Below are 450,757 nucleotides of genomic sequence, written 5' to 3' on the forward strand. Positions count from 1 at the left end.
GCCCGTCACCCGGCCGCTGACGCTGCCGCCCAAGGGCGAAGGCCCCTTCGTGATCCTGGTAGTGGGGGTCAACGGCGTGGGCAAGACCACCACCATCGGCAAGTTGACCCAGCGCTTCCAGCGCGAAGGGCGCAGCGTGATGCTGGCTGCCGGCGACACCTTCCGGGCGGCGGCGGTGGAGCAGCTCAAGGTATGGGGCGAGCGTAACGACGTGCCGGTCATCGCCCAGCACACCGGCGCCGACAGTGCCTCGGTGATCTTTGATGCCGTGTCGGCCGCCAAGGCGCGGGGGGTCGACGTGCTGATCGCCGACACCGCGGGCCGCCTGCACAACAAGGCCCACCTGATGGAGGAGCTCAAGAAGGTGCGCCGGGTGATGGGCAAGGTCGATGACCGCGCGCCCCATGAGGTGATGCTGGTGCTGGATGCCGGGACCGGCCAGAACGCCCTTGCCCAGGCCTCGACCTTCAACGAGGCGGTGCCGGTCACCGGCATCACCCTGACCAAGCTCGACGGCACCGCCAAGGGCGGCATCATCTTCGCCCTGGCCCGCCAGCTCGGCACGCCGATCCGCTTCATCGGCGTTGGCGAGTCGCTGGATGACCTGCGCCCCTTCGTGGCGAACGAGTTCGTCGATGCCCTGTTCGACCGAGAACCGGTGTCGCCCGAGTCATGATCGCCTTCGAGCATGTCGGCAAGCGCTACGGAGGGCGCTTCGAGGCGCTCGCCAATATCGACTTCCGGGTGCGGCGCGGCGAGATGGTCTTCCTCACCGGCCACTCCGGGGCGGGCAAGAGCTCGCTGTTGCGCCTGATCATGCGCCTTGAACGGCCCAGTCGCGGCAAGGTGCGAGTGGCGGGTCATGATATCGACCGCCTCCACCACAGCCAGATCCCCTTCTATCGCCGCCAGATCGGCGTGGTCTTCCAGAACCACCAGCTGCTCTTCGATCGCTCGATCTACCACAACGTGGCCCTGCCGCTGGAGATCCAGGGGGTCGAGCACCGCGAGGCGGCACGACGGGTGCGAGCGGCGCTGGACAAGGTGGGGCTCCTGCACCGCGAGGCCGCGCTGCCCATCGAGCTCTCGGGTGGCGAGCAGCAGCGGGTCGGCATCGCTCGGGCGGTGGTCAACAAGCCGGCGCTGCTGCTGGCCGACGAGCCCACCGGCAACCTCGACCCCCAGCTCTCCGCCGACATCATGGCGCTGTTCGAGGACTTCAACCGCATCGGGACCACGGTGATGGTCGCCAGCCACGACCTGGCGCTGATCGCCCGGCTGCGTCACCGCACCCTGCGACTCCATGAGGGGCGTCTGGTGGCCGACGAGGAGGTCGCATGAGCCGCGAAGCCGCCCCTACGCCCCGTGGCGCGCGCACGCAGCGCCCGGCAGGCGGTGTCCGCTGGCGGGCGTGGGCCCGCCACCACCGTGCCATGGCCGTCGACAGTGCCCGCCGCCTGCTGCGCCGCCCCTTGGGCAGCCTGCTGACCATGCTGGCCATTGCCATCGCCCTGGTGCTGCCGGCGGGGCTCTGGCTGACCCTGGACAGCGCCCGCCTGCTCGACGCCGAGTTGGAGGAGAGCGCGACACTCACCGCCTATCTGGCCACCGGGGTCGGGGAGGGCGAGGCCGGGCGTATCGAGGAGGCGCTGGCCGCCCAGGCGGGGGTGGTCGGCACCCGGCTGATCACCGCCGCCGAGGGCATGGCCGAGTTCCAGCAGGCGCTGGGGCTGCGCGATGCCCTGGCGCGACTCGAGGGCAACCCCCTGCCGGCCAGCGTGGTGGTGCGCCCCGACGACCCTGACCCCGCGGCGGTACGAGGCCTCGCCGAGCGTCTCGAGGCCGTCCCCGGGGTCGAGGAGGTGCGCCTGGACCTCGCCTGGCTGGAGCGCCTGCGCCACCTCGCCGAGCTGGGCCAGCGGGTCACCCTGGCGCTGGGCGTGCTGTTCGGACTGGGCGTGCTGCTGGTGGTCGGCAACACCATCCGCCTCGCCGTGGAGAATCGCCGCCAGGAGATCGAGGTGGTGACCCTGATCGGCGCCACCCATGCCTTCGTGCGTCGCCCCTTCCTCTACAGCGGGGCCTGGTTCGGGCTGGGCGGCGGCCTGCTGGCCTGGGGCCTGCTGACGCTCGGCAGCGACTGGCTCTCGGCGCCCGTCTCGGCCCTGGCGGCGAGCTACGGAGCCAGCTTCCACCTGCCGCGGCTGGGGCCCGAGGGGTCTACAATTCTGCTTGCCTGTAGTACACTGCTTGGCTGGCTGGGTGCCTGGATTGCCGTGAATCGGCACCTGGCGGAGATCCGGCCTCGCTGAGGCGAGCGCCGGTCGAATCCACGGGATATCGGGCATCAGCCGGAACTTTCGTCGGCATTTACCGTCTTATGCGGCGACCATGTACAGCCTTATGGGTTTCGAAGGAGACAACCTGCACATGAGCACCAGTCTTCTGCCGGTGGGTCAACTCTCGCCGGGTCATGACCTGAACGGTTACATCCAGGCGGTCAACGGCATCCCCATGCTGACCGTCGACGAGGAGCGCGAGCTGGCCTTCCGCCTGCACGACGAGGGCGACCTCGAGGCGGCGCGTCGCCTGGTGCTCTCGCATCTGCGCTTCGTCGTCTATATCGCCCGCAGCTATTCCGGCTACGGCTTGCCCCAGGCCGACCTCATCCAGGAAGGCAATGTCGGCCTGATGAAGGCCGTCAAGCGCTTCGACCCCAACCAGGGCGTGCGGCTGGTCTCCTTCGCCGTGCACTGGATCAAGGCCGAGATCCACGAGTTTGTGCTGCGCAACTGGCGCATCGTCAAGATCGCCACCACCAAGGCCCAGCGCAAGCTGTTCTTCAACCTGCGGGGCGCCAAGAAGCGCCTGGCCTGGCTGAACAGCGACGAGGTCGAGGCCATCGCCAAGGACCTCGACGTCAAGCCCGAGGTGGTGCGCGAGATGGAAGGGCGCCTGTCGGCCCACGACGCCGGCTTCGATGCCTCGCCGGGGGAGGACGACGAGTCCGCCTACCAGGCGCCGGTGCACTTCCTCGATGATGCCAGCGCCGATCCGGCCACCCAGCTCGAGGACAGCGACTGGGAGCAGGATGCCACGCATCGCCTGCAGCAGGCCCTGGAGGCCCTCGACGATCGCTCACGGGACATCCTGCAGCGTCGCTGGCTGGGTGACGACAAGGCTACCCTGCACGAGCTGGCCGACGTCTACGGCGTTTCCGCCGAACGCATCCGCCAGCTCGAGAAGAACGCCATGAAGAAGATCCGCCAGCAGATCGGTGACGCCATGGCGGCGTGACGCCCTCCGGGCAGCGCCAAGCAGCCAAGAAAAACCTCCAGCAGAGTCGCTTGCTGGAGGTTTTTTGTTGCCATAGTGCTGCGCGAGCACCATCCTGCTCGGCGCTCGGCGCTCGGCGCTCGGCGCTCGGCGCTCGGCGCTCGGCGCTCGGCGTGCTACGCCGTCTGCGGGCTCTCACGCAGCAGTTGGGCGGAGAGCAGCGCCCACTGGTCGTTCCAATGCTCGGTGGGGCGGTGGCGAAAGTCGCTGCGCACGTAGCGCGAGATCTGCCCCTCGAGGTGGGCCAGCAGCAGGTTGGCGGCCGCCGAGACCGGCAGCGAGGGTCGCCGCCCCTCGCGCAGCTCCGCCTCGCGCAGCACCTGCTTGAGCTGGGTCTCCAGGCGCTCGAAGAGCTGGTGGATGCGCAAGCGCAGCCGTGACGTCTCGCCGGTCAGGGCGTCGCCGCCCAGCAGGCGCGAGAGGCCCGGGTTCTTCTCGGCGAAGGCCAGCACCAGGGTGAGGATCTGGCCGCAGCGCGGCAGCGCTTCCGGCACCTCCTCGAGGATGCGGCCGATGCGCTCGAAGAGGGATTCCTCGATGAAGGCGATCAGCCCCTCGAACATCCGCGCCTTGCTGGGGAAGTGGCGATAGAGCGCTGCCTCCGAGACGCCGACCTGGCGGGCCAGGGCGGCCACGGTGATGCGCTTGCCGCTGTCCTCCTCCAGCATCAGCGCCAGGCCCTGCAGGATCTGCTCGCGGCGACTGGGGGTACGTGTTTCCTGCGTCATGTCGTTATGTTCTTGTCGGTCGGGTGGATCGGGCCGGGGGCTCAGCCGGCGTTCGGGTCCTGGGGAATGTCGGTGATCAGGGTGCCCACCCCGGCGTTGGTGAAGATCTCCAGCAGGGTGGCATGGGGCACCCGGCCATCGATGATGTGGGCGCTCCTCACGCCGCCCTTCACGGCGTCCAGGGCGCAGCGGATCTTCGGCAGCATGCCGCCATGGATGGTGCCGTCGGCGATCAGGGCGTCCACCTGGCCGGTGGTCAGCCCGGTGAGCACCTCGCCCTCGGCGCTCATCAGGCCGGCGACGTTGGTCAGCAGCATCAGCTTCTCGGCATCCAGGGCCTCGGCCACCTTGCCGGCCACCAGGTCGGCATTGATGTTGTAGCTGCGGCCCTGGGCATCCACGCCGATGGGGGCGATCACCGGGATGAAGTCGCGGGCGGCGAGCATCTCGATGAGGTCGGTGGAGATGTGCTCCACCTCGCCCACGTGGCCGATGTCGATGATCTCCGGCGCGGTCATCTCCGGGCTCTGGTGCTCCACCTTGAGCTGGCGGGCACGGATCTGCGCGCCGTCCTTGCCGGTCAGGCCGATGGCCTTGCCGCCGCACTGGTTGATCAGGTTGACGATGCCCTTGTTGACCAGACCACCCAGCACCATCTCCACCACGTCCATGGTCTCGGCGTCGGTCACCCGCATGCCGTTGACGAACCGCGACTCGATGCTGAGCTTCTCCAGCAGCTCGCCGATCTGCGGCCCGCCGCCATGCACCACCACCGGATTGATGCCGACCTCCTTCATCAGCACCATGTCGCGGGCGAAGGAGTCGATCAGGGTGTCCTCGGTCATGGCGTTGCCGCCGTACTTCACCACCACGGTCTTGCCGGAGAAGCGCTGGATGTAGGGCAGTGCCTCGGAGAGCACCTCCACTACCAGGCGCGGGTCGCGGGTCTGTTCGGTCATCGGTCGGGTTCCCTCTCCTGTGTATGGTAAACCGCCCCTCAGCGGGGCAGTTCGAGGTCGGGCGACACCTGGCTGAGGGCGTCGGCGAAGCGGCCGCGGATGCGGGCCAGGGCGGCGTCGTCCTTGCCCTCGAAGCGCAGCACCAGCACCGGCGTGGTGTTGGAGGCGCGGCACAGGCCCCAGCCGTCCGGGTAGTCGACGCGGATGCCGTCCAGGGTCGTCTTGACGCCTTCCTCGCCGAAGTCGCCCTCCCGGGCCAGCCGGTCCACCAGCGCGAACTTGGTCTCGTCGGTGACCGTGATGTTGATCTCGGGGGTGCCGACGTCCTGGGGGTAGCGGGCGAAGAAGGTGTCGGCATCGTCGGCCTGTTTCGACAGGATCTCCAGCAGGCGAGCGGCGGCGTAGAGGCCATCGTCGAATCCGTACCAGCGCTCCTGGAAGAAGATATGGCCGCTCATCTCGCCGGCCAGCAGGGCGCCGGTCTCCTTCATGCGCGCCTTGATCAGCGAGTGCCCGGTGCGCCACATCTCGGGTGTGCCGCCGGCCTCCTCGATCACCCTGGTCAGGTTGCCGGTGCACTTGACGTCGAAGATCACGCGGGCGTCGCGATTGCGCGACAGCATGTCCTCGGCGAAGGCCATCAGCAGGTGGTCGGGGTAGATCAGCTTGCCGCTCGGCGTGATCACGCCGAGGCGGTCGCCGTCGCCGTCGAAGGCCAGGCCGATGTCCGCGCCGGTTTCCTGGACGGTGCGAATCAGGTCCTGGAGGTTCTCGGGCTTGCCCGGATCCGGGTGGTGGTTGGGGAAGGTGCCGTCGATCTCGGCGAACAGCGGAACGGTCTCGGCGCCGAGGCGTTCGACCAGCGCCGGGCCCAGTTCGCCGGCCACGCCGTTGCCGCAGTCGACCACCGCCTTGATCGGCCGGGCGAGGGTGACGTCGCCGAGGATGCGGGCGAGGTAGGCGTCACGCACGTCCTCCTGGCGCATGCTGCCCTGGCCCTCGCTGAGCTCGCCGTTCGCCAGGCGGGTGTGCAGCGCGGTAATGGCCTCGCCGGAGAGCGTCTCGCCGCCGAGCACGATCTTGAAGCCGTTGTAGTCCGGCGGGTTGTGGCTCCCGGTGACCATCACGCCCGAGGCTGTGCCCTCGAGCACGTGGGTGGCGAAGTAGAGCACCGGGGTGGGGACCATGCCGATGTCGACGACGTCGCAACCCGACGACAGCAGGCCGCGGGTCAGGGCGGCCAGCAGGCGCGGGCCGGAGAGGCGGCCGTCGCGAGCGACGACCACGGTGGACTCGCCGCGGGACCGGGCCTCGCTGCCGATGGCGAGGCCGATCTGCTCGACACCCGTCTCGGTCAGGGTGTCGTCGACGATGCCGCGGATGTCGTAGGCGCGGAAGATGGAGGCAGGGACTGCCTGGTTCGCTGCTTGGGTCATGGGGTCCGTCCTTTATGAAGTTTCGAGTGGCACGCTGCCGTCCCCGGGCGTCAGTGACGACCGGAGCTACCGAACCCGCCGGTGCCACGCTGGTCGGCGCCGCGGTGGCGTTCGTCGAAGGCTTCGACGACCTCGAGGTCGGCGTGCATCACGGGAACAAGCACATACTGTGCCAGCCTCTCGAAGGGCTCGATGGTGAAGGGCGCGTCGCCACGGTTCCATGTGGAGATCATCAGTTCGCCCTGGTAGTCGGAATCGATCAGCCCCACCAGGTTGCCGAGCACGATGCCGTGCTTGTGGCCCAGCCCCGAGCGGGGCAGGATCATGCCGGCGAGATTCGGGTCGGCGATGTGGATGGCGAGCCCGGTGCGTATCAGCTCGCACTGCCCGGGCGCCAGGGTCAGGGGGGCGTCGAGCAGGGCACGCAGGTCCATGCCGGCGGAGCCTTCGGTGGCGTAGTGGGGCAGGGCGTCACGCAGGCGCTCGTCGAGCAGCTGGATGGCGAGGCGCGGGCGGTCGGGAATCGCGGGCATCGTAGGTCCTCGGGGGGTCGGTGTCAGGGGGCGTGACGGGACGCCAGGCAGGCCAGGGCGCGGCGCACCACCGCCAGGGCGAGCCGCGACTTGGTCTGGGGAGCGAGGCTCTCGCTGCCTTCACTGTCGCCGTCCCGCCACAGCAGCAGGGCGGCGTTGTCGTCGCTGCCGAAGCCGAGTCCGGCCCGGGAGACATCGTTGGCGACGATCATGTCGAGCCCCTTGCGGGTTAGCTTGTCCCGGGCATAGGCCTCCAGGTCGCGGGTCTCGGCGGCGAATCCCACCACCAGCGGGCGCTGCGACTCGGGCAGCGCGGCTACGCAGGCGATGATGTCGGGATTCTTCACCAGGCGCAGGGTAAGGCTCTCCTCACCTTCGACCTTCTTGATCTTGTGCTCGGCGGCCGTTTCGGCGCGGTAGTCGGCCACGGCGGCGCAGCCGATAAAGATATCGCTGTCGGCGGCCAGCCGCTGGGCGGCTTCGTGCATCTCCCGGGCCGATTCCACGTCGGTGCGCTCGACGCCAGCGGGGGTCGGCAGGGCGACCGGGCCGCTGATCAGCCTCACCCGGGCGCCCAGCGAGGCCGCGACGGCGGCCAGGGCGAAGCCCATCTTGCCGGAGCTGTGGTTGGAGAGGTAGCGCACCGGGTCCAGCGGCTCCCGAGTCGGGCCGGCGGTGATGGTGACGGTCAGGCCATCGGCTTCCAGTGACCCATCCGGTGCGGCCGGCGCGCCATCGGATGCCTGGGCCGGCGCGGCTTCGGGCGCCATTGTGGGCGCGGCATCGGGCGCCAGGGAGAGCAGCGCCGCCAGGATCGCCTCGGGCTCCAGCATTCGCCCTGGCCCCACGTCGCCGCAGGCCTGGTCGCCGCTGTCCGGCCCCAGCAGCTGCCAGCCGTCCTCGGCCAGCTGGCGCGCATTACGCCGGGTGGCCGGGTGGCGCCACATGGCCTGGTTCATGGCCGGGGCCATCACCTTCTCGGCGTCGCTCGCCAGGCAGAGGGTGGTGAGCAGGTCGTCCGCCAGGCCCTGGGCGAGGCGCGACATCAGGTCGGCGGTGGCCGGGGCGATAAGGATGGTCTCGGCCCAGCGGGCCAGTTCGATATGCCCCATGCCGGCCTCGGCCTCGGGGTCGAGCAGCGAGGTGCGCACCGCTTCGCCGGTCAGGGCTTGCAGCGTCAGGGGCGTGATGAAGGCCTGAGCGCCCTCGGTCATCACCACGCGCACCTCGCAGCCGGCCTGGGTGAGCAGGCGGGCGAGCTGGGCGCTCTTGTAGGCGGCGATGCCGGCGCTGATGCCGAGCAGGACGCGCCGGCGAGGGGGTGTCGACATGGCGGTATCCGAGCGTGAATCCGGTCGCCTACCTTACCACCGGTGCCCGACCTTGCGTAGCCGCCGGGCCGGCTACACTGACAGTCATGGACGTCAGGCAGGGAGGCAGGGATGTCGATTCGGGACTGGCCGGAGGGGGAGCGCCCCCGGGAGAAGCTGCTGGCGCTGGGGGTGGAGGCGCTCTCTGACGCCGAACTGCTGGCGATCTTCCTGCGCGTCGGCGTGGAAGGGCGCTCGGCGGTGGACCTGGCCCGCGACCTGCTGTCGGCCTTCGGCGGGCTGCGTCAGCTGCTGGAGGCCGACCAGGCACGCTTCTGCGCCGAGCGTGGCATGGGCATGGCCAAGTACGTCCAGCTCAAGGCCACCCTGGAGCTGTCGCGGCGGCACCTCGCCAGCCAGCTGGACCGGGGCGATGCGCTCACTTCGCCGTCGCTGGTGCGGGCCTACCTCGCCGCCCGGCTGCGTCATCTCGGTCATGAGGAGTTTGCCGCGCTCTTCCTCGACAGCCAGCACCGCGTGATCCGCTACGAGTCGCTGTTCCGCGGCACCCTGGACAGCGCCTCGGTCTATCCCCGCGAGGTGGCCCGCCGTGCCCTGGAACTGGGCGCCGGCGCCATCATCTTAGCCCATAACCACCCCTCGGGCGTGGCCGAGCCCAGTGACGCCGACCGGCGCATCACCGAGCGGCTGCGCGAGGCGCTCGGGCTGTTCGAGGTACGCGTGCTGGACCACTTCGTGGTGGGCGACGGCGAGGTGGTCTCCTTCGCAGAACGCGGGTGGCTATAATACGTCAGGACTATCGCAGTTGGCTCCAGCGAGGAGCGCCGGGGGCAGGCCGAAGAGGAGGTCATACGCCATGGATGGCGTCGGTAGCGCCCATGGAAGGGTTCACAGCGCCTCCTCGTAGGCTTGCCGACGGAACAGCTCCGAGCAATTTGCTATCGGTGATTGCCATGTATAATGCGCCGCGTCGCTTGCCGAATGCGTCGGTCTCTGGTATAAAATGCAGCCTTTGAATTCCCTTGGGTCAAATGACAGCGGGGTCGTCCCGGTTTGCCCGACAGGTTTTGAACACTCAGGTCTTAACACCTGGCCAAGCGGTTGGAGGCTCTCATGTCCAAAGTATGTCAGGTTACCGGCAAGCGCCCGGTGACTGGTAACAACGTTTCACACTCCCAGCGCAAGACGCGCCGTCGTTTCGTGCCGAATCTGCATTCCCACCGTTTCTGGGTGGAGTCCGAGAAGCGCTTCGTCAAGCTGCGCGTCTCCTCCAAGGGCATGCGCATCATCGACAAGAAGGGCATCGAGGCGGTGCTCGGCGACATCCGCAAGCGCGGCGAAGCCGTCTAAGCGATTCACCAGGGGAGATAGGCGTCATGCGCGACAAGATCAGAATGATTTCCAGTGCCGGTACCGGCCACTTCTACACCACCGACAAGAACAAGCGGAACACCCCGGACAAGCTCGAGAAGAAGATGTTCGACCCGGTCGTCCGTCAGCACGTGATGTACAAGGAAGGCAAGATCAAGTAACGCTTGGTCGCTTCCGCCGCAGGCAGTAGCCTGTCAGCCTGAACCCGGCCCGATGGTCGGGTTCTTGCGTATCACTGCCTCTTCCGGACCCATCATGCCCGAGTTGCCCGAAGTCGAGACCACCCGCCGGGGCATCGCCCCCCATGTGGAAGGCCGCGAGATCACCGAGGTGATCGTGCGCCAGGCCCGCCTGCGGGTGCCGGTGCCGGCGGACCTCGTCGAGCGGCTGGTGGGGGCGCGCATCGGCGAGCTCACTCGGCGTGCCAAGTACTTGCTGCTGCCGCTCGCCTTGCCGGAACAGGGCGAGGCGCCGCGGACCCTGCTCTGGCACCTAGGCATGTCCGGCAGCCTGCGCATCGCCCGCCTGGGCGAGCTGCCGAAGAAGCACGACCATCTCGACCTGGTGCTCGACGACGGCGCCATCCTGCGCTACCACGACCCGCGCCGCTTCGGCTTCGTCGACTGGCTGGCCGGCAGCGCGGAACAGGACGCGCGCCTGGCCCGGCTGGGGCCGGAGCCGCTCTCCACGGCCTTCGACGGTGAGCGCCTCTTCGCGCGCTCCCGCGGGCGCCGCCTGGCCGTGAAGCCCTTCCTCATGGACAACGCCGTGGTGGTGGGGGTGGGCAACATCTATGCCGCCGAGGCGCTGTTCCTGGCCGGCATCGATCCGCGTCGCGCCGCCGGGCGTATCTCCCGGGAGCGCTTCGATCGCCTCGCCGCGGCGGTGCGCGAGGTGCTGGCCGCCGCCATCACCCAGGGCGGCACCACCCTGCGCGACTTCGTCGGCGGCACCGGCGAGCCGGGCTACTTCAAGCAGCGGCTCAATGTCTACGGGCGCGACGGCCAGCCCTGCCGCCGCTGTGGCGCCGAGCTGCGCCTGGTGACCCTGGGCCAGCGGGCCAGCGTGTTCTGCGGCCACTGCCAGACCTGACGGCGGCGCGGCCTTGCCGACGCCCCTCCACCCTTTCACGAGAGAGTCCCATGACCGCACTCCGCTCACTGCGCCTGAAGAAGCACGCCGACCGTCGCCTCAAGGCCGGCCACCTGTGGCTCTACTCCAACGAGATCGACATCCAGGCCACGCCACTCAAGGAGATCGAGGCCGGATCACAGGTGGTGGTCGAGGCCGCCAACGGCAAGGCCATGGGCGTGGCCTACGTCAATCCACACTCGCTGATCTGCGCGCGGATGGTCTCCCGCGACCCGGCCCAGGGGCTCGACCGCTCGCTGCTGGTCCACCGCCTCAACCAGGCACTGGCGCTGCGCCAGCGCCTCTACGACAAGCCCTTCTATCGCCTGGTGCACGGCGAGGGTGACCTGCTGCCGGGGCTGGTGATCGACCGCTTCGGTGACGTGCTGGTGGTGCAGCTCAACACCGCCGGAATGCAGGCGGTACTGCCCGAGCTGCTCGACGCCCTGGACAAGGTGCTGTCGCCGACGGCGGTGGTGCTGCGCAACGACACCAGCGGTCGCCGCCAGGAGGGCCTCGAGGCCGGCGTCGAGGTCGTCAAGGGCGAGCTGCCCGATCAGATCCTGCTGGAGGAGAACGGCGTGCGGTTCGTCGCCCCGGTGCTCGATGGCCAGAAGACCGGCTGGTTCTTCGACCACCGGGTCAATCGTGCCTGGCTCAACGGCCTGGTGGCCGGCAAGCGAGTGCTGGACCTGTTCAGCTACGTGGGCGGCTGGGGCGTGCAGGCCGCGGCCAACGGCGCTCGCGAGGTGCTCTGCGTGGATGCCTCCGGCCCGGCACTCGAGCGGGTCGCCGAGAACGCCGCCCTGAACGGGCTGCACGAGCAGGTGTCGGTGGGCGAGGGTGACGCCTTCGAGGTGCTCGCCGCCCTCAAGGCCGAGGGCGAGGAGTTCGACGTGGTGATCCTCGACCCGCCCGCCTTCATCCGCAAGCGCAAGGACATCCCCAACGGCGAGCGTGCCTACGGCAAGCTCAACCGCGAGGCGATGCGCCTGCTGGGGCGCGACGGCCTGCTGCTCTCGGCGTCGTGTTCCATGCACCTGGCCCCGGAGCGCCTGGTCGACGTGGTGCGCGGGGCGGTGCGTCACCAGGACCGCCAGGGGCAGATCCTCTTCCAGGGCCACCAGGGGCCGGATCACCCGATCCATCCGGCGATTCCCGAGACGTCCTACCTGAAGGCCCTGGGCGTGCGCGTCTTCCGGGACTAGCGCGCCGTGCTCCCCGGCTACGTTCGCGCCTTCGCCCACTCCAATACGCTGCTGGTCAGCCACGTGCACAACGTGCTGGCCGCGGCCGGCATCCCCGCGGAGCTGCGCAACCTGACCCTGGGCGGTGGCGCCGGTGAGCTGCCGCTGGGGGAGTGCGAGCCGGAGGTGTGGGTGGCACCGCACAACCTCGCGCGTGCCGAGGCCCTGATCCGCCAGGCCCTGGACGGCAGGAGCGATCGCCCGGCATGGACCTGTCCGGGGTGTGGGGAGCGCCTCGACGGCGCCTTCGACACGTGCTGGAACTGTGGCGCCCACCGAGAGCCCTGAGACAGGCCGAGGCCTGTCTGTTTCCGACTGAGCGAGATTGCCGTCCGGCGCGCCGCTTCGGGGCGCCCTGGCAGGGTTTCCTCCAGGGGAGCTGGCTGCAAGAAAAATCTCTGGCCAGAAGGCCACATAATGACAATATATTCCGTTCTTCTGCGTGGACTCTTCGTGTATGGACTGCCTGTGCTGTAATGGGGAGGAAAGCCACCCAACAGCAGCCCAGGAGTAAGCCATGCAGATCGCCGTGCCCAAGGAGATCAAGAACCACGAGTACCGCGTCGCCCTGACCCCCACCGGCGCCCGGGAGCTGGTGGGCCGCGGCCATACGGTGACGGTGCAGGCCGGCGCCGGTGAGGGGGCCGGCTTCGCGGATGCCGCCTATGAGGCCGCCGGGGTGCGTCTCGAGGCCGACGTGGCCAAGGTCTGGGGCGGCGCCGAGCTGATCCTCAAGGTCAAGGAGCCGCAGCCCGAAGAGGTCGCACGCCTCAAGGCCGGCCAGACGCTGTTCACCTACCTGCACCTGGCCGCCGAGGAGTCGCTGACCCGCGGCCTGATGGAGAGCGGCGCTACCTCCATCGCCTACGAGACCATCACCGACCGCCAGGGCGGCCTGCCGCTGCTGGCGCCGATGAGCACCGTGGCCGGGCGCATGGCCATCCAGGCCGGCGCCCACAGCCTGGAGAAGGCCCAGGGCGGCTCCGGCGTGCTGCTGCCCGGGGTGCCCGGGGTGGCGCCGGCCAGGGTCGCGGTCATTGGCGGCGGTGTGGTGGGCGAGAATGCCGCCCGCATGGCGCTGGGCCTCGGCGCCGAGGTCACGGTGCTCGACAAGTCGATCCCGCGCCTGGAGACTCTGGACGACCGCTACCAGGGCCGCATGAAGACGCTCTTCTCCACCGCCGACGCCATCGATGAGGCGGTGCGCGAGTGCGACCTGATCGTGGGTGCCGTGCTGATCCCGGGGGCCGCCGCCCCCAAGCTGATCACCCGCGAGATGCTCGCCGAGATGAAGCCCGGCAGCGTGCTGGTGGACGTGGCCATCGACCAGGGCGGCTGCTTCGAGACCAGCCGGGCCACCACCCATACCGACCCGACCTACATCGTCGACGGGATCGTCCACTACTGCGTAGCCAACATGCCCGGCGCCGTGGCGCGTACCTCCACCCAGGCACTGACCAACGCCACCCTGCCGTTCGTGATCGCCCTGGCCGGCAAGGGCTGGCAGCAGGCGCTGGCCGATGACCCCCACTTCGCCGCCGGCCTCAACGTCCACGCCGGCCAGGTGACCTATCAGGCGGTGGCCGAGGCCTTCGGCCTGGAATACGTCGATCCGGCCGGCCTGCTGGGTTGAGTGCACGGGCCTCGGTCGCCTTGATCGGGGCCTCGCGTTACCATAGCGGCCATTTCCGAACAGTAGAGTCCGCTTTCCCCATGAGTGCAGCTTCCGAGAAGACCCGCGTTCTCACCGGCATCACCACCACCGGCACCCCCCATCTGGGCAACTACGTGGGGGCGATCAAGCCCGCCATCGCCGCGAGCCAGGACCCGAGCGTCCAGTCCTACTACTTCCTCGCCGACCTGCATGCGCTGATCAAGTGCCAGGACCCGCGTCGGGTTCAGGAATCGCGCCTGGAGATCGCCGCCACCTGGCTGGCGCTGGGCCTGGATACCGACAACGCCATCTTCTATCGGCAGTCGGACGTGCCCGAGATCCCCGAGCTGACCTGGATGCTCTCCTGCGTCTGCGCCAAGGGGCTGATGAACCGCGCCCATGCCTACAAGGCGGCGGTGGCCGAGAACGAGACCGCCGGCAACCAGGACCCGGACAAGGGCATCACCATGGGGCTGTTCGGCTACCCGGTGCTGATGGCCGCCGATATCCTGATGTTCAATGCCAACAAGGTGCCGGTGGGGCGCGACCAGATACAGCACATCGAGATGGCTCGCGACATCGCCGGACGCTTCAACCACCTCTACAAGGGGCAGTACTTCACCCTGCCCGATGCCGTGGTGGACGAGCGGGTGGAGGTCCTGGGCGGCCTGGATGGCCGCAAGATGTCCAAGAGCTACAACAACACCATCCCGCTGTTCGTCTCCGAGAAGAAGCTGCTGAAGCTGGTCCGCAAGATCAAGACCAACTCCCTGGAGCCCGGCGAGCCCAAGGACCCGGCGACCTGTACCCTGTTCCAGATCTACTCGGCCTTCGCCACGCTTGAGGAGACCGAGGCCATGCGCGCCGAGTACGCCAATGGCATCGGCTGGGGCGAGGCCAAGAACCGCGTCTTCGAACTGCTCAACGACCAGCTGCGCGAGCCTCGCGAGCGCTACCAGGCGCTGATGGAGGACCCCGGCCATATCGAGCAGGTGATGATCAAGGGGGCCGAGCGGGCCCGTGCCGAAGCGGCGCCCCTCATGGATCGCCTGCGCCAGGCGGTGGGGCTCGGGCGTTTCGTCTGAGCATGGCTGCGCCATGTCGATAGTGCGGGCACCCTCGGGTGCCCGTTGTCGTTGGGGGAGGGCGACTATTATGCAATTTGGTTATTGATCATTTTATTTAAATGCTTTCACGTGCGCTTCGTGGGTCGTTAACATGGCCGGTCATCCGGGCTCCCCGCCCCTGACGACCTCGAGAGAGCACGCCATGAGTGAACTCGCCCTGACCCAACGTCCCCGACTCTCCGTCTCCGCCGTGGCGGCCGGCGCCCTGCTGTTGGGTGCCCTGGCCGTGGGTGCCGCCTTCGGTGCACGCCTCGGCGTGCTGATGGTGGTGGGTGGCCTGCTGGGCATGGTGCTCTACCATGCCGCCTTCGGCTTCACCGCCGCCTGGCGGGTCTTCATCACCGAGCGGCGCGGGCGTGGGCTGCGCGCCCAGATGGTGATGCTGACCCTCGCCGTGCTGCTGTTCTTCCCGGCGCTGGGGGCGGGCAGCCTCTTCGGCCAGTCGGTGTACGGCTTCGTGGCCCCGATCGGCATCTCGGTGGTGGTCGGTGCCTTCCTGTTCGGCATCGGCATGCAGCTCGGCGGCGGCTGCGCCTCCGGCACCCTGTTCACCGCCGGCGGCGGCAATGCCCGCATGGTGATCACCCTGCTGTTCTTCGTGGTAGGTTCGGTGATCGGTACCGCCCACTTCACCTGGTGGCAGGGCCTGCCCGCCTTCCAGCCGGTATCGCTGGTCAAGACCGTCGGCACCGGGGGCGGGATCGCCATCAGCCTGACGCTGTTTGCCGCCATTGCCGCCTTCACCGTGGTCATGGAGCGGCGTCGCCACGGCCAGCTGGAGCGGGCCCCGACCATCGACGCCGGCAACCGGCGCTGGCTCACCGGCCCCTGGCCGCTGCTTGCCGGGGCCGTGGCCCTGGCGCTGCTCAACTTCGCCACCCTGGCGCTCGCCGGCCGCCCCTGGGGCATCACCTCGGCCTTCGCCCTGTGGGGGGCCAAGGGCTTCGAGGCCCTCGGCGGCGATGTTAGCCAGTGGGGCTACTGGCAATCCTCGTGGAATGCGGCCGCCCTGGAGACCACGATCTGGCGTGACATCACCAGCGTGATGAACATCGGCATCCTGCTCGGCGCGCTGTTGGCGGCGTCGCTGGCCGGCAAGTTCGCCCCCAATTTCCGTATCCCGGCACGTTCCGTGCTGGCGGCGGTGATCGGCGGCCTGATGCTCGGCTACGGGGCCCGTCTGGCCTTCGGCTGCAACATCGGCGCCTACTTCAGCGGTATCGCCTCCGGCAGCCTGCATGGCTGGATTTGGCTGGTGGCCGCCTTCGCCGGCAACATGCTCGGGGTGAAGCTGCGTCCCTTCTTCTTCGAGGGCGAGGCAGGCCGACTGCCCGCAGCGAAGGGCTGTTGAGCCGTCTGTCTACCCGCAGCGCATCGCGACGCCCCGGCCCCAGGCCGGGGCGCCGTCGTTTGCGGCGTGCTAGAGTTGGCGGCAAGGTGCCGACAGAGCACCAACGGCCCGTTCCAGTCACCTTATCGAGGCGAGAGATGACCATCGACCAAAAGCGCCCCCTCTACATCCCCTATGCCGGCCCATCGCTGCTCGAGATGCCGCTGCTCAACAAGGGCAGTGCCTTTACCCGCGAGGAGCGCCTGGAGTTCAACCTGATCGGCCTGCTGCCGCAGAACGTGGAGACCATCGAGGAGCAGGCGGAACGGGCCTATCGCCAGTACCGGCAGTGCCGGAACGACCTGGACAAGCACATCTACCTGCGTGCCATCCAGGACGACAACGAGACCCTCTACTACCGGCTGGTCATGGAGCATCTCGAGGAGATGCTGCCGATCATCTACACCCCCACGGTCGGCAAGGCGTGCGAGGAGTTCTCCAACATCTACCGCAACCACCGGGGGCTGTTCATCGCCTACCCGGACCGCGACCGCATGGATGACATCCTGCGCAGCTCCACCAAGGACAAGGTCAAGGTGATCGTGGTCACCGACGGCGAGCGCATCCTGGGGCTCGGCGACCAGGGCATCGGCGGCATGGGCATTCCCATCGGCAAGCTGGCGCTCTATACCGCCTGCGGCGGCATCAGCCCGGCCTATACCCAGCCGATCATGCTCGACGTGGGCACCAACAACCAGGCGCTGCTCGACGATCCCATGTACATGGGCTGGCGTCATGAGCGCGTCTCCCAGGAGGAGTATGATGCCTTCATGGCGGAGTTCATTGCCGCGGTGAAGCGTCGCTGGCCGGGGGTCCTGCTGCAGTTCGAGGACTTCGCCCAGGCCAATGCCCTGCCGCTGCTCGACCGCTATCGCAACGAGCTCTGTTGTTTCAACGACGACGTCCAGGGGACCGCCTCGGTGGTGGTGGGTACCCTGATGGCAGCCTGCCAGGCCCGCGACGAGGGTATCGGCCAGCAGCGGGTGGTGTTCGTCGGGGCGGGCTCCGCCGGCTGCGGCATCGCCGAGCAGGTGGTGGTGGCCATGCAGACCGAGGGCCTGACCGAGCGGGAGGCACGCTCGCGCATCTACATGGTCGACCGCGAGGGGCTCGTCACCTCCGAGCAGACCTGGCTGCGCGACTTCCAGGCCCGGCTGGCCCACGACCCCGGGATGGTGGCCGGCTGGGACGGCCAGTCGCTGCTCGAGGTGGTGCGACGCATCGAGCCCACGGTGCTGATCGGCGTCTGCGGCATGCCGGGCATCTTCACCGAGGAGGTGGTGCGTGCGATGCATGCCGGCTGCGAGATGCCGCTGATCATGCCGCTCTCCAACCCGACCTCCCGGGCCGAGGCGGTGCCGGAGGACGTGATCCGCTGGACCGATGGTCAGGCCTTGGTGGCCACCGGCAGCCCCTTCCCGCCGGTGGAGTACGGTGGCCGCCGCATCCCCATCGCCCAGTGCAATAACGCCTACATCTTCCCGGGGATCGGCCTGGGCGTGGTGGCCGCCGGAGCCAGGCGCGTCACCGACGCCATGCTGATGGCCTCGTCCCGGGCACTGGCCCGCGAGGCGCCGCTGGTCAAGCAGGGAGAGGGGGCGCTGCTGCCGCCGCTCTCCAAGATCCGTGAGCTCTCCAAGGCGATCGCCTTCGACGTGGCCGCCCAGGCCCAGGGCGAGGGCGTGGCGCTGAAGACCAACGGCATCAAGCTGCGTGAGGCCATCGAGCGCAGCAGCTGGACGCCGGTGTACAGGCGCTATCGCCGCCGTTCCTTCTGACGCTTCGCCTGGAACGACGAAGGCCCTACCGGGTAATCCGGCAGGGCCTTTTGAGATCTGTTTCAGCTGTAGAAGCTTAAGGCTGATTCGGCGACAGGCCTGCGAGGGGGCGCTGTAAACCCGTCCTTGGGCGCTACCGATGCCCTCCCTGGCATAGGACCCCCTCTGCGACCTGTCCCCGACGCCTTTCGCCGTCAGGCTGCTCCGATCATGCCGCCCCGATCATCCTGCGCAGCACATAGTGGAGGATGCCGCCGTGGCGGTAGTACTCCAGCTCGTTGGCGGTATCGATGCGGCAGAGCGCCTCGAGCGTCTGCTCGCCCTTGTCGCTCTTGATGGTCACCTTGACCTTGCCGCCCGGGGTGAGCTCGCTGAGCCCCTCGATGGAGACCGTCTCGTCGCCGGTCAGGCCCAGCGTCTTGCGGCTCTCGCCCTCCGGGAACTGCAGCGGGACTACGCCCATGCCGATCAGGTTGGAGCGGTGGATCCGCTCGTAGGACTCGGCCAGCACCGCCCGCACGCCGAGCAGGCGGGTGCCCTTGGCGGCCCAGTCGCGGGAGGAGCCGGTGCCGTACTCCTTGCCGGCGATCACCACCAGCGGCGTGCCTTCCTGCTGGTACGTCATGGCGGCATCGTAGATCGCCATCTGTTCACCGGAGGGTACGTGGCGGGTCTCGCCGCCGACCACGCCGTCGAGCATCTCGTTCTTGATGCGCACGTTGGCGAAGGTGCCGCGCATCATCACCTCGTGGTTGCCGCGCCGCGACCCATAGGAGTTGAAGTCCACCGGCTTCACGCCGCGCTCCTGCAGGTAGCGTCCGGCGGGACTGTCGGGCTTGATGGCACCGGCCGGCGAGATATGGTCGGTGGTCACGGAGTCGCCCAGCATGGCCAGCACCCGGGCGTCCTTGACGTCCTCGATGGCGGGAGGCGTGCGCCCCATGCCCTCGAAGAAGGGCGGGTGCTGGATGTAGGTGGAGTCCTTCGACCACTGGTAGACCTTGCTCTGCGGCACCTCGATGGCCTTCCAGGTGTCGTCGCCATCGAACACCGCGGCGTACTCCTTGCGGAACATCTCGGTGTTGACCTGCTCCACGGCCTCGGCGATCTCCGCCTGGCTGGGCCAGATGTCCTTGAGGGTAACCGGCTTGCCGTGACGGTCGGTGCCCAGGGGGTCACGGGTCAGGTCGAGCTGGACGTTGCCGGCCAGGGCATAGGCCACTACCAGCGGCGGCGAGGCCAGCCAGTTGGTCTTGACCAGCGGGTGCACCCGGCCCTCGAAGTTGCGGTTGCCCGAGAGCACCGAGGCCACGGTCAGGTCGGCCTCCTCGATGGCCTCCTCGATGGGGCCCGCCAGGGGGCCGGAGTTGCCGATACAGGTGGTGCAGCCATAGCCGACCAGGTTGAAGCCCAGGGCGTCCAGGTCCTCCTGCACGCCGGCGGCGGCCAGGTAGTCGGTGACCACCTTGGAGCCCGGTGCCAGGGAGGTCTTCACCCAGGGCTTGGTGTGCAGGCCCTTCTCGCGGGCCTTCCGGGCCAGCAGGCCGGCGGCCATCATCACGCTGGGGTTGGAGGTGTTGGTGCAGGAGGTGATGGCGGCGATCACCACGGCCCCGGGGTTCAGCCGGAAGGCCTCGCCGTCGAGGTCCACGTCCTGGCTGTCGTGGTGCTCGTAGCTCTCCTCGACGCCCACGGCGGTCTGGCCGCCCTCGGACATCAGCTTGCCCTTCTCGGTGGTGGAGAGGCGCTTGCCGTCATCCTCCATCACCTTGGCGAAGGCCGATTTCATGTCCTTGAGCGCCACCCGGTCCTGGGGCCGCTTGGGGCCGGCCAGGCTGGCCTCGACCTCGGTCATGTCCAGCGCCAGGGTGTCGCTGAAGACCGGCTCGTCGCCAGGCTCGCGCCACAGCCCCTGGGCCTTGCTGTAGGCCTCCACCAGCGCCAGCTGGGCGTCGTCGCGGCCGGTGAGGCGCATGTAGGTCAGCGTCTCGTCGTCCACCGGGAAGAAGCCACAGGTGGCGCCGTACTCCGGGGCCATGTTGGCGATGGTGGCGCGGTCGGCCAGCGGCAGGTCCTTGAGGCCGTCGCCGTAGAACTCGACGAACTTGCCCACCACACCGTGGTTGCGCAGCATCTGGGTGACCGTCAGCACCAGGTCGGTGGCGGTGATGCCCTCGCGCAGCTTGCCGGTGAGCTTGAAGCCCACCACCTCGGGGATCAGCATCGAGACCGGCTGGCCGAGCATTGCCGCCTCGGCCTCGATGCCGCCCACGCCCCAACCGAGCACGCCCAGGCCGTTGATCATGGTGGTGTGGGAGTCGGTGCCCACCAGGGTGTCCGGGTAGGCCAGCGTCCTGCCGTCCTGCTCCTTGGTCCAGACGGTCTTGCCCAGGTACTCGAGGTTGACCTGGTGGCAGATGCCGGTACCGGGCGGTACCACGCGGAAGTTGTCGAAGGCCTGCTGGCCCCAGCGCAGGAACTCGTAGCGTTCGTGGTTGCGCTCCATCTCGATGGCCACGTTGTCCTTGAACGCCGTGGGGTCGCCGAACCTGTCGACCATCACCGAGTGGTCGATGACCAGGTCCACCGGCGACAGCGGGTTGATGCGCGCCGGGTCCTCGCCCAGCGTCTCCACCGCGGCGCGCATGGAGGCCAGGTCGACGACCCCGGGCACGCCGGTGAAGTCCTGCATCAGCACACGCGCCGGGCGATAGCCGATCTCGCGGTCGGAGCGGCCCTGCTGCTGCCAGTCGACCAGCGCCTGCATGTCCTCGCGGGAGACGCTCTCGTCATCGGCGAAGCGCAGCTGGTTCTCCAGCAGGATCTTCAGGGTCTTGGGCAGGCGGTCGATGTTGCCCAGTGCATCGGCGGCCTTGGCCAGGCTGTGGTAGTGGTAGGTCGTGCCGCCGGCGTCCAGCGTCTGCAGGGTATCCGGTGTGGACTCGTTGCTCATGCTGTCTGTCCTCCTTTCGCATCGCGGGGAGTGAGGGCACCATCCTGGTACCTTGTGGATGACATGGTCATGATAGATGCCCTTTTCAAGCGCCGCCCGGGAAGCGTGCCGGTTCGGCGCCCTTGAAATGCCGGCCTAGCCCCCGCATATTGCTGCGATACGGCACGACGGTTACGGGAGGCCGGATGCACGAGGAAGCGCTCGAGTCGCGGACGGTGAACTGCCCCTACTGCGATACACCGTTCGAGCTGCTGGTGGACCTCTCCCAGGGCAGCCATGCCACCTGGGAGGACTGCCCGCAGTGCTGCGCGCCGATCCAGCTGCGCATCGAGGTGTCGCCGGTCAGCGGCGAACTGGTCTCCCTGGACCTGGGACGCGATGACGATGTGCTCTAGCCCGGCACGACCCGCGAGACACGGGCCCGCGTCTCGCTGCGCCTGACGGCATCCTGTCCCGGGCCGTACGCTGCGGGCTGCGCCATGCCGGCGCCTGTCGGCATCGCCCAGTCCACTGCGCCATTCCCGACTCCACGAGGTCATCTCATGAGCGACGCGCGTCACGAACGCCTGATCATCCTGGGCTCCGGCCCCGCCGGCTACACCGCGGCCGTCTACGCGGCCCGGGCCAACCTGAAGCCCCTGCTGATTACCGGCATCCAGGCCGGCGGCCAGCTGACCACCACCACCGACGTGGACAACTGGCCGGGGGACGATGCCGGCGTCCAGGGCCCCGAGCTGATGGAGCGCATGAAACGCCATGCCGAGCGCTTCGACACCGAGGTGCTCTTCGACCATGTCCACGAGGTGGAACTGCGCAATCGCCCCTTCACGCTCAAGGGCGACAACGGCATCTACACCTGTGACGCCCTGATCATCGCCACCGGCGCCAGCGCCCGCTATCTGGGGCTCGAGTCGGAGCAGAAGTTCATGGGGCAGGGGGTCTCGGCCTGCGCGACCTGCGACGGCTTCTTCTACCGCAACCAGGAGGTGGTCGTGGTGGGCGGCGGTAACACCGCCGTGGAAGAGGCGCTCTACCTCTCCAACATCGCCTCCAAGGTGACCCTGGTGCACCGCCGAGACAGCCTGCGCGCCGAGAAGATCCTCCAGGACAAGCTGTTCGAGAAGGCCGAGAACGGCAACGTGGTGCTGGAGTGGAACCAGACCCTGGACGAGGTGCTGGGCGACAGCAGCGGCGTGACCGGGGTGCGCCTCAGGTCCACCGCGACCGGCGAGACCAGGGAGATCCAGGCGCCCGGGCTCTTCATCGCCATCGGCCATAGCCCCAATACCGGCATCTTCGAGGGCCAGCTCGAGATGGCCGGCGGTTATATCAGGGTCCAGTCCGGCCTCGACGGCAATGCCACCGCGACCAGTGTGCCGGGCGTGTTCGCCGCCGGCGACGTGATGGATCATGTCTACCGCCAGGCCGTGACTTCCGCCGGCACCGGCTGCATGGCAGCGCTGGACGCCGAGCGCTACCTCGACGAGCTCTGACAGCGCCAAGTCGCAAGCGCCGAGCGGAAAGCTGTTCTGTGGCGGGCGGCAAGTGTTGAGGCGAGAATGCGATACCCCGTCAGCCTGTTCTGACGGGGTAACTTGTTGACGACGGCCACGACGGCGGCATCATCCTGCTCGGCGCTCGGCGCTCGGCGCTCGGCGCTCGGCGCTCGGCGCTCGGCGCTCGGCGCTCGGCGCTCGGCGCTCGGCGCTCGGCGCTCGGCGCTCGGCGCTAGTAGTGCGGCGGCACCTCGTCCTCGGGGCCTGGCGTTGCTGTGTCGTTCTCCTGCAGCGCCCGCTGCTGGTCGCGCAGTCGCTCCTGCATCAGTGTATTGAGCCGCTCGAGGCGCGTCAGCCGCTGCTCCTGGCCGGCCACGGCCGCGTCCAGGGTGTCGAGCCAGTGCTCCTGGTAGGCGATGCGGCTCTCCAGGGCCTCGAGGCGTCGTGCCAGCTCGGCAGGCGTCGAATCGGTGCTCATGGTAGAATCCTCGCGCTGGGTGTCGCCGTTCATCGTGGCACCTCCATGATGGTTTCTTTCTTCCTTTCACCCCGATAAGAGAGTTTTACAGGTCCATGAATCGAAAGGTCGTGTTTCGTTGCAGTCTCATCAGCTTGCTGCTGGCCGCGCCGGCGCCGCTGCTGATTGCGCTGTTCGTCCATCTCACCGGCGGCGTGCTGTCACGTGAGCTGTTTTCCAGCCTTCAGGTCGGTGGCGTGGCCGTGGTCTATTTCGCCGCCGCCGCCGCGGTCTTCCTGGTGTTGCTGGTCGCCACCCTGGCGGTCAACGCCCTGACACCCCAGTTGGTCAACCTGGCCGAGGTCGAGGATGACGATCGCGAGATCGGCGAGGTCAAGTGGTTCAACGTCAACAAGGGCTATGGCTTCATCACCCGTGACGATGGCGAGGATGTCTTCGTCCACTTCCGGGCCATCCGCGGGCGGGGGCATCGCACTCTGGCCGAGGGCCAGAAGGTGCGCTACCACGTCATCCAGAACGAGCGGGGGTTGCAGGCCGACGACGTCACTGTCATCACCTGAAAAACGGCCTGCGCTCGATCTTACTGCGTTGGAAGGTCGTCTCGCGCGCGAGCCCGGTCGAGATGCTCATTTAGCAGCTTGTAAACTCCGCTCTCTCGACTACCTTCCGCCTTGTCTGATCTTCGCTCGGCGCGTTTTTCCGCATTTCCAGCGTTCATCGCCCCGCCGTCGCGGGGCGATGGCGTTTCAGGGCTACTGACCCGAGTCGGGCCAGTCGATCGCCTGTTCGCTGCCGTCGGGCTGCACCTGCAGGAAGCGGTCCGGGTCGTCGCCGGGCTGCCAGCCGCCCAGCGAGCAGCGCACCTCGCAGCCCAGCCGGGCGGCGGCTTCCCGGGCACAGGCCGCGTCGGTCGCCCAGGGAGTCTCGGGGCTGTCGAGCCACAGGCTCGCGAAGCCGTCGGCGGCCTTCTCCACTACCAGCACCGGCACCTCGCCGGCCTCGGCGCGGCCCAGGGTGCGCCACTTGCGCTTGCCCGCGGGCGACAGCGGCTCGGCGCCGATGGCCTGCCGCAGCCAGGCATCCAGGCGCGCGATGTCGCAGTGGGCCAGGTAGATCTCGATATCGGGATAGGATTGCATGGGCGCCTCAGGGCCGGGCCGTGCCGTTGACGAAGAGTCTGGCGAGGATCGCCTCGTAGACCCGGCTGAGGTCATCGAGGTCCGAGGCCAGTACCCGCTCGTTGACCTGGTGGATGGTGGCATTGCAGGGACCGAGCTCGACCACCTGGCTGCCCAGGGTGGCGATGAAGCGCCCGTCCGAGGTGCCGCCCGCCGTGGAGAGCTCGGGGCGGTGTCCCAGGGCTTCCTCGACGCCGCTGACGGCGGCCTCCACCAGTTCGCCCTCGGCGGTGAGGAAGGGCTCGCCGTTGAGCGTCCAGTCCAGGTGGTAGTCGAGGCCATGGGCATCAAGCAGCGCCTCGGTGCGTTGCTTCAGCTGCTCGTGGGTCACCTCGGTGGAGAAGCGGAAGTTGAACACCACCTCGACGTCGCCGGGGATCACGTTGGTGGCGCCGGTGCCCGAGCGGATATTGGAGACCTGGAAGCTGGTGGCGGGGAAGAAGGCGTTGCCGGCGTCCCAGTGCTCCCGCGCCAGGGCGTCCAGCGCCGGCAGCGCCTGGTGGATGGGGTTGCGCGCCAGGTGCGGATAGGCCACATGGCCCTGGATGCCCCTGACATGCAGCACCCCGCCCAGCGAGCCGCGGCGCCCGTTCTTGATCACGTCGCCGAGCCGGGCGGTGGAGGAGGGCTCGCCGACGATGCAGTAGTCGAGCCGTTCGTGGGCCTCGCGCAGGTGCTCGACCACGGCCCGGGTGCCGTCCACCGCCGGCCCCTCCTCGTCGGAGGTGATCAAAAAGCCGATCCGCCCGTGGTGGTCCGGGTGGGCGGTCACGAAGCGCTCCACCGCGGTGACCATGGCCGCCAGGCTGCCCTTCATGTCGGCGGCCCCGCGGCCGCGGAGCATGCCGTCATCGTCGATGCAGGGCTCGAAGGGCGGGAAGTCCCAGCGGGTATGGGGGCCGCTGGGCACCACGTCGGTGTGGCCGGCGAAGGCCAGCAAGGGCCCGTGGTGGCCGCGGGTCGCCCATACGTTCTCCACGTCGCCGAAGGGCAGGCGCTCGACCCGGAAGCCGAGCGCCGCGAGGCGCTCGATCATCAGCGCCTGGCAGCCCAAGTCATCCGGCGTCACCGAGGGGCGCCGGATCAGCTCGAAGGCGAGCGCGAGGGTCGGGGAGAGCGCGGTCGGCTCAGTTGTTGGCATGCAGCGCCTCGTTGAGCGCGATGGCGCTCTTGTTGGTGAGGCACTCGATGCGCCCGTTCTGCGAGTTGCGGCGCAGCAGCAGGTCATCCTGGCCGGCCAGCTCGCGGGCGGCCACGGTCTCGACCTCCTGGCCCTGGTCGTCGAGCAGGGTGACCTTGGCGCCGGCGGTGATGTAGAGGCCGGCCTCCACGGTGCAGCGGTCGCCCAGCGGGATGCCGATGCCGGCATTGGCGCCGATCAGGCAGCCCTCGCCCACCTTGATGACGATGTTGCCGCCGCCGGAGAGGGTGCCCATGGTGGAGCAGCCGCCGCCGAGGTCCGAGCCCTTGCCGACCATCACGCCGGCGGAGATGCGCCCCTCGATCATGCCCGGCCCTTCGGTGCCGGCGTTGAAGTTGACGAAGCCCTCGTGCATCACCGTGGTGCCCTCGCCCAGGTAGGCGCCCAGGCGCACCCGGGCGGTGTCGCCGATGCGCACGCCGCCGGGCACCACGTAGTCGGACATCTTGGGGAACTTGTCGACGCAGTCCACGGAGAATGGTCGCCCTTCCAGGCGGGCCTTGAGGCGGCGTGCCGGCAGCTCCTCGATGTCGATCGCGCCTTCACTGCTCCAGGCGATGTTACGCAGCAGGCCGAACATGCCGGTGAGGTCCAGGCCGTGGGGCTTCACCAGGCGGTGGGAGAGCAGGTGCAGCTTGAGGTAGACCTCCGGAGCGCTCTGGGGCGGGGTGTCCACGTCGAGGAACATCGCTACCAGCGGGCGGCGGCTCGCGGCCAGGGACTCGGCCAGCTCGGCCTGCTCGTCGTGGCCGGCGGCCTTCAGGGCGCCGGCCAGCTCGGCGCACTGCTCGGGCAGGAAGCTGACCGCGGCGTTGCCGGCAGGGGCGTCGAGCACCTTGGCGGCGGCGGCCACCAGGCCGGCATCGGGCTCGAACAGCGGGGCCGGGTAGTAGATCTCCAGCCAGTCGCCCTGGGTGTTCTGGGTGCCGATTCCGAGTGCAAAGCTCAGCATGGGGGTGGTGTCCTCTGGAAGCGTGGGGGAGGGCCCGGATAGGCCCTAGAGTGAGTCGTAGTCGCCGTCGCGGTAGCCGACGAGGATCTCGTCGCCGGTATCGAGCAGTGGGCGCTTGAGCAGGGTGGGGTGGGCCAGCATCAGCTCGCGGGCCTTGTTGGCGTCGATGTTGGCCTTCTCCTCGTCATCGAGCTGGCGCCAGGTGCTGCTGCGCCGGTTGAGCACCTCCATGACCGGCACCCGGTGCAGGATGTGCTCCAGCAGCGGGGCCGAGAGGCCGTCCTCGCGCAGGTCATGGACCTGGTAGGGGAGACCCTTGCCGTCCAGCGCCTTGCGGGCCTTTCGGCAGGTGTCGCAGTTCTTGATCACATAGAGTGTCAGCATCGGGAACTCCTCTCGATGAAGCGGCGGATGCGCCAGGCGGCCTCCACCGTGGCCTCGACCTCGGCGACCAGCGCCAGACGCAGCCGGCCCGCCCCGGGGTTGGTGCCGCTGCTGCCGACCCGGCCCATGTAGCTGCCGGGCAGCACGCTGACGTTCGCCTCGGCATGGAGTGCGCGGGCGAAGGCCTCATCATCGCCGCCGGGCACCGCCGGCCACAGGTAGAAGCTCGCCTCGGGAGCGGGGAAGTCCAGCACCGGGGCGAGGACCTCGGTCACCGCGGCGAACGTCTCGCGGTAGGCATCGCGGTTGGCGCGCACGTGGACCTCGTCGTTCCAGGCGGTGATCGAGGCCTGCTGCACGGGCAGCGACATGGCGCAGCCGTGGTAGGTGCGGTAGCGCCTGAACGGGGCGATCAGCTCGGCGTCGCCGGCGACGAACCCGGAGCGCAGCCCCGGCAGGTTGGAGCGCTTGGAGAGGGAGTGGAACACCAGGCAGCGCCGGTAGTCGTGCCGGCCGAGGCGCGCACAGGCCTCGAGCAGCCCCGGCGGCGGGGCGGCCTCGTCCAGGTAGAGCTCCGAGTAGCACTCGTCCGAGGCGATCAGGAAGTCGTGTTCGTCGGCCAGGGCGATGAGTGTCTCGAACTCGGCCAGCGGGGTCACCGCGCCGGTGGGGTTGCCCGGCGAACAGAGAAAGACCAGCTGGACATCGCGCCAGGTCTCGGCGGACACGCCGTCCAGGTCCGGGCGGAAGCCGTTCTCGGCCGTGGCGTCGAGGTAGAGCGGTTCACCGCCGGCGAGCAGGGTGGCGCCCTCGTAGATCTGGTAGAAGGGGTTGGGCATCGCCACCCTGGCCGGGCGGGTGCGGTCCAGTGCCGCCTGGACGAAGGCGAAGATCGCCTCCCGGGTGCCGTTCACCGGCAGCACCTGATGGTCGGCGTCGAGCCCGGCCAGCCCGAAGCGTTGCCTTGCCCAGTCGGCGATCGCGCGACGCAGCTCAGGGAGGCCGGCGGTGGCCGGGTAGCGGGCGAAGTCGGCCTGGTGGGCGTGCAGCGCCTCGAGAGCCGCCGCGAAGGGCGCGTGCTGTGGCTCGCCGATGGTCAGCGGTATGTGGGCGAGCTCCTCGGGCGGCGTCACGCCGGCCTTGAGGGCGGCGAGTTTCTCGAAGGGGTAGGGCTTGAGGGCGTCGAGGTCGGGGTTCATGGCTGTCCAGGGGCGGCTCGGACAGAAGCAGGTGTCCGGCGTCGTTGTCGGTGGCGGCCCGCGTGCCGGCGGGCAGGGCATCGATTATAGGGAAGCCCCGGGGCGGCCTCAAACGCCGGCCCGCTGCCCGGGGCTGGTGGGCGGCGTCAGCCGGGGATGGCGAGGACCTCGATGAGGCGTTCGCGCAGGCGCTGCTGGCGTTCCGGGTCGGTGAGCGGCGCGCCGGCCTTGTCGGTGATGAAGAAGACGTCCTCGACCCGCTCGCCCAGGGTCGCGATCTTGGCCGCCGACAGCGCGATGTCCTGCTCCATGAAGATGCGTCCCACCCGGGCCAGCAGGCCGGGGCGGTCGGGCGCGACGAGTTCGAGCAGGGTACGCTCGTTGGCCGGGTCCTGCTCGATGCTGACCTCGGTAGGCACCCGGAAGTGCTTGAGCTGGCGCGGGGTGTGCCGGGTGACGATCTGCGGATAGTCGTCCGGGTCGTCGAGCTCCTCCACCAGGTGGCGGCGGATCTCCTCGATGCGCTCGCGGTCGCGGATAGCCTGGCCGTGGTCGTCCAGCACGATGAAGGTGTTCAGCGTCCAGTCGTTGCTGGAGGTGGCGATGCGGGCGTCGTGGATCGATAGCCCCAGCTGGTCCATGGCGGCGGCGGTGGCGGCGAAGAGGTCGTCCACCGAGCGGGTGTGGATGAAGACCTTGGTGCCGCCCTCGGCCATGTCGTCGGTGGGGGCGTTGATCAGGATCAGCGGCAGCTGGCTGTCGCCATGGTCGAGGATGCCCTGGGTCTGCCAGACGATCTCGCTGGGCGCGTACTGCAGGAAGTAGTCCTCGCCCAGCGACTCCCAGAGCCGGTCGACACGGGCCATGTCGGCGCCCACCGAGGCCAGCAGGGAGTGCGCCTCGCTGCGCGTCTCTTGCACCCAGTCGTCGCGCTCCAGGGGGTTTTCGAGGCCGCGGCGCAGGGCGCGCTTGGTCTCGCTGTGCAGCTGGCGCAGCAGCGAGGCCCGCCAGCCGTTCCACAGGGTCGGGTTGGTGGCGTTGATGTCGGCCACCGTCAGCACGTAGAGGTAGTCGAGCCGTGTCTCGTCGCCGACCAGGCGCGCGAAGTCGGCGATCACGTCGGGGTCGGTGATGTCGCGCTTCTGGGCCACCATGGACATCATCAGGTGGTGCTCCACCAGCCAGCTGACCAGGCGGGTATCGCGGCTGGAGAGCCCGTGGCGCTCGCAGAAGGCCTCGGCATCCCGGGCGCCGAGGGTCGAGTGGTCGCCGCCGCGTCCCTTGCCGATGTCATGGTAGAGGCCGGCGATCCACAGCAGCTCCAGCTTGGGCAGCTGGTGGATCAGGTGGGCGGCGACCGGGAACTCCTCCTTGGCCTCAGGCTTGCGGAAGCCGTGGATGCACTTGAGCAGGCGCAGCGTATGGGCATCCACCGTGTAGATGTGGAAGAGGTCGTGCTGCATGAGCCCCACCGCCTGGCCGAACTCGGGCAGGTACTTGCCGAGCACGCCGTAGCGGTTCATGCGCCGCAGCTGGCGGGCCACGTTGCCGCCGGAGCGCAACAGGGCCATGAACAGGCTCTGGTGGCGCAGGTCGTCACGATAGAGGTCATCGATCTGGTGGCGGTGGTCGCGAATCAGGCGGATGGTGTCGGCCCGTACCCCCTCGATCTCCGGGTGCTCGGCCATCAGCAGGAAGAGCTCGAGCAGCGCCGAGGGGCGCCGGCGGAAGACATGACGCGAGCGCGCCTGGATATAGCCCCCCTTGATCTCGAAGCGCTCGTTGAGAGGCACGGTGGTGAGGGCCTCGCCGGCATGCAGGATCGCCTCGTCGAAGTGCTGCAGCAGCATGTCGTTGAGCCCGGCCAGCGCCGTGACGTGGCGGTAGTAGCGCTTCATGAACTGCTCCACGGCCAGGCGCTCCGGGGTGTCGCGGTAGCCGAACAGCTCGGCAATGGTGCGCTGGTGGTCGAACAGCAGGCGGTCCTCGGCGCGGTCGGTGAGCATGTGCAGGGCGTAGCGCACCTGCCACAGGAAGGCCTGGCCCTGGCTGAGGATGCGCAGCTCGGGGTCGTTCATGAAGCCGCCCGCGACCAGGTCCTCGTAGCGCTGGGTGCCGAAGTGGCGCTTGGCCACCCAGCCGATCATCTGGATGTCGCGCAGCCCGCCCGGCGAGCTCTTGATGTTGGGCTCGAGGTGGTACTCGGAGTTGTTGTAGCGATAGTGACGGCTGATCTGCTCCTGCCACTTGGCCTCGAAGAAGCGGTCGGCCGGCCACAGCCGCTCGGTGGAAAGACGCGCCTGCATTGCCTCGCGCAGGCGCTCGGGGCCGGCCAGGGTGCGGGTCTCCAGCAGGTTGGTGATCACCGTCACGTCGGCGCCGGCCTCGCGTTCGCAGTCGGCGAGCGAGCGCACGCTGTGGCCGATCTCCAGGCCGATGTCCCACAGGAAGGTGATGAAGGCCGTCAGCGGTTCGCGATACGGCGTGTCGTCATCGTGCTCGAGCAGCAGCAGCAGGTCGATGTCGGAGTGGGGGTGCAGCTCGCCGCGGCCGTAGCCGCCCACGGCGAGCAGCGCCACCCCGTCGTCGGGCCAGGCGTGCTGCTCCCAGGCGATGGCCAGCAGGCGGTCCAGGCACCAGGCCCGGCCGTGCACCAGGTCGCGGATGTCGGCGCCGGCGCGGAAGCGCTCGTCGAGGCGGGCCTGGATGCCGCGCAGCGCCGCCTTGAAGGGGGCGATCGGCGAGCGCTCGCCGGCGAGCTCGGCGCGGAAGGCCTCGACATCGAAGAGGCCATCGTCGGGGACGAAGCGGTAGTGGTGCAGTAGCATGGCGATCGACTCAGCGGTCGAGGAAGGAGAGGTCTTCGTCGCCACGGGCGGTGAGCACCTCCACCCCCGTCGCGGTGACCAGCAGGGTGTGCTCCCACTGGGCGGTCAGGCTCCTGTCCTTGGTCACCGCGGTCCAGCCGTCGCGCAGTACCTTGGTGCGATAATCGCCGACATTGATCATCGGCTCGATGGTGAAGCACATGCCCTCCTCCAGGGCGATGTCGGCCTCGGGGGCATAGCCGTCGTAGTGCAGGATCTGTGGATCCTCGTGGAAGCCGGCGCCGATGCCGTGCCCGCAGAAGTCACGCACCACCGAATAGCCATTGGCCTCGGCGTGGGACTGGATGGCGCGGGCAAGGGTAGAGAGGTGCACGCCCGGGCGCACCAGGGCGATGCTGCGGTAGAGGCACTCCTGGGTGACCCGGCAGAGCCGCTCGCCCTGGATGGTCTCGCCGATGACGAACATCATGCTGGTGTCGCCGTGATAGCCGTCGGCGGTCTTCACGGTGATGTCGATGTTCATGATGTCGCCCTTCTTGAGCTTCTTGGCGTCATCTGGAATGCCGTGGCAGACCACGTGGTTGATCGAGGTGCAGATCGACTTGGGGAAGCCGTGATAGTCGAGCGGCGCCGGGGTGGACCCCAGCTCGTCGACGATGTAGTCGTGGCAGAGCCGGTCCAGCTCGCCGGTGCTCACGCCGGCCTTCACGTGGGGGATGAGCATCTCGAACACGCTGGCGGCCTGGCGGCCCGCCTCGCGCATCTTCTCGATCTCGTCGGGCGTCTTGATGGGTACGTTCATGGAATCTCGGATCAGGGGTGGTGTCGCCCGGGTTACGGCGGGCTCGAGCATCGGACGACTTCATCTCGGAGGTCATCCATGGTATAAAGCTGCGCGCTTTCCTGCAATCGTGGAGCCCTGCCGACCCGTCGGCGCCTAGGCGAGGCTGGGGAAGTGCGCTCAATCATCAATGCAATGCCTTGAAATCACACATGCACCGTCACATGGTCCCGGGTGCTGTCGGGTTGCTCCGGCGGTCGGATCCATGGGGTGCGTGGAGGCCTAACCCGATTTTCCAGGAGTCATCCATGGCACACGTCAACATGCGTGACCTGCTGAAGGCAGGCGCTCACTTCGGTCACCAGACCAAGTACTGGAACCCGAAGATGAGCAAGTACATCTTCGGCGCGCGTAACAAGATCCACATCATCAACCTCGAGCACACCCTGCCGGCCCTCAACGAGGGCATCGACGTGGTCGAGAAGATGGCAGCGGCCAATAACAAGATCCTGTTCGTCGGCACCAAGCGCAGCGCGAGCAAGATCATCAAGGAAGAGGCCAATCGCGTCGGTCAGCCGTTCGTCAACCACCGCTGGCTCGGCGGCATGCTGACCAACTACAAGACCATCCGCGTTTCCATCAAGCGCCTGCGTGAGCTTGAAGCCATGCACGAGGACGGCACCTTCGAGAAGTTGACCAAGAAGGAAGTGCTGATGGCGACCCGCGAGCAGGACAAGCTCGAGCGGTCCGTGGGTGGTATCAAGGAAATGGGCGGCCTGCCCGATGCCCTGTTCGTGATCGACGTCGACCATGAGCGCATCGCCATCAACGAGGCGAACAAGCTGGGCATTCCGGTCATCGGCGTGGTGGATACCAACTCCGATCCCGATGGCGTCGACTACGTGATCCCGGGCAACGATGACTCCATTCGCGCCATCCAGATCTACGTCAAGGCCATTGCCGACGCCTGCGCACGTGCGAAGGAAGGGCGTCCCGACGAGTTCGTCGAGGTCACCGATACCGAAGAGAGTCAGAGCGACGCCGCCGCCGAGTGATCGTCGGCCCGCCTGGGCCGGTCGCCGTGCCGTCATTTCGGTGACGGCCCGCCGGACAGGCGCAAGGGGGCTCAGGCCCCCTTTCTTCTCTTCTTTCCGCTACCCATTCCAGGTCGAACCATTCAGAGGACACTACCATGGCAGCTATCAGCGCCTCCCAGGTCAAGGAACTGCGCGAGCGTACCGGGCTCGGCATGATGGAGTGCAAGAAGGCACTCACCGAGACCGATGGTGATATCGAGCAGGCCATCGAGAACCTGCGCAAGAACTCCGGCCTCAAGGCCGCCAAGAAGGCCGGCCGCACCGCCGCCGAGGGCGTCGTGGTCACCCGCGTGGCCGAGGACGGCAGCTACGGCGTGATGGTCGAGATCAACTCCGAGACCGACTTCGTCGCCCGTGACGACAACTTCAAGGCCTTCGCCGAGAAGATCGCCGACGCCTTCTTCGCCGCCAAGAGCGAGGACGTGGCCGCCGTCATGGACGGCGAGCTCGAGACCGCCCGCGAGCAGCTGGTGCAGAAGATCGGCGAGAACATCGGCGTGCGCCGCAGCGTCGTCGTCGAGGCCGGCGACGGCAACCTGGTCGGCGAGTACGTCCACGGCGGCCGCATCGGCGTGCTGACCGTGCTCAAGGGCGGCAACGCCGAGGTGGCCAAGGACGTCGCCATGCACGTCGCCGCCATCAACCCGGCCGTGGCTCGCCCCGAGGACATGCCCCAGGAGCAGCTGGATGCCGAGAAGGCGATCATCCTGGCCCAGCCCGACATGGCCGGCAAGCCCGAGCAGATCGCCGAGAAGATGGTTCAGGGCCGCCTGAAGAAGTACCTGGCCGAGAACAGCCTGACCGAGCAGCCCTTCGTCAAGAACCCGGACCAGTCCGTGGCCGAGTTCGTCAAGGCGGCTGGCGGCGAGGTGGTCGGCTTCACCCGCTTCGAGGTGGGCGAGGGCATCGAGAAGGAAGAGGTCGACTTCGCCAAGGAAGTGATGGAACAGGCCAAGCGCAGCTGAGGTCACAGGTTCCAGTGTGAAGATGGCGTGCGCGCGAGCGCACGCCTTCGCGTATCCGGCCGGTCATTCCGGCCATCCACCAGGTCCTATCCATCAAGCCCCATGCGTCGAGAACCCGGGAGATACCCCATGACCAGTGCCGATCACCCCGCCCCCAGCAAGCCCGAGAAGACCCGCGCCGAGGTGTCCAAGTACAAGCGTATCCTGCTCAAGCTCTCCGGCGAGGCCTTGACCGGGGATGCCGAGTTCGGCATCGACCCCAAGGTGCTGGATCGCCTGGCGCTGGAGATCGGCCAGCTGGTAGGGATCGGCGTCCAGGTCGGCATCGTCGTCGGCGGTGGCAACCTGTTCCGCGGGGCGGCCCTGCACGAGGCGGGCATGGACCGGGTCACCGGCGACCACATGGGCATGCTGGCCACGGTGATGAACGCCCTGGCCATGCGCGATGCCCTGGAGCGCTCCAACATCCGTTCGCGGGTGATGTCGGCGATTCCGATGAGTGGCGTGGTGGAGCACTACGACCGCCGGACCGCCATCCGCTACCTGACCTCCGGCGACGTGGTGCTGTTCTCGGCCGGCACCGGCAACCCCTTCTTCACCACCGACTCCGCGGCCTGCCTGCGCGGCATCGAGATCGATGCCGACGTGGTGGTCAAGGCCACCAAGGTCGACGGGGTCTACGACAAGGACCCGGTCAAGCACCCCGAGGCGGTCAAGTACGAGCAGCTGTCCTATGATGATGCGCTCGACCAGAAGCTCGGGGTGATGGATTTGACCGCCATCTGCCTGGTGCGGGACCATGACATGCCGGTGCGGGTCTTCAACATGAACAAGCCAGGTGCCCTGCTCAACCTGGTGGTGGGTGGCAAGGAAGGCACGCTGATTGACAGAGGGTGAGACAGTGATCGACGACATCAAGAAGGATGCGCAGAGTCGCATGAAGAAGAGCCTCGAGGCCCTTCACCAGAACTTCAACAAGATCCGTACCGGTCGGGCGCACTCCAGCATCCTGGATGCGGTGACCGTGGAGTACTACGGCAGCCAGGTGCCGCTCAACCAGGTGGCCTCGATCAACGTCGAGGATGCCAGGACCCTGAGCGTGGTGCCCTGGGAGCAGCAGATGGTGCCCAAGATCGAGAAGGCCATCATGACCTCCGATCTCGGCCTCAACCCGGCGAGCGCCGGCACCGTGATCCGCGTGCCCATGCCGATGCTCACCGAGGAGACGCGCAAGGGGTACATCAAGCAGGCCCGCCAGGAGGCCGAGCATGCCCGGGTGGCGGTGCGCAACGTGCGCCGCGATGCCAACGGCGATCTCAAGTCGCTGCTCAAGGAGAAGGAGATCACCGAGGACGAGCAGCATCAGGCCGAGGAGGCGATCCAGAAGCTCACCGACAGCATCGTCGCCGAGATCGACAAGGCGCTGGAGTCCAAGGAACACGACCTGATGCAGGTCTGAGGACGGCAGGCGCCGCCGGCGAGGGATCGCCCCTCGGCGAACCGCGGGCTAGGCGTCCGCGCTTCGCCGGCCTTCACGCTCTTACCCGCCATGCGAGACATCATGACGTCACCGCAGTCTCCCCGTACAGGGGCCAGCCCCGACGACGGGCCTAGCGCCGGCGAGGCGCCCCTGCCGCGCCACGTGGCCATCATCATGGACGGCAACAACCGCTGGGCGAAGGCGCGTGGCATGTCCGGCGTGCGTGGCCATCATGCCGGTGTCGAGGCGGTGCGTGCCGTCATCCGCCGCGCCGCCGAGCGCGATATCGAGACCCTCACGCTGTTCGCCTTCTCCAGCGAGAACTGGAAGCGGCCCGCCAACGAGGTCAATGCCCTGATGGAGCTCTTCCTCATGGCGCTCAAGCGCGAGGTCAAGAAGCTCCATCGGCACGGCATCCGCCTGTCGGTGATCGGTGACCGCAGCGGCTTCTCGGCCTCGATCCAGAAGCATATCGCTGGCGCCGAGGCGCTGACCCGCGACAACACCGGCCTGCACCTGGTGATCGCCGCCAACTACGGGGGGCGCTGGGATATCGCCCGTGCTGCCCGGCGGCTGGCCGAGCGGGTCGCCGCCGGCGAGCTCGAGCCCGAGTCGGTCGACGAGCGGGCCCTCGACGAGGAGGTCAGCCTGTCCGCGGATGCACCGGTGGACCTGTGCATCCGCACCAGCGGCGAGCAGCGGATCTCCAACTTCCTGCTCTGGCAGATGGCCTATGCCGAACTCCATTTCACCCCGGTGCTGTGGCCCGACTTCGATGGCGCCGCCTTCGACCGTGCGCTGGCCGACTTCCAGCGGCGGCAGCGGCGCTTCGGCATGACCGACGATCAGGTCGAGGCGCGCGGTGCTTAGACAACGGATCCTCACCGCGGCCTGGCTGATCCCGCTGGCCCTGTTGGGCCTGTTCGCCCTGGAGGGCGAGGGGTTCCGGCTGTTCACCGCCGCCATCGTGCTGCTCGCCGCCTGGGAGTGGGCCAACCTCGCCGGCATCACCTCCTCGGGACGTCGCCTGCTTCCGGTGGCGGGCCTCGCCGTGCTGATGGCGCTGTGCTGGGCGTCCGGCGGCGTGCTGTCGACCTGGCCGCTGTGGCTGGGGGCGCTGGGCTGGCTGGCCAACCTCTACTGGGTGACCGGCTACCCCGCGCGCCTCGCGCAGTGGCGCTCGACCGGCATGCGCCTGGCCATGGGGCTCTGGGTGCTGCTGCCGACCTGGGTAGGCTTCAGCGTGCTGCGCGAGGGCGGCGCCGTCTGGCTGCTCTTCGTGCTGCTGCTGGTATGGGGCGCCGACATAGGTGCCTACTTCGTCGGCCGGGCCCTCGGCCGGCACAAGCTGGCCCCCAGCGTCAGTCCCGGCAAGACGTGGGAGGGCGTGGCTGGCGGACTGGCCGTCACCTCGCTGCTGGCCGTGGGCTTCGCCGCCTGGCAGGGCCTCGGCGTCGCCGCTGGCCTGCTGCTGCTGGGGGCAACGGCGGTGGTGACGCTGGCCTCGGTGCTGGGCGACCTGCTCGAGAGCATGCTCAAGCGCCATCGCGGCATCAAGGATTCCAGCCAGCTGCTGCCGGGCCACGGCGGGGTGCTCGACCGGGTCGACAGCCTGACCGCGGCGGTGCCGCTCTTCGCGCTGCTGCACGGGGGGCTGCTGTGATCCTGCGCCATGTGACCGTGCTGGGCGCCACCGGCTCCATTGGCACCAGCACCCTGGACGTGCTCGGTCGCCACCCGGAACGCTACCGGGTGCATGCCCTGACCGCCCACCGCTCCCGGGAGGCGCTGCTGGACCAGTGCCGGCGTCATCGGCCGGCGGTGGCGGTGCTCGATGCCGAGGAGGACGCCGCCTGGCTGCGTGGGCAGCTGGCCGAGGCGGGGCTCGCCACCGAGGTGCGGGCCGGTCGCGAGGCGCTGGTCGAGGTGGCCGAGGCCCGCGAGGTGGATACCGTGATGGCGGCCATCGTCGGTGCCGCGGGCCTGCTGCCCACGCTGGCCGCGGTGGAGGCCGGCAAGCGGGTCCTGCTGGCCAACAAGGAGGCCCTGGTGATGTCCGGGGCGCTGTTCATGGACGCCGTGAAGCGCCATGGTGCGACCCTTCTGCCCATCGATTCCGAACATAATGCCATCTACCAGTGTCTACCCGTCGAGCATCGCGGTGGCCTGAGTCGCCACGGGGTGACCCAGCTGCTGCTGACCGCCTCGGGCGGTCCCTTCCGCGGCTGGGCGTGGGATGATCTGGCCCGCGTGACCCCGGATCAGGCCTGCGCACACCCCAACTGGTCCATGGGGCGCAAGATCTCGGTGGACAGCGCCACCCTGATGAACAAGGGGCTCGAGCTGATCGAGGCCTGCTGGCTCTTCGACGCGCGTCCCGACCAGATTCAGGTGGTGGTTCACCCCCAGAGCGTGATCCACTCCATGGCGGCCTACAGCGACGGCTCGGTGATCGCCCAGCTGGGCAACCCCGACATGCGCACCCCCATCGCCTACGGCCTGGCCTGGCCGGAGCGCATCGACGCCGGGGTGGAGGCCCTGGATCTCTTCCGGGTCGCGCGGCTCGACTTCGAGCCCGCCGACGAGGTGGCCTTTCCCTGCCTGCGCCTGGCCCGGGAGGCCATGGCCGAGGGCGGCACGGCGCCGGCGGTGCTCAATGCCGCCAACGAGGTGGCGGTGGAGGCCTTCCTGGCCGGCCGACTCGGCTTCACCGGCATCGGCGAGCTGGTGGCCCGGGTGCGCGATGAGTGCCCGGTCGCGTCGGCTGGGGACCTCGAGACCATCCTCGAGGCCGATGTCCTCGCCCGGCGAGCGGCACAAGTCTGGTTGGCGCGGCAATGACGCACGCGCCTCGACGCAGTTGACTGCAAGGAGATTGCCTTGGGCCTAATCCAGAACGTGCTGGCCGTGATCGTGGTGCTCGGCCTCTTGATCACCTTCCACGAGTTCGGCCACTTCTGGGTGGCCCGGCGCTGCGGCGTCAAGGTGCTGCGCTTCTCGGTGGGCTTCGGCAAGCCGCTGTGGTCGCGCCGCGACCGCCACGGCACCGAATTCGCGGTGGCTGCGATCCCGCTGGGTGGCTACGTGAAGATGCTCGACGAGCGCGAGGGCCCCGTCGACCCTGCGGAGCGCGATCAGGCCTTCAACAACAAGACGGTCTGGCAGCGCATCGCCGTCGTGGCGGCTGGACCCCTGGCCAACTTTCTGCTGGCCATCGTGGCCTACTGGGCACTGTTCGTGGCCGGCACCACCACGGTGGCACCGGTGATCGGCAGCGTGACGCCGGACTCCCCGGCCAGCCGTGGAGGCCTCGAGGCGGGCCAGGAGATCACCGCGGTGCGCGGCGAGGCGGTGCGCTCCTGGGATGAGATCAACCTCAAGCTGGTCGCGGCCATCGGCGAGAGCGGCGAGCTCGAGGTGCAGGCCCGCGACGAGGCCACCGCCGACTCCCGGGTCTATCGCCTGCCGGTGGAGGAATGGCTGGTGCGCCAGGATCCTCCCCGGCCGCTGCCGAGCCTGGGCCTGACCCCCTGGCAGCCCGAGATCCCGGCGGTGCTGGGCCAAGTGGTCGAGGGCGAGGCGGCCGCCGAGGCCGGCCTGCGGGTGGGCGACGAGGTGGTCGCAGTGGACGGCGAGCCGGTGGCGGACTGGATGGCCTTCGTCGACCGGGTCCGCGCCAGCCCGGGCGAGCCACTCGAGCTCGAGGTGCTGCGCGACGGCGAGCGGCTCGAGCTCACCGTCACGCCCGGCCGCAACGAACTGGAGGAGGGCGTGGCCATCGGCTATATCGGCGCCGGCGTCGAGGCCGTCAGCTGGCCCGAGGAGTACCGTCGCGAGATCCGTTACGGCCCGCTGGCCGCCGTGGGACAGTCGTTGTCGCGCACCGGCGAGATGACGGTGCTGACCCTGGGGGCCATCCGCAAGATGGTGGTGGGGCTGATCTCGCCGTCGAACCTCTCCGGCCCCATCACCATCGCCCGGATCTCCGGCGACTCGGCGCGGGCGGGCCTGGAGAGCTTCGTCAGCTTCCTGGCCTACCTCTCGATCAGCCTGGGGGTGCTCAACCTGTTGCCGATCCCGGTGCTCGACGGCGGCCACCTGCTCTATTACCTGGTCGAGGTGGTGCGCGGCCGCCCGGTCTCCGAACAGGCCCAGGCCGTGGGCATGCGCATCGGCCTGGCGCTGGTCGGCACCCTGATGCTGATGGCGCTCTATTTCGACCTGATGCGGCTCTGGTAGCCGGGCGCCGGCTTGTCAGTGGCCAGTACAAATGTATAAGGTGCCTGTCTGGACAGGACGGCAGATCAACGCGAGCGAATCGACTGCATGAAAATCAAGACCATCGGACTGGCGGCACTGCTGCTCGTAGGTGCCCAGGCGGCACAGGCACAACCTTTTGACGTTTCCGACATAAGGGTAGAGGGGCTGCAGCGGGTCTCGCCCGCCTCCGTGTTCAATGCCTTTCCTGTCAGTGCTCGCGACCGGGTCGACGAGCGCGAGCTGGCCGAGGCGGCCCGCGAGCTCTTCGCCACCGGCCTGTTCGAGGACGTCAGCCTGGCCCGCGAGGGCGACGTGCTGATCATCCAGGTGGTCGAGCGCCCGACTATCGCGCGCCTCAACATCGAGGGCAACAACCAGATCCCCGACGAGGACCTGCGCGACGGCCTCAAGCAGGCCGGGCTAGACGAGGGGCAGGTGCTGCAGCTCTCCACCCTCGAGGAGATCCAGCGCGAGCTGGAAGGCGTCTACCAGGCACAGGGGCGCTACAGCGCGCGGATCGAGACCTCCGTCGAGGAGGTCGGCGAGGGCCAGGTCCAGGTCAACATCGACATCGACGAGGGGGCGGTGGCCAAGATCCGCCAGATCAACATCGTCGGCAACCGTGACTTCGACGATGACGAGCTGCGCGAGGTCTTCGAGCTCGACGACCGGCCGGGCTGGTTCTTCGGCTGGTTCTCCAGTGACGAGTACTCCCGCGAGGCCCTCTCCGGTGACCTGGAACGGCTGCGCTCCTTCTACCTGGATCGCGGCTACGTGAACTTCAATATCGAGTCGTCCCAGGTCTCCATCAGCCCCGACAAGTCGCGGATATTTGTCACCGTGAACATCGACGAGGGGCGGCAGTACCGCCTGGGCGACATCCGCTTCGCCGGTGACCTGCGGATTCCCGAGCGCGAGGCCCGCGAGCTGCTGGAAGTGGAGTCCGGCGAGATCTTCTCGCGCAGCGACGTCACCGCCTCCACGGAGGCCCTGCGCTCGCGGCTGGGGGCCGAGGGCTTCGCCTTCGCCAATGTGGACGGCATTCCCGAGGTCGCCACCAGCGGCGACAGCGTGGACCTGACCTTCCGCGTCGAGCCGGGACGCCGGGCCTACGTGCGGCGCATCGAGTTTGCCGGCAACACCACCACCCAGGACGAGGTGCTGCGTCGCGAGATGATCCAGATGGAGGGCGCACCAGCCTCCACCGAGTCGATCAGCCAGTCGCGCCAGCGCCTGGAGCGCCTGGGCTTCTTCAAGCAGGTCGACGTGGAGACGCGTCCGGTGGCCGGCGAGCCCGACAAGCTGGACGTCACCTACACCGTGGAGGAGCAGCCCTCGGGTTCGATCTCGGCGAGCATCGGCTTCTCCCAGAGCGCCGGGGTGATCTATGGCGCCTCGCTTTCCCAGAACAACTTCCTGGGGACCGGCAACCGGGTCAACCTCGGTGCCCAGCGCAGCGACACCTTCACCAGCCTCAATTTCGGCTTTACCGACCCCTACTGGACCCTGGGCGGCATCTCGCGCGGCTATAACCTTTTCTACCGCGAGACCGACTACGAGGATTCCGATATCTCGACCTACTCCACCGACGCCTACGGTGGGGGCATCAACTTCGGCTATCCGATCAACGAGTTGACGCGGCTGAATTTCGGCGCCTCGGCCGAGGACCTGTCGATCAAGACCTACCGCGACACCCCGGCAGAGATCATCCAGTATGAAAATGACCAGGGCAGTGACGCCCAGAGCCTGAAGCTCACCGCCAGCTGGACCCGCAACAACCTCAATCGTGGGATCATGCCCACCGCCGGCAACTACCAGCGCCTGTCGCTGGAAAGCGCGGTGCCGGGCAGCGACGCCGAGTACTACAAGCTGCGTGCCCGGGCGCGCCAGATCATCCCCTTCAACGAGGAGCAGACCTGGGGCCTGAAGTTCAGCGGCGAGCTGGGCTATGCCGACACCGTCGGCAACGACCCCTACCCGTTCTACGAGAACTTCTTCTCCGGCGGCCTGGGCTCGGTGCGCGGCTTCACCGGCAATACCCTGGGGCCGGCCACCACCGAACGCAACGGTGGGGATGACCGCACCCTGGGCGGCAATGTCCTGGTGGAGGGCAGCGCCGAGGTGCTCTTCCCGGTGCCCTTCGTCGAAGACCAGCGCTCCCTGCAGGCCTCGCTGTTCCTGGATGCCGGCAACACCTTCCTGACCGACTGCTACGACGTGCCTGAAGACTTCACCTCTTCGTGCGAGTCCGGCGTCGACCTGGGCGAGCTGCGCTACAGTGCGGGGGTCGGCCTCTCCTGGCTGACCCCGGTGGGCCCGCTGACCTTCAGCGTCGCCGAGCCGCTCAACGACAAGGACGGCGACGACACCCAGTTCTTCCAGTTCTCGCTGGGTCAGACCTTCTGATCTCCGGCCCCTATCGAGGAGTCCCCACCATGCGCAAGCTCTCCGTCGCCCTCTGCCTCGGCCTGCTGGCCGTCGTCACCCTCCCGGTCCAGGCCGATGAGGTGGCCGTGCTCGACTGGCGCGCCGCGCTGATGGAGACCGACGCCGCTCAGCGTTCGATGAACGAGCTGCGCAATCGCCTGTCCGGCCAGCAGCAGGAGGCCGAGACCCTGGGCCAGGAGCTGCAGCAGATGCAGCAGCGCCTGCAGCAACAGGGCGAGAGCATGACCGAGACCGAGCGGCGCACGGCCATGCAGGCGTTCCAGCAGAAGGGGCAGCGCTTCGAGCAGCTGCGCCAGGAGATCGGCCAGGCGCGCCAGCAGTCCGAGCAGCAGTTCCTCCAGGAGGCCGAGCCCAAGCTGGACCAGGCCGTCCAGCAGGTCATCGACCGTCACGGCGTCGAGGTGCTGGTGGACCCGAACGGCGTGCTGCACGCCGAACGGGAGCTGCAGAACCTGACCGGGGAAGTCACCGAGATCCTCAACACCCTCCAATGAGCCGGCCGCCCCACGACAGCGAGTCCCCATGAACCAAGACGTCCGAACCCTCACACTGGCCGAGATCGCCGAGCGCCTGGGAGCCCGCCTCGAGGGGGACGGGGGACGGCAGGTGAGTGGCCTGGCCACGCTCAGGGATGCCGAGCCGGACCAGGTGGCCTTCCTCGCCAACCGCGCCTACCTCAAGGACCTGCCGGGAACCCGGGCGGCGGCGGTGCTGCTGGCGCCGGGCCATGCCGAGAGCTGTCCGGTGGCGCGCCTGGAGATGGACAACCCTTACCTCGGCTACGCCGAGCTGTCGCGGCTCTTCGACCCCCTGGCCGGGCGGTCCCCGGCCGGCATCCACCCCACGGCGGTGGTCGCCGACGATGTCCGCCTGGGCGAGCAGGTGGCCATCGGGCCCCAGGCGGTGATCGAGTCGGGGGTCGAGCTGGGTGACGAGGTGGTCGTCGGCCCGGGCTGCGTGGTGGGCGCCGACTCCCGCATCGGCCCCGGGTCGCGTCTGCATGCCAATGTCACCGTCTGCCATGGCGTGGTGATCGGGGCCCGGGCGATCCTGCACAGCGGCTGCGTGATCGGCGGCGACGGCTTCGGGTTCGCCCACGACGGGGCGCGCTGGCACAAGATCGCCCAGCTGGGCGGCGTGGTGCTGGGCGATGACGTCGAGGTGGGCAGCTGCTCGAGCATCGATCGCGGCGCGCTCGGCGACACCCTGATCGGTGACGACGTCAAGATCGACAGCCAGGTGCAGATCGCCCACAACGTGCAGATCGGCGACCATAGCGCCCTGGCCGGCTGCGTTGGCATCGCTGGTTCCACCCGGGTGGGCCGGCACTGCATGCTGGGGGGCGGCGTGGGGCTCTCCGGCCACCTGACCATCGCCGACGGGGTGCAGGTCACCGGGATGAGCCTGGTGACCAACTCGATTCTCGAGCCCGGGATCTACTCGTCGGGAACCGGCGCCATGGACAATGCCCAGTGGCGCCGCAACGCGGTGCGCTTCAAGCAGCTCGACGACATCGCGCGACGCCTGGCGCGGCTCGAGAAGGCCGGCCGCAGCGGTTGAGGCCGCGTCGCTGGGCGGTATAATCCACCGCCTGTTTCCGCCGGCCCCTGCCGCCGGCCATGCCCCTCCGCGGGGGGCATCCTGTCATTTCAGAGGTCGCTACGATGGTAATGGACATCAACGAGGTTCGTGAGTATCTGCCCCACCGCTACCCCTTCCTGCTGGTGGACCGGGTGACGGAGATCACCCTGGGCGAAGCCATCGTTGCCTACAAGAATGTCAGCATCAACGAGCCGTTCTTCAACGGCCATTTCCCGCATCATCCGATCATGCCCGGCGTGCTGGTGGTCGAGGCGCTGGCCCAGGCCTGCGGCATCCTCGGCTTCAAGACCGTCAACAAGCTGCCCGCCGACGGCTATGTCTACTACCTGGTGGCAAGCGACAACGTGCGCTTCAAGCGCCCGGTGATGCCGGGCGACCAGCTGGTGCTGGAAGCCAGGGTCCAACGCACCAAGCGTGGCATCTGGAAGTTCGCCTGCCGCGCCACGGTGGACGACGAACTGGTCTGCGAGGCCGACATCACCTGTGCCGAGAGGAAGGTCGCTTGATACACCCCACCGCCCTCATCGATCCCGCGGCGCGCCTGGCCGACGATGTCGAGGTCGGGCCCTTCACGGTGATCGGGCCCGATGTCGAGATCGGGCCCGGCAGCCACATCGGCCCCCATGTCGTGCTCAAGGGGCCCACCGTGCTGGGCGCGCGCACCCGCATCTTCCAGTTTGCCTCGGTGGGCGAGGACTGCCAGGACAAGAAGTACGCGGGAGAGCCGACCCGTCTGGTGATGGGCGACGACAACGTCATCCGCGAGGGGGCCACCCTGCACCGCGGTACCGCCCAGGATCGCGGCGAGACCACCATCGGCTCGCGCAACCTCTTCATGGCCTATGTGCACGTCGGCCACGACTGCGTGATCGGCAACGACTGCATCCTGGCCAACCAGGTAACCCTCGCCGGCCATGTGCACCTGGGCGACTCCGTCATCCTCGGGGGGCTCTCGGCCATCCACCAGTTCTGTCACTTCGGTGACCACGCCATGGCCGGCGGCGGGTCGATCATCACCAAGGACACTCCGGCCTACGTGATGATCAACGGCAACCCGGCCCAGGTCCATGGCCTGAACCTGGTGGGGCTCAAGCGCCGCGGCTTCTCCAAGGAGGCCATCCGCGCGCTGGGCGAGGCCTACAAGCTGGTCTACCGCCAGGGCCTCACCACCGAGCAGGCCCTGGTCGAGATCCGGGAGCGCTTCGCGCTGCCCGAGACCGAGGCCTTCGCCGCCTCCATCGAGGCCTCGACCCGCGGCATCATCCGCTGAGGAGGGCGGCGTCATGACGGTCCGGCGCGTCTACCTGGTCGCGGGCGAGCTTTCGGGCGACATCCTCGGCGCCGGCCTGATGCGTGCCCTCAAGGCCCGTCATCCCGGCGTCGCGTTCCGCGGCATCGGCGGCCCGCGCATGATCAAAGAGGGCATCGACAGCCGCTTCCCCCTGGAGACCCTCTCGGTGATGGGCCTGGTCGAGGTGCTCCGGCACCTGCCCGGCCTGGTTCGGGTCAGGCGAACCCTTCGGCAGGACGCACTCGACTGGCGGCCCGATATCATGGTTGGCATCGACGCCCCGGACTTCAACCTCGGGCTGGAGCGGCAGCTGCGCGAGGCCGGCCTGACCACCGCCCACTACGTCAGCCCCTCCGTCTGGGCCTGGCGGCAGGGGCGGGTCAAGGGCATCAGTCGGGCCGTCGACGCCATGCTGACCTTTCTGCCCTTCGAGGCGGCCTTCTATGCGCGGCACCGGGTGCCGGTGGCCTTCGTCGGCCACCCCCTGGCCGACGAGCTGCCCCTCGACAACGACCGTGCCGCCGCGCGTGCCGAGCTGGGCCTGGCCGATGCCGAGCAGGTGCTGGCCGTGCTGCCCGGCTCCCGGGCCAGCGAGATCCGTTTCCTGGGCGAGACCTTCCTCGCCGCTGCCGAGCGATTGTGTGCATCGCGGCCGGGCCTGCGGGTGGTGATCCCAGCCGCCACGCCCGAACGCCGCACCGAGCTGGAGGCGCGGCTTGCCGAGCATCCCGCCCTGGCGGGGCGCCTGAGCCTGGTCGACGGCCAGGCCCGCGAGGCCATGGTGGCCGCCGATGCGGTGCTGCTGGCCTCGGGCACCGCGGCGCTGGAGGCGATGCTCTGCCATCGCCCCATGCTGGTCGCCTACCGGATGGCACCGGCCACCCACTGGCTGGCCAGGCGGCTGGTCAAGACCGAGTGGATCTCGCTGCCCAACCTGATTGCCCGGGAGGGCCTGGTGCCGGAGCTGATCCAGGACGCGGCCAGCCCCGAGGCCATCGCCGAGCTCCTGGGCGAGATGCTCGACGATCCCGCGGGTCGGGCGGCCCTGGAGGCCCGCTTTGCGGCGATGCATGCCGGCCTGCAGCGCGATGCCAGCCGCCGGGCGGCCGAGGCCATCGAGGCGCTGGTGGCGGGGCAGCCCCTGCCGGCGAGCGTCGCCCCTGAGCAGGGCGTCGAGCAGCGCGGGGAGGTGGCGCCATGAGGGCCAAGGCGGGTGCGCGGGGCAAAGGGGCCCGCGAGCTGCCGCCGCTGGTGATCGACTATGCCGGCGAGCGCCTGGCCGGCGTCGACGAGGTGGGGCGCGGCCCGCTGGTCGGCCCGGTGGTCGCCGCCGCGGTGATCCTCGACCCGGCACGGCCCATCGCGGGCCTCGCCGATTCCAAGGCGCTCACCGCCCGGCGTCGCGAGGCCCTGGCGATCGAGGTCCGCGAGCGAGCACTGGCCTATGCCGTGGCCGAGGCGTCGGCCACCGAGGTGGACGCGCTCAACATCTACCATGCCACGCACCTCGCCATGCGCCGCGCCATCGATGCCCTGGTGCCGGCGGCCGAGTACCTGCTGGTAGACGGCAACCGGCTGCCCGGGCATCATGTCTCCGGCCAGGCGGTGGTCAAGGGCGATGCCCGCCACCCGGCCATCGCCGCCGCCTCGATACTGGCCAAGGTCGCCCGCGACGCAGGCATGGTGGCCCTCGATGCCCGGCACCCCGACTACGGTTTCGCCCGCCACAAGGGCTACCCGACCCGCGAGCACCTGGCCGCCCTTGAACGCCTGGGGCCGCTGCCGGAGCACCGTCGCTCCTTCGGTCCGGTAAAGCGCCAGCTGGCACTGTTCTGATTCACCAATCTCGAGCCCATCATGACCACGCCCTTCGTTCATCTTCGCGTCCACAGCGAATTCTCCCTGGTCGACGGCCTGGTGCGTCTCAAGCCGCTGGTCCAGGCCGCCGTGGACCAGGGCCTGCCGGCCCTGACGCTGACCGACGAGGCCAACCTCTTCGGTCTGGTCAAGTTCTACAAGGGCGCCCAGGGCGCGGGGCTCAAGCCGATCATCGGCAGCGACCTTTGGCTGGCCAATCCCCATGACGAGGGGCATCCCTATCGCCTGACGCTGCTGGCCATGGACGAAACCGGCTATCGCAACCTCACCGAGCTGATCTCGCGGGGCTGGATGCACGGCCAGCGCCAGGGCCAGGCGTTGCTGGACAAGGCCTGGGTGCTCGAGCAGAGCGCGGGGCTGATCGCGCTGTCCGGTGGCCGCGAAGGGGAGGTCGGCCGTCACCTGCTCAGCGACCATCACGACGAGGCCCGCGCCCTGATCGAGGAGTGGAGCACCGCCTTCCCGGCACGCTTCTATCTGGAGCTGACCCGCACCGGGCGGCCGCTGGAAGAGGAGTGCGTGCACCTCTCGGTGGACCTGGCCGTCGAGACCGGCACCCCGGTGGTGGCCACCAACGACGTGCGCTTCCTGGCGCGCGAGGACTACTGGGCCCACGAGACCCGCGTCGCCATCGGCGAGGGCAAGGCGCTGGACGACAAGCGCCGCGAGCGGCGCTACACCGAGGAGCAGTACCTCAAGAGCCCCGCGGAGATGGCGGAGCTGTTCGCCGACATTCCCGAGGCGCTGGAGAACAGCGTGATGATCGCCGCGCGCTGCAACGTGGAGGTGCGCCTGGGCGAGATCTTCCTGCCGGAGTTCGCGATTCCCGAGGGCATGACCCAGGACGAGTACTTCCGCAAGATCTCCCACGACGGCCTCACCGAGCGCCTGGATGTCCTCTATCCGGCCGAGCGCTATCCGCGCGACGGGGCGGAGTATGCCGAGATCGACGCCCGCTACCGCCAGCGGCTCGACTTCGAGCTCGACATCATCATCCAGATGGGCTTCCCCGGCTACTTCCTGATCGTGATGGACTTCATCCAGTGGGCCAAGGACAACGACGTCCCGGTGGGGCCGGGGCGTGGCTCGGGGGCCGGCTCGCTGGTGGCCTACGCCCAGAAGATCACCGACCTCGATCCCATCGGCTACGATCTGCTGTTCGAGCGCTTCCTCAACCCCGAGCGGGTCTCGATGCCCGACTTCGACGTCGACTTCTGCATGGAGAAGCGCGACCGGGTGATCGACTACGTGGCCGACCGCTACGGCCGCGACGCCGTCTCGCAGATCGTCACCTTCGGCACCATGGCCGCCAAGGCGGTGGTGCGCGACGTGGCCCGTGCCCAGGGCAAGCCCTATTCGCTGGGCGACAAGCTCTCCAAGCTGATCCCCTTCGAAGTCGGCATGACTCTGGCCAAGGCCATCGAGGCCGAACCCCAGCTCAAGGAGTTCATCGAGGCCGACGAGGAGGCCGCCGAGATCTGGGAGATGGCCCTGAAGCTCGAGGGCATCACCCGCGGTACCGGCAAGCACGCTGGCGGCGTGGTGATCGCGCCGACCAGGCTCACCGACTTCTCGCCGCTGCTGTGCGACGAGGACGGCAACGGCCTGGTGGTGCAGTTCGACAAGAACGACATCGAGGAGGCGGGGCTGGTCAAGTTCGACTTTCTCGGCCTGCGCACCCTGACCATCATCGACTGGGCGCTGGAGATGGTCGACAAGGTGCGCGCCGTCGAGGGGCAGGGGCCGCTGGACATCGACACCATCCCGCTCGACGACGCCCCGACCTTCGAGATGCTCAAGAAGGCCGAGACCACGGCGGTCTTCCAGCTCGAATCCCGCGGCATGAAGGAACTGATCAAGCGCCTGCTGCCCGATTCGCTGGAGGACATGATCGCCCTGGTGGCGCTGTTCCGCCCCGGCCCGCTGCAGTCGGGCATGGTCGACGACTTCATCAACCGCAAGCACGGCCGGGCGGAGATCTCCTATCCCCACCCGGACTACCAGCACGAGCTCCTGAAGCCGGTCCTCGGGCCCACCTACGGCATCATCCTCTACCAGGAGCAGGTGATGCAGATCGCTCAGGTGATGGCGGGCTACTCGCTGGGCCAGGCCGACATGCTGCGCCGCGCCATGGGCAAGAAGAAGCCCGAGGAGATGGCCAAGCAGCGCGCCGGCTTCATGGAGGGCTGCGCGGCCAACGGCATCGACAAGGACCTCGCCGGCAACATCTTCGACCTGGTGGAGAAGTTCGCCGGCTACGGCTTCAACAAGTCGCACTCGGCGGCCTACGCGCTGGTCTCCTACCAGACCGCCTGGCTCAAGGCGCATTATCCCGGGCCCTTCATGGCCGCGGTGATGTCCACCGAGATGGACAACCTCGACAAGGTGGTGCCGCTGATCGAGGAGTGCCGCCACCTGGGCCTCACGGTGACCCCGCCGGACGTCAACGTCGGCGGCTACAAGTTCACCGTCGACGACCAGGCGCGGGTCGTCTATGGCCTGGGCGCGATCCGTGGGGTCGGCGAGGGCCCCATCGGCGCCATCGTCGAGGCCCGCGAGGTGGACGGCCCCTTCGAGGACCTCTTCGACTTCTGCCGCCGGGTCGATCCCAAGCGCATGAACAAGCGGACCCTGGAGGCGCTGATCCGCTCCGGCGCCCTGGACACCCTGGGGCCGAGCCGTGCGGTGCTCACCGCGGCACTGGAGGATGCCCTGAAGGCGGCGGTCCAGACCCAGACCAACCAGAACCTGGGAATGATGGACATGTTCGGCGAGGCCTTCGTCGACGAGTCGGCCGAGGATGCCTACGCCGACTACCGCCAGGCCCGCGAGTGGAGCGACAAGGAGCGCCTGGCCGGCGAGAAGGAGACCCTGGGGCTCTACCTCACCGGCCACCCCATCGACGAGTACGAGGGCGAGCTCGCCCGCTTCGTCTCGACCCGCATCAGCGACCTCAAGCCCTCCCGGGAGCCCCAGCGGGTGGCGGGTCTGGTGGTCGGCGTGCGGACCATGAAGTCCAAGCGCGGCGATACCATGGCCTTCATCACCCTGGACGACCGCACCGGGCGCATCGAGGCCTCGCTGTTCGGCGAGCTCTATGACCAGCTGCGCGGTCGCCTCGAGGCCGACCAGGTGATGATCGTCGAGGGCGAAGTGTCCAGCGACGACTACTCCGGCGGCCTGCGCCTGCGCGGCAAGGAGGTCACGCCGATGGTCGAGGCGCGCAGTCGCTTCGGACAGGCGGTGGAGCTCTCGCTGGACGGCGGCCGCCTCAACGGGCGGCTGGTGGACACGCTGCGCGCGAGCCTCGCGCCCTTCTGCGACGGGGAGGGCCTGCCGGTGCGGCTGCGCTACCGCAATGCCGAGGCCTCGGGCTGGCTGGAGCTCGCCGAGGAGTGGCGCGTCACGCCGAGCGACGAGCTGCTCACCGGCCTGCGCGAGGTGCAGGGCCAGGATGGGGTAAGGCTGAAGTATCGGTAACTGGCTGCGAGCTGCGGCTTGTAGCATGCCAGCGAGGGGCGCCGGGGACAGGTCGAAGAGGGGGTCCTATTCCAGGGATGGAATCGGTAGCGCCCAGGGAAGGGTTCACAGCGCCCCCTCGAAGACCCTGTCGCCGGAACAGCCTCGAGCGGTGCGATAAGCCTGCAGCCTACGGAGCTCGCCTTGCGCCGCACGTTGAGGGTGCCATAATGCCAGCCACTTCACTTTTCGCGCCGCGCCTGGCCTCGACGGGCAGGGCGGTGAAACACGACAAGGCATCCGGCCAATGAATCCGAACTATCTCGACTTCGAACAGCCCATCGCCGAACTCCAGGCCAAGATCGAGGAGCTGCGGCTGGTCGGCAACGACAGCCAGGTCAACCTCAGCGACGAGATCGGCCGGCTCGAGGAGAAGAGCCGCAAGCTCACCGAGTCGATCTTCAAGGACCTTTCCCCCTGGCAGGTCTCGCAGCTCTCGCGCCATCCCAAGCGCCCCTACACCCTGGACTACCTGGAGCACGTCTTCAGCGACTTCGACGAGCTCCACGGTGATCGCAAGTTCGCCGACGATGCCGCCATCGTCGGCGGCGTGGCGCGCCTGGATGACAAGCCGGTGATGGTGATCGGCCACCAGAAGGGGCGCGACGTCCACGAGAAGGTACGCCGCAACTTCGGCATGCCGCGCCCCGAGGGCTACCGCAAGGCGTGCCGTCTGATGGAGATGGCCGAGCGCTTCAGGATGCCGGTGCTGACCTTCATCGACACGCCGGGCGCCTATCCGGGTATCGATGCCGAGGAGCGCGGCCAGTCCGAGGCCATCGCCTACAACCTGGCGGTGATGTCGCGCCTGAGGACGCCGATCGTCGCCACCGTGGTCGGCGAGGGCGGCTCCGGCGGCGCGCTGGCCATCGGTGTCTGCGATGAGCTGGCCATGCTGCAGTACTCCACCTACTCGGTGATCTCCCCCGAGGGCTGCGCCTCCATCCTCTGGAAGAGCGCCGAGAAGGCCTCCGATGCGGCCCAGGCCATGGGCATCACCGCCGAGCGCCTCAAGGAGCTGGGACTGGTCGATACCCTGATTCCTGAGCCCCTGGGCGGTGCCCACCGCCATCCGGTGACCACTGCCGAGCGGGTCAAGGCGTCGCTCCAGGCAAGCCTCGACCGCCTGGAGGCACTGGACACGGACCAGATGCTGGCGCGTCGCTACGAGCGCCTGATGAGCTACGGGGCACCCGTCTAAGGGCCGTTCTGCGCTCTGCCATGTCCCTTCAGTGCCTGATCGATCGCGCCCTGGCGGCTACCCCGCCGGGGCGTTGCGTCTGGGTGGCTCTCTCCGGCGGCCTGGACTCCTCGCTGCTGCTGACCCTGGCCGCCGCGGCCGCTCACCGTCACCCCCGCCCCCTGCGTGCCCTGCATGTCCACCATGGGCTGCAGCCCGCCGCCGACGCTTTCGAGCGCCACTGCCGGCGGCTCTGTTCGCGCCTCGGTGTGCCGCTGTTCGTGGAAGGTGTCGCCGTCGACCGGGCCGCCGGGCAGGGCCTGGAAGGGGCGGCCCGGGAGGCGCGCTATGCCGCCTTCGCTCGGCGCGTGAGACCCGGGGAGACCCTCTGGCTGGCCCAGCACCGGGATGACCAGGCCGAGACCTTTTTGCTGGCCGCCCTGCGCGGCAGCGGGGTGGGCGGCCTGGCCGGGATGGCGGCGTGTCGCGCCTGGTGCGACCGGCGACTCGAGCGCCCATTGCTCGATGTCGCCCGCTCGACCCTCGAGGCCGAAGCGGGGCGTCGGGGACTGGCCTGGGTGGAGGACCCCTCCAACGATGACCAGGGCCTGGATCGTAACTTCCTGCGCCACACCGTGCTGCCGCGGCTGGCGTACCGCTGGCCGCATGCCGTCGCGGCCCTCTCCCGCAGCACGGCGCTGGCCGGTGAGGCCGACGCCCTGCTCGCCGAACTCGCCGAACTCGACCTCGAGCGCCTGGGCGGTGACCCCGGCCGGCTGTCGGTACCGGGCCTCGCGGCGCTCTCCGACCCTCGCCGACGCCTGCTGGTGCGCCATTGCTGCGCGCGGCTGGGCCTTACGCGGCCGCCGGCGCGCCGGCTCGAGACGCTGCTGGCCCAGCTCGGTGCCGGGGAGGATGCCGAGGTGCGGGTGGCCTGGCCCGGTGCCGAGGCCAGGGTCTGGCGAGGGCGGCTCCACCTGCTCGCGCCCCCTGAAGCGCTGCCGGCCGGCTGGCAGGCCGAGTGGGACGGTCACGCGCCGCTGATGACGCCGCTGGGCGAGGTGCGGGTCGCGCTGGGCCGGGCCGACGGTGCGCCAGCCCGCCTGCAGGTGGGGCCACGGCAGGGGGGTGAGCGGCTGCGGCTGCCCGGCCGAGGCGGGCGCGACCTCAAGCGGCTGCTGCAGGAGCTTGGCGTGCCGACCTGGGAGCGCGGGCGGCTGCTGGTGGTGCGGGCGGGTGACACCCCGGTGGCGCTGCTCGACCCGCTGGAAGGGGCGTGGCTGGTGCTCGCCGAGGGCTGGGTCAGCCGCGCAGCACCAGGGGGAAGTCCGCGGCCTGCTGGTAGGCCGCCTCCTGCTCCAGGTCGTTGAGCAGCAGCGCCGGGGGCTCGTCGCCGGCCAGCGTCAGCGTCAGCGTCTCGCCCTCGGCCTCGAGCCGCGGCACGGCGGGGAGCTGCTCGGGCCGCGAGTGGTTGAGGATCACCGCCAGGCGCAGCAACCGCGCCAGGCGGGCGTGGGGACGGCGTTCCGACTCGGGCAGGGCCTGCCACTCCTTGACCGGGAACTTGCGACGGTGGGCGCGCACCAGGAAGGCCAGCAGGCGCTGCTCGGGACGCGAGAAGCCGGCCAGGTCGGAGTACTCCAGCAGGTAGGCGCCATGGCGATGGAACTGGCTGTGGGAGATGGCCAGGCCGATCTCGTGCAGTCGGCTGCCCCAGTCGAGGAAGCGCGCCTGGTCGTCGTCGAGGCCCCAGGCATCGCGCACCTGGTCGAGCAGGGCACCGGCGGTGGCCGCCACGTTGTCGGCCTGCCGGCCGTCCACCTGGTAGTTGCGGGCCAGGCCGTCCAGGGTCTTGAGGCGCGAGTCCTCGGGACTGTTGCGCCCCACCATGTCGTAGAGCACCCCCTCGCGCAGGGCCCCGTCGGCATAGCGCATTCGCTCCAGGTCGAAGGCCTCGAAGATCGCGCCGAGGATCGCCACCCCGGCCGGAAAGACCCGCGAGCGGTCGGCCTTGAGCCCCTCCATGGCCACCTTGTCGAGCTTCTTGCACTTGATCAGGCGCTTGCGCAGGGCGGCCAGGCCGGTGCGGGTGATCATCCCCTCCGGGACATCCCCGGCGGCCGCGATCACCGCGGCCGCCGCCTTGATGGTGCCGCTGGAGCCCACCGGGTCGGCCCAGCCCAGACGCTGGTAGGGGCGCTGGATGTTGGCCAGTTCCGAGAGGGCAGCGAGCTCCGCCTTGCGCATGCGCTTCTCGCTGATCTCGCCCCCCTCGAAGAAGCGGCGGGTGAAGGTCACGCAGCCCATGCGCAGGCTCTCCAGCGCCAGGGGCTCGAAGCGCTCGCCGATGATGAACTCCGTGGAGCCGCCGCCGATGTCGACGATCAGCCGGCGGCCGTCCTCGGCCAGGGCGTGGGCCGCACCCAGGTAGATCAGGCGGGCCTCCTCGCGGCCGGCGATGATCTCGATGCGGTGGCCGAGCAGGGCCTCGGCGCGCTCGATCAGCGCCTGGCTGTTGGTCGCATCGCGCAGCGCGTTGGTGCCCACCACCCGCAGGTGGCCTGGGGTGATGTCCTCGAGGAAGGGGGCGAAGCGGGCCAGGCAGTCCAGGGCGCGCTGCATCGCCGCCTCGCCGAGCCGGCCGTCGTCGTCGAGGCCGGCGGCCAGCTGGACCTTCTCGCCGAGGCGGGCCACTACCTGCAGGCGGTCGTCCCGGTAGTTGGCCACCAGCAGGTGGAAGCTGTTGGAGCCGAGGTCGATGGCGGCGAGCCGGGTGGGATCGCCGGCCACGGCAGCCGGAAGCGGGTTGGCAGCGGAGGGCGCCGGGTCCTGTGGCGAGGTCATGGCAGTTCCTTCGGATCGGTCAGGGGCAAGGGTGCGCGGCGCTCCCGGTCGTGTCAATTGTCGCGGGTCCCGGGGCTTGCGTTCGCTCGCCGCCTTGACTAGTATCGGGTCGTTCGCCTGTTCCGAATGCTTCCCGACCGTCTCGCGGCGATCCCGTCACGGTCAGTTTCCAAGTCGTCAGACAGCCCACTGCTTCAGCCCGCGATCCCGGCCGCCTGGCCCGGACCCGCAGGTCAGGCGAAAACGAACCTGCTTCCTCGCTTCCGATATCGGCCCGGCAACCCCAGAGTGCGGTCGCCCGCCCTTGGCCATACGATGCAGCATGACGAGAGGTAGCCTGTCCGGGCTCTGAACGCATCCACAGGGCGTCATCGTCTCGCCTCCTGTCTTTCCTCACGGCGCACTGCCGCCCGGCTTCCACGAGCGAATTCTGAACACACCGATGAATCTTACCGAACTCAAGCAAAAGCCAGTGCCGGAGCTTCTGGAGATTGCCCGCGAGATGGGCATCGACAACCTGGCGCGTTCCCGCAAGCAGGACATTATCTTCGCCATCCTCAAGAAGCACGCCAAGAGTGGCGAGCCGATCTTCGGCGATGGCGTGCTGGAGATCCTGCAGGATGGCTTCGGTTTCCTGCGCAGCGCCGACAGCTCCTACCTGGCCGGCCCCGACGATATCTACGTCTCGCCCTCTCAGATCCGGCGCTTCAACCTGCGCAAGGGTGACTCCATCTCCGGCAAGATTCGCCCGCCGAAGGAAGGCGAGCGCTACTTCGCGCTGCTCAAGGTCAGCGAGATCAACTTCGACAAGCCGGAGAACGCGAAGCACAAGATCCTGTTCGAGAACCTCACGCCGCTGTTTCCCCAGGAGCGGCTGCGGATGGAGATCGGCAATGGCTCCACCGAGGATCTCACCGCGCGGATCATTGATCTCACCGCCCCCATCGGCAAGGGCCAGCGTGGCCTGCTGGTCTCCCCGCCCAAGGCGGGCAAGACCCTGATGCTGCAAAACATCGCCACCTCGATCACCCGCAACAACCCCGAGTGCCACCTGATCGTGCTGCTGATCGACGAGCGCCCGGAGGAAGTGACCGAGATGTCGCGCACGGTGCGCGGCGAGGTGGTGGCCTCGACCTTCGACGAGCCGCCGGCGCGCCACGTGCAGGTTGCCGAGATGGTGATCGAGAAGGCCAAGCGCCTGGTGGAGCACAAGAAGGATGTGGTGATCCTGCTCGACTCCATCACCCGCCTGGCGCGGGCCTACAACACCGTGGTGCCGAGCTCCGGCAAGGTGCTCACCGGCGGTGTCGACGCCCATGCCCTGGAGAAGCCCAAGCGCTTCTTCGGTGCGGCGCGCAACATCGAGGAGGGCGGCAGCCTGACGATCATCGCCACGGCGCTGGTCGACACCGGCTCCAAGATGGACGAGGTGATCTTCGAGGAGTTCAAGGGCACCGGTAACATGGAGGCGCATCTGGACCGCAAGCTGGCCGAGCGCCGCGTCTACCCGGCGATGAATATCCGCCGTTCGGGCACTCGGCGCGAGGATTTGCTGGCCTCCGAGGAGGAGATGCAGCGCATGTGGATCCTGCGCAAGCTGCTCAACCCCATGGAGGATACGGCGGCCACCGAGTTCCTGATCGACCGCCTGAAGGACACCAAGACCAACCTCGAGTTCTTCGAGGCGATGAAGCGCCGCTAGTCGGTATCGGGCAGTGAGCGAAGGGGCGGCATGCTATGCTGCCCCTTTCGTCATTCTGGAACCGGGAAATCCGAATGAAGTACAAGGACCTGCGCGAGTTCATCGCGGTGCTCGAGGCCCAGGGCGAACTCAAGCGCATCACCGCCGAGGTCGACCCCTACCTCGAGATCACCGAGATCTGCGACCGCACCCTGCGCGCCGGAGGGCCGGCGCTGCTGTTCGAGAACGTCAAGGGCCACACCATGCCGCTGCTCGGCAACCTCTTCGGCACGCCGCAGCGGGTGGCCATGGGCATGGGCCAGGACTCGGTCGCGGCACTGCGCGAGGTGGGGGAACTGCTCGCCTTCCTCAAGGAGCCCGAGCCGCCCAAGGGGTTCCGCGACGCCTGGAGCAAGCTGCCGATCTTCAAGCAGGTGATGAGCATGGGGCCGAAGACGGTGCGCTCGGCGCCGGTGCAGGCTCTCGCCTACGAGGGGGAGGAGGTCGACCTCGACCGCCTGCCGATCCAGCACTGCTGGCCGGGTGACGCCGCGCCGCTGGTCACCTGGCCGCTGGTAATCACCAAAGGGCCGCACAAGAGCCGCCAGAACCTGGGGATCTACCGCCAGCAGAAGCTCGGCAGGAACCGCCTGATCATGCGCTGGCTCTCCCATCGCGGCGGCGCCCTGGACTTCCAGGAGTTCCAGAAGGCCCACCCCGGCGAGCCCTTCCCGGTGGCGGTGGCGCTGGGCGCTGACCCGGCCACCATCCTCGGCGCGGTGACCCCGGTGCCCGACAGCCTCTCCGAGTACGCCTTCGCCGGGCTCCTGAGAGGCTCGCGCACCGAGCTTGTCAGCTGCGGCCATGCCGACCTCCAGGTGCCGGCCTCGGCGGAGATCATCCTCGAGGGATTCATCTATCCCGACGACATGGCTCCGGAGGGCCCCTACGGCGACCATACCGGCTACTACAACGAGGTCGAGCGGTTCCCGGTGTTCACGGTGACGCGCATGACCATGCGCGAGGATGCCATCTACCACTCCACCTACACCGGCCGCCCGCCCGACGAGCCGGCGATCCTGGGGCTCGCCCTCAACGAGGTGTTCGTGCCCATCCTGCGTCGCCAGTTCCCCGAGATCGTCGACTTCTACCTGCCGCCGGAGGGGTGCTCCTACCGCATGGCGGTGGTGACCATGAAGAAGCAGTACCCGGGCCACGCCAAGCGGGTGATGATGGGCGTGTGGAGCTTCCTGCGCCAGTTCATGTACACCAAGTTCGTGGTGGTGCTCGACGACGACGTCTGTGCCCGGGACTGGAAGGACGTGATCTGGGCCATCACCACGCGCATGGACCCCGCCCGGGATACCGTGATGGTGGAGAACACCCCCATCGACTACCTGGATTTCGCCTCCCCCGTGGCCGGCCTCGGCTCCAAGATGGGCCTGGATGCCACCAGCAAGTGGCCCGGCGAGACCGACCGCGAGTGGGGCACGCCCATCGTCATGGACGAGGCCGTCAAGGCCCGCGTCAGCGAGCGCTGGAACGAGCTGGGCATCGATCTCCCCGACACACACCCTGACAACGCATGAGGCACGCATGACGCCAAGGACCCTGACCTGCCTGGTCACCGAGGTCGAGGACCTCACCCCGGACGTCTTCCGCGTCCAGCTGGAGGGCCGGCCCGAGGCCGTGGCCCATGATCCCGGCCAGTACCTGGAGCTCAAGCTCGACGACGAGACCTGGGTGCCGTTCTCCATCGCCAATGCCCACGGCGGCGATGGCGGGATCGAGCTGCACATCCAGCACTGGCCCGAGCGGGAGAACTCCGCCCGGCTGCGCGAGCTGATGCAGGTGGCCGAGCGCTTGACCCTGCGCCTGCCCGGCGGTGACTGCATCCTCGACCCCGACAGTACGCGTCCGCTGCTGCTGGTCGCCGCGGGGACCGGCTTTTCCCAGATGAAGGCGATCGTCGAGGCGGCGCTGCACGACGATCCAGAGCGCGAGATCGACCTCTGGTGGGCGGCCCGCGAGCGTCGCGACCTCTACCTGGAGCGCCTGCCCCGGGAGTGGGCGGAGGGCCATGCCAATGTCCGCTTCCATGCCGTGACCGAGGTCGCGCCCGAGGAAGCCATGGCAGGGGAGCGGGTCATCGGCCACCGCGGCCGCATCGACCATGCCCTGGCCGTGAGCCTCGATGACGTCTCGGGGCATGACGTCTATATCTCCGGCTCGCCGGGCATGGTCTACGCCTGCGTGGACGTGCTGGCCTCGCTGGGCCTCGAGGCCTCGCGGGTCTTCTCGGATGTCTTCGCCTATGCGCCGCGGGACCCCATCGTGCCCACCGCGGGCAGCCTGGTGAGGGAGGGGCGGCCATGAGCGCCTCGCCGATCCTGATCACCGGCGGCGCCCAGCGCCTGGGCCGCCACTGTGCCGAGCGCCTGCGTGACGACGGCCACCCGGTGATCATCAGCTATCGCCGCGAGCGCCCCGAACTGGACGCGCTGCGCGAGCGGGGCATCGTCACCCTCTCGGCCGACTTCGCGACGGAGGCGGGCATCCTCGACTTTCTCGCGCGACTCCAGGCCGAGACGACATCGCTGCGGGCCATCGTCCACAACGCCAGCGACTGGGCGCCGGACTCCAGCGGCCCTGAGGCGGGGGCCACCTTCGAGCGGCTGTTCCGCATCCACATGCTCGCGCCCTACCTGATCAACCTGCACGCCCGGGCGCTGCTCGAGGCCTGCAGCGAGCCCCAGCGCGACATCGTGCACATGACCGACTACGTGGTGCAGAAGGGCTCAAGAAAACACGCCGCCTATGCCGCCACCAAGGCGGGGCTGGACAACCTGACGCTGTCGTTCGCCGCCATGTACGCCCCGACGATCCAGGTCAATGCCATCGCCCCGGCGCTGATCATGCTGGGCGAGGGCGATGACGAGGCCTACGCCGAGAAGGCCCGCGCCAAGTCCGCCATGGAGATGATCCCTGGCCCCGGCGTGATCTACCAGAGCCTGCGCTACCTGCTCGACAACCGCTACGTCACCGGCGTGACCCTGCCGGTGGACGGCGGGCGCCACCTGCGCTGAGCCTGCGACCATCGGTGCCGTGCCGGATGCTGCCATCTTCGCTAGAATGCGGCCCTACCCTGACACGATACGAGGAGCGACACATGGCGGGACACGACACGAACTTCAAAGACGACAGCGGCCTGCTGTCCGTGGTGCTCGGCCTGGTGGTGCTGGTGGCCATGAGCTGCCTGCCGGCCACCATCGGCTGGTACCAGCTGTTCGCCGGCTGAGCGGACGACCCTTGCCAGCCATGCCGCAATGCGGCAGGATGAGACGAGACCTCAGGAGCGACCCATGTCCATGACCCGCCGTGCCCAGCCCGAACTTTGCGTTGCCCGCAGTGGCAGCGTGGCGTTCGTGGTGCGCGGCGACTGGTATGGCTATTGGTTTATTCCCGGGGTGCCCGTGGCCATGTCCTGAGCGCAAGACGCGACATCGCCGGGAGGCACCCCCCATCAGGGCCGCCTCCGCCAGAACCCCCGGACGGCTGCCCCGCCCGGGGGTTCTGCGTTTCACGGCCCCGACCACACAATTGACATCCAGGAGAGAGACCATGACCGCACCCATCGCCATCCGCCAGACCCCGGGCTTCGCGGGCTATTACGGCTATTGGCGATTTAGCGAGCTGCGGTCGGCTCACCCCGCCACGCCCGGCCGTAGCGAGATCGGTGGCACCCGACCGACACGATGTATGACCGCTATCCGGAGTTGATGACGCCATGAACGCTTCCCTTGCCGCCGCCCCCCTGACCGAGCCCCTGCACTCTGCCGCCAACCCGGCCCGGCCGCTGCCCACTCCCGGGGAGCTGCGCCGCGAGCTGCCGCTTTCATCGAAACTGGCGGCCCGCATCGACGCCCAGCGCCGAGCCATCCACGAGATCCTCGCCGGCCACGATGACCGCCTGCTGGTGGTGGTCGGCCCCTGCTCCATCCACGATCCCGAGGCGGCCCTGGAGTACGCTCGCCGCCTGGCCGCGCTGGCGCCACGGGTGGAGGACCGGCTGCTCCTGGTGATGCGCGTCTACGTCGAGAAGCCGCGCACCACCGTGGGCTGGAAGGGGCTGGCCTACGACCCCGACCTCGATGGCAGTGGCGATATGGCCCGCGGCCTGGAGGTATCACGGCGGCTGATGCGCGAGGTGGCCGAGCTGGGGCTGCCGGTGGCCACCGAGCTGCTGCAGCCGATGCTGGCACCTTATCTCGAAGACCTGCTCTCCTGGGTGGCCATCGGCGCCCGTACCACCGAGTCGCAGCCGCACCGCGAGCTGGCCAGCGGCCTCGATGCCGCGGTGGGCTTCAAGAACGCCACCGGCGGTGACATCGGCGTGGCGCTGGATGCCATGCGCGCCGCGGCGCATTCGCACGGCCACTTCGGGCTGGATGAAGCAGGGCGCCCGGTGATCCGCGAGACCGCGGGCAACCCGCACACCCAGTTGGTGCTGCGCGGCGGTCACGGCGAGCCCAACTACCAGGCCCCCCACGTTCAGGCGGCGCGCCGCGCCCTGGAGGAGGCCGGCCTGTCGCCGCGGCTGATGGTCGACTGCAGCCACGCCAACGCGCGCAAGGACCATCGCCGCCAGAGCGAGGTGCTGCTCGATGTGCTGGCCCAGCGCCAGGCCGGCGAGACGGCGCTGGCGGGGCTGATGCTGGAGAGCCATCTCCACGAGGGCAAGCAGGCGCTTGCGCCCGGTCGGCTGCGCCCTGGGGTCTCGGTCACCGACGCCTGCATCGGCTGGGAGACCACCGAACACCTGCTGCTCACGGCCGCCGAGCGTCTGCGTTAGCCCTGTACCCTGGGTGGTGATGTCGGGATAATGCCGTCGATTGCCGATTCGCCACCCAGGAGAGCGCCATGCCGTTCCAGTTCGAGGACCACGACCCCGAGACCTATCGCCGCAAGGGGCGTTTCATCAGCCTGGCCATGGCCGGCCAGCTGATCGTCTTCGGGCTGGTTTTTGTCCAGCTGCTGCAGGCCGCCTTCGAGGGCGGTTTCTGGCTCAACGTGCTGGGCGTGCTGCTGGGGCTGGTCGCGACCAGCCTGGTGTTCGCGGTGCTGCGCGAGCGCCCCTGGATGGTCGAGGTACGCTATGTCTGGCAGCTCAAGCACCAACTGTCCCGGGTCAGCGGCTACCTGCCGGCACTGCGCCGTGGCATGGCGGAGGGCAATGACACGGCGCTGGCGGTGCTCGCCTTCTACCACCAGGGCATGGCCCAGCTCGCCGAGCTCAACGGCCGCACCCTGGACGACGATGCCGAGTTGCTCGCCGAGCGCGAGGTGGTGCAAGCCGCCCGTCGCGAGCGCGGCCTGCCCGAGCGCGTCTCCGGGCTCGACCCCCACGACCTGGATGCGTTCCGCAAGGGCTGAGTCACGCCCTGGCGGCGTAGGCGAAGAGCAGGGTCTCCTGGGCGCTGATCGGGGCCGCGCCGCCGGGCTGCTGCTTGACGTAGAGGCCGTCGCTGCGCAGTAGCCAGCTCTGGCAGTTGTCCACCAGGTAGGTCTCGAGGTCCTTGCGGACCCGGGCGGCCAGCTTCCTGTCGAGAAGCGGGAAGCAGGTCTCCACCCGATGGAACATGTTGCGTGCCATGAAGTCGGCACTGGAGCCCCAGGTCTCCGGCTTGCCGTCGTTGTGGAAATGGAACACCCGGGTGTGCTCCAGGAAGCGGCCGATGATCGAGCGCACGCGGATGTTCTCCGAGATGCCGGGAATGCCCGGGCGCAGGCAGCACATGCCGCGGATGATCAGGTCGCACTCCACGCCGGCCCGCGAGGCCCGGTAGAGCGCCTGGATCAGCTTGGGCTCGGTGAGCGAGTTGCACTTGATGATCAGGTGGGCGCGTTTGCCCTTGCGGGCATGCTCGGCCTCGCGGTCGATCCTGGCCACCATCTGTTCGTGCAGGGTGAAAGGGGCATGCAGCAGCTGCTCGATATGCCGGGCACGGCCCATGCCCGAGAGCTGCTGGAAGACCTTGTGCACGTCCGCGCACAGCACCGGGTCGGCGGTCAGCAGGCTGTAGTCGGTGTAGAGCTTGGCGGTGCGCGAATGGTAGTTGCCGGTGCCCAGATGGGCGTAGTGGCGCAGCTTGCCCCGTTCTCGGCGCACGATGTGCATCATCTTGGCGTGGGTCTTGTAGGCCATCACCCCGTAGATGACGATGGCCCCGGCCTCCTGCAGGCGCGAGGCCAGGGCCAGGTTGTCGGCCTCGTCGAAGCGTGCCCGCAGCTCGATCACTACCGTGACCTCCTTGCCGTTGCCGGCGGCCTCGACCAGGGCGTTGACGATGGGCGAGTCGGCGCCGGTGCGGTAGAGGGTCTGCTTGATGGCCAGCACGTCCGGGTCCCGGGCGGCCTCTCCGAGCATCTCCTCCACCGGGGAGAAGGACTGGAAGGGGTGGTGGAGCAGGATGTCGCCATCGGTGATCGCGGCCAGCACGCTGTCGGCCTTGCGCAGTGCCTTGGGGAGCCCGGGGGTAAAGGGGCGGTAGAGCAGCTCGGGACGTTCCACGTCGTCAAGCACCGACATCATGCGGGTCAGGTTCACCGGGCCGCTGACCCGGAAGAGGTCCGCCTCCTCGAGCTGGAACTGCCTGAGCAGGAACTCGGCCAGCTCGTCGGGGCAGTTGTCGGCCACCTCCAGGCGGACCCCGCTGCCGTAGCGCCGCGACAGCAGCTCGCCGCGCAGCGCCGAGGCGAGGTCGGAGACCTCCTCGGGGTCCATGGAGAGGTCGGCATTGCGGGTCAGCCTGAACTGGTAGCAGCCGAGCACCGCCATGCCGGGAAAGACTTCCTCGGCATGGGCATGGATCATCGAGGAGAGGAAGACATACTCGCTGAAGTCCGCCTCGCAGAGCGCCTCGGGCAGGGCGATCACCCGCGGCAGCGAGCGCGGTGCCGGCAGGATGGCCAGGCCCCCCTCGCGGCCGAAGGCATCCTTGCCCTCCAGCTGGACGATAAAGTTGAGGCTCTTGTTGACCAGCCGCGGGAAGGGGTGGGACGGGTCCAGGCCGATGGGGCTGATCACCGGCATGATCTCGGTCTCGAAGTAGTCGCGCACCCAGGCTTGCTGGGCCTCGGACCAGTCTCCGCGGCGGCGGAAGCGCAGCCGCTGTGCTTCCAGGGCGGGGATCAGGACCTCGTTGAGGATCTGGTACTGGCGCGCCACCTGTTCATGGGCGATCTGGGAGATCTCGGCCAGCACCGAGCGGGGCGAGCGGCCGTCGGCGCCGGTGGAATCATCGCCGAGCAGGACCTGACTCTTGAGGCCGGCTACCCGGATCTCGTAGAACTCGTCCATGTTGGACGAAAAGATCAGCAGGAACATCAGCCGGTTGAGCAGCGGATGGGCCTCGTCCAGGGCCTGTTCCAGCACCCGGACGTTGAACTGCAGGTGGGAGAGCTCGCGGTTGAAGTAGAGCCCGGGGTCGGCCAGGTCCGCCTCCGGGTCCGGCAGCGCCTTGGGCTTGATGCCGGTGCGGGTATGGTTCAGCCGCGGGGCGGGTGGCTCGGGAGGCTCGCCGCTCCGGCGTGGGGTGGGCAGGTCGGGCTGCCGGTCGGGACCGCGTGTCTCTTCCATGGGATCTCCCTGTCGTCGGGCGGAAGGGTGCTGTCCCTCCCGTCGTCTATGTCGTCGCGAGCAGCCGGGCCGCCCGCTTGGCGAAGTAGGTCAGCACGCCGTCCGCACCGGCGCGCTTGAAGCAGAGCAGCGATTCGAGGATCACCGCATCCGCCTCCAGCCAGCCGTTCTCGAAGGCGGCCATGTGCATGGCGTACTCGCCGCTCACCTGGTAGGCGAAGGTGGGCACCTTGAGCTCGTCCTTCACCCGGCGCACCACATCCAGGTAGGGCATGCCGGGCTTGATCATCACCATGTCGGCCCCCTCGGCCAGATCCAGGGCCACCTCGTGTAGCGCCTCGTCGCCGTTGCCCGGGTCCATCTGGTAGGTGGTCTTGTCGGCGCGGCCCAGGTTGCCGGCGGAACCCACGGCGTCGCGGAAGGGGCCGTAGTAGCGCGAGGCGTACTTGGCGCTATAGGCCATGATCCGGGTGTTGACCAGCTGCTCCTGCTCCAGCACCTGGCGGATCGAGCCGATGCGCCCGTCCATCATGTCCGAGGGCGCCACCACGTCGGCACCCGCCTCGGCGTGGGAGAGTGCCTGCTTGAGCAGGGTCTCCACGGTGCGGTCATTGTGGACGTAGCCCGCATCGTCGAGGATGCCGTCCTGACCGTGGCTGGTGTAGGGGTCGAGCGCCACGTCGGTGATGATGCCGAGTCCGGGGATCGCCTCCTTGAGGGCGCGCACGCTGCGCTGGACGAGGCCCGAGGCGTTGTAGGCCTCCTCGGCGAGTTCGCTCTTCAGCTCCGTGCCCACCACCGGGAACAGGGCGATGGCCGGGATGCCGAGCGCAAAGGCCTCGCGGGCCTCCTCGATCAGCAGGTCGAGCGAGAGCCGCTCGACGCCCGGCATGGAGGGCACCGCCTCGCGCTGGCCCTCGCCCTCGAGCACGAACACCGGCCAGATCAGGTCGGCCGCGGTCAGGGTGTGCTCGCGCATCAGGCGGCGCGAGAAGTCGTCGCGGCGCATGCGGCGCAGGCGCGAGGTCGGGAACTGGCGTGTGGTCATGAAGCTCAAGGCGTCTCTCCGGATATGGGGATCGGGACCGCCGTCGCGTCATTGTGGCGATGCAGGATGACGGATTGATGACAGCGGCAGTCGAATGTCTCGAGTATATCAGTGTCGTCCGGCGTCGAAAGCCGCGCCTTGTCGCACCCGGGCCGACTCTCTAAAGTGAAGGCTTCAGAATTTCAGGGCCTGGCTTCGCCGGGCGCCTACCTTCAAGGAGAAAGGCATGAGCAAACAGGTGGCGGTCATCCTCTCGGGATGCGGGGTACAGGACGGTGCCGAGATCTACGAGACCACCCTGACCCTGCTGCGCCTCGACCAGCTGGGTCTGGGCTATCGCTGCTTCGCCCCCGATATCGAGCAGCATCATGTCGTCGACCATCGTCGCGGCGAGGTGGCCGAGGGTGAGCGTCGCAACGTGCTGACGGAGTCGGCACGCCTGGCCCGCGGCGATATCTCGCCTCTCGACGAGCTCGAGGCCGACGACTTCGACGCGGTCATCCTCCCCGGCGGCTTCGGTGTCGCCAAGAACCTCTCGAACTACGCCGAGGCAGGGGATGGCATGCAGGTGCTCGACGAGCTCAGCGAGGCGCTGTCCGGCTTCCATGAGGCGCGCAAGCCGATCGGCCTGATGTGCATCAGCCCGGTGCTGGTGCCGCGCCTGCTCGGCCCCGGCATCTCCGTGACCGTGGGGCATGACCCGGGCGTCTCCGGGGCGATCAGCGCCATGGGCGGCCTGCACCGCAGCTGCGGGGTCGAGGACATCGTGGTGGATTTCGAGAACCGCGTGGTGACCACCCCGGCCTACATGCTGGCCACGCGCATCAGCGAGGCGGCCACCGGCATCTTCAAGCTGGTCGACCGCGTCGACGAGCTGATGGACTTGTAAGCTTCAAGCGCCGAGCTATAAGCAAGCCCCGAAGGCCGAGACCTTCGGGGCTTGCTTTTGCGGGGTTGGATCTTGGTCGGGTCTTATCCTGCTGGTCGCTTGGTCGCTTGGTCGCTTGGTCGCTTGGTCGCTTGGTCGCTTGGTCGCTTGGTCGCTTGGTCGCTTGGTCGCTTGGCCGCTTGGCGCTATTGCTCCTCGTCCTCTTCGTCCTTCTCCCGCTTGCGGCGCACCAGGCGGCCGAACAGCAGGCCGACCTCGTAGAGCAGGTACATCGGCACCGCCAGCAGGCTCTGGGAGACCACGTCCGGCGGGGTGAGCAGCATGCCGATGACGAAGCAGCCGAGCACCACGTAGGGACGCTTCTTCGACAGGCTCTCCACCGTGGTGGCGCCCGAGAGGATCAGCAGGAAGGTGGCGATGGGGATCTCGAAAGCCACCCCGAAGGCGAAGAACAGCTTGAGGACGAAGTTCAGGTACTGATTGATATCGGTCATCACCGCGACGTTCTCCGGCCCGGTCTGGGTGAAGAACTGGAACAGCAGCGGGAAGACCACGTAGTAGGCGAAGGCGGCGCCGCCATAGAACAGCGCCACGCTGGAGGCCAGGATCGGCAGCGCCAGCGCCTTCTCGTTGTCGTAGAGCCCCGGGGCCACGAAGGCCCAGGCCTGGTGCAGCACATAGGGAATGGCGGCGAACACCGCCACCACCAGGGTCAGCTTGAAGGGGGCCAGGAAGGGCGAGGCCACCTCGGTGGCGATCATCTGCGAGCCTTCGGGCAGCAGCGCCATCAGCGGCTGGGCGACGAAGGAGTAGATGTCGTTGGCAAAGGCATAGAGGCCCAGGAAGATCACCAGGATCGCGATCACCGCGCGCATCAGTCGTGAGCGCAGCTCGATCAGGTGCTCGATCAGTGGGGCCTGGTTCTGCTCCTTGGGGTCACCGGTCTTGCTCATCGGGGGGCAGAATCCTTGTCGGCGGTGGAGGCATCGGCGGGGCGCTGGGCATCATCGCCCTCGCTGCCCGTGCGGGCCCTGGCGAGGGCGTCGTCGAGACGCTTCTCGGGGGGGGCGGTCGGCGGGGCCTCACCGGCATCGTCAGTCGTCGAGGCCGACTCGCGCTTGCCGCTCTCCTCCTCGGCGATGCTCTCCACGCCGCGCTTGACCTGCTGGACGCCCTCGTCGAGCTTCTTCTGCTGCTCATTGAGCTTCTGGCGCAGCTCCTCCGCCTCGAGCTGGGCACTGATCTCGCGCTGCATGCTCGAGACGCTGCGCTTGATCTTGCCGATCCACAGCCCCAGGGTGCGCGCCGCCTTGGGCAGGCGCTCGGGTCCCAGCACCAGCAGGCCCACCACGCCGATGAGCATCAGTTCGAGAAAGCCCATATCGAACATGGCGGGTTACTTGCGCTCTTCCTGGTGCTCTTCTTGGTCGTGGGCCTTCTTCTCGGCCTTGACGTCGTAGGTGTTGACCTCCTCGTCATGGCTGACACGGGCCTGGGGGTCGTCCGCCTTCTCGCCCTCGTCCTTCTCCTTCTCCTTCTCCTCCTCGTGCATGGCCTTCTTGAAGCCCTTCACGGCGCCGCCCAGGTCGCCGCCGACATTGCGCAGCTTCTTGGTGCCGAAGATCAGGATGATGATGCCGAGAACGATCAGCAGCTGCCAGATACTGATACCACCTAACATAATTGCTTCCTCAGGTTGGGGCTCCGGGAGGTCCCGGAAGGGCCAGTTGACGCTAGGGTTGCCGTGCGGCCTTCTCGTCGTGTCCGGAGACGCCGAAGCGGCGGGCTAGCTCATCCAGGACCATGCGGTGGTCGAGGCCCAGGTGCGAGAGCATTACCAGGCTATGAAACCACAGGTCGGCCGTTTCGGCGATCAACGCTTGACGTGCCGGTTCGTCGCCATGCTCGGCGTCCTTGGCGGCCAGCAGGGTCTCGGTGGCTTCCTCGCCGACCTTCTCGAGTATCTTGTTCAGTCCCTTGTGATGCAAGGCCGCCACATAGGAATCCTGTGGCTCCGCGCGGCGGCGTTCTTCGAGCACAACGTGAAGGCGGTCGAGGATATCGCTCATGGGTCAAGGTTCCGTTGCAGTGGGTGGAAGGATGGGGCGGGCCCTCAGTGCCAGGCCAGCAGCAGCACGCCGAGGGCGGCGGCGGCCAGGGCCGGCCAGGGCTGGCCCGCGGCCCACTCGCTCAGCGGCTGCCAGGCGAGTGCGGCGGCCAGCAGCAGCAGGCCCAGGCGCAGCCGTCGCTGGCTCCTGCCCCGCTGGCTCAGCGCTCGGGAGATCCCGCCCATGGCGTCGACCTGGCGGCGCCGCTGGCGGTGCTCCAGCTCGGTGCGGGCGAGGACCTGATGGGCGAGCACCGGCAGCTCGGGCAGCTGGCGAGAGAGCTCCGGGGCCTGCCGCTTGAGCGACTCCCAGAGGCCGCTGGCGCCGGCGCGCTCCTTCATCCAGCGCTCCAGGAAGGGCTTGGCGGTGCTCCACAGGTCTAGGTCGGGATAGAGCTGGCGGCCCAGCCCCTCGATGTTGAGCAGCGTCTTCTGCAGCAGCACCAGCTGGGGCTGCACCTCCATGTTGAAGCGTCGCGCGGTCTGGAACAGGCCCAGCAGCACCTGGCCAAAGGAGATGTCCTTGAGCGGCTTCTCGAGAATCGGCTCGCACACGGTGCGGATCGCCGCGGCGAACTCGTTGGCCCGGGTCTCCTCGCCCACCCAGCCCGACTCGATGTGCAGCGCCGCCACCTCGTAGTAGTCCTGGTGGAAGAAGGCCAGCAGGTTTCGCGCCAGGTAGTCCTGGTCCTCGCGGGTCAGGCTGCCGACGATGCCGCAGTCGATGGCGATGTACTGCGGGTCCAGGGGATGCTCGAAGGAGACGAAGATATTGCCCGGGTGCATGTCGGCATGGAAGAAGTTGTCGCGGAACACCTGGGTGAAGAAGATCTCCACGCCGCGCTCGGCCAGCTTCTTGAGGTCGGTGCCCTGGGCGAGCAACGCCGCGGTGTCGGCCACCGGGACCCCGTAGATGCGCTCCTGCACCATCACCCGGCGGTGGGTCAGCCCCCAGTGGATGGCCGGTACATAGAGCAGCGGCGAGCCCTTGAAGTTGCGCTTGAGTTGGGAGGTGTTGGCGGCCTCCTTGGTCAGGTCGAGCTCGTCGAAGAGCGTGGCCTCGTAGTCGCGGACCACCTCCACCGGGCGCAGCCGGCGGGCCTCGGGAATCCGTGCCAGCACGCTGGCGAAGCGATACATCAACGCCATGTCCTGGCGCATCACGCGCTCGATCCCCGGGCGGATGATCTTGACCACCACGGCCTCGCCCCCGTGCAGCCGGGCGGCATGCACCTGGGCCACGGAGGCCGAGGCCAGGGGCTCGGGCTCGAAGCCGGCGAAGGCATCCTCCAGCGACATCGCCAGCTCCTCCTCGACCAGCGCCATGGCCTGGTGGCCGGGAAAGGGCGGCACCTGGTCCTGGAGTCGCTGCAGCTCGTCGGCGATGTCCTCGGGCAGCAGGTCGCGGCGGGTCGAGAGCATCTGGCCGAACTTGACGAAGATCGGCCCCAGCGACTCCAGCGCCAGGCGCAGGCGCTCGCCGCGGGCGCGTTCGCCGATCGGCACCAGGCGCAGCGGCGAGAGCGTGAACAGGCCGCGCAGCCACCAGGGCATCCGCGCCAGCGGCAGCAGGGTGTCGAGCCGGTAGCGGGTGATCACCCAGACGATGCGCGCCAGCCGCAGGATCATGGGGTCGTCTCCGGCTCGGCCAGGCGGCGGCGCAGCCGTGCCAGGCGCGCCTCGAGGCGGTCAGTGGCGATCTCCATCTCGGTCAGGTGGTCGCGCAACGCCTCCAGCTGGTGGCGGCCCGGCAGCAGCCGTGCCTCCTCGAAGACATACTCGCCCACGTCGGCGCAGAACTCCTGGCGGGTGCGCACCCCCCAGCGAGAGAGGCTGCGCAGCCCCTCGGCCAGGCTATGGGCCGGGATGTCGCCGAGCCAGCGGGCGAGTTCCGCCTCCCAGTCCAGGTCGAGGTCGAGCAGCAGGTCGCGGGTCGCCTCCAGCAGGTGGGTGCGCCCCCGCACGGCGAGCTTGCCCTGGAACATCAGGCGCTCGACGGAGGCCCCGCCGAGCAGCTCGCCGAGGGTCTCGGCATCCAGCTCGACCACCGCGTCGAAGCCCTCTTCGGCGGTGTCGTCGGGGCGCAGCAGGTCGAGCCCGGCCGGGTGGAAGTGGATGGCCAGCGCCAGGGCGGGGCGCTCCAGGCGCAACAGGATGCGGTGGCCAGCCAGCCGGGCCAGGCGCGACGGCGCCGCCGGGTCGCGGGCGAGCAGGGCATTCAGGGTGCGTTCCAGGCCGGCCAGCAGGAGTAGGGGAGACAGCGCCATCATGCCCTCACAGCTTGATGCCGCGGTGCAGGGCGACGATGCCCCCGGTGAGGTTGGTGTACTCGACCCGCTCCAGCCCGGCCGCTTCCATCATCGCCTTGAGGGTCTCCTGGTCGGGGTGCATGCGGATCGACTCGGCCAGATAGCGGTAGCTGTCGGCGTCGCTTGCCACCAGTTCGCCGATCTTCGGCAGCAGGCGGAAGGAGTACTCATCGTAGGCCCTGGAGAACAGCGGGTTGCCAGGTTTGGAGAACTCCAGCACCAGCAGGCGGCCGCCGGGCTTGAGCACGCGGGTCATCGAGCGCAGCGCGGCGTCCTTGTCGGTGACGTTGCGCAGGCCGAAGGCGATGGTGATGCAGTCGAAGCTGTTGTCGGGGAAGGGCAGGCACTCGGCGTTGGCCTGGACATACTCGACGTTGCCGCCGACGCCCCTGTCGAGCAGCTTGTCGCGGCCGACCCGCAGCATGGACTCGTTGATGTCGGCCAGCACCACCCGCCCGCGGGGGCCCACCATGCGCGAGAACTTTGCCGTCAGGTCGCCGGTGCCGCCGGCGATGTCGAGCACGCTGTGGCCCGGGCGCACGCCGGAGCGCTCGATGGTCAGCCGCTTCCAGAGGCGATGGATGCCCATCGACATCAGGTCGTTCATGATGTCGTAGCGGGCCGCCACCGAGTGGAAGACATGGGCCACGCGTGAGGCCTTCTCCTCGACTGGGACTTCCTGATAGCCGAAGTGGGTGGTGTGCTTGTCACTGGCGCTCATGCCGTGGGCTCCCGAATCGCTGCGGTGGGGGAGGCCTGACGGCCTCGCAATGGGCGCCATTGTAGCCCTCCCCGCAGGCGATTGTCTTGACGCTGCCCCTACAGCTGCTTGATCTCGATGCTCAGGGGCTCCCGCGAGGCGCCGGCCTCCTCCAGCCGGCGCAGGTAGTCGGCCCAGTTGACCTCGCGCTTCTCGATCAAATCGTAGAGGTAGTCCCAGCTGAAGAGCCCGCTGTCGTGGCCGTCGTCGAAGTGCAGCTTGAGCGCGTAGCGGCCGGCCTGGGTGATGTTCTGCAGGCCGACGTGCTTCTTGCCCACCTGCAGGGTAGCGGTATCGGGGCCATGGCCGCGCACCTCGGCGGAGGGCGAGAAGACCCGCAGGTACTCCACCGGCAACCGGTAGCTCTCGCCGCTTGCGTAGGTGAGCTCGAGCTCGCGGTCCTTCCTGTGGTAGTGCACCTTGGTAGGTATCGGGGCGGACATGGCAAGGCTCCTAAAGAATATACCGCGACAGGTCCTCGTCCATCGCCAGCTCGCCGAGCTGGGAGTCGACGTAGGCGGCATCGATCGACAGCGGGCTGCCGAAGTCGCCGCCCAGGTAGGAAGCCTCCTCGAGCAGGCGCTCCATCACGGTGTGCAGGCGGCGGGCGCCGATGTTCTCGGTGCCCTCGTTGACCTTCCAGGCGATCTCGGCGATACGCGCGATGCCGTCCTCGGTGAAGGCGATCTCGAGCCCCTCGGTGGCCAGCAGCGCCTGGTACTGCTTGGTCAGTGCGGCGGAAGGCTCGGTGAGGATGCGCTTGAAGTCTTCCGGCGTCAGGGCGTTGAGCTCGACGCGGATCGGCAGCCGGCCCTGCAGCTCGGGGATCAGGTCCGAGGGGCGCGACAGGTGGAAGGCGCCGGAGGCGATGAACAGGATGTGGTCGGTGCGCACCATGCCGTGCTTGGTGGAGACCGTGGAGCCCTCGATCAGCGGCAGCAGGTCGCGCTGCACGCCTTCGCGGGAGACCTCGCCACCGCTGGACTGGCCGCTGCCCTTGCAGACCTTGTCGATCTCGTCGAGGAAGACGATGCCGTTCTGTTCCACCGCCTCGACGGCGCGGCTCTTGATGTCGTCCTCGTTGACCAGCTTGCTGGCCTCCTCGTCACGCAGCAGGCCGAAGGCGTCCTTCACCGCCACCCGGCGGGTCTCGCTCTTCTGCTTGCCCATGCCGGCGAACAGGTTCTGCAGCTGGCTGGTCATCTCCTCCATGCCCGGCGGGGTCATGATGTCGACGCCGGTGCCCTGGGGCGTGACCTCGATGTCGATCTCCTTGTCGTCGAGCTGTCCCTCGCGCAGCTTCTTGCGGAAGATCTGGCGGGTCGAGCTGTCCTGGCGCGGCTCGTCCTCCTGGCCACGGGGCGGCGGCAGCAGGGCGTCGAGGATGCGCTCCTCGGCGGCATCCTCCGCACGGTGGCCTACCTCGGCCTTGGCCTGCTCGCGCACCAGCTTGATGGCGGCCTCGGTCAGGTCACGGATGATCGACTCGACGTCGCGGCCCACATAGCCCACCTCGGTGAACTTGGTGGCCTCGACCTTGATGAAGGGCGCCCCGGCCAGCTTGGCCAGGCGGCGGGCGATCTCGGTCTTGCCCACGCCGGTGGGGCCGATCATCAGGATGTTCTTGGGCGTCACCTCCTGGCGCAGCTCGCCCTCGAGCTGCATGCGACGCCAGCGGTTGCGCAGGGCAACGGCCACGGCGCGCTTGGCGTCCTGCTGGCCGACGATGTACTGGTCCAGGGCGTGGACGATCTCGCGGGGGGTCATCCGAGTCATGATCAGAGCTCTTCCAGGGTGACGTTGTGGTTGGTGAACACGCAGATGTCGCCGGCGATGGACAGCGACTTCTCGGTGATCTCGCGGGCACCGAGGTCGGTGTTCTCGAGCAGCGCTCGCGCGGCGGCCAGGGCGAAGTTGCCGCCGGAGCCGATGGCGATGATGCCGCCCTCGGGCTCCACCACGTCACCGTTGCCGGTGATGATCAGCGAGGCATCCTTGTTGGCCACGGCGAGCAGCGCCTCGAGACGGCGCAGGGCGCGGTCGGTGCGCCAGTCCTTGGCCAGCTCTACCGCGGCCTTGACCAGGTTGCCCTGGTACTTCTCCAGCTGCGCCTCGAAGCGCTCGAAGAGGGTGAAGGCATCGGCGGTGCCGCCGGCGAAGCCGGCCAGGACCTGGCCGTGGTAGAGGCGACGCACCTTGCTGGCGTTGCCCTTCATCACGGTGTTGCCCAGCGAGACCTGGCCGTCGCCGGCGAGCGCCACCTGGTTACCGCGGCGCACGGAAACGATCGTGGTCATGGAGGGGACTCCTTGGGGGAGCAGAGGGCTCCCGATGACTGGCGGCGCCGCGGTCAGGGCCGGGCGCCGTGGATGAACTCAGCACGTGACGTGCGGGCGGGAGACGAGGAATTCAACCTTGGTCGTGCCTCCCTTGCCGGTCGGACGGGTCAGTTCTGCAGCTGGATCAGCAGCGGCTCGATGCCTTGGGTGACCATCAGGTCCTGGGCGCGGGTGAGCTCGCGACGATCGCTGTAGGGGCCGACCTGGACCCGGTGCCAGGTGTCGCCGCCGCCGGCCTTGACCTCGCTGATCTTGGCAAGCAGGCCGAAGTCGCGCAGCCGGCCCGCCAGCTTGCTGGCATCGCCCGCCTCGCGGAAGGAGGCGGCCTGCAGCATGAAGCGGGCATCGGCGGGTGGCTTGTCCGTCGCCTGCGCATCCGGGCGGTCGTCCTGCGCCGAGGCGTCGGTATCCAGGTTGGCGGCGATCACCTGGGCGATGGGGTCCTCGCCGTTCGTCGCCGCGGGCGCCTCGGGGCGCTCCGGCGGGGTGGCCGTGGAGGCCGGCACCTTGCCGCCCGGTGCGATCACCTCGGATTCCGGCAGCAGGGTGTAGAACTCGAAGGTCGGCATCGGCGGCTCCTCGGGGGTGGCGGCCGGCTCGCCGTCACGGGATTCCCGGGGGGCCTCGGGCTTGGTCAGCACCGTGGCCAGCGGCGAGTCGCTGCCCTCCTGCCAGGGGGCGATGCCCTGCTGGTGCTGGGCCAGCAGGAAGCCTGCCACTAGGCCGACCAGGCCCCACAGCCAGCCCGGGATGCCGCGGCGTGGGGGTGGCGCGGCACGGCGCCGCGGGGTGCTGGTGGCGCCACGCTTCTTCGCGGGCTGCTTCCGGGTGGCCATGGCTTACATCTCCTCGGGCGCGCCGACACCCATCAGGTCGAGGCCGTTGCGCAGGACCTGGCGCGTGGCCAGTCCCAGCGCCAGCCGGGCGTTGCGCTGGGCGTCATCGTCGACCATCACCTTCACCGCGTTGTAGCAGGTGTGGAAGTCGGCGGCGAGGTCGAGCAGGTACTGGGCGATCTGCTGGGGCTCGTGGGCGGTGGCGGCGTGCTGGACCACCTCGGGATAGCGGGCCAGGCGGTTGAGCAGCGCCTTCTCCTGGTCCTCCGCGAGCAGGGCGAGGCTCTCCATGGCCAGGGCGTGATCGAAGGGCGTCTCCTCGGCCTCGGCCTTGCGCAGCATGCTGCAGACCCGGGCGTGGGCATACTGCACGTAGTAGACCGGGTTGTCGTTGGACTGCGAGCGGGCCAGGTCGATGTCGAAGGTGAGCTGGGAGTCGGCGCGACGCGCGGCCAGGAAGAAGCGGGTGGCATCGCGGCCCACCTCGTCGATCAGGTCGCGCACCGTGACGTAGCTGCCGGCACGCTTGGAGAGCTTCACCTCGACCCCGGAGCGGGTGACCATCACCATCTGGTGCAGCACATAGTCGGGCCACCCCTCGGGAATGCCGGCCTCGAGGGCCTGCAGCCCGGCACGCACCCGGGTGACGGTGGAGTGGTGGTCGGCGCCCTGCTCGTTGATCACCGTCGTGAAGCCGCGCTGCCACTTGTCCAGGTGGTAGGCGACGTCGGGCAGGAAGTAGGTGTAGTGGCCGTCGCTCTTGCGCATCACCCGGTCCTTGTCGTCACCGAAGTCGGTGGTGCGCAGCCACAGGGCGCCGTCCTGTTCAAAGGTATGGCCCTTCTCGATCAGCCGCGCCACGGCGGCCTCGACCTTGCCCTGCTCGTAGAGCGAGGACTCCAGGAAATAGACGTCGAAGGTCACGCCGAAGGCCTTGAGGTCGAGGTCCTGCTCGCGGCGCAGGTAGGCCACGGCGAAGTCGCGGATGGCGTCGAGGTCGTCCGGGTCGCCTGTCGCGGTGACGTGACGGTCATCGGCATGCACGGTCTCCCCGGCCAGGTAGGCGTTGGCCACGTCGATGATGTAGCCGCCGCGGTAGCCGTCCTCCGGCCAGCCCGGGTCGCCGGGATCGATTCCCTGGACCCGCGCCTGCACCGAGCGCACCAGGTTGCTGATCTGGGCGCCGGCGTCGTTGTAGTAGAACTCGCGGGTCACCTCATGGCCGGTGGCCTCGAGCAGGCGGCTGATGCAGTCGCCGATCGCCGCCCCGCGGCCGTGGCCCACGTGCAGCGGCCCGGTGGGGTTGGCGGAGACGAACTCCACTTGTACACGGCGGCCCTGGCCGGTGAGGTTGCGGCCATAGGCATCCCCGGCCTCGAGCACCTGGCGCACGACCTGGGCGGCGGCGTCAGTGGCGGCGAAGAAGTTGACGAAGCCGGGGCCGGCGATCTCCACCTTCTGCACGGCGTCGCTTGCCGGCAGGGCCGCGACCAGCGCCTCGGCCAGCTCGCGGGGCTTCTTGCCGGCAGGCTTGGCCAGCATCAGCGCCAGGTTGGTGGCGTAGTCGCCGTGGGCCTTGTCGCGGGTCGGGTCGACCTTGATGCTCGGCGCGATATCGGCGGGCAGCACGCCCTGCTGCCGGAGGTTGTCCAGGGCGCCCTCGAGCAGCGCGATGATGGTCTCTTTCATGGAGGTATCCGGTGTCCTGTGGCGTGGGCGGTGCAAGGCGACCGCCGGGCGAGTCTGGGGCGCCATTATCGGCAATCGGCGCCGGGCTTTAAAGGTGTGCGCTCAGGCCAGGGTCTGCGGGTCGATATCCAGCGACCAGCGTACCCGTCGTGCCTCGGGTCGGCCCTCGAGCCAGGCGACCAGCCAGGCGCCGGCCTCGTGCAGCTGGCTGCGGCGGTCGGCGGCCAGCATCAGCTGCAGGTGGTAGCGGTTCTGGCGCCGTTCCATGGGGGCGGGCACCGGCCCCAGGCAGTCGACCGCGAGGCCGCGTTCGTCGATCCGCTGGCGCAGGGCCTCGGAAGCCAGACCGCCCAGGGCGACCACGGCCGCCTCGCCGGGGGCCTCGAGGCGCAGCAGGGCGAGGAAGCGGAAGGGCGGCAGCCGAGCGGCCCGCCGCTCCTCCAGCAGCTGGCCGGCGAGGGCGTCGTAGCCCCGCTCGGCCAGCAGGCGCAGGTGCGGGTCGTCGGTGTGCAGGGTCTGCACCAGCACCCGGCCGGGGTGGGCGGCGCGGCCGGCGCGGCCCGCCACCTGCTCGAGCAGCTGGGCACTGTGCTCCAGCGCCCGGAAGTCGCTGGCATAGAGCCCGGCATCGGCATTGACCACCACCACCAGGGTGACGTGGGGCAGGTGGTGTCCCTTGGCCAACATCTGGGTGCCCACCAGCAGGCAGGGCTCGCCGCGGCGTACCTCGGCTAGCATCTCCTCGAGGGCGTCGCGGCGCCGGGTGCTGTCGCGGTCGATGCGGTGCACCGGCACCTCGGGGAACAGCGCCGCCAGGGTCTCCTCGGTGCGCTCGGTACCGCTGCCCAGGGGGCGCAGGTCGACGCTGCCGCACTCGGGGCAGGCGTCGGGGAGGGCGCGGCGACGGTCGCAGTGGTGGCAGGCCAGCAGCGGCGGCTGCCGATGCAGGGTCATGCGGGCGTCGCAGTGGTCGCACTCGGCCATCCAGCCGCAGGCGTGGCAGGCCAGGGTGGGGGCGAAGCCGCGGCGATTGATGAAGACCAGCACCTGGTGGCCGGCGGCCAGGGTCTCGCGCACCGTCTCGATCACCGGCGGGATCAGCCCGCCCTGGCGGCGCCGGCCGCGCAGGTCGACGAGCTCCAGGCGCGCCGGGGCATGGCGGCTGGCCCGGCGGGTCAGGCGCAGGTGGCGATAGTCGCCGTGCAGCGCCCGCTGCAGGGACTCCAGCGACGGGGTGGCGCTGCCCAGCAGCAGCGGGATGCGGTGGCGGTGGGCGCGGGCCACGGCCAGGTCGCGGGCATGGTAGCGCAGGCCGTCCTGCTGCTTGTAGGAGCCGTCGTGCTCCTCGTCGACGATGATCACCCCGGGGCGGGCCAGGGGGGTGAAGATGGCCGAGCGGGTGCCCAGCACGATGGGGGCCCGGCCGCTGGCGGCGGCCTCCCAGGCATCGAGGCGCTCGTGGTCGGTGAGCCCCGAGTGCAGGGCCACCACCGGCGCCCGGAAGCGGCGGCGGAAACGGGCGAGGGTCTGGGGCGTCAGGCCGATCTCGGGGACCAGCACCAGGGCCTGGCGGTGGCGGCCGATGACCGCCTCGATGAGCTGCAGGTAGACCTCGGTCTTGCCGCTGCCGGTGACGCCATGCAGCAGGCAGGGGTGGAAGCCGTCGAGCCGCTCGTGGACGGCGGCTAGCGCCACGGCCTGCTCGCGGTTGAGGGGCAGGGCGGGTTCGGCGAGCCCCGCCTCGCCCTCGACCGACGGCGAGGCGGCCAGGGGTTCCTCGTGACGGGCTACCAGGCCCTTGTCGGCCAGGGCACGCAGCTGGTCGCGGCTGAACGACTGGGCGAGGATCGCCTGGCTGACCAGCCCGTGGGGGTGCTGGCGCAGCATGGTCAGCAGCTCTGCCTGGCGGGGGGCCCGGGCCAGGCTCGGCGGGGCGTCCTCGCGGCCGGTCGCGGTCACGCACCAGCGCTCGCGGGTGCGGGCCTCGAGCGCCCGGCCCTGGCGCAGCAGCCCCGGCAGCGCCTGGTGCAGGGTGTCGCCGAGGGCATGCTGGTAGTAGCGGGCGGCGAAGCGGCACAGCCACAGCCAGTCGGCCGGCAGCGGGGCGTCGTCGAGGCAGCCCGCCACCGGCCTGAGATTCGTGAGCGGCAGTTCGCTTTCGTCGCGGCACTCCACCACCACGCCGACCACCTCGCGGCGGCCGAAGGGCACCTTCACCCGCAGGCCGGGCTGCCAGCCCCCCGGGGGCGACTCGCGGCAAGGGCGATAGTCGAACAGCCGGCGCAGCGGCGAGGGCACGGCAACGCCCAGTACGCGTGGCACGGGCGGGCAGGGGGAATCGGGCAATTGGCCTCCGGCGTCGGCTCTGCTAGAATGTTTCGCCGCTGCGGACACCCTGGCCCTGAGTGAGGGAGCGTGGCGGCAACCGGTTCGCATCTACAGACAACCCGTATGCGGTGCCTGGCAGAAGATCAGGTGGCGGCATACAGCTTCATGAGGCTCAAGATGAAACAAGGTATCCACCCGGATTACAAGACGGTCACCGCGACCTGTTCCTGCGGCGCGACCTTCGAGGTCGGCACCACCGCCGGTCACGACTTCTCCCTGGACGTCTGCTCCCAGTGCCACCCCTTCTACACCGGCAAGCAGAAGCAGGCGACCACCGGTGGTCGCGTCGAACGCTTCAACAAGCGCTTTGGTGCCGCCATTAAGCGCTGAGCCGCCCGGCACAACGCGCCATCGAGAAACCCGCCCACCGTGGCGGGTTTCTTTATGTCCGGCTGTCGGTGCTGCCGTTGTCCCTCTGCCAGCCGCGAGGACAAGCAAAGTGTCATGGCTAGCGGGTTCAGCCATAAGTGCCGGCAAATGGCCGGCAACGTCTTCAAACGAGCGTACAACAGGGGAGATGTCTGGCGAGTTGAGCGCGTCGGGCTTTTTGTATACGCTAGCTGACCTCTCACTGTTTACCGGATCCTCTCAGCATGACTGACGCGAAGAAGAAGGCGGCGCTGGATTACCACGCGAAACCCATTCCCGGGAAGTTGTCTGTGGAGCTCACCAAGCCCACTGCCACCGCCCGGGATCTCTCCCTGGCCTACAGCCCGGGCGTGGCGGAGCCGGTTCGCGAGATCGCCAGTGACCCGGAGAACGCCTACCTCTACACCGGCAAGGGCAACCTGGTGGCAGTGATCTCCGACGGCAGCGCCATCCTGGGCCTCGGCAACCTGGGGCCGCTGGCCAGCAAGCCGGTGATGGAAGGCAAGGGGGTGCTGTTCAAGCGCTTTGCCGGCATCAATTCGGTGGACATCGAGGTCAACGCCGAGAGCCCGCAGGCCTTCATCGACACCGTGGCGCGCATCGCCGACACCTGGGGCGGCATCAACCTCGAGGACATCAAGGCCCCGGAGTGCTTCGAGATCGAGCAGGCGCTGATCGAGCAGTGCAGCATCCCGGTGTTCCACGACGATCAGCACGGCACGGCCATCGTCACCGCCGCGGGCATGCTCAATGCCCTGCAGATCGCTGGCAAGTCGCTGGAGAGCGCCCGCATCGTCTGCCTGGGGGCCGGCGCCGCGGCCATCGCCTGCATGAAGCTGCTGGTCTCCTGCGGCGCCCATCCCGAGAACATCGTGATGCTCGACCGCAAGGGCGTGATCCACAGCGGTCGCGAGGACCTGAACCAGTACAAGGCGATGTTCGCCGTGGAGACCGATAAGCGCACCCTGACCGATGCCATCGAGGGCGCCGACGTCTTCGTCGGCCTCTCCGGCCCGGGGCTCATGAGTGCCGACCACATCCGCAGCATGGCCCCCAATCCGGTGGTCTTCGCCTGCACCAATCCCGACCCGGAGATCCATCCCGACGTGGCCCGGGAGGCGCGCCCGGACGTGATCATGGCCACCGGCCGCTCCGACTATCCCAACCAGGTCAACAACGTGCTGGGCTTTCCCTTCATCTTCCGCGGGGCGCTAGACGTGCGCGCCACCCGCATCAACGAGGAGATGAAGGTCGCCGCCGTCCATGCCCTCAAGGACCTCGCCCGCGAGCCGGTGCCCAGGGAGGTGCTGGAGGCCTACGAGATGGACGAGATGAGTTTCGGGCCGGAGTACATCATCCCGACCCCGGTGGACATCCGCCTGCTCGACCGGATCTCCTCGGCGGTGGCCCAGGCCGCGGTGGACTCCGGGGTGGCGCGCAAGCCCTATCCCTCCCACTACCCGCTGAAGAGCGTGGATGACGTCTACGGTGGCTGAGCCCCGGATGCTCTCCCCGTTGCGTGACGACGCCGGCTCTCGAGCCGGCGTCGTCGTCTGTGGCGTGCGGGGACAAGGACCTACCAGTCGTAGAGAAGGGAGGCACTAGTGGTCTGGTCGGTGCGGGCCCCGGCGCCCTCCGGCGGGCGGGAGTTTTCCCGGACCTCGTGGGAGAGCCGCAGGGCCAGGTGGGAATTGAGCCGTGAGGTGAGCGACGTCAGCGAGCGCGAGGTGGTGTTGTCATCGGTCGCCTCCACCGAGAGCTCCTGCTCCAGGCTGGAGGTCTCGGAGAAGGCCCATTGGTAGGCCAGCGCCCCGTAGGCCACGCCCAGGCTGGCGTTCTCCTCCCCCTCGATGCGGTCGTAGCGGTAGCCCGGGCCCGCCTCCAGCGAGAGCTTGTGCGTTTCGCCGTCGAGCAGGTCGCGGCCGTAGCCGCCGATGGTGGTGAACTGCTGGTCGTAGCCGCCGAAGCGGTCCTTCTCCCAGCGGGCGAAGCCGAACACGTAGTGGGGGCCATCGAGCTCGTAGCGCTCGCGGCCGGCCACCAGGTACTGCTCGGCGCTGGTGTCGCCGTTGCGCGAGACGTTGCGCACCTCGCCGCGCAGGGTGTGAGTCCAATCGTCGACCACCCAGGTGAGTCGGACCTTGCCGATCAGGGTCTGGCTGTCGGTGTTGCCCGAGAGGTGGGTGTAGCCCAGCTCGGCGCTGGCGCTGAAGCCCTGGTCGTCCTCCTCGGGCGGCGGTGGGGCGTAGAAGGGGCCGGCCTGGGCGCCGCCGGCGATCGCCAGCAGGCCGCAGAGAGCCGCCCATCGGATCAGCGAAGGGCGTGTCGCGGGATGCGGCATGATGTTGGACTCCCCGGGTTGCCGGATGTCGGTGGTGGCCCGAAGCGGCGTGCGAGGTTGCGCTGCCCGGGCGGCGTCCCTGCCGCCCGGTGCAGGATACGGATGTCGGCCTAGAAGATGGCCTCGTAGGCGCCGGTGCCCTGGGAGCCGCTCTCGCGCTCGACTTCACGCTCGACGCGACGCGGCTGGAAGTCCGGCAGGTGGTCGGCCATGAACAGCTCCTCGATGCCGCCGCCCTGGCCATCGCGCAGCAGGCGGCCGGTGTCGGGGTCGACCCGCTCGGTGACCACGCGCTCCGGCCGCTCGGGCCAGCGCTCGGGCTGGCCCTCCAGGGCCTGGCCCATGAAGTCCATCCAGATCGGCAGGGCGGCCTGGGCGCCGTACTCGGCGGTGGAGGAGTTGTCGTCCTTGCCCACCCAGGCGGTGGTCACCAGGTCGCTGTTGAAGCCGGCGAACCAGGCATCGCGCTGGTCGTTGGTGGTGCCCGTCTTGCCGACGATGTCGCCGCGGCCGAGCTCCAGGGCCTTGCGCGCGGTGCCGCGCTCGACCACGTCGCGCAGCATGTCGCGCAGGATATAGACGGCGGCGGGGTCGGCGACCCGGGGGGCGACCTCGAAGGTCTCGCCATCGCGCTCGACGGTCGCCTGGTCATCGGAGCAGTCGCGGCAGGCGACGCGCGGGCTGGCCTCGTCGACGACGGTGGCGTCATCGCCGCGGGTGACCCGCTCGATGAACCAGGGTGACACCTGGAAGCCGCCGTTGGCCAGCACCGCATAGGCGTTGGTCATCTCCAGCGGGGTGAGGCTTGCGCTGCCCAGCGCCAGGGAGAGGCCGCGCGGCAGCTGGTCGCCGGCGAAGCCGAAGCCTTGGAGGAACTCGATGGTGCGATCCAGCCCCAGGGACTGCAGCACGCGGATGGTGACCAGGTTGCGCGAGCGGGCCAGGGCATCGCGCAGCCGGATCGGGCCGAGGAAGTCGCCGCTGGAGTTCGCCGGGCGCCACAGCTCGTTGCTGCCGTCCTGCATCACCACGGGGGCATCGTTGACCACGCTGGCGGGGTTCATCTCGCCGCTGTCCAGCGCCGCCAGGTAGACGAAGGGCTTGAAGATCGAGCCGGACTGGCGGCGGGCCTGGGTGGCGCGGTTGAACTTGCTGGCATCGAAGTCGAAGCCGCCCTGCAGAGCCAGGATGGCGCCGGTGTCGGGGGCCATCGCCACCAGTGAGCCCTCGGCGTCGGGGCGCTGGGAGAGCCGCCAGCTGCCGTCTTCCCGCTGCAGGATGCGCACCAGATCGCCGCGGCTGGCGATCTCGCTGGCCGAGCCCGGGGCGGCGCCCCGGCTCTTGGCGCTGAGATAGGGGCGCGCCCACTCCAGGCCGGCCCAGTCGAGGGTATGCAGCTCGCCGCCGCGGGCCAGCACCCGCATCTCGCGGCCCTCGCTCTCGACCACGATGGCCGGTTGCAGGGGGCCATAGGCGGGGGTGCGCTCGAGGACCTGCAGCCAGTTGCTGACATCGCCCTCGATACCCTCGACCTCGGTCTGGCTGCGCTCGGCGGCGCGCCGGGCGGTCTGCATGATCTCGGGCGACTCGGCGAGCTCCTCCTCCAGGCCCTCGCGCCCGGTCTGCTCCTGGGCCTCGGCCAGGCTGCGCGGGATCTCGGTCTGCTCGGGCCCACGCCAGCCATGGCGGGTGTCATAGCTGATCAGGCCGCCGGCCAGGGCCTGGCCCGCCAGCGGCTGCAGCTCGCTGTCCAGGGTGGTATGGATGCGATACCCGCCGGTGTAGGCCCGGTCGCCGTAGCGCTCCACGGCGAACTGTCGAGCCATCTCGGCGACGTAGTCGGCCTCCACCTCGAGCTGGGCGAGGTGGCGGCGTGCGGTGACCGGGGCCTGGACGGCCTCCTCGTAGGCCGCCTGGTCGATGGTACCCAGCTCCCGCATGCGGAACAGGATCCAGTTGCGGCGGATCAGCGCCCGCTCGGCGTTGGCCAGCGGGTTGAAGGCGGAGGGCGCCTTGGGCAGGCCGGCGATCATCGCCGTCTCGGCCAGGGTCAGTTCGGCCAGCGGCCGGTCGTAGTAGACCTCCGCGGCGGCGGCGATGCCGTAGGCGCGGTTGCCCAGATAGATCTTGTTGACGTAGAGCTCGAGGATCTCCTCCTTGGAGAGGATCTGCTCCATCTGCAGCGCCAGCAGGATCTCGCGGATCTTGCGGGTGAAGGTCCGGTCCAGGGTGAGCAGATAGTTGCGCGCCACCTGCATGGTGATGGTCGAGCCCCCGGACTGAATGTCGCCGCCACTGGCCGCCAGCTCCACCGCGGCGCGCGCCAGGCCCTTGGGGTCGACGCCGCGGTGGTCGAAGTAGGTGGCATCCTCGGCGGCCAGCAGGGCCCCGATGAGTGGCTCGGGGATCTCCTCATACTCCACCGGCGTGCGGCGCTCCTCACCGAACTCGCCGATCAGCTTGCCGTCGCGCGTGAAGATGCGCAGCGGGGTCTGCAGCTCGAAGTCCTGCAGCTGGCGCACATCGGGCAGGCCGGGGGCGAAATAGAGCGCGGCACCCACCACGCCCAGTACCCCGGCGGCGGAGAGCGAGACCAGCAGCCAGAGGACGGAGATAACCAAGGTTTTGAGTAACTTCATGAAAACGCGGTATCCATGCTGGGAACGGGGGCGGAGCGGTGGCGATGAGCGTGGCCTTCCCTTGCGGCGGCCATTATAGGAAGCCGAGGGGGTGGTCACCAGCGTTGACGCCTGGCGACACCGTCATTCGTGTGAGATACGGCAATATCATGTAACCTTCGATTACGGATCGGGTATGATGAATTTCATCTATTCCGCCCCGGTTCGGAGTGGATAATCATAATGAGCGGCGCGCCGCATGGATCAGGCAGGGGCATGACTCAAGATGCGACTGAGAGCATCCGGCAAGGGACTGGTCGGTGTCGACATCACCTCGGCAACCGTCAAGGTCATCGAACTCAAGCGCGCTGGTAGCCACTACCAGGTCGAAAGCTACGCCGTCCGGCCCCTGCGCGAGGGCGCCGTGATCGAGCGACGCATCCGCGACATGTCGGCCGTGGTGGACGCCCTCAAGCGCGCCGTGGACCATGCCCGGCCGGGGTCGCGCAACGCCGCCGTAGCGGTGCCGGCCAGCGCCGCCATCACCAAGACCCTCACCTTGCCCGCCTCGCTCGATGACGACGAGATCGAGGCGCGCATCCAGCTCGAGTCTGACAAGCATATCCCGTTTCCGTTCAGCGAGGTCGCCTTCGACTTCCAGCGGCTGGGCCTCAACTCGCGCTACGGCGACCAGCAGGACGTGTTGCTGGTCGCCTGTCGCCAGCAGGACGTCAATCAGCTGACAGAGGCCTTGCTGCAGGCCGGGCTGACCCCGGCGGCCGTGGATGTCGAGACCTTCGCCATGGAGCGCGCCTTCCAGGAGCTTCGCCACCAGCTACCCTCGGACGAGGGCGAGCATGAGTGCGTGGCCCTGGTGGATATCGGCGCCACCATGAACGCCTTCCACGTGCTGCGCGAGGGTCGCGTTACCTATAGCCGCGATACCGTGTTCGGTGGCCGCCAGCTGACCGACGAGATCCGCAATCGCTACGGGCTGAGCCTGGAGGAGGCGGGCCTGGCCAAGAAGCGAGGCGGCCTGCCCGATGACTACCAGCGCAGCGTGCTCGACCCCTTTCTCGACACCCTGGTGCAGCAGGTGGGTCGCTCGCTGCAGCTCTACTATACCGCCGGGCGCAAGCAGGAGGTGCGGCGGATGATCCTGGCCGGCGGCACCAGCGTGCTCCCGGGGCTGGCCGAGCGCCTGGCCGAGGAGAGTGGCATGGAGGTGGTGATCGCCAACCCCTTCCGGCGCATGAAGGTGAACCCCCGCATCGACGTCCCGACCCTGGCCAGTGATGCCCCGGCCATGCTCACGGCCTGCGGCCTGGCGATGAGGGTAGGCAAATGACCATCGAGATCAACCTGCTCCCCTGGCGGGAAGAAGTGCGTGCCCGGCGTAGCAAGCGGTTCTACCTGGCGCTGGCGCTGATGGCGCTGATCGGCCTCGGCGGCGGCTATGGCATGACCTGGTACTACGAGCAGCAGTTGAGTGCCCAGCAGGAGCGTAACCAGTTCGTCGAGGCCGAAAGCAGGAGACTGGATGCCGCCATCCGTGAGATCAGCGAGCTCGAGGAGATCCGGCAAACCATGGAGGCGCAGGTGCGGGTCTTCACGGAACTCCAGGGAGGTCGAGGCCTGACCGTTCATGTTTTTAACGATCTGGTGACCAGTCTCGTCGACGGTGTGCATTACACCCGGCTTAACCGGCAGGGAGATAACCTGCAGATGGCGGGTGTGGCAGAGAATAACCGCCAAGTGTCCGATCAGCTGCGAGCTCTGGCTGCCGCGACGTCTCTCACCGAGCCTGTTCTTTCCGAAGTCGAGGCCGAGCAGGAGGGGGAGCTTCGGCATTTCAGCCTGAGCCTCGGTCAGCGCATGCCATCTGCGTCTGATGATGCATCTGGAGGACAGCCATGAGCATGAAGGACGAATGGCGCCGGCTACGCGACATGGACTGGGGGGAAATGGACATCAAGGAGTCCGGCGGCTGGCCCTTCCTGCTGCAGTTGATCTGCTGCGTGCTGGTCCTGGTGCTGACCCTCGCCGGCATGTACTGGTACCTGGCCGCCCCCAAGGCCGAGGTGCTGGACCAGGCCAGGGCCGAAGAGGAGCGGCTGATCAGAGACTACCGGAGCAAGGCGGCTCAGGCGGCGCGTCTGGATGTCATGCGGGAGGAGATGGCCGTCCTCGAGGAGCGCATGGGGGTCCTCAGGGAGATGCTGCCCACGGGCGCTGAGGTGCCTTCGCTGATCGATAACATCAGTGAAGCGGCTATCAGCAACCAGCTTTCCATTGAGTTCATCCGCCTGCGTAGCCCTGTCTCGCAGGAGTTCTATGTCGAGCAGCCATTCGATATTCGAGTGCAGGGCGACTATCACCGCATCGCGGAGTTCTTGGCGACTGTCGCTAGCCTGCCTCGCATCGTCACCCAGCATGACCTGATGCTCGAGCCCACGGAGGGCACTGGCGGTCAGCAGCTGCAGCTGTCCATGCTTGCCCGTACCTACAGTTACCGTCAGCCGGACGAGGAGGCACCGTGACCAGACTGAACGGACGCCATGCGCTCCTGGTCCTCGGCATGGCACTACTGACCGCCTGTGCGGACCCTGAGCTCCGGAGTCTCGAGCAAAAACTGGCGGAGGTTCGAACGGATCCGGGAGACGTACCCCGGGTAGATCTCCCGGAAATTCCACAGGTTGACCGGGTTGCGTATTCGGGGAGTGATGCCAGGAGCCCCTTCGAGCCTCGGCGGATGCAGGATCAGCGTGAAGTGCCTGAGGCCGGTGAGCTTGCCCCGCCGCCTGATCGTCCCCGTGAGCCGCTCGAGGCCTATGACCTCTCCGAGCTGGATCTGGTCGGCACCTTGACGGTGGGCGGAGAGCCATCGGCGCTCGTCCGGGGGCCGGATGGCAAGGTGCATCGGGTCCGGATCGGCGACTACATGGGGCTGGATCATGGACGTATCGTGAGTATCACGGATGCTTCTCTGGTACTGGTAGAGACCGTGCTTGAGCGAAACGCCTGGCAGGAGCGCTCCAGGCGAATAGCCCTTGGTGAGGGCGAATAGAACAGTTCATGCCGTGTCGCCGGGCTGGAGGCGGCAGAGGCCAGCAGGGGGAAAGGGAACAATGCAACCGATGATTCGTGGTCTCGCTATCGTGGCACTGCTGGCGGTCTCCACGGCCGCCATGGCGGCCTCCACCCTCACCGACCTGGAGTTCCGCCAGGGCAGTGACGGGGCGCTGGAAGTCGATCTCGACTTCCAGGGTCCGGTGCCCGAGGTGCGCGGCTACCGCCTCGACGACCCGGCCCGGCTGACCATCGACCTGATGGAGACCGACAGCGCCCTGGAGCGCCGCCGTGAGGAGCTGGGCATCGGCGGGGTCGAGCGGGTCACGGCCCTGGAAGCCGGCTCGCGCACGCGCCTGGTCTTCGAGCTCGAGGGGCCCCTGCCCTACGATACCCGCCAACAGGGCGACCGCCTGCGCCTCTCCATCGGGGGCGGGGCCGGCCAGTCGCCGGCGGCCAAGACCGCCTCGGCCACCACCTCCTCGACCGCCGCCTCGTCGAGCCCGAGCCGCGATACCGTTTCGGCATACGATGAGCCGAGCATCCAGGATATCGACTTCCGTCGCGGCGACGGTGGGGCCGGGCGACTGGTCGTCACCTTCGACCGCACCGGGGTGGATGCCCGGGTGCGCGAGAGCGGCCGCAACCGCATCGTCGCCGAGCTGCGCGGGGTCGAGCTGCCGGCCTCCCTGGACCAGGTCTACGACGTCAGCGACTTCGGCACGCCGCTCGAGCGCGTCACCCCACGGGTGGGTCGCGATGGCGTGACCCTGGACATCGAGGGCAGCGGTGGCTTCGCCATGGTCTCCACCCAGAGTGGTCGCCAGCTGACCATCGAGGCCCAGCCGGTCACCCAGGCGGAGCGCGAGGAGCGCACCCGCGAGCAGTTCCCCTACACCGGCGAGCGCATCACCCTGAACTTCCAGGACATCGAGGTGCGCTCGGTGCTGGCGATCATCGCCGACTTCACCGGCCTCAACCTGGTGGCCAGCGACAGCGTGACCGGCCGCGTCACGCTCAACCTGCAGGACGTGCCCTGGGACCAGGCCCTGGACCTGGTGCTCAAGAGTCACGGTCTGGCCAGTCGCCAGGAGGGTAACGTCATCGTGGTAGCGCCGGCCTCTGAGCTCGCCCAGCGTGAGCAGATCGAGCTTCAGGCGCGCGAGCAGCTCGAGACACTGGCCCCGCTTGAGTCCGAGTATGTCCAGATCAAGTATGCCAAGGCCGAGGACATGGCCCGCCTGCTGCGCGGCCAGGAGGGCTTCGGCCTGCTCTCGGAACGGGGCAAGGTGGCCGTGGATGCCCGTACCAATACCCTGTTGATCCAGGATACCGCCGAGAACATCGACTCCATCCTGGCAACCTTCGAGACGCTCGATGTTTCAGTACGCCAGGTACAGATCGAGGCGCGTATCGTTATCGCCCGGGACAGTGCCACCCGTGAGCTGGGGGTGAACTGGGGAGTTTCTGGAAATCGTGATCCCGGCAGCCGCGGTTTTAACGTGGGAGGGGCAGCATCTGGTAACAGTCCGGACCAAGTGTTTTTCGATCCCGTGGCGGAGGAACTGGTGTATCGTGAGAGAGGTGGGTTAGCGGTGGATCTTGGTGGGGATGGCCGAAATAATCTTTCATCTTTTGCCTTTGGCTACCTCTCTGGCGATATCCTGCTCGACTTGGAACTGCGGGCGCTGGAGAGCGAAGGCAAGAGCCAGACCATCTCCCAGCCGCGGGTGATCACCGCCAACCAGAAAAAGGCGGTGATCAAGCAGGGCACCGAGATTCCCTATCAGGAAGCTGCTGCTAGTGGTGCTACGAATGTGGAGTTCAAGGAGGCGGTGCTGGCGCTGGAGGTGACGCCGCAGATCACCCCGGACAACCGCATCATCATGGACCTGGTGATCAACAACGATACGGTGGGGGAGCTCTTCAACGGCGTGCCCTCCATCGATACGAACTCCATCGAGACCCAGGTGCTGGTGGACAACGGCGAGACCGTGGTGCTGGGCGGGATCCTCACCACCGAGGAGGTGCGCAGCCTGTTCAAGACCCCCTTCCTGGGCGACCTGCCGGTGCTGGGGAACCTCTTCCGCTATACCGAGAACACCAATGATAAGGTAGAGTTGCTGGTATTCATCACGCCCCGAATACTGGACGACAACCTGGCCATTCGCTGATGCAGGCACTTCCCAACCTGATACTGATCGGCCCCATGGGGGCCGGCAAGAGCACCATCGGCCGCCTTCTGGCGGCCGTACTGTCACGCGAGTTCTACGACAGCGACCACGAGATCCAGGCGCGCTGCGGCGCCGACATCCCGTGGATCTTCGACGTCGAGGGCGAGTCGGGCTTTCGCGACCGTGAGACCCAGATGATCCGCGAGTTGACCCGCCGCGAGGGCGTGGTCATCGCCACCGGTGGCGGTGCGGTGCTGCGCGAGGAGAACCGCCGTCTGCTGCGCGAGAGCGGCTCCGTCATCTACCTGCTCACCACCGTGGAGCAGCAGCTGCGGCGTACCGCCAAGGATCGCAACCGGCCGCTGCTGCAGCGCGGCGACCGCGAGCAGCTGCTACGCGACATGTTCGCGCTGCGTGACCCTCTCTACCGCGCCACCGCCGATGTGGTGGTGCGTACCGACCGGCGCGGCCCGCGTGCCGTGGTCAACGAGATCGTGCGGCGCGTCACGCGCCTGGTCGATCCCCTGCAATGCAAGGCCTGAGCCCATGAGCGATCCCCGCAATGCCCCCGGCACCCTCGAGGTGGCGCTGGGCAGCCGCAGCTATCCCATCCACATCGGCCCCGGTCTGCTCGGCGATCCCCGCTGGTTGACCCCCCACCTGGCCGGGCGCCAGGTCATGGTGGTCACCAACGAGACGGTGGCGCCCCTCTATCTGTCACGCCTCCGTCAGGGGCTTGGTGACAACCTCGAGGTGCGCGAGCTGGTCCTGCCGGACGGCGAGGCCACCAAGACGCTGGCCAGCGTCGAGCGGATCTGGGATGCCCTGCTGGCGGCCGGCTTCAACCGTCGCTGCACCCTCATCGCCCTGGGCGGCGGGGTGATCGGCGACATGGTCGGCTTTGCTGCGGCCTGCTACCAGCGCGGCGTGGCCTTCGTGCAGGTGCCGACCACGCTGCTCGCCCAGGTCGACTCCTCGGTGGGTGGCAAGACGGGGGTCAACCATCCGCGCGGCAAGAACATGATCGGCGCCTTCTGGCAGCCGCGGGCGGTGCTGGTCGATACCGATACCCTGGCGACACTGCCGCCGCGGGAGCTCTCCGCGGGGCTCGCCGAGGTGATCAAGTACGGGCTGATCCGCGATGCCGACTTCCTGGCCTGGCTCGAAGGCGCGATGGAGGCGCTGCGCGGGCTCGACCCCGCCGCCCTGACCCGGGCCATCGAGCGCAGCTGTGCCCTCAAGGCGGAGATCGTCGCCGAGGACGAGACCGAGCAGGGGGTGAGGGCGCTGCTCAACCTGGGCCATACCTTCGGCCACGCCATCGAGGCCCATCAGGGCTACGGCAACTGGCTGCATGGCGAGGCCGTGGGCACCGGCATGCTGATGGCCGCCGAGCTCTCGGCGCGGCTGGGATGGCTGAGCGACGCGGAGGTGGCGCGCACCCGGGCGATCATCGAGGCCGCGGGCCTGCCCCTGGCCGCCCCGGCCGACATGGGCGTGGATGACTTCCTCGCCATCATGCGCCTCGACAAGAAGAACCTCGACAGCCGCCTGCGCCTAATCCTGCTGCGCACCCCGGGGGAGGCCTGCATCCATGACGCGACGCCGACCGAGACCCTGGCCGCCCTGCTCGAGGCGTTCCCGCGCCGCTGATACCTGCCCGTATTCTCCGTGCCTGCCGACGCCCGCCCTGTGCGGGCGTCGTCATGTCTGGAGAGAGGAGGAGCGCGCGGTCGGCGACCTCCGGCCGCATGTATCTGCATGGCATATGCCGTATCGGCATGGGGTGACGGCGCAAATATAGACCAAAGTCTAGTGTGTATTCCGATGCGTTGAAGGGGCGTTGTTGGTTCTTGCAAGCCATTGAGTTGGCGGGTTTTTTCGAATATTTGGCGATGCAAGTAACGGATTTGTCGATGGTTTTTCGTGGCGTGACCGGGGCGTGATATTGCGCGGCGGGGGCGGCTCTGGCTATGCTGGTCGGCCTTTTGTCGAGCAGTCGCGCCCCCGTTTCGGGCGCAGCATGAAAAAAGAAAAAAACACAACAATATCATGCGAAGACTGACAAAGAAACCCTTCAATCGAGGCACGCCCATGAACAGAGGTCTTCATCAGCCCGGCGAGTTCCGCGACAACTGCGGGTTCGGCCTGATCGCCCATATGGAGGGCCAGGCCAGCCATGACCTGCTCAAGACCGCCATCGAGTCATTGACCTGCATGACCCACCGCGGCGGCATCGCGGCCGACGGCAAGACCGGCGATGGTTGCGGGCTGCTGCTGCAGATGCCGGATGCCTTCATGCGCGAGGCGGCTCGCGAGGCGCTGGGTGTCGCCCTGGGCGAGCACTACGCCGTGGGCGTGGTGTTCCTGCCCGACGACGATGCCCGCGAGGCCCGCGGGCGCGAGACCCTGGTCGCCGAGCTCGAGGCGCGTGGCCTGCGGGTGGCCGGCTGGCGCGACGTGCCGGTGGATGCCAGCGTCTGCGGGCCCATGGCGCTCGACTGCCTGCCGCGGATCCGCCAGCTGTTCGTCGAGCCGGGTGACGATGACAAGGCCGGCCAGTTCGATGTGGACCTGTTCATGGCCCGCCGCCGCGCCGAGGAGAAGCTGCGCGACGACGAGGACTTCTATGTCTGCTCTCTCTCCCGCGAGGTGGTTTCCTACAAGGGGCTGATGATGCCGGTGGACCTGCCGGCCTTCTATCCTGACCTGGGTGACGAACGCCTGGAGACCGCGATCTGTGTCTTCCACCAGCGCTTCTCCACCAACACCGCGCCGCGCTGGCCGCTGGCCCAGCCGTTCCGCCTGCTGGCCCATAACGGCGAGATCAATACCGTGGAGGCCAACCGCGGCTGGGCCAACTCGCGCAAGGAGAACTTCGTCAACGAGCGGCTGCCCGAGATCGCCGGGCTCGACGAGATCGTCAACACCTCCGGGTCGGACTCCTCGAGCATGGACAACATGCTCGAGGTGCTGCTCACCGGTGGCATGGAGCTGCATCGTGCGGTGCGCATGATGGTACCGCCGGCCTGGCAGAACGTGGAGCTGATGGACGGCGACCTGCGCGCCTTCTACGAGTACAACTCCATGCATATGGAGCCCTGGGATGGCCCCGCCGGGGTGGTGATGACCGATGGCCGCCAGGCGGTCTGCATGCTCGACCGCAACGGCCTGCGCCCGGCGCGCTGGGTGATCACCAGGAACGGCTACATCACCCTGGCCTCGGAGATCGGCACCTACGGCTACAAGCCGGAAGACGTCGTCGCCAAGGGGCGCGTCGGCCCGGGCCAGATACTCGCCGTGGATACCGAGACCGGCGAGGTGCTGCACACCTCGGACATCGACGAGCGCCTCAAGTCCGCCTATCCCTACAAGCGCTGGCTGAAGCAGGAGGCCCAGTACCTGGAGTCGGCGCTGACCGAGCTCGCCAGCTTCCAGAACATGGACCCCGAGGCCCTGCTCACCCAGCAGAAGATGTTCCAGGTCAGCTTCGAGGAGCGCGACCAGGTGCTGCGCCCGCTGGCCGAGAGCGGCCAGGAGGCGGTGGGCTCCATGGGTGACGACACCCCCATGGCGGTGCTCTCCGGCAAGCAGCGGCTGCTCACCGACTACTTCCGCCAGAAGTTCGCCCAGGTCACCAACCCGGCCATCGACCCGCTGCGCGAGGCGATCGTGATGTCGCTGGAGACCTGCATCGGCGCCGAGCTCAACGTCTTCAAGGCGACCCCGGAACACGCCCATCGCATCATCCTGACCACGCCGATCCTCTCGCCGCGCAAGTTCGCCGCCCTGGTGGACCAGGACGATCCTGCCTTCGCCAGCCATACCCTCACGCTGGGCTATGACCCCGAGGAGATCGGCCTCAAGGGTGCGATCCATGAGCTCTGCCGCCAGGCCGAGGAGGCGGTCAACGACGGCAAGGTGCTCCTGGTGCTCTCCGACGCCGAGCTGGGCAAGGGGCTGGTGCCCATCCATGCGGCGCTGGCCGTGGGCGCGGTGCACCATCATCTGGGCCGCCTGGCCCTGCGGCCGCGCTGCAACATCGTGGTGGAGACCGGCTATGCCCGCGACGCCCACCAGATGGCGGTGCTGTTCGGGGTCGGGGCCACCGCGGTCTTCCCCTGGCTGGCCTACCAGGTCATGGCCGACATGCACCACACCGGCGAGCTGGTCGGCAACCCCGCCGATGCCCGGGAGAACTACCGCAAGGGCCTGCAGAAGGGGCTGTTCAAGATCCTCTCCAAGATGGGCATCTCGACGCTCGCCTCCTATCGTGGCTCGCAGCTGTTCGAGGCGGTGGGTCTCTCCTCCGAGGTGGTCGATCTCTGCTTCACCGGCATGGCCTCGCGCATCGAGGGCACCGGCTTCAGCGAGCTGCAGCTGCAGCAGGAGCTGCTGGGGCGTGAGGCCTGGACGCCGCGCAAGGGGGTCTCCCAGGGCGGCCTGATGAAGTACGTCCATGGCCACGAGTACCACGCCTACAACCCCGATGTGGTCATGGCGCTGCAGGAGGCGGTCCAGGAGGGCGACTACGCCAAGTGGAAGAAGTTTGCCCGCCTGGTCAACGAGCGCGCGCCGGCCACCCTGCGTGACCTGCTCAGGCTCAGACCCGCCGCCGAGCCGCTGCCGATGGAGGAGGTCGAGGCGGTCGAGGATCTGCTGCCGCGCTTCGACAGCGCCGGCATGTCACTGGGCGCGCTCTCCCCGGAGGCCCACGAGGCCCTGGCCCAGGCCATGAACGAGGCCGGCGGGCGCTCCAACTCCGGCGAGGGGGGCGAGGATCCGGCCCGCTACGGCACCATCCGTTCCTCGAAGATCAAGCAGATCGCCTCCGGTCGCTTCGGCGTGACGCCGGCCTACCTGGTCAACGCCGAGGTGCTGCAGATCAAGGTGGCCCAGGGCGCCAAGCCTGGCGAGGGCGGCCAGCTGCCCGGCGGCAAGGTCAACGAGCTGATCGCCCGGCTGCGCTACTCGGTGCCCGGCGTGACCCTGATCTCGCCGCCGCCGCACCACGACATCTACTCCATCGAGGACCTGGCGCAGCTGATCTTCGACCTCAAGCAGGTCAACCCCGATGCCCAGGTGTCGGTGAAGCTGGTCTCTGAGCCCGGCATCGGCACCATCGCCACCGGTGTGGCCAAGGCCTATGCCGACCTGATCACCGTTTCCGGCTACGACGGCGGTACCGCGGCGAGCCCGCTGACCTCGATCAAGCATGCCGGCAGCCCCTGGGAGTTGGGCCTGCCCGAGGTGCACCAGGCGCTGCGCATCAATGGCCTGCGCGACAAGATCCGCCTGCAGACCGACGGTGGCCTGAAGACCGGCCTCGACGTGGTCAAGGCGGCGATCCTCGGCGCCGAGAGCTTCGGTTTCGGCACGGCGCCCATGGTGGCGCTGGGCTGCAAGTACCTGCGCATCTGCCACCTCAACAACTGCGCCACCGGCGTGGCCACCCAGATGCAGTACCTGCGCGACGAGCATTTCCGCGGCACCGTGGACATGGTCAAGCACTACTTCCGCTTCATCGCCGAGGAGGTGCGCGAGCTGATGGCGCTGCTGGGGGTTGGCAAGCTCACCGACCTGATCGGCCGCACCGACCTGCTGGAGGCGATCGAGGGCGTCACCGCCTCCCAGCGCAAGCTCGACCTGTCGGGACTGCTGGGCAACGACTTCGTGCCACAAGACGCGCCGCAGTTCTGTGCGGTCAGCCGCAACGTCCCCCACGACCCGGGGGCCAAGAACCAGGAGGTGCTCGAGGCCCTGCGCGATGCCATCGAGGCGAGGTCTGGTGGCGAGTTCGATTTCGCCATCACCAACTGCGACCGCAGCGTCGGGGCGCTGACCTCCGGCGCCATCGCCAAGCGCTACGGCGAGGCGGGGCTCGAGGAGGCGCCGGTCACCGCGCGCTTCACCGGCGTCGCCGGCCAGAGCTTCGGTGTGTGGAATGCCCGCGGCCTCCATCTCTACCTGGAGGGCGATGCCAACGACTATGTCGGCAAGGGCATGAACGGTGGCAAGGTGGTGATCGTGCCGCCTGCCGGCAGCGCCTTCGAGAGCCACCGCACCGCCATCATCGGCAATACCTGCCTGTATGGCGCCACCGGCGGCAAGCTGTTCGCCGCGGGAACCGCCGGCGAGCGCTTCGGGGTTCGCAACTCCGGTGCTCATGCGGTGATCGAGGGCGCCGGCGACCACTGCTGCGAGTACATGACCGGCGGCCTGGTCTGCGTGCTCGGCGAGGTGGGCGTCAACTTCGCTGCGGGCATGACCGGCGGCTTCGCCTATGTGCTCGACGAGGACCGCACCTTCGTCGACAAGTACAACCATGAACTGGTGGAGATCCACCGGGTGAACACCGAGGCCATGGAGGCCTATCGGCGTCATCTGCGGGAGATCATCGAGGAGTACGTGGCCGAGACCGGCTCTGCGCGCGGCCACGCGATCCTCGAGGACTTCAGCGACTTCGTCCGTCACTTCTGGCTGGTGAAGCCCAAGGCCGCGAGCCTGGGCAGCCTGCTGGCTGAATCCCGGCGTCGACCGGAATAAATGACTGTCGAGACGACGATATCGCCACGCAGAGACCAGGAGAAGAGACCATGGCAAACCGCTTGAGCAACGATTTCCAGTTCATCGACGTGGGTCGCCAGGACCCGCAGAAGAAGGACGCGCGCACCCGCGCGCGAGAGTTCGCCGAGATCTACGAGCCCTTCAAGCCCCAGGAGGCGGCCAGCCAGGCGCATCGCTGCCTGCATTGCGGCAATCCCTACTGCGAGTGGAAGTGCCCGGTGCACAACTACATCCCCAACTGGCTGCAGCTGGTCAGCGAGGGCAACATCCTCGAGGCGGTGGAGCTGTGTCACAAGACCAACTCCTTGCCCGAGGTGTGCGGGCGGGTCTGCCCCCAGGACCGTCTCTGCGAGGGCGACTGTACCCTCAACGACGGCTTCGGCGCGGTGACCATCGGCTCGGTGGAGAAGTACATCACCGATACCGCCTTCGCCATGGGCTGGCGCCCGGACCTTTCCCGCGTCACCCCGACCGGCCGCAAGGTGGCGGTGATCGGTGCCGGCCCCGCGGGGCTGGGCTGCGCCGATATCCTGGTGCGCAATGGCGTCAAGCCGGTGGTGTTCGACAAGTATCCGGAGATCGGCGGGCTGCTGACCTTCGGCATCCCCGAGTTCAAGCTCGACAAGACGGTAATGGAGCGCCGGCGGGCCGTCTTCGAGGAGATGGGCATGGAGTTCCGCCTCGGCGTCGAGGTCGGCAAGGACATCGCGTTCGATCGCCTGCTCGAGGAGTACGATGCCGTCTTCCTGGGCATGGGCACCTACAAGTACATGGAGGGCGGCTTCCCCGGCGAGGACCTGCCCGGGGTGCACAAGGCCCTCGACTACCTGATCGCCAACGTCAACCACTGCCTGGGCTTCGAGAAGGACCCCGGGGAGTTCACCTCGCTGAAGGGTCAGCGCGTGGTGGTGCTGGGCGGTGGCGATACCGCCATGGACTGCAACCGCACGGCCATCCGCCAGGGTGCCGCCAGCGTGATCTGCGCCTATCGCCGTGACGAGGAGAACATGCCCGGCTCCAAGCGCGAGGTGGCCAACGCCCGCGAGGAGGGGGTGGAGTTCCTCTTCAACCGCCAGCCGGTGGCGGTGGTCGGCGAGGGCAAGGTCGAGGGCGTCAAGGTGGTGCGCACCCGCCTGGGCGAGCCCGACGAGAACGGCCGGCAGCGCCCGGAAGTGGTGCCGGGTTCCGAGGAGATCATCCCCGCCGACGCCGTGGTCGTGGCCTTCGGCTTCCAGCCGAGCCCGGCCCCCTGGTTCGAGACCGTGGGCATCGAGCTCGACGAGCGCGGCCGGGTCAAGGCGCCGGAGGAGGGGGGCGCCCACGCCTTCCAGACCACCAACGAGAAGATCTTCGCCGGCGGCGACATGGTGCGCGGCTCCGACCTGGTGGTCACCGCCATCTATGAGGGCCGCCAGGCCGGAGAAGGTATCCTCGACTACCTGGGCGTGTAAGCGCCGAGCTACAAGCGCCGAGCCGCCAAGGGGCGTGGCCAGTAGAAAGTGGCAAGTAAAAAGTAGCAAGAGACGATGTGGCTCTTGCTACTTTCCACTTTTGACTTGAACCTTCGCTAGGCCGCTCGGCGCTGAAATTGAGCCTTTGGTCGTATTCTGCTAGTCTGTCGTCCCATCCTGGTGCGGCTTCCTGCCGTGCCTACCGATCACGTTTCGACAGGTTCTCCATGACACGATATATCTTCGTGACCGGCGGCGTTGTGTCCTCTCTCGGCAAGGGCATCGCGTCGGCCTCGCTGGCGGCGATTCTCGAGGCGCGCGGCCTCAAGGTCACTATGCTCAAGCTCGACCCGTACATCAACGTGGATCCGGGCACCATGAGCCCCTTCCAGCACGGCGAGGTGTTCGTCACCGAGGATGGCGCCGAGACCGACCTGGACCTGGGCCACTACGAGCGCTTCATCCGCACGAAGATGACCCAGGCCAACAACTTCACCACCGGACGCGTCTACGAGAGCGTGCTGCGCAAGGAGCGCCGCGGCGACTACCTGGGCGGCACCGTACAGGTGATCCCGCATATCACCGACGAGATCAAGCGCCGCGTCTATGCCGGCGGCGAGGGCTTCGACGTGGCGCTGGTCGAGATCGGCGGCACCGTGGGCGACATCGAGTCGCTGCCCTTCCTGGAGTCGATCCGCCAGATCAGAAGCGAGCTTGGCGCGAGCCGGGCAATCTTCATGCACCTGACGCTGGTGCCCTATATCAAGACCGCCGGCGAAACCAAGACCAAGCCGACCCAGCACAGCGTCAAGGAGCTGCGCTCCATCGGCATCCAGCCCGATATACTGATCTGTCGCAGCGAGGTGGAGCTCGAGGAGGGCGAGCGGCGCAAGATCGCGCTGTTCACCAACGTGGAAGAGCGGGCGGTCATCCCGCTGCAGGACGCCGACACCATCTACCGCATCCCGCTGATGCTCCACGAGCAGGGCCTCGACGACATCGTCTGCGACAAGCTGCGGCTCGAGGCGGACGAGGCCGACCTCGGCGAGTGGGTGCACGTGCTCGACGCCAAGCTCAACCCGCTGAAGTCGATCAACATCGCCATGGTCGGCAAGTACATGGAGCTGCTCGACGCCTACAAGTCGCTCAACGAGGCGCTGATCCACGCCGGCATCCAGACCCGGGTGAAGGTCAACGTCGACTACATCGACTCCGAGGACATCGAGCGCTACGGCACCGAGCGCCTGGCCGGCAAGGATGCCATCCTGGTGCCCGGCGGCTTCGGCGAGCGTGGCGTGGAAGGCAAGATCGCCACGGCCCGCTTCGCCCGCGAGAACGGCATTCCCTATCTGGGCATCTGCCTCGGCATGCAGGTGGCGGTGATCGAGTTCGCCCGCAACGTGGCCGGCTGGGAGGATGCCGACTCTACCGAGTTCACCCACGACACGCAGCACCCGGTGGTCGGCCTGATCACCGAGTGGCTCAGCCCCGAGGGCAAGGTCGAGCTGCGCGACGCGGCCTCCGACCTGGGTGGCACCATGCGCCTGGGCGGCCAGGTCTGCCAACTCAAGGCCGGCAGCCGGGCGCGGGAGGCCTATGGCAGCGACGAGATCGTCGAGCGCCATCGCCATCGCTTCGAGGTGAACAACCAGTTCATCGACGAGCTCGAGCAGGCCGGCCTGGTGGTCTCCGGCAAGAGCGTCGACAACTCCCTGGTGGAGATGGTCGAGTTGCCGGACCACCCCTGGTACGTCGCCTGCCAGTTCCACCCGGAGTTCACCTCTACGCCGCGTGATGGCCATCCGCTGTTCACCGGCTTCGTCAATGCGGCGCTGGAGCACAAGGCGGCGCGCATCCGCGCCCAGTCCGCCCACCAGGAGTGAGGCCCATGTCCGTGACGAGCGAGTCCGCCCCCGAACGGCATCTCCCGGAGCGTCATATATCAGTCGCCGGCCTGACGGCCGGCAATTCGTTGCCACTGATGCTGCTGGGCGGCATGAACGTCCTGGAGTCCCGCGAGCTGGCCCTCGAGGTCGCCGAGACCTATGCCGCGGTGACGGGCCGTCTCGGCATGCCCTACGTCTTCAAGGCCAGCTTCGACAAGGCCAACCGCAGCTCCATCCACTCCTTCCGCGGCCCGGGCCTGGAGAAGGGGCTGGAGATCCTGGCCGATGTGAAGGCGCGCTTCAATGTGCCGATCATCACCGACGTCCACGAGCCCTGGCAGGCCGGACCGGCGGCCGAGGTCGCCGATATCATCCAGCTGCCGGCCTTCCTGGCGCGCCAGACGGACCTGGTGGTGGCCATGGCCGAGACCGGGGCGGTGATCAACATCAAGAAGCCGCAGTTCCTGGCCCCCCACGAGGTTCGCCACATCATTCGCAAGTGCGAGGAGGCCGGCAACGACCGGCTGCTGCTGTGCGAGCGCGGCTCCAGCTTCGGCTACAACAACCTGGTCGTCGACATGCTCGGCTTCGGCGACATGAAGCAGACCGGGTATCCCGTCTTCTTCGATGTCACCCACTCCCTGCAGCGCCCCGGCGGCCGCGCCGACAGCGCCGGCGGGCGGCGGCAGCAGGTTGCCGAGCTGGCCCGTGCCGGGGTGGCGGTCGGCCTGGCCGGCCTCTTCCTGGAGGCCCACCCCGACCCCGACAACGCCAAGTGCGATGGCCCCTGTGCCCTGCCGCTGGATCGCCTCGAGCCCTTCCTGGCCCAGCTCAAGGCCATCGACGAGCTGGTCAAGGGGTTTCCCACACTAAGAATCGAATAACCCGGTAAACCGAGCAGCGCTGGCAAGCCGAGAGAGCACGGCAGTTTCCCAATCAACGCTGACAGTATGGAAGGACGACACAGATGACCAAGATCGTCGATATACGCGCCATCGAGGTGCTCGACTCCCGCGGCAATCCCACCGTGCAGGCCGAGGTACGCCTGGAAAGCGGCGCCGTGGGCGTGGCCTGTGCACCCAGTGGGGCCTCCACCGGCTCCCGTGAGGCGCTGGAGCTGCGTGACGGCGACAAGAGTCGCTACCTGGGCAAGGGCGTGCTGAAAGCCGTGGAGGCCGTCAACACGACCATCCGTGAGCGCCTGGTGGGCATGGACGCCCGTGATCAGCGCGGGCTGGACGACGCCATGCTGGTGCTGGACGGCACCGATAACAAGGCATCGCTGGGTGCCAATGCCATCCTGGCGGTGTCGCTGGCGGCGGCCAAGGCCGCGGCCAATGCCAAGGGCATGCCGCTCTATGCCCATATCGCCGAGCTCTACGGCCAGCCCGGGAAGTACCTGATGCCGGTGCCGATGATGAACATCCTCAACGGCGGCGAGCATGCCGACAACAACGTCGACATCCAGGAGTTCATGATCCAGCCGGTGGGGGCGCCGACCTTCCGCGAGGGCCTGCGCATGGGTGCCGAGATCTTCCATGCCCTCAAGAAGGTGCTCGGCGCCCGCGGTCTTGCCACCTCGGTGGGCGACGAGGGCGGCTTCGCGCCGAACCTCGACTCCAATGCCGAGGCCCTGGCGGTGATCCAGCAGGCGGTGACGGACGCCGGCTACCGCCTGGGCGACGACGTGACCCTGGCGCTGGACTGCGCCTCCTCCGAGTTCTACCGGGACGGCCAGTACGACCTCGCCGGCGAAGGCCAGGCCTTTGACGCCGCGGGCTTCGTCGACTATCTGGCCGAGCTCTGCAAGCAGTTCCCGATCGTCTCCATCGAGGACGGCATGGACGAGTCCGACTGGGACGGCTGGCAGGCGCTGACCGAGAAGCTCGGCGACAAGGTCCAGCTGGTGGGGGATGACCTCTTCGTCACCAACACGAAGATTCTCAAGCGCGGCATCGACGAGCGGATCGGCAACTCCATCCTGATCAAGTTCAACCAGATCGGCTCGCTCTCCGAGACCCTGGAGGCGATCCGCATGGCCCAGGATGCCGGCTTCACTGCGGTGATCTCCCATCGCTCCGGCGAGACCGAGGACACCACCATCGCCGATCTCGCGGTGGGCACCTGCGCCGGCCAGATCAAGACCGGCTCGCTGAGCCGCTCGGACCGCGTCGCCAAGTACAACCGCCTGCTGGTGATCGAGCAGGAGCTGGACGGCCAGGTGGGCTACCCGGGGCGTGCCGCGATCAAGGGGCAGTAAGCGAACAGCGTTGCCTTTTGCCTGTCCTCCTGTAGGAGATCGCCGACAGAGTGGCGAAGAGATTCGCCACTCCTGCGTCGGACAGGCCCGACCCCGTGCAGGGTCGGGCCTTTTCATTTCATTGATTCAAATGGGTTTTCCTGACCGCCTTCGTGGAAGGGCGGCCTGGCGTGATCGTCGCCGGCGCGCCACGGGTGGGGTTGTGCTGCAATGCGGCTATGCCACACTGCACTCGGGATGTGGGAGAGCGGGGATGCTCTTCCGGCAGGATGCAACGGGATGCGTGAAGTGATGCGCTCGGTGCGGCAGGAGGCCGCTCCCGGGCAGGGAAGGCATCACGGGAGTCGGGCGGAGGGAGCCGCTCGAGGATCGGCTGGGAGCGGGCGGCCTGCGGGCCGCCTTTCTTGCCGAGTGTTCTCCTTCTTCGCTCAGGGCAGAGACGACGACGCCGGATGTCACATGACATCCGGCGTCGTCGTGTCCGGCCGCGGCCCCGGTTCAGCGCTCGAGCAGTTCCAGCTTGCCCGGCTTGCCATCCCACTCCTCGGCATTCTCCGGCGGATCCTGCTTCTCGCTGATGTTGGGCCAGACCTCGGCCAGCTCGGCGTTGATCTCGATAAACTGTTCCTGGCCCTCCGGCAGCTCATCCTCCGAGAAGATTGCCTCGGCAGGGCACTCCGGCTCGCACAGGGCGCAGTCGATGCACTCGTCGGGGTGGATCACCAGGAAGTTGGGGCCTTCGTAGAAGCAGTCCACCGGGCAGACCTCGACACAGTCGGTGTACTTGCACTTGATGCAGTTCTCGGTGACGACGAATGTCATGCCAGTCTCCCATTCTCTGGCCGTGGCAGGGCGCGGCCGGTAGTCGATGATGCTAAATGAGTTATAAGAAGAAAAATTCTTATAATTTCCAGGATTTGATCGAGCCATTCTAGTCGCGGCGGGGGTGGCCCCGCAAGCGGCGCTCGGCGCCATTGTCGGCCATTCACAGGGCCTCCTTCCAGCGGTAGAGCAGCTCCAGGGCCTGGCGGGGCGACAGCGCGTCGGGATCCAGGCTGCCCAGCTGCTCGACCAGCGGGTGGGGCGTGCTGGCGAAGAGGTCGGCCTGGTGGGGCGCGGCCGGCCGTTCTCCCGCGGCGGCCGTGTCGACCGGCAGCCGGCTGCCCTGGTCGATCTCCTGCTGCTCCAGGGTGGCGAGCTTCTCCCGGGCCCGGGCGATCACCCCCTGGGGAACGCCGGCGAGCTGGGCCACCTGCAGGCCGTAGCTCTGGCTGGCCGGGCCGTCCTCCACCCGGTGCATGAAGACGATCCCGTCGCGATGCTCCGCGGCCGTGAGGTGCACGTTGGCCACCCCCTCGGCCTGCTCGGCCAGCGCCGTCATCTCGAAGTAGTGGGTGGCGAACAGCGTGAAGGCGCGGCTGCGGGTCAGGTGCTCGGCGCTGGCCCAGGCCAGCGAGAGGCCATCGAAGGTGCTGGTGCCGCGGCCGATCTCGTCCATCAGCACCAGGCTTTCGTCGGTGGCGTTGTGCAGGATGCTGGCGGTCTCGGTCATCTCCACCATGAAGGTGGAGCGTCCGCCGGCCAGGTCGTCCGAGGAGCCGATGCGGGTGAAGATGCGATCCACCGGCCCGATGGTGGCCGCATCCGCCGGCACGAAGCTGCCGGTGTGGGCGAGCAGGGTGATCAGCGCGGCCTGGCGCATGTAGGTGGACTTGCCGCCCATGTTGGGGCCGGTGATGACCAGCATGCGGCGCCTGTCGTCCAGCACCAGGTCGTTGGGCACGAAGGGGGTCTCGGTGACCTGTTCGACCACCGGGTGGCGGCCGGCGCGGATGTCGATCCCCGGTGACTCGGGCAGCGCCGGGCGTACGAACTCCAGGGCCCGGGCGCGCTCGGCGAAGGCGCACAGCACGTCCAGTGCCGCCAGCGCCCGCCCGGTGCCCTGCAGCGCGGCGAGCTCGGCGTTGAGGGTGTCGAGCAGGCCGTCGTAGAGCAGCTTCTCCCGGGCCAGGGCGCGGGACTTCGCCGAGAGGGCCTTGTCCTCGAACTCCTTGAGCTCGGGAATGATGAAGCGTTCGGCGTTCTTCAGGGTCTGGCGGCGGACATAGTCGACGGGGGCGTCCCGGGCCTGGGCCCGGGGAATCTCGATGTAGTAGCCGTGGACCCGGTTGTAGCCCACCTTGAGGCCGGGCAGTCCGGTCCGCTCGCGCTCCCGGGTCTCCAGGCGGATCAGGTAGTCGCCGGCGTGCTCGGCGAGCCCGCGGTGCTCGTCGAGCTCGGCGTCGAAACCCTCGGCGATCACCCCGCCGTCGCGGATCACCACCGGCGGGTTCTCCACCAGGGCGCGGGTCAGGGTGTCGGCCAGCGCCGGGAAGGGGTGGATATGCTGGCGGAGCTCGTCCAGCGTGCTGCCCTCGCCGTAGGCCGCGAGGTCGGCCTGGAGCTCGGGCAGGGCGACCAGGGCGTCGCGCAGGCGGGCCAGGTCGCGCGGTCGCGCGCTGTAGAGGGCCACCCGGGCCAGGATGCGTTCCACGTCGCCGATCGCCTTGAGCGACTCGCGCAGCGCGATGAAGCCCTCATCGTCGAGCAGCAGCGCCACCGCCGCCTGGCGGCCACCGACCTGGGCGCGGTCGCGCAGCGGGCGGTTGAGCCAGCGCTTGAGCAGCCGCGAGCCCATGGCTGTGGCGGTGGTGTCGAGCACGCTGGCCAGGGTGTTGTCGGCGCTGCCGCCGAGGTTGACGTCGATCTCCAGGTTGCGACGGCTGGCGGCATCGATCACTACGGCGTCGTCGCGGCTCTCCACGCCGATGGCGGTGACATGGGGCAGGGCCGTGCGCTGGGTGTCCCGGGCATAGTCGACCAGCACCCCGGCGGCGGTGATGGCGGCCTCCAGGTGGGCGCAGCCGAAGCCGCGCAGGTCCTGGACCTGGAACTGGTCGCACAGGGTGCGCGTCGCGCTCTCGAGGTCGAACAGCCAGTCATTCTGGCGACGCAGGCCACGGCGCCCCTCCAGGGCGCTCGGCAGGGCCAGGCTCTCGGCCACCAGCAGCTCGGCGGGGTCGAGGCGCTGCAGTTCGGCAAGCATCTCGCCCTCGCCCTCGACCTCGAGCACGTTAAAGCGGCCGCTGGAGAGCTCCAGCCAGGCCAGCCCCCAGCGCTCGCCGAGCGGGGCCACGGCGACCAGCAGGTTGTCGCGGCGGGCATCCAGCAGCGCCTCGTCGTAGAGGGTGCCGGGGGTGACGATGCGCACCACGCGGCGCTCCACCGGCCCCTTGCTGGTGGCCGGGTCGCCGATCTGCTCGCAGATCGCCACCGACTCGCCGGCGGCCACCAGGCGGGCCAGATAGCCCTCGGCGCTGTGGTAGGGCACGCCGGCCATGGGAATCGGCTTGCCGGCGGACTGGCCACGCTGGGTCAGGGTGATGTCGAGCAGGGCGGCGGCACGCCGGGCATCCTCATGGAACAGCTCGTAGAAGTCGCCCATGCGATAGAAGAGCAGCACGTCTGGGTGCTCGCGCTTGATCTTCAGGTACTGGCTCATCATGGGGGTATGCTGGGCACTGGCCTGTGACATCGGGTTCCTGCTCTGGCGGATGACGGATGGCTGGCGTCGAATGCGCCATGCATGTCGCTGACAAAGCCGTTATTGTACGGAAAAGTCATCGCTCACGCGCGGCCGACGTCGCCTCGGCCGCTGCGAATATCCAGGAGTCATGCCATGCCTACCCGCGCCTCCCGCCTGGCCGATCTCGACCTCGTGGCCCTCGCCGAGCGGCTGGGACAGCGTTGCAGGGAGCGGGGCATCACGGTCACCGCCGCGGAGTCCTGCACCGGGGGTGGGGTGGCCAGCGCCATCACCGCCGTGGCCGGCAGCTCCGACTGGTTCGAGACCGGCTACGTGACCTATGCCAATGGTGCCAAGACCCGGCTGCTGGGCGTGCCCGAGGCACTGCTGGCCGAGCATGGGGCGGTGAGCCGCGCGGTCGTCGAGGCGATGGTGGCCGGCGCCTGTCGCGACAGCGGCGCCGGGCTCGGCGTGGCGATCAGCGGGGTAGCCGGTCCTGGCGGCGGCAGTCCCGACAAGCCGGTGGGCACCGTTTGGCTGGCCTGGGGCGATGCCGAACGGGCCGAGGCGGAGTGCCACCACCTCGCGGGTGACCGGGCGGCCGTGCGCGAGCAGGCCGTGCGCGAGGCGCTGGTCGGCCTGGTGCGGCGGCTCGAGCCTGCCTGACCGCTCATCGGCCGGCGGCATCGTGTCGGCGGTGCTGGTCGCGCCGGGATTTTTTCGCCATACTACTGTGCAGTCATACAGTGGTTGCCGGCCATCGTTACTCTCATTTGCTACGTCCCATTCGCTACCTCTCAGGAGTTCCTTATATGGCTCAGGACGAAAATCGCAGCAAGGCGCTGGATGCCGCCCTCTCCCAGATCGACCGCCAGTTCGGCAAGGGCACCGTGATGCGCCTGGGCGATGCCCCGCGCGTGGTGATGCCCTCGGTCTCTACCGGCTCGCTGGGCCTGGACATCGCCCTGGGGATCGGCGGTCTGCCGCTGGGTCGGGTGGTCGAGATCTTCGGTCCCGAATCCTCGGGCAAGACCACCCTGACCCTCTCGGTAATTGCCCAGGCCCAGAAGCAGGGCAAGACCTGCGCCTTCATCGATGCCGAGCACGCCCTGGATCCGAGCTATGCCGAGAAGCTCGGCGTCAACCTCGACGACCTGCTGGTCTCCCAGCCGGATACCGGCGAGCAGGCCCTCGAGATCTGCGACATGCTGGTGCGCTCCGGCGGCGTCGACGTGATCATCATCGACTCGGTCGCGGCGCTGACCCCGCGGGCCGAGATCGAGGGCGAGATGGGTGACTCCCACGTCGGCCTGCAGGCACGCCTGATGTCCCAGGCCCTGCGCAAGATCACCGGCAACATCAAGAACGCCAACTGCATGGTGGTGTTCATCAACCAGATCCGCATGAAGATCGGCGTGATGTTCGGCAGCCCCGAGACCACCACCGGCGGCAATGCGCTCAAGTTCTACTCCAGCGTGCGCCTGGACATCCGCCGTACCGGCTCGGTCAAGCAGGGTGATGAGGTCACCGGCAACGAGACCCGGGTCAAGGTGGTCAAGAACAAGGTCGCGCCCCCGTTCCGCCAGGCCGAGTTCCAGATCCTCTACGGCAAGGGGATCTACCATGCCGGGGAGGTGGTCGACCTGGGCGTGCAGTGCAAGCTGATCGACAAGGCGGGGGCTTGGTACAGCTACCAGGGCAACAAGATCGGCCAGGGCAAGGCCAACGCCGCCCAGTTCCTCGAGGACAACCCGGCGGTGATGGAGGAGATCGAGAGCCAGATCCGCACCCAGCTGCTCGCCCCGGTGGAGCCCAAGAAGGAAAAGGAACAGGCCGTGGACGAGGCGGTCACCGCCGAGGCCGGCCGCGACGACGACCAGCCCTGAGCCATGCTTGGACAGCCCTCCGGCGGCGGCGAGTCGTCGCCTCGCGACGATGCCGTCCGCCTGCTGGCCCGACGCGAGCACTCGCGCCGGGAGCTGGCCGAGCGCCTGGCGGCCAAGGGGCACGCGCCCGAGCGCATCGCCGAGTGCCTCGACGAGTTGGCCGAGCAGGGTCTGCAGTCTGACGCCCGCTTCGCCGAGAGCTTCCTGCGCTCACGCATCCTGCGCGGCCAGGGGCCGCTGAAGATCCGGCTGGAGCTGGAGCGACGCGGCCTTGGCCGGGAGGAGATCCGTCACGCCTTCGCCGAGAGCGAGCAGGCCGGCGAGGGCGACTGGTTCGCCCTGGCCTGCGCGGCGCTCGCGCGGCGCTTCACGGGACCCGGCGATACGCCTCGCGAGTGCGCTCGCCGCGAGCGCTTCTTGGCCCAGCGCGGCTTCGATTTCGAGCAGGTGCGCCACGCCCTGGAGCACGCCTGGGATTCGGCGCCGGATTAGCCTCGAGCGGCACCGCTATTTGCGATAACCCTGGCCGGGACAGACCGCCCCTTCAGTCCCTTGACAACTGCGCTATAATGGCTCCCTTTGCGAACGCCCCGGGTGGCACCCCGCGGCACCACGAAGCGCCCGCAGAAGGGGCGCAGTGGTGGCCGCCTCGAGCCAGCGTCGCCCGCCGGGTCACCCCGTTCATCGCCACGGATACCCCATGAAAAGCGCAGACATCAGACAGGCCTTTCTGAGTTACTTCGAGGCGCACGGCCATACCGTCGTGCCCTCCAGCTCACTGGTTCCCGGCAACGACCCGACCCTGCTGTTCACCAATGCCGGCATGGTGCCGTTCAAGGACGTCTTCCTGGGTCGTGACCCCCGCCCCTACGTGCGCGCGGCCTCGTCCCAGCGCTGCGTGCGCGCCGGCGGCAAGCACAACGACCTCGACAACGTCGGCTATACGGCGCGCCACCACACCTTCTTCGAGATGCTGGGCAACTTCAGCTTCGGCGACTACTTCAAGCGTGATGCCATCCGCTTTGCCTGGGAGTTCCTCACCGAGACCCTGGGCCTGCCCAGGGAGAAGTTGTGGGTCACCGTGCACGTCAGCGACGACGAGGCCGAGCGCATCTGGAAGGACGAGATGGGCATCGACCCCGAGCGCTTCTCCAAGCTCGACGAGGACAACTTCTGGCAGATGGGTGACACCGGCCCCTGCGGGCCGAGCTCCGAGATCTTCTTCGATCACGGTCCCGAGGTGTGGGGAGGCCCGCCGGGCAGCCCCGAGGAGGACGGCGACCGCTATATCGAGATCTGGAACCTGGTGTTCATGCAGTTCGACCGTGACTCGGCCGGTACCCTGAACCCGCTGCCCAAGCCCTCCATCGATACCGGCATGGGCCTGGAGCGCATCGCCGCGGTGATGCAGGGCGTGCACTCCAACTACGAGATCGACCTCTTCCAGAATCTGCTCGAGGCGGCGGCCCGTGCCACCGGCCACGGCGACACCAGCACGCCCTCGCTGCGGGTGATCGCCGACCATATCCGCTCCTGCGCCTTCCTGATCGCCGACGGCGTGCTGCCCTCCAACGAGGGGCGCGGCTACGTCCTGCGTCGGATCATCCGTCGCGCCATCCGCCACGGCCACAAGCTGGGCGCCCGCGGCAACTTCTTCCACCGGCTGGTGGGTGCGCTGGACGTGGAGATGGGGGAGGCGTTTCCGGAGCTGCGCGAGGCGCGTCACCAGATCGAGCGCGTCCTGCTCAAGGAGGAGGAGCAGTTCGCCCGTACCCTGGAGCACGGCATGGGCCTGCTCGAGGAGGCCCTGGCCGGACTCGAGGGCGAAACCCTGCCCGGCGAGACGGTCTTCAAGCTCTATGACACCTACGGCTTCCCCTATGACCTGACCGCCGATGTCTGCCGGGAGCGTGGCGTGAGCCTCGACGAGGCCGGCTTCGAGCGCGAGCTGGAGGCCCAGCGGGAGCGGGCCCGCGCAGCCAGCCAGTTCGGCGCCGACTATGCTGCCGCCTTGGACCTCGAGGGCGAGACCGCCTTCACCGGCTACGACCTGCTGGAGGATCGCGCCACCGTCACCGCCCTGGTGGATCGGGAGGGTAATTCCCTGGCGCGGCTCGAGCCGGAGCAGCGTGGCGTCGTGGTGCTCGACCGCACGCCCTTCTACGGCGAGTCCGGTGGCCAGGTGGGCGATACCGGCTACCTGGAGCTGGAAGGGGGGCGCTTCCTGGTCACCGACACCCAGAAGCAGGGTGGCCACCATCTGCACCATGGCGTGCTGCTCGAGGGAGAGCTGGCGGTGGGCGCCGAGGTCCACCCGCGGGTCGACGCCAGCCTGCGCGCGGCCACGGTGCGCAACCACTCCGCGACACACCTGATGCACAAGGCGCTGCGCCTGGTGCTGGGCGAGCACGTGGCGCAGAAGGGCTCGCTGGTCACCCCCGAGCGGCTGCGCTTCGACTTCAGCCACTTCGAGCCGATGACCGCCGAGCAGCTCGCCGAGGTGGAGCGCCTGGTCAACGCGCAGATCCTCGCCAACGCACCGACCCGGATCCAGCACATGAGCCTCGACGAGGCCAAGGCCAAGGGTGCCGCAGCGCTGTTCGAGGCCAAGTATGCCGACAGCGTGCGGGTGCTGACCATCGGCGCCGATGACTTCTCCATCGAGCTGTGCGGCGGCACCCATGTGGCGCGCAGCGGCGACATCGGTTGCTTCCATATCGTCAGCGAGGCGGGCATCGCCTCGGGCGTGCGCCGCATCGAGGCGATCACCGGTGAGGGGGCGCTGGCCTGGTTCCGCGAGCAGGAGGCGCGCCTGAATCGCATCGGCGAGCGCCTCAAGGCCAAGCCGGAGCAGGCCGAGGAGCGCGTCGAGTCGCTGCTCGAACGCAACCGCACCCTGGAGAAGGAGCTCGAGCGCCTCAAGGCCAAGCTGGCCAGCGCCGCTGGCAACGACATGGTCAATGAGGCCCACGAGGTCAAGGGTGTCAAGGTGCTGGCCAGGCGCCTCGAGGGCGTGGCCGGCAAGGAGCTGCGCGGCATGCTCGACCAGCTCAAGAACAAGCTCGGTTCCGGCATCGTGGTGCTGGGCGTGGGCGACGCCGAGGCCGGCAAGGTCAGCCTGATCGCCGGCGTCACCGATGACCTGACCGGCCGGGTCAAGGCCGGTGAGCTGGTCAACCACGTGGCGGCCCAGGTCGGCGGCAAGGGCGGTGGCCGGCCCGACATGGCCCAGGCCGGCGGCAGCGACGTCACGGCGCTGCCGGGCGCGCTTGCGAGCGTGCCGGTCTGGGTCGAGGAGCGACTCCAGTAAGGACCACGAGGGCCGGGGCAGCGATGTCCCGGCCCTCGTCATCTTCACTCACCTTTCACTCATCCGAGCGCGACTCGCACTCGACGCACGAGGGAAATCGGCATATGGCACTATACGTACAGAAATTCGGCGGCACCTCGGTGGGCTCCGTGGAGCGCATCAAGGCTGTGGCCGAGAAGGTCAAGGGCTTTCGCGACAACGGCCACCAGGTCGTCGTCGTGGTCTCCGCCATGAGCGGCGAGACCAATCGCCTGATCGGCATGGCCAACGAGATCAACGACGAGCCGACGCCGCGCGAGATGGACATGCTGGTCTCCACCGGCGAGCAGGTGACCATCTCGCTGCTGGCCATGGCTCTTCACAAGATCGGCGTGCCGGCGACCTCCTACACCGGTTCCCAGGTGGGCATCCGCACCGACAGTGCCTACACCAAGGCGCGCATCCAGCGCATCGAGACCGATGAGCTGCAGGCCGACCTGGACGACGGTCAGGTGGTGGTGGTCGCCGGTTTCCAGGGCGTCGATGAGGAGGGCAACATCACCACCCTCGGCCGCGGCGGCTCCGATACCACCGGCGTGGCGCTGGCGGCGGCGCTGAAGGCTGACGAGTGCCAGATCTATACCGACGTCGACGGTGTCTATACCACCGACCCCCGCGTTGTCTCCCGGGCCAAGCGCCTCGACAGCATCACGGTCGAGGAGATGCTGGAACTGGCGAGCCTAGGCTCCAAGGTCCTGCAGATTCGCGCCGTCGAGTTCGCCGGCAAGTACAATGTCCCGCTGCGCGTGCTGTCCAGCTTCGAGGATGGCCCCGGCACCCTGATCGTTGCAGACTCCGACCAAGACGAGGATTCCATGGAAGAACCGCTGATCTCCGGTATCGCCTTCACCGCCAACGAAGCCAAGCTGACCCTGCTCAACACCCCCGACGTGCCGGGTGTCGCCTCGCGCATCCTGGGGCCGATCGCCGATGCCAACATCGAGGTCGACATGATCGTCCAGAACGTGGCGCCGGCCGGTGACTACACCGACTTCACCTTCACGGTGGCCAAGGGCGACTACAAGCAGACCATGAAGATCCTCCAGGAGCAGGTGATCCCCGACCTGGGCGGCGGCGAGCTGCGCGGTGACGACAACATCGCCAAGGTCTCGCTGGTCGGGGTGGGCATGCGCTCCCACGCTGGCGTGGCCTCGAAGTTCTTCCGCGTGCTGGCCGACGAGAACATCAACATCCGCATGGTCTCCACCTCCGAGATCAAGATCTCCGTGGTGATCGACGAGAAGCACATGGAGCTGGCGGTCAAGGCGCTGCACAAGGCCTTCGGCCTCGACAAGAGCGATATCGCCGCCGAATAAGGCTCCCTCGGGGCGACGACAGCTTCTACGCTTGTAGGGAAGGCCACGACACCCGTGCCACAGGGCTTCCTTTCAACGTGGTGCGGGCGTCTCATGGGTCGGCGCCATTGGTCAGGGACGACGACTTGTCGCACAATGTAACTTCGTCGTCCCTGCCGGCGAGCATCCCGTAGCCAGAAGTCTGAGAAGGAGATCAGTCATGCTCATCCTGACCCGCCGTGTCGGCGAAACCCTGATGATCGGTGACGACATCACCGTGACCGTCCTTGGCGTCAAGGGCAATCAGGTTCGCATCGGCGTCAATGCCCCCAAGGATGTCGCCGTGCATCGCGAGGAGATCTACCAGCGCATCCAGCGCGAGAAGGCCGATTCCGGCCTCGAGAGCGATGACTAGCACGCGGCCGGTGATCGGGGCGGGAGCGCCATCGCGGGGCCATGGCGAAAAATCGCCCGGGTCGCTGGACAATGGCCTTCTAAAACGGTAGGATACGCACCGTGTCGATGAGGGAGAGGTGGCCGAGTGGCTGAAGGCGCTCCCCTGCTAAGGGAGTAAGGGGTTTATAGCCTCTTCGAGGGTTCGAATCCCTCCCTCTCCGCCATTGTCGTCACGCGAAGGTCAAGCGCCCGTAGCTCAGCTGGATAGAGTACCTGACTACGAATCAGGTGGTCGGAGGTTCGAATCCTCCCGGGCGCGCCACCTTCACTGCGGATGCGGTCGGCGCATGAATCCGATTCATCCCCTGCGACGAGATTGTTCGTTGCCTTACGCGCCCGTAGCTCAGCTGGATAGAGTACCTGACTACGAATCAGGTGGTCGGAGGTTCGAATCCTCCCGGGCGCGCCAGATCTCGACCCGTCCTCCCTGCGAGGGCGGGTCTTCTGCTTTCTGGGCCCGCTGTGCCCAATGTCCTGCGTTCTGCTAGCCGGGTCGGCGTTCCTCGCATGCCGGCCCTGCGATCGTTTGAGGCGCCGTCGTGATGCGACGAGCGCCTCTTTTTTATGCCCGTCTTCGCGGGGCTGTCGCCTTCTGGTGATCCGTCGTCAGGCCGTCGCGCTCCGATGGGGGGAGCGAACGGGGATAGGGGGTCGGATGGCGGCCTCGGGAGGCTCGAGGCCCGCGAGCAGGGCGTCCAGCTCGCGCAGGCGTTTCACGGCCTGGAAGCGGCGGGCCGCCTCGGGGTCGCGCTGGCGCATATGGTTGAGCCACTGCTTGACCAGGGCAGTGACGACACGCGCCGGAAGTGTGCTACGCTGCAATGCAGCAAAGTCGGCGAGGATTTGCGCCCGGGCCCGCCAGGGCGTGTCGGGCAATCGCTCCCCCGTCGCCTGCCAGTGGCGGATGCGCGCCGCCAGCCAGGGATCAGCCAGGGCGCCGCGGCCGAGCATCACGTCGCGACACCCGGAGAGGGTACGGGCCTTCCAGTAGTCCTCCAGGGACCAGATGTCGCCGTTGGCGACCACCGGAATGGAGAGGCGCTGACGGATGCGGCCGATCCACTCCCAGTGGGCAGGAGGACGGTAGCCCTCGTCGCGGGTGCGGCCATGGACCACCAGCTGCCGGGCGCCGGCGTCCTGGGTGGCGAGGGCGCAGGCCAGGGCCAGGCGGCGATCGGAGAAGCCCAGACGGATCTTGGCCGTGACCGGGATCGCGTCGCCCACGGCGCGGGACACCGCCGACACGGCGGCATGAACCCGTCGCGGGTCACGCAGCAGCGAGGCGCCGCCATCGTGACGGTTGACCAGCTTGGCCGGACAGCCGAAATTGAGATCCAGGCCGGTGGCGCCGAGACGCAGGGCCTGGCGAGCATTGGCCGCCAAGGCCTCGGGGTCGGAGCCAAGCAGTTGCAGCTGCACGGGGACGCCGCTCGGCGTGGTGATGCCAGGGCGCGCCAGTTCCGGGCAGTGGCGGTGGAAGACGCGGGGCGGCAGTCGGGCGTCCACCACGCGCACGAACTCGGTCACCACCCAGTCGAAACCGGGAGTGCGGGTCAGCAGGTCGCGGGTCACCGCATCGATGACCCCTTCCATGGGTGCTAGGCCGATCCGCCCGTTATGTAGTAAATTAACAACGCTGACTTCCACCATGACGCCATTGCAATCTGTCGGGGATGTGGCAGGTTATAGCATCCTAAAAAATGCGCAAGCCGGTTTTTCTCGTGAGATCGAGGCCAACTATGCGCAAGAAACAGGAGAACTCGCATGCAGGACTCGCAGCTGCTCAATGAAGGGCTTGCCCTGATGGGCCTCGGCATGGGCTTTGTCTTTGTTTTTCTTACCGTGCTGGTGATCGTCACCACCCTGATGTCCAAGGTCATCGGTCGCTTCTTCCCCGAGCCGCCCGCCCCTGCCGCGACCGGCAATCGCCGCCCGCCGGCGCCTCGCCAGGACGATGACGTGATGGTCGCCATCACCGCCGCGGTGCATCGCTATCGCCGCCGCCACCGTCGCTGAGGCGACCGCTCCCCCTTTCCCCTTTCATCCAACACGACAAGGTCACGACCATGACTGACAAGACACGCCCGCTTGGCATCACCGATGTCGTCCTGCGCGATGCCCACCAGTCGCTGTTCGCCACCCGCATGCGCCTCGATGACATGCTGCCCATCGCCGAGAAGCTCGACCGCGTCGGCTTCTGGTCGCTGGAGTCCTGGGGCGGGGCCACCTTCGACGCCTGTATCCGCTACCTCGGCGAGGATCCGTGGGAGCGGATACGGGCGTTGAAGGCGGCCATGCCCAACACCCCCCAGCAGATGCTGCTGCGCGGCCAGAATCTGCTCGGCTACCGCCACTACGCCGATGACGTGGTCGACCGCTTCGTCGAGCGGGCCAAGACCAATGGCGTCGATGTCTTCCGCGTCTTCGATGCCATGAACGACCCGCGCAACCTGGAGCGGGCCATCCAGGCGGTACGCAAGGTCGAGGGCCACGCTCAGGGCACGCTCTCCTATACCGTGAGCCCGGTGCATACCCTGGATGGCTGGGTCGAACTCGGCAAGACCATCGCCGCCATGGGCGCCGATTCCCTGGCCATCAAGGACATGGCAGGCCTGCTCAAGCCCTACGACGCCTATGAGCTGGTCACCAAGCTCAAGAAGGCGGTGGATATCCCCATCCACATGCAGTGCCACGCCACCACCGGCATGTCCACCGCCACTGCCCTCAAGGCCGCCGAGGCGGGCATCGACAACGTCGACACCGCCATCTCCTCGATGTCCATGACCTACGGCCACAGCCCCACCGAGTCGGTGGTGGCCATTCTCCAGGGCACCGAGCGCGACACCGGCCTGGACCTCGAGCTGCTCGAGGAGATCGCCGCCTACTTCCGCGAGGTGCGCAAGAAGTACGCCGCCTTCGAGGGCTCGCTCAAGGGCATCGACTCGCGCATCCTGATCGCCCAGGTGCCGGGCGGCATGCTCACCAACATGGAGGGCCAGCTCAAGGAGCAGGGCGCCGGCGACAAGCTCGACGACGTGCTCAAGGAGATCCCGCGCGTGCGCGAGGACCTGGGCTTTATCCCGCTGGTCACCCCCACCTCGCAGATCGTCGGCACCCAGGCGGTGATGAACGTGATGATGGGGGAGCGCTACAAGTCGATCTCCAAGGAGGTCCAGGCGCTGCTCAAGGGCGAGTACGGTGCCGCCCCGGCGCCGTTCAACAAGGAGCTGCAGGCGCGCGTGCTGGAGGGGGGCGAACCGATCACCTGTCGCCCGGCCGACAACCTCAGCCCCGAGATGGACAAGCTGACCGCCGAGCTCAAGGAGAAGGCCAGGGCCGAGGGCATTCGCCTGGCCGAGGGCGAGCGCGAGATCGATGACGTGCTCACCTATGCGCTCTTCCCGCAAATCGGCCTGAAGTTCCTCAAGAACCGCGATAACCCCGACGCCTTCGAGCCGGCGCCCCAGGCACCGGGTAAAGAGGCTCCAGGCGCCAGCGCCCGCCTGCCCGCGAAAGCAGAGGCCAAGGCACCGGCGACTCAGGGCACGGCGCCGGCCGGCCCCGAGACCTATACCGTCAAGGTCAACGGCAAGGCCTACGTGGTCGAGGTCGCCGAGGGCGGCGAGGTCGGTGCCGTCCAGGAGCAGGCCGCTCCCGCCCCGTCGGAGGCCGCGCCGGCCGCCAGCGGCGAGACGATCAACGCGCCGCTGGCCGGCAACATCTTCAAGGTCAACGTGCGCGAGGGCGACAGCGTCGAGGAGGGGGACGTGGTGATCATCCTCGAGGCCATGAAGATGGAGACCGAGGTGCGCGCCACCGGCGCCGGCACCGTCTCTGCCGTCAATGTCAGCGAGGGCGATAGCGTCGCCGTCGGTGATGTCCTGATCGAGCTCTGAGGAAGGTCCCATGACGGAGAAACTACTGACGCTGTGGACCGGCTCGGGGCTCTACAACCTGAATGTGGGCCAGGTCGTGATGATCCTGGTGGGGCTGTTGCTGCTCTATCTGGCCATGGCCAAGAAGTTCGAGCCGCTGCTGCTGGTGCCGATCGGCTTCGGCGGTATCCTCGCCAACATTCCCGAGGCGGGGCTGGCGCTGTCGGCGCTGGATCAGGCCATCGAAGTGGCGAGGCCCGCCGTGCTGCAGCAACTCGGGGCCGCCCTGGGGGCGAGCCTGGATCCGCTGGCCGATGTCGAGACATGGCGCGAGACGCTCAAGGGGCTGGCCCATGACGGGGCGGCACCGGAGGAGCTGCGTGCCGCCCGCGACGTGGCGGTCGGCGTCGGCTACGGCGACGGCATGCTCTACAGCTTCTACACGGTGGCTATCGCCTCGGGCATCGCCCCGCTGGTGATCTTCATGGGCGTGGGGGCGATGACCGACTTCGGCCCGCTGCTGGCCAATCCCCGCACGCTGTTCCTGGGCGCGGCGGCGCAGTTCGGCATCTTCGCCACCCTGTTCGGCGCCGTGGGGCTCTCCGCGCTGGGGGTGATGGATTTCTCGCTCAACCAGGCCGCCGCCATCGGCATCATCGGCGGCGCCGACGGCCCCACCTCGATCTATGTGTCGAGCGTGCTGGCGCCGGAGCTGCTGGGCGCCATCGCCGTGGCCGCCTACGCCTACATGGCGCTGGTCCCGTTGATCCAGCCGCCGATCATGAAGCTGCTGACCAGCAAGAAGGAGCGGGAGATCACCATGACCCAGCTGCGTCCGGTGTCGAAGCTCGAGAAGGTCGTCTTCCCGATCGCGATCCTGCTGCTGGTGGCCTTCTTCCTGCCGGATGCCGCGCCGCTGCTGGGGATGTTCTGCTTCGGCAACCTGATGCGCGAGTGCGGGGTGGTGGAGCGGCTCTCCGACACCGCCCAGAACGCGCTGATCAACATCGTGACCATCTTCCTGGGGCTCTCGGTGGGCTCGAAGCTGATGGCCGACAGCTTCCTGGCCCTGGAGACCCTGGGCATCCTGGGGCTGGGCATCGTGGCCTTCGGCATCGGCACCGCCGCCGGGGTGCTGATGGCCAAGCTGATGAACCTGATGAGCAAGATGCCGATCAATCCGCTGATCGGCTCGGCGGGTGTCTCGGCGGTGCCGATGGCGGCGCGGGTCTCCAACAAGGTGGGGCTCGAGGCTAACCCCCACAACTTCCTGCTGATGCACGCCATGGGGCCCAACGTGGCCGGGGTGATCGGCTCCGCGGTGGCCGCCGGGGTGATGATCAAGTACCTGGCCTGATCGGCAGGATCCCGCGGAATCGGAACGGCGCCTTCGGGCGCCGTTCGTCGTGATGGTGGCTCAATCGTCCAGCAGTGCCAGCCGTCCGCGCAGGCGTGTCTCGAGGGCGGACAGGTCGGTGGGGGCGTCGCTGGGCCAGCCCACCCTGAGCACTACCCCATCGGCAGCGTAGTCGGCCTGCTCGACCGGCACCTCCTGCTCGGCCAGCCAGGCGCGGGCCTCGGCCTCGCCGGCGAAGTCGACCCGCAGGCGCAGCGGGGTGCGTTCGACCACCGTGCGGCGCGGCAGGGCCTCCAGGCCCTCGGCGACGGCGCGGGAGTAGGCGCGTGCCAGGCCGCCGGTGCCGAGCTTGGTGCCGCCGAAGTAGCGGGTCACCACGCAGCCGATCTGGCCCAGGCTCGCGCCCTCCAGCACCTGGAACATGGGGCGCCCGGCGGTGCCGCCGGGTTCTCCATCGTCGGAGAAGCCGTTGGCGGTCTGCTCGCCGGGCGGGCCGGCGATGAAGGCACTGCAGTGGTGGCTGGCGTTGGGGTGGGTGCGGCGCGCCTCGGCCAGCAGCGCTTCGAAGGCGGCGGTATTCGGCGCATGGCATAGCCAGGTGATGAAGCGGCTCCTCTCCACCTCCAGTTCGCTCTCCTGCCAGCGTCCCGCAGGGACATCGGGAACGGCATAGCGCATCAGGCGGCCAGCTCTGCCTGGCGCACCACGCCCATCACCAGGCCGATCACCTGGATGTCGTCGTTGCGCAGGTAGATGGGGGCCATGCGCTCGTTGGCGGGCTGCAGGCGAACGCCCGACTTCTCGATGTAGAGCTTCTTCAGGGTGACCTCCTGGTCGTTGATCATCACCACGGCGGTCTCGCCGTTCTCGGCGCTCTCGCGACGCTCGATGATGATCACATCCCCGTCGAAGATGTTGCAATCGACCATGGAGTCGCCGCGTACCCGCAGGGCATAGGTGTTGCGGCGCACCATCTGGGTGGGCACCTGGATGCTGCCGGCCTCGGGGCAGGCCTCGATGGGCATGCCCGCCGAGACGCGGCCGAGCAGCGGGATCTCGGTCAGGTCGTCGGGCTCGATGGCCGCCCAGGTGCGGGCCAGTGGGAGGTTGGGGCGGCGTTCCAGGTACTGCGCTGTGACGTTGGGCATGCGATGTCTCCCCTGTCGTCGAAAACTGTCGATACATACAGTGTTTCACGAGCATAGCAGCGGGCCGGAATCTGGCAAGGGATGGCTGTCCACGCAAGCCTTGATCCAGGGCAAGTGCGACCGGCTGACGCAGCCGCCGCGACTGGTAGCCAGGGCCCTTTCCGTGTAGAGTTCCGGGCGAAATTACCCATGCCGGGAGAGTGCCTTGAGCCTGCGTCTGCAAGCCCGAAAGCTGGCCTGTGAGCGGGACGATCGCTGGCTGTTCCGGGACCTTGACCTGGACATCCACGCCGGCGAGATCGTGCGAGTGGAAGGCCCCAACGGCAGCGGCAAGACCACCCTGCTGAAGATCCTTTCCGGGCAGCTGGCCGACTTCCAGGGCGAGCTCTACTGGAACAACCATCCCATGCGGCGCACGCGCCAGGACTTCCTGGCCAACCTGCTCTACCTGGGTCATGCGCCGGGGGTCAAGGCGGCACTGACGCCGCTGGAGAACCTGGCCTGGTACCAGGCCCTGGCGGGCGAGCCCGATGACGAGGCCGCGCGCTTCGCCGCCCTGGCGTCCGTGGGGCTCGCCGGCTTCGAGGACCTGCCCGCTGGCCAGCTCTCTGCCGGCCAGCAGCGCCGGGTGGCCCTGGCCCGGCTGGAGCTGATCCCGCGTCCGCTGTGGGTGCTTGACGAGCCCTTCACCGCCATCGACCGCGACGGCGTGGCGGCCCTCGAGGGTCGCCTGGCGGCCCATGCCCGGCGCGGCGGCTGCGTGCTGGTCACCACCCACCACGAGCTGGCCGACTCTCCGGTGTTGCGCCGCATCCGGCTGGGGCAGGGGGGGGACGATGCCGCACTCTGAGTCACGCCTGGGGCAGGAGCCGGCTGACATGCCGCTGTTCCGGGAACCCGAGGGCGGTGCCGGGGTCGCAATCCGAGCGACGCTGAAGCGTGACCTGGTGCTGATGATGCGCCGGCGCAGCGAGGTGCTCAATCCGCTGGTGTTCTTCGCCCTGGTGATCACCCTGTTCCCGATCGGCATCTCGCCGGACCCGGAACTGCTGGCGACCATCGCCCCGGGCCTGCTGTGGGTGGCGGCGCTGCTCGCGGCGCTGCTCTCCCTGGACAGCCTGTTTCGCAGCGACTATGACGACGGCTCCCTGGAGCAGTTGCTGCTCTCACCCCAGCCGCTGCCGGCGCTGGCGCTGGCCAAGGTGGCGGTGCACTGGCTGCTCACCGGTCTGCCGCTGGCGCTGATGGCACCGCTGCTGGGCATCATGCTGTCGCTGCCGGCGGGCAGCTATGCGGTGCTGGCGCTGTCGCTGGCGCTGGGTAGCGCCAGCCTGAGCCTGATCGGGGCCATCGGAGCGGCGCTGACCGTGGGGCTCGCGCGGGGCGGCGTGCTGCTCTCGCTGCTGGTGCTGCCCCTCTACATACCGGTGCTGATCTTCGGCGCCGGGGCCGTGCAGGCGGCCATCCTCGGCGATGGCGTCTCCGCGCACCTGGCCATCCTGGGTGCGCTCCTGGCAGCGGCGCTGAGCCTCGCCCCCTGGGCGATCGCGGCGTCGCTGCGCATCAGTATCAACGGTTGAGGACGACAATCGGCATGTGGGCCTTCATACACAAGCTCGGCTCCCCCAAGTGGTTCTACGCCATCAGCGCGCGCCTGCAGCCCTGGTTCTGGGGGGCGGCGGCAGTGCTGATCCTGGTCGGCAGCGCCTGGGGGCTGGCCTTCGCCCCGGCGGACTACCAGCAGGGCAACAGCTTCCGCATCATCTACGTGCACGTGCCGGCGGCCTTCCTGGCCCAGTCGATCTTCGTCAGCATGGCGGTGGCCGGTGTCATCTTCATGGTCTGGAAGATCAAGATCGCCGACATGGCGGCGGCGATGATGGCTCCGCTGGGCGCCGCCATGACCTTCGTGGCACTGTTCTCCGGCGCGGTGTGGGGCGTGCCGACCTGGGGCACCTGGTGGATGTGGGACGCGCGCCTCACCTCGATGCTCATCCTGCTGTTCCTCTATTTCGGCGTCATCGCCCTGCGTGGCGCCTTCGCCAGCCGCGACAGCGCCTCCCGGGCCGCCTCGGTGCTGGCCATGGTCGGCGTGATCAACATTCCCATCATCAAGTACTCGGTGGACTGGTGGTACACCCTGCACCAGCCGGCCACCTTCAGCGTCACCTCGCGTCCGGCCATGCCGCTGGAGATGTGGGCGCCGCTGCTGATCATGGTGCTGGGCTTCTACTGCTTCTTCATCGCACTGACCCTGATGCGCACCCGCAGCGAGATCCTGCGCCGCGAAGCGAGCAAGCGCTGGGTGCGCGAGCTGGCCGGGGAGGTTAGCTGATGGCATTCGATTCCCTGTCGGCCTTCCTGGCCATGGGCGGCCATGGCGTCTACGTCTGGGCGGCCTGGGGCGTCACCGGGCTGCTGCTGGCAGGGGTGGTGCTGCATGCCCGCGCCGAGCGGCGAGCGCTGCTGCGCGACCTGCGGCGCCGGGCGCGCCGCGCGCAGCACCATGGCGCATCGGGCACCGCCGCGACACCGGTTTCACATCAAGAGGGCCATGCCCGTGAGAGCTAAACGCAAGCAGAAGCTGTTCGTGATCCTGGGGCTGGTCTCCCTGACGGCCATCGCCGTGGGCCTGACCCTCTACGCCCTGCGCAGCAACATCAACCTCTTCTTCAGTCCGGTGCAGATCGCCGCCGGGGATGCCCCCCTGGAGCGGCAGATCCGGGCCGGCGGCATGGTCAAGGAGGGCACGGTGGATCGCGACAAGGAGAGCCTCGAGGTGAGCTTCACCGTTACCGACTATGTCGACGACCTCGAGGTGCGTTACAGCGGCATCCTGCCCGACCTGTTCCGCGAGGGGCAGGGCGTGGTGGTGGTTGGCGAGCTCCAGCAGGAGGGCTGGCTACGGGCCGATCAGGTGCTGGCGCGTCACGACGAGAACTACATGCCCCCCGAGGTGGCCCAGGCACTGGAGGAGGCCGGCTACGCGCCGGAGGACTACCAGGCCAAGGCCGCCGAGGTGGGCAAGCGGATGGAAGCCCAGGCGGACGACGGCGGCGACGGCCGGACCAATTGAACGGAGTGCCAATGCAGACCCTGATGATCCCTGAAATCGGCCACTACGCCCTGATCATTGCCCTGCTGATGGCGCTGGTCCAGGGGGTGATGCCGCTCGCCGGGGCGGCCACGCGTCGCCCGCTGTGGATGGCCTACGCGCGTCCCATGGCCACCGGCCAGTTCCTCTTCCTGGCCATTGCCTACGCCTGCCTGACCGCCAGCTACCTGCTCGACGACTTTAGCGTGGCCAACGTGGCCAACAACTCCAACTCGATGCTGCCCTGGTACTACAAGGCCAGCGCCGTGTGGGGCAACCACGAGGGCTCGGTGCTGCTGTGGAGCCTGATCCTGGCCGCCTGGAGCTTCGCGGTGAGCCGCTTCTCGCGGGAGCTTCCCCGCGACATGCTGGCCCGGGTGATGGGCGTGATGGGGCTGGTCAGCGTCGGCTTCCTGGCCTTCGTGCTGATCACCTCCAACCCCTTCGAACGGCTGCTGCCCAACGTCCCCCAGGATGGGGCCGACCTCAATCCGCTGCTGCAGGACTTCGGCCTGATCGTCCACCCGCCGATGCTCTACATGGGCTACGTGGGCTTCTCGGTGGTCTTTGCCTTCGCCATCGCCGCCCTGCTGGGGGGGCGCCTGGATGCGGCCTGGACCCGCTGGGCGCGTCCCTGGACCAACATCGCCTGGGCCTTTCTCACCGTGGGCATCGCCCTGGGCAGCTGGTGGGCCTACTACGAGCTGGGCTGGGGCGGCTGGTGGTTCTGGGACCCGGTCGAGAACGCCTCGCTGCTGCCCTGGCTGGCCGGCACGGCGCTGATCCACTCCCTGGCGGTGACCGAGAAGCGGGGGTCCTTCAAGAGCTGGACGGTGCTGCTGGCGATCATGACCTTCTCGCTGTCGCTGATGGGCACCTTCCTGGTGCGCTCGGGGGTACTCACCTCGGTGCATGCCTTCGCCAACGACCCCTCCCGCGGGCTCTTCATCCTGGTGCTGCTGGGCATCACCGTGGGGCTCTCGCTGCTGCTGTTCGCGCTGCGCGCCCCGCGCGTCAGCCACCAGGTGGGCTTCAGCTGGCTCTCCCGTGACGCCCTGCTGTTGATCAACAACATCCTGCTGGTGATCATGACCGTCACGGTGCTGCTCGGCACGGTCTACCCGCTGCTGCTTGACGCCCTGAACCTGGGCAAGATCAGCGTGGGCCCGCCCTACTTCAATGCGCTCTTCGTGCCGCTGACGGTGGTGCTCTGCCTGTTCATGGGGCTGGGCCCCCTGGCACGCTGGAAGCATACCCCGGCCCGCGACCTCTTCCGGCGCAGCTGGCTCGCCGGCCTGGCGGCCCTGGTGATCGGCGCGGTCGCGCCGCTGCTCTATCGCGGCGAGTGGAACCTCAAGGTGAGCCTGGGGGTGGCGGTCGCCCTGTGGATCGTGCTGCCCATGGCCCGCGACCTCTGGGCCAAGTCCCGCCACTCCGCCGGCCGTTTGGCCGGCCTCAGGCGCCTCTCCCTGGCCTACTGGGGGATGATCCTCGGCCACCTGGGTATCGCGGTGACCATCATCGGCGTCACCGTGGTCTCCAACTACGCCATCGAGCGCAACGTGCGCATGGGCGTGGGCGACAGCGTCGCGGTGGCCGGCTACACCTTCACCATGACCGAGCTCGCCAACCGTCGCGGGCCGAACTACCTGGCGGACGCCGCCGAGATCGAGGTGCGCCGCGGTGACAGCCGGCGCAGCTTCACCATGACCCCCGAGAAGCGCCTCTACATCGCCCGCGGCATGCCGATGACCCAGGTCGCGCTGCGCCCGGGGCTGTTCCGTGACCTCTACGTGGCCATGGGCGAGGACCTGGAGGACGGCAGCTGGGCGATGCGCATCCAGTACAAGCCCTTCGTGCGCTGGCTGTGGCTCGGGGCGCTGCTGATGGCCGCCGGCGGCGTGCTGGCCGTGGCGGACCGGCGCTACCGGCGCACCGTGACGGCCCGCGACCCGGAGCGTGCCATGGCCCCGCCCCGGGAGGCCACCACATGAAGCGTCGCCTGCTGCTGCTGCTGCCGCTGGTCGGCTTCCTGGTGCTCGGTGCCTTCCTCTACATGGGGCTGTCGATCAACCCCTTCGATCGCGATTCGGCGCTGATGGCCCGCGAGTTCCCGGCCTTCGAGCTCACCACCCTCGAGGATCCCGAGCGGGTGGTGGACGCCTCGCTGCTCGAGGGCGAGGTCACCCTGGTCAACGTCTGGGGCGAGTGGTGCCCGACCTGCAAGCAGGAGATGCCGCAGCTGCTCGACCTCGCCGAGCGTGGCGTGCGTCTGGTGGGGGTCGACTACAAGGACACTCGCGAGAAGGGGCGCGAGTTCCTCGCCGAGTTCGGCAACCCCTTCGAGGTCAACATCTTCGACCCGGAGGGCAGCCTGGGCTTCGACCTGGGTGTCTACGGTGCCCCGGAGACCTTCCTGGTCGACCGCGAGGGCATCATCCGCTATCACCATACCGGCTATATCCGGCCGGAGGACGTGCGCGAGACGATACTGCCGGAGGTGGAAAGATGGCGTTGATCACCCGACTGCTGCTGTGTCTCCTGTTATGGCTGCCCGCCCTGGGCCAGGCGGCGGTGGAGGTGCGCGAGTTCGATGACCCGGTCACCGAGCAGCGCTACCGAGACCTCACCGCGACCCTGCGCTGCCCCAAGTGCGAGAACCAGGCCATCGGTGACTCCGATTCGCCCATCGCCGGCGACATGCGCGAACGGGTCTATCTCCAGCTCCAGGATGGCCGCTCCGACAAGGAGATCCTCGACTTCATGGTCAACCGCTTCGGTGACTATGTGCTCTACAATCCGCGCCTCGAGGGGCGCACCCTGCTGCTGTGGGGGCTCCCCGCGGGCCTGGTGCTGCTGGGCGCCGTGGTGGTGGTGTTCATGGTTCGCGTCCGTCGGCGCACCTCGGCCCGCGACCTGAGCGCCGAGGAGCGTGCGCGCCTGGATGCCCTGATCAAACGCGAGAGGACCGAATGACCCTGCTATGGATCGCCCTTGCCGTCCTGCTGCTGCCGGCCCTGTGGCTGCTGGTGGCCCCCCTGCGGCGTGCCGCCGCCGTGAGCGCCGCCCAGCGCGACTATGAAGCCAACGACCGCACGACCGACCAGAACCTCGCCATCTACCGCCGCCGACTGGCCTCGCTGGAGGCGGCCCGCGAGCGGGGCGACATCGACGCGGAACGCTTCGAGGAGGATCGCCTCGAGCTCGAGCGCAGCCTGCTCGAGGATACCGAGCACCTGGAGCGCGCGCCGCTGAAGCCGGCCGCGTCCGGCAAGCTGGCAGTGCCGGTCGTGATGGTGGCCGTGGTGCTGGCCAGTCTCGCCTGGTACCTCCAGGAGGGGGCGGAGGGCGACCTCACCCTCTACACGGTCCAGCAGCAGGTGATGAACGACCCCGAGGCCTCGCTGCCGATGCTGGTCGAGCGGCTCGAGGGGCAGGCCGCCCGCCAGCCCGACAACCCCAACGTCTGGCGGGCGCTGTTCCCGCTCTACCGTGACAGTGGGCGCATCGCCGAGGCCACCCGCGCCCTGGAGCGGCTGATCGAGCTCGAGGGACGCCAGCCCTGGCTGCTGGCCGAGCTGGCCCAGATCCGCTATTTCGCCGCCGGTCGCGAGATGACCGACGAGGTCCAGACGCTGGTCGACGAGGTGCTGGCGATCGACCCCGCTCAGCCCACGGTGCTCGGCATGCTCGGCATCGATGCCTTCGAGAACGGCGACTTCGAGACCGCCATCGACCGTTGGCGCCGGGCCATCGCCGGCATGGACGACCCCGACACTGCCGACGCCCTGCGCCAGGGCATCCGCGTCGCCCAGCAGCGCCTGGGGATCGCCCCGGACGAGGCCGAACAGGCCGTCGCCGAGGGGCCCGGCATCGCCGTCCGGGTTCGCCTGGCGGAGGAGCTTGCCGGCCGGCTCGACGACGGCGCCACCGTCTTCGTGGTGGCCCGCGACCTCGAGGGGGAGTTGCCGCCGCTGGCCGTGGCCCGGGCCCGGCTGGACGAGCTGCCGCTGACCGTGGTGCTCGACGACTCGCGCTCCATGTCTCCCCAGGCACGGCTCTCCCAGGTCGACGAGGCACGGCTGATGGTCCGCGTCTCCGAGAGCGGCCAGGCCACGCCCCAGCCCGGCGACCTGCTTGGTACCCTCGAGGGGGCGACGGTGGGCGATACCGAGGGTGAGCCCGTCGAGGTGGTGATCGACCGGGTCGTCGAGTAAGCCGATGCGCCTGAAGTCGATCCGCCTGGTGGGGTTCAAGTCCTTCGTCGACCCGGTCACCGTGCCCTTCGACGGCAACATGACCGCCATCGTGGGCCCCAACGGCTGCGGCAAGTCCAACATCATCGACGCGGTGCGCTGGGTCATGGGCGAGTCGTCGGCCAAGACCCTGCGCGGCGAGTCGATGACCGACGTCATCTTCAACGGCTCCACCGGCCGCAAGCCGGTGGGGCTGGCCTCCATCGAACTGCTCTTCGACAACCGTGACGGCGCCATGGGCGGCGTCTATGCCCAGTACGCCGAGATCGCCGTCAAGCGCCAGGTCACTCGCGACGCCCAGTCCAGCTACTTCTTCAACGGCCAGAAGTGCCGTCGCCGCGACATCGCGGACCTGTTCCTGGGCACCGGCCTGGGCCCGCGCTCCTATGCCATCATCGGCCAGGGCATGATCTCACGGCTGATCGAGGCACGCCCCGAGGAGCTGCGCTCGACCCTCGAGGAGGCCGCCGGCATCTCCAAGTACAAGGAGCGGCGCCGCGAGACCGAGAACCGCATGCGGCGCACCCAGGAGAACCTGGAGCGCCTGGAGGACATCCGCGAGGAGCTCGACAAGCAGCTCGAGCGCCTCAAGCGCCAGGCCGAGGCGGCGCGTCGCTACCAGACCCTCAAGCAGGAGGAGCATCGCCTGAAGGGCGAGCTGGCGCTGCTGCGCGGCCGCGCCCTGCGCGCCAGCCAGACCGAGGAGGAGACTCGCGTCCGCGAGCTCGAGACCGCCGTGGAACGCGAGGTGCTGGGCATGCGCCAGGCCGAGAGCCGCCTGGAAGAAGCCCGCGCCGAGCATGACCGCCTGGCTACCGAGCTCGACGGCCGGCAGTCGCGCTTCTTCGAGACCACCACCGCCATCGCCCGTCTGGAGCAGGACCTGGAGCACACCCGCGCCCGGGACCAGCAGCTGGCCCGCGACCTCGAGGCCGCCCGGAGCGAGCTCGCCGAGCTCGCCCGCCTCGGCGACGACGACAGTGAACGCCTGGCCCGCCTGGACGAGCGCCTCGAGACCCTGGGGCCGGAACAGGAGGAGGTGGCCGAGCAGCTCGCCGAGCTGGAGGCCGCCCTGGAGGAGGCCGAGCCCCGGGCCGAGGAGGCCGACGCCGCCTGGGAGAGCTTCGGCGAGCGCTGGCAGGAACAGAGCCGCGAGGCCGAACGCGCCCAGGACCGGCTGCGCGACCTGGAGAGTCGCCTCGAGCGACTGGCCGCCGACGAGCGCCGCCGTCGCCAGCAGCACGAGGAGCTGCCCGACATCGCCGGGCTGGGCGAGCAGCGTCGCGAACTGGCCGAACGCCATGCCGAGCTCGAGGCACGCCTGGCCGCGCTCGAGGCGCGCCGCGGCGAGCACCAGGCCAGCCGCGACGGCGCCCGGGAACAGGTGCGGGTGGCCGAAGCGGCCCGCGAGGCCGACCGCCAGCGGCGCAGCACCCTGCAGGGCGAGCTGGCCTCGCTGGAGGCGCTGATCCAGGCGGCCCTGGCCGACCACGACGAGGCGCTCGATGCGCACCTGGCCGCGCATGGCCTGGCGCAGCAGCCTCGCCTCGGCGAGGCCCTCGAGGTCGAGCCCGGCTGGGAGGAGGCGGTCTCCTGGGTGCTGGCGCCCTGGCTGCGCGCGCGTCTGGTGTCGCTGCCCGGCGCCCGCGAGGCCCTGGCCTCGCCGCCGGACGCCGAACTCGGCCTGCTTGAGGCCGAGGCCTCGCCTGCCCCGGCCGACAGCCTGGCGGCCCGGGTGCGCGGCGCCGGGGCCGCCGGCCAGTGGCTGGCCGGGATCCGCTGCGTCGCGGACCGCGAGGCGGCCTGGGCGGCCCGCGAGGAGCTGGGGGCCGGCGAGAGCCTGATCACCCCCGATGGCCTCTGGCTGGGCACCGGCTGGGTGCGCCATCGTGGCGCTGGCAATGGCCCGGACGCCCTGCTGGTCAGCCGCCGCCGCGAGGCGGAGGTGAGCGAGACGCTGGCCGAGGTGGAAGCTCGCCTCGCCGACCAGGACCGCCACCTGGAGGAGGCCGCGGCGCGGGTCGAGCAGGCCGAGGCAGACCTGGAGCAGGCGCGACTCGAGGAGCGCGAGCTCGAACAGCAGCGTCAGCAGCTGGCCGTGCAGGAGAGCGGCCTGGCCAGTCGGCTCGAGCACCTGGAGGGGCGCGCCGCCGAACTCGCCGAGGAGCTCGAGGGCCTGGCCGAATCCCGCGAGGAGGCCCTGCTGGCCCTCGAGGAGTCACGCGAGCAGTGGCAGGCGGCGATGGCGCGGCTGGAGGAGGGCGCCGAGACCCGCGAGCGACTCGAGCGGGAAAGGCGCGAGGCCCGCGAGGCACTGGCCGCGCTGCGGGCACGCCAGCGGCCCCTGGCCGAGCAGGCCCAGCGCCTGGCCCTGGAGCAGGAGCGGACCGCCACCGAACGCAATGGGCTGGCCGAGCAGTTGGGGCGCGCCGGCGAGTCGCGGGAGCGCCTCGCGTTGCGGTGTGCCGAGCTCGAGGAGGCGCGCGAAGGGCTCCACGAACCCGACGAGGAGCGTCACGAGCGTCTCGACGAACTGCTGGAGCGTCGCGAGCGCGAGGAGCGGGTGCTCAACGAGACCCGTGCCCGCGCCGCCGAACTGGTCGAGCGGCTGCGCGAGGATGAGCAGGCCCGGCAGGGCCACGAGCGCAGCCTCGAGGGCATTCGCGAGCGCCTCCAGGAGTCGCGCATGCAGGTCCAGGCCCTCTCCCTCAAGGCCGAGGCCCAGGACGAGCAGCTCGCCGAGCTGAACCACGACGCGGCGAGCCTGTCCGATTCCCTTGACCCCAACGCCACCGAGTCCGCCTGGCAGGCCCGGCTGGAGGAGGTCGGCGAGCGGGTCCGCCGGCTGGGGGCCATCAACCTGGCGGCCATCGAGGAGTATGACCAGCAGGCCGAACGCCGCGACTACCTGGAGGCCCAGCATGCCGAGCTCTCCGAGGCGCTGGAGACCCTGGATCGGGCCATCCGGCGCATCGACCAGGAAACCCGGACGCGATTCCGCGATACCTTCGAGCGAGTCAATGCCGGCCTGCAGGCACTTTTCCCGCGAGTATTCGGCGGGGGAACCGCGTGGTTGACCCTGACCGGCGAGGATTTGCTGGAAACCGGGGTAGCCATCATGGCGCGTCCCCCCGGCAAGAAGAACAGCACCATTCACCTGCTCTCCGGTGGGGAAAAGGCGCTCACCGCCCTGTCGATGGTATTTGCCATCTTCCAGCTCAATCCGGCGCCCTTCTGTATGCTCGACGAGGTGGATGCCCCGCTGGATGATGCCAATGTGGGACGCTACGCGAAGCTGGTGAAGGAGATGTCCGACACCGTCCAGTTCATCTACATCACCCACAACAAGATCGCCATGGAGGCGTCGGAACGCTTGATGGGGGTGACCATGCAGGAGCCCGGGGTGTCACGCCTGGTGTCGGTCGGCGTCGAGGAGGCCGCGGCCCTGGCAGAGGCCTGACGGGCTTGAACGTGAACGGCAAACGGGTTAACAAGGAAGACAATGAATACTGCATTGCACGGAAGCACGGGGAACCTGAAGGGCGATTGCGAAGGGCCCGGTCGGGTTGCGGCAGGAAAATGCCGAGCTTGACAAATAAAAAAGTGGCCCTTTTTTTGGCAATCGCGCTATGCTGTTGACGGACAACCATCAGGCATGGCGCCTTAGCAAAAGGCATGACGACCCATGGAACTAAGAGAGTGGCTGATCATACTAGGGCTGGCGCTGGTGACGCTCATCGTCATCGATGGCGTGCGTCGCCTGCAGCGTCAGCGTCGTGTTCCACGTCTCGACCAGGTCTCGGACCAGGATGAGCGTGGCCCCGCGGGGAGCGACGAGGACCCTGAAGCCGCGGCCCGCGCGGCCGAAATCAACTGGGAGCTGCCCAACGGAGGGGCGCGGGTCGTCAGGCCGGCGGACGACCGGGGGGTACAACCCAAGCCCAAGCTGCAGCGCCAGGAGCACCCCGGCCCCTCGAGGGTGCTGGCGGAGTTTCGGCGCCATGCCGAGGGCCCCGAGGCATCGGGCCCCCGGCCGGCTAGTGCTCACGCCGAGCGTGGGCCGAACGTCGCCCGCCCCACCGCCGAGGCACGGGAGACCGTCCGGCCGGTGAGCCGTGACCCGGAGTTCAGGATGCATCGTGCTGAGTCAGAAGCCGCGTCCGGGCACGCCGATGGCCACATGGCCGACGACCGGGACCCGATGATGGATTCGGCCCGGGCGCACCTTGATGCCGACGAGCGCCGCGAGCCGGGACTCTCGAGCCTGGATGGCCTGGATGAGACGGCCACGGAGACCACGGCGTCGCACGACACACCCCCCCTGGCGGCCGATCCCGAGGATCACGACACCTACGCCGACGAGGAGCACTACCGCCTGGTGGACCTCGAGGGCATGGGCGACTCCTTCAAGAGCGGCTCGAAGCGGGTCGGCTCCTCCATGCAGCGCTTCGGGGCCTCCCTGCAGAAGAGTCTCGCCGAGCGGCGTGAGCACAAGCGCAGCGAGAAGGTTCGCCGTGAGCAGGAGCGTGCCGAGAAGGCCGCTCGGGAGGCGGCGCATCGCCAGCAGGCCGAGGACGAGCAGGCCGTCCGGGAGGCCGAACGGCGTCGTCTGGAGGCCGAGGCGGTCGCTTCTGCCGATGATGATGACCCGCTCTTCACCCCCTCCCATCACCAGCAACAGGCGTATGAGGAGGCCCCGGTCGAGGCCGCGATGGATGACGTGGCCCCGCGCGACGACGTCGTGCGCACCCACCCGGTGCTGGAAAGGGCCCTGCGCCACGACGTCAACGCCGAGCATGCCCGCGAGACCTTGAGCCAGGCCGACGAGATCATCGTCATCAGCGTGATCGCCCGGGACGAGGAGGGTTTCTCCGGTACGGCACTGCTCGACCTGATGCTGGCCTGCGGGCTGCGCTACGGCCGCGACATGGGCATCTTCCATCGCTTCGAGACCGAGGACCCCGAGAGCCGCCTGCAGTTCTCCATGGTCAACGTGGTCAAGCCGGGGACCTTTCCCATCGAGGCCATGGACGACTTCCGGACCCAGGGCATCACCCTGCTCATGCCGCTCCCGGGGGCCAGCGACACCGCGGCCGCCTTCGAGGCGATGGTCGAGACCGCCATGGTCATCGTCCGTCACCTCGGCGGCGAGCTGAAGGACGAGAATCAGAGCGTGATGACTGCCCAGACCGTGGAGTTCGCCCGCCAGCGGGTCCAGGAGTTCGAGCGACGCAATCGCCTCAACCGCTATCAGGTGAATTAGCGGCAAGCTCCAAGCTGTAAGCCGGACGACGACCCCCGTGAGCTGATCCCACGGGGGTCGTTGCTTTGGTAAGCTAGGCGACCATGCTGGCTTTGAGCCTTTGCAACCAGACAGGGACGCCATGACCCAAGCCGACCCGCAGATCCTCGACGAGGTGGCGCGCCTGCGTGCCGAGCTCGACGACGCCAACTACCGCTACTTTGTGCTCGATGAGCCGCGGCTCACCGATGCCGACTACGACCGCCGCCTACGCCGCCTGCAGGAGCTGGAGGAGGCCTATCCCGACCTGGTGACCCCCGACTCGCCGACCCAGCGGGTGGGAGCCGCGCCCGATGCCGGTTTCCCCGAGGTGCGGCACGCCGTGCCCATGCTCTCCCTGGACAACGCCTTCAGCGAGGAGGAGATCAAGGCCTTCGTCAGGCGTGTCGCCGACCGCCTGGAGGCCCATGGCGAACCGCTGGCCTTCTGCTGTGAGCCCAAGCTCGACGGGGCCGCTGTGTCGCTGGTCTATGAGCAGGGCATGCTGGTCAGTGGCGCTACCCGCGGCGACGGCCGCACCGGCGAGGGCATTACCTCCAACCTGCGCACCCTGCGCTCCATCCCCTTGAAACTGCGCGGCGACGCCCCGCCCGACCTGCTGGAGGTGCGCGGTGAGGTGATCATGAGCCATGAGGGCTTCGAGGCGTTGAACGAGCGGGCCCGGGAGTCGGACGACAAGGTGTTCGCCAATCCCCGCAACGCCGCCGCCGGCAGCCTGCGCCAGCTCGACCCCAGCGTCACCGCGACGCGCCCGCTGGAGTTCAGTGCCTATCAGGTGGCGCGCCTCGAGCCGGAGCGGGGCGACGCCAGCCACAGCCAGCTGATGGACCGGCTTGGCGAGTACGGCTTTCGCACCAGCCGGGAGCTGGCGGTGGTCGAGGGGGCCGAGGGGGTCATCGACTACTGCCGGCGGCTCGGCGACAAGCGCGACGGCCTGGGCTACGACATCGACGGGGTGGTGATCAAGGTCGATGACTTGCGCCTGCAGCGCGAGCTCGGCTTCGTGGCGCGCGCCCCGCGCTGGGCCATCGCCTTCAAGTTTCCCGCCCAGGAGGAGACCACCCGGCTCAACGACGTGGAGTTCCAGGTCGGCCGCACCGGGGCGATCACCCCGGTGGCGCGTCTCGAGCCGGTCTCGGTGGCCGGGGTCACCGTCTCCAACGCCACCCTGCACAATGCCGACGAGATCGCCCGGCTCGGCGTGATGATCGGCGATACCGTGGCGATCCGCCGTGCCGGCGACGTCATTCCCCAGGTGGTCCGGGTGCTGGAGGAGTACCGTCCGGCCGATGCGCGGGCGATCGTTTTCCCCGAGCACTGCCCGGCCTGTGGCTCGGACATCGAGCACCTGGAGGGCGAGGTGGTGGCGCGCTGCTCCGGGGGGCTCTACTGTCCCGCCCAGCGCAAGGAGGCCCTCAAGCACTTCGCCTCGCGCCGGGCGCTGGACATCGACGGCCTGGGCGAGAAGCTGATCGAGGCGCTGGTCGAGCGCGACTGGGTCACCACCCCGGCGGACCTCTTCCGGCTCGAGGCCGAGCGCCTCGCGACGCTTCCGCGCATGGGCAGGAAGTCCTCCGAGAACCTGGTGGCGGCGCTGGAGAAGGCCAAGCAGACGACGCTTGCCCGCTTCATCTATGCGCTCGGCATTCGCGAGGTGGGGGAGGCCACGGCCGCCAACCTGGCGCGCCATTTCGGCCGCCTGGAAGCGCTGATGGAGGCCGGCACCGAGGCGCTGGAGGCCGTGGAGGATGTGGGCCCGGTCGTCGCTGCCCATGTGCATACCTTCTTCCGCCAGCCCCACAACCGCGAGACCATCGACGACCTGATCGCCTGCGGGCTGAGCTGGGACGAGGAGGAGGTCGGCGAGCGCCCACAGCCGCTGGCCGGCCAGAGCTGGGTGCTCACCGGCACCCTGGAGAGCATGACCCGCGACGAGGGCAAGGCGCGACTCCAGGCCCTGGGGGCCAAGGTGGCGGGCAGCGTCTCCCGCAAGACCGCCTGCGTGGTGGCCGGCGAGGCCGCCGGCAGCAAGCTGGAGAAGGCCGAGCAGATGGGGGTGGAGGTCATCGACGAGGCCGGCTTCCTCGCGCGGCTGGCCGCCTGGGAAAAGGGAGAGACCGAAGCATGAACGGCGACCGCTTTGTCGAGGTGCCCTACCGCATGCTGCCGGGCGAGACCCTGGATGCCCTGCTGGAGGCCTTCGTCACCCGCCAGGGCTATGACACCACCGACACCGGCGAGGGCATGCGTGGCTGGGTGGCCCAGCTCAAGACCCAGCTCGAGCGCGGCGAGCTGCTGATCGCCCATGACCTTGAGACCGAGTCCACCGAGGTGATGACCCTGGCCCAGTGGCGCGCCTTCGGCCGCGACCTGGCCGACGACGAGGAAGAGGGGTAGGGCCCCCTCTACGCGCTGTTTCCGACGCCTCTGGCTGATGCTGATTCATGCCTCCCTCGTATCAGGTCGCGGATCAGGCGCCGCCCCGGGTGCAGATGGTCCGCCAGCGGCTGCTCCAGGGGCAGCGGCTCGTCGCAGATCTGTGATGCGAGAAGCTCCGCGCACAGCGGGGCGCTGGCCAGGCCGCGCGAGCCGTGGGCGGCGCTGATCCACAGGCCCCCATGGTGCTTGCCGGGCGTTTCGGGCACGCGGGTGGCGTCCCTGGCCAGTCCCGCGTAGTCGGCCTGCCAGGCCTCGGCGTCGGGCACCGGGCCGGCATAGGGAGACTTGTCGGGGCTGGCCGCCCGCACCGCCGTGCGACCCTCGAGACTCGCCGGGGCCAGCTCGACTCCGGCCTTTCGCAGGGCGCCCACGAAGGCGGGCAAGGTGCCCTCGAGCTCCGCCAGGTTGGCCGCGTGGTCGGCCGCGCGGACCCCGGTGTCCGCCTCGCGGGGCGCGAAGGTGGCACCGAAGGTGAGCACGCCGTCCAGCGCCGGCGACACATAGCCGCCCGCGCAGACGACCCGCTCGAGCCCGGGCGCACCCGGGGGCAGGGTGAGCCGGCTGACCTGGCCGCGCACCGGCTGCAGCGGCAGCCGCGCCGTCTGGGCGAAGCGGTTGGCCAGCGCCGCGGTGGCGATTACCACCTGGTCGGCGTCCAGCATCGAGCCATCGCCGAGGCTCAGGCGCCAGCCGTCCTGCCTGGCTTCCAGGCTCTCCACCTCGGCCTGCCGGAAGCCAACGCCGGGCGTCTCGGACAGCCGGGCGCAGAGGGCGGCCGGCCGCACCCAGCCCGCCTGGGGGTACTCCAGTCCGCCGTGGGCGATCGGCGTGCCGGCCAGCCGGGAGGCCTCATCCGCCGTCACACCCCGCACCACGTCCTCCGGCAGCGGGTGGTGGGCCAGGAAGCGTGCCTGACGGCCTCGCTCCTTCTCGCTGGTGGCCAATTGCAGCACGCCGCAGGGCGCCCAGAGTTCCCGCGCGGGGTCGAGGGTCTCGAGCCAGCGGCGGCTGTGCAGCAGGCCGACGAGGTAGACCCGGCTCTGGGGGTTGGTGTCGGCGGCGAGCTTGACGTAGAGCGCCCCCTGGGCGTTGCCGGAGCCGCCGCTGCCGGGCCCCTCACGGTCGATCAGGGTGACCGTCACGCCGCGCCTTGCCAGGGCGGCGGCGGTGCTGGCGCCGGCGATACCGGCGCCGATCACCGCCACATGGTGGGCGCGGCGCGGCGCCGGGGGCGAGAACCAGGGCGTGCGCTCGCGGCGACGATCCGCGGCGGGTTCGGCGATCTCGCCGGTGAGCATCTCGCGCTTGCGCCCGAAGCCCGGCACCTTGCGCCAGCGGAAGCCGGCGGCGGCCAGGCCACGCTTGACCACCCCGGCGCAGGTGAAGGTGGCCAGGGTCGCCCCGGGGCGCGAGCGGGCTGCCAGCGCCTCGAACAGTTCGGGTCGCCACATCTCGGGGTTCTTCGCGGGAGCGAAGCCATCGAGGAACCAGGCGTCCACCCGGCCGTCGAGCAGCGCGAGCCGCTCGACGGTGTCGCCGAGGTGCAGGTCCAGGGTGACACGCGCATCGAGCCATAGCCGGTGCACGCCGGCCACCGGCTCTGGCCACTGGGCGACCAGGCGCGCGGCCCGCGCGGCCAGGTCCGGCCAGGCGGAGAGCGCCCGGGCCAGGTCGTCTCGCTGCAGCGGGAACTTCTCGGTGGAGACCAGGTGGAGGCGCGCGACCGGTGGCGCATGGGCATCGAAGCAGGCCCAGGCACAGAGCATGTTGAGCCCGGTACCGAAACCCGTCTCGCCGATCACGAAGGGGCGCGACGCCTGCCAGCCGGCGAACCGCTCGGGCAGTCGGTTGGCGGCGATAAAGACGTGCTCTGTCTCGGCGCGGCCGTCATGGCGCGAGAAGTAGACATCATCGAAGGCGGTGGAGTGGGGCGCCTCCTCGCCGTTATCCTCCCGGCGCCACTCCAGGCGGGCGTTTTCCAGGCCGGACAGCGGGGGCAGGGCATCGGCGGCAGCGGTCACGGTGGGGCTCCGGGGCTGGGGTCTAGGGGCTGGGGGCGAGGAACGGGCTGGTCAGGATTTGATCGATCTCGTCGCGGCGGCCTGAGCTCCGGCCTGGCAAAAGGCGTCCGCGGCGTTTCAACAGACTTGTCCACAGCAGCTGTGGGAAACTCGCTGTGGACAGACGGGCGCCTGCTAGGGCAGGACCTTCTTGAAGGGCTTCACGCTGGCCTTGGCATAGACGCCGGCGATCATGTAGGGGTCGGCATCGGCCCAGGCCTGGGCGCTCTCCAGGTCCTCGAACTCGGCGACCACCAGGCTGCCGGTGAAGCCGGCCTCGCCCGGGTCCTCGCTGTCGATGGCGGGATGAGGGCCGGCCAGCACCAGGCGGCCCTCGTCGCGCAGCGCCTCGAGGCGGGCCACGTGGTCGGGGCGGGCGGCCAGCCGCCGCTCCAGGCTGTTGTTCACATCTTCACTGATGATGGCGTAGAGCATCTCGGGTCTTCCTCGGTGGTGGGCGGCTCGCGCCGGCATTGACCGTCACCGGTCGGGCACGCAACATGGAAGGATATTCTGACAAAGTCGCTTGCCGCCGTCATGCCCATGCCAGCACTTCCCGTGCGCTTCGAGGGCGAGCCCCTCACCATCGACCTGCATATGCACTCCACGGCCTCGGACGGCACCCTGCCGCCGGCCGAGGTGGTGGCGCTGTGCCGGGCCCGGGGGCTGACCCACATGGCGCTCACCGACCATGACACCATGGACGGCATCGCCGAGGCGCAGGCGGCCGCGCGCCGCGAGGGGATCAGGCTGATCCCCGGTACCGAGCTCTCCACCCAGTGGCGCGGCATCAACATCCACGTGGTGGGATTGCTGCCCGAGGGGCCCCGGGGCGACCTGGTGGCCGGGCTCGCCGCCCAGGCCCAGGCCCGGGAGCGCCGTTCGCTGAAGATCGCCGAGCGCATGGAGAAGGTCGGACTCCCCGATGCCCTGGCGAGGGCTCGTGAGCAGGCCGGATCACAGCGCCCGCTGGGCCGGCCGGACTTCGCCCGGGCGCTGGTCGCGGCGGGGCTGGTGCCCGATATCGGCACCGCCTTCAAGAAGCACCTGGGCAACGGCAAGGCCGGCGACGTCAAGGCCCACTGGCCCTTCCTCTCCGCGGCGGTGGCTTGGATCCTCGACGCCGGCGGCGTCGCGGTGCTGGCCCACCCGCTGCGCCACGGCCTGACCCGGCGCAAGCGCGGCCTGCTGCTCGACGACCTCGCCGCCGCCGGGGGCCAGGCCGCCGAGCTGGTCAGCGGCTTCCAGAATGCCGATGAGACCCGCGACCTGGCGCGCCAGCTCCAGGAGCGCGGCCTCTACGGCTCGGTGGGCAGCGACTTCCACTTCCCCGGCGGCCACCTGGCGCCGGGCAGCATGAGCCCGGTGCCGCGTACCGCTACGCCACCGGTGTGGACCCACCCGCGTCTGGCCGGCCTCGCCGCCCCGACGGCCGCCTGAGGCCGGGATGCAGGACCGCGACGCGCTATAGTGACAGAAACCTTCTACCGGCCACCGAACAGGGAGCTCGCATGAGCCAGTTCTTCCATATCCACCCGGACAACCCCCAGAAGCGCCTGATCGACCAGGCGACCCAGATCATCCGTGATGGCGGCGTGGTCGCCTACCCGACCGATTCCGGCTATGCCCTGGGCTGCCACCTGGGCGACAAGAAGGCCATCGAGAAGATCAAGTGGCTGCGCTCGCTGGACGACAAGCACAATTTTACCCTGGTCTGCTCCGATCTCTCCCAGATCGGTACCTATGCCAAGGTGGACAACGACGTCTTCCGCTTGCTCAAGGCCCACACCCCGGGGGCCTATACGTTCATCCTGGATGCCACCAGCGAGGTGCCGCGGCTGCTGCTCCACCCCAAGCGCCGCTCCATCGGCGTGCGCGTGCCGGACCATGCCATCACCCGGGCACTGCTCGCCGCCCTGGGCGAGCCGCTGATGAGCGTGACCCTGATCCCGGTCGGCGAGGAGCTGCCGATGACCGACGCCGAGGAGATCCGCGAGCGTTTCGGGGCCCACCTCGACCTGATCATCGACGGCGGCGCCTGCCACCTCGACGCCACCAGCGTGATCGATCTGCGCGACCTGCCGCCGAAGATCGTCCGCGAGGGCCGTGGCGACCTCACTCCCTTCCAGGCCTGACCCCTGCCCGCCGCCGGCTCAGTGGGCCGGCGGCTCTTGCTCAGCGTCCTTCTCGTCGCCGCCGTGTTCGCGCCACCAGGCCTCCTGTTGCTCTTCGGTCAGGTGCGGGTCGGGGGAGTTCTCGTCCAGCCAGGTACCGCACAGCAGGCAGTACTTGGCGCGCTGCTCGTGGCGGTCGTGGCCGCAGCCGGGGCAGGCCTCGTCGGAATAGCGGTCGGCGCGGATCGAGCGGATCACCTCGGCCGAGAAGACCCCGGTGGGCACGGCGATGATCGAGTAGCCAATCAGCATCACCATCACCGAGATCGCCTGGCCCAGCGGCGTCACCGGCACGATGTCGCCGTAGCCCACCGTGGTGAGGGTGACGATCGCCCAGTAGATCGCCGTGGGAATGCTGGAGAAGCCCGCCTCGGCGGGCTCGATCAGGTAGACGATCGAGGCGAAGATCGACACCAGCATGAAGACGGTGAACAGGAACAGGAATATCTGGTGGCTGCTGCGCCTCAGCGCGCCCACCAGCAGCCGTCCCTCGCCGACGAACTCCATCAGGCGCAGCACGCGGAAGATGCGCAGGGTGCGCAGCAGGCGCACCATTACCAGGGTCTGGGCGCCGGGCACGATCAGCGTCAGCCAGGTGGGCAGGATGGCGATCAGGTCGACGATCCCGTAGAAGCTCTTGAGGTACATCCAGGGGCGTTCGAGGCAGTAGAGGCGTACCGCCAGCTCCAGGGTGAAGGCGAGGGTGAAGCCCCACTCCAGCCAGAAGAACAGGGTGCCGTAGTCGGCGCGCAGGCTCTCGATGCTCTCCAGCATCACCACCAGCACGCTGGCGAGTATCGCCACGATCAGGGCGATGTCGAAGCCCTTGGCCAGCGGGGTGTCGGACTCGAAGATGATCTGGAAGACCCGGGTGCGCAGGCCTTCGCCGGCGGGCTTGGGGAGGTGGTTCACGGGGTTCGTCCTTGTGGTGGCCGAGGCCGGTCAGGCCAGGTCAACGTCGCCGGGGAGCCGGCGGGCCAGCCGCAGCATCCGGCGGCCGAAGGCCGGGGTCAGCCAGGCCTCGGCGTCCAGCGCCTCGGCGAGGACGCGGGCGTCGTCGCGCAGAGCCTCCTCGGCGAGGGCATCATCGCCCGGTTCGGCCAGGCGTTGGAAGGCCCGGTGCGCCGCGTCGCGCCAGGCCGGCTGGCCGGTATCGGCCAGGGCATCTAGCGCCACGATGGCGCGATGTAGCCAGGTAGCGGGGCCGCTGCCCTCGGGCAGCGTCCAGCCGCCGCCGAGCAGCGCCCCGCCGCGGGCCGCCTTGCTGGTGTCCGAGGGGCGCAGCGCCACGCCTTCGGCCAGCGTCTCGGCCAGCAACCACAGCGCCGCCGGCTCGCCCGCCTTGAGCTCCAGCTCCAGTTCGCGGATCGCCACTATCTCGCCGCCTGCGCGAATCTCGCCCAGGTCCAAGGCCAGCTCGAGGGTCACGCCGTCCTCCTCGAGCCACCAGGTCTCGCGCTCGAAGTCGGTGGCAAAGCGTGGCACCAGGCGCTCGAGCAGGCCCGGGTCGCGCTCGGCCATGGGGGGCAGGGCGGCCAGCCCGGCGAGGTCGAGCCCCGGGCCCGGGACCTCCCACTCCCACTCGCCGCGGGTCGAGAGGCCGCCGCCGCCCTGGCCACGGGTCTTGAGGGTCTGCAGCAGGCGCTCGCCGTCCCGGCGCAGGCGCAGCGCCATGCGCGCCTGCTCCAGGTCGCCCTCGGGGGTGTCGTAGTAGGTATTTCCCAGGCGGTTGCGCGCGGGGACCAGGCCTGCCAGGCGGGGGTGGCGGCGCAGGGCCTCTGGCGCCTCGGCCCCCAGGGCCAGCTTGAGCTCGATCTCGTCTGCCATCTGGGCGCTACCTCGGTTTGATGAATAATGGATGATTTTTTCATGACGGTGACGGTGTCAGTCACTATACTGACGCCGCCATTTTCCAGGTTCACAGATGCCCCATGGTGACATCCAACCCCTTCTCCGCGATGTTCGGCCGCTCGCCATTCCATCCGCTGCTGGACCATATCGTCAAGGCCAACGAGTGTGCCGACGAGCTGCTGCCCTTCTTCGAGGCTTCCCTCGTGGGCGACTGGGACACCGCCGCCCAGCATCGCGAGACCATCACCCGCCTCGAGCATGAGGCCGACGAGCTCAAGACCGACCTGCGCCTCAACCTGCCCAACACCATGTTCCTGCCGGTGTCGCGCTCCGACCTGCTCGACCTGATCAGCGTCCAGGACAAGATCGCCAACAAGGTCCGCGACATCACCGGCATCATGCTGGGGCGCAGGATGCAGATGCCCCAGGAGCTGGCCCAGCCGATGCGCGACTACATGCGCACCGCGGTGGCCTGCGTGGCCCAGGCACGCCACGCCCTGGAGGAGCTCAAGGACCTGCTCGAGTCGGGCTTCGGCCGCAACGTCTCCGACGTGATGCAGAAGATGATCCGCGAGCTGCACGTGCTCGAGCAGCAGGCCGACGGCCAGCAGGTGGCCATCCGCCGCCAGCTCTTCGAACTGGAGGACCGCCTGCCCCCGGTGGACGTGATGTTCCTCTACAAGATCATCGACTGGGTGGGCGAGCTCTCCGACCGTGCCGAGCGCGTCGGCAGCCGCCTGCAGATCATGACGGCCAACTGAATACCGCGGCCCCGGCGATCCCGGGGCCGCCTCGTGTCGACCTCCTTCAGACCGCAACAAGGGAACCCTCCCTATGTCGATCATTGCGCAGCACGGTGAGATCTTCATCATTCTCGCCTGTCTCTTCGGCTTCTTCATGGCCTGGGGCGTCGGGGCCAACGACGTGGCCAACGCCATGGGTACCTCGGTGGGCTCACGGGCCATCACCATCAAGCAGGCGATCATCATCGCCGTGATCTTCGAGTTCCTCGGTGCCTGGCTGGCCGGCGGCGAGGTCACCGACACCATCCGCAAGGGCATCATCGACCCCGAGCTGCTGCAGGAGGACCCCCAGCTGCTGGTCTATGGCATGCTCGCGGCGCTGCTGGCGGCGGGAACCTGGCTGCTGATCGCCTCGGCCAAGGGTTGGCCGGTCTCGACCACGCACTCCATCGTCGGCGCCATCGTCGGCTTCGGTGCGGCCGGCCTGGGTGCGGGCGCGGTGGACTGGGGTGCGGTGGCCCAGATCGCCGCCAGCTGGGTGGTCTCGCCGCTGCTCGCCGGCTCGATCGCCTTCATGATCTTCAAGTCGGTGCAGCACATGATCTTCGAGGCCCACGACCCCTTCGCCGCGGCCAAGCGCTACGTGCCCATGTACGTCTTCCTGGTCGGGTTCATCGTCGCCATGGTGACCCTCACCAAGGGGCTTAAGCACGTCGGCCTCGACCTCGACTTCGGCGCCAGCCTGGTGGTGGCACTGATCTTCGGTGCCCTCTGTCTGTTGCTGGCAATCCTGCGCGAGCGCCGGATCAGCAAGATCAGGCGCAAGACCGACCAGTTCGGCTTCGGCAGCGTCGAGCAGGTCTTCGGCGTGCTGATGATCTTCACCGCCTGCGCCATGGCTTTCGCCCACGGCTCCAACGACGTGGCCAATGCCGTGGGGCCGCTGGCGGCGGTGATCAGCGTGGTCCAGACCGGCGGCGACGTGGAAGGCGCGGCCCTGGTGCCCTGGTGGGTACTGGTGCTGGGCGGCGGCGGCATCGTCGTCGGCCTGGTCACCTACGGCCACAAGGTGATCGCCACCGTGGGCACCGGCATCACCGAGCTCACCCCGAGCCGCGGCTTCGCCGCCACCCTGTCCGCCGCCACCACTGTGGTGCTGGCCTCGGGCACCGGCCTGCCGATCTCCACCACCCATACCCTGGTGGGGGCGGTGCTGGGCGTGGGCCTGGCCCGCGGCATCGCGGCGCTCAACCTGCGGGTCATCGGCACCATCATCATGTCATGGCTGATCACCCTGCCGGCCGGCGCCGGCCTTGCGATCCTCTTCTTCTTCACCTTCAAGGGCATGTTTGGTTAAGCGCCAAGCACCGAGCTACAAGCGCCGAGCTACAAGAAAACCCGTAGGCTGAGGCCTTCGGGTTTTCTTTTGCGGCGGTTGATCTCATGCTGCTGCTTGGCTGCTTGGCTGCTTGGCTGCTTGGCTGCTTGGCTGCTTGGCTGCTTGGCTGCTTGGCTGCTTGGCTGCTTGCAGCTGACCGGTGCCGCCGTTTTCGTCGCTCTGATATAGTAGCCATCGACTCCTTCCTTCGTTCACCTGCTGCCGGAGTGCGGCCTTGGATACTCGTTTCCCCTTCGTCGACTGGTTCCGCAATTCCTCCCCCTATATCAATGCCCACCGCGGGCGCACCTTCGTGATCCTGATCGAGGGCGAGGCCATGGCCAGCGGGCGAGGAGAGCAGCTGGTCCAGGACCTGGCGCTGCTGCACACCCTGGGCGTGCGGCTGGTGGTGGTGTTCGGCATCCGGCCCCAGGTGCAGCAGGCCCTGGACGAGGCGAGCATCGCACCCAGGCGCCACCAGGGACGTTGGGTGGCCGACGAGGCGATCATGGCGCGGGTCGAGCGCATCGCCGCCGAGCAGCGGCTGTGGCTGGAGGCGCGGCTCTCCCCGGGGCTGCCCAACACGCCGCTGCACGGCATCGAGATGACCGTGGTCTCCGGCAACCTGGTGATGGCCAAGCCGCTGGGCGTGCGCGAGGGCGTCGACTTCGACCACAGCGGCGAGGTGCGTCGGGTGCGGGCGCAGGCCATCGAGGGGCTGCTCGAACGCGGCTCGCTGGTGGTGCTGCCGCCGCTGGGCTTCTCCAGCACCGGCGAGGTCTTCGACCTGGACGCCGCCGAGGTGGCCCGCCACGCCGCCACGGCGCTCGGCGCCGACAAGCTGATCCTGCTCGGCGAGGCCAGCGGGCTTTACGACCGCAGCGGCCAGCTGCAGCGCCAGCTGACCCCGCGGCAGGCAGAGCCGCTGCTCCGCCAGGCCGACCCGGCCAGCGAACTGGCCCGGCACCTCGGGGCGGCCTGTGCCGCCGCGCGACATGGCGTGGCCCGCACCCACCTGCTCTCCTGGCACGACCATGACGCCCTGCTCGGCGAGCTGTTCACCCGCGACGGCGTGGGCACCATGATCACCGAGCATCGCTACGAGCAGCTGCGTGCCGCCGAGCTCGGCGACATCGGCGGCCTGCTCGAGCTGCTCGATCCGCTCGAGCGGCGCGGCATGCTGGTGCCGCGCTCCCGGGAGCGGCTGGAGTACGAGATCGACGACTACCAGGTGATCGAGCGCGACGGCATGATCATCGGCTGCGCCGCCCTGCACACCTTCGGCGAGGCCACGATGGGGGAGCTGGCCTGCGTGGCGGTCCATGACGACTACCGGGGCGGCGCGCGCGGCGAGCTGCTGCTCGCCGAGATCGAACGGCGAGCGCGCCGCCTGGGGCTCTCGGCGCTGTTCGCCCTGACCACCCATACTACCCACTGGTTCTTCGAGCACGGCTTCCGCCTGGCCGGCATCGAGGCCCTGCCGCCACTGCGCCGCGACACCTACAACCATGCGCGCAAGTCCAAGATCCTGGTCAAGGCCCTCGCCTGAGGGGCACGCTGTCGCCGTGAGGCGTCGCCGGGACTTCCGGCGTCGCCATCTGGATACGTTCTAACTTTCTGAAAATAAACGTTATACCAGAAAACGTCCGAAAGGCGTCGTCATCTGGCGACGAAAATCCCGCCATTCCCCCTGCCGCTTGGCCACTCCGCAGGCCCCTGTCTGCCTGATCCCCTTTTTGTGTTTTTTAATAAATTGATTTTAAAGGAAGAATGCATTTCCTGGCACGCCGTTGGCAACAGTCAGGGCGAGCAAGGGAAAACGGTTCATACGGCTTGAACCGTTTCCCGGTCGCCGAAGGGAGGCGGGCCATCACTGCCCTGTGCTCCCGCTCCCCGAGGCGGCCAGTGTCTGCTCCAAGCGATGTGTGACTTTAGGTTGCGATGAGACGGTACCGCCGCCAGGCAAGGATCGGTATCGAGAGGGCAAGGACGCCCTGGCATGGATGCCTCTCCCCCGAACCGGGGGATCGAATCGCGCAGCATCGCCGTCGGCCTTCTGCCGAGGCGGTGGTGCCAGGAACGGAGCAGGGCGGCGCGCCACGCGATGGCTCGCCACCCGCATGAGGACGACCAGCCCCTGGTGGCAGATGGCGCCTCATGGCTTCGGGGCCTCCCCGGCCCATGGACATTCGGGCAATGGACGGACCAGGTCGTCGATTGAGCGAATGTTCGGACCCTTCAGTTCCCTGCGTATTGGGCCGGCTCTGCCGGCCTTTTTTTTTCCTTGCGGGAGGTTTGCTGCGAGGTTGCGCCGATTGGCCGCGGGGCGCTCGGCTGAACTCTGGTATCCTTGGGGATGGACGATGCTGGTTCCCGTTACCCTCCTGCAAAGAATGCTGTCCATGACCTCAGCCGTTACGCGCCGCTGGCGGCCGCGCTCGCTGTTGCAGCTGGTGCTGCTGGCCTTCCTGGTAGTGATGCTGCCGCTGGCCGTGCTGATGATCCAGGCCGGCCAGGCCCTCTCCGAGCTGTCGCGCCTGGCCGATGTCAGTGCCCGCCAGGCGGTGGAGGAGACCCGGCGCGCCCGCTCGCTGGGTGCCCTGGCGCTGGAGATGGAGCGTGGCGCCCGCCAGTATGCCGTGGTCGAGCAGGAGAGCCTGCTGCAGATCTTCGACGAGCGTCTCACGGAGTTCCGCGAGTTGCTGGCCCAGCAGCGCCAGCTGCTGCCCGATGATCCCGATGTGGCGGCGCTGGAGGAGGCGCTCGACGACCTCGCCGAGCTGCCCGACCTGCCGCTCGAGGAGTTCACCGCCCGGCTCTCCGACTTCCTGCCCTTCGCCCAGCACACCGAGGCGATGCGCCGCGCCACCAACCAGCGCATCGACGAGCGCATCGAGGGCATTCGCGCCCGTGCCGAGGCCGTGCAGGTGCGCCTCTGGTGGCAGACCGCGGCGCTGGTCTCGGCGAGCCTGGTGCTGATGTTGCTGTTCACCCGGCTGATCATCCATCCGATCCGCCAGCTCGAGCGGCGCATCCTGGGGATCGGCAGCGTGGGCGGCGACAGGGGGCAGAAGCCGCGGCCCTTCAAGGGCCCCGCGGAGCTGGTGACCCTGGATGAGCGGCTGGACTGGCTGGCCTCGCGACTAGACGAGCTGGAGGCCCAGAAGCAGCAGTTCCTGCGCCACATGTCCCACGAGCTCAAGACCCCGCTGGCCAGCGTGCGCGAGGGGTCGTCGCTGCTCGCCGACGGCGTGGCCGGCGAGGTCACCCCGCGCCAGCGCGAGATCCTCGACCTGATCGATGCCAGCGGTCGCGAGCTGCAGCAGCTGATCGAGCAGCTGCTCGACTACAATTTGCTCCAGCACAACCGCCAGCTCGACATCGAGCGGCTGGATGTCGCCACCGTGGCCAAGGAGGTGCTGGCCAAGCACCGCCTGGCCCTGGACAACAAGGAGATGCGGGTCAGCTGCTTCGATGGCCCCCTGGCCTGGGCGCTCGACCGCACCGCCACGGCCCGGGTCCTCGACAATCTGGTCTCCAATGCCGTCGCCTATGGCGAGGACGGCGGTGAGCTGGAGATCCGTGCCCGACCGCTGCGCGACCGGCTGGTGATAGAGGTCGCCAACAGCGGCGAGCCGATCGCCGAGGAGGATCGCGAGCGGCTCTTCGAGGCCTTCTTCCAGGGCAGCGTTCGCCGCAAGGGGCCGCTCAAGGGCTCCGGAATCGGCCTCTCGGTGGCCGCCGACTGTGCCCGCCTCCAGCATGGCAGCCTGGAGCTCGTGGACGATGCCCGGCTGGCGGTGTGCTTTCGCCTGACCCTGCCGCGGCAGGTTCCGGCGCCCGAACAGGACCATGAACCCCCGACGCTCGCCATGGCGGGCACCGACTCGAGGAGTGACACCCCATGACCGCGCGCCCCTGGCTCCTGTGCCTGGCCACGGCCTGGCTGGCCGGCTGCCAGTATCTGCCCGAGCAGCTGCAGTCGCCCTCCGGCCCCTCGCCCCTCCAGAGCCCTTCCACCGGGTCGGCGTTCTGCCATGCCGAGTTGCCGGACTTCGACAACCCTCCCTGCCTGCTCGACGACTGGACGGCCTTCGGCCTTGCCTCCCAGCGCGGCGACCGGGTGTGGCGCGAGGCCACCCTGACGCGCCTCGGCGGCGAAACCACCGAGCGTCGCCTGGCCCGGGCCGTACTGCTCGCCTGGGGCGACGAGCAGCAGTGGGACCGCGCCTCGGAGCTCTACAAGGCCGAGCTGCACGGGGCGCCGCCCGAGCTGCAGCCGCTGCTGCGCTACTGGCTCAACGAGCTGGAGGGGCGTCGTAGCCTGGCCGGCCAGCTGGCCGAGAGCCGGGGCGCGCACCAGGCCGCCGTGGAGGAGAAGGAGGTCCTCACCGAGGAGCTCGAGGCCATGGCCGAGAAGCTCGAGCAGCTCACCGCCATCGAACAGAGCATCAATCTGCGACAGCAAGCAGAGTGAATGAACCGGGAGAGACGACATGAAGCAGACCGGACGCCTGCTCAACGCCGGTGACAACGGCGCACACATCCTGCTGGTGGATGACGACGTCAGCCTGTTGAAGCTGCTGGGCATGCGGCTCGAGAGCCGCGGCTATCGTGTCACCACCGCGGAGAGCGGTCGCGAGGCCCTCAAGCGGCTGGAAGTCGCACGCCCTGACCTGGTGCTGTCGGACCTGCGCATGGACGAGATGGACGGCCTGGCGCTGTTCCAGGAGCTCCAGCGCCGGGTGCCGGGCCTGCCGGTGATCATCCTCACCGCCCACGGCTCGATTCCCGATGCCGTGAGCGCCACCCGCCAGGGGGTGTTCAGCTTCCTTACCAAGCCGGTGGATCGCGACGAGCTCTTCTCCGCCATCGACGATGCCCTGGCCCAGACCACCACCTCTGCCACCGAGGGCGACGATCGCTGGCGCGAGGCGATCATCACCCGCAGCCCCGAGATGGAGCGCATCCTCGAACAGGCCCGCATGGTGGCCGCCTCCGACGTCAGCGTGCTGATCACCGGCGCCTCGGGGTCGGGCAAGGAGCTGCTGGCCGGCGCCATCCACAAGGCGAGCTCGCGGGCCGACAAGCCCTTCGTGGCGATCAACTGCGGCGCGCTGCCCGAGCAGCTGCTGGAGAGCGAGCTGTTCGGCCACGCCCGGGGCGCCTTCACCGGCGCGGTGAGCGAGCATCGCGGCCTCTTTCAGGCGGCCGATGGCGGCACCCTGTTCCTCGACGAGATCGGCGACATGCCGCTGACCCTGCAGGTCAAGCTGCTGCGCGCCCTGCAGGAGCGTCAGATCCGCCCGCTCGGCTCCACCACCTCGATCCCCATCGACGTGCGTATCATCTCGGCCACCCACCGCGACCTGGACCGCGCCATGCACGAGGGGGAGTTCCGCGAGGATCTCTACTACCGCCTCAACGTGGTGAACCTGCGGCTGCCGCCGCTCAAGGAGCGCGCCGAGGACGTGCCGCTGCTGGCCAAGCACCTGGTCGCCCAGGCCGCTGCCCGGCACAAGCCCTTCGTCAAGGGTTTCTCCCCGGAAGCCCTCAACCTGCTGGCCACCTCGGCCTGGCCCGGCAATGTGCGCCAGCTGGTCAACGTGGTGGAGCAGTGCGTGGCGCTGACCACCTCGCCGATGATCCCGGAGGGCCTGGTCGCCCAGGCGCTGGCCGCCGAGGACAACGCCCTGCCGACCTTCAACGACGCCCGGGCCGGCTTCGAGCGCAGCTACCTGGTCAAGGTGCTCAAGATCACCGAGGGCAACGTCACCCAGGCGGCGCGCATCGCCGGGCGCAACCGCACCGACTTCTACAAGCTGCTGGCCCGCCACGAGCTCGAGCCCGGCGCCTTCAAGCCGGCCGCCCGCCAGGCCGAGCACCACTAGGGGCTCTTACCACCGTGGGGCACGATTGCGGGGTACCAAGCAAGACCCCTGCCGAGGCAGGGGGTCGTGTGGCGAGTGGTAAACTGCCAGCCTTACTTGGGCAGCTTGGCCCGGCGCAGGTAGGGGAAGATGGTCTCGAACTCGCCGAACTTCGCCTTGGCATCCTCGTCGGAGACCGTCGGCGGGATGATTACGTCCTCGCCGACAGTCCAGTCGGCCGGCGTCGCCACGCCCTTGCCGTTGGCGGTCTGCAGGGCGTCCAGGGCGCGCAGCACCTCGGCGAAGTTGCGGCCGACGTTCATCGGGTAGGTCATGGAGAGCTTGAGCTGCTTGTCCGGACCGATGATGAACACCGAGCGCACGGTGGCGCTGTCGGCCGGGGTGCGGCCGTCCGGCAGGTAGGCATCGGCCGGCAGCATGTCGAACAGCTTGGCGACCTTGAGGTCCTCGTCGGCGATGATCGGGAAGCCGACATCGCAGCTGGCGAAGCTTGCGATGTCATTGATCCACTTCTTGTGATCTTCCACGCCGTCCACCGAGATGCCGATCACCTTGGTGTCGCGTTTCTTCCACTCCTCGCTGAGCTTGGCGACGGCGCCGAACTCGGTGGTGCAGACCGGGGTGAAGTCCTTGGGGTGCGAGAAGAGGATCGCCCAGCCGTCGCCGATCCACTCGTGGAAGCGGATCGGGCCCTGGCTGGTATCGGCCTCGAAGTCGGGTACGACGTCATTGATGCGCAGTGACATGGTGATACTCCCTGGTTGGTGGGATATGTCCCCGAGCGACCGGTAGCCGGGCACGGGGAGGACTCTGGTTCCTTGACGGTTAGGCATTGGCTCGGTCACGTCAAGGCCTTCTTGTTCGGTACAATTCTAGTTATCATTATTTGGAATATCTATATTACAAATCCTATCGCCCCGATGGCTTTTCGCCATGGGGCGTGGTGTCGCAGGCCTCGACGCGGGTTACCGAAAGGGCAAGCCGCCCCTCGCCCAGCCGCGCCTCCAGCGCCTGGCCGGGGGCGGTGTCCGCGGCTCGGCGCACGACCCGGCCCTGGGCATCCTCGAGGATCGCGTAGCCGCGCCCCAGCACCGCCAGCGGGCTCACCGCCTGCAGTTCGCGGGCGAGCCCGCCCAGCCGCTCGCGATGGCGGGCCGACTCGCGCGGCATCGCCTGGTGGAGCCGCCCGCGGGCGCGGGTGAGCCGTTGCCGGGCCTGCTCCACCAGGCGGTCCGGAGAGCGCAGGGCGAGGCGCTGGCGCAGGTGGTGCTCGCGGCGCCCCTCGCTGGCGAGCCTGGCCTGCATGGCCCGCCGCAGCCGTCCCTCCAGCTGGGCCAGCTGTTGGCGACGCGCGGCCAGCACCTCGCCGGGGTGGCGCAGCCGGGCCCGCAGGTGGTCAAGGCGCTGGGCCTCGGTCTCCAGGCGGGCGCGCTGGGCCCGGGTCAGCCGCTCGGCCAGCCGCTCGAGGCGGTGGAGCCGCTCGCGGCGGTCGGGCACTAGCTGCTCGGCGGCGGCCGAGGGCGTGGGGGCGCGCACGTCGGCGGCGAAGTCGGCCAGGGTGACGTCTACCTCGTGACCCACCGCCGACATCACCGGCAGCCGCGAGTGGAAGATCGCCCGGGCCAGGTGCTCGTCGTTGAAGGCCCAGAGGTCCTCCAGGCTGCCGCCGCCGCGGGTGATCAGGATGGCGTCGCGGGTCGGGTCCAGCGCCTGCTGGCGGTTGAGCAGGCCCAGCGCCGAGATCAGCGCCTGGGCGGCCTCGCGCCCCTGCACAGGCACCGGGATCAGCGTCACCTGAACCAGCGGCCAGCGCGCCGCGAGTACCGCCAGCACGTCGCGGATCGCCGCGCCGGTGGGCGAGGTGAGCACCAGCAGGTGGCGCGGCGGATAGGGCAGGGGGCGCGCGTTGGTGAAGACGCCCTCGGCGGCGAGCCGGGCCTTGAGCCGCTCGAAGGCCGCCAGCAGCTCGCCTTCGCCTGCCGCCTGCACCGCCTCGACGATCAGCTGGTAGTCGCCGCGGGGCTCGAACAGCGACACCTGGCCGCGCACCTTGACGCGGTCACCGTCGCGCAGGGGGGCGGCGACGAAGCGCGCCCGGGTGCGGAACAGCGCGCAGCGCAGCTGGGCGCGGTCGTCCTTGAGGGTGAAGTAGATGTGCCCCGAGCCAGGCCGCGACACTCCGGAGAGCTCGCCCTCCACCCACACCTCGCCGACATCCTGCTCCAGCGCCTGGCGGGCGCGGCGGTTGAGCTCGCTGACGGAAAGCGGGGCGTCCTCGGGGTGGGGCATGGCGCGGTCATCCCTGGCGGGTGTAGGGGATACCCTAGCATGCGCCGCGGCCTCGGTGGCAGCGCCCGGGGACTGCGGAAACCCCGATGCCTGCCACTTGCATTGCCGGCCCCCGGGCAGGGTCGCTATAATGGGGGATTAACTTCACTCCCTCCCACCAGTCCACTGGGTGTTGCCGCATATGCTACGTATGGCCCAAGAAGCTCTTACGTTCGATGACGTATTACTCGTGCCCGGGTATTCCGATATCCTGCCCAACGACGTCAGCCTCAGGACCCGCGTGACCCGCGACCTCTTCCTGAACATCCCGCTGCTCTCCGCGGCCATGGATACCGTTACCGAGGCTCGCCTGGCCATCGCCATGGCCCAGGAAGGCGGCATCGGCATCATCCACAAGAGCATGACCATTGCCCACCAGGCGGCCGAGGTGCGCAAGGTCAAGAAGCACGAGAGCGTGATCGTCAAGGACCCCGTCACCGTGGGGCCCAAGGCCAAGCTGGCGGACCTGCTGGCGATGGCCGAGGAGCACGGCTTCTCCGGCTTCCCGGTGGTGGAGGGCGAGACCCTGGTAGGCCTGGTGACCCAGCGCGACATGCGCTTCCAGCCCAACCACGGCGACAGCGTGGCCGACATCATGACCCCCGGCGAGAAGCTCGTCACCGTGTCGGTGGGTACCGATCTCTCCGTCATCAAGGGCAAGATGCAGGAGCACCGCATCGAGAAGATGCTGGTGGTGGATGATGAGTTCCGCCTGCGTGGCCTGGTCACCTTCCAGGACATCGAGAAGGCCCGCACCTTCCCCTATGCCGCCAAGGATGCCGACGGTCGCCTGCTGGTCGGCGCCGCCGTGGGCACCGGCCCCGAGACCCCCGACCGCATCGCTGCCCTGGCCGAGGCCGGCGTCGACGCGGTGGTGGTCGATACCGCCCACGGCCACTCCAAGGGCGTGATCGACCGGGTGCGCTGGCTGAAGGAGCACTTCCCGCAGATCCAGGTGATCGGCGGCAACATCGCCACGGCGGAAGCGGCCAAGGCGCTGGCCGAAGCCGGTGCCGACGCCGTCAAGGTGGGCATCGGCCCCGGCTCCATCTGCACCACCCGCATCGTCGCCGGTGTGGGCGTGCCGCAGATCACCGCCGTCTCCAACGTGGCCGCCGCGCTGGTGCCCTACGACATCCCGCTGATCGCCGATGGCGGCGTGCGCTTCTCCGGCGACCTGGCCAAGGCCATCGCCGCCGGTGCCAGCACCGTGATGGTCGGCGGCCTGCTGGCCGGCACCGAGGAGGCGCCGGGCGAGATCGAGCTCTACCAGGGCCGCACCTACAAGGCCTACCGCGGCATGGGTTCCATGGGCGCCATGTCCCAGAAGCAGGGCAGCGCCGACCGCTATTTCCAGGACAAGAGCGAGGGTGCCGAGAAGCTGGTGCCGGAAGGCATCGAGGGCCGGGTGCCCTACAAGGGCATGATGAGCGCCATCGTCCACCAGCTGATGGGCGGCCTGCGCGCCTCCATGGGCTACACCGGCTGCCGCGACATCCAGGAGATGCGCACCAAGCCGCAGTTCGTGCAGATTACCGGGGCCGGCTTCAACGAGTCCCACGTGCACGACGTGCAGATCACCAAGGAAGCCCCGAACTACCGCGCGGGCTGATACACGCTTGAAGCCGGAAGCTTGAAGCTGGAAGTGGCCATGCCGCTTCCAGCTTTCGTGTTTCCGGGCCGTTCGCCTCTCAAAGGAAAGGCCAGATGACCGACATTCACGCCCACAAGATCCTGATCCTCGACTTCGGCTCCCAGTACACCCAGCTGATAGCCCGCCGGGTGCGCGAGATCGGCGTCTACTCCGAGGTTCGCGCCTTCGATATCACCGAGGCCGAGATCCGCGAGTATGCCCCCAACGGCATCATTCTCGCCGGCGGCCCGGAGTCCGTCACCGAGCTGGACTCGCCACGCGCGCCCCAGTGCGTGTTCGAGATGGGCCTGCCGGTGCTGGGCATCTGCTACGGCATGCAGACCATGGCCGAGCAGCTGGGCGGCGCAGTGGAGGGCTCCCACGTCCACGAGTTCGGCTACGCCCAGATCCGCCTCGACGCCGAGACGGCGCTGTTCCGCGACATCGCCGACCACATCGACCACGCGACCGGCAAGAACCTGCTCGACGTCTGGATGAGCCACGGCGACAAGGTCTCCCGGGTACCCGCCGAGTTCACCGTTACCGCCTCGACCCCCAGCTGTCCCATCGCCGCCATGGCCTGGGAGGAGAAGCGCTTCTTTGGCGTGCAGTTCCACCCCGAGGTGACCCACACCCTGCAGGGCCTGCGCATCCTCGAGCACTTCGTGCTGGAGATCTGCGGCGCCGAGCGCCTCTGGACCCCGGCCCAGATCATCGAGGACCAGATCGCCCGGGTGCGCGAGCAGGTGGGCGAGAGCCACGTGCTGCTCGGCCTCTCCGGCGGCGTGGACTCCTCGGTGGTGGCGGCACTCCTGCACCGCGCCATCGGCGACCAGCTGACCTGCGTGTTCGTCGATAACGGCCTGCTGCGCAAGGCCGAGGGCGACCAGGTGATGGAGACCTTCGCCCGCCACATGGGCGTGAAGGTGATCCGCGTGGATGCCGAGAAGCTGTTCCTCGACAAGCTGAAGGGTGAGGCCGACCCCGAGGCCAAGCGCAAGATCATCGGCAACACCTTCATCGACGTCTTCGATGATGAGGCCGGCAAGATCGAGGGCGTGGACTTCCTGGCCCAGGGCACCATCTACCCGGACGTGATCGAGTCTGCCGCCAGCAAGACCGGCAAGGCCCACGTGATCAAGTCGCACCACAACGTCGGTGGCCTGCCCGAGACAATGAAGCTCAAGCTCGTCGAGCCGCTGCGCGAGCTGTTCAAGGACGAGGTGCGCAAGCTCGGCGTCGAGCTCGGCCTGCCCTACGACATGGTCTACCGCCACCCCTTCCCGGGGCCGGGCCTGGGCGTGCGCATCCTCGGCGAGGTGAAGAAGGAGTACGCCGACATCCTGCGCGAGGCCGATGCCATCTTCATCGAGGAGCTGCACAAGGCGGACTGGTACCACAAGACCAGCCAGGCCTTCGCCGTCTTCCTGCCGGTGCGCTCCGTCGGCGTGGTCGGCGACGCCCGCCGCTACGAGTGGGTGATCGCCCTGCGCGCCGTGGAGACCATCGACTTCATGACCGCCCGCTGGGCGCACCTGCCCTACGAGCTGCTGGAGACCGTCTCCAACCGCATCATCAACGAGATCACCGGCGTCTCCCGCGTGACCTACGACGTCAGCAGCAAGCCGCCCGCGACGATCGAGTGGGAGTGATCGGCCATTTCCGGCATCCCCGAGTGAGACGTCCAGGTTCCGCGTCAGCGCGCTACGTTGCACGAACAACCGTATCGCCAGGACGCGGATCATGCCGCATCTGTTGCTCATTATGGCCCCCGCGATGTGGGGGCAGGTCCTGCCGGTCTCCGGTCCGGCTCCTGCCGTAACCTGCCGCCAGGGGCACCTCCAAGACACTGGAAGCATATACAGAAGACGAATGTCTAATTCCTTCATGAAACCGGTTTCATGATCATCAGTAGGGCATTCCTTTGCTATACGTCAGCTCTCAAATGAAACCGCTTTCATTTGCTTATGCTCTCAACTTGGTGGAGTTACCATGAAATTAACAAAAATGTCTCTCGCTTTTCTCGCGCTGTCGGCGGGTATGACCTCCATGCCGACTTACGCAGAGAAGTCGGAGGGATTCGAGTTCCACGGCTATTTTCGAGCGGGCGTTCTGTTTAACGCGAACGATGATTTCAAGCGTTCAAAATTTCCCGGCTCAAAAGAGCGTCTGGGGCGGCTGGGTATCGAGTCGGACAATCACTTTGAGCTGGCCCTGCAGAAGAATTTCGAAAACGACAAGAGTCAGCAGGTTCGTATAAAAACGCGAGCCGGCGCAGATAACTCGCAATATGCCACCAACCAGTTGGGTGCCAATGCCGACGCGGCAAACAGCGAAATCGGCATGGTCGAGACGTATGTTGAGTTCGATGGTTATACGGAGACCGGCACAGTATGGGGCGGTAAGCGTTTTTATGGCAAAGACAATTACATCTTCATGACTGACTTCTTCTATACCGATATGTCAGGCACTGGTGCGGGTGTCGAAGGGATCGAGCTGGGTGGCAACAAGTGGGATTTTGCTTATATCGCCAGTGATGACTCAGGGGATATGGGGTTCTGGGGAGACAGCAACAATGTCATGCATGCGGTGCATGTTGGTGTTGACCTGGGAGGTGTCGAATTGCACGCCATGGGTAAGCACCTGCCCGATAACTTCGTTGAAGAAGACGGTGTATCCAATGAGTACGCCTCCAGTGGCTATGATCTGAGTGCCATCGTTCATTCGGAGAGTGTCTATGGCTTGTCCGAAAAGGGCTTTACCAAATATATCGGTCAGGTGGGTAAAGGGCTGGGGTCCGGGCAGTTGCTGGGTGGCACGCTGACAACGTACAACACTTACGCGCCGGGAAGTAACGTAACAGGCAACAAGATCACTGGAACCGACTGCGGAACCTCATGCGTGAAAGCAGTGGAAAGCGGTGATATGTCCACGCGTGCGCTGGTCTGGGGTGGATACTTCTTCGATAACGGTGTCAGCGTGTTCCATTCTCTGCAGGGGCAATATAATGACAAGGAGAATGGAAACACGGACAGCTGGGCGTCGGCGATGGTTCGTCCCACGTTTCCCATCAGCGACAACCTGGATTTTGTCACGGAAGCCGGCTATCAGTATAACCGCGAAAAAGATGCTTCAGGTGTAAAATCGACCAGTTACGATTACAAGCTGACGGCAGGGCCCAAGCTTAAAGTCGACACCGGTTTTGGTCCGACGCCGGAGATTCGTTTCCTCGCCACCTATCTGGATGGTGATCAGCGCGACGAGAGCGACATCATCGTGGGCGTTCAAGCCGACATGTGGTGGTAACCACGTACTGAAGCGATATTCATCTCGCTGCCATGGAGCCTGCTTGCAAGCAGGCTCCTTTTTTCCAACCTGGCAGGTGCGCTTGCCCCCGGATTCTTAGGGCAACCGGGGACAGACCCTCATTCTTGGCTCGAAACAGCCACCGTCGCATAGACTGAATGTGCTGATCCCGTGGCCCTGAATCTCGTCTGCTCGCTATGGTGATTGATAGGGCACAGGCCGGGAGGTAATCGCGGTGGAACAGCGCGTAAGTCTGATCACCCTGGGCGTCTGCGACCTGGCGCGGGCGCGGCGCTTCTATGAGGAAGGGCTGGGCTGGCGGGTGGTGAAGCCCGCCAGCCGGGCGGAGTGGGGCGGGTATTCCGGCTATTTCGCTGACCCCGACGGCCACCTCTGGGAGGTGGCCTACAACCCGGGGTTCCCCATCGATGCCGAGGGCAATACCCGGCTTGGCTGAGCGAGGCATCCCGGTGTTACCGCAGGGACGAGGCTTGCCGGGCACCTGACCATGCGCGTCGTCTCCGATGGAGTGGCTACACTGAAAGACACAGCCACCGCAGGGAGGACACCATGAGCACTCGCCTGTTACGAGGGTTGATGGCCGGGTTCGCGGCCACTCTGGTCATCTCCTTGATCCTGGTGCTGCGCCTGGCGGCGGGCATCATACCTTGGTACGACCCCATCGAGGTCATGAACCTGGCCGCTCAGGACCTGCTCGGCGCGCCGGACAGCTACATGCTGGCCTGGGGCATCCATTTTGTCGTGGGCACGCTGATCTGGGGGCTGCTGTTCGCGCTGCTGGTCCCTTATCTCCCGGGCCGCACTCCCATCCGGCGGGGCTTGGAGTTCGGCGTGGGCAGCTGGCTGGTGGTGATGGTCACGGTCTTTCCCCTGGCGGGCTCTGGCCTCTTCGGGCTGGGCTTCGGGCTGGTGGCACCGCTGTCCATGCTGATCGCCCATCTCATCTTCGGGGCGGTGATTGGGGCCGTCTACGGCTGGGCGGAAGGCGTGCTCTAGCACTGGGAGAGGCGGCAAGACAAGGTGGTGGCAACGCCGAGATCGCTGTCTGATCTTGGCGCGGCTATCAGTGAACCGCCACGCGGTTCCTGCCTTCATGCTTGGCCTGGTACATGGCGGCGTCGGCGCGCTGCATGACGGCCTCGATGCGCGCATCGGTGGGCTTGAAGCCGGTGACGCCGATGCTCACCGTGAAGTAGAAGGGCAGCGTCTCGGCCTCGATCGTGGCCTCGGCGATCTGGCGCAGCAGGCGCCAGGCGACGGTTCGGGCTTCCTCGGGCGACATGCCGGGCATGATCACCATGAACTCCTCGCCGCCGGTGCGGCAGGGCAGGTCGCTCTGGCGCAGGCTGTGTCGCAGGGTGTTCGCCAGCAGCCGCAGGCCCTTGTCGCCCTCGGCATGGCCCAGGGTATCGTTGATCGCCTTGAAGCGGTCGATGTCGATCATCAACAGGGCCGCTTGGCATGCCTCTTCCTTGACCGATCGGGCGATGCTTCTGGCGGCTTCATCGAAGGAGCGGCGGTTGGCGAGCCCGGTCAAGGGGTCGGTACTGGCCTTGCGGGCCCAGTCGGCCTCCTGATGCCGTTGCCGGGTGATGTCCCGATACACCCAGAGGTGCCCATGGTACTCGTCGGCGACGAACAGGGGCGTGTAGGAGCGCTCGAGGAAGCGGCCGTCCGCCATGGCCAGCAGGTCGCGGGTCTGCTTGCGCCTTTCCGCGACGAGCTCCTCGATTCGCGTCACGAAACCTTCCGGCTCCGCGAAATGGCCCTTGGTGGACTCGGCGGCCTCCCGGCAGTCCATGCCCACGAGCTGCTCGGGAGGCACCTCGAGGCCGAACAGGTCGCAGAAGGCCTGGTTGGCCACGATCACTCGGCGCTCCTCGTCCTCGAGCAGCAGGCCCACGTCCAGGCCCTCGATGACCACTTCCAGCTGCCGCTGGGAGACGCGCCGAGCGGTCTCCAGCGCCTTGCGCGGCGTGATGTCGAACTCGCCCATCACGAACATCGGCAGGCCCGTCTTGGGGTCGGTGGCGCGACACAGGTCGACATGGTGCCAACGCTCGCGGCCGTTGACCCGCATGATTGCCTCCAGCGCGTGTCTCGGTTCGCGCTCGAGCCGCTGGAGGAGCTGCTCGGCCATGGCGTGATCCGCGAAGCAGGCGTCGAAGGAGCTCAGGCCCTGGCGTGCCTCGAGCGCGGCCGGATTGCGCACCAGCAGGCGCCCCTGGCCGTCGAACACCGAGACCATCATGGGCGTGTGCCGGATGGCTTCCAGGGCACGCAGGCTGGAGGCATCCAGGGAGATGTCGCTTTCCATCCCTTCCACCAGCATGCCGGTTCGTCCATCGTTCATGACGACAGGGCTGCAGCGACAGTGCAGCGAGATGGCCTCTTCGCCGGGGTAGAAGCTCCAGTGTTCATCGATGACCTCTCCCCGCGCCAGGCGCGGGAGGTAGTCCGCCAGGCGTCGCCGCGTTGCCTCGCTCATCGTCGAGGAGAAGTCGCGGGCATAGAGCGCCTGGGGCGTTGTCGCCTCCCAGAGCCGCAAGGCGGCGGCATTGGCATAGTGCATCCGCTCCTGCTCGATATCGAAGATCCAGACCGGGGTATGGAGCCGATCGAGCAGGGCGGCCTGGTCGCGGATAGCCGTCTGAGGGGCGTTATGGAAGGTGGTCACGATATCGGAGGGGCCCTTGCGGTGGTCGAGGGTATCCGTCGTCGGTGTCGATTCATCGCGAGTCATCGCAGATTACCGCGTTTCACAAACCGTAACCTTATCACTGGATGAGAGATGCATCAGCCCTCTGTGCCATGAACGCCGTCAATATGGATGAGATTGTCATCTCCCCCGCAGCGTCATGCCGCGATTGGCCCCATTGGCGGTACGCCTTCGTGACGTCCGTGATGATATTACCCGCCTCCGCGCGACGCGATGCCCGGCTGATCGCGCTTCCAGGGGCTAGGCTGGTGGAAATCCCTTGTCAGGAAACGACCATGCTCAAGGCGGTACTGCTCGATATCAGTGGCGTATTGACCGAGGATGGCGAGGCCCTGCCCGGCGCCGTGGAGGCGGTGGCGCGGCTTCAGGCGAGCGGCCTGGCGCTTCGTTTTCTCACCAACACCTCACGCAAGACCTCGGCAGCGGTCTGCGAGGAGCTGCAGCGGCTTGGCTTCGCCGTGGAGCCGGCGCAGGTGTTCACCGCCCCGGGGGCGATCCGTCGCTATCTCGAGCGCCATCGGCTCTGCCCCTACCTGCTGATCCACGAGCGACTCGAGCCGGAGTTCGCCGGCCTGCCCCGGGGCGAGCCCAACGCCGTGGTGCTCGGCGATGCCGAGCAGCGCCTGGACTATGCCCACCTCGACGAGGCCTTCCGGCTGCTGCTGGACGGCGCACCGCTGCTCGCCGTGGGTACCAATCGCTACTTCCGCCAGGCGGGGACGCTGCACCTGGATGCGGGGCCCTTCGTGCGTGCCCTGGAGTACGCCGTCGGTATCGAGGCGCGAGTGCTGGGCAAGCCCACGGGCGACTTCTTCCGCACCGTGCTCGAGGAGGCCGGGGTGGCGCCCGGCGAGGCGCTGATGGTGGGCGATGACGTGGAGTGCGATGTGGCCGCCGCCATGGCGGTTGGCCTGCAGGCGTGCCTGGTGCGCTCCGGCAAGTATCGCCCGGGCGACGAGGCGCGGGCGCCTGAGGCACGCTGCGAGGCAAGCCTGGCCGACCTGGTCGAGGTGCTGGCTGGTCGGCAAGGAGTCGCAGCGCCAGACAGCGACGGCACACCACCGCATTGACGGCCCGCGTTTCCCCGCCAGGGGCGGCCGGGTATCGCGGCAGCTGGCGCCCGCCGCCCGGGTACACCACGCTTCAACGACGTCCGTGCGAAGGCGCCCCATCCGCGCCCTTCCCGGCATCAACTCGATCAGGAGCCCGTCACCATGAGCCAACCCGTCATCGCCGACAACAAGCCCGTCCAGGTGAAGCTGACGAAGGGCAAGGAGTACGCCTTCTGCCGCTGCGGGCGCTCGGCCGACCAGCCGTTCTGCGATGGCTCCCACGCCGGCACCGGGTTCACGCCCAAGAGCTTCGTCGCCGAGCAGGATGGCGAGGCCCCCCTCTGCCAGTGCAAGCACACCGCCGATGCCCCCTTCTGCGACGGCACCCACCAGCAGTTTGCCGATGACCAGGTGGGCAAGGAGGGCCCCGGGGAGGAGCAGGGTGAGGGCGAGAGCGATGAGTCGCCGCAGGCCAAGGCCCCGGAGGCCAAGGCGACCGAGGAGGAGCCTACGGTGGCGTTCATCCATCGGCTGGCCCGGGAGGGGCTCGAGCAGATGGGGCCCCATGGCCCGACCACCGCCATGGGGGTGCCGCGCCACACCCTGCCGCACTGGGACGACCTGCAGATCATGGCCGCCCAGCTGGCGACCCAGCCACTGATGGAGGAGGCCGAGGTCGCCTCCGAGCTGGTCATCGGCCCCGAGGCCAACAAGCCGCTGACCCTCGGCATGCCGCTGTTCGTCTCGGACATGAGCTTCGGGGCCCTCTCCGAGGAGGCCAAGATTGCCCTGGCGCGCGGCGCCGAGCTGGCCGGCACCGGCATCTGTTCCGGGGAAGGCGGCATGCTGCCGGAGGAGCAGCAGGAGAACTCCCGCTACTTCTACGAGCTGGCCAGCGCCCGCTTCGGTTATCGGGAGGCGCTGCTCGAGAAGGTCCAGGCCTTTCACTTCAAGGGCGGGCAGGGCGCCAAGACCGGCATCGGCGGCCATCTGCCGGGCAACAAGAACACCGGCAGGATCTCCCAGGTGCGCGGCATCCCGGAGGGCGAACCCGCGGTCTCGCCGCCCACCTTCCAGGACCTGCACACGGTGCAGGACTTCCGGCGCTTCGCCGACCGGGTACGGGAGGTCACCGGCGGCATCCCGGTGGGCTTCAAGCTGAGTGCCAACCACATCGAGCGGGATATCCAGTTCGCCCTCGATGCCGGTGCAGACTACCTCATCCTCGACGGGCGCGGCGGAGCTACCGGCGCGGCACCGGCACTCTTTCGCGACCACATCAGCGTGCCCACCATCCCGGCCCTGGCCCGCGCCCGGCGCCACCTGGACGCGCAGGGCGCCAGCGGCCGGGTCACCCTGATCGTCACCGGCGGGTTGCGCCTACCGAGCGACTTTGTGAAGGCCATGGCCCTCGGGGCGGACGGCATTGCCATCGCCAACAGCGCCATCCAGTCGATCGGCTGCGTGGCCGCGCGGATCTGCAACACCAACAACTGTCCGGCCGGCGTCGCCACCCAGCGCAAGGACCTGCGCCAGCGGCTGGACGTCGACACGTCCGCCCGCCAGCTACAGAACTTCCTCGAGGCCTCCGTCTCGCTGATGCAGGTCATGGCGCGGGCCTGCGGCCACGACCGCCTGGACCAGTTCAACCGCGAGGACCTGGCCACCTGGCACCGCGAGATGGCCCTGCTGAGCGGGGTGCGCTACGCGGGCCTGCTGGACCCGCGTGGCTGAAGGCCGGGATCCCCGCTTTCCCGGTAACGACATCAGCCGGCCCCGCGCCGGCCCACCCCGCCGGGAAGCGTCGTCGGGTAGCCGGCTGTAAGCCCTCGCGTGGTTAGCCCCGGGCGGGTCGACTATCGTCAAGGGAGGGGAAGGACTCTCCAGGGGCAAGGAGGCCCCGGGGTTCGGAGGCCGCACCATGCAGCGCATCCGGCATATCCATGCCATCACCAGGCGCCTGATCGTCATGACCACGGTGGCGGTCGCCGTGCTGGGCGCGATCTTCGCGCTGACCTTCTTCTACAACCAGCGCTTCCTGGTGACCTGGGCGGTGCCCCTGTGCGGCATCATCGGGGGGTTCGTCAGCATCCAGCAACGCCTGAACAAGGTCACGGACGAGGAGCTCGCGTTGCTGAACGCCTCCTGGTTCCAGATCCTGCTGGTGCCCATCTTCGGCGGGGTGTTCGCCCTGGTGCTCTACCTGGTGTTCCTCTCCGGCATCGTCTCGGGCGATCTCTTCCCCGCCTTCTCGTTCCCGAGCCGGTACGATATCAAGGAGGGCGAGGACTTCATGCTGCGTGTCTTTCAGGAAACCTACCCGAGTTCCGGTCCTGACCTGGCCAAGCTGCTGTTCTGGTCATTCGTGGCGGGCTTCTCGGAACGCTTCGTGCCCCAACTGATCAGCAAGGTCACGTCGTCGGTCTCCGAGGCCGCCGAGCGGGACGAGCGGGACGAGCGGGACGACACGGAGCAGCGCTGAGTGATCAGCGCCAGCCCATCTGCCAGGTAGCCTCATCCTGGAGGGCCCGCCAGGGCAGGGTGGTCTCGCGGCGGGTGTAGACGGCCTCGAGGACCACCGCGACCACTGTCTCCTCCTCGTCGCGTTCCAGCGCCGTCACCAGGAAGTGCTTCTCCTTGTTCCGGGGCCGCACCGCGGTCCATTTGCTGTGGTACAGCTTCTCGGGATTGATGGCGTGCATGGCCGTTTCCTCGGCTTGCGGAATAGCGCTCGAGCGTCAGGCAGGGCCGTCGGCTGAGGACACAGGATGCGCCGGCCGGCCAGCGCATCCTGCATGCAGGGACGTTCGGATCAGAGCCTGACCAGCATCTTGCCGCGGTTGGCGCCCTCGAACAGCTTGAGGAAGGCATCCGGGGTACGCTCGAGGCCATCCTCTACGGTCTCCTCGTAGTCGAGCTTGCCGCTCTCGACCTGCGGGCCGACCTCCTCGAGGAACTGCGGATAATGCGCCCAGTGGTCGAAGACGATGAAGCCCTCCATGCGGGCGCGGCGGATCAGGATCATCGCCAGGTTGCCCGGACCGGCACTCGGCGTGGCCTCGTTGTAGCGAGCGATCATCCCGCAGACGGCGATGCGCGCGCCGACCCTGAGGGAGTTCAGTGCGGCCTCCAGGCAGGTGCCGCCGACGTTCTCGTAATAGACGTCGAAGCCCTCGGGGCAGGCGTCCTGCAGCGCCTCGGTGAGCTGGGCAGCGTCCTTGTCCCGGTAGCTCACCGCCTTGATGCCGTGGGACTCCAGCCACTCGAGCTTCTCGGGGGCGCCGGCGATGCCGACCACGGTGCCGCCCCTGGCCTTGGCCAGCTGCACGGCCAGCGAGCCCACTGCGCCGGCGGCGCCGCTGACCAGCACGTTGTCGCCTTCCTGCATCTCGGCGATGCGATTGAGGCCCGTCCAGGCGGTCATGCCCGGCATGCCGAGTACGCCCAGGTAGGCCTGCTCCGGCACCTCGAAGGTGGGCAGCGGCTCCAGCTGGTCGCCGGGAAGCTGGGCGATATCCCGCCAGCCGCCCATATGGCGCACCTTGCTGCCCACGGAGAAGGCCGCATCGCGGGACTCGATCACCTCGCCGATGGCCGCACCTTCCAGGGGCGCGTTCAGCTCGAAGGGCTCGATGTAGGTCGTCACGCCGCTCATGCGGCCGCGCATATAGGGGTCCACCGACAGCCAGGTGTTGCGGATGCGCACCTCGCCCTCGGCGAGCGGGGGCAACTCCTTCTCGTGCAGCTCGAACAGCTCGCGTGCCGGGGTGCCCTGCGGATGGTCGTTGATGGTGAAGTAGCGGGATTGCATCGTGCGGCTCCTTCGCTTCGGTGAGTAGACGACCAGTCTAATGCAGGGGTGGCGGCCAGGCCAACCTGGCCGGTCGGCCGGCATGATGGACGCCGGGCCCCACGGCAAGCACGCCCATGCTCGCCTTCGGCATGTACGTCTCCTTCATACGCATGCGGCTGTGATGGATGAGGGACCCGATGGGCCATGCGCAAGAGGGCCCATCAGGTCGATCCGATGGGCCGTGCTCAGGGCGTCATGATGGGTATTGCGGAGAGGCAGAGGCGTCAGCGTAGTTCGCCGCTGGCATTGGCAGAGCCTTCCGCCTCGGCAGTAGTGCCCAGGTTACCGGTAGCCTGACCTGACGCTTGCGTGGCTTCCTCGTGCCACTGCTCACTCGTTTCCCGGCCGGCTTCGAGGGTGTCGGAAGCCCCTTCGAGAACCGATCTCGAGCGATCCGAGGCCTCTGCGGCGGTGTCGTGCCCGGTGCCTGTCGCCGATTCCAGGGTGCCCTCGACGCCGGCGTCGCCACGATGTTCTGCACCCGTCTGGCTCCCGGCGCGAGTATCGGTTTGCAGCTCGCCTTGCTGCTGGAACTCCCTTTCGGTTCGGGTGGAGCCGTCGACGCCGACCTCCACGCCTACCTGGGTACTGCTGCTGACACCGAACTGGTCGTTGCCTGTTTGGCTATCCAGCGTCGAGTCTGTCGCGCTGTTGGTCTGGACTCCCAGACTGCCGGATTCGGCGTGGGCGGCTGAGCCTGCGAGACCAACGAAGGCCAGCGTCATGCCGGCAGCGAGTGTCTTGAGTCTCATTGTGCCTCCCTTTTCACCCCGCTGTCTCGGGGCTAATGGTGTGTTTGGGGTTGGCTCTTCCCTGAGCCCTCGTCGTGATGAGTCTTGCCCTGAGGGGGTGGCTCTTCCTTGAACCGCTCATCGCGACGAGTCCTTCTCCTGCCAGGTATCTAGCCAAAGGCGTGCCAGGGTCAATGAAATATCCTGTAAATCAGGTGGTTGGAGTTTTACGGTGGTCAAGGTGTCTTGCCCCGGCCCGGCGAGAGCGAGCAGACTGTTGCCAGCCGCCAACACGTTCGGCGCGCAAGGCGAGAAGACGGGCTGCTGCGGGAGCAGAGGCTGTCGCCTATAAGCGACAGTCGCCGTCCTGCAAGGCGTGCAGGCCCCTGGCAATCAGCTCGTCGGCCATCGCCCGGGCGGCCAGGGCGAACTCCACCCGTGCCGTGGCCAGGGCGCTCAGGTCGCGCGAGTCGACCTCATTCTCCAGGCGGTCGAGGCGCGCCTTGGCCTGGGCCAGTCGCCGGGCCAGTGACATCTCCAGGCCGATGCACGCCGGAGGCAGGTCGGGCATCGGAAACAGCTGCTCCACCAGTTCTTCGGGTGCTGCATCAGGCAGCTCGCATGCCAGTGTCGGGATGTTCATTGTGCGACCTTCTCGGCCTCGGAGGGGCGGCAAGGATGTGATGTCCTGTGGTCCAGGGCCCACCGGACGCGGGACAGGACCCTCTCTGTGAATATAGTGTGTTTTTTTGTAAGTCAAGGGGAGAATCTGGTGCTGCCGTGGCTGGACTAGGCTGGTGGTTGTGCCTCGGGTCTCGAGGGTGCCGATGAGTGACCTCCATCCCCTGTTTCGCCTGCTCCTCTGGCTGCTGCTGGCCTACGCCATGCTGGTGATGGTGGCCTGTGCCTTCCAGGGCCGGCTGCTCTATCTGCCTCACGTGGGCGGGCGAGAGTATCTTGCCACCCCACAGGATCGCGGCCTGGAGTATGAGCCGGTCACCCTGGGTACCGAGGATGGCCTGCGCCTGGACGCCTGGTGGGTGCCGGCCCGGACGTCACGGGGCGGTCTGCTGTTCCTGCATGGCAATGCCGGCAACATTTCCCACCGCCTGGCTTCGATCGAGCAGTTCCACCGCCTGGGGCTCTCGGTGCTGATTCTCGATTACCGAGGCTACGGTCGCAGCGAGGGCAGTCCCTCGGAGGCGGGCACGGCCCGCGATGCCCGGGCCGGCTGGCGCTGGTTGCGCGACACGGCTGGCCTGCCGCCCCATGAGATCGTGCTGTTCGGCCGTTCGCTGGGGGCCGCCGTGGCGGCGAACCTGGCGGGGGACCTCAAGGGCGAGGTGCGCCCCGCGGCACTGATCCTGGAGTCGCCGTTCCGCTCGGTTCCCGAGCTGGCCCAGCGACTCTACCCCATCCTGCCGGCCCGCTGGCTGTCGCGCTTCGACTACGATACCGCGGACTATGTGGCACAGAGCGAGGCGCCGGTGCTGGTCATCCACAGCCGGGAGGACGACATCATCCCGTTCGCCGAGGGCGAGGCTGTTCATGCGGCGGCGTCCGAGCCCAAGCGGATGCTGGTGATCGACGGCAGCCACAATACCGGGTTCCTGGAGAGCGAGGCGGTCTACCTGGCGGGCATCGAGGCGTTCCTGGCGGAGGTCGCGGGGTTACCCGCTCGTTGATGAGAGACACGTTCGAAAAAAAGGTTCATCGCAGACTGGCGTGATGCAGTCCTGTGGGGGCGCAATTCATTGCGCGAATGGCGCCAACAGGTGCCCCGGGGCTGAGTGCCTATTGCCGGGAAGGCCTCCGGCCTTCTTTCGCGATCTGAAGTCGGAGCGCCGAACCGTCGCTCCCACAGGGGGACTTCGCTTGCTTCCCGCCAAAATGCGATTATCCAAAAAACACCCCATCCGGCCAGGGGCCGAATGGGGTGTGGTGACTGCACCTGCAGGGACGGTCACGGCCTCAACGTTGAGGCGCTTCCTCGAACAGCTCCGCCTTGGCATCACGCATGACATCTTCGCAGGCGGCCTGGTGGGCGAGCTGGGTGAGCAGGCTCTGGCTCAGGGCGAAGCCCTTCTCCAGGCAGGTGTCGACCTCCTCACGGCTCACTTCGGGGGTGACGTTGCAGTCAATCTTGATCGTTCTTCCACCACCGTCCAGCCTGTCGGCGAATTCCCGAAAGCGCCAGGCGATTCGCTTCTTCCAGCTGGCTGATTCTTCCACGCCTTCGTTTACGCTAAACGTGCACTGCCATTCCGGTTTGTAGACCTTCATGAGAACCTCCCGTGCTGGCTTGAAAGAATGATCGATCGTGTTTTCTGCTCCGTATCTGAAGATGTTGCACAATCATCATACAGGCTTTGTGCCGCCGGGCCAGTGCCTTCGCCAAGGAGTCCGCGAAGAAGGGGCTAACCTGGAAGGCGCCTGGCCATCGGGGGTGTAGCACGGATGAGGGTGACCCTGACCCGTCGATGGTGCTGGCTCGGAGCACGCAGTAGGCATCGTCAGCCCAGGTAGGCGGCGAAGGCCTCGAAGGCGTCACGCTGCAACTGGGCCTGGTGTGCCCAGCACTGTAGCACGTAGGAATCGAACGAACGGGAATGCGCTTGTGGGGTAGTCATTGCAGTTGCCCTCCTGAAGGGGATTGCCTAATCACCATAAGCGCTTTCTTGCTGCATTGCAGCAAGAGTTTTTCGGACATGCCTGCGTGCGCCCTGGTCGCCCCTTGGCGATCACCGCGAAGCCGCGCTCTACCGCAGCTTGACCTCGCCCAGCACCCCGGTCAGCCGCTCCAGCGCCTCGCCGCTGTGCCGCCAGAAGTGCCAGTAGAGCGGCACGGCCAGCGAGCGCTCGGGGGCGATGCTGGCCAGCCGGCCCTCTGCCAGCAGCGAGGCCACCTGCAATCGCGGCAGCATGCCGTAGCCCATGCCGGCACCGGTCAGGCGCACGAAGCCTTCCGACGAGGGGCAGAGGTGGTAGGGAAAGCTGCCGTGGTAGCCGCAGCTGGCCAGGAAGCGGTGCTGCAGCTGGTCATGGGGGCCGTAGACGATGGCCGGTGCCTGGCGGAAGGCCTCGGGGGTCGGCCCGTCCGGGAAGTGGCGGGCGATATAGGCCGGGGTGGCGAAGGGGTGATAGACCATGGTGCCCAGCGGCACGCAGCGGGCCCCGGCGATGGGCTGGTCGCTGGCGCACAGGCAGGCCGCCACCTCACCGTCGCGCAGCCGCTTGAGGCCCACGTCCTGGTCCTCGATCACCATGTCCAGCAGCAGGCCCTCCGCCCGGCAGAAGTCGCCGACGGCCGCGGCCCACCAGGTCGCCAGGCTGTCGGCATTGAGGGCGATGCGCAGCCGGGGCGAGGCCTCCTCCAGGGTCGGCAGGGCCGTGCGCAGGTCGCGCTCGAGCAGCTGGACCTGCTGGACGTGGTTGAGCAGCCGCTGGCCCGCCGGGGTGGGCCGCAGCGCCGGGTGGCGGACCAGCACCGGCTGCCCCAGGCGGACCTCCAGCGCCTTGATCCGCTGGGAGACCGCCGACTGCGAGAGCCCCAGCTGTTCGCCGGCCCGCTCGAAGCCACCGCACTCGACCACCGTGGCCAGCGCCTGGAGCAGCTTGTAGTCCAGCATGGGACCTCCGTGCCGGGAAGGGTTGGGCGCCCAACTATAAGCAGAACTGATGCAGTATTAGCAGGATGATTTTCCGGCATGTCGAGGCGTCGCTATGCTGGCCGCTCTCGACGGGTGCCATGACAGGGGAAACGCGATGCTGGAGAGCTATCTCACCGGGCTGGTGGTGTGCGGCGGGATCATTATCGCCATCGGCGCGCAGAACGCCTATGTGCTGGGGGTGGCCGTGCGGCGGGAGCACCACTGGTGGTCGGCCGGGCTGTGCATGAGTACCGATGTGCTGCTGCTGGTGGCCGGGATGTTCGGGGTCAGTGCGGTGCTGCTGAGCATGCCGGGCGCCCTGGAGGCGCTGCGCTGGCTGGGGGTGGTGTTCCTCGCCTGGCTGGCGGCCCAGGCCTTCCATCGCGCCGCCACCGGCCGACAGGGGCTGTCCGGCGGCGCATCGGGCGGGCGCAGCCGCCGGGGGGTACTGCTCGCCACCCTCGCGGTCACGCTGCTCAATCCCCAGGTGTACCTCGACACCCTGCTGCTGATCCCGGCCATCGGTGCCCAGCAGCAGAGTGCGGCCACCTTCGTGGCAGGCGCCATCAGCGCCTCGATCCTCTGGTTCAGCCTGCTGGCCTGGGGCGGCTCGGCGCTCTCGCCCTGGCTCTCCCGGCCCCTGGCCTGGCGGGCGATCGACGGCTCCATCGGCGTGATGATGGCGGCCATCGCCGTGCACCTGGCCTTCGGCTCGGGCCTCGTGGCCTGACACGGCCCGGCGGCGCACGGCTCACCTGACGCTCTCGGCCTTGGCCTCGCGCGAGGCCGAGGCATTCACTCCCCGTCAAGCGACGTTTCCACCGCGGCGCCGATCACGTCCTGGTAGTTGCGGATCCGCTGGACGTAGTGCACCGGCTCATAGCCTCGCGCATAGCCGTAGCGGGTCTGCGGGTAGTAGCGCTTGTCGGCCTTGAGCGGCAGCACCTCCCTCATGTCCTCCCAGGAGTCCGGGTTCTTGCCGAGCTCGCGCGCCAGCTCCCGGGCGTCCAGCAGGTGGCCACGGCCGATGTTGTAGCTCGCCAGGGCCAGGTAGGTGCGGTCCGGCTCGGGAATGCTCTCGGGCAGCCGCTGGTGGCGGTCGGCGAGGTAGCGCGCGCCGCCGTCGATCGCCGCGGCTGGGTCCAGGCGATTGGCGACGCCCAGCGACTCGGCGGTGTTCTGCGTGAGCATCATGATGCCGCGCACGCCGGTGGGCGAGACGGCCTGCGGGTCCCAGTGCGATTCCTGGTAGGCCAGGGCCGCGAGCAGGTCGGCGGGCATGCCGGTGGTCGCCTCGGCGGCCAGGAAGAGCTCGAGGAAGGAGGGCAGGCGCTCGTCGATGCGCCGGTTCAGCGCGCGCAGGTCGACGAAGTCGAACTCGCCGATATAGGCGTAGTAGCGGTTCTCCATCGCCGCGATGCTCTGCTGGCCCTCGGTGCTCTCTATCCACTCTCCGGCCATGTCGGCCAGCGCCTGGTGGCCGGCCGGCAGGTACCAGCCCAGCCGGTCGCCGCTGGTCAGGTTCATGGCGACCTCCAGATGCGGGAAGTGGCGGCGCACCACCCGCACGATGTTGGAGTCGGCCAGGGTGCAGTCGATGTGCCGCTCGGCCACTTCGGCCAGCAGTATTTCGGTGGTGCGCGGGTCCTCCTCGTAGGCGATGCCGGTGTGGCGGTTGACCAGGCTCTCGAGCTTCTCCGCATAGCTGGAGTCCGCCGTGACGCGGATCTCGATGCCGGCCATCTCCTCCACCTCCCGCGGCAGGGGGCGCATCTCGCGGTGGCAGACCAGCTGCTCGACGATGTCGGTATGGCCGGGGCCGCGGCGGAAGCGCTCGTCGCGGGAGGGCAGGTGGGTCAGCCCGGCGGCGGCCAGGTCGACCTCGCCGGCTTCCAGGGCCTGCAGCACCTCGGCGGTAGACGCTCGCAGCACCCATTCGACGTCCCATCCGTTAGCCTCGGCGAACTGCTGAACCAGGTCATGTTCCGGCCCCGCCGGGGTCTCGTGGCGGTCCAGGTAGTAGGTGGTGGCGGCGTTGCGGGTGGCGACCCTCAGCGTCTCGCCCGGTTCGGGCGGGTCGAGCAGCGTGACCGGGGGCTCGCTCGGCTCGCAGCCCTGGAGCAGGGCCAGCGACAGCAGCAGGCTGGGGGTGAGCAGGCGGGATCGGGACATGGCACGGGTATCCTGACCGGAGGGGGGATCGGGCGCTGAGAGGACCAGCCTACCAGGCTCTGGCCGAGTCCTCGGCGAGGCGAGTCAACGCAGGACGTGGCGTGTCGGCCACAGCCGCGCATAGACCCGCGGCGAGAACATCAGCAGCTCCTCGGGGCGATAGCTCCACCAGGCGCCGCCGCCCAAGCCCTACAGCCCTCGCACGTGGTCGGCCATGCGGCGGCGCATGGCGTCGTCGGGCAGCGGCTCGCGGGCGGCGGCGAGGTTCTCGCGGACATGCTCGACGCGGGTGGTGGCGGGGATGGCGCAGGTGATCGCCGGGTGGGAGATGATGAACTTGAGGATGAACTGCGCCCAGCTGGCGGCGCCGATCTCGACGGCCCAGGGCGGCAGCGGCTTGCCCGCCAGGCGTCGGATCAGGCGCTTGCGCTGGAAGGGGCGGTTGGCGATCACGCCGATGCCGCGCTCCCGGGCGAGGGGCAGCAGGCGACTCTCTGCCTCGCGGTCGACGATGTTGTAGGTGAGCTGGACGCTGTCCAGCGGCGCGCGCCGCATGATGCGCTCGACCTCCTCATGGCGTCGTCCGTGTGAGGTGGTGATGCCCAGGTGGCGCACCTCGCCGGCCGCCTTCATCGCCTGCAGGGTCTCGAGATGGCCTTCCCAGCCCAGCAGGTTGTGGACCTGCAGCAGGTCGAAGCGCGGCACGCCCCAGGCCTGGCGGGAGGCCTCGATCTGCGTCGGGCCCCCGGCGGGGCGCGAGGTCCAGACCTTGTCGGCGGCATAGACGCGATCGACGGCCTCGAGGCGCTCCAGGGCATGGCCGATCGTCGCCTGCGACGAGCCATACATCGGCGAGGAGTCGATCAGGCGTCCGCCCGCGGCGAAGAAGGCCGCCATGACCGCGGTGCACGCCTCGAGCAGCACCGGGTCATCGCCGACGTTGAAGGTGATCCAGCTGCCAAGGCCGACCCGGGGCAGTGCCTCGCCGGTGCCGGGAAGCTCGCGGGTCAGCGGCTCGGCCGCCCGTGCCAGGGTGACGGCAGAGGGCAGCGCCGTGACGGCCGCCGCGGCGAGCAGGCCGCGCAGCAGCCGGCGGCGGGAGAGGGGAGGAGGAAGAGGCTGGGCCATGATGTGCTCCTGGGCATGCTGAGCACAGTGTAGCTGCCGGGGGAGGTGGGCCGTGTGCCGTCAGGGAGAAGGGGCGGCCTGCAGGGCCAGCCAGCCCTCGAGCAGGTCACGGAGCTCCTCGGCGGTGGGCTCGGTCTGGCGCAGGATCTCGTCGATGCGGTTGAAGTGCAGCAGGCGCACGCCCCGGGTCTCCGGACGCAGGTAGATGTCGGGTGGCTGGTGGTGCAGCGCCTGTTGGATGATCGCCTGCTGCATGATCTTGAAGCTGTTGAACAGCATGTCGCTCAGGCCGAGTTCCTCGCCATCCTCCTGCCGGCGGCTGCCCGAAACGTCCACCGCGATGACCAGGTCGACCTCGCCGTAGAGCAGGTCGAAGGGCAGGGGCTTGGAGATGCCGCCATCGATCAGCAGCTGCTTGCCATGGTGGATGGGCAGGAAGAGCCCCGGCACCGCCATGCTGGCCTCGATGGCGGGGAACAGCGGGCCCTCGTCGAGGGTCACGCTCTCCCCCGTCCAGTAGTCGGTGGCTACCACCTCGAGCGGGATGCGCAGCGCGTCGAAGGTGCGAACCTCGGTATGACCGGCCAGGAAGTGGAGGAAGCCGGCCGAGTCGAGCAGCCCGGCATCGTCGTGCCCGAACGGCACCAGTGCCGACAGCTCCACCTCCGACTCGGCCAGGCCCGAGAGGGCATCCAGCGGCGAGCCGGCCACGTCGTCGAAGATGTCGCGAATCGCCTCGGCGGGAAGTCCGGCGGCATAGAGCCCGCCGATCACCGCCCCGATGCTGGTCCCGACGATGCGGTCGGGTACGATCCCGAGATCGTCGAAGACCTGCAGGATGGCGATGTGCGCCAGGCCGTTGGCCCCGCCCGAGCCCAGCGCCAGGCCGATGGTCGGGCGGGGCGCCGGGGTGTCGGGGGATGCCGCCGCGCCCGCCGCCGGCAGGGTGGCGGTCAACAGGGCGGCGGTGAACAGGGCCGACGTGAGACGGGCGGTGATGCGCCGTGGCGTCATGCTCAGTCTCCGGGCCCGCACTCCATGCAGCGCTCGGTGATGGCCGGGCCCTGCTGCAGGTTGGCGTTGAGGTCGCGCAGGGCGCCGCGCAGGCCCTCCTCGAGCACCGGGTGGTAGAAGGGCATCTCGAGGATGCGGCTGACGCTGGGCTTCTGCTCCAGCATCCAGGCCAGCAGGTGCGCCATGTGCTCCACCCGCGGACCGAACAGCTCGGCGCCCAGGAACTGGCCCGAGCCGTGCTCGGCGAAGAGGCGCATCAGGCCGCGATTCTGGCGCATCACCACGGCGCGTCCCTGGTCTTCGAAGGAGGCCTCGCCGGTGGCGATGCAGTCGCAGCCACCGTACTGGACTTCCAGGTCGGCGCGGCTGGCGCCGATGGTGGCCATCTGCGGGTCGGTGAAGACCACGGCCAGTGGCACGTTGCGGGTGCCGGCGCGCAGCTCCGGGTAGCGCCCGGCGTTGTCGCCGGCGATGCGTCCCTCGGTATTGGCCACGTGCAGCAGCGGCAGCTCCTGGTTGGCATCACCGGCGATGAAGATGTGGCTGGGGCTGTCGTCGGCATTGCGGCACTGCAGGGTGAAGCGGTTGTAGTGGGGCACGCCCTTGTCGTCGACATCCAGGCCGGCCTTCTCCAGGTCGATCCGGTCGAGGTTGGGGCGCCGGCCGGTGGCCGCGAGCAGGTAGTCGAAGCGCTCGGTGAGGCGCTTGCCGGTATCGCGCTCGAGGAAGGTGATCACCACGGCGTCGCCGTCGCGCTCGATGCTCTCCACCTTGGCATCGGGGTCGACGTAGAACTCCTCGTTGAAGGTGCGGTCGGCGTAGTCCCTCACGGCCTCGTCCTGGAAGGGGCCAAGGGCGCCGCCCACGCCGAAGACCCGCAGGCGCACGCCCAGCCGATGCAGCGCCTGGCCGAGCTCCAGGCCGATCACGCCGGGGCCGAACACGGCGACCGACTCGGGCAGGTCGTCCCACTCGAAGACATCGTCGTTGACCACCAGCCGGTCGCCGGCCTTCTCGAAGAAGCCCGGCCAGGTGCCCCGCGAGCCGGTGGCGATGACGATGTTACGTGCCGTCACCCGGGTATGATCGCCGACGATCAGGGTGTGCGGGTCGTCGAAGCGCGCGTGGCCCTCGAGGCGGTTGGCCTCGCCCAGGCGCTCCACCGTCTTCATCACGCGCCCCACGAAGCCATCGCGTTCGCGCCGGACGCGCTCCATGACGGCGCGGCCATCCACCTCGACCGGGCCGGTTTTTACACCGAAGCCGCCGGCATCGCGGGCGTGGTGGGCGGATTCGGCGGCGGCGATCAGCAGCTTCGAGGGCATGCAGCCGACCCGGGCGCAGGTGGTGCCATAGGCCCCACCCTCGATCAGCAGCACGCTCTCGCTATGCTGGCGAGCGGCGTGCCAGGCACTCAGGCCGGCGCTGCCGGCGCCGATGATGGCGATATCGACCTCACGTTCCTGCATCGGGCTCTCCTCTTGGCGATGTGCATGTCTCGATGTGCATGCGTCGATGTGCATGGCTCCACTATGGCACAGGGTGGGGATGGGCCGCCGCGACACAACGGTGGCGTCTTGACGCAGGACAAGGCCGCCGGCCCCTCAGGCGGCCAGGCGCAGGGCGAAGCCGATCATCAGCGAGCCGAAGGTCCAGCGCTGCAGGCGCGCCCTCAGGGGGCTGCCGGCGAACCAGCGCTGCAGCGCAGCCCCCAGGGTGGCGTAGCCGGCATCGAACAGCAGGCCGATGCCCACCAGCAGGCCGCCCAGCAGGGCGAACTGCAGCAGCACGGGCCCCTCGTCGGGATGCACGAACTGGGGCAGCAGCACCGAGCAGAACAGCAGCGACTTGGGGTTGAGCAGGTTGGTCAGCAGGCCACGGCGCCAGGCGCGCCGGTGACCGGCGGCGAGGATGCCCACCCGGTCCGCGTCGGTCTCGGCCGTGGCGCCCGGGGAGCGCAGCAGCTGCAGGCCTATCCAGGCCAGGTAGGCGCCCCCCGCATAGCGGACCGCATCGAAGGTCCAGGGCGCGGTGGCGAACAGCGTGGCCAGCCCCAGGGCCGCCAGGGCCACGTGGAGGCCGCGCGCCACGGCAAGGCCGGCCGCGGTGGCCAACGCCCGGGAGTGCCCCTGCTGGCTGCCGGTCTGCAGCACCAGGATCATGTCGGGGCCGGGCAGCAGGTAGATCGCTGCCAGGGCACCGATGAACAGCCACAGCTCCATGGGCTCGCCTCCCGCCGTCGTGACACATCCGTCTGGAACGCTGCCAGTCTAGCCCCGGGGACGCCGGCAGGTCCTTGCGAAGTCGGCCAGGAAAACGGCTACAGTTGGCAGAATATGCCAATGAAAAATGAAGAGGTGAAGGTTCATGCCAAGTTATCGGCTGGATGCCATCGACCGCCACATCCTGGCGGCGCTGCAGCGCGATGCGCGGCTCACCAACGTGCAGTTGGCCGAGGAGGTGAGCCTCTCGCCCTCGCCCTGCCTGCGCCGGGTGCGCCAGCTGGAGGCGGCGGGGCTAATCCGCGGCTATCACGCCGAGCTGGACCGCGGCGGGGTGGGGCTCGGCCTCACCGTCTTCGTCGGCATCAAGGTGGAGCGCCATCACGAGGCCCAGGCTAACGCTTTCCGCGAGGCGGTGGTCGCCCTGCCGGAGGTGGTCTCCGCCCACCTGGTGTCGGGCGAGTCGGACTTCCTGCTGCAGGTGGTGGTGGCGGACCTGGCGGCCTACGAGTGCTTCCTGACCGGGACCCTGCTGCGCCTGCCCGGCGTCAGCGACATCCGCAGCAACTTCGCCATCCAGACCGTCAAGGAGCACGGGCCGCTGCCCTTGGGGCGGCTCGAGGGCGAGGGCCGGGAGCCGATGCCGGTCGCCCGACGCCCCTGAACGCTGCTGCGGGTCGGCGACTAGCCGCCGTCGAGCCAGCCTAGAACCGCCTCGTGCAGTCGCCGGGCCTGCGCCTCGTCGAGCTTGGGTGTCGTCATGTCGGGGTCAGGCATCTCGATGCCGATGATCCGGATGCCCGCCCGGAAGAGCCCCAGCGCCTCGACCAGCGCCAGGGTGCTCGCCAGGTCGAGGCCGTGGGACGACAGCCGCGCGGCGGCCTCGGGGAGCTCCCCCGGCGCAAAGACCTTGAGGGTGCCGGGAGGCCCCTGGCCCCGCATGGCATCGACCAGCAGCAGGCGGTCGCGGGGCGTCACCGGGTGGAGGAAGAGGTCGACCGGCTGGTCGAGTCGCGCGACCGTGATGTCGTCCCGCTCGCCCAGCGCGTCGCCCAGCCACTCGGCGGCGAGCCAGCCGAGGCGGTCCCCGCCATGGGGCGAGCCGAGCCCGAAGAGGTAGTCATGGCCCTTCGGCAGGTCGTCGGCCCCGTCCTGCCCGGCCAGGCCCGCCCCGGTCACGCCCGGGTCATTCCCGCGTGGCTTATTTTCGCAAGACATTTTTTCGCAAGACATTGAAGTCCAGGAAGTGGGTGGCGCAGGAGATGCAAGGGTCGTAGTTGCGGATCACCATCTCGCCATGCAGTCGCAGGGCATCGTCGTCGCGCTCCAGGCCGAAGCGCGTCAGGCTCGCCGCGAGATCCTCCTCCATCCGCGCCTGGTTCTGGCTGGTCGGGGGGACGATCCTGGCCTCGACGACCCGGGCCTCATCGTCGAGCGCGTAGCGATGCCAGAGGATGCCGCGGGGGGCCTCGGTGCAGCCGACGCCGACCCCGGCCCGGGGGGGCGCCTCGACATGGGGCTCGGCGGCGGGGTCGTAGTCCTCGGTGAGGCGTAGCGCCTCGCCCAGGGCGACATGCATCTCCACCGCCCGGGCGACGATGCTGTGGAACATGTTGCGGCTGGGGAAGTGCACGCCGCCGTCGTCGAGCAGCTGTCGCAGGTCGTCGGGCAGTCGGTCGAGGTTGTTGTTGAGCCGGGCGAGCGGCCCGACCAGGTAGGGGTGGCCGTCGAGCTGGGCGTGCAGCGCGGTCGAGTGGGGGACCTGGAACTCGCTGAAGTGCTGCTCGAAGTCGGCCGGGTCGATGTCGAGCCCCTGGTCGGAGACGATCCGCCCCACGGTGATGGGGTAGTCGCAAGGATGGCGCAGCGAGACGGAGACGAAGGCCTGGTCGTCCTCGGGAAGCGGGAGTTCCGCCGTCCAGGCGATCAGTGCGCGGGCCTCCTCGAGGCCTGCCGCCAGGCGCTGACGCAGGGCCTGCAGGGTCGCGGCATCCGGGGCGCGGAAGAAGCCGCCCGGGCAGATGCCGACCGGGTGCACCGAGCGGCCGCCGAAGGTGCGGATGATCTCGTTGCCGAGCCCCTGGAGCCGCAGGCCGCGGCGGACCTCTTCTGGGTAGTCCCTGGCCATCGCCGGGGCGCTGTCGTAGCCGAGGAAGTCGGGGGCGGCCAGCAGGTGGATGTGCAGGCTGTGGCTCTGCAGCCATTCGCCGCAGTACATCACCCGCCGCATCGCCTCCACCCAGGGGCTGGGCGTGACGCCGAGGATCGATTCGATCGCCACCACCGCACTCATCTGGTAGGCCACGGGGCAGATGCCGCAGATGCGGGCCACGCTGTCGATCACGTCTTGGGTGCTGCGCCCCTCCAGAAGCTTCTCGAACAGCCGGGGTGGCTCGAAGATCCGCAGCGTCAGCGCCTCGATCCGGCCGGCCTCGATGCGGATATCCAGGGCGCCCTCGCCCTCGACCCGTGCCAGGATGGGGACATGGATCTCGCCGGTTCGCGTGTCGTGACTCATCCCTGCTCCTCCTCGCTGCCCTGACGCTTGATGACCCGTGCCTGCCAGTCCAGGCCCTCGCCCCGGAACGGCTCGGCATGGCCGTTGATGAACAGCAGGCGCCGGGCGACCTCGTCGGCGGGCATGCCGCCATCGGCCAGGTGAGTGGCCAGGGCCGAGACGTTGGCCTGCACGGCGGGCCCGTAGCAGGCGTAGCAGTCGCGCTGCCAGCGGGGACAGATCGCCCCGCAGCCGGTGCTGGTGACCGGGCCCATGCAGGGCCGGCCTTGGGCGACCATCACGCACACCGCCTGCTGGCGCTTGCACTCCATGCACACCGCGCTGTGGTCGACCCGGGGCAGATGGCCGGCCAGCAGCGCCTTGGTGGCGCCGAGCACCTGTTCGCCACTGACCGGGCAGCCCCAGAGTTCCAGGTCGACCTTGACGCTCTCGGCAATCGGGGTCGAGTCGGCGAGCAGGTCGATATGCTCGGGCTGGGCATAGACCCCGGACACCCACTCGTCGGCGTCGTGGAGGTTGCGCAGCGCCTGGATGCCGCCGGCGGTGGCGCAGGCGCCGATGGTGACCAGGAAGCGGCTGCGACTGCGGATGCCGCGCAGGCGCGCGGCGTCCTGGGAGGTGGCCACGCTGCCCTCGACGAAGGCGATGTCGACCTCGGCCTCCTCGTCGACCGGGCCGGCCTCGGCGAAATGCAGGATGTCGACGCTCTCGGCCAGGGCCAGCAGGGGCTCGCCCAGGTTGAGGAAGGCCAGCTGGCAGCCGTCGCAGGAGCTGAACTTGTGCACGGCGATGCGCGCGCGGTGGGTCCCGGTGGTCATGGTCAGACTCCCCTGTGCGACAGGTAGGGCGCCAGTTCCCGGCAGGTGAAGACCGGGCCGTCGCGGCATACGAACTTGGGCCCCAGCTGGCAGCGGCCGCAGGAGCCGATGGCGCAGTGCATGTTGCGCTCCATGCTCAGCCAGATCCGCTCTTCCGGCACCTCGCGCTTTCGCATCGCCTTGATCACTGCCCGCATCATGCCCTCCGGTCCGCAGATGAAGACCGAGCAGCGCGCCGGGTCGAAGCCGATGCGGTCGAAGAACTGGGTCACCGGGCCGGTATGCCAGGGCCAGAGGGTGTCGCCGGTGTCGGCGGTCAGGTAGACCTCGACGTCCGGGTGCCGGCGCCAGGCGTCGTAGCGATCGCGCCAGATCAGGTCGTTGGAGTGCTTGACCCCCTGGATGATGTGCAGGCGGCCGTAGCGTCCGCGCCGATGCAGCACGTACTCGATCAGCGAGACCGACGGGGCGCAGCCCAGCCCCCCGGTGACGATCACCAGGTCGGTGCCCTCGGCCTCCTCCGTCGGCCAGCCGCGACCGTAGGGGCCACGCAGGCCGAGCCGGTCGCCGACCTGCAGCAGGCCGAGGTTGCGGGTGATCGAGCCGACCTTGCGGATGGTGTGGTCGATCATCGTCTGCTCGTCGGGGTCGGAGACGATCGAGATCGGCACCTCGCCCATGCCCGGCAGGCAGAGCATGTTGAACTGGCCCATCGCGAAGCGGTAGGCGGCCTGCACCTCGGGGTCGGTGAAGCGCAGCTGCAGGCTGAACATGTCCGGGGTCTCGTCCTTGCGGCCGACGACCTCGGCTTCAAGGGGCACCAGCGGGCTCGTCATGGCTGGTCCTCCCCATCGGGGGCCTGAGAGGGCGCGGCGTCGGGCGCCTTGGCCGGCGCGTCGTCGGGCGCTATGGACAGCGAGGCCAGCTCCTCGGTCACGTCGATGCCCACCGGGCACCAGGCGATGCAGCGGCCGCAGCCCACACAGCCGCTGCGGCCGTACTGCTCCACCCAGGTGCCGAACTTGTGGGTCAGCCACTGGCGGTAGCGCTGGGGCCGCTCGGCGCGGATGACGCTGCCATGGATGTAGCTGTGGTCGGGGTCGAAGCAGCTGCCCCACTGCCGGTCGTGGGTGGCGGTCGCGCCATCCAGCGAGAGCTCGTCGACGTGGGTCTGGCAGAAGCAGGTAGGGCAGACCGCGGTGCAGTTGCCGCAGGTCAGGCAGCGGTCGTTGAGGCTCTGCCAGTGCGGATGGTCGACGGCCGCCTGCAGCATCTCCGGCAGCGAGCCCTCGGGCAGCCCCCGCGTCTGCTGGCGCGCGGCATGGTCGATTCCCGCCTCCACTCGCTCGAGCTGGTCACCGTTCACTGGCGTGGTCTCCAGGGCGTCGAGAATGGTCTGGCCCTGCTGGGTGTGGGCCTCCACCACGAAGCCCTCGTCGAGTTCGGAGAGCGCCAGGTCGAAGCCGTGCTGTGCCCGCGGGCCGTCCCCGGTGGCGGTACAGAAGCAGGTGGCCGCGGAGCGCATGCAGTTGACGGCGACCAGGAAGAGGTTCTGGCGTCGCTCGCGGTAGTGCGGGTCGGGATGGGCGTCATGCAGGAAGTGGCGGTCATGGATCGACAGCGCCGCGAGGTCGCAGGCGCGCACGCCAATGATCGCCGTCGGCTGGGCCTCGGGGGGCTGCTCGCGGAACACCAGCCTGCCGTCGGGCTGGCGCTCGCTCCGCCACAGCGTCTCGCGAGGGGCGAAGGTCAGCGGCTTGATCGCCTGGGGGCCCGTGGCCCAGTCGAAGACGCGTCCGGAATCGGTGCGCTCGAGCCGGTAGTGGCCGGGGGCCTGCTCGTCGGTGATCCCCAGGGGGAGCTGCTCCACCCGCGAGAGGGGCTCGAAGAGGATGGCATGATCGCGCACCCTGGGGCCGATGACCTCATAGCCCGCCTCCACCAGCCGGTCGAGGAGTGACTGGAGGCGCTCCCTTGCCAGAAAGTGCTGTACCTTCATGGTGCCATGTCCCGTTCAAAGGTCGTCAGGTGGCCGGCGCGCCGACGCCGCCGGGCCTCAGCAGATGCGCGGCAGCGGGTCGTCCTCGAGCTCCTGCAGGAGGCGCTCGCCGCCCCACTCGTTGACCAGCAGCAGCCGGTCGTGGTGCGGGTCGAGCGTGCCGATCCGCTGCGCCCCTCGCCCCTGCGGCAGCGACTGCCAGCGGTGCAGGGCCTCGTCGGCCTGGTCCTCGGCCACGATGGCCACCACCCGTCCCTCGCAAGCGATATAGAGGGGGTCATAGCCGAGCATGTCGCAGGCGCTGCGCACGCTGCCGCGGATCGGCAGCCGCGCCTCCTCGAGGGTCACCCCCTGGCCCGTGGCATGGATGACCTCGTGGAGCACGGTTGCCAGGCCGCCGCGGGTCGGGTCGCGCATGAAGCGCAGGCCGGGCATTTCCAGCAGTGCCTGGGTCAGGGGCACCACGCTGGCGCTGTCGGAGGCCAGCGTGCCGCTCAGGCCGAACTCCTCGCGGGCCAGCATCACGGCAATGCCATGGTCCCCCACCGGCCCGCTGACCAGCACCGCATCGCCGGGGCGAATGGCGTCGAGGCCGAGGGCCAGGCCGCGCGGGCGCATGCCGATCCCGGAGACCCCGAAGTAGAGCCCGCCACACAGGCCGCGCGGCAGCACCTTGGTATCGCCGGCCACCACCTGGACGTCGCAGGCCCGGGCCGCGGCGGCGAGGCTTTCGACGATCCGCTCGAGCTGCTCCAGCGCCAATCCCTCCTCCAGGAAGGCGTTGACGCTGAGGTAGCGCGGCATGGCGCCGGCGACGGCGAGGTCGTTGACGGTGCCGTGCACGGCGAGGCTGCCGATGTCGCCCCCGGCGAAGAACAGCGGCTGCACGGTGACCCCGTCACTGGTGAAGACCAGCTCCTGGTCCTCCTCCGTGGCGGCGGGCAGCACGGCGGCATCGGACAGCGGGGCCAGCCAGGGGTTGCCCAGTTGGCGGACGAAGACCGACTCGATCAGCTGGCGCATGAGGCGCCCGCCGTTGCCGTGGGCCAGGGTGACGGTGGCCGTGTCCGGTGCAGGCTGTGTCATTTACTCCTCCTCGTGCCGGGCCAGGGCCTCCATGACCTGGCCGACGCTGATGGCGGCGTCGTTGCAGGGCAGACGCTGGTGCAGCAGCACCCTGAAGCCGTCGCCTTCCAGGGCTTCCACGGCCGCCTCGGTCAGCCGCCGGTTCTGGAATACGCCGCCGGTCAAGCCAAGGGTATCCACCCCGCTCGCGTCGCGAACCACGCTGGCCTGCCGGCGAAGCACCTGGACCAGGGTGGCATGGACGTCCGCGGCGCGCCGGGCTGGGGCAATGCACGCGTCAAGGAGGTGGCGGATCAGCGGGCGCCAGTCACAGCGTAGCACCCCGCTCGGGTCGCGATGGTGAGGCAGGTCCAGGGGACAACCGTCGCCGTCGGCGAGGGCTTCCAGCCGCATGGCGGCCTCGGCCTCGTGGCTGATCCGGCGAATCGGCAGCAGCAGGGCCGCGGCGGCATCGAAGAGCCGGCCCACGGCGGAGCAGGACGGGGCGTTGAGGCGTCGCTCCCAGCCTCCCCGCAGCAGCGCCAGCTCGTCGTCGGTCGCGGGGGCCTGCGGTGTCGCGAGCCCGCTCTGCCAGGCCAGGGTGACGGCCAGGCGCCAGGGTTCCCGGATGGCCGCCTCGCCGCCGGGCAGGTCAAAGGGCGCGAAGGAGGCGTGGCGCTGCCAGCGTCCGGGTCGGCCGAGCAGGGCCTCGCCGCCCCACAGGGTGCCGTCCGGGCCCAGCCCGGTGCCGTCCCAGGTGAACACCAGGGTCGGCTCCCGGAAGCGGCCATGTTCCCCGCACAGGGCGGCGGCATGGGCGTGGTGGTGGGCGACCTCGCGGCAGGGCAGGCCGCTGTCGCGGGCCCAGCGGGTGCCGTGGTAGCCCGGGTGGGCATCGTGGAGGATCCGCTCCGGGCGCACGCCATAGAGCCGCGACAGGGTCGCGACCTGGCGCTCGAAGGCCTGCTGGGCGCCAAGGCTCGAGAGGTCGCCGATATGTGGCGACAGCACCAGCCGCGCCTCCCAGGCGAGGCAGACCGTGGCCTTCTGGTGCGCGCCCACCGCGAGCACGGCCCGGGACGCTTGACAGGACAGGGGCCAGGGCAGCTCGAGCTCCAGGGGGGCGGCGCCTCGCCCCAGGCGCAGGGGGCGCGCCCGGCCGGCGATGGGACGCCGGACGCCGTCGTCGACGCCCTGCAGGATGGGCCGGTCATGATGCAGGAAGGCGTCGGCGACCCGGGCGAGGCGCTGCTCGGCCATGGCGGGGTCGGTGACGATGGGCTCGCCGGCGAGGTTGGCCGAGGTGGCGACCAGCGGGCGCCCCAGGGCCTCCAGCAACAGGTGATGCAGCGGCGCATAGGGCAGCAGGGCGCCGACCTCGTCGAGCCCGGGGGCAATCCCCTCCGCGAGGCCGTGATCGGCCCGCAGAGGGAGCAGCACGACCGGACGCTCGTCGGCGCGCAGGGCCTCGGCGGCCAGCGGCTCGAGCCGGGCGTGCTCGCGAACGGCGTCCAGACCATCCTCGCCCCGCCAGGGAAACATCACGGCGAGCGGCTTGTGCGGCCGGTGCTTGCGCTCGCGCAGGGTTGAAACCGACGCCGCTCGGCCGGCATCGACCATCAGGTGGTAGCCGCCGACCCCCTTGACGGCCACGATCCGGCCATCGGCCAGCGCCGCGATGGCGGCATCCAGGGCCTCCCGCGGGTCCGGCAGCGTCCGCTCGTCCTGCACGAAGCCCTGTTTGAACTTCAGCCGGGGCCCGCACTGCGGGCAGCCGATCGACTGGGCATGGAAGCGCCGGTTCTTCGGGTCCTCGTATTCCCGCCGGCAGGCAGGGCAGAGCGGGAAGGCCTTGAGGCTGGTGCGCGCACGATCGTAGGGCAGCCGTTCGATCACGCTGTAGCGCGGGCCGCATTGGTCGCAATGGGTGAAGGGGTAGCGGTAGTGGCGGTCCTGCGGGTCGTGCAGCTCCGCCAGACAGGCCGGGCAGACCGGGGTATCCAGCGGCAGGTGGACCGGGCCCGCCTGTTCGTCCTCGTCATCGCTTGGCTGGATCACGAAGGGCCGGGTCAGCCTCGCCGCGATCGTCTCGCGACAGGCGAGGCGCGGGCGCGCCAGCCGCGGGGCATCAATGAGCAGGCCGCGCTCGAACGTCGCCAGCCGGTCGGCGCTCCCTTGGGCCTCGATCACCACCTCGCCGCCATGGTTGCGCACCTGGCCGTCGAGCGCCAGCCGGCTGGCCAGGCGCTGGACGAAGGGGCGAAAGCCCACGCCCTGGACGACCCCGGCCAGCCGCCAGCGTCGCGCTTCCAGCCCGGGCGTTGGCTCGACCGGGGCCGTCTCACTAGGCGCAGCGTCGACCGAGGTGGCGGCGATCCGCCCGGTGGACGGGCCCTGGGCCGAGCGGACGCCGTGGCTCCACCAGATCCGGCAGGCCCCTTCCTCGGAGACCATGCAGGGGCCCACGGGGCTGTCCGGCCGGCAGGCGCTGCCATAGAGCCGGCACTCTGGCGGTCGGATTCGCCCCAGCACCACCTCGGCGCAGTCGCAGCCGGGCGGCATCTCGCCGCGGCGGGCATAGGCGGCCTCGAACACCTCGGGAAACTGCCGGCGGGCGTCGCGGTGGGCGAGGGCGTCCGTGCAGGCATAACCCGAGTCGGGAAGCGAGCCGATGCCGCGCCACTCGGCGTCGCTGACCTCGAACCGCGAGGCCATCAGCGCCTGTGCCCGGCGGTTGCCGCTGGCGGTGACACACTGCGGGTAGGCGTTGTCGAGCCGCGGGGACCGGTCGAGCGCCTGCAGCAGCACCGCATGCAGGCCCGCCAGGATCAGGCCGGGGGTGAAGCCGGCCACCGCGGTGGGCAACCCGTGCGTCTCGGCCACGAAGCGCCACTGCTCGGCGCCCATGATGGTGGCCACATGCCCCGGGGCGATCAGCGCATCGAAGCCCGCGGTGCCGTCCTTGAGCAGGTGGGCGATGGCCGGCCAGGTCTGGCGGGCGCTGAGCAGCAGCAGCAGGTTGTCCGGCAGGTCCGTCCGCGAGAAGAGGGCGGCGATCGGCGCCATGGTCGTCTCGAAGCCGGCGGCGAAGAAGACCACCCGCTTTCCGGGATGCCGGCGGGCCAGCGCCAGCACCTCGCCGGGGGAGGCGACCGGGACCACCCGGCCGCCGAGGGCGCGGGCCGCCTGCAGGGAGCGGGGCTCCCGCCGGGGCGCATTGCAGGGCACCCGCACCATGTCGCCGAAGGTGGCGACGATGACGCCGTCCGCGAGGCTCAGCGCCACCGCGGCATGGATGTCCTCCTCGGGGCAGACGCAGACCGGGCAGCCCGGCCCGGGGATCAGCTCCAGGTAGTCGGGCAGCACCTTGCGCAGGCCGGCCTGGGTGATGGTGCGCTCGTGGCCGCCGCAGACGTTCATGATCCGCAGCTGGCCGGATGCCGGACGGGGCAGGGCGCGTATCCGGTCCAGCCACTCGCCGGGAGACGGGGACATCATGGGTCAGGCAGCGCCGTGGGGGCGTGTCAGCAGGCTCTCTCCGCCAGGCGAGGGGGCCGGGCGGAAGGCCGGGCGGCGCCGCTCGGCGAGGCCGGCCTCGAGCCACGCGAGCCAGGCATCGAGCGGGCCCGACTTGCTGCTCAGCGCCATCACCGGGGCGCTGGAGGCGAGCCGGTGCATGTGCGCCGCCACCGCCTCGACGTCGAAGTCGTCGAGGACCGGCAGCAGGTCGGTCTTGGTGACCAGCACCAGGTCGCTGGCGCGGAACATGACCGGGTACTTGAGCGGCTTGTCGTCGCCCTCCGGGGTCGAGAGCAGGGTGACATTGGCATGCTGGCCCAAATCGAAGCTCGCGGGGCAGACCAGGTTGCCGACATTCTCGATGAACAGGATGTCCAGCTTGTCCAGCGGCAGCGCATGGGCCGCGCGATGCACCATGGAGGCATCCAGGTGGCAGGCACTGCCGGTGGTGATCTGGACGGCGGGCACGCCCCTGGCACGAATGCGCCGGGCGTCGTTCTCGGTCTCCAGGTCGCCCTCGATCACCGCCAGGCGGCAGCGGGAGCCCAGCGCCTCGATGGTGGCCTCCAGCAGGCGCGTCTTGCCGGCGCCGGGCGAGGACATCAGGTTGACGACCAGCAGCCCGGCACGGTCGAAGTGCTCGCGATTGTGATGTGCGACCGCGTCGTTGTGGGCCTGCAATCCCTCGAGCACCTCCACGGTGTGGACGTCGTGCTCGGTCGAGGCGTGCTGCAGGTGGTCGGGGAAGGCACAGCCGCAGGTCTGGCACACGATGAGGCTCCTGTTATCCGGTCGGGGGGAGAGGGATATCGGCGAGGTCGACGCTGACCAGCAGGAGCTCGTCGCCGCCGGTCAGCCGGGTCTGCCAATGGCCACAGAGGGGGCAGGCCAGGTCATTGACGCTGGCCTCGGCCTCCTGAGCGCAGCGCGGGCAGTGCACCCGGACCGGCGAGGTCGTCATCTCCAGCCGCGCGCCCTCGGCGGCGGTATGGCGGCTGGCCAGCGGGAAGGCTTCGTGCATCAGCGCGGCCTCGACTCCGGAGAGCGGCCCGATGCGGAGGCAGACGCGACGAATGCGCGGCGCGTCATGCTCGGCGGCGACCCGGCCGGCCTGGCGGACCAGCGAGCGGCAGAGGCTCAGTTCATGCATGCATCTGGCCTCCGTCGCCCGTCTCTGCGGGGGTGGCGTCGTCCATCTCGTCGAGCAGTCGCCAGGTCGCCAGGGCCTCCTCGGGGTCCAGTCGCTGGAGGGCGTAGCCGACATGCACGATGACGAAGTCGCCCACGGCGAGGTCCTGGTCCTGGACCAGCATCAGGTCGATGTCGCGCTCGATGCCACGGGAGGCCGCGCGCGCCGTCTCGCCGTCGATGCGGGTGATCTGCATGGGAATCGCCAGGCACATGATCCTCTCTCGACTCCCCATGAGGTGATCGTCGCTGGTACTGGACGATCGGCCGTTGATGAAAAGGGCATGGCCATCTCGCGGTCACACCGGCCTCTCCCTTCACTATAGAAGAGGGACCGTTGCGGGGACATGATCGTGCTCCAGTGGGGGTGGGGGAGCTTGCAGAAGTCCGTGACAGCATCATCGGTTGGGGTGATACGCGGCACTTTCTGCTATCCTGCCGGTCTTCGATTATCGCTCCCACGGCCCCGGCCCGACGGCGCCCGCCCTCCTCGGGCGCTGTCCTGGTGCCCGCTTTCCCTTGCAGGTCTATCCACGTGTCTGATTTCTCTCCCGATTTCGCCACGCTGTCGCTGGCGCCGGAACTGCTGGCCAACCTCGATTCGCTGGGCTATCACGCCATGACGCCGATCCAGGCCGAGAGCCTGCCGCCCATGCTGGCGGGCCGCGACGTGATCGCCCGGGCGAAGACCGGCTCGGGCAAGACCGCCGCCTTCGGCCTGGCGCTGCTGTCACGGCTGTCGGTAGCGGACTTCCGGGTGCAGGGGCTGGTGCTCTGCCCGACCCGCGAACTGGCGGACCAGGTGGCCGGCGAGATCCGCCGCCTGGCGCGCAGCCTGCCCAACGTCAAGGTACTGACCCTGTGCGGCGGCGCCCCGCTGGGGCCGCAGCTGTCGTCGCTGGAGCACGGCGCGCACATCGTCGTCGGCACCCCGGGGCGGGTGGAGGAGCACCTGCGCAAGGGCTCGCTGGCCCTGGGGGCGCTCGAGACCCTGGTGCTGGACGAGGCCGATCGCATGCTCGACATGGGCTTCCAGGCGGCCATGGAGGCGATCATCGCCGAGACCCCGGCGGACCGCCAGATGCTGCTGTTCAGCGCCACCTATGCCGAGGGCATCCGGCCCATCGCCGAGCGGCTGATGCGTGAGCCGGTGACGGTGGAGGTGGCCGAGCCCCATGATGCCACCACCATCCGCCAGCACTTCTACCGGGTGGCGGACGAGTCGGCCCGCTTCGAGGCGCTGCGTCGTCTGCTGCTGCACTTTCGGCCCGTCTCCAGCGTGGTGTTCTGCAACACCAAGCGCGAGACCGACGAGGTCGCCGAGGCCCTGAACGACGCGGGCTTCAGCGCCCTGGCGCTGCATGGCGACCTGGAGCAGCGCGACCGCGACCGCCTGCTGGTGCTGTTCGCCAACGGCAGCGCCTCGATCCTGGTGGCCACCGATGTGGCGGCGCGCGGGCTGGACATCGACGCCCTGGATGCGGTGTTCAACTACCGCATCGCCCGTGAGCTCGAGGTGCATGTCCACCGTGTCGGGCGCACCGGCCGGGCCGGCGGCTCCGGGACGGCCTGTACCCTGCTCACCGAGCAGGAGGACTACCGGCTGGCGCGGCTCGCCGAGCTGCTCGGCGAGGCACTGGAGACCGAGCCGCTGCCCGCCCGTGCGGTGCTGGCTCGCCAGCCCTTCCGCCCTGCCATGGCGACCCTGCAGCTGGGTGGCGGCAAGAAGCAGAAGCTGCGACCCGGCGACATCCTCGGCGCCCTGACCGGCGAGGGCGGGATCGCCGGGGATCAGGTGGGCAAGATCAAGGTGCTCGCCAACAGCGCCTACGTGGCCGTGCGGCGTGACGTCGCCGCGGCGGCCCTCGACCAGCTGGGCAACGGCAGGCTCAAGGGGCGCACCTTTCGCGCCCGCCGCATCAGCCGCTGACCGTAAGCCAAACGTGATACGCCCGCGGGATACCCAGCCGACGGGTTCTATGCCAACGTGGTGACATGAAGATACCCAAGAGATTGCAACCGCTGGTCGACGACGGCCTGATCGACGCGGTCGAGAGCCAGCTGATGAGCGGCAAGGAAGCCCAGGTGTACGTGGTGCGCTCCCATGGGGAGCGGCGCTGCGCCAAGGTCTTCAAGGAGGCCAAGCAGCGCAGCTTCAAGCAGGCCGTGCAGTACCAGGAGGGACGCAAGGAGCGCAACAGCCGCCGGTCCCGGGCGATGGCCAAGAAGACCCGCTACGGCCAGAAGGAGCAGGAGCAGGCCTGGCTCAACGCCGAGGTCGATGCCCTCTACCGGCTGGCCGCGGCGGACGTGCGGGTGCCCAAGCCCCATGGCTTCGTCGACGGCGTGCTGCTGATGGAGATGATCACCGATGCCGAGGGCCTGACCGCGCCGCGGCTGGATGACGTGACCCTGACGGCCGACGAGGCCCGGGCCCATTACGCCAAGGTGATCAAAGACGTGGTGCGCATGCTGTGTGCCGGCCTGATCCATGGCGACCTCTCCGAGTTCAACGTGCTGCTCGCCGCCGATGGCCCGGTGATCATCGACCTGCCCCAGGCGGTGGATGCCGCCGGCAACAACAGCGCCGAGCGGATGTTCGAGCGCGACGTCGACAACATGCGCCGCTACTTCGGCCGCTTCGCCCCGGAGCTGCTGGCTACCGATTACGGCAAGGAGATCTGGGCGCTTTACGAGGCCGGCGACCTCCACCCGGACAGCCAGCTGACCGGCTGCTTCGAGCACGACACCACCACCGTGGACGTGAATGAGCTGATGACCGTGATCGACGACGTGCGTGAGGAGGAGGCCGAGCGGCGCGCCGCGCTTTCCCGCGATCAGGAACCCGGCGTGGAGGAAGCCGCCGAGGCCTGGCGGGAGTCCCACGGCGAGCGCTGAGGCCCGTGCTCGCGTCGCTCGCCGTGCCCGGCTCGACTACGCTGTAGGCGAGTGTCGCCCGACGCGGGCGACCCCCCGGTCAACGACGAGGAGACGGCAATGTACAAGTGGATAGCGGGCCTGGCCCTGGCGGGTGGCATGCTGCTGGCCGCCCCGGCCCTGGCCCAGATGGAACGCGCCTCGGCGCCGGAGGGCACCGAGGTCTACTTCATCTCGCCGGAGGCGGGGGCCACCGTCGAGAGCCCGCTGACCGTGCGCATGGGCCTCAAGGGCATGGGCGTGGCGCCCGCCGGCACCCAGGCCGAGGGCACCGGCCACCACCACCTGCTGGTGGACACGCCGCTGGACGAGGTGGATCTCGACCAGCCCCTGCCGGCCAATGACGCGATGCGCCACTTCGGCGGCGGCCAGACCGAGACCACCCTGGAACTCGAGCCCGGCGAGCACACCCTGCAGCTGCTGTTCATGGATGCCAACCATGTCAGCTTCGACCCGCCGGTCACCTCCGAGCCCATCACCATCACGGTGGAGTGATCCCCCCGAGTCGGGCGCACCCGCGGCGCCCGGCTCCCCTCGATCATCAGGCCTCTGCCCTGCGTGATGAGCCCGCCTGACCCCCTCGACTGATTTTCCCGCTTGCGGCTGGCGCTTGCAGGCTCGTGGCACTGTACTGAGGTGTGCAGTGGAAGGTGAAGCGGCTCAGGGAGGACTCCGGAGTTCCGGGAGGGCGTATGCCCTGCTGGCGATGACCTGATGGATAGCGTGGCCACCGCCGCGATGCTCCCTCCCGCACTGGGAGGACGACGACAATGATGAAGCTCAATGGTGGTATGACGCGGATGGCCGGTCCCGGCCTGGCCGTGCTGCTGGCGAGCCTGGCCGGCTCCGGCGTGGCCGTGGCCGACCAGGCGAAGATCGACGATGCCCTGGCGGCCGCCTGGCCGGGCATGGCGGAAGGCGCCCAGGTGGTCGACTGGGAAGGCAACGTGCTTAAGGAGGGCTCGAACGGCTATACCTGCATGCCGACGCCACCGAGCATGACCGGGACGGCACCGATGTGCCTCGACGAGGCCTGGCAGGAGTGGGGGCAGGCCTGGCAGAACAAGGAACCGTTCGAGGTCGAGTCGATGGGCATCGCCTACATGCTGGCCGGTGACGAGGGGGCGAGCAATGTCGACCCCTACGCCGAGGGGCCCACGGACGACAACGAGTGGATCGTCGAGGGGCCGCACCTGATGCTTATCGCCCCGGCGGAACTGCTCGAGGTCTACCCGACCGACCCGCACAACGGCGGGCCCTACGTGATGTGGAAGGGCACGGACTACCAGCACCTGATGGTCCCCGTCGGGGCGCGAGACTGAGACTTCGCTACTGCTGGTAGATGACAACGGCCGGCCACCATGGCCGGCCGTTGTCGTCGGGACGCAGGAGAGTGAGGGGTGCCTCACGCCTCGCTTTCGATCTCGGCGTTGTGGAAGACGTTCTGCACGTCGTCCAGGTCGTTGAGGGTGTCGAGCAGCTTCTCGAACATCGCCACGTCGTCGCCCTCGACCGGGGTCACGGTCTGGGGCACGAACTGGATCTCGTCGACCTCGAAGTCGAGCTCGCCGAAGGCGTCGAGCAGCGCTTGCTTGGCCTTGGCGTACTCGGTATGGGGGGCGAAGACGGTGATATTACCCTCCTCGCTCTCGATGTCGGTGACGTCGACATCGGCCTCCATCAGCGCCTCGAGCGTGGCCTCCTCGTCATCGCCGGGGAAGGCGAGGATGGCGCAGTGGTCGAACATGTGGCTGACGCTGCCGGGGGTGCCGAGCTTGCTCTTGGCCTTGTTGAAGCAGGCCCGCACGTCGCCGAAGGTGCGGTTCGGGTTGTCGGTCAGGCACTCGACGATGACCATGCAGTTGCCCGGCCCGAAGCCCTCGTAGCGGGCCGGCGAGAAGTCCTCGCCGCCTACGCCGGACGCCTTGTCCAGGGCCTTGTCGATCACGTGGCTGGGCACCTGGTCCTTCTTGGCGCGCTCGATCAGCCCGCGCAGGGCCAGGTTGCCGGCGGGGTCGGTACCGCCCTGCTTGGCGCAGACGTAGATCTCGCGGCCGTACTTGCTGTACACCTTGGTCTTGGCGGCGGCCGTCTTGGCCATGGATTCCTTGCGGTTCTGGAAGGCCCTGCCCATTGCATTGTCCTGTGACGTCGAAACTCGAGGCTGGATTCTACGAAACCGGGGCGAACGCGAACAGGGATATTTTGCCGCGATTCCCGGGGGACCCGACGCCCGTCATGGCTACACTGGCAGGGAGTCTCGTCCACCCAGGAGCGTCATCCGATGGATCATCACGCCTACCGCCATGCGCTGGCCGACTGCCTCGCCGAGAGCGAGCTACCCTTTGCCGCCGAGGAGTTCGCGGCGCGACGCCGCCGCGTGCGACAGGCCATGCAGGCCGCCGGGCTTGAGGCTTTGCTGCTGACCGACCCCGCCGACATCTTCTACCTGACTGGCTACCACACCTTCGAGGTCTCGGTGTACACCTGCCTGGTAGTCTCGGCCGACCGCCTGGTGCTGCAGGTGCCCTCCATCGAGACCGGCCCGGCCGTGGTCACCGCCACGGTGGACGAGATCCTCGGCTATCGGTGGGAAGGGATCGAGGAGGTGATCGCGCCGCTGGCCGAAATCCTCGCCCCCTTCCGGGCCATCGGCCTGGACCTCTTCGGGGCCGGCCTGCGCTTTGGGGTCATCCGCGAACTGCAGGCACGCCTCGGCAGTGAGCGCTTCCGTGACGACGGCGGCGAGCTGCTCGACCGCATCCGCATCGTCAAGTCGCCCGCGGAGCTCGACTGCCTGCGCGAGAGCGCGCGGATCACGTCCCTCGGCCTGCGGGCGGCGACCGAGGTCATCGCGCCCGGGGTGACCGACAACGACGTCGCGGCGGCGGGCAGCCGCGCCCTGCTGGAAGCCGGCAGCGAGTTCATGAGCCTGCAGCCCATCGTCACCACCGGTCGTCGCATCAGCGTCATCCACGTCAACCACAAGCGGCACGTGATCGCCGCAGATGAGCCGGTCTTCCTGGAGTTCGGCTCGGCCTTTCACCGCTATACCGCCCCCATGATGCGCACCGCCGTGGCCGGCCGGGCGAGCGCCGAGATGCAGGCGCTGCGCGATGTGTGCCGCGGGATGTACGAGGCACTGACCGCGGCGATGCGCCCCGGTAACAGCTTCGATGATGCCGCCCGGGCCGCCGAGGCGGTGCTCGCCCCCCACGCCGAGCGCGTGTTCTTCTCGGGGGTGTACGGCTATGCGGTGGGGGCCCAGTTCCCGCCGAGCTGGGTCGAGGGCACCGGCTACATCGCCCGCGGCCAGCATCGCGAGTTTGCCGCCGACATGGTCTTCCACCTGCCGCTCTGCCTGCGCCTGCCGGGGCAGTGGGGCATTGGCCTGAGCGACACCGTGCGGGTCACCCCCGAGGGCGGCCAGCCGCTCACCGACAACGACTGGCAGCTGGCCGAGCGCCCCGGCTGAGGCCGTGAATCCGCAAGGCAGGATACGTCAGGCGACGGCCTCAGGCGGCGAGCCGTTTCTCCAGGTAGCCGATCAGGCCGTCCAGGGTGGCGAGCTCGTGGTAGTCGCTCTCCGGCACGCTGACGCCGAGGCGCTTCTCGAGGTCGACCAGGATGTTGAGGAAGTCGAAGGAGTCGATCTCCAGCGCCTCCCGCCAGGGGCGGTCGGCGGGCAGGGCGTCGACGTCGGCCTCGGGGGCCACCGCCAGGATGGCGTCGATGACGGTTTCGCGGAGGGTGTCGTGGTTCAGCTGGGCCATAGGCGCTCGGGCTCCGTCAGCAGGTCGGTCAGTCGGGTCAGGAAACTCGCGCCAAGAGCGCCGTCGGTGACCCGGTGGTCGGCGGCCAGCGAGGCGTGCAGGCAGCGGGCGGCCACCACCTTTCCGTCGCGGACCCAGGCCCGCTCGGCGATACGCCCGAACCCGACCAGCGCCACCTGGGGCGGGTAGATGACCCCCTGAACGCTCTCCACGCCCAGGTCGCCCAGGTTGGTGACCGTTAGGCCGGCCGCGGTGAGCTCGGAGCTGCGCAGCCGGTCCTCGCGGGCGCGGGTCAGCAGGTCGCGCAGCGCGGCCATCATGGCGTCCGGCGCGAGCCGGTCGGCGTCGTGGAGTGCCGGGGCGACCAGCCCGCCGCCGCGCAGGGCGATGGCCACCCCCAGGTGCACCCCCTCGGCCGGCTGGAAGGTATCGTCTCGATACCAGCCGTTGAGCGCCGGCACCGCCTCGAGCGCCAGCGCCACGGCGCGCAGCTGCAGCACCGGGAAGATCAGCCGCTCGGCCACCGGGCGCTGGGCGTTGTGGGCCTCGAGCCAGGCCAGGGCCGGCTCCACGCAGAGGGTGTTGCCCAGGTAGTAGTGGGGGATCTCGCGCTTGGAGCGCGCCATGGCGGCGGCGATGGCCTGGCGCATGGCGGCGTGTGTCCCGGCCTTGGGGACCGGCCGGGCGGAAGGGGCGGCCTGTTCCCCCTCGGCCGACCGGGCCGCGCGTTCGATATCCTCCAGGGTGATGCTGCCCCCGGCCCCGCTGCCGCTCACGCCTGCCGGGTCGAGGCCAAGCTCGGCGGCCCGCTTGCGCGCGGCAGGGGAGATGCGAAGCCGCCCGCCCGTGGTCGCCAGCGAAGGTGTCGCCGCGGCTGGCGGCGTAGTCGGGCCGGTTGACCGTGGCCCCTCGGGGGCGGGGCGCTCGGCCGGTGTCTCCTGGCCGATTTCCTCGCCCTCGGCTTTTTCGCCTTCGGGACGGATCACCGCCAGCACCTCGCCCACCGGGACCTTCTGGCCCTCTTCCGCCACCAGACGCTCCACGGTGCCGGCCTCCCAGACCTCCACGTCGATGGCGCCCTTCTGGGTCTCGACCACGCAGACGATCTGCCCGCGCTCGACCCGCTCGCCGGGGCGGATGTTCCACTCGACCAGGGTGCCGCTCTCCATGTCGGCGCCCAGCGAGGGCATGCGGAACTCGCTCATGGGGGCATTCCTCTCACTTGCCTATGCATCAGCCGAGCAGCCGCTGGACGGCGGCGACGATGTCCTCCACCTGGGGGATCGCCGCGTCCTCGAGGTGCTTGGGGTAGGGCACCGGCACCTCCTGGCTGCAGACCCGTACCGGCGGGGCATCCAGCTCGAAGAAGGCCTGCTCGTTGATGCGGGTGATGATCTCGGCCGACAGGCTGCCGCTGCGCCACCCCTCGTCGACCACCACCACCCGGTGGGTCTTCGCCACGCTGGCCATGATCGCCGCGTCGTCCAGCGGGCGCAGGGTGCGCAGGTCGAGCACCTCGGCGTCGATGCCCTCGGCGGCCAGCCGCTCGGCGGCCGCGAGGCTCTTGTGCAGCATGCCGCCATAGGTGACCAGGCTGACCTGGCGCCCCTCGCGGCGGATGGCGGCATGGTCGAGCTCCATGGGGTGTGGCTCGCCCTCGACCGTCCCCTCGGCATTGAGCAGCAGGGCATGCTCGAAGATCAGCACCGGGTCGGGGTCCTGCAGGGCGGCGAGCAGCATGCCGCGGGCATCCTCGTGGGTCGCCGGGGCGACGATCCGCAGCCCCGGAATATGGGCATACCAGCCCTCCAGGCTGTGGGAGTGCTGGGCGGCGAGCTGGCGGCCGCCGCCGGTGGTCATGCGGATTACCAGCGGCACGCTGAGCTGCCCGCCGGACATGTGCCTCAGGGTCGCGGCATTGTTGATGATCTGGTCGAGGGCCAGCAGGCTGAAGTTCACCGTCATGATCTCGACGATGGGGCGCATACCGTTGAGCGCCGCGCCGATGCCGGCCCCGGTGAAGGTCGACTCGGAGAGCGGCGTGTCGCGGATGCGCGCCTCGCCGAACTCCGCGAGCAGGCCGTGGCTGACCGCATAGGTGCCGCCGTAGCGGCCCACGTCCTCGCCCATCAGGAACACCCGCTCGTCGCCGGTCAGGGCGGCGCGCAGCCCCTGGCGCAGGGCCTCGCGGTAGGCGATCGTCTGCGTGGTCATGGCCGCACCTCCCGGGCATAGACGTCGTGGCAGAGGTGCTCCACCGGCTCCCAGCTGCCCGCCTCGGCGAAGGCCACGGCGGCGTCGATCTCCTCGGCCACCTCGCGCTCGATCTCGTCGCGCACCGCGGTGGCGAGCAGCCCGCAGGCCACCGCGTCACGGGCGAAGGTCTCGACGGGGCAGCGCTGTTTCCACTGCTCGACCTCCGCCTTGTCGCGGTAGTGCTCGGGGTCGAACATCGAGTGGGCGCGGAAGCGGTAGGTGCGGTACTCGAGGAACATCGGCCCCCGGCCGGCGCGCACATGGTCGACCGCCGCCGCGGTGGCTCTTGCCACCGCCACCACGTCCATGCCGTCCACCGATTCGCTGGGCAGGCGGTAGGCGGCGGCCTTGGCGGCCAGGTCGACCTGGGACTGGTGCCGCTCCAACGCGGTGCCCATGGCGTAGTGGTTGTTCTCGCACAGGAAGAGCACCGGCAGCTGCCAGAGGGCGGCGAGGTTGAGCGACTCGTGGAACTCCCCCTCGGCCACGGCGCCATCGCCGAAGAAGCAGGCGGTAACGCTGTCGCGTCCGGCCAGCCGGTCGGCCAGGGCATAGCCCACCGCCAGCGGCAGGGAGCCCCCCACGATGGCGCTGCCGCCGAAGAAGCGCCGGCCGGCGTCGAAGAGGTGCATGGAGCCGCCGCGGCCGCGACTGCAGCCCTCCTGCTTGCCGTACATCTCGGCCATGATCGCCCCGGCGGGAACGCCACGGGCCAGGGCGTGGCCGTGCTCACGGTAGGTGGCCAGCACATTGTCCCGCGCGGCCAGCGCCGGCATGGCCCCGGCGGCGATCGCCTCCTCGCCGATATAGAGGTGCAGGAAGCCGCGTATCTTGCCGGCGCTGTAGAGCTCGGCGCACTTCTCCTCGAAGCGGCGGATGCGGATCATCTGCCACAGCAGTGCCCGGGCCTTTTCGGGGGCATCCAGGCCGGCCGCGCCGACGGCGGGTTGGGGGGCGGGGCCATGGTGGGGAGGCGAGGCGCTCATCGGGAGGTCTCCAGGGTCGAGGTGTCACCCTCGGGCAGGCCCAGTTCCCGGGCCTTGAGCAGGCGACGCATGATCTTGCCGCTGCGGGTCCTGGGCAGCGAGGCCTGGATCTCGATCTCCTTGGGCGCCACCGCCGGGCCGAGGCGCTTTCGGGCGAAGCCGAGCAGCTCGCGGCGCAGTGTCTCGTCGGGCGCATGGCCCGGCTTGAGGGCCACGAAGGCCTTGACGACCTCGCCGATCACCGGGTCGGGCTTGCCGATCACCCCGACCTCGGCCACCGCCGGGTGCTCCATCAGCGCCGACTCCACCTCGAAGGGGCCGATCAGGTGGCCGGCGGACTTGATCATGTCGTCGGCGCGGCCCACGAACCAGAAGTAGCCCTCGGGGTCGCGCCGGGCCAGGTCGCCGGTGAGGTACCAGTCGCCGACGAAGCAGCGCCGGTAGCGCGCCTCCTCGTGCAGGTAGGTGCGAAACATCGAGGGCCAGCCGACACGCAGGGCGAGCTCGCCCTCCTCGTCATGATGACCGACCCGCTCGACGTCGCCGTCGGGCAGGTGGCGCATCACCGCGGCCTCGATGCCGGGCAGCGGCTTGCCCATGGCGCCGGGGCGGATGTCCATGCTGGCGAAGTTGGCGATCATGATCCCGCCCGTCTCGGTCTGCCACCAGTTGTCGTGGATCGGCAGCCCGAAGGCCTCCACGCCCCAGTGCACGGCCTGGGGGTTGAGCGGCTCGCCGACGCTGGCGATGAAGCGCAGCGACGGATAGGCCCGGCTGCGGGCCCGTTCTGAGCCGCCCTTCATCATCATCCGTACCGCGGTGGGGGCGGTGTACCAGACGCTGACCGCCTCCTCGTCGAGGATCCGGTACCAGCGCTCGGCGTCGAACTCCGCCTCGTCGACGACCAGGGTGGCGCTGAGGGAGAGCGGGGCGATGATGCCGTAGGAGGTGCCGGTGACCCAGCCGGGGTCGGCCGTGCACCAGAAGACGTCGCCCGCGCGCAGGTCGAGGGCGAAGCGGGCGGTGGCGTGGTGGGCGACCACCGCCTGGTGGACATGGAGCGCCCCCTTCGGCGTGCCGGTGGTGCCGCTGGTGAAGTGGAGCAGGGCCGGCTGCTCGGGGTCGGTGGCCGGGATCGCATAGTCGGGCGGGGCCGCCTCGAGCAGCGGCCCGAGCTCCCGGGTGCCCTCGGGCAACGGCTGGTCGTCGTCGCGGACCACCAGCACCTGTTCGAGGCTTTCCAGTCGGTCGCGGATCGGGGCCACCTTGCGCCGGTAGAGGCTGGTGGTGGTCACCAGCACCCGGCCCTCGCCGAGGGTCAGCCGGGTCGCGATCGGTTCGGGACCGAAGGCGGAGAACAGCGGGGTGACCACGGCACCGTGCTTCAGCGCCCCGAGCACCGCCAGGTAGAGCTCGGGAATCCGCCCGGCGAGCAGGAAGACGCCGGCCCCGTGGGCCACATCCAACGCATCGAGCACGTTGGCGAAGCGGGCGCTGAGCTCGGCCAACTCGCGGTAGCGGATCTCGCGTCGCGCCCCCGCCTTGCCGAGCCAGCGGATCGCGGTGCGCTCGCCATCCTCCCCGGTGGCGTGACGATCCACCGCCTCGTGGGCGATGTTCAGCCCGCCTTCGCCGGGCAGGCCGTCGAGCCAGGTCCGGGCCTCGTCCCAGGAGAAGCGGGCACAGGCCGAGGGGTAATCGTCCAGCACCGCTTCCCGGGCCTCGCGGCGGCTCTTGCGCAGTATCTCCATGCGCGCTGACCTCGTGGCGTCATGTCCCCCTCAGCATAGTCCTCGGGCCTGGTTTCGCCTGCCTTCCCTGGCCTCGGCTTGATCCGGGACAAGCGTCGCGCGGATCGCCTGACCGGTGGCGGGGAAGCAGCTATAACTACACTGACGGCAGGGGAGGGGCATGCCCCTCTCGTCGCCTCCCGGTACCGTCCGGTGCCGGACACGCCAATCCCCTGTTGCGGAGGGTGTCATGACACAGACCGTTACGGCTGCCTATGGCAGCATCGACAAGGCCGCCAACGCCTTCGATGAGCTGGTCTCCGAGGGCTTTCCCCGGGAGAAGCTGTACCTCGACAAGGAGACCAACGAGGTCAAGGTGATCGTCCCCGAGGCGTCGCAGCCGGAGGCGGAGGAGATCCTCAAGCGTCACGAGCCCGACGAGGTGCGGGCCCGGCCCTACGAGACCCCGTAGGCGGTCGCGCGCTCCTGGTGCCGGGTGACATCGCCCGGTGCTGCGGGTCGAGGCTAGGCGATGAGCACGCTTTTCATCAGCCACAGCAGCCACGACGCCTCGGCGGCGCGCGAGATGGCGGCCTGGCTGCAGCAGCAAGGGCACCACTCCTTCTTCCTGGACTTTGATCCCGAACTCGGCATTCCTCCCGGACGCGACTGGGAGGCAGAGCTTTACCGGCACCTGCGTGCCTGCCAGGCACTGATCGTGCTGTGCAGCGAGTCGGCCATGGCGTCCTGCTGGTGCCTCGCCGAGCTGAGTCACGCCCGTGCGCTCGGCAAGCGAATCTTCCCGGTACGGATCGCGCCCTGCACCCTGCGCCCCCAGTTGGCCGAGCTGCAGGTGATCGACCTGATCAAGGAGCCGGAACTGGGCTACGAGCGGCTGGGCCGTGAACTGACCAGCGTGTTCGACTGGGATCGCAGCCGCCCTCCCTACCCCGGCCTGATGGCCTTCCAGGAGGCGGATGCCGCCATCTTCTTCGGCCGCGATGCCGAGATCCAGCAGGCGATGGACCGTCTCCACCAGCTGCGCGACTTTGGCGGGCCGCGGCTGCTGCTGTTCCTGGGGGCGTCGGGCAGCGGCAAGTCGTCGCTGGTGCGTGCCGGCCTCATGCCACGACTGCGAGCCGTTCCCGATGCCTGGACGGTGATCGGCCCGATTCGCCCCCGCGACCGGCCGCTGGATGAGCTGGTGGTGCAACTCGAGCACGGGCTTGCCGCCGCCGGGGTGGAGGTCGGGACGCAGCCGGCACTGGCGACCCTGGCCGAGGCGGATCCCGGCGCCTTGAGCGAGCTTCAGCACGTGCTGCGACGCTACCCCGGCAGGGCCCACTCGACCCTGGTGCTGGTCATCGACCAGCTCGAGGAACTGCTGTCGAATTCGGCCCAGGCCGAGCAGTTCATGCGCCTCGTACGCCCCGTGCTGCAGGACACCGGCGCTCCCGTGCTGTGTATCGCCACCCTGCGCTCGGACTTCCTCGGCGCCCTCCAGGCCCATCCGGCCTGGCGTGACCTCTCCCTGGTCCCGGTGACCGTGGAGCCGCTGTCGGTGGAGGGATTCTCGGCGGTCATCGAGGGGCCGGCGGAGCTGGCCGGGCTCGAGCTGGAACCCGGCCTGGTCCGGGCGATGGTGGCGGATACGGCCACCCAGGATGCCCTGCCGCTGCTGGCCTTTACCCTGCGTGAACTCTGGGAAACCGGAGGGGCCGATGGACGCCTCACCCTGGCCGAGTACCGTGACCGTCTTGGCGGGTTGCACGGCTCGGTGGCCAAGGCCGCCGAGGCGGTTCTCGCCGCCGCCGCGCCCTCCCCTGAGCAGCGGCGGGCCCTGCGAGCCGCCCTGTTTGACCTGGTCCGGCTCGACGAGGAGGGGCGCTTCACGCGGCAGGTGGTGCCCTGGGAGACGCTGCCCGCCTCGAGCCACCCTCTGCTCGAGCGCTTCGTTCAGGCACGCCTGCTGATTGCCGGCAGCGACCACGGGGTGCGTACCCTGGAGGTCGCCCATGAGGCGCTGTTCCGGGTTTGGCGTCGGCTCAATCGCTGGCTGGAGGCCAATCGAGCGGCGCTGCGGACGCGTGATGCGCTGCGTCGCGCCGCCAGCGAGTGGCAGGCAGCCGGACGTCCCGGCGAGCTGCTGGTCCACCGGGGCAGTCGCCTGGAAGGGGCCCTGGCGCTCACCACGGCGGCCTCCTTCTCCCTCGATGACACCGAGGTCCGCTACCTCCAGGCGTGCCGACGGCGGGAGCGGCTGAAGCGTGGCTGGATCACCGCAGCCTGGGTTTCCCTGCTGTCGGCGGTCGTCGGTCTGTCCTGGCTGGCCTGGTCGCTGCACCAGCAGGAACGGATGACCCGGCAGGGGCTGGCCGACCTGCACTGGGCCAATGCGGTGAGCGCCCGCGACCGTGATGCGCGCCCTCTCAAGGCGAGCCACCACTTCATGCAGGTCGCGGAGCTGGCGCTGGACCCGCAGCGCGCCGCGAGTGCTTACTGGGCCGGCACATGGCCGGGGATCGGACCGCGGCTGGCGGGCGCGGCGGATCTGGGACCCGCGCTGATGATGGCCGACTTCGAGGCCGGCGATGCCGCCGGCGACGCCGTGCGCCTGTGGAGTGGCGCCGGGGTCAGCCAGGCATGGTCCTGGAGCGATGCCGCGGCGCCGCCCGCCTTGCCGGCGGGGCGGCATTGGATACAGACCTTTTCCCCGGAAGGGCAGCGCTGGGAGCACCGCTTCGTCCTCCATGACGACAACGGTCCGGCCCAGATACGTGACCGGCGCAGCGGTGCCTTGCTGGCCGAGCTGCCGCCGGCGGTGGACCGAGTGTGGATCGGCGGGAGCGACGAGACCCTGGCGGTGACCACCAGCCCGGCCGGCGACACCCGGATCTGGAATCTGGCCGGTGGTGAATCGCACGAGGGCTGGCGTCATGCCGCCGGCCTTGCCGGGGTGGCCATCTCGCCGGATGGGGCGCGCCTGCTGATCTGGACCCGGGACGGGGCGGCCGTGGTCTGGGGTGTCGACGGCGCCAGGGTCCAGGCGCGCCATGAGGGTGACATCGTCGGCGGGGTCCTCGGAGGACAGCCGCACGAGGTCGTGCTCTGGAACCGCGATGGCCGGCTATGGCTGCCCGGGATGTCGGACTTCGCGCCGGACGCCGCGGAGGGGGGACGCTGCAGCCCGCGGGCCATCGGGGCCCGGTTCCTCGATGCCCCGCATCGCCTGCTGGTCTGGAACCATGGCGCCTGCGGCACCGCCCGCCTGTGGGATCTCGAGGAGCAGCGTTCCGTCGGCGCCGTGATCCGCCATAGGGATGAACTCGCCCCCCCCGTGCTGCAGGGGGACCGCCTCGTCACCTGGAGCCCGACAGGCGGGCCTGCCCGTCTCTGGCACGCAGGCAGTGGCGAGCCGGTGGCGACCCTCGACGGCCCCGTGGCCGCTGCCCGTTTCATCCGCGATGATGCCCTGCTGACCCGGGGCGGAAGCGATGTACGGCTGTGGTCGAGCCACGACGGCGAGCCGCTGGGGCTGCCGCTGCGGCATGCGGCAGGGGTCCGGGCGGCGTCCGTCAGCGAGGACGGACAGCGCCTGCTCAGCTGGGGCGGTGATGGCGGCCTGCGCCTCTGGCAGCTGCCCGTCCGGCGGACCGCGACGTCGTGGCGGTTACCGGCAGTCGTGCTCGATGCCGCGCTGGTGGCGGGCGAGGCGACGGTGAGGGCCGTCACCCTGGACGGGCGGCTGCACGTCTGGCCGACGACCAGCGACGCGGCACCGGAGAGCCGTCCGCTTGATGCCCAGGCCGTGTTCGCGGCTTTTGCCCCCGGCGGGCACCGTCTGCTGACCGCCGGCGCCGATGGCGACGTACGCCTGTGGAGCTGGGAGGAGGGGGACTTCCGGGCGCTGGCCTCGCCCGGCGGTACCTCGGGTGATGCTCCGCTGGCCGGCGTGGCGTGGAGTCCCGACGCCGACCGGCTGCTGTTCTGGGGGGCGCAGGGCTGTACCGCCTGGCTGTGGCGGGTCGGCAGCGCCCGTACGGTGGCGATCCGGCATGGCGATGACGTGGAGTGCCGTCTGCGTGGCGCGAGCTTCGCCGCCGGTCAGGGAGGCGTCTTGACCTGGGGGGAGGATCGCCGCCTGCGGCGGTGGGACGTCGAGTCACCGGTGCCGATGGCGCCCCTCGTCGAGGGGGTGCTGGTCCGCCATGCCGAGCTCGATGGCGGGCAGCTGCTGGTCGCCAGCGACGATGGCGTCGTGCGCCTCGGGTCCTGGTCGGGGGGCGGCGACGTCGAGACGCTCTTCCCCCACGATGACGTCCAGGGTGCCCGACGGCATACCGGAACCGGAAGGCTGCTGAGCTGGGGAGGCGGCACGGCGCGGATCTGGGAGGCCGATAGCCGCACCCTGATTGCGTCCCTGGCCCACGATGGCGATATCGCCGGCGCCGCCTTCACTCCCGATGGGGAGCGAGTCCTCAGCTGGCAGCGTCGCGGTAGCGTGCGGCTCTGGGACGCGATCAGCGGGCATCCCCTGACACCCGCGTTACAGGGCACGGGCCGCACCCCACCGGCGATCGATGTCGACTTCACGGCGGGGGCACATCGGCTGCTGGTCACCTCTGGCGAGGAGCTCACCCTCTGGCAGCTGCCTCCGGTGTCGCCGCCGCCGCTCAAGCCGGCCCTGCATCAGCAGCGATCGACCGGAACCTGGCTCACCTCCCCGGGGGAGGTCGAGGTGCTGTCGGCAGCGGCCTGGCGGGAGCTCTCGACCGAGCTCGCCCCGCCCGATGACTGATGGCCGACCCGGACGCGGTCGCTCAGGGCGAGACGTCGACGCGCGAATCCGACCAGACGGTCAGCCAGCCCTGTGTCGGTGCCCAGGCGCGGATCTTCAGGCGATGCGTTCCCGTGGAGATGCGCTGGCCGGCGTCGCGCCCATCCCACTGCCGCGGCTCGATGCTGCGCCCGGCACTCACCCCGCCGTCGATGGCCTGCTCGTCGACGAAGAAGTGGCGCTCGCCATCCTCGGCCGGCTCCACGCGCATGAAGTCGGCCATGGCACTGGGGAAGTCGGAGTGCGAGAAGAACCGGTAGGAGGCCTGCTCGCGAGCCTGAGCACGAATCAGGCGCGGCAGGAACGACACCTCCTCGATGGCCACCGAGCCCACGGCCCGGGGCCCGCAGCCGAGGGCCAGCACGCGGAACGAGGGAGCGGTTCGCTCGCCGCTCATGTCGGTGGCGGTCACGGCGATAGCCGCGGGGCGCTCGCTGTCGCCGAAGGCCGGTGGCAGCAGGAACTGCAGGCGGTGGTGCCCCGTCTCTTGCGCGCCGAACGGGAAGCGCAGGGTGTAGATATCGGGAACCCCCCGGGCGCTGATGCGCAGGGTGACGATAACCGGCTGGTCGTGGACAAAGTCGAGCACGAATGGCCAATTGCCCTGCACCATGCCCATGGCCGCAAAGGCGCTGGTATTGTACAAGGGGGCGAATTCCGGGCCTTGCTGCTGCAGCGTCACCAGCTTGTCACGCTCGTCCGCGGTGGGTTGCTGTGCCGCCTGACGGCGCTCCCGCAGCCAGCGAATCAGCAGCGCGGAGGCCGCGGCGCCGGCCACGATCGCCGGAACCGTCCAGTCGCTGCCGCCGTTGCCCTCCGGTTCCCTGCTGGGACCGTCGTCGTAATCGACGTCGTCGCCGCTGCTGCCGGTTGGGCGAACGACCTCGTACTGCGCCACGGCCAGCGGCGATATGGCCAGCATGGCAGCTAGCAGGCAGGCGAGACATCGCTTCCACCGGCGATCTCCTGCATGGAACTCGTTCATGAGCACACCCCTAGACAGTGGACCAGGTCTGGTCGTCCGGGCGTCGGCAGGCCGTACCCTCGGTGCGGCGCGGCTCGCCGTCGACCATGACCTGCATCTCGAAGTGGCGGCACTGCTGATCGCCCTGCGTGAAGGTCTCTTGCGGCGTCATGGTGAATGCGTTGCCGGTCTCCGGGTTGCTCCAGCTCCGTGACTCCCCGGCGGGCGTCTCGTCGAGGGCCTCGCTCATCGCCTGGCGGTCCTCGCAGGTCAGCCGGGTGCCGATCTCCCGGCCGATCAGGGCCCCCAGCCCGGCACCGACGATGGCGGCGGCGGTGCGGCCGGACCCGCTGCCCACCTGTGAACCGAGGACGCCACCGATGACGGCGCCCAGGCCGGTGCTGATCCCTTCGCAGCGGCTGGAGTCGACGGTCTGGCAAGCGCCGAGCAGCAGGCTCAGCAGCATGATGAACGCCACGCGCAGGGTGCTTGAAAGGGAAAGTGCCATGCTGGCCTCCCGTTGGGTGGCGGGCCTCGCGGCGACGACTCGCCACCGTGATCGTCGAGGCCTGAGAGATATGCCGGGGCAGGCCCCATGCCCCTGTCATCAGTATTGCACTCCCCTCGTACTTGCTCCATGCCGGAGAACCCGGGCTGCTATCTTTGGTTGCAGGGGTGCCGTCGCATCCCATGGGCAGGGGCGATGGCCAACGGAGGCAAGGTGGACGATCCCGGTATCAGCGGTGGCGGCGAGGCACCAGGCGCCGAGGGGCCCCAGGTCGCCGCTGCCCTGCGCGAGCGCCCCGAGTGGCAACGCCTGGAAGACCAGCTCACCTGGTATGGACAGCGCAGTCGACACTGCCGGCGTTGGCACAAGCGCCTGCGCCTGCTGCAGGTGGTCTTCGCTGCTACTATTCCGGTGCTCTCGATGGCCGATTCGCCGCTCTTCCGTTGGCTGACGGCAGTGCTCGGGGCCTCGATCGCGGTTCTCGAGGCCATCGAGCAGATCAACCAGTTCGGCCCGCTGTGGATCCAGTACCGTGGCACGGCCGAGCACCTCAAGCATGAGAAGTTCCTGCTGCTTGCCGGCGCGGGTCCCTATCGTGACCTGGAGCGCGCCGAGGCGTTACGCCTGCTCGCGGAACGGGTGGAAGAGCGGGTGTCCAGCGAGCATGCCCGCTGGGTGCGTGCCGCCGAGAAGAGCGTGGCTTCCCTCAAGGAGGACAAGCCGCTCTAGGTGTGTAAACCCAACGGTGATGCCATGTTCCGCTTCTTCGAAGACCTGGTGGATCCATACCCTTCCGGCGAGCCCGGCACGCCGCCTCGCGGGCTGTTCGCCTTTATCCTGCACTTCTCGCGCCCGGTATTAGGACTGCTGGTCGCCATGTCGCTGGTCACGGCGCTGGTCTCGGCCGCTGAGGTGCTGTTCTTCCACTACATGGGTCAGCTGGTGGACTGGCTGGCGGACGCCGAGCGGGAAGGCTTCCTGGCCGAGTACGGCTGGCGCCTGGCGGGCATGGCGGCGCTGGTGGTGATCGGCCTGCCGCTGCTCACCCTGCTGCAGGCGCTGGTGACCCACCAGAGCATCTTCGGCAACTATCCGATGATCGGGCGCTGGCTGGCGCACCGCCACATGCTCGGCCAGAGCCTGGCCTTCTACCAGGACGAGTTCGCCGGGCGGGTCTCCCAGAAGGTGATGCAGACGGCCCTGGCGATCCGCGAGACGGTGATGAAGCTGATGGACCTGATGGTCTACGTGATCGTCTACTTCGCCGGCGCCATGCTGCTGATGGGCCAGGCCGAGCCCTGGCTGATGCTGCCGCTGGTGATCTGGCTGGCCGGCTATATCGCCATCATGTGGGGCTTCGTGCCGCGGCTGCGGGCCGTCTCCATGGCCCAGGCCGACGCCCGGGCACTGATGACCGGGCGCATCGTCGACAGCTACAGCAACATCCAGACCATCAAGCTGTTCGCCGACACCCACCGCGAACAGGCCTATGCCCGCGACGCCATGGAGGGCTTCATGGCCACCGTGCACCGCCAGATGCGCCTGGCCACCGGCCTCACCGTGAGCCTGACCCTGCTCAACTCGCTGCTGCTGGCCGGTATCGCCGCCGCGGCCATCGGCGCCTGGTACATGGAGGCGGTATCGCTGGGCGCCATCGCCGTGGCCATCGCCCTGGTGATGCGCATCCGCTTCATGAGCAACTGGATCCTCTGGGAGGTGGCCGGGCTGTTCGAGAATATCGGCACCGTGCAGGACGGCATCAACACCATCGCCCGGGAGCCTGCCGTCAGGGACCGCCCCGGCGCCGCCGAACTCGCGGTGCCGCAGGGCGAGATCCGCTTCGAGGCGCTGCGCTTCGGCTATGCCCGCCCCGACGGCGAGGGGGTGCGCGTGTTCGACGGCCTGGACTTGACACTCGCCCCCGGCGAGAAGGTGGGGTTGATCGGCCGCTCAGGGGCCGGCAAGTCGACGCTCGCCAACCTGCTGTTGCGCTTCTTTGATCTGGAGGGCGGGCGCATCCTGATCGACGGCCAGGATGTCGCCACGGTGACCCAGGAGTCGTTGCGCCGCCACATCGGCATGGTCACCCAGGACACCTCATTGCTGCACCGCTCGGTGCGCGACAACATCCGCTACGGTAGCCCCGGGGCCAGCGAGGAGGCGATCCTCGAGGCGGTGCGCCGCGCCCATGCCGACGCCTTCATCGACGACCTGGTGGACCTTCAGGGACGCCGCGGCCTGGACGCCCACGTCGGCGAGCGGGGCGTCAAGCTCTCCGGCGGCCAGCGCCAGCGCATCGCCATCGCCCGGGTGCTGCTCAAGGACGCGCCGATCCTGGTGCTGGACGAGGCGACCTCGGCGCTGGATTCCGAGGTGGAGGCGGCGATCCAGGAGCAGCTCTATGCGCTGATGGCGGGCAAGACGGTGATCGCCATCGCCCACCGCCTCTCGACCATCGCCATGCTCGACCGCCTGGTGGTGATCGACGAAGGGCGTATCGTCGAGAGCGGCAGCCATCGCGAGCTGCTGGCCCGGGGCGGCCTCTACGCCGCCCTGTGGCGCCGCCAGTCCGGCGGCTTCCTGGGGCTGGATATCGGTGACGAGGCGGCGCTGGGCGAGTGAGCGGTTCGCTATCGGGCCATGCCGCCCTCGGGCCGGTAGAACAGGAACTCCCCCGTCTCGGCGGTGCGGGGATAGACGCTGGCCCAGTCGGGCGCCACCGTGCGGTGGTGGAAGTAGAGGGCGCCCCCGGTGTGGTCGGCCAGCTCCAGGTTGATGGCCTGGCGGGCCACCTCCCTGGCGACCTCGTAGGCATCGGGTTCCACGATCTCGTCCGGACGGCCATCGCACCACCAGGAGAACTGGCAGGGGGGGTGCTCGGAGCCCTCGGTGACGACCTCGCAGATCGAGTTGGGGAATCCCTCGTGGGCGAGCCTGTTCATGACCACATTGGCGACGGCTTCCATGTCGCGCCCGGCCACGCCCTTGGCTTCCCAGTAGATGCTGCGCGCCAGGCAGGTGATCGGCTCCTCCAGCGGGTCGCTGCCCGCCGGGTCCACGGCCTGCACCTCCTGTTTGGTGATCGGCTCGTCGGGCGGGGTGGCGTGGGTGTCGGGGGCGACAACCCGCTCCAGCACCTCGGCCTTGGCGGCGGCGGCCTCTGCGTGTTCTTGCTGATCGGCGATGGCCGGGCTGAGGGCGAACGGCAATGCCAGCAGTGCAGCGGCGACCCATGGGCGGTGCATGGCCGTACCTCTGGCGATCGAGGGCGTCTGGTCCACCGCGCCGCTGGCAGTGCCTCGGTGCTGGCTGGCCGGTCGGTCTGGGGGAAGGTTTACAGTATAGCCTGCCGTCGTCCTTGCGGTCGTGGCGATGGGCGGCATCGTCCACGATACTGAGTGTTGTGGGCGTCGACGCCCTTCCCCTCCACCGACGAGGTGGCCATGCGTCAGGATGCGCGATTCCGGGGCGCGCAGCGTCGGCATGAGGGCGCAGGAGGCCTATGGCGAAGCACACTCTTCGCCGGGGGAGCGAATCGCCCAAGGTCGGTGTTATCGCCTAGCTGATCCTGTTGGACATCGAGCCCGTGAGGGTCGCCCCAGGCTGGGCGCCGGTGCGGCCTAGGGCGGGAGGAGGAAGCGATGTTGCCGGAACTGCTGTTGATGGTGGCCCTCGGCCAGGCGAGCGACCCGGTCTCGGCGGCGCTGGCCCGCGTCGAGCAGGTGAATGCCTACCGCCTGGTGCTGCGCAGCCAGGGGCGTCGCGGCGAGGAGGTCATCCGCTTTGCCTATCGTCGCCCGGGCTTCATCCGCTTGGACCTGGTCTCGCCCTATCCGGGGGCCGTGGTGATCTACAGCCCCGAGACCCGGCGGGTCCGGCTGTGGCCCTTCGGGTCTCCCGAGCGGCGTGCCGGCCTCTCCCTCAGCCCCCTCAACCCGCTGGTGCGCAGCGCCCGGGGACACCGGGTGGACCAGTCGGACGTCGCCTCCCTGCTGCGCAACGTGCAGCGGCTGCAACGGCAGGGCCAGCTGCGCCTGCTGGGCGAGGCGCCGGTCGATGGCCGGCGCAGCCATCATCTGGTCGTGGAGGGCGATGCGGGGCATCGCGTGGGCGAGGTCGCCGGCTATGAGCTGTGGCTCGACGCCGAGACGCTGTTCCCGCGCCGGGTCATCAGCACCGATGGCCGGGGCAGGGTGATCGAGCGGGTACGGTTGGAGGAGATCGTCATCGAGCCCGACCTGCCAGCCGGCTTCTTCACGCCCTGAGTCGTGTCCCGGTCGCTGCGCAGGAGCCCACCCATGGCCGAGCTGCGGTTTGTCACCACCTGGTGGCTCGAGGCCCCCATCGACGATGTCTATCGGGCGATCGCGGACGCGCCGGGTTGGCCGGCCTGGTGGAAGAGCCTGCGCGACGTGGAGGAACTGGCACCGGGCGACCGCGAGGGGATCGGCCGCGTCTATCGCACCACCTGGCAGAGCCGGCTGGGCTATCGGCTGTGCTTCGATGTCCGCGTGACCCGTGTCCTGCCGGGGAGGTTGATCGAGGGCCTGGCCCGGGGCGACGTGCAGGGGACCGGCCGCTGGCGGCTGAGCGAGGAGGGGCGCGTTAGCAGGGTGCGCTACGAGTGGCGGGTGCGCCCCGTGCGGCGCTGGATGGCACTGGCCGCACCGGTTGCGGGGCCGCTGTTCGCCTGGAACCACCACGCCGTGATGCAGGACGGGGCCGAGGGGCTCGCCCGGCGGCTCGAGGCGCGGCTGCTGGCGACGTCGCACGACTGAGTCGGTGCCCTACAGCCACCAGGCCAGCGTCAGCCCCGCCGCCATCGAGGCGACCATCGGCAGGGCGACCCGCTTGCCGAGCTGGCGGGTGCCGAAGGCGGTGGCCAGCCCCGACTTGAAGAGGTTGTTGACCGCGGCGGCGATGACGATGCCCAGCACCGCGGTGCTGGGCGCGATGCGCTCCAGCGACATGCGGGTCAGCGACAGGGTGATGGCGTCGACGTCGGCCACCCCCGAGGAGGCCGCCAGCAGGTAGATGCCGGCCTCGCCCAGGGCGCCACGCAGCCACTCGCCGAGCAGCATGATCACCGCCAGCAGGCCGCCGAACAGCAGCGCGGTGCGCAGCTCCAGGGGGTTCTGGATCGGGGTGGGGCTGTCGACCCTGAGGGCCTGGCGGTGGTGGCGCCAGAGGTACAGCGCCGGCAGGTAGAGCATCAGTCCCATCACCGTGACCGGAAGCAGCAGTGCCGGCAGCAGCCCGGGGCTGATCACCGCCGCATAGAGCAGAATACGCGGGAACATGGTGCCGCAGGCCAGCAGGATGCCGGCGGCCAGCATCGCCTCGACCTCTTGGCTCTGGCGCGAGGTGCGTGCGAAATGCAGGGTCAGCGCCGTGGAGGAGGAGAGCCCGGCGAACAGCCCGGTGAAGAGGATGCCCTTCTCGGTGCCGCCCAGGCGCACGGCGAAGTAGCCGACGAAGCTGATCGAGGCGATCAGCACCACCATCCACCAGATCTCGTAGGGGTTGAGCACCTCGCCGGGGCCCATGCCGCGGTCGGGGAGCAACGGCAGCATCACCACGGTGATCAACAGCAGCTTGAGGCCGGCATCGAGCTCGTGGGCCTGCAGCTTGTTCAGCAGGCCGTGGATCTCGTGCTTGTTGTCGAGGATCACCGCGGTGATCACCGCGCCGGCGGCGGCCAGGGCCAGGTCGATCGCCACGGCCACCGCACCGAAGCAGAAGGTCAGCAGCAGGCCCACCAGGCCGGTGATGCTGTAGTCGTGCTGCTCGGCGAGCTTGGCCCGCCAGGCGACCAGGCTGATGCCGGCCACGGTCACGAAGATGAGCGGGAAGGCCCAGTCGCTGACGATATCCGAGAGCAGCGCGGCGATGCCGCCAAGCAGCCCGACCAGCGAATGGGTGCGGATCCCGGCGATGCGCTCGCCGGACTTCTGCTCGCGGGCCACCCAGCCGCGCTCGATGCCGATCAGGGCACCCAGCAGCAGTGCCACCCCAAGGCGGATGGCGGATTCATTGGCAGTGAGGAACTGGCTGGCGACATCGTCCATGGGCGGGCCTTCCCGACGCCGTCCGGTGGTCGGCGGATACCCTCATGGTGGCCTGCGCGGGCTCGGGCTTCAATGCTCGATCCCGCGGCAGCGGTTTTCCAGGGGCTCCCTTTCGAGGTTTGCAGAAAGTAATTTCCGGGGCGAGCCATTACACTGAACCCATTGATTCAACGCAGGGATTGCCGGTGACATGAGTGGCGAGTCGCTCCCCCCCGAGGAATGGCCCGAGAGCGGCCATCGGCGCATCCGCCGTCGTGCCATCGCTCTCTACCTGTTGGCCCTGCTGGCCCTGCTGCTGCTGTTCGCCGGAATCCTGCTGGACCAGCACCGGCGTGACCTCGAGGTGGGTCAGGAGCGTGCCAGCGCCCGGGCCGATCTGGTGGCCGAGTGGGTGGCCAGTACCTTCGAGGTCAGCGAGCACACCCTCTCCAGCCTGGTGCAGGTGTTCCAGTCGCCTCTTGGGCAGGCTTTGGTGGCACGCCGCGGCAATGATGCGGCCCTCGAGGCACTCCTTCGCCAGCACAGCCATCGCCATGCCTTGATCGATGACCTGGGTATCGTCAGTGCCGAGGGGATGCTGCGGGCCTCTGCCAACCCGGCATTTCCACCGGGTCTCGACGTCACCGGCCTGCCCTATTTCCAGGCCTTCGAGCAGGATGCCGATCTCCAGGAGTGGGTGTCACCGCTCTACTGGTCGGCCGTCAGCCAGGATTTCCACGTGGCGCATGCCCATCGCCTGCAAGGGCCGGATGGCGACTTCCGGGGCCTGGCGGTGGTGCGGCTCAATCCCGCCCTCTTCGGAGAGACCCTCGAGCGACTGAACATGACCCGTGGCGAGAGCATCGCCATCGCCGATACCGAGATGCGGCTGATTACCCGCCGACCGGCCTTTGGCGAGGGCGGCGCCATGGATGTGCTCGGCACCCCGGTCAGCGAGCCGTTGACTCGCGCCTTTCTCGACAGCGGCGAGGCATCGACGACCCTGCGCACCGCCTCGCCGCTGGACGGCAGCGAGCGCCTCTACGCCATGCAGCGAGTGGAGGGACTGCCGTTCCTGGTGGTGGTCGGCGAGCGGGTCGAGGTGCTGCTGGCCGGCTGGTGGCAGCGGCTCTGGCTGCTGGTCGGCATCTTCCTGGTGGTGGCGGCGCTGGGCGGGTGGCTGCTGCGCCACTATCTCGGCCGGCTGCGGCTGGAGGGCGGCCTGCGCATCGCCGCCACCGCCTTCGAGACCCACCTGGGCATGGTCATTACCGATGCCCAGGCCAGGATCCTCAAGGTCAACGACACCTTCACCCGCATCACCGGCTATGCCGAGGCCGAGGTGCTGGGTCGCAATCCGAGCCTGCTCAGCTCCGGTCGCCACGACGAGACCTTCTACCGGCACCTCTGGGAGGACGTCCGGGAGAAGGGCAGCTGGCAGGGCGAGGTCTGGAATCGTCGCAGGAGCGGCGAAGTGTTCCCCGAGTGGCTCACGATCAGCGCGGTATACAATGAGGCCGGCGAGCTGACCCACTATGTGGCCACCTTCAGCGATATCACCCAGCGCAAGGCCGCCGAGGCGGAGATCCACCAGCTCGCCTTCTATGACCCCCTGACCGGGCTGCCCAATCGCCGGCTGATGCTGGACCGCCTGGAAGGTGCGCTCAAGGACAGCTATCCCAGCGGCCAGTTCGGGGCGCTGCTCTATCTCGACCTGGACAACTTCAAGCAGGTCAACGACACCCTGGGACACCATGCCGGCGACCAGCTGCTGCAGCAGGTCGCGAGCCGGCTGGGTGAAGTGTTGCATGCGAGTGATACCCTGGCACGGCTGGGCGGCGACGAATTCGCCGTGCTGTTGCACGACCTGGGCCGCGACCCGCAGCGGGTGGCGGCCGTCGCCGAGCGCATTGCCCACAAGCTGCTCGGAGCGCTCCAGGTGCCGCTCAGCCTGGCCGGGAGCTCGGTGACGATAACCGGCAGCATTGGCGTCACGCTCTACCGCGATCACCATACGACTCTCGACGAGATTCTCCAGCAGGCCGACATGGCCCTCTTCCAGGCCAAGCGGGCCGGGCGCGATACCCTGCGCTTCTTCGACCCGGCCATGCAGGCGCAGCTTCACGCCCGTGCCCGGCTCGAGGCGGACCTGCGCCAGGCATTGGCCCGGGACGAGTTCCTGCTCCACTACCAGCCCCAGGTGGATGCCGACCGGCGCCTGATCGGCGTCGAGGCGCTGCTGCGCTGGCAGCACCCGGAGCGTGGCATGGTCTCCCCAGGCGAGTTCATCCCGCTGGCCGAGGAGAACCGACTGATCGTGCCCATCGGCGGTTGGGTGCTGGAGGCCGCCTGTCGGCAGCTGGTCGCCTGGGCTGGGGATCCCGCCACGGCCGACCTCAGGGTCTCGGTGAACGTCAGCCCCCAGCAGTTCCGCGAGGTGGGGTTCGTCGAGCGGGTGCTGGCTACCCTCGCGCGAACCGGGGCCCCTCCCGAGCGCCTCAAGCTCGAGGTCACCGAGAGCCTGTTCGTCCATGAGCGCGACGAGGCCCGCGAGACCATGCGACGCCTCAGGGAGCAAGGCGTGACCTTCGCCCTGGACGACTTCGGCACCGGCTACTCCTCGCTCTCCTACCTCAAGCGGCTGCCCCTGGACCAGCTCAAGATCGACCAGTCCTTCGTGCGCGACCTGCTGGAGGACGAGGCCAGTGCGGCCATTGTCGCCAGCATCATCGCCCTCTCCGGGAGCCTGCAGCTGGAGGTGATCGCCGAGGGAGTCGAGACCGAGGCCCAGCAGGCCTGGCTGGTGGCGCATGGCTGCCACGCCTTCCAGGGCTATCTCTTCGGGCGACCCGGGCCCGTGGAGGCACTGGTGATAGGCCGCTGATCGTCGGGTTCAGCCCTCGCTGTTACCCAGGTGGGCCTCCGCCTCCTCGGCGCTCTCGTAGATGTGCGGCGAGACGGCGCGCGCCTCCAGGGCGTGGCCGAGCTTGCGGCGCATGAAGCCGCTGGTGGTGTAGCGGGTCACCTGGCTGTAGAAGCGCTGCTCTAGGCCGCGCACCATCTCGGTGTAGGGGGTGAGCAGGGCGTCGTCGATGCGGAAATGGTCGTAGTTGACGATGGCCTGGACCCGGCGGCCCAGCGGGGCGAGGCGGCGCTCGACCTCCCGCTCGATGGCGTCGATGTCCGCCCGGGAGGCGACCCGCAGGTGCTCGAAGTTGATGAACAGCACCTCCCTGGTCTCGTCGAGGCTGAAGCGTTGCGCCAGGGGCTGGTCGAGCAGTTCCTCGGCGAGCCCCATGGGCGCCTCGTGGAAGATGCGCGTGTCCATCAGCCGAGGCGGCTCGGGCATCCGCGGGGTGAAGGCCATCAGCGCCAGGACGTCGCGCTCCAGGTCGACCCCCGGGGCGATCTCGGTGAGGGTGAGCCCCTCCGGAGTGAGCTCGAACACCGCCCGCTCGGTGACATAGCAGACCGGCTTGCCGTCGGCGGCGGCCAGGGTCCCGCTGAAGGTACGGTGCTCCACCTCGGTGACGAACTTGCCCTGGCCGCCCGGAGGCGCCTCGAGCCGCCCATCGACGATGGCGAGTGCCTCCTTGGTGGCCACGAAGGTGCCCATGAAGACCACCTTGCGGGCGTTCTGGCTGATGTTGATGAAGCCGCCGGCGCCGGCCAGCCGCGGGCCGAAGCGCGAGACGTTGACGTGCCCCGCGGCATCGACCTGGGCCATGCCCAGGAAGGCGATATCGAGCCCGCCGCCGTCGTAGAAGTCGAACTGGGCCGGCTGGTCGATGATCGCCTGGGTGTTCAGCGCCGCGCCGAAGTCGAGCCCGCCGGCCGGCAGGCCGCCGATCACGCCGGGTTCGGCGGTCAGGGTCAGGTGCTCGAGCAGGCGCTCCTCGCTTGCCACCGCGCCGACGCCCTCGGGCATGCCGATCCCCAGGTTGACCACGCTGTTGGGCCTGAGCTCGAAGGCCGCGCGCCGGGCGATGACCTTGCGCGCCGAGAGCGGAAGCGGCTCGGGCGCCGCCATGGGCGCGCGGATCTCGCCGGAGAAGGCCGGGTTGTAGGCGGTGCGGAAGGTCTGCCAATGGTGCGCCGGGTCCTCGCAGACCACCACGCAGTCGACCAGGATGCCGGGGATCTTGACGTCCTTGGGATGCAGGGTGCCGTGCTCGGCCAGGCGCTCCACCTGCACGATCACCACGCCCCCGGAGTTGCGCACCGCCGTGGCGATGGCCAGCGCCTCCAGGGTCAGGGCCTCGCGCTCCATGCTGACGTTGCCCAGGGTATCGGCGGTGGTGCCGCGCAGCAGCGCCACCTGCAGCGGCAGCGCACGGTAGAAGAGGTACTCCTGGCCGTCGACGGGCAGCAGCGACACGCGCTCCTCGAGGGTGACGTCGTTGATCCTGCCGCCGCCCAGGCGCGGGTCGACGAAGGTGCCCAGGCCCACCCGGGTCAGGGTACCCGGCTTGCCGGCGGCGATGTCGCGGAAGAGGTGCGAGATCACCCCCTGGGGCAGGTTCCAGGCCTGGATGCGTCCCTCGATGGCGAGCCGCTGCAGGGCGGGTACCAGCCCCCAGTGGCCGCCGATCACCTTCGCCACCAGCCCCTCGTGGCCCAGGTGGTTGAGCCCGCGGCTCTTGCCGTCGCCCTGGCCGGCGGCATACATCAGGGTCAGGTCGCGGGGCTCGCCGGTCTCAAGGAAGCGCGCCTCCAGGGCCACGGCGAGTTCCTCGGCGAAGCCGATGCCGACGAAGCCACCGGTCGCCAGGGCGTCGCCGTCACGGATCAGGTTCACGGCCTCGCGGGCGGAGACCACCTTGCCCTTCGCGGTGAAGGGCTGGCGAGAGAGCAGCGGATGGGGCATGGCGGGCGTCCTGGTGAGGGTGCTTTGGGATTGTTCTTTGTGACGGTTCTTCGTGATGGTTCTTTGTGATGGTTCCTTCACGGTAGCACGCGCCCCGGCGTGTCGGCAGGGCTTGCCAGGCGGGGGAGAAGTGTCGAATACTGTTCGCATATACAGTATTCGAGAGGGAGGCCCATGATGTCGTCGCTGTCCACCACTGCCCGGGTGATCGGTCGCGCCGTGCTGCTGCCCGGCGACACGGCCCAGCCGCTGATGGGGTGCCGGGTGCGGGCGGGCTTCCCGAGCCCTGCCGACGACCATCTGGACGTGGAGATCGACCTGCATGCCCACGTGGTGAGGCGCCCGGCCGCTACCTACTTCGTGCGGGCCGAGGGCGACTCCATGCTCGGCGACGGCATCCACGACGGCGACCTGCTGGTGGTGGACCGCAGCCTGGAGCCGCTGCCCGGGCGGGTGGTGGTGATCGCCGTGGATGGCGAGCCCACCGTGAAGCGCCTGGAGCGCCGTGGCGAGCAGACCTTCCTGGTGGCCAGCAACCCGCGTTTCGCGCCGATCCCCCTGGCGGGCCGCGAATGCGAGGTATGGGGCGTGGTCACCCATGTGCTTCACGCCCTGCCGGGAGGCGAGCCGTGATCGCCCTGGTCGACTGCAACAACTTCTACGTCAGCTGCGAGCGGGTCTTCGACCCGCGCCTGGAGGGGCGCCCGGTCGGCGTGCTCTCCAACAACGATGGCTGCGTGGTGGCGCGCTCCAACGAGCTCAAGGCGCTGGGCGTGGCGATGGGCGCGCCGCTGCACCTGCTGCCGCCGGCCATCCGTCGCCAGGCGGTGCTGCTCTCCAGCAACTATGCGCTCTATGGCGACATGAGCCGGCGGGTCAACCTGATCCTTGACGAGTTCTCGCCGGATGTGGAGGCCTACTCCATCGACGAGAGCTTCGTGGGCTTTTCCGGCTTCGCCCCGGACGGCCTGGAGGCGCATGCCCAGCGGCTGCGCGAGACGGTACGCCGCGACACCGGCATCCCGGTCTGCGTGGGGCTGGCGCCGACTCGGGTGCTGGCCAAGGTGGCCAACCGGGCAGCGAAGAAGATGCCCGCCTACGAGGGCGTCTGCCTGCTCGAGGCCGACGGGCCCGCCACCTGGGCGCTGCTCGAGGCCCTGCCGGTGACCGAGCTGTGGGGCGTGGCGCGACGCACCGCCGAACGGCTGGCGCTGATGGGGATCCACACCGCCTGGCAGCTGCGCAAGGCCGCCCCCAAGCAGGTCCGGCGCCATTTCTCGGTGGTGCTGGAGCGCATCGTCTGGGAGTTGCGCGGCCGCCCGGCCTTCGTGCTCGATGACGTCAATGCGCCGCGCCAGCGCATCATGGTCTCGCGCTCCTTCGGGCGGCTGACCGGCGCCTTACCGGACCTGCAGGAGGCGGTGCGCCAGCACGCCGCCAGGGCCGCCGAGAAGCTGCGCGGCCAGGGCAGCCAGGCCCGGGCGCTGATGGTCTTTGTGCGCAGCAACCCGCACCTGGCCGGCGAGCGCCAGTACCGCAACAGCGTGGTGGTGGCCTTGCCGGCCCCCAGCGACGACAGTCGCGAGCTGCTCGAGGCCGCCGCCCGGGGCCTCGCGGCGATCTTCCTCGAGGGCGTGCGCTACCAGAAGTGCGGGGTGATGCTGCTCGACCTGGTGGAGGCCGACCGCCACCAGCTCTCGCTGCTGGCGCCACGCAGCGAGGCGGCGCGTGGGCGCAGCCAGCGGCTGATGGCGACGGTGGACCGCCTCAACCGCGAGATGGGCCGCGACACCGTGCGCTTCGGCCTGCCGCGCCAGGGCACCGCCTGGGCGCTGCGCTGCGAGCGGCGCACCTCGCGCTACACCACCCGCTGGGACGAGTTGATGCGGGTCAAGACGCGCTGAGAAAGTGCCGGAAACCTCTACGCTACGTGGTTTCCGTGGCGTGGCGATTGGCTACACTGGGGGCGCATCGGCGGGACGTTCGTCGCGCCGGACGGTCATCGACAGGGAGAAGACCCATGCGCATGAAGGGCAAGAACGTCATCGTCACCGGCGGCGCCAGCGGCATCGGCCTGGCCAGCGTGGAGCGCTGCCTGCAGGAGGGCGCCAGCGTGGTCATCGCCGACCTCGAGGGCAGCGACGGCCAGGACCAGGCCGCCCGGCTCGATGACCGCTACGACGGCCGCTGCCTGTTCAAGGCGTGTGACGTCACCGATACCGCCCAGGTCGACCGCCTGTTCGCGGACAGCGTCGCTGAGCTCGGCAGCGTGGAGGCGGTGTTCAACAATGCCGGCATCGGCGGCATCTGCCCCTCCGACGAGGTGACCGACGAGGAGTACCTGAAGGTCATCGACATCAACCTCAACGGGGTCTTCCGAGTGGCCCGGGCCGCGCTGCGGGTGATGTATCACCAGGGCGGCGGCAGCATCGTCAACTGCGCCTCCATCCTCGGGGTCTTCGGCCAGTCCCAGACCGCCGCCTACACCGCCGCCAAGGGCGGGGTGGTCAACCTGACCCGGACGCTGGCCATCGAGGCGGCGCCGAAGGGCGTGCGGGTCAACGCCATCGGCCCGGGCTACATCGACACCCCGCTGCTCGAGGCCCTGGACGACGAGATGCTGCAGGGGCTGGTCGGCCTGCATCCCATCGGCCGCCTGGGCCGCCCGGAGGAGATCGCCAACGCCTTCCTGTTCCTGGCCAGCGACGAGGCCAGCTTCGTCACCGGGGCCCACCTGCTGGTCGACGGCGGCTTCACCGCCGGCAAGTCCTGAGGCGCTAGCCGGCGCCGCCCCCGAGCGGTAGCTGCCCGGCCGCCTCGCGGCGGGCGGCGAGGCGGGCCTGGCGGATCAGCCACAGGCCGACCAGGGCCACGCCGGCGAGCACGGCGAAGACCGGCGTGTAGCGGCCGAACAGGCCATGCAGCGCCGTGAACAGGGGCAGGCCGAGTAGCACGCCGCCATAGGTGAAGACCAGGCAGCCGCCGGCGGCATCGGCGATGCGATCGGCCGGCGCCAGCTGGGTGATCTCGGCCATGAAGACGCCGTTCCAGCCCAGCGAGGAGAGGCTCAGCAGGCACAGCAGGCCGGTGACCAGCGGCCGGGGCCAGGCCGGCGTCATGGTGGCCACCAGCAGGGCGCCGACCGCGGTGGTGCAGGCGATCACGGCGAGGGTGGTCAGGCGGTCGCCCAGCAGGTCGCCGATCCAGCCCCAGCCGATGCGCCCGGCGATCCCGACGACCTGCACGCTGGACATCACCAGCCCCGCCTCGACCAGGCCGAAGGCCAGGTCCTCCACCAGCAGCGCCACGGTAAAGGCCGAGACCGACAGCTGGATCGCCGAGAAGCAGAGGCTGAGCAGCGCCACGTGGCGCAGCGAACGCTGGTGCCAGACGACAGCGAGCCCGGCGAAGGGCGTGGTCAGCCAGGGGGTGCGAGGGTCGCGCTGGTCGTCCCAGCGCGGGCGGGCGAGCTGCAGGGCGGCGATGCCGGTAAGCGCGAGGCCGGTGAGCAGCAGCAGCCCCGCCTGCCAGCCGATCGCCAGCGCCAGGGCGGGGGCGCTGGCGCCAGCGATGACCCCGCCCAGGGGCACGCCGGACTGCTTGAGGGAGAAGATCAGCCCGCGCCGCCCGGGCGGGGTGAAGCGCACCAGCAGCAGCGAGGCCGAGGGGTTGGTCAGGCCATAGCCGAGGCCGGCCACCAGCGAGGCGACGGCGAAGCTCGGCAGGGAGGGGATGGCCAGCAGCCCGGCACCGCCGCCCAGCAGGGCCAGCGAGAGCTGGCTGGTGCGGCAGGGGCCGAGGCGCCGGGTCAGCGGGCCGCCCACCAGGGAGGTCAGCATGGCGCCGGCGAAGATCAGGCTGACCTGCAGGCCCACCGTGGCCGAGGAGACCCCCAGGGCCCTGGCCACCTCCGGCGCGATGGCGGCGGGAAACAGCGCCACCAGCGCGGAGAAGGCCAGCACCAGGGTGGTGGCGAGCAGGACGACCGGCACGACGGCTCAGGCCACCTGGCCGCGGGGCACCTGGCGCAGGTGGCTGGCGGTCTGCCCCCCGGGGAGGGCGGCGATGGCATCGGCCGCCTCCAGCAGCCGCGACAGGTTGATCCCGCTGTAGACCTGGCCCCCGTTGAGGGCGTAGACGAGGTCCTCCGTGGCCGTGTTGCCGGTGGCACCGGGGGCGAAGGGGCAGCCGCCCAGCCCGGCGCAGGCGGTGTCCACCGTGGTGGCGCCGTGGTGGATGGCGAACAGCGCGTTGGCCACGCCCATGCCGTAGGTGTCATGGCCGTGGAAGGCCCAGGCCAGGTGCGGCCCGCGATGGCGCTCGACCAGTCGGCTGAAGTGGTTGGCCACCTGGTAGGGCGTGGCGCGTCCGGTGGTGTCGCACAGCGCCACTTCGAGGTGGAGGTCCCCGCACAGGGCGCGGGCCCGGGAGAGGACGTCATCGACCTGATGCCAGGCGATGGTGCCCTCGTAGGGGCAGTCGAAGCTGGTGCCCAGGTCGAGGCGCAGGCAGGCGTTGCCGTCGCGCCCGAGCAGCGCGACGATGCGGGCGAGCTCCTCGAGGGACTGGGCCACGCTGCGCCGCACGTTGGCCTGGTTGTGGGACTCGGAGACCGAGACCACGAAGACCAGCTCGCGGACGCCCTGGGCCAGGGCCAGCTCCGCGCCCCTGAGGTTGGGCACCAGGGCCGAGAAGCGCATGGCGGCCCGGTCGGCGAAGGCGGCGACCAGCGCTCCGGTATCGGCCATCTGCGGGATGGCCCGGGGGCTGACGAAGGAGCCGATCTCCATGCGGGTGACGCCGGCCTCGATCAGCAGCTGGATGCAGCGGATCTTCTCGTCCGTGGGCAGCGGCTCGCGGATCGACTGGAAACCGTCGCGCGGGGCGACCTCGACGATGTCCACCCGTTCGGGTGGCGACAGCAGGTTCATCGGGTTTTCTCCTCGTCAGCGGCACCGGCCAGTCGTGGCACGGCCGCCAGGGCATCGATCAGGAACTGCAGGCCCAGGGCGGCGAAGCCGATCGGCAGCAGGGCATAGGGATAGACCATGGGGGTGCCCAGCGAGCTGGAGACCCGTTCGCCGTACTCCAGCGCCTGCAGGGCCATGATGCCGCCGCGCCACACCAGGATGGCGCAGAAGGCGACCCCCAGCAGCCCGGTAGCCAGGTCGATGGTGCCGCGCAGGCGAGGCGGCAGCTTGTCCTTGAAGTAGGTGATGCGGATATGGGCGTCGTGGCGCTGGGCCTCGGCGGCGCCGATCACGGCCAGGTAGACCAGCAGGAAGGAGTTGAGCTCCAGACTCCAGCTGGTCGGGGCCGTGAAGACGTAGCGCATGATGGCGTCGTAGCAGATCGACGCCATCATGAACACCAGCACCGCCATCGACGTCCAGCGCAGGACGGCCAGCAGGCCGTCCCAGCTGCGCATGGCAGTCATCGTCATGACACTCTCCCTCAGGCCTCGCCCAGGGCCAGCGCGATGGCACGATTGCCGACCTCCTCGCCGACCTCGCCCGTCCAGTGGTCCCAGACGTCCTGGACGCCGGCATTGAAGGTCTCGAGGTCCTCCTCGGTGGGCTCGACGATCTCCACGCCGGCCTGCTCGACCTGGGGCCAGTACTCGTTGGGGTAGATGTCGTTGTTGCAGTGCTCGATGAAGTTCGCGTCGTACCAGTCGGCGGCCTGCTGCAGCACGGCACGGACGTCGTCGTCGAGGTTGTCCCAGGTGTCGCGCAGCATGAAGGGCGCCACCGAGAAGCCGGTGATCGGCAGCTTGTAGCAGACCTTGAGCTGCTCCTGGAGGCTGCGGCCGATGACCGTCGAGATGTTGAAGACGCCGGCGTCCACGGTACCCCGCTGCAGGGCCATGTAGGTCTCCGAGGAGGGAATGCGTGTCGCCCCCACGTTGTAGGGCTCGAAGGCCTGGGTGGCCTCGAAGCCGACGATGCGCACCTTCTTGCCGCGCACCTCGTCGAGGCGGCGGATCGGGCTCGCCTCGGTGCTCCACAGGTACTCCGGCTCGAGGATGCCGCCGCCAGAGGTGAGCATGTAGAGGTTCTCCTCGGCCAGCACCTCGTTGATCAGCGTCATCAGCGGGCTGCCCTGGCGCAGGCGCTCCGGGTGGCGGTAGAGCTCGCCCACCACCCCGGGCAGGCCGGTGACGCCAAGTATCGGGATCGAGCGGGTGATGTAGGAGAAGGTGTGGAACATGAAGTCGATGCTGCGCGCGCGCAGCGCCGGCAGCTGTTCATCCACCTTGAGCAGCTGGCCGGAGTCGTAGAACTCCACCGAGAGGGCGTCGCCGCCGTTCTCCTTGAGCATCTCCACGAAGCGATTGGAGCCGTAGGTCAGCGCCTTGTAGGAGTCGGGCAGGTAGGTGACACCGGTCAGGGTGGTGGCGGCGTGGCTGCGGGGCGCCAGCAGGCTCTGGGTGCCGAACAGGGTGGCGCCGGCGGTGGCGAAGGTGCCGTACTTCAGGACTTGGCGACGGGACAGAGTCATGGTAAATCTCCTGCTTGTTGTTGTGATGGACCGTTGTGATGGACCTTGCGACGGTCGGTTGTGACGGTTCGCGTCACTGACGTTGAAACACCGGGGCTACATCAGCCCCGGCAACCACAGGCTGAGGCCGGGGAAGAACACGAACAGCATCAGCACGAGGAACTGCACGGCGACGAAGGGCAGGGCGCTTTTGATGATCTCCTCCACCGAGAGCTCGGGGCAGACCCCGCGCAGCGCGTAGAGGTTGAGCCCCACCGGCGGGGTGACCACGGCGATCTCGAGGTTGAGCACCATGACGATGCCGAACCACAGCGGGTCATAGCCCAGCGCGGTGATCAACGGCAGCAGCACCGGGGTGGTCACCACGATCAGCGACACGGCGTCGACGATCATGCCGAGCAGGATCAGCAGCAGCATCACCGCCACCAGGATCGCCCAGGCGGGCAGGCCGGTGGCGGTGAGGGCTTCGGTGAGCAGCTGCGGGACCCGCACCATGTTGAGGTAGTCGCCGAAGATCTTGGCGCAGCCGATGATCAGCAGGATGGCGCCGCTGATCCTGGCGGTGGTGGCGAGTATCTCCAGGAACTTGCGCCAGCTGAGGCTGCGAAACACCAGGGTAGCGATCAGGAAGGCGCCGGCGGCGCCGATTCCGGCCGCCTCGCTGGGGGTGGCCAGGCCCGAGTAGATCGAGCCCAGCACGGCCACCACCAGCAGGCCGGCGTGCCAGATGTTGGCCAGGCTCGCCCAGCGCTGGCGCCAGGTGAAGCGCTCGGCGCTTGCCGGCGCCTCGGCCGGGTTGAGGCGCACGCGGATATAGATGAACAGCGACAGGGCCAGCGCCAGCACGATGCCGGGCACGATGCCGCCGATGAAGAGCTCGGCCACCGAGACGCTGGAGACGGCGCCGTAGATGATGAAGGGCACGCTGGGCGGGATCAGCATGGCCAGCGCCCCGGCGCTGACCACGGCACCGGCGGCCAGCGAGCGGCTGTAGCCGCGCGCCAGCATCTGCGGCACGGCAATGGAGCCTACCGCGGCGACACCGGCCAGGCTCACCCCCGAGACGGCGCCGAACATCGCCGAGGCGCCCACCGAGGAGATCGCCAGGCTGCCGCGCAGCCAGTTGAGCCAGCGCACCGCGGCGGTGAACAGGCTCGAGCCCACCGGCGTGGCGCCCAGGAAGTTGCCCATCAGGATGAACAGCGGCAGGGCGATCAGCTCGAAGGCGTTGAGCTGACCGAACAGCGACGAGGGCGCGAAGAAGAAGGCCAGCGAGCCACGGGCCATGTAGAGGCCGACCAGGCCGGAGAGGCCGAGGGCCAGGAAGATCGGGAAGCCGATGGTGATCAGCACGACCAGCACGGCCAGGACGATGATGGGATCCATGGGGTGGCGTCCTCAGATCACGCCATCGGCGCGCAGGGCGTCGAGGGCCTCGGGGGCCAGACCCAGCCAGCCGGTCAGCACCTGCTCGGTGTGCTCACCCAGTGCCGGCCCCACCTCGCGGACGCGTCCCGGCGTGTCGGAGAGCCGTGGGAAGACGTTCTGCATGGGCAGCGGGCGACCGTGGCGGTCGGGCACCTCGACGATCGACCCCCGGGCCTGGAAGTGCGGGTCATCGAGCATGTCCGGCGCACGGTAGACGAGCCCCGCCGGGACGCCGGCCTCGGCCAAGAGGTCGACCACCTGCTGGGCGTCGTGCTCGCGCGTCCAGGCGGCGACGAGGTCATCGATGGCCGCCTGATGCTCGCCTCGGGCGCGGTGGGTGGCGTAGTCGGGGTGGTCGGCGAGGCGGGGCTGGCCCATCGCCTCGCAGAGCCGACGGAACACCGTGTCCTGGTTGGCGCCGATGATCACGTCGCGGCCATCGCGGGCCGGATAGGCATTCGAGGGGGCGATCTTGGGCAGGAAGCTGCCGCTACGCTCGCGCACCTTGCCGGCGCGGGCGTACTCCGGGACCAGGCTCTCCATCATCGCCAGCACCGACTCGAAGATGCTGCTGTCGACCACCTGGCCGCGGCCGCTGCGGTCGCGCTGGTGCAGGGCCATCATGGTGCCCAGGGCGGCGTGCAGGCCGGCCAGGGTGTCGCCCAGCGAGATGCCCACGCGCACCGGCGGGCGGTCCGGATAGCCGCTCAGGTGGCGCAGCCCGCCCATGGCCTCGCACACCGAGGCGAAGCCGGCCCGCGAGGCGTAGGGGCCATCCTGGCCGAAGCCGGTGACGCGCACCATTACCAGCCCCGGGTTGTGGCGCGAGAGCTCCTCATAGCCGAGCCCCCAGCGCTCCATGGTGCCGGGGCGGAAGTTCTCGATGATCACATCGGCCTGGCTGGCCAGCTCACGCAGCAGCGCCTGCCCGCGGGGCTGTCGCAGGTCCAGGGTCAGCGACTGCTTGTTGCGGCCGATGACGTTCCACCACAGCGGTTCGCCGGTGTCGCGGTCGGCCTCGCCCCACTGGCGCATGGCGTCGCCCTTGCCGGGCGGCTCGACCTTGATCACCTGGGCGCCGAAGTCGGCCAGGACCTGGCCACAGTAGGGCCCGGCGATCAGCTGGCCCAGCTCGAGGACCTTGATATCGCTGAGGGGCGTCGGGGATCGGGTATCGTGCGGCGTCATTGTTGTTGTGGTGCCTCTTCAGGGTCAGTGGGGGGAGGTCCCCGGCGGGGCGCCGTCGGGGACGTCGGTTGACCGGACATGCAGGGCCTGGGCGGCCAGCAGGTGGGCGCGCATCACGTGCTCGGCCCACTCGGGGCTGCCGGCGACGATGGCCTCGAGGATCTCGCGGTGGTGGCGCATGCTGCGGCGCAGGTTGGTGAGGTCGTAGTTACCAAAGTTGCGGCGAATCACCGAGGTGCGCACCACGCTCTCCAGCACGCTGGCCAGGCGTTGGTTGTCGCTGGCCAGCACCAGCTCGCGGTGGAACTCATGGTTGAGGAAGGCGATCTCGTTGCGCACGCCGGGGTCGGTCTCGACGCGCTCGGTCAGTGCCTCCATGCGCTCGGCCAGTGCCTCCAGGCGTGCCAGTCGTGCCCGGTCCAGGCGTTCGCTGGCCAGTCGCACCGCCATGGGCTCGAGCACCAGGCGCAGCTCGAAGACCTCGCGGGCGTCCTTCTCGGTCCAGGCGACCACCCGGGCGCCATGGTGGGGGATCGCCTCGAGCCAGCCCTCGGAGACCAGTTCACGCAGCGCCTCGCGCACCGGCGTGCGGCTCACCTCGAGCTCGCGGGCGACGCTCGCCTCGCGGATGTAGTCGTGGGGCCGGTAGCTGCCGTCGAGGATGCGCTGCTTGATCGCCTCGTGAACCTGGGCAGTGGCCGTTCTGGCGACGGGGGCGGCATCGAGGTGTCGGGTCGTGCTCACGGCGGATGTCCTAAGTTGCATGCAATCTACAAGATAGGAGAGATTCGGGGCGCCGTATCACTAGACTTTAGGCTAGAGTTGCATGCAATTTAAGAAAGGTGCGGCCTTGTCCGGCGGCAGGGAGAGGGGAGCAAGGCAGCAAGCCGCCCGGCGGGTGCCCGAGCGGCTTGCTGTTAGGGACTCGCTGCTTGCGACCTGAAAGCCTGAAACGAGAAACGGCCACTGCGATTATTCGCCAAGTAGCCGTTTCTATTGATGTTTTTGGTGCCGCAAAGAGGAGTCGAACCTCCGACCTACGCATTACGAATGCGTTGCTCTACCAGCTGAGCTATTGCGGCGGCAGGGGCATGGTAGCGCCGCTTGCGGCCCGATGCCAGGCGTCAGCGGCGCAGCCGGGTCAGCCCCTCCTGGGCGCTGGAGGCGACCAGCCGGCCCTGGCGGTCGTAGATGCTGCCGCGGGCGAAGCCCCGTGCGCCGCCGGCCCAGGGGCTGTCCATGTCGTAGAGCAGCCAGTCGTCGACCCTGACGTCATGATGGAACCAGAGGGCATGGTCGAGGCTGGCGATCTGCAGCTGGGGGTCGCGGAAGTCGATGCCGTGGGGCACCAGGGCGGTGGTCAGCAGGTTGAAGTCGGAGCTGTAGGCGAGCAGGTAGCGGTGAAGGGCCTGGTCATCGGGCAGCTCGCCGACCAGCCGGAACCAGAGGCGCTTGCGTGCCGGTCGGCCCGCCTCGGCCTCGTCGCCCAGGTGCAGGAACTCGATGGGGTGGCCGGGGAATCGCTCGAGGCGGGCATCGCTGTCCGCCAGCGTCTCCGGCGGGGCGACCTCGGGCATGGCCGGCTGGTGGGCGATGCTCTGCTCCTCGCCGTGGAAGGAGGCGCTGCAGAAGAAGATCGGCCGTCCCTTCTGGATGGCCGTGACCCGGCGGGTGGTGAAGCTGCCGCCATCGCGCACCGCATCGACCTGGTAGACCACCGGGCGATGCGGGTCCCCCGGGCGCAGGAAGTAGCCATGCAGGGAGTGGGCCCGGCGTGTCGGGTCGACGGTCTGGCTGGCCGCCGAGAGCGCCTGGCCCAGCACTTGCCCGCCGAACAGCTGGGGCAGGCCCAGGTCCTGGCTGCGGCCGCGGAACAGGTTCTCCTCCAGGGCCTCCAGGCCGAGCAGGTCCACCAGAGCGTTCAGGGCATCGGGCTTCATCGGTCTCCTCCGGGGCGATGGCGTGCCGGCCATCGGTATCATACGATCGTCTGAATGCTATCCAGTCTACGGGAGTTCACGACAGTGCGCAGCGACGAGTTCTACATGCACCGGGCGCTGGATGAGGCCCGGCGGGGGCTTCGTGCCGGTGAGGTCCCGGTGGGCGCGGTGGTGGTGGATGCCGCGGGCGAGGTCGTCGGTGCCGGCTTCAACGCCCCGGTGGGGGAGCACGACCCCAGTGCCCATGCCGAGATCCGTGCCTTGCGCGATGCCGGAGCGCGGCTCGGCAACTACCGGCTGGACGGCTGCACCCTCTACGTGACCCTGGAACCCTGCCTGATGTGCACCGGGGCGATCATCCATGCCCGCCTGGCGAGGGTGGTCTACGGCGCCGCCGAGCCGCGCAGCGGCATGGCGGAGTCGAAGGCCAACCTCTTTGCCCAGCCCTGGTACAACCACCGGGTCACGGTGGAGGGCGGGGTGCTGGCTGCCCGCGCCACCCGCCTGCTGCGGGACTTCTTCGCCGCGCGCCGCGACGGCCCCGAGCAGGGCTGAGGCGGGTGTTGCGTGGCTAGAGAACGGGCGGCACCTGCTCGAACAGGGCGCTCTCGTCCTCGTCGGGCAGGCGCGCGTTGAGTTCGTGAAACTGCTCCTGGCTGCGGTCCAGGTAGGCCAGGATCTCGTAGTAGCGCCGGATGTTGCGCACATAGATCACCGGCTCGCCGCCCCGGGCGTAGCCGTGGCGGGTCTGGCTGTGCCACTCGCGCTCCTGGAGCAGCGGCAGCGACTCGCGCACGTCGCGCCACAGGTCCGGGTCGCCGCCACGCTGCTCGGTGATCTTGCGGGCATCGTAGAGATGACCGAGGCCGACGTTGTAGGCGGCCATGGCCATGAACAGGCGGTCGTCGCCGGTGATCGATTCGGGTAGCCGCTCGATCAGCTGGCGCAGGTAGCGGGCGCCGCCGTGGATGCTCTGGGCCGGGTCGAGGCGATTGTCGACGCCGAGATCGCCGGCGGTGGCGTTGGTCAGCATCATCAGCCCACGCACCCCGGTGGGCGAGGTGGCCCTGGGCTTCCAGTGGGATTCCTGGTAGCCCAGCGCGGCCAGCAGCTTCCAGTCGAAGCGGGTATTGCGGGCGGCCTCGCGGAACAGCTCGGTGTAGCGGGGCAGGCGCTCGCGGGCATGGGCGATGAAGGTGCGGGCGCCCACGTACTCGAGGTAGTCGTCGTGGCCGAAGTAGCTGGCCACCAGGGCGTCGAGCTCGCCGTCGCGGCGCAGGTCGTCGAGGAAGCGGTTGGCGGCGTTGACCAGCCCCAGTCCACGTCCGACGGGGAAGGCCCAGGCCAGGGAGAGCGGCTTGCCGAGGGTGAAGCCATCCTCGACCTCGGGGAAGAACAGCCGATTGAGGCGGAACTGGTGCTCGAAGACCACCGCGGCATCCAGGGTGCCCCGGGCCACCTGGCCCAGCAGCTCGGCCACTTCCAGTTCGCCGGCCTCCTTCCAGCTCAGCCCCGGGTGCTCGGCCTGCAGCTCGCGCAGCACCCGGTCGCTACCGGAGCCGCGCAGGGTACCGATCTCCAGCCCCTCCAGCTCGGCGATCGTTTCCGGCGGGTGCAGGCCGCGGCGATAGACCAGCAGCGGCTGCAGCAGCATGATCGGCCGGCTGAAGAGCAGGCCGTCCAGCGTCGGGTCCAGGGGCAGGGCGGCGGCGCCCAGGTCGCCCTCCTCGCGCACCGCGTCCAGCACCCCCTGGATATGGTGGTCGGCCTCCAGGGTCAGGCTGACCCCCAGGTGGTCGGCGAAGCGCCGCATCAGCTCGTATTCGAAGCCGGTGGGGCCCTGGCGGCCTTCGTAGTAGGTAGTGGGGGTGTTGCGGGTGTGCACGCTGAGGAAGTCGCGGGCCAGCACCTCCCCCAGGTGCGGGCCCTCGGGCGTACCGGAACGCCCGGGCAGCAGCGCCAGCAGGAGGGCGCTGCACAGGAGGGCGGTCCCGCGCCACTGGCGCCGGGCAGGGTCGGTCGGGAAAGCGGGCATGTGGGCGACGTGCGGCGATGAGACCCTCAACCTTAACCAGCCCGCGGGCGGCTGTCACCTTCGCCGATTTCTCGCGCCCGGCGCTTTCCAGTATCATGTTCGCTCGTTGCCGCCGGCCGCGGCCCCGAATTCTCCCCCTGTTTCAGAGGCTCCAGGATATGCTCGAACTGCGAGGCGCGCCCGCCCTATCTGCTTTCCGTCATGCCAAGCTGCTGGACGCCCTGCGCGCATCCGTTCCCGAGGTCGAGTCCCTGCACGCCGACCATGTCCACTTCGTCGACCATGAGGGCGACCTGGGAGACGACGAGCGACGCCTGCTGGAGCAGCTGCTCGACTACGGCCCGGCGCACGAGGAAGAAGGCCGCGCCGAGGGGCAACTGTTCCTGGTGGTGCCGCGCATCGGCACCCAGTCGCCCTGGTCCTCCAAGGCCACCGACATCGCCCGCAACTGCGGGCTTTCCCGGGTGCGGCGCATCGAGCGCGGCGTAGCCTACCGGGTGAAGGTCGCCGGTGCCCTCTCCGAGGCCGCCTTCGAGCAGATCCATGCCGCCCTGCACGACCGCATGACCGAGAGCGTGCTGGCCGACGCCTCCGACGCCGCCAGGCTCTTCGCCCACCACGCGCCGGCGCCGCTGGGCAGCGTCGAGGTGCTCGAGGGGGGGCGCGAGGCGCTGGTCACCGCCAACGCCGAACTGGGGCTGGCGCTGGCCGAGGACGAGATCGACTACCTGGTCGAGGCCTTCCGCGACCTGGGCCGCAACCCCACGGACGTCGAGCTGATGATGTTCGCCCAGGCCAACTCCGAACACTGCCGCCACAAGATCTTCAATGCCGACTGGGTGGTGGACGGCGAGGCGCAGAGCCACTCGCTGTTCGGGATGATCAAGAACACCCACGAGCGCTCGCCCGGTGACATCCTCTCCGCCTACAGCGACAACGCCGCAGTGATCAGGGGCTGTGAGGCACCGCGGTTCTTTCCCGCCCCGCTCACTGGCAAGGAGGGCGAGCGCGCCGTCTATGGCAGTGCCCGGGAGTCGATCCAGATCCTGATGAAGGTGGAGACCCACAACCACCCGACGGCCATCGCGCCGCACCCGGGGGCAGCCACCGGCGCCGGCGGCGAGATCCGCGACGAGGGCGCCACCGGCATCGGCGGCAAGCCCAAGGCGGGGCTGACCGGCTTCACCGTCTCCAACCTGCGCATCCCCGAGTTCGTGCAGCCCTGGGAGGCCTTCGACTACGGTAAACCCGAGCGCATCCAGTCGGCGCTGGAGATCATGCTCGAGGGCCCCATCGGCGGCGCCGCCTTCAACAACGAGTTCGGCCGCCCGAACCTCGCCGGCGTCTTTCGCACCTACGAGCAGGACGCCCTGGGGCACGACGGCATCGAGCGCCGTGGCTACCACAAGCCGATCATGCTCGCCGGCGGCTACGGCAATATCCGCGACGGCCACGTCCAGAAGGGCGAGATCCCGGTGGGCGGCAAGCTGATCGTGATGGGCGGCCCGGCGATGCTGATCGGCCTGGGCGGCGGCGCGGCCTCCTCCATGGCCTCCGGGGCCTCCAGCGCCGACCTGGACTTCGCCTCGGTGCAGCGCGGCAACCCCGAGATGGAGCGCCGCGCCCAGGAGGTCATCGACCGCTGCTGGGCGCTGGGGTGCGAGAACCCCATCCGCTTCATCCACGACGTGGGCGCCGGCGGGCTCTCCAATGCCCTGCCGGAACTGGTCAAGGATGGCGAACGCGGCGGGCTCTTCGACCTGCGTGCCGTGCCCAACGCCGAGCCGGGCATGAGCCCGCTGGAGATCTGGTGCAACGAGGCCCAGGAGCGCTACGTGCTGGCGGTGGCGCCCGAGGACCTCGCGACCTTCGAGGCGCTGTGCGAGCGCGAGCGCTGCCCCTATGCCGTGGTGGGCGAGGCGACCGAGGCCCACCACCTGGCGGTGACCGACGGCCACTTCGAGAGCCAGCCGGTCGACCTGCCGATGAGCGTGCTGTTCGGCAAGCCGCCGAAGATGCAGCGCGAGTTCACGCGCCGGGCCAATACGCTCTCCGGGGTGATGCTCGACAACCTCGACCTGCGCGAGGCCATGGACCGCGTGCTGCGCCTGCCCGCCGTGGCCTCCAAGAGCTTCTTGATCACCATCGGCGACCGCTCCATCACCGGCCAGGTGGCCCGCGACCAGATGGTCGGCCCCTGGCAGGTGCCGGTGGCCGACGTCGCCGTGACCACGGCGAGCTTCGACACTCATGCCGGCGAGGCCATGGCCATGGGCGAGCGCCCGCCGGTGGCGCTGATCGACCCGGCGGCCAGCGCGAGGCTGGCGGTGGCCGAGGCCATCACCAACCTGGCCGCCGCGCCCATCGACACGCTCGGCGACATCAAGCTCTCCGCCAACTGGATGAGCGCCGCCGACCACCCGGGCGAGAACCAGGCCCTCTTTGACGCCGTCCATGCGGTGGGTATGGAGCTCTGTCCGGCACTGGGCATCGCCATCCCGGTGGGCAAGGACTCGATGTCCATGCGCACCGCCTGGCAGGACGACGACGAGGAGAAGAGCGTCACCTCGCCGCTGTCGCTGTCCGTGACCGGCTTCGCCCCGGTCACCGATGCCATGCGGACCCTGACCCCGCAGATCAACCTGGAGCAGGACGAGTCCGACCTGCTGCTGATCGACCTGGGTGGCGGCCGGAATCGCCTGGGCGGCTCCGCCCTGGCCCAGGTCTACGGCCAGGTGGGCAACGCGTGTCCGGACCTGGACGACCCCGAGGACCTCAAGGCGTTCTTCGCGGTGATCCAGGGCCTCAACGCCGAAGGCACGCTGCTGGCCTACCACGACCGCAGCGACGGTGGCCTGCTGGTGACCCTGCTGGAGATGGCCTTCGCCGCCCACGCGGGCCTCGAGATCAAGCTCGACTGGCTGATCGACGAGCCCGTCGACGCCTTCAACGCGCTCTTCGCCGAGGAGCTCGGGGCGGTGATCCAGGTCAACCGCCGGCACACCGAGGCGGTGCTGGCCCAGTTCGCCGCCGCCGGCATCGAGACCTGCGGCGTCATCGCCCGGCCGCGCTACGACGACCAGGTGCGGGTGACCCTCTTCGAGGAGCCGCTGCTGGAGACCACCCGGCTGCTCGCCGAGCGGACCTGGGCCGAGACCAGCTACCGCCTGCAGGCGCTGCGCGACAACGCCGACTGCGCCAAGAGCGAGTTCGATGGCCTGCTCGACGGCCGCGACCCGGGGCTCTCGGCCCAGCCAAGCTTCGAGGTCGACGAAGACATCGCCGCACCCTACCTGAATACGGCACGCCCGGCGGTGGCCGTACTGCGCGAGCAGGGCGTCAATGGCCAGCTGGAGATGGCCTGGGCCTTCGACCGCGCCGGCTTCGAGGCCGTGGACGTGCACATGAGCGATATCCTGGAAGGGCGGGTGTCGCTGGAGGCCTTCAAGGGCCTGGTGGCCTGCGGCGGCTTCTCCTACGGCGACGTGCTGGGCGCCGGCGGCGGCTGGGCCAAGTCGGTGCTGTTCAACCCCCGCGCCCGGGAGCAGTTCGCGGGCTTCTTCGCGCGCGACGACAGCTTCTCGCTGGGGGTGTGCAATGGCTGCCAGATGCTCGCCCAGCTACGTGAGCTGATCCCCGGGGCCGAGGCCTGGCCGCGCTTCGTGCGCAACGAGTCCGAGCAGTTCGAGGCCCGGGTCTCCATGGTGCAGGTGGAGGAGAGCTCGTCGATCCTGCTGGCCGGCATGGAAGGCTCGCGCCTGCCCATCGCCGTGGCCCACGGCGAGGGCCGCGCCGAGTTCCGCGACAGCGCTCACCTGCGCAGCATCCAGGGCAGCGGCCAGGTCGCCCTGCGCTTCCTGGACAACCACGGCCAGGTGACCACCCGCTACCCGGCTAACCCCAACGGCTCGCCTTCCGGCATCACCGGCCTGACCACGCCCGACGGCCGGGTCACCATCATGATGCCGCACCCCGAGCGGGTGGTACGCGCGGTGACCAACTCCTGGCGGCCCGCCGAGTGGACGAGGGATGGGGCCTGGATGCGCCTGTTCCGCAACGCGCGGGTCTGGCTGGGCTGAGCCGACCATGGCGATGCGACAGCCCGCAGCGAAGGCGGCCTCCGGGCCGCCTTCGGCGTCTTCGGCGCCGGCCCTGCGCCCCTACCAGCAGGAGGCGGTGCGTCGTGTCGTGGCGCACTTTCGCGGCTCGGATGAGCCGGCGGTGGTGGTGCTGCCCACGGGTAGCGGCAAGTCGCTGGTGATCGCCGAGCTGGCGCGCCTGGCCCGGGGGCGGGTGCTGGTGCTGGCCCATGTGCGCGAGCTGGTGGAGCAGAACCACGCCAAGTACCAGGCCTATGGCCTCGAGGCCGATATCTTCAGCGCCGGCCTGGGGCGCAAGGAGGCCGGGCGCCAGGTGGTGTTCGGCTCGGTGCAGTCGGTGATGCGCAGCCTCGAACGCTTCGACGATGGCAACTTTACGTTGCTGGTGATCGACGAGTGCCACCGGGTCTCGCCGGCCGAGGACGCCAGCTACCGCCGAGTGATCGACCGCCTGCGCACGGCCAATCCGCGGCTCAAGGTACTGGGGCTGACCGCCACCCCCTACCGGCTGGGACAGGGTTTCATCTACCACCGCCATCACCATGGCATGGTGCGCGGCGAGGCGGACGCCTTCTTTCGCGACTGCGTCTTCGAGCAGCCGCTGCGGCTGATGGTCAGGCAGGGCTACCTGGCCGAGCCACGGCGCATCGATGCCGCCGTCGAGCGTTACGACTTCTCGGCGCTTGTCCCGGCCTCGAGCGGGCTCTTCCGCGAGGAGGAGCTCAACCGGGTGGTGGCGGGGCACCGCGCCACGCCGGGCATCATCGCCGAAGTGGTGGCGAGGGCCGCCGATCGCCAGGGGGTGATGCTGTTTGCCGCAAGCGTGGCCCATGCCGAGGAGATCCTCGGCTACCTGCCGGCGGGCGAGGCGGCGCTGGTCACCGGCGAGACGCCCTCCGCCGAGCGCGAGCGGCTCATCTGTGCCTTCAAGGCGCGCGAGCTCAAGTACCTGGTCAACGTGGCGGTGCTGACCACCGGCTTCGATGCGCCCCACGTGGACCTGATCGCCATCCTGCGGCCCACCGAGTCGGTGAGCCTCTACCAGCAGATCGTCGGCCGTGGCCTGCGCCTCTCGCCGGGCAAGCGCGACTGCCTGGTCCTCGACTATGCCGGCAACCCCTGGGACCTCTATGCCCCGGAGGTGGGCTCGCCGAAACCGGCCGGCGACAGCGAGCCGGTGCAGGTCGAGTGCCCGGCCTGCGGCCACGCCAACCTCTTCTGGGGCAAGCGCGACGGCGAGCTGGTGATCGAGCATTTCGGCCGGCGCTGCCAGGGGCTGGTTCTTTCTCATCGCGCCCGACCCCGCGCGGCTGTTTATCGCGCCCGACCCCGCGCGAAAGACACAGACACAGAGTCAAAACCGGCATCATCTGCGATGGAGCAATGTTCGTTCCGCTTCCGCTTCAAGGTGTGTGGCGATTGCGGCGCCGAGAACGACATCGCCGCGCGGCGATGTCTCGGCTGTGCTCGCTTGCTGGTGGACGCTGACGACAAGCTGAAGGAGGCGCTGCGCCTGCGCGATGCCCGGGTGCTGCGCGTGGCCGGCATGCAGCTCGAGGCCACCGTCAACGGCCGCGGCATGGCCCGCCTCAAGGTGACCTATCATGACGAGGATGGCGCCACGCTCGCCGAGTGGTTTGCTATGGAGACTACGGCCCAGCGCGTCGCCTTCGCCGCGGCCTTCCTGCGCGACCACCTTCGTGCCCCGGGCGTGGCCTTCCGGCCGACCAGCCCCGAGGAGGTGATCGCCGAACAGCGGCGCCTGCGCCACCCGGACTTCGTGGTGGGCCGCAAGGTGGGCCGCCACTGGCAGGTGCGCGAGAAGCTCTTCGACTACACCGGGCGCTATCGCCGCGCGGAGGCTGCGGAGTAAGGCGTCAGAGCTGTCTCCTGGGGCGTGCTCTTGCTAGACTGCCCCGTTGATCCTGCGTCCCCGGAGAGGCACGCCGCGTGAGCGCCACCCCCGATACCGCCAGCCCCGAACAGACCGATGCCGCGGCCGGTCACGCCGAGGTGCTGGGGCGGCTGTTCGACCAGCCGATCACCAAGCTGCCGGAGGATCTCTATATCCCGCCGGAGGCGCTGCGCGTCTTCCTCGAGGCCTTCGAGGGGCCGCTGGACCTGCTGCTCTACCTGATCCGCCGTCAGAACCTGGATATTCTGGCCATCGACGTGGCCGCCATCACCCGCCAGTACATCGAGTACGTGGAGCTGATGAAGGCCATGGAGATCGAGCTTGCCGGCGAGTACCTGCTGATGGCGGCCATGCTGGCCGAGATCAAGTCGCGTACCCTGCTGCCGCGCCCGCCCAAGGAGGGCGGGGACGACGAGGAGGAAGACCCGCGGGCCGAGCTGATCCGCCGGCTGCAGGAGTACGAGCGGCTCAAGCTCGCCGCCGAGTCGCTGGCCGAGCTGCCGCGGCTGGGGCGCGACTGGTTCCCGGCCCGTGCGGCGCTGCCGGCCCTGGAGGCGCGGGTGATCCACCCCGACGTGGAGCTCGACGAGCTGCTCGGGGCGCTGGCCGGCATCCTGCGCCGCGCCGAGCTCAACCAGGCCCACCAGATCAGCCGCGAGGGACTCTCGACCCGGGAGCGCATGCTGGCGATCATGGAGCGCCTGGACCACGAGCACTATACCGCCTTCGAGGCGCTGTTCACCCTCGAGGAGGGGCGGGCCGGGGTGATCGTCACCTTCATGGCGATCCTCGAGCTGGCCAAGGAGGCGATGATCGAGATCGTGCAGAACGCGCCGCTCTCGCCGATCCACGTTCGGGCTCGGCTGGACGAGCAGGATGCCTTCGAGCCGGAGGCGGTGGAAGAGGGCGAGGATGGCGAGAGCCCCTTCGATGACCGCCGGCACAGTGACAAAGACGGGAGCGGCTCGGCATGACCGCCATGGAATTTCCCGATGCCCTGGATGAGATCCTCGAGGCGGCGCTGCTGGCCGCCGGGGAGCCGCTGGGGCTGGAGCGCCTGGAGGCGCTGTTCGACGACCGCGAGCGCCCGCCGCGGCGCGCCCTGCGCGAGGCCCTGGAGCGCCTGGGGGAGCGCCATGAGCGGGGGGCCATGGAGCTGATCGAGACCGCCTCGGGCTACCAGCTGCGCATCCGGCCGCGCCTCTCGCCCTGGGTGTCGCGTCTGTGGGACGAGCGGCCCCAGCGCTACTCCCGGGCGCTGCTCGAGACCCTGGCGCTGATCGCCTATCGCCAGCCGGTGACCCGCGGCGATATCGAGGAGGTGCGGGGCGTCTCGGTGAGCGGCTCGATCATGCGCACCCTGCTCGACCGCGGCTGGATCCGCGTGGTGGGCCACCGCGATGTGCCGGGGCGTCCGGCGGTCTACGCCACCACGCGAAGCTTCCTCGACGACTTCGGCCTCAAGACCCTCGACGCGCTGCCGCCGATGCACGAGCTCAAGCACTTCGATGAGCCGACCCTGGAGGAGGAGCCACCGCCCCCCCAGCACGAGCTGCTGGCTCAGGCGGACGAGGAAGCCGCGGATTCGCCCGAGGCGGACGGCGAGGTGGCACCGGAAGGCGCCGAGACAGCGCGGGAGGCGACCGAGACGACGGCCGGGAGGGCCGACGAAGACGAACACGCCGGGACGGCGTCCGAGCGGGCAGGGCTGAGCTTCGCCGATCTGGAGGCTCGCCTGTCCGAACGTGCCCGGGGCCGCGTCGCCGATGACGCTGCCTCGGGGACGGAATCCACACCCAGTGAGAATGACGACCGATGAGCACTACCACCGAGAAATTGCAGAAGGTCCTGGCACGCGCCGGGCTGGGCTCGCGCCGCGAGATGGAAACGGCCATCGCCGACGGCCGGGTCAAGGTCAACGGCAAGGTCGCCACCCTGGGCGACCGCATCGAGATGCGCGACCGGGTGGCCTTCGATGACCGCCCGGTGACCCTGCGCGGCGCCGAGGAGGTGCCGCGCCGGGTGATCATGTACAACAAGCCCGAGGGTGAGCTGTGCACTCGCAAGGACCCGGAAGGGCGGCGCACGGTCTTCGATCGCCTGCCGCGCCTCAAGGGCGAGCGCTGGATCGCCATCGGCCGCCTGGATATCAACACCAGCGGCCTGCTGCTGTTCACCACCGATGGGGAGCTGGCCAACAAGCTTATGCATCCCTCCACCGAGGTGGAGCGCGAGTATGCCGTTCGGGTGATGGGCGAGGTGCAGAAGGAGCAGGTGGTGGCCATGGTCGAGGGCGTGATGCTCGACGACGGGCCGGCGCGCTTCACCGACGTCCAGGAGTTCGGCGGCGAGGGCATCAATACCTGGTTCCACGTGGTGATCATGGAGGGCCGCAACCGCGAGGTGCGCCGGCTCTGGGAATCCCAGGGACTGACCGTCAGCCGCCTCAAGCGGGTGCGCTACGGCAACATCTTCCTCGACAAGCGGACCAAGGCCGGCGAGTGGGTGGAGCTCTCCCAGGACGAGATCGACGACCTCTCGGCGACGGCCGGGCTGGCGGCACGCAAGGTGCCGGAGCTGACCCCGGACGAGAAGAACCGCTGGAGCCGCGACAAGCACAAGCGCCGGCCGGTGCAGGCGATGCGCAAGCCCCAAGGGCAGCGCGGGCGCTGAGCGCGGCTCCGCCGTGCGACGAAAGGCAAAAAGCGCTTGCCAACACGGGGGCAGATCAGTAGTATCTGCCCCCGTTCGGAAGGGTCGTTAGCTCAGTTGGTAGAGCAGTTGGCTTTTAACCAATTGGTCGTAGGTTCGAATCCTACACGACCCACCATCCGAGCCTGTATGCTTGTTCGCAAGCACCGGGTCGTTAGCTCAGTTGGTAGAGCAGTTGGCTTTTAACCAATTGGTCGTAGGTTCGAATCCTACACGACCCACCAGATTGTCACGACAAGGCGCCCTCGCTTCCAGGAAGCGAGGGCGCCTTGCGTATCTGGGGTCCAAGTGAGTGCGCTGTCCGGCATGGCTCATACTACCGGCAATCACCTCGCTCTCTGATGATGGTCACCGACACGTTTCCAGTGAGAGGGTACGTCCGCGGCCGGCAGTCTCTCGGCGTCTGATGCCTTGCCAATCCACTTGCTCTTCGCTTCTCTCAACGAAGGCCGAGAACGGACAGGACCACCAGAACGATCACGACGGCGCCGACGATGTAGACGATGTTGTTCATTAAATAATCCTCTTTGGCGCATGATCCTGTGCCAGGATGCTGCGGGATGGCTCGTGTCATGATGGCGTCGCCGTCCGTGCGACGCGTGGTGCAACTCCCTGTACAAGCAGTTCCCTTGCCTCACCCAATTGGATGATATGCGAACGGTGCCTCGCCATCTGTGCGCTGGCGTACAGTGCGCCTCCCTTCCGATGCCTGGCGGAGCGCCCGGCCCTTCACTAGAAGTCGAGAACGTATTGCGAGGGCTGGAGGGGGGGATGCAGGCCTGGTTCGGTCCGCCGTCGTTGAAGGGGTCGGGTATTCATCTCGGCCGTGAAGCAGTGATGTCCATTTCGACCATTTCGCTTGGCGTGGTACATGGCCGTGTCGGCGTTGTGCATGAGGGTATCTTCATCGTCGGCATCATCCGGATAGAGGCTGATGCCGATGCTGAGCGTGATAAGGAGTTCATGGCCCTGGATACAGTATGGCCTGCCGAGGACGGCGAGCAGTTTTTCCGCGACTCGCTTGGCATCCTGGGGGCGCCTGATCTCGGCGAGCAGGATCACGAATTCGTCGCCACCCTGGCGGCAGACGGTGTCGATGTCGCGCATGCACTCCTGAGCACGACTCGCCACCGCCTGGAGCAGGCTGTCCCCTACGGCATGGCCGAACGAATCATTGATGGGCTTGAAGGCGTCAAGGTCGAGATAGAGCAGGGCGACCAGGTGTCGGTGTCGTCGGGCCAGGCCAAGGGCGCGGGAGAGCCGCTCCGTCAGCAGGACGCGATTGGGCAGGCCGGTGAGTGCATCATGCTGCGCCTGGTGGGCTATCCGCTCCAGCATGACCTGTGACTGGGAGGCATCGTGGAACACGATCACCGCGCCGGTGACGCGTCCCTCCCGGTCGTGGATGGGCGCCGCGGAGTCCTCGATCGCAAGCTTGCTGCCATCCTGTCGGACCAGCACGCAATCCAGGGCGAGGCCTGCCGTTCGGTTCTCCTCGATGGCGCGCCGCCCGGGGTAGATGGCCGTCTGGTGTGTCTTGCCATCGACGAGAGGGAATACTCGGGAGAGTGGCGCTCCGATGGCCTCCGGTTGTGACCAGCCTGTCAGGGTCTCCGCCGCTCGGTTCATGTAGGTGACCGTCCCCTGGAGGTCGATGGTCAGGACGGCATCGCTAATGGTGTCGAGGGCCACCCGCGCCCATGCTTTCTCGGCATCCAGTGCGGCTGCGAGGTCCCTTCCCGAGGCGTTGGTCGCTGTTCGCTCGGGAAGGTATCCCGTTCTCGCGGTGTGACCTTGCCGCAGCGGCTGCTCGACAGGGAAGGAGGTGGAGTTGCGCGGCGTCCAGGCGGTGTCTTGAAGTATCGAGTCGTACATCATGCACTCGACCCGGGTGCGTGCATCAGCCATGGGCCGTACGCCCGGTGGAGAGGCAGGGGCGGTGTGGCCCGCCGGGGCGCTCGAGGGCGTGAGACAAGAGATCTGATCATCAGAAGGGCGTGCACTACCATGAGCCGGTTTCCTGTTCTGCCTATGCCGGATCTCCGCCGGGACGACGTTGCCTGACCCGAGCCTTGGAGCGCTTGGCCAATATCCAGCGAGCGTAGTGGCGTGACGGCGCCCCTTCCGTGCGTTAGCGTACACATCATGGGCTTCGCTTCCTGCGAGTGTGTCGGCGGGTGGGGGAGTGCAGCGAGACTCGCATGATTCAGCGTTTCTCAATTTATTTCAATGGGTTATCGAATTTTGGTGCTGCATAGTAGCCTGTGGTCTGTCTCTTGACGTGATCCGAAGTGAGTCCGGCAAGGCGTTCCAGCGTCTGCCTCGGCTCGTCAACCACCATCGGACAAGTCCCCTCTTCTTACCCTGTTGACGGGGTGGCTTGCCCGAACCGGGAGTCTCAGTCATGGCCCTGCAACATGACCCTCGTCAGAACCACCTGCTGGCGGCCCTGCCGAGGGATGAATACCAGTGCCTGGCGCCCCACCTCGAGTGGGTCGATCTGACGCTGGGGGATTCGCTGGTCGAGTCGGGCAAGGTCATGCGCCATGTCTATTTCCCGACGGACTCCATCGTATCGCTGCTGTGTGTCATGGAAGATGGCGATTCGACGGAAATTGCCGTTGTCGGTGCCGAGGGTATCGTTGGCATCTCGCTGTTCATGGGCGGCGAAACCACGCCGAGCCGTGCCGTCGTGCAGAGCGCTGGCAGCGCCTACCGTCTCCAGGGACAGCTGCTGAAGGATGAATTCGATCGCGCATCGACGCTCCAGCATCTATTGTTGCGTTACACTCAGGCCCTGATTACCCAGATGGCGCAGACGGCGGTATGCAACCGGCATCACAGCCTGGACCAGCAACTTTGTCGCTGGCTGTTGCTGAGCCTGGACCGGCTGCCGACCAACGAACTGATGATGACCCAGGAGCTGATCGCCAACATGCTCGGCGTCCGTCGAGAGGGCGTCACCGAGTCGGCCGGCAAGCTGCAGAAGGCCGGGCTAATTTCCTACCATCGCGGGCGCATCAGTATCCTGGACAGGCCTGGCCTGGAAGCACGGGTCTGTGAGTGTTATGCCGTCGTCAAGAAGGAGTACGATCGCCTGCTGAGCTATCATCGTCCCGGGTGATGGGCCCCGTTCCTCGTGACGCGATCTCGTGCTCGAGCAGCACGTCTCCTGCGTATGTTTCCTGGCGCACTGACGGCATGATGGTGAACATGTCAATGTGCGCTTGGCGGCTTTTCGGTGATTACCTGATCGTCCCGGCTGCCGCCGGCCTCGGAGCCTGGTGGTTGCCTGCCTTGTGCCGATTGTAGGGTCTTCATCAGGAGCGTGCACATGCAGTCCTCTACCCCCAGTCCGATCACTAACGACCTGATCGACAGCTTGCCGCCTCAGGACCGGGTCTTTTTCCTTGCCGACTGCGAGACCATCGACCTAGCGTTCGGTGAGGTGATCACCGAGCCCGGTGGGCGAATCCTGCATGTCTTTTTTCCGCTCGACGGCTTCATTTCCCTGATTGCCAGTCTGGGTGACAGTGAGCGACTGGAAGTGGCAATGGTCGGCAGTGAAGGGATGTATGGAATGCCCTTGACCCTGGGGCTCGATGAGTCGCCCATGCGCGCCCTGGTGCAGGGGGCAGGGCCGGCCCTGCGCATGCCGGCGGCTGTCTTTGGCCGGCACCTGGAGCAGTGCCCTGCGCTTCAGGCGCTGCTGAAGCGCTATCTCTATGTGCTGATGCACCAGCTTTCCCGGGTGGCGGCTTGCACCCACTTCCACCAGGTCGAGGCGCGCCTGGCGCGCTGGCTGTTGATGACCCAGGACCGTGCGCACTCGGATCAGTTGCATCTCACCCATGAGTTCCTTGCCACGATGCTGGGGGTGAGGCGTGCCGGAATCACCCTGGCCGCCATGGCGCTTCAGGCGCGCGGATTGATCCGCTATTACCGTGGGGATATCACGGTACTGGATCGGGCGAGTCTGATCGAGGCCTCCTGTGGCTGTTATGCTGCCGATCGAAGCCTCTATCGTCGGGTCATCACCGAAGAAGGTGTAACCGAAGGAGGCTAATCATGACATCGGCCGGCGTGCCCCCGAAGAGGTCGCGTCGGTTCTCGCGCTTCAGTCGCTCACGCTCGAACGTCGTGGTGCCTTGTGATTTGCCAATTGCTGCGTCCTGAATGCTGTGCGTTATCGGCGCCGCATCAGCGACGAGTAGAGTGCGCCAGCGATAAAGGCGATGCCAATGGACATTAGCGGGTTTCCGCACACATGGCTCTTCACGCGTTCGAGCACATGATCGGCTCGCTCGCGCCCTTGGGATGCCGCCTCGCGAACGCGCTCATCGGCGTGGTAGGCGTGCTCTCGAACGTACTCCTCGGCTTTGCCCGCGGTCTCGGCGGTCTTGTCCACCGTTTCATGAGCCTTGCCCGCAATCTGGTCGGTGGTCTCGTGACTGCCTACTTTCTTTGCCATGATTGTATCCTCTTTATCGCGGTGTAGTCGGGTCAAGATGATGTGTCAGATGTGACGATCATCGTTGCCAATGACTCCAATGGTTGTGCTGAGTAAATGCAGTTGGCGTCTTCGTCATTGTTGCTCATCTGGTTAACGTTAGTCTGCCGGCCCCTCCCGAGTCTGGAGAGCAGTTCCCGAGGCGAGAAAACGCTACTTCAGCTTAGGCATAAGCGAACGTCTTTTCGGTGCGGTACCGCACGTATTCGTTGTTCTGTGACGCAGCCTCCTTGCGCCTTCAAGGCGCTATTCTCAGTTTGATTCCAGGGCTTTCAGGTATTTCTGTTCGGAGACTGACGTTCGATCAGTCACGCCTACCTGCCTTTCCGTGTGAGCGCTGGCCACGATGAGGGACAGATTAAGCCACAGTAACGATATGCGGGCTGGTTTCCCCGGAGGCCTGTAAGAAAAAAATGACTTTGCGTATGTTAGACACCGCACAGACCATGCTTCGAGCTTCCACTATATAAGTATTGGTAGCCTCACTCTGTCTTTACATGAGTTAATGGTGAGAGGCATAACCCAAACGGAACCATCATTTGGAGATCAGCTCATGAACAAGAATCAGGTAAAAGGTCATGCGAAGGAGGCGAAGGGGAAGGTAAAGGAGGTTGCCGGCAAGGTGGCCGGCAATAAAAGCATGGAGTACAAGGGTAAAGCCGAAAGCCATGCCGGCAAGGCTGAAGCCAAGTACGGAGATCTCAAGAACGATACCAAAAAGGCAACGAAATGAACGATTCAATCGCACAATCGAATACAACGTACGGCGCCACTGATGACATGTAGGCTGGTTTAACGTTGCTGAGTTCCTCCACCATTACCGGCGATGAAGTGTGTAACATGCAGGATGAGAAGCTTGGCAAGATTCAGGACATTATGCTCGATATAACTGAGGGTAAGATACGTTACGCAGTCTTGGCATCAGGCGGTTTTCTGGGCATGGGTGATCGGCTGTTTGCTGTTCCATGGAAGTCCTTGATGCATGACGCGGAGAACAAGTGTTTCATGCTCGATATAGATGTCGAGCACTTGAAGAACGCGCCGGGTTTTGGCCGGCACAGTATAATCATTGCTCGCCAACAACCCCGGTAATGGGTGCGATGTCCGGGTTGAACATCAGGTCGATCGCGATGCCGCTAACCGCACTGGGTAAGGGGTGGCCGAATCCGTGCCTGTAAATATGCTCTTTCCTTCATGATTTCAAGTCCTTACGCAGGGCTTGTTCAAGCTCCTTGGTGGCGGTGATATCCACAAGGGTGATCACAACCCCGTCAATCACGTTGTCAAGCCGGCGATAGGGCATGATTCGCACCGTAAACCAGCGACTGTCTGTGGCGAGGATCTGCTTCTCGGAAAATTCCAGGGTGCTCAGGGTGGTGAGCGCATCGTCGTGAAGTTCCGGATACAGGAGGCTGGTGGTGAGATCGCTGAGGGGGCGTCCGATATCGCTTTCACGGATGTTGATGATCTTCGATGCCCTTTCGGTGTAACGGCGAACGTTCAGGTTCTGGTCGAGAAACACGATGGCTATCTCGATGCTGTTGAGCAGGTTCCTCATGTCGCTCTGCGCGAGGGCGAGATCGTCGAGCTTGGTCTGCATTTCCGCGTTGATGGTCTGCAGTTCCTCGTTCATGGACTGCATTTCCTCTTTCGACGTGGTCAGCTCTTCGTTGGTCGACTGCAATTCCTCATTGGTCGACTGCAATTCCTCATTGGCTGATTGCAACTCTTCCTGAGACGCGCGGTTTTCCTCCCTCAGCGTCTGGATTTCATCCAGGTACTGTTGCAGCTCCTTCGCATGAGGATGTTGCAAGGCTTTTTTCGTCTTGTTTGTGTCTGACAGGCCGGCATGAGCCGGTACGACGTCGCGGAACACGATCATCGTCATCCCGCGCAGGGCGGCAGGTTCTCGCAGCGCCTGTACGGTGATATCGACGCTCTGCGTGGCCCCGCCGGGCAGTTGCACCTGCAGGCCTTGCAGGTGCACTGGTTCGCTCTGGCTCACGGCATGGCGCAGGGCGCTTGAGATGGCTGTCCGCAGACCTTCCCGCACCATGGCGTGAAAATTCCAGTTGGCCTTGCCGGCAGCAGGTTCCAGGTATTTTCCCGTCCGCCCGCTGATATAGACGATATCACCCTCATCGTTGACCACCACGGCGGCGGGAGCGTAGACCTGCAGTAACACCTGGTCGGCTGCCGACTGCAGATTATCATTGGTATGGGAGGATGAGTCGCTGGGGGACACGGGAAGCTCCTTGGCTATCCTGGCCAGGGGGGGGAATGACTTTACCGGCAACCCGATGTCGCGGTTCTGGACATTATCCTGGCGCCGGTAAAGTCGCAGTTTGGACTGGATGGGGGCAAACAACGGGGTGTGGCGTCCTACCGTCTCCGAGCTCCCCAGCAACAGTATTCCCCTGGCACGCAGGCTGTAGTGAAACAGGGGAATGAGTTTGCGTTGCAGGCTCTGATCGAAGTAGATCAGCAGGTTGCGGCAGGAAATCAGGTCCAGATGAGTAAAGGGGGGATCAAGCACCACATCCTGCTGGGCGAACAGCACTAGGTCGCGGATATCCCGGTTGATCTTGTAGCCTTCACCATGAACGCTGAAAAAGCGTGCCAGGCGCTCCGCCGAGACACTGCTGCTGATGTCGGCGGGGTAATGGCCTAGGCGAGCCGTGGCAATGGCATCCGGACTCAGGTCGGAGGCAAAGATCTGCAGGGTGACGTCGTGGGGACGTGGCAGTTTGTCCAGCGTCTCCGTAAAGAGCATGGCCAGGGAGTAGGCCTCTTCGCCGGTCGAACAGCCGACCACCCAGGCACGCAGGTAGGGCTCACTATACTTTCGCGAAAGCAGTTCCGGTAGAGTGGTATCCGCCAGATACTGCCAGACCTCGGCATCACGGAAAAAACTGGTCACCCCGATGAGCAACTCCTTGAACAGCAGGTCGATCTCCTGGGGGTTGCGCTGGAGAAAGTCCGCGTAAAGCGTCAGGGTGGCGATTTCATGGATCGCCATGCGCCGCGCCATGCGGCGGTGCAGAGTGCTGGGCTTGTAGAGGGAGAAGTCGTGGCGGGTTCGCTGTTGAAGCAGACGGAGTATCCGCGACAGGGGCGATGATTCCGACCCAGGCTCTGCCCTTGGCTCTCCCGATGGCCTGGTGGAGGCGCCCGTGGCGGGTGCCTGGGCAATAAAGGCCAGGATGCGGACGGGCAAGTCGCCAGGCGGGGCGACGATATCGGCGCAGTGGGCGGTGATGGCACTTTTGGGCATGGCATCGAACTGTGCGGTGTCGGGCTGTTGCACCGCGGTGAGGCCGCCCACGGCCTTGATCGCCTGTAAGCCCAGGGTACCGTCGGAGCCCATGCCGGACAGAACCACTCCGATGGCATGCTCCCCCTGGTCCCGGGCCAGGGAAGAAAACAGCACGTTGATAGGCAGGCGCATACCCCTGGGTTCCATGGGCTGTGCCAGGTGTAGCAACCCCTCGGCAATGCTGAGTTCCGTATTCGGCGGAATCACATACACGCAGTCAGGCTCGATGGGCATGCCATGGGTCGCCTGGCGAACCGACATCGGGGTGATGCGCTGAAGTAATTCTGGCAGCAACGCCTTATGGGTGGGATCGAGATGCTGCACTACCACATAGGCCATGTGGCTGTGGGGCGGGATCCGGGCAAGGAACTCTTCCAGCGGGGCCAGGCCACCGGCGGATGCGCCAATGCCCAGGATACGAAAGGCCGCCGGCTGGGGGGTCGATGAATTGGCAGGGGTCATGGGAGCCATGGCTTGGAGCGGCTAATCGGGTTACTCCACACTGGCGCACTCGCAGCAGGCCAACAGAATATGCTCCTGCCTCGGGAGGGTGGATGCAATAAACTGTAAGTGCCGAGAACCCTGTGCGCCTCCAGCCGTCTCGGCTACACAGGAATCCCTGGAACCGCTCTGTGCGACATGCTGTAGCAGCCCAAGCAGTCGTGGCCGGTTCTCCGCGAGCAGGAATGTGTCGATGCGGTGTCCCTCAAGATCGTTAGGCCCAACGCGAAAGAGTTGCGCGGCGGCAAGGTTGCCCTGGATAACCTTGCCCTCTGAGTCGATGATAAAATAGCCGAAGGGGGCGGAGTCGTAAAGGTTCCGATAAAGATCCGACTCTTCCTCAAGTGCCTGCTTATTGGCGGAAACTTCCTCGCTCTGCAAGTCAAGTTCCACCTGGTAGACCTGCAGTTCATGGAGCAATTTGAGGGCGTCTTCCGCATTGTCGGGATTGCTGGATAGCCGGTGGAGAAGGCTCAAGGCGTCAACGCTCACCGAACAGTGGCTCGCCGTCGGTGTCGTGCCCGCCTGCAGCAGCGCTTCAGCCTTGTTTCGCAGTTGTATATAGACGTTGGATTCATTTATGGATGTGGGCATGGCAGGCTCCAATATTACGCTATTCACTCAGCTTCATAATAGCTTATCTCGACGGGAATTTGTATGGCGAACTTGGCTATCTTCAGGATGCACGGTTCTCACTTTTAGCGCATGGTCGTACCGATTCTTCGTGGCTTCGTGACGACAGTCCGTTGCGGGTACACACCGCAAGGAAAGTAAACGGCAACCGGACATCTATCGATACCGGCTCGATGAGCTGTCGATTTCACGAGAACGCAAAAAACCATAGCCTGAAAAGTCTCACCCTGTTCGTGGCGAAGAACGACTGAATAATTCCCAAGGCCACCATGATCTGAAAAAACCACTCCGCCTAGGTTAGTCGCCGCACAGATCTTGCCTCCAGCTTCAGCTATCTTGGGAATCTCACCCTATATCAAGATGAGTTCTTGGTGAGAGATGACCCCTAACGGATTAACCATCTGGAGATCATCTCATGAACAATCATCAATCCAAAGCTCATGCGAACGGGGCGAGGGGAAAGATCAATGAGGTTGGGTTGCCGGCAAGGTGATCGGCGACAAAAGCATGGAGTACAAGGGTAAAGCAGAAAAGCAGGGCAGCAAGGCAGAAGCGAGGTGCGGCGATCTCAAGAGCGATATCAAGAAGTCAATGAAGTGAACGTTTCAACAGCATCCTCGAAGTGCCGGTATGAACCGGCTCGGTAATAAGTAGACGCGGATTCTCGGATTCTCGTTGCCGGATTAGGCTGGCGCATCTCGTCGAGGGTGCGCCAGCCGGTATGCTACAAGAGAGGGTCGAAATCGACCGCGTTGATATCCTGGCTCATCAGGTCATCGTCGCCTTCGGTGGCGTGCTTGGTAGGCTCGTCGACTTCCTCCTCGGGAAACGTCTCGAGTGGTGCTTCGGGCAAGCGTTCCGGCTTGAAGGGGTAGCCGTGCTGCTGCTCGCCTGGCTCGCGGCCGGGCATGCGCGTGAATGACTCGAACCTGGGCGTGGTAGGGGTGCTGTACTGGACGGGGGATGACATGGTGACCTCGCGTCATTGTCCGGCCTTCACGATGTCGTGAAGCATCGGTGGCACGATTCTGGTGGAACGGCAGGCCGTCGTCGGTGCGCTAGGACACCATCGCCACCGATAATCGCCAAGCGCCTGGCGTGCCCTTGATCCTGGCGGTTGGCGCACTCATTTCAATCACATGACGCTTTTCTGGACGGGGCTGGTCAATATTGCAGCGTTCTGGTCTAGAATAGGTAACGGGTTGACCATCGCGAAAGACGCAGCGGTTGGCCCTCTGGCGTGTTGCCCCGTGCGGAGTGCACGAGCGGCGGCACCTGGTGTAACGCAGGGGGAGCCCCTGCCGGTCACAGTGGTAGACACGATGACGATCATGACTTCCCGTGCCGATCTGCGCGAGCAGCTCGCACGCACCTACTGCCCCACCCGCATTCCCGCCGAGGACGAGGCGCGCATCGAGGAGATCAAGCATCTGCTCGAGGCCAACAATGCCGTGCTGGTGGCCCACTACTACACCGACGATGCCATCCAGCAGCTGGCCGAGGAGACCGGTGGCTGCGTGGCCGACTCCCTGGAGATGGCCCGCTTCGGGGCCCGCCACGAGGCCGACACCCTGGTGGTGGCCGGCGTGCGCTTCATGGGCGAGACCGCCAAGATCCTCTCCCCGGAGAAGCGGGTGCTGATGCCCACCCTTGAGGCGACCTGCTCGCTGGACGTGGGCTGTCCGGCCGACGCCTTCAGCGCCTTCTGCGACGCCCATCCCGACCGCACCGTGGTGGTCTATGCCAACACCTCCGCGGCGGTGAAGGCGCGCGCCGACTGGGTGGTGACCTCCTCCATTGCCGTGGACGTGATCGAGCACCTCCAGGCGCGCGGCGAGAAGATCCTCTGGGCCCCGGACAAGCACCTGGGGGGCTATATCCAGAAGCAGACTGGCGCCGACATGCTGCTCTGGGACGGCGCCTGCATCGTCCACGAGGAGTTCAAGGCCAAGGGCGTCGAGGACCTCAAGGGGCTCTATCCGGAGGCAGCCGTACTGGTGCACCCGGAGTCGCCGGCCTCGGTGGTCGAGCTGGCCGATGTGGCGGGCTCCACCTCCCAGCTGATCAAGGCGGCGAAGGAGCTTCCCCACGACAAGCTGATCGTGGCCACCGACCGCGGCATCTTCTTCAAGATGCAGCAGGCGGTGCCGGAGAAGACGCTCTTCGAGGCGCCCACCGCCGGCAATGGCGCGACCTGCAAGAGCTGCGCCCATTGCCCTTGGATGGCGATGAATGCCCTGGACAACCTGGCGGGCACCCTGCGCGACGGCTCTGGCGAGATCTTCGTCGATGAGGCCGTGCGCCTGGCGGCCCTCAAGCCCCTCGAGCGGATGCTCAACTTCCAGAAGTCATAGCGGCCAAGCCACAAGCGCCCAGCTGTTCAGAGATGGGCGGCAGGTGTGAGGGAGCAAATGAGAAATCCCACCGGATGTCGAGTCCGGTGGGGCTTGTTCGTTGATGTCAGCCATGGCCATGACATCATTCTGCGGCGCTTGGCGCTTGGCGCTTGGCGCTTGGCGCTTGGCGCTTGGCGCTTGGCGCTTGGCGCTTGGCGCTTGGCGCTTGGCGCTAGAATTTCTCCAGCGTCTCTCGATAGCCGATGAAGTCCTCGCGACGCTGCTCGATATGGCGGGTGGCGGCGGTGTTGCCCTCGCGTTCGGCCACGTCCTTGGCCACCTCGAGCTGGCGGATGGCGCGGTCGATGCGGCCGGTGAGCTGAAGCTGCTCGGCGCGGGCCAGGTGGCCCCAGGCCTCTCGACCGCTGCGGCCGGCGGCTTCCGCGAGGAGCGTGAACGCCTGCGGGTCCTCGGGACGGGCGTCGGCCAGCTCGCGCAGTACCTGATAGGCCTCGTCGGGGTCGCGCTGCAGTAGCGCCTCGCCCAGCAGCCGGCTGGCCGGCGAGTAGTCCGGCATCAGCCGCAGCTGGCGCCTGCTGCGCGCGATGGCCTCGTCGATGCGGCCGGCCTCGAAGGCGACCTGAGCCGCCGAGGCCGGCAGCATGGCCAGGTCGGGCTGTGACCGGGCCAGGGCGTCGAGCTCGTCCAGCGCCCGGTCGGTGCGCCCGGCACGAGCATCAATCAGCGCGGCCAGGTAGCGCCGGGCTTCCTCAGGCGCCTGGTCCTGGGCCAAGCGGGTGCTGGCCTGCTGCGGGTCGCGGTCATGGATCGTCAGCAGCGCCCGGGCCCTCACCAGTTGGTAGTGAAGGTCCCCATCGCGCGGCGCCGCCACTGAGATCTGGTCGGCGCGGGCCTGGGTATCGCTGATGCGCGACTCGGTCACCGGGTGGGTGAGCAGGAACTCCGGGGGATTTCCCCCCTGCAGGCTCACCATGCGCTGCATGGCGCGGAACATCTCCACCATGGCGCCCGGCTCATAGCCGGCGTCGGCCATGGCCTGCAGGCCCACGCGGTCGGCCTCCTGCTCGAAGCGCCGCGAGTAACTCAGCTGGTCCTGGATGAGGGCCGCCTGGGAGCCCATGGCGGCGGCGATGCCGGCATCGCCGCCGCCCCCGGCGGCGATCAGCATGCCGGCGAGCATGGCCGCCATGGCCGGAATCTGGGTCTGCTCGGCGCGGGCCTGGCCGCGGGCATAGTGACGCTGGGAGAGATGGCCGAGCTCGTGGGCGATCACCGAGGCCAACTGGGCCTCGCGTTCGGCGAAGGCGAACAGTCCGGCGTTGACGCCGATCACCCCGCCGGGCACGGCGAAGGCGTTGAGCAGGCGGCTCTCCACCAGGGTCACGGCGGTGCGAGCGTCGCCCAGGCCGCTGTGGGGCAGCAGGCGGGCCACCAGCGACTCCACGTAGTCCTGGGCGATGGCATCCTGCCATTCGGGGGCGCGGGCGCGGAACTGGCGCAGCCAGGCGCGGCCCAGACGGTACTCCTCGCCGCTGATGGCCTGGCTGCCGCCGCGGGTCAGGCTGGGCAGTCCGTAGTCGCCCCCGGCCGCGACCGCGGGGCTTCGGGTCAGGCCCGGGGCCTCGTAGCGGTCGGGGGACTGGGCCTGGGTCGGCAGGGCAAGCACCAGGCTCAGGGCGCAGGCGGTGAGGCAGTTTCCGGTTCGACGCAGCATGGCCGTCCTCGTCAAGGGGAGCGCAAGGGGGGCGGGTACCCAGTTGTGACATTGATTCAACCCGCAAAGTGCCTTTAAATCGCAGGGGCTTGCGTGCGGTCCCACGGGCGGCACATCCTGTTCTATCTTCCCGGGAGACACCATGGCGCTGCAACCCGATGACCTGCTCGATGCCCGCGGTCTTCCCTGCCCCCTGCCGCTGCTCAAGGCCAAGCAGGCGCTGTCGCGCCTCGCGCCCGGCCAGCTGCTGGAGGTCATGGCCACCGATGCGGGCTCCTGGCGCGACTTCGAGACCTTCGTGGCCCAGAGCGCCCACGAGATGCCGGCCAGGGAAGAGCGCGGTGACGTCTACCACTACTGGGTCCGCAAGGGCGGGGAGCCGGCTCCATGACGCTGAGGTCGGTCTTCAGGAGCTGGATCGAGCACTACTTCTCCGACGAGGAGGCGGTGATCCTGCTAGTGGTGCTGGTGCTGGGCTTCGCCGCGGTGATCCTGTTCGGGCGCATGCTGGCGCCCTTTCTCATCGCCCTGGTGGTCGCCTTCCTGCTGCAGGGGCCGGTAAGCTGGATGGAGCGGCGCAGGATGCCGCGCCTGCTGGCGGTGTTCGTGGTGTTCCTGGCCTTCATCGGGGTACTGCTGGCGCTGGCCTTCATCCTGATGCCGCTGATCTGGAATCAGCTGGTGGGGCTGGTCCAGGAGGCGCCGCGCATGTTTGCCAGCGGCCAGCAGCTGCTGGATGAACTCCAGGAGCGCTATCCCAACCTGGTCACCCCCGACCAGATGCAGAACTGGATCGACGTGGCCGGCCGCGAGATGACCCAACTCGGCCAGCGCGCCCTGACCCTGTCGCTGGCCTCGTTGGGCAACGTTCTGACGTTGATCGTCTACCTGATCCTGGTACCGATCCTGGTGTTCTTCATGCTCAAGGACCGCGACCGCCTGGTGGGCTTCACCACCTCGCTGCTGCCCCAGCGGCGCGAGCTGATGACCCGCATCTGGGAAGAGATGGACGACCAGATCGCCAACTACGTGCGTGGCAAGTTCATCGAGATCATCATCGTCGGCACCGCGGCCTTCTTCACCTTCACCTACTTCAGACTCCCCTACACGGCGCTGCTTTCAGTGGTGGTCGGCGTGTCGGTGCTGGTGCCCTATATCGGGGCGGCGGTGACCACCCTGCCGGTGGCGGCGGTGGCCGGCTTCCACTTCGGCCTGACGGACGAGTTCCTCTATGTGCTGGTCGCCTACGGCGTACTGCAGGCGCTGGACGGCAACGTCCTGTCGCCGATCCTGTTCTCCGAGGCGGTCAACATCCATCCGGTGTCGATCATCCTGGCGATCCTCTTCTTCGGCGGGATCTGGGGCTTCTGGGGGGTCTTCTTCGCCATCCCCCTGGCGACCCTGCTCAAGGCGCTGGTCTACGCCTGGCCGCGGGGCATCAAGCAGCGCCACCGGCAGGAGTCGGCCGAGACGCCCGCCGAGCCGTGAGCGTCCCGGAGCGCGGGCGGAGGTGCTCGCGCGATGGTGGGGAGCCCGGCGATCAGAGAGATCAGCCGGCGTGCAGGGCCTGGGCGGCCTCCAGTACTTCCTGGGCATGGCCCTTGACCTTGACGCCGCGCCACTCGCGGACGAGCTTGCCGTCGGCGTCGATCAGGAAGGTACTGCGCTCGATCCCCAGGTGCTCCTTTCCGTAGAGCTTCTTGAGCTTGATGACGTCGAACAGCCGGCAGAGCGCCTCATCCTTGTCGGAGATCAACGCGAAGTTGAAGCCCTGCTTGGCCTTGAAGTTCTCCTGGGCGCGGATGCCGTCCCGGGAGATGCCAAGGATGACGGTATCGGCGGCGTCGAAGGCCTCCTTGCGATCGCGGAAGTCGCCACCCTCGGTAGTGCACCCGGGGGTGCTGGCCTTGGGGTAGAAGTAGACCACCACCTGCTTGCCCTTCAGGTCGGAGAGGGTGACGGCGGTGTCGCCGGTGGCAGTGGCGGTGAAGTCCGGAACGGGCTCGCCGGGGCTGACGCTCATGGTCGTGCTCCTGTCGTGGATGAAGGAAGGAGTCCCGATTACACGCAACCCGTGGCGAACTGTAAAGTCGCGGCTGTACAGGCTCCCGAGGCCTGAGTACCATTTGGCCCCTGGCACCGGGGCAGGTCCCGGGGCGTTGCCCGAGACCGCGAATGCAGGCGAATCGAGAGGAATCGAGAGGATGATCACTGGCAGTATCGTCGCGCTGGCGACGCCGATGAAGGTCAACGGCGATATCGACTGGGAGGCCCTGCGCCGCCTGGTGCACTTTCATCTCGACAATGGCACCGATGCGATCGTCGCGGCCGGCACTACCGGCGAGCCGACCACCATGTCGTTCGCCGAGCATTTCGATGTCATCCGCACCGTGGTGGAGGAGGTGAACGGACGCGTTCCGGTGATCGCCGGCACCGGCTCCAACAATACCACCGAGGCGGTGGAGCTGGCCCGCTACGCCAGCGAGGTCGGGGCGGATTGCTGCCTGACCGTGGCGCCCTACTACAACAAGCCCACCCAGGAAGGGCTCTACCGGCACTTCAAGGCCATCGCCGAGAGCAGCGACCTGCCGGTGATCCTCTACAACGTTCCGGGACGCACCTGCTCGGACATCTACAACGAGACCGTGCTGCGCCTGGCCGAGGTCGACAGGATCATCGGGCTCAAGGACGCCACCGGCAACCTGGAGCGCGCCGAGGACCTGATCGCGCGCCTCGAGGGCAGCGGCTTCATGCTCTATTCCGGGGATGACGCCACCGCCTGCGACTTCATGCTGATGGGGGGCCATGGCGACATCTCGGTGACGGCCAACGTGGCGCCGCGGGCCATGCACGAGCTGTGCAGTGCCGCCGTGGCCGGAGATGCCGACCGGGCCCACCAGATCAACACCCGGCTGATGCCGCTGCACACCAACCTGGGGATCGAGTCCAACCCGATCCCGGTCAAGTGGGCGCTGTACCGCATGGGCCACATCGAGCCCGGCATCCGGCTGCCGCTGACCTGGCTCTCCGAGAAGTATCACTCCACCGTCAGCGAGGCCCTGCAGCTGGCGGGGCTGATCGACGATTGAGCGGTGTCCGACACCGCACCACAACTCTAGGCAAGGTGGACGCATGAACTCTGCGCTGAAATGGATGCCGCTGGTGGCGGTCATCGCCCTGGCCACGGCCGGCTGTGCCCGTGATGGCTTCTATCATGATCGCAACCTCGACTACGACGAGGCCGAGGAGAATGCGCCCCTGGTGCTGCCGGATGGCCGCGATGCCGACCGCTACCGGGATGCCATGCCGGTCCCCGAGGTGAGCGGCACGCGGCCCGCCGAGGATGGCGTGGTCGAGGCACCGCTCCCCCAGGCCCTGTCGCCCGGGCGCGCCAGGGAACGAGGCTATGTCGAGCGTCGCGCGATCGGTGACGAGCGCTGGCTGGTGGTCGGAGCGGCACCGGCAACGGTGTGGCCGGAGCTCGAGCGCTTCGTGCAGAGCCGCGGCCTGACCGTGACCGCCAGCGACTCGCGCCGCGGTATCCTGGAGACCGACCAGGCCAGGCTCAGCGTCCGCCAGGGGTTGCGCAGCGGCGACAGCGAGATACGCTGCGAGCAGGGCGGCGCCCCCCAGGCAGCCTGTCTGACGGCGCTGGAGCGCCACTTCGAGGCATTCAGCGCCTCGTCGAGCGCCGCCTCGCTGACCGCGCAGCGCCCCGTTGCCCAGGATCGTGCCCGATTCGAGCAGCGCGGTGACGACTGGCAGGTCATCCTGCCCTTCGCGACGGACCGTCTGTGGGCCGAGCTCAGCCATCAGCTGGAGCTCGATTTCTCGGTCGAGGGCCGCCGCGAGCTGCTTGAGCGCGACCCCGCCTCGCGCAGCTTCCTGGTGGACTACCTGACCCGCAGTGAGCGCGAGCGGGGCCTGCTGCGCTCGATGGCGACCCTCAACCTGGGCGAGTCGCCCCGCCAGGTGCGCCTGGTGATGGAGTCTCGTGGCCCTGAGGAGACCGTGCTCAAGGCCCAGAGCGCCGGCGAGGAAGCGCTCTCCACCGAGGACCAGCGCGAGCTGCTCGAGCGGGTGGCGGGCCTGTTGCGCTGATGAGCAACACGGTGCCGGGCGGGAGCGGATGCCTCTCCTTCGCCTCCCTGGGCAGCGGCAGCAAGGGCAACGCCACCCTGGTCAGCGACGGCGAGACGCACCTGCTGGTCGACTGCGGCTTCACCCTGCGCGAGACCGAACGCCGTCTGGCTGGCCTGGGGCTGCATCCCCGCCAGCTCGATGCCCTGCTGGTGACCCACGAGCATGGTGACCATGTGCGGGGTGTCGGCCCCCTGGCCCGCCGTCACGGGATGCCGGTCTACCTGACGCCGGGCACCTGGCTGTCGGGCCGGCTCGGCGAGCTGCCACGCTGCCACTGGATCACTCCCCAGGCCCGATTCGCGGTCAAGGGGCTGACCATCGACCCGGTCACCGTGCCCCATGACGCCCGGGAGCCGGTGCAGTTTCGCATCACTGCCGGCGAACGGCGCCTCGGCCTGCTTACCGACCTGGGGCATCCCAGCGTGCATGTGGTCGAGGCCTTCGCCGGCTGCGACGGCCTGGTGCTGGAGTGCAACCACGACCCGCGGATGCTCGCCGAGGGCCCCTATCCCGCCAGCCTCAAGCGACGGGTCGGCGGCGACTGGGGGCACCTGGCCAACGGCCAGGCGGCCTGGCTGCTGCAACGGCTGGGGCTCGACCGCCTGCAGCACATCGTCTGTTCGCACCTCTCGGAACACAACAACCGCCCCGAGCTGGCCCTGGCGGCCCTGGTGCCGCTGCTCGACGGCGATGAATCCCGGCTGAGGGTCGCCGCCCAGGACCCTGGCCTGGCCTGGCAGACCCTCGGCTGAACGACCATCCTGACTCGTATCCGTGCCTCTGGAGGCTCCCTATGGAAAAGCGCCAAGAACTCTATGCCGGCAAGGCCAAGTCGGTCCATGCCACCGATGACCCCGATCGCCTGATCCTGACCTTCCGCGACGACACCAGCGCCTTCGACGGCGAGCGCATGGAGTCGCTGGCCCGCAAGGGCATGGTCAACAACCGCTTCAATGCCTTCATCATGGAGAAGTTGCAGGAGGCTGGTATCCCCACCCATTTCGACCGGCGCCTCTCCGACACCGAGAGCCTGGTGAAGAACCTCGAGATGATCCCGGTGGAGTGCGTGGTGCGCAACATCGCCGCCGGCGGCCTGGTCAAGCGCCTCGGCGTGGAGGAGGGCCAGGCCCTCGAGCCCCCCACCTTCGAGCTGTTCCTCAAGAACGATGCCCTGCACGATCCTATGATCAACGAGTCGCTGGCCGAGACCTTCGGCTGGGCGACCCCCGAGCAGCTGGCCGAGATGAAGGCGCTCACCTTCCGCGTCAACGAGGTGCTCAAGCAACTCTTTGCCGAGGGAGGCCTGCTGCTGGTGGACTACAAGCTGGAGTTCGGCCTGTTCAAGGGCGAGATCGTGCTGGGCGACGAGTTCTCCCCGGACGGCTGTCGCCTGTGGGACGCCGAGACCCGCGAGAAGCTCGACAAGGACCGCTTCCGCCAGGGGCTGGGCGGCGTGATCGAGGCCTACGAGGAGGTGGGCCGACGCATCGGCATCGACTTCGACTGAGGCCGTTCGCACGATGCGAGAAGGGCCCCGCGGGGCCCTTTGTCATGTCCGGCCCTGGGCCGGGACGACCTCGACCACCCTCAGGGTGGTGGGGCCGGCCTGCGCCTGGAGCGCCTGGAAGCGCACGTCCACGTCGCGCAGCCTGACCCCGTAGATACGCGCCTCGGCGCCGCGGCGGTAGGCGGGGCGCGGGTCCTGGGCCAGCACCTGGCGGATCAGTTCACGCAGCGAGTCGCCGTCGGGGCGCCCGTCCAGCACGGCCTCGGCCTCGGGCGAGAGGCTGACCACCAGGGTCGGCGGTGGCTCGGGGGCGAAACCGGCGCGGGCCTCCGGGCGAGACTCTGCCCAGGGCAGGTAGGGCTTGATGTCGAGCACCGGGGTGCCGTCGACCATGTCGGCGCCGCGAAGCCCCAGGCGCACCCCGTGGGCGGTGTCGATCTCGACCAGCTCCACCAGCGACAGCCCCAGGCGGTTGGGGCGGTGGGTACTGCGGCTGGCGAAGACTCCCACCTTGGCGTTGCCGCCCAGGCGAGGCGGGCGCACCAGCGGCGTCCAGCGTGCAGGGCCGGCCTGTTCGGGGCTGAGATGGAAGATGAAGGTCAGCCAGAGGTGGCTGAAGGCCGAAAGGCCTCTCACCGCCAGCGGGTCGTCGAAGGGCGGGACCAGCACCAGTGACGCCCGGGCCGCCGTTGCCAGGCCCGGCTGGCGCGGGATGCCGAACTTGTCCGGGAAGTCGCTCTCGATGATGCCGATGGGCGTCAGATGGAAGGCCTCGGACGGGGCGGGGCGGTCGTTCATGGCATATCCTGAAGGTGTCCACCCGCAGGGCTTGGCCCTGCGGCGTGGCTTGGGTAGTCTGCTGGGCTGGTCATCATCTCAGGAAGGTCTCGCATGCGTCTTGCCGATATCGACACCGGCACCGAGCCGGCCGAACCGCCTCCCACCGGGCGTTGTCGTGGGCCGCGAATCGTCTATCGCACGGCCCGGGCCCGCGACGCCGCCGACCAGGCCGAGGTCTTCCACCACGCCGTGATGCAGGGCGCGGCGGGGCACTACTCGCTGGCCGAGCGACAGGCCTGGGCGATGGTCCTGCCTCGGGATGGCAGTGCCTGGGCGGCGCGCCAGGCGCTCTACACCACCCTGGTCGCCGACTGCGAGGGCCGCTGCGTGGGATTCCTGGAGCTGGACATGCCCCGCGGGCGGATCGAGACCCTCTATGTCTGGCCGTCGCTGGGCCGGCGCGGGATCGGCTCGACCCTGCTGGTGCATGCCGAGCGACTGCTTCTCGAGCAGGGCGTGTCCCGGGCCGCCATCGAGGCCAGCGCCATGCTGGTCGATGGCCTGGTGCACCGCGGCTGGCAGCCGCTGGGTGATGACTGGGTCGAGCGTGGCGGCGAGCGCCTCTACCGCCAGCGGCTCGAGAAGCGGCTGGTCGCCGTCGAGACCTGAGGGGCCGCTCAGGCCTCCTGCTCGATGATGCGCATCGACAGGTCGATGGCCCTGACATCCTTGGTCAAGGCGCCGCTCGAGATGCAATCCACGCCGGTCTCGGCGATGTCGCGCAGGGTGCCCTCGTCGACGTTGCCCGAGGCCTCCAGGGTGGCGCGCCCAGCGGTGCGACGCACCGCCTCGCGCATGTCGTCGAGGCTGAAGTTGTCGAGCATGATCACGTCGGCCTCGGCGGCGAGCGCCAGGTCCAACTCCTCGAAGGTCTCCACCTCCACCTCCACCGGTAGGTCGCGGGCGATGCTGCGGGCTTCGCGCACGGCGGCCGCGATGCCGCCGCAGGCCGCGATGTGGTTCTCCTTGATCAGGAAGGCGTCAAAGAGGCCGATGCGGTGGTTGTGACCGCCGCCGCAGGTCACCGCGTACTTCTGGGCGAGCCTCAGCCCGGGCAGCGTCTTGCGGGTGTCCAGCATGCGTACGCCGGTCCCCTCGAGCAGGTCCGCGAAGTGGCGGGTGCGGGTCGCCGTGGCGGAGAGGGTCTGCAGCAGGTTGAGCGCGGCCCGCTCCCCGGTGAGCAGGCTGCGCGCGGGGCCCTCAAGCTCGAGGAAGGCCTGGCCGGGGGCGAGGCGGTCGCCGTCGGCGGCCTGCCAGTGCAGGGCGACCCGGGCATCGAGGCGCCGGAACAGCTCGTCGACCCAGGCCACGCCGCACAGGACCGCCGCCTCGCGGGTGATCACCCGGGCCCTGGCCATCTGCTTCTCGGGCACCAGCTGGGCGGTGATGTCACCGGGGCCGACGTCCTCGGCCAGCAGCCGGGCGGCACTGTCACGGATCTCTTCGGCAAGGGCGTCCTGATAATGCATGGCGGGTCCATCTCTGTGCGGGGAGGCTTGAGGCGGTCATTATAGGGAAACCCATGCATCAACGTCAGGGAAAAACCATGTGTATCGACGACGGCTGGCTGCCGGGAGCCCGGCACCTGCCCTCGCCCAACCAGGATGCACGTCCGGCCGGGGAGGTCTCGCTGCTGCTGCTGCACTCCATCAGCCTGCCGCCCGGGTCCTTCGGCGGAGAGCATATCGAGCGGCTTTTCACCAACCGGCTCGACCCCGAGGCACACCCCTTCTTCGCGTCCATTGCCGACCTGCGCGTCTCGGCCCACCTGCTGATCCGCCGCGACGGGGAGTGCGTGCAGTTCGTGCCCTTCCAGGCGCGGGCCTGGCATGCCGGTCGCTCGCGGTGGCGAGACGGTGGGCGCGAGCGAGAGGCGCTGAACGACTTCGCCCTGGGCATCGAGCTGGAGGGGGACGAGGTCAGCCCCTACACCGGCGCCCAGTACCGGGCCCTCGCGGCCGTCACCCTTGCCTTGCTGGCGGCCTACCCGGCCCTCGACGAGACGCGCATCACCAGCCATGCCCGGGTGGCCCCGCTGCGCAAGAGCGACCCGGGCCCCGCCTTCGACTGGGCCTACTTTCGCCAGGAGATGGAAAGAATACGTTCCCGAGGGTGCCAGTGAGGCCTTGTCGATCAAGCATGAATGGCACGCTTGCTTCATACGGTAGTTTAGCTACAACTTCCTGAGAGGGGGCGGATTCGACGTTGCGGGGGTACGTAATCCCCTGTGTTGCGGTGCAATATGGGTTATGTGGAAACTATTTCCATTTTATCTTGAATTGGCAGGGCCGGGCGTTTACGGTATCTTCGCGCCAACGGCAACCGCACATCACGCCACCTTGTAAAACAACTACAGGCCTGACGCGTTCGGTCTGCACGTCCGAACATGAGCGCCACTCGCCCCTCTTCGGGGCTGTAGTCCCCACCGTCATTCGGAGAGACGTCTATGAGTCTGGAATCAAGAGAAGATCTCGATCCGGTCGAAACCACGGAATGGCTGGATTCCCTGGAGTCGGTCCTGGATCGCGAGGGCGAGGATCGTGCCCGGTACCTGATGACGCGCCTGGCCGACCGTGTGCGTCGCGATGGCATGCAGGTGCCCTTCTCGGTGACCACCCCGCATCGCAATTCCATCCCGGTGCATCGCGAGGCGCCGATGCCGGGCGATCTCTTCATGGAGCGGCGGATTCGTTCGCTGGTGCGTTACAACGCCATTGCTCAGGTGATTCGCAACAATCGTGCGAACCCGGGGCTGGGTGGCCATATCGCCAGCTTCATGTCGGCGGCAACGCTCTACGATGTGGGCTTCAACCATTTCTTCCGTGCGCCGAACGGCGACTTCGAGGGCGACCTGGTCTACATCCAGGGCCATGTGGCGCCGGGCGTCTATGCTCGCTCCTACCTGCTTGGCCGCCTCAGCGAAGAGCAGATGGACAAATTCCGTCAGGAGGTGGATGGCGATGGCCTCTCGTCCTACCCGCATCCCTGGCTGATGCCGGACTTCTGGCAGTTCCCCACGGTGTCCATGGGCCTCGGGCCGATTCAGGCCATCTACCAGGCCCACGTCATGAAGTACCTCGATGCGCGCGGGCTCAAGGCGATGCACGATCGCAAGATCTGGTGCTTCATGGGCGACGGCGAGTGCGACGAGCCGGAATCCCTGGGCGCCATCCACCTGGCCAGCCGCGAGAATCTCGACAACCTGATCTTCGTCATCAACTGCAACCTGCAGCGTCTGGACGGTCCGGTCCGCGGCAATGGCCGCATCATGGATGAACTCGAAGGGGTGTTCCGCGGCGCCGGCTGGAACGTTCTCAAGGTTGTCTGGGGCCGCCTCTGGGACCCGCTCTTCGAGAAGGACAAGAAGGGCATCCTGCAGAAGCGCATGGACGAGGCGGTCGACGGCGAGTACCAGAACTACAAGGCCAACGGCGGCGCCTACACCCGGGAGCACTTCTTCGGCAAGTACCCGGAGACGGCCGAGATGGTCAAGGACATGTCCGACGAGGACGTGTGGAAGCTCAACCGTGGCGGCCATGACCCCTTCAAGGTGTATGCGGCCTATCACGAGGCGACCCGGAACGCCAATGGCCGGCCCACCGTGATCCTGGCGCACACCGTCAAGGGCTATGGCATGGGTAGCGGTGACGGTGAGGCCGCCAACGAGGCCCACCAGGTCAAGACCATGGAGTACGAGGCACTCAAGACATTCCGCGATCGTTTCGGCATTCCATTGAACGACGAGCAGCTCAAGGAAGTGCCGTACTACAAGCCCGAGGATGACTCCCCGGAGCTCAAGTACATGCACCTGCAGCGTGAGCGTCTGGGCGGCTACGTGCCGAGCCGGCGAAGCGACTTCGAGGCCCTGGAGATCCCCTCGCTGGATGACAAGATCTTCGCCTCGCAGACCGGCGGCTCCAAGGGGCGCGAGGTCTCCACCACGATGGCCTTCGTGCGTGTGCTGAACGGTCTGGTCAAGCACAAGCAGCTCGGCGAGCGCGTGGTGCCGATCATTCCCGATGAGGCGCGCACCTTCGGCATGGAGGGCATGTTCCGCCAACTCGGCATCTACACTTCCGAGGGGCAGAAGTACGAGCCGGTCGACAAGGGCCAGATCATGTTCTATCGCGAGGATCAGAAGGGCCAGATCCTCGAGGAGGGCATCACCGAGGCGGGCGCCATGTCGGCGTGGATCGCTGCGGCGACCTCTTACTCCAACAACAACATCACGCTGCTGCCGTTCTATGTCTACTACTCGATGTTCGGCTTCCAGCGTATCGGTGACCTGGCCTGGTCGGCTGGCGACATGCAGGCCCGCGGCTTCCTGGTCGGTGGCACTGCTGGACGGACCACGCTCAATGGCGAAGGTCTCCAGCACCAGGATGGACACTCACATATCCTGGCCTCGACCATTCCCAACTGCCGCAGCTACGATCCGACCTATGCCCACGAGGTGGCGGTGATTGTCCAGGACGGCCTGAAGCGCATGTTCGCCGACAAGGAGAACTGCTTCTACTACCTGACGGTGATGAACGAGAACTACGAACACCCGGCCCTCGAGGAAGTCCCTGCCGCGGACATCATCAAGGGCATGTATCTGCTGCGCGAGACCTCGGGCGACAAGGGTCGCGTTCAGCTGATGGGTTCGGGCACCATCCTGCGCGAGGTCGAGGCCGCCGCCGAGATGCTCGTCGAGGAGTGGGGCGTGGGCGCCGACATCTGGAGCGTCACCAGCTTCAACGAACTGCGCCGCGAGGCCCTGGAGATCGACCGCCAGGCGTTCATCAACCCCGAGGTCGAGCCGGGCAAGCCCCACGTCACGGCCTGCCTGGAAGGCCGCAAAGGCCCGGCGATCGCCGCCACCGACTACATGAAGTTGTTCGCCGACCAGGTCCGCGCCTGGGTGCCGACCGACTACCATGTACTGGGGACCGACGGCTTCGGCCGCTCCGATACCCGCGAGAAGCTGCGCGCCTTCTTCGAGGTCGACCGCCGCTACGTGACCGTGGCCGCGCTCAAGGCACTGGCCGACCGTGGCGAGCTGGATCGCAAGGTCGTCGGCGAGGCGCTCAAGAAGTACGGCATCGACCCGGCCAAGCCCAACCCGCTTGAGGTGTGAGGCGCCGACCGACTGATCCGGTGGCATGGCGGGCCCGCGGGGCCCGCCCCCGTCAAGAGTTTGAAGGAGCGCGACCTTGAGTAGCGAAATCATCAAAGTTCCGGACATCGGTGGCGATACCGATGTGGAAATCATCGAGATCGCGGTGGCCGAAGGCGACGTCATCGCCCCCGAGGACACCCTGATCACGCTGGAGTCCGACAAGGCCAGCATGGACGTGCCGGCGCCGAAGGGCGGCAAGGTGCTGAAGGTGCTGGTCAAGGAGGGCGACACCGTCTCCGAGGGCGACGACATCGTCGAGATCGAGGTCGAGGGCGGCGGCGAGACCGAGGAGAAGAGCAAGGCCTCCGAGGCGCAGAAGGCGCCCGAATCGGCGCCCGAGCCGGCCGCGGAGAAGCCCGCTGCCAAGCGTGGCGGTGGCAAGCAGACCGTCGAGGTCAAGGTTCCTGATCTGGGTGGCTCCGCGGATGTGGAGATCATCGAGGTGGCGGTGGCCGAGGGCGACGAGGTGGCCGCCGAGGATACGTTGATCACCCTGGAGTCCGACAAGGCCTCCATGGACGTGCCGAGCCCCCATGCCGGCAAGCTGGTCTCGCTCACCGTCAAGGAGGGGGACACCGTCTCCGAGGGCGACGTGATCGGCACCATGGAAGTCGAGGGCGAAGGGGGCAGCGATGCCGAACCCGCCGCGGAGCCGGCGCCCGAGCCGGCAGCAAGCGCCCCGCAGGCGTCGGCCCAGGCCGAGGAGGAGAGTGCCGGTGGTGGCGAGCCGGAACGCAAGGAGGTTCGCGTCCCGGACCTCTCCGGCTCCTCCGATGTGCCGATCATCGAGATCGCCGCCAGCGCCGGCGACGAGGTCGAGGAGGAGGACCCACTGATCACCCTGGAGTCCGACAAGGCCTCCATGGACGTGCCCAGCCCCTACAAGGGCAAGCTGGTGGAGCTGACCGTCAAGGAAGGCGATACCGTCTCCGAGGGCGACCTGATCGGCTATATCGAGGTGGCCGGCACCCCGGTGGCCGGCAGCAAGCCCGCCGCCAAGCGGCCAGAGGAGCAGGCCGCGCCGAAGGCCGAGGCGCCTGCCGCCCCGTCCGCCGCGACCCCTGCCGGCTTGCCGAGTCCCGAGGCCCAGATGGCTGCCCACAAGCCGCGCGACGGCAAACTGGTGCATGCTGGCCCGGCGGTGCGCATGCTGGCTCGTGAGCTGGGGGTCGACCTGGGGCTGGTCAAGCCCAGCGGCCCCAAGGATCGCGTCCTCAAGGAGGACGTCCACGCTTATATCAAGCAGGTGATGGACGGCAGGGCCCAGGCGCCTGCCGCGGCAGCCCCGTCGGCGGCAGCGGCCGGTGGTGGTATCCCGCCGATCCCGGATCAGGACTTCAGCCAGTTCGGCGAGGTGGAAGAGAAGCCCATGGGCCGCCTGATGAAGATGGGCGCCACCAACCTGCATCGCAGCTGGGTCAACCTGCCCCACGTCACCCAGTTCGACGAGGCGGACATCACCGAGCTGGAGGCTTTCCGCAAGTCGATGAAGGCCGAGGCCGAGGCCCAGGGGGCCAAGCTCACGCCGTTGCCCTTCCTGATCAAGGCCTGCGCCTTCGCGCTGCGCCAGTACCCGCAGTTCAACGTCAGCCTGAAGAGCGATGGCGAGACGGTGGTGCACAAGAAGTATGTGCATATCGGCATCGCCGTGGATAGCCCGGACGGGTTGATGGTGCCGGTGATCCGCGATGCCGACCAGAAGTCGCTGATCGAACTGGCCAAGGAGTCCGTAGAGCTGGCCAAGAAGGCCCAGTCGAAGAAGCTCAAGCGTGATGAGATGACCGGTGGCTGCTTCACCATCTCCAGCCTGGGTTCCATCGGCGGCACCGCCTTCACGCCGATCGTCAACGCTCCGGAGGTGGCCATCCTCGGCATCTCCAAGGCGCAGATGAAGCCGGTGTGGGACGGACAGGCCTTCCAGCCGCGGCTGATGATGCCGCTGTGCCTCTCCTATGACCACCGGGCGGTCAACGGCGCCGATGCGGCGCGCTTTACCGCCCTCCTGGGCCAGCTGCTGACGGACATCCGTCGCCTGCTGCTCTAGGAGGCCACCCTGCCTGGCACAACGGCGCCGCAAGGCGCCGTTGTGCTTTGTGGGAGGCAGTGCAGACCAAAGTGCTATTCGGCTGCCAGGAGGTTGATGCGCGGCACTTTTTTCGCCTTTAGACGGCGTGCGGGTGGCCCCGTCGCTTGTCTGGGCCTGACGGCCCGGTTATCGTTCGGGTCTTCCCTTTCTTCGTGTACGAGATTGACACTTCAAGGAGCAGTCAGATGCGTTTGATCCTGTTGGGCGCCCCCGGTGCCGGCAAGGGCACCCAGGCCCAGTTCATCTGCGAGCGGTTCAACATCCCGCAGATTTCCACCGGCGACATGCTGCGTGCCGCCGTGAAGGAGGGCAGCGAACTGGGGCTCAAGGTCAAGGAGATCATGAACAGCGGCGGCCTGGTGTCCGACGACATCATCATCGCCCTGGTCAAGGAGCGCATCAGCCAGCCCGACTGCGCCAACGGCTTCCTGTTCGATGGCTTCCCGCGCACCATCCCCCAGGCCCAGGCCATGAAGGATGCCGAGGTCAAGATCGATCACGTGCTCGAAATCGCCGTGGACGACGAAGAGATCGTCAAGCGCCTGGCCGGCCGCCGTGTGCACCCGGACTCCGGCCGCGTCTATCACGTCGAGTACCAGCCGCCGAAGGAAGAGGGCAAGGACGACGTCACCGGCGAGGCGCTGATCCAGCGTGACGACGACCGCGAGTCCACCGTGCGCAACCGCCTGGCGGTCTACCACGAGCAGACCGCGCCGCTGGTCGACTACTACCGGCAGTGGGCCAAGGAGGACCCCGAGGCGGCCCCGGAATACCATCGCGTCGAAGGGGTGGGCAGCATCGACGACATCACCGCCCAGGTGATCGAGGTGCTGGAGGGCTGAGCTCAGGCACTTCCCCACCCTTGATGAAGGCCCGCCATGCGCGGGCCTTCGTCGTTGGCGGTGGCGCGCGTATAATGCCCCGACATTTCCCGCCGCGACCTCTTGCCCATGCCGATCCTGCTGGCCCTGGATGCCTCCTCGAGCGCCTGTTCCGCCGCCCTGCTGCGCCGCCGCGAGGGCCTCGACGACGAACTGATCACCCGCTTTGCCCTGACCCCGCGGGAGCACACCCGGCGGCTGCTGCCGATGGTCGACGAGGTGCTCGCCGAGGCCGGCCTGCCGGCCTCGGCGCTGGACGCCGTGGCCTATGGCAGGGGACCGGGCTCCTTCACCGGCCTGCGCATCGCCGCGGGTGCTGCCCAGGGGCTCGCCTTCGGCCTCGACCGCCCGCTGGTCGGTGTCTCGACCCTCGAGGCGCTGGCCCTCGGGGCCCATCGTCGCCACCACTACCGCTGGCTGATCACCGCCCTGGATGCCCGCATGGGCGAGATCTACGTGGCGGCCTGGCAGTGCAGCGATGGCGCGCCGGTGGCGCTTGCCGAGGAGGCCGTGATGCCACCGGCGCGGCTGCGGCTGCCCGCCGGCCATGACGACCATGACTGGGTCGGCATCGGCTCCGGCTGGGCCCTGTGGGACCAGATGCCCGCCGAGGTGCAGGCCGGCATGGGGCTCTGTTTGAGCGAGCCCGAGCCCGATGCCGCCGACATGGCGCTGCTCGCCGTGGAGGCCCTGGCCCGCGGCGAGGGCCGCCCGGCCCACGAGGTCCAGCCGGTCTACCTGCGCGACCGGGTCGCCTGGCAGAAGAGCCGATGAGCCCTGCCGTGCCGGTGGGGGTGGCGGACCCGGAACTCGCGGCGCGCCTCGGCCTGCCCCGGGCCGGGGAGGGCGAGGCCGAGCTGCTGCTGGTCCACCGGGACGACCGCCTGGTACTGGCCGGCGATCCGAGGCGCTACGGCCATCCGCTGGCGGTGGACTTCGTCGCCGGGCGTGCTGCCCATCGGCGTCGCTTCGGCGGCGGGCGGGGCCAACTGGTGGCCCGCGCCTGTGGCCTGGCCAGGGGCGTCACTCCCTCGGTGGTGGATGCCACCGCGGGGCTCGGGCGCGACGCCTTCGTGCTGGCGAGCCTGGGCGCCGAGGTGCTGCTGATCGAGCGGGTCGCGGCGATCTTCGCGCTGCTGGAGGATGGCCTGGCCCGGGCGCGGCTCGATCCCGAGATCGGCGCGATCGCCGCGCGCATGGCACTCGTCCACGGCGACGCGAGCCGTGGGCTCGAGGCGCTGGTGGCGAGCGGCGCCGTGGCGCCCCAGGTGGTCCACCTCGATCCCATGTTTCCCCACCGCGACAAGTCCGCGCTGGTCAAGAAGGAGATGCGGCTCTTCCGCACCCTGGCCGGCGATGACCCGGATGCCCCGCGACTGCTGGAGGCGGCACTGGACGTGGCGACCCATCGGGTGGTGGTCAAGCGGCCGCGCAAGGCGCCGCCCATCGAGGGGCCGTCGCCCCGCCATGTCATCGAGGACAGGACCAGTCGCTATGACCTCTATGTCCACCGCCGCCTGGAGGCCTGACCTCAACCCTCGCCCGGGCGACTGACCAGCTGCAGCCGGTGGCGCAGCCCCGGGTCGAACAGCGCACGGCTTCGCTGGGCCGCCTCGCGCAGGCGGTCATCGAACATCAGTCGGCCCGCCTCGGTGTAAAGCCATCCCTGGGCTTCCAGGCTCTCCACCAGGCCGGAGAACAGCCGGGTATCGAAGAACTCCGGTGCATCCAGCCCCGAGAGCAGTGCCAGCCGCTCGGCGAGCTCGCGGCTGCGTGCGGTCAGCTCGTCGGCCGTGAAGTGCCCCGCTGGCTCGCTCAGCAGCACCGACAGCAGCAGGTAGCCGCGCTCGAGCGACGGCTGCATCAGGCCCCCGAGCATGCGCAGCTGCTCCCCGGCCTCAAGTGACTCCCGGGGACGTCGCCAACCCTCGTCGTCCGCTTCCAGCAGCCCCGCTTCGACCAGCGCGTCGAGCATCCTGGTCAGGTCCTCGCGCAGCGAGGCCGGGGGGGAGAGCATCAGCTCCCGGGTGAGGATCGGCCAGCCGGGCGCGAGCAGGGCCTCCAGGTCCTCCAGATCGTGGCGGGCCTGGTGGCGAAAGGCGAAGGCGGTGAGCCCGGCGAGCGCGAAGAGGTGCAGCACGTTGTTGCGGTACCAGCCCAGCAGGCCGGCCTGGCGGCCGTCGGCGACGATGATGTCGCCCAGCGGGTGCGGTCGGCGCTGGATCATCCCCAGGGCGAGCACCCGCTCGAGCCAGGCGTCGGGCGTGCCATCCGGCAGGCTGGCGTGGCGGCCTCCCGGCAGGCGTTGCTGCAGGGCCACCAGCAGCGCCAGCTGGCGCTTGAGCAGGCTGGCCTCGATGGCATGGTGGGGGGTGGCCAGCAGCACCAGGGCCACCAGGTTGACCGGGTTGAGGGCGGCGGCCGCATTGATGCGCCACGAGAGGCACTCGCCCAGGCGGGGCACGGCCCGGGCGAGCCAGGGTGGGCGCGGGTCGTCGAGCTGTTTTCGCCAGCCGGGCACCTCCGCGTCCAGGAAGGTCGAGAGTGACAGAGGCTCGCCGATGTTCACGGTGACCTGCCCGAAGGACTGGCGCAGCCGGCCGAGCACCCGCAGCAGTCCCCATGGGCTCTCCTTGCGCTTCCTGCCACCATGCAGCTCATGCTGGTAGCTGCCGCTCTCGAGGATGCGCTCGTAGCCGATGTAGACCGGCACGAAGACCAGCGGCTGGCTGCCCCCGCGGGCACTGCGCAGGTAGGAGCGCAGGGTCATCGAGAGCATGCCGGGCCGGGCGGGCAGCATGCGGCCGCTGCGCGAACGTCCTCCCTCGATGAAGTACTCCAGCGGGTGGCCGCGGGCGATCAGGCGGTGCAGGTACTCGTTGAAGACCGTGGCATAGAGGCGATTGTCGCGGAAGCTGCGGCGCATGAAGAAGGCCCCGCCGCGCCGCAGCAGCGGGCCGACCAGCGGCATGTCGAGGTTGCGTCCGGCGGCGATGTGCGGGGGCATCAGGCCGTCGCGATAGAGCACGTAGGAGAGCAGCAGGTAGTCGATGTGACTGCGATGGCAGGGGACGTAGACCAGGGTGTGATCGCCGGCGATGGCCTTGACCCGTTCCAGGCCGTGTACTGCCACGCCGTCGTAGAGGCGGTTCCAGAGACGCCGCAGCAGGCCGTCCATGAAGCGCAGCACCGGGTAGGTCATGTTCGAGGCGATCTCGCGACCGTAGCGGCGGGCCCGGCCCTCGATTCGCGCCGCCGAGCGCTGCTCGGCGGTCGCTACCTCGCGGATGACGCGGCGCACCTCGGGGCTCGCCGCGACACCCTCGATCAGGGTGCGCCGATGGGAGAGGTCCGGCCCCAGCACCCGGGTGCGCAGCCGGCGAAAGTGCACTCGCAGCAGCCTGGCGATCTTGCGATTGGTGAGGTCGGCCTCGCGCGCGTCGAGCAGGTCGCTGAGCCTGAGTGGGGTGCCGAGATGGACCTCCACGTCCTTGCCGTTGACCACTACCGAGAGCAGGCGGCGAAGCCGCCCGGTGAGCTGCCAGCTGTCGGCGGCGAGCAGCTGCCAGAAACCGAAGCGCTTGCCCGGGGCACGCCCCCAGAAAATGCTCACCGGCACCAGCTGGACGTCCCGGGCGGGGTCCTGGCGGCACTGCTCGATCAGCGACAGGAAGGGCGGCGCTGGTCGCCTGGTGCGTCGCCACAGGCGCCGGCCCGGAGCGGGCAGCGCCGTGCTGGCGGGCAGGGTGACTGCGCCGATGGTGCGCCTGCCGCCGGCCGGCGGCAGGCCATGGGCACGGGCCAGCGAGGCCAGCAGCAGAGTGTCGGAGAGCGCCGGATGCGGCAGCACATAGAGGGTCGGGAGGGTCGGCTCGAGGAGGAGCGCCTCGGGGTCGGGCTCGATCAGCCGGATCCGGGCCCAGCGGGCCATCAGTCGCTCGAGCGGCGCGCGCAGCGCGCCGGCCAGCATGCGTGCAAGGCCCATCCTGTCGCCTGTGCCCGGGGGTGAGCCGTCAGTATAGCGGCACGTCTCCCGGCGGTCAGGGGGCCGGGCTTTTCCCGGGCCGGCAAACATGCGTCAATGCTGTAACGGACTGTGACAGGGACGGTGCCATGCACGGCATGTGGCGAGACGGCAATCACTTCGAACTGCTTCCCGAGGCGGCCCGCTTTCTGCCGACGATGTTCGAGGCCGTCGACCAGGCGCGCCACTCCGTGCTGATCGAGCTCTACCTGATGGAATCCGGCCGGCTCGCCACCGCACTGATCGGGGCGCTGGTGCGCGCCGCCGAGCGCGGGGTGTCGGTGATGCTGCTGCTCGACGGCTACGGGGCCATGGGGCTCGCCACCGTCGACCGCCAGCGCCTCGAGGAGGGGGGCGTGGCGCTGCGCTTCTTCAATCCCCTGGGGATGCAGTCGCTGGTGCGCAACCTGACCCGGGACCACCGCAAGCTGGTGGTGGTCGACGGTGCCGAGGCCTTCACCGGCGGCTTCGGCGCGGTGGACGAGTTCCTGGATGCCTGGTACGAGGTGGCGATGCGCATCGAGGGGCCGGTGGTGGCCGACTGGGTGCGGCTGTTCTGCCGGCTCTGGGACTCCCCTATGAGTCGCGGGCCGGGCAGGGCCTCGCTGGTGCGGGGGCTGGCGCTCGCGGCGCGTCCTCGCGAGGGCTTCCGCGGCATGCGCGGTCGCGTGGTCTGGGGGCAGGGCTACCGCTATCAGGCGATCCGCCACTCGCTGCATCATCGGGTCTCGACGGCTGAACAGCGGCTGTGGATCTGTACCCCCTACTTCGTGCCCACCTTCACCCTGCGCATGCGCCTGGCCCGGGCGGCCCGGCGCGGCGTCGACGTGCGCCTGCTGCTGCCGGGCGAGCTCCACGACCATCCCGGCGTGCGCTATGCGGGCCAGCGCTTCTATGGTCGCCTGCTGCGGGCGGGGGTGCGCATCTTCGAGTTCCAGCCCACCTTCATTCATGCCAAGTTCTCGCTGGCCGATGAGTGGGTCAGCCTCGGTTCGTGCAACTTCGACCACTGGAGCCTGCAGTGGAACCTTGAGGCCAACCAGGAAGTCGATGACCCCCGCTTCGCTGCCGAGGTCGCCGGGCTGTTCGAGCGCAACTTCGCGTCGAGTACCGAGATCGACCCCGAGGCCTGGTCGCGGCGGCCACGCCTGCAGCGTTTCCGCGAGTGGCTCTACGGGATCCTGGACGGCATGCTGACGAGGCTAAGGTAGCGCCAAGCTACGAGCGCAGAGCCGACAAGAAGCCTGAATAGATACTCCTTGACGCCTTGTCCCCTTGAGATCGTCTCGTTGGCCGCTTGGCCGCTTGGCCGCTTGGCCGCTTGGCCGCTTGGCCGCTTGGCCGCTTGGCCGCTTGGCCGCCTACCGCCGGCCCTTGCCGCGTCCTGCGGGATGCTTGCGGCGCGGCTTGGGCTTGGGCGTCTCCGGGGGCACGCGATAGTGCAGGTAGAGATCCAGCACCAGTTCCGGCAGCTGGGTGACGAGGCCCTTGAGCCGCGTCGCATCCCCGGCCAGCTCCGCCATGTCGGGCTCGTCGTCGAAGAGTCCGGAGAGCAGCATGAAGGGCAGCAGCAGGGTCGCCGCGGCCTCCTCGTCGTCGGCGAACCAGGCGGTTTCGTCGAGGAAGACCCCCTCCATGAAGCCGGCGCACCAGTCGCCGATCGGCGTCTCCTCCGGGGCGCTGTCGCCGAGCTCGAGCTCGAAGGGCAGCTCCGGGAGGCCGCCCGCCTCCAGTACCTCGATGGCGTTGTGCCTGAGCCGCTCGAGCAGCCCCAGGATGGTCTCGCGCTCGGCGTCATCCGCGAAGGCCGGTTCGCCATGAAACAGTTCGGCGACCCAGGCCGCCGCGGGCGTGTCGCGCGGCGCCACGGCCAGGGCCACCAGGAAGCCGTGGGCGCCGACAAGGTCCAGGGCGTCGGCGTCGACCCGCTCGGAGTCGAGGAAGTCGTCGAGCAGGTCGAGCTCCTCGTCCTCGAGCAGCGGCTGGGGGAGGGGCGTTTCGGCATCGGACATGACGGCTCTCGCAGGGAAGTCGTGGACATGGGGAAGGCTTTACGCCTCGTCACGAAGGCGCCATTCTAGCATCCCATGGCCATACCCGCGCTTCCCGACCCCGACCCCACCCGGCTCGATGCCCTCGACCGGGCCGCCCTGCACCGCACGCTCATCGCGCGGGTCGAGGCGGCCTGGCGGCTGTGTCACGAGCTGCACCCAGGGCTGCCGCGCCCGGTGGTCTGGCTGGACCTGCGTGGCAAGTGCGCCGGCCAGGCGCACTTCGGTCGCGGCGGGCTACGTTTCAATCCGGTGCTGCTGGAGGAGAATCGCCTCGCCTTCCTGGTCGAGGTGGTGCCCCACGAAATGGCCCACTGGCTGGTGCATCACCTGGAGGATGGTCACCGGGCGCGACCCCACGGCCGCGAGTGGCAGACCGTGATGCGCCACCTCTTCGGCCTGGAGTCCCGAACCACCCACCGCTTCGATACCGGCCGTGCGAGTCCGGCGCCCTTCCGCTATCGCTGCGGTTGCCGAGAACACGGCTTCACTGCCCGGCGGCATGCCCTGGCCCGCCGGGGGCGAGGGTATCGGTGCCGGCACTGCGCTGAGACCTTGGTCTATCTCGGCCGTTTCGCTTCCTGAACTCTCTTGTAAATCATTGTTATTAATAAGAAAAATGTTTCTACCAATGTCTAAAGGGAAGGCCACGTGCTGACGTATATGCTGTGAGCAGGTTTTATGGGGCCGGCCCGTCCCGCCATCCTGCGGCCGGCAACATCCACCTGGAGGGTCCATCCCCCCTGGACAGAGGCATATCCATGACCGAGCAGCAGAAAGTCTATCCGGTAAGCGACGAGTTTGCCGCCAAGGCCCACGCCGACAAGGCCACCTATGAGGCCATGTATCAGCAGTCGGTTGACGACCCCAAGGGATTCTGGGGCGAGCAGGCCAAGCGCCTCGACTGGTTCAAGGCGCCGACCAAGATCAAGCACACTTCCTTCGACTCGCACAACGTGGATATCCGCTGGTTCGAGGACGGCACCCTGAACGCCAGCGTCAACTGCCTCGACCGCCATCTCGAGACGCGCGGCGACCAGCCGGCGATCATCTGGGAGGGCGATGACCCCAAGGATGACAAGACGCTCACCTACCGCGAGCTCTTTGATCAGACCTGTCAGCTGGCCAACGGCCTTAAGGAGATGGGCGTCGGCAAGGGCGACGTGGTGACGCTCTACATGCCGATGATTCCCGAGGCCGCCATGGCGATGCTCGCCTGTGCCCGCATCGGTGCCGTGCACTCGGTGGTGTTCGGTGGCTTCTCCCCGGACGCCCTCGCCCAGCGCGTGATCGGCGCCAAGTCCAAGCTGATCATCACCGCCGACGAGTCCGTGCGCGGCGGCAAGCAGGTGCCGCTCAAGGACAACGTCGATGCCGCTCTGACCCGCGACGGCACCGAAGTGTGCGAGAAGGTACTGGTGGTCAAGCGCACCGGCGGCGAGATCGACTGGAAGGACGGGCGCGACGTCTGGTACGACGACATCGTCGCCAAGCAGTCCACCGACTGCCCGGCCGAGGAGATGGGGGCCGAGGATCCGCTGTTCATCCTCTACACCTCCGGCTCCACCGGTGCGCCCAAGGGGCTGAAGCACACCACCGGCGGCTACCTGCTGCATGCCGCCATGACCCACCAGTACGTCTTCGACTACCAGGAGGGCGAGGTCTACTGGTGCACCGCCGACGTGGGCTGGGTCACCGGCCACAGCTACATCGTCTATGGTCCGCTGGCCAACGGCGGCACCACCCTGATGTTCGAGGGGGTGCCCAGCTACCCTACCCACGGCCGCATGGGCGAGATCGTCGACAAGCACAACGTCAACATCCTCTATACCGCGCCCACCGCGGTGCGTGCCCTGATGGCCCATGGCGACAACGTCATGGACTCCAGCAAGCGTGACAGCCTGCGAGTGCTCGGCTCGGTGGGCGAACCCATCAATCCCCAGGCATGGGAATGGTTCCATCAAGTGATCGGCAACGGGAAGTGCCCCATCGTCGACACCTGGTGGCAGACCGAGACCGGCGGCATCATGATCGCCCCGCTGCCCGGTGCCACCGATCTCAAGCCGGGCTCTGCCACCCTGCCGTTCTTCGGCGTGGTGCCGGCACTGGTCGACAACGAGGGCAACGAGCTCAAGGGTGCCGCCGAGGGCAACCTGGTGATCCAGGACTCCTGGCCGGGCCAGGCGCGCTCCATCTGGGGTGACCACGAGCGCTTCGTGCAGACCTACTTCTCGGCGTTCAAGGGTGTGTACTTCACCGGTGACGGCTGCCGTCGCGACGAGGATGGCTACTACTGGATCACCGGCCGCGTCGATGACGTGCTCAACGTCTCCGGCCACCGCATGGGCACCGCCGAGATCGAGTCCTCCCTGGTGGCCCACGAGGCCGTGGCCGAGGCGGCCGTGGTCGGCTTCCCCCACGACATCAAGGGGCAGGGCATCTACATCTACGTGACCCTGGCCGACGGCTTCGAGGAGAGCGACGAGCTCAAGAAGGAGCTGACGAAGTGGGTGCGCAAGGACATCGGCCCGATCGCCTCGCCCGACGTCATCCAGTGGGCGCCGGGCCTGCCCAAGACCCGCTCGGGCAAGATCATGCGCCGCATCCTGCGCAAGATCGCCGCCAATGAGTGTGATGGCCTGGGCGACACCAGCACCCTGGCGGACCCGTCGGTGGTCGACGAACTGATCGAGCATCGCGTCAACCGCTGAGGTCACTGCCCGTCCGGCGGCAGGTGTCCATCGCCTGCCGCCTCATGACATGCCAAGCCGGTCCCTCGGGGCCGGCTTCTTCATGGGTAGACAGAGGAATGTCGACAATACCCCGAGAGCCCTTGGGAATCGCCGCGGCCATGGGGTAACATGCGGATAACAACTGTAGAGCCCAGCGTGGCGGCTGGCGGTCCGCTGCTCGAGGAACCGGAGGAAGATCCATGGCCTTTGCCCAGAAATTCATCGTTGCCGATGACCATCCGCTGTTCCGTGCGGCCCTGACCCAGGCCCTGCGTCAGCTGGCGCCCCAGGCCGAGATCGTCGAATCCGACACCATGGAGGCCACCACCGAGGTGGTCACCCGTCATCCCGATGCCGACCTGATCCTGCTGGACCTGCACATGCCCGGTGCCCACGGCTTCTCGGGTCTGATCCAGCTGCGCGGACAGACGCCCGACATCCCGGTGGCGGTGGTCTCGGGCAGTGACGAGATCCATGTGGTGCGCCGCGCCATCGACTACGGCGCCTCGGGCTTCATCCCCAAGTCCTCGTCGCTGGCGCTGATCGCCGAGGCGGTGGGCGAGATCCTCGATGGCGAGGTTTGGTTGCCGGCCGAGATGGCCGCGGCCCTGGGCGAGGCCAATGAGGAGGAGACCAAGTTCGCCGAGGCCATCGCCTCGCTGACGCCCCAGCAGTTCCGGGTGCTCAACATGCTCACCGAGGGGCTGCTCAACAAGCAGATTGCCTACGAGCTGAGCGTCTCCGAGGCCACCATCAAGGCGCATGTCACCGCCATCCTGCGCAAGCTCGGCGTGCACTCCCGCACCCAGGCGGTGATCGCCGCCCAGAAGCTCGAGGTCGAACCGCCGAAGGTGGAGTCGTAGCGCCGAGCTACAAGCCCCAAGGCGCAAGCTTCAAGGAAATACAAAAACCCACCTGATGGTGGGTTTTCTGCGTTGGTGCCTTTTCAAATGGCTAGGGCAGATGGCCGAGCCACTCGGGGCTGATCTGGCGGCAAGCCCCGAAGTGTCGGACCATCGAGGAGGCGCTGTGAATACTTCCCTGTACGCTACCGAACCCTTGACAGGTCAATCCATACCAGGACCTCCTCTTCGGCTTGCCCCCAGCGCCCCTCGTAGCACTTTGCCCATAGCGCTTGGTGGTACGGTACCGCGACTACTGCGCCGCCCGGCTGGCCTGCAGGGTGCGGGTCAGCAGGGCGCGCAGGGCGGCGGGGCGCACCGGCTTGAGCAGCAGCTGGTAGCCGGCGCGCCTGACCTCCTCGGCCACCTCCTCGGTGCGGTCGGCGGTGATCACGATGCCGGGCACCGCGCCTTCCAGCCGCTCGCCGAGCGCTTCCAGGGCCATCAGCCCGGTGACCTCGTTGTCCAGGTGGTAGTCCGCCAGGATCGCGTCCGGGTCGCCGTCCAGGTGGCGCAGCACCGACTTGGCACCGCCGATGGTGGTGGCCGTGAACACCTCGCAGCCCCAGCCCGAGAGCATCGCCTTCATGCCCTCGAGGATCAGCGACTCGTTGTCGATGCAGACGATCCGGGTGCCGGTGAGCTTGTTGACGGCGCGCTTCGGGATGGCGTCCTCGGCCTGCTGGGTCGCGGTGCGGGGCGCGACCACCGGCACACTGACCGAGAACATGGTGCCCAGGCCCTCCTTCGAACGCACCCGGATGGGGTGGTCGAGCACCCGGGCCATGCGGTCGGCGATGGAGAGGCCCAGGCCCAGGCCCTTCTCGCTCTCCTTGTGCCGCGTGGCCTGGTCGAGGCGCCGGAACTCCTGGAAGATCTCGAGCTGCTTGGCTTCGGGGATCCCCGGGCCCGAGTCCCAGACCTCGATGGTGATGCGCTCGCCATGGCGGCGGCAGCCCAGCAGCACCCGGCCGGCCTGGGTGTAGCGGATGGCATTGGAGAGGAAGTTCTGGATGATCCGGCGCAGCATCTGCGGATCGCTGTCGACCCACTGGCGGGTCGGCACCACCACCAGGTCCAGGCCACGCTCCTCGGCCATCACCTCGAACTCGGCGCGCAGCGGCTGGATGATGTCGGCCAGGGCGAAGTGGCTGCGCCGCGGGGTGAGGGCGCCGGCATCCAGCTTGGAGATATCGAGCAGGGTACCGAGCAACTCCTCGGCGGCCTGCAGCGAGTTGTCGATATGGCCGATGGTGCGCTTCATGTCCTCGGCCGCCATCTCCTGGGCGAGGGCCGAGGTGAACAGCCGGGCGGCATTGAGCGGCTGCAGCAGGTCGTGGCTGGCGGCCGCCAGGAAGCGCGTCTTGGAGGCGTTGGCATCCTCGGCCAGCTGCTTGGCCTGGCGCAGGGCGAGCTCGGCCTCGGCGCGCACCCGGTTCTCCTGGCGCAGGGCCGCGTTGGCCTCGGAGAGGGCCTGGGTGCGCTCGCGCACCCGCTCCTCCAGGGTCTCGTTGGTCTCCTTGAGGGCGATCTCGGCCAGGCGCCGCTCGGTGATGTCCTGGTAGAGGGCGAAGAAGCCCAGTATTGCCCCGCTGTCGCCGAAGTGCGGGGTGTAGGTGACCAGCATGTAGCGGCGTTCATCGCCGATGGGCAGCGAGACCTCGAAGTTGACCCGCTCGCCGGCCAGGGCACGCTCGATCCATGGCGCCCGCTCGCGGGCCATGCCGGGGTCCATCACCTCTTCCACGCGCTTGCCGATCACCGCGTTACGGTCGATGCCGAAGGCCTGCTCGTAGGCGCGGTTGGTGAAGAGGTAGCGGCACTCCTTGTCGAAGTAGGCGATCAGCGCCGGCACGTTGTCGGTGTAGATGCGGATGTTGTTCTCGGAGCGGATCAGCGCTTCCTCGATGCGCTTCTGCTGGGTGATGTCCTGGTAGGTGTAGACGAAACCGCCCCCCGGCATGGGATTGCCCTGCACCTCCAGCACGCTGCCGTCCTGGCGGTAGCGCACGTAGCGATGGGGGTGGCCCTCGCGGATGTTGTCGATCAGCAGCCGCACGTGCTCCTCGGGATCGCCGGGGCCGTATTCGCCGTTGTGGGCGTTGTAGCGGAAGATTTTGTCCATCGGGGCGCCGACGCGGATCAGGTGGTCGGGGAAGCGGAACAGCTCCAGGTAGCGCTGGTTCCACACCACCAGGCGCAGGTTCTGGTCGACCACGCTGATGCCCTGGTTGATGTTCTCGATGGTGGCCTGCAGCAGGGCGCGGTTGAACTCCAGCACCTGGGAGGCCTCGTCGACGATGGAGATCACGTCCGAGATGCCGATGCCGCGCCCCTGGAGGGCCGAGTTGACCACGATCCGCGCCGAGGAGGCGCCGAGCACCGAGGCCAGGAAGCGCTCGGTGAACTGGATCACGTCGATGGAGGCGCGGGTGTTGTTCTCCAGTGGCTTGCCGGTGCGCCGCGCATAGTCCTCGAAGGCGCGGCTCACCTGGCCGGCACCCAGGAAGCGTTCGCAGAGCACCTTGAGGTCGCCCACGGTGGTGGCACCGGTCCAGGGGCGGTTCACTGAGGTCTGGCGGGTCTCGACGCTGTCGACGAACAACGAGGCCTGGATACGCTCGACGACCCGCTGGGGAGTCATCTGGGAGACGAAGATGTAGCAGAACAGGTTCACGCCCAGCGAGAGCATCACGCCATGGGTGAAGCTGTCGCCGACGTTGAGGCCGAACAGCGAGGTGGGGGCCAGCCAGGCGATGCCCAGCGGGCCGCCGTCGAGCCAGCTCCCCGGCAGCACGCCGGCACCGATCAGGGTCGGCATCAGCAGGCTGTAGGCCCAGATGGCGAAGCCGGCATTCATGCCGGTGATCACCCCGAGGCGGTTGCCGCGCTTCCAGTAGAGGCCGCCGATCAGTGCCGGGGCGAACTGGGCCGCGGCGGCGAAGGAGAGCATGCCGGTGTTGGCCAGCGAGCTGAACTCGCCGATCAGCTGGTAGAAGCCGTAGGCCATGGCCAGGATCGCGGCGATGGTGATGCGCCGCGCCCGCAGCACCAGGCGACCGTAGTCGCGCGGCTTGGTATCGAACCAGCGCAGGCGGAACAGGGCGGGGATGACGATCTCGTTGGAGATCATGATCGAGACCGCCACCGCGGCCACGATCACCATGCCGGTGGCCGCCGAGAACCCGCCGATGAAGGTCAGCAGCGTCAGCCATTCGTTGCCCGCGGCCATGGGCAGGGCCAGCACATAGGTGTCCGGCTCGATGCCGCTGTCGGCGAAGATGGTCAGGCCGGCCGCCGCGAGGGGAATGACGAAGAAGGCGAAGGCCAGCAGGTAGAGCGGGAACAGCCAGCGGGCCTTGGTGGCGTCGTCGCGGTGGATGTTCTCGACCACCGCCACGTGGAACTGTCGGGGCAGGCAGAGGATGGCCAGCATGGCCAGCAGGGTCTGGGCCCAGAAGCTCTGGCCGAAGTCCTGGTCGGCCAGCTGGCGCTGCAGCTCGAGCTGGGTCTCGGCGCGGCCCAGCAGGTCGCCCAGGCCGTCGAACATGCCCCAGGTGACGTAGGCCCCGAGGGCCAGGAAGGCCAGCAGCTTAACCAGCGACTCGAAGGCCACGGCGTGGATCAGGCCCTCGTGGTGCTCGGTGGCATCGGTGTGGCGGGTGCCGAAGAGGATGGCGAAGGCCGCCATCACCATCGCCACATAGAAGGCCGTGTCGCCGAACAGTGGCGCCTGGGTGATGTCGCCGGCATCGGTGATCACGCTGAAGGAGGTGGAGACCGCCTTCAGCTGCAGGGCGATATAGGGCAGGGTGCCGATCAGCGCCACCAGGCTGGCGAAGGCGGCCAGCGACTGGGTCTTGCCGTAGCGCGAGGCGATGAAGTCGGCGATGGAGGTGACGTTCTGGTGCTTGGCGACGCGGATCATCTTGGCCAGCACCGGCCAGAACAGCAGCAGGGTGAGGATCGGCCCGACGAAGATGCTGGCGAATGACCACCCCGCCGTGGCCGCCTGGCCCACGGCGCCGTGGAAGGTCCAGGAGGTGCAGTAGATGGCCAGGGCCAGGCTGTAGATCACCGGGCGGCGACGGCTCGCCCCGTGTTCCCGGGCACGGCGATCGCCCCGCCAGGCGATGGCGAACAGCACGGCGATGTAGAGCAGTGAAACGGCGATCAGCAGCCAGCCAGCGAACATGCACGCGTCTCCCTTCCGGATGCGACCATTCTAGGGCAAGGCCGGCTGTCGGGGCAGCCGGCACCGAGTGGTGCTGGGTCAGGCCTCCGTGCACAGGGCCTGGTAGAGCGGGCTGGAATCCTCGAAGCGGCGCATCTGCTCGGTACGGGGAGCGCGGGATTCGCCCTCCAGGGGCAGCATTTCCCGGGTCGCGCAGTTCATCAGGTAGGCCTGGTGGCTTATCTGGTCCACATACGCCTTCTCGAAGCGGTAGAGGATGAACTCGACCAGGCGACCGTCTTCGCCCTTGCTTACCGCCAGGTTGTCGTGATCGACGATGGTGAAGGCCGTGGTCATGGGGAAGGCGAAGGTCCAGGGACGCCAGAACATCTGGCCCTTCTCCACGGAGACCACCTCGGCCGAGTCGGGCAGCTGCTGCTGCTTGTGCTCGAACCAGGTGTATTCGGTCTGGATCTGGTAGCCGAGCATACCCAGGCCACCGCACACCGGGATGATCCAGCGCGGCAGTCGCTTGCCGCTGGCCAGGCGCAGGATCAGGCCGATCCCCGCGGCGCCGAGGCCGGCGAAGACCGCTGCTATCAGGTGCCATATCATGATTCTTGCGTCCTTGAAAGCGATCGGGCTTCCCTGAGGAAGCCCGATCGGTAGTGGTTGGTCTGGCCCGGCTAGCCGGGCCAGGAAGCCATTATGGCTCAGTGCCCGGTGGCGATACCAGCACCCTTGGGATAGCGGACGCTTTCCACCAGGTCCTGGATCTCCTGCGGAGGCTCCTCGGTCGCACTGGAGACGGCGAAGGCCACGGCGAAGTTGAAGATCGCGCCGACCGCACCGAAGGAGAGCGGCGAGATGCCCAGGATCCAGTTGTCTGGCGTGTTGGCCAGCATTTCAGTTCCCGGAATGAAGAACCAGCCCAGGTAGGTGAAGATGTAGAGCAGGGTAGTGCCCAGACCGGTCAGCATGCCGGCCACGGCGCCCTTGTTGTTCACCCGCTTGGAGAAGATACCCATCATCAGCACCGGGAACAGCGAGGCACCGGCGATACCGAAGGCCAGCGCCACCGTCTGTGCCGCGAAGCCCGGAGGATTCAGGCCCAGGTAGGTCGCCAGCAGGATGGCCCCGGCCATGGAGATCCGTGCCGCCAGCATCTCGCCCTTCTCGGTGATCTTCGGGTTGATCATGGTCTTGATCAGGTCATGGCTGATGGCCGAGGAGATGGCCAGCAGCAGACCGGCGGCCGTGGAGAGTGCCGCGGCGATACCACCGGCGGCGATCAGGCCGATGACCCAGCTCGGCAGGTTGGCGATCTCCGGGTTGGCGAGTACCAGGATGTCGTTGTTGACAACCAGTTCGCTGCCTGCCCAGCCGCGCTCTTCGGCGGTCTCGGCGAACTCCTCGTTGGCGTCGTTGTATACCTGGATGCGGCCGTCGTCGTTCTTGTCCGTGTAAGTGATCAGGCCGGTCTCTTCCCAAGTCCGGACCCATTCGGGACGATCCTCGTAAAGGATGGGGTTGGTGGCGGCGTCCTCGTAGCTCTCGACCTGGCCGGCCATCTCTGGATAGACGGTGGTCATCAGGTTGAGGCGCGCCATGGAACCCACCGCGGGTGCGGTCAGGTAGAGCAGGGCGATGAACACCAGGGCCCAGCCGGCAGACCAGCGGGCATCGGCCACCTTCGGCACGGTGAAGAAGCGGATGATTACGTGGGGCAGGCCCGCGGTACCGACCATCAGCGACAGGGTGAAGAGCACCATGTTGAGCTTGTTGTCGACGTCGGCCGTGTAGTCGCGGAAGCCCAGCGCGTTGATGACGTCATCCAGCTTCGCCAGCAGCGGCACACCGGATTCTGAGTGGGTGCTGAACAGGCCCAGGCCCGGAATGGGGTTGCCGGTGAGCTCCAGGGAGATGAACACGGCGGGGATGGTGTAGGCGATGATCAGCACGATGTACTGGGCTACCTGGGTGTAGGTGATGCCCTTCATGCCGCCGAAGACCGCATAGAGGAAGACGATGAAGGCCGCGATCCAGATGCCCCAGGTATTGGAGACTTCCAGGAAGCGCGAGAAGGCCACGCCGGCACCGGTCATCTGGCCGATGACGTAGGTGATGGAGGCGACGACCAGGCAGATCACGGCGACCAGGCGGGCGGTGTTGCTGTAGAAGCGGTCACCGATGAAGTCAGGCACCGTGAACTTGCCGAACTTGCGCAGGTAGGGCGCCAGCAGCATGGCCAGGATGACGTAGCCACCCGTCCAGCCCATCAGGAAGGTGGAGTTGGCGTAGCCCCCGGAGGCCAGCAGGCCGGCCATGGAGATGAAGGAAGCGGCGGACATCCAGTCGGCGGCCGTTGCCATGCCGTTGGTGACCGGATGCACGCCGCCGCCGGCGACATAGAAGTCCTTGGTCGAGCCCGCTCGGGCCCAGATCGCGATGCCGATGTAGAGGGCGAAGGAGGCCCCTACGAACAGCAGGTTGATGGCAAATTGACTCATGCTGGCTTACTCCCCGAGTCCGAACTGTTTGTCGAGACGGTTCATCTTCCATGCATAGAAGAAGATGATGCCGATGAAGGTCAGGATCGAACCCTGCTGGGCGAACCAGAAGCCCAGGTCCGTCCCGCCGACGGGAATGCCGGCCAGCAGCGGGCGAAGAAGGATGGCGAAGCCGTAGGACACCAGGGCCCAGACGATCAGGCACCCCGTGATCAGGCGTACGTTCGCCTTCCAGTAAGCAGCGGCATTGGCTTTGTCGTCTGCCATAGTGTTGCTCTCCACTTGTTGTTCAGGTTGGGAAGTTGCCCAGAGCGTTGAGGTCACTCATCAGGACAGTCGTGTCGACGGAGCCAGCCTGGCCTGCGCAGCCTGGACCAGCCTGTCATCAGGTTGCCCGCTCCTTGTCGAGGTGCATTGTCGACGCGGGATTGTCCTGCATGGCTCAGGGGCAATAGTGGGCAGCAATCGCCGAAAATGAATCCCATACTTTCGTATCATGAAAAGATACCGATGGAAGTTTTTTATTATAAATTCTTTATAATCAATTATTTATAATAGGTGTGAAGCCGGGTTGGGGAAGGGGCGGGTGAGATCATAGGACGATGGTATAGCCCTGAAATCCAGGACGGTTAATATGCGACCCCGGAGGTTCTTTGACGATGGTCTAAGGTCGCCAGGATAGGACGATTGTCTAGGTTATTTACTGAAACCCGACTTTGCTATCTTGGATTCTCTCCGGAATGGAAGCTCAACCTATCCCGCGGAGTGGTGATCACCCCGCAACGAGGACGGCCCCATGGTCGATGTAGAACTCTCACAGCCGCCTTTCACCTTCCTCGACGAGGAGGGCCGGGAGCGCGTACGCAGCGGCATGGATCTGGCCTATTTCGACCGTGACGAGATCATCCTCGATGCCGGCCAGCCCGGGGAGTACGTGTTCCTGATTCACAAGGGCGAAGTCGCCGAACTCGACCCGACCCTGCCCGGCGCCCAGTCGCGCATCGGCCTCTACACCGCCGGTGATCTGTTCGGGGCCATCAGTATTCTCAATGGCAAGAGCCGCTATCGTTTCCGGGCCGAGCAGGAGTGCCTTTGCTACCTGTTGCCCAAGGGGCTGTTCAAGCAGCTCTGCGAGGCCTATCCGGCCTTCTCCGAGTTCTTCCGCCAGCGCCTGGCCCAGAAGACCCGGCTGCTCACCGAGCGCCGCGCGGAGGGCGGGGTGACCATGGCCGGCTTCATGCTCGCCCGGGTCGGCGAATGCATGCGCGCCCCGCTGCTCGTCGAGGGTACGACCAGCATCGCCGAGGCGGTCCACACCCTGAACGATAGCCATGCCGACAGCCTGCTGGTGCAGGGCGAGGACGGGCCGGGCATGGTCACCAAGACCGACCTGCTCAATGCGCTGGTGCTCGAGGGGCTGGACCAGCAGAGCCTGGTGCAGGCAATTGCCCACTTCCAGCTGGTCACGGCGACGCCGGGCCAGTACCTGTTCGAGGTGCTGGTGCAGATGACCCGCTTCAAGGTGGAGCGGGTGGTGGTGATGGAGGATGGCGCCCCGGTAGGGGTGGTAGAGCTCACCGACGTGCTCAGCTACTTCTCCAGTCGTAGCTATGTGGTCAGCCTGCAGGTGGAGCAGGCCAACAGCCTCGAGGCGCTGTCCGCTGCCAGCCGCCGCACCCCGGAGCTGGTGCGTGCGCTGATGGCCCAGGGCGTCAAGCTGCGCTTCGCCATGGGGCTGCTGGCGGCCCTCAACGGACGCATCATGAACAAGGCCTGGGGCTTTCTGATCGACGAGCGCTACCACGCCGACAGCTGCCTGATCGTGATGGGCAGCGAAGGGCGCGGCGAGCAGATCCTCAAGACCGACCAGGACAACGGCCTGATCCTGGCCGACGACCTGGAGTGGCCCGACTGCCACGAGCAGATGCAGCGCCTCACCGAGACGCTGATCGAGCTGGGCTATCCGCCCTGCCCGGGCAACATCATGGTCTCCAACCCGGAGTGGGTCGGCACCGAGACCCAGTGGCGCGGGCGCATCGCGCAGTGGGCGGCCAGCCGGGATGGCGAGAGCCTGATGCGGCTGGCCATCATGCTCGATTCCCACGCCGTGGCCGGCAACCCGGCGCTGCTCGAGCGGCTGCGCGAGGAGCTCTTCGAGCGCTGCAGCCGCGACGAGATCCTGCTCTCCTACTTCGCGCGGACGGCGCTGCGCTTCTCCACGCCGCTGACCCTCTTCGGGTCGCTGAAGAAGCCGCAGCACGGCGTCGACATCAAGAAGGGCGGCATCTTTCCCATCGTCCACGGGGTACGCACCCTGGCCCTGGAGCGTCGCATCACCGCGACATCCACCCTGGACCGGCTCGAGGCGCTGGTGGCCGACGGTCGCCTGGAGGAGCGCTTCGCCGAGGACCTGGGGGAGGCCCTGTCGCTGTTCACCGAACTGCGGCTGCGCCAGCAGCTCGCGCGCCTCGATGACCCGCAAGGGCGGGGCGAGGAGCCCGACCGGGTGGTGGTCCAGGAACTCTCATCGCTGGAGCGGGACCTGCTCCGCGAGGCCCTGCATATCGTCAAGGACTTCAAGCAGCGGCTGTCGCACCGCTTCCACCTCGAGTACTCGTGAATCACGGGTACTCGCTCAGGGAACGACAACCACGACAGGAGGTTCATCCATGCTCAAGGCACTGCGGCGCGCCGCCGATCGCCGACGACAGGCCCATGGCGACTATGGCTGGCTCTTCTCCCCCTACACCGGGGACGAGATGGTCGCCATCGACTGCGAGACTACCGGGCTCGACACCCGCCACGCCGAGCTGGTGTCGCTGGCGGCGGTGCGGATCCGCGGCGACCGCGTCCTGACCAGCGATTCGCTGGACCTGCGCCTGGCGAGGCCGGCAAGCCTCTCCGGCAACTCGATCCGCATCCACGGCCTGCGCGGCATCGACCTGGCCGATGGGGCCGGCGTCGAAGAGGCCCTGGCGCAGTTCCTGGACTTCGTCGGCAACCGCCCGCTGGTCGGCTGGTGCCTGGACTTCGACCTGGCGATGCTCAACCGCTACCTGCGTCCCCTCTTCGGCTTCGATCTGCCCAATGCCGGCATCGATGTGGCGCAGACCTACCAGCGGCAGCTGAGTCGCAGCCACCCCGAGCTGGATGTCCGGCCGCGCTTCGAGCAGGTGGCCGAGCGCCTGGGGGTGCCGGTCATGGGGCGACACACCGCCCTGGGGGATGCCGTCACCACGGCGCTGATCCACCTGCGCCTGGCGCGAGGCCCCATGCTGGCGGAGCGGCTCTGCTGATTCCGGGGGTGCTTCGCCTGGCCATGGCGAGGGTGGTAGGATGGTGCCCGTCATTTCCAGCCGCCCAGGCAGCGCCCGAGACCATGCAAGACGCCCTGATGTTCGACCCCCGTGACACCCTAGCAGCCGATGCCCCGACCCCCTCGGGGCCTGCCTCGACCCTCGAGGCCAGTGGCAAGCGCGAGTTCAACAAGCTGCACAAGCGCCTGCGTCGCCAGGTGGGCAACGCGATCATCGACTACGGGATGATCCATGAGGGTGACCGGGTGATGGTCTGTCTCTCCGGAGGCAAGGACAGCTACACCCTGCTGGAGATCCTGCGCAACCTTCAGCGCAATGCCCCGCTGGCGTTCTCGCTGGTGGCGGTGAACCTCGACCAGAAGCAGCCCGGCTTTCCCGAGCACGTGCTGCCCGAGTACCTGGAGGGGATCGGCGTCGAGTACCATATCCTCGAGCGTGACACCTACTCGGTGGTCAAGGAGAAGACCCCCGAGGGCAAGACCACCTGTGCCCTCTGCTCGCGGCTGCGGCGCGGCTCGCTCTACGGCTTCGCCGAGGAGATCGGTGCCACCAAGGTGGCGCTGGGCCACCACCGCGAGGACATCCTCGAGACGCTGTTCCTCAACATGTTCTTCGGCGGCAGCCTCAAGGCGATGCCGCCCAAGCTGCTCTCCGACGATGGCCGCAACATGGTCATTCGCCCGCTGGCCTACTGCCGGGAGGCGGATATCGCCGAGTTCGCCCGGCGAATGGAGTTCCCGATCATTCCCTGCAACCTGTGCGGCTCCCAGCCCAACCTGCAGCGCCAGGTGGTCAAGGAGATGCTGGCCGAGTGGGAGAGGACCCATCCCGGCCGGCTCGAGAGCATGTTCAAGGCGGTCACCAACGTGGCGCCCTCGCAGCTGGCCGACCGCGAGCTCTTCGACTTCGCTGGCCTCGAGGAGAAGCAGGCGCGGCTACAGGCCGACCGCATCGATATCCTCAACGAATAACGCTGCGGCAAGGGGCTAGGAACAAGAGGTAAGGAACCCCATCGGGCACTCGCACGATGGGGTTCTTGCATTACGGCAGAGGGGGTGGGCAGTCTCTGGCTTGGCGGCTTGGCGCTACTTTGCCCCTTCCTCCTCGGCCACCTCGATCAGCGCCGCCAGGTCGAGGATGTTCACCTCGCGGCCGGAGACGGCGACCAGTCCCTGAGACTGGAAACGGCCCAGGATGCGGCTGACGGTCTCCACGGCCAGGCCCAGGTAGTTGCCGATGTCGGCCCGGGACATGGAGAGCCGGAAGCTGAAGGGGGAGTAGCCGCGGCGGCGGAAGCGGTCGGAGAGGCTGGTGAAGAAGGTGGCCAGGCGCTGGTCGGCGGTCTTGCGCGAGAGCAGGCGCATCATGCGGCGGTCGTCGCGCATCTCCTTGCTCATGCTGCGGTAGAGCTGGCCGCGGAGCTCGGGCAGCGACTCGGAGAGGGCGTCGAGACGGTCGAAGGGGATCTCGCACACCGTGGTGGTCTCCAGGGCGACGACCGTGCCGGGATAGCGTTCCTCGTCGATGCCGTCGAGGCCCACCAGTTCGCTGGGCAGGTAGAAATTGGTCAGCTGATCTTCGCCGCTGCCCTCGGTGGTCACCTGCTTGAGGCTGCCGGAGCGCACCGCGAAGACGCTGGTGAAGGGGCTGCCCTGGCGGAACAGCGACTCGCCCTTCTTGAGCGGCGCCCGGCGGCGGATGATGGCGTCGAACTGGTCCATGTCCTGAACCTCGAGCGCCAGGGGCAGGCAGAGCGAGCTCAGGCTGCACGTCTGGCAGCGGGTCTCGTTCAGCAGTGAACGGCGCCTGCCGGTCGCGGTGTCAGGCATGCTCTCCTCCATGAATGATGACTCAGATCACAGTATGGAGGATTGTCGTCCACCGGCAAAGCATCCCTTAGGAGGTACTCCCTGTGCGCGGTGCCGCGCGCCACGCCGGTCAGGTGGCCCGGGCATCGAAGGCCGCGGCCAGGCGGTGGACCAGCAGCCGTCCCGCCGGGGTGACCTCCAGGCGCTGCCCATGCCGCCTCACCAGGCCATCTCGTTCGGCCGGCGCCAGCCGGGCCAGGGCATCCTCCAGGTGCACGCCGGCGTCCAGGTCGAACTGCTGCCCGAGGACGGCCAGGTCCAGGCGCATGTCGCACATCAGGCGCTCTATGGCCCGCGCCCGCAGGCGGTCGTCCTCGGTCAGTCGCAGGCCGCGCTCCACCGGCAGGCGGCCGGCATCCAGGCGCGCCTCATAGTCGGCCAGGGATACGGGGTTGCGGGCGGCGATGCCGCCCAGCCGGCTGAGCGCCCCCACCCCCAGGCCCAGGTGGTCGACGGGCGCAAGTGCACTGTAGCCGTTCAGGCTGCGCGACAGCTGCCCCCGGGCCTGTGCCGTGGTCAGTGGATCCTCGCGGCGGGCGAAGAGCTCCATGCCGATGTGCACATAGCCGGCCTCGGCAAGCATCGCGAGGGCGGTGTCGAGCATGGTCAGCCGCTCTCCCGGCGGCGGCAGCTCCTCGGTCCGGATCCGGCGCTGGGCCGCGTATCGCTCTGGTCGGTGCTCGTAGGGGAACAGCGACAAGCGGGCCGGGACCATGGCGATCACCTGCTCGAGGGTCTCGGCAAGGCTCTCGCGAGTCTGGCCGGGCAGGCCATATACCAGCTCGAGGCCCAGGGAGCGGAAGCCCAGCCGGTGGGCCTCGTCGATCAGCTGTTCGGTGAGTACCCGGGGCTGGTGGCGGTTGATGGCGCGCTGAACCCGTGGGTCCAGGTCCAGCACCGACAGGCTCAGGCGGTTGAAGCCCAGCGCCTGGAGGTGGCGCAGGGTGAAGACGTCGGCGTCCCGGGGGTCGACCTTGATGCTGTAGTCCCGGTGACGCGAGCCCGACAGCCCGAAGCGTGCGTCGAGCCGGTCGATCAGGTCGCTCATCTGGTCCAGGATCAGGAAGGTCGGGGTCCCGCCGCCCCAGTGCAGCTGCGTGATCTCCCGTGACCTGTCCAGGTGGCGCGAGACGAGCACCATCTCCCTGTCGAGCCGCGACAGGTAGGGTTCGGCGCGCCGGGTGCTCTCGGCGGAGACCCGGGTACAGGCGCAGTGGTGACAGCTGTGGCGACAGAAGGGCACGTGCACATAGAGGGACAGGTCCTGCCCGCCGGCGTTGCTGCGCTCCAGGGCCGCCGTGAAGTCCCCGTCCGAGAACGCCGTCGAGAAGCTGTCGGCACTGGGGTAGCTGCTGTAACGCGGCCCACCCACGCCATGACGGCGCAGCACGCCCGCGTCGCGGAGCAGGGCGGTACCGCGGGGGCGGTCGTCGACGGCGGCTCGAGCGGACATGGACGGCACTCCGGAGATTGAACGTGCCTTCATGCTAGCGCCGAGCGCCGGGAGCCGCGTTGAGCTGCGTCAAGCGAAGCGGGGATCGTGCGGCTCAGTGGCCCGCCGGGACGGGCAGCAGCGTCCACAGCTGCCAGAGGGCGAAGGCGATGATCGACAGCGCCGCGAGACTGCGGGTGGCTGGGTGGCGGATCAGGGCGCCGAGCTGGCGGGCAGCGAGACCGGTGGCCAGCAGGGCCGGCAGGGTGCCGAGGCCGAAGGCGCCCATCAGGGCGGCGCCGCGCCAGGGGTCGGCGATGGCCAGGCTCCAGGCGAGCATGGAGTAGACCAGGCCGCAGGGCAGCCAGCCCCAGACCGCCCCCAGGGCCACGGCCTGAGGCACCTTGACCACCGGCATCAGGCGTCGCCCCAGCGGCTCGAGGTGCTTCCAGAGCCGGCGTCCCAGGGCCTCGACCCGCAGCAGTCCCTTCCACCAGTCGGCGATGTAGAGGGCCATCAGGATCAGCATCACCGCGGCCAGGGCCTGGAGGGCCAGGCGTGCCTCGGGCGTGAGGGCGACCAGGGTGCCGATTCCCGCCACCAGGGCGCCCGCCACCATGTAGCTGGCGATCCGGCCCAGGTTGTAGCCCAGCAGCAGCCCGGAGAGGCGTGCCGGGCTGCGCATGCTGGGCGGGACGGCGAAGGTCAGGGCGCTCATGATGCCGCCGCACATGCCGATACAGTGGGCACCGCCGAGCAGGCCGAAGACGAAGGCGGCGGCCAGCGGGGGCAGGTCGAGGCCGGTGGGGTCCATCAGTCGCGCCGTTCCTCATCCTCGCCGGGGGCGTCACGCCCGGGGCCCCGGCGTTCGTCCTTCGGTCGGTCGTTGTCGTCCTCGTCGAAGAGGATGCGGTAGGCGGGGCCCTCCAAGTCCTCGAACTGGTCGTGCTTGACGGCCCAGAAGAAGGCCCAGACGGCCAGTCCCAGCAGGATCAGCGAGAGGGGGATCAGCAGGTAGAGGATGCTCATGCGTTCACCAGCCTGGGGGCGCTGCTGCCGACAGGGTGCGAGGGCGTATCACGGGTCAGGCGCAGGGCATTGCCGACGACCACCAGGGAGCTCGCCGACATGCCGATGGCTGCCAGCCAGGGCGGCACGAAGCCCATGGCAGCCAGGGGCAGAGCCGAGATGTTGTAGACCAGCGACCAGGTCAGGTTCTGGCGGATGATCCGCCGGGTGGCCCGGCCGGTCTCGATGGCCTCGACGATACGCCCCAGGCGGGGGCCGAGCAAGACGGCGTCGGCGCGGGTGCGCGCCAGGTCGGTGGCACCGTTCATGGCGATGGCCACGTCGGCACCGGCCAGCACCGGCACGTCGTTGATGCCGTCGCCGACCATGGCCACCCGTTCGCCGCCGGCCTGCAGGGCATGGAGGCGGGCCAGCTTGTCCTCGGGCGTTGCGGCTGCCTGCCAGGTATCGATGCCCAGGCGAAGGGCCATGTCCGCCACCGCCGAGGGGGTATCGCCGGAGAGCAGCTCCACCGCCAACCCGCGTTCCCGCAGGGCTTCGATGGTCTCCCGGGCATCCTCACGCAGGCGGTCGTGCAGCGCGAACCAGGCTCGCGGCTGGCCCTCCTCGGCCAGTAACAGCCACTGCCCCTCGCCGGGCAGCGTCGGGGGGGCCTCGGGGGCGGCGAACTCGGGCCTGCCGAGTCGCCAGCGGCGATCCTCGATCCTGCCCTCCAGGCCCTGTCCGGGGCGGCTCAGCACCTCCCCGGCCGTGACGGTGGCCTCGCGGAAGGGGCGGAAGGCCCGCGCGATGGGGTGTTCCGACTGGGCTTCCAGGGCGGCCGCTACGCGGCGTGCGCCGCCCTCGCCGAGAGCGCTGCCCGGATCGCCGATCGGGCGGGTCTCGACCAGGCTCATCTCGCCGCTGGTCAGGGTGCCGGTCTTGTCGAAGATCACCCGGTCGAGCTGCGACAGCGTCTCCAGGGCATCGGCACGGGTGATCAGCACGCCGCGGCGATGCAGGCGGCCATGGCCGGCGGTGAGGGCCGTGGGCGTGGCCAGTGCCAGGGCGCAGGGGCAGGTGACCACCAGCACCGACAGGGTGACCCACAGCATCCGGTCCGGGTCGATGAACCACCAGGCCACGGCCACCGCGAGGGAAATCAGCAGCACCTGCAGCACGAAGTGGTGGGCCATGCGCGCCGCCAGCTGGGCGATCCGGGGGCGGCTGGCGAAGGCGCGGTCGGTGAGGTCGACGATGCTGGCCACCCGGGCATCGGCGCCGGCGTGGGTGACGCGTACCGTCAGCGGGCTCTCGATGTTCTGGCTGCCGCCGGTCACGCGGTCACCGATCCCGCGGGTCACCGGCAGGTACTCCCCGGTGAGCATCGACTCGTCGACGCTCGACTCGCCGGCCTCGACCACCCCGTCGGCGGGCACGCCATGGCCTGGTTTGACCAGTACCCGGTCGCCGGCAGTGAGCTCGCTGGCGGGCAGGATGCGCTCCTCGCCCGCCTCGGTGAGGCGGGTCGCCGAGAGGGGCAGGGCGTCGGAGAGGGCGTTGCCGCTATGCCCGCTGCGGCGTCGGGCGCGGCCCTCCACGTAGCGGCCGAACAGCAGGAAGAAGGTGAACATGGCCACCGAGTCGAAATAGACGTCGCCGTGGCCGGCGATCACCGCATAGCCGCTGGCCAGGTAGGCGCCGCCGATGGCCAGCGACACCGTCACGTCCATGCCCAGCACGCGCGTCTGGAGGTCGCGAAGGGCGTTGCGGAAGAAGGGCTGGGCCGAGAAGAGCACCACCGGGGTGGCCAGGGCAAAGGAGAGCCAGTGGAAGAGGGCCAGGAAGTCGGCGCTGATCTCGTCGGGGCCGGCCACGTAGATGGGAATCGAGAACATCATCACCTGCATCATGCCCACGGCGGCGACGATCAGGCGGCGCACGTTCATGCGCTCCTCGTGCTGCAGGCGCTGCTGCGCGGCATCGGGCTCCCAGGGCTGGGCCGGGTAGCCGATGGCGGCCATCTCGGCGAGGATCCGCGACAGGGCGACTCGCTGGGGGTCCCAGCTGACCCGCAGGCGGTGATGCGTGAGGTTGACCGCGCTGGTGGCGATCCCCTCCAGGGCATTCAGGCGGTGCTCGATCAGCCAGGCGCAGGCCGCACAGGTGATGCCGTCCACGGCCAGGGTGGCATGCACCGTCCCGTCGTCACCCTCGGGGTGCACGAAGCGGGCCTGCAGCCCGGGGTCATCGAAGACCGTCCAGGTCTCGGCCCTGGCCGCCTGGCGGTCGTCCGGTCGCTCCGGCAACTCGGTGCGAAAGCGGTAGTAGCTCGCCAGGCCGCCATCGACGATGGCGTGGGCCACGGCCTCGCAGCCGGGGCAGCAGAGCGGGTGGCGCACCTCGTCGAGGGTGATCGACCAGGGCGCATCGGCCGGTACCCGGTTGCCGCAGTGGTAGCAGTCGGGGGCCGCGTCAGGCGTCTGGGGGCTCTGGGTCATGGTCTCTCGTCGGCCGGCCCTAGAGGCCGGGAACCAGGGCGATCTCGTCGTCGCTGGGGAAGCGGGCCTCGCCGGTCAGGCGCCATTCGGCGTCCCGGCCCTCGGTGGGCTGCAGCTGCAGGTACCAGCGGTAGTTCAGCGGCTCGTTGACCATGCCCACATAGCGCCCGTCGCGGACGTGCTCCAGGGTCAGCGAGCGGTCTCGGCTGCTCTCGGTCGGGAAGATCAGCTCCAAGAAAAGCTGTTCAGGCTGGCGATCGCCCTGCAGGTCAACTACCACGTCGCCGGTGCGGTCGTCGACCAGCAGGCGAGCCTCGAGTCCCAGCGTCTGCGCATGCTCCTGCTTGGCGAGCTGCTGGTTGATGGCCAGGCCTTGCTTATAGTAGTCACCGCTCACCGAGCCGTCATAGTAGCGGATCGACAGCGTCAGGTAGACCAGGCTGAAGGTCACCGAGGAGGCCAGCAGGCCGATCAGGAACCAGGGCCAGAACTGCTTGTACCAGGGCGGGATGCTCTCGTGTTCCGCGCTCATCAGCGGGTCTCTCCTATGAAGCGGCTGTCGCGCTCGATGGCGATGTCGGCATCCTGCGCTTCCAGCCGCAGGATGATCTCGGCGCTGGGCCGGTCGATGGCCTCGGGGGGTACGCTGGCCTGGATCACCAGCTGGCGCGACTCGCCGGCCGGCACGCTGACCTCATGGGTATCCAGGGTCAGGCCGGGCAGGCCAGAGGCCTCCAGCCGGTAGACATGCGGCTGGCTGTCGAGGTTGCGCACCGTCAGGGTGTAGGCGTTGCTGATGCGCCCGTCACGGGTCATCTGGAACAGCCGGTTGCGGTCGCGCTCCACGTCGAAGCCCAGGGGCGTGCGGTCAGCCACCGCCCAGGCGAAGACCCCGATCATCACCACCAGGGCGGCCAGATAGCCCATCAGGCGGGGTCGCAGGATGTGCGTCGGCTTGCCTTCCAGGGCGTTCTCGGTGGTGTAGCGGATCAGCCCGCGGGGATAGCCCATCCTGTCCATCACGCTATCGCAGGCATCGATGCAGGCCGCGCAGGTGATGCATTCATATTGCAGGCCGTCGCGGATGTCGATGCCGGTGGGGCAGACCTGCACGCAGAGGTCGCAGTCGATGCAGTCGCCGTGGCCGGCCTCGCGGGCCTCGGCATGGGACAGGCTCTTCCTGCGCGGACCGCGAGGCTCGCCGCGGTCCGTATCGTAGGAGACGATCAGGGTGTCGCGGTCGAACATCACCGACTGGAAGCGCGCGTAAGGGCACATGTAGATGCACACCTGCTCGCGCAGCCAGCCGGCATTGAGGTAGGTGAAGACCAGGAAGAAGCCGACCCAGAAGTAGGACCAGCCGTGGGCCTCGAGGGTGGGCAGCGCCACCACCAGGTCGCGGATGGGGGTGAAGTAGCCGACGAAGGTGACCCCGGTGGCCAGGGCGATCAGCAGCCAGATGGCGTGCTTGGCGGACTTGCGCCACAGCTTGTCGGTGGTCATCGGCTGCTTGTCGAGCTTGATGCGGCGGTTGCGCGAGCCCTCCAGTCGATGCTCGACCCAGATGAACAGGAAGGTCCAGACGCTCTGTGGGCAGGTGTAGCCGCACCAGACGCGGCCCGCGAACACCGTGATGAAGAACAGGCCGAAGGCACAGATGATCAGCAGCCAGGAGAGCAGCATGAACTCCTGCGGGTAGAAGGTGGCCGAGAAGATGTGGAATTCTCGGCCGGGGAGGTCGAACCAGATCGCCGGGCGGTCGCCCCAGGGCACCCAGGGCAGCAGGAAGAAGGCTAGCATCAGCGCCCAGTTGGATACGCGGCGCAGGCGCTGGAAGAAGCCCTTGATCTCGCGCACGTAGATATGGCGCCGGCTGGCGTACATGTGCTGGGTGACCGCTTCCTGGGGCGTGTGATGCGCCACGGGATCCGGGGTGACGTCGCGGGTCGGGATCTTCTCGCTCATGGCAGGCTCACGGCTGGCAAGGAGGGGCAGGGCCGGGCAGGGAGGCCACTGCAGGTGTACATATTGTATCGGGGTGTCCGCAAAACGAGAAAGGGTGCGACCGGAGGCCGCACCCTTCAACGTCCGAGGGTCTTGTCTCAGTCCTCGAAGCGCAGGCTGTAGACGTAGGCGGCGACCAGGTGGACGCGCTCCTCGCCGATATAAGCGGCCTGGGCCGGCATATGGCCGTTGCGGCCGTTACGCAGGGTCTGTCGCACGGAGTCCGCCACGCTCTGGCCGGGTTGCTGGTAGAGCCAGATGTCGTTGGTCAGGTTGGGCGCCCCCAGGGCCTGGTTGCCGGTGCCGTCGGGCATATGGCAGGCCGCGCACACCGAGGCGAAGGTCGCCGCACCGCTCTCGGCGCGCTCCGTGTCATGCTCCAGCCCGGAAAGGGAGAGCACGTGCTGGGTGAGGTTCTCGATGTTCTCGCTGCCCAGCTGCTGCCAGGAAGGCATCAGGCCATTACGCCCCTGGTGGAGGGTCGTCAGAATGTTTTCCGGCTCGCCACCGTAGAGCCAGTCGTCATCGGTCAGGTTGGGGAAACCGTAGCCGCCCCGCGCGCCCGAGCCGTGGCAGACTGCGCAGTTGTTGAGGTAGATGCGCTCGGCGACCTGCATCGCCTCGTCGTCCTTGGCCAGTTCGGGGATCGGCACCTCCTGGTACTGGGCGAAGATCGGCGTGAAGCGCTCCTCGGCGCGGGCCACTTCCTTCTCCCACTGGTTCTCCTGGGTCCAGCCCAGCACGCCGGCGAAGTTGCCAAGGCCCGGATAGAGCACCAGGTAGCCTAGGGCGAAGATCACGGTGCCCACGTAGAGCTGGAACCACCAGCGGGGCAACGGGTTGTCGTACTCCTCGATCCCGTCGGCGGCATGGCCGGTGGTATCCACGTTGCCCTCGGCATCGGGGGTCTTGTCGGTCTTGCGGTTGGCGTAGAGCAGCCAGAAGGCAATCCCGATGGAGCCCAGCGTGATCACGATGATCCAGGCACTCCAGAAGCCGGAAAGGGAGTCACCCCATAGATAATTCATGTGTTCTTGTCTCCCCTGTCATGACGGGAATCGGTCTCGCGCGAGGCGCTCGTGTCACGGTTTGCCAGTGCATCATCCTCGTCGGCGAAGGGCAGATTTTTCGCCTCGTCGAAATCCTTCTTGCGCCGACTCGAGTAGGCCCACAGGGTGAGCCCGATGAAGGCAACGATCAGGATGCCCGTGATGATGCCGCGAAAGGTTCCGGTATCCATAGTCAGCGTGTGCCCTCGAGCACGGTGCCAAGCTGTTGCAGATAGGCGATCAGCGCGGTGATCTCCTGCTCGCCGCGCACCTCGCTACCGGCGTTCTCGATCTGCTCGTCGGTGTAGGGCACGCCGAGGGCACGCAGGGCGCGCATCTTCTTCGGCGTATCCTCGCCATCCAGGGTGTTCTCGAACAGCCACGGGTAGGCCGGCATGACCGATTCCGGTACCACGTCACGGGGGTTGTAGAGGTGGGCGCGGTGCCAGTCGTCGCTGTAGCGGCCGCCGACGCGGGCCAGGTCCGGCCCGGTGCGCTTGGAGCCCCACAGGAAGTTGTGGTCGTAGACCGTTTCCCCTGCCACGGTGTAGGGGCCGTAGCGTTCGGTCTCGGCACGGAAGGGGCGGACCATCTGCGAGTGGCAGCCCACACAGCCCTCGCGGCGATAGATGCCACGGCCTTCCAGTTCCAGCGCGGAGAGCGGCTCGAGCCCCTCGACGGGTTCGGTCGTCTGCTTCTGGAAGAACAGCGGCACGACCTCGGCCAGGCCGCCGAAACTGATCACCACCAAGATCAGTACGGCGAGCAGGCCGACGTTCTTTTCGACAATCTCGTGTCTCATTGGAGTCTCGTTCCCTGTTTGGCTCAGGCAGTCTGCGGAAGCGGCTGTCGGGCGCCTTCACCGCGACGAACGGTCATGAAGACGTTGAGGGCCATGATCAGCATGCCGGCCACCCAGCACAGGCCGCCGATAAGGCGCACGATATAGCCCGGGCCGCTGGCCTCCACGGATTCCACGAAGGTGTACATCAGGGTGCCGTCGGGGTTGATGGCACGCCACATCAGGCCCTGCAGGATGCCGTTGACCCACATGGCTGCGATGTAGAGCACCGTGCCGATGGTGGCCAGCCAGAAGTGCACGGCGATCAGGTTGACCGAGTGCATTTCGGTGCGACCGAAGAGGCGCGGGATCAGGTGGTACATGGAGCCGATGGTGATCATCGCCACCCAGCCCAGGGCGCCGGCGTGCACGTGGCCGATGGTCCAGTCGGTGTAGTGGGAGAGGGCGTTGACCGTCTTCACCGCCATCATCGGGCCCTCGAAGGTGGACATGCCATAGAAGGAGAGGGCCACCACCAGGAAGCGCAGGGTCGGGTCGGTGCGCAGCTTATGCCAGGCGCCGGAGAGGGTCATCATGCCGTTGATCATGCCACCCCAGGAGGGGGCCAGCAGGATGATCGACATGATCATGCCCAGCGACTGGGCCCAGTTGGGCAGGGCGGTGTAGTGCAGGTGGTGCGGCCCGGCCCACATGTAGACCATGATCAGCGCCCAGAAGTGGACGATGGAGAGGCGGTAGGAGTAGACCGGGCGCTCGGCCTGCTTGGGCACGAAGTAGTACATCATCCCCAGGAAGCCGGCCGTCAGGAAGAAGCCCACCGCGTTGTGGCCATACCACCACTGCACCATGGCGTCGATGGTGCCGGCATAGATGGAGGTGGAGTACATCGGGGTCACCGGGATGGCGGCGTTGTTGACGATGTGCAGCACTGCCACGGTCAGGATGAAGGCGGCGAAGAACCAGTTGGCCACGTAGATGTGGGAGGTCTTGCGCAGCTTGATGGTGCCCAGGAAGACGATGGCGTAGCTGATCCAGACCACGGCGATCAGGATGTTGATCGGCCACTCCAGCTCGGCATACTCCTTGGTGGTCGTCATGCCCAGCGGCAGGGAGATCACCGCGGAGACGATTACGGCCTGCCAGCCCCAGAAGGTGAAGGCCGCCAGCTTGTCGCCGAACAGCCGGGTCTGACAGGTCCGCTGCACCACGTAGTAGGAGGTGGCGAACAGTGCCGAGCCGCCGAAGGCGAAGATCACGGCGTTGGTGTGAAGGGGGCGCAGGCGGCCGAAGCTCGTCCACGGCAGTCCCAGGTTCAGTTCCGGCCATACCAGCTGTGCGGCAAGGATGACACCGAGGGTCATGCCCACGATGCCCCATACCACCGTCATGATCGCGAACTGCCGAACTACCTTGTAGTTGTAGGTCGGGTGTTCTAGTGCTGTGCTCATGTCAGGTTCCCATCGAACGCGGTTTGGGGGTGTCCCGCGACATTCTGCCTCGGGGGACCTCCGCAGGATGATGCAGGTCTATAACCATCGCTGATTCTAGCGCAGGCGTGCGACAAGCTGAACACGCCAATGTATTGATTCATGAACGCGAAGGGGCTGAAATTGTCAGACCGTTTTTGTCGGGATTCGTCGCCCATCGACCGCGAAACCCTGCACCGATTGCTGCGGGATGGCGAGACCGGCGGCTGGAATATCGAGGGCCTCGGCCCCCTGGAAGTGCGTGGCGAGTGCCGGGCGGGCCGGCTGCTGATCGCCCATGGCGCCGGTGCGGGTCAGGATTCAACCTTCTTGCAACGGTTGCGTGATGCCCTGGCCGGGGTGGGGGTCCAGACGCTGGCCATGGAGTTCGCCTACCTGCAGCAGATGCGCCGCGAAGGCCGGCGGCGGCCGCCGCCGAGGGTCGATCGCCTGGTCGATGAACTGCTCCACTGGTGCGACAGCGTGTCGCACCAGGACCTTCCGCCCCCCTGGCTGGGTGGCAAGTCGTTGGGTGGGCGTGTCGCCAGCCTGCTCGCGGCCCGCGACGGTGCCCCCGGCCTGGTGCTGTGTGGCTACCCCTTCCATGCGCCCGGCAGGCCCGAGCGCCTGCGGCTCTCCCACTGGCCGCTGCTGGGCTGTCCGACCCTGGTGGTGCAGGGCAGTCGGGATCCCTTCGGCACCCGCGACGAGGTGACGGGCTATGCGCTCCCCGGCACGGCGCGGCTGCACTGGCTCGAGGACGGCGACCATGACTGGAAGCCGCGTCGCGCCTCGGGCAGGACCCAGGCGGAACTGATCGACGAGGGGGCGGCGGCGATCGCCGCCTTCATGATCGCCCACGCCTGAAACTCCCGCATTGCGGGCGATGCGGGCAAGTCGATGAAAGGGCGGAGGTTCTTGGCCTGCGGGCGTGCCCCTGTGGCGATGCGAAAAGCGTTGACATTGGTCGGGGCCCCTGTAGAATGCAGCGCCACGTGACCGGGGGTGGTTAGCTCAGCTGGGAGAGCACCAGCCTTACAAGCTGGGGGTCACAGGTTCGAACCCTGTACCACCCACCATCGCCTCGGCGATGCCCGATCATGTCGCAGGAAGAGTGCAGCGGACCGGTAGTTCAGTTGGTTAGAATGCCGGCCTGTCACGCCGGAGGTCGCGGGTTCGAGTCCCGTCCGGTCCGCCATGTTCTTCCCTGTCGCAGGTCATCTTGCGGACCGGTAGTTCAGTTGGTTAGAATGCCGGCCTGTCACGCCGGAGGTCGCGGGTTCGAGTCCCGTCCGGTCCGCCATGATGGCATGACGACAGCAGCAAGCTTGCAGTAACGCGTGGGTGATTAGCTCAGTTGGTTAGAGCACCAGCCTCACATGCTGGGGGTCACTGGTTCGAGTCCGGTATCACCCACCACGCGGACCGGTAGTTCAGTCGGTTAGAATGCCGGCCTGTCACGCCGGAGGTCGCGGGTTCGAGTCCCGTCCGGTCCGCCATCTGCACACGAATTCTTCAGCCCCGAGGCCCTTCAGGCCTCGGGGCTGTCTCGTTGGTGCCCGGGTATCTGTCCCTTGCTCTCCGGTGACGCTTGTCGATGAGCCTTTGCGTCATGTGGCTCGACTATCATACAGTTGTTTGAATCGACCGCCGTTACGACCGTGAGGATCCTGCCGTGAGTGCTTATCCCCAGCTGTTCCGACCCCTGAAGGTCGGCCACCTGACACTGCCCAACCGGGTGCTGATGGGCTCGATGCACACCAATCTCGAGGAGGCGCCGGGCGGCTTCGCGCGACTGGCGGCCTTCTACGCCGAGCGTGCCCGGGAGGGGGTCGGGCTGATCGTTACCGGCGGTATCGCGCCCCATCCCGAGGGGGCCGTCTTCCAGGGGGCGGCGACCCTCGAGCGGCCCGAGCAGGTGGCGGAACACCGTGGCGTGGTCGATGCCGTGCACGCGGCCGGCGGTCGCCTCTGCCTGCAGATCCTGCATGCCGGGCGCTACGCCTATACGCCCGAGCTGGTGGCGCCCTCGGCGCTCCAGGCCCCCATCAACCCCTTCACCCCCCGGGAGCTCGCCGGCGACGAGGTCGAGGCGCGTATCGAGGCCTACGTGCGCTGCGCGAAACTGGCCCGGGAGGCCGGTTACGACGGTGTCGAGGTGATGGGGTCCGAGGGCTACCTCATCAACCAGTTCATCTGCCCCCGGACCAACCATCGCGACGATGCCTGGGGCGGCTGCCTCGAGAACCGCCTGCGCTTCCCGGTGGAGATCGTACGGCGGATTCGCGAGGCCGTGGGCCAGGCGTTCCTGATCATCTTTAGGCTCTCGATGATCGATCTGGTGGAGGAGGGCAGCACCTTCGAGGAGGTCGTCGCCCTGGGGCGCGCCCTGGAGACCGCCGGGGTCGATGTGATCAACACCGGCATCGGCTGGCACGAGGCGCGCATCCCCACCATCGTCACCAGCGTGCCGCGGGCCGCCTTCACCGAGGTGACCCGGCGCATGAAGGCCGAACTCTCTGTACCGCTGATCACCACCAACCGCATCAACATGCCGGAGGTCGCCGAGCGGGTCCTCGCCGAGGGGCATGCCGACATGGTCTCCATGGCACGTCCCTTCCTGGCCGACCCGGCCTGGGTGAGCAAGGCCGCCGCGGGACGCAGCGAGGAGATCAACACCTGCATCGCCTGCAACCAGGCCTGCCTGGACCAGGTCTTCCTGGGCCGGGTGACCTCCTGCCTGGTCAATCCGCGGGCCTGTCACGAGACGGAGCTGGTGGTCGGCCCGGTCGCTGCGCCGCAGGCCATCGCCGTGGTGGGCGCTGGTCCCGCCGGGCTTGCCACCGCGGTCACTGCGGCCCAGTGCGGCCATGCCGTGACCCTGTTCGAGCGCGGGACAGAGCTGGGCGGCCAGTTCAACCATGCGCGGCGGATTCCCGGCAAGGAGGAGTTCGACGAGACCCTGCGCTACTACCGGGTGATGCTCGACAGGCTGGGCGTCACGGTGCGGCTGGGGACCGAGGCGGATGTCCAGGCCCTGCGCGACTTCGACGCGGTGGTGCTGGCCACCGGCGTGCGGCCACGGCGCCTCGCCATGCCGGGCATCGACCATCCGAAGGTCATCGGCTACCCGACGGCGATCACCCATCCCGAGCGGGTCGGCCGGCGCGTGGCGATCATCGGCGCCGGGGGCATCGGCTTCGACGTGGCGGAGCTCCTGACCCACGCCGGCGACGCCGCACCGTCGGTCGCGGCCTGGTGCGATGAGTGGGGGGTGGACCTGGGCGTCTCGCATCGCGGCGGCCTCAGGGCGGCCGAACGACCCGCGACGCCCCGCCAGGTCGTCCTGCTGCAGCGCAAGGCCAGCAAGCCGGGCAAGGGGCTCGGCAAGACCACCGGCTGGGTGCACCGGGCCTCGCTCAAGCATCGCGGGGTCGAGATGCTGGCCGGCTGCGAGTATCTCGGCATCGACGACGAGGGGCTGCATCTGCGCATCGATGGCGAACCGCGTTGTCTCGAGGTCGATACCATCGTGGTCTGTGCGGGCCAGGAACCGGTGCGGGAGCTGCTCGCGCCGCTTCGGGCGGCCGGGGTGGCCGTGCATGTCATCGGCGGTGCCGACGAGGCGGCGGAGCTCGATGCCCGTCGCGCCATCGAGCAGGGAACCCGGCTGGCTGCTCGGCTCTGACGCCCGCCGCGGCCAGGGTGTCGGCCGCCTGTCCCTGCCTGCCATCCGCTGCCCGTCTCCGGCAGACAGCGTCGTTTCAGCGTTTAATCTTTCGCGATTCCTCATGAACCCAGTGGCGCTCGCCGGGCTCTCAGGTGTGAGGGCTCGGGTGCGTTGATTGGTGAGGCAAACCGTTATCCGCTGATGCTGTCTACGCTGATGAGACCCACCCCCGGCCTGCCATCACCATGTCAGAGTGGCCGGGGAACCGGGCATACAGGAGGCATCGATGAGCATCTTCGATCATGTGCAGAACCGCTTCGCTCGCGTCCAGCAGGAAGAGATGAGCCTGCAGGAGTACCTGGAACTTTGCCGTCGGGAGCCCGTGGCCTACGCCACGGCGGCCGAGCGGATGCTGGAGGCCATCGGCGAGCCAGAGGTGATCGATACCGCAAAGGATCCGCGGCTGTCCCGCATCTTCTCCAACAAGGTGATCCGCCGCTACCCGGCCTTCGCCGAGTTCTACGGCATGGAAGAGGCCATCGAGCAGATCGTCGCCTACTTCCGGCATGCCGCCCAGGGGCTCGAGGAGCGCAAGCAGATCCTCTACCTGCTGGGGCCGGTGGGGGGCGGCAAGTCATCCCTGGCCGAGCGGCTCAAGCTGCTGATGGAGAAGGTGCCCTTTTATGCCATCAAGGGTTCGCCGGTCTACGAGTCGCCCCTGGGGCTCTTCTCTCCCGAGGAGGATGGCGAGCTGCTGGAGAAGGAGTACGGCATTCCGCAGCGCTACCTCAAGAGCGTGATGTCGCCCTGGGCGGCCAAGCGCCTCAAGGAGTATGGCGGCGACATCTCCGAATTTCGGGTGGTGCGCCTCTACCCCTCACGACTCAACCAGATCGCCATCTCCAAGACCGAGCCCGGCGACGAGAACAACCAGGACATCTCTTCACTGGTCGGCAAGGTAGACATCCGCCAGCTCGAGCTCTACTCCCAGGATGATCCGGACGCCTACAGCTTCTCCGGTGGCCTGTGCCGTGCCAACCAGGGGCTGATGGAGTTCGTCGAGATGTTCAAGGCACCGATCAAGGTGCTCCACCCGCTGCTGACGGCGACCCAGGAGGGCAATTACAACCCCACCGAGGGCATGGGGGCGATCCCCTTCGACGGCGTGGTGCTGGCTCACTCCAACGAGAGCGAGTGGCAGACCTTCCGCAACAACCGCAACAACGAGGCCTTCCTCGACCGCGTCTACATGGTCAAGGTGCCCTACTGCCTGCGGGTTTCCGAGGAGATCAACATCTACAGGAAGTTGCTCGAGCACTCCTCGCTGGCCGAGGCACCCTGCGCGCCGGATACCCTGCGCATGCTGGCCCAGTTCTCGGTGCTGTCGCGGCTCAAGGAGCCTGAGAATTCCAGCATCTACTCCAAGATGCGGGTCTACGACGGCGAGAACCTCAAGGACACCGACCCCAAGGCCAAGTCGATCCAGGAATACCGCGATGCGGCCGGGGTCGACGAGGGCATGGAGGGACTGTCGACGCGTTTCGCCTTCAAGATCCTCTCCAAGGTGTTCAACTTCGATAATACCGAGATCGCGGCCAACCCGGTTCACCTGCTCTACGTCCTCGAGCAGCGCCTGGAACAGGAGCAGCTTCCCCGCGAGACCTTCGAGCGCTACCTGCGCTTCATCAAGGAGTTCCTGGCCCCGCGTTACGTCGACTTCATCGGCAAGGAGATCCAGACGGCCTATCTCGAGTCCTATTCCGAGTACGGCCAGAACATCTTCGACCGCTACGTCACCTACGCCGATTTCTGGATCCAGGACCAGGAGTATCGCGACCCCGAGACCGGCGAGTTCCTCGACCGCCAGGCCCTCAACGAGGAGCTGGAGAAGATCGAGAAGCCGGCGGGCATCTCCAACCCCAAGGACTTCCGCCACGAAGTGGTCAACTTCGTGCTGCGGGCCCGTGCCCAGAACAACGGCATGAACCCCAGCTGGCAGTCCTACGAGAAGCTGCGGGGGGTGATCGAGCACAAGATGTTCGCCAACACCGAGGAGCTGCTGCCGGTGATCTCCTTCAACGCCAAGGCCTCGACGGCGGACCAGAAGAAGCACGAGGACTTCGTGGCACGCATGGTCGACCGCGGCTACACCGAGAAGCAGGTGCGCCTGCTCTCCGAGTGGTACCTGCGGGTTCGCAAGTCGCAGTAGGCCGAGGAGGTCGTCATGACCTATTTCATCGATCGTCGAGCCAATGCCAAGCACAAGAGCGCGGTCAACCGCCAGCGCTTCCTCGACCGCTACCGCACCCATATCAAGCGGTCGGTCGAGGAGGCGGTGAACCGCCGCTCGATCACCGACATGGAGCGCGGCGAGAAGGTCTCGATTCCCGCTCGGGACATCTCCGAGCCGGTCTTCCAGCACGGCCCGGGGGGCAAGCGCGCCATCATCGCGCCGGGCAACCAGGAGTTCGTCGAGGGGGACCGGCTGCGCCGCCCCGGCGGTGGCGGGGGGGGTGACGGCGCCGGGGAGGGCGGTGCCTCCAACCAGGGCGAGGGCATGGACGAGTTCGCCTTCACCCTGAGTCGCGAGGAGTTCCTCGACTTCGTCTTCGACGGCCTGGAACTGCCCCACCTGGAGCGCAAGAACCTGGTGGACCTCGACGAGGTGCGCCCCGTGCGGGCGGGGGTCTCCAAGGAGGGGGTGCCGGCGCGCATCAACATCGTGCGCTCCATGCGCGAGGCCCAGGCCCGGCGCATCGCCATGCGTGCGCCGATCCGCCGGGCCCTGCGCGAGGCCTTGGAGGCGCTGGCCGAGGAGGAGCGCAAGGACCCGGTGTTGCGCAACCCCGCCCGCATCACCGAGCTCAAGGCGGAGATCGAGCGCCTGGAGAAGCGCCTGGAGGCGGTGCCCTTCATCGATACCTACGACCTGCGCTACAACAACCTGGTCGACCAGCCGCAGCCCTCGAGCAAGGCGGTGATGTTCTGCGTGATGGACGTCTCGGGCTCCATGACCCAGGCCCACAAGGATATCGCCAAGCGCTTCTTCCTGCTGCTCTATCTGTTCCTCGAGCGCAACTACGAGAAGGTCGAGCTGGTCTTCGTGCGCCACCACACCGCGGCCAAGGAGGTCGACGAGGAGGAGTTCTTCTATTCCCGGGAGACCGGCGGCACCATCGTCTCCAGCGCCCTGACGCTGGTCGACGAGATCATCGAGGCGCGTTACCCCCCCGGGCAGTGGAACCTCTACGTGGCCCAGGCCTCGGATGGCGACAACTGGGACGACGATTCCATCACCTGTCGCGACCTGCTCGTCAAGCGCCTGATGCCGCGGCTGCAGTACTTCACCTACGTGGAAATCACCCCTCATGCCCACCAGGCGCTGTGGGAAGAGTACGAGCGAGTGGAGGCGGAGTATGACGAGCGCTTCGCCATGCGCCAGATCGTCGAGGCCGGGGACATCTACCCGGTCTTCCGCGAGCTGTTCAAGCGCCGCATTGCCAGCACGTGATCGCCAGAGCAGGCGGCCCGAGGAGGCAGCATGACCCGACGCAAGCCCATCGCCACCGGTTCCGACTGGAACTTCGAGATCCTCGACGCCTTCGAGGAGGAGATTGCACGCCTGGCGGACGAGTATCGCCTGGATACCTATCCCAACCAGATCGAGGTCATCACCACCGAGCAGATGATGGATGCCTACGCCAGCGTGGGCATGCCGGTGGGCTATCACCACTGGTCCTTCGGCAAGCAGTTCCTGGCCGTGGAGCAGGCCTATCGTCGCGGCCAGATGGGGCTGGCCTACGAACTGGTGATCAACTCCGACCCGTGCATCGCCTACCTGATGGAGGAGAACACCCTGATGATGCAGGTGCTGGTCATGGCCCACGCCTGCTATGGCCACAACTCCTTCTTCAAGGGCAACTACCTGTTCCGCACCTGGACGGATGCCTCCTCCATCGTCGATTACCTGGTGTTCGCCCGCAAGTACATCAGCGAGTGCGAGGAGCGCCACGGCGTGGCCGCGGTGGAGCAGCTGCTGGATGCCTGCCACGCCCTGCAGAACTATGGTGTCGATCGCTACAAGCGCCCCTCGCCGGTCTCCGCCGCCGAGGAGGCGCGGCGCCAGAAGGAGCGCGAGGCGCACCTCCAGGCCCAGGTCAACACCCTGTGGCGCACCATCCCGAACCGCCCACGCGGGGATGCGCTGCCCGGCATGGCCGATGAGGAGGATCCGCTGGGCCTTCACGAGGGCGGCCGCTATCCCCCGGAGCCCCAGGAGAACCTGCTCTACTTCATCGAGAAGAACGCCCCGCTGCTGGCCCCCTGGCAGCGCGAGGTGGTGCGCATCGTGCGCAAGCTGGCTCAGTACTTCTATCCCCAGCGCCAGACTCAGGTGATGAACGAGGGGTGGGCGACCTTCTGGCACTACACCCTGATGAACCGGCTCTTCGATGAGGGCCTGGTGGATGAGGGGCTGATGCTGGAGTTCCTGCAGTCGCATACCGCGGTGGTCAACCAGCCGGCCTTCGACAGCCCCTACTTCAGCGGCATCAACCCCTATGCGCTGGGCTTCGCCATCTTCACCGACCTGCGGCGCATCTGCGAGGCACCGACCGAAGAGGACCGCCACTGGTTCCCCGATACCGCTGGCGGCGACTGGCGTGAGACCCTGGAGTTCGCCATGAAGAACTTCAAGGACGAATCCTTCATCCAGCAGTTCCTGTCACCCAAGGTGATCCGCGACCTCAAGCTGTTCATGGTGGTCGACGACGACCAGGAGGAGATGCTGGAGGTGGCGGCGATCCACGACGAGCGCGGCTATCGGCGCATCCGCGAGTCCCTCGCCACCCAGTACGCGCTGGCGGTACGCGAGCCCAATATCCAGGTCTACTCGGCGGACATCCGCGGCGACCGTTCACTGACCCTGCGCCACGTCCAGGACAGTCGGCGTCCGCTGGCGCGCAGCGTCTATCCGGTCATCCGCCACCTCCACCAGCTGTGGGGCTTTCCGGTTCGGCTGGAGTCGGTGCAGGACGAGGAGGTGGTGCGCCGCTATCACTGGCCCTTGCCCGAGGAGGAGCGGCGCGACTGAGAGGCCGCCGGGACCGAAGGGCAGGCTGGAACGAGAAGACCCGCGCCACCGGCGCGGGTCTTTTCCTTCGTTCAGGCCTTGCGGCCTCGGGTCAGGCCTGTGCGGTCCAGGACTGGCACCAGCCGGCCGGCTCTACGCTGTTCTGCGGGAAGAGCTGACAGCCTTGGCTGTCGGCCTGGAAGAACATGCAGTTGTCGCAGCGCTCGCCCTCCTCGTAGGCGGGATGGTCGCTGGCCTCGCTGGCGTTCTCGACGTAGTTCAGGGCCTGGGCCTGCTCGGCGCTCGGGTCGAGACGCGGCAGGTCCTGGGCGAAGGCGCTCTTCGACAGGATGCCGGCGCCGAGGGGCAGGGCGGCAAGGCCCAGCAGGCTGTTACGCATGAAGTCACGACGGCTATGGTCGGCCATGGTCTCTCCTTGTCTCATCACGGTGGGTCTGGGGTCACGGTGGGCATGGGTGGTGCCCGTTTCTTCTTGGCGGGTGGTCGAGCCACCTCTTGGTCCGACAGGCGCGTCCCTGCGGAGTTCGTTCGCTCTATGGTAGTAAACTGATGGGGGGTTCGCGAACCGGCCGCGGCCTGTGCGGCAATCCGCCGCACAGTCGACGGCCATGGAGGGAAGCCCCGGACCCCGCGGGTGGCCCCTCGGTTCAGCGACCTGGATGGCGCTGCTATACTCGCGCCAGCTTCGGTGGCCGGTCGGCCGCACAACGAGACGTGCGCGCAAGCGCGCAGAGCAGGGAGATGTCCGATGCAGAACGCGGTGATTCTGATCAACGCCGAGAAGGGCCAGGTGAAGGCCGTGGCGGAGCGGCTGGCCGATGTCGAGGGGATCAGCGAGGTCTATTCCACCTGTGGCCGCTACGACCTGGTGGCCATCGCGCGCACCCGTGACTTCGAGAGCCTGGCCGAGCTGGTGACCGGGCGCCTCAATGCCGTCGAGGGCATTCGCGACACCGAGACGCTCAATGCCATGCAGGTCCACTCCCGGCACGACCTGGAGACCATGTTCTCGCTGGGCTGGTGAGGGAAGGCACGGGCCCCGCGGCTCGTCGCATGATCGGACAGGGAAGGGTCAGGCATGGCAGCAAGACGAAGGCGCACCGCCAACCGCTGGCGTCGCCAGGTGCGGCGCTTCGGCATCACGGCGCTGTTCGTGGCCGTGGCCACCGGGCTCTGGCACTTCCAGGAGCGCGAGCTGCGTGACGGGCTCAGCTGGCAGGGCGTCACCACCTGGCAGGAGCTCACCCCGCTGAGCTTTCACCGCGTGCTGCGCAACGACGGCTTCCTGGTGGGATGGTCCGACGTGCGGGTCAACCCGCTGTGGGTCAGCTATCTGCTGCACCCGGTCGAGGACCCCGGCGCCGGCCCGCGTCCCGGCTTCCAGCGCGACTGGCGGGCCCTCTGGCCGATCGCGCCGGAAAGCTATTTCGGCAGCGGCTATGACCGGGGGCATCTTGCCCCCAACTATGCCATCGCCGCGGTCCATGGCAGGGAAGCGCAGCGCGACACCTTCCTGATGAGCAACATGTCGCCCCAGCGGCCCGAGCTCAACCGGCGCCTCTGGCAGCGCCTGGAAGAGGTGGTGATGGACCGCTTCGTGCCTCGCTTCGGAACCCTTCAGGTGATCACCGGCCCGGTCTTCCCGGCGCCGTTCCGGGACAACGTGCTCAACCGGGTCGGTCTGGTGGAGGTGCCCGAGGCCTTCTACAAGATCCTGGTGGTGCCGGGCGAGCAGCCGCGTGCCCTGGCCTTCCTCATGCCGCAGCGGGTGGTGGGCGACGAGCCGCTGGATGACTTCCTGGTCAGCATCGATGAGCTGGAGGTGCGCACCGGCCTGGACTTCTTCCCGCAGCTGCCCGAGGCGGCTGCCGCGGCACTGGAGGCCGAGGTGGAGACCGCGGGCTGGGGGCTCGAGGCCGTGGCCAGGCTGCCCGGGCGCTTCTGAACGGCGGGCACAAAAAAACCGCGAGCATGGTGTCGCGGTTTCCTGTGGGGGCTGCTATGTGGTCTCGTCTGCATGACGCGAGAAGAAGTGGTGCCCAGGAGAGGACTTGAACCTCCACATCCGTAAGGATACTAGCACCTGAAGCTAGCGCGTCTACCAATTCCGCCACCTGGGCGCATCATGCTGTCGTCGTGTTCGCGAGCATCGCTTGAGCGATGGTGCCCAGGAGAGGACTTGAACCTCCACGTCCATAAGGACACTAGCACCTGAAGCTAGCGCGTCTACCAATTCCGCCACCTGGGCGAACACGAGCGATTCGAGCTGACAAAGAGCGTGGGAGCGAACTCCCTGGCATCCGGTCGAGGGTCGACGGAATACCGATGGTGCCCAGAAGAGGACTTGAACCTCCACGTCCATAAGGACACTAGCACCTGAAGCTAGCGCGTCTACCAATTCCGCCATCTGGGCAGGCGAGGCGTATGGTACCGGATTCGTTCGCCGATGCAAGCGCATCCGGCCCCGCCGAGCAGGATTTTTTGCCGTCTGCCAGGCGTCGCCGGCGCCGCCATGGTTGGGTGACGGGGGCACCGGCGCTATACTGCGCCCATGACAATCGACCCGCAATACCAGATGCCACGCGCCGGACGTCGTCCCCGCGCCCTTTCGATCACGCTGCTCCCGATGCCGCCAAGGATTCCCACCGCATGACCCACTGGACGCTCAGCGACGATCCGCACGCCAAACGCGAAGCCCACAAGTACGACAAGCCCGCTCCCAGCCGTGAGTACCTGCTCGCTCGCCTGGAGGAGGTCGGCAAGCCGCTCACCCACGAGGCGATGAGCCAGCAGCTGGGCCTCGAGGACGAGGAGCTCCAGGAGGCGGTTCGCCGGCGCCTGGCAGCGATGGAGCGCGATGGCCAGGTGCTGCGCAACCGCCGCGGCGCCTATGCGCTGATCGACAAGCTCGACCTGATCAAGGGCAAGGTGCTGGGGCACCGCGACGGCTTCGGCTTCCTGCTGCGCGACGACGGCAAGAAGCCCGACCTGGTGCTGCCGCCGCGGCAGATGCGCCGCGTCTTCCATGGCGACCATGTGCTGGTGCGCGTCAGCGGGCGTGACCGCCGGGGCCGTGACGAGGCCACCATCGTCGAGATGCTCGCGCGCAACACCCAGACCATCGTCGGCGTCTACCGCGCCAACACCCCGGAGTTCGGGGTGCTGATCCCCGAGAACGCCCGTATCACCCAGGAGGTCATCATTCCCCACAGCGCCTGTGGCGGTGCCCAGGACGGCCAGGTGATCTCGGCGAAGATCGTCCAGCAGCCCGAGACCCGGGTGCAGCCGGTGGGCGAGGTGGTCGAGGTGCTCGGCGAGCGCATGGATCCCGGGATGGAGATCGACATTGCCATCCGCAGCTACGAGATCCCCGCCGAGTTCCCGCCGGATGTCCACGACCAGATCGCCGGCATGTCCGCCGAGGTGGCCGAGCAGGACAAGCACGCCCGCATCGACCTGCGTGACGTGCCGCTGGTGACCATCGACGACGAGAGCGCCAAGGACTTCGACGACGCCGTCTGTGCCTGGAAGACCAAGTCGGGCAGCTGGAAGCTGCTGGTGGCCATCGCCGACGTCTCCCACTACGTACGTCCCGGCAGTGCCCTGGACCAGGAGGCGATCACCCGCGGCAACTCGGTGTACTTCCCGGGCCAGGTGGTGCCGATGCTGCCGGAGCTGCTCTCCAACGGGCTCTGCTCGCTGAACCCGGCGGTGGATCGCCTGGCGCTGGTCTGCGAGATGAACATCTCCCAGAACGGGGCGATCAGCCGCTACCGGTTCTACGAGGCGGTGTTCCAGTCCCATGCGCGCCTTACCTACAACAAGGTCGCCGCCATCCTCGACGACGAGGGGGAAGAGGGCGACGCCCTGCGCGAGGAGTACCGCGAGCTGGTGCCGTCGCTGAAGAACCTGCACTCGCTCTATACGCTGCTGCGCGAGGCCCGGGTGGAGCGGGGCGCCATCGACTTCGAGACCACCGAGACGGCCATCGTCTTCAACGATGAGCGCAAGATCGAGAAGATCGTCCCGCGCTCGCGCAACGATGCCCACAAGATCATCGAGGAGTGCATGCTGGCGGCCAACGTGGCCACGGCGCGTTTCCTCGACAAGCACGACCTGCCGGCGCTCTATCGCATCCACGAGAAGCCCTCGCCGGAGCGCCTCGACAAGCTGCGCCTGTTCCTCAACGAGCTGGGCCTGTCGCTGGGTGGCGGTGACGACCCGACCCCCCAGGACTACCGTGACCTGGCCGAGGCGATCAAGGGGCGCGACGATGCCGATGTCATCCAGACGGTGATGCTGCGCTCCATGAGCCGGGCGGTCTATTCGCCGCAGAACGATGGCCACTTCGGCCTGGCCTATCCGGCCTATGCGCACTTCACCTCGCCGATCCGTCGCTACCCGGACCTGCTGGTTCATCGCGCCATCCGTTCGGTGATCCGTGGCCCGCGCCAGACCAATACCGTGCTGCGGGCCGAGGGGGCGAGCGTGGAGCCGCCCAGTAAGTGGGCACCCTACACCTTCGAGCAGATGCTCGAGCTCGGCGAGCACTGCTCGATGACCGAACGGCGTGCCGACGACGCCACCCGCGACGTGGAGGACTGGCTCAAGTGCGAGTTCATGTCCGACAAGCTCGGCGAGGTCTATGACGGCAGCATCGCCTCGGTGACCCAGTTCGGCATCTTCGTGCGCCTCGACGAGGTCTATGTGGAGGGGCTGGTGCATGTCACCTCGCTGCCCTCCGACTACTACCACTACGAGCCCGAGAAGCACCGCCTCAAGGGCGAGCGCAGCGGCATGAGCTACCGCCTGGGCGACGGCGTCACCGTACAGGTGGCCCGCGTCGACCTGGACGATCGCAAGATCGACTTCGAGCTGGCCGATGACAAGCCGCGCCCCAAGCGGACGGCACGCAAGCGCCGCGGGGGCGACAAGCCTGCGGAGGCGGGTGCCGGCAAGCCCGGTGACAAGTCGGGCAAGAGCGGCCGGCGCCGGCGTGGCCCTCGTCGCTCCAGGGCGCGCGGCTGATGGCGTCAGGCCACAAGTCCCGGCACGACAGCAGGCCGGGGCAGGAGCGCAAGGCGCGTCGACACCCCGGCAGGGAGGCGCCTCGGGCGCCGGCGCCGCCGGGGGGGCTCGACGCGGTGTTTGGGGTGCATGCGGTGCGGGCGCTGCTCGACCGCGGCGAGGTGCCCCGCGAGGTCTGGGTCCAGGAGGGCAGTGCCGGCACGCGCCTGGCGGAGCTGGTCGAGGTGGCCCGCCAGGGAGGGGCGCGCCTCCACTCGCGTCCCCGGGACGAGCTCGACCGTCTCGCCCAGGGCGCCTCCCACCAGGGCATCGTCGCCTTCGCCACGCCGCTCGCCTTCGAGGGCGAAACCTCGCTGTGGCTGAGGCTCGAGGGCTGGCCCCATGAGGCGCCGCCGCTGCTGCTGGTGCTCGATGGCGTCACCGATGTGCACAATTTCGGTGCCTGCCTGCGCAGCGCCGATGCCGCGGGGGTGCACGGGGTGATCGTGCCCAAGGACCGGGCGGCGCCGCTGAATGCCATGGTGCGCAAGGTGGCCTGCGGGGCCGCCGAGAGCATGCCCGTCTACCAGGTCACCAACCTGGCCCGCGCCATGGCCAAGCTCAAGGCGCTCGGCGTGTGGATCACCGGCACCGCCGGCGAGGCCGAGGCGAGTCTCTTCGAGGCCGACTTCACCGGCCCCTCGGCGCTGGTGATGGGGGCCGAGGGCAAGGGGATGCGTCGCCTCACCCGCGAGGCCTGCGATACTCTGGTCAAGCTGCCCATGGCCGGCAGCGTCTCCAGCCTCAATGTCTCGGTGGCGACCGGGATCTGCCTCTTCGAGGCAGTGCGCCAGCGCCAGGGGGCATCGGCAGGCGACTGAGCCACGCCCGCCTTGCCAGTCGGGCCCTGTATCATTAGAATACCTGCGCCCGCTCGTCTTACGAGCGGGTCTTCCTGTCTTAATGACAATCACTCCTTGCTTCCCCTGAGCGACACGAGGTCGCCACTGTGGAAGCTGCCAAACCGCAAGGAGATCCCATGCGTCACTACGAGATCGTCTTCATGGTCCACCCGGACCAGAGCGAGCAGGTCCCGGCCATGGTCGAGCGCTATACCGGCCTCGTCACCGAGAACGGCGGCACCGTGCATCGCCTCGAGGATTGGGGCCGTCGCCATCTGGCCTACCCGATCAACAAGATCCACAAGGCTCACTACGTGCTGATGAATGTCGAGTGCAGCGGCGAGACCCTCGACGAGATCGAGAACATCTTCCGCTTCAACGACGCCATCATCCGCAGCCTGGTGGTTCGTGCCAAGGAAGCCATCACCGAGGCCTCACCGATGATGAAGCCGGTGGAAGAGAAGCGTGTCCGTCGCGACGAGAAGCCGCGCAGCACCGAATCCGCCTGAGTCATCCCCTCGCACCTCTGAAGGAGTCTTCCCCATGGCACGCTTTTTCCGTCGCCGCAAGTTCTGTCGTTTCACCGCTGAAGGCGTGAAGCAGATCGACTACAAGGATCTGGACACGCTCAAGGCCTACGTCACCGAGACCGGCAAGATCGTTCCCAGCCGCATCACCGGGACCAAGGCCCGTTACCAGCGCCAGCTGTCCACCGCGATCAAGCGGGCACGCTACCTGGCGCTGCTGCCCTACACCGACAGCCACCAGTAATGCACCGCGCGTGATGTTGCCCGTCGCCCGCTGGATGATGCGCGGTACGCCCCACGCCGCCGCCGGGGCGGCCGTGGCCACCGCGATTCCCTGGCTGTTCTGGCTGGGGGCCGCCGTGGCGGCGCTGGTCACACTGCGACACGGCCTGGCCGCGTCGCTGCCGGTGATCATCGCCGCGGCGGTGCCGGCTGGCTGGTGGTGGACCCAGGGAGATGTCATCCCGTTGGCCAGCGTCCTGCTGGTGGTGCTGATGGCGGTGGTGCTGCGCTCGCGGCTGCGCTGGAGCGAGGCACTCCTCGCCGGCACCCTGGCCGGGGCAGCGATGATCCAGCTGGACATCTTCCTGCCGCCGGGCGGCGCTGGCCCGGTACTGGAGCAGCTGCGCCAGGGGTCGCCGGATATCGCGGCGATGCTCGCCGAGCTCTCCCGCCAGGGTATGGACACCGAGCAGCTGGCCAGCCTGTTGATCAGCGGCGTGACCGCGCTGATCGTGCTGCTCGCCGCGGTGGCCTGTCTGGCCCTGGCGCGCGGCTGGCAGGCCGGGCTCTATAATCCCGGTGGATTCCGCGAGGAGTTCCACGGCCTGCGCCTGGCGCCCCGGGAGCTCGCCGTGCTGGTAGTGCTCGGGGTGCTGGGGGCCGTCCTTGAGCTCCCTGCCCTGGGCATGCTGGCCTGGGTGCCGCTGCTGGTGGCCGGCATCGCGCTGGTGCATGGTTTTATCGGATTGAAGGGAATGAACGGGCTGTGGCTGGTCGCCTTCTATGTGCTGCTGATCACCACCTGGCCCATGATTCTCATCGTGCTGCTCGCGGCCTTCATCGACACGTTCGCGGACTTCCGCGGACGACTGGCCCGCAGCCACTGACAAGAGGTTTACGAGAATGGACGTCATTCTGCTCGACAAGATTGGCAAGCTGGGCGGTCTGGGTGACCAGGTCACCGTCAAGCCCGGCTATGGCCGCAACTACCTGGTGCCCTACGGCCTCGCCGTTCCGGCTACCAAGGAGAACATCGAGGCCTTCCAGGCCCAGCGTGCCGAGCTCGAGGCCCAGGCCGCAGAGCGCAAGGCCGTGGCCGAGTCGCGTGCCGAACAGCTCAACGACATCGAACTGTCGCTGGTCGCCAAGTCAGGCGATGAGGGCAAGCTGTTCGGCTCGATCGGTCCGCGTGACCTGGCCGAGGCCATCTCCAGCGCCGGGATCGAGGTCGCCAAGAGCGAAGTGCGCATGCCGCAGGGCCCGATTCGCCAGACCGGCGAGTACGACATCGACCTGCACCTGCATGCCGAAGTCGATGCCACCGTGCGTGTGGTGGTCGTGGCCGAGTAAGGCCGGCGTGACGGCATGCCCGCCGGGCGTGCCTGAAGGGGGGGCGAGGAGTGAATCCTTGCCCCCTTTTTGTGTCATGCGTCATGTCATGAGTTCGCGTCGCCGTCCTGCTGCGGGCATGGGGTCGGGGCGTGCCATCGCGTAGAATGAGCCTGCCCCTTTCACCCTGAAGGTCCGCGCACCATGAACGAACCCCTCGCCCTCGACCGGGAAACCGCCGCCCTCAAGGTGCCGCCGCATTCGCTGGAGGCCGAACAGTCCGTGCTCGGTGGCCTGATGCTCGACAACCAGGCCTGGGACAACGTGGCCGACCGCCTGGTGGCGGATGACTTCTATCGCTACGAGCACCGCCTGATCTTCAACGTCATGGCCGGCCTCGCCGAGGCGGGGCGGCCGCTGGACGTGGTGACCCTCTCCGAGGCGCTGGAGGGGCGCGACCAGCTCGACACCGTGGGGGGGCTGGCTTACCTTGCGGAACTCGCCAGGAACACGCCGTCCGCCAGCAACATCCGCGCCTATGCCGATATCGTTCGCGAGCGGGCCACCCTGCGCAAGCTGATCCGTGCGGCCAGCCAGATCGCCGACGGCGCCTTCAGCCCCCAGGGGCGCCCCGCCGACGAGCTGGTCGACGAGGCCGAGCGGCTGGTGTTCCAGATCAGCGAGGAGCGCCCCAAGTCGGGCGGGCCGATCGGCATGAGCGAGCTGCTGACCAAGGCGGTGGATCGCATCGACGAGCTGTTCAACCTGCAGGGCGAGATGACCGGGCTCTCGACCGGCTTCCGCGACCTGGACGAGATGACCTCGGGACTGCAGCCCTCGGACCTGGTGATCATTGCCGGCCGGCCCTCCATGGGCAAGACGACGTTCGCCATGAACCTGGTCGAGCATGCGGTGATCTCGAGTGACCGGCCGGTGATGGTGTTCTCGATGGAGATGCCTGCCGAAGGCTTGATGCTGCGCATGCTCTCCTCGCTGGGGCGCATCGACCAGACCCGGGTGCGTACCGGCCAGCTGGAGGACGAGGACTGGCCACGCCTGACCTCGGCGGTCAACCTGCTCAAGGACAAGCAGCTGTTCATCGACGACACCGCCGCGCTCTCGCCCAACGAGATGCGCTCGCGGATCCGCCGGGTGGTACGCGAGCACGGCAACCTCTCGCTGATCATGATCGACTACCTGCAGCTGATGCAGATCCCCGGCTTCTCCGAGAACCGCACCGGCGAGATCTCCGAGATCTCCCGCTCCATGAAGGGGCTGGCCAAGGAGTTCGGCTGCCCGGTGATCTGTCTCTCCCAGCTCAACCGCTCGCTGGAGCAGCGCCCCAACAAGCGCCCGGTGATGTCGGACCTGCGCGAGTCCGGCGCCATCGAGCAGGATGCCGACATCATCGGCTTCGTCTATCGCGACGAGGTCTACAATCCGGATAACCCCGACAGCCAGGGGCTGGCCGAGCTGATCATCGGCAAGCAGCGTAACGGCCCCATCGGTACCGTGCACATGGCGTTCATCGGCAAGTACACCCGCTTCGAGGATCTGGCCCCGGACAGCTACCGCGAGGCCTTCGGCGAGTGAGCGTGCCCTTGAGTCCCGAGACCGGCTCCGTATAATGCCGAGCCCTCGAATCACACAGGAAGGAGGCAGCATGGCAGGCGGATTCCGACGCGGCAATCGCCGGCGTACCCCCAAGCTCGAAGGGCGCGGCGAGCTCCAGTCGATGGAGCGTGAAGGCCCCTTCAAGGAGTGGCTGGGGATGCCCGACCTCTATCGCTACCACCTGGTGGTGGACGGCGAGGCCTACAGTTACCAGACCGAGGATTCCGAACTGCCGGTCCAGATCGGCGACCGGGTGGTGTTTCGCTACAAGGAGACCAAGGCCGGCAACTGGGTGGACCGCAACTCCCTCGGCAAGGCGATCGATCCCTCCGAATATCAATAGGTCCGGAACCTGACGGAATGGTCAGGGTCACAGCAAGGTAACGTCGACGACATGACACCGTCATCGGGTGCAGTCAGGCTGTGCCCGATCGTGTATCTCGACATCATCGACCCGGACATCAGGAGGAAGGACCCATGGATTTCCAGCAACTGAAAGCCTTCGTGGCCCACCACGACAACTTCGAGATCCGCGTGATCGGCCATGCTGGCAGCCGGTTCTACCAGGTCGAGCTGGAGGACGTGGAGGGACAACGCCACATGCTGACCCATGCCGCCAAGCCGATTCTCTTCCGCTCGCTGGATGACGTCTACCTGGAGCTCAAGCGTGCCGGCATCCATCGCGCCTACCTGGTCCAGCAGGTGCCCCACGACGAGATGATCGGTCGTGAGGCCCACTACCAGGATCCGCTGACCTCGCGCATGCCGCTGGTCTTCTGACCCTACCCCCTATCCCTGACTTTCCGCCGCCGCTCCAGCCAGCGCCCCAGGCGCACCCGGCGGCGGGCGAACCCGCGATATCCTGCATCCAGCATGCCCGCGATCCCCGGCAGGGTGCTCAACCACACCAGCCGCCGATAGCCCAGCACCGCGTAGAGTGCCCGGCTGGCATCCATGCCGATGTACCAGCGGTTTCCGGCGTCGCGGAGGTGCAGCCGGCCCATCATCACCTCGAAGCTGGTGCCCAGCGCGGTGGCGTCGAAGTCCGGTGACTGAATATCCACCAGCCTGACCCGCGCGCGATGCGGATGGCGCGCCAGCCAGGCTACCTCGCGCTGGCACAGCGGGCAGTGACCGTCGTGATAGAGGGTCGCCGGGGCGCGGGCCTCGAGGGTCTCGCGGCGTGTCATGGTGTCGTCTCCCGTGGGGCCTCGTAGCCCGCCCGATGCATGCCCTGGCCGTAGGCGGGTGCGGAATCGAGCCGTGCCAGGAAGGCCTCGGCCTGCTCGCGCAGGGCCGCGCGCTTGTCATCGCTCATGCGCCGCAGGCTGGCGTAGATCAGCTTCATGCGCGGATTGCCGCTCAGGGTGTCGGCGTGGCGCTCCAGGAAGGCCCAGTAGAGGCTGTTGAAGGGACAGGCGTCGGCCCCCGTGGCCTGCTTCGGGTCGAAGCGGCAGTGCCGGCAGTGGTCCGACATGCGGTCGATGTACTTCCCCGAGGCGCAGTAGGGCTTGGAGCCCATCAGGCCACCGTCGGCATGCAGCACCATCCCTAAGGTGTTGGGCAGTTCCACCCATTCGCAGGCATCGGCGTAGACCGCCAGGTACCAGTCGCAGAGGGCCTCGGGCGCCACGTCGCAGAGCAGCGCGAAGTTGCCGGTGACCATCAGCCGCTGGATGTGATGGGCATAGGCATGGTCGCGGGTCATCTCGATGGCGCGCCTCAGGCAGCGCAGGTCGGTGTCGCCGCTCCAGAAGGCCGCGGGCAGGCCACGGCGCGTCCTCAGGGCGTTGCGGCGCTTGTAGTCGGGCATCCGCGTCCAGTAGAGGCCGCGCACATACTCCCGCCAGCCCAGCACCTGGCGGATGAAGCCCTCGACGGAGTTGAGCGGCGCGCGCCCCTCGAGATACTCGCGTTCCACCGCCTCGCACACCTCCCGGGGCGAGAGCAGGCCCAGGTTGAGGGCCGGGGAGAGCCGGGAGTGGAAGAGGAAGGGCTCGGCGTCGCGGATGGCATCCTGGTAGCGGCCGAAGTCGGGGAGCAGGTGCTCGATGAAGTGGCGCAACTCCACCAGCGCCTGACGGCGCGTCACCGGCCAGTGGAAGCTTTCGAGGGTGCCGAAGTGCTCGCCGAAATGCTCCGCCACCAGCGCCAGGACCTCATCCGTGACGGCATCACGGCGGTGGTGCGGCGGGTCGGGAACCTCGCGCGATGCGGGCAGCGGCTGGCGGTTATCATGGTCGAAGTTCCACTGGCCGCCCGACGGCTTGCCCTCCTCCATCAGCAGGCCGGTGCGGCGGCGCTGCTCACGGTAGAAGTGCTCCATGCGCGGGGCCTTGCGGCCCTTGGCCCAGGCGGCGAACTCCTCCGGTGTGGTGAAGAAGCGTTCATCTTCCATCAGGCGCCAGGGCAGGGCAGCGTCCTCGCGCCCGCGCATCGCCTGCCACAGCCGCCACTCGCCGGGGCGCACCACGCGGACCTCGTCGCAGCCGTAGAGGCCCGCGAGGCGCTCCGCCTCGTCGACCAGCGTCTGGGCATTGTCCGGGTCGTCCAGGGCGCTGTAGTGCACCCGGTGGCCCCTGTCGCGAAGTTCGGTGGCGAAGTGGCGCATGGCGGAGAGGATCAGGGCGATCTTCTGGGGATGATGGGGCACATAGGTGCCTTCGGCGGCCACCTCGCACAGCGCCACCACCGTGCCGTCCGGCGGGTCGCGCAGGCTGGCCATGGCGTGGCTGAGCTGGTCGCCGAGCAGCAGCACGAGCGGGCGGGGCATGGTACTTACCTCAAGCTGTACAAATCCTGATCATAGTACAACTTCATCCCACCCGGGGCGAGCGGGCTGATAGACTAGTTGCGATCGTCTCATCGACCCGAAGGAGCTCGCGCATGACCCCCTCGAACCCGGACAAGGCCTCCCCCGACCTGGATGTACCGGGCAGCGGCCGGCTGGCCCATGCCCCCGCCGACCACCCGGCGGTGGCACGGCCGAAGGTCGGCGTGGTGCTGGCCAACCTGGGCACGCCGGATGCCACCGACTACTGGTCGATGCGCCGCTACCTGAGCGAGTTCCTCTCCGACAAGCGAGTGGTCGACTACCCGGACTGGAAATGGCAGCCGCTGCTGCAGCTGATCATCCTCTCGCGGCGCCCCTTCAAGTCCGGCGAGGCCTATCGCGGTATCTGGAACACCGAGAGGGACGAGAGCCCGCTGCTGACCATCACCCGGGAGCAGACCCGCAAGGTCGCGGCGGGGCTGCACGCCCAGTACGGCGAGGGCGTGATGGTGGATTTCTGCATGCGCTACGGCAATCCCTCCACCGCCAGCGTGCTGAAGCGCATGCAGGCGGCTGGCTGCGAGCGCATCCTGTTCTTCCCGCTCTATCCGCAGTACGCCTCGCCAACCACCGCCACGGCCAACGATCAGGCCTTCCGCACCCTGATGCGGCTCAAGTGGCAGCCGGCGATCCGCACCGTGCCCGCCTACTTCGAGCATCCCGACTATCTGGATGCCCTGGCGAGCTCCGTGCGCGAGGCCTATGACGCCGCCGAGACGCCGCCTGAGGTGCTGGTCGCCTCCTACCACGGGGTGCCCAAGCGCTACCTGCTGGAGGGTGACCCCTACCACTGCCAGTGCCAGAAGACCACGCGGCTGCTGCGCGAGCGGCTGGGCTGGGAGGGCGACGCGATCCAGACCGCCTTCCAGTCCAAGTTCGGCCCCGAGGAGTGGGTGGGGCCGGCGACCGTGGAACATGTCGCCGAACTGGCCCGCCAGGGGAGGAAGCACATCGCCGTGGTCTCGCCGGCCTTCTCGTCGGACTGCGTGGAGACCCTGGAGGAGATCGAGGAGGAGATTCGTGACGCCTTCATCGAAGCCGGCGGCGAGACCTTCACCTACATTCCCTGCCTGAATGATCGCGACGACCATATCGCCGCGCTGCTCTCGATCATCGACAACGAGCTGGGTGGCTGGGTGTAGGCCCTGCCACTGCTTGTCGAACCCTGTCCACCCTGCATCGGACCCGCCACTGGCGGGCCTGAACGGTGTCAGCCGTGGCCGCGATCGGGGTGGGGCACCGGCTTCTCGCCGATCTCCTCGTCGCGCAGCTCGGGCGGGTTGCCGCGGGTCTTGTCCTCGTGCCGCAGCTGCATGTGCAGGCCGGTCTTGGCCAGCAGGTGGGCGCTGACCGGGGCGGTGATGAACAGGAACAGCGTGATCAGCATCTCCTGGATGTCGGGCTTGCCGTCGATCACCCAGAAATAGAGCATCGAGGCCACCAGCATGCAGCCGATCCCCAGGGTGGTGGCCTTGGTGGGCCCGTGCAGGCGCATGTAGAAGTCGCGCAGGTGGGCCATGCCCAGTGAGCCGATGAAGGCGAAGGCGCCACCGGCGACCAGCAGGAAGGCGATCACGCCCTCGAGGAGCACGTACAGCGTCATGGGGCCTCCTATTCGATGATGTCGCCGCGCAGCAGGTACTTGCAGACCGCCACGGTGCTGATGAACCCGAGCATGGCGATCAGCAGCGCCGACTCGAAGTAGGTCTTGGTGTTCAGCCAGAGCCCCATCAGCACGATCAGCGCGATGGAGTTCACGTACATGGTATCCAGCGCGAGGATCCGGTCCGGCATGTCCGGCCCCACCGTCAGGCGATAGACGTTGAGCAGCAGGGCCGCCACCACCAGGGCCATGCTGGTCCACAGGGCAATGTCTAGCATTCGTAGATCTCCTTCAGCGGCCGCTCGTAGCGCTCGCGGATATGCGTGATCAGCGCCTCTTCGTCCTCCACGTCCAGGGCATGGATCAGCAGCGTCCGGCCGTCCAGGCGCAGGTTGGCCGATACCGTGCCCGGGGTCAGGCTGATGGTGTTGGCCAGCAGGGTGATGGTGAAACGGTCCTGGAGCATCAGCGGGTATTCGACGAAGTGGGGGCGCAGCCGGCGCCAGGGATTGACGATCAGCCAGGCCACCTCGATGTTGGCGACGAGGATATCGCCCAGCACGCGCAGCACGAAGCGCAGCAGCAGCCAGGGCCGGGCCACATGGGGCTGGGCATCCCAGAAGCGGTGGGTGGCCAGCGGGATCACCACCGCCAGGACACTGCCCAGCAGCAGCTGGCCGAAGGCGGTGCTGCGCACCAGCAGCAGCCACACCGCCAGCAGCAGGATCGACAGCAACGGGGTCGGTAGCCAGGGACGGGGCTTGATCATGGCGTGCCTCCGGCATCGTTGATCAGGGCGTTGACCACCACCCGGGGGTTGGCCAGCTGGTCGGCGGTGGCCCGGGTGTAGTCGCTAACCGGGCCGGCCAGGACCACCAGCAGCGGCGAGGCACCCAGCAGCCAGGCGACCCCGAACCACTGGCGTCGCGGCAGGGGCAGGCCCATCGGCTCCCCCTGGCTGCGCCAGAACAGCGTGGAGCCGGCCCGGGACAGGGCGACCAGTGCGCACAGGCCGGTGCCCAGCAGGACCGGCCACAGCCAGGCGCGCTGGACCCCCTCGGCCGAAGCCATCAGCAGCGCCTTGCCGATGGCCCCGGAGAGCGGGGGCAGGCCGGCCACTGCCACGGCACCGACGAAGAACAGCCCGGCCAGCCAGCCGCCCTGGTGCAGGGGGCGGCCCTTGACCAGGCGGGTGCCGGCCTTGCCACGCTGCAGGCCGATCAGCTCGGCCAGCAGGAAGAGCCCGCCGGTGATCAGGGTGGTGTGCACCAGGTAGTAGAGCAGGGCGGAGACGGCGGCCGGCGAGCCCATGCCGATGCCGGCCAGCAGGGTGCCCACCGAGACCAGCACCAGGTAGGCCACCAGCAGGCGCAGGTCACGGGCGGCCAGCACGCCGACCCCGGCCGCCACCAGGGTGCCCAGCGACAGCCACCATACCCAGGCCTGCTCGAGGTCGGCCAGCGGCCCGGCTTGCTCGCCGAAGACCAGCGAATAGACCCGCAGGATGGCGTAAATGCCGACCTTGGTCATGATGGCAAAGAGCGCCGCCACCGGCGCCGGGGCGGCGGCGTAGGCCCGCGGCAGCCAGAAGTAGAGCGGCAGGATCGCGGCCTTCAGGCCGAACACCACCAGCAGCATCAGGCCGCCGGCGGTCACCAGCCCGGCCCGCTCGGCGGGCAGCTCGCCGAGGCGCACCGCCATGTCGGCCATGTTGAGGGTGCCGGTGGCGCCATAGAGCACGCCCACCGCGATCAGGAACAGCGAGGAGCCGGCCAGGTTGAGCACCACGTAGTAGACCCCGGCCTGGATGCGCGCCTTGCCGCCGCCGTGCAGCAGCAGGGCGTAGGAGGCGAGCAGCAGCACCTCGAAGAACACGAAGAGGTTGAACAGGTCACCGGTGAGGAAGGCCCCGTTGATGCCCATCAGCTGCCACTGGAAGAGGCCGTGGAAGTTGCTGCCGCGCTCGTCGTCGCCGGCACAGGCGAATACCACGGCGCCCAGGGCGAGTACGGCGGTGAGCAGCACCATCAGCGCCGAGAGGCGGTCGAGGACCAGCACGATGCCGAAGGGCGGCTGCCAGCCGCCCAGCGCATAGTAGGTGACCTCGCCGCCGGCGGCACGCGCCACCAGGGCGATGCCGACCACCACCAGCAGGGCGGTGGCGACAACCCCGATCAGGCGCTTGGCCCGGGTGGCCCCCTGGCGGCGATACAGCAGCAGGATGCCGGCCACCAGCGGCAGCACCACGGGCAGGACGATCAGATGCTGCATCACGGGCGGCCCTCCCCGTCTTCATGGTTGCGGCCGTCGACATGGTCGTTGCCTGCCTCGCTGCGTGCGCGCATCGCCAGGATCACCACGAAGGCGGTCATGGCGAAGCCGATCACGATGGCGGTGAGCACCAGCGCCTGGGGCAGCGGGTCGGCATAGTCCGACGGCCCGTCGAGGATGGCGGCGCCGTCGGTGGTCAGCCCGCCCATGGAGAACAGGAAGAGGTTGACCGCATAGGAGAGCAGGGTGAGGCCGACCACCACCGGGAAGGTGCGGCCGCGCAATACCAGGTAGAGCCCGCAGGCGGTCAGCACGCCGGTAGTGATGGCGTAGAGGCTTTCCATCAGCGTTTCTCCTTGCCGGGTCGCGAAGTGGGGCCGGTATCGAAGCTGCTGGCGGCTTCCTTGGCCGGACGGTGAGGCGTGGTGACCTTGCCCAGGTTGGCGAGGATCATCAGTGTGGCCCCCACCACCGCCAGGTAGACGCCGAGGTCGAAGAGCATGGCGGTGGCCAGCTCGAAGTCGCCGACCAGCGGCAGGTGGAAGTGTCCGAAGGCCGAGGTCAGGAAGGGTTGGCCGAACAGCCAGCTGCCCAGGCCGGTGAGGGTGGCGACGGCCACCCCGGCGATCGCCACCGGCTGGTAGGGGAAGTCGAGGCGCTGCTGGGTCCACTCCACGCCGCGGGCCATGTAGAGCAGGATCAGCGCCACGGCGGTGACCAGGCCGGCGATGAAGCCGCCACCGGGCTGGTTATGGCCGCGCAGGAAGATGAAGGCGGACACCAGCAGGGCCAGCGGCAGCAGGGCCATGGAGATGGAGGTGAGGATAGCCGGATAGCGGTCCGGCGACCAGAGACGGCCCTCGCCGTCGCTGTGCGGCATGAACAGCCGCAGCCGGTTGAGCAGCTTGAAGATCGCCAGGCCCGCCAGCGCCAGCACGGTGATCTCGCCCAGGGTATCGAAGCCGCGGAAGTCCACCAGGATGACGTTGACTACGTTGTGGCCGCCGCCGCCGGGCACGCTGTTCTCCAGGAAGAAGCCGGAGATGGGCGCATTGTCCCGCGTCAGCACCGCGTAGTTGAGGCTGGCGACCACCATGCCCAGGGCGCCGGCCAGCACCACGTCGCGCAGGCTGCGGCGATGCGAGGATTCCCGGGGGGTCTTCTGGGGCAGGAAGAACAGCGCCAGCATCAGCAGGATCATGGTCACCACCTCCACCGAGAGCTGGGTCAGCGCCAGGTCGGGGGCGGAGAAGCGGGCGAACGTCAGGGCAACCACCAGTCCCACCACCGACAGCATCAGCAGCGAGACCAGACGGTAGCGGTGGGTGACGGCCGTGGCGATGCCGCCGAAGATCAGCAGGCCGGCCCCCAACAGCAGGATGCCGTCGAGCGGCTGGTTGTCGTGCGGGCCTGCGAGCTGCGGCATGTCGACCAGGCCCAGCCCCCCCATCAGCAGGGCGGCGAGCAGCAGCCAGGTCATGTAGCGCTGCAGCGACCCTCCGTCGAACCGGGCCAGGCCGGCTTCGGCGCCGCGTCCCAGACGCTGCACGGCGGCCTCGAACACCAGGCGGGCATCCACCGGGCGGAAGCCCTTGAGGAAGCGGCGCAGGTCGGGATGGCGCCAGTAGGTCGCCACGCCGGCGACCAGCGCCACCAGGCTCATCAACAGCGGCAGGTTGACGCCGTGCCAGATCGCCAGATGGAACGTGAACGCCTCGCCCAGCACCGATTCCAGGGCCAGGCCGAGCAGCCCCTCCGCCAGCACCGGGGCGAGACCCACGGCCACGCACAGCACCACCAGCAGCTCCACCGGGGCGCGCATCAGCCACGGCGGCTCGTGGGGGGATTTGGGCGGTGCCTCGCGTGCCGGCTTGAAGAAGACCGCATGCACCAGGCGCAGCGAGTAGGCCACCGAGAGGATGCCCCCCAGGGTGGCGAGGACCGGCAGCAGCCAGCTCAGCCCGCCCAGCACCGGGCTCTCCAGGGTCTCGGTGAAGAACATCTCCTTGGAGAGGAAGCCGTTTAACAGCGGCACGCCGGCCATGGCCGCGCCCGCCACGCTGGTCAGCACCGCGGTGACCGGCATGGCGCGGCGCAGGCCGCCCAGGCGCCCGAGCTCGCGGGTGCCGGTCTCGTGGTCGATGATCCCCGCGCTCATGAACAGTGCCGCCTTGAAGGTGGCGTGGTTGAGGATGTGGAAGAGCGCCGCGAGCACCGCCATGGGCGTGCCGATCCCCAGCAGTACGGTGATCAGGCCCAGGTGGCTGACCGTGGAGAAGGCCAGGATGCCCTTGAGATCGGTCTTGAGCAGCGCGAACCAGGCGCCGTAGAGCAGGGTGGCCATGCCCACAAGGGAGACGATCACCGACCACAGCTCGCTGCCGGCGATGGCCGGGTGCAGGCGCGCCATCAGGAAGATCCCGGCCTTGACCATGGTCGCCGAGTGCAGGTAGGCGGAGACCGGCGTGGGGGCGGCCATGGCATGGGGCAGCCAGAACTGGAAGGGGAACTGCGCCGACTTGGTGAAGGCGCCCAGCAGTACCAGCACCAGCATCAGGGGATAGCGCGGGTCGGCGAGGATGACGTCGCCGCTGTCGAGCACCACGTTCATGTCGTAGCTGCCCACCATGTCCCCCAGCAGCAGCAGGCCGGCGAGCAGCGCCAGGCCGCCGGCACCGGTCACGGTCAGCGCCATGCGCGCCCCCTTGCGGGCGTCGCTGCGGTGCGACCAGAAGCCGATCAGCAGGAAGGAGGAGATGCTGGTGAGCTCCCAGAAGAGCCACAGCAGCAACAGGTTGTCGGCCATCACGATGCCGACCATGGAGGCCATGAACAGGATCAGGTAGGCGTAGAAGCGCCCGAAGGGTTCCTCCGGCGACAGGTAGTAGTGCGCATAGAGCAGGATCAGCAGGCCGATCCCCATGATCAGCAGGTTGAACAGCACCGACAGGCCGTCCAGCCGGAAGGCCAGGTCGAGGCCCAGGGTGGGGACCCACTCCACGGCGAAGCGCAGCGCCTCGCCGGCCGCCAGGGCCGGCAGCTGGCCCAGGGTCAGCAGCAGGGCCAGTGCGGGCAGCAGCGCGGTGGCCAGGGAGCAGAAACGTCGCCCGCGTCGCTCGGTGAACGCGGGCACCAGCACCCCCAGCAGGGGCAGCAGGGCTATCCACAGCAATGTCATCGATCGGTCATCCTGCGCGGGTCCGGAAACGGGGAGGGCATAGCGTGCCCGTGGGACAGGATGATGCAAGCGACATGCCGTCGCACCCTGTCCCTGGGTTGGATCGCCCCCCATGGCATGGCTCCTTTCCACTCTAACGCAAAGGGAACTCGCTCGCTGCCTCCTTGCCTTTCAACATCTTGTCTCTATAGAGTTGACTGTCCGAACCGGCGGGGCGGCGACGCTGCCGCAAACGCCGTCACGACAGGGGAGGGCGCCTGATGCAACTTGCCGTGCTGGGAGGCTTCGTGGTGGCGGGGCTGGCCCCGCTGCTGCATCACTGGTTCGGGGCCCGTACGCCGCTGGTGATGGCCCTGCTGCCCGCCTCCCTGGCGGCCTGGCTGCTCGGCCAGTGGCCAGCGGTCGCCTCCGGCGAGGTCCTGCTGCTGGAGTGGGCATGGGTGCCGGGGCTCGATATCACCCTGACCTTCCTGATCGATGGCCTGGCGTGGCTGTTCGCCATGCTGATCACGGTGATCGGCGCCCTAGTGCTGGTCTACTCCGGTGAGTACCTGCGCGGCCACCGCGACCTGCCGCGCTTCCTGGTGGTGATCACCGCCTTCATGATGTCGATGCTCGGCCTGGTGCTGGCCGACAACCTGGTCACGCTCTTCGTGTTCTGGGAGTTGACCAGCATCACCTCCTACCTGCTGATCGGCTTCAACCACACCGACCTCGCCGCCCGCAAGGCGGCCCTCCAGGGGCTCTTCGTCACCGTGGGCGGCGGTCTGGCGCTGCTCGCCGGGTTCAGCATGCTCGCGGTGGCCGGCGACAGCTGGTCGCTGGCCGAGCTCACCGGCCGCGGCGAGCTGCTGCGCGAGCATGCGCTCTACACGCCGCTGCTGGTGTGCGTGCTGCTGGGTGCCTTCACCAAGTCGGCCCAGTTCCCCTTCCACTTCTGGCTGCCCAACGCCATGGCGGCCCCCACGCCGGTCTCGGCCTACCTGCACTCGGCGACCATGGTCAAGGCGGGAGTCTACCTGCTCGCCCGGCTGCATCCCGCCCTGGGCGGCACCGACGGCTGGATGATCACCCTCTCGCTGGTCGGGGCGCTGACCATGGCCACCGGCGCCTTCCTGGCGATCCAGCACACCAACGTCAAGAAGCTGCTGGCCTACTCCACGGTGATGGCGTTGGGCACGCTGACCATGCTGCTGGGCATCGGCACCGAGGGGGCGATGGTCGCCTTTGTGGCCTTCCTGCTCGCCCACTCGCTCTACAAGGGGGCACTGTTCATGGTGGCCGGCATCCTCGACCACGAGACCGGTACCAAGGACGTCACCGCCATGGGGGGGCTGCGCCGGGTGATGCCGCTCACCGCCGTGGTGGCCGGGCTCGCCGCCCTGTCGCTGGCCGGGCTGCCGCCCCTGCTGGGCTTCGTGGGCAAGGAGTTGATGTTCGAGTCGGTGCTCGAGGCCTCCGCCTGGCGCCCGCTGATCCTGCTGCTCGCCTTCATGGCGGCCTTCCTGACCCTGGCCGTGGCGGCCATCGTCGCCCTGCGTCCCTTCTTCGGCGCGCCCCGCGAGACTCCCAGGGCGCCCCATGAGGCGCCCCATGCCATGCTCGCGGGGCCCGCCCTGCTGGCGGTGCTGTCGCTGTCGTTCGGCCTGGCGCCGGGCCTGCTCGACCCCCTGGTGGGTGCCACCGTGGCGGGCATCGGGGTGGGGGCCAGGGAGAGCCACGGCGCGGTGCACCTGGCGCTCTGGCACGGGGTCAACCTGCCCCTGTTGCTGTCACTGGCGAGCCTGCTGCTGGGCCTGCTGGCCTACCGTCACTGGGACCGCCTGCGGGCGCTCCTGGCCCGCCTCGAACCGCTCATGGCCCGCGGCCCCGAGGCCGGTTACGAGGCGCTGATGGCCGGCATGGTGGCCGTCGCCGGCTGGCAGACCCGCATGCTGCAGAACGGGCAACTCCGCAACTACCTGGTGATGACCCTGCTGGTGCTGGTGGGCCTGGTCGGTCATGCCCTCTTCTTCCGCCACACCCTCGCGCTCGACTTCTCCCTGGCGGTCTACCTCCATGAGGCCGTGGTCGCCGGCCTGATGGTCGCCGGGGCCCTGGCAGCCTGCGTGATGCGCTCGCGGCTGGCGGCGGTGGCGGCACTGGGCATCATGGGCTTCTCCATCGCCCTGACCTTCGTGCTGTTCAGTGCCCCGGACCTGGCGATCACCCAGCTGCTGGTGGAGACCCTGACGGTGATCCTGCTGGTGCTGGTGCTGTTCCGCCTGCCACGCTTCGCCACCCTCTCCACGCCCATCGAGCGGCTGCGCGACCTCGCGGTGGCGAGCCTCACCGGCGGCCTGATCACCCTGCTGATGCTCTCGGTGCTCGCCGGTGAGCGGCTGCCGCGGATCTCGGACTACATGGTGGAGAACAGCCAGCCGCTGGGCCATGGCCACAACATCGTCAACGTCATCCTGGTCGATTTCCGGGCGCTGGATACCCTGGGCGAGATGTTCGTGCTGGCGCTGGCGGCCATCGGCGTCTATGCCATGCTGCGCTTCCATGCCGAGGCGTACGATGCCCGGCGCCATGCGACGCCGCCGGAGAGAGACGATGGTTAGATCGGGCACCCTGATCCTCAATGCCGCGGCGCGCCTGCTGCTGCCGCTGCAGCTGCTCTTCTCGTTGTTCCTGCTGCTGCGCGGGCACGACGAGCCGGGGGGCGGCTTCATCGCCGGCCTGGTGGCGGCGGGGGGCTTTGCGCTCTATCTGTTTGCCCTGGGGCGGCGCGCCCTGAGTGAGATGCTCAAGGTCTCGCCCCGCGATCTGGTCGCCATCGGGCTGCTGCTCGGGGTGGTCTCGATGCTGCCCGCCTGGTGGGTCGGCGAGCCCTTCTTCACCGCCCAGTGGTGGACGATCCCGGTCATCGACTTCAAGGCCTCGACGCCGCTGATCTTCGACATCGGCGTCTACCTGGTGGTGGTGGGCTCGGTGCTCACGGCGATCACCGCGCTGGTCAAGACCGATCAGGAAGACGACGCACGCTAAGGAGGCTCCATGGAACCCTTGATGGCCATCACCATCGGCATCCTGTTCGCCGCCGCCATCTACATGATGCTGCGCCGCTCCATCGTCAAGCTGGTGATCGGGCTGATGCTGCTCTCCAATGCCGCCAACCTGCTGATCTTCGCCACGGCCGGCATGGTGCGCGGCGCACCGCCGCTGGTCCCGCAGGGGCTGACGGCGCCCGAGGGCGCGGTGGCCGACCCGCTGCCCCAGGCGCTGGTGCTCACCGCCATCGTCATCGCCTTCGGGGTGCTGTCGTTCGCCGTGGTGCTGGTGCGCCGCGCCTGGGAGATCGTGCGTGCCGATGACCTGGACAAGATGAAGGATACCGACACGTGACCCCCCAGATCGCGCTGCCCATCATCATCCCGCTGCTGGCGGGGGCCGTGTCGCTGGTGTTCTGGCGCTCCCGGAGCATGCAGCGCTTCGTTGCCGTGGCTGGTACCGCTGGCCTGCTGCTGACCAGCCTGTGGCTGCTGGCCACGGTCAACCGTGACGGCATCCTGGTGATGCACATGGGCGGCTGGCCGGCGCCCTTCGGCATCAGCCTGGTGGCCGACCTGCTGGGGGCTATCATGGTCGTGCTCACCGGCATCATCGGCTTCGCCGTGGCGCTCTTCTCGCTGGCCACGGTGGGGCGCGGCCACGAGGCCTACGGCTACTTCCCGCTGATGCACCTGCTGCTGGCCGGGGTCGCCGGGGCCTTCCTCACCGGCGACATCTTCAACCTCTACGTCTGGTTCGAGGTGATGCTGGTGGCCTCCTTCGCGCTGCTGATCCTCGGCAGCGAGAAGGCGCAGATGGAGGGGGCGATCAAGTACGTGACCCTCAACCTGGTCTCCTCGGTGATCTTCCTGGTCGCGGTGGGGCTGCTCTACGGCATGGTGGGCACGCTCAACATGGCCGACATCGCCCGTCGCCTGGCGACCCTGGAGGATGACGGCATGGTCGACGTGCTGGCGATGATGTTCATGGTGGCCTTCGGCATCAAGGCGGCGGCCTTCCCGCTGTTCTTCTGGCTGCCGGCCTCTTACCATACCCCGCCGGTGGCCGTCTCGGCGCTGTTCGCCGGCCTGCTGACCAAGGTCGGGGTCTATGCGCTGTTCCGGGTCTTCACGCTGATCTTCCACCAGAGCCCGGGCTATACCCACGAGATCCTGCTATGGGGGGCGGGATTCACCATGCTCTCCGGGGTGCTGGGGGCGGCGGCGCAGTTCGAGTTCCGGCGCATCCTGTCGTTCCACATCGTTAGCCAGATCGGCTACATGATCCTTGGCCTGGCGCTGTTCACCCCCTTGGCGATCATCGGCGGGGTCTTCTACATCATTCATCACATCATCGTGAAGACGAACCTCTTCCTGGTCAGCGGCATCGTCCATCGGTTGCGCGGCACCTACCAGCTGAAGTCGCTGGGTGGCTTCTATCGCAGCCACCCCTGGCTGGCCATCCTGTTCCTGATCCCGGCGCTGTCGCTGGCCGGCATGCCGCCGCTGTCCGGCTTCTTCGCCAAGTTCATCGTGATCCGCGCCGGCATCGAGGCCGAGGCCTACGGGGTGACCTTCATCGCCCTGCTGGTGGGGCTGCTCACCCTCTACTCGATGATCAAGATCTGGGCCGAGGTGTTCTGGAAGTCGACGCCGCCGGAGGGCGACGTCGACCCCTATCCGGCGGTCGAGCCCCGCGAGATGTGGCTGATGTCGGCGCCGGTGGTCGGCCTGGCGCTATGCACCCTGTTCATCGGCCTCAATGCCGAGCCCATCTACGCCCTGGCCGAGGCCTCGGCCGGCCAGCTGCTGGCGCCCGAGCGCTACATCGAGGCCGTGCTCGGCGAGGCGCAGGAGGTGATGCCATGATCGGAGCCGCCTGGAACCTGCTGCTGGGCTTCGCCTGGATCGTGCTCACCGGCGACTTCAGCGGCCGCAACCTGCTCGCCGGGCTGCTCTTCGGCTACCTGGTGCTGGCACTGATCCAGCCCCAGGTGCCGGCGCTGGCCGGGCATGCCCAGCGGCTGCCGCGGCTGATCCGCTTCGTCGGCTTCTTCCTCAAGGAACTGGTGATGGCCAACCTCAAGGTCTCCTACGACATCGTCACTCCGCCCTGGTACATGAAACCGGGGGTGATCGCCATGCCCCTGAAGGCCAGCACCGAGTTCGAGATCGCCTTCGTCGCCAACCTGATCTCGCTGACGCCGGGGACCCTGAGCCTGGATGTCTCCGACGACCGCCGCGTGCTCTACATCCATGCCATGTTCCTGGACGACGAGCCGGAACTCAGGCGCAGCCTGGCGGAGCTGGAGCGCCGGGCGCTGGAGCTGTTCCACTAGTGAAAGGAGGTGATCCCGTGTCGAACGTGATCCTGCTGAGCCTGGCGGTGATGGCCCTGGCGCTGTGCCTGGCCTTCGTTCGCCTGTTCCGCGGTCCCAGCCTGCCGGACCGGGTGGTGGCCCTGGAGCTCTTCTCGTCGATCCTCGTCGGCATCATCGGGGTGGTCGCCATCGCCACCGACGTGCCGAGCCTGCTCGACGTGGCCATCGTCATGGCGCTGATGGCGTTCATGGCCGCCATCGGCTTCGCCCGCTTCCTGGAACGCGGGGGGCCCCGGGATGATTGAGCTCCTCAAGAGCGGGCTGATACTGGCCGGGGCGATCTTCATGTTCCTGGCGGCGCTGGGAGTGGTGCGCCTGCCCGACCTGCTGACCCGCATGCATGCTACCACCAAGGCCGCGACCCTGGGGGCCACCCTGATCATGCTGGCGGTGGCCCTGCACTTCGCCCAGGTGGCGGTGGTGGCGCGGGCCTTCGGCGTGATCCTCTTCATCATGATGACCGCCCCGGTGGCCGCCCATGTGATCGGCCGTGCCGGCTACTTCGTCGGTTCCCGGCTCTGGGGGGGCACCGTCAAGGATGAGCTCAAGCCGAACTACGACCCCCTGACCCACGAGCTGAAGAGCGGGATGGAGACCGAGCGCAACGCACGCCGTGACTCCGGGGGGGCGGACGGCGCCTGAGTCGGGTCTGTCAGGGTCTGTCATCGCGGGGCCGCCTTCGGGCGGCCCCTCTCGTTGGATGCCCTGGGGTGGCAGTAGACGATATTTATTTGTACAAATACTGTACTATAAATTTATATTGTCTATCTTTTGAGGCTCCCCATGCACCGCAAGCCGCATCTTCCGCACAAGGCCTGCGCGCATTGCGCGCGCCCCTTCGCCTGGCGACGCAAGTGGGCGCGCTGCTGGGAGGACGTTCGCCACTGCAGCGAACGCTGCCGCCGCGAATCAAGACGCCGGGAGAGCGCACTATGAGCCGGATGCTGGTATGGCTGCGCAACGATCTGCGCCTGGCCGACAACCCCCTGTTCCACTTCGCGACGCCGCCTGAATCGCTGCTTTGCGTCTATGTGCTGGACGAGGCCTGGCTGACCCCCTTGCCGCGACTGGGGGCGTCGCGTGTCGGGCCGGCGCGCCTGCAGTTCCTCTGGCAGAGCCTGATCGAGCTGCGCGGCGAACTGCTCAAGCGCGGCAGTGACCTGCTGGTGCGTATCGGTGACCCTGTCGATGCGGTAGCGGAACTGGTCGTCGGGCATGATATCGATGAAGTTCGGGTGCGCGCCGATGCTGGCTGGGAAGAGCAGCAGGCCACCGCGCAACTGGCCGAACGGCTGGGCGATGCCGTGATACTGTCCCGCCAGGACGCCGGCACGCTGCTCGATGAGGCCTCTCTGCCCATGGCGGTGGACGACCTGCCCGCCAGCTTCTCGGCGTTTCGTCGCAAGGTGGAACAGGACTGGTCGGTCCCCGGCGCGGTCCCTGCGCCGGTGACCCTGCCCAACTGGCCTGCGGGTGCCCCGCGCGGCTTCCCGCCGCTGGACAAGGTCTGCGAGCGGGCGGCCGCCTGGGCCCCGGACCCGCGTGGCGGCTTTGCCTTTACCGGCGGCGAGGCGGCGGGATGGTCGCGGCTCGATCACTATCTGTGGGAGAGCGGCGCCGTGGCGCGCTACAAGCAGACCCGCAACGTTTTGGCCGGTGCCGATTTCTCCACCCGGCTCTCGCCCTGGCTTTCCCAGGGCTGTCTCTCGGCGCGCCAGGTGCATGATGCGGTGCGCGCCTGGGAGGCCCGTCACGGCGCCAACGACTCGAGCTACTGGCTGGTCTTAGAGCTGCTGTGGCGCGACTACTTCCACTGGGCGGCGCGGCAGGAGGGCGCCTCACTGTTCGGCGGGCGTGAGCTTCCGGTACCCAGCGACGACTTTCGCGCCTGGTGCGATGGGCGTACCGGCGTTCCCTTCGTGGATGCCGCCATGCGCGAACTGGCCGCCACCGGCTGGCTTTCGAACCGGGCGCGCCAGAACGCGGCAAGCTACCTGGTGCGCGATCTCGGCGGTGACTGGCGTCTGGGCGCGGCCTGGTTCGAGCACTGCCTGATCGACCACGACGTGGCCAGCAACTGGGGGAACTGGCGTTACCTGGCCGGGGTGGGGCGCGACACCCGTCCGCGTGCCCTGGACGTCCACGACCAGGCCGGCCACTACGACCCAGATGGCAGCTATGCGGCGCTCTGGCAGGTGCCTGGCGTCTCCGCCCACGGGGAGGAGACGTGATGCGTGCCTCGATCCCAGCCCTTGCGCTGTGGCTCGGCCTGGCCGGCCTGCTGCCCTTCCTGGCGAGCGCGGCGGCGGCATGGCTGGCGCCGGTCGCCTGGCAGGCCGTTGCTGTTCGGGCCTTCCTGGGCTACAGCGCGGTGATCCTCTCCTTCCTCGGCGGGGTGCAATGGGGCGTGGCGATGTGCCGGGAGCGCCCCGGGGAGGCCCCCTTCCGGCGGCGCATGCTGCTCGCCATGGTGCCGAGCCTGGTCGCCTGGCCGGCGCTGCTGCTCCACCCGTTCACCGGCGCCTGGGTACTGGCTATCGGCTTCGTGCTGGTCCGCCTCCATGAGCTCTCGCGGGAGGGCGGGGCGCGGCTGCCCGACTGGTACCACTCCCTGCGCATGCCCCTGACCCTGGTCGTGCTGGCCTGCCACGCGCTGCTGATCTGGCGGCTCTGGGGAAGCTGAGCGGGCTGGCCTGGAGGCCGGTTCTGGGCGATGATCGGGCGGATCATGGAAACGTCCTGCAGGAGCGACGATGAAACGGATGCTGACCACCCCCCTGCTGCTGGCCCTGCTGGCCGGCTGCCAGGCTGCACCCACCAGCGAGGCCAACGTGGACCGCGAGGCGCAGCGCGGCGAGGCGACCGATGCCGTGGCCGGGGTCGAGGCCGGTGACCGGGCGGCCGCGGCGGACTTCGCGGGCTGGCTGGCCGACTTCCGGCGCGAGGCGCGGGCAGAGGGCATCGGCGAGGCAACGCTGGCACGGGCCCTGGACGGCCTGCGTTATCGTCCACGGGTGATCGAGCTCGACCGCTCCCAGCCCGAATTCGTGCGGCCGATCTGGCAGTACCTGGACAGCGCCGTCTCGGCGACCCGGGTGACCACCGGACGGGAGCGCCTGGATGCGCATCGCGCCACGGCCCGGGAGATGGAGCGGCGCTACGGGGTGCCCGCCGAGGTGATCGTCGCCATCTGGGGCATCGAGAGCAACTACGGCGGCAACTTCGGCGACTTCTCGACCCTGGAGGCCCTGGCCACCCTGGCGTACGACGGCCGCCGTCGCGACTTCGCCCGGGACGAGCTGCTCGCGGCGCTGCGCATCCTAGAGGCCGGGGACATCTCGCCCGAGCGCATGCAGGGCTCCTGGGCCGGTGCCATGGGACATACCCAGTTCATTCCCTCGAGCTTCGAGGCCTATGCCGTGGATGGCGACGGCGACGGGCGGCGTGACATCTGGGGCAGCATCCCGGACGTGATGGCCTCCACCGCCAACTATCTCGACCGGGCCGGTTGGCAGGCGGGGCAGCCCTGGGGCGTGGAGGTCCGGCTTCCCGAGGGCTTCGACTACGCCGAGACCGAGCTCACCACCCGTCGGCCCAGCCGCGACTGGGCCGAACGCGGCGTACGCACCCTGGACGGGGCGCCGCTGCCCGACCTCGCGGAGGCCTCGGTGATCGTGCCCGGCGGGGCCGAGGGGCCGGCCTTCCTGGTGGGGCCGAACTTCCGCGCCATCCTGCGCTACAACAATGCCACCAGCTACGCCCTGGCGGTGGGCACCCTGGCCGACGAGTTGGCCGGCCGTGAAGGCGTGGTGCAGGGCTGGCCGCGGGAAGAGCAGCCGCTGAGCCGCCGCCAGGTGCGCGAGATGCAGCGCCTGCTCAACCAGCGTGGCTTCGAGGTGGGCGCGCCGGACGGCGTCATGGGCCCCAACACCCGCCGGGGCCTGCGCGAGTTCCAGGCCGCCATCGGCACCACCCCGGATGGCTTCGCCACCCGCAACCTGCTCGAGCGCCTGAAGCGCTGAGCCCATGATCCGGAGGAGACCATGACCCTGACACGTTTCGGCTTGCCCCTGCTGGCCGGCCTGCTGCTGAGTGCCGCGTCCCCGACCTTCGCCGCCGACGACGAGGAGAGGGTCTTCGGCTGGGTGGAGAAGGCGACCCTGGAGCCCTGGGGCGTCGAGGTGAAGGCCAAGCTCGACAGCGGTGCCCTGACCTCGTCGCTGGACGCCCGCGATATCGAGCGGTTCGACAGGGAAGGCGAGGAGTGGGTCCGTTTTCGCCTCAGGCTCCAGGACGAGGCCAGCGGCGAGACCTTCACCGAGCGCATGGAACTGCCGCTCTATCGCAGCATCCGCCTGCGCGGCGCCGGTGGCACCGACCGGCGTCCGGTGGTGCTGATGAAGGTCTGCCTGGGCGATACCGTCTACGAAGAGCAGTTCAGCCTGCGCGACCGCGAGGAGATGTTCTATCCGCTGCTGCTCGGGCGCCGCTCGATCGGCCACCTGGGGCTGCTCGACGTGCGCGAGACCTTCCTCAACGAGCCCGGCTGCGACGAGGATTCCCCGTTCGTTGCCCACGACCCGGAGGAGGACGACTAGGTCGTCGTCCCCTCGGGGGTCAGAAGAGCCGGGCGAGCAGGGCCGTCACCGCGGTCTCTACCCGCAGGATTCGCGGGCCCAGGTGGATGCCCTCGCAGCCCGCCGCGAGCAGCCGTTCCACCTCCCAGGGGATGAAGCCCCCCTCCGGCCCCACCAGCAGCAGCACGGGTTCGTCGAGGCCGCGGGGGCAGTCGCCCGGCAGGCCGGGGTGGGCCACCAGGCCCCGGCGCTCGGCCAGCAGGCCCGGCAGCCGCTCCTCGACGAAGGGGCGAAAGCCCTTGGTCAGGACCACCTCGGGTAGCCGGGTGTCGCGGGCCTGCTCCAGGCCGAGCACCAGGTGGCGGCGGATCTTCTCCTCGCCGAGTTCCGGCGACTGCCAGTAGCTCTTCTCCACGCGGCGCGTATTGAGCAGGGTGATGTGCTTCACGCCGAGCGCGGTGACGTGCTCCAGGGTGCGGGCCAGCATGCGCGGGCGGGGCAGGGCGAGCACCAGGTGCACCGGCAGCACCGGCGGCGGTGCCTGGTCCAGGGCGGCGACATCGAACAGCGCCTCGTTCTCGTCCAGGTCGAGCAGCTTCCCGCGCCCCAGGCGCCCGCCCTCGATGCCCAGCGTCAGCAGGTCGCCGGGGCTCGCCCGGTGCACCTCGCGCAGGTGGGCCAGGCGCCGCGGGTCGCGCACCCGGGCCAGGCGGTCGTTCTCGATGTCGTCGGGGGAGAGCAGGATCAGGTTCATGGCGCCTCGCCGCGTTGGAGACTGAATGGTGGCTATGCCTTGCATGGTGGGTATCGCGGTGCACAATAGCCGTACAGGGGCAGCCGCCCCTTCGTATAATAAGGAGCAGCGCCGTGCGCGTGATTCGCAAGTATGCCAACCGCAGGCTCTATGATACCGAACAGAGCCGCTATGTGACCCTCGAGGACCTACGCGGCCTGATCCTCGACGAGGTGCCCTTCCGCGTGGAGGATGCCAAGAGCGGCGAGGACCTGACCCGCACCATCCTGCTGTCGATCATCATCGAGCAGGAGCAGGCCGACGGCGATGCGCAGGTCTTCTCCAACGACCTGCTCGCCCAGTTCATCCGCGTCTATGACATGGCCCAGCCCTTGCCCCTTTCCCGTTACCTGGAGCAGGGCACCAAGCTGATGCTCGAGCAGCAGCAGCGCATGCAGGACCAGTGGCAGCAGGCCATGCGCCACTCGCCCATGGAGCTGATGCGCGAGCTGGCCGAGGAGAACATGAAGTTCTGGCAGAAGACCATCAACCAGGCCGGCAGCCCGGACGACGACGACAAGGGCAGCGGCAAGCCGTGAGCGGCGTCCCGGGCGAGTTTCTGACATAATGCCGCGACGTTTCTTGCACGGTTGTGAGGTAGCACAGCGGATGAAGGTCCTGATCATCGGCGGCGGTGGCCGCGAACACGCCCTGGCCTGGAAGGTCGCCCAGTCTCCCCGCGTGGAGACCGTCTTCGTGGCTCCCGGCAATGCCGGCACGGCTCGTGAGCCGGGCCTCGAGAATGTCGACATCGGCGTCTTGGACCTGGCGGGCCTGGTGGCCTTCGCCCGGGAGCAAGCGGTGGCGCTGACCATCGTCGGTCCCGAGGCGCCGTTGGTCGAGGGCGTTGTCGACCGCTTCCGCGAGGCCGGGCTGGCGATCTTCGGGCCGACGGCCGGCGCGGCCCGGCTCGAGGGCTCCAAGGCCTTCTCCAAGGACTTCCTGGCCCGCCATGCCATCCCCACCGCCGACTACCGCAGCTTCACCGCGGTCGAGCCGGCGCTGGCGTACCTCGAGGAGAAGGGCGCGCCCATCGTCATCAAGGCCGACGGCCTGGCCGCCGGCAAGGGCGTCATCGTGGCCATGACCCGCGCCGAGGCGGAGGCCGCGATCCGCGACATGCTCGAGGCCAACGCCTTCGGGGATGCCGGGGCCCGGGTGGTGATCGAGGCGTTCCTTGAGGGCGAGGAGGCGAGCTTCATCGTCATGGTCGACGGCGAGACGATCCTGCCCATGGCCACCAGCCAGGACCACAAGCGGGCCGGCGAAGGCGACAGCGGCCCCAATACCGGCGGCATGGGCGCCTACTCCCCGGCGCCGGTGGTCACCGACGCGGTCTTCGAGCGCATCATGGCACGGGTCATCCGGCCCACGGTTCGCGGCATGGCCGAGGAGGGGCATGCCTACACCGGCTTCCTCTACGCCGGCCTGATGATCGACGCCGAGGGCAATCCCAGGGTGATCGAGTACAACTGCCGCTTCGGCGACCCCGAGACCCAGCCGATCATGCTGCGCTTGTCGTCAGACCTCGCCGAGCTGTGCCTGGCCGGGGCCCGCGGCGAATTGGCCGGCCATGCCTGCGACTGGGACCCGCGGGCCGCGGTGGGCGTGGTACTGGCCGCCGGCGGCTACCCGGGCAGCTATCGCAAGGGCGACGTTATCGAGGGGCTGGAGGCCGCTGAGGCCACCGGCTGCAAGGTCTTCCATGCCGGTACCGCCGAGGATGCACAGGGCCGGGTGGTCACCGCCGGGGGTCGGGTGCTCTGCGTCACCGCCCTGGGCGAGGGTGTCGGGGCGGCCCGGGACCTGGCCTACCGGGGGGTGGCGGAGATCGCCTGGCCCGACGTGCTCTACCGCCGCGATATCGCCCATCGGGCCATCGCCCGGGAGCGCAGTGGCGCCTGACGGCGTGTGGTCCCGCAATAACGAGAGCAGGAGCGAGGATGGAGCGTGTCAGACTGAGCTTTCCCGCGAATGACGTGGTGCACCGTCACCCGCTGACGGTGCGCATCACCGACATGAACTATGGCCGCCACTTGGGGCACGATGCGCTGGTGTCGCTGCTGCACGAGGCCCGCGTGGTGGCCCTCGCGTCTCGGGAGCTTCACGAGTGGGACCTCGGCGGCTATCCCTGCGTGGCGGCGGATCTCGCCGTGCAGTACCAGGCCGAGACCCGTTGGCCCGATGCCTTGGTGGTGGAGACGGCCATCCCCGCGCCGGGACGCAAGGCGATCGGCGTCTACCATCGCATCCTGCGCGAGGCGGATGGCGCCACGGTGGCCACGGCGCGCATCAACCTGATGCTGATCGACCCGCAGAGCGGCCGACCGGTGGCGATCCCGGCCGGCGTGCGGGAAGCCCTGGCAGGAGCGAACTGATGTCCCGGGAGTATCCGATCATCGCCCTGACCGGCTCCTCTGGCGCCGGCACCACCACGGTGAAGCGAACCTTCGAGCGGATGTTCGCCCGGGAGGCCGTGCATGCCGCCTTCGTCGACGGCGATGCCTTCCACCGCTACACCCGCCAGGAGCTGGCGCGGCTGCTCCTCGACGAGCCCGAGCGCAAGGACGAGCTCTCCCACTTCGCCGTGGAGGCCAACCTGCTCGACCGGCTCGAGGCGCTGTTCCAGGAGTACGGCGAGCACGGCAATGGCACCTACCGCCACTATATCCATGCCGAAGACAAGCAGATGATCGAGGCCGGCTACCAGGTGGGCACCTTCACCGAATGGCAGCCGCTGCCCTGCGGCACGGACCTGCTGTTCTACGAGGGCCTGCACGGGGGGCTGGTCACCGCCGAGCTCGACATCGCCCGCCACGTCGACCTGCTGGTGGGGGTGGCACCGACCATGAACCTGGAGTGGATCCAGAAGATCGATCGCGACATGCGTCATCGCGGCTACTCCCAGGAGGCGGTGATCGATACCATCCTGGGGCGCATGGACGACTACGTGCGCTACATCCAGCCGCAGTTCTCGCGTACCCATATCAACTTCCAGCGGGTGCCCACGGTGGATACCTCCAACCCCTTCGAGGTGCAGGACATCCCCACCGATGCCGAGTCCTTCGTGGTGATCCGCTTCCGCGACCCGGCCAAGGTGGACTTCCCCTACCTGCTGGCGATGATCCAGGGTGCCTTCATGAGCCGTCCGCACACCCTGGTGGTGCCGGGGTCGCGGCTGTCGCTGGCCATGGAGCTGATCCTGGGACCGCTGGTCCGCCACCTGCTTGCCCAGCGACGCTTCCGCTGACCCGAGACCCGACCGAGAGGAACGACCCCATGGATTGCCTGTTCTGCAAGATCATCGAGCGCGAGATTCCCGCCGACATCGTCTACGAGGACGATGCGGTGCTGGCCTTCAACGACATCAACCCGCAGGCACCCACCCATATGCTGATCGTGCCCAAGCAGCATATCGCCACCCTCAACGACGTCGAGGAGGGCGACCTCGCGCTGGTCGGCCGGTTGCAGTACACCGCCGCGAAGCTGGCGGCGGAGAAGGGCTTCGCCGAAGAGGGCTACCGGGTGGTGATGAACTGCAATGACCAGGGTGGCCAGACCGTCTATCATATCCACATGCACCTGATGGGCGGTCGTCGCTTCACTTGGCCGGCTGGCTAGCTGGCGCCTTGCGGCTCGCGCCGCGCGCGACCAGGCGTACGACGCATCAGGTGCATTCTCGAGAGACCCGCCATGACACCTTCGCTTTCCCGCACCGACAACCTGATCCACCAGTTCGATACCGTGCTGAGGACCCTGGTGCCCCACGCGGCCTCGCCCTCGCGCCCCTCGCCGGCGACCCCGGAGGTCCACGACGAGCCGCTGAGCGACGAGGAGCGGCGGCACGTCGCCGGGTTGATGCGCATCAACCACACCGGCGAGGTGTGTGCTCAGGCCCTCTACCAGGGCCAGGGCCTCACCGCCAAGCTGTCGGAGGTGCGCGGCCAGATGGAGCAGGCCGCCCAGGAGGAGATCGACCACCTGGCCTGGTGCGATTCCCGGCTGCAGGAGCTGCATGACCGGCCCAGCCTGCTCAATCCCTTTTTCTACGCGGCCTCCTTCGGCCTCGGTGCCACGGCCGGCGCCGTGGGCGACCGGATCAGCCTGGGCTTCGTGGCCGCCACCGAGGAGCAGGTCGGCCACCACCTGGAGGAGCACCTGGTCAAGCTGCCGCCGGGTGACCAGCGCTCCCGGGCGGTGCTGCGCCAGATGGCCATCGACGAGTCCCACCACGCCCAGCTGGCGCTGGAGGCCGGTGGTGCCCGCTTCCCCGCGCCGGTCAAGCTGGGCATGAAGCTGATGTCGAAGGTGATGACCAAGAGCGTCTATCGACTCTAAGCGCCGAGTTGCAAGCGCCTAGCGCCAAGCTGCTCAGTGGCGCTCGGCGCTACTCCTCGACGATGGTGAAGGAGTGGGTCATCTCGACCCCACCCTTGACCAGCATGATGGAGGCGCTGCAGTACTTCTCGGCGGAGAGTTCCACGGCACGCGCCACCTGCTTCTCCTTCAGGCCCTTGCCGCTCACGGTGAAGTGCACGTGGATCTTCGTGAACACGCTGGGGACCTCGTCGGCGCGCTCGGCCTCGAGGCTGGCCACGCAGTCGGTGACGTCGGCGCGGGCCTTGTCCAGGATGTTGAGGATGTCGAAGGAGGTGCAGGCCCCCATTCCCATCAGCAGCATCTCCATGGGCCGCGGGCCGGTGTTGCGACCGCCGTGCTCGGGCGGGCCGTCGATGACCACGCTGTGGCCGCTTCCGCTCTCGGCGACGAATTGACGACCGTCGGTCCATTTCACGCTGGCTTTCATGTCGAGTCTTCCTTACTGAATCAGGCAAAGAGGGGCAGCATAGCACCCCCCGCCAGGGTGGCTCAGCCCCGCAGGCGCCGATCGAGCTCGGCCAGCCGCTCCGGCGTGCCCACGTCGACCCAGGCGCCGCGGTGGTGGTGACCGCCGACGCGCCCCTCGGCCATGGCGCGCCGCAGCAGCGGCGCCAGGGCGAAAGCATCGGGTGGTTCGTGGGCCACCAGCGCCGGGTCGAGCAGGCTGATGCCGGCGAAGGTGAGCCGCGGCTCGCCGTCGGCATGTACCCGGCCGCGGGTGTCCAGGTGGAAGTCGCCCTGCGGATGGTGGTCGGGGTTGTCGACCAGTACCAGCCGCGCCAGGTCGTCGCCCAGCGCGGGCAGCTTGGCCGGGTCCAGCTCGCACCAGATGTCGCCGTTGACCAGCAGAAAGGGGGCCTCGCCGAGCAGCGGGAGCGCCTGGCGGATGCCGCCGCCGGTCTCCAGCGGCGTTGCTTCCCGGCTCCAGGCGATGGACAGCCCGAAGGCGCTGCCGTCGCCCAGCGCCGCTACGATCTGCTCCGCGCGGTAGCTGACGTTGATCACCACCTCACGGATGCCGCCCGCCCGCAGGCGTTCGAGATGGTGAACGATCAGCGGCTTGCCGCCCACCTCGAGCAGCGGCTTGGGGCAGTGATCGGTGAGCGGGCGCATGCGGGTGCCGAGTCCCGCGGCCAGGATCATCGCCCTCATGCGCCGGCCTCCAGTCGTGCCGCCAGCGCCGGGCGGAAGGTGTCGGCGAGCCAGGTGCGAAAGGCGTCGTGGCCGGGGAGGTATTCGAGGCTGTCCTCCAGGTGGCCGAGGAAGTGCGGCAGCCGCTCGAGGTAGCCCTCGCGGGCGTCGCGCAGGGTCAGCCGGCAGAAGATGCCCAGCACCTTGAGCGCGCGCTGGGCGGCCATGGCCTGTGCCCGACGATGGAAGGTCGCGGCGTCGACATCGGCGGGGAGCCGGCCATCGGCGATGGCGTGGACCCGGAAGGCCTCCACCCAGGCGGCGAAACGGGCCGGGGGGAAGCGGCAGTAGCGGCCCCGCAGCAGCGAGATCAGGTCGTAGCTGAGCGGGCCCGCCACGGCGTCCTGGAAGTCGATCAGGTGCAGGGCCTCGTCCTGCACCATCAGGTTCATGGCGTCGAAGTCGCGATGCACCGCCACCACCGGCTGGGCCAGCGCCTCGGCGATCAGGGCCTCGCGCAGTGCGGCCCAGCCCGGCGGGGCGGCCATGCCCAGCCACTCTCCCAGGCACCAGTCGGGGAAGAGGTCGAGCTCGCGGCCGAGCAGGGTGGCGTCATAGGCGGGCAGCCCCTCCACGGGGGCGCGATTCTGCAGCGCGTGGATCAGCTCGAGGGCGCGTTCGTGCCAGGCCAGGGTAGCCGGGGCATCGTCGCCGTCGAAGCACTCCTGGAGCGGCGTGTCACCCAGGTCGTCGAGCTCGATGAAGCCCTGTGCCAGGTCCACGCCATGCAGGGCGGGGACCGGCAGGCCGGCCGAACGCCAGCGCTCGGCGACGGCCACGAAGGGGCGGCTGTCCTCCCGCTCGGGTGGGGCGTCCATCAGCATGCGGGTGGTGCCGTCGGGCAGTTGCAGGCGGAAGTAGCGCCGGAAGCTGGCGTCGCCGGCGGCGAGCCGCACCGTGATGGCGGACGCCGGGAGGGCGTGGTGGCGCGCGGCCCACTGGCGCAGGCGTTCCGGGCGCGTGGGGTCGGTGGCCTCTGGCATCGTCGTCTGGCTCCTGGTGTGAGATGGCGGGTGCGGTTGACGGCCCCCTGGAGGCCCCGCATGCTGAGTTCCCGGCAGCGTCGGCGATGGCAGGGCCCATGCCGGCAGGACAGGCCGGATGCGGCCTGTATAATACCGATTCACCCCGCCAAGGACATCGTGGAGCATGGGCAAGCGACTCTCTTGGACATGGACGGCCCTGGCAGGCCTGGCCTGTAGCGGCCTGGCGAGCGGGCCCCTGGTGGCGGCGCCGCCCGAGCCGTTGCCGGCGGACCAGCTGGACTGGCAGCCCTGGGGCGACGCGCGCCCGGCCGGCGAGCTGTGTCGTGGCCGCTACGTGATGCCGGACTACCGGCTGCCGCCCCCCCCCGGCGAGAAGGTCGCCAGCGAGTCCGACCGCGCCGACTACGGGGCACAGGGCGAGACGATCCTCGGCGGCGAGGTGCTGCTGCGTCGCGGCAATGCCCAGCTCGAGGCGCCGCGGGTGCGCGTTCCCGGCAGCCGCGAGACCGCCTATGCCGAGGGGCCCCTGGCCCTGCGCGACAGCGGCCTGCTGGTGCGTGGCGAGGCCGCGGAGCTGTCGCTGACCAGCGATGCCGCCAGCATCGACACCGCCCACTACGTGGCCCACGAGCAGCGCCTGCGCGGCGATGCGGTGCGTCTGGCGCGCCTCGAGGATGGCCGCTATCGCCTCACAGAGGCGAGCTTCACCACCTGCGAGCCGGGCAGCGACTTCTGGCGCCTGGTGGGCAATGACATCCTGCTCGACCGCGAGCGCGGCGTCGGCACCGCGACCCATGCCCGGCTGGAGATGGGCAGGGTGCCGGTCTTCTACTGGCCCTGGGTGCGCTTCCCCCTCGACGAGCGCCGCCAGACCGGTTTCCTGTGGCCGATGATCGGCCTCTCCACCGATTCGCTGGACTATGCCCAGCCCTTCTACTGGAACATCGCCCCCAATCACGACGCCACGCTCACGCCGCGCTGGATCAGCGATCGCGGCCTGCTGCTGGGTGGTGAGTACCGCTACCTGTTCCGGCAGGATGCGGGGCAGATCGAGGGGGCCTATATCGCCGATGACCGCGCCGCGGGAGACGACGCCTCCGATGCCTCCGCGCTGGAGAACGGCGATGCCCGCTGGTACCTCGACTATCGACATGCGGGCCGTTTCGATGCCCGCACCCGCTACCGGCTGCGCTACGGGGCGGCCAGCGACGGGCGCTACTTCGACGACTTCGGGCGCGGCTTCGGCGAGGGCGATACCGGCAGCATGCCGCGGCTCGCCCAGCTCGACCATCGTGGCGACGTCTGGCAGCTGCAGGCCAGGGCCCAGGGCTACCAGAAGCTCGACGACCCGCTGCTCGAGCGCGACAAGCCCTTCTATCGGCTGCCCAGCCTGACCGCCAACGCCCGCTGGGCCCAGGAGAGCGGCTTCTACCAGCAGTGGCGCTCCAATGTCACCCACTTCTGGCGTGACGTGGATGAGACGCAGGTCCCCATTCGCGAGGCAGCCAACGGGACCCGGCTGCACCTCTCGCCGGCCACCGGCTGGCGCTTCGACGAGAGCTGGGGCCACCTGGAGCCGCGCCTCGAGTGGCTCGCCACCGCCTACCAGCTCGACTACGGCGAGCGCGAGACCGAGCGCGACGAGGGCCTGACCCGCAGCGTGCCGGTCGCCACCCTCGACGGGGGCCTGGTCTTCGAGCGGGAGCTGGACCTCGGCGGTCGCGGCTATCGCCAGACCCTGGAGCCGCGTGTCAACTACGCCTATGTGCCGGCGCGTGACCAGACTGAGTTCCCGGAGTTCGACACCGCCGAACAGGCCTTCTCCTGGAACCAGCTCTGGTCGCCCTATCGCTTCTCGGGGGCAGACCGGGTGGGCGATCTCCATCGCGTCTCGCTGGGCCTCGAGTCGCGGCTGCTGGCCGATGCCACCGGAAGCGAGCGGCTCTCGCTGGGGGTGGGGCAGGCCTACTACCTGGAGGATCGCTCCATCGACCTGGCCGGCGACCCGGACACCCTGCCGGACCCCGAGACCCGCGAGGTGGACTACTATCGGGCGACGCGCGAGCGCTCGCCGCTGGTCACCCGGGCGGACTGGCGCTTCAACGACCACTGGCGCACGCGCTGGCAGTGGCTCTACGACGACCATCTGGAGCAGACCGAGAGCACCTCGCTCGCCCTGCAGTATCGTGCCGACGCCGGCCACGTGGTGAACTTCGGCTACCGCTGGCAACTCGAAGGCTTCGACCCGTCCCTGGAGGACGAGGACGTGGTCAACTACAACCGCGAGGAGGTTGACCTCTCGTTCGCCTGGAAGGCCAGCCGCCGGGTGGACCTGATCGGCCGGCTGCTCTACGACAACACCAACGACCGCGCCCTGGAGCAGCTGGCGGGTGTCCAGTGGAACGACTGCTGCTATGGTCTGCAGCTGGTCTGGCGCGAGTGGATCGACGACAACGACACCGCGAACACCATCGAGGATGACCTCACCGACCGGGGGGTCTTCCTGCGCTTCGTGTTCAAGGGGCTGGGCGGCGTCGGCGGCGAGGCCGACCGCTACTTCGAGGAGGCGGTCCCGGGGTATCGGGCCACCGCCCTCGGCCGGCCCTGAGACATTCGACAACGACGAGAGGAAAGAGAGACATGCGCAGTCGACGTATCGCCACCCTGGCGCTGGCCCTGTGCCTGCCCCTGGCGGGGCAGGCACAGGATACCGGCCCCACTGACGCCCAGCCGCTGGGGAGTCGCCAGACGCTGGACCGCATCGTGGCGGTGGTCAACGATGGCGCCATCATGCAGAGCGAGCTCGAGGCGCGCGTCGCCCAGACGCGCAGCCAGATTGCCCGCCAGGAACAGGGGACTCCGCCCGACGATGTGCTGCGCCAGCAGGTGCTGGATCGCATGATCGTCGAGGAGATCCAGCTGCAGATGGCCCGCGACGCCAACCTGAGCGTCGACGACACCGAGCTCAACGGCCAGGTGAGGGCCATCGCCGAGAACAATGGCATGACGCTGGACCAGTTCGCCGATGCCCTCGAGGCCGATGGCCTCTCGCTCTCCGTGGTCCGTGACCAGGTCCGTCGCGAACTGATGATGCGCCAGCTGCAGCAGCGCCAGGTCGCCAGCCGCGTCAACATCTCCGAGCGCGAGGTGGACCGCTTCGTGGAGCAGCAAGGGGCCAGCCGCGAGCAGGCCCGCCAGGCCCTGTTCCAGCGCAAGGTCAATGCCGAGATGGAGGAGTGGATCCAGGAGATCCGCAGCCGGGCCTTCGTCGACAACCGCCTCGCGGAGCGTTGATGACATCGGCTGACGCGCCGGTGCTGGCCCTCACCTGCGGCGAGCCGGCGGGTATCGGGCCGGAACTGGCGGTGATGCTGGCCGCCGACGGGGTACCCCCCGCGCGGCTGGTGGCGGTGGGCGATCCGGCCCTGCTGGCCGAACGCGCCGCGCTGCTCGGCCGCCGGGTGAAAGTCCTGCCTCTCGCCCCCGGCGATGCCCCGCCGGCGACGCGGCGCGGGGTGCTGCCGGTCTGGCCCGTGGCGCTGCGAACCCCCTCGCACCCCGGCCGGCTCGACCCTGCCAATGCCGGTCATGTGCTGGAGACCCTGGACGTGGCGATCGATGCCTGCCGCTCCGGCCGGGCCGCCGGCATGGTCACGGCCCCGCTGCACAAGGGCGTGATCCTCGATGCCGGCCATGCCGGCTTCACCGGCCACACCGAGTACCTGCGCGATGCCTGCGGGGTGGAGGAGGTGGTGATGATGCTCGCCACCGACAGCGCCCTGCATGCTCGCGAGGCGGGCTGGCGGGGCGCGTCGGCGCTGCGGGTGGCACTGGCCACCACGCACCTGCCGCTGCGCGAGGTGGCCGACGCCATCACCGTGCCCCGGCTCGAACGCCTGCTGCGCATCCTGCACGCCGACCTGCAGCGCTGGTTCGGCGTCACGGCACCGCGCATCGCCGTCTGCGGCCTCAATCCCCACGCCGGGGAGGGGGGCCATCTGGGGCGCGAGGAGCTGGACGTGATCATCCCGGCGCTGGAGGGCCTGCGGGCCGAAGGATTGACTCTTGACGGGCCCCTGCCCGCCGATACCCTGTTCACGCCGCGCCACCTCGAGGGCGTCGATGCGGTGCTGGCCATGTACCATGACCAGGGCCTGCCGGTGCTGAAGTATGCCGGCTTCGGCCGCGCCGCCAACATCACCCTGGGGCTGCCGCTGGTGCGCACCTCGGTGGACCATGGCACGGCCCTCGACCTGGCGGGCTCGGGGCGCGCCGACCTCGGCAGCCTGCGGGTCGCGGTGGCCCTGGCCGCCGAGATGGCGCAGCGCGGGGCGACCTGAGTCGTAGCGCTGACCCTCGAATTCCGTAAAACCAGAAGGACGACCCTGAATGGCATCCCCCTCCCCGGTTCACCGGGCCCGCAAGCGCTTTGGCCAGAACTTCCTGCGCGACCCTGGCGTCATCTCGCGCATCGTGCGCGCCATCGGGCCCCGTACCGGCGACCGGCTGGTGGAGATCGGTCCCGGCCAGGGGGCGCTGACCGAGCCGCTGCTCGAGGCGGCCGATGGCCATCTCGAGGTGATCGAACTCGACCGCGACCTGATTCCCGGCCTGCGCGTGCAGTTCTTCGACAAGCCCAACTTCGTCATCCACGAGGGCGACGCCCTGAAGGTGGACTTCCGCGCCCTGAGAGGCGACGGGGCGGCGCTGCGGGTGGTGGGCAACCTGCCCTACAATATCTCCACGCCGCTGATCGTCCACCTGCTGGAAGCCGGCGATGCCGTGGCCGACATGCACTTCATGCTGCAGAAGGAGGTGGTCGAGCGCCTGGCCGCCGTCCCGGGCGGCCCCGACTGGGGACGCCTCTCGGTGATGGCCCAGTACCACTGTCGGGTCGACGCGCTGTTCACGGTGCCGCCGGAGGCCTTCGTGCCGCGTCCCAGGGTGGAGTCGGCCATCGTGCGCCTCACCCCTCACCACGCCCTGCCGCATCCGGCGCTTGACGAGGGGCTGCTCTTCAGCCTGGTGCGCGAGGCCTTCGGCCAGCGGCGCAAGACCCTGCGCAACAACCTCAAGGGCCGCATCGACGCCGCGGCCCTCGAGGCGCTGGACATCGACCCGGGACGGCGCCCCCAGACGCTCAGCGTCGAAGAGTTCGTGCGCATCGCCAACCACCTGGCCGCGGCCGGGCAAGGAGAGGCCCCATGACCCTGACCGCCCCGGAAGGGCTCGACCATGCCATCCGCGTCGATGTGGCGCCGGATTTCCGACTCGAGGAGTCCGCGCCCGACGAACAGCGCTTCGTCTTCAGCTACACCGTCACGGTGCACAACACGTCCCGGCACAGCGTGCAGCTGCTCGCCCGCTACTGGAAGATCACCCAGGGTAGCGGCAAGGTGCAGGAGGTGCGCGGCAAGGGCGTGGTGGGCCAGCAGCCGATGATCGGCCCCGGCCAGACCTTCCGCTATACCAGCCGGGCGATCCTCGACGGCCCGGTGGGGGTGATGGAGGGCGCCTATACCTGTGTCGATACCGCCAGCCAGCGCCCCTTCGAGGTGGCCGTCGCCCCCTTCCGGCTGGCCGGGCCCAACCAGGTGCACTGACCCTACACCGAACCCATCGAACCGACACCAGGGAGCCGCGATGACCACCTATGCCATCGGCGATCTGCAGGGCTGTCACGACGAGTTCGTCGCCCTGCTCGAACAGCTCGACTTCGACCCGCGTCGCGACCACCTCTGGCTGGTGGGCGACCTGGTCAATCGCGGCCCGGGGTCGCTTGCCTGCCTGCGCGAGGTGATGGCGCTGGGCGAGTCCGCCACCACCGTGCTCGGCAACCATGACCTGCACCTGCTGGCGGTGGCCCGTGGCGGTGCCCGGGAGAACCGCAAGGACACCCTCTCGGCGATCCTGGCCGCCCCGGACCGCGAGCGCCTGCTCGACTGGCTGCAGTCTCGCCCGCTGCTGGTGCGCCGGCGCTCTGCGGAGCAGGGCGATACCGTCATGACCCACGCCGGCCTGCTGCCGCAGTGGTCCGTCGAGCAGGCCGCAGCGCTGGCCGGCGAAGCCGAGTCGCGCCTCACCGGCGAGCATGCCGGGGCCTTTCTCGAGCAGATGTACGGCAACGCGCCGGCCTGCTGGCGCGACGACCTCGACGGCATCGACCGCCTGCGGATGATCATCAATGCCTTCACCCGCATGCGCTTCATCGATGCCGCCGGGTGTCTCGACTTCGCCGCCAAGGAGGGGCTCGACAGCGCCCCGGCGGGCTTCGCTCCCTGGTTCCAGTTTCCCCGCGCCGACGACCCCTGGCTGCTGTTCGGTCACTGGGCCGCGCTGCAGGGCGAGACGCCGGCCAGCCGGATTCGCGCCGAGGCGCTGGATACCGGCTGCGTCTGGGGCAGCCGCTTGACCGCCCTGGACCTCGAGAGCGGCCGGCGCATCAGTGTGCCGAGCCACCAGCGCTGAGATCCCCTTTTCCTGACCACGAGGCTGCCATGACGACCTTCCAGCATCTCGACATCCCGACCCTGGCCGGTTGGCTCGACGAGCGACGCGAGCTGGCGCTGGTCGACATCCGCGACCCGCAGAGCTTCGACCAGGGCCATATCCCCGGCAGCCGCCGCCTGGACAACGACACGGTGGGCGCCTTCATCGAGGCGGCCTCGCGCGAGGCGCCCCTGGTGGTGGTCTGCTACCACGGCCACTCCAGCCAGCAGGCGGCGGCCTGGCTGGCCGGCCAGGGCTTCGCCGAGGTCTACAGCCTCGATGGCGGTTTCACCGACTGGCAGCTTCGCCACCCCGACCGGGTGGAGCGCTGAGCCATGACCGAGGCCGAGGATCCGCACCTCCAGGGGCTCGAGGTCTACCGGGTCGGCGGGGCGGTGCGCGATGCCCGGCTCGGCTGGCCGGTCAAGGACACCGACTGGGTGGTGGTGGGTGCCACTCCGGAGGAGATGTGCCGGCGGGGCTTCAAGCCGGTGGGGCGCGATTTCCCGGTCTTCCTGCATCCCGAGAGCCACGAGGAGTTCGCCCTGGCGCGCACCGAGCGCAAGTCGGGTCATGGCTACACCGGCTTTGTGGTCCATGCCAGCCCCGAGGTGAGCCTGGAGGAGGACCTGGCGCGCCGTGACCTGACCATCAACGCCATGGCCGAGACCCCGGGGGGCGAGCTTGTCGACCCCTACGGCGGCCTGGCCGATCTGGCGGCACGGCAGCTGCGCCACGTCTCGCCGGCCTTCGTCGAGGACCCGCTCAGGGTGCTGCGCACGGCACGCTTCCTCGCCCGCTACGCCGGCCTGGAGTTCGTCATCGCTGCGCAGACGCGGCGGCTGATGCGCGAACTGGTGGAAAGCGGCGAGCTGGCCCACCTGGTGGCCGAGCGCGTCTGGACCGAGACCGAGAAGGCGCTCTCCGAGCCCTGGCCGGAGGTCTACTTTCAGGTCCTGTACGACTGCGGTGCCCTGGCGGTGCTGATGCCGGAGCTGGCGGCCGATGCGGAGAGCCTCGATGAGGCGCTCGGGCGCCTGCACCGCTTGCCGGAGGATATCGAGGCCGAGTCACAGGCCCGCTGGCGCTGGGCGCGGCTGGTGGAGCACCTGGACGACGAGGACCGCAACGCCCTGGCCGAGCGTCTGCGCCTGCCGCGCGCCCATCGCGAGCTGGCCAGCCAGGCGGCCCGCACCCGTTGCCTGCTGGCGCGGGTGGCGCGGCATGGCCTGGACGGGGCCCGGGTGATGGCCTGGCTCGATGGCATCGACGCCTGGCGCCGCGGCGACCGGGTGGCGCCGCTGATCAGCCTGGTGAGCCTCGAGGCCCCGGGGCTGGCTGAGGATCTGGCCTTGGCCTGGCGCCTGGCCCAGCAGGTACTGCCCAAGGCGCTAGTGGCCGAGGGTTACCGCGGGCGAGAACTGGGCGAGGAGTTGGCTCGGCGGCGCTGGGAGGCCATCGATGGCGCGCTCGCCGGCCCCGAGGGGAGGGCCTGAGGCTCACTCCGCCGTGGAAATGCACCGGCCCTGCCAGACGAATGCCACCGGCCAGAGACGCTGCTGGCCGGCCTCGAATTCGCCCCAGTGGGCGCGATAGCTGCGGCCGGTGAGCGGGTGGCGGGCCTCGGGCAGCAGTTCGGCCAGCGGCTTCAGCACGAAGGCATGGTGGAGGATCTCGTCGCGGGGCAGCTCGACGTCATCGTGGCGGCCGGTCAGCTCGCCCACGGTGAGCAGGTCGATGTCCAGGGTCCGGGGGCTGAACTTGGGAACGCCCTTGCGGCGGCCGTTGGCGAACTCCAGCCGCTTGCACCAGGCTTGCAGTTCACCTACCGGATAGTTGCTGTCGAAGGCCACCACCAGGTTGTAGAAGTTGCGACCATCCTCGAAGCCCACCGGCTCGCTCTCGAAGACCCGCGAGATGGCAAGCGGGCCGAAGGTCGCGGCCAGGGCATCCAGGCAGGTCCGCACATGGTGCTCGCGCTCGATGTTGCTGCCGATGCTGACGGTGATCCGGGCCATCAGGTGCCCCCCGTCCGCTGGCCGCGCTCGATACAGACGCCCACCGCGGCGGCGGCGGCCACGGCGCCGGGCTTGCGCACGGTAAGGCGCAGCCAGGGGACGGCGAACTCGTCGTGCAGGGTCTCGGCCAGGCGCTCGGCGAAGGTCTCCACCAGGGCGACGTCATGTTCGCCGGCGAAGGCGGCGATGCGCTCGCAGATGGCGGCGTAGTCCAGGGTCAGGGCGATGTCGTCGCCGGCCGCCGCGGGGCGGATGTCGGTGCCCAGCGTCAGGTCGAGCCGCAGCGTCTGGGTGATGGTGCGCTCCCAGTCATAGACGCCGATCACGGTGTCTACCTCGAGCGCTTCGATCAGCACAAGATCCATCGGGGCTCCCCGGGCCATTGGCGGTTGAGGACCGGGCGATGCGCCGGGTCCGCCTGCAGGCGCACGATTGTACGCCAGCCGGGCCGCGGGCGACACCGGCGGGGGGCCGCCGGCCTGTCCCGGGTCGTTCATGGCTGGCAGAATCACGGTTTGACCCCACAGGAGGCCGCCCGTGGAGGCGCCACTCGACCTCATCCTGCCGCTGATGGCGATCGGCTACCTGAGCGGTACCTGGCTCGGTGCCTTGACCGTGTGCCGCCTGGCCGGCGTGGGGGACCCGCGGCTGGCCGGCTCCTGCAATCCGGGGTTCTCCAATGTCCTGCGCCTGCATGGACGTCGCCTGGCCCTGGCCACCTTGGCGGTGGACGTGGTCAAGGGCATGCCGGTGCTGTGGCTGGCCATGGGGCTCGGGCTGCCGCCCTGGGGGCTGGGGTTGGTGGGGCTGGGCGTGCTGCTGGGCCACAGCTACCCGGCCTGGCATCGTTTCCGGGGCGGCAAGGGCGTGGCCAGTGCCTTCGGCGTGATGCTGGTACTCACGCCCTGGGTGGCGATCTGCTGCGCCGCGCTGTGGATGCTGCTGGCCTGGCGGGTGCGCACGGCGGCCATCGCCTCCCTGGCCAGCGCCGCCATGGCGCCGCTGGCCAGCCTGTGGCTGGCCCCGGAGTTCGCCGGCGTGGTGATCGTCTTCACCCTGCTGGTGCTGGCGCGCCACGTGCTCAATATCCGGCGCCTGGGGCGAGGTGACGAGCCGCCCCTGTAGGCTTACGGCGCCCGCAGGGTATCCATCGGCCAGCGCGGCACCGCCTTCATGATGCCGGTATCGTTATGCTCGCCGGCCAGCAGGCGCTGTGCGCCTACGTAGGCGATCATGGCCCCGTTGTCGGTGCAGAAGCGCCCGCGAGGGTAGTAGGCCCGGGCGTCGCGTTTGGCGCACTCCCGCTCCAGGCGTTCGCGCAGCCGCACATTGGCGCTCACGCCGCCGGCTACCACCAGGCGCTTGAGGCCGGTCGCGTCCAGCGCGCGGCGGCACTTGATCACCAGGGTGTCGACCACCGCCTCCTCGAAGGCGCGGGCCACGTCGGCGCGGGCCGCCTCGTCGAGCTCGCCGTCCTGCTCGAGCCGGCGAATGGCGGTCAGGGTGTGGGTCTTGAGCCCGGAGAAGCTGAAGTCGAGCCCGGGGCGGTCGGTCATCGGCCGCGGGAAGTGCAGGCGGCCGGGGTCGCCGCCCTCGGCCAGCTTCGCCACCTGGGGTCCTCCGGGGTAGTCGAGCCCCAGCATCTTGGCCGCCTTGTCGAAGGCCTCGCCCGCGGCGTCGTCCACCGATTCGCCGAGCAGGCAATACTGGCCCAGACCACGCACTTCGACCAGCTGGGTATGGCCCCCGGAGACCAGCAGGGCGACGAAGGGGAAGTCGGGGGGTGCGTCCTCCAGCATGGGGGCTAGCAGGTGGCCCTCCATGTGGTGGACGCCGAGCACCGGAATCTCCAGCGCCCGGGCCATGCCGTGGGCGGTGCTGGCCCCCACCATCAGCGCGCCGACCAGCCCGGGGCCGGCGGTATAGGCGATGGCGTCGAGCTCGGTGCGCGCCAGGCCGGCCTCGTCCAGCACCTGCTGGATCAGCGGCAGCAGTCGGCGGGTATGGTCCCGGGAGGCGAGCTCCGGGACCACGCCACCATACTCGGCGTGCATGGCGATCTGACTGTAGAGGGCGTCGGCCACGAGGCCGCGCCCGGTGTCGAAGAGGGCGACGCCGGTCTCGTCGCAGGAGGTCTCGATACCCAGTACGCGCATGATGATGGCTCGGTGATGCGTGGAAGCCGGCATTCTACGCCTTTTGCCCCGCAGGCGCAGTGCGGAAGATTTGCACACCTTGGGCATGGCGACTAGAATACTGTCCGCTGCAAGACTGGGTCGTGCACCCAGGAGCGGCCTTCCGCCTTACACGCATCGTTCCGGTTCGCCTGGCGATTCCGGCGTCAGTTGCGTGATGGCGAGTGGCCCTCGCAAGGTGTGCGTACAAACCGAACTCAAGTTACCCAAGGTAGGTGAGTGCTTAATGCCTTCTGTCAAAGTACGTGATAACGAGCCGTTTGACGTCGCGCTGCGTCGCTTCAAGCGTTCCTGTGAAAAAGCCGGTGTTCTCTCGGAAGTGCGTCGTCGCGAGCAGTACGAGAAGCCGACCGCAGAGCGCAAGCGCAAGGCGGCCGCTGCCGTCAAGCGCCATGCCAAGAAGCTTCAGCGTGAGCGCAAGCGTTTCGAACGGCTCTATTGATCCGTACTGGAGTCGGTAGGGGCATACCGCCCCTGTCGTCTCAAGAGGGACGCCAAGCGGCCGCCTAACGGTGGCCGCTTGTTTTTCGTCGCCTCTCCCGTCTCCCGTCTCCCGCAGGGTGCCCGAATGTCCGGTCAGATTCCCCAGCGCTTCATCGATGATCTCCTGGCCCGCGTCGACGTGGTCGAGGTGGTCGGTGAGCGCGTGAAGCTGAAGAAGGCCGGGCGCAACCATTTGGGGCTCTGCCCCTTCCATCAGGAGAAGTCGCCGTCGTTCACCGTCAGTGCCGACAAGCAGTTCTATCACTGCTTCGGCTGCGGTGCCCACGGCAATGCCCTGCGTTTCTTGATGGAGTACGACAAGCTGCGCTTTCCCGAGGCCGTGGAGCAGCTTGCCGCGCGCCTGGGCATGGAGGTTCCGCGTGAAGGGGCCGACGACCCACGCGCCCAGGCCCGCGAGCGCAAGCGCAAGGAGGGGGTCAACCTGCTGGAGCTCTCGGCCAGCTACTACCGTGAGCGGCTGAAGATGCCGGAAGCGGAGGGCGCGCGCCGCTATCTGGCCGAGCGCGGGCTGTCCCCCGAAGTGCAGCAGGCCTTCGCCATCGGCTATGCCCCGGCGGGCTGGGAGGCGCTCAAGCGCCACCTCTCGGAGCGCGGCGTCGCCGAGGCGGTGCAGATCGAGTATGGCCTGCTGGTGCATCGCGAGGAGAGCGGGCGGACCTATGACCGCTTCCGCGACCGGGTGATGTTCCCGATCCGGGATATCCGCGGGCGCACCATTGCCTTCGGCGGGCGGGTGCTGGGCGATGCCAAGCCCAAGTACCTCAACTCGCCCGAGACGCCGGTGTTCCACAAGGGTCGCGAGCTCTATGGCCTCTATGAGGCCCGGCAGGCCAATTCGCGGCTCGAGCGGCTGGTGATCGTCGAGGGCTACATGGACGTGGTGGCGCTGGCCCAGTTCGGCATCCGTAACGCCGTGGCCACCCTCGGCACCTCCACCAGCGAGGAGCACCTGGGGCGGCTGTTCCGGATGGTCGGCGAGGTGGTGTTCTGCTTCGACGGCGACCGGGCCGGCCGCCAGGCCGCCACCCGGGCGCTGCAGACGGTGTTGCCGCAGATGATCGACGGGCGCCAGGCGCGCTTCATGTTCCTGCCCGAGGGGGAGGATCCCGACACCCTGGTGCGTCGGGAGGGGCCGGAGGCCTTCGAGGATCGCATCACCTGCGCCAGCCCCCTGTCGGAATTCCTCTTCGAGCACGCCGCCGAGGGGCGCGACCTGGCGACGATCGAGGCGCGTGAGCGCTTCGCCAGCCAGGTGCTGTCGGCGATCGGCAAGCTGCCGGAAGGGGTGCTCAAGTCGCTGCTGCTGACGGAACTCTCGCGGCGTACTGGCGTCGACCAGTCGCGCTTCGAGGCGCTGGTCACGCCCCGGGACGCGCCACAGGACGAGCCGCCCCTGGCGGCGGAGCCCGGGCGCGACGAGGCCCCTCGTCCGGCGCGAGGGAGTGGTCCGGCAGGCGGCGCACTGAGCCTGATGGGGCGGGTGCTGCAGCTGCTGGTCCACGAACCGCGGCTGGTGGAGCGTCTGCCCGAGGAGAGCGACTGGTACCCCGGGGAGGACCCGGAGGCCCGGTTGTGCCACGAGGTGGAGCGGCTGCTGCGGGCGGGACGCTATCGCAGCGCCCAGGTGCTACTGGCGCACTTTCACGGCACCCCCGAGGGTGAGCGGCTGGCCGAGCTGGCGCGCCGCGAGCTGCTCATCCCGCCGGGGGCGCGGGCCGCCGAACTGGATGGACTGGTCGAGCACTTCCGGCGACACCGTCTCCGGCCGTCGCATCAGGAGGAAGTCGACGCCCTGCTGTCAAAGCAGCAGCGGGGAGAGCGGCTGTCTCAGGAGGAGCGGCAGCGCCTGATGGGGCTGCTCACCGAGCTCAAGGGGTAATGCAAGAGGAACGGAAGGCCTCGCCTCGCGGTGGGAAATGGCGGCGGGGTTGAATTTTCTCCTACTATCACCACATAGAGGGAAGTGCCCGCGAACGGTGCAACCTGACAACCTAACACACCTGAATGACCGCGCAAATACACCGAACTGGCAGAAAGGTGGTTTCACCCGCTATACTGTTCGGCTTATCGAGTTTTCACCGCCTCAGTGCTTCAGGTGCTTCATTCTTCTTCGTCGAGATAGGGTTTCTATGGCTGGAAATGCGCAGCAGCAGTCACGTCTGAAGGAGTTGATCGCGCGCGGCAAGGAACAGGGCTTCCTGACCTATGCCGAGGTCAACGACCACCTTCCCGAGGATATCGCCGACCCGGATCAGGTGGAAGACATCATCGGCATGATCAACGACATGGGCATCAGTGTCGTCGAAGAAGCCCCCGATGAAGACACCCTGATGATGTCGGATCATTCCACGGACGAGTCGGCTGCAGAAGAGGCCGTTGCCGCGCTCGCCGCCGTGGAGAGCGACGTCGGCCGCACCACCGATCCCGTGCGCATGTACATGCGCGAGATGGGCACGGTGGAGCTGCTGACCCGCGAGGGCGAGATCGAGATCGCCAAGCGGATCGAGGAGGGCACCCGCGAGGTGATGTCGGCGCTGGCCTACCTGCCCGGTGCCGTGGACTCCATCCTCGACGCCTATGATGCCACCCAGGACGAGGAGGCCCCCGGGCGCCTCTCCGACCTCTTCTCCGGCTTCATCGATCCCGACGAGGGCATTCCCGGCGTGGCCGAGGCGGAGGTTCCCGAGGAGGAGCCTCGCGACGAGACCGAAGGCGATGCCGACGACGAGGATGACGAGGCCGAGGAGGAGACCACCGGCGGCCCCGATCCCGAGGAGGCCCGCGCCCGTTTCGAGCAGATTCGTGAGCAGAACGCCGCGGCGCAGGCCGCCATCGAGGCCCAGGGGCGTGGTTCCAAGGAGGCCCAGGAAGAGCTGGCGCGTCTCGCCCAGCTGTTCTCGCCGATCAAGCTGGTGCCCAAGCACTTCGAACGCCTGGTGGGCCAGGTGCGCATCAGTGTCGAGCAGGTGCGCGCCCAGGAAAAGGCGATCATGCAGCTGTGCGTGAAGAAGGCGAAGGTGCCGCGCAAGACCTTCATCAAGGCCTTCCCGGGCAGCGAGTCGAACCCCGAGTGGCTCGACGAGTTCAGTGCCGCCAATGCGAAGTACGCGGCGCGCCTGGCGCCGCTGCGTGGCGACATCCAGCGCGCCCAGCGCAAGATCGCCTTCGAGGAGGAGATGATCCAGCTGCCGGTGACCGAGATCAAGGAGGTCAACCGCCGGCTCTCCATCGGCGAGGCCAAGGCGCGCCGGGCCAAGAAGGAGATGGTCGAGGCCAACCTGCGCCTGGTGATCTCCATCGCCAAGAAGTACACCAACCGCGGCCTGCAGTTCCTGGATCTGATCCAGGAGGGCAACATCGGCCTGATGAAGGCGGTGGACAAGTTCGAGTACCGCCGCGGCTACAAGTTCTCCACCTACGCCACCTGGTGGATCCGTCAGGCGATCACCCGCTCCATCGCCGACCAGGCGCGCACCATCCGCATCCCGGTGCACATGATCGAGACCATCAACAAGCTCAATCGTGTCTCCCGCCAGATGCTGCAGGAGATGGGTCGCGAGCCGACCCCGGAAGAGCTCGGCGAGCGCCTCGAGATGCCCGAGGACAAGGTGCGCAAGGTGCTCAAGATCGCCAAGGAGCCGATCTCCATGGAGACGCCCATCGGCGACGACGACGACTCGCACCTGGGCGACTTCATCGAGGACGGCACCATCCTGCTGCCCATCGACTCGGCGACGGGTGAGGGGCTGATCGAGGCCACCCGCAACGTGCTCGGCGGCCTCACCGCCCGCGAGGCCAAGGTGCTGCGCATGCGCTTCGGCATCGACATGAACACCGACCACACCCTCGAGGAGGTCGGCAAGCAGTTCGACGTCACCCGCGAGCGGATCCGCCAGATCGAGGCCAAGGCGCTACGCAAGCTGCGCCACCCCAGCCGCTGCGAGCCGCTGCGCTCCTTCCTCGACGAGTAGTCGCCAGGAGGGACCAGAAGGGCATCATGCCCACCCAACGACAAGCCCCGCAGGCGATACCTGCGGGGCTTGTTGCATCCGGGGGAGCCTCGTCGCGTCAGCCGGCGCGACGCGCCAAGGCCCAGCGGCGGGCCAGCAGGGCCAGTTCGATCATGGCGATCAGGATCAGCGCATAGCCGAACAGCTCCACTACCTCCTCGGCGGCGCTCTTGAAGTCACGCAGGTAGTGCTCCTGCAGCACGGCGCGCCAGAAGTCCTGTCGGCCATAGAGTCGCGAAAAGACATAGGTGGTCAGGAAGCCGGCGGCGAACAGGCCGAAGGAGAGGCTATTGGCGTAGCCTGCGAACTGTGACGCGAACTCCCGGCGGTGGCGGATCACGCCGTAGAGGCTCGGCAGGATGATCAGTGCCACCAGCAGCTGCCAGGCGCCGTCGAAGACGCGGGCATCCAGCAGGGCGTCCTGCTCGCGAACCAGGGAGCTTGCCACGATGGCGAGCAGCAGCAGACTCACCTGCGGCAGCTCCCGCAATCCGACCCTCACGTAGAGCAGCAGCAGCGTCGAGAGTGCCAGCAGGCCGCTCTGGGCCAGCTCGGTGAAGCCCCGTTCCGAGAAGCGGATATCGGGCAGGGTGAAGGCCTCGTAGTAGACGCCCTGGGCGATGCCGGCGACCAGCAGGATATAGAGCGTGGCCCTCAGGCAGGTGGCGGCGAAGCCGATCGGCATGGGGCGGTCGGGGGGCAGGCGGGGAGGCATCGCGAGTCCATTCAAGCACATCATCCAAGGGTGGGCATTCTACCGTCCCGCGCTCCGCGTGCCTACTCGACCGGCAGGCCTGCCGGGGTGGCGCGGCGGGCCTCCTCGACGATCCAGTCGTGCACCGCGGCCACCCGGCGGTCGTCCAGGGCGCCCGGGGCATGCACGATGCCGTAGCGCATGCCGGTGGGCACCCGCTGCGCGAAGGGGGCGATCAGGGCGCCGCTCTCCAGCTCGCCACGGATCAGCGTCTGGCGGGCGATGGCGACCCCCATGCCGGCGATGGCCGCCTCCATGGTCAGGTGGTTGCGGTTGAAGGTGTAGCCCCGGCGCAGGTTGAGGGGCGGGGCCTCGATGGCTTCCAGATAGCGCTCCCACTCGGCATGCTCGTGGCTGCCGCGCCAGGCGGTGACGTCGTGCAGCAGCGGATACCAGGCCAGGTCAGCGGGCTGACGAAGGGGCGGGCGGCCCCGCAGCAGGGCCGGGGCGCAGACCGGGAAGATGCGCTCTTCCATCAGCGGCGTGATGGCCAGGCCCGGGACGTGGCCGTCGTTGAGGTCGAGGGCCAGGTCGAAGTCGCCGTCGCGCAGCGAGAGGCTGCTGTCCTCGGCCCTGACATGCAATTCGATGTCGGGAAAGCGCGCCTGCAGCCGCGGCAGGCGCGGCATCAGCCACTTGTGCAGGAAGGAGGGCACCGAGCGCAGGCGGATCACCCCGCTCATCACCCCGCTGCGCAGTCGCCGTACCTCCAGCCCCACGGCCTGGTAGGCCTCGTCCACCACCGCGGCCAGTCGCCGTCCCTCCTCGGTCAGCTCCAGGCGCCGGGGCAGGCGACGAAACAGCTTGAAGCCCAGTCGCTCTTCCAGCTGCTTGATCTGCTGGCTTACCGCACCGGTGGTGACGTGCAGCTCCTCCGCCGCCCGCGTGAAGGAGAGGTGGTGGGCGCTGATGGCGAAGACCTTCAGCCAGGCATGGGTCTGGGCGTGCAGCAGTCGGCTCATGGTTTAGCTGGGCTATACTGTGGGCGAGATATTCTGGCTTGTTGCCGGGGCGAAGCCGCACCAGCATAGAGGCATCATCCACCCATGGCCAGCAGCGTTCAGTAGCGCTGAACCCGGAGCCTGCCAGGCTCCGCCCCGGCCACTCGTCAGTCACGTGAGGCTTCTCCCATGGCAATCAGCGTCTTCGACCTGTTCAAGATCGGCATCGGGCCTTCGAGCTCCCACACCGTGGGCCCGATGGCGGCGGCTCATGACTTCGTCGAGGTGCTGAAGCGTCGTGACCTGCTGGGCCGCGTGACGCGCCTCGAGGTTCACCTGCATGGCTCGCTCTCCGCCACCGGCAAGGGCCATGGCACCGACCGGGCGGTGGTGATGGGGCTGATGGGCGAGCATCCGTCGCACATCGACCCGTCGATCGTCGCCCCGCGCATCGAGGCGCTCCTCGAGTCCCGGACCCTGCCGCTCGACGGCCACCAGGCGATCCCCTTCCACTGGAGCCGGGACCTGCAGTGGCATGACGAGAGCCTGCCCTACCACCCCAACGCCCTGACCCTGGTCGCCCATGGGCACGGGGAAGAGCTCTATCGCAACGTCTACTACTCCGTGGGGGGCGGCTTCGTGGTCGACGAGGCCCAGGCACGCTCCGGCGAGCTGGACAGCGACACCACGCCCCTGCCCTATGACTTCCATTCCGCCGCCGAGCTGATGGCGCTGTGCCGGATGCATGGGCTGCGCATCAGCGAATTGATGCTGGAGAACGAGAAGGCCTGGCGCAGCGAGGCCGAGGTGCGCGCCGGCCTGTGGGAGATCTGGCAGGCCATGCAGGCCTGCGTGCAGACCGGGCTCGCCGCCGAGGGCCTGCTGCCGGGGGGGCTCCAGGTCCGGCGTCGGGCGGCATCGCTGCAGCGGCGGCTGCTGGCCATGGACGGCGATGACAGCCTGATCGCCTCGACCTTCTCGGCCATGGACTGGGTCAACGTCTTCGCCCTGGCGGTGAACGAGGAGAATGCCGCCGGCGGCCGCATGGTCACCGCCCCCACCAACGGGGCGGCGGGGATCATCCCGGCGGTGCTGCACTACTACATGAAGTTCCAGCCCGAGGCCTGCGAGCGGGAGGTGGTGGACTTCCTGCTCACCGCCGGCGCCGTGGGGATCCTGTGCAAGAAGAATGCCTCCATCTCCGGCGCCGAGGTGGGCTGCCAGGGCGAGGTCGGCTCGGCCTGCGCCATGGCTGCCGCCGGCCTCGCCGAGGTGATGGGCGGCAGCGTGGGTCAGGTCGAGAATGCCGCCGAGATCGGTCTGGAGCACAACCTGGGGCTGACCTGCGACCCGATAGGTGGCCTGGTACAGGTGCCCTGCATCGAGCGCAACGCCATCGCCTCGGTCAAGGCGATCAATGCCGCACGCATGGCGCTGCGCGGCGACGGCGAGCACTTCGTCTCCCTGGACCACGTGATCCGCACCATGCGCGACACCGGCGCCGACATGCAGGAGAAGTACAAGGAGACCTCTCGCGGCGGCCTGGCCGTCAACGCCATCGAGTGCTGACGGCTGCCCGGCAGCTGCGGCCTTGGGCCAGAACAGGCGCGATGCCCCGCAAGGGGCATCGCGTCTTTTTTTGCCCGACATAGTTTGCAAGCTATTGATCACGCGGGCGTCTACACCATTGGTCGAGTTCGGCGCTTCTCCTGTTGCCGTGCCGCTGCCAGTCCTCTAGCTTACGTTAACGTAAAGTGTCACCCGGGCCCTCGATGCCGGAATCGGCACAACAACGACAACGGCCGACAACAACGACAACAGCATCCACGGCGGATCGCCCGAGCGATCCAGAGAGGACGAATCATGACCCAGGAGTTCATACTGGAAACTCGCGGGTTGACCAAGGAGTTTCGCGGCTTCACCGCCGTGGACGACGTCAACCTGCAGGTCCGCGAGGGGCATATCCACGCCCTGATCGGCCCCAACGGGGCCGGCAAGACCACCGTCTTCAACCTGCTCACCAAGTTCCTGCCGCCGACCCGCGGCGAGATCCTCTATCGCGGCAAGCCGATCACCGGCATGAAGGCCAACGAGATCGCCCGGCTGGGGCTGGTGCGCTCCTTCCAGATATCGGCGGTGTTCGCCCACATGACCGCCATGGAGAACGTGCGGGTGGCGCTGCAGCGCAAACTGGGCACCTCCTTCCACTTCTGGAAGTCCGAGAAGAGCCTCGATCACCTCAACGACCGGGCCCTGGAGCTCCTCGATGAGGTGGGGCTCGCCGAATACGCCGACGTGCTCACCGTGGAGATGCCCTACGGGCGCAAGCGGGCGCTGGAGGTGGCAACCACCCTGGCGCTGGAACCGACCCTGATGCTGCTCGACGAGCCGACCCAGGGCATGGGCGCCGAGGATGTCGACCGCATCGTCGAGCTGATCCGCCGGGTCTCGAAGGGCCGCACCGTGCTGATGGTGGAGCACAACCTCAGCGTGGTCAGCCGGCTGTGCGACCGCATCACCGTGCTGGCCCGCGGCAGCGTGCTGGCCGAGGGTGACTACCAGGAGGTCTCGCGCAACCCGCAGGTGCGCGAGGCCTACATGGGCAGCGATGCCGCTGCGGAAGAGGAGGCCAGCGCATGAGCCAGGCAGCCGAGACACTCACCGAATACCACGACCTGGACGGCGCCGAGATGCTGCGGGTCAGCGACCTGCACGCCTTCTACGGCGAATCGCACATCCTCCACGGCGTCGACTTCGACGTGAAGCGCGGCGAGCTGGTGACCCTGCTGGGGCGCAACGGCGCCGGGCGCAGCACCACCCTCAAGTCGATCATGAACATGGTCGGCCACCGCACCGGCTCGATCGTCATCAACGGCAACGAGACCCTTGGGATGAAGCCGCACCGCATCCCGCGGCTGGGCATCGGCTACTGCCCCGAGGAGCGCGGCATCTTCGCCAGCCTCGACGTCGAGGAGAACCTGCTGCTGCCGCCCACGGTGCGCAGCGGCGGGATGGGGATCGACGAGATCTATGCGATGTTCCCCAACCTCTACGAGCGGCGCCACAGCCAGGGCACCCGGCTCTCCGGGGGCGAGCAGCAGATGCTGGCCATGGCGCGCATCCTGCGCACCGGTGCCCGGCTGCTGCTGCTCGACGAGATCACCGAAGGGCTCGCCCCGGTCATCGTCCAGACGCTGGGCGAGGTGCTGGTCAAGCTCAAGGAGCGCGGCATGACCATCGTGCTGGTGGAGCAGAACTTCCGCTTCGCAGCGCCCTTGGCCGACCGCCACTTCGTGATGGAACACGGCCGTATCATCGAGGAGATCAGTGCCGCCGAGCTGCCCTCGCGGCGCGAGCACCTCAACTCCCTGCTGGGGGTATGACGGCGTGCCGTCCTCCCTGCAGTTCATCCACCGCAGTGCAACCTGCATCGACAACAACAACCAGCCCCGCCCGGGGCCACGGAGATGAAGCTATGACCTTCAACAGCATGACCTTCAACCGGAAGACGCTTGCCAGCAGCATCGCCCTCGCCGCCGCCACCCTGATGGCCAGCGGTGCCCAGGCCCAGATGAGCGACGACGAGGTACGGATTGGCTACCTGGCCGACATGTCCGGCACCTACCGCGACCTGGCCGGCCCCGGCGGCCTCGAGGCCCTGGAGATGGCCGTCGAGGACTTCGGCGGCGAGGTGAACGGCGCCCCGATCGAGGTGTTCAGCGCCGATGACCGCAACAGCGCCGACGTGGGCGCCAACACCGTGCGCGAGTGGTTCGACACCCGCAACGTCGACCTGGTCGCCGGCCTGGTGGCCTCCTCGGTGACCATCGCCGCGACCAAGGTGATCGAGGAGAACGACGGCCTGGGGATCGTCTCCGGCTCCGCGGCCTCCAGCATCACCAACGAGCACTGCACGCCCAACCACATCCACTGGGTCTATGATACCTACCCGCTGGCCAACGGTACGGCCAAGGCGGTGGTGGAGCAGGGCGGCGATACCTGGTTCATGCTCACCGCCGACTACGCCTTCGGCCATGCCCTCGAGGGTGACGTGACCAAGGTGGTGGAGGAGAACGGCGGCGAGATCGTCGGCACCATTCGTCATCCCTTCCCGACCAGCGACTTCTCGTCCTATATCCTCCAGGCCCAAGGGTCCGGCGCCAAGATCGTCGGCCTGGCCAATGCCGGTGCCGACACCGTCAACGCCATCACCACCGCCAGCCAGTTCGGCCTGACCCAGTCCGGCCAGCAGCTCGCCGGCCTGCTGATCTTCCTCAATGACGTCCACGCCATGGGCCTCGAGGACACCCAGAACCTGCTGCTCACCACCGGCTGGTACTGGGACATGGATGATCAGGCTCGCGAGTGGGCCGACCGCTACTTCGAGCGCGTCGGCAAGCGTCCGACCATGGTCCAGGCGGGTATCTACTCCAGCACCATGCACTACCTGGAGACCGTGGCCGAGGCGGGGACCGACGACCCCGAGACCGTCCGCGCGGCCATGGCCGAACGCCCGGTGGAGGACTTCTTCTCGCGTAATGGCTATATCCGCGAGGATGGCCGCATGGTCCACGACATGTACCTGGCACGGGTGAAGACTCCGGAAGAGTCCACCGGCGAGTGGGATCTCTACGAGATCCTCGCCACCATCCCCGCCGAGGAGGCCTACCGCCCGCTTTCCGAGAGCCAGTGCGACCTGGTCAACAACTGAGCGGAACCGGCGGCGGCCTCGGCCGCCGCCCCTCTGACGGGAGGTCCATGACATGACAATGATTTTCGGGGTGCCGTTGATGGTGTTCATGGGCCAGCTGATGCTGGGCCTGATCAATGGTGCCTTCTATGCCCTGCTCAGTCTGGGGCTGGCGGTGATCTTCGGCCTGCTGAAGATCGTCAACTTCGCCCACGGTGCCATGTACATGCTGGGGGCCTTCGCCACCCTGCTGGGGTTCCAGTACCTGGGGCTCAACTACTGGGTGGCGCTGCTGCTGGTGCCCCTCGTGGTGGGCGGTCTGGGCATGGTGATCGAGCGCCTGATCCTGCGGCGCATCGCCCACCTCGACCACCTCTACGGGCTGCTGCTCACCTTCGGCCTGGCGCTGATCTTCGAGGGCACCCTGATCAACTTCTTCGGCGTGTCGGGGTCGAGCTATCCGACGCCCGCGGCCCTGCAGGGCGGGATGAACCTGGGCTTCATGTTCCTGCCCACCTATCGCGCCTGGGTGCTGGTGGCGGCGCTGGTGGTCTGCCTGGGCACCTGGTTTGTCATCGAGCGCACCCGTCTCGGCGCCTACCTGCGCGCCGGTACCGAGAACCCGGCGCTGATGCAGGCCTTCGGGGTCAACGTGCCGCAACTGATCACCCTGACCTACGGCTTCGGCGTGGCCCTGGCCGCCTTCGCCGGGGTACTGGCCGCCCCGCTCTACCCGGTGTCACCGACCATGGGCTCGAGCCTGTTGATCGTGGTCTTCGCCGTGGTGGTGATCGGCGGCATGGGCTCGATCCTCGGCGCCGTCATCACCGGCCTGGCCATGGGCCTGATCGAGGGCCTCACCAAGGTCTACTACCCCGAGGCGGCCAACACCGTGATCTTCCTGGTGATGATCCTGGTGCTGCTGCTGCGCCCCGCGGGACTCTTCGGCAAGGAGGCTTGACCATGTCCACCACCGCTCTGACACCCGCCATGAAGCTTCAGCGGCGTGCAAGCCGGCGTCGCAACGCCCTCTACCTGGTCCTGATCGTGATCGGCCTGCTGGCGCCGCTCGCCATCTACCCGGTGTTCCTGATGAAGGTGCTGTGCTTCGCGCTGTTCGCCTGCGCCTTCAACCTGCTGCTCGGCTATGCCGGCCTGCTCTCCTTCGGCCATGCGGCCTTCCTGGCCACTGGCGGCTACTTCACCGGCATCATGCTGGCCAGCTACCCGGGGCTGACCCCGGAGCTCGGGATCCTGATCGGTACCCTCGCCGCCGTGGTGCTCGGCACTTTCTTCGGGGTGCTGTCGATCCGCCGCCAGGGGATCTACTTCGCCATGGTGACCCTGGCGCTGGCACAGATGATGTTCTTCTTCTTCATCCAGGCGCCTTTCACCGGCGGCGAGGACGGCCTGCACGGCGTGCCGCGGGGCGAGCTGTTCGGGCTGATCAGCCTCGCCGACAACCTCAACATGTACTACTTTGTGCTGGCGGTCTTCGTGATCGGCTTCGCCATCATCCAGCGCACAGTGCATTCGCCTTTCGGGCAGGTGCTCAAGGCGATTCGCGAGAACGAGCCGCGGGCCGTCTCGCTGGGCTACAACGTGGATGCCTACAAGCTGGTGGCCTTCGTGCTCTCCGCGGGCCTGGCGGGCCTGGCGGGCTCGACCAAGACGGTGGTCTTCCAGCTGGCCTCGCTCACCGACGCCCACTGGCATATGTCCGGCGAGGTGATCCTGATGACCCTGCTGGGCGGCGTGGGCACCCTGTTCGGCCCCGTGGTGGGTGCCGGTCTGGTGGTTAGCCTGCAGACCCAGCTGGCCCAGTCGCCGCTGGGCAACTGGGTGAGCGTGATCCTCGGCCTGATCTTCGTGGTCTGCGTGCTGAGCTTCCGCAGCGGCATCGTTGGCGAGATCCAGAAGATGGTGCGCAAGAACTTCAAGTAGGTCTGGACCCGAGCAGCCAGAACGCCATCGGGCGCCCCTTGGGGCGCCCGATGGCGGTGGTGCGTGATGACGTAGGTGCATGGCACCCAGCGACGGCCGGCGTCAGAGTACGCCCTTGGCCTTGGCGGTGTGGATCGCGATCGCATCCATCAGCGGTGGCGACAGGCAGTCGTAGGGCTCCAGGCCCAGCTTCTTGAGCCGACCGCGGACGTTGTCCATGTTGTCCGGGTCGGCACCCGACTCGATGATCGAGGAGACGAAGGCGGCGAATTCCGGCGCCGCCCAGCCGGTGGCGTCGGAGAGTTCAGTGTGGATGAAGTCCAGGCCGTGGAAGGGGTGGTCGGTATTCTCGATGCGGCCGAACATGTGGACGCCGCACTCCTTGCAGGCATGGCGCTGGATGGCGGCCGAGGTGTCGACGACCGCCAGCTTGTCCTCATTGGCCGTGACGCTGAGGCTCTCGCGGGGCACCACGGCGACCATCGAGAACAGCGCACCCTCGGGCTTCCAGCACTTGGTACAGCCGCACACATGGTTGTGGGCGCACTGTGCCTTGACGGTCACCTCGACGGGATTGTCGGAACAGTGGCAATGCAGGGTGCCGCCGTTGAAGCTGTCGCTGCCGGCACGCACACCGCTATCCACGGCGGGATGGATCCTGATGTCGCTCATGGTGGTGGCTCCCTGGGAAGGGGTGGCTGCTGCAGGAGATGCCGCGGCTGGGGGCTCGGGGCGGTCACGGCCCTGCTGGGACGTCGTCGAGGGTGTCGCCCCCTGGCCGCCGAACCAGCGCTTCAGTGTGTCCATCAGGCTCATGGGCTTCCGCTCCTCTTGTAGTCTTGTCAGCATGGCGATCACCTGCGTCGTTGTGGGTCAGGCGGTACCTGTCGGTCACGCCGCCTCAGCAAGCCTCAGTAGTGAAGAATGACGGGGCAGTATCCTTTGAAGCTATGGCACTTTGCGGCTTTTTGCCAACGCCGCGGATGTCCCGGGGAACCGCCGGTGGGCTCAGCGCCGCACGGGCAGCAGTTCATCGATATGCGCGATCAGGTAGTCGATGAACTGGTGCACCTTGGGGGAACGGTGGCGATGGCGCGGATAGACGGCCCAGACCGCGGTATCGTCGTGCTGGTAGGCATCGAGTACCGAGACCAGCTCGCCGCTGGCCAGGTGGGGATCCACGTAGTAGTCGGGAAGCTGGGCCAGCCCCAGGCCCTTGAGGGCCGCATCGAGCAGGGCCGGTCCCGAGTTGCCCTCCCAGGGTCCCTCGACCCTCACCTCGCGGCGCACCCCGTCGACATCGAATCGCCAGTGGTCGCGTGAGCCTACCAGGCACCGGTGGCGGGAGAGCTCCGACAGGGTATGGGGCTGGGGCATCCGGGTGAAATAGCCCGGGGAGCCGACCACGTACTCGTGGCGTTCACAGATGCGCCGGGCGATCAGCGTCGAGTCCTTGAGCGTGCCCATGCGGATGGCGATGTCATACCCTTCGTCGATGATGTCCACCTGACGATTGGTGAAGTGCAGGCGGATCTCGAGCTGGGGATGCTGGCAGAGGAAGTCGTTGATCAGCGGCGCGATGAAGCGCTCACCGAAGGTGGTCGCCGAGGTCAGCCTGAGCACGCCCCGCGGCCGGGCCTGCAGGTCGTTGATCGCCGCCTCGGCCTCGCGGAAGCCGTCGAACAGGTGATGGCAGTGCTCGTAATAGAGGGCCCCGGCATCAGTGAGGCGAATCTGGCGGGTGGTCCGGTAGAGCAGGGTGGTCCCCAGCTGATTCTCCAACTGGCTGACCAGGCGGCTGACATGGGAGTTGGAGACCTTGAGATGTCGTGCGGCGGCCGCGAAGGTCCCCAGGCGCACTACTTCCACGAAGGCTTCGATCCTGTCCCAGCGCTGCATCTTGGCCTCTCCTGCCTGGACTGTTGCTCTGTGACAACAATGTCATGTGTTTGATGCAGTTTATCCCAAGGCGTCGCATTGCCTAGACTGTCGGCAGGATCAACACACATCGAACGAGGACGATGCCATGAAGTCACGCGCCGCCGTCGCCATGGAAGCCGGCAAGCCCCTGGAACTGGTCGAGATCGACGTCGAGGGCCCCCGGGCCGGCGAGGTGCTGGTGAAGATCGCCGCCACCAGCGTCTGCCATACCGATGCCTTCACCCTCTCCGGGGCCGACCCGGAGGGCAACTTCCCGGCGGTGCTGGGCCATGAAGGCGCCGGCGTTGTCCAGGAGGTGGGCGAGGGCGTCACCAGCGTCAAGCCCGGGGACCACGTCATCCCGCTCTATACCGCCGAGTGCGGCCAGTGCAAGTTCTGCCTCTCGGGCAAGACCAACCTGTGCAGCGCGGTGCGCGCCACCCAGGGCAAGGGCGTGATGCCGGATGGCACCTCGCGCTTCTCGCTGGACGGCAAGATGCTGCACCACTACATGGGCACCTCCACCTTCAGCGAGTACACGGTGCTGCCCGAGGTCTCGCTGGCCTTGGTCTCCAAGGCGGCGCCGATGGACAAGATCTGCCTGCTGGGCTGCGGCGTGACCACCGGCATCGGTGCGGTGATGAACACCGCCAAGGTCGAGCCGGGCAGTACCGTCGCCGTCTTCGGCCTGGGCGCCATCGGGCTGGCGGTGATCCAGGGCGCGGTAATGGCCAAGGCCTCGCGGATCATCGCCATCGACGTCAACCCGGAGAAGTTCAAGCTCGCCGAGCAGTTCGGCGCCACCGACTTCGTCAATCCCAAGGAGTACAGCGACCCCATCCAGCAGGTGATCGTCGAGCTGACCGATGGCGGCGTCGACTACTCCTTCGAATGCATCGGCAACGTCAACGTCATGCGCTCGGCGCTGGAGTGCTGCCACAAGGGCTGGGGCGAGTCGGTGATCATCGGCGTGGCCGGCGCCGGCGAGGAGATCAGCACGCGGCCGTTCCAGCTGGTTACCGGCCGGGTCTGGAAGGGTTCCGCCTTCGGCGGGGTCAAGGGGCGCACCGAGCTGCCGGGGTACGTGGAGCGCTACATGAACGGCGAGATCAACATCGACGACTTCATCACCCATGACATGCCTTTCGAGAAGATCAACGAGGCCTTCGAGCTGCTGCATCGGGGCGAGAGCATCCGTACCGTCCTCCACTATTGAGCCATCAGGAGCCTGATTCATGACCATGACCGAACACCTCGAGCTGGTCTCGGCCAACAAGAGTTTCGGTGGCTGGCACAAGCGCTATCGCCACCGCTCCCGGGCACTGGACTGCGAGATGACCTTCTCCATCTACCTGCCCCCCCAGGCCGAGGCCGGGCGGGTACCGCTGCTGTGGTGGCTCTCCGGGCTGACCTGTACCGACGAGAACTTCATGCAGAAGGCCGGCGCCCATCGGGTTGCCGCCGAGCTCGGCATGGCCATCGTCTGTCCGGACACCAGCCCCAGGGGCACCGACCTGCCGGGCGAACACGACAGCTACGACTTCGGCAGCGGGGCCGGCTTCTACGTCAATGCCACCCGGAAGCCCTGGAAGAAGCACTACCGCATGTACGACTACGTGGCCGAGGAGCTGCCCTCGGTGGTGCGCCAGCACTTCCCGGTCAACGGCCGCGAGTCGATCAGCGGCCACTCCATGGGTGGGCACGGCGCCCTGGTCATGGCCCTGCGCCGTCCCGGGCACTACCGTTCGGTGTCGGCCTTCGCGCCAGTCGTCAATCCCAGCGAGTGCCCCTGGGGCCAGAAGGCCTTCTCCGGCTACCTGGGGGAGGACCGTGGCCTCTGGACCCAGTACGACGCCTGCGAACTGGTGGCCCGCGGCGCCTCGAGCCAGCCGCTGTTCATCGACCAGGGCGAGGCCGACGACTTCCTCGAGGAGCAGCTCTGCCCCGAGCGGCTCGAGGCGGTGTGCGCCGAGCACGACCACCCGCTGACCCTGCGCCGCCAGCCGGGCTATGACCACAGCTACTTCTTTATCGCTACCTTCATCGAGGATCACCTGCGCTACCATGCCGAGCGGCTGAACAAGCGCTGATCCGGCGCAGGCTCTCGCCAGGGTGACAGGCTGCCTCCCTTCGGGGAGGCGGCCTCGTTATACTGCCAGCTATTCACGAAGCGGCGAGGGGTGCCCATGGCCGAGCGAGAGGCACAATGAGGGAGTGGTGGCAGCGGGTCTGGCGGGTGCTGTGGCGTACCCTGCTTGGCTTCGTGGTGTGTTCCCTGGTGCTGGTGCTGCTGCTGCGCGTGGTACCGGTGTTCGGCTCCATGGTGATGGTGGAGCGCAAGGTCCAGTCCTGGGTCGCCGGGGAGTCCCTCGATATCCGCCACCAGTGGCAACCCTGGCAACGCCTCTCCGACCACGCCAAGCTGGCGGTGATCGCCGCCGAGGACCAGCGCTTCCCGCTGCATCACGGCTTCGACTTCGGTGAGATGCGCCGCGCCTGGGAGGCCAGCCGCAACGGGGGTCGCCTGCGCGGGGCCAGCACCATCAGCCAGCAGACCGCCAAGAACCTCTTCCTGTGGACCGGGCGCAGCTGGGTGCGCAAGGGACTGGAGGCCTGGTTCACCCTGTTGATCGAGGCGCTGTGGCCCAAGCAGCGCATCCTCGAGGTCTACCTCAACATCGTCGAGTGGGACAGCGGGGTGTTCGGTCTCGAGGCCGCCTCCCGCCACTACTTCGGTGTTGCCGCCGAGGAGCTCAGCGAGGCCCAGGCCAGCCGTCTGGCGGCGATCCTGCCTGACCCCCGCGGCCGAGATGCGGCGCGCCCCGGCCCCCAGGTGGAGCGACGCAGCGCCTGGATCCGCCAGCAGATGCGCAACCTCGGCGGTAGCGGCTATCTCGAGCGGCTCTGAGGGCCGCTTCTGACCACCAGCACCACCCCGGCGATGGCGATGGCCATGCCCACCAGCGACAGGGGCGGCAGGCGCTCGTCGAACAGCCACCACGCCTCCAGCGCCGTCACCGGCGGCACCAGGTAGAAGAGGCTGGCCACCCGCGAGGCCTCGCCGCGCCTGATCAGCGCCATCAGCAGCAGGATGGCGGAGATGGAGAGCACCAGCACCAGCCAGGCCAGGGTCAGCAGGAAGGTGGGCGCCCAGTCGATCTCCCGGGTCTCGAACAGCAGCGCGCCCAGTCCCAGCAGCGTCCCGGCACCGAGATACTGCACCACGGTGCCGGAGAGCAGCGGCATGCCGGTGCAGAAGCGCTTCTGGTAGAGGGTACCCAACGAGATGCCGACCAGCGCCACCATCACGCTGGCCAGCGCTTTGATGCCGAACCCCCGGAACTGCATCTCGCCCGGGTCGAGCTTGCCGCCCAGCACCATGCCGATGCCGACGAGCCCCATCACCAGTCCCAGCCACTGCAGGCGCCCCAATCGCTCGCCCAGCAGGGGGCCGGCGAGCCCGGCGGTGAGCAGAGGCTGCAGCCCCACCAGCAGGGCGGCGAGGCCCGCCGGCATGCCCTGATAGATGCCGTAGAAGACTCCACCAAGGTAGGCGCCGTGAACCAGCAGGCCGGAGACCGCGATGTGTCCCCACAGCCGTGGGCCCTGTGGCCAGCCGCCCCGCAGCAGCATGACCAGCGGGACCAGCAGGGCCAGGGTCAGCACGAAGCGCACGAACAGGAAGGTGAAGGGTTCGGCATGGGGGAGGCCGAACTTGGCGCCGATGAAGCCGGTGCTCCAAAGTGCCACGAAGAGCACGGGCATGGCGGCCAGCCACGCCTGGCGGTGACGTTCCGATGTCATGGCAAACAACTTCCAGGGTCAGGGGGTGCGGGCATCATCGCGGCCAAAGGCGCGGGATGCCACTCTCGCGGCTCGTGCTTTGGTCGTAGGCGCCATCGTGGCGGAAAATTGGTCAGACCAGGATTTTGCCAGAGGATACAGGATGTTGCCATCCGTGAGCGCTTGGTCTGACCAATGACCAAAGGCCGCTTGCGTTGAAAGTCGCTATTGGCCGGGGGTGGGGTTTTCGCTAGCTTTCGCCATGGAAGTCTTTTCCAGATTATCGAGACTTCCCTCAGGCCCCGCAGGGAAAGCGGTGCAAGCCGTCCGGTGTATCCTCAAGAGCCACGGGCGTGCGTGATGGGCCATGGATGACAACAACAAGTTATCGTCGACGCCCGCGGATTCCGCAGGCGCGCTATCCAACCAGGAGTCCATGCCATGCAAGACGACAAGCAGCCGTCAAGCATCTCTTCCGTCGACAACGACAACACGAAAGTCCTCAAGGAGTTCCAGACCCCGAGCCGGCGTAACTTCCTGAAGGCCGCGGCCGTCGGGTCGGCGGCGGCCGTGGCGGCCCCCTGGATCGGCAACGTCCAGGCGCAGGAGGGCATCCGCATTCGCATGCAGTCCTCCTGGCAGCCCGGTACCACGGGTTACAAGATTTTCGAGGAGTGGGCGGCCGGCGTCGCCGAGGCGACGGGCGGCGAAGTGATGATCGAGCCTTTCCCCGCCGGTGCCGTGGCCGGCGCTTTCGAAGTCGCCGATGCGGTGCGTAATGGTGTTATCGACGGCCAGAACTGGTTCACCGTCTACTGGCCCGGCAAGATGCCGGCCGGCGTCTTCCTGACCGCCTACCCGATGGGGCTCTCCGTTCCCCACCAGTGGGACATGATGTTCGGTGCCTACGGTGGCTTCGGCATCGCCAAGGACCTCTACCGCAAGCAGGGTCAGGAACTGCTGGGCTACGTTCATCACGATATGAACCTGATTCACTCCAAGAAGCCGCTGCGTAGTTTCGATGACTTCAAGGGGATCAAGCTACGCATGCCCGGCGGGATTGTCGCCGAGACCTTTGCGTCCATCGGCGCTCAGACGACCCTGCTGCCGGGCTCCGAGGTCTATCCGGCCCTGGAGAAGGGCACCATCGATGCGGCTGACTATGTCGGCGCCGCGGTGAACTTCGAGCTGGGCTTCTGGCAGGTGGCTGACTACATCATCATGGGCCCGCCCTCCACACCCTGCCTGCACCAGGCCGTCGACCTCATGGATATCTCCGTGAATCGTCGCACCTTCGAGCGCATGTCGCCGCAGACCCAGGACCTGATGCATGACCTGGTGGCCGCCTATTCCCGCGAGCACTACGCAGCGATCCAGAAGGCCAACGCCGAAGCCTGGCCGAAGTATCGCGAGAAGGGCGTGGAGATCATCCACCTCAGCGAGGAGGATGGCAATCGCTTCCGCGAAGCCGCCATCCCGCTGTGGTTCAAGTGGGCCAACAAGGACCCGGATGCCGCGCGGCTCTTCAAGGCGCACCTCGATACCATGATGGATCCGGCGGTGGCGCTGGTCACTGAAGAGGACATCAAGGGCTACGAACTCAACGTCTGACCCTTCTGTATGACCGGACCGGGTGTTGTGTGCCGAGGGCCGCAACACCCGGTTTGGGTAAGGAAACCACTACTGATCCCGCATCCCGTCGACTCGATGATCCGTAGCCATCGCCGGGAGGTGATGGCGTCGCGGAGGAGTGTCCATGAATCTTGATATCGAATTCGTTCTTCCGCACTGGCTCTACTGGTCGGTGCTGCTGCTATTGCCACTGGTGGTAATGTTCTTTGTCGATCGCAGCTTCCGGCGTGGCGGCACCATCAGCGGCGGCGACACCGCCGAGGTGCCGGCTGGCCAGGAAGTCGAGGTGGCCTATCAGCCCCCCGGTAATCTGTTTACCGCTATCGTCGACCGCCTGTCGGGGTTTTCCGGGCGCTACGTGGCCTACTGGGCGTTGATCGCCCCCTTCATCTTCACTTACGAAGTGCTGGTTCGCTACGCTTTCAACTCGCCGACCAACTGGGCCCATGAGTCGATGACCCTGATGTTCGGCATGCAGTACCTGATCGCCGGGGCCTACGCGCTGCGCGAAGGCGGGCACGTACGTGTCGATATCCTCTACCAGCGCGCCAAGCCACTTAACAGGGCGGCGCTGGATGTCGTCACCTCGATCTTCTTCTTCATCTTCACCATCGCGCTGCTGGTGACCGGTTGGAAGTTCTTCTCCCAGTCGGTCAGCGATGAGTTCTTCTTCGGTTCCAGCTACGCCAACGAGACCTCCTTCACCGAGTGGTCGATTCAGTTCTACCCGGTGAAGTTCATGCTCTTCTTCGGTGCCTTGCTGCTGCTGCTGCAGGGGATAGGACAGCTGTTGCGCGATCTCCAGGCCTATCGCTATCACTGGCGCTTTCATGACGGCAGCCGTACCTTCGCCCGTGTGCTGCTGGTCGTGGCCGGACTGCTGGCGGCTTGGGTGGTCTTCGAGATGGTCAACATCGGCGTGACAGACTACGAAAGCCTGGCGGGGAGTCTCGAGAACAGCCTTGGTTCCGTGGGCATCGGTGCCCTGACGGTGGTGATGTTCGGTTCGCTGATGGTCGTGCTGGTGGCAGGCCTGCCGCTGGCCTTCGTCACCGGTGGTCTGGGGGTGACCTTCCTTTATCTGGTCGGCGATCAGAACATGCTCAACCTGATGCCGTCGCGCATCTTCCCGATGATGACCAATTACCAGCTCTCGGCCATCCCGCTGTTCATCTTCATGGCCTCGGTGCTGGAGAAGGCGGGGATCATCGAGGAGCTGTTCGACGTCGTCTACAAGTGGATGGGCGGGCTCAAGGCCGGTCTGGCGATCGCCACCATCATCGCCTCAACCCTGCTGGCTGCCATGGTCGGCGTGATCGGGGCCGCGGTGGTGACCATGGGCCTGATCGCCCTGCCGGCGATGCTCAAGCGTCACTATGACCCGGAGATCGCCATCGGCTCGATCATGGCCGGTGGGACCCTGGGCATCCTGATCCCGCCGTCGATACTGGCGATCATCTACGGCGTCATCGCCCAGCAGTCGGTGGGTGAGCTCTACCTCGGCTCGCTGATCCCCGGTCTGCTGCTGGCCTTCATGTATGGGTTCTACTGCTGGATGCGCGGCACCCTGAACATCAAGCTGGCGCCGCCGATGCCGGTCGAGGATCGGGTCGACATGAAGGAGAAGCTTCGCCTGCTGCGTAAAATGCTGGCGCCGATCATCCTGGTCATTCTGGTGCTGGGCATCATCTTCACCGGTATCGCCACCCCGGTGGAAGCCGCCGGTATCGGCACCTTCGGTGCCCTGGTGGTGGCCGCCATGCACAAGCGCCTGACCTGGCCCAACCTGCATGCCGCCTGCATGAGCACGCTGGTCGCTTCGGCGATGGTGATGTGGATCATCTTCGGTGCCAGCATCTTCGTCGGCTTCTATATCCTGCAGGGTGGCCAGACCTTCGTGCAGGAGTTGATCTCCGGCGCGGGCCTCGGCCCCTACGCGGTACTGCTGCTGATGATGGTGCTGCTGGTGGCGCTGGGCATGTTCCTCGACTGGGTCGGGATCCTGCTGCTGGCGGTGCCGATCTTCGTGCCGCTGATCCAGGGGCTCTCCTTCGACGGCGTGTTCGGGCTTCCCGGCGTTGACCCCTCCGACGTCTCGTTGTGGTTCGGCGTCATCTACCTGGTCAACATGCAGATGTCCTTCCTCAGCCCGCCGTTCGGCTATGCGCTCTTCTACATCAAGGGGGTCTGCCCGCCGCATATCACCATGGCGCAGATCTTCCGCTCCTCCTTCCCCTTCCTGGGCATCCAGGCGCTGGGGCTGCTGCTGGTGATCCTCTTCCCGGTGCTGGTCACCTGGCTACCCAACCTGGCCTATGGTTGACGCCAGGCGCTTTAACCGTTGAGGTATCTAAGGCGCTCCCAGCGAGGAGCGCCTTTTCTTACAACCCGTTACAACACTCTGTGAACTCGCCGTGACCCCGGGCGTCACAGAGGGGCACATTCATAACGCAACACCCTGGAGGTATTCATGCAACGGATGACTGCTCTGTTCTCGGCCGCACTTCTCTCTCTCGGCCTGGCCGCCACTGCTCAGGCCCAGCAGGATTCTGCGGCCAACGCAGAACAGCCGCAGGCCACCGCGCCGGCCCAGGACTTCTCCGACCAGCAGCTGCAGCAGTTTGCCGACGCCTCCCAGGAGATCGCCGTGATCTCCCAGGAGTACACCGAGGAGCTGCAGGCGGCAGAGGATGAGCAAGCCCAGCAGGAAGTGCGCATGGAAGCCAACGACAAGATGGTCGAGGTGGTCGAGGACAGCGGTCTCGACGTGGATACCTTCAACGCCATCGGTCAGGCTATCCAGCAGGATCCTGAGATGATGCAGCGCGTGCAGGAGATGGCCAAGGCAAAGGCTAACGCCTCCAACGACGATCAGAACTCGTAAGACGCCACCTCCGTCGAAGGCCGTTCCTTCGGCCACCGCGAGGCCACTCCGATGGGGGTGGCCTTTTTGATGTCCAGGGGATGGCCGATTCTCATTCCCCGTAGGATGGCTCCTCCGGCTAGGCCCCGCTTTACAGGGCGGATGGGCCATTCCAGACTGGGCACATCCACAGCACGCGGGGGCAAGGGCATGGACGTGGAACTGCTTGAGATCCGCCAGCACCTGGGGCGCTTCCCCCCCTTCGACGGGTTATCCGACGAGCTGCTCGACGAGGTGGCCGGCAGCGTGGAGGTGGCCTACTTCAAGGCCGGCAGCGATATCCTGGTACTCGACCAGGAGGTCCATGAGCTCTGCTACATCCGCAGCGGCGCCGTGGAGGTCTATCGCCGCGGCGGCGAGCTCTACAACCGCCTGGGCGAGGGCGACATCTTCGGCCACTTCAGCCTGATACGGAATCATCGTGCTCGCTTCCCGGCCCGGGCCATGGAAGACAGCCTGATCTACTTCATCCCCGAGCCCGCCTTCCAGCGACTCTGCGAGGCCGACGACAACTTCGCCGACTTCGTCGAGCTCGAACGCCCGCGGCTGGAGTCGACAGTCAAGGACGACAAGAAGAACAGCGACATGATGATCACTCGGGTGCGCAAGCTGCTGACTCGCTACCCGGTGATGGTCGAGGCGTCCACCACGGTGCAGGAGGCCGCTCGCCAGATCACCGCCTCCGGCGCCTCGGCGGTGCTGGTGCTCGACGCCCCCGGCGATACCCCCCGCTACACCTTCCGCGACAGCCAGGATCGTCATTGGCAGGTGCAGGGCATCCTCACCGACAGCGACTTCCGCAAGCATGTGGTGGCCGAGGGGCGCTCCCCCGAGACACCGGTGGGGGAGGTGATCGGTCCCCGCCTGATTGCCATCCAGTCCGACGAGTCGGTGCAAGAGGCGATGCTGTGCATGCTGCGCAACAATATCCATCACCTGCCGGTGATGCACCGTCGCCACCCCGTGGGCATCGTGCACCTCTCCGACATCATTCGCTACGAGACCGGCAGCAGCCTCTACCTGGTGAGCAATATCTTCCACCAGTCCAGCGTCGAGGGCCTGGCGCGGCTGTCGCCTGACGTGCGTGCCGCCTTCGTGCGCCTGGTCGAGGAGGGCGCCGACTCGCGAATGGTGGGCAGCGCACTCTCCACCATCGGGCGCAGCTTCACGCGCCGGCTGCTGGAACTGGCCGAGGAGGAGCTGGGCCCTCCGCCGGTGGGCTACTGCTTCATGGCCCTGGGCTCCATGGCGCGCAACGAGCAGTCCATCGTCACCGACCAGGACAATGCCCTGGTGCTTGATGACGACTTCGACCCCGCGCGCCACGATGCCTACTTCCTGGCGCTGGCCCAGCGGGTCAGCGACGGCCTGGATGCCTGCGGCTACCCCTACTGCAACGGCGACATCATGGCCACCAACGCCCGCTGGCGCCAGCCGCTGTCGGTGTGGAAGCAGTACTTTCGCGACTGGATCGATCACCCCTCCCCGGAGCGTCTGCTGCACAGCTCGATCTTCTTCGACCTGGACACCGTGTACGGCGAGAATGCCTTTGTCGAGCAGCTCCAGGACCTGGTGGCCAGCCGGGCGCCCAAGAGCCCGCTGTTCCTGGCGGCCATGGGCCGCAATGCTCTCAACCGCACCCCGCCGCTGGGCTTCTTCCGCACCTTTGTGATGGAGAAGGACGGCAAGCACAACAACTCCATCAACCTCAAGCGCCGCGGCACCGCGCCGATGACGGACCTGATCCGGGTGCATGCCCTGGCCTGCGGGTCACGGGCCCAGAACAGCTTCGCGCGGCTCGATGATATCGACCGCACACAGCTGCTGGCGCCGGGGGTCAGCCAGAAGCTGCGCTATGCCCTCGAGTTTCTCTCGATGTCGCGGATCCGCCACCACGTGATCGATATCGAGCATGAGCGGGCGCCGGACAACAATATCGAGCCGGAGAATATCTCCGATACCGAGCGCCACAACCTCAAGGATGCCTTCCAGGTGCTGAGCAACGCCCAGAAGTTCCTCAAGTTCCGCTATCCCATGCCGTCGCGCGCCCGGTCCCGCTGAGGTGGTCATGGTGCGCCTGCGCCCGCGAACGTCCGCGCCGACCCCGGGCTGGCCGGAGTACCTGGCCAGCCGCGCCGGGGTGGCCAGGGACCCGCGGCTGGCCCGCTTCTTCGCCGCCGGCTGCCCGGCCCCCGAGACCCCCATCGGCGAGGCGCCCATGGCGGCCCTGGACATGGAGACCACCGGCCTGGACGAGCGGCGCCATGCCATCGTCAGCCTCGGCGTGGTGCCCTTCACCCTGGGGCGTATCGCCCTGTCACGGCGCCGCTACTGGGTGGTGCGGCCCTCGCGGCCGCTCAGCGAGGAGTCGGTGACCTTTCATCACATCACCCATGCCGACATCGCCCGGGCCCCGGACCTCGAAGAGATTCTGGACGAGCTGCTCGAGGCCCTGGCGGGACGCCTGGTGGTGGTGCATTTTCGCCATATCGAGCGCCCCTTCCTGGACGCCGCGGTGAAGGCGCGGCTGGGGGAGGGCGCGATGTTCCCGGTCATCGATACCATGTCGCTGGAGGCGCGCATCCACCGCCAATCGTTGCTGGCCCGCTTCAAGCGCTGGATCGGCCGGCCGCCGGCCTCCATCCGCCTCTACGACAGCCGTGCGCGCTACGGCCTGCCCCCCTATTCGGGCCACCATGCGCTGATCGATGCCCTGGCTACCGCCGAGCTGCTGCAGGCCCAGGTGGCCCGCCACTACAGCCCGATGACCCCGGTGGCCGAGCTCTGGAGCTGATCGGCGCCAAGGCGTTCGTCTGTTTGCACTTCTCTTCTCCCCGAACGCAGCGAGGCGGCCCTAGGGCCGCCTCGCGGGGTCTTGCCGGCCATGTCGCGGCCGCTTGATGACGGGTTACTTGGCCTTCGGCTCGCTCATCAGGCCCTTGACGATGCCATAACAGCCGACCAGCAGCACCAGCGTGAAGGGCAGGCCGGTGGTCAGCGCTGCCGTCTGCAGGGCGGCGAGGCCGCCGCCGAGCAGCAGGGCGATGGCCAGGGCCCCCTCGATCAGCGCCCAGAAGATACGCTGGGGCTTGGGGGCGTCCACCTTGCCGCCGGCGGTGATGGAGTCGATCACCAGCGAGCCGGAGTCCGACGAGGTGATGAAGAACACGATCACCAGTGTGATACCCACGAAGGAGGTGATGGCCGTCAGCGGAAGCTGCTCCAGCATGGTGAAGAGCTGCAGTTCCAGTTCGGCATCCTGCACCGCCGTGACGCCGGCATTGACCACCTGGTCGATGGCGGTGGTACCAAAGGCGGTCATCCACACCACCGAGGCCAGGGTCGGCACCACCAGCACGGAGATCAGGAACTCACGCACGGTGCGGCCGCGGCTGACCCGGGCGATGAACATGCCGACGAAGGGCGACCAGGCGATCCACCAGGCCCAGTAGAAGGCCGTCCAGCCCTGACTGAAGTTGGCGTCCTCGCGCCCGAACGGCATGGAGAACGCCGGCAGATGGGTCACATAGCCGATCAGATTCTCGACCACGCCGGTGGCGATCATCAGCGTCGGGCCGACTAAGATCACGAACAGCAACAGCAGCAGGGCGAGCACCATGTTGATCTGTGAGAGGCGCTGCACGCCCTTGTCGACGCCGAGCAGGATCGAGCCCAGGGCCACGAGGGTGATGCCCAGGATCAGCAGCACCAGGGTGGCGTCGCCGGCGGGGATGCCGAACAGGTAGTTGAGGCCCCCGGCCGCCTGGGTGGCGCCGATGCCCAGCGAGGTGGTCAGGCCGAACAGGGTGGCGAACACCGCCAGGATGTCGATCACATGGCCCGGCCAGCCCCAGATGCGCTCACCCAGGATGGGGTAGAAGATCGAGCGCATGGTCAGCGGCAGGCCCTTGTTGAAGGCGAAGATCGCCAGCGACAGGCCGACGATGGCGTAGGCGCCCCAGGGGTGAAAGCCCCAGTGGAAGATGGTGGCCGCCATGCTTAAGCTGATGGCACCGGCCTGGTCACCCTCTGCGGCACCTAACGGCGCCCAGTCGGTGCGCACGCCATCCTCGCCCATGCTGATACCGCCCATGGCGGTGCCATAGTGGGTCAGCGGCTCCGAGACGCCGTAGAACATCAGCCCGATGCCCATGCCGGCGGCGAACAGCATCGAGAACCAGCCGGCGTAGCCGAAGTCCGGCGTGGCGCCGGCCCCCCCGATGCGTACCTTGCCCATCGGGGTGAAGATCAGCACTATCGCCAGGATCACGAAGACGTTGGCACCGAGAATGAAGACCCAGCCCAGGTTGGTGGTCAGGAAGCTGAACATGCTGTTGAAGATCGGCTCCATCTGATCCTGCAGGGCCAGTGTCAGGATCACGAACAGCAGGATCACGATCGAGGAGAACAGGAAGACCTTACCGTGCAGGTCCACATTCACGCCCAGCGGCGAGGCGGTGATGTTGTCCTGGCCGATCACATAGTCGGTATCGATGAGGTTCGCCGCCCCCTCAGGGGCAGGTATGCCCTCGGAGCCGGTATTCGGCTCCTGGGGTTTCTCGTCTTGGGGATCTTGAGCCACGAGACATCTCCCTTGCGGTTGGTGATGTGTTTGCTGATCCGGCTTATTCTCCGGCGCCGGGGCGTACCAGGAACACCGAGGCCTTGGTATGGGTGGCGACCTTGCCACCGTGGGATGGCATGATGACGTCCAGGTGCTTGGGCGGATGGGTCGGCATGACGACCAGGTCGGCGCCCACCTCGTCGATGGCCTCGATCAGGTCATTATCGAGGTCGGCGATCGGGTCGGGACTGACGATGGTATGAGTGGTGACCGGCTGGCCGTGGACCTGATGCCGCTCCTGGGCGAAGGCCTCGAGCTTCTGCGTGAACTCCTGGGGCGTACGCGCCACGCTGCCGGGCGTATTGGCGGTCACCCCCACGTAGCAGACCTCGGCATCATAGTGGCGAGCGAGGTCCGCCACCGCCTGCAGCGACGGCTCGATCAGTTCGAGATGTGCCAGGTCGACCGGCACCATGATCTTCTTGAACATGCCTGTATCTCCTTGTTAGCCACGAAGGTCCTGCGAGTCTGGTCAGTGTGGCCGTTCCCCGCCACCTTGCCAGGCGACGATTCAACGGCGGCGCTGCGCATTCCGAGCGGTCATGGTACCCATCCTCGCCATGGATTGCAGTGGGCTTGTCTGCGTTGAGCGACAGGGGGCAAGCGGGGCGCACGTTGCCAACGACAAGGGGAGGCACCTCTCGGTGCCTCCCCTTGCGCTCGATGCGGTCAGCCTCACCCCTCGGGCGAGGCTCGGCTAGCCCTCACGATTCGGGCAGCCACTCCTGCACCACGTCCTGGTTCTCCTCGACCCACTGCTTGGCGTTCTCGTAGGGGTCGGCGTCGTCTTCCTGGTTCATCAGCATGACCTCGCCCATCTGCTCGGGGGTCCACTCGAAGGCGTCCAGGATGGCGTAGGCCTCCGGCATCTCCTCCTCGAGCCCCTGGCGGACGATGGTGTGGATCTGCTCGGCACCGCCGTAGACGTTCTTCGGGTCCTCGAGGTACTTGAGGTCCCAGCGGGCGAACTTCCAGTGCGGCGTCCAGCCGGTGACCACGACGTCTTCCTCGTTCTTGATGGCACTGTCCAGGGCCGCGGTCATGGTCGCGCCGCTACCGCTACGCAGGGCGAGATCCAGGTCGTAGGTGTCGACCACGTCCTCGGTGAGGCCCATCAGTCCTGCGCCCGGATCGATGCCGATGATCTCGCCATTGAACGAATCGGCGTGATCATTGAGCTCGGCGATGGAGTCGACGTCGCTGTAGGCCGGGACCACCAGGCCGAGCTTGGTGCCGTCCAGGTTGGGGCCCAGGTCGACGACCTCGTCACCCACGCGCTCCATGTAGTCGGCGTGGGTGGTCGGCAGCCAGGCGGCAACGATGGCATCGGCGTCGCCGCTGGCCACGGCCTGCCACATGGCGGCGGCGGAGAGGGAGGTCATCTCTACCTCATAGCCGGCCTGCTCGAGCACGGCGCGCACCACGTTGGTGGAGGCGACCTCGGAGGACCACTCCACGTAGGCCAGATGCACGCTGCCCTTGTCCTGGGCCTGGGCGGCACCGGTGGCGAGCGCGGCGCCGGCGGCCATGGCCAGGCCGGCGAGACGGATGCGACGGTTCAGCGGGTGCTTCTTCATCGTGTTCCCCTTCTCTTGATGTTCACCTACGTACCTTGGAGGTGCCCCCGGGTGGATTCAAGGGGCCGCCTCAACGCTTACGACTTGCGGCCCTTGCGCAGCGACTGGGTCACGCGGTCGAGCAGCATGGCGAGGATCACCACGGCGATACCGGCCTCGAAGCCGTCGCCCGGGCGGAGGCGCTGGATGGCGCGCCACACCTCGCTGCCCAGGCCATCGGCACCGATCATGGCGGCGATCACCACCATGGAGAGCGCCAGCATGATGGTCTGGTTGATGCCGGCCATCACCGTGGGCAGCGACAGCGGCAGCTGCACCTTGAACAGCTTCTGGCTGCGGGTGGCGCCGTAAGCGTCGGCGGCCTCGATCAGATCCACCGGCACCTGGCGGATGCCCAGGGTGGTGAAGCGGATCGCTGGCGGCATGGAGAAGATCACCGTGGCGAAGATCGCCGACACCGAGCCGATGCCGAAGAACGGTATCGCCGGGATCAGGTAGACGAAGGCCGGCATGGTCTGCATGAAGTCCAGGATTGGCATGATCGTCTTGTAGAGCCGCTCCGAGAGCGCCGCGGCGATGCCCACCGGGAGGGCGATCACCACCGCCACGAAGGTAGCGATCACCACCAGGGTGAGGGTCTCGATCATCGGCTCCCAGAGCCCCAGATTCCAGATCAGCGCCAGGCCGAGGGCGCCGCCGATACCCAGGCGCAGGTTCGCCACCCACCAGCACAGCGCAACGATGATCGCCAGCAGGCCCCACTCGGGCAGCCACATCAGGGCATCATTGAGCACGTCGATGCCGGTCTGGGTCACCCGGGAGATGGCGCGGGTGACGACGGAGTATTCACTGGTCAGCCAGTTGAGGCCGCCCTCGATCCAATCCCCTAGCGGGATGCTCGGAATCTCGATAGCCATCATGCGTCTCCTGTTGCTGCCATGCTCTCGTGGTCTTTACCGGCTTCATCCAGCGCTGGGGGTTCGGCGGCCTGAGCCAACTGGTCGAGGACGGCACCCTTGACGACGACGCCGAGCAGCCGCCGTTGATCATCGATCACGGCGATGGGGAAGCTCTTCTCGCTGAACATGGCGAAGAGATTGTGCAGGGGTTCCTCGGGGGTAACGCTGCGGAAATCCTGGGTCATGATCTCGCGAATGTCGTCCTTGCCTTCCTTCGCCGCCCGTTCCAGCGTATCCACTTCCACCAGGCCCTGGAGCTTGCGATCCCGGCTGGTGACATAGATGGAGTCGATGCCGTTCTCGTGCATCTTGCGCAGGGTGGTGCGTGGGCCGTCCTCCTCGCGGGCCGTGGCGCGTACCGGGCGCATGGCATGCTCTGCGGTGAGGATCCTGGACATGTCCACACCCTCGATGAAGCGCTTGACGTAGTCGTCCGCCGGCTTGGTAAGGATCTCCTCCGGGGTGCCGATCTGCACGATTTCGCCATCCTTGAGCAGGATGATGCGGTCGGCGATGTTGATCGCCTCGTCCAGGTCATGGGTGATGAATACCGTGGTCTTCTGCATGCGGTGCTGCAGCTCGAGCAGCTCCTGCTGCATGTCGCCGCGGATCAGCGGGTCCAGCGCCGAGAAGGCTTCGTCCATCAGCAGCACCGTGGAGTCGTTGGCCAGTGCCCTGGCCAGCCCCACGCGCTGCTGCATGCCGCCGGAGAGCTGGTTGGGGTAGGCATCCTCCCAGCCATCCAGGCCCACCTGGTGGAGGGCATGGCGGGCCACCTTGGTTCGCTCTTCCTTCTCCACGCCGCGGATCTCCAGGCCGAACTCGGCATTCTGCTGCACCGTACGGTGGGGAAAGAGCGCGAAGTTCTGGAACACCATGGAAAAGTGGCGACGGCGGCACTCCAGCAGCGCCTTGTCGCTGAGCTCGGGGATGTTCTCGCCGTCGATGACGATCTCGCCCTCGGTGGGCTCGATCAGGCGGTTGAGGCAACGGATCAGGGTGGATTTGCCCGAGCCGGACAGCCCCATGATGACCAGCAGTTCGCCCTCGTAGACATCAAAATCGATATTCGACAGGCCCAGCGTCAGGCCGGTCTTGTCGAAGATATCGGGGCGTTTCAGTCCCTGGTTGCGCAGTTCGAGCGCCTTCTTCGGCTGGTTGCCGAAGACCTTGCTCAGGTTGCGTACCCGAATCTTGACGTTTCGGTTCTCGTTCATTGGCTCTGCCTTTTGTCTGCTCCCCGTCACCGGGCGGGAAGCGCCGAAGGGTCGAGTGTCGTGACGTAAAAAACGCCGTCATGATGCCAGGCTGCTGCGTTGACAGCGGCATCGGGTGACGATGGAGTGGGACCTACCCTAGCGTTTTTTGAATGATCATTCAAATTAAAACCCGGGGCGTCGAAGCCCTGCAGGATGGCGCAAGGGTGACCCATGTGTCGAATCTGACCACTTCCCGCCCCACGGAAGGCCGCGTCTGCGGCGTTGCTTTTTATATTACAAGTTATTGATAATAATAGTTTTATAGAATTATTGGCAGCGCCTGGCACGTTGTCTGCCCTCTGTTGGGTACAGTCCCGACGACTCAGGGAGTCAGCGATGATCGACCAAGAACTGAATCAAGACAGGCACCGCGGGAGGCGTTCGCGCCGGCTGACGGCCCTCGCCGCGGCCGCCGCCCTGGGGCTCGGCAGCCTGGCCCTGACCGGCTGCGGCAACGGCGAGGAGGAGATGCCGCCGATGGAAGAGCCGGCCGGCGAAGAGTCCTCAACCATGGGCGAAGAGCCCTCAACTATGGGCGAAGAGTCCTCAACCATGGGCGAAGAGCCCTCAACCATGGAGGGAGAGTCTTCCACCATGGGTCAGGAAAGCGACATGGAGCAGGTCTCGAGCATGGACAGCCAGGACCCCGCCACCCAGCAGGGCCAGACCATGGACCAGGAGTCCACCATGGATTCAAAGGCGGCGTCCGGTGACTCGGCCTCCGCCACGGAGCCGTCATCCGATGGCCCGGAGCAAGACGACGACCGGAGCGGCTCCTGACCGCCGGCGTCTCATCGGTGACCGGCCGACCGGACAGCCGCCGGTCACCCCACGGGCAACCAACGCCCGATTCACCCTCGATCTTCATGTAAGGAAGGAGGTGCAAGATGATGTCCAAGGAAACCCTCAGGAAGCTCGGTATCCTCGGTGTCTCGTTCGGCCTGATCGCCAGCCCGCTGGCCTTCGGCGACATGCACGAGGAGCCCGCCGACCCGGCCGCCCAGAGCACCGACTCCGCGGCCGACCCCTCCACCCAGCAGGCGGATCAGGCGGGCAGCGACCCGATGGCCGATCCGAACGCTCAGGGTGATCCGGCCACACCGGGTACCGATCCCGCGGCCCCGTCCACCGGCTCCGCCGCCGACCCCGCTACCCAGCAGGCGGATCCCGCGGCCGGCGATCCGAACGCCCAGGGCGACCCGGCCCAGGACCCCGGCTTCGGTGAAGGCAGCGAGGCGATGCCCGGCGCCGGTGACCCGGCCGCCAGTGGTGAGGAGCCCTACGAGTACGAGAACGAGGAACAGGAAGCGCCCTGGGACGAGGAGGGCGATGACAGCGAGGATGAAGAGCAGGGCGGGTAAGCCCCTGCGCCGCCCCTTCCGCGGGGCGGCTTCTGCTGATGGACGGTTCTCCCGGTCCATGCCCTTCCCAGGCCGGCGTATCGCGTTCCCCTCTGCCCGGCCCGGCATGTGACCCCTGGCCCCCGCTGTGGCGGGGGTCCTTTTTGTCTGGTTATGTGCCTGGCTACTCCTCATCGAGGCGACGGTAGAGGGTGCGCCGGGCGATCCCCAGCACCTCGGCGGTGCGCCGCTTGTTGCCGCCGGTGGCCGCCAGCACCTTGCGGATATAGCGCTTCTCCACCTCTTCCAGGCTCGGCCAGTCGGCGCGGGTGGCGGTGCCTGCCAGTACCCCCTCGGCCCGGGTCTCGCGGCATGTGCGACGGCGCCTCTCGCCCTGTTCGCGGATCCGCTGGGGCAGGTCGGCATGACACAGCTGGCCTGCCTCGGCCAGGGTCACCGCGCGCATGATGGCGTTCTCCAGCTCGCGCACGTTGCCCGGATAGGCGTAGCCGAGCAGGGCCTCCAGGGCGGCGGGCTCGATCCGCGCGATGCGCTTCTCCTGCTGGCCGGCGTGCTTGTCGATCAGCGCCGGGATCAGTCGCTCGATGTCGCCCTCGCGTTCGCGCAGCGGTGGGATGCGCAGCGAGAAGGTCTCGAGGCGATAGAAGAGGTCACTGCGAAAGTGGCCCTCCTCGATCTCCTGCTCCAGGTGGCGGTGGGTGGCGGCGATGATGCGCACGTCCACGGCTTCCTCCCGCTCGGCGCCCACCGGGCGCACGCTTTTCTCCTGCAGGGCGCGCAGCAGCTTGGCCTGCAGCGCGATGGGCATCTCGCCGATCTCGTCGAGGAAGAGGCTGCCGCCACTTGCGGCCTGGAAGAGTCCCTGGCGGGCGTCGTCGGCCCCGGTGAAGGCGCCCTTCACATGGCCGAAGAACTCGCTCTCCATCAGCTCGGCGGGAATGCTGGCGCAGTTCACGGCGACGAAGGGCCCGTCGCGACGCGGGCTTTCGGCATGCACGGCCCGCGCCATCAGCTCCTTGCCGGTGCCGCTCTCGCCGAGCAGCAGCATGGGCGCATCGCTGTCGGCCAGCCGGGCGGCGTCGTGGAACAGCGACTGCATGGCCTCGCTCTCGCCGACGATGCCGTGGAAGCTGTTCGCCGCCCCGTCGCACGCCAGGCGCGAGGCCAGGCGGCGGCTCTCCAGCACCCGGTAGACCGCCTCGCGCAGCCCCTCCAGGTCCAGCGGCTTGGTCAGGAAGTCGTCGGCGCCCTGCTTGAGCGCCTCCACCGCCTGGTCGATGGTGCCGAAGGCGGTGATCACGATGAAGCCCACCGCGCTGCCCTCGCGGCGCAGCCGCTCGAGCAACTGCATGCCGTCGATGCCGGGCAGGCGCACGTCGCTGATCACCAGGGCCACCTCGCTGTGGCTGAGCGTGGCCAGCGCCTGTTCGGCACTGCTCGCGGCAAGGGTCGGGTAGCCGGCATCGGCCAGCTCCTCCTCGAGCAGTTCCAGGATTGCCGGGTCGTCCTCGACGATCAGCAGCGGCAGGGCAGGCATCTCGCGTTCCGTGTCAGGCATGGGGTGTCCGTTCATGGGGAGTGTCCTCGAGTGGCAGCACGATCTCGAAGCCGGCGCCTCCCAGCGCGCTGTCGAAGACGCCGATGGAGCCGCCGTGGTCGTTGATGATGCGATGGACCATGGAGAGTCCGAGGCCGCTGCCCTGGCCCACGGGCTTGGTAGTGAAGAAGGGGTCGAAGACCCGGGGCCGGTCGGCCTCGGGAATGCCGCAGCCGTCATCCTCGATGGTCAGGCAGAGGCTGTCGTCGCGGCGGCGGGCCGTCAGTCGGATCCGCCGCACGCCTTCGGCCTGGGTGGCATTGCGCAGCAGGTTGGTGAGGACCTGGACCAGCTGCTGGCCATTGGCCAGCAGCGTCACCGGCGGGTCCGGCAGCAGTGGCTCGAGGCGGATATCGCGTGCCTCGAGGTCGGCCTCGACCAGTTGCCGGGCATCGTGGACGAGGTCGTCCAGGGCCAGCCGTTCCTTGTCGACGTTGTGCTGGCGCCCCAGGTCCATCAGCTGGCGCACGATCTCGACGATGCGCTGGACCTCGCTGCGGATGCGCCCCAGGCGCCGCCGTTCGTCGTCGCCGATGGCGTTGCGACGCTCGAGGCGCTGGGCCTGGCCCTCGATCACGGTAAGCGGCGTGCCGACCTCATGGGCCACCCCGGCGGCCAGCACGCCGAGCTCGGCCAGCTTGCGCGACTTGCGCAGTCGACGCTCCAGCTCGATCTCGCGGCGTTGCCGGGCCTCGATGTCGGCATCCTTCTCGGCCAGGGCGTCGAGCATGTGGTTGAGGGCCAGGCCGAGCCGGCGGAATTCGTCGAGGCCCTGGATCGTGGCCCGCTGGCGGCGCTCGCCCCGGGCGACCCGCTCCATCACCTCGAGCAGCCGGCTCAGTGGCCGTTCGATATGGCGCCGGAACATCCACCAGATGCCCAGCACAATGCCCGCGGCCCCGAGGCTGAAGGCGACCAGGGCGAGCAGGCTGAGAAAGCCGGTGTAGTTCTCGATGCCGGTGTTGAGGCGGTTGACCTGCAGCACGCCGAGGATGGTGCCATCGGGGGCTCGCAGCGGCATCAGCGACGAGAAGTAGGTCCAGCCATCGTCGTCGCGATAGTCGCTGCGCATCTCGCCCGCCTCGACCACGGCCTGGAGCTCCTCGGCGTCGTAGAGCGCCTCGCCGAGCCCAAGGCCGTGGATCTCCTTGCCCGTGATATCGAAGACATAGGCGCCGTAGATGCGGTTGTAGGAGAAGGCCGACTGCAGGGTCTGCTGCAGCGATTCCGAGGTCTCGCGGGTCAGGGCATAGCCCAGGGAGGTGCCGATGGCGCGGCTGATGGTCTGCACCTCGGTCTCCAGCTTGGAGCGCACGTTGTCCTCCAGCGAGGTGATGGCCACCAGGCTGAAGATCATCAGCACCAGGAAGAGCGGCACGATGACCGTGACGATGATCAGGTTGCGCAGGCGCATGGGGGTCCCTGTGGTCGGAGGGGCCGCGTCCGGTGCGGCCCTCGCGTGGCTAGTCGGCGGGCACCAGGCGGTAGAGGCCGCCGTCGGCGTGGTCGCTGAGCAGGTAGAGGGCACCGTCGCGCCCCAGGCGCACGTCACGGATGCGGCCGACCTCGCCGTCGAGGATCACCTCGCGCTCGACCACTCTGTCGCCGTCCAGGGCGAGGCGCACCAGCCTTTCGCTGGCCAGGCCCCCGGCCAGCAGCTGGTCCTGCCAGGCGGGGAAGCGGTCGCCGCTCACCTGGGCCAGGCCCGAGGGGGCGAAGCGCCCGGCGAAGACGTGCGCGGGGTCGCGCATGCCGGGGGCGCTGTCACGGCCGATGGGCAATTTGGTGGCGTAGTCGTTGCCGCGGCTGACCACCGGCCAGCCGTAGTTGATCCCGGCTTCGAGGCGGTTGAGCTCGTCGCCGGTGCGTGGACCGTGTTCGGTGGACCAGACCGCGCCGTCGGCGGTCACGATCAGGCCCTGGGGGTTGCGGTTGCCGTAGGTGAAGAGTTCGGGCAGGGCGTCATCGTCGTCGACGAAGGGGTTGTCGTCCGGCACGCCGCCCTCGGCGGTCAGGCGCAGCACGCTGCCGGCGTGGTCGCTTTGGTTCTGGGCGCGTTCGGGGCTGCCGCGTTCGCCGACGCTCATCAGCAGGGTACCGTCATCGCGCCAGGCCAGCCGCGAGCCGTAGTGCCTGCCCGGCCGGGAATAGCGGTCTTGTACGAAGAGCGTCTCCAGGTCGACCAGGGCGTCGCCCTCCAGCTGCCCCCGGGAGAGGGTGGTGGCGCTGCCGCCGTTGCCGGGCTGGCTCCAGGTGAGGTAGACCCAGTCGCTGCCTTCGCCATAGTTGGGGTGCAGGGCGATATCGAGCAGGCCGCCCTGGCCACGGGTGGAGACTTCGGGCACGCCGGAGAGGCGGGTGACCTCGCCGTCCTCGCTGACCCGCGTGAGGCGCCCGGGGCGCTCGGTGACCAGCCACTGGCCGTCGGGCAGCTCGGCGGCCGACCAGGGGTGTTCGAGGCCGGCGGCCACGCGCTCCAGGCGCAGCTCAAGATGGTCGGTGGCGATGCGCTCCTCGACCACCTCGGCGGCCACGGCCGGGCCGGCGAGCAGGGCGCCGCCCAGCAGCAGGGCGGTCGAGAATGCGTGACGTGGCGTAGGCATGCGGCTTCCCCCTCGATGGCTGTACCCGCATAGGGATCCTACACAGGGACTCTGCCGAGGCGAGGGTGTTCCCCGCGAGGGGCATCGGTGATGGCGTTGCTACATCAGGATCGCCAGCAGGATCGGCAGGTAGACCAGCGACAGCAAGGTGGAGCAGAACACCAGGCTCGCCACGTACTGGGGCTCGCGACCGGCCTTCTGGGCGAAGAGGTAGTTGAACACCGCCACCGGCATGCTCATCTGCAGCACCAGGATGGCCAGCGCCATGGGCGGAAGCGCCAGCAGGCTGCCGATGCCCCAGGCGATGCCGGCGGCCACCGGGATGCGCACCAGGCTGAAACCGATGCCGGACCCCAGGTTGCGGGCATGGATGCTGGCCAGCGAGACGCCCAGGGTGATCAGCATCAGCGGCACCGTGAAGCCCGAGATCAGGTCGACGCTGTTGGCGAGCCAGCGGGGCAGGTCGGTGTCGGTGAGCAGCAGCCCCATGGCGATCAGGATGGCGTAGACCACCGGTGTCTTCGCCAGTGCCTTCACGGGGTTGCCGCGGCTCGCCAGGATGGTGCCCAGGGTGAACTGGAACAGCGAGACCGTGACCATCACCGTGATGCCGAACACGAAGCCGGCACTGCCGAAGGCATAGAGCACCACCGGCAGGCCCATGTTGCCGGTGTTGGGGTACATGGTGGGGGCCAGCAGTACCCGCCAGTCCTTGCCCAGCAGCCGGGCCAACGGCCAGGTCGCGCCGGCCATGGCGATCAGCACCAGCGCCGTGGCCAGCATGGTGCGCCCGAAGCTGCCGGCGTCGATCTCGGCCCCGGCAAGCGAGGCCAGCACCAGGGCCGGGGTGCCGATGTTGAACACCAGCCGGGTGACGAAGGCCACCGGGAAGTCGTGGCCGAGGCGTACCCAGACGAAGCCGAGCCCCGCGCCGGTGAGCACGGGCGCCATCACGGCGAAGAGTTCGGCGAGCATGGGCGGCATCCTTGCATGGCGGTAGGAGAGGCCGCGTATTGTCGTGAATGCGGGACTCTCGGGGCAACTCCGGCGTGCCGTCGGCATGAAAAGGCCCCGGCACGGGCCGGGGCCAAGGATCGAAATACCAGCCTCCTCAGATTAGAACGCGTAGCGGGCGGAGAGCCAGAGCCGTCGATGCCCAGCAAGAAGCCCGGTCGGTGACCGGGCTTGGCGGGCGAATAGCGGCCGAGGCGTTACTCGGCGGAGCGGTCGGCGGCCTCGCGGGTCCGTTCGCCGACGTTCTCCAGGGCCTCGCCGATGCGGTCCAGGGCCCGTGATGCCCCTTCCTGGGTGGACTCCCAGGCGCTGGCAGCGCCCTCCTTGGTGTCCTCCCAGGCCTGCTGGGCACCCTCCCGGGCGTTCTGCCACCAGTCGTTGGTGTATTGCGGCTGCTGGGCGATCTGCTCCTCGCTCATGTCGACATTCACCCGGTACTCGATCTCCTCGAGGCTGTTGCCGTTCTGGGTCTCGACGGTGAACTTGCCGGTCTCGATCACGAAATGCTGTTCGCCCTTTAAGTCGAAGAGGTTGCCGGTGTCGATGACCAGGGCGCGGACCTGCATGTCGTTGTCGAGCAGGATGTCCTCGACCTCGCCGATCTGCTCGCTGCTGGAACTGGCGTAGACTTCGGCATCCATCAGCTCGTCGGCCGAGTAGAGGCCCTGTGGCTGGGCGATGGCACTGCCGGCGACGGCCAGGCCGCCGGCGAGCAGCGCCCCGAGGGTGGCCTGCTTGATGGCGTGATTCATCGGTTTGCGTTGGGCCATGCGTTCACTCCTTGTGAACCGTGAAGGTCCATATGATCGGTGGCGCCTGTCGACGCCTCACCCGGTTAGTGTGGTCAACGGCCGGCGAGTTCAATGGCGACCCGCCAGCCCGCCCGGTCATCGCCGCCCGAGACCCCACATGAAGTAGGCGCCGCCCAGCAGCGAAGCCACCAGGCCGGCGGGGATCTCCGCGGGAAACAGCAGCTGGCGGCCCAGCCAGTCCGCCAGCACCATCAGCAGGGCGCCGATCAGCGCGGCCCCGAGCAGGTGCGCACGGGCCCGGGAGAAGCCCGCCAGCCGCGCCATATGGGGGGCCAGCAGGCCGACGAAGGAGAGCGGGCCCACCACCAGGGTAGCGCAGGCGGTCAGCAGTGCGACCAGCAGCAGCAGCGCCAGCCGGGCCCGTGCGACCCGCACCCCCAGGGCCGCGGCCGTGGCCGCGCCCAGCGGCAGGATATCCAGCCAGCGGGCGAAGGGACGAGCCGCCAGAGCCAGCACCACGGCGAGCCCCGCGACGACCGTCGCGCTGACGGGATCGACGTAGTAGGTGGAGCCCGAGAGCCAGGCGATGACCTGCTGGCCGCGAGGGTCGCCGCCGGCCAGCACGATGGCGCGCACCGCATCGAACAGCGCGGTGATCGCCACGCCGCTGAGCAGCAGCCGCTCGGGCACGAAACCGCTGCGCCGGTTGAGCAGGACCAGCACCGCCAGGCTGGCAAGCGCCCCCAGGGTACCGGCGGCGACCAGGGTCAGGTTGCCCGGGGCGGGCAGCAGGAAGAGTGCCGCGATCAGGGCGATGGCGCTGCCGCCGCTGATGCCCAGCACCTCGGGGCTGGCCATGGGGTTGGCGGTGACGCGCTGGATCAGGGTGCCGGCGATGGCCAGCATGACGCCGCTGCCCGCCGCGGCCAGCAGCCGCGGCCAGCGCCACGCCAGCACCGTCTCCTCAACAGTGGCGAACCAGCCGTCGGCCGCCTGGCCCAGCAGCAGGGCGAGCAGGGTCGCGGCGGCGAGGCCCAGGGCCAGCCCCGCGGCCAGGCGCCCGGGGGCGGGATGGCGCGGGGCCAGGGCCGTGGCGGCGCCGGGCGGGCGGCCGGCCTCGAGGCGCAGCCGGGGAATCAGCCACAGCAGCAGCGGCGCTCCCAGGGCGGCGGTGGTGGCCCCGGTGGGGATCAGGGTGGGCAGGGTGCCGGCGAAGCGCTGCAGCAGCAGGTCGGTGGTGGCCAGCAGCAGGGCGCCGAGCAGCGCCGACCAGACGAGCCGAGGCCCCAGGCGGCGCGCGCCGGCCAGGCGCACGATATTGGGCGCCGCCAGGCCGATGAAGCCGACCACCCCTACCACGCTGACCACGCAGCCGGTGAGGAAGACCGCCAGGCCCAGCCCCGCCAGGCGCAGGTGCTTCAGCGAGACGCCGAGGCTCCTGGCGCTGGCGTCGTCGAGTTCGAGCACCGTCAGCGGCCGCAGCAGCAGCCAGGCCGCCAGGCCGCCCAGCAGCAGCCGCGGGGCCAGGAAGGCAGCGTCGCCCCAGCCGTTCTGAGCCAGTGAGCCGGCGCCCCAGATCAGCAGCCCCTTGAGGGTCTCCTGGTGGAAGAGCAGCAGCACCATGCCCAGGGCCCCGGCGTAGAGATTGACCACCAGGCCGGCGAGGACCACCACCGCCGGGGAGAGGCCGCGGCGCCAGGTCAGCGCGAAGACCAGCGCCATGGCGCCGGCGCCACCGGCCAGGGCCACCCATTCGCGCCCGGCCAGCAGCAGGCCGGGGGCGAGCAGGGTGGCGGCCATCAGCGCCAGGTTGGCGCCGCTGGCCACCCCCAGGGTGGTGGGCGCGGCCAGCGGATTGCGCAGCACCTGCTGCATCAGCACCCCGGCCAGGGCCAGCCCGCCGCCGGCCAGCAGCGCCATGGCCAGGCGCGGCCACCAGCTGTAGTGGCGCACCAGCGCCTCGGCATTCTCCGGCGTCATCGTGGCCAGTGCCCGCAGGCTCTCGATCAGTCCGCCCTCGACGAGCGATCCCAGCACCAGGGCCAGCAGCGCCAGGCCCGGCAGCAGGCAGACCAGCGCCGGCGCGCTGCGGCGGGCCGCCTCAGTCGTCATGGGCAGCGTCCTCCAGGGCGGTGACCAGGTGGTCGGCGAAGCGTTGCGCCGAGGGCAGGGCGCCGAAGCTCCATACCGGCGGCAGGGTGATGAGGGCCTCGTCGCGCACGCTGGGCTGCTGCTGCCAGAGGCCGCTGTCTGACAGGGCCGCCTCGACGCCCACCGGATAGGGCTCGACCACCACCAGTTGCGCCTCAAGGCCGGCCAACTGCTCGAGGCCCACCAGCGAGAAGCCCCAGGCGTTGGTCTCGCCGCGCCAAGCGTTGTCAAGCCCCAGGCGGGCCATGGCGGCCTGGTAGAGGCCGCCCTTGCCGAACACCCGGACATGGCGTTCGTCCATGAACTGCACCACCAGCAGCGGCGGCACCCGCTCGGGAAGACGGCGGCGCAGGGCTTCCAGGCGCGCCTCCGTCTCGGCGATCAGCCGCTCGGCGGCCGCCTCCCGCTCGGCCAGGCGACCCACCTCGCGGGTCAGCTCGCGAAGCTGGGGCCAGGTCTCGCGCCCCGGGGTGTAGAGCGGCAGGGTCGCCACCGGGGCGATGCGCGACAAGCGCGGTGCCAGGTTGGCGAACATCGGCGAGATCAGGATGCGCTCGGGCGCGAGGCTCGCCAGCAGCTCCAGGTTGGGCTGGCTGCGCAGGCCGAGATCGACGGTCGCGGCGGGCAGGCGCGGCGCGCGCACCCAGGCATGGTAGGCATCGACCTGGGCGACGCCGGCCGGCGTGGCGCCCAGCGCCACCAGGGTCTCGGCCAGGGTCCAGTCGAGGGTGGCAATGGCCGGCTGGGCCAGGGCGCGCGGTATCGGCACCAGGGCCAGGGACACAAGCAGTGCGGCCAGAACGCCGCGAAGCCGCCAGGCGGGCACGTTATGCATGGACCAGGGCGACCGGATGCTGGCCGGTGGGGTGCGCCATCACCCGCATGGGGATGCCGTAGATCGCCTCCAGGGTGGCCTCCTCCATCAGCTCGGCCGGGGTGCCCCGGGTCAGCACGCGCCCGCCGTGCAGGGCGACCAGGTGGTCGCAGTAGCGCGCCGCCATGTTGATATCATGGAGGACGATTACCACGCCGAGCCCCAGCGTCTGGCTGAGCCGGCGGATCAGCGCCAGCACCTCTACCTGGTGGGCGATGTCCAGCGCGGCGAGGGGCTCGTCGAGCAGCAGGAAGTCGCTGCCCTGGGCCAGCAGCATGGCCAGCCAGACCCGCTGCCGTTCGCCGCCGGAGAGGGTGTCGACCAGGCGGTCGGCGAAGGCCTCGGTGTGGGTCGCGTCGATGGCCCGTTCGATGGCCGCCGCGTCCTCGCGAGTGTGGCGACCCAGCAGGCCTCGCCAGGGGTAGCGGCCCATGCCCACCAGCTCGCGGCCGAGCAGGTTCTCGGTGGCGGGCAGCTGCTGAGGCAGGTAGGCCACCCGACGGGCGAACTCGCGATGGCCCCAGCGGGAGAGGGGCCGGCCGGCGAAGTGCAGCTCGCCCTGGCTCGCCGGCTGCTGGCGCGCCAGCAGCTTGAGCAGGGTCGACTTGCCCGAGCCGTTATGGCCGATCAGGCCATGCACCCGGCCGCCCTCGAGGGTCAGGTCGGTGGCGGCGAGCAGCGACTGGTCGGCGACGCTGAAACCGGCTCCGCGCAGTTCGAACATGCAGGACGCTCCTTCGGCGGGCCCCGGGTGGGGCGGAAGTGGGCGCTACCTTACCTCCGGTGATAATGGTTATCAATATGATCCGTTTCGGCGCGGCCATCTAGCCGGTATGCTGTGGCGATTCATTGCTCAGGACCCCGTTCACCATGTCAGACGCCGCCACCTCCAGCTTCCGGGCCCTGGCGCGCCTGCTGCGCTATGCCCGCGGCTATCGTCGCCGGATCATCGCCGCCAGCGCCTGCTCGGTCATCAACAAGCTGTTCGACATCGCCCCGGAGATCCTCATCGGCGTGGCCATCGACGTGGTGGTCAACCAGGAACAGAGCTTCGTGGCGGGGCTGGGTTTCGAGTCCGCCCGGGAACAGATCCTGATCCTGGGGGCGCTGACCTTCTTCATCTGGGCCGGGGAGTCGCTGTTCGAGTACCTCTTCCAGGTGCTGTGGCGCAACCTCGCCCAGCGGCTGCAGGCCGACCTGCGCCAGGACGCCTACGAGCATGCCCAGCGGCTCGACATGGGTTTCTTCGAGTCGCGCAGTTCCGGCCAACTGGTGGCGACCATGAACGACGACGTCAACCAGCTCGAGCGCTTCCTCGACGGCGGCGCCAACGCCATGATCCAGGTCGGTGTCACCGTGGTGGCGGTGGGGGCGGTATTCTTCGTGCTCTCGCCGTTGATCGCGCTGCTCGCCTTCACGCCGATCCCGCTGATCGTGTGGGGGGCCTTCTACTTCCAGCGCAAGGCCGGGCCCCTCTACGCCGAGGTGCGCGAGCGGGTCGGCGACCTGTCGAGCCGGCTCTCCAACAACCTGGCCGGCATCGCCACCATCAAGAGCTTCACCGCCGAGGCTCGCGAAGCCGAGCGGCTGCGCCAGGCCAGCGAAGCCTACGTGGAGGCCAACCGCCGGGCCATCCGCATCAGCTCGGCCTTCATCCCGGTGATCCGCATGGCGATCCTGGCCGGCTTCCTGGCCACCTTCACCGTGGGCGGCATGATGGCGCTGAAGGGCGATCTCAATGTCGGTGCCTATGGCGTGCTGGTGTTCCTCACCCAGCGGCTGCTGTGGCCGCTGACCGGCCTGGCCCAGGTGATCGACCTCTTCGAGCGCGCCATGGCCAGCACGCGGCGCATTCTCGACCTGCTGGCCACGCCGATCCAGGTGCGAGATGACGGCGGGCGGGCGCTGGCCGAGCCGGTGCGCGGCGAGGTGGCCTTCGCCGGAGTGAGTTTCCGTTATCCGGGCAGCGGCGAGGGCGTGAGTGATATCCAACTGGATGTGCCGGCGGGCCATACCCTGGCGCTGGTCGGCGCCACCGGTTCGGGCAAGTCGACCCTGATCAAGCTGCTGCTGCGCTTCCACGACCCCCAGGCGGGCGAGATCCGCATCGACGACCAGCCAATCCGCGAGCTCGAGCTGGCCTCCCTGCGCCGCGCCATCGGCCTGGTCAGCCAGGACGTCTACCTGTTCGAGGGCCCGGTGCGCGACAACATCGCCTACGGCCGCCCCGACGCCCCCGATGCCGACATCATCGCCGCGGCGCAGACGGCGGAGGCCTGGGACTTCATCCAGGCGCTGCCCCAGGGGCTCGATACCCCGGTGGGGGAGCGCGGCGTGCGCCTCTCCGGCGGCCAGCGCCAGCGCCTCTCGCTGGCCCGGGCGCTGCTCAAGGACCCGCCGATCCTGGTACTGGACGAGGCCACCAGCGCCGTGGACAACGAGACCGAGGCGGCCATCCAGCGCTCGCTGAAGCGCATCGCCCACCTGCGCACCGTGATCATGATCGCCCACCGGCTCTCGACCATCGTTCATGCCGACCAGATCGCCGTGGTCCACGGCGGTCGGGTGGTCGAGCGCGGCACCCATGGAGAGCTGCTGGCGCGCAACGGGCGCTATGCCGCCCAATGGCGGGTGCAGACCGGCGAGATCGAGGCGGCGGACATGCCGCTGGCGTGATGCCCTTCGGCTCGCGGCACTCCTCCTGACCGGCGGCCCCCTGGCCGCCGGTGTCGTCTTCCGCCTTCTTCTGCCGCCTCCCGGTGAGTAAGGCCGTTTCGACCGACGTCTTAAAAGCGAAGCGTTATCGGTTGTTTTAGATAATGCGAGTCATTATCATGCGCGTTCCCGTTAGATAAGAACCAGAGGCTCGCTTACCCATGTTCCATCCCGCTTCCCGCTCCGGCGGGCTCGATCCGCTCGCCCAGGCCGTGCGCCGGGCCCTCGGCCTGGCCACCGCCGGCGCCCTCATGCTGTCCTCTTCGGCACTGCTGGCTCAGCAGGGGGCTGGATCCCAGGAGGCAGCCACCGACCTGGAGACCCTTACCGTCGAGGCCGAGGCGCTGTCGATCGTCACCGAGGACTCCGACGACTATCGGGTTCCGCAGACCAGCACCGCGACCAAGCTCGACCTGACGCCCCGCGAGACGCCCCAGTCCGTCTCGACCGTGACCCGGGCGCAGATCGACGACTTCAACCTCGATACCATTAACGACGTGCTGGAGAGCACCCCCGGGGTCACGGTGGAGCGCCTCGAGACGGATCGTACCTACTACACCTCACGTGGCTTCGATATCTCGAACTTCCTGATCGATGGGCTCCGCGTGCCGATGCCCTACAACAACGTGCATGGCGATGTCGACACGGCCGTCTACGACCGCGTCGAGGTAGTGCGCGGCGCTACCGGCCTGATGTCCGGCTCGGGCAATCCGGCGGCGACGGTCAACTTCATCCGCAAGCGCCCAACCGACACGCCCCGGGCCTCTGTCTCGGGCACGCTGGGCAGCTGGGATCATCGCCGCCTGGAATTGGACGTTTCCGGTCCCCTGGACGACGAAGGCAGGGTTCGTGGCCGGCTGGTCGCGGCGGGGATGGAGAGCGACTCCTACCTGGACCGGCTGAGCCGCGATCGGGGCGTGCTCTACGGCGTAGTGGAGGCCGATATCACGGATACCACCCAATTGACATTGGGTCATACCTGGCAGCAGAACGACACCGACGGCAACATGTGGGGTTCCTTGCCGCTCTATGATTCGGCCGGTAACCCCACCGACTACGACACCTCCACCTCTTCGGCACCCGAGTGGTCCTACTGGAACGTGGAGACGCAGCGCAGCTTCGTGGAGCTGGCCCAGGAGCTGAACGAGGCGTGGTCACTCAAGGGCACGGTGACGCACCTGGACATGCTCTCCGATGCCCAGCTTTTCTATATTTGGGGTGTGCCCGATGCCGCCACCGGTAGCGTCGACAGCAGTAAGCTGTTTCTCAGCCAGTACGATCGCCATCTTGAGCAGTGGAGCGCCGACCTGCACGCCAAGGGTGACGTCGACGCCTTCGGGCGCACCCATCAGCTGGTATTGGGCACGGACTGGAGCCAGAGTCGCAATCAACAGGAGTCTCGCTACCCCACCACGGCGGCCACCACGGACCTGCCTTGGCTGGACGACTGGGATGGTCGCTATCCCGAGCCGGATGCCTGGGCGGCGTTCCCGACCACGGTGGGTGATGCCACCATCAAGGAACGCAGCGTCTACAGTGCCGCCAAGCTGGATCTCGCCGATCGCTGGACCACCGTGGCCGGGGCCCGACTGAGCGGGTTCGATACCGTGGGCGAGCAGTACGCAAGCGCGCAGGACACTAGCCTCGACAACGAACTAACACCCTATGCCGGCCTGATCTATGACGTCACCGACCAGGCCTCGCTCTACGCGAGCTATACTGAGATTTTTAACCCACAGACCGAGATCGACCGCAACGGCGACTACCTCGATCCCGTCGAGGGAGTGAGTTACGAGGTCGGCCTCAAGGCGGACGTCTTCGACGGCGGTGCTGATGCGGCCTTGGCGCTGTTCCGCACCGAGCAGAACAACGTCGCTCAGCCAACCGGTGAGATGATCGGCACCCAGCAGGTGCACGAAGGTGCTGACGGCATCACCAGCGAGGGTGTCGAAGTTACGCTCGCCGGCGAGCTGGCCCCGGGCTGGCAGGCCAGCGTCGGTTATACCTACCTGGAGATCGAGGACGCCGACGGTGAGGCCACCAATACCTATATTCCGCGCCATCTGGTGCGCGCTACCACCAGCTATCGTCCGGCGGCCCTGGACGCTCTCAAGGTGGGGGCACGTTTGCGCTGGCAGGACGATATCGAGCGCGACCGCGACTTCGCCGATGGCAAGACCCGCCAGGAGGCCTATGCCCTGATCGATCTGATGGCGAGTTACGATATCAACGAGAGCCTGACCGCCTCGCTGAACGTCAACAACGTCACCGACGAGAAGTACCTGACCAGCCTCAAGTGGGACCAGGCCTTCCATGGTGCTCCGCGCCACGTCATGGCTAACCTGACCTGGCGCTACTGAGCCTTTCCGCGGCGAGGCATGCCAAAAAGGGCCCACCCCGGCAACGGGGTGGGCCTTTGTCGTGGTGTGCCCGCAATACGAACCGGCAGCCCTTGGGCTGCCGGCAAGTGCCCACAGAGGCAGGGGTCGAGGATCAGAAATTGTAGCTGACGGTGGCCTTCACGCTGCGTTCGGCGCCGAAGTAGCAGAAGTTGATGCTGCTGCAGCCGGCGACGTACTCTTCGTCGAGCAGGTTGCTGACGTTGAGCCGCGCGGAAACGCCCTCGAGGCCCACCTCGGTCAGGTCGTAGCCGAGGGTGGCGTCGACTACGGTGTAGTCGGGCACCTTCTCGGTATTGGCCTCGTCGGCGTAGATATCGGCGTAGTAGCGCACCCCGAGGCCGGCATCCAGGCCGGCGAGCCCGCCCTGCCGGAAGGCGTACTGTCCCCACACCGAGGCCTGGTGGCGCGGCACCCAGTTGTCGGTATTGCCCTCGTTGGCGTCATCGGTCTTCTCGAGGGTCACGTCGGTGTAGCTGTACCCGGCCTGCAGGCGCAGGTTGTCGGTCAGCTGGGTATGCGCTTCCAGCTCGACGCCACGAGACTCGATCTCGCCGGTGGCGCGGAAGAAATTTTCGCTGGCGCGCTTGGTGGCCAGGTTCTCCTGGGTGATATGGAAGAGTGACAGGCTATAGCGGTCCTGGGTGCCGACGGGCTGGTACTTGAGCCCGGTCTCGACCTGCTCGCCCTGGGAGGGCGCGATCAGGTCGCCGTTCCGGTCCGCGGCGGAGTTGGGGCTGAAGGAGGTGGTATAGCTGGCATAGGGCGCCAGGCCGTTGTCGAAGAGGTAGAGCACCCCGGCGCGACCGCTGAACTGGGTATCGTCCAGTTCGCTCTCGGCACCGCTGTCGCGGTCGGTGTTGCGGATATCCACCCAGTCATGGCGGCCACCCAGGTTCAGGTGCCAGTTCCCAAGGGCCAGCTGGTCCTGGAGGTAGACGCCGGTCTGCTCGAGCTCCCGCTTGCGTCGGAGATCCGGAAACATGGCGGTGGGTTCGGCGCTGTACTCGGGATCGAAGGCATCGATGGTGGGGAACATGCCCGAGCCCCAGGTGACGTCGTTGTCGCGCTGCTGGTAGTCGACACCGAGCAGCACGGTATGGTCGACGAAGCCGGTGGACAGGTTGGCCTCGAGCTGATTGTCGACCGCCAGGGCCTCCAGGGACTCGTCGCCGCTGGAGAAGAAGCGGTTGAGCTCGGTGTCGTTGGCCCAGCCGAAGGCGTAGACCTGCGCGAGCTCCACATCCGACTCCGTATAGCGCAGCTTCTGACGGCCGGTCAGGGCGTCGTTGAAGCGATGCTCCAGTTCATAGCCGACCATGGTCTGCTCGCGCTCGAACGTGTCGAATGCCTCTTCACCCTCGAAGAAGGTGTTGGAGACACGACGCCCGGCGTGATCGACCACCGTGCCCTCGAAGGGCAGGCCGGCATGATAGCCCCCCTCAGGATCTTTGTGCAGGTAGGCATGCAGGGTCAGGCTGGTGGCGTCGGTGATGTCCCAGGTCAGCTGGGGGGCGAAGGCGTAACGCTCCTCCTCTACCGGGCCGAACTGGGTGTCGGCGGCACGCGCCAGGCCGGTCACGCGGAAGGCGAGGCGGCGTTCCTCGTCCAGCGGTCCGGTGAGGTCGAAGGCGGCGCTGCGCTGGGCGTTGTTGCCCGCCCCAATGCGCAGCTCCCCGCTGCGCTCGAACTCGGGGCGCTTGCTGGTCTGGGCCACCAAGCCACCGGGGGAAGCGCGGCCGTAGAGCACCGACGCCGGGCCCTTGACCACCTCGATGCGCTCCAGGAAGTAGGGAGCGACGACCAGCGAGCTGAAGGAGCCGCCGTCGCTCATCACCTTGAGGCCGTCGAGGAAGGTGTTGCTGACACTGCCCTCGGTGAAGCCGCGCAGTACCAGGTAGTCGTAGCGGTTGGAGGCGCCGATCTGGTTGGTATAGACGCCGGGGGTGTAGTCGGCGGCGCGCTGCACGGTCTCGGCGCCGCGCTCTTCCCACTGCGCGTTCTCGATCACCGAGATGGCCTGTGGCGTTTCTTTGAAGGGCGTCTCGGTCTTGGTGGCCGCCTGGGCGGTGATGGTCAGGGTGGAGAGGTCTTCGGCCTGCTGGGCCTGGGCGGTGAGGGCAGAGCCGGCGGCGACGAGCGACACTGCCAGCGCCAGGGGGTGTGGAGTCGGCATAGTGGGTTCCTGCGGGATGGGAATGTTTTTAAATGAATGAGAATTATTCCCTTTTAAATGCCGGGTGGGGTATGCGTGATGCTCCCCTGGCTATGCAGGATGCTCAGCTTGCCGGGGGCAGGGAACTCGGCGGGTAACCGAAGTGACGCCGGAAGGCAGTGGCGAAGTTGCTGGCGTGCCGGTAGCCGCAGAAGTGGGCCGCCTGCTGCACGCTGTATCCCTGGCGGAGATAGTCGTGGGCCAGGGTCAGCCGGCATTCGCGCCGGTAGTCGAACACCGAGCGGCCGAAGGCAGCGCGGAACTTGCGCCTCAGGCTAGCGGGGCTCATGGCGGCCAACTCGGCCAGGGCCTCCAGGCGGTGCGCCTGGGCCGGATCGTCGCGTAGGGCCGCACGGACTCGCTCCAGGCGACGACTCTCCCGGGGCGCCAGGCGGGGTGCGGGGAGTGGCACTGGCTCGTCAGGCAGCAAGCCATGGGCCAGTAGCTGCAGGCTCAGACCTTCGAGCAGCAGGGGCTGCGCGTGACCGGGTAACGGGCCGTCCAGCCCCTGTTCCAGGCCCTGGCGCAGGGGGGCGGGCAGTCGCCAGGCATACAGGCATGAGCCGGACCTGTCGTCGGGAAGGGGCCTTCCCAGCCGGGTCAGGCAGGCCTCGTCGAGACTCAGGGTCAGGGCGCGAAGACGCTGGCCGGCGGGCTGAGACGCCTGCAGGCCATGGTGGGCCAGCAGACGAACGCTCAGCGCCATACCCGGTGTCAGGGTCAAGTCCCGCTCCGCCAGGCGAACCTCGGCCTGGCCCTCGAGCAGCACGATAATCGACAGCGGCGAGGGGGCCCGGGAGCGGGAGTCGTAGCGGTGCAGCACCTCGACGTCGGACACCACCAGCTGCATCCCGGGGCGTGGCGAGAACTCGCGCACCATGCCACGCATCACCGGCTCCTCGGTCCGGGGTGACAGTGTCGGCACCCGGTACTCGATGCCGTAGCGCCTGCCATAGGCCTGGAGGTCGCGGGCGCTGTGCTGATGCACGCCTCTGACAGCGAGGGTCATGTTGCCTCCCTCTCGTTTTCCTTCTCCTTCTCTCTCCTGGAGGCGCGGTGGCACGTCAGCGGACAGTTGCCGCAGACGCCCAGCTCGTCGATCAGGTAGCGGATGCAGCACAGCCGACGCAGCCGCCGTGGGGCGCCGTCATCGCCCTCGACGTAGCGCACTGGGCGATAGAGCGGATTGCGGCGGCCGTCGGGCAGGGTGCGACTCGCCATCAGCGCCTCGGCGGGTTCACCCACGTCCGGTGCGGCCATGGGATGGTCGCCCAGGGCGCCGGCGAAGTACTCGAAGTAGTTGCCGGCGTTGCTCCAGAACACCTTGGGCGAGGCGCCGGTGGCCGCGGCCAGCGCCTCGACCAGCGGCGTCAGGTGGCCGTCGAGCAGGGTGGCGAAGCGCGAAGGGGAATCGAGCTCGGCCAGGGGGCGGCCGGCATGGCGCAGTACCAGGCCGGTGGTCTGTCCCTCGGGAGATTGCTGGAGATGGAGCTCGTCCAGGCCCAGTGGCAGGTCGCGCTCGAGCAGCAGGTTGGCCGCCAGGCCATGGCCGCAGAGGCTGCTGAAGTGCCACTTGGACCACAGCGAGGCCACCGCCCGGCGGTCGCCCTGGGGGTACTGGGCGCCGAAGCGCGACAACAGCGCGTCCAGGTAGGCCGGGTCGAGCAGCTCGCGGGTCGGGCAGCTGTCGGCTGCGGGCGTCGCCGAGACCCGCGGAGGCCTCAGGCCTGCCAGGGGGCCGATGTAGAGCGGCGACAGCGCTTGATCCATGGGGGCCTCCACCGGGGGTAGCTTGACGAGATGATAAATAAAATGATAATCGTTATCAAAAGTTGCCGAATCTGGCCGGCGTGTCGGTCAGTCGCTCTCGGCAACGGGCGATGGCCTGGGCGACATAGCGTCCGGCCATGCGCTCCGAGACACCCAGCCGGCGGCCGATCTCGGCCTGGGTGAGACCCTCGATCCGGTGCCACACCAGGGCCTGGCGAAGACGTGGTGGCAGGGTGTCCAGGGTTGCGTAGAGCACTCTTCGACACAGCGCCCGGTCGGTATCGCGCTCGGGGCAGGCATGGGGGCAAGCCAGGCAGAGGTCGGGCTCATCCAGAGGCTGGCAAACGGGGTGCGAGCGGCGGCGGCGGTGATGATCGATGACCAGATTGCGGGCGATTCGAAACAGGTAGGCCCGGGATTCCACCAGCCGTCCCGGCTCGGGATGTTGGCCGAGGCGCAGGAAGACCTCCTGGCAGAGATCCTCGGCCAGATGAGGGCACGGCAGCTGGCGCCGAAGGTAGCCAGCGAGATCCGTGGCGTGCAGCTGGAAGAGGGCATCGAGATCGGGTGGGGCAGTCATGCGAGCTCCGTCCTGGGAATCGGAGAAACGCATTATATGCAAACGATAATTATTATCAAATAAACAGGCCAGGCGCCGCCATAACGACGCCTGGCCAGCAACTCCTATCAGGCCAGGGCGTCCTCGTTTGACCTCGACGCGACAGGCGCCGGCCGGTAAGCGGCGATGGGATTGACCAGGGTGCCGGCAAACTGGAGGTTCTTCGCCGGGTCGGCCAGGTCGATCATCTGCTGATGATCATTGAGCTGCAGCCGGTTCAGGCAGGAGAGCGTGAACTCCGGGGCGAAGAGGTCGTGGCGGGCGAACTTCTCGGCGAACTCGGGGTGATCCTGCTGGTAGTCGACGACACAGCGGGCCACCCGTGCCCAGAACGTTTGCTCGTCGATCTCGCCCTGTTCGACGAGGATGGCGGCCATGAAGCGCAGGAAACAGTCGAAGACGTCGGTGAAGATCGACAGCACCTTGAGCGGCTCGGGCACCTCGACGGCGATGCGCGAGACGGCCTCGGGCAGTTCCACCTCGGTGTTCATGATGCCGATCTCCTCGGCGATGTCCTTCATGATGGCGCGGACCGGCACGCCGTCCTCGAGCTGCAGGATCAGGTTCTCGCCGTGGGGCATGAACACCAGGTCGTAGGCGTAGAAGCAGTGCAGCAGTGGGCGGAAGTAGACCCGCAGGTAGCGGTCCAGCCAGTCGCCGGTGGCAAGCCCCGAAGCCTGGATGAGCCTGGGTAGCAGGGCACGCTCCTCGGCGTCCACATGCAGCAGGGCGGCCATGGTCATCAGCCGCCGACCGTCCTGCTGGTAGCGCACCGGGCTCTCCCGCCACAGGCAGGCCAGCATCTTCTTGTAGGCGCTGTAGCGGTCGAAGGCCGGCTCGATGGCGTCGCGGCGAAAGCCGATGGCTGCCTCCTCGCGCAGCACCGTGAAGCCCTGGGCGGCGAGCTCCGGGTCAGCGTCGACCAGGGCCTTGATCCAGTCGTTGATGGCCGGGGTGGCGCGCATGTAGTGGGGCGAGAGGCCGCGCATGAAGCCCATGTTGAGGATCGACAGCGCCGTCTTCACGTAGCGCCGGCTGGGCTGGCTGACGTTGAACCAGGTGCGGATCGACTGCTGGGCGCGGTACTGGTCGTGGCCGTAGCCCAGGCAGACGATGCGGCCCTGGGCCACCTCGGCGGCGAAGGTGATGGCCAGCTTGTGGAACCACTGCCAGGGGTGGGCAGGCATCAGCAGGTAGTCCGCGGGCTCGAGCCCGCGGGCCTCGAGCCGGCGGTGGAAGTCGGCGAGTGTGGCTTCGCCCAACTCGTCGCGGAGCAGGGCCGCATAGTCCAGCCCCTCGATGGCGCTGAAGTGGGCGTCCTCGCGGTGCACGGCCAACCACACCAGGGTGACGGGGGCGGCGGCCTCCGGGGCATAGGCGTGGTAGTCCACGGCGTCGAAGCCCAGGCGGCCGTTGTTGGCCACGAACACCGGGTGGCCCTCGGTCATGGCGGCCTCCAGGGTCTGGAAATCGGCGTCGACCAGGCCGTCGGCGTCCGGGCGGGTGCCGGCGAGCTTGTAGGCGCCGGCGAACAGGGTGCTGGCGACCTCCTCCAGGTAGACCGGCAGCATCTCGTCGCCGATGCCCAGGGGCCGACGGAACTCGAGGATGAAGCGCTGGGCGTCGAGCTCCGCCGGGGCCCCGTCGACGCGCTTCTCCAGGGAGTCGAGGTCGATCACCCAGTGATCCAGCGCCAGGCGACGGGCGCGGAAGCGGTATTCGACGCCGCCCTCGGGGGCGGCCAGCCGGTAGTCGCCGTGGCCCTCGGCGTCGACGGCGGTTGTTTCGACATTCAGGCCCTCGGGGGCCAGCAGCCGCTCGTGGCTGAACTCGGCGATCGCCTTGCGGATCAGCCAGCGGTTGGCCCGGGCCCACAGCGCGGGGGTCAGGTGGGCGGCGGCGCGGGCCGGGTCGGTGGCCAGGCTCGAATCCAGGCGCGGGTTCTCGGCGCTCACCGCCGAGGCGAAGGCCTCGCGGTCGCAGAAGGCCAGGTGGGCGGTCTTCTCGGGGAGCTCGACCTCACACTCGTAAACGAAGCCGACCCGGCGGTTGAGCGGATGGATCTTGCGGTTATTGACGTCGGGTTCCACGACCACTCGCCGCGTCCCAGCATCCTCGAACATGAACGCCAGGATGGTGGTGATCACCTGGGTGCTGAAGCCGGGCAGCGGCGTCTCGGCCGGGGCCACCAGGAAGTGCATGCCACGGTCGCCCTCGGCCACCGCGTAGTGCCCGCCGATGGGGTCGTGGCGCGGGTCGTAGCACTCCACCAGGAAGGCCGGCTCGCCGTCGAACAGCCCCAGGTAGCCCTGGGCGTGCTCGCTCGCCTGGAGGTCGCGGTAGAAGGCCTGGACGCGCTCGGGGGAGTGGCCCTGCATGCCCCAGAAGTGGGCCCTGGGTGCGCTGACCCAGGCGTGGATCAGCGCCAGGTCCTCGGGCAGGTGCAGCGGGCTCAGGCTGAAGGTACCCAGGCCCTGGGCGTGGCGAGAATAGGTGATGCGGGTGGTCGGGGTCGGCTGGAAGAGGTTCATGGGTCAGGTCCTTGCAGATACGGGGTCGGTGGGCCGCGCCGGGCTCGCCTCGGCCCGGGCCAGCAGCAGGCGATGGGCCAGGGCGCAGAGCACGAAGCCCAGCGCGGCGACGAGGAAGGGGCTGGCCAGGCCCTGGGCGTCGACCAGTCGGCCGGCGCCCCAGGAAGCGACGAGCACGCCGAGCCCCTGGAAGACATGGATCTTGCTGAAGTCGCTGGCGTAGCGCGCCGGAGTGCTCAATTGGAAGATGCGCACCTCCAGGCGCACGGTGACGCGGAACAGCGCCCAGCCGAACAGCAACCGGCCGGCCAGGATGGCGGCGATCTCGCCGCTGGCCTGCAGCAGCAGGCCGGTGAGGCCGATGGCCAGCGGCGCCACGATGGCCACGCCGCCCGGGCGCCGGCCCAGCAGGTCGAGGGCCAGCAGGGCCACGGCCACGCCGCCGGGGATGGCGAAGACCGCGCCAGCGAGTGCCTCGCCGGGCAGGCCCGAGGCCAGCTCCCAGTACTGGGCGAAGAAGGGCCGGGCCAGGTAGGCGCTGAAGTAGAACAGCAGCATTACCAGGCCCAGACGCAGGATGGCGCCGCTGGTGCCGGGGGCCGGCGGGGTGTCGGGGGCGGCGTGGGGCACCCGGCCTTGCTTGAGCAGCAGCAGGCAGACCGCCACCTGCAGCGCGTCGCTGATCGCCATCACCCGGAACACCTGGGCCGCCTGCCAATGCTCCAGCACCAGCCCGCCGACCATGGCGCCGAGGATGCCACCGGCATGCACCACCACCGAGAGCATGCCGATGAGCGCGGCATGGCGATCCCGGGGCTCGAAGTGCATCAGGTAGGGATAGACCAGCAGGTAGCTGGCCTTGGCCACCAGCATGGCCAGCGATAGGCCCCAGAACCAGGGCAGCGAGGTGATTACCGCGCAGGACAGGCTCAGGCCGCCGGCCACCAGCTGGGTGCCGATCAGCAGGCGCAGGGTGCCGATCCGGCGCGCCAGGCGCGCCCAGGCGGGTAGCGCCAGCAGCACCACCAGGCAGCTCATGGCCAGGTAGGCGCCGATGTGCGACGGGGCCTCCACGCCGAAGCGCTCAGCGAAGAACTGCGGGTAGAAGGGCAGCAGCATGGCGTCGCTGACCACCGCCACGGCGGTCACGGCCACCAGCCAGGGGGTCGGGCTCATGCGTGCTCCGCGTCCATCGGTTCGAAGACGGCCTCGCTGGGGGCGCCGAAGCGCTGGTAGGCGATGCGCTCCTCGATGGGGTAGTGCTCGGTGCCGGTCAGGGCGCGGATGATGCAGGCATTGCGGTAGGGCCCCATGCCCAGATCCGGCGCCACCAGGCTGTGGGTGTGCAGCTCGGCATTCTGGACGAAGATCTCGCCGCGCCCGCCATCGATGTCGTAGAAGCGGCCCACCGCGTAGCGCCCGGCGTTGTCGAAGGCGATCCGCGAGGTGATGGGCGCCAGGAAGTCCGGCATGTGGTAGCGGTAGCCGGTGGCCATGATCAGCGCCGGGGTGCGGTGGCGGAAGTGACGCTGCTGCTCGGTGTGCCACAGGGTCAGCTCGTACTCGCCGCGCTCGGCGTCATGGCGGCAGGTCTCGAGGCTGGTGTTGGTGAGCAGCTCCGAGCGGACCTCGCCGCCGAGCTCCTTGGCGTAGCGCAGCTCGTAGATGGCGTCGATCAGCTCCAGGTTGATGCCCTTGTAGAGGCTCTTCTGGCGCTGCATCAGCGCGTTGCGGGTGGCCTCGGGCAGGGCATGGAAGTAATCGATGTAGTCCGGCGAGGTCATCTCCAGGGTCAGCTTGCCGTACTCCAGCGGAAAGAAGCGTGGCGAGCGGGTGATCCAGTCGAGCCGGTAGCCGAAGCGGTCGATGTCGGTGAGCAGGTCGTGGTAGATCTCGGCGGCACTCTGGCCGCTGCCGATCAGGGTGATGGCCTCCTGGCGCTGCAGCTCGGCCTTGTGCTCGATGTACTCGCTGGAGTGCAGTGGGCGCGGGTCCAGGTCGCGGCAGCCCTCCGGCAGGTAGGGCGTGGTGCCGGTGCCGAGCACCAGGTGTCGGGCCAGGTGGACCCGTGCCTCGCCGCCATGGGTGTCGCGGCAGCTCACCCGGTAGACCCCCGTGGCCTCGTCAAAGTCGATGCGGGTCACCTCGGTGCCGAAACGGATGCTGTCGAGCTGGGAGGCAGCCCACTGGCAGTAGCGGTTGTACTCGTTGCGCAGCAGGAAGAAGTTCTCGCGGATGTAGAAGTTGTAGAGCCGCCCCTGCTGCTTCAGGTAGTTGAGCACGCTGAAGCGGCTGGTCGGGTCGGCCATGGTGACCAGGTCCGACATGAAGGGGGTCTGCAGGGTGGCGTCCTCCAGCAGCATGCCGGGGTGCCAGTCGAAGCCATCGCGGCGCTCCAGGAAGAGGCCGTCGAGCTCTATGGGGTCGGTCAGGCAGGCCAGTCCCAGGTTGAAGGGGCCGAGGCCGATGGCGATAAAGTCGTGCACTGTCTGTTGCATAGTGAGATCTCGCTGGAGTCAGGAAGCGGCGGCGCGGGCCGGGGCCTGGGCCTCGCACCAGTCGCGGCCGTGGTTGACGATGCGCTCGACGATGGCGGTGAGATCCTCGAGCCGGGTGTCCGGGTTGAGCAGGGTGAACTTGAGGTAGCGCCGCCCGCCGACCCGGGTAGCGGCGATCACCGCCTCGCCGCGGCGGGACAGTGCCGAGCGCACGTAGGCGTTGAGCTCGTCGAGTTCGGCCTCGGTGAGGCCCGCCAGGCGGTAGCGGAACACCAGGGTGCTCATGGGTGGCTCGAGCAGCACCTCGACCTCCGGGTGGCGAGCCAGCTCCGCATGGGCCTCGCCGGCCAGGTCGATGACCCGCTCGAACATCTCGCCCAGCGCCTCGGCACCCATGATGCGCAGGGTCAGCCACAGCTTGAGGGCATCGAAGCGCTTGGTGGTCTGCAGGCTCTTGTTGACCTGGTCCGGGGTGCCGGCCTCGGCCTGGCACAAGGGGTTCAGGTAGTCGGCGTGATGGGTGACATGGCGCAGGTCGCTACGCCGGCGCACCAGGAAGGCGCTGCAGCTCACCGGCTGGAAGAAGGTCTTGTGGTAGTCGATGGTCACCGAGTCGGCGTGCTCGATGCCGGCCAGGCGGTGGCGATAGCGCGGCGAGCAGAGCAGGCCCCCACCGTAGGCGGCGTCCACGTGCAGCCAGATGCCGTGCTCGCGGCACAGCGCGGCGATCTCCTCGAGCGGGTCGATGCTGCCGAAGTCGGTGGTGCCGGCGGTGGCCACCACGGCGATGGGGATCAGCTCCATCGCCAGGCACTCCTCCAGGCGCGCCTTGAGGGCAGTGGGATCCATGCGGTAGTGGGCATCGCAGGCCACCGGCATCACCGCCTGATAGCCCAGGCCCAGGATAGCCGCCGACTTCTGCAGGCTGAAGTGGCTGACTTCCGAGCCGAGGATGCGCAGCCGGCGGTAGTCCGCGGGCAGGCCCTCGTGCTTATTGCCGCCGTGATCCGCCAGGGAGGCGCCGTGGTGGTCCCGGGCAATCATCAGCGCCATCAGGTTCGACTGGGTGCCGCCGCTGGTGAAGACGCCGTCGGCGTCCTGGCCCAGGCCGATGCGGTCCGCGGTCCAGTCGATCAGCGACTGCTCGATGAAGGTGCCGCCGGCGCTCTGGTCGAAGGTGTCCAGCGACGAGTTGATCGGCGAGAGGATCGCCTCGGCGAGGATGCCGGGCAGCACGATGGGGCAGTTGAGGTGGGCCACGTAGCGGGGGTGGTGGAAGTAGACGGCGTCATCCAGGTAGACCCGTTCCAGCTCCTCCAGGGCCGGGCGCAGCTCGCCGAGGGGCGCGTCCAGGTCGATGCCCGCGAAGTGCTCCTTGAGCTCTTCGGGGCATGCGCCGGTGAAGGGGCGGTCCACCTCGGCCACCTTGCGCCGCACCAGGTCGACGCAGCGGGTCGCCTGCTGCCAGTAGGCCTCGGCATGGCCGGCATTGAACAGCTGGTCGGTCGCCAGGGGGGCGGGCCGGGTGCCCAGGGCGGTGCCTCTTTGCTTTTCCTCGAGCCGTGATCTCATGGTGTCACCTTGTGCGTTCGTCGCTGCCGTCGCCGGGACGGCCGCGGCATCTCGGGGGAGGCCGTGCGCTGCCGGGGGTAAGCACCCGGCGGCATACGGCGTGATTCGATGTTAATGCGAATCTTTATCGTTTATTGGGTGTGGCACGAGGGATAACGAAGGCGGGCAGCGGTTCTGAACCCGGGAGGCGAGTTTTTTTAGCAGGCGGGCGCGGAGGGGCAGCTCGCCCCGGGCGCGCCTGAGGCAGTGCGCCATTGCCCTTCTTGGGGTTCTGCACAAGACTCGCTTCATGGTGCCAACGCAGGGGGAGGACGCCGCCATGCCAGCAGCGAGTGTTGCCGGAAGGGGAAGGCCGTATCGGTCGGGCGCGCCACGCCACGGCCCTGGGCAGCGAGTTCAGGTGCTGTTCGGTGTCCTGCTCGTGGCCGGGCTGGGGCTGCCAGCCGCGGCCGGGGGGGAGGAGCCCCTGAGCGCCGAAGCGTCCGATCCCGTGGTGCTGGGCTGGATGCAGGGCTTCCCGCCGCCGCCCGAGCGGATCATCGGCCAGCCCGATGCCGACTACTTCAGTTTTCCCAAGCTGCGCTGGACGGTATGCCACTTCCGCGAGCTGCTGCCCACCCGGCGGGTCAGCCGGGGCCTCGGCGCACCTCGCGCGCTGGAGGAAGCGCCGGACGCCGGGATCGATGCCGTCACCTTCACGCCCCTGGGCGGCGGCGCGCCGATGACCTGGGAGGCATCGCTGGCCGAGAACTACACCGACGGCATCCTGGTCCTGCACCACGGCACGGTGGTCTACGAGCGCTATGCCGGCTGCCTGGACGAGGCCGGCGTGCATGGCGCCATGTCGGTCACCAAGTCGATGACCGGGCTGCTGGCCGAGATCCTGGTGGCCGAGGGGGCACTGGACGAGACGGCCCGGGTGGCGACGATCCTGCCCGAGCTGGCGGAGAGTGCCTTCGGCAATGCCACCGTGCAGCAGGTCATGGAGATGACCACGGGGCTCGACTTCAGCGAGGATTATGCCGACCCCGAGGCCGAGATCTGGGCCTACAACGCGGCGGCGAGTCCCCTGCCGAAGCCGGAGGGCTACCAGGGTCCGCGTACCTACTACGAGTTCCTGGCCACCGTGCAGCCCGAAGGCGTTCACGGCGAGGTCTTCGGCTATCGCACCGTCAACAGCGACGCCCTGGGCTGGATCATTGCGCGCACGACCGGCCGGTCAGTGGCCGACCTGCTGGCGGAACGGATCTGGCAACCCATGGGCACCGAGCAGGACGCCTACTTCACGGTGGATTCCATCGGCACGCCATTTGCCGGGGGCGGGCTAAGTGCCGGCCTTCGTGACCTGGCACGCCTCGGCCAGCTGGTGCTGGAGGGTGGCGAGCTCGACGGCGAGCGCCTCTTTCCCGACGCGGCGGTCGCGCGCATCCGCCAGGGTGGCGACCGCCAGGCCTTTGCTCGGGCAGGCTATGCGACCCTCCCGGGCGGCAGTTACCGCGGCATGTGGTGGGTGCTGCACAACGATCACGGCGCCTTCGCCGCACGGGGCGTGCATGGGCAGACGATATACATCGATCCCACGGCGCAGATGGTGATCGTGCGCTTCGCCTCGCATCCGGTAGCGGGCAACGCGGCCAACGATCCGACCTCACTGCCCGCTTATCAGGCGCTCGCCGAGTACCTGATGGCGCGCGAGTCGCAGGCGACGGAGTAGAAGGGGGGCGAATCCCTGGCCTCAGCGCCGCACCAGCACGGCATCGAGAAGGACCGGCACCTCGTCGCCGATCTGCTCGTAGCCGAGCAACAGCAGCACCGAACGCATCGTCGGGTTGGCCATCAGCTCGCGGCCGTCCAGCGCCACGCGCTCGGCGTTGGTGACCCGCACCCGGCCGGGAGCCTCGTGGGTGAAGCGCACCGCCAGCGGCTCGTGGTGGGTGACGCCGCCGGAGTGCACCGAGAGCTCGAGCACCTCCACCAGCGACTCGCCCACGGCCAGCGCCTCCAGGCGCTGGGGCGGGAAGCGGGTGGTCACGGTGGCCAGGGGTTGCTCGGTGAGGCCGGAGAGCCAGGGCGGCAGCGACCCCATGCGCTCGATCACGTCGCTCTGGGCCAGCCGCAAGGGCAGGCGCAGGGTGCCGTCCGCCTCGGCGCTGCCGGCGAGCCGACGCACCTCATGCTGATGGGCAATGGGCCCCGTCGGGGCGATCTGCACCACGGTAGCGGCCACCCGCGAGCGCTCTGGGTCCAGCTCCCAGGCGGCAGTTGCTGGCAGGGCCAGCAGCAGGGCGAACAGGGCAGTGCCAAGGGCAGGAAAACGGCAAGGGGGGAAAGGTCGCACCGGTCGATCTCCACAAGGGCAGGCCACCTGCAGACCACGGCCGGGGGAGGAAGTGCCGCGGCGGGGGATTCGGCCAGCCAAGGGCGGCCGGCTATGGTCACCTTCATCACCATTCGCTATCATACGGCGGCGCCGCTCGGCGCCATCCGCTGCAAGGGCCTATAGCTCAGTTGGTTAGAGCAGGGGACTCATAATCCCTTGGTCGCTGGTTCGAGTCCAGCTGGGCCCACCATGCGTGGCATCGATAGACCGCTGCATCATTATTGCCCCCCTGTGGCCTAGAATTTGTGAGCAGTGCACGGCGGGTAAGTCACCTACCATGTGCACGTGTCACAAGGATCTGGCGATGAACCGTACTGAACACGCAGCAACGTGCTGGATCCTTGCCGGTCCGAATGGAGCTGGCAAGACTACTTTTGCGTTGAACTACCTACCCCATGTCGCTAGCTGCTCTCGCTTCATCAATGCTGACCTGATTGCTGCAGGCCTCTCCCCTCTTGCCCCGGAGCGAGAGCTCCTGTCTGCTAGTCGTATCTTCCTGCAGGAAATTGAAGAAGCGATTGCCGACAAGGAAGACTTTGCCTTTGAAACGACTCTGTCCGGGCGAAGCTACTCCACGCTGGTCAAGCGTCTCCTGTCTGAAAACTGGAAGGTAGAGCTTGTCTATCTGGCCTTGCCATCAGTGGAAATGTCCCGCTTACGTGTTGCTGAACGAGTTTCCCATGGTGGCCACAACATCCCCCTGAAAGACATTCAGCGCCGGTTCCCGCGTAGTCTGCACAATCTGCTGACACTTTATGCACCGTTGGTCAGCCATGCTCGCTGCTTCATGAATGACGGTGGTGCCCCAGAACCCGTATTCGAGCAGCACGGCCCAGACCGACAGATTTTCAACGACTCGTTGTTTGAGGCGCTTTCCAAGGAGGCACGATCATGACGCAGCTCTCCCCCGATACCCAGGAAATGCTGGATAGCCTGCGCGCTGCCGTGGCCGAGGCCCTCGAGCGCAAGCGTCGCCTTGGCCACTATGCGGTCGTCTGGCAGGACGGCAAGCCTGTACTGATTGGCGAAGATGCCCCCGAGCAGCCTCATCAACAGCCTTCGGATGACCAGAAACCGAACTGATGCTGTGCCGCGTCGCGTGACCTTCTCGGCCCCCCCCGGCCGCTTCGTGGCCATCCTCTCGCTGTGTATGATGGTCGGCACTCATCACCATCAGCACCAAGAACGCGGGGAAGCATCGTGAACACGGAGAGTCACTCTCAGCTGGCGGCCTTTATCTGGTCCGTGGCGGACCTGCTGCGCGGCGATTTCAAGCAGTCCCAGTACGGCCGCATCATCCTGCCTTTCACCCTGCTGCGGCGCCTGGAGTGCGTGCTGGAGCCCACCAAGGCCGAGGTATGGTAATCGAGGACGTACCTCATTTTCCCTTTCTGCTCAGCAACCGTTGGCGGTTTCAGAGCCGACAAGGCTGGAATGAACTTCTGATCTGTAATGCTAGCATTGGTGGCGGGGCAGGAGAGGAAAGATGGCTTGCATCACGGTTCGCAACCTGAACGATGCGCTGAAGGTGAGCTGCTCTTGGCGGCGGTGTGCCATGGGCACTCCACGGAGGAAGAGGTACGCCTCATCTTGCGTTGCGCGCTGACAGAAGTGCCGCAGCAGGGGCTGGGGATCCGAATCCGGCAGCGCTTCGCCGCAGAGGGCAGGGTTGAGCTGGAAGTGCCGATCCGCCAGCAGTGGCCACGCGCGGCGGAGTTCGAGAGTGTTCGTGCTGGATACCAACGTGCTCTGTGAGCTGATGCCAGTTGCCCCGGAACCGCGCGTGGTCGCCTGGCCGGATGCCTAGGAGACTTCCTCGGTGGCCACCACCGCGAGCACCGTTGCCGAGATTCTCTTCGGCATCCAGCGTTTGCCTGAGGGGCGTCGCAAGCGCTCCCTTGCGGTCGCCGCGGCGGCGATGTTCGAGGAGGACTCGCCGGTCGCATTCTGCCCTTCGATGCTGAGGCGGCGGTTTGCTATGCCGAGTGCGTTGCCGTCAGCGAACAGCCGGGCAGGGCGGTGCAGATGGTAGATGCTCAGATCGGGGCAATCTGCCTTCGACGCCAGGCGGTGCTTGCCACTCGCAACGTCACGGATTTCGAGTCGTTTGGGGTCCAGTTGATTGACCCATGGCAGCAGGCGTAATCGGAGACGTTCCCCCATTTCCACGCCGAAGTCCGTTCAGGCCAGGTCGAAGAGCAGGATCTCCGAGGCCTTCACACCGACCGCCTCGATGGTCTCCCCCGGCTGAAAGGCGGCGGCATCGCCGGCCGAGAGCCGCTGTCCGTTGATCTCCGCCTCGCCGCGTACCACGTGCAGCCAGGCGTGGCGCACCGCAGGGGTAGGCGCTCGCTCGCCGGCATCGAAAAGCCCGGCGTAGAGGTTGACGTCCTGGTTCACGCTCACCGAGCCGTCGCGCCCCTTCTGGGACACCACCAACCGCCACTGCCCCTGGCGCTGCTCGGCGGGAAAAGCCTTCTGCTCGTAGTCAGGGGCGATGCCCCGCTCTTGCGGCTCGATCCAGATCTGCAGGAAGTGCAGCTCACGGTCGGGGGCGTTGTTGAACTCGCTGTGCCGCACGCCGGTGCCGGCCGACATGCGTTGCACATCGCCGGGGCGCATGACCGCGCCGTTGCCCATGCTGTCGCGGTGGGCCATCTCGCCTTCCAGCACGTAGGAGAGGATCTCCATGTCCCGGTGGGGGTGGGTGCCGAAGCCTTGGCCGCCTTGAACGCGATCCTCGTTGATAACCCGCAGCTTGCGAAAGCCCATGTGGTTCGGGTCGATGTAATCGGCGAACGAAAAGGTGTGACGAGACTTCAGCCAGCCGTGATCGGCGTAGCCGCGCTCGTTGGCGTGACGAATGATCATCGAAGTTTCCTCCATGGGGGCACGCTGAAGATTGCCATCAGCATGGCGGTGCTTTCAAGGTACGCCACCTTCACGGCACCAGCCACAGCCCCGCCCAGCCATCGGCGCGCTCGAATCTTGCGCCGCGGTCGTGCACGCCGCGGGGTAGCCGTGTCCAGATCCGTTCATGAAGCGATGTTAACTCCGCCGCCCAAGGCTGTGGGTTGGACACCATCGTGCGCCTCGCGTGTTGCTAACTGTTTGATCGAGATAAGGAGTGCGAGCGTTATCTGGGCTCCGTGCAGGCATCTGACGGAGTGACCCGGCACTGGCACGGGAAAATGATCCATGGAGCGCACCCCGGGAAATGCTGCTATCGTCAAGCTTGGCCGTGTTGGCAGCGAGGCTCGATGACGTTTCTCTTACGCCTATGCCCTAGCGTTGCGACCTCCCGTAAACCGTCTTCATAGGGAGCGCTTTAACGATGGTAAAGTCCCAGTCAAGTACTCTGATTCGCTGTCCGGTGCCTGATGTATATGGCTTCGTGGTTACCGATTTTGTCCGCAACTATCCGCGGTGGTCTCCTGAGGTCCAAAAGCTGACGCCCCTGAGCAGTGGGCCGCTGGCCGTCGGCTGGACGGCCCGGCAGGTGAGAATCGACCAAGGGCGCCGTTCCGAGGCTGATTTCAGGGTTATCGCGCTCGAGCCAGAACGCCGCGTATGTTTCAAGGGCATCAAGGATCCGTTCGTGATCAACTATTTTTTCGAACCGCAGCAGGACCAAACGCGGCTGACCTTCAGCTTCGAGCTGGCGCGACTGAATTTTGCCATGCGGCCATTCGAGAAGCTCATTCGCTTGGCGGTCAAGGATGGTACGGAACGCGTCGTGCGGGATTTGAGAGCCCTGGCCGAACGGGAACTCGGTCAGAAAAAGACGGACTAATTCACCTGTATAGCGCCCTCGGCCTGGAGACACCATGCTATTCATTCCCGACAAAGACACCGGCATCATTCCGCATGTCCTGACGCAGATCCTGGATACCTGCGTGAACGGTGTGACCCTCTCCGACCCGGACCAGCCGGACTCTCCCATCGTCTATGCCAACAGCATCTTCGAGCAGCTGACGGGCTTCAGCCAGGAGGAAATCCTCGGGCGCAACTGCCGCTTCCTGCAGGGCGAGGATCGCGACCAGCCGGCGCTCGATGAGATTCGCGCAGCCCTCAAGGTTCACGAGCCCGTGGAGGTAACGCTGCGCAACTACCGCAAGGACGGCACGCTGTTTCACAACCGGCTGTCGATCCAGCCGCTGTGGGATGACTCGGGCCGCCTGATCTACTACCTCGGCGTGCAGTATGATGTCAGCGAACTCGTCAACGCCCGCATCGAGATCGCACGTCTTGAAAACATCCTGAACGCGTCGTCAGAGGAGTGACCGATCTCCGATCGAGGCGCCCCTATCGTTCGTGATGCCCGTGGGTCGAGCCAGTCTCGACCTCAAGGGTGGCATGGAAGCGCTTTTTTATCGTCTCCCGTTCTCCCATGCGATGAATAGACCGATCCTCCCAAGGCGCTGTGTGGTGATTACCGGTGCCAGCAGCGGCATTGGTCGGGCGCTGGCGCATGCGCTGGCCGCCCGAGGGCAACCGCTCTGCCTGCTGGCGCGTCGCCCGGCACCGCTGGCACAGCTGGCCGATCAGCTACGCCAGCAGCATCCCGAGACGCCGGTACAGGCGCTGGCGGGCGATTTGACGTGTCGCGAGACCCGCCATGGCGTCGTCACCGAGCTGCTGGACAATTTTCAGCAGCGACAGCTGTCGCTGGACGCCTTCGTGCACTGCGCCGGCCTGGGAACGCCGGCTGCCGATCTGCACGACTGGCAGCCGGACGACCTCGAGTCGGCGCTGCAGCTCAATGCCGTGGTTCCCCTGGCACTGATTCGTGCCCTGTTACCTTTCCTGCCCGCCGAACGTGAACCGGCGCGGTTGGTCCTGGTCGGTGCGGGCATCGATCAGCGTGTTCAACCCGGCACCGGCAGCTACGGCATCAGCAAGATGGCGCTGCGGCGACTCTTCGAGCAACTCACCCAGGAGCTGACGCCCTATCGGGCGCGGGTTGCCCTGTTTCAGCCGGGCCAGGTGGATACGCCGGGCCTGCGCCAGCATATCGCGGCCGCACGACGCTGCCAGCTGCCCCATGCCGCTTACCTGCAGGCGAGACTGGAGGAGGGGAGTGCCCTGAGTGCCGATCAGGCGGCCAATGTGTTGATCAGACTGCTTCGGCAGGTGCCTATCGAGGCGTTCGCCGGTCAAGAATGGCACGCGCGCCAGCTGACCGACGAACCCTCAGGGGGCAATCGCTAGACGAGCAGTCGCTGTCGCCAGGCCTGCAGCCGTTTCTGGATTGCCGTCACCAGCCCGAGTGGCGGCATGGCGGGCATGCAGAGCGTCAGCATGGGCGAACGAGTGGGGCGCTCTGCGCTGGCGTCGAGCTTGCGGGAATGGTCGAGATGACGCATGGCGGTGCCTCCTCTGGCCGACCGCCCAAGAGGCGGTCAATGGGTCGGATAAGCGATGAGTGTCGCGACCTTGGGGACAGCATGGTTGATGGTCTTTGTTGAATCCAACGAAAAGGATTACATTGAGCTTTCAGAAATTTTGAAAGGTGTGGCCATGCCGTTCTCTCCCTCGACGGCCCATGCGGGACCGCTGCCGCTGCTGGATACCGAGGTGCTGCGGACCTTCGTGGCGATTGCCGAACGCGGCAGCTTTACCCGTGCCGCGCGACAGGTATCCCGCACGCCGTCGGCGCTGAGCATGCAGATCAAGCGGCTGGAAGAAACCTTGGGGCAGAGACTATTCGTGCGCGAGGCGCGCCAGGTGCGGCTGACCCCGGAGGGCGAGGTGCTGCTGGGCTATGCGCGGCGCCTGCTCAAGCTCAACGAGGAGGCGGTGATGCGCTTCCTCGCTCCCCCGATGGAGGGCACGGTGCGCTTCGGCACCCCCGACGATCAGGGGTCGCGCATCCTGCCCGAGGTGCTGGCGCAATTCGCCCGCACGCACCCGGCGGTGCAGGTCGATGTCGTTGTCGGTGGCAGCGTGAGCATGCAACGCCGGCTGGAGGCCGGCGAGCTCGACCTCATCCTGATGACCGCCGGTACCCCGGGGCAGACGGCGGTCCAGGGCGAGGTCGTGCATACCGAGCCACTGGTGTGGGCCGGTCGTGACGGTGGCGTAGCGGCCTGGCGCTCGCCGCTGCCGTTGGCCCTGGCGAGTCAGGGGTGGCCTTGGCGTGGCAGGGCGTTGTCCGCCCTCGACGCTATCGGCCGGGCGTATCGCATCGCCTACACCAGCGAACACTGGGCCGGCCAGGAGGCCGCGATGCTTGCCGATATCGCCGTGGCGCCCTTTCCCGTGAGCCTGGTGAAGTCGCCTCTACGTCAACTACCCCGCGAGGTCGGGTTGCCCGACCTGGGTGACTACCATGTCGTGCTGGTGCGCCGTGAGGGGGCGGGGGAGGCAAGCGAAGCGCTGGCCGGCCAGGTGATCAAGGCGTTTCGCGAGCTGCGCCGCTAGAGTGCCTGGTGCTCGGCTGATCCGCGGCTGACTTTCCCCGAATCAGCCCTCGGCGCGCGCCAGCGGCCCGGCGTTGATCCTCGATAGCGCCTCGTTGGTCTCGAGAATCTGCGCCTCGATGCCGCTCACGCCCATGCCTTCCAGCCGGGCGGTGTGCATCTGGCGGTAGGCCTCGGCGTCCTGCCGGGTGGCGAAGAGGTAGACGCCGCCGGCCAGCTGGCGTTCGGCGTCCTCGGTCCAGATCTTCCACAGCAGGCCGGGTTCGTCGTTGATGGATTCGGCCAGCGGGGCGAGGGCCTCGGCCATCTCGTCGCCGAAGGGGCCGGGAAAGGGGAAGTGTACCTGCAGTATCACGGCCATAGGGCCTCCTTATCGGACTGATTGCCACCCCTGGCCCCGCCAGGGCCTGGTGGATGCACCGTTGGTGGGGTAGTGTCGCAAAATGTGGACACCGGGCGGGGCATTGGCGATAGTCGCGCCCCACCCGGGTCGCGTTCCTGGCCAGGCGGGCCGCCCGGGACTGCTGCCATCCTACATCGTCCATCCCGTCACGGGAGTTCCCATGCGTGTTCCTTCATGCCCTGCTCGTGTCTGCTGCCTGGTCGGCTGGCTGCTGCTGGCCGTTACCGGCACCGCCATCGCCGATGGCGCCGCCCCGGTGCTGACCCTGACCCGCGGCACAGACTCCCGCGAGCTGACCCTCGAGCAGGTCGAGGCACCGGGGCTTCACGCGGTGGAGATGCACCACCCGGAAGGGCCCGAGGGCAGCTTCGCCGGGGTCTGGCTGGATGACTTCCTCGCTGCCCGGGGCCTCGACGAGGCGCGCCGCGTCAGGTTCATCGCCCTGGACGACTACACGACTTTCCTCACCCCGGCGCAGCGGCGGGAGAAGCGCTACCTGCTGGTCACGCGCCTCGATGGCGAACCCGTCGGCGAGGCGTCGCTGGGACCCTTGATGCTGGTGGTACCCGAGGACGCCGCGGCCGCGCGGGAGGGCAGCGTACCGATGACACGCTGGATCTGGGCGATCCGCGAGATCAGCGCGAGATGAGGGCGACATCCTCACGCGGCCTGGGGCTGCGCCTGGTCGCGGCGTTCAGCCTGATCGCCTTGCTCTGCGCCCTGGCCGTCGCCTACTACGTCTCCCAGGCGCGCCAGCAGGTGGGAGCCGACTACACGGCGCTGGTCACCGACGTGGTAAGGGCCCAGCAGGATCCCGCCGCCCTGCGCATGACCCTGGACAGCCTGATCGACAGCCAGGATCGCATCCACCTGGAGCAGATCCATGCGCTGCTGTGGCGGATTCCCCGCCGTATCGAGGGCGTCCGGCTGCAGCTGCGCCGCAGCGAGCTGGTGCCCGAGAGCTACGGCGAGCTGCTCGAGGAACTGGATCATGTGGAGTCGCGACTGCCGGCCCTGGAGGCCAGCGTCGACGTTGCCGCCGAGCAGGGCCTCGACGATCAGGGCAGTGAGGCCATCCTGGCCCTGGGCATGGAGGTCGAGGAGGGGCTGGCCTGGGCCTACAGCGAGCTGAACGAGTTGGTCCACCGTGCCTCGGCCGACCAGCGCCAGCTGATGGAGCGCCTGGCGCTGGCCGTGGCGGTGCTGCTGCTCCTGTTGCTGCTGGCGATTGCCGCGGTAATGCGCATGCTGTTCCACCTGCATCGCCAGCGCGAGACCATGCGCCTGCAGAGCCGGACCGACGAGCTGACCGCCCTGGGCAACCGCCGCTGGCTGAGTGAGGCGGCGGGGGAGGCGTTCGAGCGGCGTTGCCGCCACGGAGTACCGCTGAGCCTGATGCTGCTGGACCTGGACCACTTCAAGCGGATCAACGACGCCTATGGGCATCCGGTTGGCGACGCGGTGCTGGTCGCCTTTTCCCAAACCCTCGAGCGGCAGGTGCGTCGCGTCGACAGGGTGGCGCGGATGGGGGGCGAGGAGTTCGCGATCCTGATGCCCGACAGCGAGCTGGCGGATGCCGAGGCCCTGGCCGAGCGAATCCTGCGTGCGACTCGGGCGATGCCGCTGCCCGGACCGGCCGCCGAGCACCGGCTGACGGTGAGCATCGGGGTGGTCGAGGCCGAGGAGGAACGGAGCTTCGACCGCCTCTACAGCCGGGCCGACCAGCTGCTCTACCGAGCCAAGGCGGACGGGCGTGACCGGGCCGTGGCCGGCCACGCGGCGCCTCGTCCCGCTGCTGGCGGGGTGGCCGCCTACCACGACGCAGGCGTCGCGCAGGAAGCTCTAAGTGCAAATACCCGCCGCTGATCGAGGCGCGCGCCTCGCCTTGATGCAGTCGCCCGCTGCTCGATGCAGCACGATGCCGGTCCAGTCCGGGAACATGCCCAGGATGAACACCAGGAACAGCATCAGGATCAGCGACATGGGCGGCAGCACGTACTTGGCCAGCATCACCAGCAGCTCGCGGGTGCTGGTCTTGGCCTGCTCCGCCTCCACGTCCAGCGGGCCGTGGAGCGAGACGAAAGCCACCACCTCTCTCGATAATGGGTGAGAAGGGCGAAGCCCCATCACGGCCGAGCGGAGTGAGATAGCTCGGCTATCTCTCGCGGCGGTAAGCACAACAGGTGGTAAGCTGATTGACTCGGGTCTGACACATGCCGGCCTGGTGGGTAGGCACGGCCGCCTGGTCGATCAGCGGTCATCCGCACGAGCTGGTGCAACAGCGCTTCGGGAATCCCGCTATTCAGGAGAGAACATGCCGGTCTATACCAGTATCGAAGATCTGCGACGTCACTACGTGCGCCGCACGCCGAAGATGTTTTACGACTATGCCGAATCCGGCAGCTGGACGGAGCAGACGTTTCGCGAGAACAGCAGCGACTTCCAGCATATCCACCTCAAGCAGCGGGTGGCCGTCGACATGGCCGGGCGCACTACGCGTAGCCAGATGATCGGGGAGGACGTCTCCATGCCGGTAGCCTTGGCGCCGGTCGGGCTGACGGGGATGCAGTCTGCCGACGGTGAGATCAAGGCCGCTCGGGCAGCCGAGGCGTTCGGCGTGCCCTTCACGCTATCGACCATGTCGATCTGTTCGATCGAAGACGTCGCCGAGCACACGACCCAGCCTTTCTGGTTTCAGGTCTACACCCTCAAGGATGATGACTTCATGCGTCGCCTGTTCGAGCGTGCCAAGGCCGCCAAGTGTTCCGCGGTTGTCGTCACGGTGGATCTGCAGGTGCTGGGCCAGCGTCACAAGGACATCAAGAACGGGCTGTCGGCCCCGCCCAAGCTGACCGCGCGCTCGATTGCCAACATGGCCACGAAGATTCCCTGGGGGCTGGAGATGCTGCGCACCAAGCGCCGCTCGTTCGGCAATATTGTCGGCCATGCCAAAGGCGTGACCGACCCGTCGTCACTCTCCACCTGGACGGCGGAAGCGTTCGATGTGTCGCTGGATTGGCAGCGCATCGCCCAGTTCAAGAAGTGGTGGGGAGGAAAGCTGATCGTCAAGGGCATCATGACGCCGGAGGATGCGCGGCGCGCGGTGGAGGTCGGCGTTGATGCGATCATCGTCTCCAACCACGGAGGGCGTCAGCTGGATGGGGCGCTCAGCTCCATTCGCATGCTGCCATCGATCATCGAGGCGGTGGGCGACCAGGTCGAGGTCCACTTCGATTCGGGCATTCGTTCCGGCCAGGATGCGCTGAAGGCGCTGGCGCTGGGGGCCAAGGGCACCTACATCGGCCGTGCGTTCACCTACGGCCTGGGCGCCGCCGGAGAGGCAGGCGTGACCAAGGCCCTCGAGATCATCCACAAGGAGCTGGATACGACCATGGCCCTGTGTGGAGAGACCGACGTCAAGAACCTCGGGGCGCACAACCTCTACGTGCCGCAGGGCTTTGCCGATCCGACCGTCAAGCTATGATAGCGACCAGGCTGGGAGAACCTGGCCAGGTCGCGTGAACGGTGCAGGCCTGCATGAGGCTGGATTACCAGTGACGCGTGCCAGGCGCGCCCTTGATCTGGCCTCGCAGGTTGGGCGTGACCCATCCGCCATAGAAATCCCCCGGTTGGGGAATCACCTCGATATCCCCGACCAGGCAACGCTGCATGCAGGCCGCATAGAAGGCCAGGTAACCGGCCATGGGGCGAAAAGCGGCGGAGGGGTGTTCGTAACACCAGGCTGCGCGTCGAGCGACGTGTCGAGCTCCTGACACGTCGAAGTAGCGTGCGACCCCCTTCCACTCGCAGAAGCTGCTACCGGTGACGGGACGCAGCACGTCCGCCACGTCATCGGGCGGAAAATAGTAGGTCGGGGCATGGTGAGTCTCAAGCACGCGATAGCCTCGCAAGGTGTAGGCGATGCGCGCATCATCCAGGTAGATGCTCAACGGCTCGGCGAAGGGTTCCAGCACGGCGGGGCGCGGGTACGACTGAACGTCTTCTATCGGCAGTGATGTCATGACAGCAACCCAGTGAACAGTAGAAGAGCTACCAGCATAAGTCTTTTCGCTCTCGTTCATCAGGGCGAAGAGGCCCGCGCCCGGTCCCTTCACCCCGCTAGATCCTTTCGAGGTCTAACCCGGCGGCTGCCTGCCGGTGGATATTACCGGCAGGCTCGCGAGATCGACGTCCCCGTGCTGGCTGGTCAACGTAAAGTGGCTCTGGCTTCCCCGCTGCTGGGCAATGCCACCCGAGCCCGCGGGGATTGAGTGAATGCATGACGCTAGCCTTTACCCGGTGCCAATGCGCCAAGCCTGGCCGACGTGACATACCTGTTCCTAGATTACCTGACTCCGCCGCTGCATCCAGCGCATCGCGAGCCAGCACAGCGCCGCCCAGGCAGCCCCAGCCGTCCATCCGGCAAGGACATCCGTCGGCCAATGCACCCCGAGGTAGACACGGCTCATGCCCACCAGCAGCGTGAGCAGTATCGCCAGCATCAGGATGTAGGCCTTCAGCCTCAGCTCGGGCTGTACGCGGATGAGCAGGGCGGCGAGGGTGAGGTAGGTCACCGCAGACATCATCGCGTGGCCGCTGGGGAAGCTGGCGGTGTAGACGCTGGCGTCATGAGGCACAAGATCGGGCCGAGGGCGGTCAAAGCCCACCTTCATCAGTGTACTGAGCAGTATTCCGCCAGGCACCGCGATCGAGGCAAAGAGCGCCGCGCGGTAGTGTCGGGCGAGAATCAGGTAGCCCAGGGCCCCGAGCGAGACCAGTGCCAGTACGCCGACACCGCCGAGCGCAGTAAAGTCCCGCCCCAGCTCTTCTACCCAGCCCGGGCCGAGGGGGTCGGCATGGTCGGCAGGATTGCGCAGGGAGAGCAGCAGGGTCTCATCGATGCTCCGGGTCTCACCCTCGGAGACCTCCTCGGCCAGTTCGACGAAGCCCCAGACCCCGCCGAACAGGATCAGGACGCACAGTAGCGCCCCTAGCTCGTAGCGAGCGAGCCGAGCCAGCGTGGAAAGGGATCGGCGTCCCATCCGTTCGGTCTTCTCGAAGTGTTTCATAGCAACTCCACTGCTGTGAAATCGCTCATGGACGAAAGGCTGGCTTGCAAAAGCTGGCTCGCCAGATCGTCAACGAGAACTCAGTGGATTGCGTCGAGTCCCTATGCCTCGCGTTCTGCCAGCGCCGCCGCGATGGTGATCCTCCCCGCGATGGTGATGAAACTCTGCCATCACCCGGGGAGGTAACCGCCCCCAGGTCGTCGAACCGCATGCGATTCACCGGCCCGATACGAAGCCGGGCCGGCCGCCACCTCAGCCCAGGCGGCTTGCCACGGCGTCGAGGAAGCCCTGCATGTCGACGATGGTCTCCGCGGCGGGGTCGGTGGTCTTGCCCTTGAGGTCGCCGGTGATGATGCCGTCGGCGACGGTATCGATCAGCGCGGCCTTCAAACGATGCGCATAGTCGACGAGCGCCGCGTTGTCCTCGCGCTCGCCGAGGGTCTCCAGGGCGTTGGCCACGGCGAACAGCAGGGCCGAGGAGTTGAAGTGGGCCACCTTGCCGTCGCTCTCCTGGTAGGTCAGGTAGAGGTCGTGGGCGGTGCCGTGGGGCGCCTCGAAGAGCATGGTGCCGCTCTTGCTCTCGATGATCGAGCTGGCGGTGGCCAGGCTGCCGCCGAGGGCGGCGGAGATGTCCGAGAAGATGTCGCCGTCGAGGTTCTGCGCCGGGTAGAGGGCATTGCGCGGCGGGTCGGTGATCATCTTGATCAGCTGGCTGGAGGGCCGCATGATCATGAACGATGGCGGCGGGGTGTCGGCTTCGGCGAGCTCACGGCGCACGTCGGTGATCACGGTGCTGAACACCTCGTCGTACTCCATGTACTCGCGCTTGAGGCCGAAGTAGACCTCCTTGTCCTTGCGCGAGGCGTCGCGGAACACCTGCAGCACCCAGTCCTTGATCGCCTCGTGGTCGTTGGACATCAGCAGGATGGGGTCGCCCTTCTGCACGTGGCGGGCGTGCTTCTCCTCGCCGTCGACGATCACCTTGAGGATGCCGTCCTCCTCGGCGGGGGCGTTGAAGCTGCCGTACTGGTCGCCGCCGCCGGCGCTCATGCGCGAGATGGAGACCTGGGCCTTGCGGTCCGGGATGCCAAACTGCTTGAGCTGCTCGACCAGCTTATGGAGCTTGCGGCCGGTGGTGTTGTCCGGCACGCCCCAAAGCGCTCGCTCCGGCGGGTTGGCGACGAGGCGGGCGGCCTGGGCGTCGATCAGCTCGTAGTGGTAGGCGAGTCCCAGCGCCTCGACCTGCGCCTTGTAGTCGCTCTCGTAGATGTCCTCGATGGCGGCACGCATCACGCCGTCGTAGCCGGCGATCACGGTGTCCTTCAGGCCCAGGTAGATGTCGCGCTGCTCGTCGATGGCGCGCTGGAAGAAGCGGTGCGCCCAGGCCTTGACCTCCTCCAGGTCGTTGGTGGCGAGCAGCCAGGGGTCGCCCTTCTTGACCTCGCGGCGGTGCAGCTCTATCGAGTCACCGCTGGCCCCCACGAACATCAGCTTGACGATGCCGGTGGCGCGGGAGAGCTCGTTGAAGCTGTCCTTGATGCCGCCCTCTTCCATCGTTTCCACGACGATGTCGCGGCCGACCCACTCGGGGCGCTGAACCTTCAGGTTGCGAAACTGGATGTCCTCGCGGGTGATGTTGCCGCCGATGCCCTTGCGGATGGCGCCGTTGGGCGACTTGGTGGCCAGTGGATGCAGCTTGGTACCGTCGAGCTCGGGATGGGCGGCGAGCAGTTCGCCCAGCTGAGCGCGGTTGACCGTCATCCCCGCGTTCTTCACGCCCACCCCGTGGCGCTTGAGCGCCTCGATGGCGTCGATCACCGCCTGGCCGTTGGTGACCAGGCGGTTCTCCGCGGTCAGGTCGACCTCTACCAGCTCGATGTCCAGCGGTGAGGTCACGAAGGTGTCGAGGATTCTCTCGAAGGCCACTTGCGCCATCTCGTCGCCGTGCAGGATGACCAGGGGGGCTTTAACGTTGATCTTGCTGCTCATCACTCTTCCCTTGTTGAGATGATGGAAACCGTTGCGATGCTCGAATGCGCACAGGGTACGCCTGCCGCCGGCCCTGCGCCATGCATCCAAGGTGCCGGTCAGTGCCCCTCGGGGTCGGTGGCCCAGCGCTCGTCGGGGTGCACCTCGTTGGCGGGCAGCACCGGGTCGTAGCCCTCGGCGCGCAGCGCGGCGATCACCTCGCGGGTGTGGTCGCTGCCCAGGGTCTCGAGGGTGGCCTCGACCTCGGTGGCGCGCAGCGAGAGGTCGGTGAAGGTGCGCTGGTGGGCGATCTGGATGACGTTGGCGCGCTGCTCGGCGAGCAGACGGGTGAGCTCGGCCAGCGAGCCGGGCACGTCGGGGATGCCGACCCGCACCCGTACGATGCGCCCGGAGCGTACCAGACCGCGCTGGATCACCGAGGAGAGCGCCAGCATGTCGATGTTGCCGCCGCACAGCACCAGCCCCACCTTGCGGCCGCGGTAGCGCGCCGGGTCGGTGAGCAGGGCGGCGAGCCCGGCGGCGCCGGCGCCCTCGGCGACGCTCTTCTCGATCTCCAGCAGCATCAGGATGGCGCGCTCGATCTCGGGCTCGTCGACCAGCACGATGTCGCTGACCAGCTCGCGCACGATCTCCCGGGTCAGGGTGCCGGGCTGCTTCACGGCGATGCCCTCGGCCAGGGTGGCCAGGCCGCAGTGGATCTCCTCACCGGCCAGCGCCTGTTTCATGGCGGGAAAGCGCTTGGTCTGCACGCCGATCACCTCGATCTCGGGCTTCAGCGCCTTGGCCGCCACGGCGTTGCCGCTGATCAGTCCGCCGCCGCCGATGGGGATCACCAGGCAGTCGAGGTCCGGGACATCCTCGAGCATCTCCGGGGCAATGGTGCCCTGCCCGGCGATGATCCGCTCGTCGTCGTAGGGGTGCACGAAGACCAGGTGTCGCTCCTCGGCCAGGCGGCGGGCATAGGCCCCGGCCTCGTCGACGCCGTTGCCCTCCAGGTGCACCTCGGCCCCGAAGTTGCGGGTGTTGCGCACCTTGAGGTTGGGGGTGTGGCGGGGCATGACGATGGTGGCGTGGATGCCCAGCCGGGTGGCGTGATAGGCCACCGCCTGGGCGTGGTTGCCCGCCGACATGGCGATCACTCCCCGGGCACGTTCCTCGGGGCTGAGCGAGAGCAGGTGGTTGAGGGCGCCGCGCTCCTTGAAGGAGGCGGTGAACTGGTGGTTTTCGAACTTGATGTAGAGCTCACAGCCGGTGAGCTGCGAGAGGGTGGTGGAGTGCAGGCAGGCGGTGCGCTCCACGCTCCCCTGGAGTCGCGCGGCGGCCTGTCGGACGTCGTCGAGGGTCACGCTCATGGGAGGGTCGTCTCCGTTGTCGAGGTGGTGTCGGGCATCAGGCGTCTGCCGGGTGGGGCAGGCGCGCTGCCAGGGCGAACACGTGGAGATCTTCCACGCCGAGTTCGCGCAGGGCCTGGGCCAGGTTGACCAGGTAGTCGCGGTTGGGGCCGCTGGGGCCGTGGGCCACGGCGATCTGCTCGGCGATGGCGTCGAGTGGGGCGTCACCGAGGAAGGCGGCGTTGTCCTCGGTGGCGAGGTACACCAGCCCCTCGGCGCTCAAAGGCGGAGCGGCGTCGTCGAAGTGCAGCCGGGTCACCTCGCGCAGGTAACCGTTCTTCTCGCGTACGTCGAGCGGGCCGAGCACCTCGGGGGTGATGCGATAGGCCATGCCGTGGCAGGTCGCGCCGGGCGCGCGCACCAGGGTGACCACGCGACCCGGCGCCTCGGGGGTGCCGCGGTGGTCGTGGGAGCCCTGCCAGAAGCGGCGCACCCAGCCATGGATAGACGCCGGGCGGCGCTCGAGGAAGGGAAAGTCGGCCTTCCAGATCAGTGAGCCGTAGCCGAACAGCCAGATCTCGTCGTGGCCGTCGAAGTGGGTCATCTGCCGGTTGTGGTGGGTCGTGTCGAGGGTCATCCCTGAATGATGCGTCGGCCGGCGGCGAATGTCGACGTGGCCGCCATCGACGTCCGCCAGGCCGGCGGGTATCTTGTCGGCTTCTCGGCCGGTACCGGCCGCAACATGCATCGTGCAGGGGCAGGAAAGATGGATAACGTCGTGATGTGGTTGGCCACCGGCTTGGGGACGGGGCTCTCGCCCTGGGCCTCGGGCACGGTCGGCTCCCTGCTGGGGCTGCCGCTGGCGTGGTGGGTGCTGGGGCGCACTCGGCGAGCGCAAGTGGCTGTGACGCTGGTGCTGCTGCTCGCCGCGGTGCCGGTGTGCCATCTGGCCGAGCAGTCACTGGGCGCCAAGGATGACGGACGCATCGTGCTCGACGAGATCGTCGCCTTCCCGGTGGCGGTGCTGGGCCAGACGGCGGCGCGCCAGCCCTGGGTCATGGCCTCCGCCTTCGTGGTCTACCGGCTCTTCGACGCCACCAAGCCGCCGCCCATCCACCTGGCCGAGACGGTACCCGGCGGTGCCGGTATCGTCCTGGATGATGTGCTGGCCGCACTCGTCTCCTGGCTGGTGGTGGCCGGTGGCCTCATCCTGTGGCGGCGGCGTCAGGCGTCCTGATCGCGGGGCGGGAAGGTAACGTCGAAGCCGCGGGCATCGAGCTGGCGGATGTCGCACGGCCGGCCCTGGTCATCGAGTTCCACCAGGCCGATGCCGGCGCCGTTCCATAGCCGCTCGCCGGCCTTGGCGCGGTCCGGGTCGCGCGGGGTGATCGCCATGCGCCGGCGCTTGGTGAACCAGTTGAGCGGCGAGCGCGGGGCGTAGAGCCAGCGGTTCAGGCGGTCGAACCAGTCGAGCAGGGTGCCGGGGAAGGCGTTCTTGATGCCGCTGGAGGTGATCTGCCAGATCCTCGGCCCCTCGCGGCGCTGGCGGATACGGATGTCGTAGGCGAAGGAGTAGTGCACGTCGCCGGAGAGGATCACGTAGTGCCCCGGGGTGCGCGAGTGGCGGAAGATGTTGAGCATCACGCTGGCCGCGCCGCGGTGGGCCATCCAGTTCTCGGCGTCGACCAGCAGCGGCCTGCCGGCCAGGGTGAAGAGCCGCTGGATGGTCTCGATCAGCTTGACGCCGAACATCGGGGCCGGAGAGACGATCACCACCGAGGTGGCCCCGAGGATCTGCTGCTGCAGCTCCGAGAGCGCCTCCCAGTCCATGAGGCCGGAGGGGCGTTTCGGGCTGCGCTCGCTGCGCCAGCGCCGGGTGCGAGTGTCCAGTACCACCAGCTTCGGCTCGCCCTCGACCTCCACTTCCCAGCCCTGGAAGCGCAGCAGCCGGTCGATGACGGCGTCCTGCTCCTCCGCGGGCAGCCAGCCCTGATTGTCGGCGGCCGATGCCAGCAGTGTGGCGGCCTCGCCCAGCGGTTCGGCCAGGCGGTCCGGGTCGTTGCCCCAGCCCTGGCAGAGCAGGTAGGCGAGCAAGGCGTTGCCGATGATGCGCCGCGAGAAGGGGTGCCCGTAGGCGGTACGCTCCCAGTCCGCGGTGAGGTTCCAGTCGTCGGTGATGTCGTGGTCGTCGAAGATCATCAGCGAGGGCAGGTGGGCCATCACCCGGGCGGCGGCGGGCAGGCCCTCGGCGAAGCGCTCGATGACCGCTCGCTGCTCGCCGAAGGGCACCGCATCCTGCTCGGCCAGCGTCGGTTCACTCATCTCGACCAGCCGCCAGGGCACCGGCGACCAGACCAGCAGGTACATGGCGATGACCTCGGCGAGGCTCATCAGGTGGTTGTGGGCATTGGCCGAGGTGAAGACCGGCTTGCGTACCCCGCCGAAGAAGCGCTCGCGCAGGTCCTCGCTGCTTTCGATATCCGGCAGTAGCGCCTCGCGCCGGTAGTAGGTGGCACTGTCCGCGTAGAGGGCCTGGCTGTCGGCCACGGTTGCCCCCTCCAGGGTCTCGTCGAACAGGCCCAGGCGGCGGATCAGGGCATGGATGGCGACCAGCATCGGGCCGGCGACGTCGTCGGCGTAGACCTGGTCGCCGGTCATCAGCAGCCAGGCGGGCCAGGCCTCGGGGGTCTCCCGGCGCTCGGCCAGCCAGGCATCGGCACGCACCAGGCCGTCGGGGCCGTCGTGGTGGGGCCGGCGGCAGGAGCCATGGAGCAGGCGGCGGTGGCTATCGGCCAGCACGAAGGCGGGGTGCGTGGCGCCTTCGTGCAGCAGGTGGGGCGCCCAGTCGGCGATGCCGCGCTCGCCCCCGCCGTCGCTCCCGTCCGGGGCGAGCTTCAGGTCATAGTCGATGCGCACGCCGCGGGGCAAGGGCGTGTCGAGGGCCACGTCGATCAGGTGCAGCCACGCATGCCGGCCCAGCGGCAGGCGCTGCACGCGGCGCGCGTTGAGGGTCAGGCGGCGCGGCGGGTGTCCGGCAGGGTGCAGCATCAGGCCGAGCTCGAGGGGGCGCGAGCCCACCAGCCAGATCACCAGGCGCTCCGCGCTCAGGCGCCGCAGGAGGGGGCCGGCGAGGACCTCGGGCAGGGGGGCGGTGTCTCGGGACATGGCAATCCTTTGCGTCGCTGGTGCCGCGGTGGTCGACGGCACTGGTCGTGATCAGGTCAACAGACTAGGCTGGCGGCGGTTTCGTTCCACTTTGCCCTTTCCCTGATGGAGATCCTGACCATGACCGTGATGCTGCTCGGCCTGTTGATCTTTCTTGGTGTGCACTCGGTGCGCATCCTGGCCGACGACTGGCGAACCGCCCAGATCGAGCGAATGGGCGTGCTGCCCTGGAAGGCGGCCTATTCGGTGGTCTCGATCATCGGCCTGGCCCTGGCGATTTGGGGCTATGGCCAGATGCGCCTCGACCCGGTGTGGGTCTGGCAGCCGCCCGTGGGCCTGCGCCATGCCGTCTCGCTGCTGATGATCCCCGCCTTTGTGCTGCTGGTGGCGGCCTATGTGCCCCGCAACCACCTCAAGGCCAAGCTGGGCCATCCGATGATCATTGCGGTGAAGCTCTGGGCCTTCGCCCACCTGCTGGCCAACGGCCGGCTGGGTGACATCGTCTTCTTCGGGGCCTTCCTGCTGTGGGCCGTGTTCGACTTCCGTGCGGCCCGTCGTCGTCCCCGGCCGGAGAGCACCGCCCCGGGCATGGCCGGCACCGTCGCGACGGTGGTGATCGGCCTGGTGGCCTACTACCTGTTCGCCTTCCACCTGCATGTGTGGGTCACCGGGGTGCCGGTAATGTGACCTCGCCCCGGCGGCGGTGGCTTTCCCGCAGCTGGGCCTTTCCCTATATGGTGCTACGCTGATTGAGTCGACGCTGAACCGTCATCGGCGGGTCATGGCGTCGTCACCTCGCCACGCGATAACGGGGTGTGTCCCAGCCACCATGGAGAGCTCGTCATGTCGATCACACGTCGCCGTTTCCTCAAGGGCAGCCTGGCCGCCGGGGCCGTTGCCAGCGTGCCGTCCTTCTACGTCAACACGCTGCTGGCCCAGGAGCAGACCCTGCGCATCTACGCCTGGGCGGGCTACTTCAATGACCGGATGCTGGCCGACTTCACCGAGAAGACCGGCATCAAGGCCACCTTCACGCCCTACGGCACCAACGACGAGCTGATGAACTCGCTGCGGGCCAGCGACGGCAGCGGCTTCGACGTGATCATGCCCACCGTGGACCGCGTCCCCGGCTATCTCGACTACGACCTGATCCAGCCGCTGGACGAGTCGCGCATCAACTGGAGCGGTGCTTTGGACAGCGCCATCGAGGGCTCCGAGACCGGCGGCGTGGTGGACGGCAAGCGTTACTTCGCGCCCAGCGACTGGGGCACCGAGGCGATCACCTGGCATCGCCGCTTCGCCGACCTCGACCGTGCCAACCTGAGCTATGCCGACCTGTGGAACCCCGAACATGGCCAGGGCGTCACGGTGCGCGGCCACTCGGCGCTGGTCGGCATCGGCCTGTGGCTGGAGCGCGAGGGCCGGCTGCCGCACCCGCTGCTCGATTCCTACAGGAGCGAGGAGGCGATGCGCGCCAACTTCGACGTCATCCTCGAGGAGGCGGTCAAGCACAAGTCCATGCTGGTGCAGTTCTGGAACACCGAGAACGAGGCCCAGGCCGCCTTCCGCACCAACGGTGCGATCATCGGCCAGACCTGGGACTCCACCGCCTTCCGCCTGCAGCAGGAGGGCGAGGAGATCGCCTACGGCGCGCCGAAGGAGGGGGCGCTGGCCTGGATGGAGGGCTTCGTGATTCCCCGGAACGCCCAGAATCCGGACGCCGTCTACGAGCTGATCAACTGGTACTACACCCCCGAGGCGGGCGCCATGTTCGTCGAGGCCACCGGCTACAACTCCACCTCGAAGGGCGCGACAGAACTGCTTCCCGAGGCGACGCGCAACTTCTTCACCGCGTCCTACACCGAGGCGGACCTGGCCAACCTCTGGTGGTGGCCGATCCAGGAGCCCTGGTACGTGGCGCTGCGCAACGAGTACCAGGACCGCTACCTCTCCGCCTGACGGATGCCTGACCGCGAGGTGACCATGGACGGCAGCGTTCGCCTGGAGGAGGTGGTGATGCGCTTCGGCGACTTCACCGCCATCGACACGACGACGCTCGAGATCGGCTCGGGGGAGTTCTTCAGCTTCCTCGGCCCTTCGGGCTGCGGCAAGACCACCCTGCTCAACATGATCAGCGGCTTTCTGACCCCCAGCGAGGGCCAGGTGCTGATCGGCGGCGAGCCCATGGGCGGGGTGCCGGTCAACCGCCGTCCCACCGCGATGATCTTCCAGAACCTCGCGCTCTTCCCGCTGATGACGGTGTACGAGAACATCGAGTTCGGCCTGGAGGTGCGCGGGGTCGACCGCAAGGCGCGCCGCGAGGCCTCCGAGCGGCTGCTGGCGCTGGTGGCGCTGGAGGGTAGCGGGCCGAAGCAGATCGGCGAGCTCTCCGGCGGCCAGAAGCAGCGGGTGGCCATCGCCCGGGCGCTGGCCGTGGAGCCGCGGGTGCTGCTGCTCGACGAGCCGCTCTCGGCGCTGGACCTCAAGCTGCGCCAGCACATGCGTGCCGAGCTCAAGGCGATCCAGCGCAAGACCGGCATCACCTTCATCTACATCACCCACGACCAGGGTGAGGCGCTGACCATGTCCGACCGGGTGGCGGTGATGTCGGCGGGACGCATCCAGCAGGTGGCTGACCCGGTGACCCTCTACCGCTCGCCGGCCACCGGCTTCGTGGCGGCCTTCGTCGGCGAGAACAACCGGCTGGATACGACGCTGATCGAGCGCCAGGGCGAGCGGGTGCGCCTGGACGGCGGAGCGCTGGGCGAGCTGGCCGGGCGTGTCGCGGCCTCGTCGCGCCTGGAAAGCGGCGACCGCGCGGCGCTCTATATCCGCCCCGAGCATTTGCGCCCTGTCGAGGAGGGGGCCGCCGGCCCGACCCTCGCGGCTACTCTCGAGGCGGTGCATTTCGAGGGCGCCTGGGTGGTGCTGGAGGCGCGGCTCGATGCCTCCGGCGAGTTGCTCAGGGTGCAGCTGGGCCACGAGCACTCCCGGCAGTTCACGGATGCCCTGGTTGCCGGGCGGCGCATGAGCTTCGGCTATGACCCCGAGGATGCGGTGGTGCTGCCCGAGGATGGCAGCCCGCGGGTCGACGAGGCGACCGGCGAGGTGGTGGAGGTCGGCCATGTTTAGGCAGCTCGCCGCGCGTTTCGGCGGCCCGCTGGCCATGGCGATCCTCGGCCTGCTGGGCATCTGGCTGATCGTGATGGTCACCCTGCCGCAGCTGCAGATGATCGACTACTCGCTGCGCCCCAACCTGCTGCCGGCCCAGCGTGGCGGGCCTCAGGACGGCTGGACGCTGACCAACTACGCCACCCTGTTCGCCAACGACATCCACCGGGCGATCTTCTTCAAGACGCTATGGTCCAGCGTGCTGGTGACCCTGCTGACGCTTGGCGTGAGCTATCCGCTGGCCTGGTACCTGGCCAAGGTGGCCACTCCGCGGCAGGCGGCGCTGTGCATCCTGCTGCTGATCATTCCCTTCTGGATCAACGAGATCCTGCGTACCTACTCGTGGTTCATCATCCTCGCCTTCCGCGGGCCGTTGAACGAGGTGCTGATGATGCTGGGGCTGGTCGAGCGGCCGATCCGTTTCCTCAGCGGCGATGCCGGCGTGATGGTGGGCATGGTCTACGCCTACATCCTGTTCATGGTGTTCCCGGTCTACAACGCCATCGAGAGCCTCGACGACAACCAGGTGCGGGCGGCCCGCGACCTGGGGGCGGGGACGGTGCGCACCCATCGGCGCATCGTCATCCCCCATGCCAAGCCGGGGATCGCCACCGGCTGCATCATGACCTTCATGCTGGCGGCGGGCAGCTATGCGGTGCCGGCGCTGCTTGGCTCTCCGGGCAGCCGCTGGTTCACCCAGATCATCTACAACTGGTTCTTCGAGGGCGGCAACTGGAACCAGGGGGCGGCCTACGCCTTCCTGCTGCTGGTGCTGTGCATCGGCTTCATGTCATTGGTGATGAAGGTGTTCAAGGTGGGCCTGGGAGACATCGCCAAATGAGGAACTGGGCCAAATGAGTTCTCAGCGACTGATGGCCCTGGGCCTGCGCTTCTACGTGGTGGTGTTCTTCGCCTATCTCTTCCTGCCGCTGCTGGTGATGGCCGCGGCCACCTTCAACGACAGCCGCTTCCCCACCGTGACGCCCTGGGATGGCACCACCCTGAAGTGGTTCGGCGAGCTCGCCGCCGACGGCGGCATGTGGCAGGCACTTTCCAACAGTGCCATCGTCGCCGTGGGCGTGCTCTGCCTGGCGGTACCCATCGGCATTGCCACCGCACTGTTCCTCAACACGGTGCAGAGCCGCGCCAAGCCCTTCCTCTATGCGCTGATCCTTTCGCCTTTGCTCACCCCGGGGGTGATCATCGGCATCTCGACGCTGATCTTCTGGCGCCAGCTGGGGGTCGGCGGGGGCATCTTCCTCACCGTGCTCGGCCAGGCCACCTTCATCGCCGCCTACGTGATGCTGATGGTCACCGCGCGGCTGCAGCGCTTCGACCGCACCATGGAGCGCGCCGCCCTGGACCTGGGCGCCAGCCAGTGGCAGATGTTCCGGCGCATCCTGTTGCCCTACCTCCGCCCGGCTATCCTCTCGGCGGCGGTGATCGCCTTCCTGCAATCCTTCGAGAACTACAACACCTCACTGTTCGTGGTGGGCTACGACACCACCCTGACGGTCTACATCGCCTCCAAGGTGCGTACCGGCCTCACGCCGGCGGTCAACGCCCTGGGGCTGATCCTGATACTCGTCACCGTGCTGCTGGCCGTGGCCTACGAGGTCAAGCGGCGCCATGAGGCGGCGAGAAGCGTGAAGGGGGTGTGAACCCTGCGTTATGCTGGGGGCCTGGCAAGGGAGGGCCCATGGCTCACGACCACACGCATGACGGCGCACCTCACAGCGGGCAGGACAGCCAACGGCGGCTGTTCTGGGCGATCCTGCTCACCGGCGGTTTCATGGTCGCCGAGGTGGTGGGCGGCATCCTCTCCGGTTCGCTGGCGCTGCTGGCCGATGCCGGCCACATGCTCACCGACACCGCAGCCCTGGCGCTGGCCTGGTTTGCCGCGCGCATCAGCCGCCGCCCGGCGGACGCGAAGCGCAGCTTCGGCTATCACCGGGTGCAGATCCTGGCCGCCTTCGTCAACGGCCTGACGCTGATCGCCATCGTGGTGTGGATCGTCATCGAGGCGATCCGCCGGCTGCTCTCGCCGGTGGAGGTGATGGGCACCCCCATGCTGGCGATCGCTGCCCTGGGACTGCTGGTCAACCTGGTGGTGTTCGCCATCCTGCACTTCGGCGACCGCGACAATCTCAACATCCGCGGGGCCGCCCTGCACGTGCTGGGGGACCTGCTGGGTTCGGTGGCGGCCATCGTCGCGGCCCTGGTGATACTGGCCACCGGCTGGATGCCCATCGATCCACTGCTCTCGGTACTGGTGGCGATGCTGATCCTGCGCAGCGCCTGGAAGCTGACCCGGGAATCCGGCCATATCCTGCTGGAGGGCACCCCGGACGACCTGGACGCGGCGACCCTGCGACGCGAGATTCCCGAGGCGCTCGAGACGGTCTGCAACGTGCATCACGTGCATGTCTGGTCGCTGACGCCGGGGCGGCACCTGGTGTCGCTGCATGCGGCCATCGAGGAGGGCGAGGATCGCCAGGCCGCGCTGGTGGCGATCCGGGCCCTGCTGGTGGAGCGCTACGGCCTCGACCACGTCACCATCCAGCTTGAGAGCCGGCACCACTGCGTCGACGAGCCCAAGGAAGGCGCGGGCCGCCAGGGCTGAGCGCATGGCGGCCGTTCAGCCCGCCGCGCTGTAGAGCCCCATCACGCTGACCAGGATCAGCACGCCGCCGAGCACCCGGAAGTAGAGGTTGGTGCGGCTGGCGAGCATGTGCCGGTGGGTGCGCTCGCCCAGCAGGTGGCCGACCAGGGCACAGGGCAGCAGCCACAGCTGGTGGATGAGCTGCAGGTCGACCCCGGCGATCACGAAGGAGACCATCTTGATCAGCACCAGGATGAACCACAGCACGAAGAGGGTATCGCGCAGCTGGTGGGCGGCGACGTGGGTGGCGAACACTGCGACGATCAGCGGGGCGCCGATCAGCGAGGTGCCGCTGACGTAGCCGCCCAGCGCCAGCAGCAGGGCGTCCACCCAGCGGTTATGGCTGCGAAAGGGCTTGTCGAGCACGTAACCCACCGCATAGACCATCACGATCACGAAGATGATGCTGGTCATGACGTTGCCGGGCAGGGTTAGCAGGCCGACCACCCCGACCAGCTTGGGGATGATCATCACCTTGAGGGCGCGGCCCAGATAGCGCCAGTCGATATTGCCCTCGGCCGGCGCCTGGCCGCCGTTGTCGACCACCAGCTGACGGTGGCCGTTCCAGGCGATCCAGCTGGAGAAGATCAGCAGGTGAATGGCGATGATCGGCAGGAAGACCAGCGGCTCGTCGAGCACCAGCAGCAGGAAGGGCAGCGACAGCACGGCGCCGCCGAAGCCCAGGCTGGTGCGCACGAAGCCGCTCCAGACGAAGATCAGCCCGATCAGCACGAGCTGGGGGATCTCGAGGTCGGCCATCAGGAAGTTCCTTTCCGGTGTCGAAGTGTCATGGCGCCAGCGCCCCCCAGACGCCGGTGAGCACCTCCAGCGCCTCGGCGATCACCGCCTCCTCGCCGCGGTCGCGACGCCACACGAAGCTCAGCGCGCAGGGCAGGCGCACGCCTTCGGCGACCACCAGGCCGCGCTCCTGGCGCTCGGCCATGGCCAGGGCGTCGCGGGCCAGGCTGAGGCCCACGCCGGCGCGCACCAGGTCGAGCATGCAGGCCTCCTGGTCCACCTGGGCCACGCCGTTGGGCACGATGCCCAGCGGGTCGAGCACGCCATGCAAGAGGCGGTGATGGGCGGAATCTTCGGGCGTGGTGATCCACGGCAGGGTGGCGAGCCGGGGCCAGTCGGCGCCGGCCAGGCGGCTGCCCCAGCCGGCCGGGGCGATCACGTGGTAGTGGAAGTGGGTGAGCTCACGGTGGGCGATCTCCGGGAGGCCCGGGCCCTCGCCGGGCGGCGCCAGGAAGAAGCCCACGTCCAGCTCGCCGCGACGCACCCACTCCAGCACGCTGCCGCTCATGCCATGGTGCAGTTCGGTCTCGAGCTGCGGGGCGCGTTCCACCAGGCGCCGCAGGAAGGCCCCCAGGCGGATGAACTCCGGGTCGACGATGGTGCCGATCTTGAGTCGGCCACGCAGCGTGCTGTGCAGGGCCCGGGCGTTCTGCTCGAAGGCGGCCATGGCCGCCAGCGCCTTCTCGGCGGCAGGCAGCAGCGCGCGACCGTCGGCGGTGAGCTCCAGCCCTTGGGGGCGGCGCTGGAACAGTGTGAGGCCGAGGCCCGCCTGGAACTGCTTGAGCTTCAGGCTCACCGCGGGTTGGGTCAGGTGCAGCCGCTCGGCGGCGCGGGAGACGCTGCCTTCCCGGGCCACGGTGACGAAGGCCCGCAGGGTCTGGAGGTCCTGCATGGTCTCGCTCCTCGGTGTGGAGTGATATCAGCCGAACTTATACGCTGGTTTTGAATTACTCAATTGATTCGGGTGACGATGGGGCTAGTCTAGGCGCCAATGGGGTCGCTTCTGTCACTCCCCATCCCCGACAACGGACGTCCATCCCCGATTTCGACAACGACGAGACGAGGCCGCCATGAGCACAGCCAGCATCCAGCATTATATCAATGGGCAAATGTCAGCCGGCGAGTCCGGCCAGCACCAGGCCGTGACCAACCCGGCCACCGGCCAGGTGACCGGCCAGGTGGCCCTGGCCTCCCAGGCCGATGTGGCCACTGCCGTGGCCGCTGCCCAGGCCGCCTTCCCGGCCTGGGCCGATACCCCGCCGATCCGCCGTGCCCGGGTGATGTTCAAGTTCCTCCAGCTGCTCAATGAGCACAAGGATGAGCTGGCGCGTGCGATCACCCTGGAGCATGGCAAGGTGTTCACCGATGCCCAGGGCGAGGTGGCGCGCGGCATCGATATCGTCGAGTTCGCCTGCGGCATCCCGCAGCTGCTCAAGGGCGACTACACCGAACAGGTCGGCACCGGCATCGACAACTGGACCCTGCGCCAGCCGCTGGGCGTGGTCGCCGGCGTCACCCCGTTCAACTTCCCGGCCATGGTGCCGATGTGGATGTTCCCCGTCGCCATTGCCTGCGGCAACAGCTTCATCCTCAAGCCAAGCCCGCTCGACCCCAGCGCCTCGCTGCTGATCGCCGACCTGCTCGCCCGTGCCGGGCTGCCGGATGGCGTCTTCAACGTGGTGCAGGGCGACAAGGAGTCGGTGGAGGCGCTGCTCGACCATCCCGACGTCAAGGCGCTCTCCTTCGTCGGCTCCACGCCGATCGCCAACCTGATCTACGAGCGGGGTGCCCGCCATGGCAAGCGCGTCCAGGCCCTGGGCGGCGCCAAGAACCACATGGTGGTGATGCCCGATGCCGACCTCGACAAGGCCGTGGATGCGCTGATCGGCGCCGCCTACGGCAGTGCCGGCGAGCGCTGCATGGCGATCAGCGTGGCGGTGCTGGTGGGCGACGTGGCCGACGAGCTCGTGCCGCGGCTGGCCGAGCGTGCCCGCGCGCTCAAGGTCAAGAACGGCCTGGAGCTGGATGCCGAGATGGGCCCCATCGTCACCGCCCAGGCGCACCAGCGCATCACCGGCTACATCGAGAAGGGCGTGAGCGAGGGTGCCGAACTGGTCGTCGATGGCCGTGACTTCGATGCCGCCGCGACCGGCGACGAGTGCGCCGAGGGCTTCTGGATGGGCGGCTCGCTGTTCGACCACGTCACTCCGGAGATGACCATCTACAAGGAGGAGATCTTCGGCCCGGTGCTGGCCTGCGTGCGGGTGCCCGATATCGCCACCGCCATCCAGCTGATCAACGACCACGAGTTCGGCAATGGCGTGAGCTGCTTCACCGAGAGCGGCAGCGTGGCCCGCGAGTTCGGCCGCCGCATCCAGGTCGGCATGGTCGGCATCAACGTGCCGATCCCGGTGCCCATGGCCTGGCACGGCTTCGGTGGCTGGAAGCGCTCGCTGTTCGGCGACACCCACGCCTACGGCGAGGAGGGCGTGCGCTTCTACACCAAGCAGAAGTCGATCATGCAGCGCTGGTCCGACTCCATAGATGGCGGCTCCGAGTTCGCCATGCCGACGCACAAGTAATCCTTGCAACGAGGCTACGGAAAGCAGGGAAGACGAGTGTGAGAGGCGCCGAGGGGAGATCGAAGAGGAGGTCATTTGCCATGGATGGCAAATGTAGCGCCCAGGGATGGGTTCACAGCGCCTCCTCGTAGGTCTGCTCCTCGGAGTAGCCTCGAACGGGAATTAGCTGCCGTATTACAAGAGACGCGTTGCTGTTGGCCTATATCGCTGACGGCATGTCGAGAGAGCACGCCATGGCTGAGCAGGAATTCGACTATATCGTGGTGGGCGCCGGCACCGCCGGCTGCCTGCTGGCCAACCGCCTGAGCGCCGACCCGGCCAACCGGGTGCTGCTGATCGAGGCGGGCGGTCGCGACAACTACCACTGGATTCACATCCCGGTGGGCTACCTCTACTGCATCGACAACCCGCGTACCGACTGGTGCTTCCGCACCGAGGCCGACCCCGGGCTCAACGGCCGTTCGCTGATCTATCCCCGCGGCAAGACCCTGGGTGGCTGCTCCAGCATCAACGGCATGCTCTATATCCGCGGCCAGTCGCGCGACTACGACGGCTGGGCCGAGGCCACCGGTGACGATGCCTGGCGCTGGGAGAACTGCCTGCCCGACTTCGTTAAGCACGAGGATCACCATCGCCTGGATGCCGGCGGCGATGCCGACGGCGCCCACCGCGACTACCATGGCCACGGCGGCGAGTGGCGAGTGGAGAAGCAGCGGCTCAAGTGGCAGGTGCTCGACGACTTCGCCACCGCGGCCGTGGAGGCCGGCATCCCGCGGACGCGGGACTTCAACCGCGGCGACAACGAGGGGGTCGACTACTTCGAGGTGAACCAGCGCTCGGGCTGGCGCTGGAACACCTCCAAGGCCTTCCTGCGCGGGGCCGAGAAGCGCGACAACCTGACCCTGTGGCACTCCACCCAGGTGCTGGGGCTCGTATTTGAAGGAAATGGCGAGAAAGGCGAGGGCGGCCCGCCGCGCTGCACCGGGGTGCGCGTCGAACGCGGCGGGAAGCCGACGTCGGTGCAGGCCTCCCGCGAGGTTATCCTCTGTGCCGGCGCCATCGGTTCGCCGCAGCTGCTGCAGCTCTCCGGTATCGGTCCGGCCGAGCTGCTGCGCGAGCACGAGATCCCGGTGATCCATGAGCTGCCGGGGGTCGGCGAGAACCTGCAGGACCACCTGCAGATCCGCTCGGTGTATCGGGTGAAGGGCGCCAAGACCCTCAACACCATGGCCAACTCGCTGGTCGGCAAGGCGGGCATCGGGCTCGAGTACCTGCTTAAGCGCTCCGGCCCCATGAGCATGGCGCCCTCGCAACTGTGTGCCTTCACCCGCAGCTCCGATGACTACGCGCATCCCAACATCGAGTACCACGTCCAGCCGCTGAGCCTCGAGGCCTTCGGCCAGCCGCTGCACGACTACCCGGCGATCACGGCGAGCGTGTGCAACCTCAACCCGACCAGCCGCGGCACGGTGCGCATCAAGAGCGCCGACCCGCGCCAGGCGCCGGCCATCGCGCCTAACTACCTGAGCACCCCGGAGGATCGCCAGGTGGCGGCGGACTCGCTGCGGGTCACGCGGCGCATCGCCGAGCAGCCGGCCTTCGCGAGATATTCGCCCGAGGAGGTCAAGCCGGGGCTGGAGTACCAGAGCGACGATGACCTGGCCCGCCTGGCGGGGGATATCGGCACCACCATCTTCCACCCTGTGGGCACCACCAGGATGGGGCGCGACGATGACCCCATGGCGGTGGTGGACGCCCGCCTGCGGGTGCGCGGGGTGGCGGGGCTGCGCGTGGTGGATGCGGGCGTCATGCCTACCATCACCAGCGGCAATACCAACTCGCCGACGCTGATGATCGCCGAGAAGGCCGCCGGCTGGATCCTGGGCGGGGAGTAACGTCGCTATGATGCAGTGCAAATAGTGTTTGACCTGCGCCCGGCATCGGCGCACTATGCGCGCAGTAGGTTAGCAAGTGGAACATCGCAAGTGGTCATCGAAAGCTCATGGCGTCGATTTCCCGGTGAAAGTTTCTTGTTTTACCCACTGCAATTCGGGTATTTCCCGGCACAATCTAACGCTATTCGAGGAATTCGATCATGGCTACTGGTACCGTCAAGTGGTTCAACGACACTAAAGGTTTCGGCTTCATTTCTCCGGACGACAATGGTGACGACCTGTTCGCTCACTTCTCCGAGATCAAGGCTGAAGGCTTCAAGTCCCTGCAGGACGGTCAGAAGGTCTCCTTCGACGTCACCCAGGGCAAGAAAGGCCTCCAGGCTTCCAACATCCAGGTTATCGGCTGAACGTCGACCGACCTTGATGTGACTGCCTCACGGTAGTAGAGAAAGGCCCGCGAAAGCGGGCCTTTCTCGTTGTGGCGTCTTCGGATTATATATTCCAATAAAATATACATGGATTTCTAAAAATAACTTTTTAGAATAACCGGTGGCGGTCACAATGGGGCCTCGCCTACCCGTCACCGGATCTGCCCATGCCGCTGGATGCCTGGCTCTCTCTCGCCGTCGTCATCGCCGTCTTTCCGCTGATGGCCTTCTCGCGCGTGGGTCCCGACATCGTGCTGCTCGGGGCGGTGATCCTGCTGCTGACCCTGGGGGTGATCGAGCCCGGCCAGGCCCTGGCGGGCTTCTCCAGCACGGGCCTGTTCACCGTGGCCTTCATGTATGTGCTGGTGACCAGCATCCGCGAGACCGGCGGCATCGACCTGATCATCCGCCATGTGCTGGGACGCCCCCGCAGCGAGGGCCGGGCACTGGTACGCCTGCTGCTGCCGGTGGCCTCGCTGAGCGGCTTTCTCAATAATACCCCCGTGGTGGCGACCTTCATCCCGGCCGTGCTGAGCTGGAGCCGGCGCATCTCCGTGCCGGCGCATCGCCTGCTGATGCCGCTCAGTTTTGCCTCCATTCTCGGCGGCACCATCACCCTGTTCGGCACCAGTACCAACCTGGTCGTGCATGGCCTGCTGATCGATCGCGACCCGGCCCTGGCCATGGGGCTGTTCGACATCGCCTGGGTGGGCGTACCGGTGGCGGTGGTGGGCCTGGTCTACCTGGTCCTGCTGGGGCCGCGGCTGCTGCCGGCGCGGCGCGGGGCCGAGGCGGCCTTCGAGAACCCCCGCGAGTTCACCATCGAGATGGAGGTGGACGCCAACGGCCCGCTGGTCGATCGCACGGTGGAGGAGGCCGGGCTGCGCCACCTCCAGGAGCTGTTCCTGGTGGAGATCGAGCGCGAGGGCAACATCGTCAGCGTGGTGGGGCCGGGCGAGCGGCTCAAGGGCGGCGACCGGCTGGTGTTTGCCGGCACCAGCGAGGGGGCCGTGGAACTGCAGCAGATCCGCGGCCTGGTGCCGACGCGGCAGGGCGCGTCGAGTCTAGAGAAGGACTTCAAGGAGCGCCGCCTGGTGGAGGCGGTGGTCTCCGACCAGTGCCAGTTCATCGGCCGGCGCATCCGCGATGGTCACTTCCGGACCCTCTATGGGGCCGCGGTGCTGGCGGTGTGCCGCGGCGGCGAGCGGGTCGCCGGCAACCTTGGCCAGATCCGCCTGCAGCCCGCCGACGTGCTGCTGCTGGAGGCGCGCCCGCCCTTCATCGAGCGCCATCGGCAGTCGCGCGACTTCCTGCTGATCAGCAAGGTCAACGGCTCGGCCCGTCCGGTCCACGAGAAGGCCGGGCTGGCCTGGGGCATCCTGGCCGGGGTGGTGCTGCTGGCCACCCTGGGCGTGACGAGCATGATGAACGCCGCCATGCTGGGGGCGGCCCTGGCGCTGGGCACCGGCTGCTGCACGGTGGGGGCGGCCAAGCGGGGGCTGGACACCCAGGTACTGCTGACCATCGCCGCCTCCTTCGGGCTCGGCGCGGCGCTGGAAAGCTCGGGGGCGGCGGCCACCCTGGCCGATGTGGCCCTGGGGCTGGCCGATGGCAATCCCTGGCTGCTGCTGGGCGCAGTCTATGTGCTGGTGACCCTGCTGACCTCCCTGGTCACCAACAACGCCGCCGCGGTGATCACCTTTCCGGTGGTCATGGCCAGCGCCGAGAGCCTCGGCGTGAGCCCGATGCCCTATGTGGTCGTGGTAATGTTCGCCGCCTCGGCCAGCTTCCTGACGCCCATCGGCTACCAGACCAACCTGATGGTCTTCGGCCCCGGCGGCTACCGCTTCGCTGACTTCCTGCGCCTCGGCGGGCTTTTGAACCTGCTGACCGCCGCGGTGGCCCTGGCCCTGATCCCGCTGATCTGGCCCTTCTGAGCGCGCTCGCCGACGGGCGGCGTTTGCGGTAGGGTGTCGAACTTTGACCGACCCCTTGAGCGGCCCTGGAGACGATCCCATGAATCAACCCGGTGAACTGATCATCGAGCCGCGCAGCGGCAGACCCGCCGACGCCTGCGTCTTCATCCTCCACGGCCTCGGTGCCGACGGTAGCGACTTCGAGCCGCTGGTGCCGGCACTCCCGTTGCCCACCGATGATGCCGTGCGCTTCATCCTGCCCCATGCGCCACGCCTGCCGGTGACCATCAACGGCGGCATGGTCATGCCGGCCTGGTACGACATCAAGGAGATGAGTCTCGACCGCCAGATCGACGAGCCCCAGCTGATGGCCTCTGCCGCGCGCATCCAGGCGCTGGTGCGGGAACAGCTGGAGCAGGGTATCGACAGTCGTCGCATCATCCTGGCGGGCTTTTCCCAGGGCGGGGCCGTGGCCTATCAGGCGGCCCTCTCCTTCGAGGTGCCGCTGGGCGGCCTGCTGGCTCTCTCCACCTACTTCGCCACGGCCGACAGCATCGAGCTCTCCGACGCCAATCGCGGCCTGCCCATCGAGGTGCACCACGGCAGCTTCGACCCGGTGGTCCCCGAGTCGCTGGGCAAGGCCGGCTACGAGAAGGTCGAATCGCTGGGCTATCCGGCACACTATCGCTGCTATCCCATGGCCCACGCGCTCTGCCCGCAGCAGATCGGTGACATCGGCCGCTGGCTCGCCGAGCGGCTCGCCCGCTGAGCGGTGTCGTCCTCCCCATGACCGCGCGTGTCCCATGATGGCGACCACCTCTCCGGCCTTCGTGTGGCGGGCCTGCTGGCGCAGTGCACGCCCCAACTTCCTGGTGCTCTCGCCCCTCTGCGCAGGCCTGGCGGTGACCACCGCCTGGCAGGACGGTCATGCTCCCGCGGGGCTCACGATCCTGCTGGTGCTGCTCGCCGCCCTGCTGGCCCACGCCGCGGTGAACCTGTTCAACGAGCATCACGACTTCGTGAGCGGCCTGGATGCCACCACCACTCGCACGCCCTTCTCGGGCGGTAGCGGGTCACTGCCAGAGCACCCCGCGGCGGCGGGGGCGGTGCGCCACGCCGCCTTCGCCTGCCTGGCCGGGGTGCTGGCCATCGGCGCCTGGTGCCTGTGGCGCTCGGGCCCGGTAATGCTGCTCTACGGGCTGCTCGGCATGGCGCTGGTGGTGGCCTACACCGGCTGGCTGACTCGTCGCCCCTGGCTCTGTCTGGCGGCGCCGGGGGTCGGCTTCGGCACCCTGATGGTGGTGGGCGCCAATCAGGCGCTCACCGGGATGTTCTCCGCCACGGCCCTGGCCGCCTCGCTGGTGCCGACCCTGATGGTCAGTGCGCTGCTGCTGGCCAACCAGCTGCCGGATATCGAGCCCGACCGACGGGCCGGGCGACACCACCTGGCCATCGTGCTGGGGGTGGGGCGCGCGGCGCGCCTGGTGGCGGGCCTGGTGCTCGCCGCCTTCGCGGTGGTACCGCTGGCCTGGCTGGGCGGCTGGCTACCCGGCTGGGCCTGGCTGATGTGGCTGGCCGCCCCCGCGGCCCTCAAGCTCGCGGTCGGGCTCTGGCGACTGCCTGCCGACGTCTCGCCCGGTGACCCTGCGCCGCTGGTCCCGTTGCTGGGGCTGAATGTCGCCCTGCTGCTCGCCAGCCTGGCGCTGCTCAACCTCGGGCTCTGGCTGGCGGCCTGAGGCTTCGGCGAAGGTCGCCTCGACAGCCTCGTGAGGGCGGGGCAGGATGGCATGTCGTTATTCCGCATGCCGCCAGGACCCAGACCATGAGCACTTCCCCCTTCGCCAACCTGCCCGATGCCCAGGGCTATTTCGGCCGTTTCGGCGGCCAGCTGATTCCGCCCGAGCTCAAGGCGGTGATGGACGAGATCGACGCCGCCTACGAGGAGATCCGCGTCCGCGATGACTTCCGCACCGAGCTGGACGGCCTCTTCGCCGACTATGTGGGCCGGCCCAGCCCGATCTTCCATGCCCGGCGGCTCTCCGAGACGCTGGGCGGCGCCCAGATCCACCTCAAGCGCGAGGACCTTAACCACACCGGCGCACACAAGATCAACCACTGCCTGGGTGAGGCGCTGCTGGCCAGGTTCATGGGCAAGACCAAGGTGATCGCCGAGACCGGCGCCGGCCAGCACGGCGTGGCGCTGGCCACCGCCTGCGCCCTGGTGGGCATCCCCTGCGAGATCCACATGGGCCAGGTGGACATCGAGAAGGAGCATCCCAACGTCACCAAGATGAAGATCCTGGGGGCCACCCTGATCCCGGTGACCCGCGGCACGGCGACCCTCAAGGATGCCGTGGACAGCGCCTTCGAGGAGTACCTCAAGGACCCGCAGCACTTCATCTACGCCATCGGCTCGGTGGTGGGGCCGCACCCCTTCCCGAAGATGGTGCGCGACTTCCAGTCGATCATCGGCCGCGAGGCCCGCGGCCAGTTCCTCGAGCGCCACGGCCGGCTGCCCGACCACGTCACCGCCTGCGTGGGCGGCGGTTCGAACGCCATCGGCATGTTCTCCGCCTTCCTCGAGGACGAGGCTGTGCACCTGGTGGGCGTGGAGCCGGCCGGCGAGGGGCTCGATACCCCCCGCCACTCCGCCACCCTGACCCTGGGCAGACCCGGCGAGATCCACGGCATGGCCTGCTACGTGCTGGAGGACGCGGCGGGCCAGCCCATGCCGGTGCACTCCATCGCCTCGGGGCTCGACTATCCGGGCGTCGGGCCGCAGCACAGCTATCTCAAGGAGCTGGGGCGGGTGGACTACCAGAGCGCCACGGATGACGAGTGCCTGGAGGCCTTCCTGACGCTCTCCCGGGTCGAGGGCATCATCCCGGCGCTGGAGAGCGCCCACGCCGTGGCCTGGGCCATGCGCGTGGCGCCGACCCTGCCGGCCGACCAGCATATCCTGATCAACCTTTCCGGCCGTGGCGACAAGGATGCCGACTATGTGGCGGATCGGTTGAAGCTCTAGCCGGACCTCGGCAATTTTCGCTGTGTCATCGGCCATCCTGGGCTAGGGTAGGGGAGTCGGGGCGGAGTCCCCTTCTCAAACCGATGCGGGGATCCCCAGGGTGTGGGGCATGGCGCGAATCAGGGACAAGTGGCGAACATGGAGGGCGCACAGGGGGGAGCAGCCGCCGCTGGCCGAGGCGTTGCTGGACTGCTTCCCGGGCGTCGTCATTCTTACCGATGCCCACGGGGTCATCCTGCGGGTCAATCCGGGCTTCGAGGAGCATAGCGGCCATCCGGCCGAGACCCTGGTCGGTCGCCGCATCACTTGCCTGGATGTGGACCCGCTGTACGGCGACATCAGCCATGCCCTGGCGTATTGCGTCGCGCGCCGCCGCTCCTGGCGGGGCGTGCTGCTGTGTCGTCGGGCCGACGGTCGGCTGGTCCACCAGGATGGCGTCTTCCAGCCCCTGGACGCGGGACAGGGCCAGCCGCTGCGGCTGCTGGTGACGCTCCACGACATCACGGAGCTGCGCCAACGGGCCCTGCACGACCACGCCCTGCTGGAGCGTCTCCAGGGGACCCTCTCGCGGCTCCCCGGCGTGGTCTTCCAGCTTCGCCAGGACCCCCGGGGCGGGCTCGACTTCCTCTCTCTCAGCGAAGGGCTGCACTCGCTTGCGGGCCTGTCGTCGCGCTCGGTGATTGACCGCGCAGAAGCGCTACTGGAGCGGGTCCAGGCCGAGGACCGGGCCGCCCTGACCGCTTCCCTGGCCCAGTCGGCGGTGAGCCTGGAGCCCTGGCGGCTGGAGTTTCGCCTCGAGACGACCGACGACGTCCGCTGGCTCGAGGGCCGCGCAAGCCCCTCCCGCCGCCGCGACGGTACCACCCTGTGGGACGGCCTGCTGATCGACATCACGCCGCGCAAGCAGGAAGAGCAGTGCACCCAGCGCCTGGTCAGCACCGACATGCTCACCGGGGTGCTCAATCGCCGGGCCTTCTTCGACTACGGCGAGGCGGTGCGCGCCCACGCCGCCCGCCAGGGCCGCACGGTGCCCCTGGCGATGCTCGATATCGACCACTTCAAGCGCCTCAACGACACCCATGGCCATGCCGCCGGTGACCTGGCCCTGCAAACCTTCGCCATGACCTGCCGTGACTGCCTGCGCCCCTATGACCTATTCGCCCGCATCGGCGGCGAGGAGTTTGCCGTCATGCTGGTGGACACCTCGCCCGAGGAGGCCTGGGGCGTGCTCGACCGCCTGCGCGCCGCGGTGGAGTCGGTCGAGCTCGAGGTGGCGGATTCGTTGCTGCGGATCACGGTGAGCCTGGGGTTGGCGGTGCTGCCGCCGGAGGGCAGCCTGGATCTGGCGCTTTCCCAGGCCGACCAGGCGCTCTACCGTGCCAAGCATGAGGGGCGCAACCGACTGGCGGGATCACCGGGCTATCCCCGTATCGGCGAGGAGGCCCGCCGATAATAGGGCTCGCGACTGGAGAATCACGGGCGATATCGGCAGGATAGGTGCCATCCACCCTGCAACACGAGGAGTTTTGCCATGTCCCTGTCGGAAGATTTTCGCCTGCCGGTTGCTTGCCCCAGCTGCGGCAGCCACCTGATGCGGGTCTCCCAGGTGAAGAACCCCGATGACGAGGTTCACTGCGCCTCCTGCCATCGCTTCATCTGCCTCTGGCACGAGGCCCAGACGGTGCTCAAGAAGGGCCCCGGAAGCGAGAGCGAGGCGCTGATCGAGAAGGCCGTCAACCGCGCCGACCGCTGAGCCGGCGGTGTCGCTGTCGGGCGAACTCGTCCCGGCCGCTCTGCTGGTGATCCTGGCGGCGGCCTGTCTCCTCGACCGCCACCTGCGGCGTGCCTGCCTGGTCTTCATCGCCTTCGCGCTGCTGATGGCGCTGGCCTGGTGGCGGCTCGGTGCGCCCTGGCTGGCGCTGGTCGAGGCCGTGCTGGGCGCGCTGCTGACCGGCACGGCCCTGTTCCACGGCCTGGGCCATCTCGGTGCCCGGTCGCCGCTTCCCCTGCGTGACCATGCACGTCGTCCCCGCCACCAGGCCACGGCGCGCTGGCTGGCGGCCCTCGCCTGGCTGGCCCTGGCCGCTGCGGCCGTCTGGGGGCTGCTCGGTGGCGGTGAGCTCTCCGTTCCAAGTGAGGTGATGCGTCGTCCGCTGCTGGCCACGGGGCTGGCCATCATGGCGCTGGGCCTGTGGGCCTTTGCCCACCACCTCCACCTGCTGCGTCGCCTGCTGGCCTTCAACGTGCTGGGCTCCGGGGTCTTCCTGCTGCTGGCCGGCCTGGCCGGACCCACCGTCGAGGTCCAGGGATTGATCCTGGTGGGCCTGGTGGTGGCCCTGGTTGGCTCGGTGCTCGGCGCGGCGCTGCTACGGCGCCTGCACGCCCTGGATGGGCGGGTGAGCCTGGGCGGCGGGGCAGGGGATGACCGATGAGCGTGCCGCTGGACCCGTCCCTGTCCGTCGAGGCGGCGGTGCTGTGGCTGTCGCTGCTGGCCCCGCTGCCGCTGGGCCTGGTGGCGTGGCGCTTTCCGCCTCGGCGCATGCTGCCGGTACTGCTGGCCGGCGCACCGCTGCCGCTGGTGACCCTCTGGCTGCTGTCGCGCCTCGCGGTCGACGGTGGGCTCGAGGGCGCCTGGTCACTCGGTGGGCTGCTGCTCCACTGGCGCCTGGACGCCCTGGCGGGCCTGTTGTTGCTGTTGACTCAGCTGCTGCTGCTGGCCAGTGCGGCCTATGCGGTCGGGCACCGGCGAGCCATCGCGGTGGCCGAGCGCGATTTCGCCGGGTTCTGGCCGCTGCTGGGAGGCCTGGCCGCGGCGCTCGGCCTGATCTGGGTGGCCGCCGACCTGCTGACGCTCTATGCCGCGCTGGAACTGATGGGACTCTGCGCCGTGGGCATGATGCTGCTGCCCGGCACGGCACAGGCGTTGACGGCGGGCATGCGCTACCTGCTCTATGCCCTGGTGGGGTCGCTGGCCTGGCTGCTGGGGGTGGCGCTGCTGCTGGGCGCCTGGGGCCGGCTGGACCTGGCAGGGCTGGCGGCCGATGCCGAGCCGGGAGCGGTGACCGGCATCGCCATGGCGCTGCTGGCCGCGGGCCTGCTGCTCAAGGCGGCGATCTTCCCGCTGCATGGCTGGCTGGTGCCGGTGCACGCCAGCGCCTGGACGCCGGTGAGTGCCCTCCACGGGGCCCTGGTGGTCAAGGCCTCCTTCTTCATCCTGATGCAGCTGTGGCAGCGGCTGGTGCCGGAGGCGCTGGCTGCGGCCTGGCTGCTCGGGGGGCTCGGCAGCCTGGCGATACTCTGGGGCGGGCTGCAGGCCTGGCGGGCCAGCGAGCTCAAGCAGGTAGTGGCCTGGTCCACGGTGGGGCAGCTGGGCTACCTGATGCTGGCCTTCCCGCTGCTGGCTGGTACCTCGGCGGCGGTGGCGACCCTGGCCTGGCAGGCCACCTGGCTGCAGCTGGCCGGCCATGCCCTGGCCAAGGCCGCGATGTTCATGGCGGCCGGCAACCTGGTGCTCGCCGTCGGCCAGAGCCGCCTGGGCGACCTGGCGGGCACCAGCCGATGGTTGCCGCTTTCGCTGATGACCTTCGGCATCGCCGCCGTGACCCTGATGGGCCTGCCGCCCAGCGCTGGCTTCACCGCCAAGTGGCTGCTGCTGCAGGCGGCCATCCTCGCCGGGCAGTGGCCGTGGGTCGTCGTGCTGGTGGCCGGTACCCTGCTCACCGTCGCCTATGTGTTCCGGGTCTTGCGCTGTGCCCTGGTCGAGGATGCTCCCCGCCGCGAGGTTCGGCCAGTGCCCGGGGGGATGGACCTGATCGCCCTGATGCTGGCGCTGGCGGCGCTGGCGCTGGGGCTCGGTGCCGAGTGGCCGCTGGCATTGCTGCGTGAGGGAGGCCTGCCATGAGCGGCGGGCTGTTGCTTCTGGCGACGCTGGGTACGTCGCTGCTCACCGCGGTGCTGATCTTCCTGCTGCCGGAGCGGGCCTTCCGCGCGCGCACCGGCCTCAACCTCGGCGCGGCCCTGATCAAGCTGAGTCTGGTGGCCTGGATGGTCTGGGGGCTCAGTCGCGGCCGCGGGTACGCCGTGGAGTTTCCGGTGCTTGAGGGGCTGGCCTTCGTGCTGCGTGCCGACGCCCTGGGGATCATGTTCGCTGGGCTCTCCTCGCTGCTCTGGCTGTTCACCACCGTCTACGCCATCGGCTACCTGGAGGACTCGCCCAACCGCAAGCGCTTCTTCGGCTTCTTCAGCCTCTGCGTGGCCAGCACACTGGGCATCAGCCTGGCCGGCAACCTCTTTACCTTCCTGGTCTTCTACGAGTTGCTGACCCTCTCCACCTACCCACTGGTGGTACATCGCGGGACCTCGAAGGCGCTGGCGGCGGGCAAGGTCTACCTGCGCTTCACCCTGACCGCCGGGCTGGTGCTGATGATCGGCATGGTGGCGCTGCATGTCTTGGCCGGGGACATCCGCTTCGGCCAGCGCGAGATCCTCGCCGAGTTCGGCCCCGAGGATCGCCTCCTGCTGGTGGGGCTCTTCTGGGTTCTGATCGCCGGCTTCGGCGTCAAGGCGGCCCTGGTGCCGCTGCACGGCTGGCTGCCGCGCGCCATGGTGGCACCGGCGCCGGTCAGCGCCCTGCTGCACGCGGTGGCGGTGGTCAAGGCCGGCGCCTTCGGCATCGTGCGGCTGGTCTATGACGTCTACGGCATCGAGCTGAGCGCCGAGCTGGGACTGCTGTATGGCCTGGTGGCCGTAGCCTCGGTGACCATCCTCTTCGGCTCACTGCGTGCCCTGGCCCAGCAGGAGCTCAAGCCGCGGCTGGCCTACTCCACGGTGAGCCAGGTCGCCTACATCGTGCTCGGCATCGGCCTGTTCGGCCCGCTGGGCACCATCGCCGCGCTCTCGCACCTGCTGCATCAGGGGCTGATGAAGATCACCCTGTTCTTCTGCGCCGGCAACTATGCCGAGGAGCTCGGTATCCACCGCATCGACGAGCTCGATGGCGCCGGGCGGCGCATGCCGCTGACCAGCCTGGCCTTCAGCGTCGGGGCGCTGGGCATGATCGGCGTGCCGCCGGTGGTGGGTTTCCTGAGCAAGTGGTATCTGGGCACGGGGGCGATCCAGGCCGGCATGCCCTGGGTGATTGCCGTGCTGGTGGCCAGCAGCCTGCTCAACGCCGCCTACTTCCTGCCGATCCTCGGCCGGCTGTGGTTTCGCCCGGGACCCGATCACGGCGTGGGGGCGTGGCCCGAGGAGCGTTGCCTGGGCCGGCTGGAGACCCATGCCTGGCTGCTGGTGCCGACGCTGGCCACGGCGCTGTTCA

At 68.2% G+C, this 450,757-nt stretch carries 408 protein-coding genes and 15 tRNA genes (2 of these 423 only partly in view); 251 read left to right on the plus strand and 172 right to left on the minus strand.

Going from position 1 to position 450,757, the window contains the following annotated elements; translation table 11 throughout:
- The 4 genes from ftsY to rpoH all read left to right on the plus strand — a co-directional run.
- A protein-coding gene (gene ftsY / locus M8009_RS04325; protein WP_250059537.1) for a signal recognition particle-docking protein FtsY crosses the window boundary here: on the plus strand, positions 1-676 show its 3' portion. The gene continues 584 nt to the left of window position 1, outside the view; 676 of the gene's 1,260 nt are visible here — the last part of the coding sequence; its start codon lies beyond the left edge, outside the window; the stop codon is at positions 674-676.
- A complete protein-coding gene (gene ftsE / locus M8009_RS04330; RefSeq protein ID WP_250059538.1) occupies positions 673-1,341 on the plus strand; it encodes a cell division ATP-binding protein FtsE in 669 nt (222 codons plus the stop codon). Before ftsY ends, ftsE begins: the two co-directional genes overlap by 4 nt.
- On the plus strand, positions 1,338-2,312 hold the full coding sequence (ftsX, locus tag M8009_RS04335) for a permease-like cell division protein FtsX (protein ID WP_250059539.1): 975 nt from the start codon (positions 1,338-1,340) through the stop codon (positions 2,310-2,312). Before ftsE ends, ftsX begins: the two co-directional genes overlap by 4 nt.
- Before the next feature lie 118 nt (positions 2,313-2,430).
- Positions 2,431-3,297, plus strand: coding sequence for an RNA polymerase sigma factor RpoH (rpoH, locus tag M8009_RS04340; RefSeq protein WP_250059540.1), 867 nt, complete (start codon positions 2,431-2,433; stop codon positions 3,295-3,297).
- 155 nt (positions 3,298-3,452) lie between these two features.
- On the opposite strand, the gene slmA is transcribed toward rpoH, so the two are convergent.
- The 5 genes from slmA to coaBC are packed head-to-tail and all read right to left on the minus strand — an operon-like array spanning position 3,453 to position 8,323.
- The gene (gene slmA / locus M8009_RS04345; RefSeq protein WP_250059541.1) at positions 3,453-4,064 is read right to left on the minus strand and encodes a nucleoid occlusion factor SlmA; all 612 of its coding nucleotides are present in this window, start codon (positions 4,062-4,064) and stop codon (positions 3,453-3,455) included.
- Between the two features lie 41 nt (positions 4,065-4,105).
- The gene (gene argB, locus M8009_RS04350; RefSeq protein ID WP_250059542.1) at positions 4,106-5,023 is read right to left on the minus strand and encodes an acetylglutamate kinase; all 918 of its coding nucleotides are present in this window, start codon (positions 5,021-5,023) and stop codon (positions 4,106-4,108) included.
- Positions 5,024-5,061: 38 nt separating this feature from the next.
- The gene (locus tag M8009_RS04355; RefSeq protein ID WP_250059543.1) at positions 5,062-6,459 is read right to left on the minus strand and encodes a phosphomannomutase/phosphoglucomutase; all 1,398 of its coding nucleotides are present in this window, start codon (positions 6,457-6,459) and stop codon (positions 5,062-5,064) included.
- A gap of 50 nt (positions 6,460-6,509) precedes the next feature.
- Entirely contained in the window at positions 6,510-6,992 is a 483-nt protein-coding gene (gene dut, locus M8009_RS04360) for a dUTP diphosphatase (protein ID WP_250059544.1), read from the minus strand.
- Between the two features lie 23 nt (positions 6,993-7,015).
- Positions 7,016-8,323: a bifunctional phosphopantothenoylcysteine decarboxylase/phosphopantothenate--cysteine ligase CoaBC gene (gene coaBC, locus M8009_RS04365; protein ID WP_250059545.1), complete on the minus strand. Its 1,308-nt coding sequence runs from the start codon at positions 8,321-8,323 to the stop codon at positions 7,016-7,018.
- 111 nt (positions 8,324-8,434) lie between these two features.
- Between coaBC and radC the strand changes: the two genes are divergently transcribed.
- From radC to M8009_RS04415, 10 genes are all read left to right on the plus strand, one after another.
- A complete protein-coding gene (gene radC / locus M8009_RS04370; RefSeq protein ID WP_250059546.1) occupies positions 8,435-9,109 on the plus strand; it encodes a RadC family protein in 675 nt (224 codons plus the stop codon).
- Positions 9,110-9,436: 327 nt separating this feature from the next.
- Positions 9,437-9,673, plus strand: coding sequence for a 50S ribosomal protein L28 (gene rpmB, locus M8009_RS04375; RefSeq protein WP_040184989.1), 237 nt, complete (start codon positions 9,437-9,439; stop codon positions 9,671-9,673).
- 26 nt (positions 9,674-9,699) lie between these two features.
- Positions 9,700-9,855, plus strand: coding sequence for a 50S ribosomal protein L33 (gene rpmG, locus M8009_RS04380; protein WP_040184991.1), 156 nt, complete (start codon positions 9,700-9,702; stop codon positions 9,853-9,855).
- A gap of 94 nt (positions 9,856-9,949) precedes the next feature.
- Entirely contained in the window at positions 9,950-10,786 is an 837-nt protein-coding gene (mutM, locus tag M8009_RS04385; protein WP_250059547.1) for a bifunctional DNA-formamidopyrimidine glycosylase/DNA-(apurinic or apyrimidinic site) lyase, read from the plus strand.
- Between the two features lie 50 nt (positions 10,787-10,836).
- Complete coding sequence (locus M8009_RS04390) at positions 10,837-12,033, plus strand: class I SAM-dependent rRNA methyltransferase (protein WP_250059548.1); 1,197 nt, start codon at positions 10,837-10,839, stop codon at positions 12,031-12,033.
- A 6-nt stretch (positions 12,034-12,039) separates the two neighbouring features.
- Complete coding sequence (locus tag M8009_RS04395) at positions 12,040-12,360, plus strand: putative signal transducing protein (protein ID WP_250059549.1); 321 nt, start codon at positions 12,040-12,042, stop codon at positions 12,358-12,360.
- A gap of 229 nt (positions 12,361-12,589) precedes the next feature.
- Positions 12,590-13,705 carry an alanine dehydrogenase gene (ald, locus tag M8009_RS04400; protein ID WP_250059550.1) on the plus strand — a complete coding sequence of 372 codons (1,116 nt, stop codon included), beginning with the start codon at positions 12,590-12,592 and terminating at the stop codon, positions 13,703-13,705.
- An 80-nt stretch (positions 13,706-13,785) separates the two neighbouring features.
- A complete protein-coding gene (gene trpS / locus M8009_RS04405; RefSeq protein WP_250059551.1) occupies positions 13,786-14,811 on the plus strand; it encodes a tryptophan--tRNA ligase in 1,026 nt (341 codons plus the stop codon).
- A gap of 184 nt (positions 14,812-14,995) precedes the next feature.
- Positions 14,996-16,204 (plus strand): YeeE/YedE family protein, encoded by a 1,209-nt coding sequence (locus M8009_RS04410; RefSeq protein WP_250059552.1) that lies wholly within the window; start codon positions 14,996-14,998, stop codon positions 16,202-16,204.
- A 137-nt stretch (positions 16,205-16,341) separates the two neighbouring features.
- The gene (locus tag M8009_RS04415) at positions 16,342-18,021 is read left to right on the plus strand and encodes an NAD-dependent malic enzyme (RefSeq protein WP_250059553.1); all 1,680 of its coding nucleotides are present in this window, start codon (positions 16,342-16,344) and stop codon (positions 18,019-18,021) included.
- Positions 18,022-18,229: 208 nt separating this feature from the next.
- Here the strand turns inward: M8009_RS04415 and acnA are convergent, their stop codons facing one another.
- The gene (acnA, locus tag M8009_RS04420) at positions 18,230-20,974 is read right to left on the minus strand and encodes an aconitate hydratase AcnA (protein ID WP_250059554.1); all 2,745 of its coding nucleotides are present in this window, start codon (positions 20,972-20,974) and stop codon (positions 18,230-18,232) included.
- 185 nt (positions 20,975-21,159) lie between these two features.
- On the opposite strand from acnA, the gene M8009_RS04425 reads away from it, so the two are divergent.
- Positions 21,160-21,369 (plus strand): zinc ribbon domain-containing protein, encoded by a 210-nt coding sequence (locus tag M8009_RS04425; RefSeq protein ID WP_250059555.1) that lies wholly within the window; start codon positions 21,160-21,162, stop codon positions 21,367-21,369.
- A 147-nt stretch (positions 21,370-21,516) separates the two neighbouring features.
- On the plus strand, positions 21,517-22,467 hold the full coding sequence (trxB, locus tag M8009_RS04430; protein WP_250059556.1) for a thioredoxin-disulfide reductase: 951 nt from the start codon (positions 21,517-21,519) through the stop codon (positions 22,465-22,467).
- Between the two features lie 235 nt (positions 22,468-22,702).
- On the opposite strand, the gene M8009_RS04435 is transcribed toward trxB, so the two are convergent.
- A complete protein-coding gene (locus tag M8009_RS04435; RefSeq protein WP_250060047.1) occupies positions 22,703-22,948 on the minus strand; it encodes a SlyX family protein in 246 nt (81 codons plus the stop codon).
- Positions 22,949-23,043: 95 nt separating this feature from the next.
- On the opposite strand from M8009_RS04435, the gene M8009_RS19050 reads away from it, so the two are divergent.
- Entirely contained in the window at positions 23,044-23,508 is a 465-nt protein-coding gene (locus tag M8009_RS19050) for a cold-shock protein (RefSeq protein WP_106231396.1), read from the plus strand.
- A gap of 192 nt (positions 23,509-23,700) precedes the next feature.
- On the opposite strand, the gene M8009_RS04445 is transcribed toward M8009_RS19050, so the two are convergent.
- From M8009_RS04445 to map, 7 genes are all read right to left on the minus strand, one after another.
- Positions 23,701-24,087 carry a hypothetical protein gene (locus M8009_RS04445; RefSeq protein WP_250059557.1) on the minus strand — a complete coding sequence of 129 codons (387 nt, stop codon included), beginning with the start codon at positions 24,085-24,087 and terminating at the stop codon, positions 23,701-23,703.
- A gap of 7 nt (positions 24,088-24,094) precedes the next feature.
- On the minus strand, positions 24,095-25,267 hold the full coding sequence (dapE, locus tag M8009_RS04450) for a succinyl-diaminopimelate desuccinylase (protein WP_250059558.1): 1,173 nt from the start codon (positions 25,265-25,267) through the stop codon (positions 24,095-24,097).
- Positions 25,254-26,279, minus strand: coding sequence for a 2,3,4,5-tetrahydropyridine-2,6-dicarboxylate N-succinyltransferase (gene dapD, locus M8009_RS04455; protein WP_250059559.1), 1,026 nt, complete (start codon positions 26,277-26,279; stop codon positions 25,254-25,256). Before dapD ends, dapE begins: the two co-directional genes overlap by 14 nt.
- A 45-nt stretch (positions 26,280-26,324) precedes the next feature.
- Positions 26,325-26,663: an arsenate reductase gene (locus M8009_RS04460; RefSeq protein ID WP_250059560.1), complete on the minus strand. Its 339-nt coding sequence runs from the start codon at positions 26,661-26,663 to the stop codon at positions 26,325-26,327.
- The gene (gene dapC / locus M8009_RS04465; RefSeq protein WP_250059561.1) at positions 26,657-27,862 is read right to left on the minus strand and encodes a succinyldiaminopimelate transaminase; all 1,206 of its coding nucleotides are present in this window, start codon (positions 27,860-27,862) and stop codon (positions 26,657-26,659) included. Before dapC ends, M8009_RS04460 begins: the two co-directional genes overlap by 7 nt.
- A 146-nt stretch (positions 27,863-28,008) precedes the next feature.
- Positions 28,009-30,690 (minus strand): [protein-PII] uridylyltransferase, encoded by a 2,682-nt coding sequence (locus M8009_RS04470; protein WP_250059562.1) that lies wholly within the window; start codon positions 30,688-30,690, stop codon positions 28,009-28,011.
- Positions 30,691-30,700: 10 nt separating this feature from the next.
- Positions 30,701-31,492, minus strand: a complete 792-nt coding sequence (gene map / locus M8009_RS04475; protein ID WP_250059563.1) for a type I methionyl aminopeptidase — start codon at positions 31,490-31,492, stop codon at positions 30,701-30,703.
- Positions 31,493-31,779: 287 nt separating this feature from the next.
- On the opposite strand from map, the gene rpsB reads away from it, so the two are divergent.
- The 18 genes from rpsB to tilS all read left to right on the plus strand — a co-directional run bounded on the left by rpsB (position 31,780) and on the right by tilS (position 52,561).
- Positions 31,780-32,526 carry a 30S ribosomal protein S2 gene (rpsB, locus tag M8009_RS04480; RefSeq protein WP_250059564.1) on the plus strand — a complete coding sequence of 249 codons (747 nt, stop codon included), beginning with the start codon at positions 31,780-31,782 and terminating at the stop codon, positions 32,524-32,526.
- A 137-nt stretch (positions 32,527-32,663) separates the two neighbouring features.
- Positions 32,664-33,533, plus strand: a complete 870-nt coding sequence (gene tsf / locus M8009_RS04485; protein ID WP_250059565.1) for a translation elongation factor Ts — start codon at positions 32,664-32,666, stop codon at positions 33,531-33,533.
- A gap of 129 nt (positions 33,534-33,662) precedes the next feature.
- Positions 33,663-34,430, plus strand: coding sequence for a UMP kinase (gene pyrH / locus M8009_RS04490; RefSeq protein ID WP_250059566.1), 768 nt, complete (start codon positions 33,663-33,665; stop codon positions 34,428-34,430).
- A 4-nt stretch (positions 34,431-34,434) separates the two neighbouring features.
- Positions 34,435-34,992, plus strand: coding sequence for a ribosome recycling factor (gene frr, locus M8009_RS04495; protein ID WP_250059567.1), 558 nt, complete (start codon positions 34,435-34,437; stop codon positions 34,990-34,992).
- 102 nt (positions 34,993-35,094) lie between these two features.
- The gene (gene uppS / locus M8009_RS04500) at positions 35,095-35,883 is read left to right on the plus strand and encodes a polyprenyl diphosphate synthase (RefSeq protein ID WP_250059568.1); all 789 of its coding nucleotides are present in this window, start codon (positions 35,095-35,097) and stop codon (positions 35,881-35,883) included.
- Positions 35,876-36,676, plus strand: coding sequence for a phosphatidate cytidylyltransferase (locus M8009_RS04505; protein WP_250059569.1), 801 nt, complete (start codon positions 35,876-35,878; stop codon positions 36,674-36,676). The genes uppS and M8009_RS04505 overlap by 8 nt, the downstream gene beginning before the upstream one ends.
- A 2-nt stretch (positions 36,677-36,678) precedes the next feature.
- On the plus strand, positions 36,679-37,854 hold the full coding sequence (ispC, locus tag M8009_RS04510) for a 1-deoxy-D-xylulose-5-phosphate reductoisomerase (protein WP_250060048.1): 1,176 nt from the start codon (positions 36,679-36,681) through the stop codon (positions 37,852-37,854).
- 39 nt (positions 37,855-37,893) lie between these two features.
- Complete coding sequence (rseP, locus tag M8009_RS04515; protein WP_250059570.1) at positions 37,894-39,252, plus strand: sigma E protease regulator RseP; 1,359 nt, start codon at positions 37,894-37,896, stop codon at positions 39,250-39,252.
- Between the two features lie 87 nt (positions 39,253-39,339).
- The gene (bamA, locus tag M8009_RS04520) at positions 39,340-41,679 is read left to right on the plus strand and encodes an outer membrane protein assembly factor BamA (RefSeq protein ID WP_250059571.1); all 2,340 of its coding nucleotides are present in this window, start codon (positions 39,340-39,342) and stop codon (positions 41,677-41,679) included.
- Between the two features lie 29 nt (positions 41,680-41,708).
- Positions 41,709-42,215, plus strand: a complete 507-nt coding sequence (locus tag M8009_RS04525; protein ID WP_250059572.1) for an OmpH/Skp family outer membrane protein — start codon at positions 41,709-41,711, stop codon at positions 42,213-42,215.
- Between the two features lie 28 nt (positions 42,216-42,243).
- The gene (gene lpxD, locus M8009_RS04530) at positions 42,244-43,281 is read left to right on the plus strand and encodes a UDP-3-O-(3-hydroxymyristoyl)glucosamine N-acyltransferase (protein WP_250059573.1); all 1,038 of its coding nucleotides are present in this window, start codon (positions 42,244-42,246) and stop codon (positions 43,279-43,281) included.
- A 104-nt stretch (positions 43,282-43,385) separates the two neighbouring features.
- Entirely contained in the window at positions 43,386-43,829 is a 444-nt protein-coding gene (gene fabZ / locus M8009_RS04535; protein ID WP_250059574.1) for a 3-hydroxyacyl-ACP dehydratase FabZ, read from the plus strand.
- On the plus strand, positions 43,826-44,593 hold the full coding sequence (gene lpxA, locus M8009_RS04540) for an acyl-ACP--UDP-N-acetylglucosamine O-acyltransferase (protein WP_250059575.1): 768 nt from the start codon (positions 43,826-43,828) through the stop codon (positions 44,591-44,593). Before fabZ ends, lpxA begins: the two co-directional genes overlap by 4 nt.
- A gap of 13 nt (positions 44,594-44,606) precedes the next feature.
- Positions 44,607-45,815, plus strand: a complete 1,209-nt coding sequence (lpxB, locus tag M8009_RS04545; RefSeq protein WP_250059576.1) for a lipid-A-disaccharide synthase — start codon at positions 44,607-44,609, stop codon at positions 45,813-45,815.
- The gene (rnhB, locus tag M8009_RS04550) at positions 45,812-46,450 is read left to right on the plus strand and encodes a ribonuclease HII (protein WP_250059577.1); all 639 of its coding nucleotides are present in this window, start codon (positions 45,812-45,814) and stop codon (positions 46,448-46,450) included. Before lpxB ends, rnhB begins: the two co-directional genes overlap by 4 nt.
- A 21-nt stretch (positions 46,451-46,471) precedes the next feature.
- Positions 46,472-49,972 (plus strand): DNA polymerase III subunit alpha, encoded by a 3,501-nt coding sequence (dnaE, locus tag M8009_RS04555; RefSeq protein WP_250059578.1) that lies wholly within the window; start codon positions 46,472-46,474, stop codon positions 49,970-49,972.
- A gap of 286 nt (positions 49,973-50,258) precedes the next feature.
- On the plus strand, positions 50,259-51,212 hold the full coding sequence (gene accA / locus M8009_RS04560; RefSeq protein ID WP_250059579.1) for an acetyl-CoA carboxylase carboxyl transferase subunit alpha: 954 nt from the start codon (positions 50,259-50,261) through the stop codon (positions 51,210-51,212).
- A 20-nt stretch (positions 51,213-51,232) separates the two neighbouring features.
- A complete protein-coding gene (tilS, locus tag M8009_RS04565; RefSeq protein ID WP_250059580.1) occupies positions 51,233-52,561 on the plus strand; it encodes a tRNA lysidine(34) synthetase TilS in 1,329 nt (442 codons plus the stop codon).
- Here tilS and ppx read toward each other — a convergent pair.
- Complete coding sequence (gene ppx, locus M8009_RS04570; protein ID WP_250059581.1) at positions 52,494-54,035, minus strand: exopolyphosphatase; 1,542 nt, start codon at positions 54,033-54,035, stop codon at positions 52,494-52,496. The genes tilS and ppx overlap by 68 nt on opposite strands.
- Before the next feature lie 442 nt (positions 54,036-54,477).
- On the opposite strand from ppx, the gene rho reads away from it, so the two are divergent.
- From rho to M8009_RS04600, 8 genes are all read left to right on the plus strand, one after another.
- Positions 54,478-55,737, plus strand: coding sequence for a transcription termination factor Rho (gene rho, locus M8009_RS04575; RefSeq protein WP_250059582.1), 1,260 nt, complete (start codon positions 54,478-54,480; stop codon positions 55,735-55,737).
- Between the two features lie 74 nt (positions 55,738-55,811).
- A complete protein-coding gene (ubiD, locus tag M8009_RS04580; RefSeq protein ID WP_250059583.1) occupies positions 55,812-57,305 on the plus strand; it encodes a 4-hydroxy-3-polyprenylbenzoate decarboxylase in 1,494 nt (497 codons plus the stop codon).
- Positions 57,306-57,312: 7 nt separating this feature from the next.
- Complete coding sequence (locus tag M8009_RS04585) at positions 57,313-58,092, plus strand: NAD(P)H-flavin reductase (protein ID WP_250059584.1); 780 nt, start codon at positions 57,313-57,315, stop codon at positions 58,090-58,092.
- Positions 58,089-58,802 (plus strand): dihydromonapterin reductase, encoded by a 714-nt coding sequence (folM, locus tag M8009_RS04590; RefSeq protein ID WP_250059585.1) that lies wholly within the window; start codon positions 58,089-58,091, stop codon positions 58,800-58,802. Before M8009_RS04585 ends, folM begins: the two co-directional genes overlap by 4 nt.
- 83 nt (positions 58,803-58,885) lie before the next feature.
- Positions 58,886-59,014 carry a hypothetical protein gene (locus M8009_RS19055; RefSeq protein WP_278031879.1) on the plus strand — a complete coding sequence of 43 codons (129 nt, stop codon included), beginning with the start codon at positions 58,886-58,888 and terminating at the stop codon, positions 59,012-59,014.
- 64 nt (positions 59,015-59,078) lie between these two features.
- On the plus strand, positions 59,079-59,204 hold the full coding sequence (locus tag M8009_RS19060; RefSeq protein ID WP_284047719.1) for a hypothetical protein: 126 nt from the start codon (positions 59,079-59,081) through the stop codon (positions 59,202-59,204).
- A 299-nt stretch (positions 59,205-59,503) separates the two neighbouring features.
- Positions 59,504-60,568 (plus strand): 3-deoxy-7-phosphoheptulonate synthase, encoded by a 1,065-nt coding sequence (locus M8009_RS04595; RefSeq protein WP_250059586.1) that lies wholly within the window; start codon positions 59,504-59,506, stop codon positions 60,566-60,568.
- A gap of 68 nt (positions 60,569-60,636) precedes the next feature.
- Positions 60,637-61,149, plus strand: a complete 513-nt coding sequence (locus M8009_RS04600) for a DUF3087 family protein (protein WP_250059587.1) — start codon at positions 60,637-60,639, stop codon at positions 61,147-61,149.
- Between the two features lies 1 nt (position 61,150).
- On the opposite strand, the gene ppk1 is transcribed toward M8009_RS04600, so the two are convergent.
- Both ppk1 and hemB read right to left on the minus strand, forming a co-directional pair.
- On the minus strand, positions 61,151-63,355 hold the full coding sequence (gene ppk1, locus M8009_RS04605; protein WP_250059588.1) for a polyphosphate kinase 1: 2,205 nt from the start codon (positions 63,353-63,355) through the stop codon (positions 61,151-61,153).
- 46 nt (positions 63,356-63,401) lie between these two features.
- The gene (gene hemB, locus M8009_RS04610; protein ID WP_430886895.1) at positions 63,402-64,403 is read right to left on the minus strand and encodes a porphobilinogen synthase; all 1,002 of its coding nucleotides are present in this window, start codon (positions 64,401-64,403) and stop codon (positions 63,402-63,404) included.
- Between the two features lie 226 nt (positions 64,404-64,629).
- Here hemB and elbB point away from each other — a divergent pair, with 226 nt between their 5' ends.
- Positions 64,630-65,292, plus strand: a complete 663-nt coding sequence (gene elbB / locus M8009_RS04615; protein WP_250059590.1) for an isoprenoid biosynthesis glyoxalase ElbB — start codon at positions 64,630-64,632, stop codon at positions 65,290-65,292.
- A gap of 185 nt (positions 65,293-65,477) precedes the next feature.
- Here the strand turns inward: elbB and tatC are convergent, their stop codons facing one another.
- The 13 genes from tatC to M8009_RS04680 form a co-directional block, all read right to left on the minus strand.
- Positions 65,478-66,245, minus strand: a complete 768-nt coding sequence (gene tatC / locus M8009_RS04620; RefSeq protein ID WP_250059591.1) for a twin-arginine translocase subunit TatC — start codon at positions 66,243-66,245, stop codon at positions 65,478-65,480.
- Complete coding sequence (gene tatB / locus M8009_RS04625; protein WP_250059592.1) at positions 66,242-66,682, minus strand: Sec-independent protein translocase protein TatB; 441 nt, start codon at positions 66,680-66,682, stop codon at positions 66,242-66,244. Before tatB ends, tatC begins: the two co-directional genes overlap by 4 nt.
- A 6-nt stretch (positions 66,683-66,688) precedes the next feature.
- Complete coding sequence (gene tatA, locus M8009_RS04630; RefSeq protein ID WP_250059593.1) at positions 66,689-66,973, minus strand: Sec-independent protein translocase subunit TatA; 285 nt, start codon at positions 66,971-66,973, stop codon at positions 66,689-66,691.
- A 52-nt stretch (positions 66,974-67,025) separates the two neighbouring features.
- The gene (locus M8009_RS04635) at positions 67,026-67,361 is read right to left on the minus strand and encodes a phosphoribosyl-ATP diphosphatase (protein ID WP_250059594.1); all 336 of its coding nucleotides are present in this window, start codon (positions 67,359-67,361) and stop codon (positions 67,026-67,028) included.
- 44 nt (positions 67,362-67,405) lie between these two features.
- Entirely contained in the window at positions 67,406-69,028 is a 1,623-nt protein-coding gene (gene ubiB / locus M8009_RS04640) for a ubiquinone biosynthesis regulatory protein kinase UbiB (protein ID WP_250059595.1), read from the minus strand.
- Complete coding sequence (locus tag M8009_RS04645) at positions 69,025-69,666, minus strand: ubiquinone biosynthesis accessory factor UbiJ (RefSeq protein WP_250059596.1); 642 nt, start codon at positions 69,664-69,666, stop codon at positions 69,025-69,027. Before M8009_RS04645 ends, ubiB begins: the two co-directional genes overlap by 4 nt.
- 7 nt (positions 69,667-69,673) lie before the next feature.
- A complete protein-coding gene (gene ubiE, locus M8009_RS04650) occupies positions 69,674-70,429 on the minus strand; it encodes a bifunctional demethylmenaquinone methyltransferase/2-methoxy-6-polyprenyl-1,4-benzoquinol methylase UbiE (protein WP_250059597.1) in 756 nt (251 codons plus the stop codon).
- Between the two features lie 98 nt (positions 70,430-70,527).
- Complete coding sequence (locus M8009_RS04655; protein WP_250059598.1) at positions 70,528-70,911, minus strand: gamma-butyrobetaine hydroxylase family protein; 384 nt, start codon at positions 70,909-70,911, stop codon at positions 70,528-70,530.
- 10 nt (positions 70,912-70,921) lie between these two features.
- Positions 70,922-72,244 (minus strand): ATP-dependent protease ATPase subunit HslU, encoded by a 1,323-nt coding sequence (gene hslU, locus M8009_RS04660; RefSeq protein WP_250059599.1) that lies wholly within the window; start codon positions 72,242-72,244, stop codon positions 70,922-70,924.
- A 2-nt stretch (positions 72,245-72,246) separates the two neighbouring features.
- Positions 72,247-72,765, minus strand: coding sequence for an ATP-dependent protease subunit HslV (gene hslV, locus M8009_RS04665; protein WP_250059600.1), 519 nt, complete (start codon positions 72,763-72,765; stop codon positions 72,247-72,249).
- Positions 72,766-72,914: 149 nt separating this feature from the next.
- The gene (locus tag M8009_RS04670) at positions 72,915-73,643 is read right to left on the minus strand and encodes an SPOR domain-containing protein (protein WP_250059601.1); all 729 of its coding nucleotides are present in this window, start codon (positions 73,641-73,643) and stop codon (positions 72,915-72,917) included.
- Between the two features lie 3 nt (positions 73,644-73,646).
- A complete protein-coding gene (gene argS / locus M8009_RS04675; RefSeq protein ID WP_250059602.1) occupies positions 73,647-75,332 on the minus strand; it encodes an arginine--tRNA ligase in 1,686 nt (561 codons plus the stop codon).
- 102 nt (positions 75,333-75,434) lie between these two features.
- Entirely contained in the window at positions 75,435-77,678 is a 2,244-nt protein-coding gene (locus M8009_RS04680; protein ID WP_250059603.1) for a primosomal protein N', read from the minus strand.
- Positions 77,679-77,837: 159 nt separating this feature from the next.
- Here M8009_RS04680 and rpmE point away from each other — a divergent pair, with 159 nt between their 5' ends.
- Entirely contained in the window at positions 77,838-78,050 is a 213-nt protein-coding gene (gene rpmE / locus M8009_RS04685) for a 50S ribosomal protein L31 (RefSeq protein ID WP_250059604.1), read from the plus strand.
- A gap of 263 nt (positions 78,051-78,313) precedes the next feature.
- The gene (locus tag M8009_RS04690; RefSeq protein ID WP_250059605.1) at positions 78,314-79,585 is read left to right on the plus strand and encodes a malic enzyme-like NAD(P)-binding protein; all 1,272 of its coding nucleotides are present in this window, start codon (positions 78,314-78,316) and stop codon (positions 79,583-79,585) included.
- 80 nt (positions 79,586-79,665) lie between these two features.
- Here M8009_RS04690 and M8009_RS04695 read toward each other — a convergent pair whose 3' ends face one another.
- The gene (locus M8009_RS04695; RefSeq protein ID WP_250059606.1) at positions 79,666-80,430 is read right to left on the minus strand and encodes a DUF481 domain-containing protein; all 765 of its coding nucleotides are present in this window, start codon (positions 80,428-80,430) and stop codon (positions 79,666-79,668) included.
- Between the two features lie 110 nt (positions 80,431-80,540).
- Complete coding sequence (locus tag M8009_RS04700) at positions 80,541-83,069, minus strand: penicillin-binding protein 1A (protein WP_250059607.1); 2,529 nt, start codon at positions 83,067-83,069, stop codon at positions 80,541-80,543.
- A 265-nt stretch (positions 83,070-83,334) separates the two neighbouring features.
- Here M8009_RS04700 and pilM point away from each other — a divergent pair, with 265 nt between their 5' ends.
- The 12 genes from pilM to eno all read left to right on the plus strand — a co-directional run bounded on the left by pilM (position 83,335) and on the right by eno (position 100,455).
- Positions 83,335-84,396 carry a type IV pilus assembly protein PilM gene (gene pilM / locus M8009_RS04705; protein ID WP_250059608.1) on the plus strand — a complete coding sequence of 354 codons (1,062 nt, stop codon included), beginning with the start codon at positions 83,335-83,337 and terminating at the stop codon, positions 84,394-84,396.
- On the plus strand, positions 84,393-84,965 hold the full coding sequence (locus M8009_RS04710; protein WP_250059609.1) for a PilN domain-containing protein: 573 nt from the start codon (positions 84,393-84,395) through the stop codon (positions 84,963-84,965). Before pilM ends, M8009_RS04710 begins: the two co-directional genes overlap by 4 nt.
- Positions 84,962-85,588 (plus strand): type IV pilus inner membrane component PilO, encoded by a 627-nt coding sequence (locus tag M8009_RS04715; RefSeq protein WP_250059610.1) that lies wholly within the window; start codon positions 84,962-84,964, stop codon positions 85,586-85,588. The genes M8009_RS04710 and M8009_RS04715 overlap by 4 nt, the downstream gene beginning before the upstream one ends.
- The gene (locus tag M8009_RS04720; protein WP_250059611.1) at positions 85,585-86,115 is read left to right on the plus strand and encodes a pilus assembly protein PilP; all 531 of its coding nucleotides are present in this window, start codon (positions 85,585-85,587) and stop codon (positions 86,113-86,115) included. Before M8009_RS04715 ends, M8009_RS04720 begins: the two co-directional genes overlap by 4 nt.
- A gap of 61 nt (positions 86,116-86,176) precedes the next feature.
- On the plus strand, positions 86,177-88,291 hold the full coding sequence (locus M8009_RS04725) for a type IV pilus secretin PilQ (RefSeq protein WP_250059612.1): 2,115 nt from the start codon (positions 86,177-86,179) through the stop codon (positions 88,289-88,291).
- Complete coding sequence (gene aroK / locus M8009_RS04730; RefSeq protein ID WP_250059613.1) at positions 88,291-88,833, plus strand: shikimate kinase AroK; 543 nt, start codon at positions 88,291-88,293, stop codon at positions 88,831-88,833. The genes M8009_RS04725 and aroK overlap by 1 nt, the downstream gene beginning before the upstream one ends.
- Positions 88,834-88,837: 4 nt before the next feature.
- Complete coding sequence (gene aroB / locus M8009_RS04735; protein ID WP_250059614.1) at positions 88,838-89,944, plus strand: 3-dehydroquinate synthase; 1,107 nt, start codon at positions 88,838-88,840, stop codon at positions 89,942-89,944.
- 441 nt (positions 89,945-90,385) lie between these two features.
- A complete protein-coding gene (gltB, locus tag M8009_RS04740) occupies positions 90,386-94,837 on the plus strand; it encodes a glutamate synthase large subunit (protein ID WP_250059615.1) in 4,452 nt (1,483 codons plus the stop codon).
- A 50-nt stretch (positions 94,838-94,887) separates the two neighbouring features.
- Positions 94,888-96,309, plus strand: coding sequence for an FAD-dependent oxidoreductase (locus tag M8009_RS04745; protein ID WP_250059616.1), 1,422 nt, complete (start codon positions 94,888-94,890; stop codon positions 96,307-96,309).
- 227 nt (positions 96,310-96,536) lie between these two features.
- On the plus strand, positions 96,537-98,192 hold the full coding sequence (gene pyrG, locus M8009_RS04750) for a CTP synthase (protein WP_250059617.1): 1,656 nt from the start codon (positions 96,537-96,539) through the stop codon (positions 98,190-98,192).
- A 5-nt stretch (positions 98,193-98,197) separates the two neighbouring features.
- The gene (gene kdsA, locus M8009_RS04755) at positions 98,198-99,079 is read left to right on the plus strand and encodes a 3-deoxy-8-phosphooctulonate synthase (RefSeq protein WP_250059618.1); all 882 of its coding nucleotides are present in this window, start codon (positions 98,198-98,200) and stop codon (positions 99,077-99,079) included.
- A gap of 83 nt (positions 99,080-99,162) precedes the next feature.
- Positions 99,163-100,455: a phosphopyruvate hydratase gene (eno, locus tag M8009_RS04760; protein WP_250059619.1), complete on the plus strand. Its 1,293-nt coding sequence runs from the start codon at positions 99,163-99,165 to the stop codon at positions 100,453-100,455.
- A 498-nt stretch (positions 100,456-100,953) separates the two neighbouring features.
- Here eno and fdxA read toward each other — a convergent pair whose 3' ends face one another.
- Complete coding sequence (gene fdxA / locus M8009_RS04765; RefSeq protein WP_250059620.1) at positions 100,954-101,277, minus strand: ferredoxin FdxA; 324 nt, start codon at positions 101,275-101,277, stop codon at positions 100,954-100,956.
- Between the two features lie 163 nt (positions 101,278-101,440).
- Positions 101,441-104,029: a DNA mismatch repair protein MutS gene (mutS, locus tag M8009_RS04770; protein ID WP_250059621.1), complete on the minus strand. Its 2,589-nt coding sequence runs from the start codon at positions 104,027-104,029 to the stop codon at positions 101,441-101,443.
- 144 nt (positions 104,030-104,173) lie between these two features.
- On the opposite strand from mutS, the gene M8009_RS04775 reads away from it, so the two are divergent.
- From M8009_RS04775 to M8009_RS04815, 9 genes are all read left to right on the plus strand, one after another.
- Positions 104,174-104,686 carry a CinA family protein gene (locus M8009_RS04775; RefSeq protein ID WP_250059622.1) on the plus strand — a complete coding sequence of 171 codons (513 nt, stop codon included), beginning with the start codon at positions 104,174-104,176 and terminating at the stop codon, positions 104,684-104,686.
- A 146-nt stretch (positions 104,687-104,832) separates the two neighbouring features.
- A complete protein-coding gene (gene recA / locus M8009_RS04780) occupies positions 104,833-105,906 on the plus strand; it encodes a recombinase RecA (protein WP_250059623.1) in 1,074 nt (357 codons plus the stop codon).
- A 3-nt stretch (positions 105,907-105,909) separates the two neighbouring features.
- Positions 105,910-106,398, plus strand: coding sequence for a regulatory protein RecX (locus M8009_RS04785; protein WP_250059624.1), 489 nt, complete (start codon positions 105,910-105,912; stop codon positions 106,396-106,398).
- A 208-nt stretch (positions 106,399-106,606) separates the two neighbouring features.
- A complete protein-coding gene (gene alaS / locus M8009_RS04790) occupies positions 106,607-109,216 on the plus strand; it encodes an alanine--tRNA ligase (RefSeq protein ID WP_250059625.1) in 2,610 nt (869 codons plus the stop codon).
- A gap of 104 nt (positions 109,217-109,320) precedes the next feature.
- Positions 109,321-110,571: an aspartate kinase gene (locus M8009_RS04795; protein ID WP_250059626.1), complete on the plus strand. Its 1,251-nt coding sequence runs from the start codon at positions 109,321-109,323 to the stop codon at positions 110,569-110,571.
- A gap of 199 nt (positions 110,572-110,770) precedes the next feature.
- A complete protein-coding gene (gene csrA, locus M8009_RS04800; RefSeq protein WP_089712664.1) occupies positions 110,771-110,965 on the plus strand; it encodes a carbon storage regulator CsrA in 195 nt (64 codons plus the stop codon).
- Positions 110,966-111,077: 112 nt separating this feature from the next.
- Positions 111,078-111,170, plus strand: a tRNA-Ser gene (locus tag M8009_RS04805).
- Between the two features lie 21 nt (positions 111,171-111,191).
- A tRNA-Arg gene (locus M8009_RS04810) sits at positions 111,192-111,268 on the plus strand.
- Positions 111,269-111,338: 70 nt separating this feature from the next.
- Positions 111,339-111,415 (plus strand) — tRNA-Arg (locus M8009_RS04815).
- Between the two features lie 197 nt (positions 111,416-111,612).
- Here the strand turns inward: M8009_RS04815 and M8009_RS04820 are convergent.
- A complete protein-coding gene (locus M8009_RS04820) occupies positions 111,613-112,599 on the minus strand; it encodes a tRNA dihydrouridine synthase (RefSeq protein ID WP_250059627.1) in 987 nt (328 codons plus the stop codon).
- A gap of 171 nt (positions 112,600-112,770) precedes the next feature.
- Here M8009_RS04820 and M8009_RS04825 point away from each other — a divergent pair, with 171 nt between their 5' ends.
- Genes M8009_RS04825 through M8009_RS04835 form a run of 3 tightly spaced genes read left to right on the plus strand, consistent with a single transcriptional unit; the run spans position 112,771 to position 116,238 of the window.
- Entirely contained in the window at positions 112,771-113,022 is a 252-nt protein-coding gene (locus tag M8009_RS04825; RefSeq protein ID WP_250059628.1) for an OadG family protein, read from the plus strand.
- A 50-nt stretch (positions 113,023-113,072) separates the two neighbouring features.
- Positions 113,073-114,902, plus strand: coding sequence for a sodium-extruding oxaloacetate decarboxylase subunit alpha (oadA, locus tag M8009_RS04830; RefSeq protein WP_250059629.1), 1,830 nt, complete (start codon positions 113,073-113,075; stop codon positions 114,900-114,902).
- Between the two features lie 10 nt (positions 114,903-114,912).
- Positions 114,913-116,238, plus strand: a complete 1,326-nt coding sequence (locus M8009_RS04835) for a sodium ion-translocating decarboxylase subunit beta (protein ID WP_250059630.1) — start codon at positions 114,913-114,915, stop codon at positions 116,236-116,238.
- A 60-nt stretch (positions 116,239-116,298) separates the two neighbouring features.
- Here M8009_RS04835 and M8009_RS04840 read toward each other — a convergent pair whose 3' ends face one another.
- Both M8009_RS04840 and lexA read right to left on the minus strand, forming a co-directional pair.
- Entirely contained in the window at positions 116,299-116,916 is a 618-nt protein-coding gene (locus M8009_RS04840) for an IMPACT family protein (RefSeq protein WP_250059631.1), read from the minus strand.
- A complete protein-coding gene (lexA, locus tag M8009_RS04845; RefSeq protein WP_250059632.1) occupies positions 116,916-117,386 on the minus strand; it encodes a transcriptional repressor LexA in 471 nt (156 codons plus the stop codon). Before lexA ends, M8009_RS04840 begins: the two co-directional genes overlap by 1 nt.
- A 205-nt stretch (positions 117,387-117,591) precedes the next feature.
- On the opposite strand from lexA, the gene ccmA reads away from it, so the two are divergent.
- The 13 genes from ccmA (at position 117,592) to M8009_RS04910 (ending at position 132,435) form a co-directional block, all read left to right on the plus strand.
- A complete protein-coding gene (ccmA, locus tag M8009_RS04850) occupies positions 117,592-118,236 on the plus strand; it encodes a cytochrome c biogenesis heme-transporting ATPase CcmA (RefSeq protein ID WP_250059633.1) in 645 nt (214 codons plus the stop codon).
- Positions 118,223-118,966 carry a heme exporter protein CcmB gene (gene ccmB, locus M8009_RS04855; RefSeq protein ID WP_430886888.1) on the plus strand — a complete coding sequence of 248 codons (744 nt, stop codon included), beginning with the start codon at positions 118,223-118,225 and terminating at the stop codon, positions 118,964-118,966. The genes ccmA and ccmB overlap by 14 nt, the downstream gene beginning before the upstream one ends.
- A gap of 14 nt (positions 118,967-118,980) precedes the next feature.
- On the plus strand, positions 118,981-119,721 hold the full coding sequence (locus M8009_RS04860; protein WP_250059634.1) for a heme ABC transporter permease: 741 nt from the start codon (positions 118,981-118,983) through the stop codon (positions 119,719-119,721).
- A complete protein-coding gene (gene ccmD / locus M8009_RS04865) occupies positions 119,721-119,957 on the plus strand; it encodes a heme exporter protein CcmD (protein WP_250059635.1) in 237 nt (78 codons plus the stop codon). The genes M8009_RS04860 and ccmD overlap by 1 nt, the downstream gene beginning before the upstream one ends.
- Positions 119,947-120,462 (plus strand): cytochrome c maturation protein CcmE, encoded by a 516-nt coding sequence (gene ccmE, locus M8009_RS04870; protein WP_250059636.1) that lies wholly within the window; start codon positions 119,947-119,949, stop codon positions 120,460-120,462. Before ccmD ends, ccmE begins: the two co-directional genes overlap by 11 nt.
- A gap of 23 nt (positions 120,463-120,485) precedes the next feature.
- Positions 120,486-122,474 carry a heme lyase CcmF/NrfE family subunit gene (locus M8009_RS04875; protein WP_250060050.1) on the plus strand — a complete coding sequence of 663 codons (1,989 nt, stop codon included), beginning with the start codon at positions 120,486-120,488 and terminating at the stop codon, positions 122,472-122,474.
- Entirely contained in the window at positions 122,471-122,998 is a 528-nt protein-coding gene (locus M8009_RS04880; protein ID WP_250059637.1) for a DsbE family thiol:disulfide interchange protein, read from the plus strand. The genes M8009_RS04875 and M8009_RS04880 overlap by 4 nt, the downstream gene beginning before the upstream one ends.
- Positions 122,989-123,456, plus strand: a complete 468-nt coding sequence (locus M8009_RS04885) for a cytochrome c-type biogenesis protein (protein WP_250059638.1) — start codon at positions 122,989-122,991, stop codon at positions 123,454-123,456. The genes M8009_RS04880 and M8009_RS04885 overlap by 10 nt, the downstream gene beginning before the upstream one ends.
- Positions 123,453-124,697, plus strand: a complete 1,245-nt coding sequence (gene ccmI / locus M8009_RS04890; RefSeq protein ID WP_250059639.1) for a c-type cytochrome biogenesis protein CcmI — start codon at positions 123,453-123,455, stop codon at positions 124,695-124,697. The genes M8009_RS04885 and ccmI overlap by 4 nt, the downstream gene beginning before the upstream one ends.
- 4 nt (positions 124,698-124,701) lie before the next feature.
- Entirely contained in the window at positions 124,702-128,196 is a 3,495-nt protein-coding gene (smc, locus tag M8009_RS04895; protein ID WP_250059640.1) for a chromosome segregation protein SMC, read from the plus strand.
- A gap of 225 nt (positions 128,197-128,421) precedes the next feature.
- The gene (zipA, locus tag M8009_RS04900) at positions 128,422-129,999 is read left to right on the plus strand and encodes a cell division protein ZipA (RefSeq protein ID WP_250059641.1); all 1,578 of its coding nucleotides are present in this window, start codon (positions 128,422-128,424) and stop codon (positions 129,997-129,999) included.
- A gap of 121 nt (positions 130,000-130,120) precedes the next feature.
- Positions 130,121-132,166 (plus strand): NAD-dependent DNA ligase LigA, encoded by a 2,046-nt coding sequence (gene ligA, locus M8009_RS04905; protein ID WP_250059642.1) that lies wholly within the window; start codon positions 130,121-130,123, stop codon positions 132,164-132,166.
- Entirely contained in the window at positions 132,163-132,435 is a 273-nt protein-coding gene (locus M8009_RS04910; RefSeq protein ID WP_250059643.1) for a YheU family protein, read from the plus strand. Before ligA ends, M8009_RS04910 begins: the two co-directional genes overlap by 4 nt.
- 8 nt (positions 132,436-132,443) lie before the next feature.
- Here M8009_RS04910 and mnmC read toward each other — a convergent pair whose 3' ends face one another.
- Together mnmC and M8009_RS04920 are read right to left on the minus strand one after the other, a co-directional pair.
- On the minus strand, positions 132,444-134,498 hold the full coding sequence (gene mnmC, locus M8009_RS04915) for a bifunctional tRNA (5-methylaminomethyl-2-thiouridine)(34)-methyltransferase MnmC2/FAD-dependent 5-carboxymethylaminomethyl-2-thiouridine(34) oxidoreductase MnmC1 (RefSeq protein WP_250059644.1): 2,055 nt from the start codon (positions 134,496-134,498) through the stop codon (positions 132,444-132,446).
- A 174-nt stretch (positions 134,499-134,672) separates the two neighbouring features.
- Positions 134,673-134,972, minus strand: a complete 300-nt coding sequence (locus M8009_RS04920) for a YciI family protein (RefSeq protein ID WP_250059645.1) — start codon at positions 134,970-134,972, stop codon at positions 134,673-134,675.
- Positions 134,973-135,074: 102 nt separating this feature from the next.
- Here M8009_RS04920 and M8009_RS04925 point away from each other — a divergent pair, with 102 nt between their 5' ends.
- Both M8009_RS04925 and M8009_RS04930 read left to right on the plus strand, forming a co-directional pair.
- Positions 135,075-135,977 (plus strand): PHP domain-containing protein, encoded by a 903-nt coding sequence (locus tag M8009_RS04925; RefSeq protein ID WP_250059646.1) that lies wholly within the window; start codon positions 135,075-135,077, stop codon positions 135,975-135,977.
- A gap of 71 nt (positions 135,978-136,048) precedes the next feature.
- Positions 136,049-136,672, plus strand: coding sequence for an L-threonylcarbamoyladenylate synthase (locus tag M8009_RS04930; RefSeq protein ID WP_250059647.1), 624 nt, complete (start codon positions 136,049-136,051; stop codon positions 136,670-136,672).
- A gap of 18 nt (positions 136,673-136,690) precedes the next feature.
- Here the strand turns inward: M8009_RS04930 and M8009_RS04935 are convergent, their stop codons facing one another.
- Positions 136,691-137,623: an ion transporter gene (locus tag M8009_RS04935; RefSeq protein ID WP_250059648.1), complete on the minus strand. Its 933-nt coding sequence runs from the start codon at positions 137,621-137,623 to the stop codon at positions 136,691-136,693.
- Positions 137,624-137,653: 30 nt separating this feature from the next.
- A complete protein-coding gene (locus tag M8009_RS04940; protein WP_250059649.1) occupies positions 137,654-138,538 on the minus strand; it encodes a CYTH domain-containing protein in 885 nt (294 codons plus the stop codon).
- 104 nt (positions 138,539-138,642) lie between these two features.
- Between M8009_RS04940 and M8009_RS04945 the strand changes: the two genes are divergently transcribed.
- From M8009_RS04945 to glrR, 6 genes are all read left to right on the plus strand, one after another.
- Positions 138,643-139,323, plus strand: a complete 681-nt coding sequence (locus M8009_RS04945) for a TIGR00153 family protein (RefSeq protein WP_250059650.1) — start codon at positions 138,643-138,645, stop codon at positions 139,321-139,323.
- A gap of 73 nt (positions 139,324-139,396) precedes the next feature.
- A complete protein-coding gene (locus M8009_RS04950) occupies positions 139,397-140,662 on the plus strand; it encodes an inorganic phosphate transporter (RefSeq protein WP_250059651.1) in 1,266 nt (421 codons plus the stop codon).
- A 256-nt stretch (positions 140,663-140,918) separates the two neighbouring features.
- A complete protein-coding gene (gene argA / locus M8009_RS04955) occupies positions 140,919-142,232 on the plus strand; it encodes an amino-acid N-acetyltransferase (protein ID WP_250059652.1) in 1,314 nt (437 codons plus the stop codon).
- Positions 142,233-143,085: 853 nt separating this feature from the next.
- The gene (locus M8009_RS04960) at positions 143,086-144,591 is read left to right on the plus strand and encodes a sensor histidine kinase (RefSeq protein ID WP_250059653.1); all 1,506 of its coding nucleotides are present in this window, start codon (positions 143,086-143,088) and stop codon (positions 144,589-144,591) included.
- Complete coding sequence (locus M8009_RS04965) at positions 144,588-145,160, plus strand: hypothetical protein (RefSeq protein WP_250059654.1); 573 nt, start codon at positions 144,588-144,590, stop codon at positions 145,158-145,160. Before M8009_RS04960 ends, M8009_RS04965 begins: the two co-directional genes overlap by 4 nt.
- A 19-nt stretch (positions 145,161-145,179) precedes the next feature.
- The gene (gene glrR, locus M8009_RS04970) at positions 145,180-146,574 is read left to right on the plus strand and encodes a two-component system response regulator GlrR (RefSeq protein WP_250059655.1); all 1,395 of its coding nucleotides are present in this window, start codon (positions 145,180-145,182) and stop codon (positions 146,572-146,574) included.
- A 92-nt stretch (positions 146,575-146,666) separates the two neighbouring features.
- Here glrR and M8009_RS04975 read toward each other — a convergent pair whose 3' ends face one another.
- Together M8009_RS04975 and xseA are read right to left on the minus strand one after the other, a co-directional pair.
- The gene (locus M8009_RS04975; RefSeq protein ID WP_250059656.1) at positions 146,667-147,320 is read right to left on the minus strand and encodes a peroxiredoxin; all 654 of its coding nucleotides are present in this window, start codon (positions 147,318-147,320) and stop codon (positions 146,667-146,669) included.
- 163 nt (positions 147,321-147,483) lie between these two features.
- Positions 147,484-148,863 carry an exodeoxyribonuclease VII large subunit gene (xseA, locus tag M8009_RS04980; RefSeq protein WP_250059657.1) on the minus strand — a complete coding sequence of 460 codons (1,380 nt, stop codon included), beginning with the start codon at positions 148,861-148,863 and terminating at the stop codon, positions 147,484-147,486.
- 181 nt (positions 148,864-149,044) lie between these two features.
- On the opposite strand from xseA, the gene guaB reads away from it, so the two are divergent.
- From guaB to M8009_RS05005, 5 genes are all read left to right on the plus strand, one after another.
- Entirely contained in the window at positions 149,045-150,514 is a 1,470-nt protein-coding gene (guaB, locus tag M8009_RS04985; RefSeq protein ID WP_250059658.1) for an IMP dehydrogenase, read from the plus strand.
- Between the two features lie 95 nt (positions 150,515-150,609).
- On the plus strand, positions 150,610-152,187 hold the full coding sequence (gene guaA, locus M8009_RS04990; protein WP_250059659.1) for a glutamine-hydrolyzing GMP synthase: 1,578 nt from the start codon (positions 150,610-150,612) through the stop codon (positions 152,185-152,187).
- A 340-nt stretch (positions 152,188-152,527) separates the two neighbouring features.
- Positions 152,528-153,841 carry a carbohydrate porin gene (locus M8009_RS04995; protein ID WP_250059660.1) on the plus strand — a complete coding sequence of 438 codons (1,314 nt, stop codon included), beginning with the start codon at positions 152,528-152,530 and terminating at the stop codon, positions 153,839-153,841.
- Positions 153,842-154,076: 235 nt separating this feature from the next.
- Complete coding sequence (locus tag M8009_RS05000; RefSeq protein ID WP_250059661.1) at positions 154,077-154,298, plus strand: VOC family protein; 222 nt, start codon at positions 154,077-154,079, stop codon at positions 154,296-154,298.
- Between the two features lie 113 nt (positions 154,299-154,411).
- Positions 154,412-154,858: a DUF6789 family protein gene (locus M8009_RS05005; RefSeq protein ID WP_250059662.1), complete on the plus strand. Its 447-nt coding sequence runs from the start codon at positions 154,412-154,414 to the stop codon at positions 154,856-154,858.
- Positions 154,859-154,925: 67 nt separating this feature from the next.
- Here M8009_RS05005 and M8009_RS05010 read toward each other — a convergent pair whose 3' ends face one another.
- Positions 154,926-156,605 (minus strand): sensor domain-containing diguanylate cyclase, encoded by a 1,680-nt coding sequence (locus M8009_RS05010; protein ID WP_250059663.1) that lies wholly within the window; start codon positions 156,603-156,605, stop codon positions 154,926-154,928.
- Between the two features lie 251 nt (positions 156,606-156,856).
- Here M8009_RS05010 and M8009_RS05015 point away from each other — a divergent pair, with 251 nt between their 5' ends.
- From M8009_RS05015 to M8009_RS05025, 3 genes are all read left to right on the plus strand, one after another.
- Positions 156,857-157,651, plus strand: coding sequence for a TIGR01458 family HAD-type hydrolase (locus tag M8009_RS05015; protein ID WP_250059664.1), 795 nt, complete (start codon positions 156,857-156,859; stop codon positions 157,649-157,651).
- A gap of 144 nt (positions 157,652-157,795) precedes the next feature.
- A complete protein-coding gene (locus tag M8009_RS05020; RefSeq protein ID WP_250059665.1) occupies positions 157,796-159,367 on the plus strand; it encodes a glutamate synthase-related protein in 1,572 nt (523 codons plus the stop codon).
- Positions 159,368-159,554: 187 nt separating this feature from the next.
- Entirely contained in the window at positions 159,555-160,115 is a 561-nt protein-coding gene (locus M8009_RS05025) for a hypothetical protein (RefSeq protein WP_250059666.1), read from the plus strand.
- 4 nt (positions 160,116-160,119) lie between these two features.
- On the opposite strand, the gene M8009_RS05030 is transcribed toward M8009_RS05025, so the two are convergent.
- From M8009_RS05030 to M8009_RS05045, 4 genes are all read right to left on the minus strand, one after another.
- Positions 160,120-160,335: a TIGR02450 family Trp-rich protein gene (locus M8009_RS05030; RefSeq protein WP_250059667.1), complete on the minus strand. Its 216-nt coding sequence runs from the start codon at positions 160,333-160,335 to the stop codon at positions 160,120-160,122.
- A 110-nt stretch (positions 160,336-160,445) separates the two neighbouring features.
- Complete coding sequence (locus M8009_RS05035) at positions 160,446-161,444, minus strand: NADP-dependent oxidoreductase (protein WP_250059668.1); 999 nt, start codon at positions 161,442-161,444, stop codon at positions 160,446-160,448.
- A gap of 266 nt (positions 161,445-161,710) precedes the next feature.
- Entirely contained in the window at positions 161,711-162,238 is a 528-nt protein-coding gene (locus M8009_RS05040; protein WP_250059669.1) for a hypothetical protein, read from the minus strand.
- Positions 162,239-162,563: 325 nt separating this feature from the next.
- A complete protein-coding gene (locus M8009_RS05045; protein ID WP_250059670.1) occupies positions 162,564-162,860 on the minus strand; it encodes a hypothetical protein in 297 nt (98 codons plus the stop codon).
- A 184-nt stretch (positions 162,861-163,044) separates the two neighbouring features.
- On the opposite strand from M8009_RS05045, the gene M8009_RS05050 reads away from it, so the two are divergent.
- Positions 163,045-163,902, plus strand: coding sequence for an alpha/beta hydrolase (locus M8009_RS05050; RefSeq protein ID WP_250059671.1), 858 nt, complete (start codon positions 163,045-163,047; stop codon positions 163,900-163,902).
- Positions 163,903-164,188: 286 nt separating this feature from the next.
- On the opposite strand, the gene M8009_RS05055 is transcribed toward M8009_RS05050, so the two are convergent.
- Both M8009_RS05055 and M8009_RS05060 read right to left on the minus strand, forming a co-directional pair.
- Positions 164,189-164,500 carry a hypothetical protein gene (locus M8009_RS05055; protein ID WP_250059672.1) on the minus strand — a complete coding sequence of 104 codons (312 nt, stop codon included), beginning with the start codon at positions 164,498-164,500 and terminating at the stop codon, positions 164,189-164,191.
- 476 nt (positions 164,501-164,976) lie between these two features.
- A complete protein-coding gene (locus tag M8009_RS05060) occupies positions 164,977-165,846 on the minus strand; it encodes a LysR family transcriptional regulator ArgP (protein WP_250059673.1) in 870 nt (289 codons plus the stop codon).
- A 136-nt stretch (positions 165,847-165,982) separates the two neighbouring features.
- Here M8009_RS05060 and M8009_RS05065 point away from each other — a divergent pair, with 136 nt between their 5' ends.
- Entirely contained in the window at positions 165,983-166,597 is a 615-nt protein-coding gene (locus tag M8009_RS05065; protein ID WP_250059674.1) for a LysE/ArgO family amino acid transporter, read from the plus strand.
- 65 nt (positions 166,598-166,662) lie between these two features.
- Here the strand turns inward: M8009_RS05065 and mltF (M8009_RS05070) are convergent, their stop codons facing one another.
- The 5 genes from mltF (M8009_RS05070) to M8009_RS05090 all read right to left on the minus strand — a co-directional run bounded on the left by mltF (M8009_RS05070) (position 166,663) and on the right by M8009_RS05090 (position 172,403).
- Positions 166,663-168,039 (minus strand): membrane-bound lytic murein transglycosylase MltF, encoded by a 1,377-nt coding sequence (mltF, locus tag M8009_RS05070; protein ID WP_250059675.1) that lies wholly within the window; start codon positions 168,037-168,039, stop codon positions 166,663-166,665.
- 189 nt (positions 168,040-168,228) lie between these two features.
- Positions 168,229-169,167, minus strand: a complete 939-nt coding sequence (locus M8009_RS05075; protein WP_250059676.1) for an aldo/keto reductase — start codon at positions 169,165-169,167, stop codon at positions 168,229-168,231.
- A 60-nt stretch (positions 169,168-169,227) separates the two neighbouring features.
- The gene (locus tag M8009_RS05080) at positions 169,228-170,181 is read right to left on the minus strand and encodes a patatin-like phospholipase family protein (RefSeq protein WP_250059677.1); all 954 of its coding nucleotides are present in this window, start codon (positions 170,179-170,181) and stop codon (positions 169,228-169,230) included.
- A gap of 2 nt (positions 170,182-170,183) precedes the next feature.
- Complete coding sequence (locus M8009_RS05085) at positions 170,184-171,650, minus strand: dihydrolipoyl dehydrogenase (protein WP_250059678.1); 1,467 nt, start codon at positions 171,648-171,650, stop codon at positions 170,184-170,186.
- Positions 171,651-171,785: 135 nt separating this feature from the next.
- Positions 171,786-172,403: a LysE family translocator gene (locus M8009_RS05090; protein ID WP_250059679.1), complete on the minus strand. Its 618-nt coding sequence runs from the start codon at positions 172,401-172,403 to the stop codon at positions 171,786-171,788.
- Between the two features lie 145 nt (positions 172,404-172,548).
- Here M8009_RS05090 and M8009_RS05095 point away from each other — a divergent pair, with 145 nt between their 5' ends.
- On the plus strand, positions 172,549-173,067 hold the full coding sequence (locus M8009_RS05095) for an Lrp/AsnC family transcriptional regulator (protein ID WP_250059680.1): 519 nt from the start codon (positions 172,549-172,551) through the stop codon (positions 173,065-173,067).
- Positions 173,068-173,087: 20 nt separating this feature from the next.
- Here M8009_RS05095 and M8009_RS05100 read toward each other — a convergent pair whose 3' ends face one another.
- Genes M8009_RS05100 through M8009_RS05145 form a run of 10 tightly spaced genes read right to left on the minus strand, consistent with a single transcriptional unit; the run spans position 173,088 to position 183,725 of the window.
- The gene (locus M8009_RS05100) at positions 173,088-173,582 is read right to left on the minus strand and encodes a hydrogenase maturation protease (RefSeq protein ID WP_250059681.1); all 495 of its coding nucleotides are present in this window, start codon (positions 173,580-173,582) and stop codon (positions 173,088-173,090) included.
- 22 nt (positions 173,583-173,604) lie between these two features.
- Positions 173,605-174,921 (minus strand): Ni/Fe hydrogenase subunit alpha, encoded by a 1,317-nt coding sequence (locus M8009_RS05105; protein ID WP_250059682.1) that lies wholly within the window; start codon positions 174,919-174,921, stop codon positions 173,605-173,607.
- Positions 174,918-175,739 (minus strand): NADH-quinone oxidoreductase subunit B family protein, encoded by an 822-nt coding sequence (locus M8009_RS05110; protein WP_250059683.1) that lies wholly within the window; start codon positions 175,737-175,739, stop codon positions 174,918-174,920. The genes M8009_RS05105 and M8009_RS05110 overlap by 4 nt, the downstream gene beginning before the upstream one ends.
- A gap of 2 nt (positions 175,740-175,741) precedes the next feature.
- Positions 175,742-176,575, minus strand: coding sequence for an FAD/NAD(P)-binding protein (locus M8009_RS05115; RefSeq protein ID WP_250059684.1), 834 nt, complete (start codon positions 176,573-176,575; stop codon positions 175,742-175,744).
- Positions 176,572-177,738 (minus strand): 4Fe-4S dicluster domain-containing protein, encoded by a 1,167-nt coding sequence (locus M8009_RS05120; protein WP_250059685.1) that lies wholly within the window; start codon positions 177,736-177,738, stop codon positions 176,572-176,574. Before M8009_RS05120 ends, M8009_RS05115 begins: the two co-directional genes overlap by 4 nt.
- 57 nt (positions 177,739-177,795) lie before the next feature.
- The gene (hypE, locus tag M8009_RS05125) at positions 177,796-178,824 is read right to left on the minus strand and encodes a hydrogenase expression/formation protein HypE (RefSeq protein ID WP_250059686.1); all 1,029 of its coding nucleotides are present in this window, start codon (positions 178,822-178,824) and stop codon (positions 177,796-177,798) included.
- Positions 178,825-182,301, minus strand: coding sequence for a carbamoyltransferase HypF (gene hypF / locus M8009_RS05130; RefSeq protein WP_250059687.1), 3,477 nt, complete (start codon positions 182,299-182,301; stop codon positions 178,825-178,827).
- Between the two features lie 3 nt (positions 182,302-182,304).
- Positions 182,305-183,093: a hydrogenase nickel incorporation protein HypB gene (gene hypB / locus M8009_RS05135; RefSeq protein ID WP_250059688.1), complete on the minus strand. Its 789-nt coding sequence runs from the start codon at positions 183,091-183,093 to the stop codon at positions 182,305-182,307.
- A 13-nt stretch (positions 183,094-183,106) separates the two neighbouring features.
- A complete protein-coding gene (locus M8009_RS05140) occupies positions 183,107-183,472 on the minus strand; it encodes a hydrogenase maturation nickel metallochaperone HypA/HybF (RefSeq protein WP_250059689.1) in 366 nt (121 codons plus the stop codon).
- On the minus strand, positions 183,465-183,725 hold the full coding sequence (locus tag M8009_RS05145; protein ID WP_250059690.1) for a HypC/HybG/HupF family hydrogenase formation chaperone: 261 nt from the start codon (positions 183,723-183,725) through the stop codon (positions 183,465-183,467). The genes M8009_RS05140 and M8009_RS05145 overlap by 8 nt, the downstream gene beginning before the upstream one ends.
- 320 nt (positions 183,726-184,045) lie before the next feature.
- On the opposite strand from M8009_RS05145, the gene dbpA reads away from it, so the two are divergent.
- From dbpA to M8009_RS05165, 4 genes are all read left to right on the plus strand, one after another.
- Complete coding sequence (gene dbpA / locus M8009_RS05150; RefSeq protein ID WP_250059691.1) at positions 184,046-185,440, plus strand: ATP-dependent RNA helicase DbpA; 1,395 nt, start codon at positions 184,046-184,048, stop codon at positions 185,438-185,440.
- A gap of 65 nt (positions 185,441-185,505) precedes the next feature.
- Positions 185,506-186,408, plus strand: a complete 903-nt coding sequence (locus M8009_RS05155) for a PA4780 family RIO1-like protein kinase (protein ID WP_250059692.1) — start codon at positions 185,506-185,508, stop codon at positions 186,406-186,408.
- 99 nt (positions 186,409-186,507) lie between these two features.
- Positions 186,508-186,942, plus strand: a complete 435-nt coding sequence (locus M8009_RS05160) for a DUF4399 domain-containing protein (RefSeq protein WP_250059693.1) — start codon at positions 186,508-186,510, stop codon at positions 186,940-186,942.
- A 275-nt stretch (positions 186,943-187,217) separates the two neighbouring features.
- Positions 187,218-187,769 carry a hypothetical protein gene (locus tag M8009_RS05165; RefSeq protein ID WP_250059694.1) on the plus strand — a complete coding sequence of 184 codons (552 nt, stop codon included), beginning with the start codon at positions 187,218-187,220 and terminating at the stop codon, positions 187,767-187,769.
- Positions 187,770-187,852: 83 nt separating this feature from the next.
- On the opposite strand, the gene M8009_RS05170 is transcribed toward M8009_RS05165, so the two are convergent.
- Positions 187,853-188,581 (minus strand): YebC/PmpR family DNA-binding transcriptional regulator, encoded by a 729-nt coding sequence (locus tag M8009_RS05170; RefSeq protein WP_250059695.1) that lies wholly within the window; start codon positions 188,579-188,581, stop codon positions 187,853-187,855.
- Positions 188,582-188,731: 150 nt separating this feature from the next.
- Between M8009_RS05170 and M8009_RS05175 the strand changes: the two genes are divergently transcribed.
- Positions 188,732-189,922 carry a M24 family metallopeptidase gene (locus tag M8009_RS05175; protein ID WP_250059696.1) on the plus strand — a complete coding sequence of 397 codons (1,191 nt, stop codon included), beginning with the start codon at positions 188,732-188,734 and terminating at the stop codon, positions 189,920-189,922.
- A gap of 40 nt (positions 189,923-189,962) precedes the next feature.
- On the opposite strand, the gene M8009_RS05180 is transcribed toward M8009_RS05175, so the two are convergent.
- From M8009_RS05180 to acsA, 5 genes are read right to left on the minus strand one after another with little or no spacing between them, the layout of a single operon-like run.
- On the minus strand, positions 189,963-190,220 hold the full coding sequence (locus M8009_RS05180) for an acyl carrier protein (RefSeq protein ID WP_250059697.1): 258 nt from the start codon (positions 190,218-190,220) through the stop codon (positions 189,963-189,965).
- Positions 190,208-191,425 carry a dihydrolipoamide acetyltransferase family protein gene (locus M8009_RS05185; RefSeq protein ID WP_250059698.1) on the minus strand — a complete coding sequence of 406 codons (1,218 nt, stop codon included), beginning with the start codon at positions 191,423-191,425 and terminating at the stop codon, positions 190,208-190,210. The genes M8009_RS05180 and M8009_RS05185 overlap by 13 nt, the downstream gene beginning before the upstream one ends.
- Before the next feature lie 28 nt (positions 191,426-191,453).
- Positions 191,454-192,434, minus strand: a complete 981-nt coding sequence (locus tag M8009_RS05190) for an alpha-ketoacid dehydrogenase subunit beta (RefSeq protein WP_250059699.1) — start codon at positions 192,432-192,434, stop codon at positions 191,454-191,456.
- On the minus strand, positions 192,431-193,462 hold the full coding sequence (pdhA, locus tag M8009_RS05195) for a pyruvate dehydrogenase (acetyl-transferring) E1 component subunit alpha (RefSeq protein ID WP_250059700.1): 1,032 nt from the start codon (positions 193,460-193,462) through the stop codon (positions 192,431-192,433). Before pdhA ends, M8009_RS05190 begins: the two co-directional genes overlap by 4 nt.
- Entirely contained in the window at positions 193,459-195,213 is a 1,755-nt protein-coding gene (gene acsA, locus M8009_RS05200; protein ID WP_250059701.1) for an acetate--CoA ligase, read from the minus strand. The genes pdhA and acsA overlap by 4 nt, the downstream gene beginning before the upstream one ends.
- Positions 195,214-195,442: 229 nt before the next feature.
- Between acsA and M8009_RS05205 the strand changes: the two genes are divergently transcribed.
- Entirely contained in the window at positions 195,443-195,664 is a 222-nt protein-coding gene (locus M8009_RS05205; protein ID WP_250059702.1) for a hypothetical protein, read from the plus strand.
- A 60-nt stretch (positions 195,665-195,724) separates the two neighbouring features.
- Entirely contained in the window at positions 195,725-199,990 is a 4,266-nt protein-coding gene (locus tag M8009_RS05210) for an nSTAND1 domain-containing NTPase (RefSeq protein WP_250059703.1), read from the plus strand.
- A 22-nt stretch (positions 199,991-200,012) separates the two neighbouring features.
- Here the strand turns inward: M8009_RS05210 and M8009_RS05215 are convergent, their stop codons facing one another.
- Both M8009_RS05215 and M8009_RS05220 read right to left on the minus strand, forming a co-directional pair.
- Complete coding sequence (locus M8009_RS05215) at positions 200,013-201,014, minus strand: hypothetical protein (RefSeq protein WP_250059704.1); 1,002 nt, start codon at positions 201,012-201,014, stop codon at positions 200,013-200,015.
- 10 nt (positions 201,015-201,024) lie between these two features.
- Positions 201,025-201,501 (minus strand): RT0821/Lpp0805 family surface protein, encoded by a 477-nt coding sequence (locus M8009_RS05220; protein ID WP_250059705.1) that lies wholly within the window; start codon positions 201,499-201,501, stop codon positions 201,025-201,027.
- A gap of 213 nt (positions 201,502-201,714) precedes the next feature.
- Between M8009_RS05220 and M8009_RS05225 the strand changes: the two genes are divergently transcribed.
- Together M8009_RS05225 and M8009_RS05230 are read left to right on the plus strand one after the other, a co-directional pair.
- On the plus strand, positions 201,715-202,230 hold the full coding sequence (locus M8009_RS05225) for a DUF4231 domain-containing protein (RefSeq protein ID WP_250059706.1): 516 nt from the start codon (positions 201,715-201,717) through the stop codon (positions 202,228-202,230).
- A 24-nt stretch (positions 202,231-202,254) separates the two neighbouring features.
- Complete coding sequence (locus M8009_RS05230; RefSeq protein WP_250059707.1) at positions 202,255-204,123, plus strand: ABC transporter ATP-binding protein; 1,869 nt, start codon at positions 202,255-202,257, stop codon at positions 204,121-204,123.
- Positions 204,124-204,131: 8 nt separating this feature from the next.
- Here the strand turns inward: M8009_RS05230 and M8009_RS05235 are convergent, their stop codons facing one another.
- Positions 204,132-204,746, minus strand: coding sequence for a cell wall hydrolase (locus tag M8009_RS05235; RefSeq protein WP_250059708.1), 615 nt, complete (start codon positions 204,744-204,746; stop codon positions 204,132-204,134).
- 396 nt (positions 204,747-205,142) lie between these two features.
- On the opposite strand from M8009_RS05235, the gene M8009_RS05240 reads away from it, so the two are divergent.
- Positions 205,143-205,766, plus strand: coding sequence for a LolA family protein (locus M8009_RS05240; RefSeq protein ID WP_250059709.1), 624 nt, complete (start codon positions 205,143-205,145; stop codon positions 205,764-205,766).
- Positions 205,767-205,799: 33 nt separating this feature from the next.
- Entirely contained in the window at positions 205,800-206,279 is a 480-nt protein-coding gene (locus M8009_RS05245) for an SRPBCC family protein (protein ID WP_250059710.1), read from the plus strand.
- Between the two features lie 9 nt (positions 206,280-206,288).
- Here the strand turns inward: M8009_RS05245 and M8009_RS05250 are convergent, their stop codons facing one another.
- Positions 206,289-207,569: an MgtC/SapB family protein gene (locus M8009_RS05250; RefSeq protein WP_250059711.1), complete on the minus strand. Its 1,281-nt coding sequence runs from the start codon at positions 207,567-207,569 to the stop codon at positions 206,289-206,291.
- A 190-nt stretch (positions 207,570-207,759) separates the two neighbouring features.
- Here M8009_RS05250 and M8009_RS05255 point away from each other — a divergent pair, with 190 nt between their 5' ends.
- Positions 207,760-210,432, plus strand: coding sequence for a bifunctional diguanylate cyclase/phosphodiesterase (locus M8009_RS05255; RefSeq protein WP_250059712.1), 2,673 nt, complete (start codon positions 207,760-207,762; stop codon positions 210,430-210,432).
- 9 nt (positions 210,433-210,441) lie between these two features.
- On the opposite strand, the gene M8009_RS05260 is transcribed toward M8009_RS05255, so the two are convergent.
- On the minus strand, positions 210,442-212,415 hold the full coding sequence (locus tag M8009_RS05260; RefSeq protein WP_250059713.1) for an acyl CoA:acetate/3-ketoacid CoA transferase: 1,974 nt from the start codon (positions 212,413-212,415) through the stop codon (positions 210,442-210,444).
- Positions 212,416-212,589: 174 nt separating this feature from the next.
- Between M8009_RS05260 and M8009_RS05265 the strand changes: the two genes are divergently transcribed.
- The 3 genes from M8009_RS05265 (at position 212,590) to M8009_RS05275 (ending at position 215,188) form a co-directional block, all read left to right on the plus strand.
- The gene (locus M8009_RS05265; protein ID WP_284047723.1) at positions 212,590-213,048 is read left to right on the plus strand and encodes a LexA family protein; all 459 of its coding nucleotides are present in this window, start codon (positions 212,590-212,592) and stop codon (positions 213,046-213,048) included.
- Complete coding sequence (locus M8009_RS05270) at positions 213,045-214,319, plus strand: Y-family DNA polymerase (RefSeq protein ID WP_250059714.1); 1,275 nt, start codon at positions 213,045-213,047, stop codon at positions 214,317-214,319. Before M8009_RS05265 ends, M8009_RS05270 begins: the two co-directional genes overlap by 4 nt.
- Positions 214,320-214,435: 116 nt before the next feature.
- Complete coding sequence (locus M8009_RS05275; RefSeq protein ID WP_250059715.1) at positions 214,436-215,188, plus strand: SDR family NAD(P)-dependent oxidoreductase; 753 nt, start codon at positions 214,436-214,438, stop codon at positions 215,186-215,188.
- Between the two features lie 4 nt (positions 215,189-215,192).
- Here M8009_RS05275 and M8009_RS05280 read toward each other — a convergent pair whose 3' ends face one another.
- From M8009_RS05280 to M8009_RS05320, 9 genes are all read right to left on the minus strand, one after another.
- On the minus strand, positions 215,193-216,407 hold the full coding sequence (locus tag M8009_RS05280) for an MFS transporter (protein WP_250059716.1): 1,215 nt from the start codon (positions 216,405-216,407) through the stop codon (positions 215,193-215,195).
- A gap of 6 nt (positions 216,408-216,413) precedes the next feature.
- Positions 216,414-217,346, minus strand: coding sequence for a hydroxymethylglutaryl-CoA lyase (locus M8009_RS05285; protein ID WP_250059717.1), 933 nt, complete (start codon positions 217,344-217,346; stop codon positions 216,414-216,416).
- Positions 217,343-217,858, minus strand: coding sequence for a TRAP transporter small permease (locus M8009_RS05290; RefSeq protein ID WP_250059718.1), 516 nt, complete (start codon positions 217,856-217,858; stop codon positions 217,343-217,345). The genes M8009_RS05285 and M8009_RS05290 overlap by 4 nt, the downstream gene beginning before the upstream one ends.
- A gap of 11 nt (positions 217,859-217,869) precedes the next feature.
- Positions 217,870-218,916, minus strand: a complete 1,047-nt coding sequence (locus M8009_RS05295; protein WP_250059719.1) for a TRAP transporter substrate-binding protein — start codon at positions 218,914-218,916, stop codon at positions 217,870-217,872.
- Between the two features lie 96 nt (positions 218,917-219,012).
- Positions 219,013-220,302 carry a TRAP transporter large permease gene (locus tag M8009_RS05300; RefSeq protein ID WP_250059720.1) on the minus strand — a complete coding sequence of 430 codons (1,290 nt, stop codon included), beginning with the start codon at positions 220,300-220,302 and terminating at the stop codon, positions 219,013-219,015.
- 12 nt (positions 220,303-220,314) lie between these two features.
- The gene (locus M8009_RS05305) at positions 220,315-221,532 is read right to left on the minus strand and encodes a CaiB/BaiF CoA transferase family protein (RefSeq protein WP_250059721.1); all 1,218 of its coding nucleotides are present in this window, start codon (positions 221,530-221,532) and stop codon (positions 220,315-220,317) included.
- Between the two features lie 24 nt (positions 221,533-221,556).
- Entirely contained in the window at positions 221,557-222,276 is a 720-nt protein-coding gene (locus M8009_RS05310; RefSeq protein ID WP_250059722.1) for a GntR family transcriptional regulator, read from the minus strand.
- 262 nt (positions 222,277-222,538) lie between these two features.
- A tRNA-Thr gene (locus tag M8009_RS05315) sits at positions 222,539-222,614 on the minus strand.
- A gap of 42 nt (positions 222,615-222,656) precedes the next feature.
- A complete protein-coding gene (locus tag M8009_RS05320; RefSeq protein ID WP_250059723.1) occupies positions 222,657-223,472 on the minus strand; it encodes an acyl-CoA thioesterase in 816 nt (271 codons plus the stop codon).
- Between the two features lie 84 nt (positions 223,473-223,556).
- Between M8009_RS05320 and tadA the strand changes: the two genes are divergently transcribed.
- On the plus strand, positions 223,557-224,027 hold the full coding sequence (gene tadA, locus M8009_RS05325) for a tRNA adenosine(34) deaminase TadA (protein ID WP_250060052.1): 471 nt from the start codon (positions 223,557-223,559) through the stop codon (positions 224,025-224,027).
- Between the two features lie 16 nt (positions 224,028-224,043).
- Here the strand turns inward: tadA and mltF (M8009_RS05330) are convergent, their stop codons facing one another.
- The gene (mltF, locus tag M8009_RS05330) at positions 224,044-225,507 is read right to left on the minus strand and encodes a membrane-bound lytic murein transglycosylase MltF (RefSeq protein ID WP_250059724.1); all 1,464 of its coding nucleotides are present in this window, start codon (positions 225,505-225,507) and stop codon (positions 224,044-224,046) included.
- Positions 225,508-225,665: 158 nt separating this feature from the next.
- On the opposite strand from mltF (M8009_RS05330), the gene purL reads away from it, so the two are divergent.
- From purL to M8009_RS05365, 7 genes are all read left to right on the plus strand, one after another.
- Positions 225,666-229,586, plus strand: a complete 3,921-nt coding sequence (gene purL, locus M8009_RS05335; RefSeq protein WP_250059725.1) for a phosphoribosylformylglycinamidine synthase — start codon at positions 225,666-225,668, stop codon at positions 229,584-229,586.
- A 13-nt stretch (positions 229,587-229,599) separates the two neighbouring features.
- Positions 229,600-231,480, plus strand: coding sequence for a DEAD/DEAH box helicase (locus M8009_RS05340; protein ID WP_250060053.1), 1,881 nt, complete (start codon positions 229,600-229,602; stop codon positions 231,478-231,480).
- A 77-nt stretch (positions 231,481-231,557) separates the two neighbouring features.
- Positions 231,558-232,496 carry a segregation and condensation protein A gene (locus M8009_RS05345; protein ID WP_430886890.1) on the plus strand — a complete coding sequence of 313 codons (939 nt, stop codon included), beginning with the start codon at positions 231,558-231,560 and terminating at the stop codon, positions 232,494-232,496.
- Positions 232,493-233,341, plus strand: coding sequence for an SMC-Scp complex subunit ScpB (gene scpB, locus M8009_RS05350; protein ID WP_250059726.1), 849 nt, complete (start codon positions 232,493-232,495; stop codon positions 233,339-233,341). Before M8009_RS05345 ends, scpB begins: the two co-directional genes overlap by 4 nt.
- Positions 233,338-234,195, plus strand: a complete 858-nt coding sequence (gene rluB / locus M8009_RS05355; protein WP_250059727.1) for a 23S rRNA pseudouridine(2605) synthase RluB — start codon at positions 233,338-233,340, stop codon at positions 234,193-234,195. The genes scpB and rluB overlap by 4 nt, the downstream gene beginning before the upstream one ends.
- A gap of 81 nt (positions 234,196-234,276) precedes the next feature.
- Positions 234,277-234,352 (plus strand) — tRNA-Lys (locus M8009_RS05360).
- A gap of 30 nt (positions 234,353-234,382) precedes the next feature.
- Positions 234,383-234,458: transfer RNA gene (locus M8009_RS05365), tRNA-Lys, on the plus strand.
- 215 nt (positions 234,459-234,673) lie between these two features.
- Here M8009_RS05365 and M8009_RS19065 read toward each other — a convergent pair.
- Both M8009_RS19065 and M8009_RS05370 read right to left on the minus strand, forming a co-directional pair.
- On the minus strand, positions 234,674-234,808 hold the full coding sequence (locus tag M8009_RS19065) for a hypothetical protein (RefSeq protein ID WP_284047727.1): 135 nt from the start codon (positions 234,806-234,808) through the stop codon (positions 234,674-234,676).
- A gap of 158 nt (positions 234,809-234,966) precedes the next feature.
- A complete protein-coding gene (locus M8009_RS05370) occupies positions 234,967-236,142 on the minus strand; it encodes a diguanylate cyclase domain-containing protein (protein ID WP_250059728.1) in 1,176 nt (391 codons plus the stop codon).
- A 496-nt stretch (positions 236,143-236,638) separates the two neighbouring features.
- On the opposite strand from M8009_RS05370, the gene M8009_RS05375 reads away from it, so the two are divergent.
- On the plus strand, positions 236,639-237,358 hold the full coding sequence (locus M8009_RS05375; RefSeq protein ID WP_250059729.1) for a Crp/Fnr family transcriptional regulator: 720 nt from the start codon (positions 236,639-236,641) through the stop codon (positions 237,356-237,358).
- A gap of 210 nt (positions 237,359-237,568) precedes the next feature.
- Positions 237,569-238,300, plus strand: a complete 732-nt coding sequence (locus M8009_RS05380) for a Crp/Fnr family transcriptional regulator (protein WP_250059730.1) — start codon at positions 237,569-237,571, stop codon at positions 238,298-238,300.
- Positions 238,301-238,420: 120 nt separating this feature from the next.
- Here M8009_RS05380 and M8009_RS05385 read toward each other — a convergent pair whose 3' ends face one another.
- On the minus strand, positions 238,421-238,705 hold the full coding sequence (locus M8009_RS05385; protein WP_250059731.1) for an ElaB/YgaM/YqjD family protein: 285 nt from the start codon (positions 238,703-238,705) through the stop codon (positions 238,421-238,423).
- A 592-nt stretch (positions 238,706-239,297) separates the two neighbouring features.
- On the opposite strand from M8009_RS05385, the gene M8009_RS05390 reads away from it, so the two are divergent.
- Positions 239,298-239,477: a CsbD family protein gene (locus M8009_RS05390; RefSeq protein ID WP_250059732.1), complete on the plus strand. Its 180-nt coding sequence runs from the start codon at positions 239,298-239,300 to the stop codon at positions 239,475-239,477.
- A gap of 65 nt (positions 239,478-239,542) precedes the next feature.
- Complete coding sequence (locus tag M8009_RS05395; RefSeq protein WP_284047728.1) at positions 239,543-239,836, plus strand: PRC-barrel domain-containing protein; 294 nt, start codon at positions 239,543-239,545, stop codon at positions 239,834-239,836.
- Between the two features lie 100 nt (positions 239,837-239,936).
- Here M8009_RS05395 and M8009_RS05400 read toward each other — a convergent pair whose 3' ends face one another.
- The 3 genes from M8009_RS05400 to M8009_RS05410 form a co-directional block, all read right to left on the minus strand.
- Positions 239,937-242,522, minus strand: a complete 2,586-nt coding sequence (locus M8009_RS05400) for a chemotaxis protein CheB (protein WP_250059734.1) — start codon at positions 242,520-242,522, stop codon at positions 239,937-239,939.
- A 30-nt stretch (positions 242,523-242,552) separates the two neighbouring features.
- Positions 242,553-243,155: a PAS domain-containing protein gene (locus M8009_RS05405; RefSeq protein ID WP_250059735.1), complete on the minus strand. Its 603-nt coding sequence runs from the start codon at positions 243,153-243,155 to the stop codon at positions 242,553-242,555.
- A 763-nt stretch (positions 243,156-243,918) separates the two neighbouring features.
- Positions 243,919-244,164: a hypothetical protein gene (locus M8009_RS05410; protein ID WP_250059736.1), complete on the minus strand. Its 246-nt coding sequence runs from the start codon at positions 244,162-244,164 to the stop codon at positions 243,919-243,921.
- Positions 244,165-244,516: 352 nt separating this feature from the next.
- On the opposite strand from M8009_RS05410, the gene nadA reads away from it, so the two are divergent.
- Complete coding sequence (gene nadA / locus M8009_RS05415; protein WP_250059738.1) at positions 244,517-245,548, plus strand: quinolinate synthase NadA; 1,032 nt, start codon at positions 244,517-244,519, stop codon at positions 245,546-245,548.
- 214 nt (positions 245,549-245,762) lie between these two features.
- Here the strand turns inward: nadA and M8009_RS05420 are convergent, their stop codons facing one another.
- Complete coding sequence (locus M8009_RS05420; protein WP_250059739.1) at positions 245,763-247,265, minus strand: M48 family metalloprotease; 1,503 nt, start codon at positions 247,263-247,265, stop codon at positions 245,763-245,765.
- 142 nt (positions 247,266-247,407) lie between these two features.
- Here M8009_RS05420 and M8009_RS05425 point away from each other — a divergent pair, with 142 nt between their 5' ends.
- On the plus strand, positions 247,408-247,656 hold the full coding sequence (locus M8009_RS05425) for a sulfurtransferase TusA family protein (RefSeq protein WP_250059741.1): 249 nt from the start codon (positions 247,408-247,410) through the stop codon (positions 247,654-247,656).
- Complete coding sequence (locus M8009_RS05430) at positions 247,653-248,753, plus strand: AI-2E family transporter (protein WP_250059743.1); 1,101 nt, start codon at positions 247,653-247,655, stop codon at positions 248,751-248,753. The genes M8009_RS05425 and M8009_RS05430 overlap by 4 nt, the downstream gene beginning before the upstream one ends.
- 61 nt (positions 248,754-248,814) lie before the next feature.
- Here the strand turns inward: M8009_RS05430 and M8009_RS05435 are convergent, their stop codons facing one another.
- Positions 248,815-249,288 carry a peroxiredoxin gene (locus M8009_RS05435; RefSeq protein WP_250059744.1) on the minus strand — a complete coding sequence of 158 codons (474 nt, stop codon included), beginning with the start codon at positions 249,286-249,288 and terminating at the stop codon, positions 248,815-248,817.
- Positions 249,289-249,469: 181 nt separating this feature from the next.
- Between M8009_RS05435 and dapA the strand changes: the two genes are divergently transcribed.
- Genes dapA through purC form a run of 4 tightly spaced genes read left to right on the plus strand, consistent with a single transcriptional unit; the run spans position 249,470 to position 252,915 of the window.
- A complete protein-coding gene (dapA, locus tag M8009_RS05440; protein WP_250059745.1) occupies positions 249,470-250,354 on the plus strand; it encodes a 4-hydroxy-tetrahydrodipicolinate synthase in 885 nt (294 codons plus the stop codon).
- A gap of 43 nt (positions 250,355-250,397) precedes the next feature.
- Positions 250,398-251,366 (plus strand): outer membrane protein assembly factor BamC, encoded by a 969-nt coding sequence (locus M8009_RS05445; RefSeq protein ID WP_250059747.1) that lies wholly within the window; start codon positions 250,398-250,400, stop codon positions 251,364-251,366.
- On the plus strand, positions 251,366-252,160 hold the full coding sequence (locus M8009_RS05450; RefSeq protein WP_250059757.1) for an MBL fold metallo-hydrolase: 795 nt from the start codon (positions 251,366-251,368) through the stop codon (positions 252,158-252,160). The genes M8009_RS05445 and M8009_RS05450 overlap by 1 nt, the downstream gene beginning before the upstream one ends.
- 41 nt (positions 252,161-252,201) lie before the next feature.
- A complete protein-coding gene (purC, locus tag M8009_RS05455; protein ID WP_250059759.1) occupies positions 252,202-252,915 on the plus strand; it encodes a phosphoribosylaminoimidazolesuccinocarboxamide synthase in 714 nt (237 codons plus the stop codon).
- A gap of 42 nt (positions 252,916-252,957) precedes the next feature.
- On the opposite strand, the gene tsaA is transcribed toward purC, so the two are convergent.
- Positions 252,958-253,713, minus strand: coding sequence for a tRNA (N6-threonylcarbamoyladenosine(37)-N6)-methyltransferase TrmO (gene tsaA / locus M8009_RS05460; RefSeq protein ID WP_250059761.1), 756 nt, complete (start codon positions 253,711-253,713; stop codon positions 252,958-252,960).
- Positions 253,714-253,806: 93 nt separating this feature from the next.
- Between tsaA and M8009_RS05465 the strand changes: the two genes are divergently transcribed.
- The gene (locus M8009_RS05465; protein ID WP_250059763.1) at positions 253,807-254,364 is read left to right on the plus strand and encodes a GNAT family N-acetyltransferase; all 558 of its coding nucleotides are present in this window, start codon (positions 253,807-253,809) and stop codon (positions 254,362-254,364) included.
- 8 nt (positions 254,365-254,372) lie between these two features.
- Here the strand turns inward: M8009_RS05465 and nadC are convergent, their stop codons facing one another.
- Complete coding sequence (gene nadC, locus M8009_RS05470; RefSeq protein WP_250059765.1) at positions 254,373-255,224, minus strand: carboxylating nicotinate-nucleotide diphosphorylase; 852 nt, start codon at positions 255,222-255,224, stop codon at positions 254,373-254,375.
- Between the two features lie 77 nt (positions 255,225-255,301).
- On the opposite strand from nadC, the gene ampD reads away from it, so the two are divergent.
- The 6 genes from ampD (at position 255,302) to M8009_RS05500 (ending at position 263,412) form a co-directional block, all read left to right on the plus strand.
- Complete coding sequence (gene ampD / locus M8009_RS05475; RefSeq protein ID WP_250059766.1) at positions 255,302-255,877, plus strand: 1,6-anhydro-N-acetylmuramyl-L-alanine amidase AmpD; 576 nt, start codon at positions 255,302-255,304, stop codon at positions 255,875-255,877.
- A gap of 324 nt (positions 255,878-256,201) precedes the next feature.
- Positions 256,202-258,874 carry a pyruvate dehydrogenase (acetyl-transferring), homodimeric type gene (gene aceE / locus M8009_RS05480; protein ID WP_250059767.1) on the plus strand — a complete coding sequence of 891 codons (2,673 nt, stop codon included), beginning with the start codon at positions 256,202-256,204 and terminating at the stop codon, positions 258,872-258,874.
- 76 nt (positions 258,875-258,950) lie between these two features.
- Positions 258,951-260,960 (plus strand): pyruvate dehydrogenase complex dihydrolipoyllysine-residue acetyltransferase, encoded by a 2,010-nt coding sequence (gene aceF, locus M8009_RS05485; protein WP_250059769.1) that lies wholly within the window; start codon positions 258,951-258,953, stop codon positions 260,958-260,960.
- A 227-nt stretch (positions 260,961-261,187) separates the two neighbouring features.
- Positions 261,188-261,844 (plus strand): adenylate kinase, encoded by a 657-nt coding sequence (gene adk / locus M8009_RS05490; protein WP_250059771.1) that lies wholly within the window; start codon positions 261,188-261,190, stop codon positions 261,842-261,844.
- 108 nt (positions 261,845-261,952) lie between these two features.
- Positions 261,953-262,657, plus strand: coding sequence for a tRNA (adenosine(37)-N6)-threonylcarbamoyltransferase complex dimerization subunit type 1 TsaB (tsaB, locus tag M8009_RS05495; protein WP_250059773.1), 705 nt, complete (start codon positions 261,953-261,955; stop codon positions 262,655-262,657).
- Positions 262,654-263,412 (plus strand): class I SAM-dependent methyltransferase, encoded by a 759-nt coding sequence (locus tag M8009_RS05500; protein WP_250059774.1) that lies wholly within the window; start codon positions 262,654-262,656, stop codon positions 263,410-263,412. The genes tsaB and M8009_RS05500 overlap by 4 nt, the downstream gene beginning before the upstream one ends.
- A gap of 2 nt (positions 263,413-263,414) precedes the next feature.
- On the opposite strand, the gene plsB is transcribed toward M8009_RS05500, so the two are convergent.
- Positions 263,415-265,868, minus strand: coding sequence for a glycerol-3-phosphate 1-O-acyltransferase PlsB (gene plsB / locus M8009_RS05505; RefSeq protein ID WP_250059776.1), 2,454 nt, complete (start codon positions 265,866-265,868; stop codon positions 263,415-263,417).
- Positions 265,869-265,996: 128 nt separating this feature from the next.
- On the opposite strand from plsB, the gene M8009_RS05510 reads away from it, so the two are divergent.
- On the plus strand, positions 265,997-267,118 hold the full coding sequence (locus tag M8009_RS05510; protein WP_250059777.1) for a phospholipase D-like domain-containing protein: 1,122 nt from the start codon (positions 265,997-265,999) through the stop codon (positions 267,116-267,118).
- Positions 267,119-267,268: 150 nt separating this feature from the next.
- Here M8009_RS05510 and M8009_RS05515 read toward each other — a convergent pair whose 3' ends face one another.
- Positions 267,269-267,919 carry a YecA/YgfB family protein gene (locus tag M8009_RS05515; RefSeq protein ID WP_250059779.1) on the minus strand — a complete coding sequence of 217 codons (651 nt, stop codon included), beginning with the start codon at positions 267,917-267,919 and terminating at the stop codon, positions 267,269-267,271.
- Between the two features lie 75 nt (positions 267,920-267,994).
- Between M8009_RS05515 and M8009_RS05520 the strand changes: the two genes are divergently transcribed.
- From M8009_RS05520 to M8009_RS05530, 3 genes are all read left to right on the plus strand, one after another.
- Positions 267,995-268,543 carry a SprT family zinc-dependent metalloprotease gene (locus tag M8009_RS05520; protein ID WP_250059781.1) on the plus strand — a complete coding sequence of 183 codons (549 nt, stop codon included), beginning with the start codon at positions 267,995-267,997 and terminating at the stop codon, positions 268,541-268,543.
- A 176-nt stretch (positions 268,544-268,719) separates the two neighbouring features.
- Positions 268,720-270,669 carry an acetate--CoA ligase gene (gene acs / locus M8009_RS05525; RefSeq protein WP_250059782.1) on the plus strand — a complete coding sequence of 650 codons (1,950 nt, stop codon included), beginning with the start codon at positions 268,720-268,722 and terminating at the stop codon, positions 270,667-270,669.
- 221 nt (positions 270,670-270,890) lie between these two features.
- Positions 270,891-271,553, plus strand: coding sequence for a LuxR C-terminal-related transcriptional regulator (locus tag M8009_RS05530; RefSeq protein WP_250059783.1), 663 nt, complete (start codon positions 270,891-270,893; stop codon positions 271,551-271,553).
- 292 nt (positions 271,554-271,845) lie between these two features.
- Here M8009_RS05530 and M8009_RS05535 read toward each other — a convergent pair whose 3' ends face one another.
- The 4 genes from M8009_RS05535 to M8009_RS05550 form a co-directional block, all read right to left on the minus strand.
- Positions 271,846-275,787 (minus strand): hybrid sensor histidine kinase/response regulator, encoded by a 3,942-nt coding sequence (locus M8009_RS05535; protein WP_250059784.1) that lies wholly within the window; start codon positions 275,785-275,787, stop codon positions 271,846-271,848.
- 78 nt (positions 275,788-275,865) lie between these two features.
- Positions 275,866-276,381, minus strand: a complete 516-nt coding sequence (locus M8009_RS05540; RefSeq protein WP_250059785.1) for a hypothetical protein — start codon at positions 276,379-276,381, stop codon at positions 275,866-275,868.
- A gap of 98 nt (positions 276,382-276,479) precedes the next feature.
- Positions 276,480-278,276: a sodium:solute symporter family protein gene (locus M8009_RS05545; RefSeq protein ID WP_250059786.1), complete on the minus strand. Its 1,797-nt coding sequence runs from the start codon at positions 278,274-278,276 to the stop codon at positions 276,480-276,482.
- A gap of 6 nt (positions 278,277-278,282) precedes the next feature.
- Positions 278,283-278,543 (minus strand): DUF4212 domain-containing protein, encoded by a 261-nt coding sequence (locus M8009_RS05550; RefSeq protein WP_040185430.1) that lies wholly within the window; start codon positions 278,541-278,543, stop codon positions 278,283-278,285.
- Between the two features lie 529 nt (positions 278,544-279,072).
- Here M8009_RS05550 and M8009_RS05555 point away from each other — a divergent pair.
- The 3 genes from M8009_RS05555 (at position 279,073) to ttcA (ending at position 282,564) form a co-directional block, all read left to right on the plus strand.
- Complete coding sequence (locus M8009_RS05555; protein ID WP_250059787.1) at positions 279,073-280,896, plus strand: putative nucleotidyltransferase substrate binding domain-containing protein; 1,824 nt, start codon at positions 279,073-279,075, stop codon at positions 280,894-280,896.
- 49 nt (positions 280,897-280,945) lie between these two features.
- Positions 280,946-281,572, plus strand: a complete 627-nt coding sequence (locus M8009_RS05560; RefSeq protein ID WP_250059788.1) for a 3'-5' exonuclease — start codon at positions 280,946-280,948, stop codon at positions 281,570-281,572.
- 83 nt (positions 281,573-281,655) lie between these two features.
- Positions 281,656-282,564: a tRNA 2-thiocytidine(32) synthetase TtcA gene (ttcA, locus tag M8009_RS05565; protein WP_430886891.1), complete on the plus strand. Its 909-nt coding sequence runs from the start codon at positions 281,656-281,658 to the stop codon at positions 282,562-282,564.
- A 114-nt stretch (positions 282,565-282,678) separates the two neighbouring features.
- On the opposite strand, the gene fnr is transcribed toward ttcA, so the two are convergent.
- The 11 genes from fnr to ccoN all read right to left on the minus strand — a co-directional run bounded on the left by fnr (position 282,679) and on the right by ccoN (position 293,705).
- Positions 282,679-283,422, minus strand: coding sequence for a fumarate/nitrate reduction transcriptional regulator Fnr (gene fnr / locus M8009_RS05570; RefSeq protein ID WP_250059791.1), 744 nt, complete (start codon positions 283,420-283,422; stop codon positions 282,679-282,681).
- Between the two features lie 109 nt (positions 283,423-283,531).
- Complete coding sequence (hemN, locus tag M8009_RS05575; protein ID WP_250059792.1) at positions 283,532-284,914, minus strand: oxygen-independent coproporphyrinogen III oxidase; 1,383 nt, start codon at positions 284,912-284,914, stop codon at positions 283,532-283,534.
- Positions 284,915-285,008: 94 nt separating this feature from the next.
- Positions 285,009-285,707 carry a sulfite exporter TauE/SafE family protein gene (locus M8009_RS05580; RefSeq protein ID WP_250059794.1) on the minus strand — a complete coding sequence of 233 codons (699 nt, stop codon included), beginning with the start codon at positions 285,705-285,707 and terminating at the stop codon, positions 285,009-285,011.
- Positions 285,707-285,922, minus strand: a complete 216-nt coding sequence (ccoS, locus tag M8009_RS05585) for a cbb3-type cytochrome oxidase assembly protein CcoS (protein WP_250059796.1) — start codon at positions 285,920-285,922, stop codon at positions 285,707-285,709. Before ccoS ends, M8009_RS05580 begins: the two co-directional genes overlap by 1 nt.
- Positions 285,919-288,402, minus strand: coding sequence for a heavy metal translocating P-type ATPase (locus tag M8009_RS05590; protein WP_250059797.1), 2,484 nt, complete (start codon positions 288,400-288,402; stop codon positions 285,919-285,921). The genes ccoS and M8009_RS05590 overlap by 4 nt, the downstream gene beginning before the upstream one ends.
- Before the next feature lie 19 nt (positions 288,403-288,421).
- Positions 288,422-288,934, minus strand: a complete 513-nt coding sequence (locus M8009_RS05595; RefSeq protein ID WP_250059799.1) for a FixH family protein — start codon at positions 288,932-288,934, stop codon at positions 288,422-288,424.
- A complete protein-coding gene (ccoG, locus tag M8009_RS05600; RefSeq protein WP_250059800.1) occupies positions 288,934-290,367 on the minus strand; it encodes a cytochrome c oxidase accessory protein CcoG in 1,434 nt (477 codons plus the stop codon). The genes M8009_RS05595 and ccoG overlap by 1 nt, the downstream gene beginning before the upstream one ends.
- A gap of 137 nt (positions 290,368-290,504) precedes the next feature.
- A complete protein-coding gene (gene ccoP, locus M8009_RS05605) occupies positions 290,505-291,434 on the minus strand; it encodes a cytochrome-c oxidase, cbb3-type subunit III (protein WP_250059801.1) in 930 nt (309 codons plus the stop codon).
- A complete protein-coding gene (locus tag M8009_RS05610) occupies positions 291,431-291,646 on the minus strand; it encodes a cbb3-type cytochrome oxidase subunit 3 (RefSeq protein ID WP_250059802.1) in 216 nt (71 codons plus the stop codon). Before M8009_RS05610 ends, ccoP begins: the two co-directional genes overlap by 4 nt.
- A 2-nt stretch (positions 291,647-291,648) precedes the next feature.
- Positions 291,649-292,257 carry a cytochrome-c oxidase, cbb3-type subunit II gene (gene ccoO, locus M8009_RS05615; protein WP_250059803.1) on the minus strand — a complete coding sequence of 203 codons (609 nt, stop codon included), beginning with the start codon at positions 292,255-292,257 and terminating at the stop codon, positions 291,649-291,651.
- Positions 292,258-292,280: 23 nt separating this feature from the next.
- Entirely contained in the window at positions 292,281-293,705 is a 1,425-nt protein-coding gene (gene ccoN, locus M8009_RS05620) for a cytochrome-c oxidase, cbb3-type subunit I (protein WP_250059804.1), read from the minus strand.
- A gap of 162 nt (positions 293,706-293,867) precedes the next feature.
- Between ccoN and M8009_RS05625 the strand changes: the two genes are divergently transcribed.
- The 10 genes from M8009_RS05625 to M8009_RS05670 all read left to right on the plus strand — a co-directional run bounded on the left by M8009_RS05625 (position 293,868) and on the right by M8009_RS05670 (position 302,485).
- The gene (locus M8009_RS05625) at positions 293,868-294,590 is read left to right on the plus strand and encodes an alpha/beta family hydrolase (protein WP_347709829.1); all 723 of its coding nucleotides are present in this window, start codon (positions 293,868-293,870) and stop codon (positions 294,588-294,590) included.
- 136 nt (positions 294,591-294,726) lie between these two features.
- A tRNA-Val gene (locus tag M8009_RS05630) sits at positions 294,727-294,802 on the plus strand.
- Positions 294,803-294,844: 42 nt separating this feature from the next.
- Positions 294,845-294,921: transfer RNA gene (locus M8009_RS05635), tRNA-Asp, on the plus strand.
- Between the two features lie 28 nt (positions 294,922-294,949).
- Positions 294,950-295,026: transfer RNA gene (locus M8009_RS05640), tRNA-Asp, on the plus strand.
- 39 nt (positions 295,027-295,065) lie between these two features.
- Positions 295,066-295,142 (plus strand) — tRNA-Val (locus M8009_RS05645).
- A 3-nt stretch (positions 295,143-295,145) separates the two neighbouring features.
- A tRNA-Asp gene (locus M8009_RS05650) sits at positions 295,146-295,222 on the plus strand.
- Between the two features lie 176 nt (positions 295,223-295,398).
- Positions 295,399-297,411 carry an oxidoreductase gene (locus M8009_RS05655; RefSeq protein WP_250059806.1) on the plus strand — a complete coding sequence of 671 codons (2,013 nt, stop codon included), beginning with the start codon at positions 295,399-295,401 and terminating at the stop codon, positions 297,409-297,411.
- A 268-nt stretch (positions 297,412-297,679) separates the two neighbouring features.
- The gene (locus M8009_RS05660; RefSeq protein ID WP_250059807.1) at positions 297,680-299,602 is read left to right on the plus strand and encodes a PrkA family serine protein kinase; all 1,923 of its coding nucleotides are present in this window, start codon (positions 297,680-297,682) and stop codon (positions 299,600-299,602) included.
- 15 nt (positions 299,603-299,617) lie between these two features.
- On the plus strand, positions 299,618-300,904 hold the full coding sequence (locus tag M8009_RS05665) for a YeaH/YhbH family protein (protein WP_250059809.1): 1,287 nt from the start codon (positions 299,618-299,620) through the stop codon (positions 300,902-300,904).
- Positions 300,905-300,934: 30 nt separating this feature from the next.
- Positions 300,935-302,485 (plus strand): SpoVR family protein, encoded by a 1,551-nt coding sequence (locus tag M8009_RS05670; protein ID WP_250059810.1) that lies wholly within the window; start codon positions 300,935-300,937, stop codon positions 302,483-302,485.
- Between the two features lie 91 nt (positions 302,486-302,576).
- On the opposite strand, the gene M8009_RS05675 is transcribed toward M8009_RS05670, so the two are convergent.
- A complete protein-coding gene (locus M8009_RS05675) occupies positions 302,577-302,891 on the minus strand; it encodes a high-potential iron-sulfur protein (protein ID WP_250059812.1) in 315 nt (104 codons plus the stop codon).
- Positions 302,892-303,233: 342 nt separating this feature from the next.
- Between M8009_RS05675 and M8009_RS05680 the strand changes: the two genes are divergently transcribed.
- Both M8009_RS05680 and M8009_RS05685 read left to right on the plus strand, forming a co-directional pair.
- Positions 303,234-303,509, plus strand: a complete 276-nt coding sequence (locus M8009_RS05680) for an Lrp/AsnC family transcriptional regulator (RefSeq protein ID WP_023004511.1) — start codon at positions 303,234-303,236, stop codon at positions 303,507-303,509.
- A 54-nt stretch (positions 303,510-303,563) separates the two neighbouring features.
- A complete protein-coding gene (locus M8009_RS05685) occupies positions 303,564-304,430 on the plus strand; it encodes a DNA/RNA non-specific endonuclease (protein WP_250059813.1) in 867 nt (288 codons plus the stop codon).
- Between the two features lie 88 nt (positions 304,431-304,518).
- On the opposite strand, the gene M8009_RS05690 is transcribed toward M8009_RS05685, so the two are convergent.
- The 3 genes from M8009_RS05690 to M8009_RS05700 form a co-directional block, all read right to left on the minus strand.
- Positions 304,519-304,605: transfer RNA gene (locus tag M8009_RS05690), tRNA-Leu, on the minus strand.
- A 41-nt stretch (positions 304,606-304,646) separates the two neighbouring features.
- Positions 304,647-304,733: transfer RNA gene (locus M8009_RS05695), tRNA-Leu, on the minus strand.
- 78 nt (positions 304,734-304,811) lie between these two features.
- Positions 304,812-304,898, minus strand: a tRNA-Leu gene (locus M8009_RS05700).
- Between the two features lie 236 nt (positions 304,899-305,134).
- On the opposite strand from M8009_RS05700, the gene rnr reads away from it, so the two are divergent.
- The 9 genes from rnr to M8009_RS05745 all read left to right on the plus strand — a co-directional run bounded on the left by rnr (position 305,135) and on the right by M8009_RS05745 (position 312,866).
- A complete protein-coding gene (gene rnr / locus M8009_RS05705) occupies positions 305,135-307,513 on the plus strand; it encodes a ribonuclease R (RefSeq protein WP_250059815.1) in 2,379 nt (792 codons plus the stop codon).
- Positions 307,513-308,373, plus strand: coding sequence for a 23S rRNA (guanosine(2251)-2'-O)-methyltransferase RlmB (gene rlmB / locus M8009_RS05710; RefSeq protein WP_250059817.1), 861 nt, complete (start codon positions 307,513-307,515; stop codon positions 308,371-308,373). The genes rnr and rlmB overlap by 1 nt, the downstream gene beginning before the upstream one ends.
- A gap of 158 nt (positions 308,374-308,531) precedes the next feature.
- Positions 308,532-308,903, plus strand: coding sequence for a 30S ribosomal protein S6 (rpsF, locus tag M8009_RS05715; protein WP_250059818.1), 372 nt, complete (start codon positions 308,532-308,534; stop codon positions 308,901-308,903).
- A 34-nt stretch (positions 308,904-308,937) separates the two neighbouring features.
- The gene (gene rpsR / locus M8009_RS05720) at positions 308,938-309,165 is read left to right on the plus strand and encodes a 30S ribosomal protein S18 (RefSeq protein WP_013333281.1); all 228 of its coding nucleotides are present in this window, start codon (positions 308,938-308,940) and stop codon (positions 309,163-309,165) included.
- Positions 309,166-309,178: 13 nt separating this feature from the next.
- Positions 309,179-310,030 carry a YybS family protein gene (locus tag M8009_RS05725; RefSeq protein ID WP_250059819.1) on the plus strand — a complete coding sequence of 284 codons (852 nt, stop codon included), beginning with the start codon at positions 309,179-309,181 and terminating at the stop codon, positions 310,028-310,030.
- A 16-nt stretch (positions 310,031-310,046) separates the two neighbouring features.
- Complete coding sequence (gene rplI, locus M8009_RS05730; RefSeq protein WP_250059820.1) at positions 310,047-310,493, plus strand: 50S ribosomal protein L9; 447 nt, start codon at positions 310,047-310,049, stop codon at positions 310,491-310,493.
- 183 nt (positions 310,494-310,676) lie between these two features.
- Positions 310,677-312,065 (plus strand): replicative DNA helicase, encoded by a 1,389-nt coding sequence (dnaB, locus tag M8009_RS05735; RefSeq protein ID WP_250059821.1) that lies wholly within the window; start codon positions 310,677-310,679, stop codon positions 312,063-312,065.
- A gap of 70 nt (positions 312,066-312,135) precedes the next feature.
- Positions 312,136-312,429 (plus strand): hypothetical protein, encoded by a 294-nt coding sequence (locus tag M8009_RS05740; protein ID WP_250059822.1) that lies wholly within the window; start codon positions 312,136-312,138, stop codon positions 312,427-312,429.
- A gap of 134 nt (positions 312,430-312,563) precedes the next feature.
- The gene (locus tag M8009_RS05745; RefSeq protein ID WP_250059823.1) at positions 312,564-312,866 is read left to right on the plus strand and encodes a DUF6482 family protein; all 303 of its coding nucleotides are present in this window, start codon (positions 312,564-312,566) and stop codon (positions 312,864-312,866) included.
- A 2-nt stretch (positions 312,867-312,868) separates the two neighbouring features.
- Here the strand turns inward: M8009_RS05745 and M8009_RS05750 are convergent, their stop codons facing one another.
- Positions 312,869-313,276, minus strand: coding sequence for a thiol-disulfide oxidoreductase DCC family protein (locus M8009_RS05750; RefSeq protein ID WP_250059824.1), 408 nt, complete (start codon positions 313,274-313,276; stop codon positions 312,869-312,871).
- Positions 313,273-314,859 (minus strand): cryptochrome/photolyase family protein, encoded by a 1,587-nt coding sequence (locus M8009_RS05755; protein WP_250059825.1) that lies wholly within the window; start codon positions 314,857-314,859, stop codon positions 313,273-313,275. The genes M8009_RS05750 and M8009_RS05755 overlap by 4 nt, the downstream gene beginning before the upstream one ends.
- A gap of 113 nt (positions 314,860-314,972) precedes the next feature.
- Between M8009_RS05755 and hemH the strand changes: the two genes are divergently transcribed.
- Complete coding sequence (gene hemH, locus M8009_RS05760) at positions 314,973-316,061, plus strand: ferrochelatase (RefSeq protein WP_250059827.1); 1,089 nt, start codon at positions 314,973-314,975, stop codon at positions 316,059-316,061.
- Positions 316,062-316,129: 68 nt separating this feature from the next.
- Here the strand turns inward: hemH and M8009_RS05765 are convergent, their stop codons facing one another.
- From M8009_RS05765 to M8009_RS05790, 6 genes are read right to left on the minus strand one after another with little or no spacing between them, the layout of a single operon-like run.
- Complete coding sequence (locus tag M8009_RS05765; RefSeq protein ID WP_250059829.1) at positions 316,130-316,522, minus strand: Na+/H+ antiporter subunit G; 393 nt, start codon at positions 316,520-316,522, stop codon at positions 316,130-316,132.
- 8 nt (positions 316,523-316,530) lie between these two features.
- A complete protein-coding gene (locus M8009_RS05770) occupies positions 316,531-316,800 on the minus strand; it encodes a K+/H+ antiporter subunit F (RefSeq protein WP_250059830.1) in 270 nt (89 codons plus the stop codon).
- Positions 316,794-317,291 carry a Na+/H+ antiporter subunit E gene (locus M8009_RS05775; protein ID WP_250059832.1) on the minus strand — a complete coding sequence of 166 codons (498 nt, stop codon included), beginning with the start codon at positions 317,289-317,291 and terminating at the stop codon, positions 316,794-316,796. Before M8009_RS05775 ends, M8009_RS05770 begins: the two co-directional genes overlap by 7 nt.
- The gene (locus M8009_RS05780; RefSeq protein WP_250059833.1) at positions 317,288-318,796 is read right to left on the minus strand and encodes a monovalent cation/H+ antiporter subunit D; all 1,509 of its coding nucleotides are present in this window, start codon (positions 318,794-318,796) and stop codon (positions 317,288-317,290) included. Before M8009_RS05780 ends, M8009_RS05775 begins: the two co-directional genes overlap by 4 nt.
- On the minus strand, positions 318,793-319,137 hold the full coding sequence (locus tag M8009_RS05785; protein ID WP_250059834.1) for a Na+/H+ antiporter subunit C: 345 nt from the start codon (positions 319,135-319,137) through the stop codon (positions 318,793-318,795). The genes M8009_RS05780 and M8009_RS05785 overlap by 4 nt, the downstream gene beginning before the upstream one ends.
- The gene (locus tag M8009_RS05790) at positions 319,137-321,971 is read right to left on the minus strand and encodes a monovalent cation/H+ antiporter subunit A (protein ID WP_250059836.1); all 2,835 of its coding nucleotides are present in this window, start codon (positions 321,969-321,971) and stop codon (positions 319,137-319,139) included. Before M8009_RS05790 ends, M8009_RS05785 begins: the two co-directional genes overlap by 1 nt.
- A gap of 260 nt (positions 321,972-322,231) precedes the next feature.
- Between M8009_RS05790 and M8009_RS05795 the strand changes: the two genes are divergently transcribed.
- The 12 genes from M8009_RS05795 to rloA3 all read left to right on the plus strand — a co-directional run bounded on the left by M8009_RS05795 (position 322,232) and on the right by rloA3 (position 331,982).
- The gene (locus M8009_RS05795) at positions 322,232-324,574 is read left to right on the plus strand and encodes a putative monovalent cation/H+ antiporter subunit A (RefSeq protein WP_250059837.1); all 2,343 of its coding nucleotides are present in this window, start codon (positions 322,232-322,234) and stop codon (positions 324,572-324,574) included.
- On the plus strand, positions 324,567-325,001 hold the full coding sequence (locus M8009_RS05800; protein WP_250059839.1) for a Na+/H+ antiporter subunit B: 435 nt from the start codon (positions 324,567-324,569) through the stop codon (positions 324,999-325,001). The genes M8009_RS05795 and M8009_RS05800 overlap by 8 nt, the downstream gene beginning before the upstream one ends.
- A gap of 9 nt (positions 325,002-325,010) precedes the next feature.
- The gene (locus M8009_RS05805) at positions 325,011-325,358 is read left to right on the plus strand and encodes a Na+/H+ antiporter subunit C (RefSeq protein WP_151443175.1); all 348 of its coding nucleotides are present in this window, start codon (positions 325,011-325,013) and stop codon (positions 325,356-325,358) included.
- Positions 325,355-326,872: a Na+/H+ antiporter subunit D gene (locus M8009_RS05810; RefSeq protein ID WP_250059840.1), complete on the plus strand. Its 1,518-nt coding sequence runs from the start codon at positions 325,355-325,357 to the stop codon at positions 326,870-326,872. The genes M8009_RS05805 and M8009_RS05810 overlap by 4 nt, the downstream gene beginning before the upstream one ends.
- The gene (locus M8009_RS05815; RefSeq protein ID WP_250059842.1) at positions 326,869-327,342 is read left to right on the plus strand and encodes a Na+/H+ antiporter subunit E; all 474 of its coding nucleotides are present in this window, start codon (positions 326,869-326,871) and stop codon (positions 327,340-327,342) included. The genes M8009_RS05810 and M8009_RS05815 overlap by 4 nt, the downstream gene beginning before the upstream one ends.
- Positions 327,343-327,359: 17 nt before the next feature.
- Positions 327,360-327,629, plus strand: a complete 270-nt coding sequence (locus M8009_RS05820; protein WP_250059844.1) for an MrpF/PhaF family protein — start codon at positions 327,360-327,362, stop codon at positions 327,627-327,629.
- A complete protein-coding gene (mnhG, locus tag M8009_RS05825; RefSeq protein WP_250059845.1) occupies positions 327,622-328,026 on the plus strand; it encodes a monovalent cation/H(+) antiporter subunit G in 405 nt (134 codons plus the stop codon). Before M8009_RS05820 ends, mnhG begins: the two co-directional genes overlap by 8 nt.
- A gap of 141 nt (positions 328,027-328,167) precedes the next feature.
- A complete protein-coding gene (locus M8009_RS05830) occupies positions 328,168-328,320 on the plus strand; it encodes a DUF2256 domain-containing protein (RefSeq protein WP_250059847.1) in 153 nt (50 codons plus the stop codon).
- Positions 328,317-329,615 carry a DASH family cryptochrome gene (locus M8009_RS05835; RefSeq protein ID WP_250059849.1) on the plus strand — a complete coding sequence of 433 codons (1,299 nt, stop codon included), beginning with the start codon at positions 328,317-328,319 and terminating at the stop codon, positions 329,613-329,615. The genes M8009_RS05830 and M8009_RS05835 overlap by 4 nt, the downstream gene beginning before the upstream one ends.
- The gene (locus tag M8009_RS05840) at positions 329,615-330,067 is read left to right on the plus strand and encodes a DUF3429 domain-containing protein (RefSeq protein WP_250059850.1); all 453 of its coding nucleotides are present in this window, start codon (positions 329,615-329,617) and stop codon (positions 330,065-330,067) included. The genes M8009_RS05835 and M8009_RS05840 overlap by 1 nt, the downstream gene beginning before the upstream one ends.
- 70 nt (positions 330,068-330,137) lie before the next feature.
- Positions 330,138-331,406, plus strand: coding sequence for a lytic murein transglycosylase (locus M8009_RS05845; protein WP_250059851.1), 1,269 nt, complete (start codon positions 330,138-330,140; stop codon positions 331,404-331,406).
- Positions 331,407-331,427: 21 nt separating this feature from the next.
- Positions 331,428-331,982, plus strand: coding sequence for a retropepsin-like aspartic peptidase RloA3 (gene rloA3 / locus M8009_RS05850; RefSeq protein WP_250059853.1), 555 nt, complete (start codon positions 331,428-331,430; stop codon positions 331,980-331,982).
- 19 nt (positions 331,983-332,001) lie between these two features.
- Here rloA3 and M8009_RS05855 read toward each other — a convergent pair whose 3' ends face one another.
- A complete protein-coding gene (locus M8009_RS05855; RefSeq protein ID WP_250059854.1) occupies positions 332,002-332,715 on the minus strand; it encodes a 16S rRNA (uracil(1498)-N(3))-methyltransferase in 714 nt (237 codons plus the stop codon).
- A 113-nt stretch (positions 332,716-332,828) separates the two neighbouring features.
- Here M8009_RS05855 and phaR point away from each other — a divergent pair, with 113 nt between their 5' ends.
- The 6 genes from phaR (at position 332,829) to coq7 (ending at position 337,092) form a co-directional block, all read left to right on the plus strand.
- Positions 332,829-333,293, plus strand: coding sequence for a polyhydroxyalkanoate synthesis repressor PhaR (phaR, locus tag M8009_RS05860; RefSeq protein WP_250059855.1), 465 nt, complete (start codon positions 332,829-332,831; stop codon positions 333,291-333,293).
- Positions 333,294-333,363: 70 nt separating this feature from the next.
- Positions 333,364-334,659: a phosphoribosylamine--glycine ligase gene (gene purD, locus M8009_RS05865; RefSeq protein ID WP_250059856.1), complete on the plus strand. Its 1,296-nt coding sequence runs from the start codon at positions 333,364-333,366 to the stop codon at positions 334,657-334,659.
- A gap of 38 nt (positions 334,660-334,697) precedes the next feature.
- On the plus strand, positions 334,698-335,132 hold the full coding sequence (locus tag M8009_RS05870; RefSeq protein WP_250059858.1) for an acyl-CoA thioesterase: 435 nt from the start codon (positions 334,698-334,700) through the stop codon (positions 335,130-335,132).
- A complete protein-coding gene (locus M8009_RS05875; protein ID WP_250059859.1) occupies positions 335,132-336,004 on the plus strand; it encodes a phosphoribulokinase in 873 nt (290 codons plus the stop codon). Before M8009_RS05870 ends, M8009_RS05875 begins: the two co-directional genes overlap by 1 nt.
- 29 nt (positions 336,005-336,033) lie before the next feature.
- Complete coding sequence (locus M8009_RS05880) at positions 336,034-336,375, plus strand: histidine triad nucleotide-binding protein (protein ID WP_250059861.1); 342 nt, start codon at positions 336,034-336,036, stop codon at positions 336,373-336,375.
- 72 nt (positions 336,376-336,447) lie between these two features.
- Complete coding sequence (coq7, locus tag M8009_RS05885) at positions 336,448-337,092, plus strand: 2-polyprenyl-3-methyl-6-methoxy-1,4-benzoquinone monooxygenase (RefSeq protein WP_250059863.1); 645 nt, start codon at positions 336,448-336,450, stop codon at positions 337,090-337,092.
- A 49-nt stretch (positions 337,093-337,141) separates the two neighbouring features.
- On the opposite strand, the gene M8009_RS05890 is transcribed toward coq7, so the two are convergent.
- From M8009_RS05890 to M8009_RS05900, 3 genes are all read right to left on the minus strand, one after another.
- Complete coding sequence (locus M8009_RS05890) at positions 337,142-337,561, minus strand: OsmC family protein (protein WP_250059864.1); 420 nt, start codon at positions 337,559-337,561, stop codon at positions 337,142-337,144.
- Positions 337,562-337,623: 62 nt separating this feature from the next.
- A complete protein-coding gene (gene murU, locus M8009_RS05895) occupies positions 337,624-338,286 on the minus strand; it encodes an N-acetylmuramate alpha-1-phosphate uridylyltransferase MurU (RefSeq protein ID WP_250059865.1) in 663 nt (220 codons plus the stop codon).
- Positions 338,283-339,308, minus strand: coding sequence for an aminoglycoside phosphotransferase family protein (locus M8009_RS05900; RefSeq protein WP_250059867.1), 1,026 nt, complete (start codon positions 339,306-339,308; stop codon positions 338,283-338,285). The genes murU and M8009_RS05900 overlap by 4 nt, the downstream gene beginning before the upstream one ends.
- 166 nt (positions 339,309-339,474) lie before the next feature.
- Here M8009_RS05900 and M8009_RS05905 point away from each other — a divergent pair, with 166 nt between their 5' ends.
- The 8 genes from M8009_RS05905 to M8009_RS05940 are packed head-to-tail and all read left to right on the plus strand — an operon-like array spanning position 339,475 to position 347,296.
- On the plus strand, positions 339,475-341,919 hold the full coding sequence (locus tag M8009_RS05905) for an LPS-assembly protein LptD (protein WP_250059868.1): 2,445 nt from the start codon (positions 339,475-339,477) through the stop codon (positions 341,917-341,919).
- A gap of 32 nt (positions 341,920-341,951) precedes the next feature.
- Entirely contained in the window at positions 341,952-342,605 is a 654-nt protein-coding gene (locus M8009_RS05910; protein ID WP_250059869.1) for a SurA N-terminal domain-containing protein, read from the plus strand.
- The gene (gene pdxA / locus M8009_RS05915; RefSeq protein ID WP_250059870.1) at positions 342,605-343,651 is read left to right on the plus strand and encodes a 4-hydroxythreonine-4-phosphate dehydrogenase PdxA; all 1,047 of its coding nucleotides are present in this window, start codon (positions 342,605-342,607) and stop codon (positions 343,649-343,651) included. The genes M8009_RS05910 and pdxA overlap by 1 nt, the downstream gene beginning before the upstream one ends.
- Positions 343,652-343,700: 49 nt before the next feature.
- The gene (gene rsmA / locus M8009_RS05920) at positions 343,701-344,519 is read left to right on the plus strand and encodes a 16S rRNA (adenine(1518)-N(6)/adenine(1519)-N(6))-dimethyltransferase RsmA (RefSeq protein WP_250059871.1); all 819 of its coding nucleotides are present in this window, start codon (positions 343,701-343,703) and stop codon (positions 344,517-344,519) included.
- On the plus strand, positions 344,516-344,914 hold the full coding sequence (gene apaG, locus M8009_RS05925) for a Co2+/Mg2+ efflux protein ApaG (RefSeq protein WP_250059872.1): 399 nt from the start codon (positions 344,516-344,518) through the stop codon (positions 344,912-344,914). The genes rsmA and apaG overlap by 4 nt, the downstream gene beginning before the upstream one ends.
- Before the next feature lie 40 nt (positions 344,915-344,954).
- Positions 344,955-345,779, plus strand: a complete 825-nt coding sequence (locus tag M8009_RS05930) for a symmetrical bis(5'-nucleosyl)-tetraphosphatase (RefSeq protein WP_250059873.1) — start codon at positions 344,955-344,957, stop codon at positions 345,777-345,779.
- A gap of 29 nt (positions 345,780-345,808) precedes the next feature.
- The gene (gene glpE / locus M8009_RS05935) at positions 345,809-346,132 is read left to right on the plus strand and encodes a thiosulfate sulfurtransferase GlpE (RefSeq protein WP_250059874.1); all 324 of its coding nucleotides are present in this window, start codon (positions 345,809-345,811) and stop codon (positions 346,130-346,132) included.
- A gap of 3 nt (positions 346,133-346,135) precedes the next feature.
- Positions 346,136-347,296 carry a tRNA nucleotidyltransferase/poly(A) polymerase-related protein gene (locus tag M8009_RS05940; protein ID WP_250059875.1) on the plus strand — a complete coding sequence of 387 codons (1,161 nt, stop codon included), beginning with the start codon at positions 346,136-346,138 and terminating at the stop codon, positions 347,294-347,296.
- 3 nt (positions 347,297-347,299) lie between these two features.
- On the opposite strand, the gene folK is transcribed toward M8009_RS05940, so the two are convergent.
- The gene (gene folK / locus M8009_RS05945; protein WP_250059876.1) at positions 347,300-347,818 is read right to left on the minus strand and encodes a 2-amino-4-hydroxy-6-hydroxymethyldihydropteridine diphosphokinase; all 519 of its coding nucleotides are present in this window, start codon (positions 347,816-347,818) and stop codon (positions 347,300-347,302) included.
- Positions 347,818-348,183 carry a dihydroneopterin aldolase gene (gene folB, locus M8009_RS05950; protein ID WP_250059877.1) on the minus strand — a complete coding sequence of 122 codons (366 nt, stop codon included), beginning with the start codon at positions 348,181-348,183 and terminating at the stop codon, positions 347,818-347,820. The genes folK and folB overlap by 1 nt, the downstream gene beginning before the upstream one ends.
- 172 nt (positions 348,184-348,355) lie before the next feature.
- Between folB and plsY the strand changes: the two genes are divergently transcribed.
- The gene (gene plsY, locus M8009_RS05955) at positions 348,356-348,943 is read left to right on the plus strand and encodes a glycerol-3-phosphate 1-O-acyltransferase PlsY (protein WP_430886892.1); all 588 of its coding nucleotides are present in this window, start codon (positions 348,356-348,358) and stop codon (positions 348,941-348,943) included.
- Positions 348,944-348,945: 2 nt separating this feature from the next.
- On the opposite strand, the gene tsaD is transcribed toward plsY, so the two are convergent.
- The gene (gene tsaD, locus M8009_RS05960) at positions 348,946-349,974 is read right to left on the minus strand and encodes a tRNA (adenosine(37)-N6)-threonylcarbamoyltransferase complex transferase subunit TsaD (RefSeq protein WP_250059879.1); all 1,029 of its coding nucleotides are present in this window, start codon (positions 349,972-349,974) and stop codon (positions 348,946-348,948) included.
- Positions 349,975-350,239: 265 nt separating this feature from the next.
- On the opposite strand from tsaD, the gene rpsU reads away from it, so the two are divergent.
- The 3 genes from rpsU to rpoD all read left to right on the plus strand — a co-directional run bounded on the left by rpsU (position 350,240) and on the right by rpoD (position 354,488).
- Positions 350,240-350,455 (plus strand): 30S ribosomal protein S21, encoded by a 216-nt coding sequence (rpsU, locus tag M8009_RS05965; protein WP_013333229.1) that lies wholly within the window; start codon positions 350,240-350,242, stop codon positions 350,453-350,455.
- Positions 350,456-350,581: 126 nt separating this feature from the next.
- A complete protein-coding gene (gene dnaG, locus M8009_RS05970; protein WP_250059880.1) occupies positions 350,582-352,396 on the plus strand; it encodes a DNA primase in 1,815 nt (604 codons plus the stop codon).
- Positions 352,397-352,646: 250 nt separating this feature from the next.
- On the plus strand, positions 352,647-354,488 hold the full coding sequence (gene rpoD / locus M8009_RS05975; protein ID WP_250059882.1) for an RNA polymerase sigma factor RpoD: 1,842 nt from the start codon (positions 352,647-352,649) through the stop codon (positions 354,486-354,488).
- A gap of 97 nt (positions 354,489-354,585) precedes the next feature.
- Here the strand turns inward: rpoD and M8009_RS05980 are convergent, their stop codons facing one another.
- Together M8009_RS05980 and M8009_RS05985 are read right to left on the minus strand one after the other, a co-directional pair.
- A complete protein-coding gene (locus M8009_RS05980; protein WP_250059883.1) occupies positions 354,586-355,242 on the minus strand; it encodes a hypothetical protein in 657 nt (218 codons plus the stop codon).
- Between the two features lie 62 nt (positions 355,243-355,304).
- Positions 355,305-356,243 carry a LysR substrate-binding domain-containing protein gene (locus tag M8009_RS05985; protein WP_250059885.1) on the minus strand — a complete coding sequence of 313 codons (939 nt, stop codon included), beginning with the start codon at positions 356,241-356,243 and terminating at the stop codon, positions 355,305-355,307.
- A 168-nt stretch (positions 356,244-356,411) separates the two neighbouring features.
- Here M8009_RS05985 and M8009_RS05990 point away from each other — a divergent pair, with 168 nt between their 5' ends.
- From M8009_RS05990 to M8009_RS06015, 6 genes are all read left to right on the plus strand, one after another.
- Entirely contained in the window at positions 356,412-357,791 is a 1,380-nt protein-coding gene (locus M8009_RS05990; RefSeq protein WP_250059886.1) for an L-serine ammonia-lyase, read from the plus strand.
- Between the two features lie 294 nt (positions 357,792-358,085).
- A complete protein-coding gene (locus M8009_RS05995) occupies positions 358,086-358,862 on the plus strand; it encodes an ABC transporter ATP-binding protein (protein ID WP_250059888.1) in 777 nt (258 codons plus the stop codon).
- Positions 358,859-359,605: an ABC transporter ATP-binding protein gene (locus M8009_RS06000; protein WP_250059889.1), complete on the plus strand. Its 747-nt coding sequence runs from the start codon at positions 358,859-358,861 to the stop codon at positions 359,603-359,605. The genes M8009_RS05995 and M8009_RS06000 overlap by 4 nt, the downstream gene beginning before the upstream one ends.
- 107 nt (positions 359,606-359,712) lie before the next feature.
- Entirely contained in the window at positions 359,713-360,933 is a 1,221-nt protein-coding gene (locus M8009_RS06005) for an ABC transporter substrate-binding protein (protein ID WP_250060057.1), read from the plus strand.
- 52 nt (positions 360,934-360,985) lie between these two features.
- Complete coding sequence (locus M8009_RS06010) at positions 360,986-361,873, plus strand: branched-chain amino acid ABC transporter permease (protein ID WP_250059890.1); 888 nt, start codon at positions 360,986-360,988, stop codon at positions 361,871-361,873.
- 2 nt (positions 361,874-361,875) lie between these two features.
- A complete protein-coding gene (locus tag M8009_RS06015) occupies positions 361,876-362,856 on the plus strand; it encodes a branched-chain amino acid ABC transporter permease (RefSeq protein ID WP_250059892.1) in 981 nt (326 codons plus the stop codon).
- Positions 362,857-362,958: 102 nt separating this feature from the next.
- On the opposite strand, the gene gfa is transcribed toward M8009_RS06015, so the two are convergent.
- Together gfa and M8009_RS06025 are read right to left on the minus strand one after the other, a co-directional pair.
- Positions 362,959-363,672: an S-(hydroxymethyl)glutathione synthase gene (gene gfa / locus M8009_RS06020; protein WP_250059894.1), complete on the minus strand. Its 714-nt coding sequence runs from the start codon at positions 363,670-363,672 to the stop codon at positions 362,959-362,961.
- 192 nt (positions 363,673-363,864) lie between these two features.
- Positions 363,865-364,755, minus strand: coding sequence for a LysR family transcriptional regulator (locus M8009_RS06025; protein ID WP_250059896.1), 891 nt, complete (start codon positions 364,753-364,755; stop codon positions 363,865-363,867).
- A gap of 127 nt (positions 364,756-364,882) precedes the next feature.
- Between M8009_RS06025 and M8009_RS06030 the strand changes: the two genes are divergently transcribed.
- From M8009_RS06030 to mtgA, 3 genes are all read left to right on the plus strand, one after another.
- Positions 364,883-365,992 carry an S-(hydroxymethyl)glutathione dehydrogenase/class III alcohol dehydrogenase gene (locus M8009_RS06030; protein WP_250059897.1) on the plus strand — a complete coding sequence of 370 codons (1,110 nt, stop codon included), beginning with the start codon at positions 364,883-364,885 and terminating at the stop codon, positions 365,990-365,992.
- Positions 365,993-366,011: 19 nt separating this feature from the next.
- Positions 366,012-366,866 carry an S-formylglutathione hydrolase gene (fghA, locus tag M8009_RS06035; protein ID WP_250059899.1) on the plus strand — a complete coding sequence of 285 codons (855 nt, stop codon included), beginning with the start codon at positions 366,012-366,014 and terminating at the stop codon, positions 366,864-366,866.
- Positions 366,867-366,982: 116 nt separating this feature from the next.
- Complete coding sequence (gene mtgA, locus M8009_RS06040; protein WP_250059901.1) at positions 366,983-367,684, plus strand: monofunctional biosynthetic peptidoglycan transglycosylase; 702 nt, start codon at positions 366,983-366,985, stop codon at positions 367,682-367,684.
- Here mtgA and M8009_RS06045 read toward each other — a convergent pair.
- A complete protein-coding gene (locus tag M8009_RS06045) occupies positions 367,666-368,580 on the minus strand; it encodes a DMT family transporter (RefSeq protein WP_250059902.1) in 915 nt (304 codons plus the stop codon). The two genes, mtgA and M8009_RS06045, sit on opposite strands and share 19 nt — an antisense overlap.
- A 420-nt stretch (positions 368,581-369,000) precedes the next feature.
- On the opposite strand from M8009_RS06045, the gene dctP reads away from it, so the two are divergent.
- The 5 genes from dctP (at position 369,001) to M8009_RS06070 (ending at position 375,908) form a co-directional block, all read left to right on the plus strand.
- Complete coding sequence (dctP, locus tag M8009_RS06050; RefSeq protein WP_250059903.1) at positions 369,001-370,170, plus strand: TRAP transporter substrate-binding protein DctP; 1,170 nt, start codon at positions 369,001-369,003, stop codon at positions 370,168-370,170.
- 145 nt (positions 370,171-370,315) lie between these two features.
- Positions 370,316-372,514 (plus strand): TRAP transporter large permease subunit, encoded by a 2,199-nt coding sequence (locus tag M8009_RS06055; RefSeq protein WP_250059905.1) that lies wholly within the window; start codon positions 370,316-370,318, stop codon positions 372,512-372,514.
- Positions 372,515-372,661: 147 nt separating this feature from the next.
- Positions 372,662-373,075 (plus strand): DUF4168 domain-containing protein, encoded by a 414-nt coding sequence (locus tag M8009_RS06060; RefSeq protein ID WP_250059907.1) that lies wholly within the window; start codon positions 372,662-372,664, stop codon positions 373,073-373,075.
- Positions 373,076-373,264: 189 nt separating this feature from the next.
- Positions 373,265-375,175 carry a DUF294 nucleotidyltransferase-like domain-containing protein gene (locus M8009_RS06065; RefSeq protein ID WP_250059909.1) on the plus strand — a complete coding sequence of 637 codons (1,911 nt, stop codon included), beginning with the start codon at positions 373,265-373,267 and terminating at the stop codon, positions 375,173-375,175.
- A gap of 7 nt (positions 375,176-375,182) precedes the next feature.
- The gene (locus tag M8009_RS06070) at positions 375,183-375,908 is read left to right on the plus strand and encodes a 3'-5' exonuclease (protein WP_250059911.1); all 726 of its coding nucleotides are present in this window, start codon (positions 375,183-375,185) and stop codon (positions 375,906-375,908) included.
- Between the two features lie 114 nt (positions 375,909-376,022).
- On the opposite strand, the gene M8009_RS06075 is transcribed toward M8009_RS06070, so the two are convergent.
- The 5 genes from M8009_RS06075 to M8009_RS06095 form a co-directional block, all read right to left on the minus strand.
- Positions 376,023-377,696 (minus strand): BCCT family transporter, encoded by a 1,674-nt coding sequence (locus tag M8009_RS06075; protein ID WP_250059912.1) that lies wholly within the window; start codon positions 377,694-377,696, stop codon positions 376,023-376,025.
- Positions 377,697-377,739: 43 nt separating this feature from the next.
- Positions 377,740-378,168: a universal stress protein gene (locus M8009_RS06080; RefSeq protein ID WP_250059914.1), complete on the minus strand. Its 429-nt coding sequence runs from the start codon at positions 378,166-378,168 to the stop codon at positions 377,740-377,742.
- A 274-nt stretch (positions 378,169-378,442) separates the two neighbouring features.
- Positions 378,443-379,315, minus strand: coding sequence for a glycine betaine ABC transporter substrate-binding protein (locus M8009_RS06085; protein WP_250059916.1), 873 nt, complete (start codon positions 379,313-379,315; stop codon positions 378,443-378,445).
- A 77-nt stretch (positions 379,316-379,392) separates the two neighbouring features.
- Positions 379,393-380,226 (minus strand): ABC transporter permease, encoded by an 834-nt coding sequence (locus tag M8009_RS06090; RefSeq protein ID WP_250060058.1) that lies wholly within the window; start codon positions 380,224-380,226, stop codon positions 379,393-379,395.
- A gap of 5 nt (positions 380,227-380,231) precedes the next feature.
- Positions 380,232-381,491 carry a quaternary amine ABC transporter ATP-binding protein gene (locus tag M8009_RS06095; RefSeq protein WP_250059918.1) on the minus strand — a complete coding sequence of 420 codons (1,260 nt, stop codon included), beginning with the start codon at positions 381,489-381,491 and terminating at the stop codon, positions 380,232-380,234.
- A gap of 378 nt (positions 381,492-381,869) precedes the next feature.
- On the opposite strand from M8009_RS06095, the gene M8009_RS06100 reads away from it, so the two are divergent.
- Both M8009_RS06100 and M8009_RS06105 read left to right on the plus strand, forming a co-directional pair.
- Positions 381,870-382,313, plus strand: coding sequence for a hypothetical protein (locus M8009_RS06100; protein ID WP_250059919.1), 444 nt, complete (start codon positions 381,870-381,872; stop codon positions 382,311-382,313).
- A gap of 107 nt (positions 382,314-382,420) precedes the next feature.
- On the plus strand, positions 382,421-382,894 hold the full coding sequence (locus M8009_RS06105) for a hypothetical protein (RefSeq protein WP_250060062.1): 474 nt from the start codon (positions 382,421-382,423) through the stop codon (positions 382,892-382,894).
- Positions 382,895-383,057: 163 nt separating this feature from the next.
- Here M8009_RS06105 and M8009_RS06110 read toward each other — a convergent pair whose 3' ends face one another.
- The 8 genes from M8009_RS06110 to M8009_RS06145 all read right to left on the minus strand — a co-directional run bounded on the left by M8009_RS06110 (position 383,058) and on the right by M8009_RS06145 (position 392,609).
- Positions 383,058-384,452 (minus strand): sigma-54-dependent transcriptional regulator, encoded by a 1,395-nt coding sequence (locus M8009_RS06110; protein WP_250059921.1) that lies wholly within the window; start codon positions 384,450-384,452, stop codon positions 383,058-383,060.
- A complete protein-coding gene (locus M8009_RS06115) occupies positions 384,445-385,905 on the minus strand; it encodes a sensor histidine kinase (RefSeq protein ID WP_250059923.1) in 1,461 nt (486 codons plus the stop codon). The genes M8009_RS06110 and M8009_RS06115 overlap by 8 nt, the downstream gene beginning before the upstream one ends.
- A 49-nt stretch (positions 385,906-385,954) precedes the next feature.
- Complete coding sequence (locus M8009_RS06120; RefSeq protein ID WP_250059925.1) at positions 385,955-387,094, minus strand: PQQ-dependent sugar dehydrogenase; 1,140 nt, start codon at positions 387,092-387,094, stop codon at positions 385,955-385,957.
- 99 nt (positions 387,095-387,193) lie between these two features.
- A complete protein-coding gene (locus M8009_RS06125) occupies positions 387,194-388,069 on the minus strand; it encodes an AEC family transporter (protein WP_250059926.1) in 876 nt (291 codons plus the stop codon).
- Between the two features lie 236 nt (positions 388,070-388,305).
- Complete coding sequence (locus tag M8009_RS06130; RefSeq protein ID WP_250059928.1) at positions 388,306-388,878, minus strand: PRC-barrel domain-containing protein; 573 nt, start codon at positions 388,876-388,878, stop codon at positions 388,306-388,308.
- Positions 388,879-388,995: 117 nt separating this feature from the next.
- Positions 388,996-390,972, minus strand: a complete 1,977-nt coding sequence (gene fhuB, locus M8009_RS06135) for a Fe(3+)-hydroxamate ABC transporter permease FhuB (RefSeq protein ID WP_250059929.1) — start codon at positions 390,970-390,972, stop codon at positions 388,996-388,998.
- Positions 390,962-391,846, minus strand: a complete 885-nt coding sequence (locus tag M8009_RS06140; protein WP_250059930.1) for an ABC transporter substrate-binding protein — start codon at positions 391,844-391,846, stop codon at positions 390,962-390,964. The genes fhuB and M8009_RS06140 overlap by 11 nt, the downstream gene beginning before the upstream one ends.
- Entirely contained in the window at positions 391,839-392,609 is a 771-nt protein-coding gene (locus tag M8009_RS06145; RefSeq protein ID WP_250059931.1) for an ATP-binding cassette domain-containing protein, read from the minus strand. Before M8009_RS06145 ends, M8009_RS06140 begins: the two co-directional genes overlap by 8 nt.
- 146 nt (positions 392,610-392,755) lie before the next feature.
- Between M8009_RS06145 and M8009_RS06150 the strand changes: the two genes are divergently transcribed.
- Positions 392,756-394,561 (plus strand): ABC transporter ATP-binding protein, encoded by a 1,806-nt coding sequence (locus tag M8009_RS06150; protein WP_250059932.1) that lies wholly within the window; start codon positions 392,756-392,758, stop codon positions 394,559-394,561.
- A 200-nt stretch (positions 394,562-394,761) separates the two neighbouring features.
- On the plus strand, positions 394,762-396,960 hold the full coding sequence (locus tag M8009_RS06155) for a TonB-dependent siderophore receptor (RefSeq protein ID WP_250059933.1): 2,199 nt from the start codon (positions 394,762-394,764) through the stop codon (positions 396,958-396,960).
- 133 nt (positions 396,961-397,093) lie between these two features.
- Here the strand turns inward: M8009_RS06155 and M8009_RS06160 are convergent, their stop codons facing one another.
- The 8 genes from M8009_RS06160 to M8009_RS06200 form a co-directional block, all read right to left on the minus strand.
- Complete coding sequence (locus M8009_RS06160) at positions 397,094-399,175, minus strand: TonB-dependent siderophore receptor (protein ID WP_250059934.1); 2,082 nt, start codon at positions 399,173-399,175, stop codon at positions 397,094-397,096.
- A 103-nt stretch (positions 399,176-399,278) separates the two neighbouring features.
- Complete coding sequence (locus M8009_RS06165) at positions 399,279-400,223, minus strand: helix-turn-helix transcriptional regulator (protein ID WP_250059935.1); 945 nt, start codon at positions 400,221-400,223, stop codon at positions 399,279-399,281.
- Positions 400,220-400,984 carry a siderophore-iron reductase FhuF gene (gene fhuF, locus M8009_RS06170; protein WP_250059936.1) on the minus strand — a complete coding sequence of 255 codons (765 nt, stop codon included), beginning with the start codon at positions 400,982-400,984 and terminating at the stop codon, positions 400,220-400,222. The genes M8009_RS06165 and fhuF overlap by 4 nt, the downstream gene beginning before the upstream one ends.
- Positions 400,985-401,039: 55 nt before the next feature.
- Positions 401,040-401,564: an RNA polymerase sigma factor gene (locus M8009_RS06175; protein ID WP_250059937.1), complete on the minus strand. Its 525-nt coding sequence runs from the start codon at positions 401,562-401,564 to the stop codon at positions 401,040-401,042.
- A 107-nt stretch (positions 401,565-401,671) separates the two neighbouring features.
- On the minus strand, positions 401,672-404,134 hold the full coding sequence (locus M8009_RS06180) for a GNAT family N-acetyltransferase (RefSeq protein WP_284047730.1): 2,463 nt from the start codon (positions 404,132-404,134) through the stop codon (positions 401,672-401,674).
- Between the two features lie 3 nt (positions 404,135-404,137).
- Positions 404,138-405,310 (minus strand): MFS transporter, encoded by a 1,173-nt coding sequence (locus M8009_RS06190; RefSeq protein WP_250059938.1) that lies wholly within the window; start codon positions 405,308-405,310, stop codon positions 404,138-404,140.
- Positions 405,307-406,632, minus strand: a complete 1,326-nt coding sequence (locus M8009_RS06195; protein ID WP_250059940.1) for a lysine N(6)-hydroxylase/L-ornithine N(5)-oxygenase family protein — start codon at positions 406,630-406,632, stop codon at positions 405,307-405,309. Before M8009_RS06195 ends, M8009_RS06190 begins: the two co-directional genes overlap by 4 nt.
- A gap of 18 nt (positions 406,633-406,650) precedes the next feature.
- Complete coding sequence (locus tag M8009_RS06200; RefSeq protein WP_250059942.1) at positions 406,651-408,204, minus strand: pyridoxal phosphate-dependent decarboxylase family protein; 1,554 nt, start codon at positions 408,202-408,204, stop codon at positions 406,651-406,653.
- 400 nt (positions 408,205-408,604) lie between these two features.
- On the opposite strand from M8009_RS06200, the gene M8009_RS06205 reads away from it, so the two are divergent.
- Positions 408,605-409,918, plus strand: a complete 1,314-nt coding sequence (locus M8009_RS06205; protein WP_250059943.1) for a serine hydrolase domain-containing protein — start codon at positions 408,605-408,607, stop codon at positions 409,916-409,918.
- Between the two features lie 21 nt (positions 409,919-409,939).
- Here M8009_RS06205 and M8009_RS06210 read toward each other — a convergent pair whose 3' ends face one another.
- Entirely contained in the window at positions 409,940-410,542 is a 603-nt protein-coding gene (locus tag M8009_RS06210; protein WP_250059944.1) for a hypothetical protein, read from the minus strand.
- A 155-nt stretch (positions 410,543-410,697) separates the two neighbouring features.
- Between M8009_RS06210 and M8009_RS06215 the strand changes: the two genes are divergently transcribed.
- The 4 genes from M8009_RS06215 to M8009_RS06230 all read left to right on the plus strand — a co-directional run bounded on the left by M8009_RS06215 (position 410,698) and on the right by M8009_RS06230 (position 411,949).
- A tRNA-Ile gene (locus tag M8009_RS06215) sits at positions 410,698-410,774 on the plus strand.
- A gap of 114 nt (positions 410,775-410,888) precedes the next feature.
- Entirely contained in the window at positions 410,889-411,479 is a 591-nt protein-coding gene (locus tag M8009_RS06220; protein WP_250059945.1) for an ATPase, read from the plus strand.
- Positions 411,476-411,667 (plus strand): hypothetical protein, encoded by a 192-nt coding sequence (locus tag M8009_RS06225; RefSeq protein WP_250059946.1) that lies wholly within the window; start codon positions 411,476-411,478, stop codon positions 411,665-411,667. The genes M8009_RS06220 and M8009_RS06225 overlap by 4 nt, the downstream gene beginning before the upstream one ends.
- Before the next feature lie 117 nt (positions 411,668-411,784).
- A complete protein-coding gene (locus M8009_RS06230) occupies positions 411,785-411,949 on the plus strand; it encodes a type I restriction-modification system subunit M N-terminal domain-containing protein (protein WP_250059947.1) in 165 nt (54 codons plus the stop codon).
- 438 nt (positions 411,950-412,387) lie between these two features.
- Here M8009_RS06230 and M8009_RS06235 read toward each other — a convergent pair whose 3' ends face one another.
- Both M8009_RS06235 and M8009_RS06240 read right to left on the minus strand, forming a co-directional pair.
- Positions 412,388-412,747 carry a hypothetical protein gene (locus tag M8009_RS06235; protein WP_250059948.1) on the minus strand — a complete coding sequence of 120 codons (360 nt, stop codon included), beginning with the start codon at positions 412,745-412,747 and terminating at the stop codon, positions 412,388-412,390.
- Between the two features lie 18 nt (positions 412,748-412,765).
- Positions 412,766-413,455, minus strand: a complete 690-nt coding sequence (locus M8009_RS06240) for a pirin family protein (RefSeq protein WP_250059949.1) — start codon at positions 413,453-413,455, stop codon at positions 412,766-412,768.
- 463 nt (positions 413,456-413,918) lie between these two features.
- Between M8009_RS06240 and M8009_RS06245 the strand changes: the two genes are divergently transcribed.
- From M8009_RS06245 to M8009_RS06255, 3 genes are all read left to right on the plus strand, one after another.
- On the plus strand, positions 413,919-414,377 hold the full coding sequence (locus tag M8009_RS06245) for an SRPBCC family protein (protein ID WP_250059950.1): 459 nt from the start codon (positions 413,919-413,921) through the stop codon (positions 414,375-414,377).
- A 34-nt stretch (positions 414,378-414,411) separates the two neighbouring features.
- Complete coding sequence (locus M8009_RS06250) at positions 414,412-414,867, plus strand: PAS domain-containing protein (RefSeq protein ID WP_250059952.1); 456 nt, start codon at positions 414,412-414,414, stop codon at positions 414,865-414,867.
- A gap of 145 nt (positions 414,868-415,012) precedes the next feature.
- Positions 415,013-415,795 (plus strand): SDR family NAD(P)-dependent oxidoreductase, encoded by a 783-nt coding sequence (locus tag M8009_RS06255; protein WP_250059954.1) that lies wholly within the window; start codon positions 415,013-415,015, stop codon positions 415,793-415,795.
- Here M8009_RS06255 and M8009_RS06260 read toward each other — a convergent pair.
- Positions 415,792-415,950, minus strand: coding sequence for a hypothetical protein (locus M8009_RS06260; protein ID WP_250059956.1), 159 nt, complete (start codon positions 415,948-415,950; stop codon positions 415,792-415,794). The genes M8009_RS06255 and M8009_RS06260 overlap by 4 nt on opposite strands.
- 154 nt (positions 415,951-416,104) lie before the next feature.
- On the opposite strand from M8009_RS06260, the gene M8009_RS06265 reads away from it, so the two are divergent.
- The gene (locus M8009_RS06265; protein ID WP_250059957.1) at positions 416,105-417,007 is read left to right on the plus strand and encodes a LysR family transcriptional regulator; all 903 of its coding nucleotides are present in this window, start codon (positions 416,105-416,107) and stop codon (positions 417,005-417,007) included.
- A 42-nt stretch (positions 417,008-417,049) separates the two neighbouring features.
- On the opposite strand, the gene M8009_RS06270 is transcribed toward M8009_RS06265, so the two are convergent.
- A complete protein-coding gene (locus M8009_RS06270) occupies positions 417,050-417,367 on the minus strand; it encodes a monooxygenase (protein WP_250059959.1) in 318 nt (105 codons plus the stop codon).
- 202 nt (positions 417,368-417,569) lie between these two features.
- Between M8009_RS06270 and M8009_RS06275 the strand changes: the two genes are divergently transcribed.
- The gene (locus M8009_RS06275) at positions 417,570-418,058 is read left to right on the plus strand and encodes a hypothetical protein (protein ID WP_250059961.1); all 489 of its coding nucleotides are present in this window, start codon (positions 417,570-417,572) and stop codon (positions 418,056-418,058) included.
- Complete coding sequence (locus tag M8009_RS06280) at positions 418,055-419,275, plus strand: GGDEF domain-containing protein (protein ID WP_250059963.1); 1,221 nt, start codon at positions 418,055-418,057, stop codon at positions 419,273-419,275. The genes M8009_RS06275 and M8009_RS06280 overlap by 4 nt, the downstream gene beginning before the upstream one ends.
- On the opposite strand, the gene M8009_RS06285 is transcribed toward M8009_RS06280, so the two are convergent.
- Entirely contained in the window at positions 419,252-419,497 is a 246-nt protein-coding gene (locus M8009_RS06285) for a hypothetical protein (protein ID WP_250059965.1), read from the minus strand. The two genes, M8009_RS06280 and M8009_RS06285, sit on opposite strands and share 24 nt — an antisense overlap.
- Before the next feature lie 226 nt (positions 419,498-419,723).
- Between M8009_RS06285 and M8009_RS06290 the strand changes: the two genes are divergently transcribed.
- Positions 419,724-420,893 (plus strand): alpha-hydroxy acid oxidase, encoded by a 1,170-nt coding sequence (locus M8009_RS06290; RefSeq protein ID WP_250059966.1) that lies wholly within the window; start codon positions 419,724-419,726, stop codon positions 420,891-420,893.
- Between the two features lie 64 nt (positions 420,894-420,957).
- On the opposite strand, the gene M8009_RS06295 is transcribed toward M8009_RS06290, so the two are convergent.
- From M8009_RS06295 to M8009_RS06315, 5 genes are all read right to left on the minus strand, one after another.
- Positions 420,958-421,431 (minus strand): DUF427 domain-containing protein, encoded by a 474-nt coding sequence (locus tag M8009_RS06295; protein WP_250059967.1) that lies wholly within the window; start codon positions 421,429-421,431, stop codon positions 420,958-420,960.
- Between the two features lie 318 nt (positions 421,432-421,749).
- Positions 421,750-422,478 carry a phosphatase PAP2 family protein gene (locus tag M8009_RS06300; protein ID WP_250059968.1) on the minus strand — a complete coding sequence of 243 codons (729 nt, stop codon included), beginning with the start codon at positions 422,476-422,478 and terminating at the stop codon, positions 421,750-421,752.
- Positions 422,479-422,730: 252 nt separating this feature from the next.
- Positions 422,731-424,467 carry an isocitrate/isopropylmalate family dehydrogenase gene (locus M8009_RS06305; protein ID WP_250059969.1) on the minus strand — a complete coding sequence of 579 codons (1,737 nt, stop codon included), beginning with the start codon at positions 424,465-424,467 and terminating at the stop codon, positions 422,731-422,733.
- A 98-nt stretch (positions 424,468-424,565) separates the two neighbouring features.
- Entirely contained in the window at positions 424,566-425,819 is a 1,254-nt protein-coding gene (locus M8009_RS06310) for a threonine ammonia-lyase (RefSeq protein ID WP_250059970.1), read from the minus strand.
- Positions 425,820-425,856: 37 nt separating this feature from the next.
- Positions 425,857-426,435, minus strand: a complete 579-nt coding sequence (locus M8009_RS06315; protein ID WP_250059971.1) for a gamma-glutamylcyclotransferase — start codon at positions 426,433-426,435, stop codon at positions 425,857-425,859.
- 6 nt (positions 426,436-426,441) lie between these two features.
- On the opposite strand from M8009_RS06315, the gene M8009_RS06320 reads away from it, so the two are divergent.
- Entirely contained in the window at positions 426,442-427,035 is a 594-nt protein-coding gene (locus M8009_RS06320) for a phosphatidylglycerophosphatase A family protein (RefSeq protein WP_347709832.1), read from the plus strand.
- Here the strand turns inward: M8009_RS06320 and M8009_RS06325 are convergent.
- Complete coding sequence (locus M8009_RS06325; RefSeq protein ID WP_250059972.1) at positions 427,023-428,963, minus strand: alkaline phosphatase D family protein; 1,941 nt, start codon at positions 428,961-428,963, stop codon at positions 427,023-427,025. The genes M8009_RS06320 and M8009_RS06325 overlap by 13 nt on opposite strands.
- Before the next feature lie 120 nt (positions 428,964-429,083).
- Between M8009_RS06325 and M8009_RS06330 the strand changes: the two genes are divergently transcribed.
- The 6 genes from M8009_RS06330 to M8009_RS06355 all read left to right on the plus strand — a co-directional run bounded on the left by M8009_RS06330 (position 429,084) and on the right by M8009_RS06355 (position 434,757).
- The gene (locus M8009_RS06330; protein WP_250059973.1) at positions 429,084-429,650 is read left to right on the plus strand and encodes an NnrU family protein; all 567 of its coding nucleotides are present in this window, start codon (positions 429,084-429,086) and stop codon (positions 429,648-429,650) included.
- A gap of 156 nt (positions 429,651-429,806) precedes the next feature.
- Positions 429,807-430,922 (plus strand): substrate-binding domain-containing protein, encoded by a 1,116-nt coding sequence (locus M8009_RS06335; RefSeq protein ID WP_250059974.1) that lies wholly within the window; start codon positions 429,807-429,809, stop codon positions 430,920-430,922.
- A 24-nt stretch (positions 430,923-430,946) separates the two neighbouring features.
- Positions 430,947-432,095 carry an ABC transporter ATP-binding protein gene (locus M8009_RS06340; RefSeq protein WP_250059975.1) on the plus strand — a complete coding sequence of 383 codons (1,149 nt, stop codon included), beginning with the start codon at positions 430,947-430,949 and terminating at the stop codon, positions 432,093-432,095.
- Positions 432,088-432,975: an ABC transporter permease gene (locus tag M8009_RS06345; protein WP_250059976.1), complete on the plus strand. Its 888-nt coding sequence runs from the start codon at positions 432,088-432,090 to the stop codon at positions 432,973-432,975. Before M8009_RS06340 ends, M8009_RS06345 begins: the two co-directional genes overlap by 8 nt.
- A 13-nt stretch (positions 432,976-432,988) precedes the next feature.
- On the plus strand, positions 432,989-433,795 hold the full coding sequence (locus M8009_RS06350) for an ABC transporter permease (protein ID WP_250059977.1): 807 nt from the start codon (positions 432,989-432,991) through the stop codon (positions 433,793-433,795).
- Between the two features lie 38 nt (positions 433,796-433,833).
- Positions 433,834-434,757, plus strand: coding sequence for a cation diffusion facilitator family transporter (locus tag M8009_RS06355; protein ID WP_250059978.1), 924 nt, complete (start codon positions 433,834-433,836; stop codon positions 434,755-434,757).
- 15 nt (positions 434,758-434,772) lie between these two features.
- Here M8009_RS06355 and M8009_RS06360 read toward each other — a convergent pair whose 3' ends face one another.
- Positions 434,773-435,555 carry a sulfite exporter TauE/SafE family protein gene (locus M8009_RS06360; protein ID WP_250059979.1) on the minus strand — a complete coding sequence of 261 codons (783 nt, stop codon included), beginning with the start codon at positions 435,553-435,555 and terminating at the stop codon, positions 434,773-434,775.
- Between the two features lie 28 nt (positions 435,556-435,583).
- Positions 435,584-436,486, minus strand: coding sequence for a LysR family transcriptional regulator (locus M8009_RS06365; RefSeq protein ID WP_250059980.1), 903 nt, complete (start codon positions 436,484-436,486; stop codon positions 435,584-435,586).
- Positions 436,487-436,664: 178 nt separating this feature from the next.
- Between M8009_RS06365 and M8009_RS06370 the strand changes: the two genes are divergently transcribed.
- From M8009_RS06370 to M8009_RS06425, 12 genes are all read left to right on the plus strand, one after another.
- Complete coding sequence (locus M8009_RS06370) at positions 436,665-438,176, plus strand: CoA-acylating methylmalonate-semialdehyde dehydrogenase (RefSeq protein WP_250059981.1); 1,512 nt, start codon at positions 436,665-436,667, stop codon at positions 438,174-438,176.
- Between the two features lie 233 nt (positions 438,177-438,409).
- Positions 438,410-440,071 (plus strand): GMC family oxidoreductase, encoded by a 1,662-nt coding sequence (locus M8009_RS06375; RefSeq protein WP_250059982.1) that lies wholly within the window; start codon positions 438,410-438,412, stop codon positions 440,069-440,071.
- Positions 440,072-440,271: 200 nt separating this feature from the next.
- On the plus strand, positions 440,272-440,478 hold the full coding sequence (locus M8009_RS06380; protein WP_040185674.1) for a cold-shock protein: 207 nt from the start codon (positions 440,272-440,274) through the stop codon (positions 440,476-440,478).
- A 188-nt stretch (positions 440,479-440,666) separates the two neighbouring features.
- Complete coding sequence (locus tag M8009_RS06385) at positions 440,667-442,436, plus strand: SLC13 family permease (protein ID WP_250059983.1); 1,770 nt, start codon at positions 440,667-440,669, stop codon at positions 442,434-442,436.
- 79 nt (positions 442,437-442,515) lie between these two features.
- Positions 442,516-443,184, plus strand: coding sequence for an alpha/beta hydrolase (locus M8009_RS06390; RefSeq protein WP_250059984.1), 669 nt, complete (start codon positions 442,516-442,518; stop codon positions 443,182-443,184).
- A gap of 34 nt (positions 443,185-443,218) precedes the next feature.
- On the plus strand, positions 443,219-444,151 hold the full coding sequence (locus M8009_RS06395; protein WP_250059985.1) for a prenyltransferase: 933 nt from the start codon (positions 443,219-443,221) through the stop codon (positions 444,149-444,151).
- An 86-nt stretch (positions 444,152-444,237) separates the two neighbouring features.
- Positions 444,238-445,440 carry a tryptophan synthase subunit beta gene (gene trpB, locus M8009_RS06400; RefSeq protein ID WP_250059986.1) on the plus strand — a complete coding sequence of 401 codons (1,203 nt, stop codon included), beginning with the start codon at positions 444,238-444,240 and terminating at the stop codon, positions 445,438-445,440.
- Positions 445,441-445,549: 109 nt separating this feature from the next.
- Positions 445,550-446,893, plus strand: a complete 1,344-nt coding sequence (locus tag M8009_RS06405) for a GGDEF domain-containing protein (protein ID WP_250059987.1) — start codon at positions 445,550-445,552, stop codon at positions 446,891-446,893.
- A 78-nt stretch (positions 446,894-446,971) separates the two neighbouring features.
- Positions 446,972-447,193, plus strand: a complete 222-nt coding sequence (locus M8009_RS06410) for a hypothetical protein (protein ID WP_250059988.1) — start codon at positions 446,972-446,974, stop codon at positions 447,191-447,193.
- 7 nt (positions 447,194-447,200) lie between these two features.
- Complete coding sequence (locus M8009_RS06415) at positions 447,201-447,872, plus strand: hydrogenase subunit MbhD domain-containing protein (protein WP_250059989.1); 672 nt, start codon at positions 447,201-447,203, stop codon at positions 447,870-447,872.
- Positions 447,869-449,341, plus strand: a complete 1,473-nt coding sequence (locus M8009_RS06420) for a complex I subunit 5 family protein (RefSeq protein ID WP_250059990.1) — start codon at positions 447,869-447,871, stop codon at positions 449,339-449,341. The genes M8009_RS06415 and M8009_RS06420 overlap by 4 nt, the downstream gene beginning before the upstream one ends.
- Positions 449,338-450,757: the 5' portion of a proton-conducting transporter transmembrane domain-containing protein gene (locus tag M8009_RS06425; protein WP_250059991.1), read on the plus strand. Its footprint extends 86 nt past the window's final position; 1,420 of the gene's 1,506 nt are visible here — the first part of the coding sequence; its start codon is at positions 449,338-449,340; the stop codon falls past the right edge of the window. The genes M8009_RS06420 and M8009_RS06425 overlap by 4 nt, the downstream gene beginning before the upstream one ends.

It is taken from the genome of Halomonas gemina (assembly GCF_023554995.1).
GTDB lineage: Bacteria > Pseudomonadota > Gammaproteobacteria > Pseudomonadales > Halomonadaceae > Halomonas > Halomonas gemina.

What these genes read in the sequence shown, in the direction of transcription:
- ftsE (WP_250059538.1), top strand. Translation starts at nt 673, where the DNA reads ATGATCGCCTTCGAGCATGTCGGCAAGCGCTACGGAGGGCGCTTCGAG.
- ftsX (WP_250059539.1), top strand. Translation starts at nt 1,338, where the DNA reads ATGAGCCGCGAAGCCGCCCCTACGCCCCGTGGCGCGCGCACGCAGCGC.
- rpoH (WP_250059540.1), top strand. Translation starts at nt 2,431, where the DNA reads ATGAGCACCAGTCTTCTGCCGGTGGGTCAACTCTCGCCGGGTCATGAC.
- slmA (WP_250059541.1), bottom strand. Translation starts at nt 4,064, where the DNA reads ATGACGCAGGAAACACGTACCCCCAGTCGCCGCGAGCAGATCCTGCAG.
- argB (WP_250059542.1), bottom strand. Translation starts at nt 5,023, where the DNA reads ATGACCGAACAGACCCGCGACCCGCGCCTGGTAGTGGAGGTGCTCTCC.
- M8009_RS04355 (WP_250059543.1), bottom strand. Translation starts at nt 6,459, where the DNA reads ATGACCCAAGCAGCGAACCAGGCAGTCCCTGCCTCCATCTTCCGCGCC.
- dut (WP_250059544.1), bottom strand. Translation starts at nt 6,992, where the DNA reads ATGCCCGCGATTCCCGACCGCCCGCGCCTCGCCATCCAGCTGCTCGAC.
- coaBC (WP_250059545.1), bottom strand. Translation starts at nt 8,323, where the DNA reads ATGTCGACACCCCCTCGCCGGCGCGTCCTGCTCGGCATCAGCGCCGGC.
- radC (WP_250059546.1), top strand. Translation starts at nt 8,435, where the DNA reads ATGTCGATTCGGGACTGGCCGGAGGGGGAGCGCCCCCGGGAGAAGCTG.
- rpmB (WP_040184989.1), top strand. Translation starts at nt 9,437, where the DNA reads ATGTCCAAAGTATGTCAGGTTACCGGCAAGCGCCCGGTGACTGGTAAC.
- rpmG (WP_040184991.1), top strand. Translation starts at nt 9,700, where the DNA reads ATGCGCGACAAGATCAGAATGATTTCCAGTGCCGGTACCGGCCACTTC.
- mutM (WP_250059547.1), top strand. Translation starts at nt 9,950, where the DNA reads ATGCCCGAGTTGCCCGAAGTCGAGACCACCCGCCGGGGCATCGCCCCC.
- M8009_RS04390 (WP_250059548.1), top strand. Translation starts at nt 10,837, where the DNA reads ATGACCGCACTCCGCTCACTGCGCCTGAAGAAGCACGCCGACCGTCGC.
- ald (WP_250059550.1), top strand. Translation starts at nt 12,590, where the DNA reads ATGCAGATCGCCGTGCCCAAGGAGATCAAGAACCACGAGTACCGCGTC.
- trpS (WP_250059551.1), top strand. Translation starts at nt 13,786, where the DNA reads ATGAGTGCAGCTTCCGAGAAGACCCGCGTTCTCACCGGCATCACCACC.
- M8009_RS04410 (WP_250059552.1), top strand. Translation starts at nt 14,996, where the DNA reads ATGAGTGAACTCGCCCTGACCCAACGTCCCCGACTCTCCGTCTCCGCC.
- M8009_RS04415 (WP_250059553.1), top strand. Translation starts at nt 16,342, where the DNA reads ATGACCATCGACCAAAAGCGCCCCCTCTACATCCCCTATGCCGGCCCA.
- acnA (WP_250059554.1), bottom strand. Translation starts at nt 20,974, where the DNA reads ATGAGCAACGAGTCCACACCGGATACCCTGCAGACGCTGGACGCCGGC.
- M8009_RS04425 (WP_250059555.1), top strand. Translation starts at nt 21,160, where the DNA reads ATGCACGAGGAAGCGCTCGAGTCGCGGACGGTGAACTGCCCCTACTGC.
- trxB (WP_250059556.1), top strand. Translation starts at nt 21,517, where the DNA reads ATGAGCGACGCGCGTCACGAACGCCTGATCATCCTGGGCTCCGGCCCC.
- M8009_RS04435 (WP_250060047.1), bottom strand. Translation starts at nt 22,948, where the DNA reads ATGAGCACCGATTCGACGCCTGCCGAGCTGGCACGACGCCTCGAGGCC.
- M8009_RS19050 (WP_106231396.1), top strand. Translation starts at nt 23,044, where the DNA reads ATGAATCGAAAGGTCGTGTTTCGTTGCAGTCTCATCAGCTTGCTGCTG.
- M8009_RS04445 (WP_250059557.1), bottom strand. Translation starts at nt 24,087, where the DNA reads ATGCAATCCTATCCCGATATCGAGATCTACCTGGCCCACTGCGACATC.
- dapE (WP_250059558.1), bottom strand. Translation starts at nt 25,267, where the DNA reads ATGCCAACAACTGAGCCGACCGCGCTCTCCCCGACCCTCGCGCTCGCC.
- dapD (WP_250059559.1), bottom strand. Translation starts at nt 26,279, where the DNA reads ATGCTGAGCTTTGCACTCGGAATCGGCACCCAGAACACCCAGGGCGAC.
- M8009_RS04460 (WP_250059560.1), bottom strand. Translation starts at nt 26,663, where the DNA reads ATGCTGACACTCTATGTGATCAAGAACTGCGACACCTGCCGAAAGGCC.
- dapC (WP_250059561.1), bottom strand. Translation starts at nt 27,862, where the DNA reads ATGAACCCCGACCTCGACGCCCTCAAGCCCTACCCCTTCGAGAAACTC.
- M8009_RS04470 (WP_250059562.1), bottom strand. Translation starts at nt 30,690, where the DNA reads ATGCTACTGCACCACTACCGCTTCGTCCCCGACGATGGCCTCTTCGAT.
- map (WP_250059563.1), bottom strand. Translation starts at nt 31,492, where the DNA reads ATGAACGTACCCATCAAGACGCCCGACGAGATCGAGAAGATGCGCGAG.
- rpsB (WP_250059564.1), top strand. Translation starts at nt 31,780, where the DNA reads ATGGCACACGTCAACATGCGTGACCTGCTGAAGGCAGGCGCTCACTTC.
- tsf (WP_250059565.1), top strand. Translation starts at nt 32,664, where the DNA reads ATGGCAGCTATCAGCGCCTCCCAGGTCAAGGAACTGCGCGAGCGTACC.
- pyrH (WP_250059566.1), top strand. Translation starts at nt 33,663, where the DNA reads ATGACCAGTGCCGATCACCCCGCCCCCAGCAAGCCCGAGAAGACCCGC.
- uppS (WP_250059568.1), top strand. Translation starts at nt 35,095, where the DNA reads ATGACGTCACCGCAGTCTCCCCGTACAGGGGCCAGCCCCGACGACGGG.
- bamA (WP_250059571.1), top strand. Translation starts at nt 39,340, where the DNA reads ATGAAAATCAAGACCATCGGACTGGCGGCACTGCTGCTCGTAGGTGCC.
- M8009_RS04525 (WP_250059572.1), top strand. Translation starts at nt 41,709, where the DNA reads ATGCGCAAGCTCTCCGTCGCCCTCTGCCTCGGCCTGCTGGCCGTCGTC.
- lpxD (WP_250059573.1), top strand. Translation starts at nt 42,244, where the DNA reads ATGAACCAAGACGTCCGAACCCTCACACTGGCCGAGATCGCCGAGCGC.
- fabZ (WP_250059574.1), top strand. Translation starts at nt 43,386, where the DNA reads ATGGTAATGGACATCAACGAGGTTCGTGAGTATCTGCCCCACCGCTAC.
- lpxB (WP_250059576.1), top strand. Translation starts at nt 44,607, where the DNA reads ATGACGGTCCGGCGCGTCTACCTGGTCGCGGGCGAGCTTTCGGGCGAC.
- rnhB (WP_250059577.1), top strand. Translation starts at nt 45,812, where the DNA reads ATGAGGGCCAAGGCGGGTGCGCGGGGCAAAGGGGCCCGCGAGCTGCCG.
- dnaE (WP_250059578.1), top strand. Translation starts at nt 46,472, where the DNA reads ATGACCACGCCCTTCGTTCATCTTCGCGTCCACAGCGAATTCTCCCTG.
- accA (WP_250059579.1), top strand. Translation starts at nt 50,259, where the DNA reads ATGAATCCGAACTATCTCGACTTCGAACAGCCCATCGCCGAACTCCAG.
- tilS (WP_250059580.1), top strand. Translation starts at nt 51,233, where the DNA reads ATGTCCCTTCAGTGCCTGATCGATCGCGCCCTGGCGGCTACCCCGCCG.
- ppx (WP_250059581.1), bottom strand. Translation starts at nt 54,035, where the DNA reads ATGACCTCGCCACAGGACCCGGCGCCCTCCGCTGCCAACCCGCTTCCG.
- rho (WP_250059582.1), top strand. Translation starts at nt 54,478, where the DNA reads ATGAATCTTACCGAACTCAAGCAAAAGCCAGTGCCGGAGCTTCTGGAG.
- ubiD (WP_250059583.1), top strand. Translation starts at nt 55,812, where the DNA reads ATGAAGTACAAGGACCTGCGCGAGTTCATCGCGGTGCTCGAGGCCCAG.
- M8009_RS04585 (WP_250059584.1), top strand. Translation starts at nt 57,313, where the DNA reads ATGACGCCAAGGACCCTGACCTGCCTGGTCACCGAGGTCGAGGACCTC.
- folM (WP_250059585.1), top strand. Translation starts at nt 58,089, where the DNA reads ATGAGCGCCTCGCCGATCCTGATCACCGGCGGCGCCCAGCGCCTGGGC.
- M8009_RS19055 (WP_278031879.1), top strand. Translation starts at nt 58,886, where the DNA reads ATGGCGGGACACGACACGAACTTCAAAGACGACAGCGGCCTGCTGTCC.
- M8009_RS19060 (WP_284047719.1), top strand. Translation starts at nt 59,079, where the DNA reads ATGTCCATGACCCGCCGTGCCCAGCCCGAACTTTGCGTTGCCCGCAGT.
- M8009_RS04595 (WP_250059586.1), top strand. Translation starts at nt 59,504, where the DNA reads ATGAACGCTTCCCTTGCCGCCGCCCCCCTGACCGAGCCCCTGCACTCT.
- M8009_RS04600 (WP_250059587.1), top strand. Translation starts at nt 60,637, where the DNA reads ATGCCGTTCCAGTTCGAGGACCACGACCCCGAGACCTATCGCCGCAAG.
- ppk1 (WP_250059588.1), bottom strand. Translation starts at nt 63,355, where the DNA reads ATGGAAGAGACACGCGGTCCCGACCGGCAGCCCGACCTGCCCACCCCA.
- hemB (WP_430886895.1), bottom strand. Translation starts at nt 64,403, where the DNA reads ATGACCACACGCCAGTTCCCGACCTCGCGCCTGCGCCGCATGCGCCGC.
- elbB (WP_250059590.1), top strand. Translation starts at nt 64,630, where the DNA reads ATGAGCAAACAGGTGGCGGTCATCCTCTCGGGATGCGGGGTACAGGAC.
- tatC (WP_250059591.1), bottom strand. Translation starts at nt 66,245, where the DNA reads ATGAGCAAGACCGGTGACCCCAAGGAGCAGAACCAGGCCCCACTGATC.
- tatB (WP_250059592.1), bottom strand. Translation starts at nt 66,682, where the DNA reads ATGTTCGATATGGGCTTTCTCGAACTGATGCTCATCGGCGTGGTGGGC.
- tatA (WP_250059593.1), bottom strand. Translation starts at nt 66,973, where the DNA reads ATGTTAGGTGGTATCAGTATCTGGCAGCTGCTGATCGTTCTCGGCATC.
- M8009_RS04635 (WP_250059594.1), bottom strand. Translation starts at nt 67,361, where the DNA reads ATGAGCGATATCCTCGACCGCCTTCACGTTGTGCTCGAAGAACGCCGC.
- ubiB (WP_250059595.1), bottom strand. Translation starts at nt 69,028, where the DNA reads ATGATCCTGCGGCTGGCGCGCATCGTCTGGGTGATCACCCGCTACCGG.
- M8009_RS04645 (WP_250059596.1), bottom strand. Translation starts at nt 69,666, where the DNA reads ATGGCGCTGTCTCCCCTACTCCTGCTGGCCGGCCTGGAACGCACCCTG.
- ubiE (WP_250059597.1), bottom strand. Translation starts at nt 70,429, where the DNA reads ATGAGCGCCAGTGACAAGCACACCACCCACTTCGGCTATCAGGAAGTC.
- M8009_RS04655 (WP_250059598.1), bottom strand. Translation starts at nt 70,911, where the DNA reads ATGTCCGCCCCGATACCTACCAAGGTGCACTACCACAGGAAGGACCGC.
- hslU (WP_250059599.1), bottom strand. Translation starts at nt 72,244, where the DNA reads ATGACTCGGATGACCCCCCGCGAGATCGTCCACGCCCTGGACCAGTAC.
- hslV (WP_250059600.1), bottom strand. Translation starts at nt 72,765, where the DNA reads ATGACCACGATCGTTTCCGTGCGCCGCGGTAACCAGGTGGCGCTCGCC.
- M8009_RS04670 (WP_250059601.1), bottom strand. Translation starts at nt 73,643, where the DNA reads ATGGCCACCCGGAAGCAGCCCGCGAAGAAGCGTGGCGCCACCAGCACC.
- argS (WP_250059602.1), bottom strand. Translation starts at nt 75,332, where the DNA reads ATGAAAGAGACCATCATCGCGCTGCTCGAGGGCGCCCTGGACAACCTC.
- rpmE (WP_250059604.1), top strand. Translation starts at nt 77,838, where the DNA reads ATGAAACAAGGTATCCACCCGGATTACAAGACGGTCACCGCGACCTGT.
- M8009_RS04690 (WP_250059605.1), top strand. Translation starts at nt 78,314, where the DNA reads ATGACTGACGCGAAGAAGAAGGCGGCGCTGGATTACCACGCGAAACCC.
- M8009_RS04695 (WP_250059606.1), bottom strand. Translation starts at nt 80,430, where the DNA reads ATGCCGCATCCCGCGACACGCCCTTCGCTGATCCGATGGGCGGCTCTC.
- M8009_RS04700 (WP_250059607.1), bottom strand. Translation starts at nt 83,069, where the DNA reads ATGAAGTTACTCAAAACCTTGGTTATCTCCGTCCTCTGGCTGCTGGTC.
- pilM (WP_250059608.1), top strand. Translation starts at nt 83,335, where the DNA reads ATGCGACTGAGAGCATCCGGCAAGGGACTGGTCGGTGTCGACATCACC.
- M8009_RS04710 (WP_250059609.1), top strand. Translation starts at nt 84,393, where the DNA reads ATGACCATCGAGATCAACCTGCTCCCCTGGCGGGAAGAAGTGCGTGCC.
- M8009_RS04715 (WP_250059610.1), top strand. Translation starts at nt 84,962, where the DNA reads ATGAGCATGAAGGACGAATGGCGCCGGCTACGCGACATGGACTGGGGG.
- M8009_RS04725 (WP_250059612.1), top strand. Translation starts at nt 86,177, where the DNA reads ATGCAACCGATGATTCGTGGTCTCGCTATCGTGGCACTGCTGGCGGTC.
- aroK (WP_250059613.1), top strand. Translation starts at nt 88,291, where the DNA reads ATGCAGGCACTTCCCAACCTGATACTGATCGGCCCCATGGGGGCCGGC.
- aroB (WP_250059614.1), top strand. Translation starts at nt 88,838, where the DNA reads ATGAGCGATCCCCGCAATGCCCCCGGCACCCTCGAGGTGGCGCTGGGC.
- gltB (WP_250059615.1), top strand. Translation starts at nt 90,386, where the DNA reads ATGAACAGAGGTCTTCATCAGCCCGGCGAGTTCCGCGACAACTGCGGG.
- M8009_RS04745 (WP_250059616.1), top strand. Translation starts at nt 94,888, where the DNA reads ATGGCAAACCGCTTGAGCAACGATTTCCAGTTCATCGACGTGGGTCGC.
- pyrG (WP_250059617.1), top strand. Translation starts at nt 96,537, where the DNA reads ATGACACGATATATCTTCGTGACCGGCGGCGTTGTGTCCTCTCTCGGC.
- kdsA (WP_250059618.1), top strand. Translation starts at nt 98,198, where the DNA reads ATGTCCGTGACGAGCGAGTCCGCCCCCGAACGGCATCTCCCGGAGCGT.
- eno (WP_250059619.1), top strand. Translation starts at nt 99,163, where the DNA reads ATGACCAAGATCGTCGATATACGCGCCATCGAGGTGCTCGACTCCCGC.
- fdxA (WP_250059620.1), bottom strand. Translation starts at nt 101,277, where the DNA reads ATGACATTCGTCGTCACCGAGAACTGCATCAAGTGCAAGTACACCGAC.
- mutS (WP_250059621.1), bottom strand. Translation starts at nt 104,029, where the DNA reads ATGTCACAGGCCAGTGCCCAGCATACCCCCATGATGAGCCAGTACCTG.
- M8009_RS04775 (WP_250059622.1), top strand. Translation starts at nt 104,174, where the DNA reads ATGCCTACCCGCGCCTCCCGCCTGGCCGATCTCGACCTCGTGGCCCTC.
- recA (WP_250059623.1), top strand. Translation starts at nt 104,833, where the DNA reads ATGGCTCAGGACGAAAATCGCAGCAAGGCGCTGGATGCCGCCCTCTCC.
- M8009_RS04785 (WP_250059624.1), top strand. Translation starts at nt 105,910, where the DNA reads ATGCTTGGACAGCCCTCCGGCGGCGGCGAGTCGTCGCCTCGCGACGAT.
- alaS (WP_250059625.1), top strand. Translation starts at nt 106,607, where the DNA reads ATGAAAAGCGCAGACATCAGACAGGCCTTTCTGAGTTACTTCGAGGCG.
- M8009_RS04795 (WP_250059626.1), top strand. Translation starts at nt 109,321, where the DNA reads ATGGCACTATACGTACAGAAATTCGGCGGCACCTCGGTGGGCTCCGTG.
- csrA (WP_089712664.1), top strand. Translation starts at nt 110,771, where the DNA reads ATGCTCATCCTGACCCGCCGTGTCGGCGAAACCCTGATGATCGGTGAC.
- M8009_RS04820 (WP_250059627.1), bottom strand. Translation starts at nt 112,599, where the DNA reads ATGGAAGGGGTCATCGATGCGGTGACCCGCGACCTGCTGACCCGCACT.
- M8009_RS04825 (WP_250059628.1), top strand. Translation starts at nt 112,771, where the DNA reads ATGCAGGACTCGCAGCTGCTCAATGAAGGGCTTGCCCTGATGGGCCTC.
- oadA (WP_250059629.1), top strand. Translation starts at nt 113,073, where the DNA reads ATGACTGACAAGACACGCCCGCTTGGCATCACCGATGTCGTCCTGCGC.
- M8009_RS04835 (WP_250059630.1), top strand. Translation starts at nt 114,913, where the DNA reads ATGACGGAGAAACTACTGACGCTGTGGACCGGCTCGGGGCTCTACAAC.
- M8009_RS04840 (WP_250059631.1), bottom strand. Translation starts at nt 116,916, where the DNA reads ATGCGCTATGCCGTTCCCGATGTCCCTGCGGGACGCTGGCAGGAGAGC.
- lexA (WP_250059632.1), bottom strand. Translation starts at nt 117,386, where the DNA reads ATGCCCAACGTCACAGCGCAGTACCTGGAACGCCGCCCCAACCTCCCA.
- ccmB (WP_430886888.1), top strand. Translation starts at nt 118,223, where the DNA reads ATGCCGCACTCTGAGTCACGCCTGGGGCAGGAGCCGGCTGACATGCCG.
- M8009_RS04860 (WP_250059634.1), top strand. Translation starts at nt 118,981, where the DNA reads ATGTGGGCCTTCATACACAAGCTCGGCTCCCCCAAGTGGTTCTACGCC.
- ccmD (WP_250059635.1), top strand. Translation starts at nt 119,721, where the DNA reads ATGGCATTCGATTCCCTGTCGGCCTTCCTGGCCATGGGCGGCCATGGC.
- M8009_RS04875 (WP_250060050.1), top strand. Translation starts at nt 120,486, where the DNA reads ATGATCCCTGAAATCGGCCACTACGCCCTGATCATTGCCCTGCTGATG.
- M8009_RS04880 (WP_250059637.1), top strand. Translation starts at nt 122,471, where the DNA reads ATGAAGCGTCGCCTGCTGCTGCTGCTGCCGCTGGTCGGCTTCCTGGTG.
- M8009_RS04885 (WP_250059638.1), top strand. Translation starts at nt 122,989, where the DNA reads ATGGCGTTGATCACCCGACTGCTGCTGTGTCTCCTGTTATGGCTGCCC.
- ccmI (WP_250059639.1), top strand. Translation starts at nt 123,453, where the DNA reads ATGACCCTGCTATGGATCGCCCTTGCCGTCCTGCTGCTGCCGGCCCTG.
- smc (WP_250059640.1), top strand. Translation starts at nt 124,702, where the DNA reads ATGCGCCTGAAGTCGATCCGCCTGGTGGGGTTCAAGTCCTTCGTCGAC.
- zipA (WP_250059641.1), top strand. Translation starts at nt 128,422, where the DNA reads ATGGAACTAAGAGAGTGGCTGATCATACTAGGGCTGGCGCTGGTGACG.
- ligA (WP_250059642.1), top strand. Translation starts at nt 130,121, where the DNA reads ATGACCCAAGCCGACCCGCAGATCCTCGACGAGGTGGCGCGCCTGCGT.
- M8009_RS04910 (WP_250059643.1), top strand. Translation starts at nt 132,163, where the DNA reads ATGAACGGCGACCGCTTTGTCGAGGTGCCCTACCGCATGCTGCCGGGC.
- M8009_RS04920 (WP_250059645.1), bottom strand. Translation starts at nt 134,972, where the DNA reads ATGCTCTACGCCATCATCAGTGAAGATGTGAACAACAGCCTGGAGCGG.
- M8009_RS04925 (WP_250059646.1), top strand. Translation starts at nt 135,075, where the DNA reads ATGCCCATGCCAGCACTTCCCGTGCGCTTCGAGGGCGAGCCCCTCACC.
- M8009_RS04930 (WP_250059647.1), top strand. Translation starts at nt 136,049, where the DNA reads ATGAGCCAGTTCTTCCATATCCACCCGGACAACCCCCAGAAGCGCCTG.
- M8009_RS04940 (WP_250059649.1), bottom strand. Translation starts at nt 138,538, where the DNA reads ATGGCAGACGAGATCGAGCTCAAGCTGGCCCTGGGGGCCGAGGCGCCA.
- M8009_RS04945 (WP_250059650.1), top strand. Translation starts at nt 138,643, where the DNA reads ATGGTGACATCCAACCCCTTCTCCGCGATGTTCGGCCGCTCGCCATTC.
- M8009_RS04950 (WP_250059651.1), top strand. Translation starts at nt 139,397, where the DNA reads ATGTCGATCATTGCGCAGCACGGTGAGATCTTCATCATTCTCGCCTGT.
- M8009_RS04960 (WP_250059653.1), top strand. Translation starts at nt 143,086, where the DNA reads ATGACCTCAGCCGTTACGCGCCGCTGGCGGCCGCGCTCGCTGTTGCAG.
- M8009_RS04965 (WP_250059654.1), top strand. Translation starts at nt 144,588, where the DNA reads ATGACCGCGCGCCCCTGGCTCCTGTGCCTGGCCACGGCCTGGCTGGCC.
- glrR (WP_250059655.1), top strand. Translation starts at nt 145,180, where the DNA reads ATGAAGCAGACCGGACGCCTGCTCAACGCCGGTGACAACGGCGCACAC.
- M8009_RS04975 (WP_250059656.1), bottom strand. Translation starts at nt 147,320, where the DNA reads ATGTCACTGCGCATCAATGACGTCGTACCCGACTTCGAGGCCGATACC.
- xseA (WP_250059657.1), bottom strand. Translation starts at nt 148,863, where the DNA reads ATGCCCCACCCCGAGGACGCCCCGCTTTCCGTCAGCGAGCTCAACCGC.
- guaB (WP_250059658.1), top strand. Translation starts at nt 149,045, where the DNA reads ATGCTACGTATGGCCCAAGAAGCTCTTACGTTCGATGACGTATTACTC.
- guaA (WP_250059659.1), top strand. Translation starts at nt 150,610, where the DNA reads ATGACCGACATTCACGCCCACAAGATCCTGATCCTCGACTTCGGCTCC.
- M8009_RS04995 (WP_250059660.1), top strand. Translation starts at nt 152,528, where the DNA reads ATGAAATTAACAAAAATGTCTCTCGCTTTTCTCGCGCTGTCGGCGGGT.
- M8009_RS05005 (WP_250059662.1), top strand. Translation starts at nt 154,412, where the DNA reads ATGAGCACTCGCCTGTTACGAGGGTTGATGGCCGGGTTCGCGGCCACT.
- M8009_RS05010 (WP_250059663.1), bottom strand. Translation starts at nt 156,605, where the DNA reads ATGACTCGCGATGAATCGACACCGACGACGGATACCCTCGACCACCGC.
- M8009_RS05015 (WP_250059664.1), top strand. Translation starts at nt 156,857, where the DNA reads ATGCTCAAGGCGGTACTGCTCGATATCAGTGGCGTATTGACCGAGGAT.
- M8009_RS05020 (WP_250059665.1), top strand. Translation starts at nt 157,796, where the DNA reads ATGAGCCAACCCGTCATCGCCGACAACAAGCCCGTCCAGGTGAAGCTG.
- M8009_RS05025 (WP_250059666.1), top strand. Translation starts at nt 159,555, where the DNA reads ATGCAGCGCATCCGGCATATCCATGCCATCACCAGGCGCCTGATCGTC.
- M8009_RS05030 (WP_250059667.1), bottom strand. Translation starts at nt 160,335, where the DNA reads ATGCACGCCATCAATCCCGAGAAGCTGTACCACAGCAAATGGACCGCG.
- M8009_RS05035 (WP_250059668.1), bottom strand. Translation starts at nt 161,444, where the DNA reads ATGCAATCCCGCTACTTCACCATCAACGACCATCCGCAGGGCACCCCG.
- M8009_RS05040 (WP_250059669.1), bottom strand. Translation starts at nt 162,238, where the DNA reads ATGAGACTCAAGACACTCGCTGCCGGCATGACGCTGGCCTTCGTTGGT.
- M8009_RS05045 (WP_250059670.1), bottom strand. Translation starts at nt 162,860, where the DNA reads ATGAACATCCCGACACTGGCATGCGAGCTGCCTGATGCAGCACCCGAA.
- M8009_RS05050 (WP_250059671.1), top strand. Translation starts at nt 163,045, where the DNA reads ATGAGTGACCTCCATCCCCTGTTTCGCCTGCTCCTCTGGCTGCTGCTG.
- M8009_RS05055 (WP_250059672.1), bottom strand. Translation starts at nt 164,500, where the DNA reads ATGAAGGTCTACAAACCGGAATGGCAGTGCACGTTTAGCGTAAACGAA.
- M8009_RS05060 (WP_250059673.1), bottom strand. Translation starts at nt 165,846, where the DNA reads ATGCTGGACTACAAGCTGCTCCAGGCGCTGGCCACGGTGGTCGAGTGC.
- M8009_RS05065 (WP_250059674.1), top strand. Translation starts at nt 165,983, where the DNA reads ATGCTGGAGAGCTATCTCACCGGGCTGGTGGTGTGCGGCGGGATCATT.
- mltF (WP_250059675.1), bottom strand. Translation starts at nt 168,039, where the DNA reads ATGTCCCGATCCCGCCTGCTCACCCCCAGCCTGCTGCTGTCGCTGGCC.
- M8009_RS05075 (WP_250059676.1), bottom strand. Translation starts at nt 169,167, where the DNA reads ATGGCCCAGCCTCTTCCTCCTCCCCTCTCCCGCCGCCGGCTGCTGCGC.
- M8009_RS05080 (WP_250059677.1), bottom strand. Translation starts at nt 170,181, where the DNA reads ATGACGCCACGGCGCATCACCGCCCGTCTCACGTCGGCCCTGTTCACC.
- M8009_RS05085 (WP_250059678.1), bottom strand. Translation starts at nt 171,650, where the DNA reads ATGCAGGAACGTGAGGTCGATATCGCCATCATCGGCGCCGGCAGCGCC.
- M8009_RS05090 (WP_250059679.1), bottom strand. Translation starts at nt 172,403, where the DNA reads ATGGAGCTGTGGCTGTTCATCGGTGCCCTGGCAGCGATCTACCTGCTG.
- M8009_RS05095 (WP_250059680.1), top strand. Translation starts at nt 172,549, where the DNA reads ATGCCAAGTTATCGGCTGGATGCCATCGACCGCCACATCCTGGCGGCG.
- M8009_RS05105 (WP_250059682.1), bottom strand. Translation starts at nt 174,921, where the DNA reads ATGAGTCACGACACGCGAACCGGCGAGATCCATGTCCCCATCCTGGCA.
- M8009_RS05110 (WP_250059683.1), bottom strand. Translation starts at nt 175,739, where the DNA reads ATGACCACCGGGACCCACCGCGCGCGCATCGCCGTGCACAAGTTCAGC.
- M8009_RS05115 (WP_250059684.1), bottom strand. Translation starts at nt 176,575, where the DNA reads ATGACGAGCCCGCTGGTGCCCCTTGAAGCCGAGGTCGTCGGCCGCAAG.
- M8009_RS05120 (WP_250059685.1), bottom strand. Translation starts at nt 177,738, where the DNA reads ATGAAGGTACAGCACTTTCTGGCAAGGGAGCGCCTCCAGTCACTCCTC.
- hypE (WP_250059686.1), bottom strand. Translation starts at nt 178,824, where the DNA reads ATGACACAGCCTGCACCGGACACGGCCACCGTCACCCTGGCCCACGGC.
- hypF (WP_250059687.1), bottom strand. Translation starts at nt 182,301, where the DNA reads ATGATGTCCCCGTCTCCCGGCGAGTGGCTGGACCGGATACGCGCCCTG.
- M8009_RS05140 (WP_250059689.1), bottom strand. Translation starts at nt 183,472, where the DNA reads ATGCATGAACTGAGCCTCTGCCGCTCGCTGGTCCGCCAGGCCGGCCGG.
- M8009_RS05145 (WP_250059690.1), bottom strand. Translation starts at nt 183,725, where the DNA reads ATGTGCCTGGCGATTCCCATGCAGATCACCCGCATCGACGGCGAGACG.
- M8009_RS05155 (WP_250059692.1), top strand. Translation starts at nt 185,506, where the DNA reads ATGAAGATACCCAAGAGATTGCAACCGCTGGTCGACGACGGCCTGATC.
- M8009_RS05160 (WP_250059693.1), top strand. Translation starts at nt 186,508, where the DNA reads ATGTACAAGTGGATAGCGGGCCTGGCCCTGGCGGGTGGCATGCTGCTG.
- M8009_RS05165 (WP_250059694.1), top strand. Translation starts at nt 187,218, where the DNA reads ATGATGAAGCTCAATGGTGGTATGACGCGGATGGCCGGTCCCGGCCTG.
- M8009_RS05170 (WP_250059695.1), bottom strand. Translation starts at nt 188,581, where the DNA reads ATGGGCAGGGCCTTCCAGAACCGCAAGGAATCCATGGCCAAGACGGCC.
- M8009_RS05175 (WP_250059696.1), top strand. Translation starts at nt 188,732, where the DNA reads ATGGATCATCACGCCTACCGCCATGCGCTGGCCGACTGCCTCGCCGAG.
- M8009_RS05180 (WP_250059697.1), bottom strand. Translation starts at nt 190,220, where the DNA reads ATGGCCCAGCTGAACCACGACACCCTCCGCGAAACCGTCATCGACGCC.
- M8009_RS05185 (WP_250059698.1), bottom strand. Translation starts at nt 191,425, where the DNA reads ATGAGCGAGTTCCGCATGCCCTCGCTGGGCGCCGACATGGAGAGCGGC.
- M8009_RS05190 (WP_250059699.1), bottom strand. Translation starts at nt 192,434, where the DNA reads ATGACCACGCAGACGATCGCCTACCGCGAGGCCCTGCGCCAGGGGCTG.
- pdhA (WP_250059700.1), bottom strand. Translation starts at nt 193,462, where the DNA reads ATGAGCGCCTCGCCTCCCCACCATGGCCCCGCCCCCCAACCCGCCGTC.
- acsA (WP_250059701.1), bottom strand. Translation starts at nt 195,213, where the DNA reads ATGGAGATACTGCGCAAGAGCCGCCGCGAGGCCCGGGAAGCGGTGCTG.
- M8009_RS05205 (WP_250059702.1), top strand. Translation starts at nt 195,443, where the DNA reads ATGACACAGACCGTTACGGCTGCCTATGGCAGCATCGACAAGGCCGCC.
- M8009_RS05210 (WP_250059703.1), top strand. Translation starts at nt 195,725, where the DNA reads ATGAGCACGCTTTTCATCAGCCACAGCAGCCACGACGCCTCGGCGGCG.
- M8009_RS05215 (WP_250059704.1), bottom strand. Translation starts at nt 201,014, where the DNA reads ATGAACGAGTTCCATGCAGGAGATCGCCGGTGGAAGCGATGTCTCGCC.
- M8009_RS05220 (WP_250059705.1), bottom strand. Translation starts at nt 201,501, where the DNA reads ATGGCACTTTCCCTTTCAAGCACCCTGCGCGTGGCGTTCATCATGCTG.
- M8009_RS05230 (WP_250059707.1), top strand. Translation starts at nt 202,255, where the DNA reads ATGTTCCGCTTCTTCGAAGACCTGGTGGATCCATACCCTTCCGGCGAG.
- M8009_RS05235 (WP_250059708.1), bottom strand. Translation starts at nt 204,746, where the DNA reads ATGCACCGCCCATGGGTCGCCGCTGCACTGCTGGCATTGCCGTTCGCC.
- M8009_RS05240 (WP_250059709.1), top strand. Translation starts at nt 205,143, where the DNA reads ATGTTGCCGGAACTGCTGTTGATGGTGGCCCTCGGCCAGGCGAGCGAC.
- M8009_RS05245 (WP_250059710.1), top strand. Translation starts at nt 205,800, where the DNA reads ATGGCCGAGCTGCGGTTTGTCACCACCTGGTGGCTCGAGGCCCCCATC.
- M8009_RS05250 (WP_250059711.1), bottom strand. Translation starts at nt 207,569, where the DNA reads ATGGACGATGTCGCCAGCCAGTTCCTCACTGCCAATGAATCCGCCATC.
- M8009_RS05255 (WP_250059712.1), top strand. Translation starts at nt 207,760, where the DNA reads ATGAGTGGCGAGTCGCTCCCCCCCGAGGAATGGCCCGAGAGCGGCCAT.
- M8009_RS05260 (WP_250059713.1), bottom strand. Translation starts at nt 212,415, where the DNA reads ATGCCCCATCCGCTGCTCTCTCGCCAGCCCTTCACCGCGAAGGGCAAG.
- M8009_RS05265 (WP_284047723.1), top strand. Translation starts at nt 212,590, where the DNA reads ATGATGTCGTCGCTGTCCACCACTGCCCGGGTGATCGGTCGCGCCGTG.
- M8009_RS05275 (WP_250059715.1), top strand. Translation starts at nt 214,436, where the DNA reads ATGCGCATGAAGGGCAAGAACGTCATCGTCACCGGCGGCGCCAGCGGC.
- M8009_RS05285 (WP_250059717.1), bottom strand. Translation starts at nt 217,346, where the DNA reads ATGAACCTGCTGTCGCCACCCGAACGGGTGGACATCGTCGAGGTCGCC.
- M8009_RS05290 (WP_250059718.1), bottom strand. Translation starts at nt 217,858, where the DNA reads ATGACGATGACTGCCATGCGCAGCTGGGACGGCCTGCTGGCCGTCCTG.
- M8009_RS05295 (WP_250059719.1), bottom strand. Translation starts at nt 218,916, where the DNA reads ATGACTCTGTCCCGTCGCCAAGTCCTGAAGTACGGCACCTTCGCCACC.
- M8009_RS05300 (WP_250059720.1), bottom strand. Translation starts at nt 220,302, where the DNA reads ATGGATCCCATCATCGTCCTGGCCGTGCTGGTCGTGCTGATCACCATC.
- M8009_RS05305 (WP_250059721.1), bottom strand. Translation starts at nt 221,532, where the DNA reads ATGACGCCGCACGATACCCGATCCCCGACGCCCCTCAGCGATATCAAG.
- M8009_RS05320 (WP_250059723.1), bottom strand. Translation starts at nt 223,472, where the DNA reads ATGAAGCCCGATGCCCTGAACGCTCTGGTGGACCTGCTCGGCCTGGAG.
- mltF (WP_250059724.1), bottom strand. Translation starts at nt 225,507, where the DNA reads ATGCCCGCTTTCCCGACCGACCCTGCCCGGCGCCAGTGGCGCGGGACC.
- purL (WP_250059725.1), top strand. Translation starts at nt 225,666, where the DNA reads ATGCTCGAACTGCGAGGCGCGCCCGCCCTATCTGCTTTCCGTCATGCC.
- M8009_RS05340 (WP_250060053.1), top strand. Translation starts at nt 229,600, where the DNA reads ATGCGACAGCCCGCAGCGAAGGCGGCCTCCGGGCCGCCTTCGGCGTCT.
- scpB (WP_250059726.1), top strand. Translation starts at nt 232,493, where the DNA reads ATGACCGCCATGGAATTTCCCGATGCCCTGGATGAGATCCTCGAGGCG.
- rluB (WP_250059727.1), top strand. Translation starts at nt 233,338, where the DNA reads ATGAGCACTACCACCGAGAAATTGCAGAAGGTCCTGGCACGCGCCGGG.
- M8009_RS19065 (WP_284047727.1), bottom strand. Translation starts at nt 234,808, where the DNA reads ATGACACGAGCCATCCCGCAGCATCCTGGCACAGGATCATGCGCCAAA.
- M8009_RS05370 (WP_250059728.1), bottom strand. Translation starts at nt 236,142, where the DNA reads ATGGCTGATGCACGCACCCGGGTCGAGTGCATGATGTACGACTCGATA.
- M8009_RS05375 (WP_250059729.1), top strand. Translation starts at nt 236,639, where the DNA reads ATGGCCCTGCAACATGACCCTCGTCAGAACCACCTGCTGGCGGCCCTG.
- M8009_RS05380 (WP_250059730.1), top strand. Translation starts at nt 237,569, where the DNA reads ATGCAGTCCTCTACCCCCAGTCCGATCACTAACGACCTGATCGACAGC.
- M8009_RS05385 (WP_250059731.1), bottom strand. Translation starts at nt 238,705, where the DNA reads ATGGCAAAGAAAGTAGGCAGTCACGAGACCACCGACCAGATTGCGGGC.
- M8009_RS05390 (WP_250059732.1), top strand. Translation starts at nt 239,298, where the DNA reads ATGAACAAGAATCAGGTAAAAGGTCATGCGAAGGAGGCGAAGGGGAAG.
- M8009_RS05400 (WP_250059734.1), bottom strand. Translation starts at nt 242,522, where the DNA reads ATGACCCCTGCCAATTCATCGACCCCCCAGCCGGCGGCCTTTCGTATC.
- M8009_RS05405 (WP_250059735.1), bottom strand. Translation starts at nt 243,155, where the DNA reads ATGCCCACATCCATAAATGAATCCAACGTCTATATACAACTGCGAAAC.
- M8009_RS05410 (WP_250059736.1), bottom strand. Translation starts at nt 244,164, where the DNA reads ATGTCATCCCCCGTCCAGTACAGCACCCCTACCACGCCCAGGTTCGAG.
- nadA (WP_250059738.1), top strand. Translation starts at nt 244,517, where the DNA reads ATGACGATCATGACTTCCCGTGCCGATCTGCGCGAGCAGCTCGCACGC.
- M8009_RS05420 (WP_250059739.1), bottom strand. Translation starts at nt 247,265, where the DNA reads ATGCTGCGTCGAACCGGAAACTGCCTCACCGCCTGCGCCCTGAGCCTG.
- M8009_RS05425 (WP_250059741.1), top strand. Translation starts at nt 247,408, where the DNA reads ATGGCGCTGCAACCCGATGACCTGCTCGATGCCCGCGGTCTTCCCTGC.
- M8009_RS05430 (WP_250059743.1), top strand. Translation starts at nt 247,653, where the DNA reads ATGACGCTGAGGTCGGTCTTCAGGAGCTGGATCGAGCACTACTTCTCC.
- M8009_RS05435 (WP_250059744.1), bottom strand. Translation starts at nt 249,288, where the DNA reads ATGAGCGTCAGCCCCGGCGAGCCCGTTCCGGACTTCACCGCCACTGCC.
- dapA (WP_250059745.1), top strand. Translation starts at nt 249,470, where the DNA reads ATGATCACTGGCAGTATCGTCGCGCTGGCGACGCCGATGAAGGTCAAC.
- M8009_RS05445 (WP_250059747.1), top strand. Translation starts at nt 250,398, where the DNA reads ATGAACTCTGCGCTGAAATGGATGCCGCTGGTGGCGGTCATCGCCCTG.
- M8009_RS05450 (WP_250059757.1), top strand. Translation starts at nt 251,366, where the DNA reads ATGAGCAACACGGTGCCGGGCGGGAGCGGATGCCTCTCCTTCGCCTCC.
- purC (WP_250059759.1), top strand. Translation starts at nt 252,202, where the DNA reads ATGGAAAAGCGCCAAGAACTCTATGCCGGCAAGGCCAAGTCGGTCCAT.
- tsaA (WP_250059761.1), bottom strand. Translation starts at nt 253,713, where the DNA reads ATGAACGACCGCCCCGCCCCGTCCGAGGCCTTCCATCTGACGCCCATC.
- M8009_RS05465 (WP_250059763.1), top strand. Translation starts at nt 253,807, where the DNA reads ATGCGTCTTGCCGATATCGACACCGGCACCGAGCCGGCCGAACCGCCT.
- nadC (WP_250059765.1), bottom strand. Translation starts at nt 255,224, where the DNA reads ATGCATTATCAGGACGCCCTTGCCGAAGAGATCCGTGACAGTGCCGCC.
- ampD (WP_250059766.1), top strand. Translation starts at nt 255,302, where the DNA reads ATGTGTATCGACGACGGCTGGCTGCCGGGAGCCCGGCACCTGCCCTCG.
- aceE (WP_250059767.1), top strand. Translation starts at nt 256,202, where the DNA reads ATGAGTCTGGAATCAAGAGAAGATCTCGATCCGGTCGAAACCACGGAA.
- adk (WP_250059771.1), top strand. Translation starts at nt 261,188, where the DNA reads ATGCGTTTGATCCTGTTGGGCGCCCCCGGTGCCGGCAAGGGCACCCAG.
- tsaB (WP_250059773.1), top strand. Translation starts at nt 261,953, where the DNA reads ATGCCGATCCTGCTGGCCCTGGATGCCTCCTCGAGCGCCTGTTCCGCC.
- M8009_RS05500 (WP_250059774.1), top strand. Translation starts at nt 262,654, where the DNA reads ATGAGCCCTGCCGTGCCGGTGGGGGTGGCGGACCCGGAACTCGCGGCG.
- plsB (WP_250059776.1), bottom strand. Translation starts at nt 265,868, where the DNA reads ATGGGCCTTGCACGCATGCTGGCCGGCGCGCTGCGCGCGCCGCTCGAG.
- M8009_RS05510 (WP_250059777.1), top strand. Translation starts at nt 265,997, where the DNA reads ATGCACGGCATGTGGCGAGACGGCAATCACTTCGAACTGCTTCCCGAG.
- M8009_RS05515 (WP_250059779.1), bottom strand. Translation starts at nt 267,919, where the DNA reads ATGTCCGATGCCGAAACGCCCCTCCCCCAGCCGCTGCTCGAGGACGAG.
- M8009_RS05520 (WP_250059781.1), top strand. Translation starts at nt 267,995, where the DNA reads ATGGCCATACCCGCGCTTCCCGACCCCGACCCCACCCGGCTCGATGCC.
- acs (WP_250059782.1), top strand. Translation starts at nt 268,720, where the DNA reads ATGACCGAGCAGCAGAAAGTCTATCCGGTAAGCGACGAGTTTGCCGCC.
- M8009_RS05530 (WP_250059783.1), top strand. Translation starts at nt 270,891, where the DNA reads ATGGCCTTTGCCCAGAAATTCATCGTTGCCGATGACCATCCGCTGTTC.
- M8009_RS05535 (WP_250059784.1), bottom strand. Translation starts at nt 275,787, where the DNA reads ATGTTCGCTGGCTGGCTGCTGATCGCCGTTTCACTGCTCTACATCGCC.
- M8009_RS05540 (WP_250059785.1), bottom strand. Translation starts at nt 276,381, where the DNA reads ATGATATGGCACCTGATAGCAGCGGTCTTCGCCGGCCTCGGCGCCGCG.
- M8009_RS05545 (WP_250059786.1), bottom strand. Translation starts at nt 278,276, where the DNA reads ATGAGTCAATTTGCCATCAACCTGCTGTTCGTAGGGGCCTCCTTCGCC.
- M8009_RS05550 (WP_040185430.1), bottom strand. Translation starts at nt 278,543, where the DNA reads ATGGCAGACGACAAAGCCAATGCCGCTGCTTACTGGAAGGCGAACGTA.
- M8009_RS05555 (WP_250059787.1), top strand. Translation starts at nt 279,073, where the DNA reads ATGGTCGATGTAGAACTCTCACAGCCGCCTTTCACCTTCCTCGACGAG.
- M8009_RS05560 (WP_250059788.1), top strand. Translation starts at nt 280,946, where the DNA reads ATGCTCAAGGCACTGCGGCGCGCCGCCGATCGCCGACGACAGGCCCAT.
- ttcA (WP_430886891.1), top strand. Translation starts at nt 281,656, where the DNA reads ATGCAAGACGCCCTGATGTTCGACCCCCGTGACACCCTAGCAGCCGAT.
- fnr (WP_250059791.1), bottom strand. Translation starts at nt 283,422, where the DNA reads ATGCCTGACACCGCGACCGGCAGGCGCCGTTCACTGCTGAACGAGACC.
- hemN (WP_250059792.1), bottom strand. Translation starts at nt 284,914, where the DNA reads ATGTCCGCTCGAGCCGCCGTCGACGACCGCCCCCGCGGTACCGCCCTG.
- M8009_RS05580 (WP_250059794.1), bottom strand. Translation starts at nt 285,707, where the DNA reads ATGGACCCCACCGGCCTCGACCTGCCCCCGCTGGCCGCCGCCTTCGTC.
- ccoS (WP_250059796.1), bottom strand. Translation starts at nt 285,922, where the DNA reads ATGAGCATCCTCTACCTGCTGATCCCCCTCTCGCTGATCCTGCTGGGA.
- M8009_RS05590 (WP_250059797.1), bottom strand. Translation starts at nt 288,402, where the DNA reads ATGACCCAGAGCCCCCAGACGCCTGACGCGGCCCCCGACTGCTACCAC.
- M8009_RS05595 (WP_250059799.1), bottom strand. Translation starts at nt 288,934, where the DNA reads ATGAGCGCGGAACACGAGAGCATCCCGCCCTGGTACAAGCAGTTCTGG.
- ccoG (WP_250059800.1), bottom strand. Translation starts at nt 290,367, where the DNA reads ATGAGCGAGAAGATCCCGACCCGCGACGTCACCCCGGATCCCGTGGCG.
- ccoP (WP_250059801.1), bottom strand. Translation starts at nt 291,434, where the DNA reads ATGAATTATCTATGGGGTGACTCCCTTTCCGGCTTCTGGAGTGCCTGG.
- M8009_RS05610 (WP_250059802.1), bottom strand. Translation starts at nt 291,646, where the DNA reads ATGGATACCGGAACCTTTCGCGGCATCATCACGGGCATCCTGATCGTT.
- ccoO (WP_250059803.1), bottom strand. Translation starts at nt 292,257, where the DNA reads ATGAGACACGAGATTGTCGAAAAGAACGTCGGCCTGCTCGCCGTACTG.
- ccoN (WP_250059804.1), bottom strand. Translation starts at nt 293,705, where the DNA reads ATGAGCACAGCACTAGAACACCCGACCTACAACTACAAGGTAGTTCGG.
- M8009_RS05660 (WP_250059807.1), top strand. Translation starts at nt 297,680, where the DNA reads ATGAGCATCTTCGATCATGTGCAGAACCGCTTCGCTCGCGTCCAGCAG.
- M8009_RS05665 (WP_250059809.1), top strand. Translation starts at nt 299,618, where the DNA reads ATGACCTATTTCATCGATCGTCGAGCCAATGCCAAGCACAAGAGCGCG.
- M8009_RS05670 (WP_250059810.1), top strand. Translation starts at nt 300,935, where the DNA reads ATGACCCGACGCAAGCCCATCGCCACCGGTTCCGACTGGAACTTCGAG.
- M8009_RS05675 (WP_250059812.1), bottom strand. Translation starts at nt 302,891, where the DNA reads ATGGCCGACCATAGCCGTCGTGACTTCATGCGTAACAGCCTGCTGGGC.
- M8009_RS05680 (WP_023004511.1), top strand. Translation starts at nt 303,234, where the DNA reads ATGCAGAACGCGGTGATTCTGATCAACGCCGAGAAGGGCCAGGTGAAG.
- M8009_RS05685 (WP_250059813.1), top strand. Translation starts at nt 303,564, where the DNA reads ATGGCAGCAAGACGAAGGCGCACCGCCAACCGCTGGCGTCGCCAGGTG.
- rnr (WP_250059815.1), top strand. Translation starts at nt 305,135, where the DNA reads ATGACCCACTGGACGCTCAGCGACGATCCGCACGCCAAACGCGAAGCC.
- rlmB (WP_250059817.1), top strand. Translation starts at nt 307,513, where the DNA reads ATGGCGTCAGGCCACAAGTCCCGGCACGACAGCAGGCCGGGGCAGGAG.
- rpsF (WP_250059818.1), top strand. Translation starts at nt 308,532, where the DNA reads ATGCGTCACTACGAGATCGTCTTCATGGTCCACCCGGACCAGAGCGAG.
- rpsR (WP_013333281.1), top strand. Translation starts at nt 308,938, where the DNA reads ATGGCACGCTTTTTCCGTCGCCGCAAGTTCTGTCGTTTCACCGCTGAA.
- M8009_RS05725 (WP_250059819.1), top strand. Translation starts at nt 309,179, where the DNA reads ATGTTGCCCGTCGCCCGCTGGATGATGCGCGGTACGCCCCACGCCGCC.
- rplI (WP_250059820.1), top strand. Translation starts at nt 310,047, where the DNA reads ATGGACGTCATTCTGCTCGACAAGATTGGCAAGCTGGGCGGTCTGGGT.
- dnaB (WP_250059821.1), top strand. Translation starts at nt 310,677, where the DNA reads ATGAACGAACCCCTCGCCCTCGACCGGGAAACCGCCGCCCTCAAGGTG.
- M8009_RS05740 (WP_250059822.1), top strand. Translation starts at nt 312,136, where the DNA reads ATGGCAGGCGGATTCCGACGCGGCAATCGCCGGCGTACCCCCAAGCTC.
- M8009_RS05745 (WP_250059823.1), top strand. Translation starts at nt 312,564, where the DNA reads ATGGATTTCCAGCAACTGAAAGCCTTCGTGGCCCACCACGACAACTTC.
- M8009_RS05750 (WP_250059824.1), bottom strand. Translation starts at nt 313,276, where the DNA reads ATGACACGCCGCGAGACCCTCGAGGCCCGCGCCCCGGCGACCCTCTAT.
- M8009_RS05755 (WP_250059825.1), bottom strand. Translation starts at nt 314,859, where the DNA reads ATGCCCCGCCCGCTCGTGCTGCTGCTCGGCGACCAGCTCAGCCACGCC.
- hemH (WP_250059827.1), top strand. Translation starts at nt 314,973, where the DNA reads ATGACCCCCTCGAACCCGGACAAGGCCTCCCCCGACCTGGATGTACCG.
- M8009_RS05765 (WP_250059829.1), bottom strand. Translation starts at nt 316,522, where the DNA reads ATGACGCTGTACGTGCTCCTCGAGGGCGTGATCGCCTTCCTGCTGGTC.
- M8009_RS05770 (WP_250059830.1), bottom strand. Translation starts at nt 316,800, where the DNA reads ATGCTAGACATTGCCCTGTGGACCAGCATGGCCCTGGTGGTGGCGGCC.
- M8009_RS05775 (WP_250059832.1), bottom strand. Translation starts at nt 317,291, where the DNA reads ATGATCAAGCCCCGTCCCTGGCTACCGACCCCGTTGCTGTCGATCCTG.
- M8009_RS05785 (WP_250059834.1), bottom strand. Translation starts at nt 319,137, where the DNA reads ATGGAAAGCCTCTACGCCATCACTACCGGCGTGCTGACCGCCTGCGGG.
- M8009_RS05790 (WP_250059836.1), bottom strand. Translation starts at nt 321,971, where the DNA reads ATGACATTGCTGTGGATAGCCCTGCTGCCCCTGCTGGGGGTGCTGGTG.
- M8009_RS05795 (WP_250059837.1), top strand. Translation starts at nt 322,232, where the DNA reads ATGCAACTTGCCGTGCTGGGAGGCTTCGTGGTGGCGGGGCTGGCCCCG.
- M8009_RS05800 (WP_250059839.1), top strand. Translation starts at nt 324,567, where the DNA reads ATGGTTAGATCGGGCACCCTGATCCTCAATGCCGCGGCGCGCCTGCTG.
- M8009_RS05805 (WP_151443175.1), top strand. Translation starts at nt 325,011, where the DNA reads ATGGAACCCTTGATGGCCATCACCATCGGCATCCTGTTCGCCGCCGCC.
- M8009_RS05815 (WP_250059842.1), top strand. Translation starts at nt 326,869, where the DNA reads ATGATCGGAGCCGCCTGGAACCTGCTGCTGGGCTTCGCCTGGATCGTG.
- mnhG (WP_250059845.1), top strand. Translation starts at nt 327,622, where the DNA reads ATGATTGAGCTCCTCAAGAGCGGGCTGATACTGGCCGGGGCGATCTTC.
- M8009_RS05830 (WP_250059847.1), top strand. Translation starts at nt 328,168, where the DNA reads ATGCACCGCAAGCCGCATCTTCCGCACAAGGCCTGCGCGCATTGCGCG.
- M8009_RS05835 (WP_250059849.1), top strand. Translation starts at nt 328,317, where the DNA reads ATGAGCCGGATGCTGGTATGGCTGCGCAACGATCTGCGCCTGGCCGAC.
- M8009_RS05840 (WP_250059850.1), top strand. Translation starts at nt 329,615, where the DNA reads ATGCGTGCCTCGATCCCAGCCCTTGCGCTGTGGCTCGGCCTGGCCGGC.
- M8009_RS05845 (WP_250059851.1), top strand. Translation starts at nt 330,138, where the DNA reads ATGAAACGGATGCTGACCACCCCCCTGCTGCTGGCCCTGCTGGCCGGC.
- rloA3 (WP_250059853.1), top strand. Translation starts at nt 331,428, where the DNA reads ATGACCCTGACACGTTTCGGCTTGCCCCTGCTGGCCGGCCTGCTGCTG.
- M8009_RS05855 (WP_250059854.1), bottom strand. Translation starts at nt 332,715, where the DNA reads ATGAACCTGATCCTGCTCTCCCCCGACGACATCGAGAACGACCGCCTG.
- purD (WP_250059856.1), top strand. Translation starts at nt 333,364, where the DNA reads ATGAAGGTCCTGATCATCGGCGGCGGTGGCCGCGAACACGCCCTGGCC.
- M8009_RS05870 (WP_250059858.1), top strand. Translation starts at nt 334,698, where the DNA reads ATGGAGCGTGTCAGACTGAGCTTTCCCGCGAATGACGTGGTGCACCGT.
- M8009_RS05875 (WP_250059859.1), top strand. Translation starts at nt 335,132, where the DNA reads ATGTCCCGGGAGTATCCGATCATCGCCCTGACCGGCTCCTCTGGCGCC.
- M8009_RS05880 (WP_250059861.1), top strand. Translation starts at nt 336,034, where the DNA reads ATGGATTGCCTGTTCTGCAAGATCATCGAGCGCGAGATTCCCGCCGAC.
- coq7 (WP_250059863.1), top strand. Translation starts at nt 336,448, where the DNA reads ATGACACCTTCGCTTTCCCGCACCGACAACCTGATCCACCAGTTCGAT.
- M8009_RS05890 (WP_250059864.1), bottom strand. Translation starts at nt 337,561, where the DNA reads ATGAAAGCCAGCGTGAAATGGACCGACGGTCGTCAATTCGTCGCCGAG.
- murU (WP_250059865.1), bottom strand. Translation starts at nt 338,286, where the DNA reads ATGAGGGCGATGATCCTGGCCGCGGGACTCGGCACCCGCATGCGCCCG.
- M8009_RS05900 (WP_250059867.1), bottom strand. Translation starts at nt 339,308, where the DNA reads ATGCCAGAGGCCACCGACCCCACGCGCCCGGAACGCCTGCGCCAGTGG.
- M8009_RS05905 (WP_250059868.1), top strand. Translation starts at nt 339,475, where the DNA reads ATGGGCAAGCGACTCTCTTGGACATGGACGGCCCTGGCAGGCCTGGCC.
- M8009_RS05910 (WP_250059869.1), top strand. Translation starts at nt 341,952, where the DNA reads ATGCGCAGTCGACGTATCGCCACCCTGGCGCTGGCCCTGTGCCTGCCC.
- pdxA (WP_250059870.1), top strand. Translation starts at nt 342,605, where the DNA reads ATGACATCGGCTGACGCGCCGGTGCTGGCCCTCACCTGCGGCGAGCCG.
- rsmA (WP_250059871.1), top strand. Translation starts at nt 343,701, where the DNA reads ATGGCATCCCCCTCCCCGGTTCACCGGGCCCGCAAGCGCTTTGGCCAG.
- apaG (WP_250059872.1), top strand. Translation starts at nt 344,516, where the DNA reads ATGACCCTGACCGCCCCGGAAGGGCTCGACCATGCCATCCGCGTCGAT.
- M8009_RS05930 (WP_250059873.1), top strand. Translation starts at nt 344,955, where the DNA reads ATGACCACCTATGCCATCGGCGATCTGCAGGGCTGTCACGACGAGTTC.
- glpE (WP_250059874.1), top strand. Translation starts at nt 345,809, where the DNA reads ATGACGACCTTCCAGCATCTCGACATCCCGACCCTGGCCGGTTGGCTC.
- M8009_RS05940 (WP_250059875.1), top strand. Translation starts at nt 346,136, where the DNA reads ATGACCGAGGCCGAGGATCCGCACCTCCAGGGGCTCGAGGTCTACCGG.
- folK (WP_250059876.1), bottom strand. Translation starts at nt 347,818, where the DNA reads ATGGCCCGGATCACCGTCAGCATCGGCAGCAACATCGAGCGCGAGCAC.
- folB (WP_250059877.1), bottom strand. Translation starts at nt 348,183, where the DNA reads ATGGATCTTGTGCTGATCGAAGCGCTCGAGGTAGACACCGTGATCGGC.
- tsaD (WP_250059879.1), bottom strand. Translation starts at nt 349,974, where the DNA reads ATGCGCGTACTGGGTATCGAGACCTCCTGCGACGAGACCGGCGTCGCC.
- rpsU (WP_013333229.1), top strand. Translation starts at nt 350,240, where the DNA reads ATGCCTTCTGTCAAAGTACGTGATAACGAGCCGTTTGACGTCGCGCTG.
- dnaG (WP_250059880.1), top strand. Translation starts at nt 350,582, where the DNA reads ATGTCCGGTCAGATTCCCCAGCGCTTCATCGATGATCTCCTGGCCCGC.
- rpoD (WP_250059882.1), top strand. Translation starts at nt 352,647, where the DNA reads ATGGCTGGAAATGCGCAGCAGCAGTCACGTCTGAAGGAGTTGATCGCG.
- M8009_RS05980 (WP_250059883.1), bottom strand. Translation starts at nt 355,242, where the DNA reads ATGCCTCCCCGCCTGCCCCCCGACCGCCCCATGCCGATCGGCTTCGCC.
- M8009_RS05985 (WP_250059885.1), bottom strand. Translation starts at nt 356,243, where the DNA reads ATGAGCCGACTGCTGCACGCCCAGACCCATGCCTGGCTGAAGGTCTTC.
- M8009_RS05990 (WP_250059886.1), top strand. Translation starts at nt 356,412, where the DNA reads ATGGCAATCAGCGTCTTCGACCTGTTCAAGATCGGCATCGGGCCTTCG.
- M8009_RS05995 (WP_250059888.1), top strand. Translation starts at nt 358,086, where the DNA reads ATGACCCAGGAGTTCATACTGGAAACTCGCGGGTTGACCAAGGAGTTT.
- M8009_RS06000 (WP_250059889.1), top strand. Translation starts at nt 358,859, where the DNA reads ATGAGCCAGGCAGCCGAGACACTCACCGAATACCACGACCTGGACGGC.
- M8009_RS06005 (WP_250060057.1), top strand. Translation starts at nt 359,713, where the DNA reads ATGACCTTCAACCGGAAGACGCTTGCCAGCAGCATCGCCCTCGCCGCC.
- M8009_RS06010 (WP_250059890.1), top strand. Translation starts at nt 360,986, where the DNA reads ATGACAATGATTTTCGGGGTGCCGTTGATGGTGTTCATGGGCCAGCTG.
- M8009_RS06015 (WP_250059892.1), top strand. Translation starts at nt 361,876, where the DNA reads ATGTCCACCACCGCTCTGACACCCGCCATGAAGCTTCAGCGGCGTGCA.
- gfa (WP_250059894.1), bottom strand. Translation starts at nt 363,672, where the DNA reads ATGAGCCTGATGGACACACTGAAGCGCTGGTTCGGCGGCCAGGGGGCG.
- M8009_RS06025 (WP_250059896.1), bottom strand. Translation starts at nt 364,755, where the DNA reads ATGCAGCGCTGGGACAGGATCGAAGCCTTCGTGGAAGTAGTGCGCCTG.
- M8009_RS06030 (WP_250059897.1), top strand. Translation starts at nt 364,883, where the DNA reads ATGAAGTCACGCGCCGCCGTCGCCATGGAAGCCGGCAAGCCCCTGGAA.
- fghA (WP_250059899.1), top strand. Translation starts at nt 366,012, where the DNA reads ATGACCATGACCGAACACCTCGAGCTGGTCTCGGCCAACAAGAGTTTC.
- mtgA (WP_250059901.1), top strand. Translation starts at nt 366,983, where the DNA reads ATGAGGGAGTGGTGGCAGCGGGTCTGGCGGGTGCTGTGGCGTACCCTG.
- M8009_RS06045 (WP_250059902.1), bottom strand. Translation starts at nt 368,580, where the DNA reads ATGACATCGGAACGTCACCGCCAGGCGTGGCTGGCCGCCATGCCCGTG.
- dctP (WP_250059903.1), top strand. Translation starts at nt 369,001, where the DNA reads ATGCAAGACGACAAGCAGCCGTCAAGCATCTCTTCCGTCGACAACGAC.
- M8009_RS06055 (WP_250059905.1), top strand. Translation starts at nt 370,316, where the DNA reads ATGAATCTTGATATCGAATTCGTTCTTCCGCACTGGCTCTACTGGTCG.
- M8009_RS06060 (WP_250059907.1), top strand. Translation starts at nt 372,662, where the DNA reads ATGCAACGGATGACTGCTCTGTTCTCGGCCGCACTTCTCTCTCTCGGC.
- M8009_RS06065 (WP_250059909.1), top strand. Translation starts at nt 373,265, where the DNA reads ATGGACGTGGAACTGCTTGAGATCCGCCAGCACCTGGGGCGCTTCCCC.
- M8009_RS06070 (WP_250059911.1), top strand. Translation starts at nt 375,183, where the DNA reads ATGGTGCGCCTGCGCCCGCGAACGTCCGCGCCGACCCCGGGCTGGCCG.
- M8009_RS06080 (WP_250059914.1), bottom strand. Translation starts at nt 378,168, where the DNA reads ATGTTCAAGAAGATCATGGTGCCGGTCGACCTGGCACATCTCGAACTG.
- M8009_RS06085 (WP_250059916.1), bottom strand. Translation starts at nt 379,315, where the DNA reads ATGAAGAAGCACCCGCTGAACCGTCGCATCCGTCTCGCCGGCCTGGCC.
- M8009_RS06095 (WP_250059918.1), bottom strand. Translation starts at nt 381,491, where the DNA reads ATGAACGAGAACCGAAACGTCAAGATTCGGGTACGCAACCTGAGCAAG.
- M8009_RS06100 (WP_250059919.1), top strand. Translation starts at nt 381,870, where the DNA reads ATGATCGACCAAGAACTGAATCAAGACAGGCACCGCGGGAGGCGTTCG.
- M8009_RS06105 (WP_250060062.1), top strand. Translation starts at nt 382,421, where the DNA reads ATGATGTCCAAGGAAACCCTCAGGAAGCTCGGTATCCTCGGTGTCTCG.
- M8009_RS06110 (WP_250059921.1), bottom strand. Translation starts at nt 384,452, where the DNA reads ATGCCTGACACGGAACGCGAGATGCCTGCCCTGCCGCTGCTGATCGTC.
- M8009_RS06115 (WP_250059923.1), bottom strand. Translation starts at nt 385,905, where the DNA reads ATGCGCCTGCGCAACCTGATCATCGTCACGGTCATCGTGCCGCTCTTC.
- M8009_RS06120 (WP_250059925.1), bottom strand. Translation starts at nt 387,094, where the DNA reads ATGCCTACGCCACGTCACGCATTCTCGACCGCCCTGCTGCTGGGCGGC.
- M8009_RS06125 (WP_250059926.1), bottom strand. Translation starts at nt 388,069, where the DNA reads ATGCTCGCCGAACTCTTCGCCGTGATGGCGCCCGTGCTCACCGGCGCG.
- M8009_RS06130 (WP_250059928.1), bottom strand. Translation starts at nt 388,878, where the DNA reads ATGGCCCAACGCAAACCGATGAATCACGCCATCAAGCAGGCCACCCTC.
- fhuB (WP_250059929.1), bottom strand. Translation starts at nt 390,972, where the DNA reads ATGACGACTGAGGCGGCCCGCCGCAGCGCGCCGGCGCTGGTCTGCCTG.
- M8009_RS06140 (WP_250059930.1), bottom strand. Translation starts at nt 391,846, where the DNA reads ATGCATAACGTGCCCGCCTGGCGGCTTCGCGGCGTTCTGGCCGCACTG.
- M8009_RS06145 (WP_250059931.1), bottom strand. Translation starts at nt 392,609, where the DNA reads ATGTTCGAACTGCGCGGAGCCGGTTTCAGCGTCGCCGACCAGTCGCTG.
- M8009_RS06150 (WP_250059932.1), top strand. Translation starts at nt 392,756, where the DNA reads ATGTCAGACGCCGCCACCTCCAGCTTCCGGGCCCTGGCGCGCCTGCTG.
- M8009_RS06155 (WP_250059933.1), top strand. Translation starts at nt 394,762, where the DNA reads ATGTTCCATCCCGCTTCCCGCTCCGGCGGGCTCGATCCGCTCGCCCAG.
- M8009_RS06160 (WP_250059934.1), bottom strand. Translation starts at nt 399,175, where the DNA reads ATGCCGACTCCACACCCCCTGGCGCTGGCAGTGTCGCTCGTCGCCGCC.
- M8009_RS06165 (WP_250059935.1), bottom strand. Translation starts at nt 400,223, where the DNA reads ATGACCCTCGCTGTCAGAGGCGTGCATCAGCACAGCGCCCGCGACCTC.
- fhuF (WP_250059936.1), bottom strand. Translation starts at nt 400,984, where the DNA reads ATGGATCAAGCGCTGTCGCCGCTCTACATCGGCCCCCTGGCAGGCCTG.
- M8009_RS06175 (WP_250059937.1), bottom strand. Translation starts at nt 401,564, where the DNA reads ATGACTGCCCCACCCGATCTCGATGCCCTCTTCCAGCTGCACGCCACG.
- M8009_RS06180 (WP_284047730.1), bottom strand. Translation starts at nt 404,134, where the DNA reads ATGAACCTCTTCCAGCCGACCCCGACCACCCGCATCACCTATTCTCGC.
- M8009_RS06190 (WP_250059938.1), bottom strand. Translation starts at nt 405,310, where the DNA reads ATGAGCCCGACCCCCTGGCTGGTGGCCGTGACCGCCGTGGCGGTGGTC.
- M8009_RS06195 (WP_250059940.1), bottom strand. Translation starts at nt 406,632, where the DNA reads ATGCAACAGACAGTGCACGACTTTATCGCCATCGGCCTCGGCCCCTTC.
- M8009_RS06200 (WP_250059942.1), bottom strand. Translation starts at nt 408,204, where the DNA reads ATGAGATCACGGCTCGAGGAAAAGCAAAGAGGCACCGCCCTGGGCACC.
- M8009_RS06220 (WP_250059945.1), top strand. Translation starts at nt 410,889, where the DNA reads ATGAACCGTACTGAACACGCAGCAACGTGCTGGATCCTTGCCGGTCCG.
- M8009_RS06225 (WP_250059946.1), top strand. Translation starts at nt 411,476, where the DNA reads ATGACGCAGCTCTCCCCCGATACCCAGGAAATGCTGGATAGCCTGCGC.
- M8009_RS06235 (WP_250059948.1), bottom strand. Translation starts at nt 412,747, where the DNA reads ATGGGGGAACGTCTCCGATTACGCCTGCTGCCATGGGTCAATCAACTG.
- M8009_RS06240 (WP_250059949.1), bottom strand. Translation starts at nt 413,455, where the DNA reads ATGATCATTCGTCACGCCAACGAGCGCGGCTACGCCGATCACGGCTGG.
- M8009_RS06245 (WP_250059950.1), top strand. Translation starts at nt 413,919, where the DNA reads ATGGTAAAGTCCCAGTCAAGTACTCTGATTCGCTGTCCGGTGCCTGAT.
- M8009_RS06250 (WP_250059952.1), top strand. Translation starts at nt 414,412, where the DNA reads ATGCTATTCATTCCCGACAAAGACACCGGCATCATTCCGCATGTCCTG.
- M8009_RS06260 (WP_250059956.1), bottom strand. Translation starts at nt 415,950, where the DNA reads ATGCGTCATCTCGACCATTCCCGCAAGCTCGACGCCAGCGCAGAGCGC.
- M8009_RS06265 (WP_250059957.1), top strand. Translation starts at nt 416,105, where the DNA reads ATGCCGTTCTCTCCCTCGACGGCCCATGCGGGACCGCTGCCGCTGCTG.
- M8009_RS06270 (WP_250059959.1), bottom strand. Translation starts at nt 417,367, where the DNA reads ATGGCCGTGATACTGCAGGTACACTTCCCCTTTCCCGGCCCCTTCGGC.
- M8009_RS06275 (WP_250059961.1), top strand. Translation starts at nt 417,570, where the DNA reads ATGCGTGTTCCTTCATGCCCTGCTCGTGTCTGCTGCCTGGTCGGCTGG.
- M8009_RS06280 (WP_250059963.1), top strand. Translation starts at nt 418,055, where the DNA reads ATGAGGGCGACATCCTCACGCGGCCTGGGGCTGCGCCTGGTCGCGGCG.
- M8009_RS06290 (WP_250059966.1), top strand. Translation starts at nt 419,724, where the DNA reads ATGCCGGTCTATACCAGTATCGAAGATCTGCGACGTCACTACGTGCGC.
- M8009_RS06295 (WP_250059967.1), bottom strand. Translation starts at nt 421,431, where the DNA reads ATGACATCACTGCCGATAGAAGACGTTCAGTCGTACCCGCGCCCCGCC.
- M8009_RS06300 (WP_250059968.1), bottom strand. Translation starts at nt 422,478, where the DNA reads ATGAAACACTTCGAGAAGACCGAACGGATGGGACGCCGATCCCTTTCC.
- M8009_RS06305 (WP_250059969.1), bottom strand. Translation starts at nt 424,467, where the DNA reads ATGAGCAGCAAGATCAACGTTAAAGCCCCCCTGGTCATCCTGCACGGC.
- M8009_RS06310 (WP_250059970.1), bottom strand. Translation starts at nt 425,819, where the DNA reads ATGAGCGTGACCCTCGACGACGTCCGACAGGCCGCCGCGCGACTCCAG.
- M8009_RS06315 (WP_250059971.1), bottom strand. Translation starts at nt 426,435, where the DNA reads ATGACCCTCGACACGACCCACCACAACCGGCAGATGACCCACTTCGAC.
- M8009_RS06320 (WP_347709832.1), top strand. Translation starts at nt 426,442, where the DNA reads ATGATGCGTCGGCCGGCGGCGAATGTCGACGTGGCCGCCATCGACGTC.
- M8009_RS06325 (WP_250059972.1), bottom strand. Translation starts at nt 428,963, where the DNA reads ATGTCCCGAGACACCGCCCCCCTGCCCGAGGTCCTCGCCGGCCCCCTC.
- M8009_RS06330 (WP_250059973.1), top strand. Translation starts at nt 429,084, where the DNA reads ATGACCGTGATGCTGCTCGGCCTGTTGATCTTTCTTGGTGTGCACTCG.
- M8009_RS06335 (WP_250059974.1), top strand. Translation starts at nt 429,807, where the DNA reads ATGTCGATCACACGTCGCCGTTTCCTCAAGGGCAGCCTGGCCGCCGGG.
- M8009_RS06340 (WP_250059975.1), top strand. Translation starts at nt 430,947, where the DNA reads ATGGACGGCAGCGTTCGCCTGGAGGAGGTGGTGATGCGCTTCGGCGAC.
- M8009_RS06345 (WP_250059976.1), top strand. Translation starts at nt 432,088, where the DNA reads ATGTTTAGGCAGCTCGCCGCGCGTTTCGGCGGCCCGCTGGCCATGGCG.
- M8009_RS06350 (WP_250059977.1), top strand. Translation starts at nt 432,989, where the DNA reads ATGAGTTCTCAGCGACTGATGGCCCTGGGCCTGCGCTTCTACGTGGTG.
- M8009_RS06355 (WP_250059978.1), top strand. Translation starts at nt 433,834, where the DNA reads ATGGCTCACGACCACACGCATGACGGCGCACCTCACAGCGGGCAGGAC.
- M8009_RS06360 (WP_250059979.1), bottom strand. Translation starts at nt 435,555, where the DNA reads ATGGCCGACCTCGAGATCCCCCAGCTCGTGCTGATCGGGCTGATCTTC.
- M8009_RS06365 (WP_250059980.1), bottom strand. Translation starts at nt 436,486, where the DNA reads ATGCAGGACCTCCAGACCCTGCGGGCCTTCGTCACCGTGGCCCGGGAA.
- M8009_RS06370 (WP_250059981.1), top strand. Translation starts at nt 436,665, where the DNA reads ATGAGCACAGCCAGCATCCAGCATTATATCAATGGGCAAATGTCAGCC.
- M8009_RS06375 (WP_250059982.1), top strand. Translation starts at nt 438,410, where the DNA reads ATGGCTGAGCAGGAATTCGACTATATCGTGGTGGGCGCCGGCACCGCC.
- M8009_RS06380 (WP_040185674.1), top strand. Translation starts at nt 440,272, where the DNA reads ATGGCTACTGGTACCGTCAAGTGGTTCAACGACACTAAAGGTTTCGGC.
- M8009_RS06385 (WP_250059983.1), top strand. Translation starts at nt 440,667, where the DNA reads ATGCCGCTGGATGCCTGGCTCTCTCTCGCCGTCGTCATCGCCGTCTTT.
- M8009_RS06390 (WP_250059984.1), top strand. Translation starts at nt 442,516, where the DNA reads ATGAATCAACCCGGTGAACTGATCATCGAGCCGCGCAGCGGCAGACCC.
- M8009_RS06395 (WP_250059985.1), top strand. Translation starts at nt 443,219, where the DNA reads ATGATGGCGACCACCTCTCCGGCCTTCGTGTGGCGGGCCTGCTGGCGC.
- trpB (WP_250059986.1), top strand. Translation starts at nt 444,238, where the DNA reads ATGAGCACTTCCCCCTTCGCCAACCTGCCCGATGCCCAGGGCTATTTC.
- M8009_RS06405 (WP_250059987.1), top strand. Translation starts at nt 445,550, where the DNA reads ATGGCGCGAATCAGGGACAAGTGGCGAACATGGAGGGCGCACAGGGGG.
- M8009_RS06410 (WP_250059988.1), top strand. Translation starts at nt 446,972, where the DNA reads ATGTCCCTGTCGGAAGATTTTCGCCTGCCGGTTGCTTGCCCCAGCTGC.
- M8009_RS06420 (WP_250059990.1), top strand. Translation starts at nt 447,869, where the DNA reads ATGAGCGTGCCGCTGGACCCGTCCCTGTCCGTCGAGGCGGCGGTGCTG.